Below are 427,500 nucleotides of genomic sequence, written 5' to 3' on the forward strand. Positions count from 1 at the left end.
ACCGGCAAGTGTCAGCACGGGAGACACACGGCGGGTGCTAACGTCCGTCGTGAAAAGGGAAACAACCCAGACCGTCAGCTAAGGTCCCAAAGTCCTGGTTAAGTGGGAAACGATGTGGGAAGGCTTAGACAGCTAGGAGGTTGGCTTAGAAGCAGCCACCCTTTAAAGAAAGCGTAATAGCTCACTAGTCGAGTCGGCCTGCGCGGAAGATGTAACGGGGCTCAAACCAGGCACCGAAGCTACGGGTTCATCTTCGGATGAGCGGTAGAGGAGCGTTCTGTAAGCCTGTGAAGGTGAGTCGAGAGGCTTGCTGGAGGTATCAGAAGTGCGAATGCTGACATGAGTAACGACAATGGGTGTGAAAAACACCCACGCCGAAAGACCAAGGGTTCCTGCGCAACGTTAATCGACGCAGGGTGAGTCGGTCCCTAAGGCGAGGCTGAAGAGCGTAGTCGATGGGAAACGGGTTAATATTCCCGTACTTCTGGTTACTGCGATGGGGGGACGGAGAAGGCTAGGCCAGCTTGGCGTTGGTTGTCCAAGTTTAAGGTGGTAGGCCGAACACTTAGGCAAATCCGGGTGTTCAAGGCCGAGAGCTGATGACGAGCCTTCTTTTACGAAGGCGAAGTGGTTGATGCCCTGCTTCCAGGAAAAGCCTCTAAGCTTCAGGTAATCAGGAACCGTACCCCAAACCGACACAGGTGGTTGGGTAGAGAATACCAAGGCGCTTGAGAGAACTCGGGTGAAGGAACTAGGCAAAATGGCACCGTAACTTCGGGAGAAGGTGCGCCGGTGAGGGTGAAGGATTTACTCCATAAGCCCATGCCGGTCGAAGATACCAGGCCGCTGCGACTGTTTATTAAAAACACAGCACTCTGCAAACACGAAAGTGGACGTATAGGGTGTGACGCCTGCCCGGTGCCGGAAGGTTAATTGATGGGGTTAGCGCAAGCGAAGCTCTTGATCGAAGCCCCGGTAAACGGCGGCCGTAACTATAACGGTCCTAAGGTAGCGAAATTCCTTGTCGGGTAAGTTCCGACCTGCACGAATGGCGTAACGATGGCGGCGCTGTCTCCACCCGAGACTCAGTGAAATTGAAATCGCTGTGAAGATGCAGTGTATCCGCGGCTAGACGGAAAGACCCCGTGAACCTTTACTGTAGCTTTGCACTGGACTTTGAGCCTGCTTGTGTAGGATAGGTGGGAGGCTTTGAAGTGGGGACGCCAGTTCCCATGGAGCCATCCTTGAAATACCACCCTGGCATGCTTGAGGTTCTAACTCTGGTCCGTCATCCGGATCGAGGACAGTGTATGGTGGGCAGTTTGACTGGGGCGGTCTCCTCCCAAAGAGTAACGGAGGAGTACGAAGGTGCGCTCAGACCGGTCGGAAATCGGTCGCAGAGTATAAAGGCAAAAGCGCGCTTGACTGCGAGACAGACACGTCGAGCAGGTACGAAAGTAGGTCTTAGTGATCCGGTGGTTCTGTATGGAAGGGCCATCGCTCAACGGATAAAAGGTACTCCGGGGATAACAGGCTGATACCGCCCAAGAGTTCATATCGACGGCGGTGTTTGGCACCTCGATGTCGGCTCATCACATCCTGGGGCTGAAGCCGGTCCCAAGGGTATGGCTGTTCGCCATTTAAAGTGGTACGCGAGCTGGGTTTAGAACGTCGTGAGACAGTTCGGTCCCTATCTGCCGTGGACGTTTGAGATTTGAGAGGGGCTGACCTTAGTACGAGAGGACCGGGTTGGACGAACCTCTGGTGTTCCGGTTGTCACGCCAGTGGCACTGCCGGGTAGCTATGTTCGGAAAAGATAACCGCTGAAAGCATCTAAGCGGGAAACTTGCCTCAAGATGAGATCTCACTGGAGCCTCGAGCTCCCTGAAGGGCCGTCGAAGACTACGACGTTGATAGGTGGGGTGTGTAAGCGTTGTGAGGCGTTGAGCTAACCCATACTAATTGCCCGTGAGGCTTGACCATATAACACCCAAACAATCTGGCCGACCGGAAGGATCGGCACAGCGGGTGAGGTCGAAGCCGACTAAACCGAAAATCCGGCTGAACCGCAAAGCCACCGAGACACAGACATCACATGCCCGATTCGGGATGGCGCCGCAACGCGACATCCCAACCGAATTGCTTGACGACCATAGAGCGTTGGAACCACCTGATCCCATCCCGAACTCAGCAGTGAAACGACGCATCGCCGATGGTAGTGTGGGGTTTCCCCATGCGAGAGTAGGTCATCGTCAAGCGCCTATTGCAAACCCCCGAGCCAGCCATGGCTCGGGGGTTTTCTATTTGGCCCGCCTTCGGGCATCGCCTGACGTTTTTCATAGTGGCGCCGTCGGAGTGCAGTTCCACGGCAGCAGCCCTTCGTCGTCTTCGACGCTTTTCGCTGCCGGCAGGCGCTTGAGGAAACGGTGTCGTATGTGGGGGCTCATCCACTTATGCATGCGACATCTACGCTTGTAATACAGCTGGACCAGCCAGAATCCCCATAAACGAGGTTCTGCAGATGCCAAAGACGCGAGCCCTTGTTACTGCAGTAGCCATCATCGCTCTGGCTACGATTGTGCTGAATGGCTGTAAGCAGGAGTTGCCACCACCACCGCGTCAGACACCTCAAGTTGGCGTCGTCACTCTCGAGTCGCAGCCCTATGTACTGACCCATGAGCTGCCGGGGCGTACTGCTGCCTATCGGATTGCGGAGGTACGCCCCCAAGTCGATGGCATCATTCAGAAACGTCTGTTCAGTGAAGGAAGCGAGGTCAAGGCTGGACAGCAGCTGTATCAGATAGATGCGGCAATATATGAGGCGACACTCAAGGAGGCGGAGGCCGGCTTGGCCTCTAGCAGGTCGTTGGCGGAGCGTTATGCCGTACTGGTCAAGAGCCGGGCTGTGAGCCAGCAGGCCTATGACGAGGCGCAGGCAGCCAGCCTGCAGGCGGAGGCCAGCCTGGAAAAGGCTCGAATCGACCTGCGCTACACCAAGGTATTGGCACCTATTTCCGGACGAATCGGTCGCTCTGCCGTGACCGAAGGAGCGCTGGTCAGCAATGGCCAGGCTCAGGTCATGGCGACCATTCACCAATTCGACCCCATCTATGTCGATGTCATTCAGCCGGCGCGTGAGCTGATCGCGCTACGCCGCGATCTAGCCAGTGGTCGTCTGGAGAGGGTGGGAGATAACACGGCTAAAGTGACTCTGATACTGGAGGACGGCAGCGAATATGGCCAGGAGGGACGGCTGGAGTTCTCCGAGGTCGCTGTCGACGAGAGCACCGGCTCGGTAACCCTGCGCGCCGTGTTTCCCAATCCCGACCGGGAGCTGCTGCCGGGCATGTTCGTCCATGCCCGTCTATTCGGCGGACTAAAGAGCGGGGCGATTCTCGCACCCCAGCAAGGCGTGAGCCGCAATACCAGGGGCGAGGCCACGGCCATGCTGGTAAATGCGCAGAACAAGGTCGAGCTGCGGACGCTCAGGGTCGAGCGCGCCGTTGGCAACCGCTGGCTGGTGGACGAGGGACTCATCCCGGGCGACCGCCTGATCACCGAGGGTCTACAGTTCATTCGGCCGGGTATCGAGGTCAAGGCGGTGCCGGCGAGCAATGTCGGGCAAGACACCCAGGCGACCCCGCTGCCTTCGGGTTAGAAGGCTCGCGCAACGGATAGCACGATGTCCAGATTCTTTATCGATCGGCCCATCTTCGCCTGGGTGATTGCCCTGGTGATCATGCTGGCTGGCGGCCTGTCCATCCTTGCTCTGCCGATCAATCAGTATCCCAACATCGCCCCACCCGCAGTGGGCATTTCCGTGATTTATCCGGGCGCTTCGGCGCAGACTGTCCAGGATACCGTGGTGCAGGTGATCGAGCAGCAGCTCAATGGCATCGACAACCTCCGCTATATCACCTCGGACAGCAACTCCGATGGCAGCATGACCATCACCGTCACCTTCGAGCCCGGTGCCGACCCGGACATTGCCCAGGTGCAGGTCCAGAACAAGCTACAACTGGCCACCCCGCTGCTGCCGCAGGAAGTGCAGCAGCAGGGCATCCGAGTGACCAAGTCGGTGCGAAACTTTCTCTTGATCGTCGGCTTCGTCTCCGAGGATGGCAGCATGGACCGCAACGATCTGGCCAACTACATCGTTTCCAACATCCAGGACCCGATTTCCCGGGCCAAGGGCGTGGGCGACTTCCAGGTTTTCGGCTCGCAATATGCCATGCGCATCTGGCTGGATCCGGCCCGGCTGAACAACTTCCAGTTGTCCCCGGTGGATGTGCGCAATGCAGTCGAGACCCAGAACGTCCAGATTTCCTCCGGCCAGTTCGGCGGTCTTCCGGCCGTGCCCGGCCAGCAGCTCAGTGCCACTATCATCGGCAAGACCCGCCTGCAGACCGCCGAGCAGTTTCGTGACATCCTGCTCAAGGTCAACGGCGACGGCTCGCAGGTGCGTCTGGGCGATGTCGCCGAAGTGGCCCTGGGTGGCGAGAACTACAGCATCACCTCGACCTACAACGGCCGGCCTGCCGCGGGCATGGCGATCAAGCTCGCCACCGGCGCCAATGCGCTGGAGACGGCCCAGGCGGTGCGGGATACCCTCGCCGAACTGGAGCCCTTCTTTCCTCTGGGGGTGAAGGTCGTCTACCCCTACGACACCACGCCGGTGATCTCCGCCTCCATCGAGGGAGTGGTGAAGACCCTCGGCGAGGCGATCGTGCTGGTCTTCCTGGTGATGTACCTGTTCCTGCAGAACTTCCGCGCCACGCTGATTCCGACCCTGGCGGTCCCGGTGGTGCTGCTTGGCACCTTCGGTGTGCTCGCTGCATTCGGCTTCACCATCAATACCCTGACCATGTTCGCCATGGTGCTGGCCATCGGTCTGCTGGTCGACGATGCCATCGTGGTGGTGGAGAACGTCGAGCGGGTCATGGTCGAGGATGGCCTGCCGCCACGGGAGGCCACACGCAAGTCGATGGGGCAGATCCAGGGAGCCCTGGTCGGTATCGCCCTGGTACTGTCCGCGGTGTTCGTGCCCATGGCCTTCTTCGGAGGTTCGACCGGGGTGATCTACCGGCAGTTCTCCATCACCATCGTCGCCGCCATGGCGCTGTCGGTGCTGGTCGCGCTGATCTTCACCCCGGCGCTCTGCGCGACCCTGCTCAAGCCTGTCGCCAGGGGCGAGCATCACCAGCAGCGTGGCTTCTTCGGCTGGTTCAACCGTACCTTCGAGCGCAGTGTGCAGGGCTACGAGCAGGGGGTCAGGCTGGTGCTCAGGCGCAAACTGCCCTATCTACTGCTCTACTTGGCTATAGTCGCCCTCATGGCCTGGCTGTTCACCCGCATACCGACCGCCTTCCTGCCCGACGAGGATCAGGGCGTGCTCTATGCCCAGGTGCAGACCCCTTCTGGTTCCAGCGCCGAGCGTACCCAGCTGGTGGTGGACGAAATGCGCGACTATCTGCTGATCGAGGAGGGCCATCTGGTCAACTCGGTCTTCACGGTCACCGGCTTCAACTTCGCCGGCCGAGGACAAAGCTCTGGCCTGGCCTTCATCGCACTGAAGCCGTGGGCCGAGCGAACCGGAGAGGAGGACAGCGTGTTCGCCCTCGCCCAACGCGCCCAGCAGCGCTTCGCCATGTTCCGCGACGCCCTGGCCTTCGCCTTCGCCCCGCCGGCGGTGATGGAGCTGGGCAATGCCAGCGGTTTCAACGTCTTCCTGCAGGACCGCGCCGGCGCCGGCCACGAGGTGCTGGGTGCGGCCCGCGACCAGTTGCTCGCCCGCGCCGCGGAGAGCCCGGTGCTCAGCCGGGTACGCGCCAACGGCCTGCGCGACGAGCCACAGTACCGCTTGCTGATCGACGACGAGCAGGCCCGGGCCTATGGCGTGCCCCTGGCGGACATCAACAGCAGCGTTTCCATTGCCTGGGGTGCCAGCTACGTCAACGACTTCATCGACCGGGGGCGGGTGAAGAAGGTCTATCTGCAGGGCAAGGCCGAGGCACGCATGAGTCCGGAAGACCTCGGCAAGTGGTTCGTGCGCAACGCGGCTGGCGCGATGGTGCCGTTCAGCGCCTTTGCCAGTGGCGAATGGACCTATGGCCCGCCGAAGCTGGCGCGCTACAACGGCGTTTCGGCGATGGAGATCCTCGGCGAGCCGGCGCCCGGCTACAGCTCCGGCGATGCCATGGCCGAAGTGGAGCGGATCGTCGGGGAGCTGCCGCCGGGTATCGGCTACGCCTGGACCGGGCTGTCCTATGAGGAGCGTCTCTCCGGCTCCCAGGCGCCGGCCCTCTACGCGCTGTCGCTGCTGGTAGTGTTCCTCTGCCTGGCGGCCCTCTACGAGAGCTGGTCGATCCCCTTCTCGGTGATGCTGGTGGTTCCGCTGGGGGTCATTGGCGCACTTTGGTTCACCAGCCTGCGCGGACTGTCCAATGACGTCTACTTCCAGGTGGGTCTGCTCACCACCATCGGCCTCTCTGCGAAGAATGCGATCCTCATCGTCGAGTTCGCCAAGGAACTGCACGCGCAGGGCATGGACCTGTCCGATGCGGCGGTCGAGGCCTGCCGCATGCGCCTGCGGCCGATCGTCATGACTTCCTTGGCATTCATCCTTGGCGTCGTGCCGCTGGCCATCTCCAGCGGCGCCGGTGCCGGCAGTCAGCACGCCATAGGTACCGGGGTGATCGGCGGCATGTTCACTGCCACCATGCTGGCGATCTTCTGGGTGCCGCTGTTCTATGTGCTGGTGTCCTCCTGGTTCAAGGAGGGCAGCCGCACGGTCGCCAGCGGCGAAGAGTCCTCCTGAGGTGCCTGCCATTCCGGCAGGACATGAGTGACATCCGTCGCAGGCAACCGGGATGCCGCGTCAAGGGTGATATGGTTGTCGTGCTTGCATTGTTCCAGGAGCAGACATGATCTCAATACACGCCCCCCCCAGCCTCCTTTTCGCAGTCCTGCTGCTGGCCGGCTGCAGTTCCGCCGACAAGTCCGAACCTGTACCGGCTGCAAGCCGGGGCTGCGACGCTAGCCTGGTGCAAGGCCTGGTGGGCCAGACCGCCAGCCCGGCCCTGCTCGAGGAGGCCCGTCAACGCGCCGGGGCGCAGACGGCACGCGTCATCAGCCCCCAGGACAGCGTAACGCTGGACTACAATTCCAGGCGCCTGAATCTGGATATCGACGAGCGCCTGGTGATCAGGCAGATCCACTGCGGCTGAGCGGAACTCCGTCCCGTCAGCGCCCGCCCCGTGTCCGGTTCCGGCCGGCGGGGCGGCGTCGCTCATCATTGCGAGGGACTGGCGCAAAGCAGACATTCCTTACATGAATTCAGGGAATTGTAAGGAAATCATCAATATATTGTTGCGGATGAAGTAACGATACTTTTTGGAATCCCTGGTTTTTTTACCCTCCGGACGACTTCTAGAATCCCCTGTGCTTTTCATACTCCCGGTCTTCGATGCGTCAGTGCAGAAGCCCCGGCTCCCTTCCTGTCCCCTTTGGATAAGGATGAAGCCGTGGCGTGTCGGCCGGGTGCGGAAATCCAACCACGTCCTTTGCAGGTTAAACCTATGACTCCGGTGGTCGTTCCGTTATGGATGGCGCTTGCCTTGCTTCCGTGCCTGTTGAGCGGCTGTGGATCGCCGCCCCAGATTGACCGTGAGCCCTATTCGGAGGCCGAGATCAAGGCGTTCGCCCAGGACATGCTGGGACGGAGCAGCCTGTCTCCGGATAAATACCAGAAATACAAAAAAGCTCTAGCCACTCCGTGAGGAGCTGACTGGAGAGAATAAGTATTCAAGCTTGGGACATTGTCATGCGAAACTCCCGCCGCTGCATTGGCTGTGGTCTTCGCGCACAATGCTCGCGTGCCTTTTCTGCAAGACTCGTTCTGCCCGCCCGCCAGCCTGGCAGGCTGTTGTCCGGCCAGGCTGGCCCGGACTGTCCAAGAGCTCTGCATAATCGTACTTGCTAACAAAATAGAGGATGTTTCGATGCGAAAGTATCTGTCATTGCCCGCAGTAGCCGTTCTGCTTCTGGGATCGGCGGGGGCGGCACAAGCTGTCGAGGTGGGCGCCGCGATCGGTGTCACCAGCCAGAGCGATATGACCTATCGCCTCAGCCTGGGCCTGCCCTGGGACAAGCAATGGTGGAAGAGTGACCTGGGCCATGTGACGGGTTACTGGGATGCCGGCTATACCTACTGGGAAGGCGGTTCCGGCAACGACAACTACTCGGGTGCACACTCGCTGTCGTTCAGCCCGGTGTTCACCTACGAGTTCAGCGGCTTCGGCGTCACCCCGTTCGTCGAGCTCGGCGTCGGTGTCGCCTTCTTCTCGAAGACCCGCGTGGGCGAGCAGCAGCTGGGTTCCTCCTTCAACTTCGAGGACCGCATCGGCGCCGGTATCAAGTTCGCGGGCGGCCAGAAGATCGGTGTCCGGGCGATCCACTACTCCAACGCCGGCATCAAGCAGCCCAACGACGGTATCGAGTCCTTCTCGGCCTATTACAGCCACGCCTTCTGATCCGGCGTGGCGCTCGAGCCCCGTGCCCCTGCGGAGTTCGAGACCGCCGCTCCCAGCCTCCGGCCCCCCTTGCCCGGCTTTCCCCTGCCGAGGGCCGGCAGGCTCGTGCGCCAGCTCGGGGGTACTTCGGGTGGCCTGCTCCTTGAAGCCCCAAGCTCTGGCAGGCTTCAGAGCACGTTCAGCGGAATTCTCAGGTAGCGGATGCCGTTGTCCTCGGCCGGCGGCAGCTCGCCGGCGCGCATGTTGACCTGCACCGCGGGAAGGATCAGGGCCGGCATGGCGAGGGTCGCGTCCTTGGCATTGCGCATGGCCACGAACACCTCCTCGTCGATGCCTTGGTGCGCATGGACATTGTGCCGGCGCTCCTCGCCCATGCAGGTTTCGTGGAGGAACTCCGTGCGTCCTGGCGCCTTGTAGTCGTGGCACATGAACACCCGGGTTTCGTCCGGCAGCCGATACAGTCGCTGGATCGAGCGGTACAGGGTGCGCGCGTCCCCGCCGGGGAAATCGCAGCGGGCGGTGCCGTAGTCGGGCATGAACAGGGTGTCGCCGACGAAGGCGGCGTCGCCGATCAGGTAGGTCATGCAGGCCGGGGTGTGTCCGGGGGTGTGGAGGGCGCGGGCCTGGATGCCGCCGATCTGGAAGTCTTCGCCATCGCGGAACAGATGGTCGAACTGGCTGCCGTCGCGGGCAAACTCCTCGCCGGCGTTGAACAGCGTGCCGAAGGTTTCCTGGACTTCGGTGATGCGCTCGCCGATGCCCAGCTTGCCGCCGAGCTGCCGCTTGAGATAGGCGGCGGCGCTCAGGTGATCGGCATGCACATGGGTTTCCAGAATCCAGCGCACCTCCAGCTCCTGGGTGCGCACATGGGCGATCAGGCGGTCGGCGGACGCATGGTCAGTGTGTCCCGAGGCCGGCTCGTAGTCCTGCACGGTATCGATCAGGGCGCACTGGCGGCTGAACGGATCGCTCACCACATAGCTGTAGGTGCTGGTGGCGGGGTCGAAGAAGGCTTCTACACGGGCGTTCATGGGGTGTCCTTCGGCAAGGGAATCCGTATCCTGGAAATCGTCATGCAGCCTGGTGGCAGAATGCCCGGGGCGGGCCTTACTTGCCGCTCTTGCAGGTAGTGATACCCATCACAGTGTAGGCCGGGCAGGTGCGGAGGAGAGCGGTGGCCAGCGGAAGCAGGCCGATCCAGCCCCAGGGGCCGATCACGCCGGCCAGGCTCAAGCCGATCAGGAGCAGGCCGACGGCGATGCGCAGGGCGCGGTCGAGGGTACCGACGTTGGGTTTCATCGTGATCTCCGATCAATCGATCAAGGGGTGCGCCGGCGTTCCAGCGCGGTGAACAGCCACATGCCGCCGAGCATGGCGAGAACGAAGAGCAGGCTCTGCCAGTAGCCGCCGAGCAGCAGGGTGAGGGCCGGACCCGGACAGATGCCGGCGATGCCCCAGCCGATGCCGAACAGCAGGCTGCCGCCGATCAGTCGGCGGTCCAGTTCGCGTTTCTGCGGCAGTTGCATGGGCGCATCCAGCAGCGAGCGCTGCTGGCGCCTGGCCCAGGTGAAGGGCAGCAGGGCGACGCCGATGGCGCTGGCCATCACCAGCGCCAGCGAGGGATCCCAGGCGCCGCCCAGGTCGAGAAAGCCGAGTACCTTGGCCGGATTGCTCATGCCGGCCAGCAACAGGCCGAGGCCGAAGATCAGTCCGGCGAGCAGTGCAGTCAGTCTGCGCATGTTCAGCCTCCCCACAGGTAACGCAGGACGAAGACCGTGGCGAAACCGCTGGCCATGAAGGCCAGGGTGGCGACCAGGGAGCGCGGCGACAGGCGGGAGATCCCGCAGACGCCATGCCCGCTGGTGCAGCCGGAGCCATAGCGGGTGCCGAGGCCGACCAGCAGCCCGGCGATCGCCAGACCGGGCCAGCCGGTCTGGAACTCGATCTCCGGCAGTGCGCCGAACAGGCTCCAGAGCAGCGGCGCCGCCAGCAGCCCGAGCAGAAACAGTGCCTTCTCGTCGCGGCCGTCGGTGCCGCACTGCAGCAGGCTGCCGAGCAGGCCGCTGATGCCGGCGATACGCCCGTTCAGCACCACGAACAGGCTGGCCGCGAGGCCAATCAGCGCGCCGCCGGCCAATGCTGTCCAAGGGGTGAAGTGCGCCCAGTCGATGACCATCCCGGCGTTCCTCCGCGAGTCGTTTGATTATGCTGACAGATAATATATTTATTAATAAACTGTTTTCAAGCATGGACGGAAGGGTCTTCGGGAGCCGGGCCAATCCGTCGTTTATCCTTCAAGGCTCCCTGCCAGCACAATGTGGAGGTGGCCATGCGTTTTCCAGTTACTCTGACCCTGCTGCTCGCCAGCGGACTGTCGCTCGCCGAGCCGCAAGGGCTCGAGGCCGAGGCGCGCGCCCTGATACCGCCCTTCGCCCAGGCGCTGCAGGACACCGTCAGGCAGGCACTGGCCGATGGTGGGCCGCAGAGCGCGGTGCAGGCCTGCCAGAGTCTGGCGCCGACCATCGCCGAACAGCATAGTCGGGAACCCTGGCGTGTCGGACGCACCGCGCTCAAGGTGCGCAATCCGGCCAACCGCCCGGATGCCTGGGAGCGCCAGGTGCTGGAGCGCTTCGCGGCGGCCGCCGCGGCGGGACAGCCGGTCGCCGGGCTGAGCCATGGCGAAGTGGTCGACGGCGAATATCGCTACATGCAGGCCATCCCCACGGGCGAACCCTGCCTGGCCTGTCATGGCAAGAACATCGACAAGGCCCTGCTCGCCACCCTGGACGCGCGTTACCCGCAGGACCAGGCGCGCGGCTTCGCCCTCGGCGAGCTGCGCGGCGCCTTCACCCTGCGCCGCCCCCTCGACGGGATGGCGCCCTGAGCGGCGAGACGCCGCATCAGCGCCTGCCGGGGGCGGGATGCCAGCCGCCTGGAGCGCGAGCCGGCTCTTCCGAACGTGGCCTCGGGGCGGGTGCGGCGCCTGCCGTGCCGCTCCCGCCCGGGGCCGGCTGCCGCCGACGGGGTGGAAAGGATTCTGCCGGGGCGCCGGGCAGGGCCTCGCCGATCAGTGCGCGAAAGGCGTGCGCGCTCAGCGGGCCGGCGAACAGCCAGCCCTGGCCGTAGTCGGCGCCCTCGTTGTCGAGCAGGCGCGCCTGATCCTCGCGCTCGATGCCCTCGGCGATCACCTTGAGGCGCAGTGCCCGGGCCATCCGCACGATGTGGGGCGCGACGCCGCTGCTGGCGGCATCGGCACCGAGGGCGTCGACGAATGCCTTGTCGATCTTCAGGCAGTCCACTGGCAGCGTCTGCAGGTAGGCCAGGCTGGAATAGCCGGTGCCGAAGTCGTCGATCAGCACCCGGTGGCCGCGGGCACGCAGCTCGGCCAGGTTCCGGCTGGCCGCCTGCAGGTCGATCAGTCCGCGTTCGGTCACCTCGAAGGCGATCTGTTCGGGCCTGACCCCGTGCCTGGCGAGCAGGCGCTCGGTCAGCGGGCCGATCCGCGGCGCGCTGACGTCGCAGGCGGACAGGTTGATCGAGATGTACAGCTCGGGATGGTTGCGCAGCAGGTCGCCGAGCTGTTCCAGCACTTCCCGGAGGAGAAAGTCGGTGATGGCGCGGATCTGCCCGGTCGACTCGGCCAGCGGGATGAACAGCTCGGGACTGGTCAGGCTGCCGTCCGGGCGCTGCCAGCGCATCAGGGCTTCGGCACCGATGCAGCGGCGGCTGGCGAGGTGGAAGATCGGCTGGTAATGGACCTGCAGCTCCTGACGCCGCAGCGCGCCCTGCAGCGCCCCGTGGAGCGACAGGCGCCGGCGTACCAACCAGAAGGTCGCGCCGCCACCCAGCAGGGCCAGCAGCAGGCTGGCCGGCAGCAGGCGTTCCCAGTATTCGCGGATGCGCTCGAGCAACTGGGCACGCGGGGCCAGCAGGGCCAGCCGATATTCCGGGTTGCCGCCCGGCAGCGCGTAGAACGGCTGCCCGTCGAGCAGCTGCAGCGCGGCGCTGTCCGCCGCGCCGGGCAGTAGCGTCAGGGGCGGCGTCGCGGCGAGGATCGGCAGGGCCTGGGTACTGCCGCGAGGGATCAGGTAGACGCCGAGGCCGTCCGACGGATCGAGTGCATCGAGCAGGTGGCCGCGGAAGCTGGACACCCGGAAGGAGGCCTGGGCGACCATCAGGGGCGCTGGATCTTCGTCGGCGGTGTGCGTGGCGGTCAGCCAGTAGTCCAGACCCCGGCTGTGGAAGTCCGCCGGTCGCGCCGGCTCCGCAGGGGCATGACGCGGCCGGCTGGAGCAGAGCTGCCCGTCGGCAGCGAAGCTGGCCTCGTGGATGAAGCGGTGCTCGAAGCTGACCTGCCGCAGGTTTTCCACCAGGGCCGGATCGCAGTGGCGCAGGGGCTGCAGCTCCAGGCCGGCGAGCCCCTGGCGCAACTGCCCGAGAATCTGCTCGAGGCGCAGCAGGAGGCGTTCGCCGCGGTTTTCCAGGTCTTCGCGCTGCGCCTCCTGCGCCTGGGAGAGCGCTAGCCCCAGGCCGAGGAACGCCAGCAGGAAGGCACCGGCCAGGGCCATAAGCAGGGCCATCGGCCAGGGCCGGTAAAGGGATCGGCACAGTTGCAGCAGGGCGTGTGGCATGTCAGCGTTCCCGAGATCCTTTCAGGTCTGACGCCGGCCGAGTGTCTTCCTTACCCCGTTTCGTTCAGGGCGGCCAGCAGGGCGGCGGTTTCGGCGTCCGGCTCGCCGTCGAAGCGGGCCGGCCGGTATTTCATCTGGAAGGCAGCGATGACCCGCCGTGTTTCGACGTCGAGCACGCCGTGTCGTTCCAGGGCATAGCCATGCCGGATCAGCTGGTCCTGGAACCAGGCGACATCCGGCAGGCGAGCGACATAGCGTTTCTGCAGCTCGGCCACCCGGCGCGCATCCGGCCAGACGAGCAGCCCGGCCTCGGCCAGGCGCCTCCAGGGAAACAGCGGGCCCGGATCGACCTTGCGCAGCGGGGCGATGTCGCTGTGGCCGATGATCGCCTCCGGTCCCAGCCCGTGGCGCTTGACGATGTCCTTGAGCAGGACGATCAGCGCGTCGATCTGTTCCGGCGGATAGGGGTACCAGAGGCGCCCGTTGGGGGTGTCCAGATAGCCGGGATTGACCAGTTCGATGCCGATGCTGCTGGCGTTCAGCCAGGTCCTGCCGCGCCACTGGCTGTCTCCGGCATGCCAGGCGCGACGGTCTTCTTCAACCAAACGGTAGATGGTCGCGGGCTTGGCGTCGATCAGATAGTGGCTGCTGACTTCACCCTGGATGAGCTGGCGCAGCGAGCCCGGCAAGTCCTCCGAGGTGTAGTGCAGGATGATGTACTGGACGCGGCTGTCCTGGCTGCGCGAGCTGTAGCGGGTGTCGATCCGCGGTCCGGCGGCGCAGCCGGCCAGCAGGGCGAGGATCAGGGCGAGGGCGAGAGGTCTCATGAGGTTCGGGTGTGTCCGACAAGGTTCGGGGGACGGCAGGTTCGGGCAGATCGACCGTGCGCACCAGTGAAGTATCGCAAAGACGTGGCGATCCACTGCGTTTGTCGGTGCGTTCGGCCGGCAGTCTGTTCCCGTTCAGGGGCGGGGCTGTGGCAGGGTGTTGCGCCCGAGGTGTTCGGGCAGGCGGACCTCCACCGCCACCGGCAGGTGGTCGGAGATCGACTGGCGCAGTACCTGCACGCGCTCCAGGGCCAGGCCGGGGCTGAGCAGGATGTGGTCGATGCAGCGCTGCGGACGCCAGCTGGGAAAGGTGGCCTCAATCTGCGGGGCGAGCAGGCCGAGGTCGCGCAGCGGCGAATGCTCCAGCAGTTCGCGGGCATGGGTGTTCATGTCGCCCATCAGTACCAGATGGCGGTAGTCGCCGACCAGTTCGCGGATGTAGGCGAGCTGGCGGGTGCGGGTCCGCGCGCCGAGGGCCAGATGCATCATCACCACCGCCAGGGCCTCGCGTCCCGCGCCGAAGCGCAGGAGTATCGCGCCGCGTCCCGGTGGACCGGGCAGCGGGTGATCCTCCAGCTCGGTGGGCTGCAGGCGGCTGAGCAGGCCGTTGCTGTGCTGGGCCAGCGGGCCGAGGTTGCGGTTGAGCTGCTGGTACCAGTAGGGGAAGTTGCCGAGCTGGGCGAGGTGCTCCACCTGGTTGACATAGTCGGAGCGCAGACTGCCGCCATCGACTTCCTGCAGGGCCACCAGGTCGAAATCGGCGAGCAGGTCGCCGATCCGCTGCAGGTTCACCGCGCGCCCGGCATGCGGCAGCAGGTGCTGCCAGCTGCGGGTCAGGTAGTGTCGGTAACTCTCGGTGCGGATGCCGACCTGGATGTTGAAGCTCAGCAGGCGCAGCCGGCCGTCGCAGGGCAGTCCGCTCGCGTCGCGGCAGTGCGGGTTGGTCCGCGGCTGGCGTGCCGCGGCCAGGCGTTCAACCGTGCGTCGACGCAGCATGGCTCCTCCTGCCCGTCGTCACTGGGCGGTGCGTTCCTGGTCGATCAGGTAGTCGGCTACCTGCAGGGTGTTCTGCGGGCCGCCGGCGCTGCCCAGGTCGAAGCGGTACTTGCCGTTGACGATCATCACCGGAACGCCGGAGATCTGATAGGCGATCGCCAGCTTCTTCGCCTTCTCCATCTGGGCCTTCACGTTGAAGGAGCCGTAGGCCTTGAGGAAGGCATCCTTGTCGACACCCTGGGCGGCGAGGAACTCGGCCATTTCCTCGGGCGTCGCCAGTTTCTTGCCGTCCTTGTGGATGGCCTCGAAGATCGCGGCGTGGACCTTCGGCTCGACGTTCATCGATTCCAGGGTGATGAACAGCTGGCCATGGACGTTCCACAAGCCGCCGAACAGGGCCGGAACGCGCCGGAAACTCACGTCTTCCGGCAGCTTGCTGGCCCAGGCGTTGATGCTCGGCTCGAACTGGTAGCAATGCGGGCAGCCATACCAGAACAGCTCCACGACCTCGATCTTGCCCGGCTGCGCCACCGGTACGTGGGTGGGCAGCTCGACATACTGCTTGCCGGCCTTGATGTCGGCGGGCGCGAGCGATTCCGCCTGGGCAGTCAGGGCGAACAGGCTGGCACTGGCGAGAACGGCGCCAAGAATCAGTTTACGCATGCGTTACGACTCCTTGCATTGCTGGTGGGGCTCCCGGTACGAGCCGGTGTTCGCTCCGGAGGGGCGAAGCGGATGGACCTATTGTAAGGGGAGGACCAATGAAAAAGGGCGGCCATCTGCCGCCCTTTTTTCAACGCCGCTGAGCCGTACTCAGTGCAGGCCCTGGATGTAGCTGGAGATCGCGGCGATGTCCTTGTTGCTCAGTTTGGCGGCAATGGTGCGCATGATCATGCTGTCGCCGTCGTTGGTGCGCGCGCCTTCGCGGAAGTCGGTGAGCTGCTTGGACACGTACTGCGCGTGCTGGCCGCCCAGTTTCGGGTAGGCGGCCGGATCGTTGCCCTCGCCGTTGGGCGAATGGCAGCCGGTGCAGGCCGGCATGCCGTCGGCCAGCTTGCCGCCGCGGTAGAGGGCCTCGCCGGCCTCGACCAGTTGCGGATCGGCGGCGCCGACGCTCATCTTCTGCGCGGCGAAGTAGGCAGCGATGTCGGCCAGGTCCTGGTCGCTGAGGTTGTCGAGCATGCCGGTCATTTCCAGCACCTTGCGGCCGCTGCCCTCGGCAGCGCCCGGCTTCGAGCCGGCCTTGATGTCCTGCATCTGCTTGAGCAGATAGCGCTCGCCCTGGCCGGCCAGTTTCGGGAAGTTCGGTGCCGGGCTGTTGCCGTCCGGGCCGTGGCAGGCGCCGCATATGGCTGCCTTGCCCTGGCCGGCTGCAGCGTCGCCCGCGGCATGGGCGAGGCCGGAGATTCCCAGGGTTAACAGCAGAGTCACGAGTGCTTTGTTCATCAGCTAATCCAAATCACGGCTCAAGAAAAGTGTTGTTGTCGGCCGATGAGTCCGGCTTCAGGGAAGTTCCCGGCGGCTTCGGCGTGGCTGTCCATGCATCCATGCGCGCCTGCAGGGCCAGAGTCGACTAGGCAGCTGGCAGTCAAGGGGCAGCATCACGACCGCGGCGGGCAACAGGCTTCTGAGCAGGCCTTCCGCAGGGAACAAGCACCGTGCGGTCAACGTACGGTCAGTCTTAAACCGTTCCCGTGAACACTTACCCAGGGACAGGGGCAAAGCGCACACAAAATCCGCGGCATTATATACTCATGACTCCGAAACGGAAACGACATGGCGCCGCAGCCTGTGTGCGCCAGCCCAGCGGAACTCCCCCGATGTCCTTCAAGAATCCCATTCTCGGCCTGTGCCAGCAGGCTGCCTTCATGCTCAGCGCCGCCCGGGTCGACCAGTGTCCCGCCGACGACGGCCGCGAGGTCGCCTTCGCCGGGCGCTCCAATGCCGGCAAGTCCAGTGCGCTGAACACCCTGACCCACGCCAGTCTCGCGCGCACCTCGAAGACGCCGGGGCGCACCCAGTTGCTGAACTTCTTCCGCCTCGACGACGAGCGCCGCCTGGTCGACCTGCCCGGCTATGGCTATGCCAAGGTGCCGATCCCCCTCAAGCAGCACTGGCAGCACCACCTGGAGGCCTACCTGGGCAGCCGCCGCAGCCTGGCCGGGGTGGTCCTGCTGATGGACATCCGCCACCCGCTGACCGACTTCGACCGGATGATGCTCGACTGGGCCGGCGCCAGTGGCATGCCCATGCACATCCTGCTGACCAAGGCCGACAAGCTGGCCTTCGGCGCGGCGAAGAACGCCCTGCTCAAGGTCCGGCAGGACATCCGGCAGGGCTGGGGCGAAGGCGTGAGTATCCAGCTGTTCTCGGCACCCAAGCGCCAGGGGATCGAGGAAGCCCACGGCGTGCTGGCGCACTGGCTGGGGCTGGTCGACGAGGATGAGGGCGAGGCGGATGCCGGGGCCTGAGCCCGACAGACTCCTTCATCCGTGCCAGGCGTGGCCCTGCTGTTCGAGCAGGCTGTGCGCCTGCTCCGGCCCCCAGGAGCCGGCGGGGTAGGGGCGCGGCCGCTGGTAGTAGGCGTGCCAGCCGCCGATGATCGGGTCGACCCAGCGCCAGGCGGCCTCCACCTCGTCGCGGCGCATGAACAGCGTGGAGTCACCCTCGACCACGTCCAGCAGCAGGCGCTCGTAGGCGTCCCAGCGGCGTTTCTGGCGGAAGGCATGGGCCAGGTTGAGATCCAGTTCGACCGGCGCCAGGTGCATGCCCTTGCCCGGGCTCTTGGCCATCAGCTGCAGGCTGATCGACTCCTCCGGCTGCAGGCGGATCAGCAGGCGGTTGGCCTGGCCGTCCTGGAACAGCCGGTGCGGTACCGGCTTGAACTGGATGACGATCTCCGAGCTCTTCTTCGCCAGGCGCTTGCCGGTGCGCAGGTAGAAGGGCACGCCGGCCCAGCGCCAGTTGTCGATCTCGGCATGCACCGCGACGAAGGTTTCGGTGTCGCTGTCGTTGTCGACATTCTTCTCGAAATAGTAGGCCGGCACCTCCTGCCCGCCGATCTTCCCGGCGGCGTACTGGCCGCGCACCGTGCGGTCCTTCACGTCGAAACCGACAATGGGTTTCAGCGCCTCGAGGATCTTCACCTTCTCGTTGCGCACCGCCTCGGCGTCGAAGCGCACCGGCGCCTCCATGGCGACCAGGCAGAGCAGCTGCAGCAGGTGGTTCTGCAGCATGTCGCGCATCGCCCCAGCCTGGTCGTAATAGTTGCCGCGGTTTTCCACGCCGAGGGTTTCGCAGACGCTGATCTGCACGTGCTCGATGTGGCCGGCACGCCAGACCGGCTCGAACAGGGCGTTGGCGAAGCGCAGCGCCATCAGGTTCTGCACGGTTTCCTTGCCCAGGTAGTGGTCGATGCGGAAGACCTGGGACTCCTGGAACACCCGGCCGATGGCCTGGTTGATCGCCAGCGCCGACTCCAGCGAATGGCCGATGGGCTTTTCCAGTACGATGCGCGTGTCGTTGCCGGCCAGGCCGGCGTTGGCCAGGTGCGCGGCGATGTCCTCGAACAGGCTGGGAGCGGTGGCGAGGTAGTAGATGCGCCCGCGCTGGCAGCTGTCGCCCAGGTGCCGGGCCAGGCGACCGTAGGCGGCGCTCTGGCTGGCGTCCATGGCGAAATAGTCGATCCGTTCGGCGAAGCCCTGCCAGGTGGCGGTGTCGAAATTCGCCCGCGGCACATGGGCCCGGCAATGGCGTTCGGCCAGGGCGCGATAGGCATCGCGGCCCAGCGGCTTGCGCGCCAGGGCGAGGATGCTCATGTCTGCCGGCAGGCGCCGGTCGCGGTGCAGGTGGTAGAGCGCCGGCAGCAGCTTGTGCAGCGCCAGGTCGCCGGTGCCGCCGAAAACCAGCATGTCGCAGGGAAGGGTCACAGCAGCCTCCAACGCGTTTGGCTATGGGCTGGGCGCCTGTCATGTAGTATAACTACAGGCGCACTACAGCCGATTCCCGATCATAACCGAGTTCAGCCCCTGTGAATCTCTTGCAGCATATTGCCCAATCGCGCGCCCTGTTGCGCAAGTCAGAACTCAAGGTGGCCGATCATGTACTCCTCGATCCGGCGGCGGCGATGCACAGTTCGATGGCCAGCCTGGCCCAGGAGGTCGGGGTCAGCGAGCCGACCATCGTGCGCTTCTGCCGGGCCATCGGTTGCACCGGCTTCCAGGACCTGAAGCTGAAGCTGGCGCAGAGCCTGGCGGCTGGCGCCAGTTTCGGCCAGTTCGCCATCCACGAGAACGATTCGGTCGTCGATTTCAGCCTGAAGATCTTCGACACCACCCTGCATACCCTGATGGAGGTGCGCGAGCGGCTCGATCCCGAAGCGCTGCAGCGCGCCATCGACGCCATCGCCCTGGCCCCGCGCATCGAGTTCTACGGCTTCGGCGCCTCCGGCGCGGTGGCCGTCGATGCCCAGCACAAGTTCTTTCGCCTGCTGCTCACCGCCGCCGCCTATTCCGATCCGCACATGCAGGCCATGTCGGCGGTGACCCTCAAGGCCGGCGACGTGGCGATCTGCATCTCCCAGTCGGGACGCTCCAAGGACCTGCTGATCACCGCCAACCTGGTCCGCGAAACCGGTGCCACCCTGATCACCCTGTGCCCCGGACAGACGCCGCTGGCCGAGCTGGCCAACATCAACGTGGCGATCGACGTGCACGAGGACACCGAGGTCTACACCCCGCTGACCTCGCGCATCGCCCACCTGGTGGTGATCGACGTGCTGGCCATGGGCGTGGCCATGGCCCGCGGGCCGGACCTGGTCAACCACCTGAAGAGCGTCAAGCGCAGCCTGCGCAGCCTGCGCCTGTCGCCCAAGGCGGTGCGGACGGTGGAGGACTGACGCCGCCGGCGGTCACGGGTCACGACAGTGTCATCCGCCCGCCGTGAAAGCGTCACCGGCCGCCGGCAATCCTGAGGGCTCCAACCCCCTGTCGGGAGACCCTCATGCCTCGCCACACGGAAGACGCCTACTACCCCTCTCCCCTCGACACCAAGGCCCGCCGCAAGCGGCTGGACGAGCGGCGCATGCACTTTCGCCGGGCCATCGAACGCTACGACGAGCAGCGCCAGCTGCAGCACGAGCTGGACGACTATCCGGAGCTGCTGGCGGTCAGCCGGCTGCCGGTGGCGCCGGCGGTTTCGCGGCGAAACGCTCGGCCAGCGCGCTGATCTGCGCGCGTTCGGCGCGGATGAACGTCTCGAACGCCCGCGCCACCGGGCTCAGCCGCTTGCCCTCGGTGTGCACCAGGCACCAGCTGTGGTACAGCGGCAGCTCCTCCACCGGCAGCTCGCAGAGCTGGCCGGTGGCCAGTTCCAGGCTCGCCGCATGGCGCGGCAGCAGGGCCAGGCCGAGGCCGGCGATCACCGCCTGCAGCTGCGCCTCGGTCGAGCCGATCTCCAGCGTCTCGGCGAAGTGCGCGCGCTTCTGGTGGCAGTACTCCTCGCCGGCGCGGCGGGTGCCGGAGCCGGGCTCGCGCAGCAGCAGCGGAAAGTCCGTCAGGTCCTGCAGGCGCAGGCCCGGCCGCGCGCACAGCGGATGCCCAGGCGGCGCCACGGCGACGATCGGGTTGTTGAGGAAGGGATAGAAGTTCAGCGCCAGCTCGGTCGGCACCTGCGACATGATCAGCAGGTCGTCGCGGCTCATCGACAGGCGGCGCACCGCCTGGGCGTGATTGACCACCACCAGCTGCAGGCTGACCTCCGGGTGCTGGGCACGGAAGGCGGCGAACAGGTGCGGCACCAGGTACTTGGCGCTGGACTCCACCGCCAGGTTGAGCTGGCCCTGCAGCGAGCCCTGCAGGTCCGACAGCTGCATGTCGAGGCTTTCCAGGTGGCCGAAGATGTCCTCGCTGGTTTTCAGCAGCGCCTCGGCGGCCGGCGTCAGGTAGAGCTTCTTGGCCACGTACTCGAACAGCGGCTGGCCGACCAGTTCCTCCAGCTGGCGGATCTGCAGGCTGACCGCCGGCTGGGTCAGCGCCATCTCCTCGGCGGCGCGGCTGTACGAGCGGCTTTCGCACACGGCGCGGAACACCCGCAACTGGCGCAGGGTAAGGCGCATCAGGGATTTGCGCATGGGGGCCTCGGCAACGGAAAGGGGCGCACGGCGCGGCTCCCGGCAGGAAAAGTCACCGGCTGAATGGGGGGCTATCCGTGCAGCTATAAGTTGTAGTTTATGCTTAACCTAACAAATATTCATTTTTCTTAATCGATCCCTCGGCCTAGGGTTAGCACACCTGCCGACTGACCGTCCGAGTTGGCCAGTTCAGCCGAGGGAGACCTCCGTGATAAGAAAAATCCTCATTGCCAACCGTGGCGAGATCGCCGTCCGCATCGTGCGCGCCTGCGCCGAGATGGGCATCCGCTCGGTGGCCATCTTCTCCGAAGCCGACCGCCACGCCCTGCACGTCAAGCGGGCCGACGAGGCGCATTTCATCGGCGAGGATCCGCTGGCCGGCTACCTGAACCCGCGCAAGCTGGTCAACCTGGCGGTGGAAACCGGCTGCGACGCCCTGCACCCGGGCTACGGCTTCCTCTCGGAGAATGCCGAACTGGCGGAGATCTGCGCCCAGCGCGGGATCAAGTTCATCGGCCCGTCGGCCGAAGTCATCCGCCGCATGGGTGACAAGACCGAGGCGCGGCGCAGCATGATCGCCGCCGGCGTGCCCTGCACCCCCGGCACCGAAGGCAACGTCGCCGACCTCGCCGAGGCGCTGCGCGAGGCCGAGCGGATCGGCTACCCGGTGATGCTCAAGGCCACCTCCGGCGGCGGCGGCCGCGGCATCCGCCGCTGCAACAGCGTCTCCGAGCTGGAGCACGCCTACCCGCGGGTGATCTCCGAGGCGACCAAGGCCTTCGGCAGTGCGGAAGTCTTTCTCGAGAAGTGCATCGTCAACCCGAAGCACATCGAGGCGCAGATCCTCGCCGACTCCTTCGGCAACACCGTGCACCTGTTCGAGCGCGACTGCTCGATCCAGCGCCGCAACCAGAAGCTGATCGAGATCGCCCCGAGTCCCCAGCTGACCCCCGAACAGCGCGCCTACATCGGCGACCTGGCGGTGCGCGCGGCCAAGGCGGTGGGCTACGAGAATGCCGGCACCGTGGAGTTCCTGCTCGCCGAGGGCGAGGTGTACTTCATGGAGATGAACACCCGGGTCCAGGTGGAGCACACCATCACCGAGGAAATCACCGGCATCGACATCGTCCGCGAACAGATCCGCGTCGCCTCGGGCCTGCCGCTCTCCATCGAGCAGAAGGACATCCAGCACCGCGGCTATGCCCTGCAGTTCCGCATCAACGCCGAGGACCCGAAGAACAACTTCCTGCCCAGTTTCGGCAAGATCACTCGCTACTACGCCCCCGGCGGTCCCGGCGTGCGTACCGACACCGCGATCTACACCGGCTACACCATTCCGCCGTACTACGACTCGATGTGCCTGAAGCTGATCGTCTGGGCACTGACCTGGGAAGAGGCGCTGGCCCGCGGCCTGCGCGCCCTGGACGACATGCGCGTGCAGGGGGTGAAGACCACCGCGCCCTACTACCAGCAGATTCTCGGCAATCCGGATTTCCGCAGCGGACAGTTCAACACCAGCTTCGTCGACGAACACCCGGAACTGCTCAACTACTCGATCAAGCGCAGGCCTGGCGAGCTGGCCATCGCCATCGCCGCCGCCATCGCCGCCCATGCCGGGCTCTGACGAACACCAGCCCGGCTGTCTGGCTGCAGGCTCAAGAGGAACTGACGAATGAAGAAGATCACGGTCACCGACACCATCCTGCGTGACGCCCACCAGTCGCTGATCGCCACCCGCATGCGCCTCGAGGACATGCTGCCGATCTGCGACAAGCTGGACAAGGTCGGCTACTGGTCGCTGGAAGTCTGGGGCGGCGCCACCTTCGATTCCTGCATCCGCTTCCTCAAGGAAGACCCCTGGGAGCGCCTGCGCCAGCTGCGCGCCGCGCTGCCGAACACCCGCCTGCAGATGCTCCTGCGCGGGCAGAACCTGCTCGGCTACCGCCACTACAGCGACGACGTGGTCAAGGCCTTCGTCGCCAAGGCGGCGGTCAACGGCATCGACGTGTTCCGCATCTTCGATGCGATGAACGACGTGCGCAACCTGCGCGTGGCCATCGAGGCGGTCAAGGCCGCCGGCAAGCACGCCCAGGGCACCATCTGCTACACCACCAGCCCGGTGCACACCGTCGAATCCTTCGTCGAGCTGGGCAGGCGCATGCAGGAGAAGGGCGTCGACTCCCTGGCCATCAAGGACATGGCCGGCCTGCTGACCCCCTACGCCACCGCCGAGCTGGTCAAGGCGCTGAAGGCCGAGATCGACCTGCCGGTGTTCATCCACTCCCACGATACCGCGGGCCTCGGCGCGATGTGCCAGCTCAAGGCCATCGAAGCCGGCGCAGACCACATCGACACCGCCATCTCCAGCTTCGCCTGGGGCACCAGCCACCCCGGCACCGAGTCGATGGTCGCCGCCCTGCGCGGCAGCGAGTACGACACCGGCCTGGACCTGGAGCTGCTGCAGGAGATCGGCCTGTACTTCTACGGCGTGCGCAAGCGCTACCACCAGTTCGAGAGCGAGTTCACCGCGGTCGATACCCGCGTGCAGGTCAACCAGGTGCCGGGCGGCATGATGTCCAACCTGGCCAACCAGCTGAAGGAGCAGGGCGCCCTGCACCGCATCAACGAAGTGTTCGCCGAAATTCCGCGCGTGCGCGAGGACCTCGGCTTCCCGCCGCTGGTCACCCCGACCTCGCAGATTGTCGGCACCCAGGCGGTGTTCAACGTGCTCGCCGGCGAGCGCTACAAGACCATCACCAACGAGGTGAAGCTCTACCTGCAGGGCCGCTACGGCAAGGCGCCGGGCGTGGTCAACGAGCGCCTGCGCTTCCAGGCGATCGGCACCGAGGAAGTCATCGACGTGCGCCCGGCCGACCTGCTCAAGCCGGAAATGACCAAGCTGCGCGCGGAAATCGGCGAGCTGGCGCGCAACGAGGAGGACGTGCTGACCTACGCCATGTTCCCCGACATCGGCCGCAAGTTCCTCGAGGAGCGCAAGGCCGGCACCCTGGTGCCCGAGCCGCTGCTGCCGATTCCGACCGCAGGCGCCGGCCCGGCCAGCGAAGGCGTGCCCACCGAATTCCTCATCGACGTGCACGGTGAAACCTACCGGGTGGACATCACCGGCGTCGGCCTCAAGGGCGAGGGCAAGCGCCACTTCTACCTGTCCATCGACGGCATGCCGGAAGAAGTGGTGTTCGAGCCGCTCAACGAGTTCGTCGCCGGCGGCTCCGGCAAGCGCAAGCAGGCCGGCGCACCGGGCGACGTCAGCACCAGCATGCCGGGCAACATCGTCGACGTCCTGGTCAAGGAGGGCGACAAGGTCAAGGCCGGCCAGCCGATCCTGATCACCGAGGCCATGAAGATGGAGACCGAAGTGCAGGCGCCGATCGGCGGCACGGTCAAGGCCATCCACATCGCCAAGGGCGATCGCGTCAACCCCGGCGAACTGCTGGTGGAGATCGAGGGCTGATTTGCAGGTTTTGAAAGTTTGAAAGGCGGTTTGGGGAGTCGAGAGACTCCCTTTTTTTTGCGTGCCGGTTCTCCCTCAGCGCAGGCCGGCGAGGATCTCGAACGAGCGCAGGCGGGCGGCCGGCTCGTAGATGTCGCCGGTGAAGATCAGCTCGTCGGCGCCGGTCTGTTCGAGCAGCACCTCCAGGCGCGCGCGGACCTTCTCCGGGCCGCCGATCACCGCCAGGCCGAGGAAGTCGCCGACCGACGCCTGCTCGTGCGGCAGCCAGCGGCCGATCATCGACTCCACCGGTGGACGCAGTACCCGGCTCTCGCCGCGCAGCAGCGCCAGCACGCGCTGGAAGGCGGTGGTGGCGAGGAATTCCGCCTCCTCGTCGCTGGGCGCGGCGATGAGCGGCACGCCGATCATCACGTAGGGCTTGTCGAGCACCGCCGAGGGCTGGAAGTTGTCGCGGTAGAGGCGGATCGCCTCGTGCAGGTAGGCCGGCGCGAAATGCGAGGCGAAGGCGTAGGGCAGGCCCTTGCGCGCCGCCAGCCGGGCGCTGAACAGGCTGGAGCCGAGCAGCCAGATCGGCACCTCGGTGCCGACCCCGGGCATGGCGATCACCTGCTGGCCGGGCTGCGCCGGGCCGAGCAGGGCCTGCAGTTCCTCGACGTCCGCCGGGAAGTCGTCGTCGCTGCCGAGGCGGTCACGGCGCAGGGCGCGGGCGGTGTGGTGGTCGGCTCCCGGCGCGCGGCCAAGGCCGAGGTCGATGCGTCCCGGATAGAGGGTGGCGAGGGTGCCGAACTGCTCGGCGACCACCAGCGGCGCATGGTTGGGCAGCATGATGCCGCCGGCACCGACGCGGATCTGCCGGGTGCCCGCCGCCAGGTAGCCGACCAGCACCGCGGTGGCGGAGCAGGCAATGCCGTCCATGTTGTGGTGCTCGGCCACCCAGAAGCGGGTGAAGCCCAGCGCCTCGGCGTGCCGGGCCAGCGCCAGGGCGTTCTGCAGGGCCTGGGCCGGCCCGCCGTCGTCGCGGATCGGCGCCAGGTCGAGAATGGAAAGCGCGGTATCAGCCAGTCGTGGCATGGAAGTCTCCTCGAGTCGCCCCCGGGACTCGCCCGCTGGGGGAAAGGGGGAGACTAAAGCAAAAGGCGCCGCCGGTGACTGCCGCCCTGCCCAGGCAGGCGGCCGGCCTCAGCTGTCGGCCAGGCGGAAGCCGACTTTCAGGGTGACCTGATAGTGGCCGACCGCGCCGTTCTCGATATGCCCGCGGATCTCGGCCACCTCGAACCATTCCAGGTAGTCGAGGGTTTTCGACGCCTCGGCCAGGGCGTTGCTGATGGCGTCCTCGATGCTGCTGCGCGAAGAGCCGACGATTTCGATCTTCTTGTAGATGTGGTGGTCGGACATGCTGGTCTCCCTGATGGGGGGCAGGCGCCTGCCCCGTTCGGATGAGGCAGGCCAAAGCTGCGAGAGTTCAGTCGTGAGCGTGCCGCTCAGCCGGGCGCCGGCGGCTCGGGATCGTGCAGGAAGCCCTCGGCCTGCATCCGCCACAGCGAGGCGTACAGGCCGTCGCGGGCGAGCAGCTCGGCCGGGCTGCCGTCCTCCACCACCTTGCCGTTCTGCAGCACCAGGATGCGGTCGAAGTTGGCCACGGTGGACAGCCGGTGGGCCACTGCCAGCACCGTGCGGCCGCGCACCAGGTCGGCCAGGGCGACCTGGATCTCCGCCTCGGAATGGGTGTCGAGGGCCGAGGTGGCTTCGTCGAGGATCAGGATCGGCGCGTCCTTGAGGAAGGCCCGGGCGATTCCCAGGCGCTGCCGCTGGCCGCCGGAGAGCCGCGCCCCGCGCTCGCCGACCTGGGTGTCGTAGCCGTGCCGCAGTTCGCGGATGAAGGCGTCGCAGTAGGCCAGGCGCGCCGCTTCCTCGACCTCCCGGTTGTTGGCCTCCGGGCGGCCGTAGCGGATGTTCTCGCGGATGCTGCGGGCGAACAGGGCGGTCTCCTGCGGCACCACGGCGATCATCTGGCGCAGGCTGTCGACGCTGACCTGGCGGATGTCGTGCCCGTCGATCAGGATCTGGCCCTCCTTGACGTCGTCCAGGCGCTGGATCAGTTGCACCAGGGTCGATTTGCCGGCGCCGCTGGGGCCGACCAGGCCGACCTTCTGCCCGGCCGGGATGTGCAGGTTGAAGCCTTGGAACACCTGCCGGCCATCCGGGTAGCTGTAGCTCACGTCGACCAGATCGATGGTGCCGTCGACGTCGGGCAGCGGCAGGTGGGCGTCCTTCAGGGCGTGCGGCCTGACGATCACGCGCAGGGTGTCGGCGATGGCGCTGAGCTGCTGCACGGCGTCGACCAGGGCCAGCGCCAGGTCGCGGGAGCCGTTGAGGATGCGGAAGGTCAGCGCACTGACCAGCACCACGTCGCCGGCGCTGACGCGGCCGGCGCGCCACAGCAGGATGGCCCAGATCAGCATGCCGGCGGCCAGCAGCGACAGGCAGATGTCGTGCAGCACGCGGGTCTTCTCCATGTACAGCCAGCTGCCCCGGTGGGCGCGCGCCTCGCGGCCGATCTTGCGCGCCAGGCGATCGCTCTCCCGGTCGCGGGCGGAGAAGGCCTTGATAGTCCAGACGTTGGACACCGCATCGACCAGCTCGCCGCCGACCTGGGCGGCCTGGGCGGCGTAGCGCTGGTGCTTGTCCCGCCCGCGGATGCCATAGGCGGTGATCAGCACGGCGACCAGCAGCACCACGACGATCAGCGACACGGCCATGCGCCAGTCGACGGTGAACAGCACCACCACCGCGCCGAAGAAGTCGACCAAGGGCGGCATGATCTTCCAGGCGAAGCCGCCATAGATGTTGCCCGCCGCCATGCCGGTGGCGGTGATGCGGTTGCCCAGGGCACCGGCGAAGTGCTCGTTGAAGTAGCGCATGGGGTGGCCGGTGAGGTAGCGGAACAGCTCGACGCGGATGTCCACGCAGCTGGCCACCACGGTGCGGCAGCCGAGCCAGCCGCTCAGGCGCCAGAGGCCGTTCTCGGCGGCGATCAGCCCGAGGAACAGGGCCAGCGGCGTCCACACGTCGGCGTGCTGGCGGTCGTTGCCGGCGGCCAGGGCGTCGACCAGCAGCTTCATGCCGTACTGCACGGCCACCGCGCAACTGGAGGCGGCGAAGATCAGCACGAACATGAGGCCGAAGTGCCAGGGACGCATGCGCAGATAGCGCCACAGGAAGGGCAGCGTCTGGCCGGGCAGAGTCAGCGGCTTGCGTCGGGGAGCGCTCTTCTTCTGCTTCATGGCCGGCAGCGGGATGCACTCGCTCGCTCTTCCGGTACGTTGCCGGCGCTCCGGTAGTCGAAGCGCCGAGCCTGTCGAAAAGGGCCTGCCCGACACATAGCTCTTCCCCCGCACCTGGGCGCCGCAGCGTGTCCCGCTTCCGGCTGTCGTTGTCCCGTTGTCCGGCCTGCCGTCGAGACTGGTGGCCGGACCCCATGAGAAGTATGGACTGGACGAAAAGCGGCCGGGTTCCGGCCCGCCCGCCGGACGGGCGGGGAGAGGGGGCATCCGTCCCCCCTCATCCCGGAGCCCGACACTCAGCGCACGGCCCGATCCGCCAGCTGCGTCTTCAACCAGCCGGCCAGCCGCTCCGCGCGGCCGTCGCCGCGGCGCAGCGGCACCCACAGCGCCAGCTTCGCCGGCGTCTCGACGAAACCCCAGGGCGCCACCAGCCGCCCGGCGGCCAGATCGTCGGCAACCAGCTGCTGCGGCGCGATGGCCACGCCGAGCCCGGCCACCGCCGCCTCCAGCAGATAATAAAGATGCTCGAAGCCGGCGCCGTAGCGCAGCCCGGCCGCCGGCAGCCCCTGGCTCGCCGCCCAGCTTGGCCAGGCCTGCGGGCGCGAGGCGGTGTGCAGCAGGGTTTCGTCGAGCAGCGCCTGCGGCGGTGCCTGGCGCAGCGCGGCGAAGCGTGCATGGCGCGGGCTGAGCACCGGACCGATGCTTTCCGCGGCCAGTTCGAAGACCCGCATGTCGGCCGGCCACGGCGGCTCGGCGAACAGCAGGGTGGCGTCCAGGCCCGGCCGGCGCGGGTCCGGCCCGCCCTCGCTGGCGGAGAGCTGCAGGCGCAGCTCCGGCAGCTCGCGATTGAGGCGATCCAGGCGCGGAATGAACCAGCGCGCCAGCAGGCTCCCCGGACAGCCGAGCACGAACGGCGCCTCCTCAGTGCGCCGCTTCAGCTCGGCACAGGCGCCATCCAGACGGGCGAAGGCGTCACCGGCGGCGTCCCGTAGCAGCAGGCCGGCATCGGTGAGTTTTACGCCGCGCCCCTCCTTGCCGAACAGCGCCACCCCCAGCTCCTCCTCCAGGACGCGAATCTGCCGGCTGACCGCCCCGTGGGTGACGTGCAGCTCCTTGGCTGCCTGCTTGATGCTCAGCAGGCGGGCGGCGGCCTCGAAGGCGCGCAGGGCGTTCAGGGAGGGCAGGTCCGGGTGCGTCATCGGTGAGTTTTCCTGACGTGTCCGGGCGATCTTATCGCTTTTCGGCGGAGGCGCCATTGGTTAACGTGTGACCATCGCAGGTGGGCCGTGAAAAGCGCACCGCCTGCCTCTTTGCATACTCCGGGAGCACCCATGACCGAGACTTCCTACCGCACCGGCCCCGACGAAAAAGGCCTGTTCGGCCAGTTCGGCGGCCAGTTCGTCGCCGAAACCCTGATGCCGCTGATCAACTCGCTGGCGGCGGAATACGAAAAGGCCAAGACCGATCCGGCCTTCCTCGAAGAGCTCGCCTACTTCCAGCGCGACTACATCGGCCGCGCCAGCCCGCTGTACTTCGCCGAACGCCTGACCGAACACTTCGGCGGCGCGAAGATCTTCCTCAAGCGCGAAGACCTGAACCACACCGGCGCGCACAAGATCAACAACTGCATCGGCCAGATCCTGCTGGCCCGGCGCATGGGCAAGCAGCGCATCATCGCCGAGACCGGCGCCGGCATGCACGGCGTGGCCACCGCCACCGTGGCTGCGCGTTTCGGCATGCAGTGCGTGGTGTACATGGGCACCACCGACATCGATCGCCAGCAGGCCAACGTGTTCCGCATGAAGCTGCTCGGCGCCGAGGTCATCCCCGTCACCGCCGGCACCGGCACCCTCAAGGACGCCATGAACGAGGCGCTGCGCGACTGGGTGACCAATGTCGAGACGACCTTCTACCTGATCGGCACCGCCGCCGGCCCGCACCCCTATCCGGCGATGGTCCGCGACTTCCAGTCGGTGATCGGCAACGAAGTACGCGCGCAGATCCTGGAAAAGGAAGGCCGCCTGCCCGACTCGCTGGTCGCCTGCATCGGCGGCGGTTCCAACGCCATCGGCCTGTTCCACCCCTTCCTCGATGACGCCAGCGTGCAGATCGTCGGCGTCGAAGCGGCCGGTCACGGCATCGACACCGGCAAGCACGCCGCCAGCATGGCCGGTGGCGCACCGGGCGTGCTGCACGGCAACCGCACCTTCCTGCTGCAGGACGAGGATGGCCAGATCACCGATGCCCACTCGATTTCCGCCGGCCTCGACTACCCCGGCGTCGGCCCGGAGCACGCCTGGCTGCACGAGATCAAGCGTGTCGAATACGTGCCGATCACCGACCACGAAGCGCTGCAGGCCTTCCACCACTGCTGCCGCCTGGAAGGCATCATCCCGGCGCTGGAGTCCTCCCACGCCCTGGCCGAAGCCTTCAAGCGCGCGCCCACGCTGCCGAAGGATCACCTGATGGTGATCAACCTGTCCGGCCGCGGCGACAAGGACATGCAGACCGTGATGCACCACATGCAGGACAAACTGGAGAAGCACGCATGAGCCGCCTGCAGACCCGCTTCGCCGAGCTGAAGCAAGCCAACCGCGCCGCCCTGGTCACCTTCGTCACCGCCGGCGACCCGGACTACGACGCCTCCCTGGCGATCCTCAAGGGCCTGCCGGAGGCCGGCGCCGACGTGATCGAACTGGGCATGCCCTTCACCGACCCGATGGCCGACGGCCCGGCGATCCAGCTGGCCAACATCCGAGCCCTCGGCAGCAAGCAGAACATGGTAAAAACCCTGCAGATGGTGCGCGAATTCCGCACCGGCAACCAGGACACCCCGCTGGTGCTGATGGGCTACTACAACCCGATCTATGCCTACGGCGTCGCACGCTTCATCGCCGACGCCAAGGAGGCCGGCGTCGACGGCCTGATCGTCGTCGACCTGCCACCGGAGCACAACGACGAGCTGTGCGACCCGGCCCAGGCCGCCGGCCTCGACTTCATCCGCCTGACCACCCCGACCACCGACGACGAGCGCCTGCCGGTGGTGCTCGCCGGCAGCTCCGGCTTCGTCTACTACGTCTCCGTGGCCGGCGTCACCGGCGCCGGCGCCGCCACCCTGGCGCACGTCGAGCAGGCCGTCGCCCGCCTGCGCCGCCACACCGACCTGCCGGTGTGCATCGGCTTCGGCATCCGCAGCCCGGAACACGCCGCCAGCGTCGCCCGCCTGGCCGACGGCGTGGTGGTGGGCTCGGCACTGGTCGACCGCATCGCCAAGGCTGCCGGCAAGGAGCAGGCGGTGGGGGATGTGCTGGGGCTCTGCCGCGAACTGGCCGAGGGGGTCAGGGGAGCGCGGAAGTAAGCGTCTGCGCTACCTGTGCTCGAGGTGAGAAACACCGCTGCTTCCGAGAGGAGGTAGCGGCTCTTTTTTATGGACGGTTTACAGCCAAGAAATAATATACAGGGCGGCCGCGCCATCCCCAGAAATAAAAGGTTTTAGCAGCGACTCTAAATCAGCCATTTACGCCATATTGGATGATGCGTCTAGCATGGACAATTTACCAAATACTTTCGACCCCACTTCATCAATACTATTCCTCGGCTCAGGATTTTCAGTAGAAGCAAAAAACTCCAAAGGAGACCCTCTTCCCGTCGGTCAAGGCTTGTCCGACCTATTTGGCAAAGAGCTCGGATTATCCGAAGACGAGATAAAGCAATATGACCTGCCGACTCTTGCTAAAGAGATGGCAGACCTGAATGAAGGCGGCGCATGGAGCATCCTATACGACACCTTCAGCGTAACCGAATTAAGCGAGACACAAACAAATATACTTAGCCAAGATTGGCGGAGAATATATACCACAAACTATGACAACTCCGTTGAGTTTCACTATGCCTCCAAGGGCATCCGGGGCATCTCCTACAGCTGGAGAGATGGACTTCCGAAGAAAATAAAACACGGATCAGTCATCCATCTTCACGGCAGCATCTCAAACGTATCAAATATGGGGGCAGATGTTTTCGATGAGTTTATCCTTGACTTCGACTCATATGCAAAGCAGCATTTTATTGAGTCCGCATGGTACGAGGAGTTCTGTCGAGATGTTCGATTCGCCAGTGCAGTATTCTTTCTTGGATACAGCCTGAGCGACTACCTTATAGCATCCCTCTTGTCGAAAGATGATGCATGGAAAGGGAAGATTTATTTTCTGAAGCGCAAAAAAGATCCAATCTTCGAGCGTAAAGCAGATGGCTACGGAAAGATTGTCTATGCTGACCTTGAGGCATTTTCCCTATATTGCAATACAGCCCCTAGGCCCGAAAAGGGTAGCAACCTTAGCAGGCTCAAAGCCTTTCGAGAGATCAATCCATTCAAAGATGGCAAAAAACTCCCCGCACCGACACTAATGGAGACTCACAACCTTATAGTTTTCGGTCAGTTCGATGACAGGCGCTGTTTTGCAGCTCGCGATAAAAGTTCCCGCAGGTATATAGTGCCACGCTCGGAGTCGATAGCAGAGGCTCTTGATACGCTAAACCGTGTCACAACGCTACTGATTCACTCCCATACTGGCAACGGGAAATCCATTTTCTTGCATATACTCTCCCACGAGCTAATAGCTCAAGGGAAAAAGTGCTTCTGGTGTGTAGACTTGTCTGCTGCCGCACTGGATGAAATAACGGTAATACGAGACTCAGGAATCACAGAACCAATATTCATCTTTGATAACTATAATACGGCGATCGATCTGATACCACTAATCACTGGGATGATTGGGGGTGCAAAATTTATTTCAGCCATTAGATCTGGCGTCTGGGAAGTACGCCTCCACGAAATCAACGACAAACTCCCAAGCCCAATTGACTACGTCTCTCTTAATGGCTTCCGCGGAGAGGAAAAGCAGCAACTCACACTCCTACTAGATGATGCCGGACTGCTTGGGGACACTGAGCGTAAAGAGCTGAGAAACTGCGAGAGCTTCCGCGACGTCGTGTCCATGATCTACAAGAACACTAAAGTCATGGATAGCATCAGGAGCCGAATCTCCCCAATCCTAGATACACCTCACAGAAAAAACATTCTCGGTGCATTTGGATTATTCAAGTGGCTTGGAAGCGACATCGGAAATGCATATTTAAAAAGCGTATTCAATAGGGATGTATCTATAGAATTCGCAGTATGCAAGAGTCGCGCGCTTGAGGTATTTAGGTTTTCCGAGGGGGACGCAGAAATCTACTCATCGACTTTCTCCGGATTCCTCCTCGCTAGCTTCTTTGAATCTGAAGAACTTCTAGAAATAGTCCGGAAATGCCTGCTGTTCTCGGTAAAGCTAAAGAAAGAAAACAGAAAGCATAACTCCATCGTAGCAGAGCTAATGCAGATCTCCAATCTGACCAGGCTCTGCAGGGTTGCTGGCGACGAACAGCATAATGCAATCCTTTCTCTATTTGATGAACTACACAGAGACAGCTTTATAAATAGAGAGCCACTATTCTGGCTGCAGTATTCCATTCTAATGCTGTCAATGAATGATTACTTGCAGGCAAGAACCTACATTGAAACCGCATACGACAGAGTTGAATATGGATTTAAGACATACCAGATCGACACTCACGCACTCAGGGTGTATCTATCGGTTGCATCCAGAAAGCCAACCGAAGCCAATCACGAAAAAATCCTCCAGCACCTTGACGTTGTTGTAGAAATGCTCTCAGACAACAGCCACAGGCGTCATGCACTGAGAGCGATCTTTGATCTTGGGGATTTCATCACGCGGTATACATGTTCCGATGGAGAGCTCTGGCGAGACATCTATCGCCATCTAATTAAAGCAAGAGATGCACTAGTTCAAGATGGACTAGGAAACACAGAGCAAGACATCGCAAAGTTGAGCAACTTGGTCGCAGCAGCTATGAAAAAAGCAGTCTGCTAACTGCACTTGGCAGTACCGCCCCCCACCGGTACTGCACTCCCCTAACAGCACGTAGGGTAGACAACGGCTCAGCCTTGTCTACCAATGACTGCGGTGGACAATCGCTGCGCGAGTTGCCCACCCTACGATGCCACCCCGCTTTGATCGTGCCCACGCTCCCGCGCTCGTCGTTATACATAAGTTCCGGCGAGCGCATCGCGTGCTTTCAGTGCAATGAAAGCGAGTAGGGTGGACAACGGCGCAGCCTTGTCCACCAATTCGCCTCGGCTGCGGTGGGCAATCGCTGCGCGAGTTGTCCACCCTACGGGACTGAACACCGCGCTTGTGGATAAGCGAGTAGCCTGGACATTCGCCGGTGGAAAACGCTTCGCGGTTTTCCACCCTACGCGGGGGGATCAGGCTGGGTAGGGTGGATAACGCTCTGCTTGTCCACCGCTCTTCTTCAGGCCCGCTGCCCGAACCGGGCTGGCCTCAGACGCACAGGCTCCGCTTGCCCCGGTACAGCGCCGGCAGCCTCTCGCGCTCGTCCCGGCCGGGCGGGTTCGTTTCGGCGAGCGGCATGTCGTTTTCGGGGACATCTGGATCGTGGCGCGTTCGGCAACGCCGAGTTCGTGATAGAGCATGGCAACACCCTACCGAAACGGTCAGGTGAGGCACTCAGATTTTGCCGCCGCCGTTCTCGACCGGTGGCTTGGGCAGCGAGGCCTCGACTAGGCATGCGGAAGCATGCTCCGCTGTCCCTCCGCTTATCGTGCAACTGCAACCATGCCACACGGTTTCGAGTCAACTCGGGGGAGGCTGATAACTGCCTCTATCAATCCTCAGGAGGCCCAAATGGAAACCCTGACCAGTCTACTCGACGCCAAAGGTTGTCCCCTGGAGCAACAGAAGTTCACCTGGAGGGAGATGGCCGGCAAACCCATCAGCAAACTGGATGACGATGCGTTCACACGTGTTCGCATCATTCTGATGAACGGCATCGAACTCGATGCCCTGCGTCTCAAGCACATCGGCGCGCGCTTCCATGGCGAACTGCGCTTGCCTCTAGCCGAGGTTCGCCGTGCTGAGCATCACCAGGCCACCATGGTCAACTGGCTGCTTTCCGCCGATCACTCGCCACTCGAAACCACGATCGCTTATGAACAAGTCGCCATCGAGGTGACGGCGGCGGTGGCACAATCCGAACCCGACGCCTACCAGGCCCAGACCTACCGGTTTGGCCTGCTGGAGGATTTCGATCACCTCTACCGCTATTCGGCGCTGCTCGACCGGCTGGAGGGCAAGGATGCGAACAACATTCTCCAAGGCTACACCGACATCATTCCCGGCAGGCCCACCACCTTTCACCACCGGGCACCCGAAGATGATCTACGCGACGCTTACCAGCGCGATTCGGCGGCGCTGATCACCAAGATCCACGCGGCCATGATCACGGCAGCGGAATACCAGACCCACGACTACTACATGAATATCGGCCCTACCTTCGCCGACCCGCTGGCGCGCCAGCTTTATGCCGAGATCGCCTCGGTCGAAGAGCAGCATGTTACCCAGTACGGTTCATTGCAGGACCCGAATGAAAGCTTCCTGGAAAAATGGCTGATCCATGAAGCCATGGAAGCCTACAACTACTACAGCTGCGTAGACCAGGAGACCAACCCGCGCATCAAGGCGATCTGGGAGCGCTTCCTCGACTACGAACTGGGACACCTCAATCTGGTTTCCGAGTTGTTCGAGCGGTACGAACGGCGCGACGCCGGAGAAATCCTCACCGGTCCGCTGCCCCAAATGGTCGAATTCAAGAGCCAGCGGAAGTTCGTGCGCCAGGTGCTCGCCGATGAGGTCGACCTGCGCGCCAAGGGCAATGAATATGTGGATCGTCGGAACGAGGGTGAAGCGAGCCTCGACTATCGCAACCAGCTTAATTCGGCAGGTGTCCCCGCCGAAACCGTCTCGGCCGGTTACCAATGGGCGCCGGGTACGGAACTTAACCTTAAAGCCTCCTGAGGAGAGCGGCCATGCAGAACGCTACCCAGATCGGACTCAACCACACTGGCGCACGGCTGTCGCCACTGGACAGCGAGCAACAGATCAAGGCCTCCCAGGAGGTACTACCGGATGTCCCAGGCAACGAGCAAAGGCTCGCGCTGGAACGTACCGAGCTGGCGTCCGAAGCCGAGTCCATCGGTTCGGTGCCGCTGCCCGGCTCGACTAAGGGCATGCTCAAGACCGCGCTGAACACGCTGGTTGGAGTCAACCCGGAAGTATTGATCGACAAGCTTGGCGAGCGCCTGGCTTTTGAGCGGAGCGGTACCCGCCTCTACGAAGCTCTGATGGCAAAGGTGCAGGCCATTGAGGATGTGGATACGGAAGATATGCTCGAGACTTTGCAAAACTTCCATGATCAAGAGGCGGAGCATTTCAAGCTGCTCGAAGGGGCTCTGGAAAGGCTGGGAGCAGATCCGACGGCGATGACGCCTTGTGCCGATGTGGTGGGTGTGTCGGCTGCTGGCATACTTCAGGTGGTCAGTGACCCACGGACCAACCTGGCGCAGTCGCTCAATGCCCTGCTGACCGCCGAGCTGACCGACAATGCCGGCTGGGAATTACTGATCCGGCTAGCCGAAACCAGCGGCCAGAACGAGATTGCCGACTCCTTCAACAAAGCGCTGGCACAGGAACAAATGCATCTGGAAACGGTGCGAAACTGGCTGGCTATGGAGGTCATGCGTCAGGTCTGATGCCCTGCTGCGTCCGTGGTATCGGCTAGGGTCTGTTGACGTTTTGGCGTGAGCCGCGTTGCCGCGTCAAATGCCGCCAGGCAAGGCGCGGGGCGCGGGCAATGGTCATTCCCTTGCCAAGCCCCGCAACGCCTTGCTTGTCCACCGCTCTCCTTCAGGCCGCTTGCCCGGAGCGGGCTGACCTTAGATGCACAGGCTCCGCTTGCCTTGGTACAGCGCCGGCAGCCTCTCGCCCTCGTCCCGGCCGGAGGGGTTCGTTTCGGCGAGTGGCCTATCGTTGTCGGGGACATCCGGGCCGGATGCGGGGCGACGCGGCCCGGTGGCCAGGTATACGGAAAAGGCGAGAAGAACCACGACCAGGGCGCTGGAAACAATCGGATCGGCGATCATCATTACCTCCGGAAGGCATGGGCTTTTCAATAGGTGCCTACATATGAGCTTGCGTCACTATGCCGCAGTAGGGGCGTTATAGGCAATCGACTTACGTCGGGTAGGGATATGGCGGCTCGCTTCATCCGCCTGCAACCGTCTTCTGCTCGATCCTCTCCCCCGGCGGCGGGCCTAGACTGAGAGCGAGCGAATCAGGGGAGCCTCCATGGAGTTCAAGGACTATTACGCGATGCTCGGCGTGGAGCCCACGGCCGACGAGAAGACCATCAAGACGGCCTACCGCCGGCTGGCGCGCAAGTACCATCCGGACATGAACAAGGAGGCCGGCGCGGAGAACCGCTTCAAGGAGGTGGCCGAGGCCTACGAGGTGCTGGGCAGCGCGGAGAAGCGTGCCGAGTACGACCAGCTTCGCCAGTACGGCCGCGCCGGCGAGCAGTTCGAGGTGCCGCCCGGCTGGCAGCGGGCGCACGGTTTCGGCGGAGCGCACGAGCATTTCGGCGGCGATTTCTCCGACTTCTTCGAGTCGATCTTCGGCGGCCGGCCGGGTAGCCATCAGCACGCCCGGGCGCCCCGGCGGGGTCGGGACATCGAGCTGGAACTGCCGGTGTTCCTCGAGGAAACCCTTGGCGAGCACAGCAAGCCGATCGACTACGTGCTGCCCAGCTTCGACGAGCACGGCCAGCGCATCAACCAGCCCAGGAGCCTCAACGTCAAGATTCCCGCCGGGGTCGCCAATGGCGAGCGCATCCGCCTCAAGGGCCAGGGCGCGCCGGGCGTCAATGGCGGACCGAGCGGCGACCTGTATCTGTTCATCCGCCTGGTTCCCCACCCGCTCTTCGACGTCGATGGCCACGACCTCACCATCACCGTCCCCCTGGCGCCCTGGGAGGCCGCGCTGGGCGCGCGGATCGAGGTGCCGACGCTGTCCGGCCGCATCCACCTGAGCATCCCGCCGGACAGCCAGAGCGGGCAGCGCCTGCGGATCAAGGGCAAGGGACTGAAGGACAAGCACGGCGTCGGCGATCTCTATGCCGTACTGAAGGTGGTGATGCCGCCGCGCAGCGACGAACACCTCCACAAGCTATGGACCCAGCTGCGCGACGCGGCGGGCTTCGACCCGCGCAGCCAATGGAGCAACCCGGAATGAGCACAACCCTGACCGTGCAACTGACCCTGGAAGAATGCTGCCAGCTGGTCGAACTGCCCGCCGAGAGCCTGATCGAGATCGTCGAACACGGCATCGTCGAAGCGGGCGGCGGCAGCCCCCGGGACTGGCGCTTCGATCCCGCCGCCCTGGACCGGCTGCGTCAGGCGCTGCGCCTGCAACGCCAACTGGAGCTCGACTGGCAGGCGGTGGCCGTGGCGCTGGAGCTGCTCGACGAAGTGGCGCGCCTGCGCGCCGAGAACGAAAGCCTGCGACGGCGGCTATTGCGCTTCATGGAGCCGTAGCGCTCGATTGCCAGTCGTAATGGTTGGACGCGGAGCATCCATCGGCCTGGCTCCCACGCGGGAGCGCAGGCGCCAGCGAAGGGTGACGCCCTATTTGCATCGGGCCAGGTCGCCGCGTACTCACGGTTTCCCGGCTCCCGGCCTTTTGCCGCAGGGGAAACCCCGTCTGCGTTTAAAATGCGGGCAACGCACAACCGACGATGTCCCATGAACTCAGAAGCCCTCGATACCCTGCACCAGCATCTGCTCGCCGCCTTGAACCCCGCCCCCGAGGAGGCCCGTCGTCTGTTCCACGGGCGGGGGCGCCGCTGGCCGGGGCTCGAGCATGTCACCGTCGACTGGCTGCAGGGCGTGCTGCTGGTGTCGCTGTTCCGGGAGCCGGCGGATGCCGAGGGGGAGGCGTTGCGGCGGATGCTCGTGGCGCTTGCCGGGTCGCCCGCCTGGCGGCACAGCGATGCGCATTCGCTGCTGCTGCACCACCGCTACCGGCCGGACAGCGCGACGGAGGTGCTGCTGGGCGAGGCCGTGGAGGAATGGCCGATCACCGAGAATGGCCTGCGCTACCAGCTGGAGCTGGGCCGGAAACAGAACAGTGGCCTGTTCCTGGACATGCGCTATGGGCGCCGCTGGGTCCAGGCCCAGGCCCGCGGCAAGCGCGTGCTGAATCTGTTCGCCTACACCTGCGGGTTTTCCGTTGCCGCGATTGCCGGCGGCGCCGAGCATGTGGTGAACCTGGACATGGCCAGGGCGGCCCTGAGCCGCGGACGGGACAATCACCGCCTGAACGGCCATGACCTGGCGCGGGTGACCTTTCTGGGTCATGAGTTGTTCAAGTCGTGGGGCAAGGTGAAGAAATGCGGCCCCTACGATCTGGTCATCGTCGATCCGCCTTCCTTCCAGAAGGGCAGCTTCGCCCTCGCCACGGACTACCGGAAGATCCTGCGCCGCCTGCCCGAGTTGCTCGGCGGACAAGGCAGCGTCCTGGCCTGCATCAACGACCCGGGCATCGGCCCGGACTTCCTCATCGAACAGGCGGCCCGCGAGGCGCCGGGCCTGCGCTTCGAGCAGCGCCTGGAAAATCCGCCGGAGTTCGCCGACATCCAGTCCGACGGCGGCCTGAAGGCCCTGGTGTTCAGCCAGGCCGGCGCCGCCCCGGCAGGCCGGACGGCATAGTCGACTTCGGCGGGGGAGTGGCAGCCGGCTGCCGGTTGATCGACCCGGACGCCACGCGGCATCATCATCCGGGCGCCGCGGCGCCCGTGCCCATGACCGGAGGTTTTTCAGTGCGTTTGAATCCAGCGGGAAAAGCGACAAGAAAGCGCAACAAGCTCGTCAAGAAGATCGAAAGGACCTGGCTCGCCTTCAGGTATTTCCTGAGAAACCGATTTTCTTCGGACCCCGTCTGTGCGCCAGGGGGCGTGACCGTCTCGCTCACCAGCCATTCGACGCGCACCGAACGGGTCTACCTGGCAATAGAGTCGATCGCGGCGGGACTCGAAAAGCCCGGGCGGCTGATTCTCTGGCTCGACGATGCCGGGATCTTCGCCAAGCTGCCGGCGTCGCTGCAAAGGCTGCAGAAAAGGGGGCTGGAGATTCGCCTGTGCCGCAACTATGGTCCGCACACCAAATACTATCCGTTCCTCGAGCATGAGGAGATAGAAGGTGTCCTGGTGACGGCCGACGACGACAGCTTCTATCCGCCGACCTGGCTGAAAAGGCTGCACGAGTCGCACCGGGCCACGCCGGAAACCGTCGTCGCCTACAAGGCCCTGTGCGTGCGGATCACCGACGGGCGGATCGAGCCCTACCTGAACTGGCGTTTCTGCCTGGAGGAGGAGGCCAGTTTCCGGAACTTCGCCCTCGGCGTCGGCGGGGTCATCTATCCCGCCGATTTCCTGCGGCGCCTGAAGGCGGCGGGGACGGCCTTCACCGCCTGCTGTCCCAGGCACGATGACGTCTGGCTGCACGCCACTGCCGTGCGGCAGGGCTACCGGGTCCGGCAGATCTCCAACGATGTGAACCACTTTCCGCTGGTGCCCGGCACGCAGAGGATCGGCCTGAAGAATGTCAACAAGATCGGCGGCAACGACCTGGCCATCTCCCAGACCTACCGCACGGCGGACATCCTGAAGATGCAGGGCGGCGACGCGCCCGCCCGGGCCTGAGTGTCCGGGCCAGCCCCTTCCCGTGCACGGCCTCAGTACGGCGCCTTGCCCAGGTAGTTGCCCGCCGGCTCGTAGTTGCACACCACGATGACCCGGTTGCTGCACTGGCTGCGGGCGCAGCCGAGGCGGCGGGTGTCGCGCCAGACCATCTGCGTGTAGTGGCCGATGCCTTGGGTCTTGCCCACCTTCAGCACGCCGCCCCTGTAGAGCCTTTTCTCCTGTTCCCAGGCGAGGGCGGCATCCTTCACGCCGTAATGGCCGGCCGTGCCGATGAACAGGTTTTCACCGTAGCCCGAGCCCCGGCTGTGCTGCATGCGGCAGCTGCTGGTGGCGAGGTGGTCGGCCCAGCGCTGGGCGGTTTTGGCCACCGGCGCCGACCATTGCAGGGGCGCGACGCCGACCGCCGCCCGCGCCCGGTTGTGCTCGCGCAGCAGGGTCTGCACCTCGGCCGTGGCGAGGCGCGAGCCGGGCGCCTTGGCTTGCGGGGTTTGCTGGGCGGATGCGCTGGCGCAGGCGGACAGCAGCAGGACGGCAAGGCAGTGCGGGAGGTAGCGGGTAGGCATGGGGGCGGTTTCGTGCTGGAGGATCGTGCCGGATTGGCGGGTGGCGATTCTGCCATTATCCGGCCGTCGCGCCTTCCCGCAGGTATCCCCCCGCATAGCCGCGCAGCGGACTGCCATAGACATCCGCCAGATCGAGCACGTCGCGGGCGAACGCCATCCAGGCTTCCAGCATCTCCGGGCTGCCGTTCAGCGCACCGACCTTGATCCGCCCGGAGCGCGGTTCGGCCAGGCTGTACATCACGGCCACGCCGAGAATCGCGGAGGCCTCCGCGATCTCCGGGATCTGCCGGTCCAGCGCATTGGCGAATTCGAAGCCGCCGATACGCAGCCGCCCGAGCGTCCGCAGCTGCGCGATGCCGGCCTCGATCCGCTCGGCCAGCAGTTCGGGGGCGATCTTCTGCCAGGCGGCGCGGGAGGCCAGGCGCCAGGCGCGCATCTGCTGCGCCGTGATGCCGGGGCAGCGGCCGAGATAGGCCGCGTTCAGGCAATGGTCGGCCGCCGCCGCCAGGCGCAGCTCCCGGGTGGGCTCGATGCCGAGCAGCGTGCAGACCTGGCCGAGCGAGGCGCCTTCCCAGAAGCGCTCGGCAGGCATGCTGAAACCGGGATCGCCCGCGTGATGATGATCCACGACGAGGTCCCGCGGGACGGCGCGGTCGGCCAGCGCGCATTCGACCCAGACGACCGGGCCGCGCTGCTGGCCCGGCCGCGCCGAGGTCCGCTCGGCGGCATAGGCGTTGCCGGCGTATACCCGCCGCTCTCCGGCCATGGCATAGGCCACCTTGTGTCCGGCGTTGCGGACCAGCCCCTCGATGATCACCATCTCGGGGTCGCGTGCCCCGAGGACGAACAGGTACTGCACGATCGACCTCCCGGACGTCGCCGAAAGGGGGCGACGGATGCGTTCATGGGCGCCTGGTGGCAGACGCGCCCCTGTGCCGATGTCCGGGCATGATGCCGCAGATGCCCGCCCGGCGTCTTGACGGACGGTCGTGCCGCCGCCCGAACGCTTCGATCCCGTGGCCGCTCCAATGGATCAGGGCCCCGCGTGTGGCGGGCCTGCCGGGAGGTAGTCATGAGTCATGGTCGAGGCAGAGAAACGTCGTATCCGGGACCGTGCGATCCGGTGAGCAGGGGACGCGACCTGAATCCGGACGACGATGAGGCGAGTGTCGACGAGGGCGAGATTCCGCCGGGCTTCTACGACGAGGCGGTGGTGGTGGAGCAGGACAGGAAGGACATGGAGCCGGAGCACGAGGAGGGGGACAATCTGAACCCCTGCTGATTGTCGGCGGCCGCTGCGCGCACGGCGCCGCGAATCGCTTCGCGGCGCCGTGTCAGGAGTGGATGCACCAGCTGGTCGTGTCGGCGGGCATGCCGAGGTCATCCACGGCGTGGATCAGCCCCGCGGAAATGGCTTCGTCGGGCGTGATGATCCGCGAGTCGGCGGTCAGGTACTGGGAGACGTCGAGGCGCTCCTTGGCTCCCTGGGTGCGCTCCTCGACGATCCGTGCGTACAGGACGCGGTCGAAATCCAGGCTCATGGCGTATTCGGACATCCTGGCGTGGTCGACCGAACCGTGGATGGTCCAGTGGAAGGGATGAAAGAGAAACTTGCTGTGCTGGCAGGCGGTGCGCCTTTGCCCGGCCAGGAAGATGATATTGCCCATGGACTCGACGGTGCCGAGGTTGTGGGTATTGACCGGGATGGGCAGCGACAGCAGGAAGTTGTAGAGGGAAAAGCCATAGCTGCATTCGCCGCCCATGGTGGCGATCTTGAGGGTGATTTCGGACGCATCCTGCTTCAGCGCCTGCGAGCATTTGTTTATGAGCTGCCCGCAGGTCGAAGAGTTGATCGGCCCCGTGAAGTGAATGACATGATTCGTCATGGATTACTGCCCTTGTGATGTTTGGCTTCACCATGGCTCTTCATGACCTCCGCCATGTTCCCGTCTTCCTGCTCCGGTATCCCTTGCGGCATGTTCAATACCTCGCTGTCGGCACCGTTCCGGGTTGTTCCGCTCGCCGGGAGCCGCCTTGCCTGGGCCGGGGCTTCCGCTCTGCCTGGAGCGGGCACGGCGGTCGGCGACACTCCCTGTTATGGAGTCGCAGGGGAGCAGGCAGTTCCAGCGTTTCCAGATCGCATCGCGCCCGGCGGGTCTCCCTTCGCTGCCAATCTCCGGCGCAGCGGCCGATGGCCAGGCGCCGAAGGGGCGGTTGCATTTCTCTCGCAGAATAGCTGCCCGCCATGGGCTCTTCCAATGTCCGCCCATGGGCGTGTCGCCGCTCGCCGCGATGACGGCCGCCCCGGGGCCGATCCGGCAGGCGCCGCGGACTCTCTTGCGTTCAACGCTGCTGCAGGGCCTTCAGGGCATCGCGCAGGCCGTCCTGCATCACACCCCCGGCGCCGTCGAGGAGGCTGGTCATGACCCCGGCGAAGCCGCAGCGCCACAGCCCGACCTCGCCGACGTAGGGGTTGCCCCAGCCCATCTGGCAGGCGACTTCCTGGTTGCGCCGGCGCTCCCGTTCGCTGACCGGATACTGGCGGTTCCAGGCCTCGTAGAGCTTGCGATCCTGCGGGGACATGCGCAGCCTGTAGCGGTCGTGCATGTACAGATAGATGCGCGCCACGGCGCCGCGCACTTCCTCGCGCGGCATCGCCTTGCGCGCCTGGAAGTCGACGACCATCCGGCAGCGGCCGTACTGGTCGGGCTTGCGGTTCAGCATGGCGAAGCCGAAGTTGCTGCGGTCGCCGTTGACCTCGCCGATCGCCGGCACCAGGTTGTGCAGGTCGGCTTCGGCCGCGGCGAAGGCCGGGTCGTTGGCCGTGCAGTGCTCGCGTCCGCCCTTCTTCCAGCACTGGCGCTGATGGCCGATGACCCAGGCGGGCACCACGTGCTCCCACTCCAGCCGGCTGGCGCGCTGCGGGCTCTTGCGCGGCTGGTAGCCGCAGCTGGCGAGGTCGACGCGATTGTCCCGGTAGCGGCACCCGCAGTAGAAGGTCAGCGGGTCGTCGGCATGGATCTCGCGGGCGATCTTCTTCGCGGCGCCGAAGGTTTCGGGCGGCTCGATATCGGTGAACAGGCTGCCGGCAACGGCCAGCGCGATGCCGGAAAGCAGTGACACTATCTTCTTTGCAACCATCGACACGGTTCCATCAGTCGAGCGAAAGGAGGGCGATTCTACTGACGCCCCGGCGGCCGCTTCCATCGGCCGGGTCGCAGGCCGGGAGAGGCCTCTGGAGCGTCCGCGGCAGGCGCCGAACGGGGGCGCACTTTCGGCGGGGCGGGCTGTCACAGCCACAATATCGTAACAACATGTTACGAATCGCCAGGCCAGGGAGGGCTGCCGATGATTCTCGCCATCGTTCTTTTCGTTGGGTTCGCCTGTCTGGGCCTGTTCGTGGCTGGCGTGTGCCTGGGACGCTGGATGCGTTCGCCTTCGCCTCCGCAGGCGGATCTGCAGGCGGCGGACGACGCCAGCCTGTTTCTCGGCTGGGACGGGCTGGCTCCCGAGGAGCGCAAGCGGCGCCTGGCGCTGTATCGGGAGCGGGTGCTGGTGCGCAGCGCCGAGCAGGACCGGGCCTGGCTGAAGCAGTGCCTGGAGGGCGGGAGTGAGGCGCCCCGCACTACCCGGGATTTTTAGAGCATTTTCATGAAATACCGGATCACTGCTGCAACTGTAGGTCGGGTTAGCCCGTAGGGCGTAACCCGGCGCGACAGGCAATGCCGGGCAGGCTGTCGGGCTAGTGCAGTTTCAACCAACATCCTGTTCAAGTGGCGGGAGCTGTTCACAACCGTAATAGGTGCAGACTCGCTCCATCACCTCAGCGCTGGTCAGCGGGCGTTCGGGTTCATGGATCGCCCGCTTGCCATGCACCCAGCGGGGCTCGATCCGGTTCAGCCAGGGGCTCTTGCTCGGCAGGCGGCAGGTTACGATCCGTACGCCACCCTCGGCCCTGGCCCGGCGGTTGTGCGCCCCGATCCAGGCCCGCACCCGGTGGCTGATATGCCAGCTGGCGTTGTCCCAGATCATCAGCAGCGCCTTCTTCCCCTCGCTCGCCAGGCGCTCGCAGACCCACTCCAGGAAGTCCTCGGTCACCTGGCTGACCGGGCGGCCCTTGACGAAGCGCAGCAGCATCTGCCCCGTGTCGGCGCGCAGCAGGCCATAGCAGCTCAGCGCCTTGGGTTCGGCATCCTGCGGATCCACCGACAACTGCTGCAGGCGCAAAGCCGGACCCGCGCTCCAGGCCTTCAGGAACGGGCGCGCGAAACGACTCCACCAGACCTCGTCCTGAAAACCCAGCACCCAGTCCGGGTGCGTTGTGGCCAGTTCGATCAGCCAGTCGCGTCGCTTTTTTTGCGCGCATAGTGCGGATCCGGACTGGTGATCCAGGTCTTGGCCCGCTTCCAGCCCACGCCCAGGCGCATCAGGGCCTGGCGGATCGACTCGTGGCTCAGCTGCCGTTCGGTCAGCCCCTGCTCGAAGGCCACTTCGGCGGCCAGGCTCAAGGTCCACAAGCGGGTGGGCTTGCCGAAATCGCGGGGGCTGCGATGCAGCAAGGCGCGCAAGCGCTCGGCCTGCGTGCCCGCAAGCAAGGGACGGACACGTTTGGGCCGATGCGACTTCTCCGTCAGGCAAGACACCCCCTCGGCGGCAAAGGCCCGCAGGGTGTTGCGTACGGTTTGCGTGGCGCAGCCGAACAGAGCGGCAATTTCCGTGGCGGTCTTGCCGTCAGCGCTGGCCAGCAGGATCTGGCAGCGCCGCAGCGTGAAGGCTTCCCGGGCACGCAAGCCAACCTGCAGGGCCTGCCGTTCCTCGGTAGTCAAAGGGCGAACGAATAGAGGTGCTTTCATGGGGCATAGCATCGCCTGATGCCATAATTTCCACAACTTCATCTATGAAACTGCACTAGGGTCTGTTGACGTTTTGGCGTGAGCCGCGTTGCCGCGTCAAATGCCGCCAGGCAAGGCGCGGGTCGCCGGCAATGGTCATTCCCTTGCCAAGACCCGCAACGCCGCATGGCGGCATTTGCCGCGCAACCCGCAGGGACGGGGTCCGTTTGGCGCAGCACGGCGTCGCTCGTCGTTCATTTGGAATGACCAAACTTCTCTCCTCGTTCCTTGTTCTGCGCCAAACGGGCCGCCGTCGCGGCCTACACCAAAACGTCAACAGACCCTAACCCGACCTACGGAGCGGCCATCGGCGCTGCCGCTCCTGTACCGTTCGTCCGGCCACACCAAACCATCGTCGCGTTCTGCCGGTCCATTCAGGTGTCACTTACTGAAATTAAGGAGACGACAGATGGGCAGTACTTCCGACAAGATCAAGGGCACCGCCAACGAGGCCGCCGGCAAGATCAAGAAGGGGATCGGCGGAGCCACCGACAACCGGACCCTGGAGGGTGAGGGGCGCGCTCAGGAGTCCCGCGGCAAGGCCCAGAAGGCCAAGGGCGAGGTGAAGGACGCGGTCAAGCGCGGTATCGATAAGGCCTGAGCCTCGGGCGGCGAAACCGACCGCAACCATCCCCTGCAACGGCGCCCCGACGCCGCCCAGCCTGCCAATGCCCGCTTTCGCGGGCATTGCCTTGTCTGGGGGCTCCGTATCCCTCAGCCCTCGATGACGAAGCGCAGCAGATCATGGTTGAAGCGTTCCACCTCGATCTGCGCCAGGCCGTGCGAGCCGCCCGGGTAGACGAGCAGGGTGGCGTTCGGCACCAGCTGCACGGCGCGCCGGGCCGAGGCGTCGATCGGCACGATCTGGTCGTCGTCGCCGTGCACGATCAGGGTCGGCACGTCGAACTTCTTCAGGTCCTCACTGAAGTCGGTTTCGGAGAACTGCGCGATGCAGTCGTAGGCCGGCTTGATGCCGGCGCTCATGCCCTGCAGCCAGAAGGCGTCGCGCAGGCCCTCGGAGACCTGCGCCCCGGGCCGGTTGAAGCCGTAGAAGGTGGTCGGTAGGTCCTTGAAGAACTGCGCGCGGTTCTCCAGCACGCCCTGGCGGATGCCGTCGAACACCTCCTTCGGCAGGCCGCCGGGATTGTTCGGGGTCTTCAGCATCAAGGGCGGCACCGCGCCCAGCAGCACCACCTTGGCCACCCGCGCCGTGCCGTGCCGGCCGATGTAGCGGGCCACCTCGCCGCCGCCGGTGGAGTGGCCGACCAGCACGGCATCCTGCACGTCGAGCACGTCCAGCAGCTGCGCTAGGTCGTCGGCGTACTGGTCCATGTGGTTGCCGTCCCAGGTCTGTTGCGAACGGCCATGGCCGCGGCGGTCGTGGGCGATCACCCGGTAGCCGCGCTGGCCGAGAAACAGCATCTGGGCGTCCCAGGCGTCGGCGCAGAGCGGCCAGCCGTGGGAGAAGACGATCGGCTGGCCCGATCCCCAGTCCTTGTAGAAGAGGGTGGTGCCGTCTTGGAGCGTCAGGATGGACATGCCGGGTTTCCTCGTGTGGGATGCGGCGTCCGCAGGCGTGGCGCCGCAGGGGTTCCCGATTACGACCCTGCCGCTGGGCGATAGTGCTGGCCGCCCGGCGGCCGAGGACCGCTCATCACTGCAGCAGGAGTCATCGCCGCCTTTCGCCAGTCGATACAGAAAAGCTGCTGCCCGCGCAGCGGGTCGGGACAGGCGGAGACAGGCATGGCGCGTAGCGGAAAGATCCTCGTCGGGGTGCTGGGCGGTCTGGCGGTGCTGATCGTCGCCCTGGTCGTGCTCGTCGCGACCTTCGACTGGAACCGGCTCAAGCCGCGGATCAACGCGCAGGTTTCCGAGGCCCTGGACCGTCCCTTCGCCATCGAGGGCGAGCTGGCGGTGCGCTGGCGGCGCCCGGCGGAGGAGTCCGGCTGGCGCGCCTGGGTGCCCTGGCCGCAGATCAGCGCCGAGGCGTTGCGCCTGGGCAATCCGGACTGGGCCAGGGGCGAGCGCTTCGTCAGCCTCGAGCGGGTCGAGCTGGAACTGGCACCGCTGGCCCTGCTCGGCAAGACCGTGCGCATCCCGCAGATCAGGCTGACCGGCGCGGACGCCAGTCTCGAGCGGCTGGCCGACGGCCGCGCCAACTGGACCTTCGACCAGGGCGACAAGGCCAGGGACGAGGCGCCGTCGCCCTGGACCTTCGACATCGGCACCGTCCAGTTCGACCGGGCACGCATACGGCTGGACGACCAGGTGCTCAAGGCCGATCTGCAGGCGGACGTCGCGCCCCTCGGCGCGCCGATCCCCTTCGAGCAGGTGGTCGGCAAGGCGCAGGCCGAGCGTGCCATCCGCGAGGGCGCCCGGCCCCAGGACTACGCCTTCGCCTGGACGGCGCAGGGGCGCTACCGCGGCCAGCCGCTGGCCGGCGAGGGCAAGGTCGGCGGGCTGCTGGCCCTGCAGGACACTCGGCTGCCGTTTCCCGTGCAGGTCGACCTGCGCGCCGGGAAAACCCGCCTGCGCGCCGAGGGCGTGCTGGTCGCGCCGCGCCAGCTCAGCGCGCTGGACCTGCGCCTGCGCCTGTCCGGCGACAGCCTGGCCAACCTGCATTCCTTGATCGGCGTGACCCTGCCGGACACCGCCGCCTATTCCACCCGCGGGCGGCTGACCGCCGACCTGCGCGACCCGGAGGGCGCCGAGTACCGCTATCGGGAGTTCAGCGGCAAGATCGGCGACAGCGACATCCACGGCGACCTGACCTACGTGGCGCGCCAGCCACGGCCCAAGCTGTCCGGCGCGCTGACCTCCAACCAGCTGCTGTTCCGCGACCTCGGCCCGCTGATCGGCGCCGACACCGAGGCCGAGCGCGAGAAATCCAGACAGCCGCCGAACAAGGCCCTGCCGGTGGAGGAGTTCCGCACCGAGCGCTGGCGCGACATGGACGCCGACGTGCGCTTCGAGGGCAAGCGCATCGTCCGGCGCAAGCAGCTGCCGATCACCGACCTGTCCACTCATGTGCAGCTGGAGAACGGCAGGCTGCGTCTCGACCCGCTGCGCCTGGGCGTCGCCGGCGGACGCCTGGACACCACGGTGTCCCTTGACGGCCGGCAGACGCCGCTGGACGGCCGGGTGCGGATGAGCATCCGCGGCCTCGAACTCAAGCGCCTGTTCCCCACCGTCGAGACCATGCGCGACAGCCTCGGCGAGCTGAACGGCGACGCCCGTCTGCGCGGCACCGGCAACTCGGTGGCCGCCCTGCTCGGCTCGGCCGACGGCGAACTGAAGCTGCTGATCAACGACGGCACCATCAGCCGCGCGCTGATGGAGCTCGCCGGGCTGAACGTCGGCAGCTACGTCGTCGAGCGCCTGTTCGGAGACGAGGAGGTCCCGATCAACTGCGCGGCGGCGGACATCGGCTTCAAGAACGGCCTGGCGACTCCGCGGCTGTTCGTCTTCGACACGGAAAACGCGGTGGTCACCATCGACGGCTCGGTCAACTTCAAGAGCGAGGCGCTGGACATCGACATCGTGCCCAAGTCCAAGGGCGTGCGGATCATCTCGCTGCGCTCGCCGCTCTACGTGCGCGGCACCTTCAAGAACCCCGATCCGGGGGTGCATGCCGAAGGCCTGATCGCGCGCGGCGCCGGCATGGTGGCGCTCGGCAGCGTCGTCGCCCCGGTGGCCGGCCTGCTCGCGCTCATCGCGCCCAGCGCCGAACAGCCGAACCGCTGCAGACCCATGCTGGAGCAGATAAGGACCAGCCGGGCCGACTGATGCCCACCCCTTTCAAGGTCTTCGGCCGGCTGCTGCAACGTGCCCACGCAGGAGCGTGGGCAACGATCATCCTCGTCGCTTGATGGCTCCCACGCTCCTGCGTGGGAGCCTAGGGCCGGGCGCTCCGGCGCCTCAGGCGCCCCTGCGGCGCGCCCACGCGGAAGCGCGGGCACGATCAAATGCCCGAGCAGATGAGGATCAGCCAGGCCGACTGATGTCCGCTCCTCAACAGGCCGCCGCTTGCGGCAGGCGGTCGGCCAGCCCGCCGGGGTGGAACAGCCGGCCGCTGGCGCGCAGGGCGTGGGCCGGCGTGCTGCGGCTCGACAGCAGCCGGGCCAGCGGCGCCAGGCCTTCGACGGCGGCGGAATTGCCGGCGCGGTCGAGGGCTTCGGCGGCGGCGTAGAGGGCGGCGCGCGCGCCGTTGCGGATCTCCGCATCGTCGAAGGCGTGCAGCGCGGCGCGGCGGTACAGCGCCACGTCCGGGGTTTCGCTGCGCCCGCGCAGGTTGTTCGCCAGGCAGATGCCGGTCAGCAGGTGGCAGCAGGCGGCGAGCAGTTCCACCGAGGGCATGGCGTCGAAGGCCTTGAACTCGATGCGCCCGGCTTCCCGCGCCAGCCGCGCCGGGCGCAGCAGCGGCGAGCGCCCGGCCTGCTCGGCGTATTCCTCGAGGCCGAGGAACAGCTTGACCGCCGGGCGCTGGTCGCAGCGCAGCCAGGTGCGCCGCGACCAGCCGTGCCAGGGCCGCCCGGCGCAGTACGGCGAGCTGAAGCTGAAGGGCACGATGTAGGGTGCGTAGTGGTTGAGCTTGCGCGCGGCATCGAGGTTGCGCTTGGTGCTCCAGTCGGGCAGCGAGAGGTTGAGATCCGGGCCGTAGGTCAGCATCGACAGCTCCATGCCCTGGTACTCGCGGTCGCCGGCGCGCAGGCGCTGCTCGAAGGCATTGAGCGGCGGGGTGTAGCCGTACTGGGTGCGCAGCGGATCGAAGCCGGCGATGGCCAGGCCCAGGCCGTCGCGGCCGAGGCGCGCGGCGAGCTGGCGCTCGATGTCGAGCAGGCAGTCGATGGCGGCCGCGACGCCGGGCCGCGGCGGGGTGCGGATCTCCACGCCCTTGGCGACGAAGCCGCAGAAGCGCCCGTCCGGGTCGAAGCGCTCGTCGCCCTCCAGATACCAGTAGCCGCGGCGGATGCCCAGGTCGCCCTCGGCCAGCGTCGGGTCGCCGAGGCCGGGCCGGTCGGCGAGCAGGTCGGCGAGCCGGGGCACATCCAGGGCGTGGATGTCGCGCAGGCGGCCGGCCTGCGGGCCGCGGGTGTCGGCCAGCAGGTACTCGAATTCGATGCCGTAGTGCACGGCCGGCATCGGGCTAGATCCAGCGGAGGACGTCGTGGGGGTCTGGCACAGCCTCATGGGTTGTCTCCTCGGCGCGTTGCGGTGTTCCCAGATAGAGGAAGCCGACGATCTGTTCGTCCTCGCCCAGCCCCAGTTCGCGGTGGAAGCCGCGGTCGTACATCAGCCAGCCGGAGCGCCACAGACCGCCGTAGCCGAGGGCGCGGGCGGCCAGCTGCAGGGTCAGCACGCTGCAGGCGGCGCACAGCTGCTGGTCGAACAGCGGCACCAGCGTGCTCGGCCGCGGGCTGGCCACCACGGTGATCACCAGCGGGGCGCGGTGCGGCATGCGCGGGGTGCGGGCGATCTCCGCCTCGCTCCGCCCGGCGGCCACGGCGGCGCGCTGCATGGCCTGGCCCAGGCGGTCCAGGCCGTCGTCGCGGGCGGCGAGGAAGCGGTACGGGCGCAGGTGTTGAAAGTCTGGCACGCGCAGCGCGGCGCGCAGGATCAGCGCCAGCTCCGCGTCGTCCGGCCCGGGCGCGCGCACGCTGTGGCAGGAGCGGCGGTTGAGCAGCAGGCCCAGGGCGGAGTCCGCCGCGGGGATCGGGGTCATTCCGCCCATGGCAGTTCCTCCTCGATGCGCAGGCCGGCGCGCAGCCGCTCGCGGATGCCCATCAGGGCGGCGTCGAGCCGCTCGATGCGCTGCAGGTTGCGCCGTTCGGCCGGGCTGGTGTCGAGCACTTCGGCGATGCCGCCGTTGCGGATCACCAGCCGCCGCGCGCCGCGCAGGGCGAGCAGCGGGTCGTGGGTGGAAATCAGCACGATCTTCGCCCCGCCGACCAAGAGGTCGAGGGCGCGCTTGCGGTCGACCCCGGCGTTCTCGATCTCGTCGATCAGCACCACCGGCGAGGCCGACAAGAGCGCCGCGTCGGCGATCATCAGCGCCCGCGTCTGGCCGCCGGAGAGCTGGGTGACCGAGGTGTCGGCGGCGAACTTCTCGCCGGTCAGGGCGTTGGCGCAGGCGATCACCGTGCGCGCCATGCCCTCCGGGTCGGCGACCATCCGGCAGCGGGCGTGCATCTCGACGAGTTCGCGCGCGCTGAGGTCGACGACGAAATTCATGTTCTGCGACAGCTGCGCGACCAGCTTGCGGTCCGGCGCGTAGCGGCGCTCCACCGGCGGCTCGGCGCCGTTGACCAGCACCCGGCGGCCGGTCGGCGTGTCGCCCTGGGCCAGGCACTCGATGTCGGCGAGCAGGCGGCTCTTGCCCGAGCCGGTCGGGCCGACGATGCAGACGATCTCGCCGGCGTGAAAGACCAGCTCCAGGTCTTCGGCGCGGCCGCTCTTGTCGCGCCCGCCGAGCAGGGTGAGGCTGTCGACCCGCTCGCCCGGCGCCTCGGCCAGGGCGCGCACCTCGGCGACCAGCCGTTCGAGGTGATCGAGCAACTGCCCGCGCTGCATGCCGGCGTCGAACAGCGCCTCGTCGGGCAGTCCGGCCAGCCACTGGGCGACGCTGGCGCCGGGCGCGGCGGGCGGCAGGGCGAGGGCGGCGACGAACTCGGCGACCGCCGGGTGACGCTCCGGCAGCAGGGCGAAGGGCAGCTCGGCGAGGCTCATCGGGACTCCTCCCGGTCGGCGAAGCGCATCTTCTTCACGTTGCCACGCTGGTGGGTCTCGCCGATGGCGGTTTCGCCGACGCAGTAGGGACAGACCGCCGCCGGCATCGAGAAGCGCAGGCGGCTGCCGTCCAGGCTCGGTGTCGGCGCGGCGGCGCGGATGTGCCGGGCGAGGTCGGCGGCGCCCTGGCCGGTGAGGCCGTTGCAGAACAGCGCCGGCGCGCCGGGGTTGGCCAGGCGCACGTGGAAGGCGAACACCTCGCGCTCGACCTGGGAGACGATGTCGCCCTTGGTGATCGCCACCAGGTCGGCCAGGCGCAGCATCGGGCCGATCTTCTTCGGCGTGTGCACCCCGGCCAGGGCGTCGACCACGCAGATCGCCAGCACGCCGTCGATGTGCGGCGAGCAGCGGTTGCACAGCCCGGCGCTCTCGCTGAGCAGCACGTCGAGCCCCTGGCGCTGGCCCCAGGCCAGGCAGTCCTCGATGTTGGAGACGAAGTAGTGGTCGGGGCAGAGGGCGCCGGCCAGGCCGACCGCCACCGGGATCTCGTGCTGGGCATAAAGGCGCCCGTCGTCGCTGGACAGGGCGTCGAACTTGGCCACGCCGACGGCGAGGCCGTCCTGTTTCAGCAGTCTGGCGACCTGGAGGATGACCGAGGTCTTGCCGACCGACGGCGAGCCGGCCACGGTGATCAGTTGCATAGGCGCAGGCCCCCCTGGGCGGCGAAGAACAGCTCGGCGGCGCGGCGCTGTTCGGCGGCAAAATCATGGGTGTGGAAGAACGCCCAGCCCGGCCACTTGAGCCGCGCCCCCGGCGGAAAGGCCCGGGCGTGCGCGGCGCCGGTCGGCGGATAGCAGTTGCGGGCGAGCACGGCGCCGAGCTGCGCGCCGTGCAGGTAGTCGACCAGCGGGGCGAGGCGTGCCTCGCAGCCGGGCCTCAACAGGTAGCCGATCGGCATGGCCAGCGCGCCGTCCTCCGGCCAGACCACGGAGGTACGCTCGCGGCGCGGGCAGAGTTCGGCCTGCAGCCAGGGCAGCACGGCGATGGCGCCGACGTCCGGGCTGTTCGAGCCGGCCTGGGTCGCGGTGCGCACGTTGTGCTGCAGGTGGCGGACGTTGCCGGCGAAGGCGGCGAGCCCGCTCTGGCCGAACTCCAGGTACAGCGCCAGCAAGAGGTAGGCGTTGTAGTCCTGGTAGGCCATCTGCGGATTCGGCCGCCAGCCGCCGAAGACGATCTCCCCGGCCCATTGCGGATCGAGCAGGTCGCTCCACACCCGCGGCGGCCGGCGGCCCTTGAGCCGGCGCCGGTCGATCAGCCAGACGAAGGGGATCACCGAGAACACCCGGAAGGCGCCCAGCGGATCGGCCAGACCGGCCGCCGCGCAGGCCGGATGCAGTTCGGGCAGCGGGCGGGCAGCGCGGCCGGGGGCGTAGTGGGCGAGCAGATCGGGCGCCAGGATGTCCTGGTAGACGGTCGATACCAGCAGGCCCGGCAGGCGCGCCGGGTCGCGCTCGCTGGCCAGGCTGTCGAACGGGCTGTACCACTCGCCGCCGCCCAGGCAGCAGCAGTTCAGGGCCGGGCCTCCGGCCGCGCGCTGCGCCGCCAGGGTCTGGTCGAGGCCGGCCTTGAAGGCCCGGCGCAGCGGAATCGGCATGCGCCCGAGCAGGTCCAGAGCGCCGAGGGCGCCGGGCGCCGGTAGCGCGGGGTGGCCGGCGTCGGCGCTGGTGTGCTGTGGTGTCGTCACGCTGACCTCCTCGCTCCGGCGGGTCGTCTGGTCCGTAGGTGCTCCGGCCGGTGGAAAATCGCGATGCGAGTTTTCCATCCTATGGACTGGCTTTAGCGAGATTCGGGCCAGCCGGCGCGGTTGCGGCCGAGGCCGCGCCGGGCCGGGGTTGCGGGCGTTCCGGCAGGGGAACGGCGAGGGATGAGGTGTTCGCCGCCGAACATTCCGCCGCGGCAGACGTACCGGGGCGAACCCTCGATGCGTTGCTGTCGGCGTTCGCGGCCCGGCCGGCGGCGGCTGCGGGCTTCTGGCACGCCGCTGGCATCGTCCCCGGCGTATCCATTCGCCACGAGGAACACGCCATGAAGTCACGCGGCATCGTCAATGCCACCCGCCGCCTGATCGGCGCGCGCAAGCTGGGCAGCGTCACCCTGCTCGGCAAGGCCGAGGAGGAGGCCCGCCACGCGCTGACCCAGGCGCGCGCCTGGATCGGTCGGGCCAATCCCATCGACGAGGAGGCGCAGCAGAACTTCCAGACCATCGTCGAGGCGACCGAGGATCTGGAGCGCGTGCTGCTGGAGGGGGCTGCCCCGGCCTGAGGGCAGCTTCGTAGGGCAATGAAATTTTGATGGCTCCCACGCTCCTGCGTGGGAGCCCAGGGCCGGGCGCACCTGCAACGTGCCCACGCAGGAGCGTGGGCACGATCAATCGCCATCTGGCGGGTTTCACCCGCCCTACGCCCCGGAAGGACTTACTGCTGCTTGGTCAGATCGACCAGCGGCTCTTCGCGCACCTCGGTCGGCCGGCCGGCCTGGACCTCGTTGACCCGCTGCACGGCCTGGTCCACCGCCGCCTTGTCGGCGAGCAGGGCGAAGCCGACCCGAAACTGGCGCTGCTCCTTCGGGCCGATGGTCGGCACCAGGCCGAGCGGGCGCTGGAAGCGGCGGTTGTAGGAGAAGCTGGTGCCGGGCTCGAGGCCGGTGACGTAGCCCTGTTTCTCGGTGTCGGTGTTCTTCCACAGCGAGAACACCGGCAGCTGCTGCACGTTGTAGTCGACCCGCACGCCGCGGTCGCCGGCCTGGTTGTGCAGCACGGCCAGGGTGTCGCCCCTGGCGTCGCCGTAGGGCACCAGGTTGTAGACGGTCTCGTCGTAGTCCTGGGTCGGGCCGCGGTAGGTCTGCCAGTTGGCGAGGTCGCCGCGGGCCTTGGCGTTGAACGGCGAGACCTGCTTGACCGGGGCGACGAAGCGCGCGCCCTGGCCCAGCAGCGGGGTGCCGAAGTTATTGTGGTAGAGCGCCTGGTATTCCTTGGGATAGTCGCCGTTGTTGGTCAGGGTGTCGTCGATGACGAAGCCCGTGGCGCCCGGCGTGGTGCTCAGTTCGGTGGCGACGCTGAAGTCGACCTTCTTGAACGCCTGCTCCTTCAGCTCGCCCCTGAGGCGGATGGCGTACGGCGGCTGCTCGTCGATGCTCAGCACCACCCGGGTGGCCGGAATGTTCGCCGCCCGGCCGTGCAGGGTGAGCAGCTCGCCGTTGTCCATGCCAGGGTGGCCGACCCACTCGTAGCCGCAGCGGGTGACCAGCTCGTTGAAGCCCTCGAGCCAGCCGAGGCCGCCGCGGCCGTTCTGCTCGATGAACGCCGGGTTGACCACATCCTTGACCGGCGAGTCCCAGCCCATGCGGACGTCGCCGGCCACTGCGCGCAGCACGTTCATGCCGCGGGTCGGCACCACGGTGATGGTCATGGCGCCGGTATCGATGTCGATCAGGCTGACGCCCTCCTGGAGGCCGCCGTGCAGGGTGCGCAGGCTGACCGAGAACGGCTTGTCGGTCTTGATGCCCAGCTGCTGGCTGTCGATCTTCCAGTTCTGCGCCGGCTTGTCGGTATCGAGCAGGACATAGTCCCGGGCCAGGGCAGAGGTGGTGCCGACGATAGCGGCGAGGCCGATGAGGCAGGAAAGCTTGTTCATGATGACCCTTCTTTTCTTGTTGTGGGGCAGCCGCGAAGCTGCCCCGGATTGCGATTACGTCCGTTTCAGCCAGACCGCAGTATTACCCGGCAGCTTGCCCGCCTCCGACAGCGCTTCGCTGGACAGCAGCACCTGGCTGCCTTCCGGCAGCGCTGCGGCCTGTGTTCCCATGTTGATCAGCACGCGCAGGTCGCCATTGTCGAAGGCCAGCACGTCCTTGCCAGCGTCGACCCACTGCAGCTTGCCGTCGCCCAGCTTGTGGTCATGGCGCAGCTCCAGGATCCTGCGGTACAGGTTCAGTGTGGAATCGGCGGCGCCTTCCTGGCGGTCCACGGCATAGCGTGCATAGGAGGCCGGCTGCGGCAGCCAGGTCTTGTCGCCCGGGCCGAAGCCGAAGGACGGGGCGTCCGCCTTCCAGGGCAGCGGCACGCGGCAGCCGTCGCGGCCGACTTCCTCGCCCTTGGTGCGCAGGAACATCGGGTCCTGGCGGTACTGGCCTTCCATGGTGGTGTGCTCGGGCAGGCCCAGCTCCTCGCCCTGGTAGATGTAGGTCGAGCCGGGCAGGGCCAGGGTCAGCATGGCCAGGGCGCGGGCCCGGCGCAGGCCGAGCGCCTCGTCCGGCTGCGCGGTGGCGGGACCGATGCCGTTGCCGGGCAGGGCATGCTTGCCCAGCTCCTTCAGGCCGTAGCGCGAAGGGGCGCGCACGGTGTCGTGGTTGGAGGTCACCCAGGTGGTCGGCGCGCCCACCGTGGCGGTCAGGGCCATCGAGCTGTCGATGACTTCCTTGAAGGCGCCCGCATCCCACTTGGTCATCAGGTAGTCGAAATTGAACGCCTGCTGCATCTCGTCGGGGCGGATGTAGTGGGTCAGCCGCTCGCGCGGGGTGACCCAGGCCTCGGCCACCATGATGCGCTTGCCGGGGTATTCCGCGAGGACCTTGTTCCAGGAGCGGTAGATGTCGTGCACGCCGTCCTGATCCCACATTGGGCCGACCAGCGCGCCGGCGTTCTCCCGGCCTTCCTCGATCGGCAGATCGGCCAAGCCCTTCTCCTTGATCAGGCCGTGCGCCACGTCGACGCGGAAGCCGTCCACGCCGCGGTCCAGCCAGAAGCGCAGCACCTTCTCGAACTCGGCGCGCACCTGCGGGTTGTCCCAGTTCAGGTCGGGCTGCTTGCTGTCGAACAGGTGCAGGTACCACTGCTTTTCGCCCGGCACCCGGTCCCAGGCGGCCTTGCCGAACACGCTCGGCCAGTTGTTCGGCGGCAGCTCGCCGTTCTCGCCCCGGCCGTCGCGGAAGATGTAGCGGGCGCGCTCGGGGCTGCCGGGCGGCGACTTCAGCGCGGCCTGGAACCAGGCGTGCTCGTCGGAGGTGTGGTTGGGCACCAGGTCGACGATCACCTTCATGCCGCGGGCGTGGGCCTCCTTCAGCAGGCGCTCGAACTCCTCGGTGCTGCCGAACATCGGATCGACCACCCGGTAGTCGGCCACATCGTAGCCGGCGTCGGCCTGGGGCGACTTGTAGAAGGGCGACAGCCACAGCGCGTCCACGCCCAGCCTGTCCAGGTAGGGCAGCCGCGAGATGACGCCCGACATGTCGCCAATGCCGTTGCCATCGCCATCGGCGAAGGAGCGCGGATAGATCTGGTAGATCACCGAGTTGCGGGCCCAGTTCTCGTCGCTCTGGACGGTCGTGGCATCGGCGGCGTAGGCGCTGCCATAGAGGGAGGACAGGGACAAGGCGACAGCAGTCGCAAGAGTGGTGGCTAGGAACTTTCGACGAAACATACAAGCTTCCTGTTCTTGGGATTGTTGGTAGGCAGGGCGAGTTTCTTGGCGTAGTGCGTGCTGTCTTCAGGGCCGCCGGCATCGGGGCCGGATGTCGCCCGAACGAGGCGGCCGGACATGGCGAATGAAAGCGCCGGAAGGCGCGTCGCCGCCTTCGCCGGCATGAGGGCGAAGAGGATTCGGGGAGCGAGGGGCAGGGGGATCGCCTGCGCGGGCGGGCGGCTGGATTACTGCAACCATGGGACACCTTGTTCCGGGGCAACGCTGTCTTGGTGGGCCGCAGGCCCGGGCGCGTCGCCCCCCGTCTTGTTGTTCTTGTCGTCTGCCGGGGCGGGCCCGAAACGGGCGGGCCGCTCTGTCCCGGCAAGGGTCCCCTGTCGGGGTATCGCTACCTTAGTAGGGGGTTTTTCGTTTGACAAGACATTCATCGTTTTAAGGTTTTTCGCCGTATTTGCGCTTAGGTAAAACGATTCATCAAGATAAAAGCAGATATTGGCACGTTCAGGCCGGCAGCCGTGCGGATCGCGCCGCTCGGCCTCCGGGACCGCCTGCCAAAAAAGCCTGGCGAAGGCCGTCCCGTGCTGCCGGGGCACGCGACAGTACGCCTCGCGCCGGGCGACTGCCGTGCTGGCTACGCTGTAGACGAAAGCCGGCCCCTGCCGGTACGGGGGAAACATGGGCAGCTCCAACGACATGGATTCGTCCGCCGGTGGTCTCGGCAGCGTTTTTTCGCGCTGGCTGAACCTCCGCCGCGCATTGCGCCCGCCGCAGGGCGAGCGCCCGGCGGAACCCGGCGAGCCCTGGTGGAGCTGGACGCCGGCGCAGGCCTTCGCCGCCCTGGACAGCCGCCCCGAGGGTCTCTCCGGCGCCGCCGCAGCCACCCGTCAAGGCGCCGGCAGGACGCCGGAGCAGGGCCGCTCCCGCGGCCTGCCGCGGATCTTCCTCGAACAGCTGCGCAGCCCGCTGGTGCTGATCCTGATCTTCGCCAGCGTGGTCTCGCTGGTGGTCCACGACTGGCTGGACGCGGGTATCGTGCTGGCCATCGTGCTGGTCGGCGCGCTGCTCGGCACCGTCCAGGAATACCGCGCCTCCAGCGCCCTGGAGCAGCTGCGCCGGCGCGTGGCGATCACCGCCCGGGTGCGCCGCGACGGCGTGCCGGTCGAGATCCCGGCCGCCGAGGTGGTGCCGGGCGACGTGATCGAGCTGTCCGCGGGCAGCCTGATCCCCGCCGACGGCCTACTGCTGGAAGCCCGCGACTGCTTTGCCAGCCAGAGTCTTTTGACCGGCGAGACCTTCCCGGTGGAGAAGCAGCCGGGGCTGGCCGAGCCCCAGGCCAGCCTCGCCGAGCGGGGCAACTGCCTGTTCATGGGCAGCTCGCTGCGCAGCGGCACGGCGACCCTGCTGGCGGTGCGCACCGGCGCCGACAGCGAATACGGGCAGATCGCCCGCAGCCTGTCGCTGCGCCCGCCGGAAACCGAGTTCGAGCGCGGCCTGCGCCACTTCGGCGCGCTGCTGCTCAAGGTCATGCTGCTGATGGTGGTCGGCGTGCTGGCGGCGAACATCCTGCTCGGGCGGCCCACCGTGGACACCCTGCTGTTCGCCATCGCCCTGGCGGTCGGCCTGTCCCCCGAGCTGCTGCCGGCGATCCTCGGCATCACCCTGGCCCAGGGCGCGCAGCGCATGGCCCGGCGCGGGGTGATCGTGCGCCAGCTGAACGCCATCGAGAACCTCGGCGCCATGGACGTGCTGTGCACCGACAAGACCGGCACCCTGACCCGCGGGGTGGTGCAGCTCGACGGCGCGCTGGCCCCCGATGGCCAGCCCTCGGCGCGCTGCCTGCTGCTCGCCTGCCTCAACGCCAGCCTGCAGACCGGGCTGGCCAACGCCCTGGATGCCGCGCTGGTCGCCAAAGCGCAGGAGCAGGGCCTGGATCTCGGCACCTTTCGCAAGCTCGACGAGATTCCCTACGACTTCGTGCGCAAGCGCCTTGCGCTGGTCGTCGAGGACGCGGACGGGGAGGCGCTGATGATCGTCAAGGGCGCGCTGGACAAGGTGCTGGAGCGCTGCACGCGGATCGGCGAGGGCGAGGCAGCGGCGCCGCTGGACGAGGCGGCGCTGGCCGACATCCGCGAGCGCTACGCCCAGTGGAGCGCCCGGGGCTACCGGGTGCTCGGCCTGGCCAGCCGGCCGGTGGCGCGCCAGGCGCGCTACGCCGAGGCGGACGAGCGCGAACTGGCCTTCGCCGGCTTCCTGCTGTTCTTCGACCCGCCCGAGCCCGGCGTGCGCGACACCCTGCAGGCCCTCGGCCGGCTCGGCGTGGCGGTGAAGATCATCAGCGGCGACAACTGCCTGGTGACCCGGCATGTCGCCGAGGCGGTCGGCATTCCGGCCGAGCGGGTAATCACCGGTGGCGAGCTGCTGCAGATGAAGGACGAGGCGCTGCTCAACCTGGCGCCGCAGGTGGCGCTGTTCGCCGAGGTCGACCCCAACCAGAAGGAGCGGATCATCCTCGCCCTGCAGAAGACCGGCCACGTGGTCGGCTTTCTCGGCGACGGCATCAACGACGCGCCGGCGCTGCACGCGGCGGACGTCGGCGTCTCGGTCGACCAGGCGGTGGACGTGGCCAGGGAGGCGGCCGACTTCGTCCTCCTGCGCCACGACCTGGACCTGCTGCGCCAGGGCATCGACGAGGGCCGCCACACCTTCGCCAACACCCTCAAGTACATCTTCATCACCACCAGCGCCAACTTCGGCAACATGATCAGCATGGCCCTGGCCTCGCTGTTTTTGCCCTTCCTGCCGCTGCTCGCCAAGCAGATCCTGCTCAACAACTTCCTCTCCGACATCCCGGCCATGGGCATCGCCGGCGACAACGTCGACCGCGAATGGGAACGCACCCCGCACCACTGGGACCTCCGCGAGGTGCGCAACTTCATGGTGGTGTTCGGCCTGGTCAGCTCGGCCTTCGACCTGCTGACCTTCGGCGTGCTGTTCCACTTCGTCGGCGAGCGGCCCGAACTGTTTCGCAGTGGCTGGTTCGTCGAGTCGCTGCTCACCGAACTGGCGATCATCTTCGTGGTGCGCACCTACAAACCCTTCTACCGCAGCCGCCCCGGCCGCCTGCTGCTCTCGAGCACCCTGGCGGTGATGCTGCTCACCGTGCTCCTGCCCTACACCCCGGCCGGCACCTGGTTCGACCTCGTCCCCCTGCCGCCCGCGCTGCTGGCGACCATCGTGCTGATCACCCTGCTCTACGCGGCGGCGTCGGAGGCGGTGAAGCGGCGGTTCTATGCGGCGGCACGGAGGCCGAGGAGTGCGGCAAGGAGGTATCGGGGGGAGCCAGGATAGGGGAGCTTGTGGGCAGTATCTGCCGGCTACAGGCGAAAATGACGGTTTGTCCCTGAGTGTCTTCCGAAACGGCGCGGGTTGCACCCGCCCTACAGGGCTAATCGGTCTTGTGGGAGGAAATGATTTTCCTGTCTACATGACAGCTAAGGCGGAATCGGAAGCGAAAGAGTTAGCAGAAAAGAACATTCAGGAACGGACACACAAGGAAATAGAAACTGGTTGGACTTATGACATGAGCATGCAGGAGCGTAAGTTGATAAAAGTTTCTCTGTATCGCGACAGAAATTGCACCTTGATAGGAAGGAAATCAAAATGAAATCCCAGCTGCACCAAAGAGGATCTACATATGATTAGGGTATATTGCGATACAGGGGCCTACAGGCCCGAGCTTAAACAAATGCACCAGGCTGGTCAGATTGAGCTTGTCCAATTCCACTATGAAAACCGCAATAAACATATAAAGACATCTGCTCCACCATCGAATCCGACATGGGATGAAGCGAACTATTCTTGGGACGAGCTTCACGATACTAGGGAAACCCTGAAGAAGACTTTCTGAATCTGGTGAAATACGCCGATCCCGTTGCCCGAGTTTCCCGATGAAGCAGATGACCTTTGCCGATGCCGAGTACGCCGGCAAGCGCAAGCAGACCCGTAAGGAGTTGTTCCTGATCGAGATGGATCAGGTGGTGCCGTGGTCTGGGCTGATCGCCCTGATCGAGCCGCATTACCCGAAGGGTGAAGGCGGTCGTCCGGCGTATCCGCTGATGGCGATGCTGCGCGTGCATCTGATGCAGAACTGGTTCGGTTACAGCGATCCTGCGATGGAGGAGGCGCTGTACGAGACCACTCTCCTGCGCCAGTTTGCCGGATTGAGCCTGGAGCGTATCCCTGACGAAACCACCATCCTCAACTTCCGTCGTCTGCTGGAGAAGCATGAGCTGGCGGCTGGGATTCTGGCGGTGATCAATGGCTACCTGGGTGACCGGGGCCTGTCGCTGCGCCAGGGCACCATCGTCGATGCCACGCTGATCCATGCGCCGAGCTCGACCAAGAACCAGGACGGCAAGCGCGACCCCGAGATGCACCAGACGAAGAAGGGCAACCAGTACTACTTCGGCGCGAAAGCGCACATCGGTGCCGACGATGAATCGGGCCTGGTGCACAGCGTGGTGGTCACGGCGGCCAATGTGGCAGATGTCACCCAAGTCGACCAACTGCTGCATGGCGAGGAAAACGTGGTCTGTGCCGATGCCGGTTATACCGGGGTCGAAAAGCGCCCCGAGCATGAAGGTCGTCAGGTCATCTGGCAGGTCGCGGCTCGGCGCAGTACCTACAAGAAACATGGCAAGCGCAGCGTGCTCTACCAGCAGATCCGCAAGATCGAGAGAGCCAAGGCGCAGGTACGAGCGAAGGTCGAGCATCCGTTCCGGGTGATCAAGCGCCAGTTCGGTTACGTGAAGGTACGCTTCCGGGGCCTGGCCAAGAACACCGCGCAGTTGGTGACGCTTTTCGCGCTGTCGAACCTGTGGATGGCGCGCCGACATTTACTGGCGAATGCAGGAGAGGTGCGCCTGTAATGCGGGAAACGGTCGCTGCGACGTGCTCGCGGTGGCTAAAAAACGCAGAAACGAGCGGGTGATCCGATCGTTTTTGATCGATTCTCCGCTTTCAAAGTCGGCGGGGGCTGAAGTCAGCCAGAAATACATGACTACTTCAGACCATCCCTAGCTGGAATGACATTGGCAGGCAGTCTGAAAAGATAGAGGAAATCCGATCTCTCATCGGAGCACAGAATAAGCGAGATATTAAACATCTGGACTCTGCATATTTGGCAGGGTGCAAAGCGTTTATCACAAGCGACAAAGGCGATATCAGCTCGAAATCTGAACAAATATTTACCCTACTAGGTATACAAATTTTTCATTTCAAAGAAAATTGGATGGAATTTCAAGGTTTTTGCACTAATGACAGCTAAGGATGTATATGGACGCCTCCCGGAATTCAAGAGGTACAGAAGAAAAGGGGACGGATTTATTGTCAACCTCAACCCACCTCTGAGAGAGGCTTGTACCTCCCCACCAATTCGGCGGGGAGTAACTTTAATCTCGCGTATAGAAAACCTTCCCAATCCGCCCGATATGCTCAACCAACGCCAGATTATCAATCTGCGAATACAGCGATAGATCGATCTTCCAAGGCAGCAGCAGGTCGTCCAGTGCCAGTTCGATGTTCAGCAGATCCGATGGCTCAGGTCGCCCTTGAGGGTCAGGTCGATATCCGAGCCGGGGCGGAAGTTGCCCTTGGCGCGGGAGCCGTAGAGCACCGCCTGTTCGACGCTCGGAAAGCGGCCGAACACCTGGCGGATGGATTCGACGACCTGCGGGGGGAAGGCCGATTTCCTCGGGCGTCATGCGTTCGGTTCCGCCCGGTTGGAAAGCACGCGCTCCAGCGCCTTGAGCAACGGGTGATGCTGCTGCCGGATGTTGAGCAGGATCGCTTCGGCGGTTTCTTCGTTGTAGGTGTGCGAGGTGCGGTTGCGGTCGGTCAGCATCTGCATCCAGCCCTGTCCGTCGGCGATCAGGCCGGCGCTGAATGCCATTGCGGATGGTGTCGCGCGGATCGACGATTCCTTCGATGCCCTGCCAGATGAGGAAATCTTTCAGCGTGTTCCAGCTCAGCTCGTAGCTGCATTCGAATACATGAAATGCTCCCTGCCTTTCCAGTTTCGACAGGGGCCGCCGGCTCATCAGCTCCATGGCTTCGTCGAGTTGCAGCAGGGCCTTGCCGAAGCTGTGCAGCCGCCGTTGCCAGTGAGTATCGGGAGCGTTCATTTCCAGCCCTTGCAAGGTCTTGCCGTTTTCCATTCGGGATGCCCACAGAATAAGGGCTTCGGTAGGAGCGAATTCATTCGCGATGCTTCTGCCATTGCCGCCAGTCGCAGATAAATCTGCTCCTACAGCCCTGCTGGCAAGCAGCCAACCGCCTCGATCACCCGCCTCACCGCCTCTTCCTCATCCGCCCCCGTCACATCCACCTGCAGATCGCAGCGCGCCCGGAGTTCCGCGATGACCACGCCGCGGAACGCGGGGTCCAGGCTCTGGAGGTCGGCGACGCTCATTTCCCCGCGGGCGCCCAGGCGGCGGACGCGTTCGTCTTCGTCCAGGGTGAGCAGTACCGACACGTCCGGGCGCGGCAGGGCGGGGAGCAGGGCGTCGAAGTCGGCGTCGACGCCGCGGGCCCGGGCGTAGGCGATGGTGGAGGCCAGGAAGCGGTCCATCACCACGGTCCGGCCGGCGTTCGCCGCGGCCCGCGCCTTGGCGCCCTCGGCGGCGGCGATGGCGAGGTAGAACAGGGCGTGGGCGATCCTGGCATCGCCCAGCACGCTGTGGATCTGCTCGCGCAGCGGCTTTATCGCCGGGCCAGGCATGCTCATGGCGATCCCGCCGAGCGCGGCGGCCAGGTTGCGGACCAGGGTCGTCTTGCCGACGCCGTCCAGGGATTCGATGACGATGAAGCGGGCCATGGGGACTCCTGTCGGTGGTTCCTTCTTCCATCAGCATAAGCGCTCGGGCGCGGGCGGGACTGGCCCATCGAGAACATGGATGTGCTCACGAGAGACGAAAAAAACGCCGACCGGCAGGGAGTCCGGTCGGCGCAAAGCTGCAGTCGCAGGGGAGGGTGTTGCTCAGAGGGGGGTGATGCCGTGCTCGGCGTAGATCTCGTCCTGGGCCTGGCGGAATTCGTTCATGGTGAACTCGAAGCCGTGCTCCTTGAGCAGCGCCCAGCTCGCCTGTTCGTCTTCCGCGCCGTCGTTGACCAGGTTCTTGAACGCTTCGTCGCTGCGCATGCGGTTGATGTAGGCCTTGGCGGATTCGACACTCATCGGAAATGCCTCCTTAAGCGGTGGTGTGGTCGAGGAAACGGCGGCGGATCTGCGCGCCGAGCAGGTTGACGAGGCTGACCAGCGCCAGCAGGACGGCGATCAGGGCCAGGGCCTCGCGGTATTCGAAGAGGTGGAAGGCGGTGACGATCTCCAGCCCCAGGCCGCCGGCGCCGATCGCGCCCAGGGTGGTGGCGGCGCGGATGTTGTGTTCCCAGCGGTAGAGGGCGACGTCGACCAGCCGCGGCAGCACCTGCGGCAGCACGCCGAAGCGCAGCACGCCGAGCACCGGGACGCCCTGGCTGCGCAGCGCGTCCACCGGGGCGCGGTCGACGTGCTCGAAGATCTCGGCGAAGAACTTGCCGAGCATGCCGGTGGAGTGGGTGGCCAGCGCCAGCACCCCGGGCAGCGGGCCGAAGCCCACCGCGGCGACGAACAGGATGCCCCACACCAGGCTGGGGATCGAGCGGATGGCGTTGAGCAGCAGCAGGACCGACTGGCGCAGCGGCGCGGGCGCCTGGCCGCTGGCCGCCAGGGCGCCGAGCGGCAGGGCGACGAGGATGCCGCCGACGGTGCCGGCGACGCTCATGGTCAGGGTGTCGAGCAGCGGCTTGCTCCAGTGTTCCCAGCGCTCGAACGCCGGCGGCCAGGCGTCGCCGGCCAGCGTCCAGAGGGTCGGCAGCAGCTCGCGGTAGCGCTCGGCATCGAGTGCGCCGGTGTACTGGGTGGCCAGCAGCACCACGCCGGCTCCGAGCAGCAGCGCGAGGCGCGACATCCAGGCGCGCTGCGCCGTCGCCTTCAGCAAGGCCTGACGCCGGGCGAGGGCGGTGCTCACGGCTTCACCGTCACGGCTTCGGGATGCTCGCGCTCGACCACCGAGATCCACTCGCGGACCCGGTCGACGTCGGCATCGACGCTGGGAATGAAGGCCTCGGCGCGGAACACGCCGAGCGCCGCCGGGTCGCTGGTGCTGACGAAGGCCTTGCGGATCTTCTCCTTCAGCTCCGGCGCCAGGCCCTCGCGGAAGGTCCACTGGTATTCGGGGATCGCCGGCGAGTCGGCGAGCACGCGCACCTTCGCGGCATCGAGCTTGCCTTCCCTGATCAGGCGTTCGTAGATCGGTTTGGACAGGCCGCCGGCGGCGACCTTCTTGCTGGCGACGGCCAGCGCGACCGCATCGTGGGCGCCGAGCACGCGCAGGCTGTAGTCGCGTCCGGAGACCAGCCCGGCGTCGGCCAGCATCCAGCGCGGCACCCAGGTGCCCGAGGTGGAGGCCGGATCGCCGAAGGCGACGTCCTGGCCGCGCAGGTCCTGGACGCTGCGCGCCGGGCTGTCGGCCGGGACGATCAGCACCGCCTGGAAGGTCGGGCCGACCTGGGCGTGGGTCGGGCGGGCGAAGGGTTCGAGGTGCGCGCGCTTGCTCTGCAGGATGTAGGTCACCGGACCCAGGTAGGCGATGTCGATGCGCCCGAAGCGCAGCGCCTCGCCGGTCGCCGCGTAGTTGGCGCCGACGGTCAGTTCGACGGGCATGCCGAGGGTCTTTTCCAGGTGCGCGCGCAGCGGCTCGTTGAGGCGCATCACGGTGGGCGCGGACTCGCCGGGCAGCAGGCCGATGGTCAGCTTCTTCGGCAGGGCCGCATCGTCGGCGTGGGCGGCGAGGGCGGCCGGCAGGAGCAGCGCGGCGAACAGCGGGCGCAGGCGCTTGAGCAGTCGGGTCATGGAGGCGTTTCCTTTCACGGGTGGCAGGTGGGTTCCGGGGCGGGATGCAGGGGGAACAGGCGCGCCTGGGCCGCGGCGTCGAAGCGTGACGGCGGGCCGTCGAAGGCGATCCGCCCGTCGGCCAGGCCGACGATGCGCTCGGCCAGCCGGCGGGCCAGGTCGAGCTGGTGCAGGACGATCACCAGGGTCAGCGCGTGGTCGCGCACCAGCCGGCGGAATTCGCCGGCCAGGCGCTCGGCGAGGGCCGGGTCGACCGAGGCGAACGGCTCGTCGGCGAGCAGCAGGCGCGGCTCGCGCACCAGCGCGCGGGCGATGCCGACGCGCTGGCGCTCGCCGCCGCTGAGCCGGGCGACCGGGTCGAGGGCCTTGCCGAGCAGGCCGACCTCGGCGAGGGCGGCGAGGGCCTGCTCGCGCATCGCCCGCGGCCAGGGCAGCGGGGAGAGCGGATGGCGGCGGTCGGCGAGGCCGAGCAGCACGTTGTCCAGCGCCGACAGGCGGGCGATCAGCGCATGTTCCTGGAACACCGTGGCGCTGCTGCGGCGGTGGGCGAGCAGGCTGGCCGGGGTCTGCAGGCGGCCGATGCCGTCCACGCTGAGGGTGCCGGAAGCGGGCGGCAGCAGGCCGTTGAGGGTGGCCAGCAGGGTGCTCTTGCCGATCCCCGAGGGGCCGACGATGGCGGTGATGCTGCCGCGGCGGATGTCGAGGTCGAGGCCTTCGAGGATGCGCTTGCCGCTGCGCTCGATCGACACCCGGTCGAGCCGCAGCAGCACCGGCGAGCCGCCAGCGGCCGCCGTCGGCGTGCTGCGCCCGGCGTCGGAGGCCGGGGCCAGGGCGCGCTCGAGGGGCAGCTGGTAGATGCCGTTCATGCCTCGCGCTCGATCAGGTAGTCGGGATTGCGCACGCCGTAGCCCAGCGCCTTGCGCAGCCACAGCGGCGGGTTGTTCTGCATCATCCGCTGCAGGTGCTCGACCACCTCGTCGATCTCGCGGGGGTGCTGCATCTTCACCGGGAACACCCCGGCGTTCTTCACCTTGACCGCGGCGAAGTCGCTGAGGGCGAGGGTGAAGAGCACGGCGCAGCCTTGCATGGCGTCGACGCGCAGCTGGATCTGGTCGACCGAGGCGCCGCCGGTCGGGTCGCCCATCGAGCAACCGCCGCCGCCGCCGGGGCCGCGCTTGCCGTCGCCGCCCTTGCCGCCGCCCTTGAACTGCACGACGTCGAGGAAGCTGGCCTCGTCGTAGGTGACGTCGTAGATGACGATCTGCCTGGCGGTGGCGAAGTTAGCATCGACCTGCAGCAGGTCGTTGCTGGTGATGGCGATCTTCAGGTGGCCGATCTCGTTCATGTCCGTGTCCTCGGGGTGGCTCGGGCTGGCGCCGGGCGCGGCCCGGCGCGCGGGGTTCAGGTCATCGGCAGGCCGACGACGTTCTTCTCGTGGGCGAAACGCAGGCGAAAGGCGTCCGGCAGCCGCGCCTCGGCGTCCGTGCGGGCCTGCCAGCGGGCCAGCTCGGCGACGGCGATGCGCCCGGCCTTCAGGGCCTCGACCGGCACGATGTACAGGCGGTCGTCGAGGCTGATGTAGAAGTCGATCGGATGGCGGGCGGCGTTTTCGCCGTACTTGCCCAGGTCGATGCGGTAGTGGCCGTCCTCTTCGAGCTGCAGGCGGGGGTTGTCGCAGTCCAGGCGGACATGGCGGTTGAACCAGCACTTGTGGCGGAACTGGAACAGCACCCGGTCGTCGTCGGCGAAGGCGCGGATCTCGGCGACGATGTCGGCGTAGTACTGGCCGAGCAGCAGTTCCTGGTAGGCGTCGCTGTAGGGCTGGTCGAAGGATTCGAGGTGGACGGCGACGCAGGCGGCGAGCAGTTCGAGGCCGGTCTGGCTGATCAGCAGGTTCAGCGCGCAGCGGTTGTAGGTGCAGCTGGCGCGGATCAGCCCGTCGTCGCGGATCTCGATGGTGCCGTTGTGCTGGATCGCCGCGGCGCGGAACACCCGCAGGATGCGGAAGACTTCGGCCATCAGCTTTTCCGCCGGGGTGCGCCGCGGCAGGGCGAGGTAGCGTTGCCAGCTGCCGAGTTCGGCCAGCGACGGATCGCGGCACTCCTGCCAGTCGGCCAAGAGCGCGTAGGCGCTGGTCAGCGCCAGCACCAGGCGGCCGGGCAGGCGGCGGGTGGCGTCGGTTTCCGGCTCCGCGAAGCTCAGGCGCCGCGGGCGGGTGTAGGGTTCGATGGGGCGGTGTTCCGGTCGGGCGCACAGCTCGCCGAAGCACGCGCGATAGTGGGCGACCATTTCCTGTCGCTGTTTCATGGCTCTCTCCCGAAGGCGGCATGGCGGCCGGAGTGGAATACGGGGCGGAGGCCCCTGCCGGAGCAGGGGACCGCCTAGCAACTCACCACGTATTGAGGATCCATTCCTTGTTACGGGTGTATTCCATGTGGGCGAACATGGCGTTGGCGATCATCTCGCCGAGCTCCATGGCGCCCTGGTAGCCGATGGTGGGCTTGCGGTAGAGGCCGGCGCGGTCGAAGGTCGGGAAGCCGACGCGGACCATCGGGATGTTGGCCTCGATGGCGACGTAGCGGCCCTTCGAGTGACCCATGATCAGGTCGAGCTGCAGGCCGTCGTTGATGCGCTTCTCCAGCTCCCAGAGGTCGGCGTTGTGGACGATCTCCATGTCGAAGTGCGCGGCGTCCTTGAGCTCCTGGAGGCGCGGGTCCTTCTTGTACTTGGTGCCCTGGTCGTCGCCGATCAGCAGCAGCACCGGTTCCAGTTCCACTTCCAGGCAGAACTGCGCCAGGCCGAGCACCAGGTCCGGATGACCGAAGATCGCCACCTTCTTGTTGGCGAAGAACATGTGCGCCAGGTCGGCCAGCGCATCCAGCGCGATGCCGCGCTCGCGGACCAGCGACTCGGGGATCTCCTTGCCGGTGATCTCGGCGATCTTGCGCAGCATGTCGTCGGTGTTCTTGATGCCGTAGGGGGTGTTGACCAGGCTGTTCGGCACCGCGAAGGTCTTCTCCAGGTACTCGCCGGTGGTCGCGCCCTCGTAGCGGGCCAGGGCCAGGGTGGCCAGGGCGTTGGCGCTGTCGGCGATGTCCTCGACCGTGGTGCGGCCGTGGGTCTCGATGCTCTTGTTCGGCAGCATCGGCGAGTCGAAGTCCTCGGTGTCCATGAACACCGTGGCGTCGACGCCCATTTCCTTGAAGTAGCGCTTGAGCAGCACCACGTCGCCGGGGTTGACCCAGCCCGGGAAGACGTTGAGCTTGCCGCTCGGCTGGCCCTTGCCGTGCACCTCGGTGATGGTCTTGAACATCGACTTCACGCACTCGGCGTAGCCGGTGACGTGGCTGCCCTTGAAGCTCGGGGTGTGCACCGGCGCCAGGTAGATCTTGCGCTCCGGGAACTCGGCGGCGAGCGCCCGGTTGCAGACGTTGATGGTGCCCTCGATGTCGTCGCCGATGACCTCGGTGGAGCAGGTGGTGATGATCGGGATCAGCCGCAGCTCCGGGTAGCGGCGGGCCAGCACCAGCACGCCTTCCTCGACGCGCTTGGCGCCGCCGAACACCGCCGACTCCTCGTGCAGCGAGGTCGAGGCGACGTCGAAGTTTTCCTTGAAGTGCTGGGCGAACAGCAGGCGGACGAACATCGTACAGCCCTGGCCGCCGTGGACCAGCGGGATGCAGTCCTTGACGCCGATGCCGGCGTACTGGGCGCCCGCGGGCTGGCAGTCGTACATCGGGTTGATGATGCCTTCGCGCTCCCGCTTGACCAGCTTGACTTCAGCCGGCTTCAGCACGGTTAGCTCGCAATTGCTCATGAAATGGCTCCTTCGCACAGGGGAGCGGCCCTCGGGCCGCTCCCGCAGCGGTGACTCAGTAGAGGTGGTGGTTGAGTTCGCGGTTGGTCGAGCGGGTGATCACGGTGTCGACCAGGCGGGACTTGAGGCCGTCGATCAGGAAATGGATTTCCTCGTGATTGATCTGCGATGCCCAGGGGAAGCGCTCGCGAACGTCGTTGGCCATGGCCAGGGCGTCGGCGTAGAACAGGCGCTCCTGCGGGGTGCCGCGCAGCGGCTCCTGGCCGGTCAGCAGGCGGGCGACCTGGCCGAGCACGCCCTCGATGTTTTCCTCGCGGTCCCAGGTGCGCGAGAAGAACTGCCACAGGCAGCGCTCCTCGGTGTAGTCGAACAGATCGTCGAGTCTGGACTGGCTCATCAGGCGGCCCCCCGCACGATGACCGGCGTGGTCTGCGAGCTGTCGCGGATGTCCACGGCGGCCAGGTGGCGCAGCGGGTTGTGCACGGCGTTGTAGGTGTCGCGGGCGAGGTTGACGAAGCCCTCGAAGCCCATGTACGGGCCGTTGTGGTAGCCGTGGCCGTTGACGTAGGGGATGTGCAGCTTCTTGACCAGCTCGCCGACGCGCGGGCCGGTGAAGATCACGTCCGGCTTGACCAGGTCGATGATCTCGAAGAACTCCAGCTCGTTGCCGTCGTCGATGTAGTAGGTGCCTTCCTTGCCGCGGGCGATGACCTTCTCGAAGTCTTCCTCATGGCCGAACTTGGAGGACATGGCCACCACCTGGATGCCCAGGTCGTCCTCGACCGACTTGGTCCAGTGCCACAGGCGCGGGCCGCCGGTCCAGATCGCCATCTTCTTGCCCTGCAGGCGCTCCTTGTACCAGTCGAGCTTCGGCTTCCACTTGGCGTATTCCTCGGCGATCAGCGCTTCGCCCTTCTCCTCGATGCCGAAGAAGGCGCAGATCTTGCGGATGCCCTCGGCCATGTAGCTGAAGCCCCAGGAGTCGATGTCCAGACGCGGGATGCCGTAGCGCTTCTTCAGTTCGTTGGCGATGTAGCCGGAGGAGCGCGCGCAGTTCACCACGTTGAGCTGGGCCTGGTGCATGCAGCGCAGGTCGTCGTAGGTGCCGTTGCCGGTGAAGTGGGCGACGACCTGGATGCCCAGGCGGTCCCAGTAGGTCTGCAGCAGCTGGGTATCGCCCTGGATGTTGAAGTCACCGATGAAGTTCATCGTGTATTCGCTGGTGATCTCCTTCTCCATCGTCTCGACTTTCTCGTTGATCCAGCCGATGTTCAGGACGTGGTGGCCCTTGGACTGGGACACGCCGGAGAAGCCGGGGCATTCGACGGTGAAGACGTCGACGTCGGGACGCTCCTTCATCACCTTCTTGGCCACGGCCTTGATGTCGTCGCCGATCAGCGCGGTCGGGCAGGTCGTGTAGACGATCATCCGCTTGATGTCCGGCATCTCGTCGAAGGCTTCGTGCATGCTCTGCTCGAGGCGCTTCTCGCCGCCGAACACCACATGGCTTTCCTTCATGTCGGTCGACCAGACGTACTTCATGTTGAAGTGGCCGTTGTCGGTCGGGTAGCGCTTGGTGTGCCAGGTGTCGTAGGCACAGCCGAGCGGGCCGTGAATCATCTGGATGGTGTCTTTGAGCACGCCGCCGATCACCAGCTTGGCGCCGCAGAAGGCGCAGCCGCGTTCGGACAGGGTGCCGGGGATGGTCGCCGCGTTGGCGATCGGCAGGAACTCGCGGGTGTCCTCGTTGGGCGCCTTCAGATAGATGTGTTTCTGGCGCTCGGGTATGTCCTTGTCACATTCCAGCAATACCATTGGCATGGTTGAAGTCTCCTCGGCTCTATGCGTTGATCGAACCCCGTGACCGGCACTCGATCGGGGACCGGAAAAACCGGTTGGCGAAGAGGAAATGGCAGGATGCGTGCCAGATGCCCCCGGAACGCTTGCGGGAATTTTTCATCCGCCCGCCGAGATTCCGGATTAATCCTTTTTAATCAGTGGCTTGCGCTTCATTTTCGAGGCTGGCGAAAGGCTTCGCGCAGGCTCTTTTCAGGCGTTTTTTCCCTGCTCGAAGCGGCTGCGCGGATGGTGGTCGGAATGGGCGCCGGGTTTTTCGTTCGGCCAAGTACGGAGCGCCCGGGGTCTGTACGTCGAGGTGCTTGGCTGTCGGTTGGAGGGGAAATTGATGGCTCCCACGCTCCTGCGTGGGAGCTCGGAGGCGGGCGGGAAGCTGTTGTCTCCCGGAGAGGGCCGGGGAGAGGGAAAAAGGGCACGGGCACAGTGAAGTCCGGCCTGGCAGCCGCCTTCAGTCGCTATGCGGAAGGAGAAAGCGAAAACGGCGATCGCCCCTGAGGAAAGCGATCGCCGTTTGGAGTCCGGTGGCAGAGCGGCGCGGGATGCTCTGTCGCCGGCAAGCGGGTGCGGGCTCGTTCAGTCTTCAGTCATCGAGCGGCTGGATGCAGAAATCCACGGGGCAGACGCCGAGACAGCGCGGCTCGCCCAGGTCGGCGCACTCGTTGCAGCTGTCGGCGTCGATCACGTAGATCCCGCCCTGGAGGGCGATCGAGCCGGTCGGGCAGACCGGCTTGCAGTCGCCGCAGACGGTGCATTCGTAGCCGTCGATGGCCATGGCCATAGGGTCAGCTCCTGAGGTGGGGGAACTCGGTGTGGTTCAAAAGGGAGGGCGGCGTGCGCCGCCGGCCGCGAGAAGCCATTCCGGACAGCCCGCGGCACACGCTCCTCCGCAAACACTGCGCCGGCGGGATCAGCCTTCGGCGGCGGCCTTGCCGACGATGGACTCGTCTTCGGCTTCCATGATGCCGAACTCCATCAGCAGCTCTTCGAGGTCCTCCATGCTCGCCGGGTTCGGGATGACCAGCAGCTTGTTGTTGAGGATCTTCTGGGCCAGGGCGCGGTACTCGTCGGCCTGCTTGGCTTTCGGATCGTATTCGATCACGGTCATGCGGCGGATTTCGGCGTGCTGCACGACGTTGTCGCGCGGCACGAAGTGGATCATCTGGGTGCCGATCTTCGCGGCCAGGGCCATGATCAGCTCGTCTTCGCGGTCGGTCTTGCGGCTGTTGCAGATCAGCCCGCCCAGACGCACGCTGCCGGAGTGGGCGTACTTCACGATGCCCTTGGCGATGTTGTTGGCGGCATACATGGCCATCATCTCGCCGGAGCAGACGATGTAGATTTCCTGGGCCTTGTTCTCGCGGATCGGCATGGCGAAGCCGCCGCACACCACGTCGCCCAGCACGTCGTAGAACACGAAGTCCAGGTCGTCGCTGTAGGCGCCTTCCTCTTCCAGGAAGTTGATCGCGGTGATCACGCCGCGGCCGGCGCAGCCGACGCCCGGCTCGGGACCGCCGGACTCGACGCACTTGACGCCGCCGTAGCCGATCTGCAGCACGTCTTCCAGCTCGAGGTCTTCCACCGAGCCGGCGGATGCGGCCATCTCCATGACGGTGTTCTGGGCCTTGGAATGCAGGATCAGGCGGGTGGAGTCGGCTTTCGGGTCGCAACCGACGATCATCACCTTCTTGCCGGCCTCGGCGAGGGCGGCGACCAGGTTCTGGGTGGTGGTGGACTTGCCGATGCCACCCTTGCCGTAAATTGCACACTGACGCAATGCCATCTTGGAACCTCCGTTGATTCGTGGCGTTTGACTGGTGTCGCAGGGGATGGAGCAAGGGTGGTGCCATCAAGATGGGAAATTCACAGATGGCTTGTTTTTTGGATTAAAAAACCAGAAAGAATGTTTTTGGCGAGATTTTATGCTGCCTAACAGGCGTGTGTCGGGAATCGGTCGGCAGCGATTTTGCGTCGCCAGGGCTGGCGGCGTACCGGCAGGTACAGCCGGGCGGCGATCCGTTCCATGTGGTACCGGGGTTCATGCCGGCTGGTGCAGGAAGTGGCGTGCGGCGAGCGAGCCAGCACGCTCCATGGCGGGCATGTCACCGGGCCCGGCTGCTTCCGCTGTCCTCGTCCGCATTGTTGGGGAGAAGCGGGGGGATGGCTTCGGAGTTCGCCGGCGCCGGGCGGGAGAGCCCGAAGCGGTGTTTGAGTCGGCGGGAGAGGCCCATCTCGATGTAGGTGAAGCTGAGCCAGGAGCCGAGCGTGATCACCGGCACGCAGAGCGTCAGGATCAGGTAGGGGGCGAGGTGCTGGTCGAGCAGGTAGGCGCCGCACCACAGCACGATGATGTGCACCAGGTAGACCGAATAGGACCAGTCGCCGAGCTTCCTCAGCACCTGACTGCCGTTGAACAGTCGTTCCATGCTGATCATGGCGGCGACCAGCGCCGCGCCGGGGACACCCCAGGTGAGCCAGCGGTAGGGATGCTGGTCGTCGAACCAGAGAATCGTTGCGGTCGCGCTCGCTGCGATCAGCGCGGGTGCCAGCAGCATCCGGCCCGACAGCGCCGGCAGCCAGCCGCGGCGGTAAATCACCGCCAGGCCGATGCCGAGGAGGAACTCGTAGATCACCGGATTGGTGTAGAAGCTCGACACGAACGATTGATGGGCCAGCCAGCCGCTCAGTGTGAGCACCAGCAGGGCGGTGACCCAGGCCCGATGACGTCGACCGGCGCACAGCGCCAGCGCGAACAGGATGTAGAACATCATCTCGAAGTTCAGGGTCCAGCCCACCGGCAGGACCGGGTAGAAGCCGAAGCCGCCGGGATTCTGGGCCGGAATGAACAATAGCGACTTGAGCAGCGTGATCGGATCGACCGCGTAGACCGGCATGACTCGCGCGTCGAAATAGATGATCGAGGCGGTGAGCAGAGTGAATATCCAGTAGGCGGGCACGATGCGGATCAGGCGATCGAGTATGAAGCGTTTCGAGGCGATCGGCTTGCCGGCGCTGGCGAGGTAGATGACGAAGCCGCTGATGACGAAGAAGATGTCGACGCCGACCTGGCCGCGGGTGGAAAGCAGGTGTCCGGCAAGGGTGTCGGCCTTGAAGTCGAAAAACACCTGCATGAAGTGGTGGAAGACCACGAGCCACGCGGCAAAGGCGCGCAGTGCCTGGATCGATACCAGCATAGGCAAAAGGGTCCTTGTCGTGCTGACCCCGAACGGCCATCCAAATAGGCCGCCTTGGGGGGATCTGTTCGGAAATCAGGGTTTTGTACTGGTTTCCACGTTTTGTGGAGGCATCTGGTTGTCTGCTCGCCATCCACGGGTTCGACAGAGGCGAACGGCGTGAGCTGCCGAGCCGTGTTTTCGCCTGCCCACGGAAAGTGCCTTCATGCAGCCCAACACCCGGAGCGGAAGCTCCACCCAGGCGCGTACCTGTGCCTTGGCTTTCTCGATTTCGCGTCTGGCCTTGTGCGGGGCGCTGCGCCTGTCGTGTTTCCTGGAGGCACTGCAGCGGACGGCGATCTGCTAAGCGGCAATGACCCTGTGTTTCCGATGTTGTTCCCGCCGCATCTCCACAGCAGCCCGATAACCGGCCAGAGGGAATGAATACTGGCCAGGATCAAAATGCCTTGGCTGGGCAGCGTACGCGGTGCCTAACGGCGGAATGCCTGGAGTGTCCGGCCTCGGGGTGTCGTGATGCATCCTTTGGCGTGCGATGAACAGGGCGAGCGCTGCCCCTTCGGCGCTCGCCGGCCTGGCGGACTTCGGCGGGCGCATCGTGATCGGAGATCGGCCGTCGCACTCGCCGCATGCGGCTGATCCGACGGGCGCATGATTCGGCGGGCCTTTTGCGTCAGCCGTCCGCCCGCGGCGGCGCCTCGTACAGCTCCAGCGGCAGCCCGTCCGGATCGGCGAAGAAGGTGAAGCGCCGGCCGGTGTATTCGTCGGTGCGGATCGCCTCGACGGCGATGCCCCGGGCCTCGAGTTCCGCCTTGCAGGCCGCCACGTCGTCGACCTCGAAGGCCAGATGGCGCAGCCCCTGGGCCTCCGGCCGGGAAGGGCGCGGCGGCGGCGCGGGAAACGAGAACAGCTCGACCTGCGAGCCGTCGGGCAGCGCCAGGTCGAGCTTGTAGGAGCGGCGCTCGGCCCGGTAGTGCTCGGCCACGACGCGAAGGCCGAGGGCTTCGGTGTAGAAGCGCTTCGAGACTTGGTAGTCCGAACAGATGATGGCGGCGTGGTGGATGCGGCGCAGGTGCATGGCTGGGTAGTCCCTTTCATTCAATGGCGGACGGATGGCCGGCGACGGGGTTTGCCGACGCCTTACGGGAGATTGTCAGAGCCCTGCACGGGAAGTCACCCGCTGCGGAGCCTTGCCCGCAGGGCCGGGGGACCGTTTCAGCCGAAGCTGCCGGCGGCGCTCGCCGGCCTGCCGGACTTCGGCGGACGCATCGTGATCGACGCCAACAACCCGATCGAGGCGCCGCTGTTCAAGCCGGTCGAGCTGCACGGCCGCGCCTCCAGCGAGGTCTTCGCCGAACTCGTGCCGGGCGCCCGCGTGGTGAAGGCCTTCAACCACCTTCAACCGCAGCTGGTCTCCGGCGCGCCGGGAGCGGAGGGCGGCCGGCGGGTGCTGTTCCTCTCCGGCGACGACCCCCGCGCCAGGGCGGCGGTGGGCGCGCTGATCGAGCAACTGGGCTTCTTCGCCATCGATCTCGGCCCGCTCGCCGTCGGCGCCCGCCTGGTGCAGTTCCCCGGCGGCCCGCTGCCGGCGCTCAATCTGGTCAGGTTCGACTGACGGCCCGGCGGCGCCCGCGCAGTGACAGCCCGATGCAGGCCAGCGCACCCAGCGAAACCGCCGCATGGAACTCCGGCGAGCCAAACCCCAGCAGCGCCGCGAACGCACCGCCGACCGCGAGGGCGCACCAGGCAACGGCCCGCTTTCGGGCCGGCGCCATGGCCACCGCGGCGCCGATGACCGCGACGGCGGACAGCCCGGCGAAGACCGTTATCAGCAGGTCAAGGCGGCCCTGAACCGCCTTGTTCATGCAATAGCCGGAAACGAAGTCCTCCGCCGGACACCAGGCGCGCTCGGCATGGGCATGCAGCGCCATGCCCGTGAACGCCGTGGCGACCCAGGCAAGGCAGGCGGAGGGGACGGTGAGCAGCCATCGGAGCCAGGTGGGCATGGTGATCTCCAGCGCTGGGAGCCGCGAAAAGAAAGCTGGCGCCTGGTCGAGTACTTCGACTGGCAGACCACGGAGCGTTTCGGCGGCCAGTTCCAGGTGATCTACCAGAAGGACGTCCGTCCCGACGGCGACAACTCGCGCTGGCTGGCTGTCGGTCGGCGTGCGTCCGGTCTACGCCTTCACCGAGACGTTCAAGCTGAGCGCCGAGATTGGCCACGACCAGATCAAGGCCCCGACGGCACCCGCAAGCTGACCAAGTGTACCGTCGCACCGACCTGGTCGCCGTCCGGCCCGGGCTTCTGGGCGCGGCCTGAGCTGCGCGTCTTCTACACCTACGCGACTTGGAACGAGGCGGCGCAGCGTGCAGCCAGCGAAATGAACCCCGAGTCCGCACTGTCCGAGACCGGCGCCTTCGGTACCGACCGCCACGGCGGCAACTTCGGCGTGCAGGTGGTGGGATTAGGGCGGCGGCGCTGGAGCGGATGGCACCGTTGTACGCAGGGGCCGTGTCCGCTTCAATCCAGTAACCGTGTTGAACGGGTTGGGATTCAGGCCCGAGAGGTCGGCTTGATCAGACTTTCCGCTGGAATGCCGAACATGCTGTGCAGCCGCCAGACCATCGGCAGAGTGAGTGCGCGCTTGCCATTCAGGACTTCATACACGCGATTGGTCCGCCCGATGGCCGGCTCCAGATCCTTCGCCGTCAGGCCGGATTGCTCCATGCGGAACTTGATGGCGTCAATCGGGTTCGGCAGGTCCACGGGGAAGTGCTTCGACTCGTAGGCCTCGATCAGCGTGACCATGACGTCGAAACGATCGCCTTCCGGCGTGCCGGGCTCCGGCTCATGATCGAACAGGGCCGACACTTCCTTGAGCGCTGCGCGATAGTCTTGATCGGTGCGAATCGGGCGAATATCCATGGCGGTCACTCCATCTCTATGATGTCGGCATCAATGGCGTCATATTGCGCATGGGTGCCGACAAACTTGATGTAAATCGCGCCGAAGCGGTAGGCAACAGCAACAACCAGCCGGTAGCTATTGCCTTTGATGTTGAAGACAACCCGTCGGCTTTTGAGAATGCTCGCATTGCGAAACTGAGCCTTGATTTCGGCCGGGCTCGACCAGTCGGCTTTCCTGGCTTCATCGATCCAGGCAAGAAGCGGCTGTTCGGCATCCGGGTATTTATCCCAGAAAGCTTTCAGGTGGCTGATGGCGATAATTCTCATGGGGTCATGTTAGTCCCAATTTGGGACTTGGGCAATGCCGACGGGTGGCCGTCCTTGCCCGGCGGGTCAGACGGATACACCTTTCGAGGCAAGCGACGCCCTCGGCAGCCGCATCGTCTCCTCGGCAACGCTCAGCTCGAAATGGGCATCACTTTCTCAGCCCTGCTCGCGGATGACATCCCTGCACTTCCTCGAGAAAACCGAGGACTTGTGTATAACGGCGAGCGCTCCTGCGTGGGCACGTTGCAGGGGACACTTCGGCTCGGCGCCTCTGGGGCGCAGGAGCGCCCGGCCCTGGGCTTCCCACGCCGGAGCGTGGGAGCCATCAAAACAGCGACACTGTCGGAACAGGCGAGTCCTGCAGCGGAGCAAGGCCGATAACAATGCTGATCCTGGTGATCGATTGAGCGCTTGGCCCCCGCTGCGCGAACTACAGAATGGCCCGGGCGGCAACGCCCATGGAAGGCCGGATATACGAATGCAACCGCACTGACGACAGGGTTGAAACAGCATTACTCACCACTTTTGGGGAGAGTACATATACGTATGTTATGCGTGCTGCACAGTTGCAGGTTATTTTATATTTGCGTATGGGTTTTTGGATAGCTCTGCTGCGCGTTGTTTCTTAATTAAGGAATAGATTGCATTGGCAATAGTGACATCGAATGGAGTTGAATGGCCGGTTATTTCCAAGCCATTACTACCCCATGTACCGCCATCAGATGAATCTGAATAAATCCACCAAATAGATTCTTGGTCTCTGATGACAAACCAATTTGAGTAGCCAGAAGGGGAGCGCTCTAGTAGAAGTCCTTTTTTCTCGATCTCGGCCGCGTCTTGCCATGTGCGACATTTGCTTGTTCTTTTGCCAACCCTCTCTATATGCATACTGATGCTTTTTCTGGTGTGTACAAACATGGAATCCGTCAGCGACGTCCGATGGAACGGCTGGTTATGTGTCTTTGCCATTTCTCTCTTCCAAGTGCCTTCTTAACTGCTCTACTGATATGGCTGGCCTAGTGCGATGAATGATCGCGTGGCAGTTCGGGCAGACAGGCACGAGGTCCTTGATAGGATTCAGAACGTACTCCTGTCCGATCTCCGACAGCGGAATTACATGGTGAGCGTGGATATACTTGTCACCAATTGAGCCGTAGAACGCAGTAAAATCGAATTTGCATACAGCACACATATAGCCGTGATGTTTTATGCACTTAGCCCTTGCTTCCGCATTACGCTCGTAGGTGTTGACGGTTACTGTCTTTGACGCACCTTCAATGAACTGCTCCGGCGCCTCCACTTCCTCTGGGAGCAGGTTGCTCAAGGCATCATCGGATGCATACCAGTTTCCACCAACTCTCTTAAGGGATTTCTCTGTTAGTCTTGGCTCGAATCCTTTGATCTTTGCTGGGCGGATACCGTCTTCGTCCTTGTTTGCATCCGAGTACTTCATTGGAAATGACATCAACTTGTACCCTTCCTCTTCAACTAGGCGAATGTGCTCCCTTGATTGTTTATAGGCAGGCTGCTTTCTTCCTTTCCGGTTTACTTGCCAATCCTCGCTAAGAATGAGGGACGTATTTCCTTCCGTATGCCGATCCCAGGCGCCAAAAATGATAACTTTCATTTTCTCATTAATAAATGACCAGCTCCAAGTCCAATTCCGACAAGTCGCTCCTTGGAGTTCAATAAATTGCTTTCGGTTCATTGGTTAGATGCTTCCTTACACATAACGACAGCCTTCAGTGGACGGCAAAAGCGTAGCTTTTGACGATCCGCTGCAAGCACTGGTTGGGCGGCATGCTACTCAAAGTTTTCCCCATTTATACCGCCAGCCGAGATAGCGCGAGAGTCCATCAATGTCGGGAAATAGCGAACTCTCGTTGATGGCGCAGGCATCGAGTATGCGCTTGATTTTCCCGCATGCAGACGCTGTAACAACCCAGCGCTTTAATTCCTGTGGAGAAAAGGCCGTGGTTGGATCTGCGTGAACAGTGAAAACGCTGCGTTGCGCTGGAATGCGAGGCGTTATATGGGGAGGCCTGTAGATGCCAGGGGTGCTTAGATTGAACGGTTTTTTCTCCTCAGCCGCAGTAACCGAACGAAGACCGCGCACGCCATAAATTACTGCATCGCCACCTGAACCAGCTCTGGCAGTGGCAAAGTAACCCGCCACTAACAAACTTTCTGTCCAATCTAGGAGGCGGGTCGACATACCATGATGTTGTGCGATTGCGAGCCACTCGAGGTCTGTCGTTGGAGTATGTGCAAGATGGGGTCGTGCTTGGCGCTTAAGTAGTTCCAGTGCCTTCCGTTCGTTCTCCGGTTTGTATGCCTTCTTCAGTGCGGAGCCAAGGGAGAGACTTACCCGACCTGCTTTAGGTTGCAGAGTGTACGAAGAGCTACCTTCTCCGCGAAAAATCCAATTGCCATCAGAGCAATCTTCGATTAGTGATGCAAACTCGCTCCAACACGTAATGCCGTTCAGCATCCGGCAACTCCTTTTCTTGACGCCCAACGTTCAGGTTAAGGGGCGACCGCGGCACGCGGACGTCCCAGTGAGCGAAGCGAACGACTTGAACCGCATGTTAGAAATTTCAATCAACCACAAAAAGCTTGGCACCCACCTTTGTGGATGAGCGGTGCGGTTCTGCTCCGTCAGCCACTTGGTAACTCATTCCGGGAGTCAAGATAAACCTGCGCCCATCAGGAAGTTCTGTATGGAGTTCGCCTTCCAAGCATAGAAGGATATGACCTTTGGAACACCAATGGTCTGCCAGATAACCTGGTGTGTACTCAACCATGCGAACACGGATAACTCCAAACTGGCAAGTGCGCCAATAAGCGGTACCCGTCTCGCCATGATGCTCCGTCGCTTCAATTTTCGACCAGTCGGTGGTCCCGAATGGTATTCCTCTAATTTCCATGGCGAGGCCTCTAGAATTTCTAACTACTATTAGACACCAACTGGTGCATAACTACCCGAACAGGCGTGGTGGATAACATTCCTGGCCATGCTCGCTCTCCCTGTCTAGATCGCGGTTTTCGCGGTCGTGATGACCGTTTCGGGAAGTTATACACCAATGTTTCCCGCGCCAGTATCCCCATACTTCGGCCGTAATGGCATCGGCAGGCACTGCGTGTAGCTGGCCAGCACAGCAGGGTAACCAGCGTAGCCGTTCGGCGATGGAGGGGGGAGTGTCCTTGGCCTGCCAGGGAGCAGGGCGCAGCGGGCGGTGCTATTTGCCGTGTCGAGCTTGTGGACAGCCGGAAAATGATCTTGCCCAGCACTCGTGGACACGGTTTTAAGCACTCATCCGGAGCTTCGTAGGGCGGGCGAAGCCCGCCGTTTTAGCGTGGGGTCCGGCCGTGTTCGGCTACGTCGCGGCGGTAGGGTGGATAACGGCGCAGCCTTATCCACCGTTGCCACAGGTGGAACATGCTGCGCAGTTTTCCACGGATTGGCGCTTTCCCGTTACGCGGCGCAGCCTTCGGGTATCGCGACGCTCGCCTGCAGGTGGCGCATGCTCTCCTGCAGCGCCGGGCGGATCTCGGGCAGGGCGTGCACGCTCTCGGCGAAGGGCTCGAAGGAGAACGGGCCGCGGTAGCCCAGCTCCAGCAGGCGTCGGATCTGTTCGGCGTTGCCGAGGAGGTCGGCCTCGCCGACCAGCACGCGGTGGCCGTCGCGGATCTCGGCCAGCGCGACCTGGCGGTCCTCGACCCCGGAGATGTGCACGATGCCGGTCAGCTCGGGGAAGAACTCCTGCTCGCCGGCCAGGTGGTGGTGGAAGGTGTCGTGGACCAGGCGGAACACGTCCAGCCCGCCGATGCTCTTGATCGCCTCCACGGCATCGTGCTTGCGGCGCAGCGCGCTGCTCTCGAAGCCCTGCGGCTCGACGAAGCCAAGCAGGCCGTGCTCGCGCAGGATCGGCGCCAGCGCGGTCAGCGCGGTGCGCAGTCCCCGGACCCGTTCGGCGCGGCTGCGCGGGTCGGCCGGGTCGTTCAGCGGGCAGAGCACCAGCCCCTCGGCGCCGCAGGCGCGGGCATAGGCGGCGAGCTTGAGCGCCTGCGCGCGGCGCTCGTTGTTCCACACGTCGAAGGGGTAGAGCGCGTTGATGCTCAGCACGCGGACGCCCTTGGCCCGGCACAGTTCGCGGACCCGTTCGGGCGGCGTGCCGTCCTCGATCTCGTTGCCGGTGAGGTCGTTGCGCAGCTCGATGCTGCCGGCCTTCAGGGCGCGCGCCAGATCGAGGAACTCGGCCAGCGGCAGGGACGGGGCGACGATGCGGTTGAGGGCGAAGGGGAGGGACGGGGTCATCTTGTTATTCTCCGTAAGGCTGCACGCAATGGGTTGGGTTACTTCGCGGTCGGCATGCTGAACTCCGGACCCTTGGCGATTGTCCGGCCAGCGCTGCATGACGCTTTTGTAACGGGTGTGGAAGCAGATGCCTTCCTCCCCATAGGCGTGGTGGTCGCCGAACCGCGAACGCTTCCAGCCGCCGAAGGGATGCCAGGCCATGGGCACCGGGATCGGCACGTTGATGCCGGCCATGCCCATGCCGGCCTCCGGGTCCACGCCGTTGCGGATGCGCAGGCGGTCGCTGCGCGGCAGCAGCTTCCCGATCAGCGCGTCGGCGGCCTGCTCGAGGCTGGCGTCGGGCATCACGATCATGTGGCTCCTGGCGCCGCCCCTTTCAAGGGCTTGCACTTTCCCCTTGGGGATAGCCCGGGAAGTGAGGTCGATAGCGCTTCGGAGCGAATGTATGCGCGATGCTTCAGGTTTTGCCAATGATCGCAGATACATCTGCCCCATGGCCTTGCTGGCAAGCAGCCGATTGGCGTTCAGCCGAAGGCCTTGAAAGGGCAGCACCTTCGCCTTCCGCTCGCTGAGCGCCACCCTGAGCCTGTGCCAGGCGCTGTTCATCGCCGTGGCCTACCGTCTGGAGCTCAAGGTCGGGGAAATCAGCGTGCCGGGTGGCCCGGAGGACGAAGGCTTCGATGACGAACTCGACTAGCTTTCCGGCCCGGTCCGCCCTAGGCGCAGTCCTGCCCGCGCACCGGCAGGAGCCGCCATTCGCGGTTGTTGCGGGATTTGTTTTTCACTAGAGTCGCGGCCCAAGACGTCGGCCCGACGGGAACGACACAGCTGCCGGCTGCCGCCAGGCGGGGCGTTTTTCCCATCCGCCCGCGCGCCTGCCGCCATCGCCGATGGAGGAGGGCGCGTCGATGCCGGCGAACGGATGACAGCCTTGTGGCGTCGAAGGGAACGCGCGCGACCGGCCCCGCGATGGCGATCGTCGCGCGGCATGCGCCGAACCCAGGAATCGCTCGCGCCCGCCGGCCCGCCGGCCGCGGCGCCGAGCCCAGCACAGGACACCCAGGAACATGAAGAGCAAGAGCAGGACCGGCGCGCCGTACCGCGCCCGGCGGATCGGCAACCATCAGCGGCCGCGGGACTGAGGAGACGAGCGATGCGTGGAAAACTGGTCATCGGCAACTGGAAGATGAACGGCAGCCTGGAGGCCAACCGGTGCCTGCTGCAGGAGCTGCTGCCGCCGCTGGCGGCGTTGAAGGGCGTCGGCGTGGCGGTCTGTCCGCCGTTCCCGTACCTGGCGCAGGTCGCTGGTCTGCTGGAAGGCTCCGGCGTGGCGCTGGGCGCGCAGAACCTCAATGCCGCCGAGAAGGGCGCCTTCACCGGCGAGGTCGCTGGCGGCATGCTCGGGGAGCTGGGCTGCCGCTACGTGCTGGTCGGTCATTCCGAGCGGCGCAGCCTGTACGGCGAGAGCGACGAACTGGTCGCGGAGAAGTTCGAGGCGGCGCTCGCGGCCGGACTTGTGCCGGTGCTGTGCGTCGGCGAGACCCTGGCGCAGCGCCGCGACGGCAGCACCGAGGCGGTGATCGCCGCGCAGGTGCGGGCGGTGCTGCAGCGGGTCGGCAGCGCCGGGATCGCTACTGGCGTCGTCGCCTACGAGCCGGTGTGGGCCATCGGCACCGGCGAGACCGCCACGCCCGAGCAGGCCCAGGCGGTGCACCGGCACATCCGCGCGCTGCTCGGCGAGGCCGACGGTGCCCTAGCCGCGGCCACGCCGATCCTCTACGGCGGCAGCGTCAAGGCCGACAACGCCGCCGCGCTGTTCGCCCAGCCGGACATCGACGGCGGCCTGATCGGCGGCGCCTCGCTGGAGGCCGCCTCCTTCCTGGCGATCTGCCAGGCGGCCCGCTAGAGCGGTTTCACGCTACCCGGGCTCAAGGAGTGCCCGGACTTCCTCCCTCTCCCCAGCCCTCTCCCCAAGGGGAGAGGGCGCTGAAGGGCCTCGTTCCCAAGGTCGCTGCAATCCTGAGCCAGCGTTTCTCGAACATGCTCTGGCGGCCTCCTGAAACGGCCCCGGGCATTGACTGCCTCTCGCGCCCCCGACTTTCCCTTTCTCCCGGCCGTGCAAGAATTGGCATCCAGGCGGACGCGCTGCAGGCGTCCAATCGCTGGATTCATGGTATGACGACGATGCTGAATGAACTCCGACAGCGTATCGAAAGGGAGGTCTTGAGCCATACGGGACTGGCCATCGGTGGCGTGGATTATGCACAGCCTCCCGGCGATCCCGGCCTGTTCGGGCCGGACTCCGTGTGCTGGCGCATCCATGGGGATTTCACCTCGATGCTGGTCGGCGGCCTGTCCGCGCTGATGTTGCAGATGCTGCATCCGCTTGCCCTGGCCGGGGTATGGGATCACTCGAGTTTCCGCCAGGACATGCTCGGCCGGCTGAGGCGCACCGGGCAATTCATCGCCGGCACGACGTTCGCCGGCCAGGACGAGGCGGCCCGCCTGATCCGCCGCGTCCGCGAGATCCATGGCCGGGTCAGCGGCGTTGCCGCGGATGGGCGGGCCTATGCCGCCAGCGATCCCCAGCTGCTGACCTGGGTGCATGTCGCGGAGGTCAGAAGCTTTCTGGCCGCGCACCTGATGTACCTGAACAAGGATTTGTCCCTTGAGCTTCAGGATCGCTACTACCGGGAGACCGCGCGGGTGGCGACCAGCCTGGGCGCGCAGGAGGTGCCGGCATCGTCCCGGGAGGTCGACGTCTATCTCGAGGCCATGCGCGCGGAACTGCGCTGCGACGCCAGAACGCTGGAGGTCTTCCGTATTCTGCAGCATGCGCCGACGACGAATGCAGCCGTGCGGGTGTTCTCCGTACAGGCCATGCAGGCGGCGATCGACTTGTTGCCGGATTTCGCCCGGGACCTTTATCCAGAGGCCGGGATGGCCAGGCGTCTGATGGGACGGGCGTTCATAAAAGGCAGTGCGCCGCTGATCCGCTGGGCGGTCCGCGACAACGCCTATTTCCGGGCGCACAAGAGGCTCGGGCTGGTGCCGCCCCGATGACGGCTGGCGGGCAGCGACCGGCCCGCCGAACGGCTACACGGCCGCGGCGCCCGCGCGCGGCGGAGCGGTTTCGGCTTCGGGGAGGGCGGCAGGCGAGGCGTCCTCGAAGCGGTCGACCCGGCGCAGCGACCTGAAGCCCCACATCCAGCCGCCCGTCACCGTCAGCGTGCACAGCGCGCCCAGCACCGCCGCCGGCACCGTGCCGAACCAGGCGGCGCTGCTGCCGGCGCGGAACTCGCCCAGCTCGTTGGAAGAGCCGATGAACAGCATGTTCACCGCGTTGACCCGCCCGCGCATGGCGTCCGGGGTGGAGAACTGGATCAGCGAGGAGCGGATGTACATGCTGACCATGTCCGCGCCGCCGGCCACCAGCAGGGCCAGGAAGGACAGCCAGAACAGGCTGGACAGGGCGAACACCAGGTTGGCCAGGCCGAACAGCGCGACCGCGGCGAACATGCTCAGGCCGACGTGGCGGTCGAAGGGCCGCACGCTCAGCCAGAGGCCGACCAGCACTTCGCCGATGGCCATGGCGCTGCGCAGCGCGCCGAGTCCTTCCGGGCCGACCTGCAGGACCTCCTGGGCGTAGATCGGCAGCAGCGCCACCACGCCGCCGAGCAGCACGGCGAACAGGTCCAGGGAGATGGTGCCGAGGACGATCGGCCGCGAGCGGATGAAGACGATGCCGGCGGTGAAGCGCTCCCAGGCGCTGGCCTCGAGGCTCTTCGGCGGCTCGGCGAAGCGCACCGGCACCCAGCGCAGCAGCCCCAGCCCGAGCAGGAAGCCGGCCATGCACAGCGCATAGCTCAGCGGGCCGCCGCCGAGGGCGTAGAGCCCGCCGCCGAACAGCGGACCGGCGATGGTGGCGCCGCGCATGATCATGCTGTTGGCGGCGATCGCCGCAGCCAGCCGCTCGCGCGGCACGATCTGCGGCAGCAGGCTCTGCAGGGTCGGCCCGGTGAAGGCCCGCGCGCAGCCGAACAGCGCCAGCACGGCGTAGATCGCCGCGGTGTTCAGCGTGTCGCCCAGCGACAGCCAGAGCAGCAGGGCGCTGCACAGCGCCTCGACCGCCCAGCTGGCGGCGAGGATGCGCTTGCGGTCGAAGCGGTCGATCAGGTCGCCGGCCGGCAGCAACAGCAGCAGCATGGGGATGAACTGGGCCAGGCCGACACAGGCCAGCGACAGCGGATCGCGGGTCGCGTCGTAGACCTGCCAGGCCACCACCACGGCCTGGATCTGCAGGGCGCAGACGGCCGCCAGGCGGCCGATCAGGAAGGGCAGGAAGCCGGGATAGCGGTAGATGCTGGAACCGGCCCCGGAGGAAATCGCGTCGGACACGTCGTTACTCGCAGGCAAGGGTTGAGGGGAAGGGCGCCGCCCTGTGCCCCGCCACCCGCAGGCATTCGGTGGGAGCGCCGGTGTTTGTTGCCGCAGGGTGACACCGTCCGGAGCGCTTTCCAACCGGCCGGGGCCAGTCAGTGGGCGATCAGCGACGAGATCCGAGTCGAAATGCCGCATCTCATGAGCCAGGTCAATATTGACAAGCGCAATCGCTGGCTAGATTCGTGTCGTCACTACGCCAAGGAGGGCAACCTCATGCTGATGTCTATCGTTCTTTCCATCGTGTTCGCATGCTTCATCCTGTTCGTGACCGGCCTGTGTTTGGGACGCTGGCTGCGTTCACCGTCCGGCCCGACGCCGAAGACGAATAGGGCGAATGCAGCGGGCCAATGCCCGTTGAGCGGAAACTGCACCTGGCGCGGCCTCCACGATACTGCCGGGGCCGGGCGCTAGGCAGACAGGCGTTCGCCATGGGGCGGGTGTCGGGACAGACCCGGCATCCGCCCTTTTCATTCCGGGGCGGCAGACAGACGTGTGGAGAGAGCGCCAAGCGCATTGGCCGGCATGCCTGATTCGTCGATTCGCAAGGGAGATGGCGCGCTCGGCGGGATTCGAACCCACGACCCCTGCCTTCGGAGGGCAGTACTCTATCCAGCTGAGCTACGAGCGCGTTACGGGGATGTTCCGGGAGCGGGATTCGGTCGGGCGACCGGTGCCCCTGGAGCAAAGAGGCCATATTTAAGCATTAGCGGCGCGCTTGCACAACCCGGAACGCACGACGCCAATGTTGCGAGCCGGGCGGCGTGGCTGGCGCCGCCCGGCCGCTTTCAGTGGTGAGCCATCGGCATCGGCGTGGGCATGCCGGAGTTCGCCGTGCCCGGCAGGGCGATGCGCACGTTCTGCATCATGCCTTCGTCCTCGTGGTCGAGGATGTGGCAGTGCAGCACGAAGTCGCCGATGTAGCGGCGATAGCGTGAGCGCACGGTGGCGGTGTAGCCCTGCTGGAGGAACAGGGTGTCGCGCCAGGTGCCCTGCAGGTTGGCGTACTGGCTGGGAATGCCGTTGGCATCCGGGACCGGCGTGCCGCTCACCTCGTTGCCCTCGGGGTCCTTCACCGAGACGATCTGGAAGGGGTTCACGTGGATGTGGAAGGGATGGCCGAAGGCGAAGGCGGTCAGCTTCCACTCGTCGACGGCACCCAGCTCCAGCAGGCGGTCGAGGCGGCCCGGCTCGTAGGGCGAGCTGTTGACCGGCACGGGCTTGCCGCCTTCGCCGGTGCCGATCTCGCCGACCTCGAACAGCGGGGCCTGGCCCGGCGGCAGGACGATCTGGAAGCCGAGGCTGCGATGGTTGGTCACTTCGCTGGCGGCGATGTCGGCGTGCGGGGCGAAGGCGCTCAGCTTGAGGCCGTCGGCCAGGTCGGCGAGCACCTTGTCGCGCACCTTGCCCTGCGGCATGCGCGCCTTGGCGGCGGTTTCCAGCGCCTGGGTCAGCACCGCCTCGGGCGCCTTGCCGGCGGCCGGGCCGTCCACCGTCACGTAGCCGAGCAGCTCGCGCGGGTAGCTCTCGTTGTTGACGCTCTGCTCCGGCCGCAGGGTCTCGTCGATGATGCAGTAGGTGCCGGGCTCGGGGAAGACCATCAGCAGGTCCTCGCGATAGCCAGGCTGGAACACCGTGGAGTCGCGCCGAGAGACCGCGCCGCGGGTCAGGCCGTCGCCGGCGACGGCGAACTGCGCCAGCGGCGCGCCGGTACAGGCCTGCTGGATGAACTGCTCGCGGGCCTTCCGGCCCTTGCCGGGCTTGCTGGAGGCCTGGGCCGCGTCGAGCTTGCGGAAGCTCAGGCGGATGGAGTCGCGCACCCCGGCGTGGATGAAGCGCCAGCGCTCGACGCTGCCGGCCCTGGCGCCGACCACGTAGGGCTCGACCAGGCCGTTGATCGCGGTGCGCCGGCCGGAGGCGTTCCACTGGGTGCCGCCGGTCGGGGTGATGCCGAACTGGCCTTCGTAGCTCTCGATGCCGCCGACGTCGCCCTTGTCGCAGAGCCATTTGCCGTCGGCGTCCTTCTTGATGTTGCCGTCCTGGTCGCGGCAGGTATAGGCGATCTGCTGGAAGACCAGGACGCGTTCGCGGAAGGCCTCGCCGTTGGGCGCGGTCAGCAGGGTGTCGAGATCGCCGGGGATCAGGCTGCCGTCGTCGCGCGCCTGCGGCAGGCGGTCGCCGCGGATGATCAGCGGGCCGGCCATGCCCGAGGCGACCTGCAGCGCGGTCGCGCCGTGCAGGTGCGGGTGGTACCAGAAGGTGCCGGCCGGGTGGTCGGCCGGCACGTTGTACTCGTACTGGAAATCGACGCCCGGGTCGATCTTCAGCAGCACGTTGTCGGAGTTGCCGGACGGGCTCACCCACAGGCCGTGGGTGTGCATGTTGGTGCTGTTGAAGCAGTGCGGGCCGTTGTGCTCGTCGCGCGGCTTGCAGCTCGGGTCGTCCTTGGGCAGCTGGTTGCGCAGGGTCAGGCGGAAGGTCTCGCCCGGCCAGAGTTCCACCTTGGGCCCGACGTAGGGGATCAGCGGGTCGCTGGCCTCGCCCTGGAAGGCGCGCAGGCGCACCGCGTCGTCGCTGTCGGTGTCGGGGTTGTAGATCTTGCCGTCGACGTAGCGGATGGCCAGGTCGTAGAAGACTTCATTGCCGACGCTGGAGGCCTGCGGACGGGCCTTGAGCGGCGTGGCGGTCATCAGGCTCGGGCCGCTCTTGCCGGGTGCGGCGGGCGCGCCGCGCAGCAGGGCGGCCGGCGGTTCGCGGACGATGCGCGCGGCGGGTACTTCCGCCGCGGCCTGCTGGACGGGGGCGAGCTGGACGGCGACCCCGAGGGCAAAGGTGGAGGAGAGGGCGAACAGGCGGCCCCGGTGGAGGCTGGTCATGGGCTTCGTGGGTCCTTGAATTTCTTCTTCGTCGTCGTGCCGCCGCGGCGCGTGCCGTGGGCGGCTTCCTGCATCGACGATGCCGGTGCTGGGGGCTTACATCCGGAACGCCCGTCCCAGAGCGGTTTCGCGAGGCGGCCGGATTGTAGGGGAAGCCCTGTGTGATGCCCATTGTGAATGTGTGGGATTGTCAGGGGCCGCGTTCAGCGGCACGGTGATTGTGGGCGAATGGCGAACAGCGGGGCGGAAACGGGGCCTTCCGGCCCCGTCGCGGTTCAGTGCTGGTGTCCCGAGTCCTCGTCTTCTCCGCTGCCCGTCTGGGAGATGCGCACGTTCTGCATCATGCCCTGGTCCTCGTGGTCGAGGATGTGGCAGTGCAGCACGAAGTCGCCGGTGTAGCGCCGGTAGCGCGAGCGGATGGTGATCAGGTGGTCGTCCTGGACGAACAGGGTGTCGCGCCAGGTGCCCCGCATGTTGGCGTACTGGCTGGGGATGCCGTCGTCGCCGGGCGTCGGCGCGCCGCTCACCTCGTTGCCCTCGGGGTCCTTCACCGAGAGGATCTGGAAGGGATTCACATGGATGTGGAAGGGGTGGCCGAAGGAGAAGGAGGTCAGCTTCCACTCCTCGACGGCGCCCAGGGTGAGCTGGCGCTGCACCGCTTCCTGGTTGTAGGGCGCGCTCTCGAAGGGTTCGGGCTCGCCGCTGCTGAAGTCGATCTTGCCGACCTCGAAGCTGGGCGCCTGGCCGGGCGCCAGGACGATCTGGAAGCCGAGGGTGCGGTTGCCGGTTATCTCGGTGTCGGCGACCGGCTCGTGGGGGGTGAAGGCGCCCAGCTTGAGGCCGTCGGCCAGGTCGGCGAGCACCTGGTTGCGCACCTTGCCCTGCGGCATGCGCGCCCTGGCCGCGGTTTCCAGCGCCTGGCGCAGGAGTGTCGCGGGGTTCTGGCCGGCGGCCGAGCCTTTCACCTCGACGTAGCCGAGCAGTTCGCGCGGGTAGCTTTCGTGGTTGACGCTCTGCTCGGGGCGCAGGGTTTCGTCGACGATGCAGTAGGTGCCGGCTTCGGGGAAGACCATCAGCAGGTCCTCGCGATAGCCGGGCTGGAGCACCGTCGAATCGCGCTGGGAGACCGCGCTGCGGGTCAGGCCGTCGCCGGCGACGGCGAACTGCGCCAGGGGCGCGCCGGTGCAGGCCTTCTCGATGAAGCGCTGGCGCGCCAGCCGGCTCTTGCCGGGCGCGGCGGAGGCCTGGGCCGGGTCGAGCTTGCGGAAGCTCAGGCGGATGGAGTCGCGCACCCCGGCGTGGATCAGCCGCCAGCGCTCGACACTGCCGGCCTTGGCGTCGACCACGTAGGGCTCGACCAGGCCGTTGATCGCGGTGCGCCGGCCGGAGGTGCTCCACAGGGTGGCGAGGGTGCCGTCGCCGCGCGGGACGATGCCGAACTGGTCGTAACGCTCGATCCCCCCGACGTCGCCCGCGGCGCAGAGCCACTTGCCGTCGGCTTCCCGCTTGATGGCGCCGTCCTGGTCGCGGCAGGCGTAGGCGATCTGCTGGAAGAGCAGGGTGCGCTCGCGGAAGGGCCGGCCATTCGGCGCGACCAGCAGGGTGTCGAGGTCGCCGGGGACCAGGCTGCCGTCGTCCTTGGCCTGCGGCAGGCGGTCGCCGCGGATGATCAGCGGGCCGGCCATGCCCGAGGAGACCTGCAGCGCGGTGGTGCCGTGCAGGTGCGAGTGGTACCAGAAGGTGCCGGCCGGGTGGTCGGCCGGCACGTTGAATTCGTACTGGAAGGTGGTCTGCGGGGGGATCTTCAGGTGCACGTTGTCGGAGTTGCCGGACGGGCTCACCCACAGGCCGTGGGTGTGGATGTTGGTGTTGTTGAAGCAGTGCGGCACGTTGTGGTCATGCTCCCCATGGGGACAACTCGAGTCGTCGGTCGGCAGCTCGTTGTGCAGGGTCAGGCGGAAGGTCTCGCCCGGCCAGAGTTCCACCTTGGGGGCGACATAGGGGGTGGGGGCCTGCGGATCGGCCGCTTCGCCCGCGTAGGCGCGCAGGCGCACGGCGTCGTTCTGCCCGGTTTCGGGATTGTAGATCTTGCCGTCGACGTAGCGGACCTTCAGGTCGTAGAAGACCTCCGGCTGGGAGCCGGAGGTCCGCTGGCGCTCGGCGGAAAGGCGCTGCCCCGGCGTTCCCGGCTCCGGGGGGGCGCCGCGCAGCACGGCGGCCGGCGGTTCGCGGACGATGCGCGACTCCGCTATCGGGGCGGCGGAGGCGGTCTGGCTGGCAAGGCCGAGGGCGAGGGTCGAGGACAGGGCGAGCAGGCGCCCCGGACTGGTGCAGGTCATGTGCGAGAGTCCCTGATGTTGTTCTGTCGTCTGCCGCGGTCGCACATCCGGTCCGCGGGCAGGCCCGCCGGCCGGCCGGCGCCCTGCGGCGGCTTCCTGCCTCGGTTGAGTCGCTGATTGCAAGGGTGCTGCACGGAATGCCCGCTACTGCCCGGAGTGCTCGTCCCGGCGCGGCTTGGCGAGGCTGTTCGAAGTCTAGTGGAGCGCTCGAAAAGTTCCCTGAAGCCCGACGAAAAGCAGGGGCTCGGCTGCGTGGGTGGCGCCGGGCCTGAACGAAAATGCCCGCATCCTGCGATGCGGGCATGTTCCCTGTCGCCGCTGTGGTCCTGCCGCGCAGGAGCGCGGAGTCAGACGGGCGTGGCGAACTGGATGTCGCTGTCGGGGTTGAAGCCGGTGACCCCGACCAGGGTCAGCGACCAGCTGTCGTCGCCGGTGATGGTCAGCACGGTGTCGTCGCTGGCACCGTCGTCGTCGGCATCGGTCTGGGCGATGCCGAACAGCTCGTCGAACTGCGCGGCGGTGAGGCCGGAGAAGTCGAGGATGTCCTCGCCCTGCACGAAGTCGGTGATGGTGTCGTGGCCGTCCGTGCTGGTGGCGGTCAGACCGCTGCCGAAGCTGAACAGGTCGGAGTAGTAGCGGGTCTGGAGCGTTCTACCGGTGGTGAAGGTGAAGTCCTCGCCCTCGGAGAGCTGGCCGGCCAGGACGTCCACGCCGTCGACCCAGACCGAGGGCACGCCGGTAGTGGTCTGGTTGAGTTCGATGGTGTAGTCCTGCCCGCCGGCCAGGTCGTACTTGGTCACCAGGTAGTCCAGCCACTGGTTGTAATTCTTGGCGAAGTCGCCCTGGCCGGTGCCGTCGAGCAGCTGGCCGTCCTCGCCGACGTAACCCCCCATGCCGTTGGCGATCAGCCAGTCGGTGAAGCGCTCGCTGACGGCCTCGTCCTCGACGACCTCGAAGCTGTAGTGGAAGCCGTCCGCGCCCGCGCCGCCGGTCAGGGTGTCGTCGCCCTCGTGGCCGGTGAGACGGTCGTCGCCGTCGCCGCCAGCGAGACTGTCGTCGCCCTCCTGGCCGTGCAGGATGTCGTCGCCGGCGTCGCCGTAGAGGCTGTCGTCGCCCTGCTGGCCGTTGAGCACGTCGTTGCCGTCGCCGCCATAGAGGGTGTCGTCGCCTGCCTGGCCGTTGAGGTTGTCGTTGCCGCCTTCGCCGTAGAGGGTGTCGTCGCCGGCACCGCCGTTCAGCGTGTCCTTGCTGTCGGTGCCTTCGAGCGTTTCGCTGTTATCGCTTCCGTTGATTGCTGCCATTTTTCCTCCCCCACCCAGGCCCGCGGAGGAAGCAAGTGCGCCTCGAATGCACGGGCCAGGGTTTTCCGTTTCTGGATGAAGTTGAACGTCTGGCGGCCCGGCCATCTCGGTGAGATCCGTGGCTTTCCGTGCTCGCATCGCTACGAGGTTGGCTTTGGCAGGCAAAACGATAGCACTTAGGTGTCAATTTGCCATCTTGGAGCGTGACCTTGCCCAACGAAAAACGGGGCCGCGCGGGCCCCGTTTTTCGTACTGCGGCTGCGGCTTACTGGCCGGGGATGTCCCGGCTCAGGTGCACCGGTTCTGCGCGCGGACGGCGCATGCGGATGTTCAGCGCTTCCACCGCCAGCGAGAAGGCCATGGCGAAGTAGACGTAGCCCTTGGGCACGTGCACCTCGAAGCTCTCGGCGATCAGCACGGTGCCGACCACGATGAGGAACGACAGGGCCAGCAGCTTGAGGCTCGGGTGCTTGTCGATGAACTCGCTGATGGTGCCGGAGGCGGCCATCATCACCAGCACGGCGACGATGATCGCGGCGACCATCACCGGCACGTGGGAAACCATGCCGACTGCGGTGATCACCGAGTCCAGGGAGAACACGATGTCGATGATGGCGATCTGGACGATGGTGCCGATGAACTGGCCGCCGCCCTTGGGCGTCTCGTTGGTCTCGTCCTCGCCTTCCAGGCCGTGGTAGATCTCGGTGCTGCTCTTCCACAGCAGAAACAGGCCGCCGAAGAACAGGATCAGGTCGCGTCCGGAAATGCCCTGGCCGAAGACGTGGAAGAGGTCGACGGTCAGGCCCATGACCCAGGAGATCGACAGCAGCAGGAGAATCCGGGTGACCATCGCCAGCGCCAGGCCGAACAGCCGGGTGCGGGCCTGCATCTCCTTCGGCATGCGGCCGACGAGGATGGAGATCATGATGATGTTGTCGATGCCGAGCACGATCTCCAGCGCGGTCAGGGTGAAGAAGGCAACCCAGATCTCCGGGTTGGTCAGCCAGTCCATAAAGGGTCCTCAAATTGTCGGTTGAACGGCCGGCAGCGGGTGGCCGCCGGCCGTGGGAGTCTGTACGCGACAGTGTGAAATTTTCGTCAGTGCGTCGTTCAGTTGCCGGCCAGCGGGAAGACGCCGATGGCCAGCGCGGCGAGCATTATCGCCACACAGATCAGCGTGGCCAGCTTCAGGGCGAAGCGCTGCAGGTCGCCGAACTCGATCTTCGCCAGGCCCACCAGCAGGTAGGTGGAGGGCACCAGCGGGCTGAGCAGGTGCACCGGCTGGCCGACGATCGAGGCGCGGGCCATCTCCACCGGGCTGATGCCGTAGTGGCTGGCGGCCTCGGTGAGCACCGGCAGCACGCCGTAGTAGAAGGCGTCGTTGGACATGAAGAAGGTGAACGGCATGCTGACCAGCGCGGTCACCACGGCCAGATAGGGGCCCATCGCGTCGGGGATCAGCGCCAGCAGGCTCTTCGACATGGCGTCGACCATCCCGGTGCCGGAGAGGATGCCGGTGAAGATGCCGGCGGCGAAGATCAGCCCGACCACCGCCAGCACGTTGCCGGCATGCGCGGCGACGCGTTCCTTCTGCGCCTTGAGGCAGGGGTAGTTGATGATCATGGCGAGGCTGAAGGCGATCATGAACAGCACCGGCAGCGGCAGCACGCCGGCGATCAGGGTGCCCATCAGGCCCAGGGTCAGCATGGCGTTGATCAGCAACAGCTTCGGCCGGCGCGCTTCGGGGTACTGGGAGACGCTGACGTCGGAATGGTCTTCAGTGCCGTCGGCCAGGTGCAGCACGCCGAGGCGCGCGCGCTCGCGCTTGCCGTAGAGGTAGGCCATGCCCAGCAGGGCGGCCACGCCGATCGCCATGGCCGGGATCATCGGCACGAAGACGTCCGACGGGTCGACGTGCAGGGCGCTGGCGGCGCGGGCGGTGGGGCCGCCCCAGGGGGTCATGTTCATGATCCCGCCGGCGAGGATGATCAGGCCGGCCATGATCCGCGGGTTCATGCCGATGCGGCTGTACAGCGGCAGCATGGCGGCGACGCAGATCATGTAGGTGGTGGCGCCGTCGCCGTCCATGGAGACGATCAGCGCCAGCGCGGCGGTGCCGACGGACACCCGCAACGGGTCGCCCTTGACCATGCGCAGGATGAAGCGCACCGGCGGGTCGAACAGCCCCGAGTCGATCATCAGGGCGAAGTAGAGGATGGCGAACATCAGCATCACCCCGGTCGGGGCGAGCTTGGTGATGCCCTGCAGCATCATCGGGCCGATGTCGCCGGCGAAGCCGCCGAACAGGGCGAACAGTACGGGGATGACGATGAGGGCGATCAGCGCCGAGAGGCGCTGGGTCATGATCAGGACCATGAAGGTCAGGACCATGGCGAAGCCGAGGAAGGTCAGCATGGCGAGTACTCCGGACGTGGGGACGTGCTGCGTGGCCTGGCGGTCAGCGCAGGGAGGTCGACGGGCTGTGGGAGGGCAGGGCGGGGGCGGACGAACGGGAAACGGGGTGCATGGCAATCTCCACTCATTGTTTTTGTCGGGCGACCGGTCGGGCGCCGGCTCTGGAGATGGATGCTACGCAGCCAAACTTTCAGCGAGCTTTCGCTGGAGAAATGCGCTGATCGTGGAGTGAAAAAGCGTATCTTGCGGGGTGATCTGTCGGGAGTGTGAGTTCGGCGCCGAGTTCGCCTTCGCGCATTCCGCTACTTTCCGCTGCCGCCCATGAACATGAAGAAGCCCCGCACGGGGCGGGGCTTCTTCATTCAGCGGGAGTGTCGCTTAGACCTGCAGGACCGGGAGTTCGGCCTTGGCCGCCGCTTCCTTGTACTCGGCGATCTGGTCGAAGGACAGGTAGCGATAGATATCGGCAGCCATGGTGTCGATGTTCTTCGCGTATTCCATGTACTCCTCAACGGTCGGCAGCTTGCCAAGGATCGAGGCGACCGACGCCAGTTCGGCGGAAGCCAGGAACACGTTGGTCGCATCGCCCAGACGGTTCGGGAAGTTACGGGTCGAGGTGGAAACCACGGTCGAACCGGTCTGTACGCGGGCCTGGTTACCCATGCACAGCGAGCAGCCCGGCATTTCCATGCGCGCACCGGCCTTGCCGTAGATGCCGTAGTAGCCTTCCTCGGTCAACTGGTGGGCGTCCATCTTGGTCGGCGGAGCCAGCCACAGACGGGTCGGGATGCCGCCCTTGACCTTGTCGAGCAGCTTGCCGGCAGCGCGGAAGTGACCGATGTTGGTCATGCACGAGCCGATGAACACTTCGTCGATCTTCTGACCGGCAACGGTGGACAGCAGGCGGGCGTCGTCCGGGTCGTTCGGCGCGCAGAGAACCGGCTCCTTCACTTCGGACAGGTCGATCTCGATCACCGCGGCGTATTCGGCGTCCTTGTCGGCTTCCAGCAGCTTCGGATTGGCCAGCCAGGCTTCCATCGCCTGGGCGCGACGCTCCAGGGTGCGGGCATCGCCGTAGCCTTCGCCGATCATCCAGCGCAGCATGGTGATGTTCGAGCGCAGGTATTCGGCGATGGCCGCTTCCGGCAGCTTGATGGCGCAACCGGCAGCGGAACGCTCGGCGGAGGCGTCGGACAGCTCGAAGGCTTGCTCGACGGTCAGGCTGTCCAGACCTTCGATCTCGAGAATGCGGCCGGAGAAGATGTTCTTCTTGCCCTTCTTCTCGACGGTCAGCAGGCCGGCCTGGATCGCGTAGTAGGGGATGGCATGCACCAGGTCACGCAGGGTGATGCCGGGCTGCAGCTTGCCCTTGAAGCGCACCAGAACGGATTCCGGCATGTCCAGCGGCATGACGCCGGTGGCGGCGGCGAAGGCCACCAGGCCGGAGCCGGCCGGGAAGGAGATGCCGATCGGGAAGCGGGTGTGCGAGTCACCACCGGTACCGACGGTATCCGGCAGCAGCATGCGGTTCAGCCAGCTGTGGATGATGCCGTCGCCCGGACGCAGGGACACGCCGCTGCGGTTCATGATGAAGTCCGGCAGGGTGTGGTGGGTCTTGACGTCGATGGGCTTCGGATAGGCGGCGGTGTGGCAGAAGGACTGCATCACCAGGTCGGCGGAGAAGCCCAGGCAAGCCAGGTCCTTCAGCTCGTCGCGGGTCATCGGGCCGGTGGTGTCCTGGGAACCGACGGTGGTCATCTTCGGTTCGCAGTAGGTGCCCGGACGGACGCCCTTGCCTTCCGGCAGACCGCAGGCGCGGCCAACCATCTTCTGGGCGAGGGTGAAGCCCTTGCCGCTGTCGGCCGGCGCTTCCGGCTTCTTGAACAGGGTGGACGGAGCCAGGCCCAGCTCGGCGCGGGCCTTCTCGGTCAGGCCGCGGCCGATGATCAGCGGGATACGGCCGCCGGCGCGGACTTCGTCGAGCAGCACGTCGGTCTTCAGCGAGAAGCTGGTGACCAGCTCGTCGCTGCCGTTGCGGCGCACTTCACCCTTGATCGGGTAGACGTCGATGACGTCGCCCATGGCCAGGTTGGTGCAGTCGAATTCGATCGGCAGGGCGCCGGCGTCTTCCATGGTGTTGTAGAAGATCGGGGCGATCTTGGTGCCGAAGCAGAAGCCGCCGGCGCGCTTGTTCGGCACGTAGGGGATGTCGTCGCCGAAGAACCACAGCACCGAGTTGGTGGCGGACTTGCGCGAGGAACCGGTACCGACCACGTCACCGACGTAGGCGACCGGGAAGCCCTTGGCCTTGACCGCTTCGATCTGCTTCAGCGGGCCGACGGAGCCCGGCTGGACCGGTTCGATGCCGTCGCGGGCCATCTTCAGCATGGCCAGCGCGTGCAGCGGGATGTCAGGGCGCGACCAGGCGTCCGGAGCGGGCGACAGGTCGTCGGTGTTGGTTTCGCCCGGGACCTTGAACACGGTCAGGGTGACTTTTTCCGGAACGGCCGGCTTGGCGGTGAACCACTCGCCGTCAGCCCAGGACTGCAGCACGGCCTTGGCGGCGGCGTTGCCCTTCTTGGCGCGCTCGGCGACGTCGTGGAAGGCGTCGAACATCAGCAGGGTGTGCTTGAGTTGCTCGGCAGCCACGGTGGCCAGCTCGGCGTTGTCCAGCAGTTCGACCAGGGTGGCGATGTTGTAGCCGCCCTGCATGGTGCCCAGCAGCTCGACGGCGCGGGACTTGCTGATCAGCGGGGAAGTGGCTTCGCCCTTGGCGATGGCGGAGAGGAAACCGGCCTTGACGTAGGCTGCTTCGTCCACGCCCGGCGGAACACGGTTGGTGATCAGGTCAACCAGGAAGGCTTCTTCGCCGGCCGGCGGGTTCTTCAGCAGTTCGACCAGGCCTGCGGTCTGCTCGGCGTTCAGCGGCTGGGGCACGACGCCCTGGGCGGCACGCTCTTCTACGTGTTTGCGATAGGCTTCAAGCACAGTTTTACCCTCATCAGTGGTCCCAGGGGGTTCCGGGACACTCATCCTGGGAATCTCCGCACGCAAGCGCCTTCGCCGCTTTATGGGCGGCACGGCCAAGGTTGCGACGATCCCCCTCCAGAAGCTGTTTTCAAAGTTTTACGCCGAGGGAGGGGAGGTGTCGGCACCCTGTGGTGGGTGCCTGCGCCGTTCCATTCGGGTCAACTGTGCTCGTGACGCTTTGAAAACAGCTTCGACTGGACAGGGGTGCCAAAAAGGCATCTGGTCTGGGTGCTGCCGCCGCGGGTGCCATCGATTTCCGGCTCATGGCCGGAGCCCATGATGGTCAGTAGCGGCTCGTGCGCTCCCGGGGCGAACCGGACAGGTCGCTGGCAAGAAACGGGGCCTTTGGAAGTGCCTCCGCGCATCAGCACGCAGGGGATGGGCTGCATCATTAGGAATTTCTATTTATTAACCATAAGTTATTGATGCTTCTGGCAGGAGATTCACACGGAACCAAAAATGTTTCCAATGCAAATATTGTTAGTATTATTTCTTTAATGTTATCAATTGGGTGGCCGCTACGGTCGGTTGCCCGCTCTGCTGCCGCCGATCCCTCTCGAACGAGTTATCCCGCAGGACAGCCGATGGAACTCAGGCAGTTGCGCTATTTCGTCAAGGTCGTCGAACTGGGCAGCCTGGGGCGGGCCGCACTGGAGCTGGGCGTCGGCACTTCGGCGCTGAGTCAGCAGATCGCCAAGCTGGAAAGCGAGCTGTGCGCCCGGCTGCTGAATCGCAGCTCCACCGGCGTGACGCCGACCAGCGCGGGCCTCGCCTTCCTGCACCATGCCCAGCTGACCCTGCGCCAGGCCGAGAATGCCGTGCAGGCCGCCCGCCGCGACCGCATGAGCGGCTATGTCAGCCTGGGGTTGGCACCGACCACCGCCAGCGTGCTGGCCCTGCCGCTGATCGAGGCCATGCGCACGCGCTACCCGGATATCCAGCTGCACCTGGTGGAAATGCTCTCGGGCTACCTGGCCGGCCAGCTCAATGCCCGCCAGCTGGATCTCGCGGTGCTGTTCCAGACCGACATGGCCAAGCGCTGGAGCGTGATGCCGCTGCTCGACGAGCGACTGTTCGTCATCCATTCCTCCGCGTGTCCCGCCCCTCCGGGCGAGAGCCTGAGGCTGGCCGATCTCGGCGACCTGCCGCTGCTTCTGCCCAGCGCACAGCACGGCCTGCGTACCCGCCTGATGGCCGCCTTCGAAAGCGCCGGGGTCGTCCCCAACGTGATCATGGAGATCGACGGCCTGGCCACCCTCATGGACGCCGTGCGCGCCGGGCATGCCGCGACCATCCAGCCGGGCGCCGCGGCGGCGCATTCCGGCGAGGCCGGGCTCTGCGTCGTGCCGATCATTGATGCCCATGTGAGCCGGCGCAACCTGCTCGCCAGCCTGTCGGACGACGAGCTGTCGCCTGCGGCCCTGGCCACCCGGGTGACGGTCGCCGGCGTCGCCCGCGAACTGGTCCGCACCGGGCATTGGCCCGGCGCCAGCCTGCTGGGCGAGTGATCCTGGGGTCTTCAGTTTTACTGAACACCTCCCGCGCAAAGCAGCCTGTCGGGGTCAGCTCCGTCTAACTATCGTGCCTTCCACGGGTGGGGAGCCCCTTCGTTTCGCCTCCCCACCGAGGAGGAGACGAGATGATCGATGTACTGGTGGTCGGCGGCGGGAACGCCGCGCTGTGCGCCGCCCTCATGGCACGCGAGGCCGGTGCCCGGGTGCTCTTGCTGGAGGCCGCGCCGCGCCGCTGGCGCGGCGGCAATTCCCAGCACACCCGGAATCTGCGCTGCATGCACGAGGCCCCGCAGGACGTGCTGGTCGATGCCTATACCGAAGAGGAGTTCTGGCAGGACCTGCTGAAGGTCACCGGCGGCATGACCGACGAGCGTCTCGCCCGGCGCGTCATCCGCGACTCGTCCCGTTGCCGGGACTGGATGCGCCGCCATGGCGTGCGTTTCCAGCCGTCCCTGTCGGGCACGCTGCAGCTGGCGCGCACCAATGCCTTCTTCACCGGCGGCGGCAAGGCCTTGATCAACGCCTACTACCGCAGCGCCGAGGCACTGGGCGTGCAGATTCGCTACGACAGCCCGGTGACGGGGATCGAACTGCAGGGCGATCGCTTCGTCGCCGTGCACCTGGCCGCCCGGGAGGTCGATGGCGTGCGCCGGCCGGCCGAACGCATCGAGGCGCGCAGCTGCGTCCTGGCCGCCGGCGGTTTCGAATCCAACCGCGACTGGTTGCGCGAGGCCTGGGGACAGAACGAGAACGGCGACTGGGCGGCGGACAACTTCCTGATCCGCGGAACCCGCTTCAACACGGGCACGCTGCTGCGCGCCCTGATCGACGCCGGTGCCGATCCTGTCGGCGACCCGACCCAGGCCCACATGGTTGCCATCGACGCCCGTGCACCGCTCTACGACGGTGGGATCTGCACCCGCATCGACTGTGTGTCGCTGGGTGTGGTGGTCAACTGTGACGGCCGCCGCTTCTACGACGAGGGCGAAGATTTCTGGCCCAAGCGCTACGCAATCTGGGGGCGCCTGGTGGCGCAGCAGCCCGGCCAGGTCGGCTACTCCATCATCGACCGCAAAGCCGTCGGCCGCTTCATGCCACCGGTGTTTCCCGGCACTGCCGCGAGCACCCTTGGCGAACTGGCCCGTCAGTTGAGCCTGCCCGAAGCTGCGTTCGTGGAGACCATCGAGGCCTACAACCAGGCCTGCCGGGTCGGCACCTTCGACCATACCGCACTCGACGACTGCCGCACCGAAGGCCTCTCGCCGGCCAAGACCCACTGGGCCCGGCCGATCGACACGCCGCCCTTCTATGGCTATCCGCTGCGTCCGGGCGTCACCTTCACCTACCTGGGGCTCAGGACGGACGAGACGGCCGCCGTGCACTTCTCCGGCAAGCCCAGCCCGAACCTCTTCGTCGCCGGGGAAATGATGGCCGGCAACGTGCTCGGCAAGGGCTACACCGCCGGGGTCGGCATGAGCATCGGCACGGCGTTCGGCCGGATCGCCGGCAGCCAGGCCGCCGCCGCGGCCGGCCATCACCCAGCTTCCATGACTGCAGGACAAGACCATGCAATCGCTTGATCCCGGGGCACGACCGCCCATCTCCGGCGCCGGCGGCGCACTCCAGCCGATCCCGGTGTTCAACGTCGCCGCGGCGGAAGTCGACCGGCAGCTGCACATCTGCAATGCCTGCCGCTACTGCGAGGGATTCTGCGCCGTGTTCCCGGCCATGACCCGGCGCCTCGACTTCACCCAGGCGGATATCCATTACCTGGCCAACCTCTGCCACAACTGCGGTGCCTGCCTGCATGCCTGCCAATACGCCGAACCCCATGAGTTCGCCGTGAACGTCCCGCGGGCGATGGCCAGGGTGCGCCTGGACACCTATGCCGAATATGCCTGGCCGCCGGCATTGGGTCGGCTCTACCGGCGCAACGGGCTGACGCTGTCGCTGGCCACCGCCGCCGGCCTGGGACTCTTCCTGGCGCTGACGTTGGCCGTCAAGGGCACCCTGTTTCCCGGACCGCTGGCAGGCGACTTCTACGCGATCTTTCCCCACGACGCGCTGGCGCTGATGTTCGGCCTGGTCTTCGCCTTCGCCACCCTGGCCCTCGGCATGGCCGTGCGGCGCTTCTGGCGGGAGGTTTCGCCGCCTTCGGAAGAGCCGGTGCAGAAGGGAGCAGCGGCGTTCGAGGCCTCGGGTGCCGTGTTACGGCTGAAGTATCTCGACGGTGGACATGGCGAGGGCTGCAACGAGGAGAGCGACCGCTTCACCCTCTGGCGGCGGCGCTTCCATCACTGCACCTTCTACGGCTTCCTGCTGTGCTTCGCCGCCACCTCCGTCGCCACGCTGTACCACTTCGTGCTGGGCCTGGAGGCGCCCTATCCGCTGACGAGCCTGCCGGTTCTGCTGGGGACGGCCGGCGGCCTCGGGCTGCTGGTCGGTCCCGCCGGCCTCTTGTGGCTGAACCGGCGTCGCCATCCGGAGCACGGCGACAGCGCGCAGCGTCCCATGGACCGCGGTTTCATCGCGCTGCTGCTGCTGGTCAGCCTCAGTGGCCTGGCGCTGCTGGCCGGGCGGGACAGTGGGGCCATGGCGCTGCTGCTGGCGCTGCACCTGGGCGCGGTCATGGCGTTTTTCCTGACCATGCCGTACGGCAAGTTCGCCCATGGAATCTTCCGCAGCGCCGCCTTGCTGAAGTTCGCCATCGAGAAGCGCCAGCCCGACCGGTTGCGGATGGGCGGCGAGTGAGGGCGGCAGGTCGGGGGATGGCGTCATTGCGGCCACTGCTGCAGCAGGATGGAGACGAACTTGTCCGCCGCCGGCGACAGCGAGGCGCCGCGGCGGCGAACCAGGCCCAGGCTGCGGTTCACCACCGGCTCGATCAGCGGGACGCTGACCAGCGTCGGGTGATCCGCGGCGGGCATGGCCAGGCTGGGGACGGCGGAAACACCCAATCCGGCCTCGACCATGCCGAGCGAGGTCGACAGGTGCTGGACCTCGTAAAACCACTTGGGCCGCCAGCTCAGGCCCGCCAGGGCATGGTCGAGCAGCATGCGGTTGCCGCTCAGGCGGCCTACGCCGATCAGGCGGTAGTCGGCCAGTTCGGCCCAGCGCACCGCCTCGCGGCTCGCCAACGGGTGGTCGCGGCGGCAGGCCAGGACGAAGGGCTCGTTGACCAGGGAGAGGAATTCGATGTCGGGATGCTGCCCGCTCATCATGTTGATGCCGAAGTCGGCCTCGCCGCGCAGGACGGCTTCGAGCCCCTCGTTGGCGCTGAGATCGAGCAGCCGGATGCGGATCTTCGGGTACTGCTCGTTGTACAGGCGAATGACCGAGGGCAGGAAGTAGAACGCCGCGGTGGGAATGCAGGCCAGGGTGACCTGGCCGGTCTGGCGCTCGGCGAGTTCGCGGATGCTCATGATCGAGTCCTCGAGATCGTCCAGCACGCGCCTCGCCTTGGGTAGGAAGTCGCGTCCCACGCTGGTCAGGCTGACTCGCCGGGTGGTGCGATCGAGCAGCGGAGTGCCCAGCCCCTGCTCGAGTTTCTTGATCCGTCGCGTCAGTGCTGGCTGGGATAGATGAAGGGTTTCGGCGGCTTCGTGAAAACTCCCTAATTCGGCGATTTTCACGAAAGATTTAATGTCTTGGAGATCGTATTCCATGGTTTTCCGGTACTCCTGCGGCGCTGGTGCCGCTGTGGCCTGTTGCCAGTTTAGATAACTAAATCGGAATAATAACTCTGATATTTGCATTGGAAACATTTTTGTTTCCGTGTGAATCTCCTGCCAAAAGCATCAATGACTGAGATTGATAAACAGGAGTTAGTAATTATGCAGCGTATCCCTTGCGTGCTGATGCGGGGCGGCACTTCCAAAGGTCCGGTGTTTCTGGCCAGCGATCTGCCCGGCTCGACCCTGGAGCGCGACGAGCTGCTGCTGGCGATCATGGGCTCCGGCCATGAGCTGGAAATCGACGGTATCGGCGGCGGCAGTCCGCAGACCAGCAAGGTCGCCATCGTCAGTCCCTCCGCGCATCCCGACGCCGACGTGGATTACCTGTTCGTCCAGGTGATGGTGTCCCAGCGCCGCGTGGATACCGCACCCAACTGCGGCAACATGCTCTGCGCCGTCGGCCCCTTCGCCATCGAGCAGGGGCTCGTCCCGGTCAGTGGCGCGGTGACCCGGGTGCGCATTCGCAACCTGAACACCAATACCTTCGTCGATTCGGAAGTGCAGACGCCCGACGGCAAGGTCCGCTACGAAGGTGACACCGCCATCGACGGCGTGCCCGGCACCGCGGCGCCGATCAAGCTGACCTTCCTCGACGCCGCGGGCAGCAAGACCGGCAAGCTGTTCCCTACCGGGCAGGTGCTCGACTGGTTCGACGACATCCCGGTGACTTGCATCGACATGGCTATGCCCATGCTGATCGTCGAGGCCAGCCGGCTGGGCAAGCGCGGCGACGAAAGCCCCGCCGAACTGGATGCCGACCAGGATTTCCTGCGCCGTCTGGAGGCCCTGCGCTTGCGTGCCGGCATGGCCATGGGGCTGGGCGATGTGAGCGACAAGGTGATTCCCAAGCCGGTGCTGGTTTCGACGCCCAGGGCCGGTGGCACCCTGCAGGTCCGCTATTTCATGCCGAGCAACTGCCACCGCTCGCTGGCCATCACCGGCTCGATCGGGTTGGCGACTGCCTGTGTCAGCGAGGGCAGCGTGATCTCCCGGATGTTCGGCGAGCGTTTGCCGCGTGATCTGGAGCAGGTGCGCCTGGAACACCCGAGTGGTGCCATCGAGGTCGCGCTGGCGCGTACCGGCGCCGATGGCAAGACCATCCGCGCCGCGGTGATCCGTACCGCGCGCCGGCTGTTCTCCGGCGAAGTCTACGTGCCCGCCGTGCAGCGGCTCGCCGGTTGAGAGGAGGCCTTGAACCACGCAGGCGAACCGCCTGCGTATAGGAGCCATTCGAACAGCCGGCCTGGCAGCGGGATAGCTGCACCACCCGGCAGGAAAGGGAGTTTCCGCATGCGTATTGCGCAAATATCGACCAGGAACGATTCAACCAACAACTACAAGAGAATCCGCTTATGCTCGCCCTGCTCGGTCTCGCGATGGTGGTCGTATTCACCGTCCTGATCATGACCAAACGTTTGTCCCCCATCGTTGCCCTGACCGTGGTGCCCATCGTCTTCGCCCTGTTCGGCGGTTTCGGCGACGGCCTCGGCAAGATGATGCTGGACGGCCTCAAGATGGTGGCGCCCTCGGCCGCGCTGCTGCTGTTCGCCATCCTGTTCTTCGGCATCCTCATCGATGCCGGGCTGTTCGACCCGCTGATCCGCCGCATCCTCAAGGTGGTCAACGGCGATCCGGTGAAGATCGCCATGGGCACCGCGCTGCTCTCGCTGCTGGTCGCCCTGGATGGCGACGGCACCACCACCTACATGATCACCTGCGCCGCCATGCTGCCGCTGTACAAGCGTATCGGCATGAACCCGATGATTCTGGCGATCCTCGCCATGCTGTCCTTGAGCATCATGAGCGGCATGTCGCCCTGGGGCGGTCCGGCCACCCGGGCCATCGCCGTGCTCGGCCTGGATGCCGGCGAGTTCTTCGTACCGCTGCTGCCAACCGTCATCGGCGGGGCCGCCTGGGTGGTGTTCACCGCCTGGATGCTTGGCCGCGGCGAACGCAAGCGGGTCGGCAGCGTCGTCCTGCAGTCCGGCGGCAGCAACTGCTACATCGAAGAGATTCTCGGCGACAGCACCCACAAGCGGCCCCGCCTGGCCTGGTTGAACCTGCTGCTGGTGGCTGCGGTGATGGTGGCTCTGGTGATGGGCGTGATGCACTCGGCCGTGCTGTTCCTGATCGGTTTCGTGGTCGCGCTGATGATCAACTATCCCCATCTGGAACAGCAGAAGGAACGGGTCCTCGCCCATGCCGGCAACGCCATGACCGTGGTGCTGCTGGTGTTCTCCGCCGGGGTGTTCGCCGGCATCTTCTCCGGCACCAAGATGGTCGATGCCCTGGCCCAGGGGCTGGTGGACATGATTCCGCCGGAGTGGGGGGCGCTGTTCCCGCTGGTGGTGGCGATCACCAGCATGCCGCTGACCTTCGTGCTCTCCAACGACGCTTACTACTTCGGCGTGGTGCCGATCCTCGCCAATGCCGCGGCGGCCTATGGCATCGACTCGCTGGAGATCGCCCGCGCCTCGGTGCTCGGCCAGCCGGTGCACCTGATGAGCCCGCTGGTGGCCTCGACCCTGCTGCTGGTGGGCATGGTCGACCGCGACATCGGCGAGTTCCAGAAGGCCACCTTCAAGTGGGCAGTTCTCACCTCGCTGGTGATCACCGCCCTGGCCCTGGTCACCGGAGCCCTGACCTTCATCGCCTGACCCTAAGCGGCCGGATGCCCCCGGCCGCTCAACCTGCAACGCAAGGATTCCCTTATGGACTGGCTGATCAACCCGGAGATCTGGGTTGCCTTCTTCACCCTGACCGCGCTGGAGATCGTGCTCGGCATCGACAACATCATCATGATCTCCATCCTCGTCGGCCGCATGCCGAAGGAGATGCAGGCCCGCACCCGGCTGTTCGGCCTGGCGCTGGCGATGGTCACCCGGATTCTCCTGCTGCTGTCGATCTCCTGGGTCATGGGCCTGACCGTCGACCTCTTCCACGTCTTCGGCCAGGGCATTTCCGGACGCGACCTGATCCTGTTCTTCGGCGGCCTGTTTCTGCTGTGGAAGAGCAGCACCGAGATCTACCACGGCCTGGAAGGCGAGGACGAGACCAACGAGACGCCCAAGGGCGGCGGCCAGTTCATCGGCACCATCGTCCAGATCGCCATCATCGACATCGTGTTCTCCCTGGACTCGGTGATCACCGCAGTCGGCATGGTTTCCCACGTGCCGGTGATGGTCGCCGCGATCATCGTCGCCGTGCTGGTGATGATGGCCGCCTCCGGCACCATCAGCGAGTTCATCGACAAGCACCCGAGCCTCAAGCTGCTGGCCCTGTCGTTCCTCATCGTGGTCGGCACCGTGCTGATCGCCGAGAGCTTCGAGGTGCACGTGCCCAAGGGCTACGTCTACTTCGCCATGGCCTTCTCGCTGGCGGTGGAAGCGCTGAACATCCGCATGCGCCGTCCGCGCGCAGAACCGGTGCACCTGAGCCGGGACATCCCCGGCCAGTAGGCCGCCCTCCCGGACCCATCGTTGCCCGATCCATCCGTGCGCCCGACAGTCGGGGCGCACGGCAACCCGTACCTACCGCACAAGAATAATAGGTAGTCCCATGCACAAGCGTTTCACCTGCGGCCTGACCCTGTCCTGTCTGAGTCTGTTGCCCGCCGGCTATGCCAGCTCGCAAGGTTTCTTCGAGGATAGCAAGGCTTCGCTCAATCTGCGCAACTTCTATATCAACCAGGACGTCCGCAACGAGGACCGTGGCGGGGTGGAGGAGTGGGGCCAGGCCTTCGTCCTCGACTACAAGTCCGGCTTCACCGAGGGGCCGGTCGGCTTCGGCCTCGATCTGCTGGGCCAGTACGCGCTCCGCCTGGACGCCGGCGGCGATGCGGACAAGCCGATCAGCGAGATCGACCGCCGCCCGGGCTCGGTCTTCCCGCTGGAAAGCAACGGCAAGGCGAGGCGCGACTTCAGCCGGCTCGGGGTGACTGCCAAGCTGCGCTTCTCCAAGACCGTGGCGCACGTCGGCACTCTGCTGCCCAAGCTGCCGGTGGTGAGTTACAGCGACGGGCGCCTGTTGCCGCAGACCTTCGAGGGCGCGCAGGTCACCTCCAACGAGATCAAGGACCTGACCCTGATCGCCGGCAAGCTGGAGCACTCCACGGACCGCAACTCCAGCAACAGCGACAGCCTGTCCATCGCCGGCGCCAACAGCGGCAGCAAGGCCCAGTTCAACAACGAGTTCTACTACGGCGGCGCCGACTACAAGGTCAACAAGGACCTGCTGCTGCAGTACTACTACGGCAACCTGCGTGATTTCTACAAACAGCACTTCCTCGGCCTGGTGCACAACTGGGCACTGCCGGTCGGTTCGCTGAAGACCGACCTGCGCTACTTCGACAGCGATTCCGACGGCGAAAACTCCAGTGCTTCCGGTCGGGCCGAGGGCTACGTCAGCAGCGGCTACTGGGGCGCCGGCTCGTCCAGCCAAGGCGAGGTCGACAACCGTCTGTGGAGCGCCCTGTTCACCTACAGCCTGGATGGCCATGCGCTGAGCCTTGGCTACCAGAAAATCACCGGCAACAGCGATTTTCCCCATATCAACCAGGGCAATGGGCGCGTGCCCTACCTGATCACCAATGCGCAGATGGGCAAGTTCACCAGCGCCGGGGAGAACACCTGGGTGGCCGGCTACGCCTACGACTTCGCCAAGGCCGGCATTCCGGGACTGAAGGCCAGCCTGATGTACTACAGCGGCGACGACATCGACGCCGCCGGCAGCGACCGCCGCGAGTGGGAGCGCGACATGCGGGTCGACTACACGGTGCAGTCGGGCCTGTTCAAGGGCGTCGGCCTCACCTGGCGCAACGCCATGTGGCGCGGCAACGACGTGGGGCAGCGGGACCAGGACGAGAACCGTCTGATCGTCAACTACAGCATTCCCCTGCTTTGAAAGGAGGAGGCAGAGGCCTTTTCCGACAATGGTAAGGTTGCTGCTGCCGTTGGGGCGGACACACCGACGTTGCCCCGGCAATACAGACCTGCCTGGTCTTTCGACCTGCGGATCGCATCCACCGTGACGGATGCGATCCGCTTCTTGCTCAAGGCCGTCATGTGACCATCAAATTTCCCCCCGTCCCGGCAGGCCTGCTTGCCCGCTGCAAACCCTGGATTCTCAGCCCGCTGGCCGGTGCTCTCGGCGGCGGCCTCGCCCAACTGCTCGGCTGGCCGCTGCCCTGGATGATCGGCGCGCTGCTCGGCGTCGCGGCGCTGCGCTGCCTGGGCTGCCTGACCCTCCCCATGCCCCATGGCATCAAGGTCGGCCAGTGGATCATAGCCACCGGGATCGGCCTGCACTTCAACCCGGCAGTGCTCGAGCAGATCCTCGCCCACCTCGGCCTGGTGCTGGTCGGCACCTTGCTGACCGTGCTCACCTGCGTCATTGGCATCGTCCTGCACCGGCGTCACGGGGAAAGCTTCGCCACCGCCTACTTCGCCAGCATGCCCGGCGGCGCCAGCGAGATGGTCAACCTGGGCCGGCCGCATGGCGCCGAACTGCAGCACGTGGCCGCCAGCCACAGCCTGCGCATGATGCTGGTGCTGGTGGGCATCCCTGCCATCTACACCTGGCTGTTCGCCGGCGGGCAGGCGGCTACCATCACCCAGCCCGGCCCCGATGCCGGCTGGCTGGCTCTGCTGTTCGCCCTCGGCGGTCTGGTCGCGCTGGTCTTCCAGCGCTGGCGTTTCCCCAACGCCTGGCAACTCGGCGCCCTGCTGGTCAGCGGCCTGTTCAGCGTCGCCTTCGACCTGCACATCGGCCTGCCGGACGGCGCCGGCGAAGTCGGCCAGTGGCTGCTGGGCAGCAGCCTGGGCTGCCATTTCGAGCGCTCGTTCTTCCGTCGTGCCCCGGCGTTCATGCTGCGCACCCTGCTGGCGACGGTCGCGGCAGTCCTGCTCGCGGTGCCCATCGCGCTGCTGATGAGCTGGGGTTCGGGCCTGGACGCGCGGACGCTGGTGCTCGGCATGGTGCCCGGCGGCATTGCCGAGATGAGCCTCACCGCCGAGGCGCTGGGCCTGGTGGTGCCGCTGGTCACCGCGATGCAGGTGCTGCGCCTGCTGCTGGTGCTGTTCCTGGCGAGGCCGGTGTTCCGCTTCTGGAGCGGACGCGTCATGCAAGAGGGGGACGCGGGTTAGCGTCTGACCGGCTGGCAGCGGGGGAGAGCAAGCCTCAAGCGCTGTGGCGGAGACCGAGCCGGACGATCCGGGCTGCGCGGACGCCGCCTCGGCCATTTCCGAACACGACAGGCGGAAATCCGCCATGCTGCGCTGCGCTTTTGGCGGAGCTTCGCCGATCCCCGCCCGCCTGCCAGTGCCGCGTTCCTTTGAATGTCCCGCCGCCGGTGCGCCGCGAAAGCCAGGCAGAGCCGCTCTGCGGCGTGGCTTTCCGGGGTCCATCCGGGGCGCACCGGCGGCCGGCGCAAGCGGTACGGCATGCCGGTTGCTGTGGACTCGTCCAGCGAGCACACCCTGACCGACTGCCGTCTCGCCGAAGCCGCGACCGACGGCTCGGCCTTGGCGGCCTGGTCATCACGACGAACGAAAAACAATAAGGAAACGTTCATGTCCGGCCAGACCGCCCAAGCATCCCGCCTGCACTCCGGCCATTGGTGTCGCCATTCCCCGTCGCGGCCGCCCCAAGGCTGCGTCCTTTTCTGCCTCCCCAACGCTCCGTCCGCAACGGGCTGCTGATCCGGGCTGCCTGCCGGCCGGATGCCGGGCCGATGTGCCGAAGGGCACCGGCGCACGGCATCCGCCGGCGCAGGCCATTGCCCGATGCGGCCGGAGCGTCGGGGAAAACCCGCGTGCGGTAGCGGTTTCCCCATGACAACAAGAAGCACCGCGCATCATCCATCCAGGAGACGAAAACAACATGCACAAGACGCTACTCGCCCAGGGCGTGGCCCTGTCCGCGCTGGGTGCGGCACTGGCCGTTCCCTCCGTTGCCCAGGCGGAGTTCATCAAGGACAGCAAGGCGACGCTGAGCTTCAAGAACTTCTACATCAACCAAGACGTCCGCAACCAGGATGCGCCGCGCTCGGAGGAGTGGGGCCAGGGCCTCTTCCTCGACTTCAAGTCCGGCTTCACCGAAGGCCCGGTCGGCTTCGGCCTCGACGTGATGGCGATGCACGCCATCCGCCTGGACGGCGGTGGCCGCGCCGGCAAGGCGGACATCGAACGGACTCCGGGAGGCATGTTCCCGCTGGAAAGCAACGGCAAGGCCAAGACCGACTTCGGCCGGGTCGGCGTGACCGGCAAGATGCGCTTCTCCAAGACCGAAGCCCGCCTCGGCACCCTGATGCCGAAGATGCCGGTGCTGACCTACAACGACGGCCGCCTGCTGCCGCAGATGTTCCACGGCGCGCAGGTCACTTCCAACGAGATCAAGGACCTGAGCCTGACCGCGGGCAAGATCGAGCACTCCACCGAGCGCAACTCCAGCGACAACCACGGCCTGTCCATCGGCGGCGCCAACAGCGGCCCCAATGCCCAGTTCAGCAACGAGTTCTACTTCGGCGGCGCCGACTACAAGCCCACCAAGGACCTGCTGCTGCAGTACTACTACGGCAACCTGCGCGACTTCTACAAACAGCACTTCTTCGGCCTGGTGCACGACTGGAAACTGCCGGTCGGCGCGCTGAAGTCCGACCTGCGCTACTTCTACAGCGACTCCGACGGCAAGAACGAGAGTTCCTCCGGACGTGCCGAGGGCTACCGGAGCAGCGGCGCCAACGGCAGCAGCGGCGAGGTCGACAACAACCTGTGGAGCGCGATGTTCACCTACAGCCTGGCCGGCCACGCGCTGAGCGCCGGCTACCAGAAGGTCACCGGCAACAGCGACTTCCCGCACATCAACCTGGGGACCGGGCGCACCCTGCACCTGATCACCAACGGCCAGATCGGCAAGTTCGCCAGCGCCGGCGAGAATACCTGGGTGGTCGGGCATACCTACGACTTCGCGGCGATCGGCGTGCCGGGCCTGAAGACCAAGCTGATCTACTTCAGCGGCGACGACATCGATGCTGCCGGCAGCGACAACAAGGAGTGGGAGCGCAACTTCCGCGTCGACTACACGGTGCAGAACGGTCTGCTCAAGGGCGTCGGCCTGTCCTGGCTCAACGCCGCGACCCGTGGCAACGACGGCCGCGACCTGGACGAGAACCGCCTGGTCGTCAGCTACAGCCTGCCGCTGTTCTGACGCTCGCCGGACTGGCGCCGCAGGGACGCGGCACCAGCCAGCCTGCCGGGCGGATTTCCCAGCGCAGCGGCTGGCCGCTGCCAGACTGGAAGAACCCGTCGCCGGGTGCAAGCGCCCGCTAGAGATGCCTGCCGGCGGGCCCCACGACTGTGGGAACCCCGTGCATCCTTCCGCCAGGAGGTAGAACGACGATGTACCAGACGCCCGTCACCCGCAGCGCCGCCCTGTCCACCCTGGGGGTGGCGCTGGCCATGCCTTCCGTCGCCCAGGCCGAGTTCGTCGAGGACGGCAAGCTCACGCTGAACTTCAAGAACTTCTACATCAACCAGGACACCCGCAACGAGGACCGACCGCGTTCGGAGGAATGGGGCCAGGGCTTCTTCCTCGACTACAAGTCGGGCTTCAGCGAAGGGACGCTCGGCTTCGGCCTGGACGTGCTGGCCATGCACGCCATCCGCCTGGACGGCGGCGGCCGCGAGGGCAAGCCGGGCATCGAGCGCACCCCGGGCACCGTGTTTCCGCTGGAGAGCAACGGCAAGGCGAAGACCGACTTCGGCCGGCTCGCCGTCACCGGCAAGCTGCGTATCTCCGGGACCGAGGCGCGGCTCGGCACCCTGATGCCCAAGCTGCCGGTGGTCACCTACAACGACGGCCGCCTGCTGCCGCAACTGTTCCACGGCGGGCAGATCACCTCCAGCGAGATCGACGACCTGACCCTGATCGCCGGCAAGATCGAGCACTCCACCGACCGCAACTCCAGCGACAGCTTCCCGCTCTCCATCTCCGGCGCCAACAGCGGCCCCAACGCCCAGTTCAGCAACGAGTTCTACTACGGCGGCGCCGACTACAAGGTCGGCAAGGACCTCTTGCTGCAGTACTACTACGGCAGCCTGGACGACTTCTACGAGCAGCACTTCCTCGGCCTGATCCACACCTGGGCGCTGCCGGTGGGGTCGCTGAAGACCGACCTGCGCTTCTTCGCCAGCGACGCCGACGGCAAGAACGAAAGCACCTCCGGGCGCGCCGAGGGCTACGTCAGCAGCGGCTACTGGAGCGCCGGCGCGTCCAGCCGCGGCGAGGTCGACAACCACCTGTGGAGCGCCCAGTTCACCTATACCCTGGGCGGCCACGAAGTGAAGGCCGGCTACCAGAAGATCAGCGGCAACAGCGACTTCCCGCACCTGTTCAAGGGCAGCGGGCGCACCCTGTACCTGATCACCGACGCGCAGATCCACAAGTTCACCAGCGCCGGCGAGAACACCTGGGTGACCGGCTACGCCTACGACTTCGGCAAGCTCGGCATCGCCGGCCTGAAGGCCAGCCTGGTCTACTGGAGCGGCGACGACATCGACGCTGCCGGCAGCGACAACCGGGAGTGGGAACGCAACTTCCGCATCGATTACGTGGTGCCGGAAGGCACCTTCAAGGGCCTCGGCCTGACCTGGCGCAACGCCGCGCTGCGCGGCAACGACACCCGCGACCTGGACGAGAATCGCCTGATCGTCAGCTACAGCCTGCCGCTGTTCTGACAGCGCCGGGTCGGAACCGCGGGGGCGCTGTTCCGACCGGGAGGCGGGACAGGCCGATGAGCCGGTGCCCGCCTCGCATCGGCCGGCTCACCGGCCCGTCCTGGCATATTCTCAAGACAGGGAACGACAACAAGGCCTGGAGTATCCGACCATGAACACCCTGCCTGGACTGAATTTCTTCCTCGGCGAGGAGATCGACATGCTGCGCGACTCGGTGGCCGGCTTCGCCGCCCGGGAGATCGCCCCGCGCGCCGCCGAAGCCGACCGCACCGACCAGTTCCCCATGGACCTGTGGGGCAAGTTCGGCGAGCTGGGCCTGCTCGGCCTGACCGTCGCCGAAGAGTACGGCGGCGCCGGCATGGGCTATCTGGCGCACATGATCGCCATGGAGGAGCTGTCCCGCGCCTCGGGGTCGATCGCCCTGTCCTACGGCGCGCACTCCAACCTCTGCGTCAACCAGATCCACCGCAACGGCACGCCGGCGCAGAAGGAACGCTTCCTGCCCCGGCTGATCTCCGGCGAGCACATCGGCGCCCTGGCGATGAGCGAGCCCAACGCCGGCTCCGACGTGGTGTCCATGCAGTTGCGCGCCGACCGCAAGGGCGACCGCTATGTGCTCAACGGCACCAAGATGTGGATCACCAACGGCCCGGACTGCGACGTGCTGGTGGTCTACGCCAAGACCGACCCGGCCGCCGGCGCGCGCGGCATCACCGCCTTCATCCTGGAGACGGACAGCCCCGGCTTCTCGGTGGCGCAGAAGCTCGACAAGCTCGGCATGCGCGGCTCGCACACCGGCGAGCTGGTGTTCCGCGACGTGGAGATCCCCGCGGAGAATGTGCTTGGCCAGGTCAATGAAGGCGTCAAGGTGCTGATGAGCGGCCTGGACTACGAGCGCGCCGTGCTCGCCGGCGGGCCGCTGGGCCTGATGCAGGCGGCGATGGACGTGGTGGTGCCCTACATCCACGACCGCCGGCAGTTCGGTCAGAGCATCGGCGAGTTCCAGCTGATCCAGGCCAAGGTCGCCGACATGTACACCACCCTGCAGGCCTGTCGCGCCTACCTCTACGCGGTCGGCCGGCAGCTCGACGCGCTGGGCTCCGGGCACGTGCGCCAGGTGCGCAAGGACTGCGCCGGGGTGATCCTCTACTGCGCCGAGAAGGCCACCTGGCTGGCCGGCGAGGCGATCCAGATCCTCGGCGGCAACGGCTACGTCAACGACTACCCGACCGGGCGGCTGTGGCGCGACGCCAAGCTCTACGAGATCGGCGCCGGCACCAGCGAGATCCGCCGCATGCTGATCGGCCGCGAGCTGTTCGACGAGACGCGCTGAGAACCCTTGATGGTGCCCACGCTCCCGCGTGGGCACCCCCGGACGGACGCTCGGCGTCCCCAGGCGGCGCTCCCACGCAGGAGCGTGGGAGCGATCAGAACGGCATCAGGGAGTTAGCCCATGGCCATCCTGCACACCCAGCTCAACCCCCGTTCGCCGGAGTTCGCCGCCAACGGCGCGGCCATGCGCGAACAGGTCGACCAGTTGCACGCCCTGCTCGGGCGCATCCGTGAGGGCGGCGGCGCCAGGGCCCAGGAGCGCCACGCCGCGCGCGGCAAGCTGCTGCCGCGCCAGCGCATCGACCGCCTGCTCGATCCCGGCTCGCCGTTTCTCGAGATCGGCCAGCTCGCCGCCTTCGAGGTCTACGACGAGGAGGTGCCGGCCGCCGGGGTGATCGCCGGCATCGGCCGCATCGAGGGCGTCGAGTGCATGGTCATCGCCAACGACGCCACGGTGAAGGGCGGCACCTACTACCCGCTGACGGTGAAGAAGCACCTGCGCGCCCAGGCCATCGCCCGCGAGAACCGCCTGCCCTGTATTTATCTGGTGGATTCCGGCGGCGCCAACCTGCCGCGCCAGGACGAGGTGTTCCCCGACCGCGAGCACTTCGGGCGGATCTTCTTCAACCAGGCGAGCATGAGCGCCGCCGGCATCCCGCAGATCGCCGTGGTGATGGGCTCGTGCACCGCCGGCGGCGCCTACGTGCCGGCGATGTCCGACGAGACCATCATGGTGCGCGAGCAGGCGACCATCTTCCTCGCCGGCCCGCCGCTGGTGAAGGCCGCCACCGGCGAAGTGGTCAGCGCCGAGGAACTGGGCGGCGCCGACGTGCACTGCAGGACCTCGGGGGTGGCCGACCACTACGCCGAGAGCGACGAGCACGCCCTGGCGATCGCCCGGCGCTGCGTGGCCAACCTCAACTGGCGCAAGCTCGGCCGGCTGCAGAGCCGCGCGCCGCGGGCGCCGCGCTACCCGGCCGAGGAGCTGTACGGGGTGATCCCGAGCGACGCCCGGCAGCCGTTCGATGTGCGCGAGCTGATCGCCCGCCTGGTCGACGACAGCGAGTTCGACGAGTTCAAGGCGCTGTTCGGCCCTACCCTGGTCTGCGGTTTCGCCCACCTGCACGGCTATCCGATCGCCATCCTCGGCAACAACGGCATCCTGTTCTCGGAGGCCGCGCAAAAAGGTGCGCACTTCATCGAGCTGGCCTGCCAGCGCGGCATTCCGCTGCTGTTCCTGCAGAACATCACCGGCTTCATGGTCGGCCAGAAGTACGAGGCCGGCGGCATCGCCAAGCACGGCGCCAAGCTGGTCACCGCGGTGGCCTGCGCCAGCGTGCCGAAGTTCACCGTGATCGTCGGCGGCAGCTTCGGCGCCGGCAACTACGGCATGTGCGGGCGTGCCTACGACCCGCGTTTTCTGTGGATGTGGCCGAACGCCAGGATCGGCGTGATGGGCGCCCAGCAGGCCGCCGGGGTGCTGGCGCAGGTCAAGCGCGAACAGGCCGGGCGCGCCGGACAGTCCTTCTCCGCCGAGGAGGAAGAAGCGATCCGCCAGCCCATCGTCGAGCGCTACGAGCGCCAGGCGCATGCCTTCTATTCCAGCGCCCGGCTGTGGGACGACGGCGTGATCGACCCGGCGCAGACCCGCGAGGTGCTCGCCCTGGCGCTTTCTGCCAGCTTGAACGCAGCGATTGAGCCGACTCAATTCGGCGTGTTCCGCATGTAGGAGCGAATTCATTCGCGACCCGTGCCTGCGGCGCGGCAATCCGGCGACCAGCAGGGCTGGTCGGTCGCAGATGAATCTGCTCCTACAACGAAGATGCCAGTCTCAGGCGAGAGCAACGACATGACCGACTTCACCACCGTACAACTCGACTTCGACCCGCGCGGCTTCGCCACCCTCTGGCTCGACCGCCCGGAGAAGCACAACGCCTTCGACGCCGCCATGATCAAGGAGCTGATCCTCGCCCTCGACACGCTGAAGGAGCGCCGCGAGCTGCGCTTTCTGCTCCTGCGCGGGCGCGGCAGGCACTTCTGCGCCGGCGCCGATCTGGCCTGGATGCGCGAGGCCGCCGACCTCGACTACGCCGCCAACCTGGCCGACGCCCAGGCCCTGGCCGAGCTGATGTACAACCTTTACCACCTCAAGCTGCCGACCCTGGCCGTGGTGCAGGGCGCGGCCTTCGGCGGGGCGCTGGGGCTGATCGCCTGCTGCGACCTGGCCATCGGCGCCGTTGATGCGCAGTTCGCCCTGTCCGAAGTGCGCATCGGCTTGGCCCCGGCGGTGATCAGTCCCTTCGTGGTGCAGGCTATCGGCGAGCGCGCCGCGCGCCGCTACGCCCTGACCGGCGAGCGCTTCGACGGCGAGCGCGCCCGCGAGCTGGGCCTGCTCGCCGAGTGCTACCCGGCCGCCGAGCTGGATAGCGCACTCGAGCAGTGGATCGCCACCCTGCTGCAGAACGGCCCGCAGGCCATGAAGGCGACCAAGGACCTGTTGCGCGAAGTCGGCAGCGGCGCGCTCAACCCGGCCCTGCGCCGCTACACCGAAAGCGCCATCGCCCGCCTGCGGGTCAGCCCGGAAGGCCAGGAGGGCCTGCGCGCCTTCCTGGAGAAACGTGCCCCCGCCTGGCGACTACAGGAATGAGAGGCTCGCAGCTACTTTTTCCGCCCCAGGCGCCTCTGCAAGTCGGCAGGGGCGATATACAGCACCTTGCGTCCGTCCTTGGTCGCCAGCAGCAGCTTCAGATCGACCAATTGGTTCAGATGGGTACGAGCCGTGTTGTCGGTGATGTCGTAGCTTTTGGCGACTTCGCGCGCGGTGAAGATCCGCCCCGGCTCGCGGGCGGCCTTCTTGATCAGATCCTTCTGAACGAAGCTCAGCAGGTTGCCGAATGGGGTGTTTTCCAGGAGGTGCACGATCTGCTGGAAGTCGTTGCTCTTGGTTTCCAGATAACGACGCAGGTCGTCGAAGGCACGCAGGATGATGTCCAGCTGAAAGTCGATGAAATAGGTCAGATCGTTGTCGTCGGTCTCGCTGTAAAGGTAGGAAAGACCGTAGCCGCCGGGGTCGTCCTTGAGCAGCCTGCTGATGGAGACATAACGGAAAAGCCGATAGTCGCACTTGAGCATGTACCAATAGAACAACGCCCGGGCGGTCCGGCCGTTGCCGTCGCGGAATGGATGCTCATAGCCGATCATGAAGTGCAGGATGATGGCTTTCACCACCGGGGCGATGAAGGTCGAGCCGGCCATCCCCGTGTGGTCGCCGTTGGCGAAGTCGCACAGGGCTTGCAGGCGCTCGGGAAGTACGTGGAACGGAGGGGGCTGATGGGCGATGCCGCCGTCGCCATCATCCACATAGATGTCATCGTCCAAGCGCAGTTCGCCGGGTACTACGGCATTGCCGGTCGTGCTGCGGGTGGCGATGCGGTGGAAGTCGAGCACCTGATCGACGGTCAGCGGCTCATTCCTGACCCGCTCGGCCTCCTTCAGCAGCAGGTAGTTGTTGAGGATCATCCGCTCGTCCTCGTCGGCCGGCTCCCGTTCTTCTTCCAGCATTTTCTTGGCCACCTCCCGGGTTGTGGCCGCTCCTTCCAGCTGGGCGCTGGTGATGGCTTCCTCCATGAGCAGGGCGGAAACCAGGAAATGCTCCTGGATGCCATCCGATGCGGCCTCGCCGGCCACGGCGCCGACATTGCCCCCGGCCGTCCTGACCACCTGGTGCAGCTTGGCCTCCATCGCAGGAGTGATGCAGTAGTGGAAGTCCCGGCCGGCAGCATCCTTGAGTGGGATGGTCTTTTGCTGGAAAGACCGCTGCAGCTTGATCGCCTGCCAGATGTCCGCCGCCTGATCCCGCGGAACCCGCCACTTCAGCTTGTCCCAGTGCAGATAGCGGCCCTTGGCGTCGGTAATGCCGAACTGGCTCAGATAGGGGCCGATCCGGTTGAAATCCAGGGCATCCATGTCGAATGCAGGAGCACGCTCAACTCTTGGTTTGGCCATGTCGTACTCAATTTTCAAAAATTGATTTTTCCGATGGAGGCTTGGCGCATAAGGACAATCGAGAAAGTCTTTTGCTTCTTGGATATGAGGCTTTCAAGGTGCAAAAGCTCAATATAGGAAAATTACGTTAACCATTGCCAGGGCAAATCCAGCAAGGTGTGAGAAAGCTATGCTTGCTGGCAGGCAACGAGGAGATTTCACCATGAGCAAGGATCCCGGCTGCAAGGATCTTTCAAGGGCAGATGTGGACGCTCGACAGCTGGTTTCCGTCGCCATCGACACCCTGCTGATCGCCAACCGCGGCGAGATCGCCTGCCGGGTGATGCGCACCGCCAGGGCCCTGGGCATCCGCACGGTGGCCGTGCACAGCGCCATCGACCGTCATGCCCGGCACGTGCGCGAGGCCGATCTGGCAGTGGACCTGGGCGGCGCCAAGCCGGCGGAGAGCTACCTGCGGATCGATGGAATCATCGGCGCCGCCCGCGAGAGCGGCGCCCAGGCCATCCATCCGGGCTATGGCTTTCTCTCCGAGAACGCCGACTTCGCCCGCGCCTGCGAGGCTGCCGGGCTGCTGTTCCTCGGCCCGCCGGCCGCGGCCATCGAGGCGATGGGCAGCAAGTCGGCGGCCAAGGTGCTGATGGAGGCGGCCGGCGTGCCGCTGGTGCCCGGCTACCACGGCGAGGCGCAGGATTTCGAGACCTTCCGCGCTGCCGCTGAAACCATCGGCTATCCGATGCTGCTCAAGGCCACCGCCGGCGGCGGCGGCAAGGGCATGAAGGTGGTCGAAGCGGAGGCCCAGCTTGCCGAGGCCTTGGAGTCCGCCCGGCGTGAAGCCAAGTCGGCCTTCGGCGATGCGCGCATGCTGGTGGAAAAATACGTGCTCAAGCCGCGCCACGTGGAGATCCAGGTGTTCGCCGACCAGCACGGCAACTGCCTGTACCTCAACGAGCGCGACTGCTCGATCCAGCGCCGCCACCAGAAGGTGGTCGAGGAAGCCCCGGCGCCCGGCCTGTCGCCCGCGCTGCGCCGCGCCATGGGCGAGGCGGCGGTGAAGGCGGCCCAGGCGATCGGCTATGTCGGCGCCGGCACCGTGGAGTTCCTCCTCGATGCGCGCGGCGAGTTCTTCTTCATGGAGATGAATACAAGGCTCCAGGTGGAACACCCGGTCACCGAGGCGATCACCGGCCTCGACCTGGTCGCCTGGCAGATCCGCGTGGCCCGCGGCGAGCCGTTGCCGATCACCCAGGACCAGGTGCCGCTGCACGGCCACGCCATCGAGGTGCGCCTCTACGCCGAGGACCCGGAGCACGACTTCCTGCCCGCCAGCGGCACCCTGGCGCTGTACCGCGAGCCGGCCGCAGGTCCGGGACGCCGGGTCGACAGCGGGGTGGCCGAGGGCGATGCGGTGTCGCCGTTCTACGACCCGATGCTGGCCAAGCTGATCGCCTGGGGCGAGAACCGCGAGGAGGCCCGCCAGCGCCTGCTGGCCATGCTCGCGGAAACCGCCGTCGGCGGCTTGCGGACCAACCTGGCCTTCCTGCGCCGCGTGCTCGCCCACCCGGCCTTCGCCGGCGCCGAGCTGGACACCGGCTTCATTCCGCGCCACCAGGAAATGCTGCTGCCGGAGCCGCAGGAGCTGCCCGAGGCCTTCTGGCGGCTGGCTGCCAGCGCTTGGGTACAGAGCGAGGCGCCGCGCCGGCGCGCGGACGATCCGCACTCGCCGTGGGGCGCGACCGACGGCTGGCGGGCCGGGCTGCCGGCGCAGATCGACCTGGCGCTGCGCTGTGGCGAGGCGCAGCGGGTGGTGCGCCTGGGCGGCGCGCCGTCAGCTTGCCTGCACGGCGAACGGCTGTGGCTGGAGCAGGGCGGCGTGCGCCGCCAGCATCTGGCGCTGCGCCGGGACGGAACCCTGTACCTGGAATGGAACGGCGAGCTGCACGCCGTCAGCCGCGTCGACCCGCTCGCCGAGGTCGAGGCCGGACACGCCCACCACGGCGGCCTGACCGCGCCGATGAACGGCAGCATCGTCCGCGTGCTGGTGGAAGCCGGGCAGAAGGTCGAGGCGGGGACCCCGCTGGTGGTGCTGGAGGCGATGAAGATGGAGCACAGCATCCGCGCGCCGCAGGCCGGGGTGGTCAAGGGCCTGTATTGCCGCGAGGGCGAGCTGGTCAGCGAGGGCACGGCGCTGGTGGAGCTGGAGGAGGCCTGAGGCTGGTCGCCACGTAGGGTGGACAACGGCGCAGCCTTGTCCACCGGCGCACGGGCCCGACGGTGGGCAATCGCTGCGCGAGTTGCCCACCCTACCGGACTTGGTAGGCTGGAAAACCCGCGCAGCGGTTTTCCACCATTCCTTTTTCCACCCTACCCAGAGGTTATGCAATGACACTGCCCCAGCACGTCCGCCTGGTCGAAGTCGGCCCGCGCGACGGCCTGCAGAACGAGAAACAGCCGATCGGCGTGGCCGACAAGGTGCGCCTGGTCGACGACCTCACCGCCGCCGGCCTGGAATACGTCGAGGTCGGCAGCTTCGTCTCGCCCAAGTGGGTGCCGCAGATGGCCGGCAGCGCCGAGGTGTTCGCGCAGATCCGGCAGAAGAACGGCGTCACCTACGCCGCGCTGACCCCCAACATTCAGGGTTTCGAGGCGGCGATGGCCGCCGGGGTCAAGGAAGTGGCGGTGTTCGCCGCCGCCTCCGAGCGCTTCTCGCAGAAGAACATCAACTGCTCGATCGCCGAGAGCCTGGCGCGCTTCGTGCCGGTGCTGGACGCCGCCCGCGCACAGGGCGTGCGCGTGCGCGGCTACGTGTCCTGCGTGCTCGGCTGTCCCTACGAGGGCGAGGTAGCGCCGCAGCAGGTCGCCAGCGTGGCCCGCGAACTGTTCGCGATGGGCTGCTACGAGGTGTCCTTGGGCGACACCATCGGCACCGGCACCGCCGGCAAGACCCGCACCTTGTTTGACGTCGTCGGCCGCGACATCCCGCGCGACCGGCTGGCCGGGCACTTCCACGACACCTACGGCCAGGCGCTGGCGAATATTTACGCGAGCCTGCTGGAAGGCATCGCCGTGTTCGACAGCTCGGTCGCAGGGCTCGGCGGCTGCCCTTATGCGAAGGGGGCCAGCGGCAATGTGGCCAGCGAGGATGTTCTGTACCTGCTCGATGGGCTGGGCATCCACACCGGCATAGATCTGCAGGCGCTGATCGCCGCCGGCGAGCGCATCTGCGCCGTGCTCGGCCGCGACAACGGCTCGCGGGTGGCCCGGGCGCGGCGCCTAGGTGGCGGCTAGGCGGACCAGGCAACGCTGCCGGCGTTCGCTCCGGTGTTCGAGGCCGTCTGCAGAGCCTCCGGTCCATCTGGCCGCCGCCGCAAACGGCCCATGCCTATCTAAACTGATTCTGGCGTCGCGAGTCGGGCCACCGGGAGGCAGCCACCGCTATGGCAAGCTCGGATCATGAAGAGCCGGTTTGCAGGGCGGGCAGCCCGCCCAAGGTTGCCGGTACGTCGATGGATCATCCGGGAGAACGCTCGCCATGCCGGCCATGACGCATCGCCCGTTCCTGGCCAGAATGCTCGAGCAGCGTTGCTTCTTCATGTTCCTGGCCCTGCTCGCGCTGCTGGTGACGATGCCGTTCGTCGTGGACAGCCTCCTCGGCCGTGCTCTGGTAGGTCTGCTCAACCTGCTGATCCTGCTGACCGCCGTCGCTGCGGTGGGGCGTTCCCGGCTTTCCTTCCTGGTTGCCGTCGCCCTCGGTCTGCCGACGCTGGCCTTTCAACTGCTCGCCCTGGCGTCGGGCTTGCGGGGCCATCTGACCCTCTCCTGGAGCTTCGGGGCGGCCTTCTACGCCTACGCCATCGCCCATCTGCTGCATTACGTGCTGCGCCGCGACGAGATGACCGCCGACAAGCTCTATGGCGCCGTTGCGGCCTATATCATGATCGCCATCTTCTGGGCCTACCTCTTCGGCGTGCTGCAGTATTTCCACCCGGGCGCCTTCGCTCTCTACGGAGCGCCCACCACCATGAACCTGGCGGACCTGATCTTCTACAGCTTCACCGTCCTTACCACCGCCGGGTTCGGCGACATCACCCCCGTACTGATCCAGTCCCGCTTCCCGACCATTCTGGAGGCCGTGACGGGCGTGATGTACGTGGCCATCCTGATCGCGCGGCTGACGGGCGTCTATCCGGTGGTGGGGCCGAAGTCTTGAGGCGCCGGAGCCGCGCGCCTCACTCCCGCATCGCCAGCTCCCCGGCCTTGCCGATCCCCAGTTTTCCGCTGCACAGGCGGAACACCGGCCCCGCCAGGAACAGCACCAGCAGCAGGCGCAGCACCTGCATCGCGGTGACCAGCGGCACCAGCAGGTTCAGCGCCTCGGCGGTGAGGCTCATCTCGGCGATGCCGCCGGGGACCATGCCGAGCAGCAGGGCGCGGGCGTCCAGGCCCGAGGCCCAGCTCATGGTCAGGGCGATGGGCAGGGCGATCAGGACCGCCGCCGCCGTCGCCAGCAGGGTGCGCAGCAGGAACGCCGGGGCGCGGCGGAAGAACGAGCGGTCGAAATAACAGCCCAGGGTGCTGCCCACCAGCCACTGGCCGAGCTCGCCGGCGCCGGCCGGCAGGCCGAGATGCAGGTCGAAGGCGACGCTGCACAGGATGCTGACCAGCAGGGCGCCCAGTTGCCAGGCGTTGGGGAAGCGCCAGCGCTGGAAGACCAGCGCGGCCAGCCCGCCGAGGGCGAACAGCAGGGCCAGCCAGGCGGCGTCGGGGCCGGGGTGGGCATTGGTGATCGTCTGCCCGCCGGCGAACAGCCAGGCATAGGTGGCGGGAATGCCGAGCAGCACCAGGGTCATCCGCAGGCTCTGGGCGGCGGCCACCTGCTGCAGGACGGCGCCGTGCCGGCTGCCCAGGTTGACCATCTCGTTGGCGCCGCCGGGCATGCTGGCGAAGTAGGCGGTGGCGAAGCTTTCCCCGTAGCGCCGGTGCAGGGTGATGCCGAAGGTGCAGGTGAGCAGGGTCAGCAGGCTGCCGAGCAGCACCAGGCCGAGGTGGGCGAGGATCTGCTCCAGCACCGCCTGGTTGAAGTGCAGGCCGATGCCGATGCCGAGGATCCACTGGCCGGCCTTGACGCCATGGGGCACGACGACGGTCAGGCAGCCCAGGCAGCGCAGTGTCGCGACGCCGAGCAGCGCGCCGATCATCCACGGCAGCGGCCAGCCGAGCAGCTGGGCGAGCCCGCCGCCGAGGGCGCCGGCCAGCGGGGTGAGCATCCAGGGGCGGCAGCGGGCCGCGAGGTCCGCGAGGAACGGCGGGAGTCGAAAGGTCACGGCAAGGCCTCGTGCGGGGGCGACGGCGCGCGGCGCCCGGGCCGGCGGCGCGTCGCGGGGTGGGGGAGCGGGAGGGGCCCGGACGGGGCCGGGAAGGCGGACGCCGGCGGCCGGCTCAGCGGATCAGGTCGAAGTCCCGGGCCATTTCCCGGTAGCGGGCGACCTTCTGCCGGACATGGGCGTCCAGTTCGGCGCCGGTCAGGGCGTAGGGGAACAGCTCGTAGCGGTCGCGCAGGGCGGCGAAGTCCTCGGAGGCGAGCAGGTGGTCGAAGGCGTTCTTCCACCAGGCGTAGTCGGCATCGCTCACCTGCGGGCCCATGTAGAAGCCGCGCAGCACCGGCCAGACCACGTCGTAGCCCTGCTCGCGGGCGGTCGGGATGGCGGCCATCGCCGGCTCGTCCAGGCGCTGTTCGGCGAACACCGCGAGCAGGCGGATGGCGCCGCTGTTGAGGTGCGGCATGGAGTCGGAGATGTCGGTGCTGCCCACCTGCACGTGGCCGCCGACCAGCGCCGTGGAGATTTCCCCGCCGCCCTCCAGGGCGACGTAGTGCAGCTCGCGCGGGTCGATGCCGGCCAGCCGGGCGAGCAGGGCGAGCTGCATCCAGTCCTGGCTGCCGATGGTGCCCGACGTGCCGATCACCACCGAGCCCGGGTCTTTGCGCAGCGCCGCGAGCAGGTCGTCGAGCGTCCGGTAGGGCGAGTCGGCGCGCACCGCCAGGGCGCCGTAGCTGGTGCCGATCACCGCCAGCCAGCGCACCGCGGTTTCGTCGAAGCGGCCGAACTTGCCCAGGGCGATGTTCAGCAGCGAGCCGCTGGAGAAGGCCACCAGGGTGCCGGGCTCGGCCGGTCGCTGCGCGACTATGGTGTTGTAGGCCACCGCGCCGACGCCGCCCGGCATGTAGGAGAGCTGCAGCGGCCGGTCGGTCAGCCCGGCTTCCTGCAGCGCCTGGCGCGCCAGCCTGCAGACCAGGTCGAAGCCGCCGCCGCTCGCGGCGGGGACGATGCACTCCGGAGAGACGGGTTCGGCGGCCCGGGCGCTGCACAGCAGCAGCGCGGCGGCCGCCAGCAGGACTCGACGGATCGATGGGCCCATGGGTGTCTCCTCCGCTGCGGTTCATGCGCAGGCGCTCGCCCGGGACGGGGCATGGCCGGGCGCCGGCAGGGCCGGCAGGTACAGGATACAGGCAGGAGGCGTGGGGCGGGCGGTGGTGCGGGGGAAGCAAGGCATGCGGGGGGATTCCCTCGTTGTTGTCGTCGCTGGCCGCGGGAGTGCGGCTGGCGATCTTGGCCTCCGAGCCTAGTGCGGCTGGCTTTCGCCAGGCTTTCAGACGGTGGGCGGGGCGCCCCGGACGCCCTGTCCGGGGCGCCCCGCGGGCGCTTATTCCGCCAGGGCGGCCGGCGCGGCCTGACGGCGGGCGGCGCGGCGGCGCCAGATGCGCAGCAGCGGCAGGGCCAGCATCAGCGCGACCAGCGCCCAGGTGCCCTGGGCGATGCCGCTCGACCAGAGGATGTCCAGCTCGCCGTTGGAGATCGACAGGGCGCGGCGCAGGTCCTGCTCCATGTGGCCGCCGAGGATGAAGCCGAGCAGCAGCGGCGACAGCGGGAAGTCGAGCTTGCGCATGGCGTAGCCGAGGATGCCCACCGCGACCATCAGCAGCAGGTCGAAGGTGGTGGCGTGCACGGCATAGACGCCGATGGCGGTGATGATGGCGATCGCCGGCGCCAGCGCCCAGTTCGGCACGGCGAGGATGCGGGTGAAGAGCTTGATCATCGGCACGTTGAGCACCAGCAACATGAAGTTGGCGATGAACAGCGAGGCGATCAGGCCCCAGACCAGCTCCGGCTCGTTCTGGAACAGCAGCGGGCCGGGGGTGATGTTGTACAGCGTCAGCGCGCCGATCATCACCGCCGTGGTGCCCGAGCCGGGTACGCCGAGGGTCAGCATCGGCACCATGGCGCCGCAGCAGGAGGCGCCGATGGCGGTTTCCGGGGCGGCCAAGCCGCGGATGTCGCCCTTGCCGAACTGCCCGTCGGCGCCGGCCATGCGTTTTTCCGTCGAGTAGGCCAGGGCGCTGGCCAGGGTGGCGCCGGCGCCGGGCAGCACGCCGACGATGAAGCCGCCGATGCCGCAGCGCAGGTTGATCATCAACACCCGGCGCGCCTCGTTGAAATTGAACAGCATGCGCCCGGTGGCCTGGACCGCCTGCTGGCCGTGGTGGGTCTTCTCCAGCAGCAGGAGGATCTCGCTGACCGAGAACAGGCCGAGCACCAGGACCACGAACTGGATGCCGTCGGCGACGTGGATGCTGTCGAAGGTGAAGCGGTACACGCCGCTGTTGGCGTCGATCCCCACGCAGGAGAGGAACAGGCCGAGCAGCGCGGCGACCAGGGTCTTCATCGGCTTGTCGCCGGCCATCCCGGCCAGCGCCACGATGGCCAGCACCATCAGCGCGAAGTACTCGGCCGGGCCGAAGGCGATCGCCCACTTGGCCAGCATCGGCGCGAACAGCACCATGCCGCAGGTGGCGATGAAGGCGCCGAGGAAGGAGCTCCACGCCGACAGCGACAGGGCGACTCCGGCCCGGCCCTGGCGGGCCATCGGGTAGCCGTCCAGGCAGGTCATCAGGGTCGCCGCCTCGCCGGGGATGTTGAGCAGGATCGAGGAGATCCGCCCGCCGTATTCGCAGCCGAGGTAGACCGCGGCCAGCAGGATCAGCGCCGACTCCGGCGGCAGGCCGAAGGCGAAGGCCACCGGAATCAGGATCGCCACGCCGTTGATCGGACCGAGGCCGGGCAGCAGACCGACCACGGTGCCGATCAGGGTGCCGATCAGGGCGATCAGCAGGTTGCTCGGGGTCAGGGCGACGCCGAAGCCCTGCATCAGGAAGTTGAGGGTTTCCATGTCAGATCTCCAGGCCGGCGAGCAGGCCGAGCGGCAGGGGCACGTCGAGCAGGCGGTCGAACAGCAGGTACAGGCCGAGCGCCAGGGCCACGGCGAGGCCGAGGCTCGGCAGCCAGCGGCCGCCGTACAGGCGGGCGAAGCACAGCCCGGCGAGGATGCTGGCGGGGATGAAGCCGAGCGGCTCGAAGGCCAGGGCGAAGCCCAGCAGCAGGGCGATGCCCAGCCCCACCTTGCGGTAGCCCTCCACGCCGGGCGGCAGTTCGTCGGGATCGTCGGCCAGCGGCGTCGGATGGATCAGCAGGTAGACCAGGCCGGCGGCCAGCAGTCCCAGCATCAGCAGGGGAAAGGCCCGCGGGCCGACCGGCTCGTAGGCGAACGGCGCCTGGTAGGCGGAGCCGATGTAGATCATGGCCAGCGCAGGCACGAGCCAGGCGGCCAGGAACAGGCGTTGCAGCAGCATGATGGCGTCCTCGGGCGAAGCCCCGGCAGGGGGGCTTCGCCAGTGTGATCACTGGGTGAGGCCGAATTCCCTGGCCAGCTCGCGGTAGCGGGCGACTTCCTTCGACACGTGGGCCTGCAGCTCGGGGCCGGTCATGGCGAAGGGGAACAGCTCGCGCTGGTCGCGCAGGCGGGCGAAGTCCTCGGAGGCGAGCAGGCGGTCGAAGGAGTCCTTCCACCAGGCGTAGTCGGCGTCGCTCACCTTGGGTCCCAGGTAGTAGCCGCGGATCACCGGCCAGACCACGTCGTAGCCCTGCTCGCGGGCGGTGGGGATGGCGGCCATCGCCGGTTCGTCCAGGCGCTTGTCGGAGAGCACCGCGAGGATGCGGATGCCGCCGCTCTCGACATGCGGCATGGAGTCGGAGATGTCGGTGCTGGCCACCTGGATGTGCCCGCCGAGCAGCGCGGTGGCGATCTCGCCGCCACCTTCCATGGCCACGTAGCGCAGCTGGCGCGGATCGACGCCGACGGCCTTGGCGATCAGCGCGGTCTGCATCCAGTCCTGGCTGCCGACGGTGCCGCCCGAGCCGATCACCACCTTTTCGGGGTTGGCCTTGATCGCGGCGGCCAGGTCGGCGAGGGTCTGGTAGGGCGAGTCGGCGCGCACGGCGATGGCGCCGTAGCTGGTGCCGACCGCCGCCAGCCACTTCACCGCGTTCTCGTCGAAGCGGCCGAACTTGCCCTGGGCGAGGTTGAGCAGCGAGCCGCTGGAGAAGGCGGTCAGGGTGCCGGGATCGGCCGGGCGCTGGGCGACGATGGTGTTGTAGGCCACCGCGCCGACGCCGCCGGGCATGTAGGTGACGCGCATCGGCTTCTCCAGGAGCTTGGCCTCGACCAGCGCGCTCTGCGCCAGCTTGCAGGTGAGGTCGAAACCGCCGCCGGGGGCGGCCGGGGCGATGCATTCGGGGCGCTTGGGCTCGGCGCTCAGCGGGGCGGACAGCAGCACGGCCGAGCCGGCCGCCAGCAGGGTATTGCGCAGCGATGGACGCATGGAGGTTTTCCTCTGGATTGTTGTTGTTGTCGCAGGAAACGCGGTTTCAGACGGACGGGCAGGCGGTCGCGGGCGGACGCCGGCGGCGGGGGCAAGACAGGCGAAAGGCGGTCTGGGGCGGGCGGACGCGCAGGGGCGCCAGCGGGGCGAGCGGGATGCGAGGCATACAGTGGTTTCCATTGTTGTTGTTGTCGGGAAGCCGCGTCACTGCACGGCGGCTGCCGGGGTGAGGCGCGTGCGGGGCGGACCCGGGAAGCGACTCTGGAGCCATCCTAGTGGTCCAACCTTTCACCAGGCTTTCACTGCGCTTTCGCCGCCGATCCCGGCTGATCAACCTGGCTTCGGGCCTGTACACTGGCTTGCATGAGCCCATCTGCGGAGACCGCCATGCGCATTCTTTTGGTCGAGGATCACGCCCCGCTGGCCGACAGCGTGGCCCAGGCGCTGCGCGCGGCGGGGCTGACCGTGGACGTGCTGCACGACGGGGTGGCCGCCGACCTGGCGCTGTCCAGCGAGGACTTCACCCTGGTGGTGCTCGACGTCGGCCTGCCGCGGCTCGACGGCTTCGAGGTGCTGGCCCGCCTGCGCGAGCGCGGCAACCGGGTGCCGGTGCTGATGCTCACCGCCCGCGCCGAGGTCAAGGACCGCGTGCAGGGGCTCAACCTCGGCGCCGACGACTACCTGGCCAAGCCCTTCGAGCTGGCCGAGCTGGAGGCGCGGGTCAAGGCCCTGCTGCGCCGCAGCGTGCTCGGCGGCGAGCGCCAGCAGCACTGCGGCGAGCTGGTCTACGACCTGGCCACCAGCCGCTTCAGCCTGGCCGGCGAGCCGCTCAACCTGACCGCCCGCGAGCAGGCGGTGCTGAGCGCGCTGATCGCCCGGCCGGGACGGGTGATGAGCAAGGAGCAGCTGGCTTCCCAGGTGTTCGGCCTGGACGACGAGGTCAGCCCCGACGCCATCGAGATCTACGTCCACCGCCTGCGCCGCAAGCTGGAGGCGAGCGGCGTGCGCATCGTCACCTTCCGCGGCCTCGGCTACCTGCTGGAGGCGCGCGGTGAATGAGCCGGCCGGCGGCATCCGCGTCGACGGCAGCCTGCGCGGCCGCCTGCTGCGGCGCATGGCCGGGCTGCTGGCGGTGCTGCTGGCGGTCAGCGGGCTGAGCGCCTACTACAACGGCCGCCAGGCCGCCGACCGGGCCTACGACCGCACCCTGCTGGCCTCGGCGCGGAGCATCGCCGACGGGCTGTCCGAAACCGATGGCAGCCTGCGCGCCGACATCCCCTACCTGGCCCTGGACAGCTTCGCCTTCGACAGCGCCGGGCGCATCTACTACCAGGTGCTGGACATCCACGGCCAGCTGGTGTCCGGCTACGAGAACCTGCCCGGGGCGCCGGTGGACACCCTGCTGACCCGCGACTACCCGGCCCTGGCGCGCTTCTACGACGCCCATTACCGGGGCCAGAGCGTGCGGGTGGTCAGCCTGCAGCAGCCGGTCAGCGAAACCACCCTGAGCGGCATGGCGGAGATCCGCGTCGCCGAGACCGAGGAGGCCCGCGAGCGCATGGCGCGCGGCCTGCTCGTCGATACCCTGCTGCGCATGGGCCTGCTGGCGGTCTGCGCCATGGCCCTGGCCTGGTTCGTGGTGACCGCCGCGCTGCGCCCACTGGAGCGCCTGCGCCAGGCGGTGGAGGAGCGCAGCCCGGAAGACCTGCGGCCGCTGCCGCGGGTCACGGTGCAGCGCGAGCTGCTGCCGCTGGTCTCCGCCCTGAACCTGTTCACCGGGCGCCTGCGCCGCCTCCTGGAGCGCCAGTCGCAGTTCATCGCCGACGCCGCCCACGAGCTGCGCACGCCGCTGGCGGCGCTCAAGGCGCGTCTCGAACTGGGCCTGCGCGAGCGCGACCCGGACGCCTGGTACCGCACCCTGGAGGAGGCCCGGCAGAGCGGCGACCGGCTCTCCCACCTGGCCAACCAGCTGCTCTCCTGGGCACGCATCGAAAGCAGCGCCCAGGCGATCGCCGAGGGCGGCGCCGAGCCGGTCGAGCTGGGCTCGCTGTGCCGCGAGCTGGGCCTGGCCCTGGCGCCCCTGGCCCACGCCCGCGGCGTGGCGCTGGCCTTCGAGGGGCCGGACGAGGTCTGGGTGACGGGCGAGCCGACGCTGCTCAACGAGCTGCTCAGCAACCTGGTGGACAACGCCCTGGCGCACACCCCGCCGGGCGGCAACGTGATCCTGCGGGTCGCCGCGCCGGCCGTGCTGGAGGTCGAGGACGACGGCCCGGGCATCCCGGAAAGCGCCCGGCAGAAGGTCTTCGAGCGCTTCCAGCGGCTCGACCCGCAGCGCGGCGGCGCCGGGCTCGGGCTGGCGATCGTCGGCGAGATCTGCCGGGCGCACCAGGCGGCGATCCGCCTGCTGGACGGGGCCAGCGGCGGGCTCAGGGTGCGGATCGAGTTTCCGCCGGTACGCCGGGCGGAGGAGGCGTAGGGGCAACGGTCGGCGGCACGCCGGGCAGGTAGACGTGGCTGGCGACGAAGACCTTCTCGGGAACGGGCTCGCCCTGCGCCAGGCGCTTGAGCATCCGGTAGCTCTGCCGGCCGATCTCCCGGCTCTCCATGTTCAGATAGGCCTGGGCCAGCCCGTCGTCGAGCAGCGCCCGCTGCGCCGCGTCCATTTCGTGGGTGGTGACGATGATCGCCGGGCGCCGGCCCTGTCTGTCGAGTGCGGCGAGCAGCGGGCCGATCTGCCTGCGGTACTCGTCCGCCTCGTAAATCGGCCAGATGCCGAGGACGACGATGACATCCAGCTGGCTGCCGGTGGCCAGCAGGGTGGCGAGCCTGAGCCGCGCGCTGGCCGGATCGCTGTTGTCGTAGAGGGGGCAGCGGCTCGCTTCGCTCCAGCCGTTCTCGCCCTTCAGCCGGCCGGTCGCACCATCCTCGGCCGGGTTGCCGCGCAGCTGCCGGCGGATGCCCTGGATACGCTCCAGGTGGTTGGTGTTCTGGATGCCGCCGCTCAGGATGCACAGCTTGCCGCCCTGCGGCCTGAAGCGCTGGGCGAGCATGGCCAGCTGCCGGCCGAAGCGCAGGTTGTCGAGCCCGACGTAGCTCCGGCGCAGGTGCTGTTCCGCGGGGGCCAGATCCGAGTTGAAGGCGATCAGCGGGATTCTGCCCGCGCCTTTCAGGGCGTGCTCGGCCAGCCAGCCGGAGTGGCTGACCGCCAGGCCGATGCCGTCCAGATCGTCCCGGGCGAGGGCCTGGCTCAGGACTTCGTTCTGCCGGCGGAAATGCTGCCTTCCCAGGGGGCCGAGCAGCAGGCAGGTGTCGCCCTCGGCCTGCGCGGCCTCGGCGCAGCCCTCGCCGGCCAGCGCGTAGAAGGACTGGTCCATCCGCTTGGCGACCAGGGCGAAGCGCAACGCCTCGGCTCCGGCCGGAGGGGCGAGCAGCGACCCGCAAAGCAGGCCGGCTGCGGAAAGCCGGCGTAACGGTGACGATCCTTTCAAGGCAGCTCCCTGCTCGCCATCCCTCGACGCGCAGATGATACTCCCCGGACTTCACCGGTAGCGGCACGATTTGCAGGTGATTCCGGGGGGGTGTTGCCGTCGAGAGCGGGCCGCCCGGCGAACCAGGGCCGGGCGCTCCCGCTTTTCGGTTTCCCGGGGCGCCTCTTCGTATCCGAAGAAGCGCCCATCTCTCCGCATTCGTCACGCCGCGCCCCCCGGAGGCGCGGCGGCTCAGGCCGAACGCGCGCCGGTACGGATGATGGTTCCGACGTGCTCGCCGCGCAGCGCGGCGGTGAGGCGACCCGGCACGAGGCCGTTCACCACCTGCACGCGTTCGATCTGGCGGGCGTTGGCCATGACTTCGAGGAGTGCGCAGTCGAACGGCAGCGTGCCTTCGAGCTTCGCGAGGTCGGCGGCACTGGTCTCGGCGAGGAACTGCGCCTTGCCGGCGTCGGGGCCTTTCGGGTCGGCGGTGTACACCCCGTCGACGTCCTCGACGATGGTCAGGCCGGCCGCGCCGAGCGCGTCGGCGACCAGGAAGGCGCCGGTGTCGGCACGGTGCGGCGGGATGCGCGAGCCCGGGAACTCGTGGTGGTGGTAGGGCGGGTAGGCGCTGCCGACCACGGCGCGGGTGGCGGAGAGGTGGATGGCCAGCTGGCTCTCGATGGTCGGGTGGTCGACGTAGGAGACGCCCTCGGCGGCGAGCATCGCGGCGAGGATGTGGCCGTTCTGCCCGGCTTCGCTGGCCGCCAGCGGGGCGAGCGAGCCGACCGGCAGGCCGAGGTCGAGGCCGACGCTGAAGACGTGGCGGGCACGGACGCCGGCACCGGTCAGGATCAGCAGGCGGTGCTCGGGCAGCAGCTTGCGCAGTTCCTCGACGAGCGGCAGGATCGCGTCGGCGCCGCGGTCCATGAGGCGACCGCCGATCTTGACGACCTGCAGCCAGGGCAGCAGGCGGATCGGGCGCTTGCCGGCGACCGGGCGGGTCAGGTCGCGGTCCTGGAGGGTCTGGCTCGCGAGCGGCGAGAGAACATGCTTGATGGTGTTGGTCATGGCCGTGCTCCTCAGCTCGCGGTGATGATGGTGCCGACGTGCTCGCCTGCGAGCGCGCGGGTCAGGTTGCCGGGGATGAGGCCGTTGACGACCTGCACTTCACGGATGTGCTGGGCATTCTGCAGCAGGTCGAGCACCGGGAATTCGAGGATCGAGTCGTGCAGCCCCTTCTCCTTCATTTCGTCGACGGAGATCTTCGGGATGAAGGTGGCGTCCTTCGAGGTCTTCGGGTTGGCGGTGTAGAGACCGTTCTCGTCCTTCACGTAGATCATCTGCCTGCAGCCGAACTGCTCGGCCAGCAGGAAGCAGCCGGCGTCGGTGCGGTAGGGCGGAATCACGCCTTCGGCGGAGGGACGCATCCACAGCTTGTAGGGCGGCATACCGCTGAAGACGACGGCGTTGACTTCGGCGAGCGACAGCGGCACGGCGGAAAGGCCGGCGCCACCGACCACCGGGATACCGTACTGGGCCAGCAGCTGGCCGAGCATGGCGGCGTTCTGGTCGGCCACCGAGGAGCCGAGCTGGGCGAGCACGCCGGCCGGCAGGCCGAGGCCGGCGGCGATCGAGTAGAGATGGCGGGCGCGGGTGCCGGCGCCGGTGCCGATCAGCAGCTTGTGGTTCTTGCGGGCGGCGACGATTTCCTCCACCAGCGGGTAGACCGCCGCGCGGCCGCGGTCGATGACGCTCTGGCCGCCGATCTTGAGGACGGTTGCGTTCGGCAGAATCCGGAAGTCCGCGGCCTGTGCCGCTGCCGCCAGAAGCTGCGGGTCGGTCAGCGAGCGCTGCATGAGGAGCTCTTCGAGCTCCGCTGTCGAGTGGGTCATGGGAGATCCTTTGGTCGTTTCGTTGCCATTCACCGCAGCACTTCCCGGCGGGCCCGCAGATCCGCGGGCCCCGACAACGCCGTGGTGAAATATCCGGGATTGATTGCGATGAATTGTTCAGAGAGGGGCTGATGTGTCCGTTCGCAATAGGCACATCGCTATTAAATTTTAGGAAATAGCGTTCTATAGATGCAACTACAGAGTACCTTGGCTTCTGTATATGTTCGTCTATTGAAAACGGTCCGTTGGTTTGGGGAGTGTCTTATATGGGGCAGTTCGGAGTTCAATAAGCCGGACTGCCATTTTCGAATGCTTCCGGTGGCATGGCGATACGGTTTTTATATGTGCTTTCGTTTGTGGCGGCCCGTTCCAGGCGGGTTTCAGGCTGTCGGGAAGGGTGGCGATATTTCCCCGATTCTCAACGGAGAATGACCAAGGCCGAATGATCTTATTTGTTGTCGGTAAAGTCCTGCCGTCGCATGTCCGGGAGTGTGGCGTTTATCGGCAAGTCTCCATCAAGTCATGTTTCAGCGTGGGCCGATATAGCAGTGCATGTCTTGCAGAGTTGTTTTCTGCGCTTCCTGGAGACTTGTGGTGAATGTGCTTCGCTTTGTATGTCTGTGGCCGGCCGTGGGTTTGTTGTCGTGCGCAGTTGGATCACCTGCGCATGCGTCGTCCGGCGAAGCCGGCGACTATCCGCATATTCCGGAGCCGATGGTCTTCGACATGATGCGTCCGCTCGGCGCACGACAGGGCGAACGGGAGGCCAATGTGCTCGCTAGCGGCCCGCTGTCGGAATCCGATCGGAAGACCGAGTGGGCGCCGGAGGCGGAATTAACAACGCTCTTGCTTGCGTGGACGTCCGCCCAGGCGCCCGTTCTCTCGCGCCGCCGCAGCTTTGGCCGCCGTTTTGGCCTTCCCGCCTTGCTGGCCGAGCTTCGCAGCCATCCAGTGTTTGCTGCCCAGGAAGCCCTCCAGCAGCGCTGGCAGGTAGAGATCGGCATCCAGCTTGGGGAAGTGCAGTCCGAGTCCCGATGGGCTGATTTCTATGATGTCCAGATCGGCGGGTTTGGCACCTTCCAGCCCCTCGGCGGCATGCGGCAGGAAGGCAATCTCGATGCCGCTGCTCAGACCGATCACCAGGCGATGCACGCGCTTGTCATAACGGGCGGATACCGCCTGTGGCCCGTGCTTCTTAAGTGCCGCTGCACGGGTATTGGCTTGTTCGAATGCTTCATGGCTGACCATGGATCACCTCCCATTCAGCGCACGCAGTCGGGAGTTCCGCTGCGAGCATGGATTCGATGCTATTCAGCTCCTTGAGTGAGAACCCGAAGTTCTCTCGCAGCTCAGGAGGCCCTGCCGGGCAGTGCAGGTTGAATACCGCCTCGCAGCCATGCCCCATGACATGCACATGCGCCGGACGATGATCGTTGGGATAGATCACGGCGCGCAGGCCGTTGAAGCGCAGGACGGTTGGCATGCGGGCAGGATAGCAAAAACCTAAACGCTTGGATTTATTGGGCGCTCCTTTTGCCCGTGTAGTGACGCAAGGTCGACAGGCCGGCGAAGCGGAGCCGGTCCATCATGGAGGCCTCCTTTTCCTCTGGACACCCGCGGCTGGAATACCGGGCGGCAGGGCGAGTGACGCGCCGGAAGGGCTGCTACCTGGTGATAGCGTGCGCTTCGCCCGCTGAAGCTCGCCGTGGCGCTTGCTATGCTGGGCTCGTCCAGTCACGACTGGCCACCCCTGGCCGGATTCAAGGAGAGCCGGTGCCTTCCCCCCTGCGTTCGCGTTTCCTGTGGCTCGTCCTGCTGGCGTTGGCCGTCGCCGGCGGCTGGTTCTGGCGCAGCTGGCGCGGTCCCGAGCTGCCCGGCTATCGGCTGGAGCTGCGGCCCTTGGTGCAGCGGGTGGTGGCCAGCGGCGAAGTGGGCAGCCAGTCCCTCGCCCAGGTCGGCAGCGAGATCACCGGGGTGGTGGCGGCCCGTCATGTGCGCGAGGGCGATGCGGTGCGCGCCGGCGACCTGCTGCTCGAGCTGCGCGATGACGAGCAGCGTGCCCGGGTCCGCGAGGCCGAGGCGGCGCTGGAGCAGCTGCTGCGCTCCACCCGCCCGCAGGCCGAGGCGCTGCTGAACGAGACCCGGACCAATCTGGAGCAGGCGCGCCGCGAGCGGGAGCGCCGCGATGTGCTCGCCGAGCGCCGGGTGGTCGGCGCCGAGGAGCGCGAGCAGGCGCGCCGCGCCGAGACGGCCGCGCGGGTCGCCCACGAGCGGGCGCGTCTGGCCGCCGCGGCGCTGGGCGCGGGCGGCAGCGAGGAGCGGGTGCTGCGCCAGCGCCTGGAGGCGGCGCGCGTGGCGCTGTCGCGCACGCGCATTCATGCCCAGGTCGACGGCATCGTGCAGACCCGCGCGGTGGAGCCCGGCGATCTGGTGCAGCCGGGCCGCACTTTGCTGGAGATCGCCCGTGAAGGCACCCGCGAGATCCTCCTGCCGCTGGACGAGAAGGACCTGGCGCCGGTCGCCCCCGGGCAGCTCGCCCAGGTGGTCGCCGACGCCTATCCCGAGCGGGTCCTCGCCGCCCGGGTCGGCTATCTGGCGCCGGCGGTGGACACCAGCCGCGGCACCCTCGACGTGCACTTGGACCTGCTCGAGCCGGCCGACTTCCTGCGCCAGGGCATGACCGTCTCGGTGAACATCGAGACCGGCCGCCGCGAGCAGGCGCTGGTGCTGCCCAACGACGCGCTGTTCGAGCGCGACGGTTCGCGCGGCGCGGTGCTGCGCCTGAACGGCGAGCACGTCGAGCGGGTGGCGGTGCGCCTGGGCCTGCGCGGCACCGCGCTCAGCGAGGTGCTCGAGGGCCTGGCGCCCGGCGACCGGGTGCTGGCCGTGGCGGCCGGGGAAGGCGAGCGCGTGCGCCTGCGCGAACGGCCGCTGCCGCTGGGCCGGACGGAGTGACGGCGATGGGCGGGTCGCTGTGGCTCGAATGGAAGATCGCCCTGCGCTTTCTGCTCGACAACTACCTGCAGACCCTGCTGATCCTGGTGGGGATCACCGTCGGCTGCGCGGTGATCGTGTTCATCACTGCGCTGGTCACCGGGCTGCAGAGCAACGTCATCGCCCGCACCCTGGGCACCCAGGCGCACATCCGCATGCTGCCGCCGGACGAGGTCAACCGCGTCCTGCCCGCGCCGCCCGGGCTGCTCGCCCTCGACCTGGAGAACCCGCGGCCGCAGCGCCTGCGCTCGATCAGCAACTGGCAGGACGTGCGCGACGTGCTCGACCGGCAGCCCGACATCCTCGCCGTGTCGCCGGTGGTCAGCGGGCCGGCCATGGGCCGGCGCGGCGTGGCGCGGGCCTCGGTCGCCCTGCTGGGCATTGATCCGGCCCGCTACCTGCGCGTGGTGCCGGTGGCCGACGACCTGATCGCCGGGCGCTTCGAGATCGGCGCCGGACATGCGGTGGTCGGCAAGGAGCTGGCCGACGACCTCGGCCTGGACCTGGGCGACAAGCTGCGCCTGGATGCCGGCGAGGGACGCGAGGCGATCGTCGATATCACCGGCATCTTCGAGCTCGGCGTGCGCGAGCTGGATGCCCGCCACGTCTACCTGGACCTCAAGCAGGCGCAGACCCTGCTCGACCTGCCCGGCGCGGTGACGGTGATCGACACCAAGGTCGCCGACATCTTCGCTGCCGAGGACATCGCCGTGCGCCTGGCCCGGCTCACCGGGCTGAAGGCCGAGAGCTGGATGGCCACCAACGGCGAACTGCTCAATGCGCTGCGCTCGCAGACCATGACCACCCAGATGATCCGCATCTTCGTCGGCCTCTCGGTGGCCTTCGGCATCGCCAGCGTGCTGGCGGTCAGTGTGGTCCAGCGCACCCGCGAGATCGGCATCCTGCGCGCCATGGGCAGTCCGCGCGGGCAGATCCTGCGGGTCTTCCTGCTCCAGGGCGGGCTGCTCGGGCTGCTCGGCTCGGGCGTCGGCGGGGCGCTGGCCTGGCTGCTGGTGCAGGCCTTCAACCGCTTCGGCGCCCGGCTGTTCGAGATCCTCGTCGAGCCGACCCTGATTCCCGGCGCCATGGCGGTGGCGACCCTCACCGGCGTGCTCGCCGCCGCCGTGCCGGCGCGCCGCGCCGCGCGCTACGACCCGGCGGTGGCGATCCGCTATGTCTGAGCCTGAAGAGGTCCTGCGCCTGGCGGGCGTGTGCAAGGTCTACAACCCCGGCACGCCGCAGGAGACCGAGGTGCTGCACGGCATCGACCTGCGCCTGGTGCGCGGCGAGCTGACCGCGCTGATCGGCCCGTCCGGCTCGGGCAAGAGCACCCTGCTCAACCTCATCGGCCTGCTCGACAGCCCGAGCGCCGGCGAGCTCTACCTGCAGGGCCGGGCGACCCGCGAACTGGACGACCGGGCGCGCACCCGCCTGCGCAACGAGGCGATCGGCTTCGTCTTCCAGTTCCACCACCTGATTCCGGCCTTCAGCGTGCTGGACAACGTGCTGATGCCGCTGATGATCCGCCACGGCAAGCCGGGTGCCGGGGACATCGAGCGCGCCCGCGGCCTCTTGGCCGAGGTCGGCCTCGAAGGCTTCGCCGGCAAGAAGGCCACCGAGCTGTCCGGCGGCCAGCAGCAGCGCGTCGCCATCGCCCGCGCGCTGGTCACCCACCCGGCCCTGCTGCTGGCCGACGAGCCGACCGGCAACCTGGATACCCACACCGCGGAAAACGTCTTCGAGCTGTTCCGCCGCTTCAACGCGCAGTTCGGCTGCGCGGTGCTGGTGGTCACCCACGACCCGCGCCTGGCGGCCGGCTGCCCGCGCACCATCGAGCTGGTGGACGGGCGGATCGTCGGCGCGCCGGGCGCGCCCTGAGCGATTCTTTCCGGAAAGTACGAAGCCTTTGGTCAGGCAGTGAATTTATCGTGGACCGTTAGGGAAATAATCTATAGCTGGCTTACGAAAAAGCCACGACACCTGCAGATACCGGCTCACGCAAACGGCCCGGCAGGTTGCGCAGTGCCTTCAGCGTCATTCGTTCCGACTGAAGACTTTCGAAAGTTTGCACAGTTAGGACATTCACGATGAAACGCTTCCTGTCCGTTTTCATGGCCGCCGCCTCCCTTGCCGTGCTGGGCGGAGTGGCCCAGGCCGCCGAGCAGACCAAGGTCGAGCAGTACACCTACGAAACGAAGCTGGACATTGCCAAGGTCATCAGCGTCGAGGACCCGGGCAACGTCTGCGAGGTCGTCCCCGTGCACATGGTCTACGAAGACCATCAGGGCCAGCGGCACGTCGTCGAATACAGCGTCATGGGCAAAGGTTGCCAGAGCAGCTGATACGCGTCCTTGCCGCTGCCGGCCTCGCGCTTCGCCCCTGGCCGGTCGTGAGGTTCCTTCAGCCGACCTGTTCGGGCGGCGTGCTGCCGATCACCTCGAGCGGGGTGGTCGTGACCGCCGGCGCGGCGAAGAGGAAGGCCTCGGCGGACAACTGCCCGCCGTAGTCGCCCTCCAGGGCGACCTCGAAACGCCGTCCCTCGGCATCCGCCTCTAAGCTCTTGAGGTAGGTGTGCGTGCCGGCGTCGTTCACCTGCACGGCCAGGGTGCCGTCGTGGCCGTCGCCCAGGCCGCTGAAGCCGAGTGCCGACACATCGATGCGGTCCTCGCCGGCCTCGAAATCGAGGATCAGGTCGCTGAAGCTCTCGCCGTCGGTGCGGTAGCTGTCCTCGCGGCTTGCAAAGCGGAACAGGTCGGCGCCGCTGCCGCCGGCCAGGGTGTCGCGCCCAAGGCCGCCGTCGAGGCTGTCGTCGCCGGCGCCGCCATGCAGGTAGTCGTCGCCGGCCTCGCTGGCGAGGCTTTCTGCCGCCGCACTGCCGATCAGGCTGTCGCTCGCCTCGGTTCCTTCGAGGGCCACAGGGGCGAAAAGCACGTTGCCGCCGTCGAGCCGACCGACGAGGTCGCCATCCAGGGCGATCTCGAAACGCCGTCCTTCGGCATCCGTCTCGAAGCTCTTGAGGTAGGTGCGCGTGCCGGCCTCGTTCACCCGTACCGCCAGGGTGCCGTCGTGGCCGTCGCCCAGGCCGCTGAAGCCCAGCGCCGAGAGGTCGAGGCGGTCCTCGCCGGGATCGAAGTCGCGGATCCGGTCGGCGAAGCTCGCGCTCTCGGTGCGGTAGCTGTCCTCGTGGGCCGAGATGCGGAATACGTCGGCGCCGCTGCCGCCGATCAGCCGGTCGCGCCCGGCGCCGCCGTCGAGCAGGTCGTCGCCGCCGGCGCCATGCAGGCGGTCGTCGCCGGCACCGCCGGTGAGAATTTCCGCCAGCGACGAGCCGGTCAGTCTGTCGCTGCTTCCGCTGCCTTCGAGTGAGACCGGCGCGAAGATCAGCTTGCCGCTGCCGAGCAGGCCGCTGTGGTCGCCCTCCAGGACGAGTTCGAAGCGCCGCCCCTCGGCATCCGCCGCGAAGCTCTTGAGGTAGGTGCGGGTGCCGGTGTCGTTCGCCTGCACCGCCAGGGTGCCGTCGTGGCCGTCGCCCAGGCCGGTGAAGCCGAGCGCCGAGAGGTCGAGGCGGTCCTCGGCGGGGTCGAAGTCGAGGATCCGGTCGCTCGAGCCCTCGCTGGCGGTGCGGTAGCTGTCCGCGCGGGCCGAGACGCGGAACAGGTCGGCGCCGCTGCCGCCGGTCAGGCTGTCGCGTCCGGCGCCGCCGTCGAGGATGTCGTCGCCGGCCCCGCCGTCCAGGCGGTCCTCGCCGTCCTTGCCGAGCAGCAGCTCGTGGGCGTTGCCGCCGGCCAGTTCGTCGTTGCCGTCGCTGCCCTCGACGAGGGCGATGCCGTCGTCCAGGGCGCCGAAGTTGGTGTCGAGCGTGCCGTCGGCGTTCAGGCGGATCACGGCGAAGTCGTAGCGGCCGCTGGCGGGGTTGTAGGCGAGGCCCGAGATCAGGATCCTGCCGTCGGGCTGCACGGCGAGGCTGTGGCCCTCGTCGTAGCCCCGGGCGATATCGATGCTGACCTTGCCGTCGCCGCCGAAGCCGGTGTCGAGGCTGCCGTCGGCGTTCAGGCGGATCACGGCGAAGTCGTAACTACCGCTGCCGGGGTTGTAGCTGGAGCCCGCCAGCAGGATCTTGCCATCCTCCTGCAGGGCCAGGCTGTAGCCCTGGTCGTTGCTGCCGGCGATATCGACGATGGCCTTGCCGCCGTCGCCGAAGGCGGTATCCAGGCTGCCATCGGCGTTCAGGCGGATCAGGCTGAAGTTGTAGTGGTAATAGTCGCCGCTGGTGTCGTAGCTGTAGCCCGCCATCAGGATCTTGCCGTCCGGCTGCACGCTCAGGCTGCGGCCGATATCGGTCTCCCCGCCGACATCGACGCGGACCTTGCCTCCCGTGCCGAAGCCGCTATCCAGGCTGCCGTCGGCATTCAGCCGGATCACGCCGAAGTCGGACGAAGCGAGCCCGCTCAGCAGGATCTTGCCGTCCGGCTGCAAAGCCAGGCCGTAGCTGTAATCGAAACCGGCTTCGTAGAAGATGGCCTTGCCGCCGTTGCCGAAGCCGGTATCCAGGCTGCCGTCGGCGTTCAGGCGGATCACGCTGAGGTCGTAGTCCGTGCCGTTGCCGGCATAGCCCGCGATCAGGAGCCTGCCGTCGGGCTGCACGGCCAGGACGTTGACCTGATCGTAACGCCCGGCGATATCGACGGTGACCTTGCCGTTGTCGCCGAAGCCGGTGTCGAGGCTGCCGTCGGCGTTCAGGCGGATCACACTGAAGTCGTAAGTGCCGCTGTCGGAGGTGTAGCTGTGGCCGGCCAGCAGAATCCTGCCGTCGGGCTGCACGCTCAGGCTGCGGCCCTCATCGTAGTCCTGCGCGATATCGAAGCGGGCCTTGCCGAGGCTGCCGAAGCCGGTGTCGAGGGTGCCGTCGGCGTTCAGCCGGACGAGGCTGAAGTCGTGGTTCCGGCTGCCGGTGTCGTAGCTGTGGCCTGCCAGCAGCACCCTGCTGTCGGCCTGCAGGGCCAGGGCGAGGCTTAAATCGTTGTGGCCTGCCACATCCACCAGCATCTTGCCGGTGGCGGCGCGGGGCGTGGGGTTCGGCACGCTACTGCTCAGTGTCGAGGTTTCCATTCGCGGGTCCTTGCATCGTTTGTCGTTCTTGACGGGCGTTCCGGTCGGGAAGCGCTCGCCCTTGCCGGTTCGGCCAGGGGGCGAACGGCAAGGGCTTCCTATGGACAACGGATGGAAGCCGCCGGCTGCAGGGATGCATGCGAGGGAGGAAACGGGGCTGTCCGCGCCTGGTTGCGGGCCGGACCTGCGCGGCAGCGGGCGCTCCGGACCCGGGCTGGTCCGGAGCGCCTTGCGGCCCGGGCTAGAACAGCGACAGCGGGTACTGGACGATCAGCCGGTTCTCGTCGTAGCTGTTGTTGCTGCCCCAGTCGGCGCGCCGGCTGGCGTTGCGCCATCTAACGGAGAGACTTTTCAACGTGCCGCTCTGCACCACGTAGGCCAACTCGCTCTCCCGCGCCCATTCCTCGCCGTCGCTGACCGTCGCGGTGTGCACGTTCTTGCCGCTGATGTAGCGGTTCATGAGGGTCAGTCCCGGCAGGCCGAGGGCGGCGAAGTTGTAGTCGTGGCGCAGCTGCCAGGATTCCTCGCGGGCGTTGTCGAAGGTGGTGGTGAAGCCGTCGTTGGGCAGCATGCCGCCGCTGGTGCCGTTGACCCGCATCCAGCGGTCGTCGCCGGTGAGGCGCTGGAAGGCGAAGGTGAAGGTGTTGGCGCCGGTCTTGAGGGCGAACAGGCCGGTCAGGGTCCGGTTGTCCAGATCGCCGGCCTCGGCTCGGCCGTCCTCCTCGCCGTCGAACAGGCCCACCCGCGAGGAGAGCGACCAGTCCTTGCCCAGCGGCTGGAGATGGCGGATCTCGAAGTAGCGCTGCTTGTAGATGTCCTCGAGCTGGCCGAACCAGGCGCCGACGGTGGTCCGGTTGTCGTTGAAGCTGTACTCGACGCCGCCGAAGTTGTAGCGGTCGGAGGTGGCGCCGGGCGTGCCGTTCATAGACATGTTCTCCATGCTGGAGTCGTTGCGCGGGCTGTTCTCGCGCATCTGGCCGGCATGGAGGGTCAGGTTTTTGATTTCCCTCACCGTCAGCATGCCGCCGCGAAAGGTCTGCGGCAGCAGGCGGCCGTCGTTGGAGTTGAGGATCGGCAGCACCGGGCTCCATTCGCCGACCTTCAGCTCGCTTTCGGAAAAGCGCAGCTTGCCGGCCACTGCCAGGCGGCCGAAGTCGTCGGCCGGTTTGCCGTCCTTGCCGACGGGGAGCAACTCGGTGCCACCGGTGCCCTTGCCGCCGTCGAGTTTTATTGCCCACAAGCCGAGCACATCGATGCCAAAGCCGACGGGCCCTTCGGTATAGCCCGACTTGAGATCGAGGATGAAACCCTGGGCCCATTCCTCGCGCTTGGCCTGGGTGGCGCGGTCGACCATGTTGCGCTGCATGTAGTAGTTGCGCAGGGTCAGGGTGCCCTTGGCGTCGTCGACGAAGGCCGCCTGGGCGCCCGTGCCGGCGAGCAGCAGAGCGCAGGCGAGGGCAGGGGACGGACGGAGCGGGAAGCGTTGGGTGCTGTTCTTCATTGTTGTTGTTACCGGTGAAGATTCGGTGGAAAAGGCGCAAAAAGGCCCCCCTCCGCGGTCGCGGATGCGTTGGGCGAAAGGGAGAAAGCCCGGCGACGGTGGCCGGGGCTGGCAGATCAGGCGATCAAGGTTCCCGGCGATGTGCCGGGGAGACGGATGTGCGGCGGAATGCGGCGGCGAGCGCGGAGCGAAGTGGTCATGCGGGTTTCCCGTTCGTTGTTGTTTTAGGGAATCCGGGGGCTTGTGCCCCCAGTCGAGCCGGAAGGATCAGAGCGCCTCGCGGCTCGGCTGGCCGTCGACCAGGCGCAGGATGCCCAGCGGGTTGGCGTTCTGCAGCGCCTCCGGCAGCAGTGCGTCCGGGTAGTTCTGGTAGCACACCGGGCGCAGGAAGCGGTCGATCGCCAGGCTGCCCACCGAGGTGCCGCGGGCGTCCGAGGTGGCCGGGTAGGGGCCGCCGTGGACCATGGCGTCACAGACCTCCACCCCGGTCGGGTAGCCGTTGAGCAGCAGGCGCCCGGCCTTCTGCTCCAGCACCGGCACCAGCGCGGCGAAGGCGGTGAGATCCGCCGGCTCGGCGATCAGGGTGGCGGTGAGCTGGCCGTGCAGGCCGTGCAGGGCGCGGACCAGCTCGGCCGGTTCGGCCACCTCGACGACCACGGTGGTCGGGCCGAAGACCTCTTCCTGGAGCAGCTCGTCGCCTTCCAGCAGCAGGGCGACGTCGGCCTGGAACAGCTGCGGCCGGGCCTGGTTGCCTTCCTGCGGCTGGCCGGCCAGGTGCCTGACCTGGGGATGGGCGTGCAGGGCGGCGAGGCCCTTCTCGTAGCTCTTCAGGGTGCCGGGGTTGAGCATGGTCTGCGGGCCCTGGTCGGCCATGGCGGCGGCGAAGGCGGCCAGGAAGGCGGAGAACTCCGCCGAGCGCAGGCCGACGATCAGCCCCGGGTTGGTGCAGAACTGCCCGCAGCCCATGGTCACCGAGGCGGTCAGCTCCCTGGCGATCTGCTCGCCGCGCTGCTTGAGCGCCGCGGGCAGGAGCAGCACCGGGTTGATGCTGGACATCTCGGCGAACACCGGGATCGGCTGCGGCCGGGCCGCGGCCATGTCGCAGAGGGCGCGGCCGCCCTTGAGCGAGCCGGTGAAGCCGACCGCCTGGATCGCCGGGTGCTTGACCAGCGCCTCGCCGACGCCGTTGCCGTAGATCATGTTGAACACCCCGGCGGGCATGCCGGTCTTTTCGGCGGCGCGGACGATGGCGTCGGCCACGCCCTCGGCGGTGGCCATGTGGCCGCTGTGCGCCTTGAACACCACCGGGCAGCCGGCGGCCAGGGCGGCGGCGGTGTCGCCGCCGGCGGTGGAGAAGGCCAGCGGGAAGTTGCTGGCGCCGAACACCGCGACCGGGCCGACGCCGATGCGGCACTGGCGCAGGTCGACGCGCGGCAGCGGCTGGCGCTCGGGCAGGGCGCGGTCGATGCGCGCGCCGTGAAAGTCGCCGCGGCGCAGGACCTGGGCGAACAGGCGCATCTGGTTGCAGGTACGGCCGCGCTCGCCCTGGATGCGCGCGGCGGGCAGGGCGGTCTCGCGGCAGACGATGGCGACGAAGTCGTCGCCCAGGGCGTCGATCTCGGCGGCGATGGCCTCGAGGAACTCGGCACGGCGGGCGGCGGGCAGGGCACGGAAGGCCGGGTAGGCGGCGGCGGCGGCCTCGGCGGCGGCGTTCACTTCTTCAGGCGTGGCCTGGTAAAAGTCATAGGATAACTTTTCGCCCGTGGCCGCATCGATGCTGTGGACGACGACGTCGCCCTGGCTGCTGCGGGTGCCTGCGATGTAGTTCTTGCCTTCGATCCGCATTGATTCAACTCCTCTAACCGTAAGGGTTTGGCGGTTATTGACGGGCTGCCTGGGCAGTTTCCCGGCTGGGGCGTCAGGGGGTGTGCAGGGCAACTGTACAACGTCGGAAGTTGAATGTCATCGTATGACTTGCCGATTGTTGCGCCTGCACGGCAGGGAAGAATCACAGCCGTCCGATGTCACCGGGCGGCGGCAGGGCGTCTGCGACCGGGGCGATGCCGTTGGTCAGCGGCTCGCCGAACTCGGCGATGCCGATCTCGAAGCGGTCGCCCGGTCGCGTTCGCACGCCGTCGGCGAAGGACAGGGTGGCGGTGCCGAAGAAGTGCACGTGCACGTCGCCCGGACGGAGGAACTGGGCGTACTTGAAGTGGTGGTACTCCAGGTTCTCCAGGCTGTGACACATGTTGTCCTCGCCGGAGAGGAACTCCTGCTCCCAGAGCACCTCGCCGCCGCGGCGGATGCGGCTGAAGCCGGCCAGGTGGCGCGGCAGCCCGCCCAGGCGCAGCTCCGGGCCGAAGCTGCAGCAGCGCAGCTTGGAATGCGCCAGATACAGGTAATTCCGGCGCTCCATGACGTGGTCGGAGAACTCGTTGCCGAGGGCGAAACCCAGGCGGTACGGCCTGCCGTCCGCGCCGATCACGTAGAGGCCGGCCAGCTCCGGTTCCTCGCCGGCATCTTCGGCGAACGGCGGCAGCGGCAGGTCCGCGCCGGGTCGTACGACGATGCCACCGTCGCCCTTGTAGAACCACTCCGGCTGCGCGCCCGCCTGGCCGGCGGCGGGTTTGCCGCCCTCCAGGCCCCAGCGGAACATGCGCATGGTGTCGGTCATGCCGGCTTCGACCTCGCCGTCATGCTGGTGCATCTTGTCGCGTGCCGAGGCGCTGCCCAGGTGGGTCAGGCCGGTGCCGCTGACCAGGCAGTGGGCCGGGTCCGGATGGTCCAGCGGGGGCAGCACGCGCCGCTCGGCGAGCAGTTGGGCATAGTCGTGAGCCTCGCCCAGACCCAGGCTCTCGATGTATCCGGCCAGGCTCTGGCCGGCGGCGATGGCCGCCAGGGCCAGTTCGCGGCTGCTCGCCGCATCCTGCACTTCGCGGACCAAGCCGCCGTCCACCAGGCCGACGCGACGCGCGCCGCCGGCCACTTCGAATTGAATCAAGCGCATTTTCGAATCCTCGTCTTGTGAGTGGCGGGCGCGTCAGACGCCGCCCAGGTGGGCCGGCTGCTGCGCCTGCCGGCGCTCGAGGCGCTGGTAGACGATGCCGGTCAGCAGCAGGCCGAAGCAGAGCACGGCGGACAGGAAGTACAGGCCCGAGGCCAGGTTGCCGGTGTATTCCTTGAGCGCGCCGATGGCGAACGGGCCCAAGTAGCCGCCCAGGTTGCCGAAGGAGTTGATCAGGGCGATGCCGGCCGCCGCGCTGGCGCCGCTGAAGAAGCGTCCGGGCAGGGTCCAGAACACTGCGGTGATGGAGTAGAGGCTGAAGGCGACCAGCGACAGCGCGGCCAGCTGCAGCACCGGCGCGCCCAGCCAGGCGCTGAAGAACATGGCGCAGGCGCCAAGGGCATGCAGCGCCGCCAGGTGCCCGTAGCGGTCGTTCAGGCGGTCCGAGCTGCGCGGCACGATCAGCAGGCCGAGGATGCCGAAGGCATAGGGCACCGCCGAGATGAAGCCGGTGGCCAGGGTGCTGCCGCCGAACTGGTGGACGATGGTCGGCAGCCACAGGCCGAGGCCGTAGATGCTCAGGGTCACCGGCAGGAAGAACAGCGCCAGCAGCAGCACGCGCCTGTCCTTGAGGGCATGCAGCGGGTTCTCGTGGCGGGTCTGGCCGTACTCCTGGTGGTCCTTCTCCAGTTCGCCGAGCAGCCAGGCTTTCTGTTCGCTACTGAGCCAGTCCACCTGGTTCGGGCGGTCCGGGAGGATGCGCAGGGTCGGCCAGGCCAGCAGCACCGCCGGGGCGCCGATGGCGAGGAACAGCCACTGCCAGCCGTGCAGGCCGCTCAGCCCGTCGAGGCCCAGCAGCAGGCCGGACAGCGGGCCGGTGACCAGCATGGCGATCGGCTGGGAGAGGATGAACAGGCCGAGGACCTTGCCGCGATGGCGGACCGGGTACCACTGGGTGATGTAGTAGAGCACGCCGGGGAAGAAGCCGGCCTCGGCGGCGCCGAGCAGAAAGCGCATCACGTAGAAGCCGCTCGGGCTGTCGACCCAGGCCATGCCCATGGTCATCAGGCCCCAGGTGAACAGGATGCGGGCGAACCAGCGGCGCGCGCCGAAGCGGTCGAGCATCAGGTTGCTGGGGATCTCGAAGAGGAAATAGCCGATGAAGAACAGGCCGGCGCCCATGCCGTAAGCGGCGTCGCCGAGGCCGATGTCGGCGCCCATGTGCAGCTTGGCGAAGCCGACCGCGGAGCGGTCGATGTAGGCGATCAGGTAGAGCAGGATCAGGAAGGGGATCAGTTTGGTGGTGATCTGGCGGACAAGCCGCGTTTCGGGGCTCATGTGCTGCGGTCTCCAGTTGTTGTTGTAAGGACCGGGTGCAGGGCGGCGGGCCGCCCTCGCGATGCCAGCGGACTATATAGTAATACTATTTAGCGAAACAACCCTTCCATTTTGGCTTTTCAAGGGGTAATTTCGGTTCGCGTTGTTTTTATTAGTACTACTAAATCAAACAAGAGAGCCCTCCCATGTCCGACAAGCGTCCCCTCCGTTCCGCCGCCTGGTTCGGCAGTACCGACAAGAACGGCTTCATGTACCGCAGCTGGATGAAGAACCAGGGCATCCCGGACCACGAGTTCCAGGGCAAGCCGATCATCGGCATCTGCAACACCTGGTCGGAGCTGACCCCGTGCAACGCCCACTTCCGCAAGCTCGCCGAGCACGTGAAGAAGGGCGTGCTGGAGGCCGGCGGCTTCCCGGTCGAATTCCCGGTGTTCTCCAACGGCGAATCCAACCTGCGCCCCACGGCGATGCTGACCCGCAACCTGGCGAGCATGGACGTGGAGGAGGCGATCCGCGGCAACCCGGTGGACGCGGTGGTGCTGCTCACCGGCTGCGACAAGACCACCCCGGCCCTGCTGATGGGCGCGGCCAGCTGCGACGTGCCGGCCATCGTGGTGACCGGCGGGCCGATGCTCAACGGCAAGCACAAGGGCCGCGACATCGGCGCCGGCACCGTGGTCTGGCAGATGCACGAGGCCTACAAGGCCGGGCAGATCAGCCTTGACGAGTTCCTCTCCGCCGAGGCCGGCATGTCGCGCTCGGCCGGCACCTGCAACACCATGGGCACCGCCTCGACCATGGCCTGCATGGCCGAGGCGCTGGGCACCTCGCTGCCGCACAACGCGGCGATCCCGGCGGTGGACGCGCGCCGCTACGTGCTGGCGCACCTCTCCGGCATGCGCATCGTCGAGATGGTCGGGGAGGATCTGCGCCTGTCGAAGATCCTCACCCGCGAGGCCTTCGAGAACGCCATCCGGGTCAACGCGGCGATCGGCGGCTCGACCAACGCGGTGATCCACCTCAAGGCCATCGCCGGGCGCATCGGCGTGAGCCTCGAGCTGGACGACTGGACGCGCGTCGGCCGCGGCATGCCGACCCTGGTCGACCTGCAGCCGTCCGGGCGCTTTCTGATGGAGGAGTTCTACTACGCCGGCGGCCTGCCGGCAGTGATCCGGCGGATGGACGAGGGCGGCCTGTTGCCCAACCCCGGAGCGCTGACGGTGAACGGCAAGTCGCTGGGGGCGAACTGCGCACAGGCGCCGATCTACGGCGAGGACGAGGTGATCCGCCGGCTGGACAACCCGCTGCGCGAAGACGGCGGCATCTGCGTGCTGCGCGGCAACCTGGCGCCCAAGGGTGCGGTGCTCAAGCCGTCCGCCGCCACCCCGGCGCTGATGCAGCACCGCGGCCGCGCGGTGGTGTTCGAGAACTTCGACGACTACAAGGCGCGCATCGCTGACCCGGCGCTGGACGTCGACGAGAGCTGCATCCTGGTGCTGAAGAACGCCGGACCCAAGGGCTATCCGGGCATGGCCGAGGTGGGCAACATGGGCCTGCCGCCGAAGGTCCTGGCCAAGGGCATCACCGACATGGTGCGCATCTCCGACGCGCGGATGAGCGGCACCGCCTACGGCACCGTGGTCCTCCACGTGGCGCCGGAAGCGGCCGCCGGCGGCCCGCTGGCGGCGGTGCGCAACGGCGACATGATCGAGCTGGACTGCGCCGGCGGCCGTCTGCACCTGGACATTTCCGCCGAGGAGCTGGCCGCGCGCCTGGCCGACCTGGCGCCGCCGGCGCCGCTGCTCTGGGACGGCGGCTACCGGCGGCTGTACATCGACCACGTGCTGCAGGCCGACGAGGGCTGCGACTTCGACTTCCTGGTCGGCTGCCGCGGCGCGGAGGTGCCGCGCCACTCGCATTGAGGTGCCGGCGCGGACCCGGCTGTCGCCGGTCCGCGTCGCCCTGCTGGACTTCCCGCGGTCGGTGCTACTATGCGGGCCCCTCCGGAGCCGCCGCAGACCGATGGACTACCGCCAGCCCAAACCCCGCAAGAGCCAGCACGCGCGCATCGTGCACGAACTCGGCCGCCTGATCGTCTCCGGCCGCCTCAAGCCCGAGGACAAGCTGCCCGCCGAGGCGCAGCTCTGCGAGGACTACGACGTCAGCCGCACGGTGCTGCGCGAGGCGACCCGGGTGCTGGTGGCCAAGGGCCTGGTCTACTCCAGGCCGCGGGTCGGCAGCGTGGTGCGGGCGCGCCGCGACTGGCACCTGCTCGACCCGGACGTGCTGCACTGGCTGATGCAGAGCAGCCCGCAGAGCGAGTTCTTCGACAAGCTGTCCAGCGTGCGCTGCATCATCGAGCCGGCTGCGGCCGCGCTGGCCGCGGTCAACGCCACCGCCGAGGACCTCGAAGCCATCGCCGAGGCCTACGTCCGCATGGAGGCGGCCAAGGACCCGGAAAGCTTCCTGGAGCCCGACCTGGATTTTCACAGCCGCATCGCCGAAGCCACCCACAACGAGCTGCTGGCGCACCTGTGCAACATGTTCTCGCTGGCCCTGCGCGAATCGATGCGCCACTCCAACCAGCGCCCCAACCTCCATGAGCTGGCCCTGCCGCGGCACAAGGCGATCCTCACCGCCATCCAGAACCATGACACCCTGGGCGCGCGGCATGCCTCGCTGGTCCAGCTGGAAGACGCGCGCGCCGCGCTGAGCGCGGTGCTGGGCGAGGATTTTCCGCTGTAACGTCCGTCACGCCCGGGGCCGCTCCTCCCCGGGCCTTGCCGGCGCCTCGGCCGCGACCCGCTCGATGGCCGCGGCCACCTGTCCCGGGGCGGCGTAGTGGAGCATGTGCCCGGCCTCCGGAATCAGCTGCAGATGGCTGCCCGGGAGCTGCTCGTGGAGCCACCGGGCATGCCGCTCGTGCTGCACCACCAGGTCGCCGGTGCCGGCCATGATCATGACCGGCAGGCGCAGCTCCCGGTAGCGCTCGCGCATCTTCATCACGGCCGGAATCAGGGTCACGGCATCCTGGGATTCGGCGCGGATCTGCAGCGGACGGAGGGGGAACTGCTGGGGAAACTGGCGCTTGAAGCGCTCCGGAACGGGCAGCGGGGCGAACATGACCCTGACGTTCAGCGCCAGCAGGGGGCCGTTGAGGAGCGGCGCCAGGGTATGGCGCAGGGCGCCGCCGATGAGGGGAATCGCCGGCGGGGCCGCGGCCAGCACGTCGAGGCGGGCGGTCGCCGCGTAGTAGCCGCCGAGCAGCACCAGGCCGGCCACGCTGTCCGGGTGGTTCAGCGCCATCTTCAGCGCGACCAGCGTGCCCCAGGAGTGCCCGACGACCACCGGGCGCTCGACGCCGAGCTGCAGGAGCGCCCGCTGCAGCAGCTCGGCCTGCCGGGTCGCGGTCCACAGGGTGCCGAGCGGGCGGTCGCTGTAGCCGTAGCCGGGGCGGTCGAAGGCGAGCACCCGGTGGGTCCTGGCCGCCCGCTCGAGCACCCCGCTCAGGACGTAGTCCTCGGCGCCCACGACGTTGCCGTGCAGCAGCACGACCGGCGAGCCCTGGCCCTGGTCGAGGTAGTGCAGGCGCACCCCGTCCACCGTGATGAACTGCCCGCTCGGCGGGTGCTCGCGTTCGGCCCGGCGGGTCTGGTAGCGGTTGTAGAGGGCCATGGCCGCCAGGGCCGTGACGAGGAGCAGGGCCTGGAGCGTGGTGGGGTCGAGCGGGTCTGCGTTCATGGAGGTCTCCCGGGGGCCGGTTGTGGCACCTGACGCACTGCGCCGAGGGGGTCGCGCTTCTCTCAGCTTATGGCGTGTGCGGGGAATCCGCCCGGAACAGCGGAATGATGGCGGCGCGGCCGTCGAGGATCGGGCGGAGCAGGATCCTGTAGCTGTCGGCGTCGAAGGGGCGCGGCTGCCAGGCGGGTGCCCGGCGGGCTTCCGCCAGGCTGGCGCAGGTGCCGAGGAAGTGCCAGCGATCGACCACATGGTAGTCCTCGAGCTCCCCGCTCCGCTCATGCAGGGCGACCGGCCCCGGATAGGGCCAGGCGGCGATCGCCTGTCCGGCCAGGGCGCCGAGCAGGCGGGCGGCGTGTTCCTCGCGGCTTTCGCGCCCAATGCAGGCGCCGCGGCACTTGCCGATCTGCGCGCGGAAGCAGGCGCGCCCGGGGTGGGGTCTTTCGAGGCCCAGCAGGGCATGGCAGAGCTGCTGCTGGTCGGCGATGGCCAGGAGCCGTTTGCCGGCCGCGCGCCGGCTGGCGAAGAGTCCGTAGAGGGTCTGTCCCGGGCCTGGCGAGAGCGCTTCGACGATCTCCGGCCGGCCGTCCGCAAGGCGGATCGAGCAGAGCGTGCGCTGGCGGCGCAGGCGCTTGTTGTAGAGCGGCTGCCGCTCCTTGATCAGGCGCGACTCGAGGAGCAGGGCGCCGATTTCGCCGGCCGTGCGGATGTGCTCGATGCGCCGGGTCTGGCGCAGCAGGCGGGCTTCCTCGGCGCTGCGCAGATGGGCGAGCAGGCGCGCGCGAATGTCCACGCTCTTGCCGATGTAGAGCGGCAGGCTGTCGTCGTCGCCGTGGAACAGGTAGACGCCGGGCGCCTTCGGCGCCGTGGCGATCTGCTCGCGCAGATGCTCGGGATAGCGGTAGGTGGCGGCGGGGCGCAGGGCGCGTCGGGTCGGGAGCATGCTGCGTCCGCGGGCCGTCAGGGCCGGGAGGAGCGCGGGCCTGCAGGCATGCCGTCGCTGTCTATACGCACTCGAAGTAGTCGAAGCCGAAGCGCTTCTGGAACATGTCCCGCGCCAGCTGGCGCACCCCCGGGGTGGTCGCCGGATTTTCCAGGAGGTCGATGCATAGCCGGTCCATGTAGGCGACGCAGTCGCGGATGCGTCGTTTCCGGCGGACGCGTTCCAGGTCGACGATGTTGCTCATCGTTCGGCCACCTCCGGCGGGAAGTGGAGCAGCTTCTCCAACTGCCCGCGGCAGTGCCCGTGGGCCGGCAGCACCCGGTACACATGGAGCAGTTCGCCGCTGATGGTGCGCAGCACGACATAGCTGTTGCCGTCAAACTCCCGGACGGTGCTCCGGGTCATGCTCGGCATGTGCATGAGTTCTACCCTCGCGTAGTGGACGCGGCGCGCGCGTCGGATCAAGGCGGTGGCTTCCCTGGCTGATTGTCCCGCCCCCTCGATGGGGGATCGATCTTCGTCGGCTAACGTTAGGGCCCTAACCTGTAGCTTGTAAACGGGGATTGGACGAATGGACGAGACGGCGCCAGCGAGGCGGTTTTTTACGAAAAAATACTTTTTTAATCATTGCCTTACGATATGGATGTGTGGCGCGGACTGGGCGCATCGCCGCTATGGCCGCGCTGGGTGGTAGTGAGGTCGGCACACAGATCCGACGCCGGTCGCGTTTCCCGCTGTTGTGCAGGCGTTGCTCGTCGGCTCGGCATCTCAGCGCCAGGTGGCGGATGTTGGGAAGGGGAGGCGTACCGCGGAACGGGACGAGGGGGAGGGTGGCGCCTGCTGCAGGCTGCCAGCCAGAAGCTCTTCTTCGCTGAAGAAGATGCCGCATTAGCCAGCCTCAGGTGCCGGATCCCGTAGCGTTATCGCTGGCCGATATCGACGGCCTTGCCGCCAGGCAGGGGGCTCTTGCCTGGTGAATCAGCCCTCGGCAGCAGCGTTACCACCTGCAGTGGTTTTTTGTCTTGAGCGCTACAGCAAAAATCTCGTCTGGGTAGTCTCGCTCCTTGAGACATCTCATCAGGGTGGTTCGGAATAGCTCGTTACTTCTGGCGGGATTCCAGGCCAGTGAGGACATGCCGATTCTCGAACTGACGAGCTTCGAGCATTCCCGAACCTTCGACAGGTGCGGCTCCACGGTTATATTGGGTCCTTCGATTATCGCGTGGACAACAATTTTCTGGGGCCCGTAGCGGAACGTTGGCGAGCTGGTCCCTAATGGCCCGCTGCTTTTCCATTCGACCTTTCTGCAGGAAGCGAGATCGAAATGGCCCAACTCGAGTTCGACGGCGGTCGCTGAAAAAACCGTACTTGCCCAAAAGGCGGCTAATCCCAGTAAGAATGGCTGCTTGTTCATTTTTTTACCGCCCTCTCGCATGCGCCTGGTTTCAGGTTGTCGGCGGCGCGACGTTGTGTTTCGTATTCATTGCCCAGCTCGTCTTTGAGGCGATTGATTTCAAGCGAAAGAGAGGGGGAGTCCGATGTTGCTTGTCCTGTCCTGTTCCTTGCTCTTTCTTTCTGATCTTCGATTTCTTTCTGCAGGCTGATGATTTTCTTCGTCGTAAGTTCTACGTTGATTCTGCTTTCCACGAGAGCGATGCCGTTTTCCGCTTGGCACTTCAAGACCTCGACTTCCTGTTTCGTAGCAAAATAGTCACGGACAAAGAAAATGCCCGCGATTAAGCTGGCGATCAACAAGATCATTTCCTTGTATTGTTTTGCGATTTCAAAGAACTGGTTCATGTTCGACAAGTCCGGATAAGTTGTAGGGAAGTGCAAAAAGTGGTGATGCCATCCTTTTCGGATGCCCCTTTTTCGCGATGATGCAGCCGGTGGCCGATGATGGCTGGCGGATGCTGATGTCGGGTTTGGCAGTACGGCCGGCATGCCCGTATCTCGGGTCATTTGGGTGCGATCGCGTTCACCCGCTTCCATCGGTCGATCGTGCGCAGAGTGCCGAGGCCGAGCATTCCGAAGATCAGTTCGAACAGCACGTCGTCGAGCGAGGGCAGTGGCGGGACATTCCCGACGCCGGCCACGGTCAGCAGCCATGGCAGCAGCGGCCGGGCCAGGAACTCATAGGACAGGCCTGCCACGCAGACGTAGCCGGCGAGTGGCCGCCACCCGGCCTGGAAGCCGGCCTGGCTGGCCGCTTCGACTTCATTGATCTTCGCTTGGGCAAGGTTGACCTGCAGGGCCGCATCCACTTCCTTGAAGGCGCCGTCCTGGTGGAGCCTGAGCAGTTCGAACTGGGCCCTGGCTCTGGCTTCGGGATCGGAGATCACCATGTCGAGCAGGTCTCTGATGGTCGGCAACAGTGCCGTGGCGACGGAAAGCAGGCTCATGTCTCCACCTCGCGTACGGCTTCCAGCGCCAGGGCGTACAACTGGTCCCAGGTGCCGCGACGAGGTTTTCCCGGGCGCCAGGTTCGCAGGTACAACTCCCACGCGGCGCCGACCTCGCCAACAGCCGGCAGTGGGGCCGGATCGGTCCAGAGCAGCAGACGGGCAAAGGCGGCAGCGAGCACGTCGTCATGTTCAAGGGCGGCATGGACGGCGGCGCCTATTGGTTTGACGCCACGCGCCTCGCAGATCTGCAGGGCATGGTCGCGGCTCGCCGGACAGCGCAGGACGCCGCGCACGCCGTCCTGCTCGAACATCCAGTAGCCACGGGCGGGGCCGCCGATCTGCTGGCGGTGGCGGAGCGCCGACTCCTGCAGGCCGATGGAGAGGAGCAGGATTTCGGCAGCGGGGCTGGTCATCTTTGCAGGCAGCAGGGCCAGCGCCGGGGCAATGGCCCGTTGGCGGGCTTCAGACAAGCGCATGGGAGGTCTCCTGAGGAAAGGATCGTGGCATGCGGAGAGGGAAAACTTGTCGCGAGCAAACACCCTGCTCATGGATAGGCAAGGGGCGATTGCCGTTCTCCAGCATGTTCTTGTACGGCGGATACAAGTGGTGGACGAAAAGACTGTAGAAGGGGCGAGGCATTATCGAATGAAAAGCCCGCATAAGGCGGGCTTTTCATTTACTGCCGAACGCCGGAACGATCAGTAGTGCAGAAGTTCCAGGCTATGCCAGAGCGCCCGACTACCCGAGGTAGACAGCGTTGTCGCGGTCGGATCCTCCTGGTTATATACCCCGGCCTTGAAATAAAGCTTCTTGCTATCCCAAGTGCTGTCGAAACTAAGGTCGATCGAGCCGGTGTTCTGTCCAGATTGCACGCTGACTTTCACCGCGCGGGTCGAGGCAGCGTAAATGCTGTACGAGAACATGGCGTCCAGCGGGACGTTCTGCAGGATCACGTAGTTCACGGGGTCGACTTGATTGTATGTCTTGCGAAAGCCGACCCGAATCTTGCCGTTGTCGAAGAACAGTTTCAGCGGTGGCCGGTCATTGTCGACCACATGAATCTGGCCGATGACGGTCTTGCCGTTGCTCGGCAGGGACTTCATGGTCAGGGCCGAACGCAAATAGTGGTTCGGTTTGGAGGACAGCGTGAAGTTTCGCAACGTACGGGTATTGGGGGAGATCTCCCGGAATTCGGTGCGGGTCCTTTCGGTGCTCTGAGTGCTGGCTCCTAAAACCGGTGCCCACAATTCCAGATCTCCATTCTCCAGTGTCTTGAAGTATTCGTTCTCGGGAAACTCACCAGGCCAGTACGTCTTGGCTTCACCGTCTGCATCTGCCTCAGGAGTGGTCAGATTCACACGAGTCAGGTCAATAGTAGCCATTGCTTATTTCTCCTCTGTGTTATCAACCCAGCAGCAGTTCGATGGACTCGAACTTGTCTGCTTCGCAGCCCCAGCCAGTACGGTTTCGTACTGGAACTGGCGGTGCTCTTGGGCAGCACGCCCGTATCGTCGGATGCGCTGCCGCCGCGTTCCGCCAGGGCGGAGTGCGGCTGGCCAGAGTGCTGGCCCTAGATTCCGGCTTCAGGAAGCCGAACGTGGTGAAAGAGGCCGTGGTATTGCCGTGAGCCGTCTTGCTCGCTGGGCTCTCGTCTCGTTCGGCGAGGGGGGAATAAAAAAGCCCGCACAAGGCGGGCCTGAATCAGGGAGTCGGATTTTCTTGGTTCAACGCTGCGTACTATTTGGGCGGCATATGTTTCCGCATGATCGGGATATGCCTGCACCGCTATCTCGATGGGCAGAGTAATTATCGCTGTCGGTATTATCCCAAAAGAATTTTCGTCGAGCGAAGAGGCTGGCGATCATGTCGCGGGCATATGTGGCGCAAGGCTGGCAGCCACATCTATCGGGCACTGTCCACGCTCATTGGGCAGTGGTCTTGCTCCATCGCGGAATTGCCCATCAAGCAATTGGCGCGAATTTTCATGCATAGCAGTACCGAAAACGAAAAGCCCGGCGCTTCGGGCCGGGCTTGGATGTTGCTTCGTGTTGGCGTTATTGCCGCAAGATAAAAACATACTTGCTCAGGTGCTCACGATGGTCAAGTCGCTTCGTCGATCGGCAAGTCTTCAGTCGGAAGGAGCGCCTCCATCTCGACAGCGCTCCGCTCACCATGACGTTCTACTCTGTCGAATCGGCACGCCAGCACCACGCTCATTGGGTGGTGTTCTCGTGCCATGGCGGGACTCCCCATCAGGCAATTGACGCGAGCACTGCGGCGCCAAAACGAAAGCCCGGCCGAATCGCTTCGGGTCGGGCTGGGATGTTGTTTCGTGTCGGCGCTATTGCCGCAAGATAAAAACATACTTGCTCAGGTGCTCGCGATGGTCAAGTCGCCTCGTCGATCAGCAGGCCTTCATCCCGCAGGATCGCCGTCACCTCGACCAGCGCTTTGCCCTCCATGGCTTCCAATTCCTTGCGGATACCGGCACGCCAGCGTCGCCGGGTTTGCTCCGACCTTCCCTCGGGATCCCAGGCATTCATGTCGTAGAACTCCGGAGGTAGCACGAGCATGTCGGTCGAGCGTTTTCCATCCCTACCCTTCTGCGGGGGAATCGCCCATGCCGTCACGGCCTTGTAGCGGAACAGTTTCGGCGCCGGCGAATTGAGCAGCGGCACGAGACAGCCAATGGCGCCCACCTTGCATGCCTTGTGCGTACTGTACCTGGCCACCAGCACCTGCCAGAGGCGTGGCAGCAGTTCTCTGTGCAGGCGGGCATGCACCAGACAGTCCAGGGCGAGCATCGCCTGCGGCGATGAGCGGTGTGAACTTGAAATGCCGTCCTGACCCAGCCTCTGCCACGTCTGCTTGCTGGCTGTATCGATACACTCGTCTGTCAGGCAGCGGATGACCGCGCTCAGTGCGTTTCGGTAGATCACCTGTATTCCCCCTCGGATGAGATGATTCCTAAGGATTCGGGTGCGAAATGGGGGGGATTGCCCGAATGCGGCCGACACCTGACAGGTTCGGCACAGGGTGGGGCAGTGGACGCGTCGGCCTATACAACTCGCGGCTACAGGCCACCTGGCTTCCGTTTGTGGTGATGCCGGCAGGCGGTGCCTATAGGCCGCATGGGATGCTGTGTGCCTTTGCTGGCGCAATGATCCATTGCTTGCTGGCGTTTATCAGGAATCTCCCTCTCCATTGTTCGATAAACTCAAGCATGCTTGTTGATAATGAGCAAGTATGCTTTGCAAGCGTCCTTGTATATTGGGCGCCATGAACATCACTGATCGAATGACCCAGTTGATTTTGGTGAGAAAGCCGAAGGTCGGCGCACGTGGAATAAGACGGGCTATCGCCGATGCATGCGGAATCAGTTACGAAGCCGTGAGGCAATGGTTTTCGGGAAATACTGGAAGCATCAAGAACGAGAATCTGATAGCCATAGCCGAGACGTTCGATACCACGGTCGACTGGCTGCTTTCAGGCGAAGGAGAGCCGCCTCACCGAAAACCGGTCGCAGACAGCAGCGCCATTCCTGTGGCCAGGGGGCAGGCCCTCTCCCTAGCGGCCATTGCCTCCCCTCGCTCACGAGGGTTTCTGGAGCGGATTGCCAGTGCCGCGGCCGAAGGTCGGCTGACCGAAGATGATCTGGCCCTGCTGGATCAGATAGCCGCTCGCCTCGAGCGCACGTCCGTGCGGGTAGATTCCTCGAGCAACGCAGTGAGTCATCAGCGCTTAAGGAGCAAGCTCAAGAGAAATGATCCGACTGCTCGGTAGCGATGCTTTCGCCGGCCAGCTCAGTCCGCCCAGGAATCACGGGGCCAGCCCCATTTTTCGCGCCAAGATCAGGGTCGATGGCGCTTCCCTGCACTGCTACGTCAAGCCCTTGCCTGACCGCATCAGGTGCCCGGTAACCGGCAAGGAAGTTGCGAATCAGGAAATAGTCAGCGAAGCACTGGGGTATGTGCTTGCCAAGTCGGTTGGTCTGAATGTTCCTGATACGGCGGGAATCATCCTTTTGGAGCCTTGGCAGATTCCGGAAGCGCTTCATCCGGCCCTGCGGGAAACCTGCAGCGGCAGGGCGCAGAACGACTATTTCTGCTGGTTCACCAAGGACATGAAATATCCCAGTCTGCGTCAGCTTCACTGGAGCGACGTGCGGCATCCCTATCTGCAGGAACTCCGCGGCCGCCGCCTGGCCCGGCAGTTGGCCGATAATCCGGAAGCCTCCAGCATAATAGTGCTGGACCAGTGGCTGCTGAACAGCGACAGGAACATCGGTAATCTGCTCGAATCCCCTTGCAAATCACTCTTTCTCATCGACCACGGCAGACTGTTTCATTATCCCAACTGGGAGCCTGGCCGGATTGGAATGGCGCCCTGGCCTTGTGAAAACAGACTGCAAAAGTTGATAGACGATTTCATTCCCGACTGGAGTGAAGCGCTGCCCAATAAAAGCGCCCGTGCTCTGGCCTATAATATCTTCGCCGTAAGCTTCAGAGAGGCTGGAGCGGAAGCTGCCCGGATAGTATTGTCGGAGTTCTTCGAGCACACGGAAATCGAGGTTATCCTCCGGCTCCTGTCGGAGCGCCTCGACCAAAAACAATACACCGAGGCGGCAGACCTTCTTCTATGAGTTCCAGCGCACGTCTTCGCAGTCGCTTAATTGAACAACAACCGAAGCCGCAGTTGATCACTGGTCGGTGGCGCAGTATCAGCTTGTGCCTGGACGAAGATGCCGGCGAGTTTTTCAACGTCGGCGTGTTGTTCACCCATGACGAGCAGGTCGAAGTACGCATGCTCGACAACTTCGACCGTTTGCAATGCCTCTTCGACGGGCGCATCGACTTCGATGAGCTGTTTCGGACGCTCCACGAGATCGAGGTCGCCATTCTCCACAATGGTCCGGAACTGCTGGACGAACTGGGCAGCACCATTCGCCTCGGCGCACCCCTGTATGCCTCGGGATTCAGCGCCAAGGAGGTGCTGGACGAGTTCTTCGCCGATGTTGTGACCCTGGGCAGACCGAAGCGTCGCGCCCGGGAAGTTGCGTTCCATTATCAATCCACTCTGAAGCTGCGCAACAGTATCTTCAATTTCATGAAGCAGCGGATGCACGCTCAGGCTACGCGAATCATTCAGCGGTCGCGTTATGAGCTGACGGTCGGCAGCGGTCATCGGCTTGAAATAGATATACCGCTGATGAGCGCCGTCGCTTCGGGCAGTATCGTCTCGGGTTGGTATAAAAATCCCTTGGTAGTAAAGAACAACCTGCTACAGGCCTCGGCGGACCTAAATCTTATTCGCAGCAATACAGAGCGCGACCAGGCTGTAATATCGATTCTGGTACCCGACAGAGAAAGCGGGTTGACGTCGAAAGAGTATGAAAAACTGGTAGAGATCACCCGCAAGCAACTGGAGCGTATTCGCGCAATGGGTATCGAGATCATCGAAGCCAGTTCCGCTCTGGAGCTTGCCGAGCTAACCATCGACTGGTGGAGCAATTGCTGCATCTGATCGTTGGCCGCTTGGGCAATGAATCTTTTTATCTTTCCTTCCCGAGTTCCTCATGTGGCCGCCCATCCTTAATCCGCCCGGCTGACGCTCGGGGGCTCGGAAATGAGCGGAGCGGGCTCAAGCTCAATCGAGGCTGCATGGTCGAACTCGTTTCTTGGGCACCAAGCGGCGCATTATTGTTGCCCGACGCTTTCTTCTTTCCCTTCTTCATGTCCGCGTCGACCTTCCGTCCCTGACCGGCACCTGCTACGAAAAACTGCAAGGAGACGCCCGAGTCTCTCATCGGCCAGACGTTGGCGCCTGGCTGGAGCTGCGAGCGAAAGGGGCGTATCGCCAGCTCGGTGATTTTCTCCCGTCAGGTGCGCTCCGGGCGCTCGCCGATGAATTCGACGAAGCGCCGCACCCGCGGCGCCAGCTGGCGGGTATGCGGGTAGACGGCGTGCAGCGGGGCGGGGCGAGAGGCTGGTCGGGCAGCACCGGCTGCAGGCGGCCGGCCTTGGGGGCGGACGGCGACGTCCCAGAGCATTTTCAGCACGATGCCGGTGCCATGCAGCGCCAGCGCGTGGGCGGTTTCCTCGTCGCTGCACAGCAGCGCGCCCCGGATGTTCACCCGCAGGCCGCTGCGCGGGAACTGCCAGTCCGCCTGTTCGCGCTCGCCGAACAGGATGCAGGCATGCTGGCGCAGGTCGTCGGGTGTTGCGGGCGGTCGTGCCAGTCGAGGTAGTCGGGGGCGGCGCAGAGCAGCCGGTGGTTGGGCGCCAGTTCGCGGCCGATCCGGCTGGAATCCTGCGGCTGGCCGTCGCGGATGGCCGGGTCCGTGCCGGTCTGCAGCAGGTCCACCACGTTGTCGTCGAGTTCCAGGTGCACCCGCAGGTCCGGGTATTGGTTACGGAATGTTGCGATCGGCGGCCGCAGAGGGCGGTGGCCGAAGCCGAGCGGCGCGCCGATCCGCAGCAGGCAGGGCTTCCCGCGCCGCCGCCGAGAGGCTGCCGGTGGCGAGGGTGCGCTCGCACAGGCGCAGGTCGGAAAGGTCGCCCGGCATGGGATTGTCATTCTCGCGACAAGCGTTCATCTCCATCATGGAAATAATGAATCCGGCCGGGTTGTCCATAATGCATGCTCGACCCGGGGGCCGGCTGCAGCCGGTATGGATGCCTTGGCAGGCCGGCCCCGCTGCTCATCATCAAGGAGGAAGATTCATGCACACCCGTCGGCAGTTCCTGCATCGCTCGGCCCTGCTCGCCGCCGTGGCGGCCATGGCGCCGCTGCTGTCCACGCCGTCCCGGGCCGCCGAGCCGCTGCTCGCGCGGCGCATTCCCGTCAGCGGCGAGGAGTTGCCGGCGATCGGTCTGGGCACCTCGCGGACCTTCGACGTCGCGCTCGACGACGAGTCCCTGGCACCCCTGCTGGAGGTGTTGCGCACCCTGGTCGCGGGCGGCGCCAGCCTGGTCGACACCGCGCCGAGCTACGGCCGCGCGGAGCGGGTGACCGGCGAGCTGGCCCGGCGCCTCGGCGTGCGCGACCGGCTGTTTCTCGCCAGCAAGGTGTCTTCCAGCGGGCGCGAGGCCGGCCGCCGGCAGATCGAGGCCAGCTTCAGGGCGTTGCAGACCGAGCGCATCGACCTGATGCAGGTACACAACCTGCAGGACACCGCCACCCAGCTGGCCCTGCTGCGCGAGCTGAAGGCGCAGGGGCGGTTGCGCTACATCGGCGTGACCCATTATCGGGATTCGGCCCACGACGACCTGCTGGCGGTGCTGCGCAAGGAGAAGGTCGACTTCGTGCAGTTCAACTACTCGGTCGGCGAGCGCAACGCCGAGAAGCGCCTGCTGCCGTTCTGCGCCGACCACGGCATCGCCACCCTGATCAACCGGCCGTACATGCGCGGCGCGCTGTTCGCCCGGGTCAAGGGCCAGCCGCTGCCGCCGCTGGCGCAGGAGCTGGGCGCGAGCTCCTGGGCGCAGCTGCTGCTCAAGTACATCCTCGCCGAGCCGGCGGTCACCGCGGTGATTCCGGCCACCGACAAGCCGCGCTACATGGCCGACAACCTGCTCGCCGGCCAGGGCCGCCTGCCGGATGCGCAGCAGCGCGCGCAGCTCGTCGAGCTGTTCGCCTGAGCCGGGGCCGGCGGATGTCCTCGACCCTGCCGGCGCCGCTGCGGCGCCTCGCCGGCCTGATCAACGCCGGGCCTGGCGAGCTGGCCGCGGCGCTGTCGGGATTCGCGCTGTTCTTCTGCCTGTTCGCCGGCTACTTCATGCTGCGGCCGATCCGCGAGTCGATGGGCGTGATGGGCGGGGTGGAGAACCTGCAGTGGCTGTTCAGCGCCACCTTCGTGGTCATGCTGGCCGCCGTGCCGCTGTTCGCCTGGCTGAATTCGCGGGTGCCGCGGGCGCACTTCATCGACTGGGTGTACGGCTTCTTCAGCCTCAACCTGCTGCTGTTCGCCGCGCTGTTCGTCGGTGCGGAGGAGAACGTCTGGCTGGCGCGGACCTTCTATGTCTGGCTGTCGGTGTACAACCTGTTCGTCGTCTCGGTGGCCTGGAGCCTGATGGCCGACGTGTTCGACGGCCCCCAGGCCAGGCGGCTGTTCGCCTTCATCGCCGCCGGGGCCAGCGTCGGCGGCCTGACCGGACCGGCACTGAGCACCCTGCTGGTGGCGGCGCTCGGCCAGGCCGGCCTGCTGGCGTTGTCCGCCGGCCTGCTGCTGGCGGCGCTGGCGCTCAAGCAGTACCTGATGCACTGGCGCGCCATCGGCGGCGCCGGGCGGGCCGGCGCGCCGCCCTCGGAGAATCCGCGGCGGCCGGTGCCGGGCAATCCGTTCAGCGGCCTGACCCGGGTGCTGCGCTCGCCCTACCTGCTCGGCGTCGGCGCCTTCGTCATCCTCCTGGCGACGGTCAGCACCTTTCTCTATTTCGAGCAGGCGCGCCTGGTGGCCGAGCTGTTTCCCGAGCGCAGCGAGCAGATCCGCGTGTTCGGCCTGATCGATTTCGTGGTGCAGGCCGGCGCGCTGCTGTCGCAGCTGTTCATCACCGGGCGCATCGCCGAGCGCCTGGGCGTGCGGGTGCTGCTGGCCTGCGTGCCGGCGCTGATGTGCCTGGGCTTTCTCGCCCTGGCGCTGCTGCCGATCTTCGCCGTGCTGGCCCCGCTGATGATCGTCCGGCGGATCGGCGAGTACGCCTTCGTGCGGCCGGGACGGGAGATGCTGTTCGCCCCGCTGGATGCCGAGAGCAAGTACAAGGCGAAGAACTTCATCGATACCGTGGTCTACCGTGGCGGCGACGCCCTCAGCGGCTGGGTGAAGAGCGGGCTCGACCTGCTCGGCCAGGGCGCCTGGCTGGCGGCGCTGGTCGGGGCGGCCTGCGCCGTGCTCTGGGGGCTGCTCGGCTGGCGGCTGGGCGGGCGCGCCGACCGCGAGGCGCCGGCCGCGCGGGCCGGGGCGGCCTGACGCCGGGCCGGCTCAGTCCTCCGGCTGCTTGAGCAGCACGCCCCCGGCGTCGCGGACCCACAGGCGGACCGGAATGCCCTGGGCCACGCTGCGGCCGACCGTGCAGAACTCCTCGAACTGGCCGAGGATGCGCGGCAGGTGCTCCAGCTCGGCGGCAGTGCGGCCCAGTTGCAGCTCGATGCCGATGCCCAGCACGCGCAGGCGGTTCTGCTCGTTGCGGCCGACCTCCGCGCTGGCCTGGCAGTGCAGGGGCTCGGCGTCCTGCTTGAACTTGCGCAGGGCGAACAGCAGGCTGGCGGTCAGGCAGTTGGCCACCGCGGAGAGCAGCAGCTGCACCGGGCTGGGCCCCTGGCCGCTGCCCAGCGGCGGCGGTTCGTCGACGATCAGGGGCGGCTGGCCGTCGCCGAAGTCGAGGCTGCAGCGGTAATCTTCCAGCTGCTGCAGGGTCAGGGTGACGCGTTCGGTGTCGCTCATGGGGCGCTCCTTGCGGGGGTGGTCGGGGGTTGCCGGCCGCCGGGCGGCTGCTACCCTGCGACGGGGCGTCCGGGCATCGGCCGGGCGCCGGTTCGGAAAGGGAGAGAATCCAGGACATGTCGGACAGTATCAAGGTCTGGGACGCGCCGCTGCGTCTGTTTCACTGGTCGCTGGCGCTGGCCGTCGGCGCCGCCATGCTCAGCGGCTGGCTGGGCGGCAATCTGATGGTCTGGCACGGCCGGCTGGGGCTGCTGATCCTCGGTCTGCTGGCGTTCCGCCTGCTCTGGGGCCTGCTGGGCTCGACCTATGCGCGCTGGTCGCGGATTCTCGCCGCGCCCCTGCGCCTGGGCGACTACCTGCGCGGGCGCTGGCGGCAGGCCGGGCACAATCCGCTGGGCGCCCTGTCGGTGCTGGCGCTGCTCGGCCTGGCGGCCTTCCAGGTCCTGACCGGCCTGGCGGCGAGCGACGACATCGCCTTCCAGGGGCCGTTGTACCGGCTGGTGGAGGCCGACACCAGCGCCTGGCTGACCGGTCTGCACCGGCAGGCCTGGTGGCTGCTGCTGGGGCTGATCGGCCTGCACCTGCTGGCGATCCTCTACTACGCCCGGGTGCGCCGGCGGCCGCTGCTGCGGGCGATGATCGGCGGGCGCAGCCCGCGGGAGTATCCCGAGCAGCGCGAGGCCGTCGGCGGCGCGCCCTGGGCGCTGGCGGTGGCGCTGGCCGGTGCGCTGCTGCTGGTCTGGGCGGTACGCTCGGCGGAAGGCTGGCTGGCGCCGCCGCCTGCTCCGGCGGCACCGGCCTCGCTCGACTGGTAAGGGCGGGGGCCGACCGGCACGGGCCGGCCGGCACCGGCCTCAGTCCGTGCGGAACTGGTCGTGGCAGGCCTTGCAGGTCTTGGCGGCCTCGCCGAAGGCGGTCTTGATGCGCGCCTGGTCGCCGCTGGCCGCCTCGCTGGCCAGCTTGTTGACGGCGCCGGTGAAGTTGCGGGCCAGCTTGTTGGCTTCGTCGAGGTTCTTGAAGAACTCCGGCTTGAGCCGGGTCTGGTCGCCCATCTTGTCGGTGGCGGTTCCGGCGGGGAACAGGGCGCCCATGCCGGAATTGGCGATGGCGGCGATGGCGTTGGCGGCGGCGACCACCTGCTCCTTCTTGTAGGGCTCGCTGCCGTCCACGACCTGGGCCTTGATCTTGCCCATGTTCCAGGCCATGAAGTTGTAGCCGGCCTTGCGGTATTTGATCTGCTCCTCCGGCTTGAGTTGGGCCTGGGTGGTCAGGGTGGCCAGCAGCAGGGCGGCGCCGAGGCCGCCGATCATCAGTCTTTTCACGATTTCTCCTTGTGGGGTCCGGGATCTTCCGGTGGCGGCGGTCGGCCGGGGGCCGTCCGCGCGGGGCTATACTCCCCGCCAGACTGCGACGAACGCAAGCCGAGCGCTGGCAGTAGCGCGCAGAAAACGCAGCGCGGCGGTCCGCCATCCAGGCGCTTCGCCGCCCTCATCGGTTACGAAGGAGTGGATCGCAATGCAATTGAACGATGCCCGCCTGTTCCGCCAACAGGCCTACATCGAGGGACGCTGGCTGGATGCCGACAGCGGGCAGACCCTCGCGGTGAACAATCCGGCCAGCCAGGAGATCCTCGGCAGCGTGCCGAAGATGGGCGCGGCCGAGACCCGCCGCGCCATCGAGGCCGCCGAGCGGGCGCTGCCGGCCTGGCGCGCGCTGACCGCCAAGGAGCGCGCCGGCAAGCTGCGCCGCTGGTTCGAGCTGCTGCTCGAGCATCAGGACGACCTGGCCCGGCTGATGACCCTGGAGCAGGGCAAGCCGCTGGCCGAGGCGCGCGGCGAGATCGCCTACGCCGCCTCCTTCCTCGAGTGGTTCGCCGAGGAGGCCAAGCGCGTCTACGGCGACACCATCCCCGGCCACCAGGCGGACAAGCGCATCCTGGTGATCAAGCAGCCGATCGGCGTCTGCGCGGCGATCACCCCGTGGAACTTCCCGGCGGCGATGATCACCCGCAAGGCCGGCCCGGCGCTGGCCGCCGGCTGCACCCTGGTGCTCAAGCCGGCCTCGCAGACACCGTTCTCGGCGCTGGCGCTGGCCGAGCTGGCCGAGCGCGCGGGCATCCCGGCGGGGGTGCTGAACGTGGTCACCGGCAGTGCTTCGGAAATCGGCGGCGAACTGACCGGCAATCCGACGGTACGCAAGCTGTCCTTCACCGGCTCCACCGAGATCGGCCGCCAGCTGATGGCGCAGTGCGCCGCGGACATCAAGAAAGTCTCCCTGGAGCTGGGCGGCAACGCGCCCTTCATCGTCTTCGACGACGCCGACCTGGATGCCGCGGTGGAGGGGGCGCTGGCCTCGAAGTACCGCAACGCCGGGCAGACCTGCGTCTGCGCCAACCGCCTGTACGTGCAGGATGGCGTCTACGAAGCCTTCGCCGCGAAGCTCAAGGAGGCGGTGGCGCGCCTGAAGGTCGGCAACGGCCTGGAGGAAGGGGTGACCATCGGCCCGCTGATCGACGACAAGGCAGTGGCCAAGGTCGAGGAGCACATCGCCGACGCGGTTTCCCGCGGCGCCCGGGTGATCGCCGGCGGCCGGCCGCATGCGCTCGGCGGCAGCTTCTTCGAGCCGACCATCCTCGCCGAGGTGCCGGCGGATGCACGGGTCGCCCGCGAGGAGACCTTCGGGCCGCTGGCCCCGCTGTTCCGCTTCAAGGACGACGCCGAGGCGATCGCTCTGGCCAACGCCACCGAGTTCGGCCTGGCCGCCTACTTCTATGCCCGCGACCTTTCCCGGGTGTTCCGCGTGGCCGAGGCGCTGGAGTACGGCATCGTCGGCGTCAACACCGGACTGATCTCCACCGAGGTGGCGCCGTTCGGCGGGGTCAAGGCCTCGGGCCTGGGCCGCGAGGGCTCCAAGTACGGCATCGAGGACTATCTGGAGATCAAGTATCTCTGCCTCGGCGGCATCTGAGGGCAGGGCGTCGCGGTGGGTTCATGCCGCGCCGCAAGCCATGGGCGACAGGGTTGATGGGAGGTAGTTATCGATCTGCTGCTGATTGGCGCCGGGCACAGCCATCTGGGCGTGCTGCGGCGCTGGGCCCGGGGGCGCCGGCCGAAGGGGCGTCTCGGACTGGTCAATGCCGTGCCGCAGGCCTGGTATGCGGGGATGCTGCCGGGGCTGCTCGCCGGACGCTATGAACCGCAGGACTGCCGCATCGAGCTGGAGCCGCTGTGCCGTGCGGCGGGTGTCGAGCTGATCGTTGGCGAGGTCGAGGCGCTGCAGGCCGGGACACGCGGGCTGCAGCTGGCCGACGGGCGGCAGGTGCAGGCCGACTGGCTGTCGCTGAACGTCGGCGCCGGGCGGCTCGCGCCGCCGCAGCAGGGCGAGGGCATGCAGGTGCTGTCGGCCAAGCCGTTCGCCGCCTTCCTCGACGGCTGGCAGCGCTGGCGGCAGGCGCCGGAGCCGCTGGCGATCCTCGGCGGTGGTCCGGCCGGAGTCGAGCTGGCCCTGGCGCTGGCCGGGCAGGTGCCGGCGCTGTCGCTGTTCTGCGCCGGGCCGCTGCTCGAGGGTCGCTCGGCGGGCCTGCGCCTGCGCGCCCTCGGTGCCCTGCGCCGGAGTGGCGTGTGGGTGCGCGAGTACTGTCCGGTCAGTGGCATCGACGGGCAGTTCCTGCTCAGCGCCGGGGAGCCGGTCTGGCAGGGCTCGCGCCTGCTGCTGGCGAGCGAGGCCGCGGCGCCGTCTTGGCTGGCGCAAAGCGGCCTGGTCTGCGATGCGGCCGGTTTCGTGCAGGTCGGCGCGACCCTGCAGAGCCTGTCCCATCCGCAGATCTTCGCCAGCGGCGACTGCGCCGCGCTGCCCGGGGTGCCGCGCAGCGCCGTCCAGGCGTTGCGCCAGGCGCCGGTGCTCAGCCACAACCTGCGCGCGGTGCTGGCCGGCCGCGCGCTGCACCACTATCGGCCGCAGCGGCAGAACCTGCTCCTGCTCGCCAGCGGCGATGGCGGCGCGCTGCTCGGCTGGCGTGGCTGGAGTGCCGACGGGCGTTTCTATGGCTACTGGCGGGAGCGGCTGGACCGGCGTTTCATGCGCCGCCACGCCCTGGGCGGCTGAGGTATGGCGGGGGCGGCAATAGTGCGCTGTCCGGTCAGTCGACCTGGGCCTTCGCCGGCAGCACGGCCGCCGCCCGGAAGAGTTCCTCCGCCGGCTGCGGGCGGCCGAAGAGGTAGCCCTGGCCCAGGTGGCAGTGGTTGCGCCTGAGGAAGTCCGCCTGCTCCGACTGCTCGATGCCCTCGGCCAGCACGGTCAGGCCCAGGCTGTGGGCGAGCACGATCACCGAGCGGGCGATGGCGACATCCTTGCCGTCGGCAGGCAGGCCGGCAACGAAGCCGCGGTCGATCTTCAGCTTGTCCACCGGCATGCTCTTCAGGCGCTGCAGCGAGGAGTGGCCGGTGCCGAAGTCGTCGATCGCCAGGCGCACGCTCAGGTCGCGCAGCCGCTGGAGTTGCCGGCGGGCGCTGTCCGGGTCGTCCATCACCGCGCTCTCGGTGATTTCCAGCTCCAGGTGGCGGGCGTCCAGGCCGGTGCGGGCGAGGATGTCGGCGACCTGCAGGTCCAGCCCGCCGCGGCCGAACAGCCGGGTGGAGATGTTCACCGCGACGAATCCGAGCGTCTGCCCGGCGGCCAGCCAGCTGCGCATCTGCCGGCAGGCCTGCTCCATCACCCAGAGGTCGATGGCGCCGATCAGGCCGTTTTCCTCGGCGACCGGGATGAATTCGCCCGGCAGCACCAGGCCGCGTTCGGGGTGCTGCCAGCGCACCAGCGCCTCGGCGCTGACCATCTGTCCGCTCTTGAGGTCGTGGATCGGCTGGTAGTGGACGCGCAGTTCGCCGTGCTCCAGGGCCTGGCGCAGGGCGGCGATCAGCTCGACGCGCTGCCGGGCGTAGGTGGTCAGCTCCTGGCTGTAGAAGGCGTAGGTGGCGCGTCCGTCGTTCTTGGCCTTGTGCAGGGCGGAGTCGGCGTTGCGCAGCGCCTGCTCGAGGCTCTGCGCGTCGCCGGGAAACAGGCTGATGCCGAGGCTGGCGCCGATCTGCAGCTTGTGGTTCTCCAGATGGAAGGGCTGGCTCAGCGTGTCGAGCAGGGTGCCGGCCAGGCTGGCGGCCTGCTGCGCCGAGCAGCTCCCGCAGACCAGGCCGAACTCGTCGCCGCCCAGATGGGCGAGGGTCATGCCCGGGCGCACCACCTGGTAGGTCAGGCGCTGGCCGATGCTCTTGAGCAACTGGTCGCCCAGCTTGTGGCCGAGGCTTTCGTTGATCTGCGCGAAATGATCGAGGTCGAGCAGCAGGACCGCGCCCTGGTCCTTTTCCTGCCGGGCGTGCTCCAGGGCATGCTGGATGCGTTCCTTGAACAGCAGGCGGTTCGGCAGGCCGGTCAGCGGATCGTAGTGGGCCAGGTAGTCGAGTTCGGCCTGGGAGCGCTTGAGCATCGACAGGTCGGAGAACACCGCCACGTAGTGGCTGAGCACGCCCTCCTCGTCGTGGATGGCGCGGATGCTCTGCCATTGCGGATACATCTCGCCGCTCTTGCGGCGGTTCCAGATCTCGCCGCTCCACTCGGCGCGCTGGTTCAGCGCCTGCCACATCGTGCGGTAGAACTTCCTGTCGTGCCGGCCGGACCGAAGCCGGGCCGGCCTTTGGCCCAGCACCTCGGCTTCGCTGTAGCCGGTGATCTGGGTGAAGGCCCGGTTGACATAGACGATCCGCTGCTCGGCATCGGTGATCAGCACGCCTTCGAGGGTGCTGTCGAACACTGCGGAGGCCTGGCGCAGGCTGGCGGCATGGGCGCTGCGGTCGGCGAGCTGGCGGCGGCCGAGGCAGTAGAACAGCAGGGCGGTGAAGAGGATGAAGACGATGCCCTTGAGGGTCTGCCAGTCGCTCAGGCTGGCGGGGTCCTCGAACAGGGTCAGCAGCAGCCGGTCGCTCAGGGCGATCCACAGGAGGGCGAGAAGAGCGTAGGCCACGCAGGCGAGCAGCAGGGGGAAATGCGTCTTCATCGAGAGGCCCCTATCCATGGGTTGCGTGGTCGAGGAGTTCGTGGCCCAGTTTAGTGGCATGATGCCGGGGACTCCATGGCTATCGGCGGGCCGCTGCCGGGGCCGTCACGCATTTTATCGTTTCACGAGGGCGATGGCCCGGCCGGTTTCCTTCCCGGCCTCGGAGGCGCACTGCGAAGTGGCCCCGCTCAGGCGGGGCTGGAGCGTCCGTCAGCTGGCCAGGGCTTTCGCATAGAACGGCGCCTGTCCCACGAAGAGCTTCTCCGCCGGCTGCGGCCGGCCGAAGAGGTAGCCCTGGCCCAGCTGGCAATGGTTGCGCCTGAGGAAGTCCACCTGCTCCGGCTGCTCGATGCCCTCGGCCAGCACGCTCAGGCCCAGGCTGTGGGCGAGCACGATCACCGAGCGGGCGATGGCGACATCCTTGCTGTCGGCGGGCAGGCCGGCGACGAAGCCGCGGTCGATCTTCAGCTTGTCCACCGGCATGCTCTTCAGACGCTGCAGCGAGGAGTGGCCGGTGCCGAAGTCGTCGATCGCCAGGCGCACGCTCAGGTCGCGCAGCCGCTGGAGTTGCCGGCGGGCGCTGTCCGGGTCGTCCATCACCGCGCTCTCGGTGATTTCCAGCTCCAGGTGGCGCGCGTCCAGGCCGGTGCGGGCGAGGATGTCGGCGACCTGCAGGTCCAGTCTGCCGCGGCTGAACAGGCGGGTGGAGATATTCACCGCGACGAACTCGAGCGCGTGCCCGGCCTCCAGCCAGCTGCGCATCTGCCGGCAGGCCTGCTCCAGCACCCAGAGGTCGATGGCGCCGATCAGACCGTTCTCCTCGGCGACCGGGATGAACTCGCCCGGCGGCACCAGGCCGCGCTCGGGGTGCTGCCAGCGCACCAGCGCCTCGACGCTGACCATCTGTCCGCTCTTGAGGTTGTGGATCGGCTGGTAGTGGACGCGCAGTTCGCCGTGCTCCACGGCATGGCGCAGGGCGGCGGTCAGTTCGACGCGCTGCCGGGCGTAGGTGGTCAGCTCCTGGCTGTAGAAGGCATAGGTGGCGCGCCCGTCGCTCTTGGCCTTGTGCAGGGCGGAGTCGGCGTTGCGCAGCACCTGCTCGATGCTCTGCGCGTCGTCGGGAAACAGGCTGATGCCGAGGCTGGCACCGATCAGCAGCTTGTGGTTTTCCAGATGGATGGGCTGGTTCAGCGCCTCGAGGATGGTGCTGGCCAGCGTGGCGGCCTGTTGCGCCGAGCAGTTCTCGCAGAGCAGGCCGAACTCGTCGCCGCCCAGGTGGGCGAGAGTCATGCCCTGGCGTACCACGTGGTAGACCAGATGCTGGCCGATGGTCTTGAGCAGTTGATCGCCCAGCTTGTGGCCGAGACTTTCGTTGATGTGCTTGAAGTGATCGAGGTCGAGCAGCAGGACCGCGCCCTGGCCCTTCTCCTGCCGGGTCCGCTCCAGGGCGTGCTGGAGGCGCTCCTTGAACAGCAGGCGGTTCGGCAGGCCGGTCAGCGGGTCGTAGTGGGCCAGGTAGTCGAGTTCGGCCTGGGAGCGCTTGAGCATCGACAGGTCGGAGAACACCGCCACGTAGTGGCTGATGGTGCCGGCCTCGTTGCGGATGGCACGGATGCTCTGCCATTGCGGATATACCTCGCCGTCCTTGCGGCGGTTCCAGATCTCGCCGCTCCACTCGGCGCGCTGGCTCAGCGCCTGCCACATCTTGCGGTAGAAATCCCCGTCGTGCCGGCCGGACTTGAAGAGGGTGGGCACTCGACCCAGTACCTCGGCCTCGCTGTAGCCGGTGATCCGGGTGAAGGCCCGATTGATGTAGACGATCCGCTGCTCGGCATCGGTGACCAGCACGCCCTCGAGGGTGCTGTCGAACACCGCGGAGGCCTGGCGCAGGCTGGCGGCATGGGCGCTGCGGTCGGCGAGCTGGCGGCGGCCGAGGAAGTAGAACAGCAGGGCGGTGAAGAGGATGGAGACGATCCCCCTGAGCGTCTGCCAGGCGCTCAGGCTGGCGGGGTCCTCGAACAGGGAGCGCAGCAGCCAGTCGCTGACGGTGATCCATAGAAGAGAAAGAAGAACGTAAGCCAGGCAGGCGAGCAGCAGGGGGAGGCGCCTTTTCATCGGCAAGGCTCTGATCCATGACTGCCGGACGGGATGATCGTGCTGTGGAAACATTTCTTATCCAAAGAAGCGCGGGTTTTTCCAGCCAAATGCGCTTGATGATGAGCGCTCACAGTAGGCTGTTTGTTTGAATTCCGAGGTATACACGCACGCGGTATGACGGTTTTCTCGAGCTGCCGCCTTGGTTGCCATCATAGTGGCATCATCGCCCGCGCCTTTGACCGTGGTCAGCGTCGCCGTGTATTTGCTCCGCTATTGGGCGCGTTATGCGCTGGATCTGCATCCGGATGTGAAGCAGGTCTTCCGTTTCTGCCCGTCGCTGACCGCGGGCATGAGCGGCCGCGAGCCCGGCGCCATGCCCGCTGGAGTCCGCGAAGGCCCTCCGTACGGCTCGGGGGGAGAACTTTGCCGCCGGCCATTGATCTGATGGCCCGCACCATCCGCGATGGGGGTGTTCAGGTCACGGGAGCGGGATTACATGAGCCGCGAGGAAGTCGGCAGCGGACAACTGGCCATCAGGCCGGGCGAGGAAGGGGCGGCCCTGCGGCAGGCGCAGGCCGAGCTGCGTCGCCTGCAGGCCCGCGAGCAACTGTTCGGCAGGCTGCTGGCCAGCGTCAATGCGCTGCTCTGGGCCTACGACTGGCAGACACGGCAAATGCTCTACCTCAGCCCGGGCTACGAGCGGATCTTCGGCCGTCCGGCCGGAGCCTTGCCGGATGCCCTGGCCGACTGGCTGGCGTGCGTCCACCCGGACGATCGCGACTACGTCCTGGGCAGCCTGGGCGAGGTGCTCGGCAAGGGGGCCATCGAGCGGCGCGAGTACCGCATCGTCCGCGGCGACGGCCAGCTGCGCTGGCTGAGCGACAAATGCTACTGCGGCGATCCGGACGAAGACGGCCGGGCGCGGATCATCGTCGGCCTCGCCGAGGACATCACCGAGCGCAGGCAACTGGAAAGCGAGCTGCAGCGCCTGGCCAGCACCGACGGGCTGACCCACAGCAGCAATCGCCGGCATTTCTTCGAGTGCGCCCAGCGCGAGCTGCAACTCGCCCGCCAGTACGGCACGCCGCTGGCCTTCCTGCTGCTGGATATCGACAACTTCAAGCGGATCAACGATACCCATGGTCACCAGGTCGGCGACCAGGTGCTGCAGCGGCTGGCCGACTGCTGCGTCACGACGCTGCGCGGTGGCGATCTGTTCGGGCGAATCGGCGGCGAGGAATTTGCCGCACTGTTTCCCCGCTGCCGTCCGGAGCAGGCCCTGCCGATTGCCGAGCGCCTGCAGCGGAGCATCGGCGCGCTGGGGTTCGCGGCCGGCGGCGAAACCTTGCGCATCACCGTCAGCCAGGGACTGGTCGGCCTGGAGCCCGACGATGCCGATCTCGGTGCGCTCTATGTCCGTGCCGATGCGGCCATGTATCAGGCCAAGCGGCAGGGCAGGAACCGCATCGTCCGGCTCTAGCGCAAGCCCTGCAGGGCTGCGCAGGCGCTCCTGGAGGAGCGCTCCAATACATCCTGCAGATGCCTTGGTCAATCGCCAATAAGTATCCGGCCATTGCGTGAATCCCATCTATTCTCCTTTTTCATGCCCGGCTATCGTTGGCTCCTCCTGCGTGACGGTCGCAGGACGCTCAATATGGATTCTGCCCATGGCCCGTCCCGGAGAGCACGGGCCGTGCTGTTGCAGTGCCTCGAAAAATAAAAATGGAGAACAACAAGATGACGAAAGCCACCCTGGCGCTGGCTGTGTCGGCCGGTATTCTGGGTCTGTCGGCGAGCCAGCAGGCTGCTGCCGAATTCTTCAAGGACAGCAAGGCCAGCCTGGAGTTGCGCAATTTCTACATGAACAAGGACTTCCGCGACGAAGTCAGCGCCGCCCCCAACCAGCAGGCCAAGCAGGACGAATGGGCGCAGGGCTTCATCCTGCGGTATGAGTCCGGCTATACCGAGGGACCGGTCGGCTTCGGCCTCGACATGCTCGGCCTGCTGGGCGTGAAGCTGGATTCGAGTCCGGCCGACGCCGGAACCGGCCTGCTGCCGGGGGGGTACAACAACCGGGCGCCGGACGACTACAGCGAGCTGGGCGTGACCGGAAAGGTCAGGATCTCCAAGAGCGAGCTCAAGGTCGGCACCCTGCTGCCGAAGAACCCGGTGCTGGTCTACAACGATACCCGCCTGCTGCCGCAGACCTTCCAGGGCAGCAACCTGCAGATCAAGGAAATCCAGGGGCTGACCCTGGACTTCGGCTATCTGGACCAGGTCAACTACCGGAACTCCACCAACAACGAGGAAATGAGCCTGGTCAGCGCCAACCGGCGCAACATCACCATCAAGCGTGGCGGTGAGAACGAGGCGAACTTCTTCATGTACGGCGGCGCCACCTACCAGATCACCAAGGAACTGGCCGCCACCTACTACTACGGCGAGCTGGACGACCTCTACAAGCAGCACGCCTTCAACGTGGTGCATGTGCTGCCGCTCGGCAAGAACTCGCTGAAGACCGACCTGCGCTACGCCCGCTCCACGGACGACGGTGAGGCCCACGTCGACAACCACGCCTTCGGCCTGTTGAGCACCTATGCGATGGGTGCCCACAAGTTCGGTCTGGGCCTGCAGAAGATGCAGGGCGACACCGGCTTCGCGCAGATCAATGGCACCGACCCCTTCCTGGTCAACTACATCCAGGTCAACGACTTCGCCAACGCCGACGAGCGCTCCTGGCAGCTGCGCTACGACTACGACTTCGCGGCGCTCGGCATTCCCGGCCTGACCTTCATGACCCGCTACGTATCGGGCGACCATGTCGACCGTGGCCCGGGCTCCGACGGCAAGGAATGGGAACGCGACACGGACATCGCCTATGTGTTCCAGAGCGGCATGCTGAAGAACCTGAGCCTGAAGTGGCGTAACGCGACCATGCGCAGCAACTTCGTCCGCGACGTCGACGAGAACCGTCTGATCGTCAGCTACACCCTGCCGCTGATGTAACTCCGGGGCGGCCTTCTGCCGCCTCTTCCCGACGCCCCCTCCCGCCCCGGGTGGGGGTGGCTCGGCGCCCCGCTTTCCCGCATTGTGCCCGTCTGCGCCGCCAGGCGTTGAAAAAGCTGTTGTCTCTGAATAGCTTATGCCCAGCGCAACCGAGCCCCTTGCCCATGACCGAAACCACTTCCGCCATCGACATCCAGCGCTTGCGCGAATCTGCCGCTCAGGCGGAGCAGCTGCTCAAGGTGCTGGCCAATCCGGACCGCCTGATGCTGCTCTGCCAGCTGTCCCACGGCGAACGCAACGTCGGCGAGCTCGAGGCCCTGCTGGGCATCCGCCAGCCGACCCTGTCCCAGCAGCTCGGCGTGCTGCGCCGCGAGGGGCTGGTGGAAACCCGCCGCGACGGCAAGCAGATCCACTACCGGATCTGCAGCCCGCAGGCCCTGGCGGTGATCGACACGCTCTACCAGCTGTTCTGCGCCGACGGCCGCTGAGCCGTGCTGCTCAGCGCCGCCGCGCGGCCGGCTGCTGCTGGGTGATGCAGTGGATGTTGCCGCCGCCGAGGAGGATTTCCCGGCCGGGCAGCATCAGCACCTCGCGTTCGGGGAACAGCCGGCGGAGGAGGGCCGCGGCTTCGGCATCGCGGGGATCGTCGAAGGCCGGCGCGATGATGCCGCCGTTGACGATCAGGAAGTTCACGTAGGAGCCGGCCAGGCGGATCGACGGGTCGCGCGGCTGGCTGCCGGCGACCAGATCGACGCCGGCGCATTCCTCTTCGCTGGCGTACAGCGGGCCGGGAATCGGCATCCGCTGCACGCGCAGGGTGCGGCCGCGAGCGTCGCGAACACTTTCGAGCACTTCCAGCGCTGCCCGGCAACGTCCGTGGTTGGGGTCCTGCGGGTCGTCGGTCCAGGCCAGCAGCACCTCGCCGGGGCGCACGAAGCAGCAGAAGTTGTCGACGTGACCGTCGGTCTCGTCGTTGTACAGGCCCTGCGGCAGCCAGATCACCCGCTCGATGGCCAGATGCTCGGCGAGCATGGCCTCGATCTGCGTGCGCGACAGGTGCGGATTGCGATTCGGGTTGAGCAGGCATTCCTCGGTGGTCAGCAGGCTGCCCTCGCCGTCGACATGGATGGCGCCGCCCTCCAGCACGAAGTCCTCGGTACGGTAGCGGGCGCAGCGCTCGATGCCGAGGATCTTGCGCGCCACCTGGTCGTCGCAGTTCCAGGGCGCGTACAGGCCGCCGGCGAAGCCGCCCCAGGCGTTGAAGGTCCAGTCCACGCCGCGTACTTCGCCGGCGTCGTCGACCACGAAGGTCGGCCCGGTGTCGCGCACCCAGGCGTCGTCGCTGCTCAGCTCGAGCACCCGGATGTCGGCCCCGGCGAGGCGGGCGCAGGCGTTCTCGTACTGCCCGGCGCTGACGCCGACGGTCACCGGCTCGAAGCGGGCGATGGCGCGGGCCACCGCGGCGAAGGCGGCCTGCGCCGGCTTGCCGCCGAGCCGCCAGTTGTCCGGGCGTTCCGGCCAGAGCATCCAGGTCTGGCTGTGCGGCTCCCACTCGGCGGGCATGCGAAAGCCGTCGGCGCGCGGGGTGCCGGGCAGGGTCTGCATCGGTTCGGCCACGGCTCAGGACTCCAGGCTGCCGTCGAGGGTCTTGATCGCGCCGTACAGGTTGGGCCGGCGGTCGCGGAACACTCCCCAGGCGCTGCGGATGTGTTCCAGGCGATCGAGGTCGAAGCTGTGCACCAGCACGCCTTCTTCCGTCTCGTTCAGCTCCTCGACCTTGGCGCCGAACGGGTCGGCGATGAACGACGAGCCGTAGAAGTCAATGTGGTAGTCCTCCTGCACCTCGCGGCCGATGCGGTTGCTGGCCACCAGCGGCATCAGGTTGGCGCCGGCATGGCCCTGCTGCACGCGCTGCCAGTGATCGCGGGAGAGAATGCCCGGGTCGTGGGGCTCGCTGCCGATGGCGGTGGGGTAGAGCAGCAGCTCGGCGCCCTGCAGCGCCATGGCCCGTGCGCTCTCCGGGAACCACTGGTCCCAGCAGATGGCCACGCCGATCCGGGCGTGGCGGGTATTCCACACCTTGAAGCCGGTGTCGCCGGGGTTGAAATAGTACTTCTCGTGGTAGCCGGGGCCGTCCGGAATGTGGCTCTTGCGGTAGAGGCCGAGCATTCGCCCGTCCGCGTCGAGGATGGCGATGCTGTTGAAGCGCGCCCGCCCGGCCCGCTCGTAGAAGCTGATCGGCAGGACCACCCCGAGTTCGGCGGCGAGCTTCTGGAAGTGGCGGATGGCCGGGTTTTCCTCGATCGGGGTGGCCAGCTGCAGGTAGTCCGGATTGGGCTTCTGGCAGAAGTAGGGGGTCTCGAACAGCTCCTGCAGCAGGATGACCTGCGCGCCCCGGGCCGCGGCCTCGCGCACCAGCCGTTCGGCGTTGGCGATGTTGGCGGCGCGATCCCAGGAGCAGGCCATCTGGGTGGCGGCGACGGTGACGATGCGGGACATGGCGACCTCATGGCAGCGGATGGGCGTGAACCCTCAAGCTGGCAGAGGATGGTGCCGGGGTCAAATGACGTTAAAAAGTTGCTATCAGCGGCCAGAAAGCGCAGCAGCTTTCCGGCCGACCGATCAGACCGTGTGCAGGTACCAGTTGTATTCCAGGTCGGAGATCGAGTGCTCGAACTCCTCCAGCTCGCTCTCCTTGCAGGCGACGAAGACGTCGATGTAGTCCGGGCTGATGTAGCGGGCGAGGATCTCGCTCTCATCCAGCCGGCGCAGGGCGTCGCGCAGGTTGTTGGGCAGGCTGGGCTCGACCTGCTCGTAGGAGTTGCCCTCGATCGGCTCGCCCGGCTCGACCTGGCTGGTCAGCCCGTGGTGCACGCCGGCGAGCAGCGCGGCCATCGCCAGGTAGGGGTTGGCGTCGGCGCCGGGCACGCGGTGCTCGATGCGCACCGCGTCCGCGCTGCCGGTCGGCACGCGCAGGGCCACGGTGCGGTTGTCCAGGCCCCAGCAGGGGGCGTTGGGCACGTAGAACTGGGCGCCGAAGCGGCGATAGGAGTTGACGTTGGGACAGAGGAAGGCCATCGAGGCCGGCATGGTCTCCAGCACACCGCCGATCGCATGACGCAGGGCGGCGTTCTGCTGGGGATCATCACCGGCGAAGATGTTGCGGCCGTCCTTGTCGAGGATCGAGATGTGCACGTGCAGCCCGTTGCCGGCCTGACCCGGATAGGGCTTGGCCATGAAGGTGGTGTCCATCTCGTGGTCGTAGGCGATGTTCTTGATCAGCCGCTTGAGCAGCACGGCGTAGTCGCAGGCCCTGATCGGGTCGGCGACATGGTGCAGGTTGACCTCGAACTGCGCCGGGGCGCTTTCCTTGACGATGGCGTCGGCCGGGATGCCCTGTTCCTTGGCGCCTTCGAGGATGTCCTGCAGACAGTCGACGTATTCGTCGAGGTCGTCGATCAGGTAGACCTGGCTCGACTGCGGGCGCTTGCCGGAAATCGGCGAGCGCGGCGGCTGCGGCCGGCCGTTCACGTTCTCCTGGTCGATCAGGTAGAACTCCAGCTCGAAGGCGGCGCAGACAGTCAGCTCCAGCGCCTCGAAGCGGGCCACCACCTGGCGCAGCACTTCCCGCGGGTCGGCGAAGAAGGGCGTGCCGTCGCGCTCGTGCATGGTCATCAGCAGCTGCGCGGTGGGGCGCTTCTGCCAGGGCTCCTTGCTCAGGGTGTCGGGGATCGGGTAGCAGATACGGTCGGCGTCGCCGATGTCGAGGCCCAGGCCGGTGCGCTCGACGGTGGCGCCGTTGATGTCCAGGGCGAACAGCGAGGCGGGCAGGTTGATGCCCTGTTCATAGACCTTGTGCAGACTGGTGCGCTCGATGCGCTTGCCGCGCACCACGCCGTTCATGTCGGCGATGAGCAGGTCGACGAACAACACCTCGGGATGGCCCTTGAGGAATGCGTTCGCTTCGTTGAGCTGAACGGCACGCGGGGGTACCGACATGATGCAACACCTTGATTGTTTAAAATTTCAATCATTCACTGAGCCAATGTTGAGTCAATCCCAAAGCCGTGGCGCTGTCAAGGCATGCTGCCGCCCTCTCGGAATGGGGCTTGCATGCCGGTTTTCAGGCCCTTCCGGGCGTCTCCGGCGGGGCGTTCCACGGCCCGCCCCAGCCGCTCCAGGCCGCTTCGCGCCGTTTCGCCCTGGGGCTGTTGTCTAAAAAAATGAACAAGACTAAGCTCGGTTCCACCCCCGACAGCCAGGATGATGCCATGCCCCGTCTGCCCCTGATCGGCGTGACCGCCTGCACCCGCCAGATCGGTCTGCACCCCTTCCATGTCGCCGGCGACAAGTACCTGCGGGCGGCGGCGGAAGGCGCCGGCGGCCTGCCGCTGATCATTCCCGCGCTGGGCGGGCTGATCGACCAGCAGGCGCTGCTGGAGCGGCTTGACGGCCTGCTCTTCACCGGCTCGCCGTCGAACGTCGAACCCCACCATTACCAGGGCGCGGCCAGCGAGCCGGGCACCCACCACGATCCGGCCCGCGACCTCACCACCCTGCCGCTGATCCGCGCCGCGGTCGCCGCCGGCGTGCCGCTGCTCGGCATCTGCCGGGGCTTCCAGGAGATGAACGTGGCCTTCGGCGGCAGCCTGCACCAGAAGGTCCACGAGGCCGGCCCCTACGCGGACCACCGCGAGGTGCAGGACGAGGCGCTGGAGGTCCAGTACGGGCCGCGCCACACGCTGCATATACAGCCGGGCGGATTGCTCGCCGGCATCGGTTTGCCCCGGCAGATCGAAGTCAACTCGCTGCACGGCCAGGGCGTCGAGCGCCTGGCCCCCGGCCTGCGCATGGAGGGGCTGGCCCCGGACGGGCTGATCGAGGCGTTCTCCGTCGAGGGCGCGAAGACCTTCGCCCTCGGCGTGCAGTGGCATCCGGAATGGCAGTTCCACGCCAATCCCCATTCCAAGGCCCTGTTCCAGGCCTTCGGCGACGCCTGCCGGCGTCGTGCGGAGCGCCTTTAGCGGGCCTGCGGCCCGAGTTCAAGGAGTCTCATCATGAACGCCAGTGGCAAGTTGGACCGTCTCACGCTCTGGCTCAAGGAGCGCAAGATCACCGAGGTCGAGTGCCTGATCAGCGACCTGACCGGCATCGCCCGCGGCAAGATCGCCCCGACCAGCAAGTTCATCGCCGAGAAGGGCATGCGCCTGCCGGAGAGCGTGCTGCTGCAGACCGTGACCGGCGACTACGTGAACGAGGAGATCTATTACCGGCTGCTCGATCCGGCCGAGATCGACATGTTCTGCCATCCCGACGAGAGCGCGGCGTTCCTCGTGCCCTGGGCCATCGAGCCCACCGCCCTGGTGATCCACGACACCTGCGACAAGTGGGGCAATCCCATCGAGCTGTCGCCGCGCAACCTGCTCAAGAAGGTGCTGGCGATGTATGCCGAGCGCGGCTGGCAGCCGATCGTCGCGCCGGAGATGGAGTTCTACCTGACCCAGCGCAGCGACGACCCCGACTATCCGCTGCAGGCGCCGGTGGGCCGTTCCGGCCGCCAGGAGACCGGCCGCCAGTCGTTCTCCATCGACGCCGCCAACGAGTTCGACCCGTTGTTCGAGGACATGTACGACTGGTGCGAGGCCCAGGGCCTGGATCTGGACACCCTGATCCACGAGGAAGGCACCGCGCAGATGGAGATCAACTTCCGCCACGGCGAGGCGCTGCACCTGGCCGACCAGATCTTCGTGTTCAAGCGCACCCTGCGCGAGGCGGCGCTCAAGCACAACGTCACCGCCACCTTCATGGCCAAGCCGATGACCGGCGAGCCGGGCAGCGCCATGCACCTGCACCAGAGCGTGGTCGACGGCGACGGGCGGAACATCTTCTCCAACCCGGACGGCTCGATGAGCGAGCTGTTCCTCAACCATATCGGCGGGCTGCAGAAGTACATTCCCGAGCTGCTGCCGCTGTTCGCGCCCAACGTCAACTCGTTCCGCCGCTTCCTGCCCGGCACCTCGGCGCCGGTCAACGTCGAGTGGGGCGAGGAGAACCGCACCGTCGGCCTGCGCGTGCCGGACTCCGCGCCGCACAACCGGCGGGTCGAGAACCGCCTGCCGGGCGCCGACGCCAACCCCTACCTGGCCATCGCCGCGAGTCTCCTGTGCGGCTACATCGGCATGGTCGAGCAGCTGCAGCCGAGCGCACCGGTGCAGGGCCGCGGCTACGAGCGGCGCAGCCTGCGCCTGCCGCTGACCCTGGAGGCGGCGCTGGAGCGCATGGAGAACTGCCGTGCCCTGGAGCGCTACCTGAGCCCGCGCTTCATCACCGCCTACGTCGCGGTGAAGCGTGCCGAGAACGAGAACTTCAAGCGGGTGATCAGTTCCTGGGAGCGCGCCTTCCTGCTGCTCTCGGTGTGACCCGCCAGGCGTTTCCCCGGCCTGCCCGCCGCCCCGGTGGGCCGCGCCCTGTCGCAGAGGAGGGGCTTCCATGAAAGGCACTACCGGCAACCCGCAAACCCGGCAGTGGCAGGACCTCAGCCACGCCCACCACCTGCCGCCGTTCAGCGACTACAGGCAGCTCAAGGAGCACGGCCCGCGGATCATCACCCGCGCCTCCGGCGTCTATCTCTGGGACAGCGAAGGCAACCGCATCCTCGATGGCATGGCCGGGCTGTGGTGCGTCAACATCGGCTACGGCCGCGAGGAGCTGGTCGAGGCGGCCAGCCGGCAGATGCGCGAGCTGCCCTACTACAACCTGTTCTTCCAGACCGCCCACCCGCCGGCCGTGGAACTGGCCCGGGCGATCGCCGAGCTGGCGCCGCCGGGCATGGACCATGTGTTCTTCACCGGCTCCGGCTCGGAGGCCAACGACACCGTGCTGCGCCTGGTGCGCCACTACTGGGCGACCCGTGGGCAGCCGCGGAAGAACGTCGTCATCGGCCGCTGGAACGGCTACCACGGCTCCACCGTCGCCGGCGTCAGCCTGGGCGGCATGAGGGCCATGCACGCCCAGGGCGACCTGCCGATCCCCGGCATCGAGCACATCGACCAGCCCTACTGGTACGGCGAGGGCGGCGACCTCGACCCGGACGAGTTCGGCCGCCGCGTCGCCGACCAGCTGGAGCGCAAGATTCAGGAGATCGGCGAGGAGCGGGTCGCCGCCTTCGTCGCCGAGCCGATCCAGGGCGCCGGCGGGGTGATCATCCCGCCGGACAGCTACTGGCCACGCATCCGCGAGATTCTCGACAAGTACGACATCCTGTTCGCCGCCGACGAGGTGATCTGCGGCTTCGGCCGCACCGGCGAGTGGTTCGGCAGCCAGTACTACGGGGTGGCGCCGGACCTGATGATGATCGCCAAGGGCCTGACCTCCGGCTACCTGCCGATGGGCGGGGTGGTGGTGCGCGACCGGATCGTCGAGGTGCTCGAGGAGGGCGGCGAGTTCTACCACGGCTTCACCTACTCCGGGCACCCGGTCGCGGCGGCGGTGGCCCTGGAGAACCTGCGCCTGCTGCGCGAGGAGGGCATCGTCGAGCGGGTCAGGACGCGCACCGCGCCCTACCTGCAAAAACGCTGGCGGGAGCTGGCCGAGCATCCCCTGGTCGGCGAGGTCCGCGGCGTCGGCATGCTCGCCGCGCTGGAGCTGGTCAAGAACAAGCGCACCCGCGAGCGCTTCCCCGCCGACAAGACGGCCGGCCTGCGCTGCCGCGAGCACTGCTTCGCCAACGGGCTGGTGATGCGCGCGGTCGGCGACACCATGATCGTCGCACCGCCCCTGGTGATTTCCGAGGCGGAGATCGACGAACTGATCGCCAAGGCACGGCTCTGCCTGGACCTCACCGCGAGCGAGATGCCGGGTTGAGGTAGAGGTAGGGCGGGTGGAACCCGCCGATTTCGGCGTGGTTTCGCGCCAGGTCCGGCGGGTTGCGCCCCCCTACCTGCTATTGGGTAGCGAACAGTGGTTGGGCAGCGCATCGAGAGGGAAGATTATTGGAGTTGTGAAAATGGATTACGACCAAGCTCGTATTGAAGATGCCGTTCTGGCTCTCCTGGCCGCTTTCAGTTTTGACGAGGGCCGTGCATGGAAGGGCTTCGACTTCGATGTAATGGATAGCTTGCATTCACAAGGATTCATCAGCGATCCAAAGGGCAAGTCCAAGTCGGTATGGCTCACTCCAGAGGGCATCGAACGGGGCCGAGAGATCGCTGAGCGTCTGTTCGGCGGTTCTTCTGCAGGTACTGTCTAGTTTTTCATGTAAGCCGAATCCGCTTCACGGCTCGGCGTGATTCGGCCTTGTAGGGCGGGAGAAACCCGCCAGCTTCGGCGTGGTTTAGCGCCATGTCCGGCGGGTTTCACCCGCCCTACCTGCTGGTGATGCGCGCGGTCGGCGACACCATGATCGTCGCCCCGCCCCTGGTGATTTCCGAGGCGGAGATCGACGAGCTGATCGCCAAGGCGCGGCTCTGCCTGGACCTGACCGCGAGCGAAATGCCGGGTTGAGGTAGGGCGGGTGAAACCCGCCGATTTCGGCGTATGTCTTCGCTATGTCCGGCGGGTTGCACCCGCCCTACCTGCTCAAAAATTGCCGCAGAGCGCGGCGTTAGAACTCAGGAGGAAGATTTTGCGATACGGAATCATCGAGCTCACGCAGGGCAATCTCAACAATAATCACCTATACCTCACCAGTATCATGGAGCTATTCCCAGCCAGCTCCGTCGGAGGAAGTTCGGAGGCGGAGCGCGCCCATCAACTCCTTGAGGTTCATTCCGGCATTGGAGAGCCCGTAGTTACTGACATTGCAGGTGACAAAAAGATCTTCCGCAAGCGTGCTTGGGTAGGTGAGTTTTTCACTACGCACCAACTCAAGGCCGGAGACTCTGTAGTCATCGAGCGCACCGGTCCTCACCGCTACCACGTCTACCCAAAGCGCGCGGCTGAGTTCTAACAATTCATTCAAGCCGACGCCGCTTCGCAGTGTGGCTTAACTCGGACGTTAGCCGTCCAATACTCGGAGCCCGCTCATGAGTCGTGATGCAATTCCAGTTGAAGTGAAGCGAGCCGTCTTGGTTGAGGCTGGCCACCGTTGTGCAATTCCAGCTTGTCGAGCAACCACGACGGAGATTGCACACATCGTCCCATGGGCGGAAACACACGACAATTCATTTGAGAATCTGATTGCTCTTTGCCCAAACTGTCATACGCGCTTCGACCAGAAGAAGGAAATCGACAGGGCTTCAATCAAGATGTACAAGCACAATCTTGGCATCTTGAATAATAGGTACGGTGAATTTGAGCGAAGGCTCTTCGAAGTGCTTGCCAAATCGGGTGAGCGGGTCTTTGTTCTTGGGGCAGCCGGCGACCTAATGGTCGCAAATGCCGTTAAGGACGGCTTCTTTGAGGACAAAAAGGTGGAAGGAATGGGGTTTTTTGTCAGAGGGAGCAATGGTTTTGAGAGGAATTTTCCAATGACATTCACCTACTGGGTGACAGATGCTGGTGTTGAATTCATTAAGCGCTTCGCCAGCGGGCAAGACATCGCATGAACTCGACGGCTAACCCGCCGCTCAACCGGACTGCCTGCAAGCTGCGCTTGCAGGTTCCCTCCACGGCTTCGCCGCTCCGGCGGCCGGTTAGCTAACACGCTAGACAATGCGGGGAAATTGATGAGCCTCTCCAGTTCTCTTGATGAAATTTTAAACGAATGGCGTGTAAAGCACCCTAATTTGTCATTTCCTAATTTTGATCCTCAATCAACTGATAAGCCACATACTTTAATTCTGCTTGAATCGCCCGGGCCTGAAGTTGAAAATTCAAAAATTATTTCAATGGCTAATAATGATGCAACCGCAAGAGAGCTATACAGATTGGCCAAGCTTGCTTTTGGAGAGGGTGCGCGATCACAAGTCCTTTTGTGGAACGCAATTCCATGGTTTCTTAAAAAGGACGAGAAAATTAAAAGTGGGCATCTTGGGAAAGCAAAGCTGCTTCACTTCCAGCTCATCAAAGTAGTTGAGCCGTACATAAGAAATGTTGTGTTTCTAGGAAGGCCATCAAGGGATTTGCTCCCGTTTTACTCTGGAGTTTTGAAGTCATGTAGATTTTTCGGAGGGCATCACACGGGAATGAAAGCCCAAAAGTCTCTGCTAATAAAAGAAAATGAAGCAGTTTTTCTAAACATCAAAACCTCGGCGGCCGCAAAATCTGAGTGCAACATCTGACCGTTTCGGTAAGGTGTTGCCATGTCCTGTCACGAGTCCAGCATTGCTAAACGCACCATGACCCAGCCCCGGCCCGCCGCCCGGCAGAGCTGTCTGCCCTGCCAATCGCCGCCGAAGCCTTCAACCCGACGCCGCTACGCGGCGATACATATAAGTTCCACATATCCCCCTGTGTGGTGCTTGTAAAGCAGCCCCGAGCCTTGCCAGACTGCGCGCCGTTGCACCACCCCGAGCCGGCCGGGCAGGGCGGCAGCGTGCGTCCCGGCACACGCCCCGTCCGGATACCTCAACGACAAAAGGAGCGGTACGCATGAAACACTTTGGCAAGACTCTTCTCGCGCTATCCCTCGGCATGCTCGCCGCATGCGACAAGCCTGCCGAGAACGCAGGCAAGAAGGAGGAAACCCCCAGTGCGGCCGCTCCTGCGGCGGCTCCGGCCGGGCAGACCCTGCACGTCTACAACTGGTCGGACTACATCGGCGAGAACACCCTGGCGAACTTCTCCGCGGAAAGCGCCGTCAAGGTCGTCTACGACGTGTTCGACAGCAACGAGGTCCTGGAAGCCAAGCTGCTCGCCGGCAGTTCCGGCTACGACGTGGTGGTGCCGTCCAACCCCTTCCTGGCCAAGCAGATCAAGGCCGGCGTGTTCCAGAAGCTGGACAAGAGCAAGCTGCCGAACTGGGCGAACCTCGACAAGGACCTGCTCAAGGCGCTGGAGCCGAGCGATCCGGGCAACCAGTACGCGGTGCCCTACATGTGGGGCACCGTCGGCATCGGCTACAACGTCGAGAAGGTCAAGGCCGCCCTCGGCGACCAGGCGCCGGTGGACTCCTGGGATCTGGTGTTCAAGCCGGAGAACATCGAGAAGCTGAAGGCCTGCGGCGTGTCCTTCCTCGACTCGCCGACCGAGATGCTGCCCGCCGCCCTGCATTACCTGGGCTACGCGCCCGACAGCGGCAATCCCGAGGAGCTGAAGAAGGCCGAGGAGCTGTTCCTCAAGATCCGCCCGCACGTGGCCTACTTCCACTCCTCCAAGTACATCTCCGACCTGGCCAACGGCGACACCTGCGTGGCGATCGGCTATTCCGGCGACATCTACCAGGCCAAGGCGCGCGCCGAGGAAGCCGGCAACAACGTGAAGATCGCCTACAGCATTCCCAGGGAAGGCGCCGGCAGCTTCTTCGACATGCTGGCGATTCCCGCCGACGCGAAGAACGTCGAGCAGGCCCATGCCTTCATCAATTACCTGATGAAGCCGCCGGTGATCGCCCAGATCACCAACGAGGTGCAGTTCCCCAACGGCAACGCCGCGGCCACGCCGCTGGTCGACGAGGCGATCCGCACCGATCCGGGCATCTACCCGAGCCAGGAGGTGCTGAAGAAGCTCTACACCTTCCCGGACCTGGCGGCCGACACCCAGCGCGCCATGACCCGCAGCTGGACCCGGATCAAGTCGGGGACCTGAGGGCCCTGACGGGGCCGACCGGCGGTCGCCGCGCGGTCCCGGCGCTCACAGCGGACGTGTCGCGCCAGCGGCCGGCCGCGTCTCCTGCAGCGGGCCGCCGCGCCTGGCAGGAAGGCGCGGCCGGCCCATACCACGGGAAGCGCCCCGCCGGCCGGCGGGCGTCCCACGACAACCCGATTGCCGCCTCCCGAGGCTGCCTGGACGGTTGGCCGAAGGCCGACGGGGCGAGCGGAGGCCCCCTGTTCATATAGTGGAGTTGTGACCATGGCGACTGTCGCCGGTGCTAACACGAATGCTCTCGCCGACGACCAGCCGGCGAAGGAGGTGCTGGTCAGGATCGACCGGGTGACCAAGAAGTTCGACGACATGGTGGCGGTGGACGACATCTCCCTGTCCATCCACAAGGGCGAGATCTTCGCCCTGCTCGGCGGCTCCGGCTGCGGCAAGTCGACCCTCTTGCGCATGCTCGCCGGCTTCGAGCGGCCCACCGAAGGGCGCATCTACCTGGAAGGCCAGGACATCACCGAGCTGCCGCCCTACGAGCGGCCGATCAACATGATGTTCCAGTCCTACGCGCTGTTCCCGCACATGACCGTGGAGCAGAACATCGCCTTCGGCCTCAAGCAGGACCGCCTGCCCAAGGCCGAGATCGACGAGCGCGTGGCGGAAATGCTCCGGCTGGTGCAGATGACCCAGTACGCCCGGCGCAAGCCGCACCAGCTCTCCGGCGGCCAGCGCCAGCGCGTGGCCCTGGCCCGCTCGCTGGCCAAGCGGCCGAAGCTCCTGCTGCTCGACGAGCCGATGGGCGCGCTGGACAAGAAGCTGCGCTCGCAGATGCAGCTGGAGCTGGTGCAGATCATCGAGCGGGTCGGCGTGACCTGCGTGATGGTCACCCACGACCAGGAGGAGGCGATGACCATGGCCGCGCGCATCGCCATCATGCACCAGGGCTGGATCGCCCAGGTCGGCAGCCCGATGGACATCTACGAGAGCCCGGCCAGCCGGCTGGTCTGCGAGTTCATCGGCAGCGTCAACCTGTTCGACGGCGAACTGGTGGACGACAGCCCCGACCACGCGGTCATCGCCTCGCCGCAGCTGGAGCGGCCGATCTACATCGGCCACGGCATCTCCACCCGCGCCGAGGAGACGCGCGTGACCTACGCCCTGCGCCCGGAAAAGGTCCTGCTCAGCCTGGACGAGCCCGAGCTGCAGCACGAAGGGCACAACTGGTCGAGCGGCCGGGTGAAGGACATCGCCTACCTGGGCGGCCACTCGATGTACTACGTCGAGCTGCCCTCGGGACTGGTGGTGCAGGCCTTCATGGCCAACGCCGAGCGCCACGGCAAGCGCCCGACCTGGAGCGATCAGGTGTACGTCAGCTGGTTCGACGACGGCGGGGTGGTGCTGCACGCATGAAAAGACTCCGCCAACTGTTTCCCGGCCGCCAGCTGGTCGTCGGCATCCCCTTCGTCTGGCTGCTGCTGTTCTTCCTGCTGCCCTTCGCCATCGTGCTGAAGATCAGCTTCTCCGAGGCCGCGGTGGCGATTCCGCCGTACACGGAGATCTTCACCTACGTCGACCAGCAGCTGAAGATCCTCGCCAACCTGAACAACTACCTGTTCCTCGGCCAGGACGAGCTTTACCTGTCCGCCTACCTGGGCTCGCTGAAGATCGCCACCGTCGGCACCCTGCTCTGCCTGCTGATCGGCTACCCGATGGCCTACGCCATCGCCCGCGCCAGCAAGGAGATGCAGACCGTCTGCCTGCTGCTGATCATGATGCCGACCTGGACCGCGATCCTGATCCGCGTCTACGCCTGGATGGGCATCCTCGGCAACAACGGGCTGCTCAACGGCCTGCTGCAGGGGCTCGGGCTGATCGACGAGCCGCTGCGCATCCTCAACACCGATCTGGCCGTGTACATCGGCGTGGTCTATTCCTACCTGCCGTTCATGGTCCTGCCGCTCTACGCCAATCTGGTCAAGCACGACCCGAGCCTCTTGGAGGCCGCCGCCGACCTGGGCGCGCACCCGCTGGCCAGCTTCTGGAGGATCACCGTGCCGCTGTCCAGGAACGGCATCGTCGCCGGCTGCATGCTGGTGTTCATCCCGGTGGTCGGCGAGTTCGTCATCCCCGAACTGCTCGGCGGTCCCGAGACGCTGATGATCGGCAAGGTGCTCTGGCAGGAGTTCTTCAACAACCGCGACTGGCCGGTGGCCGCGGCCCTGGCGGTGGTGATGCTGGCGATCCTCTTGGTGCCGATCATCCTGCTCAACCGCAACCAGGCCAGGGAACTGGAGGGACGGCTATGAGGCGCCCGAGTTTTTCCAGCCTCATGCTGTGGGCTGGCCTGCTGTTCATCTACCTGCCGATGGTCATCCTGGTCGTCTACTCGTTCAACGACTCGCGGCTGGTGACCGTCTGGGGCGGCTGGTCGGTGCGCTGGTACGCCGGGCTGCTCGACAACCGCCAACTGCTGGGCGCGCTCGGGCGCTCCCTGCAGATCGCCCTGTGCACCGCGGTCGCCGCGGTGGCCCTCGGCACCCTGGCGGCCTTCGTGCTGACCCGCATCCCGCGCTTTCGCGGCCGCAGCCTGTTCGGCGGGCTGGTCACCGCGCCGCTGGTGATGCCCGAGGTGATCACCGGCCTGTCGCTGCTGCTGCTGTTCGTGGCCATGGCCCAGGTGGTCGGCTGGCCGGCCGAGCGCGGGCTGACCACCATCTGGATCGCCCACACCACCTTCTGCACCTCCTACGTGGCGGTGATCGTCTCGGCGCGCCTGCGCGAGCTGGACCTGTCGATCGAGGAGGCGGCGATGGACCTGGGCGCACGGCCCTGGAAGGTGTTCCTGCTGATCACCATGCCGATGATCGCCCCCTCGCTGGGCGCCGGCGGCATGCTGTCGTTCGCCCTGTCGCTGGACGACCTGGTGCTGGCCAGCTTCGTCTCCGGCCCCGGCGCGACCACCCTGCCGATGGAGATCTTCTCCGCCGTGCGCCTGGGCGTGAAGCCGGACATCAACGCCGTGGCCAGCCTGATCCTGCTGGCGGTCTCGCTGTTCACCTTCCTCGCCTGGTTCTTCATGCGCCGCAGCGAGGCCCGCCGGCGGCGGGCCCTGCAGCAGGTTCACGAGGCGGAGCAGCTCCAGCCGGCCGGCCGGTAGTTGTAGGGTGGATGGCCGGAGCCATCCACCATGGTGGACAAGCCTGCGGCGTTGTCCGCCCTACGCGGTTTCGACTTCAACCGTCTCTGTCGCGGGTAGGGCTCAGCGCAGCGCCGCGGCGTAGCCCTCTTCCTGCAGCACCTGGCGCACCGCGGGGCGCTTGAGCATCCGCCGGTAGTGGGCCTGGCAATTGGCGGGCAGGGCGATGCCGGTGCGGTCGGCCCAGAACTCCACGTAGAACAGCGCGCAGTCGGCGATGCCGAAGCTGCCGGCGAGGTAGTCGCGTCCCTCCAGCAGCCGGTCGGCGACCGCGAAGCCGCGTTCGAGGATCTCCCGTCCCTGGGCCTTGACCGCCTCGTGCTGGGCCGGATCGGCGGCGAACTTCTCGGTGGTGAAGATCCGCGCGAAGCCCTGGCCGTGCAGGGTGCCGACCGCGAAGTTCATCGCCTCCAGCACCCGCGCCTCGCCGTCGGCGTCCTCCGGCAGCAGCCGGCGCTTCGGCTGGCTGCGCGCCAGCCACCAGGCGATCGACTGGAAGTCGGTGAGCGCCGTGCCGTCGTCGCGCACCAGGGTCGGGATGGTCGCCTTGGGGTTGATGGCCAGGTACTCGGGCTTGAACTGGTCGCCGGCCAGCAGGTTGACCAGGTGGACCTCGAACACCAGCTCCAGCTCCTCCAGGAGGATGTGGATGCCGGTGCTGCAGGAGCCGGGGGTCATGTAGAACTTCATCATGCCTCGGCCTCCTCCCAGTCGCGCTCCGGCTCGAGCAGGCCCTGCTCGCGGAGCATCGCCTTGAAGCCCTTCATCACCGGGCGGGAGATCATGGTCTCGGCCAGCACGCGCTTCTCGTAGATGAGGAACTGCATGTCCTCGTCCAGGCGCTTGCGGGCGTCGGCGATCAGCTGGTGGATGTCCGCGCCGAGCTTCTCGCCGGGACGCTGCTTCACCTGCTCGTAGAGCAGCGCCATGACCAGCTTCTCGGTCGGCGGCATCTTGCACTTGCCGTCGAGGATCTTCAGCATCACCGCGGTGGCGCAATCCACGTGGGACGGCGACAGGGGATGCTCCTCGGCCCAGCGGGCCACGCGCGCGGCGGTCATGCCACCACCTCGCCGGCGGCGCTGCGCCGTGCGTAGTCGAGCAGGGAGGCCTCGATGGTCTCCCAGGCGTAGGCAGAGACGGCGCGCACGCCGATCGCCGCGAGCTTCTCTGTCGGCCCGTCGCCGATCTTGGCGACGAACACCGCCTGGCAGTCCCTGACGGCTTCGAGGATGCCGGCCATGGCGCTCTGGTTGGAGCTGTTGCCCAGGCAGTAGTGTTCCACCTCGCGCGACTCCAGCAGGCGGCAGCTTTCCAGGGTGACCTCGTAGATCGCGAAGCGCTTGGCGTGGCCGAAGTGCTCGCTGATCGCCTGGCCTTCCTTGCTGGCCACCGCCAGCTTCACCGGGAATTCGATCATCGTTGCTCCTCAGTCGGCGGTATGTCGCAACAGTTTCAGGCAGGCCCGCGAGGCGGCCAGCTCCACCGCACGCAGGTCGTCGAAGTTGCGCACCTGCGGGTCGGCGCCGGCCTCCAGGAGGATCTTCAGGAGTTCCGGGCGGTCGCTGGAGGCGGTGTACATCAGCGCCGTGGAGCCGGCGTCGTTGCGGTTGTCCAGCTCGATGCCGGCGTCGATCAGGTCCTGCACCAAGGCGCTGTCGCGGGACACGCAGCCGAGCCAGAGGGTGGTGTTGCCGTCGTCGTTGCGCGCGCGGACATCGGCGCCGAGGGCCAGCAGTTCGCGGACGATCTCCCGGCGGCCCTGCAGGGCGGCACGCATCAAGGGGGTCAGGCCGTGCTGGCCGCGGGCCTCGAGGTCGTTGGCCGGGTACTGCCACTCGGCGAGGAAGGCGGCCAGTTCGGCGCTGGGCGCGCCGCCCGGCGCTGCGGCTTCGGTCAGGGCAGTGGCCAGCGGCCGGTAGCCGCCGTCGACGCTGTAGACGCGGGCGAAGCGGAAGTCGCTGAACATCTGCGCGAAGGTCTTGCTGGCGTTGCCGTGGTAGCAGTAGATCAGCACCGGCCTCTCCTTGGGCAGGCGGCCGAGCCACATCGGCACGCGGTCCTCGGTCAGGTGCATGGCGCCGTCCAGGTGCTCCTGCTTGTAGCTGTGCATGTCGCGCACGTCGAACAGGCTGAGTTCCGGCTCGGCGCGGATCAGGGCCGCGGCCTCGACCGCGGAGAGGCATTGGTAGGGAATCCGTTCGGCTGTGGCCATGAAGGGTCTCCGCAGGCGTCAGTGGGGGAGGGTGTCGTGGTCGTCGGCATAGGCCGGCGCGGATTCGATGCGCGGGTCTTCCACCGGCAGGCCGACGGTGAAGTGGTAGAGCGTCTGCCAGGCGCTGCCGTCGAGGCCGAGCAGCGCGTGCACCGGATCGTCGAAGAAGCAGCCGATGCCGGTGCCGCGCAGGCCCTGGGCCTCGGCCTCCAGGTAGAGCGCCTGGCCGATCAGGCCGGCCTCGCGGTACAGGCTGCGGTAGGCGGCCGGGCCGGCGGCCAGCGCGGCGTCGAACTCGGCGAGCATGCCGAGGGCGAAGCAGGCGGTGGAGGCGATGTCCTGGTGGCAGTGCAGGCTGCGGGTGGCGCGCTGCAGTTCGAGCGGCTCCAGGCTGGCCAGCTGCAGCAGGGGCTCGAGGCCGGGCAGCGGGGCGAGGGCGAAGCGCCCGGCCAGCAGCGGGCGCAGGGCGTCGCGCTGCGCTTCGCTGCGCGGCAGCAGGTAGAGCCCCGGTGTCAGCCCTTCGACGCGGGCGACGAACAGCACCAGCGCCATCCGCGGGGCCTCGGCGAACACATCCCAGGGCAGCCCGGCGGGCTGCAGGCGGGCGAGGATCGCGGCGAACTGCGCCTGGCTCATCACATGGTGGCGGTCGAAGCGCTGGGCGCTGCGCCGTTCGCCGAGCAGCGCCTGCACCGGCTTGGCGGCCTCGCCGGGCGCGCGCGGAGCGGCTGCCGGCAAGGCGGCGGCGGGCTGCGCCGGGCCATCGGCGCGACGGGTGGCGGCGGCCACCTGGGCGATCGCCGGCCAGCTGTACATGGGATGGCGGTCGATGGTCGAGGCCACACCGTGCCAGGTGGAGTGCTCGGCCAGCGCCTGCAGCGCGGTGCTTTCCAGCGGCGCCGGCGCGGCGGCACAGAAGCTCGTGGCGAGGAGGATCTCCGCCTCTTCCAGTTCGGTTTCGGCGCGCTTGCGGGCGGGGAATTCGGCGAGCCGGTCGATGCCGGCCAGCCGCGCGAGAGTGTCGCTGCCGACGTGGGCCTGTTCCGCGAGCCGCCAGCCGAGCACCGCGGCGGCATAGCGCAGGGCGCCGGCGGCGTGGCCGGTGTCCAACTGGCAGTAGCGGAAGGCCCGCTCGCCGTACTTCCAGGCCTCGCGCCACATCACCGAGCTGAGCAGGATCGCCAGGCTCGGCGCCCTGCTGGCGGTCGGATGCGCGGCGCGCAGTTCCAGGGCGTGGGTTTCGGGACGGTAGTGGTACAGGCCGTCCTGCAGCGCGTCGATGCCGGCGATCAGCAGGTAGGCCTCGGTCGGGTGCAGGTTGCCGCTGGAGGGGTTGGCGCGCACCGCCCAGCGGTCCGGGCCGTAGCGCTTCCAGGCGGTGAGGCCGAGCGACAGCTGCAGCAGGGCGCCGAGGCTGGCCAGATCCGGCGGCAGCGGCGCCTGGCGCGGATCGTCCAGCGCCGCGAAGGGCCGCGTGAGCGCGGCGTGCAGGGCGCTGCCGGGCGGCACGGCCGAGAGCCTGGGCAGGGCGATCTGCGCGGCGCCGTCGAAGTGGCGGAAGGGGGCCGGCTGGGCGTCCCAGTCGAGGGTTCCGGGACCGGGGGCATAGCCCTCGAAGCGGTGCTTGGTGCGCTGGTGGTAGTCCAGCACGGTTGCCAGGGCGACGGGCGGAGTCTGGGGCGGCATGGTTCTGATGGAATTCTTGTAGGCCGGGGGGAGCTTACTTGCAAGAGCAGTACCAGGCTGCGGATTGCCCGTCTGGCAAGGGTTGCTGCGCTCCGGCGCTGCGGCGGGGGTGCGACATTGTCGGCTTTGTGACAGGGCGCAGGGGCGAAATCGGTGCATGGCGCCGGCGCCGTGTAAGGTTCGGCTGACAAATCCCCGGCCTGTGTAAAAGTCCGGGTAAAGCCTGGCTGACAACGGTTTTTCGGCCCGCGGTGCACTTAGGATGCCGTCACGTCCGGTGCCGCTGACGGCTGCCGGATGCCGTCATCCACTGTTTCGAGGTCATCCCATGCAATCGACCCGTCTCCTCGCCGGCCTGGGCCTGGCGCTCTGCCTGGGCTGCGCCCTGGTGCCGGCAGCTTCTGCCCATGGGCACGAGCCGGACGACCGGCGCCACCGCGACAGTCATGCGCAGCAGCGCCCGCCGGCGGATTTCGGCCCGCTGCGCCAGTCGATCCACGCCCATCGCCACGACATCGGTCGCGGCCCGGCCGTGCCGGCGCACGTGAGGATCGTCAAGGGCAAGCCGCTGCCGGCCGGCTGGGGCAGTCGCCTGAGCGCCCGGCAACTGCAGCACCTGCCGCAGTACCGCGGCTACGAGTGGCGCCGCGCCGGCAGCAGTCTGCTGCTGATCGACAGCCGCAGCGGCGTCGTCCACGAAGCCCTGCTCGGGGTGCTGGACTGAGAGGCAGCCCGCCCTCCCGGGGGCCGGCGCTGGCGGATGCGGGGTCAGGGCGCCTCGACCCGGCCGACGCGCAGCGCCAGCGGCCAGCGGACCGTGCGGCGCGCCCCGGGATCGCCCCAGGCCGCGGCCAGCTCGGCGGCGAACCGCTCCACCGGGGCGCGGCCCCGGGCCTTTTCCAGTGCGCGCACGGCGGACCAGGTGTCGAGGTAGCCGAGCAACTCGGCCAGCGTCCACTGCACCTCGATCGCCAGCGCCGGCGCCTGGTACTCCGCGAAGGGGAAGGGCAGGCTCTGGTAGCCCTCCTCGACATGGCGGCGTTCGGCCGGCCACCAGGGGCCGAGCACCCGGTAATAGAAGTGCTCGACGAGCGGGGCCGGCGGGCCTTCCACGTGCAGCACGCCGTAGCTGATCAGCGCCAGCACGGCGTTCGGCCGGGCGACCCGCCGCACTTCGGCGTAGAAGCGTTCGAGGTCGAGCCAGTGGGCGGCCTGGGCGACCGTGAGCAGATCGACGCTGGCCGGCGGCAGGCCGCTGTGCTCGGCGAGGGCGACGCGGTAGTCCACGCCCGGATGCGGCTCGGCCTTGGCGATCTGCGCCGCGCTGGCGTCGGTCGCCACCACGTGGGCGAAGCGCCCGGCCAGCGGCACCGAGAGCTGCCCGCTGCCGCAGCCACAGTCCAGGGCGCAGGCGCTGGCCGGCGCGAGGCCGGCCAGGTAGTCGATCAGTGCGGCGGGGTAGCGGGGACGGTGCGCGGCATAGTCGGCGGCGGCCGCGGAGAAGTGATCCTTGAACGGGCGGGGTTCGGTCATGGCGAAGCGCTCGGCAGCGGGAACGCCATGACCTTAACAGAGAGCGGGCCCCGTCCCTTCGGGTTGCGCGGCAAATGCCGCCATGCGGCGTTGCGGGGCTTGGCAAGGGAATGACCATTGCCGGCGCCCCGCGCCTTGCCTGGCGGCATTTGCCGCGGCAACGCGGCTCACGCCAAAACGTCAACAGGCCCTAGAGCGGCTCGCTCCACAGGCACAGGCCGAGGCTGGCGCTCTGGTCGGGGGCGAGCTCCACGGCATCCTCCAGCACGTTGGCCGTCTCGATGCAGAGCATGCGCTGCCAGGCGTCGTCGGCGAACTGCGAGAGGCGTGCGGCCTTGTCGATCCAGGGGTTCCAGACGATGGCCGAATGCGAGCCGCTGGCTTCGAGGCAGATCCGCCGCTTCCAGCCGGGATCGACCAGGTCGAGGCGCGGCGGAGTGTCCAGGTAGATGCGGTCGGTTTCGCCGGCGAACTGCAGGATGCCTTGCTGCTGGCGCTCGTCCCAGTCCTCCAGGGTTTCGATGTAGCGCAGGCCGTCGAGGCCCTCGACGCTCGCCTCGCGGATGTCGCTGACCGCCAGGTAGGTGTGCAGCGCCTGGCTCAGGGCGACCCGGTAGCTGCCGCGGTTGTGGGTGGTCAGGCGGAGGTCGAGGCGTTCGTCGAGGCGGATGGCGAGGGTCAGGTCGAGCGCGTGCGACCAGTCGGGCAGCTCGCCGGCCGCCGATTGCGGCAGGCTGAAGGTCAGGCTCACCGCGCCGTTGTCCCTGGCGATGTCCTGCAGCTGCCAGTCGCGGCCGCGCACCTCGCCGTGGGCCGGCGCCGGGGCGTGCCCCCCGCGCATGGCGCGCACGCCGGCCGGGTTGCGCGCCAGGTCGCCGAACCAGGGCCAGCAGATCGGCACGCCGCCGCGCACCGACTGACCCCGGCGAAACTCTGCCTGTTCGCTGAGCCAGATCAGCGGCTGTTCGCCATTGCGCTGGTAGCTGAGCACCTGGGCGCCCTGTTCGGCGACCAGCAGTTCGGCGTCGGCGGTCGTGATCCGCCAGCAGGGCAGATCGCCCATCTCGACCCGTTCGACCTGGGGGGCGGTGGTGTGTTGGTTCATGACGAGATCCTCGCAAGGCAAATAATTTGCTATTAGAGCCTGCGCAACGGATAAAGCTCCATCGCGCGGAAGGGGGGGCGCTCCGGCGAGGAGGACGGGGGCCCTAGCGGCGCGGCACCGCGCGGGTGCGGCCGCCGCCGTCGATGGCGACGAAGACGAACACCGCCTCGGTCACCTTGCGCCAGTCGCTGGACAGGGGGTCGTCGCTCCACACCTCGACCAGCATCTGGATCGAGCTGCGGCCCTGCTGCAGGAGCTTGGTATAGAAGGAAAGCTGGGCGCCGACCGCCACCGGCACCATGAAGGCCATGCGGTCGATCGCCACCGTGGCCACCCGGCCGCCGGCCAGCCGGCTGGCCGTGGCGGTGCCGGCCAGGTCCATCTGGGCGACCAGCCAGCCGCCGTAGATGTCGCCGAAGCCGTTGGCGTCGCGGGGCAGCGCGGTGATTTGCAGGGCCAGATCGCCCTGGGGCACCGGGTCGTCCTGTTCGAGTTCGTTCATGGGAGGTTCGTCGGGCGCTGAGCCGGCGGCAGGAAGGAGGCCCCGATTATAGCGGCAAGGCTCTGCGCCAGGCGAGAGCGGCCGGTGCGGAAATGTCAAGCAGCAGCGCCGCGGCGCGTGCGGCGCTCTGTACCGGGGCCGGTGGGAAAAGTTCCCTGGGGTTGGCTAAGGTCATAAAGCTGTCATGTTTCGTTCATAGAGTGGTCACGCGGCCTTCCGATACTGGCCCGCGATCCGACCCATACCGTCCTGCTAGGGAGCAAGGCATGAAATTGAAGCGTTTGATGGCGGCCATGACGTTCGTCGCCGCTGGTGTAACGACCGCGAGCGCGGTTGCCGCCGTCGACCCGGGCCTGCCGGCCTACGAGAAGACCTCCGGCGTTTCCGGCAACCTGTCCAGCGTCGGCTCCGACTCGCTGGCCAACCTCATGACCCTGTGGGGCGAAGAGTTCAAGCGCCAGTATCCGAACGTCAACATCCAGATCCAGGCCGCCGGTTCCTCCACCGCGCCGCCGGCCCTGACCGAGGGCACCGCCAACTTCGGTCCGATGAGCCGCGCCATGAAGGACAACGAGCTGCAGGCCTTCGAAGAGAAGCACGGCTACAAGCCGACCGCCGTGCCGGTGGCCATCGACGCCCTGGCGGTGTTCGTGCACAAGGACAACCCGATCAAGTCCCTGGATATCGCCCAGGTCGACGCCATCTTCTCCGGCACCCGCCTGTGTGGCGGCGCCAAGGACATCAAGACCTGGGGCGACCTGGGCCTGACCGGCGAGTGGGCGGCCAAGCCGATCCAGCTGTTCGGTCGCAACTCGGTGTCCGGCACCTACGGCTACTTCAAGGAAGAAGCCCTCTGCAAGGGTGACTTCAAGCCCAACGTCAACGAGCAGCCGGGCTCCGCCTCGGTGGTGCAGTCGGTGTCCAGCACCCTGAACGCCATCGGCTACTCCGGCATCGGCTACAAGACCTCCAGCGTGCGCGCCGTGCCGCTGTCGAAGAAGGGCGGCGAGCCCTTCGAGGCCAGCGAAGCCAACGCCCTGGCCGGCAAGTTCCCGCTGGCGCGCTTCTTCTACGTCTACGTGAACAAGGCGCCGAACAAGCCGCTGAGCCCGCTGGAGGCGCAGTTCGTCAAGATGGTCCTGTCCAGGCAGGGGCAGGAGGTGGTGGTCAAGGACGGCTACATTCCGCTGCCCAAGCGGGTCGTGGACAAGACCCTGAAGGATCTCGGCCTCTAATCCGGGGTTTCCCGCCCGGTACGGACGCCGGGGCTTGAGAGCGGGAGCGCTGTGCCCGTCACTCGTTGCGAGTGACGGGCCTTGGCACGTCATCGCTCTGTAATCTTTCTGTCATAGATGGCGATTAGAGTGCCGCCGGCCGACGGTCGTTGAAGTGACGGCGAACGAAGGCCAGGCCGCCAAGCCGGTGCAGCCGCTCCCGACGGCCAGCTGAACGCCCATGCAACCGAGCCCTAACGATGACCGACATGGCCAAAGACCTCTCCACCGCCGCTCCCCAGACGGCGCGCCTGGATTTCAATACGCCCGCCCTGCAACGCAAGCGCCGGCGCCGCGCCCTGCAGGACCGCCTGGCGCGCTGGTACGTCTCCGTGGGCGGACTGGCGGTGCTGGGCGCCATCACCCTGATCTTCTTCTATCTGGCCCAGGTGGTCCTGCCGATGTTCCAGGGCGCCGAGCTGAGCGCGCGCGGCGAGCCGCAGCGGCCGGCCTGGCTGGCCGAGCAGGGCAGGGCGCTACTGATGGCGGTCGAGGAGCAGAACCAGGTCGCCATGCGCCTGGATGCCCGTGGCCAGGTGTCCTTCTTCGAGGCGGACGGCGGGAAACTGCTCAGCCAGGTCGCGCTGCCGGTTCCCGAGGGCAGCGAGATCGTCTCCCTGGGGCAGGACCAGCCCGGCAGCAACCGCCTGGTGCTGGGCCTTTCCAACGGCCAGGCGCTGGTGTTCGGCCATGCCTACCGGGTGACCTACCCGGATAACCGCAAGACCGTCAGTCCGCGCGTCGAATACCCGTTCGGCGAGGCGCCGATCCAGCTCGATCCGCAGGGCCGCCCGCTGCACCAGGTAGCGATGAACGTCGGCAGCGACGGGCTGCTGCTGGCCGGCTCGACCGGCAACCAGGTGCTGGCCCTGGAACTGAGCCGCGAGGAAAACCTGCTGACCGGCGAAGTCACCCTGGGCGAGCGGCGCCTCGAGCTGCCGCAGCTCGCCGAGCCGGTCAAGGCGCTGTTGATCGACCCGCGCCAGCTCTGGCTGTACGTGATCAACGGACGTTCCAGCGCCGACGTGTTCGACCTGCGCCAGCAGAAACTGAACGGCCGCTACAAGCTGCTCGCCGATCCCCAGGCCGAGGTGACCGAGGTGACCGCCCTGCTCGGCGGCATCTCGCTGATGGTCGGCGACTCCACGGGCGGCATCCAGCAGTGGTTCATGGCGCGCGGCGAAAACGGCTCCGAGCTGAAGAACATCCGCGGCTTCCAGCTGGCCGACAGCCCCATCGTGCAGATCCTCCCCGAAGAGCGCCGCAAGGGCTTCCTCGCCCTGGATGCCGCCGGCAACCTGGGCGTGTTCCACAGCACCGCGCACCGCACCCTGCTGGTCGAGCCGGTCGCCAGGGCCGCTGCGCAGGCTGCCCTGTCGCCGCGTGCCGACCAACTGCTGGTCGAGTCCGCCGGCCGGCTGCAGGGCTTCGAGCTGGACAACCCGCACCCGGAAATCTCCTGGAGCGCCCTGTGGGGCAAGGTCTGGTACGAGAGCTATGACGAGCCCAAGTACGTCTGGCAGTCGACCTCCGCCAACTCCGACTTCGAGCCCAAGCTGAGTCTCTCGCCGCTCGCCTTCGGCACCCTCAAGGCGGCCTTCTACGCCATGCTGCTGGCCGCGCCGCTGGCCATCTGCGCGGCCATCTACACCGCCTACTTCATGGCCCCGGCGATGCGCACCAAGGTCAAGCCGGTGATCGAGCTGATGGAGGCGCTGCCCACGGTGATCCTCGGCTTCTTCGCCGGCCTGTTCCTCGCCCCCTACGTGGAGGCCCACCTGCCGGGCATCTTCAGCCTGCTGCTGCTGACCCCGCTGGGCATTCTCGCCGCCGCCTACGGCTGGAGCCGCCTGCCGGAAAGCATCCGCCTGCGCGTGCCGGACGGCTGGGAAGCGGCCCTGCTGATCCCGGTGATCCTCGCCGTCGGTGCCCTGGCCCTGGGCATGAGCGGGCACCTGGAGAACTGGTTCTTCGGTGGCGACATGCGCCTCTGGCTGTCCAACGACCTGGGCATTCCGTTCGACCAGCGCAACGCCCTGGTGGTCGGCCTGGCGATGGGCTTCGCGGTGATCCCGAACATCTACTCGATCGCCGAGGACGCCGTGTTCAGCGTGCCGAAGAGCCTGACCCTGGGCTCCCTGGCGCTCGGCGCGACGCCCTGGCAGACCCTGACCCGGGTGGTCATCCTCACCGCCAGCCCGGGCATCTTCTCGGCGCTGATGATCGGCATGGGCCGCGCCGTCGGCGAGACCATGATCGTGCTGATGGCCACCGGCAACACGCCGATCATGGACATCAACATCTTCGAGGGCCTGCGCACCCTGGCGGCCAACGTGGCGGTGGAGATGCCCGAGTCGGAAGTCGGCAGCACCCACTACCGCGTGCTGTTCCTCGCCGCGCTGGTGCTCTTGAGCTTCACCTTCGTGATGAACACCGCGGCCGAGCTGATCCGCACCCGTCTGCGCAAGAAATATGCGTCGCTCTGAGTCCCGAGAAAGGTAGACGACTGTGAAACGGCAAAATCTGAAGACCTGGTTCAAGAGCGGCTCGCCCTGGATCTGGTTCACCGGCGGCGGCGTGTCCATCGCCGTGATCATGACCATCGGCCTGCTGGCGCTGATCGCGGTGCGCGGTCTCGGCCACTTCTGGCCGGCCGACGTGCTGGAAGCCGACTACCGGGTTCCCGGCCAGGAGGTCCGGGTGCTCGCCGGCGAGCTGGTGGAGGCCGAGGAGGTGCCGCGCGCACGGCTGGCCGCCAGCGGCCTGCCGGTGGATGTCGAGGGCGGCGAGTTCATGACCCGCGAGCTGCTCAAGGTCGGCAACCGCGAGCTGTTCGGCGCCGACTTCAGCTGGGTGGTCGGCGAATGGCTGGCCAATCCGCGCACACCGGAAGGCCTGGTGGCGCTCGAGCGCCGCGAGTGGGGCAACTTCTACGGCTACCTGCTCGGCGTCAAGGAAAGTGGCCGGCTGGTGGCCGAAGGCGAAGCCGCCTGGGCCGAGCTGCAGCAGCGCATCGAGCGGGTCGCCGAGCTGCACGCGCAGCTGGCTGCCCTGGAGAAGAAGGATATCGGCCGCATCAACCACGGCATCGAGCGGCTGCGCCTGAAGACCCGCGCGCTGGAGCTCGACGGCGCGCTGGACGCCGCCGCCCAGGCCGACCTGGCCGCCGAGCGCGCCCAGTGGGACGCCCAATACCGGGAGCTGGAAGGCCGGCTGGTCACCCTGCAGCAGGAGTTCAACCGCGACAGCATCCTGGTGCGCACGGCCGACGGCCGCGAGCAGGAGATCGACCTAGGCAAGGTGGTGCGCGCCTACCGGCCGAACGCCATGGGCCTCGGCGAGAAGCTCGGCTTCTATTCCGCCAAGCTGTGGGAATTCGTCAGCGACGAGCCGCGCGAGGCCAACACCGAAGGCGGCATCTTCCCGGCGATCTTCGGCACCGTGATGATGACCCTGATCATGGCGGTGCTGGTCACCCCGTTCGGCGTGCTGGCGGCGATCTACCTGCGTGAGTACGCCAGGCAGGGTCTGCTGACCCGGGTGATCCGCATCGCGGTGAACAACCTGGCCGGCGTGCCGGCGATCGTCTACGGCGTGTTCGGCCTGGGCTTCTTCGTCTACGTGCTGGGCGGCTCGATCGACCGGCTGTTCTTCGCCGAGGCGCTGCCGGCGCCGACCTTCGGCACCCCGGGTCTGCTGTGGGCCTCGCTGACCCTTGCGATCCTCGCCGTGCCGGTGGTGATCGTCGCCACCGAGGAAGGCCTGGCGCGCATTCCGCGCGCCTTGCGCGAAGGCTCCCTGGCCCTCGGCGCGACCAAGGCGGAAACCCTCTGGAAAGTCGTGCTGCCGATGGCCAGCCCGGCGATGATGACCGGCATGATCCTCGCCGTGGCCCGCGCCGCCGGCGAAGTGGCGCCGCTGATGCTGGTCGGCGTGGTCAAGCTGGCGCCGAGCCTGCCGCTGGACGGCAACTACCCGTACCTGCACCTCGACCAGAAGATCATGCACCTGGGCTTCCACATCTACGACGTCGGCTTCCAGAGCCCCAACGTCGAGGCGGCCCGTCCGCTGGTCTACGCCACCGCACTGCTGCTGGTGCTGGTGATCGCCCTGCTCAACATGAGTGCGGTGTACATCCGCAACCGCCTGCGCGAGAAGTACAAGGCGCTGGAACACTAAACACCGGCTGGAGGCCGGCGGGCCAACCCCGCGAGGGGTGGCGGCCGCCGGCTTCGGGCTCCACGCTTGAACGGAGTGAGTCATGCGACACGAATCCCCCAGCCACGGCATCGACCTCGACGCCCTCGGCCGCAAGAAGCAGACCTTTGACCTCGCCAGCGAGCTGGTGGCCCTCGAGGTGCCCGGCCTCAGCCTGTTCTACGGCGAGAAGCAGGCGCTCCACGACGTCCGGATGAACATCCCGAAGCACCGCGTGACCGCCTTCATCGGCCCGAGCGGCTGCGGCAAGTCGACCCTGCTGCGCTGCTTCAACCGGATGAACGATCTGGTCGACGGCTGCCGGATCGACGGCGCGATCAACCTCGACGGGCAGAACATCTACCGCAAGGGCGTGGACGTCGCCGAGCTGCGCCGGCGGGTCGGCATGGTGTTCCAGAAGCCCAACCCCTTCCCCAAGAGCATCTACGAGAACGTGGTCTACGGCCTGCGCATCCAGGGCATCAACAAGAAGCGCGTGCTCGACGAGGCGGTGGAGTGGGCGCTGAAGGGCGCCGCGCTGTGGGACGAGGTCAAGGACCGCCTGCACGAGTCGGCCCTCGGCCTCTCCGGCGGCCAGCAGCAACGCCTGGTCATTGCCCGCACCATCGCCGTGGAGCCCGAGGTGCTGCTGCTCGACGAACCCTGCTCGGCGCTCGACCCGATCTCCACCCTCAAGGTCGAGGAACTGATCTTCGAGCTGAAGTCCAAGTACACCATCGTCATCGTCACCCACAACATGCAGCAGGCCGCGCGGGTGTCCGACTACACCGCGTTCATGTACATGGGCAAGCTGATCGAGTACGGCGACACCGATACTCTGTTCACCAATCCGGCGCAAAAGCAGACCGAGGACTACATCACCGGCCGTTATGGCTAGTGGCCGGCTGACAGAAAACCGGGATTAAGCAGCTTGAAGCCTTCAGCTTTTGTGCGGAGCGAACCATGATCGACAAAGACAACCTTTCCCTGCATATCTCCCAGCAGTTCAACGCCGAGCTGGAGGACGTGCGCAGCCACCTGCTGGCCATGGGCGGCCTGGTCGAGAAGCAGGTCAACGATGCGGTCACCGCCCTGATCGAGGCCGACTCGGGACTCGCCATGCAGGTGCGCGAGATCGACGCCCAGACCAACCAGATGGAGCGCAGCATCGACGAGGAATGCATCCGCATCCTCGCCCGCCGCCAGCCGGCGGCTTCCGACCTGCGCCTGATCATCAGCATCTCCAAGTCGGTGATCGACCTCGAGCGGATCGGCGACGAGGCCACCAAGATCGCCAAGCGCGCCATCCTGCTCTGCGAGGAGGGCGAGTCGCCGCGCGGCTACGTGGAGATCCGCCACATCGGCGAGCAGGTGCGCAAGATGGTCCAGGAGGCGCTCGACGCCTTCGCCCGCTTCGACGCCGACCTGGCGCTGTCGGTGGCGCAGTACGACAAGACCGTCGACCGCGAGTACAAGACCGCCCTGCGCGAACTGGTCACCTACATGATGGAGGATCCGCGCTCGATCTCCCGCGTGATCAACGTCATCTGGGTGCTGCGCTCGCTGGAGCGGATCGGCGATCATGCGCGCAACATCGCCGAACTGGTGATCTACCTGGTGCGTGGCACCGATGTGCGCCATACTGGGCTGACACGCCAGAAGCCGGCAGGAGAGGCGGCAGCGGACGAAACGCCTGTCCAGGACTGAGGCCGGGAGAGGCCCTGCCGCTCGTCGGCCGGGGCGTCATCTTCGTCACAGGCTTGACCGGCCCGTCTCGCGATAAACGGGCGGCGCTGATAGTCTTCGCGCTCCGTCCATTCTTGTTGAGTCATGCATCGATGCTGGGACGTCCGTTACTGTTCGCCGCTCTTCTTGCTCTGGCCGCACCGGCGACGGCCGTGACCATCTACAAGCACGTCGACACCAACGGCATGGTCAGCTACGGCGACCAGGCCCGTCCCGGGGCGCGGGTCGTCCACGTCATCCAGCCCGGGCGCGGCTTGCGCGACCTGCGCAGTTTCAGCAGCCCGTCCACTCCGGCGCGGCTGCCGGGACGGATGCCGCGCAGCGACGCGCCGGATGAGCGGGTGCGCCTGGATACCCTCAAGCATGCCGGCGGCCACACCCTGCAGGTGCAGAACGACATGTTCGCCCCGGTGGAGGTCGAGCTGAACCTGGACGGAATCGGCAACGTCAGCGGCGCGCCGGACCGGCCGATCCGCTGGATCGTCCCGCCGCGCAGCCAGATCCGCCTGGCCACCCTGGCACCGCGCGATCCGGGCAAGCCGATGCGCTATACCCCCAAGCTGCGCCACGCCCTCGGCGATCCGCGCCTGCGGCCGCTGCCGCACCGCTATCCGCTGCCCTGGCGCGGCGGCCCGTTCCGCCTGACCCAGGGCGCCAACGGCCAGTACAGCCATTTCACCCCCAAGGGCCGGCATGCCGTGGATATCGCCATGCCGGTGGGCACGCCGATCGTCGCCGCCCGCGGCGGGGTGGTGCTGCATACCGAGAACGACCAGCGCGGGCGCAGCCCCAACCCGGGCGGCAACCAGGTGCGCATCCTCCACGAGGACGGCACCATGGGCGTCTACCTGCACCTGCAGGAGGGTTCGGTGCGGGTGAGCGAGGGGCAGCGTGTCCAGGCCGGCATGCCGATCGCCCGCTCCGGCAACACCGGGCGCAGCACCGGTCCGCACCTGCACTTCGTGGTGCAGCGCAACGTCGGTCTGGCGGTGGAGTCGATTCCCTTCCAGTTCAACCAGCCGGTCAACGCCCTGCCGAACTTCGCCGTCGGCGGCGACTGATCCCCTCGGGCGCATGGCCGGAGCCGCTCCGGCCGCGCCACGCCTCTCAGCCCAGCCTCAGCACCTTGGCCAGGACGACCTTCGGGCCCTTCATCTTCTTGACGATGATCCGCAGGCCATGGGCTTCCAGCGCCTCGTCCTCTTCCGGCAGCCGCTTGAGGGTCTCGTGGATCAGCCCGGACAGGGTGTCGGCCTCGACGCCCGCCGGCAGGCTGATCTGCAGCAGGCGCTCGACCTTGAACAGCGGGGTGTCGCCGCGCACCAGCAGCTTGCCCGGCTGGTAGGCGACGATGCCGCGCTCGGCCTTGCGGTGCTCGTCCTGGATGTCGCCGACCAGCGCCTCCAGCACGTCCTCCATGGTCAGGTAGCCGACCACCTTGCCGTCGGCCTCCTCGACCAGGGCGAAGTGCGAGCCGCCGCAGCGGAAGCGCTCGAGCAGTTCGGTCAGCGGCATGTGCCGGTCGACCCGCTCGATCGGACGGATCAGCTCGTCGAGCTTCAGCGCCGAGGGCAGCATCTCCAGCAGGGACAGGTGCATCAGCAGGTCCTTGATGTGCAGCACGCCGACGAAGCGCCCGGCGCCCTCGTCGTACACCGGGTAGCGGCTGTACTTGTGGCGGCGGAAGGTGCTCATGACCTCGTCCAGCGGCGCACTGCGCTCCAGGTAGACCAGGTCCTCGCGGGAGTTGGCCCAGTCGACCACTTCCAGCTCGCCCATCTCCGCCGCCGAGGCGAGCACGCGCATGTCCTGGTCGCCGGGGTCGTGGGCCCGGCTGGAGTAGAGGATCAGCTTCAGCTCGTCGAAGCTGTACTGGTGCTCGTGGTGGCCGTTCGCGCCGCCCTGACCGGCGATGCGCAGCATGGTGTTGGCGCTGGCGTTGAGCAGCCAGATCGCCGGGTACATCAGCCAGTAGAACAGGTACAGCGGCACCGCGGTCCACAGCGACAGCCGTTCCGGCTGGCGGATCGCCCAGGACTTGGGGGCCAGCTCGCCGACCACGATGTGCAGGTAGGAGATGATGAAGAAGGCGGTGAAGAAGGACACCCCGTGGACCAGCGCCGGCGTGTCGATGCCGAGCTTGGCCATGAGCGGCTCGAGCAGGTGGGCGAAGGCCGGCTCGCCGACCCAGCCGAGGCCCAGCGAGGCGAGGGTGATGCCCAGCTGGCAGGCCGAGAGGTAGGCGTCCAGCTGGTTGTGCACGCGGCGCAGGATCTGTCCGCTCCAGCCGTGCTGGCCGGCGATCAGCTCCACGCGGGTGGCGCGCAGCTTGACCATGGCGAATTCGGCGGCGACGAAGAAACCGTTCAGCAGGACGAGGAACAGGGCGAAGAGGATGAGGCCGAGGTCGGCGAAATAGGCGAAGTCGGTACTAGGGGAGGGGTCCATGAAGTGTTCGCGAAATGACTGACAAGAGGGGCCATATTAGGGCGTCGGGACGTACTTTCAAGAGGCGTTGCCGAGCGCCTGGCGCGCCGCCAGCTGGCTCGGCGGGAAGTGGCAGGTGAACAGGCTGCCCTTGCCGGGCTCGCTGGCGATCTCCAGGCGGCCGTTGTGGTGGATCAGCGCATGCTTGACGATGGCCAGGCCCAGGCCGGTGCCGCCGGTGCTGGCCGAGCGGCTGGCGTCGACCCGGTAGAAGCGTTCGGTCAGCCGCGACAGGTGCCGGGACTCGATGCCGATGCCGGTGTCCTGCACGCTCAGGTGCGCGCCGTCCCGGTCGCCCCACCAGCGGATGCGGATCTCGCCGCCGGCCGGGGTGTATTTCACCGCGTTGAACACCAGGTTGGAAAAGGCGCTGCCCAGCTCCGCCTCGTTGCCCTTGAGCACCAGGTGCGGCTCGGCGTCGAGCAGGATGCGGTGGTCGTTCGTGCCGGAGAGGGCCTGGGCGTCCTTCACGATCGCCTGCAGCAGCGGCGCCACCGCCACCGGCTGGCTGGCCTGCAGGCTGTCGCTGGCCTCCAGGCGAGCGAGCAGCAGCAGGTCGTCGAGCAGGTGCTTCATGCGCTCGGCCTGCTGCTGCATCTGCTGCAGGGGGCGGCGCCAGCGCGGGTTGACCTCGTCGGCGTTGTCCAGCAGGGGCTCCAGGTAGCCGGCGATCACCGTCAGCGGGGTGCGCAGCTCGTGGGAGACGTTGGCGACGAAGTCCTTGCGCATCTGCTCCAGCTGGCGCACGTGGGTCACGTCGCGGACCAGCATCAGCTGCTCGCCGTTGCCGTAGCGGGTGATCTGCAGCTGCAGGTGGAGGCGGTCGTTGAGCGGCGAGGGCAGCTCGAGGGCATTCGTGAAGTCGCTCTGCGCCATGTAGGCCTTGAACTGCGGGTGGCGGACCAGGTTGGTGATCGGCTGGCCGCTGTCCTGCGGGGTCTTCAGGCCGAGCAGGGTCTCCGCGGCGCGGTTCCACCACTCCAGGTTGCCTTCGGCGTCGAGCATGATCACCGCGTCCTGGAGGGCGGCGGTGGACTCCTGCACGCGGTCGATCACCGCCTGCAGGCGGCCGCGCACGCGCTGGTCGCGGCGCTGGATGTTGTAGAGGCCGTCGAACACCTCGCCCCACAAACCATGGCCGTCCGGCGGCGGCTCGTCCGGCTGGTAGGCCTTCAGCCAGTGATGCAGGCGGATGAGCTGGTAGAGGTGCCAGGCGAGGTAGGCGGCCAGGCCACCGGCCAGCGACCAGCCGTAGTCGTCGAGAAACAGGCCGAGCAGCAGGCCGGCGGCGATGGGCGGCACGAGGCTGCGCAGCAGCGGGCCGAGCCAGTTGTATTTCACGGAGGGACGTCCTTGACCTGGGGGGCGGTTCGACGCCGGGTTCAGCTCTTGGTGGAGAAACGATAGCCGGTGCCGCGCACCGTCTGCACCAGGTTCTCGTAGGCCTCGCCGAGGGCCTTGCGCAGGCGGCGGATGTGCACGTCGACGGTGCGCTCCTCGACATAGACGTTGCCGCCCCAGACCTGATCGAGCAGTTGGCCGCGGGTGTAGGCACGCTCCTGGTGGGTCATGAAGAACTGCAGCAGGCGGTATTCGGTGGGCCCCATGTCGGCCGGCTTGCCGTCGATGGTCACCCGGTGGCTGACCGGATCGAGGCGCAGGCCGCCGACCTCGATCGGCGTTTCGCTGTCGCTGGGGGCGGTGCGGCGCAGCACGGCCTTCAGGCGGGCGACCAGCTCGCGCGGCGAGAAGGGCTTGGTGATGTAGTCGTCGGCGCCGACCTCCAGGCCCTGGATCTTGTTGTCCTCCTCGCCCTTGGCGGTGAGCATGATCAGCGGGATGCCGGCGGTCAGCTCGTCGCGCTTCAGGCGGCGGGCCAGCTCGATGCCGGAGGTGCCGGGCAGCATCCAGTCGAGCAGGATCAGGTCGGGCTTGCGGTCGACGATGATGGCGTGGGCCTGCTGGGTGTTTTCCGCGTCGAAGCACTCGTAGCCGGCCATTTCCAGGGCAACGGCGATCATCTCGCGGATCGGGGCCTCGTCGTCGACGATAAGGATTGTCTTGCCAGCCATGGGCAGCTGTCCCGTTGTGGTTCCTGTCAGTGCAGCGCATTAGATAACGGAATTATTGCAGCCGTGTGACAGGTAGTGGCGTCCGCGGGAGGGCCGGCGCTGCGCGAAGTGCCGGCTAGAGCCTGTAGTCGAGCACCAGGCCGGCCAGAATCGCCAGGCCGGCCCAGTGGTTGTGCAGGAAGGCCCGGAAGCAGGCCTGCGGCTCGCGCCGGCGGGTGGCGGCGAACTCCCAGGCGAAGCACAGGGCGGCGGCCAGCAGGCCGAGGTGGAAGCTCAGGCCGAATTCCAGGCGCGCTCCGACCAGCAGCAGAAGGCTGAGAGACAGGCCCTGCAGGGTGAGGATGATCGCCCGGTCGGCGGCGCCGAAGAGGATGGCGGTGGACTTCACGCCGATCCTCAGGTCGTCCTCGCGGTCGGTCATCGCGTAGTAGGTGTCGTAGCCCACGGTCCACGCCAGGTTGGCGAGGTAGAGCAGCCAGGCCTCGAGCGGCAGGCGGCCGGTCGCGGCGCTGAAGGCCATGAGGATGCCCCAGGAGTAGGCCGCGCCGAGCACCAGCTGCGGCAGGTGGGTGTAGCGCTTCATGAAGGGGTAGAGCGAGGCCACCGCCAGGGCGCCGAAGGACAGGGCGACGGTCGTCGGGTCGGTCAGCAGCACCAGGCCGAAGCTCAGCGCCACCAGCACGGCGAACAGCGTCCAGGCCTCGCGCGTCCTGATCCGGCCGGTCGCCAGCGGGCGCTGGCGGGTGCGGCTGACGTGGCCGTCGAAGTTGCGGTCGGCGAAGTCGTTGATCACGCAGCCGGCCGAGCGCATGAGGATCACGCCGCCGGTGAAGATCAGCAGGTGCTTCAGGCTGGGCTGACCGTCGGCGGCGATCCATACCGCCCCGAGGGTCGGCCAGAGCAGCAGGTAGATGCCGATCGGCCGGTCCAGGCGCATCAGCTGGATGAAGTCCCAGGCGCGGGGGTGCAGGCGGTTCATCGATTGCAGCAGGGCGGTGTACATGGTCGGCTCTCCCGGACGGCTCCGGTGGATTATAAGGCGTCCGGGTCGATGCCCTGGTATTGCCAGAGCTCCGGCAGGAAGACCTCCGCCACCAGCACTGCCAGGTTCTCGCGGTGGAAACAGGAACGGCGCCCCCAGAGTCCCGGGCGGCGTATACCGGTCGGCAGCCAGGCCGCCGGATAGCGCGTGGCCTGGAGCGGGCCGCGCTCGAAGGCCGGATCGCTGAACAGCAGCTCGCCGAGCGGGCGGTGGCCCAGCTCGGCGAGCACCGGCGCGAAGCCCTCCAGGGCCGCGCGCGCCGCCACGCTGCGGGCGAACACCCAGGGCCGCTCCTCGCCGAGCAGGTAGACCTCGCGCACCCAGCCTTCGCTGCCCGGCGCCACGCCGAGGGCGGCGCACTCGTCGTCGCGCAGGCTCTGCCAGCCTTCCGCCAGCGGGGTCACGGCGAAGCGGCCGGCGGAGAGGGCGGTCAGTCGGCGGGTCAGCGAGCCGGTATCGAACAGCCAGTCGGCCAGGCCGGCCGGGAGGGCAGGGGTCAGCTGGTCGGCGCCGAGCCAGTGGAAAGCGGGGCAGCGGTCACAGGGGGCATTCCGGCAGAGTGGGCGGGGAAGCGAGTCTAGGGCCTGTTGCCGTTTTGGCATAGGCCGCGACGGAGGCCCGTCTGGCGCAGAACAAGGAACGAGGAAAGAAGTTTGGTCATTCCAAATGAACGACGAGCGACGCCGTGCTGCGCCAGACGGACCCTGTCCCTTCGGGTTGCGCGGCAAATGCCGCCATGCGGCGTTGCGGGGCTTGGCAAGGAAATGACCCGCGCCTTGCCTGGCGGCATTTGGCGCGGCAACGCGGCTCACGCCAAAACGTCAACAGGCCCTGGGACCTGGCATCGATTGTTGCCACGCTTGCGTATGCGCCGGCCTGCGCCGGTCTTGGCGCTGCCGGCGACTTGCAGTAGCGTGGGGCGGTTCGCGACAGTGGGAGGTGAGCCATGCGCAAGTGGCAATGCATCGTCTGCGGCTTCATCTACGACGAGGCCTGCGGTCTTCCGGAGGAGGGCATCGCGCCGGGCACGGCCTGGGAAGAGGTACCGCCCGACTGGCTGTGCCCCGAATGCGGTGCCGGCAAGCAGGACTTCGAGATGATCGAGATCGTTTGACACTGTTCATCTGCTTTTTCCCGAAATTTTCCTGGATTCGAGCCGTTGGGCGCGGGCGGCGTCCCCTCCGGGCGCCGCGGCCGCCCGTGGCGCTCCGTCGCCCTGCGCCGCTCAAGGGCGCGGGTTGACTGGCGAAGACCCGTGGGGCATGCCATCCTCCCTGTGTCGGCTGCAGCAGGGAGCCGTTGCAGCATCGGGAAGAACGTAAGGACACAACAACAAGAATCGTCATAGAGGTAATCATGCGTAAACCGGAACTCGCTGCCGCCATCGCCGAAAAGACCGATCTCACCCGGGATCAGGCCAATCGGATACTCAATGCAATGCTCGAGGAAATCACCAGCGCGCTGAATCGCAAGGACAGCGTCACCCTGGTCGGTTTCGGCACCTTCATGCAGCGCCATCGCGGCGCCCGGACCGGCAAGAATCCGCAGACCGGCCAGCCGGTCAAGATCAGGGCCAGCAACACGGTCGCCTTCAAGCCGGGCAAATCGCTCCGCGACGCGGTCAACTGACCGGGTGAAGGCCGTGTCGCCCGAACGGGAGGGGTTCGGGCGATTGCCTCTTTCCACAGGCGGCAGGGCGTCCCCGTCCAGCGTGTCGCCTGGCAACCCGGAGCCGCAGCCAGCGGCGCCCCTTTTTCCCGCTCTATTGGCCTGCCGGCACTGAAGGCGGCGCAATCAAGCGCTTGCAAGCCGTCTGCAGGGATGGCCGCCGCCGTGCAGGACTGCCTGTCCGACTTTGCCCGGCCCGCGCGGCCTCATTCCGGTTGTGCCAGCAGCGCACGCAAGGCCGTTTCCGCAGCCAGCACCCGGTCCAGCGCCTCCTCGGCCCTGGCCCGGGTCAGCCCCAGCTCGTCGAGCAGCCGCTGGGGAATCTCCTCCTGCGGCGTGCCGCCGATGCCGCGGTTGCGCAGCAGGTTGACCGCCAGGTAGACCAGGTTGGCATACACCGCATGGCGGCCGTGGTAGTCGGGATCGTGCTGGCAGCTCAGCGCGACCGACAGCTCCTCGGGCATCCGCCAGTGCTCCATCAGCCAGGCGCCGATCTGCTCGCGGGTGATGCCGAGCAGATGGTGCTCGATCAGGATGTGTGGCACGTGCGGGTTGATTCGCAGGTGCTGGCTGAGCAGCCTGTAGTAGGAAGGGAAGATGTGCGCGAGGGTCAGGTAGCCGAAGTTGTGCAGCAGTCCGACCAGGTAGGCCAGTCCCGGCTCGGGCCGCTTGCCGCGTGGTATCGCCCGGCACAGGCCGTCCATCAGGGTGGCGGTGTAGAGGGCCTCCTCCCAGTAGGGCGTCATGTCCTCCTGGGCCTCGGAGCGCTCGGCGGGCTTGATCTCGGACAGGCCGAGCGACAGGTTGAGCACCACGTCGGAGCCGAGCACCCGGACGATGGCGTCCTCCACCGAGAGCACCCGCTCCGGCGACGGATGGTGGGCGGTGCCGGCCAGTCCGGCCCAGCTGACCACCTGGGCGGCCAGGGCCGGATCGGTCTCGATCAGGTCGGTGACGTCGTCGTCGCTGCAGGCCCGCGGGTTGCCGTGCAGCTGGCGGATCTTGCGCACCGTGTTCTGCCGCGGCGGGATCTCCACCCGGCGCTCCAGGCGCTGGCGAATGCGCCGCGCGGTGAAGCCCTGCACGGCCTCCATCGGCTCCTCGGCATGCGCCTGCAGGTTGTGGCGCAGGCGGATCAGCGGCACGCCGAAACGGGCGCAGGCGGCATCGCCGAGCAGGCTGCGGTAGTGCTCGCTGTCGATCTCCAGGAGCACGTGGGGCTGACCGGAGTCGAGCAGCAGGCTCGGCCCCTGCAGCAGGCGCTCGTCGTACAGGCAGGGACTGTCGATCAGCGCCGGCAGGCCGGGCAGCGCGCTCAGCCGTTCGCGGTCGAACAGCCGTTGCAGGCGGGCCTCGGCTGGGACGAGCATGCGGCCGATGACCGTCTTCAGGCGGTGGAGGTCGAGCAACTGGTCACGGGGGAACAGCACCAGCAGGCTGCCGGTGTCGTCCTCGAGCAGCGCGGCCTGTACCCGGGGCAGGCCGGAGCCGGGGCGCTCGTGCACGATGCGTACGGGAAGCCCGAGCCTGTCCAGCAGATCGCGGATGATCGGCGGCAGCTGGGGCTGTAGCAGTTCGGCAGCGGTCGGCATGGTCTTGGGCATAAGGCGTCTGCCGGATGGGGCGAAATCAGAGCAGTATAACCAGTCGGTCGGGCGCCGCACTGACCTGGGCCAATACAGCTCAGACTTGTCCGTATTGCTGGCCGTGCCGCAGCCAGCGTTCCAGCAGCGGACTGACATGCTGTGGCCAGCACGCCACCAGGGTCTGGGCCGCCTCGCGCACCGTCGGGAGCAGATCGGCGTCGCGCATCAGGTCGGCGACCTTGAACTGCAGCAGGCCGGTCTGGCGGGTGCCGAGCATCTCGCCGGGACCGCGCAGCTCCAGGTCCTTCTCGGCGATGACGAAGCCGTCCGCGGTCTCGCGCATGATCGCCAGGCGCTCGCGGCCGAGCTGCGACAGCGGCGCGTGATAGAGCAGCACGCAGTGGCTGGCCGCGCTGCCGCGGCCGACCCGCCCGCGCAGCTGGTGCAGCTGGGCGAGACCGAGGCGTTCGGGATTCTCGATGATCATCAGGCTGGCATTGGGCACGTCGACGCCCACCTCGATCACCGTGGTGGCGACCAGCAGCTGCAGCCGGCCGGCCTTGAAGTCCTCCATCACCGCGGCCTTCTCCGCCGGCTTCATGCGCCCGTGGATCAGCCCGACGGCCAGCTCGCCGAGGGCCGCGGAGAGCTCCTCGTAGGTGGTTTCCGCCGCCTGGCAGGTCAGTTCCTCGGACTCCTCGATCAGCGTGCACACCCAATAGGCCTGGCGGCCCTCCAGGCAGGCGGCGCGGACCCGCTCGATCACTTCCAGGCGCCGGCTGTCGGCGATCACCAGGGTGTTCACCGGGGTGCGTCCGGGCGGCAGTTCATCGAGGATCGAGGTGTCGAGGTCGGCGTAGGCGCTCATCGCCAGGGTGCGCGGGATGGGCGTGGCGGTCATGATCAGCTGGTGCGGGCAGAGGCGGCCGTCGACGCCCTTCTGGCGCAGCGCCAGGCGCTGCTGGACGCCGAAGCGGTGCTGCTCGTCGATGATCGCCAGGGCCAGGTTGCGAAAGCGCACCTCGTCCTGGAACAGCGCGTGGGTGCCGACCACCATCGGGCAGCCGCCGGCGATCTTCTCCAGCGCCGTGGCGCGCGCCTTGCCCTTGAGCTTGCCGGCCAGCCAGGCGCGATCGATGCCCAGCGGCTCCAGCCAGCGGCTGAAGTTCAGGTAGTGCTGCTCGGCGAGGATCTCGGTGGGCGCCATCAGGGCCACCTGATAGCCGGCCTCGATGGCCTGCAGCGCGGCCAGCGCGGCGACCACCGTCTTGCCGGCGCCGACGTCGCCCTGCACCAGGCGCAGCATGGGCTCGCGCTGGCTGAGGTCGTGGGCGATCTCGGCGCCGACCCGGCGCTGGGCGCCGGTGGGGGCGAAGCCGAGGTTGTCGAGGAACAGCCGCGGCAGCTTGCTGGCCGGCGGCAGGGCCGGTGCCTGCTGGCTGCGCAGGCTCTCGCGCAGGCGCTGCAGGGACAGCTGGTGGGTCAGCAGCTCCTCGAAGGCCAGGCGGTGCTGGGCCCAGTGCCGGCCTTCGGCCAGCTCCTCGAGGTCGGCGTCCGGCGGCGGCCGGTGCAGGTAGCGGATCGCCTCGTCCAGTGCACCGAGGCGGTGGATGCGGGCCAGCTCCGCCGGCAGCCAGTCCGGCAGGCTGTGCGGGCCGAGGCGGGCCAGCGCCTGCCCGGTCAGGCCGCGCAGGCGCTGCTGGGTGAGACCCTCGGTGCTCGGGTAGATGGGCGTCAGGGTCTGCTCGACCGGTGCCGGTTCGTCGCCATTCTGCGCGCGGTATTCCGGATGATAGATCTCCAGGCCCGAGGCGCCGGGGCGCACCTCGCCGTAGCAGCGCAGCAGGGTGCCGCGCTTGAGCGCGTCCTTCTGCGCCGGGCTGAAGTGGTAGAAGCGCAGGGACAGGGTGCCGCTGCCGTCCTGCAGGCGCACCAGCAGGCTTCTGCGCCGGCCCGTGACGACATCGGCGGCGGCTACCGTGCCCTCGACCACCGCATCCTGGCCCGGACGCAGGGCGCCGATCGGGGTGATGCGGGTACGGTCCTGGTAGCGCAGCGGCAGGTGGAACAGCAGATCCTGCAGGGTCTCCAGGCCGACCCGGGCGAGCTTCTCGGCCAGCGCCGCGCCGACGCCCTTCAGCGCGGTGACCGGAACCGCCGCCAGTTCGGTCATGCCGTCTGCTGGGCGGGGCCGGCCGGCGAATGGGTCACCGAGCACAGGCGGATGGAGTCGGCCAGCAGCTCGATCGCCTTGGGCCGCGGGAAGCTGGCGCGCCAGGCGATGGCCACGGTGCGGAACGGCACCGGCGAGGCCAGCGGACGGACCTCGAGCACGCCGGGGGCGTAGTGGTGGCTGTTCACCGCGGTGAACGGCAGCACCGAGATGCCGAGCCCGGAGGCGACCATGTGGCGGATGGTTTCCAGCGAGCTGGATTCCACGGTGGTGTGGCGGTGCGCCTCGTCGCTCTTGCGCAGCGACGGGCAGGCCTCCAGCACCTGGTCGCGGAAGCAGTGGCCTTCGCCGAGCAGCAGCAGGCTCTTGTCGTTGAGCATCTCGCTGTCGATGGTGCGCAGCTTGGTCCACGGATGGTCGGCCGGCAGCAGGGCGTAGAAGGGCTCGTCGTAGAGCGGCTTGGTCAGCACGTCGGCCTCGTTGAACGGCAGGGCGACGATGATCGCGTCGAGTTCCCCGGTGCGCAGCTTGTCGCGCAGCACGTGGGTGAAGTTCTCCTCGATGTACAGCGGCATCTGCGGCGCCGCCTTGTGCAGCTGCGGGATCAGGTGCGGGAACAGGTAGGGGCCGATGGTATAGATGGCGCCGACCTTGAGCGGCGCGGCCAGCTGGTTCTTGCCGGCCTGGGCCAGTTCGCGGATGCTCTGTGCCTGTTCCAGCACCTTCTGCGCCTGGGTGACGATGCCCTCGCCGACCGGGGTCAGGCGCACGGCGGTCTTGCTGCGTTCGAAGATCAGCACGCCAAGCTCGTCCTCGAGCTTCTTCACGCCCACCGACAGGGTCGGCTGGCTGACGTGGCAGCGTTCGGCGGCGCGTCCGAAATGCTGTTCCTGGGCGAGGGTGACGATGTAGCGCAGTTCGGTGAGGGTCATAGCGAATATCCATTAGCTCAACAGCAAGAATAGCCTTTGCTTGGCCGAGAACCAACCATGCCCGCGGGGCGCTACCGGGGAGGTCCGCATGGAAACCACAGAGCCCGTGCTGCTGATCGCCGGTTGCGGCGACGTCGGCAGCCGCCTCGGCGAACGGCTGGCCGCCGCCGGCTGGCGCGTGCACGGCCTGCGCCGCCAGGTGGCGGCCCTGCCGCCGTCGATCCTGCCGCTGCGTGGCGATCTCGAGACCGCGCAGTGCCCGGCGGACTGGCCGCCGGGGCGGATCGACTACCTGGTCTACAGCGCGGCGGCCAGCCGCCACGACGAGGCGGGCTACCGGGCCGCCTATGTCGAGGGCCTGCGCCATGTGCTGGACTGGCTGGCGCAGCACGGCCAGCGGCCGCGGCGGCTGCTGTTCGTCTCCAGTACCGGAGTCTACGGCCAGCAGGCGGGCGAATGGGTCGACGAGACCTCGCCGACCGAGCCTTCCGGCTTCTCCGGGCGGGTCCTGCTGGAGGCCGAGCGCCTGGCGCTGGGCAGCGGCCAGCCGGCCAGCGTGGTGCGTCTGGCCGGCATCTACGGCCCCGGCCGCGAGTGGCTGCTCGGCCAGGTGCGTCGCGGCGCGGGCATCGATCCGCAGCCGCCGCTCTACGGCAACCGCATCCACCGCGACGACGCCGCCGGGCTTCTCGCCTTCCTGCTCGAGGCCGATGCCCGCGGCGAAGCGCTGGCCGACTGCCATTTGGGCGTGGACGATGCGCCGGCGCCACTGCACGAGGTGGTCGCCTGGCTGCGCGGGCGGCTGGGGGTGACCGAGGAGGGCGCGGAGCGCATCGGCCGGCGCGCCGGCAGCAAGCGCTGCAGCAACGCCCGCGCCCGCGCCCTCGGCTGGGCGCCGTGCTACCCCAGCTATCGCGAGGGCTATGCGGCGCTGCTGGACGAGGCCTGAGTCAGCGCCAGGCGCAGAAGCAGCCCTCGGCCAGGGTGCCGCCAGCACGCACCGGACGGCCCTTGAGCAGGGCGTCGAGGACCGGCTCGACGAAGCTGTTGGCCGAGGTGCAGGTCGCCCCCGCGCTGTAGGGGCCGAAGTAGGCCAGGCGGCCCTGGCGGTCCCAGATCGCCAGCGCCGGGCTGGCTGGCAGTCCCTCGCTGCCGGGGAGCGCCGCCAGCGGCTGCAGCACGGCCAGCGCCGGCGGCAGGCCGCCGCGGCTGCCCGGCCGCTGCAGGGCATGGAAGGTCACTCCCAGCGGGGCGTAGCGCTCGACCAGCTCGGCCAGATGCTGCTGGTTGCCGACGTTGCAGGGACAGGCCGGATCGTGGAAGTGCACCAGGCGGATCGGCCCGGGGCCTTCCAGTCCGGGCGGCAGGCGCAGCTCGGTGGCGTCGAACAGCACGGTGCGCTGGTAGCGGCCGCGGTACCAGTCGTAGCCGGCGGCGAGGACGGCGAGGCCGAGAATGCCGAGCAGGAGGACGAGCAGGGTCTTGCGCTTCGGGGAGGGCATGGCGTAAAGACGGGAAAAGGGTGCCCAAGCTTGCCATGCCGTGCCCGCCGGATGAAGGGCGCCGGCGCGGCGGGCCGCCGGGCGTAGCTTTCTTTGCGGACGAACCGTGCCATGTCAGAGTCCTTCCACCCCGACCTCCTGCGCCCCCTGCTGCAGCCCCTGGCCGCAGCCGGCGACGAGCTGCCGCAGATCCAGGCCTACCGCCGCTACTACGGGCTCGACCTGGGCGAGCAGCGCCCGGGCGTGCAAGGCCGCCTCGGCTGCTTCGACGTCGGCCCCTACCGGATCGTCGCCCAGGTCTGGTGGCCGGAGCGGCCGCGCGCCACGCTGCTGCTGCTGCACGGCTACTACGATCACATGGGCCTCTACCGGCACGTGCTCGACTGGGCGCTGGGCATGGGCTTCGCCGTGCTCTCCTGCGACCTGCCGGGGCACGGGCTGTCCAGCGGCGCGCCGGCCAGCATCGACGATTTCGCCGAGTACCAGGCGGTGTTCCGGGGACTGCTGGCCGAGGCCGCCGCGCTCGATCTGCCCAGGCCCTGGCACCTGTTCGGGCAGAGCACCGGCGGCGCCATCCTGCTCGACTATCTGCTGACCGGCGCGCCGCGCCCGGAAGTCGGCGAGACCATTCTCTTCGCGCCCCTGGTGCGGCCGCGCAGCTGGACCCTGTCGAAGCTCAGCTACCAGGCGCTCAGGCCGTTCGTCGCCTCGATCCCGCGGCGCTTCACCGACAACTCCGGCGATCCGGCCTTCCTCGACTTCATCCTGCGCGATCCGTTGCAGGCGCGCATCCTGCCGACCGCCTGGGTCGGTGCACTGGCGCGCTGGATTCCGCGCATCGAGCGCGCGGCGCGCAGCGAGCGCAGTCCGCTGATCATCCAGGGCGACGCCGATCTGACCGTCGACTGGCGGCACAACCTGGAGGTCCTGCAGGGCAAGTTCCGCGACCCGCAACTGCTGATGCTGCCGGACGCGCGCCATCACCTGGCCAACGAGCGCGAGGCGCTGCGCGAGCGCTACTTCGCCTTTCTCCGCGAGCGGCTTGAATGACTTATTGCTGTCCGACCGCCAGACCGGCGCGCAGGGCGGCGAGGGCGGCCTGGTAGTAGGCCTGGCCGGCGGGGGACTGGGCGAAAGTGACGAATTCTTCCAGCTCGGGGTCGGTCAGGTCCCGATAGACGTACATCAGGGTGTTGTCGAGATCCTGCTCGATTTCCTCGCGAATGCGCTGGCGCTGGTTGTCGAGCATGCCCAGGGTCTGGTCGCCGCCGCCGAACAGGCCGAAGCCCGGCACCATCTGGCTGAGGCTGTCGGCGGCCACGCCGGCCAGCGCCAGGCTGAGTTCGGCGCCGGCCTCGCCGGCCGGGATGGCCTGCGCCAGGTGGCGGATCAGCAGCCGGCGGGTGGCGTCGGCCTGCATGCGCGGCAGGCCGTTGGCGTGTCTGGCCAACTGGTCGCTGCGGGTGGCGGCCAGTTCGGCGGCGACGATCTTGCGGCCCAGCGGGCTCTCGAAGAAGTCCAGCGCCGGGCCGGGCTGCGGCAGCTGGGCGCGCAGCGCCGCCAGGGCGCGGCGATCCATGGCCTGGGCGGCGAAGCGCTGGTTGCTGTTGTTGACCAGGGCCTGGTAGATCGCCGGCGGCAGGTTGGCCCGGTAGCGTTGCTGGGCGGCGGCGAGGGCGGCGTGGAAGTGCTCGCGCTGTTCTGGCCAGCCTCCGCTCCGGTAGAGCTGCAGGTAGTCGTCGGCAAAGCCGGGCAGGCTGAGCAGGGCGAGGACGGGGAAGGCGAGGGCGCGCATGGGGACTCCGGTCGTTCGTGGCGTTATTGTCGACGGCCCTGCGCGCAAAAGTCGAGGGGCCGCACCGGCATGGAGACGGGTGCCGGGAGCCTCCAGAAACTTCGTCATGGCGAACCAATGCCGTTCGGCGCTGCCTGAGCTCGGCAGGTGCACAGGCTGCCGCTCTGCCGGCGCATCCGCTACGAGCGGTGGACTCCACTCGCCTGCCCCTGGCCGGTCCAGGCGCCTGTCGCCCGGGGGCTTGTGCGAAGGCTTCGCCAGAGGCTGCAAACCGCCCGATGACAACAACACGGGAAAACCCGAAAGGATCGTTGAATGGGAACATCGACAGCAAGCACCGGTAAGCTGCTCATGGATATGGCCGGAGGGCACGATTACGGCTATGGCCTGGCTCTGCAATCCGATGGCCGGATTCTGATAGGCGGTCAGGGTTCATCGAACTTCGGCGTGGTCCGGTTGAACGCCGACGGCACCTTCGACCCCAGCTTCAGCGGCGATGGCAAGGCCACCTTCGATATCGCCGGCGACTACGATTACGGTCGAAGCCTGGCTGTGCAGCCCGACGGCAGGATCCTGCTGGCGGGGTACAGTTTCAACCCCGGCACTGGCAATCACGATTTCAGCGCGATCCGGCTGAACGCCAACGGCACTCTCGATACCGGCTTCAGCGGCGACGGCAGGTTCATCTTCGACAGCAGCGACGATTACGGCTATGACCTGGCCGTGCAGGCCGATGGCAAGTTCCTGCTGGGCGGCAGCATCAATAGCGACTTCGGCGCGATCCGGCTGAATGCCGACGGCAGCCTCGATACCGGCTTCGGCAGCGCCGGCATGGTTACCTTCGATATCGCGGGCGACTCCGATTATGTTCATGGCCTGGTCGTGCAGCCGGACGGCAAGATCCTGCTGGCGGGATTCAGCTTCAACCCCGGCAACGGGACTTACGATTTCAGCGTGAGCCGGCTGAACGCCGACGGTACCCTCGATGCCGGCTTCGGCAGCGGCGGCACGGTCACCTTCGACGGTGGCGGCAATGGCGACGATCACGCGTATGGCCTGAGCGTGCAGGCTGACGGCAAGATCCTGCTGGGCGGCAGCACCAATGACGACTTCGGCGTGATCCGCCTGAACGCCGACGGCACTCTCGATACCGGCTTCGGCAGCGGCGGCAAGGCCGTCTTCGATATCGCGGGTGACTCCGATGACGGCCGCAGCCTGGCCGTGCAGCCCGACGGCAGGATCCTGCTGGCGGGATTCAGCTTCAATCCTGGCAACGGGACTTACGATTTCAGCGCGCTCCGGCTGAATGCCGACGGCACCCTCGACACCGGCTTCGGCAGCGGCGGCAAGGTCGTCTTCGATATCGCGGGTAGCTACGACGAGGGCCAAAGCCTGGCTGTGCAGTCCGACGGCAGGATCCTGATCTCGGGTTCCAGCTACAACCTCGATAGCCGCAGGTACGACATCGCTGCGATCCGGCTGAACGCCGACGGCTCGCTCGACAACACCTTCGGGGCGCCGGACGAGGAGGCCGTGACTCTCGAGGGCAGCGACGGCGACGACCTGCTGATCGGCAGCGACGGGCGCGACTCGATCCTCGGCAAGGCCGGCAACGACCTCCTCGACGGCGGGGCCGGGCGCGACAGCCTGAGCGGCGGCAGCGGCGCCGACCTGTTCCGCGTCTCGGCCCGCGAGGACAGCTACCGTACCGCCAGCGAGAGCCTCGCCGACCGGATCCTCGACTTCGATCCCGGCGAGGACCGCATCGACCTCTCGGCGCTGGGCTTCACCGGGCTGGGCGACGGCCACGACGGCACCCTGGCGGTGCAGGTGAACAGCGCCGGCACGCACACCTACCTCAAGAGCTTCGAGGCGGATGCCGAGGGGCAGCGCTTCGAGGTCGTCCTGAAGGGCGACTACGCCGGCCAGCTCGACAGCGGTCAGCTGATCTTCGCGCCTGTCTCACGTGAAGGCACCGAAGGCAGCGACAACCTGCTGGGCACGCCGGTGGCGGAGATTCTCACCGGCGGTGCCGGTGACGACCGCCTGCATGGCGCCGGCGGCGACGACCTGCTCGACGGCGGCGCCGGGCGCGACCGGCTGATCGGCGGCAGCGGCGCCGACGTATTCCGCATCGCGGCCCGCGAGGACAGCTACCGCACCGAGAGTGCGAGCTTCGCCGACCGGATCGTCGATTTCGATCCCGGCGAGGACCGCCTCGACCTCTCGGCCCTCGGTTTCAGCGGCCTGGGCGACGGCCGCGACGGCACCCTGGCCGTGCGGGTGAACGAGGCCGGCACGCGGACCTATCTGAAAAGCTTCGAAGTGGATGCCGAGGGACGGCGCTTCGAGATCGCCCTGGACGGCGACCTCGCCGACCGGCTCGACAGCGGCAATGTGCTATTCGAGCCTGTGGCTCTCGAGGGGAGCGAGGCGAGCGACAGCCTGATCGGCAGCGCGGCGGCGGAAAGCCTCGCCGGCGGGGCCGGCAACGACTACCTGCATGGCGGCGCCGGCGACGACAGCCTCGACGGCGGCCTCGGGCGCGACACCCTGGCCGGCGGCAGCGGTGCCGACCTGTTCCGCTTTTCGAGCCGCGAGGACAGCCACCGCACCGACGGCGAGGGCCCCAGCGACCGGATCCTCGACTTCGAGGCCGGCGAGGACCGCATCGACCTCTCCACCCTCGGTTTCAGCGGCCTGGGCGACGGCCACGGCGGCACCCTGGCGGTGCAGGTGAACGACGCCGGCACGCACACCTACCTCAAGAGCTTCGAGGCGGATGCCGAGGGACGGCGTTTCGAGCTCGTCCTGAAGGGCGACTACGGCGACCGGCTTTCCGCCGATGACTTTCTCTTCGCCACGGCAGCCGACCCGACCGGCCAGCTCCTGATCGTCGGCATCCCGCAGAGCGAGCCGGCGGGTTGAGAAAACCCGGGGCGCGGTTCGCTGGAAGCGGATGGCATCCTCATGAGAGCCTCGGCCTGCTTCATGGCATGTCGACGGCCTACTCCAAAACGTCGCCAGAACCTAGAATACCCGCCATGCATATCTCTCCCGATCATCCCCTGCTGCTGCGCATCGTCGACGACCTGGCCGGTCCCGGCTGGTCGGAGCAGAGCATCTTCCTGCCTGCGGAGCTGACCGAAGCGCTGGCGGAGGCGTGTCGTGCGCGGGCGGTCGCCGGCGAGCTGACCCCGGCCGCCATCGGCCGCGGCGACAGGCAGCTGGTGCAGGAGGGCGTGCGCGGCGACTATACCGCCTGGCTGGAGCCCGGCCAGTGCGCGCCGGGCGATGCCTGGCTGGCGCTGATGGAGTCCCTGCGCCAGACCCTCAACCGCGAGCTGTTCCTCGGTCTGGAGGAGCTCGAATGCCACTTCGCCCTCTATCCGCCGGGCGCCTGTTACCAGCGCCATCTCGACCGCTTCCGCGACGACGACAGCCGCACGGTGACCGTGGTGCTCTACCTCAACGAGGCCTGGCAGCCCGACGAGGGCGGCGAGCTGCGCCTGTACCTGCCGAACGGGCGGGTCCACGACGTGATGCCGCAGGGCGGCAGCCTGGCCTGCTTCATGTCGGCGGACTTCCCCCACGAGGTGCTGCCGGCGACCCGCGAGCGGCTGTCGCTGACCGGCTGGTTCCGGCGGCGCGCCGACAGCCCCCTGTAGGCGCGGTTCGCGCCGGAGTCCGGCCATGCAGAAGATCCTGGTCAGCCGTTGCCTGCTCGGCGAGCGGGTCCGCTACGACGGCGGCGCCCACGGCCCCTTCGCCCTGCTCGAAGCCTGGCGGCGCCAGGGGCGCCTGATGGCGGTCTGCCCGGAGGTCGCCGGCGGCCTGCCGACGCCCCGCCCGCCGGCGGAGATTCCCGGCGGGCAGGGCGCCCGGGTGCTGGAGGGCGAATGCGCCGTGCTGACCATCGACGGCGCGGAGGTCGGCGCGGCCTTCCTCGCCGGCGCCCATGCGGCCCTGCAGCTGGTCGAGGCCCACGGCATCCGCCTCGCCGTGCTCAAGGCGCGCAGCCCTTCCTGCGGCAACCGCGAGAATTACGACGGCAGCTTCAGCGGCCGGCGGGTACCCGGCGAGGGCGTCACCGCCGCACTGCTGCGCCGCCACGGGGTGCGGGTGTTCAGCGAGGAAGAGCTGGTGGAGGCGGCCGCCGCCCTGGCGGCGCTGGAGGCGGACGGCGACGCGGAATGACCATTGGTTGCCACCAATGGCTACCCGGCGGCGGATAGACCTGATCAATTGTGCGGTCGATAATCCTCCCGGGCGTACGTTTTCGTACAGATGACACTCACCCTCGCCGTGGAGCATCCGAGGTGTCGCAGTCGCCGCGCTTTTCGCTTCGTACCTGGCCCGCCGCGCTGCAGTGGCTGGCCCTGCTGACCGCCGCCGGAACCGGCGGCTGGCTGCTCGGCCACCTGGGCATGCCGGCCGCCTGGTTTCTCGGCCCCATGCTGGTGGCCGTGGCCTTCGGCGTCGGCGGTGCGACCATCCACATGCCCAGGCCGGCCTTCAAGCTGGGCCAGGGCTGCGTCGGCATCCTGGTCGCCCAGTCGATGACCCTGTCGGTGCTGCTGGCCCTGGCGCAGTCCTGGCACGTGATGCTGCTGGCGACGGCACTGACCCTGGCCCTCAGCCTGCTGGTGAGCTTGGGGCTGGTCTGGTTCGGCGGCATTCCCGGCAGCACCGCGGCCTGGGGGATGGCGCCGGGAGCGGCGTCGGCCATGGTCGCGATGGCCGAGGAAGACGGCGCCGACGGCCGCGTGGTGGCGACCATGCAGTACGTGCGGGTGGTCTGCGTGGTGCTGGTCGGGGCGCTGGTCGGGCATCTGACGGCCACGCCGGGCGTCGCACCCGCCGGCCTGCCGGCGCTGCCGATCGAGGCTGGGCTGGCGGATCTGGGCCCGAGCCTGGCGCTGATCCCCTGCGGCGTGCTGGCCGGCGCGCGCCTGCCGGCCGGCGCCCTGCTGCTGCCGCTGCTGGCCGGCGCCGCCCTGCAGGTGGGCGGCGTGCTGCGCCTGGGGCTGCCCGAGTGGCTGCCGCCCTTGGCCTACGGGGCGATCGGATGCTATATCGGGTTGCGTTTCGATCTCGCGACGCTGAGCCATGTCTGGCGCCGCCTGCCGGCGATGATCGTCGGCGCGGTGGTGCTGATCCTGCTCTGCGCGCTGTCGGCCTGGCTGATCGCGCTGCTGCTCGGCAAGGACTTCCTCTCGGTCTACCTGGCGACCACCCCCGGCGGGCTGGATGCCATGGCGATCATCGCTGTGGACACCCGCTCGGATGCCGGTCTGGTGCTGGCCATGCAGACCCTACGCCTGTTCGGGGTGATTCTCACGGGAGCCTTCTTCGCGCGGCAGATCATGCGCCTGGCGCAGCGCTAGCGGCCCGTCCGGCCGCCGGTCCCCCTTCACGCTGCCGGAGTTCTTCAGTCGTGGCCGTCCTGCAAGCAATCCTGCCCATTTTCGCCCTGATCGTGCTGGGCTACACCCTCGGTCGCCGTCAATGGCTGAGCAACCAGGCCGCCAGGGAGCTGGGCAACCTGACCTTCAAGCTGTTCATGCCGATGCTGCTGTTCAGCGGCATCGCCAAGGCCGCGCTGGACGAGGGCTTTTCCCCCTCCCTGCTGCTGGCCTACTTCGTGCCGGCCCTGGGCATCTTCGCCGCGGTGAACCTGATCGGCCACCGCCTGCGCGGGCGGCCCACGCCGTTCGGCCTGACCGCCGGTTTCTCCAACAACGTGCTGGTGGGCATCCCGCTGGTCGCCAGCCTGTTCGGCAGCCCCGGGCTGGTCTACGTGTTCACCGTGCTGGCCTTCCACAGCCTGCTGCTGTTCTCATTCCAGAGCCTGTACGGCGCGCTGGCCGCCCAGGAGGCCGTGAATGTCCGTTCCCTGCTGCTGAACCTGGCCAACCCGATGATCGTCGGGCTGCTGCTGGGCGTGCTGCTGAATCTCTCCGGCCTGCAGCTGCCGGCGCCCCTCGAGCACCTGACCCAGTGGCTGGGCCAGGCGGCGCTGCCCTGCGCGCTGATCGTGCTCGGGGTCAATCTCTCCGGCTACCGTCTGCTCCCCAGCCGCGAGGCGCTCGGCATCGTCTTCGCCAAGCTGCTGGTATTTCCGCTGGCGGTGCTGGTCTTGTGCGCCGCGCTCGGGCTGGGGCCGCTGGCCAGCTCGGTGCTGACCGCCATGGCCGCCTGCCCCAGCGGGGTCAACGTGTTCGGCTTCGTCCGCCATCCGGAGGACAGCGGGGTGGTCAGCTCGGCGATCACCCTGTCGACCCTGCTGGCGGCGCTGACCCTGCCGCTGTGGGTGTTCCTCAGCGGACATCTGTAGTCCCCGAAAACGACGAGGCCCGTACCTGGGCAGGTACGGGCCTCGTCGTCAGGCGGCCTGCCGGCGCAGGCGCCGGCCGGTCAGAACAGCACGCGGCTGCGGATGGTGCCGCTTACTTGCTGGAGCTTCTCGAGGGCCATTTCCGAGTACTCGGCGTCGACGTCGATCACCACGTAGCCGACCTTCTCGTTGGTCTGCAGGAACTGGCCGGAGATGTTGATGCCGTTCTCGGCGAAGACCTTGTTGATCTCGCTCATCACCCCGGGGATGTTCTGGTGGATGTGCAGCAGACGGTGCTTGCCCGGGTGGGAGGGCAGGGCCACCTCGGGGAAGTTGACCGAGGACACCGAGGTGCCGTTGTCGCTGTACTTGACCAGCTTCTCGGCCACTTCCGAACCGATGTTGGCCTGGGCCTCCATGGTCGAGCCGCCGACGTGCGGGGTGAGGATGACGTTGTCGAGGCCGCGCAGCGGGCTGACGAATTCGTCGTTGTTGGAGCGCGGCTCCACCGGGAACACGTCGATGGCCGCGCCGTTGAGGTGCTTGTCCTTGATGGCGGCAGCCAGGGCGTCGATCTCGACCACGGTGCCGCGGGCGGCGTTGAGCAGGATGGCGCCCTTCTTCATGGCGCGGATTTCCTTCTCGCCGATCATCCACTTGGTCGCGGCGGTTTCCGGCACGTGCAGGGTGACGATGTCGGCCTGGCCGAGCAGGTCGTAGAGGTTGCCCACCTGGCTGGCGTTGCCCAGCGGCAGCTTGGTCACCACGTCGTAGAACAGCACCTGCATGCCCAGGCTCTCGGCCAGTACCGAGAGCTGGGTGCCGATCGAGCCGTAGCCGACGATGCCGAGCTTCTTGCCGCGGATCTCGTAGGAGTGGCTGGCGCTCTTCAGCCAGCCGCCGCGGTGGCAGACCGCGTTCTTCTCGGGAATGCCGCGCAGCAGCAGGATCGCCTCGGCGAGCACCAGCTCGGCCACCGAGCGGGTGTTGGAGTAGGGCGCGTTGAACACCGCGATGCCGCGCTCGCGGGCCGCCTCCAGGTCGACCTGGTTGGTGCCGATGCAGAAGCAGCCGACCGCGACCAGCTTCTTCGCACAGTCGAAGACCTCGTCGGTCAGCTGGGTGCGCGAGCGGATGCCGATGAAGTGGGCATCGGCGATCTTCTCCTTCAGCTGGTCCTCGGGCACCGAGCCGGTCAGGTACTCGATGTTGGTGTAGCCGGCAGCCTTGAGCGTATCCAGTGCAGTCTGGTGAACGCCTTCCAGCAGAAGGAAGCGGATCTTGCTCTTGTCGAGAGAGGTCTTGCTCATCTACGTAAACCTGTTTTCCTGGAGGTGTGTGGCGATGCAGGCAGGCAGCCGGTAGTGCTGCCCGGAAAGGGCTACAGCCGCCCCGGAAATCGGCGGGAAGCACGACTCACGGGGCGGCTATGCTAGCATATCGGGCCTGCCAAACCGCCATTCCTGGTACTTGAAGGGTACTCAGGACGGCCATGAATCCTGTGAGAGTTGCCCCATGACCAATCCTGCCCTGATAGACGAGCTGAAGACCCTGGTGGAGCCCGGCAAGGTGCTCACCGACGCCGATTCCCTCAACGCCTATGGCAGGGACTGGACCAAGCATTTCGCCCCCGCCCCCTTGGCCATCGCGTTCCCGAAGAGCATAGAGCAGGTCCAGGCCATCGTCCGCTGGGCCAACGAGCGCAAGGTCGCGCTGGTGCCTTCGGGCGGGCGCACCGGGCTGTCCGCCGCCGCCGTCGCCGCCCACGGCGAGGTGGTAGTGGCCTTCGACTACATGAACCGCATCCTGCAGTTCAACGAGATCGACCGCACCGTGGTCTGCGAGCCGGGAGTGGTGACCAGGCAGCTGCAGGACTTCGCCGCGGACAAGGGGCTCTACTACCCGGTCGACTTCGCCTCGGCCGGCTCCAGCCAGATCGGCGGCAACATCGGCACCAACGCCGGCGGGATCAAGGTGATCCGCTACGGCATGACCCGCAACTGGGTGGCCGGCCTCAAGGTGGTCACCGGCAAGGGCGACCTGCTCGAGCTGAACAGGGATCTGGTCAAGAACGCCACCGGCTACGACCTGCGCCAGCTGTTCATCGGCGCCGAGGGCACCCTGGGCTTCGTCGTCGAGGCCACCATGCGCCTGGACCGCGCGCCGACCAACCTCACCGCCATGGTCCTCGGCACCTCCGACCTCGATTCCATCATGCCGGTGCTGCACGCCTTCCAGGACAGGATGGACCTGACCGCCTTCGAGTTCTTCTCCGACAAGGCGCTGGCCAAGGTGCTGGCCCGCGGCGACGTGCCGGCGCCGTTCGAGACCGAGTGTCCCTTCTATGCGCTGCTGGAGTTCGAGGCCAGCACCGAGGAGCGCGCCGAGCAGGCGCTGGCGACCTTCGAGCACTGCGTCGAGCAGGGCTGGGTGCTGGACGGGGTGATGAGCCAGAGCGAGCAGCAGCTGCAGAACCTCTGGAAGCTGCGCGAGTACATCTCCGAGACCATCTCCCACTGGACCCCGTACAAGAACGACGTGTCGGTCACCATCGGCAAGGTGCCGGCCTTCCTCAGGGAAATCGACGCGATCGTCGGTGAGCACTACCCGGACTTCGAGATCGTCTGGTTCGGCCACATCGGCGACGGCAACCTGCACCTGAACATCCTCAAGCCCGACACCATGGCCAAGGACGAGTTCTTCGCCAAGTGCGCCACGGTGAACAAGTGGGTGTTCGAGATCGTGCAGAAGTACAACGGCTCGATCTCCGCCGAGCACGGCGTGGGCATGACCAAGCGCGACTACCTGGGCTACAGCCGCTCGGAGGCCGAGATCGCCTATATGAAGGCGGTCAAGGCGGTGTTCGACCCGAACGGCATCATGAACCCCGGCAAGATCTTCGCCTGACCCTCGCGCCCCGTACGCAGGCCCGCGTGGCCTGCGTTTCCGTCCTTTCCCGCTCCTGGTGCCTGCGCCCGAAAAAGCCTTCGATGCCGTGCGGATTTGCCGTAGAGTCGCGCCATGGATTCCAGGCCATAAAGACACAAGGAGCCTTGCATGAGTTACCAGCATCAATACCTCGACGGTACGCGCATCCACTACCCGCTGGGCAAGGTGGTCTGCGTCGGCCGCAACTACGCCGAACATGCCCGGGAGCTGAACAACCCGGTGCCTACCGAGCCCCTGCTGTTCATCAAGCCGGGCAGCTGCACGGTGCCGCTGGAAGGCGGCTTCGCCATTCCGCGCGACCGCGGCGAGGTGCACTACGAGGCGGAGATCGCCGTGCTGATCGGCAAGCCGCTGTCGCACCGGCCGAGCGCCGAGGAGGTGCGTGACGCCATCTCCGGCTTCGCCCCGGCCCTCGACCTGACCCTGCGCGACGTGCAGGCCAGGCTCAAGGAAAAGGGCCTGCCCTGGGAGCTGGCGAAAGCCTTCGACGGCGCCTACGTGCTGGCGCCTTTCGTGTCCGGCGATGCCGTCGAGGATCTCGCCGACATCGGCATCCGCCTGACCATCAACGGCGAAGTGCGCCAGGACGGCAACAGCCGCGACATGCTCAACCCCATCGTCGCCCTGATCCAGCACATCGCCGGGCATTTCAGCCTGCAGCCGGGCGACGTGGTCTCCACCGGTACGCCGGCTGGCGTCGGTCCGCTCGCCTCCGGCGATCGCCTGGTGCTGGAGCTGAGCGGGCTGTCCCGCTTCGAAAGCCGCGTGCTCTGAAGCCGCCGGCCGGGCGCGTCGCGCGCCCGGCCGCTCGAATTCATCTTCGTTTAAGGCGGCCCCGGCACGCTTCCGGGCTGCCTTGTCCTGCGGAAGCCAATCCATGCCCATTTCCTTCGCCCGTGCGCCCCGTCGGCGCCTGCTGCTCAAACTCGCCCTGTTGCTGCTTGTCCTGGCCGTGCTGGTGGTCGGCCGCGAGTGGCGCTGGCTCGATCTGCTCCGGCTGTCCTGGCAGGAATGCCGGACGGAGCCGGCGGCGCGCGCCGCCGGCGTCTGGCTGCCCGACTACCGGCTGGCGCTGGAGGTCGAGCTGGCCGGCCTGGAGGAGGACGAAACCTCCGGCCTGACCTGGAACCCGCAGACCGGCACCCTGTTCACCGTCACCGGCAAGCATCCGCAGCTGGTGGAGATCAGCCCCGAGGGCGCGGTCCTGCGACGCATCCGCCTGACCGGCTTCAGCGATCCGGAAGGGGTGGAGGCGCTCGGCGACGGGCGTCTGGCCATCGTCGACGAGCGCCGCCGCCTGCTGGCGCTGTTCCGGCTGCCGCCGGGCGCGGACAGCTTCGATCTGGCCGACGCGCAGCGTGTCGATCTCGGTTTCGCCGCCGCCGGCAACAAGGGCTTCGAGGGACTGGGCTGGGATGCGCGGACGAATCGCCTGCTGCTGGCCCTGGAGCGTCCGCCGGCGCTGTTCGGCCTGGCCGTTTCCGCCGAGGGCGCCGCCGGCGAGCTGCAGCCGTTGCCCGGCGAGGGGCTGCCGGTGCGCGATCTGTCCTCGCTGAGCGTCGATCCGCGCAGCGGCCACTTCCTGCTGCTGTCCGACGAGTCGCGCCTGCTAGTGGAGTTCGACCGCGAGGGCCGGCCGCTCAGTTTCATCAGCCTGCTCGGCGGCTTCAACGGCCTGGCGCGCAGCATCAAGCAGGCGGAGGGGGTGGCGATGGACGCGGCGGGCAATCTCTACGTGGTCGGCGAGCCGAACCGCTTCCACGTGTTCCGCAAGACCCATCCCTGAGTCCGGGCGGGCGTCCGTGCCCGCCGCCCCGGCCTCAGGGCTTCGGGCGCTCGATGCGCTCCACGCCGTTGCGGGTGCCGAGCAGCAGCAGATCGGCCGGGCGCGCGGCGAACAGGCCGTTGGTGACCACCCCGACGATGTTGTTGATGTCGGACTCCAGCTGCCGGGGGTTGGTGATCTGCATGTTGTACACGTCGAGGATCACGTTGCCGTTGTCGGTCACCACGCCCTCGCGGTAGACCGGATCGCCGCCCAGCCAGACCAGCTGGCGCGCCACATGGCTGCGGGCCATGGGGATCACCTCCACCGGCAGCGGGAAGTCGCCGAGAAAGTCGACCCGCTTGCTCTCGTCGGCGATGCAGATGAAGGTCTGGGCCACCGCGGCGACGATCTTCTCGCGGGTCAGCGCGGCGCCGCCGCCCTTGATCAGCTCCAGGTACTTGTTGCACTCGTCGGCGCCGTCCACGTAGAACTCCAGGTCGGCGACGTTGTTCAGGTCGTACACTTCGATGCCGTGGCTCTTCAGGCGCGCGGCGGTGGCCTCGGAGCTGGCCACGGCGCCGTCGAAGTCCAGCCGGTGGCGGGCCAGCAGGTCGATGAAGAAGTTGGCGGTCGAGCCGGTGCCGACGCCGACGACGCTCTTCGAGGTGAGCTGCGGAAGGATGTGGTCGAGGGCGGCCTGGGCCACGGCCTGCTTGAGCTGGTCCTGGGTCATGCGGGAGTCTTCGTCGAATGGGTGGGATGGACGCGATTATAGCCGCGCCCGGGCCGGCCTGGCGTCCTCCGGCGCGCGATGGGTGGCCGGCCGCGACGGTGACGGAGTAGACTGGCCCATTCCTTTCCTGCGCCCCGATGTCCGCCGATGCTCGAACAGTACGTCAAGAAGATCCTCACCTCGCGCGTCTACGACGTCGCCGTCGAAACCCCTTTGCAGCCCGCCCGCCAGCTCTCCGAGCGTCTCGGCAACCAGATCCTGCTCAAGCGCGAGGACCTGCAGCCGGTGTTCTCCTTCAAGATCCGCGGCGCCTACAACAAGGTGGCCCAGCTGGGCGAGGCGGAACTGGCGCGCGGCGTGGTCACCGCCTCGGCCGGCAACCATGCCCAGGGCGTGGCCCTGGCGGCCAGGCACCTGGGCATCAAGGCGATCATCGTGATGCCGAGGACCACCCCGGAGATCAAGGTCCAGGCGGTGCGCGCCCGCGGCGCCAAGGTGGTGCTGCACGGCGACGCCTTTCCCGAGGCGCTGGCCCATTCGCTGAAGCTGGTCGAGGAGAAGGGCTACACCTTCATTCACCCCTACGACGATCCCGACGTGATCGCCGGGCAAGGCACCGTGGCCATGGAGATCCTCCGCCAGCAGCCGGGCCGGCTGGACGCCGTCTTCGTGCCGGTCGGCGGCGGCGGACTGATCGCGGGCATCGCCGCCTACGTGAAATACCTGCGTCCCGAGGTGAAGGTGATCGGCGTCGAGCCGGCGGACTCCAACTGCCTGCAGGCGGCGCTGGCCGCCGGCGAGCGGGTGGTGCTGCCGCAGGTCGGGCTGTTCGCCGACGGCGTGGCGGTGGCGCAGATCGGCGCCCACACCTTCGACATCTGCCGTCACCACGTGGACGAGGTGGTCACCGTCAGCACCGACGAGATCTGCGCGGCGATCAAGGACATCTACGACGACACCCGCTCGATCACCGAGCCGGCCGGCGCCCTGGCGGTGGCCGGAATCAAGCGCTACGTCGAGCGCGAGGGGGCGGCCGGGCAGACCCTGGTGGCCATCGACTCCGGCGCCAACATCAACTTCGACCGCCTGCGCCACGTCGCCGAGCGTGCCGAGCTGGGCGAGAAGCGCGAGGCGATCATCGCCGTGACCATCCCCGAGCAGCCGGGCAGCTTCAAGGCGTTCTGCCAGGCGATCGGCAAGCGGCAGATCACCGAGTTCAACTACCGCTACAACCGCCCGGACCACGCGCACATCTTCGTCGGCGTGCAGACCCACCCGGAGAACGATCCGCGCGAGCAGCTGGTGGCCAGCCTGCGCGAGCAGGGCTTCCCGGTGCTCGACCTGACCGACGACGAGCTGGCCAAGCTGCACATCCGCCACATGGTCGGCGGCCATGCGGCGGGTGTCAGCGACGAGGTGGTGCTGCGCTTCGAGTTCCCCGAGCGCCCCGGCGCGCTGTTCAACTTCCTCAGCAAGCTCGGCGGGCGCTGGAACATCTCGATGTTCCACTACCGCAACCACGGCGCCGCCGACGGCCGCGTGGTGGCCGGCCTGCAGGTGCCGGCGGGCGATCGCCACCTGCTGCCGGCGGCCCTCGAAGCCATCGGCTACCCCTGGTGGGACGAGACCGACAATCCTGCTTACCGGCTGTTCCTCGGCTGAGCCGCCGGCGGTATCCGCCCGATCTCACAAGGATGTGCACGCGATGGAACACTTCGCCCTGCTCAGGATGCTCCACGGCGTGGCCGGCGCGCTGCTGTTGGTGACCTTCTTCGCGCTCGCCGGGTACTGCTGGCGCTCGCGCCCCCGTCCGCTGGGGGCGGCGGAGCCGAGCGCCGAAACACAGGCCGAGACGGGCGCGGACGAGCCGGCGGAGGCGGACGTGGAGATAGCCGCACCGGCAGAGCCGGAGATTCCTTCGCGTACCTCGCCCTGGCCCGCGCTGTGCGCCGTCCTGCTGCTGCTCTGCCTGGTCGGCCTGCCGGTCAGCGGCTGGTGGCTGGCGCACCTGGCCGGCTGGCCGCTGGGGCAGCCCTGGCTGCTCGGCAGCTCGCTGCTGTTTTTGCCGGGCTCGCTGTGCGGGCTGTGGCTGGCATCCAGGGTCGTCGGACGCAAGCCGGGCGTCCGGCTCGGCCTGGGGCTGGCGGTGGTCGGGCTGCTGTGCTTCGGAGCCAGCCTCGGGCTGATGGTGGTCAAGCCGGTCTGAGGCTCAGCGCAGCGAGATCACCGGCCAGCCGCGCCGTTTGGCTTCCGCCCGCAGGCTGGGGTCGGGATCGACCGCCACCGGGTGGCTGACCCGCTCGAGCAGCGGCAGGTCGTTGTGCGAGTCGCTGTAGAAGTGGCTGCCTTCCAGCGAGTGACCGGTTTCCGCCAGCCAGCGGTTCAGGCGCTCGACCTTGCCTTCCTTGAAGCAGGGCACGTCGGTGGTGCGCCCGGTGTAGCGGCCGCCGGCCATTTCGCATTCGGTGGCAAGCAGGGTGTCGACGCCGAGGCGGGCGGCGATGGGGCCGGTGACGAAGCGGTTGGTGGCGGTGATGATCGCCAGCTTGTCGCCCTGGCTGCGGTGCCGCTCGATGAGTTCCCGGCCCTTGGCGAGGATGATCGGCTCGATGCGCTCGTGCATGAACGTCCGGTGCCACTCGTCGAGCATGGCCATCTCGGTGCGGCCGAGGATCTCCAGGCTGAAGTTCAGGTAGTCGACGATGTTCAGCCGCCCGGCCAGGTAGTCTTGGTAGAAGGCGTCGTTGCGCGCCTTGTAAGTGTCGCCGTCGAGGATGCCGCGCTCGCAGAGCCAGTCGCCCCAGGCATGGTCGCTGTCGCCGGCCAGCAGGGTGTTGTCGAGATCGAATAGAGCCAGACGCACGCTAGAACCTCGGTCAGGGAAGGGGAGTCGGAGTGCGGCGAAGCATAACGGTTCCACGGCAAAAAAAGCAGGAGAGCCGCCGACGCTCCCCCCTTGTCCTGCCCGCTTCTGGCGCGAACCTTTTTGTGGAACAATGCCTGCACATGCGTTCGCAAGGTTCATTGCCGTGATCGACCCCGATGGATTTCGTCCCAATGTCGGCATCATCCTGACCAATGAGATCGGTCAGGTGCTCTGGGCGCGGCGGATCAACCAGGATGCCTGGCAGTTCCCCCAGGGCGGCATCGACGCACGGGAATCGCCGGAGGAGGCGCTGTTCCGCGAGCTCAACGAGGAGGTCGGACTGGAGCAGCAGGATGTGCAGATCCTCGCCTGCACCCGTGGCTGGTTGCGCTATCGTCTGCCACAGCGCCTGGTGCGCTCGCACAGCCAGCCGCTGTGCATCGGCCAGAAGCAGAAGTGGTTTCTCCTGCGCCTGCTTTCCGATGAGCAGCGGGTGCGCATGGATCTTACCGGCAAGCCGGAATTCGACGGTTGGCGCTGGGTCAGCTACTGGTATCCGCTGGGCCAGGTGGTCGCCTTCAAGCGCGAGGTCTACCGGCGCGCGCTGAAAGAACTCGCCCCGCGCCTGCTGGCACGGGACTGATCAGACGGAGCTCAAGGCGGGCCATGCTCAACACGCTGCGCAAGATCGTCCAGGAAGTGAATGCCGCCAAGGATCTCAAGACGGCACTGGGCATCATCGTGCGTCGCGTCAAGGAGACCATGGGCAGCCAGGTCTGCTCGGTCTACCTCCTCGATCCGGAAACCAACCGCTTCGTGCTGATGGCCACCGAGGGGCTCAACAAGCGCTCCATCGGCAAGGTCAGCATGGCCTCCAACGAGGGCCTGGTCGGCCTGGTCGGCACCCGCGAGGAGCCGCTCAACCTGGAGAACGCGGCCGACCACCCCCGCTACCGCTACTTCGCCGAGACCGGCGAGGAGCGCTACGCCTCCTTCCTCGGCGCACCGATCATCCACCACCGGCGGGTGATGGGCGTGCTGGTCATCCAGCAGAAGGAGCGCCGCGAGTTCGACGAGGGCGAGGAAGCCTTCCTGGTGACCATGAGCGCGCAGCTCGCCGGGGTCATCGCCCATGCCGAGGCGACCGGCTCGATCCGCGGCCTCGGCCGGCAGGGCAAGGGCATCCAGGAGGCGCGCTTCATCGGCGTGCCGGCCGCGCCGGGCGTCGCCGTCGGCAAGGCCGTGGTGGTGCTGCCGCCGGCCGACCTGGAGGTGGTGCCGGACAGGGCGACGGAGGACGTCAAGGCCGAGCTGGAACTGTTCCACTGCGCCCTGGAGTCGGTGCGCGCCGACATCCGCGCGCTGTCCGCCAAACTGGCCACCCAGTTGCGCCCGGAAGAGCGCGCGCTGTTCGACGTCTACCTGATGATGCTCGACGACGCCTCGCTGGGCTGCGAGGTGCAGCGGGTGATCAAGACCGGCCAGTGGGCCCAGGGCGCCCTGCGCCAGGTGGTCAACGAGCACATCAAGCGCTTCGAGCTGATGGACGACGCCTACCTGCGCGAGCGCGCCTCCGACGTCAAGGACCTCGGCCGGCGCCTGCTCGCCTACCTGCAGCAGGCCCGCCAGCAGACCATGGTCTATGCGGAGAACACCATCCTGGTCAGCGAGGAGCTGAGTCCGGCGATGCTCGGTGAGCTGCCCGAGGGCAAGCTGGTCGGCCTGGTCTCGGTGCAGGGCTCGGGCAACTCCCACGTGGCGATCCTCGCCCGCGCCATGGGCATTCCCACGGTGATGGGGGCGGTCGACCTGCCCTATTCGAAGATGGACGGCATCGACCTGATCGTCGACGGCTACCATGGCGAGGTCTACACCAATCCCAGCGAGCTGCTGCGCCAGCAGTTCGCCGAGCTGGTCGAGGAGGAACGCCAGCTGACCCAGGGCCTGGACGCCCTGCGCGAGCTGCCCTGCGAAACCCTCGACGGCCACCGCCTGCCGCTGTGGGTCAACACCGGGCTGCTCGCCGATGTCGCCCGCGCCCAGGAGCGCGGCGCCGAGGGGGTGGGCCTGTACCGCACCGAAGTGCCGTTCATGAACAACGAGCGCTTCCCCAGCGAGAAGGAGCAGCTGGCGATCTACCGCGACCAGCTGTCCGCCTTCCATCCGCTGCCGGTGACCATGCGCACCCTGGACATCGGCGGCGACAAGGCGCTGTCCTACTTCCCGATCAAGGAAAGCAACCCCTTCCTCGGCTGGCGCGGCATCCGCGTCACCCTCGACCACCCGGAAATCTTCCTGGTGCAGGTCCGCGCCATGCTCAAGGCCAGCGAGGGGCTGAACAACCTGCGCATCCTGCTGCCGATGATCTCCTCGATCCACGAGCTGGACGAGGCGCTGCACCTGATCCACCGCGCCTGGGGCGAGGTCCGCGACGAGGGCACCGATGTGCCGATGCCGCCGATCGGGGTGATGGTGGAGGTTCCCGCAGCGGTCTACCAGACGCGCGAGATCGCCCGGCTGGTGGATTTCCTCTCGGTCGGCTCCAACGACCTGACCCAGTACCTGCTGGCGGTGGACCGCAACAACCCGCGGGTCGCCGACCTCTACGACTATCTGCATCCGGCCGTTCTGCAGGCGCTCTACAAGGTGGTGCAGGATGCCCATGGCGAAGGCAAGCCGGTGAGCATCTGCGGCGAGATGGCCGGCGATCCCTCGGCGGCGGTGCTGCTGATGGCCATGGGCTTCGACAGCCTGTCGATGAACGCCACCAACCTGCCCAAGGTCAAGTGGCTGCTGCGCCAGGTCACCCTGGGCAAGGCCAAGGAACTGCTCGGCCAACTGATGGCCATCGACAATCCGCAGGTCATCCACAGCACGCTGCAGCTGGCCCTGCGCAACCTTGGCCTCGGCCGGGTGATCAATCCGGTGGCTTCGCTGCAAGGGTGAGCGGCAGGCCTGTAGCCAGCCGGGAGCTCTTCCGAGGCTGGCGTCGGCGACACGTCTGGAACGAAGCTTATGGATGAGCTCGAGGTTATTGCTAGTCCCTATGGTTCGGCCCCCGAGGCCATCGCGCGCACCTTGCGCTTCGCGCTGGAAATCGTCAGCGACGGCATCTGGGACTGGGACATCCGCACCAATCACGTCAAGCGCAGCCCGGGCTGGTACGCCATGCTCGGTCATGCCGTGGACAGCCTGCCGGAGAACGTCGTGACCTGGCACGAGGTGATCCACCCCGAGGACTTCGAGCGGGTCATGCGCGGCTTCCAGGCCTACCTGGACGGGACGCAGCCCGTCTACGCCGAGGAGTACCGCTGCCGCTGCCGCGATGGCGACTACCTGTGGATCAGCGATCACGGCCGCTTCGTCGAGTTCGACGGGGAGGGCCGGCCGACCCGGATGATCGGTGCGCACCGCAACATTCACGAGCGCAAGCTGGCCGAGCTGGCCCTGCAGCAGAAGAACCAGGAGCTGGCGGAGCTCAACCTGACCCTCGAAGCACTGGTGGCGGCGCGCACCGAGGCCTTGCACCAGGCGAATCGGGCGCTGGCCGAGCAGGTTGCGCTGGCCATGCGCCTCTGCGAGATCGATCCGCTCACCCAGGTCGCCAACCGGCGCGGCTTCGAACGGCAACTGCAGGCCGAGTGGCACCGCCTGCAACGGCATGGCCATCCCTGCGCCTTGCTGATGTTCGACCTCGACCATTTCAAGCGGATCAACGACAGCCTCGGCCACCCCACCGGGGATCGGGTGCTGGTCGCGGTGGCGGAGGCGGTGCGCCGGGACCTGCGGGATGTGGACTGCTTTGCCCGCTGGGGCGGAGAGGAGTTCATCGTACTGCTGCCGGACACCGAGGCCGCTGCGGCCTGTGCGCTGGCGGAGCGTCTGCGCCTGGACCTGCGGCGGATCGATGCCGCGTTGCCGATGCAGCTCACCGCCAGCTTCGCCGTGGGAGAGATGCGCCCGGACGAAGACCCGGTCGCGCTGGTCCGCCGCCTGGACAATGCGCTTTACCTGGCCAAGCGGCAGCGGGACTGCATCGTGGTCTGCTAGCCGCCTGGGCCGCACGGCTCACGGGAGATCGAGCTTCACCTCGCCGAGGCGGGCGCCGCAGGGGCCGAAGCGGCGCTCGAGCAGCTCCACGCTGCCGTCGGCCCGCATGATCAGCGCGGTGCTGGAGCAGGTGCCGTAGTCCGCACTGACGATGAACACGCTCGACAGCAGGCGCTCTCTGACCAGGCCGACGCCGGTGTCCGGCAGCTCTGCATCCGCCGCCGGCTGCGTATCGTGCACCGCTGCCAGCAGACACTCCGCCTGCGGCGTTCCCAGGCATTCGGCCAGGGCCGCCTTGGCGCGGCGCAGCTTCGGCCAGGGCGTGTCCAGACATGCGTTGGAGAGGCCGTAGAGTCCTGCCGGCAGGCGCCGCGGCGCCGCCTCGCGGGCGTGGTAGTACCAGAGCTCCCCGGCCGTGCCGGCCAGCAGGTTGAAGCCGGTATAGTCCTGCGCCCGCTCTGCCACCTGCTCCAGATAGGCTTCGGGCGACAGCGCGCCGAGCAGAAAGCCCGCCGGCAGCTCGCCGCGGCTGCGCCGGCCCGGCGGCTGGCGCGGGTCGCGGATGTTGGTCACGGCGGCGACGCGCCCGCCGGGGCCGACGCCCAGCCAAGTGCCGCCGGCCTCCAGGTCGCGTCCGGCATGGATGTCCGGCACTTCCGGCCAGGCTGCCAGGGGCAGGCTGGGGCGGGCGTAGAACTCGTCGCGGTTGGCGGCCATCACCAGCGGCGTGGCATGCCCGGGGCGCCAGGCGAAAACGATCAGGCACATGGAGCCTCCCGCCAGTGGGTACGTGGTCGTCGGCGGCCGGAGTGGTCAGTCCACCATAGCGCCGAAGCTGTCGGCCCGGGCCATTTTCCACATGCGTGCATGGAGATGGAGCTTGCCCTTGCCCCTGGCTTCGCTGTCGAGCAGTTCGCCCGGCTTGAGGAATACGTGCTGCTGGGAGAACAGCTTGATCTCGGTGGCGGAAATACGCCGCACCAGATGCTTGGCATCCACCTGCGAAGGGTGCTCGAGGCCGGCGGCGGCGAGCATTTCGGCCAAGGTCCTGAGGGTGTTGCGATGGAAGTTGTAGACCTGCTGGGCCTTGTCCTCGACCACGACCGCGCGCTGGCGCAGCGGGTCCTGGGTAGCGATGCCGGTGGGGCACTTGTTGGTGTGGCACGATTGCGACTGGATGCAGCCGAGGGCGAACATGAAGCCGCGCGCCGAGTTGGCCCAGTCGGCACCGATGGCCAGCACGCTGAGGATGTCGAAGGCGCTGACGATCTTGCCGCTGGTGCCGAGCTTGATCTTGTCGCGCAGGTTCGCCCCGACCAGGGTGTTGTGCACGAACAGCAGGGCTTCGCGCATCGGCACGCCGATGTGGTCGGCGAATTCCAGAGGTGCGGCTCCGGTGCCGCCCTCCTTGCCGTCGACGACGATGAAGTCGGGCAGGATGCCGGTTTCCAGCATGGCCTTGACGATCCCCATGAACTCCCAGAGATGGCCCAGGCAGAACTTGAAGCCGACCGGCTTGCCGCCGGACAGCTCGCGCAGCTGGGCGATGAACTGCATCAGCTCGATCGGGGTGGAGAAGGCGCTATGGCATGCTGGCGACACGCAGTCCTCGTTCATCGGCACGCCGCGGGTCGCGGAGATTTCCGGGGTGATCTTGTGCTTGGGCAGGATGCCGCCGTGGCCCGGCTTGGCGCCCTGGCTGAGCTTGATCTCGATCATCCGCACCTGGGGATTCCTGGCCTGGACGGCGAAGCGCTCCGGGTCGAAGCGGCCGTCGCTGGTGCGGCAGCCGAAATAGCCGCTGCCCAGTTCCCACACCAGATCGCCGCCGTGTTCGCCGTGATGGGGGCTGATGCCGCCCTCGCCGCTGTCGTGGTAGAAGTTGCCGAGCTTGGCGCCCTTGTTCAGGGCGCGGACGGCATTGGCACTGAGCGAGCCGAAGCTCATCGCCGAAATGTTGAACAGCGAGGCCGAATAGGGCTGGGTGCATTGCGGCCCGCCGATGAGGACCCGGAAGCTGTCGGGGTCGGCCAGCGGCGCCGGGCGCATGGAGTGGCCGATGAACTCGAAGCCGTTCTCGTAGACGTCGACCAGCGTGCCGAAGGGCTTGTCCCCGCTCTTGTTCCTCGCCCGCGCGTAGATCAGCAGGCGCTGGGTCCGGGAGAAGGGCAGGCGCTCGTTGTCGCCCTCGATCAGGTACTGGCGGATCTCCGGGCGAATGCTTTCGATCAGGTAGCGCAGGTTGCCGAGGATCGGGTAGTTGCGCCGCACCGCATGGCGCGTCTGCAGCAGGTCGGCGATGCCGAGCAGGCTCAGCGCGGCGGTGGCCAGGGTGAAGGGGCGGAGCCATTCGTGCTCCCAGAGGGAAAGGCTGCACAGAGTGAATGCCACGCAGAAGGCGAAGAAGGCGTATCGGCTCAGCAGCGAGATGTTCATGGGCGGGACGTGCATGCAAGGACCTCGGTTTTTTGAGCTGTTGTCGGCATCCTGCATGGCATGCATACGACCTGCCAAGTGCGCGGTGACCATCGGGTGGACTGCGGCAGCGGCGACGGGCGGTCCGGCGGGGCCGATCGGAGCCCATGGGGCGCCCCCTCAAGCGCCCGTGCTTGGCGGGCGGGCGCCAAATTCCGGTACCATGCCGCCTTTGCTCAAGAGGGGGTAGCGATGGAATTTCTGCTGTATCTGCCGCTGGGCGCGGCGGCCGGCGTGCTGGCCGGGCTGTTCGGCATCGGCGGCGGACTGATCATAGTGCCGGTGCTGGTGCTCAGCTTCACCGCCCAGGGCGTCGATCCGGCCGTGCTGACCCACCTGGCAGTGGGCACCTCGCTCGCCACCATCGTCTTCACCTCGATCAACTCGGTGCTCGCGCATCACAGCAAGGGCGCGGTGCTCTGGCCGATCTTCGTCTGGCTGACGGTCGGCATCCTCGCCGGCGCGGTGCTCGGCAGCCTGACCGCAGCGGCGCTGAAGGGCCCGATGCTGCAGAAGGTCATCGGCCTGTTCGCCATCGCCATGGCCGTCCAGATGGGCCTCGACCTCAAGCCCAGGGCCAGCCGCGAGGTGCCCGGCAAGCCCGGCCTGAGCCTGGCCGGCGTGGTGATCGGCTGGGCCTCGGCGATCTTCGGCATCGGCGGCGGCTCGCTGACCGTGCCCTTCCTGACCTGGCGCAGCGTGCCGATGCCGCAGGCGGTGGCGACCTCGGCGGCCTGCGGCCTGCCGATTGCCCTGTGCAGCGCGCTGAGCTTCATGCTCGTCGGCTGGAATGAAGCCCATCTGCCGGACTGGAGCCTGGGCTTCGTCTACCTGCCGGCGGTGCTCGGCATTGCCACGACCAGCATGTTCTTCGCCCGGCTCGGTGCCCACCTGGCGCACCGTCTGCCGCCGCGCGTGCTCAAGCGCCTGTTCGCCCTGCAACTGCTGGGCGTCGGACTGTTCTTCCTGTTCTGAGGAGCCTCGGATGCTGCCCTATCCGCAAATCGATCCCGTGGCCATCGCCCTCGGCCCGCTCAAGGTGCACTGGTACGGCCTGATGTACCTGGTCGGCATCGGCGGCGCCTGGTGGCTGGCCTCGCGCCGGCTGGCCGGCTTCGCTCCGGAGTGGAGCCGCGAGAAGCTCTCCGACCTGGTGTTCTGGGTCGCCCTGGGGGTGATCGCCGGCGGCCGGCTGGGCTACGTGCTGTTCTACGACCTGGCGGCCTACCTGAACGACCCGAGCCTGATCCTGCAGCTCTGGAAGGGCGGCATGTCCTTCCACGGCGGGCTGCTCGGCGTGCTCCTGTGCAGCTGGATCTTCGCCCGGCGCAACGGCAAGGGCTTCTTCGAGCTGATGGACTTCATCGCCCCGCTGGTGCCGATCGGCCTGGGCGCCGGGCGGATCGGCAACTTCATCAACGCCGAGCTGTGGGGCAAGGCCACCGACCTGCCCTGGGCGATGGTCTTCCCCACCGATCCTGCGCAGCTGCCGCGCCATCCCTCGCAGCTCTACCAGTTCGCCCTGGAGGGCGTGGCGCTGTTCGCCATCCTCTGGTTCTACTCGCGCAGGCCGCGGCCGACCATGGCGGTGTCCGGACTGTTCGCCGTCTGCTATGGCCTCTTCCGCTTCATCGTCGAGTTCGTCCGGGTGCCGGACGCCCAGCTCGGCTACCTCGCCTTCGGCTGGCTGACCATGGGCCAGCTGCTCTGCCTGCCGATGGTCCTCGGCGGCGCCGGGATGATGGCCTGGGCCTATCGTCGCGAGGCCAGGCTCGCCGGTTGAGTCCTGTAGGGTGGAAAACCGCGCCAGCGTTTTCCACCCTCCCTGGCAACGGTGGAAAAGACCTGCGGTCGTTTTCCACCCTGCGTACCGGTTAGAATTCACGGCCTTTTCCAGCGCGCAGCCACTTGTCCCTTCATGAAACAGTACCTCGACCTGATGCGCCTGGTGCGCGAGCACGGCACCTTCAAGAGCGACCGCACCGGCACCGGCACCTGGAGCGTCTTCGGCCACCAGATGCGCTTCGACCTCGCCGAGGGCTTTCCGCTGGTGACCACCAAGAAGTGCCACCTGAAATCCATCGTCCACGAGCTGCTGTGGTTCCTGCAGGGCGACACCAACATCCGCTACCTGAAGGAAAACGGCGTGCGCATCTGGGACGAGTGGGCCGATGCGAACGGCGACCTCGGTCCGGTCTACGGCTACCAGTGGCGCAGCTGGCCGGCGCCGGACGGCCGGCACATCGACCAGATCGCCAACGTGGTGGAGATGATCAAGAAGAACCCGGACTCGCGCCGGCTGATCGTCTCGGCCTGGAACCCGGCGCTGATCGAGGAGATGAAGCTGCCGCCGTGCCACGCGCTGTTCCAGTTCTACGTGGCCGAGGGCAGGCTCAGCTGCCAGCTGTACCAGCGTTCGGCGGACATCTTCCTCGGCGTGCCCTTCAACATCGCCAGCTACGCGCTGCTGACCCTGATGGTGGCGCAGGTCTGCGATCTCGAGCCCGGCGAGTTCATCTGGACCGGCGGCGACTGCCACCTCTACGCCAACCACCTGGAGCAGACCGACCTGCAGCTCTCCCGCGCGCCGCTGCCGCTGCCGGGCATGCGGCTCAACCCGGACGTGAAGGACCTGTTCGCCTTCCGCTACGAGGACTTCGAGCTGGTCGGCTACCAGTCCCACCCGCACATCAAGGCGCCGGTGGCGGTGTGACGGGCAAACCGGGGCTACGTGCGTAGCCCCCGTAGGGGTGATCAGGTATTTCATGAATTGCTCTAGCCCAGTTCCGCGGCCAGCGCCCTGATCTGTTCCTGGCGCTCCGGCTGCTCGCGGCGCCGGCCCGGGTTGAGCGACGACCATTCCGGATGGGCGCGCGCCTTGTGCAGCGGCTCGGGCAGCCGGTCCTCGCGCCAGCTCCGCTCCTGCGGGGTGTCCAGCCGGATCGCCTGCTGCGCGGCGTGGCCGCGGGCGGCGAGGGCGGCGAGCAGCTGGCGCTGGCGCAGGGCGAGCAGGCGCAGCACGGCGTCGTCCACGCTCAGTTCGCGCTCGCCGCGCAGTTTGCCCAGGATGCGGTTGCCGTAGTGGCGGGCGGTCTGCGCGCCGCCGCCGGCCAGCGCGCCGAGCAGCGCCGCGGCGCCCAGGGTCAGGCCGCCGACCAGCAGGTCGACCCCGGCGCCGGCCGCCGCGCCTGCGGCCAGGCCGCCGCCGATCTTCACGCCGAGCTGCTTCAGGGTTTCCGGGTTGAACAGGTCGTCGCCCCAGCGCCCGCCGGCCAGCGGCAGGTCGGCAGCGGCGGCGTCCTCCGGGCGGAAGGCGTAGAGGCGCAGCAGGGCCTCGACGCAGCGCTGCTCGCGCTGGCGCACGGCCTCGTGCAGTTCGCGGATGGCTTCCTGCTCCGGCTCGGCCCGGGCCTCGACACTGCGCCGGCAGGCGGCGACATCAAGCAGCAGTTCGGCGATCAGCCGGCGGCCGCCTTCCAGGCGGGTGGCCGCCTGGGCCTCGTGGGACTGGATCAGCCGCTCCAGCTGCGGGCGGGCCGGCTCCAGCAGCAGGGCCAGGCTTTCGTAGAGGCGCCGCTCGCCGTCCTGCGGCGGCGCCACGGTGTCGAAGCGCACCATGGCGTGCAGGCCGAGACGGCCCAGGGCGGCGCGCCAGGCGTTCTCGCGGGTGCCGGCGCGGGCGACGAAGTTCAGCACCGGCAGCAGCGGCCGGCCGCAGGCGGCGAGCACCTCGAGTTCGTCGCGGTACTTGGCCAGCACCGGCTCGCGGGCATCGATCACGTAGAGCCCGGCGGCCGAGCCGAGCAGCTGGCGCAGCACCTTGGCTTCCTGCTCGAAGCGCTGGCGCGCCTCGGCGCCGTCGAGGAAGCGGGCGATCCGCGCCGGGCCGTCGAGGCGCTCGCCGGGGCGGTCGAGGCGCTCGAGGTGCTCGAGCAGGGCGATGGCGTCCTCCAGGCCGGGGGTGTCGTACAGCTCGAGCAGCGCCTCGCCGTCCACCGACAGGCGCGCGCCCTCGACGTGGCGGGTGGTGCTCGGCCGGTGCGAGACCTCGCCGAAGCCGATGTCGCGGGTCAGGGTGCGCAGCAGCGAGGTCTTGCCGACGTTGGTGTGGCCGACCACGGCGAGTTTCAACGGCTCAGTCATGTCCGCTCTCCAGCCAGGCCAGCGGGCTGGCGCTGCCGTGGGGCAGGCCCAGCTGGTTGAGGGCGATGCGCCAGTCGTCCAGGCGCTCCTCGTTCAGCGTCTCGCCGGGCGGCGGCGGGAGCAGCCAGACGCGGGTCTGCCCGGCGCTGCGCGACAGTTCGCCGAGCAGCGCCAGGGTGCCGCGGTCCGGCGAGCGCAGCGGATCGACGGCCACCGCCAGACGCGCCGGCGGCTGTTCGGCGAAGCGCTCGAGCAGCCGCCGGCGCTGTTCGCGGCTGTCGAGGATGCCGGCGTCGCCGACCGCGCCGGGCAGCGCCGGCGGCCAGGCGCGACTCTCGTCCAGTTCGACCGCCACCAGCTGGGCGGGGGCGCCCACGGCCGGGCTGCTGGCCAGGGCGCTGGCCGGAATCCCGGGCATGACCGCGGGCGCGGCATCGCAGACGCCGATGCGCTCGCTGGACGGCTGCAGGCGCTCGGCGAGCAGGCGATAGCCGGGCAGCGACAGGTCCAGGGCCAGGTGGGCGCGGCCGGAGAGCCAGCGGCCCAGGCAGAGCAGGGCGAGCAGCAGGCGCGGCAGCAGACCGTAGACCAGCAGCACGCCGAGCAGCCAGCCGGCCCAGGCCTGGCGCGCGGCCTCGGCGCTCAGCGCCTGGTCGGCGCTGGCGCGGATGGTGGCCGGATCCGGCAGGCTGAAGCCGAGCAGCGCCGGCAGGGCGCCGAGACCCTGGGTCAGGGCGACGAAGGTGTCGCCGTCGAGCAGGGTGGTTTCCCAGTAGAAGCCGTAGTTGCGGGTCGACAGCTGCGCCAGCAGGGTGACCAGCGCCGCGGTCAGGGCAAGCAGCCAGAAGCCGTGGACCAGCAGGCCCAGCCCCCAGCGGCCGAGGTGCCGGCGCTGCAGCAGGAGCAGCAGCGCCGGGGCCAGCTGCGCGGCCTGGGCGTCGCGGGCGAACTTCTCGCTGAGCCACAGCCACAGGCGGCCGAGGACGCCGCCGCTGTCGCCGGCGAAGAGCAGGCCGAGCAGCCAGCCGCAGAGGGTCAAAAGGTGCAGGCCGAGCAGGCTGCCCAGGGCCCAGAACACGTTGATCGGGCCCTTCTGGTCGCTGCCGAGGGCGGCCAGGGCCAGGCCGGCGCCGCCGACCAGGGCGAAGGCCAGCAGGGCGACCAGCGCCAGGCCGCCGCCCTGGCGCCAGTGGCGCAGGGCGGTGAGCAGGCCGTCGCGTTCGGCCAGCCAGATGGCGCGGGTCTGGATGCGTTTGCTGAGATCGCCGCCGGCGGCACGGGCGCGGCGGTTGGCCTCGCCGTCCTCCAGCGGGCCGGCGAACTCTTCACGCAGGCGGATGGTTTCGGTCAGCCAGAGGCGGTGGAAATCGGTCTGTGGGGTGCTCACGCGGTCTCTCGATGGCGGTTCTGTTCCTGCCATGAGGATAACCGCTCAGGCCCGGCCGCGGGCAAGTCGATACGGGTGTACCGGGCGCGCCTGGCGCACCCGGCAGGCGGACTACGGCTGCTCGCGCAGGCGCAGGGCGATGTCCGGCTGGTCGCTGAACAGGCCGTCGATGCCGGCGTCGAGGAAGGCGCGGATTTCCGCTTCCAGGTCGCCGCGCTCGGCGGGCTCGCCGCTGCTGCGCAGCGCGGTCGGCAGGAAGTTGTTCTCCGCGCGGAAGGTGTAGGGATGCACCTTGAGGCCGGCAGCATGGGCGTTGGGCACGAAGTCTGTGGGGCTGCCCAGGTTGCCGTTGGCGTCGCGCGGAATGATGTAGCTCTTCTCCGGGCCGACGCCGTCGGCGTAGGCGGCGATGGCCTGCAGCCCGGCCGGGGTGGCCATCTGCGCGTAGGTCAGGGCGCTGCCGATCACCTCCTGGTCGTAGGGCTGGCCGGAGCCGAACAGCTGGACCAGGTGCAGCGGGGTCAGCCGGCGCAGGGCCTTGAGGTTCTCCACCTCGAAGGACTGGATGTACACCGGCGCGTGGCGGCTGTGGTAGCCGTTGCGGCGGAGGATCTCCACCAGCGGCTCCTCCATGGCCAGGCCGAGGTGCTGGAAGTGGGTCGGGTGCTTGGTCTCCGGGTACAGGCCGATGCGCCGTCCCTCGCTCTTCTCCAGGCTCTTCACCAGGTCGATGATCTCCTGCAGGGTGGGCACCTCGAAGGCCTTGTCCAGGCGGGCGTTGCCGGGGCGGATCTTCGGAATGCGCTCGATGGCGCGCAGGGTCTTGATCTCCGCGAGGCTGAAGTCCTCGCTGAACCAGCCGGTCAGCTCGACGCCGTCGACGGTCCTGGTGCGCCGGCGCTCGGCGAACTCGGGACGCGCGGCGACATCGGTGGTCAGGTCCAGCTGGTTGTCGTGGCGGGCGACCAGCTGGCCGTCCCGGGTCATCACCAGATCCGGCTCGACGTAATCGGCGCCCTGCAGCACCGCCAGCGCGTAGGCGGCCAGGGTGTGCTCCGGCACGTAGCCGCTGGCGCCGCGGTGGGCGATGACCAGCGGCCGGGGTTCTTCGGCCCGCGGCTGTGCGGCCGCCGGCGGCTCCGCGGCGGCGCAGGCCACGAGGGGCAGCAGCAGGGCGCCGGCGGCGAGCCAGCGGCGGGAAAGTACGGACGGCGTGCGGGACATCGGTTCCTCTCCTTGGGACATGGAGCGCCCAGCCTGCCCGAGCGCGGTGACGCTTCGGCGATGGCCGGGTAACGATCCCGTGGCGGTTGCGTGACGGCACGGGAGGCCGGTTCTGCTATCCTCGCCGCCATGAACAAGTCCCGACTCCCCCTCGCCTTGATCGCCGCCGTCGCCGCCAACGGCGTGATCGGCCGCGACAACCGCATGCCCTGGCATCTGCCGGCGGATCTCCGGCATTTCAAGGCCACCACCCTCGGCAAGCCGATCGTCATGGGCCGCAAGACCTGGGACTCGCTCGGCCGCCCGCTGCCCGGCCGGCTCAACCTGGTGGTCAGCCGCCAGCCCGGCCTCGCCCTGGACGGCGCCGAAACCTTCACCTCGCTGGAGGCCGCTCTGACCCGCGCCGACGCCTGGGCCCGCGAGCAGGGCGCCGGCGAGGTCATGCTGATCGGCGGCGCGCAGCTCTACGGCGAAACCCTGCCGCTGGCCGAGCGCCTCTACCTGACCCGCATCGACCTGGCTCCCGAGGGCGACGCCTTCTTTCCCGCCTGGAACCCCGCCGACTGGCGCCTCGCCTCCCGCGAGGAGCACCCGGCCACGGCAGAGGCGCCGGGGCATGCCTTCGAGGTGTGGGAAAGGGGGTAGGGGAGGCGGTGCGCCTGGGCGTCGTTTGGATGTCTGGTGCAGTGCCTTCTGCTGTTATCGCAATTTTTCAAATTGCTCATGAAACTCCCGCTTCTTACCGCTGGCCAGGGTCAGGATTACCGGCCGGCTTCTTGTTGGGTGCTTGCCAGCCACCCGGCTCCACAGCCAGCTTCAATACCTTCTTGAACTCGGCGACGTGCTGCAGCATCTCGCCAAGTTGCCCGCCACCACCTGCCAACCCCGCCTTCCAGACCTTCTGGTCTATCGTCCCCAGCACCAGATACGCGCGGCCTATGACTTCAGGAGCAATCTGACCGAAGCTGTGCGCCAGCTGGGCCTCGAGTTCATCCTGGTGCGCCATGATCAACTCGCAGTGCGAGCAGTAGCGACAGGTCTTGCCGAGCACCATCGGCCCCCACCCGTCGATGTGGATGAAGAGGGCGAATTTCCGCAGATAAGTCGATTTCTGGCACCGGGGACACTTGCTGAGACGCACATCTGCATAAGGATTCAGAATGAATGCATAGCGTGGTGGTAGCTTCCCAATCCTCTTCTTCGCCATATGCGCGTATTCCAATCTAATCGGGACAGGAGGAAGCCTCACGGCTCCCCCCTCCCACTCCACCAGACATATGGATCACGTATCCGGCGGTTTGATGAATTGAATCCCTACCGTGGCACAAGGGACGGTAGTCTTGGTTGTCAAGCCTGCGCAATGGTAACGCAATAGGGTGCCGGGCTTTTCGACAGTCGCCACGGAGCGTGGGTCGACTTGCTGGTGCTCCAGGCTTCGTACACCTGGCCACGGTGGAAGCGCCGGGGCATGCCTTCGAGGTGTGGGAGCGGGGGTAGGGCCGGCTCAGCGCAGCGCCACCGCCTCGAAGCGCGCGACGACCGCGCCCGCCGCATTCAGCATCTCGAGGTGGCTGCCGCGGATGCGATAGCGCTCCACCCGCGTCAGCGCCTTCAGGAAGTCCTGTTCCTGCGCCATGCCGTCCGGGCAGGCCATCCGGGTGCCGGCCATCTGGCCGAAGCGCAGTCGGTCGCCGTCGAGTTCGAAGCTGCCCATCACCCGGTTGCAGCCGCCGCTGCCGGCGACGCGCGGCTCGCCGCTGGCCAGGATCAGGTGCGGCTCGCGCTGTTGCTCGGCCGTCGTCGCCGGCGTGTCGCCCAGGCGCACCAGCTTCCAGTAGGTCCCGCGCAGGGGGCTGTCGGCCAGCGGGGTGCCGCAGGATTCGCGCGGCCAGACGGCGATGAAGCGCTCCACCACCAGGCTGGGCTGCGGCGGCTGGCCGGCCTTCGGGGACGGGCGCGTCGCGACCGAGCCTTCCAGGCTCACCAGCAGCGCCTCGCCCGGCTGGCGCGCCGTGAGGTAGGCGGCCTCGAGCGCCCGGTAGTCGGCCTCCATGGCCACCGGCAGCCGCCCGTCGTCGGCGCACAGGGTGATGGTCGGCGCATCGGCCAGGTAGCGGAACATGCCGGTCAGCTCCAGGCGCGGCTCGATGGGCGCGGCCTGCGCCAGGCGCTGCAGCCGCTCGTCATGGCTGGCGCCGGTCGGCCGGCCCGCGGCATCCAGCGGGCGTAGCCCGGCGCCGTCCTCCAGCGGCAGGAAGAAGAACGGCGTCCCGCGGCTGCCCCGCAGCGCCAGCCGGCCGGTGTCCGGTTCGGACCACCAGCGGCCGATGTCGTCGAGGCGCGTGTCCCCGTCGCCGCTGCGCAGTCGGTAGCGGCCCGACGGCAGCAGATCCAGGTGCCAGCGGACGGGAGCGCCGTCCGCGCCGGACAGCTCGCCTTCGTAGGAGGCGGGCAGCTCGGGCAGCGCGGCTCTCCCCTCCGGCGTACCGGCCCCGAGCGCGGGCGGGGCGGCCCAGGTCAGTGCGGCCAGCACGGCCGCGGCCAGCCGGTGTCCGGGATGGCGGCATGCTGTGATTGCAGGGGCAGGGCGGCGTCGTTCGTTCATGGGGCTTCCTTTGGCGCGCGTCCGGGAGCGAGGTTGCGCTGGCAAGCGTAGTCTAGGTACCCGTGGCGTCATCCCCGTCGTCAGCCCCGGGCGTCGAACGCCTTCTGGTAGGACACGTTGCCGGTCGGCATCGGCTCTCGAAAGGCAATGGCCTGGAAGTACTGCGGCGGAACCCCGGGCAGCCACAGTGCCGGTTCCGCCCGGAAGCCGAAGCGGCCATAGTATTCCGGCTCGCCCAGCACCACGCAGCCGGCGGCGCCCCGCCTGCGCAACGCCGCCAGCGCCTGCTCCACCAGCCGGCTGCCGATTCCGCGGCCCTGGCGTTCCGGCGCCACGGAGAGGGGACCCAGGCCATACCAGCCGTCGCCGCCGTCCGAGATCGAGACCGGCGAGATGGCGATGTGCCCGACGATGGCGCCCTCGCTCTCGGCCACGAGCGAGAGGGACAGTTGCCCGGCCCTGCGCAGTGCGTCGACGATGAAATGCTCGGTGTGGCTGCCGTGGGGCGCATCGAGAAAGGCTGCGGCGGTGAGGGCTGCGATGGGCGCGATGTCCGCCGGTATTTCGCGGCGTATCCTGAGGGGCATGGCGAGGGCTCCTTGATCCAGTAGCGCGACAAACCCCGTACTTCCAGTGCGGGGAAGGATAGCGCGGGCTGCGAAGCGGCCCTATCCTTTGAGCTGTACACATAGCCAGTATTTTTTCATGCTCAGACGCCAAGCCTTCAAGTTCCGCATCGAGCCAACCGGCGAGCAGCAGCGCAAGCTGCGGCAATTCGCGGGGGCCTGGCGGTTCGTGTTCAACAAGGCGCTGGCGTTGCAGCAGGCCAACCGCGAAGCGGGCGGGAAATTCATCCGTTATGTGGCCATGGCCAGGCAGCTCACCGCCTGGCGCAATGGTGAAGAAACGCCGTGGCTGAAAGAGGCTCCGGTTCATCCGTTGCAGCACGCCCTCAAGGACCTCGACCGGGCCTACCAAAACTTCTTCGCCAAACGCGCCGACTTTCCCCGCTTCAAGAAACGTGGTCAGCACGACAGCTTCCGCTATCCCGACCCGAAACAGATCAAGCTGGATCAGGGCAACCGCCGGATTTTCCTCCCGAAGCTGGGCTGGCTGCACTACCGCAACAGCCGGCCCGTGCTCGGGACGCTAAAGAACGTCACCGTCAGCTTGAGTGCCGGCCACTGGTACGTCTCGATCCAGACGGAGCGCGAGGTAGCGAGTCCGCTCCACGCCTCTCCGCTGGCGGTCGGCATCGACCTGGGGGTGGTGCGCTTCGCCACGCTCTGGGATGGCCACAAGGAAACCGTGCTGGAACCGTTGGGCAGCTTCGCCCGGCACCAGCAGCGGCTGGCCAGGGCACAGCGGCAGATGGCCCGCAAGACCAAGTTCGGGCACAACTGGCTCAAGGCCAAGGCTCAGGTCCAGCGTATCCACCGCCAGATCGTCAACGCCCGCCACGACTACCTGCACAAGGCGTCACACGCCATCAGCAAAAGCCACGCGCTGGTGTGTGTCGAAGACCTGCAGGTCAGCAACATGAGCCGGTCGGCCAAGGGCAGCGCCGAGCAACCCGGCAGGAACGTTCGGCAAAAGGCCGGGCTGAATCGCTCGACTGGACCAAGGCTGGGGCGAGTTTCGCCGTCAGTGGGAATCCCCGCCCTTCCAGCTTGGCTGCGAGCGAAGCGAGAGGGCGGGGAGGATGTCAATCGATGTCGGTGCATGCGCTTTCGGAAGATCGCCTTTCACTGACCGCCGTGCCGCTCGTCCCGGGGGCCGGGGCTGCGTGCTTCGCTGGCGGAAAAGCGCCGGGCCGGCCAGATGAAGAACGCGAACAGGACGGCTTCGACGAGCAGAACCGCTGGCGTCACTACCCGCGTCACGTATCCATCGAAGCCGATGGCGAGAAAGCCCGCGATCGAGACGGCCAGAAGCATGCCGGCAACGATACGCGCTTTCGGGTTCCGGGCGCCGGTCGCCAGCCCGGGAAGGCCGACGAGCAAGGGCCCCGAACCCAAGGCCAGGCCGATCATCAGGGTTGGCGGAAGGAACGTGGAGAATGCATGGGTCGTATGGGGCTCTCCCAGGCCGTGTACAAACAGCAGGAGCGCATACGGCGGGATGGCGATCAAGGCGCCGCCGAGAAGAAGCGATGTCAGTCGAAGCAGTGTGATCATGGCCGTTGATGCTTCCGGCAAGTGGCAAGCGGAGCGCCGTGGGGTCGGAGCGAGACCGAAGCGTAGCGGCGGGCGGGTCTGCCTGGCGAGCGGCTGCGGTCCTCCTCGTCATGCAGGTATCCTGCCGGCCGGAGGCCCTTCGATGATCCGTCGGGCAGGCGGCCTGCCAGCGGCGCAGGGGGGACTGCGCCATTGTGACGCAGCGCAGGGCATGACGGCGTTCCCTGTTATCGTATTCGGCTCTATCTCCTCCAGGCTCCGGGTGCTGCGCGCATGCCTTCCCCCCTCCATATCGGACTCCGCCAATGGATCTGGCGAGCATTTGCACGGAGCGCATTGATACCGCTGCTGCTGGTCGAAACGGTGCTGATCGCCGTTTATCTGCTCAGTAATGGCGCCATTCGCGACGCGCAGATCGATCATCTGCGGGAAGTCGCCCTGTTCGACCTGCAGGCGTCCGCCCGCCAGGAGTCGCGCAGCATCGACCAGCAACTGGCGCAGATCGGTTCGCTGACCGAGCTGTTCCGCAACCTGACCGCTCGCGCCCTGCTGGAGAAGCCGGCGACGCCGCTCTCCCCGCCAGCGTTGGCGACCACCCCGGACGGGGTGCGCTACAGCCCGGAGGACCGGGGCGGCAGTGCGGTCTTCTACGCCAACTCCACCCCGCTGGAGCGCCAGGACCTGGACAAGGTCGCGCGGATGGGCAGCCTCGATCCGCTGATGAAGGAGCTGCAGCAGCGCAACCCGCTGGTGGCCAGCCTCTACTTCAACAGCTGGGACAACTACAACCACATCTATCCGTGGTTTCTCACCCCCGAGCAGTATCCCCATGACATGCTCATCCCCCACTACAACTTCTACTACCTGGCCGACGCCCGGCACAACCCGGGGCGCGGCATGGTCTGGACCGATGTCTACCTCGACCCGGCCGGCCACGGCTGGCTGATGTCGGCGATCGCGCCGGTCTACCGGGGCGACTTCCTCGAGGGCGTGGTCGGGCTGGACATCACCGTCAGCACCCTGCTGGAGCAGATCGGCCGCCTGGCGGTGCCGTGGAACGGCTATGCCGTGCTGGTCAGCGACGACCTGGACATCATGGCCCTGCCGGCGCCGGGCGAGGCCGACTTCGGTCTCGGCGAGCTGACCTCGCACGCCTACGACGGAGCCGTGCACCGCGAGCGCTTCAAGCCCGAGGACTTCAACCTGAGCCAGCGCCCCGACACCGCCCGGCTGGCCGCCGCCGTCGCCGGGCAGCCCGAAGGCATCCTGACGGTGGAGTTGCGGGGCCGGCCGAAGCTGGTGGCCTGGACCCGCATCCCGCAGACCGGCTGGCACCTGCTGACCGTGGTCGACGAGGCCACGGTGTTCGCCGAGACCAACACCCTCGCCGGGCACTACGAGCGCGTCGGCTATCTGATGATCGCCGGCCTGGTGGTGTTCTACCTGGCCTTTTTCGCCGGCATGTGGCTGCGTGCCCGCCACCTCAGCGAGCGCCTGCTGCGACCCATCGACGGCATCTCGCGGATGATGGAGGAGGTCGGCCGGGGCAACTGGCGCCCGGCCCGCGTCACCTCGCGGATTGCCGAGCTGGATGCCATGGCCGGCCACGCCGAGCAGATGGGCGAGCAGCTCGAGCAGAGCGAGCGGCAGCGCCAGCGGACCCAGGAGCACCTCGAGCTGGTACTCGACAGCGCCACGGAAAGCCTCTGGGAGCTTGACCGGCGCACCCGGCAGATCAGCCTGCGCGGGCGCTTCTGCGAGCGTTTCGGCCTGCCGGCCGGCCCGCTCGGCCATGAGGCCTTCATGGCGCACGTCCATCCCGACGATGCGCCGCGGGTCGAGACGGGCTTCCGGCCCATCGACGGCGACCAGGGGCTGTGCGAGGTGGAGTTCCGCTTCCGCGACAGCCGCGGCGGCTACCACTGGCTGCTCTGCCGCGGCCGGGTGGTCGGGCGTGACCTGGCCACGGGACAGGCCGTGCTGCTCGCCGGCACCCATGTGGACATCGATGCGCTCAAGCGCACCGAAGCCGACCTGCGCCTGGCCATCGGCGAGGCCCAGGCCGCCAGTCAGGTCAAGTCGCGCTTCATCTCCAGCATCAGCCACGAGCTGCGCACGCCGCTCAACGCCATCTACGGCTTCGCCCAGCTGCTGCGCCTGGAGCACGACGCCCGGGGCGAGGCGCAGGAAGTGGAATACCTCGAGCAGATCCTGGTGGCCAGCAGGCACCTCAATCAGCTGGTCGACGACGTGCTCGACTGGGCCAACATCCAGGCGGAAAAACCCAGCCTGGAGCTGCAGAGCGTCGAGGTGGCGAGGCTGATGGGCGAGTGCGCCAAGCTGGTCCGCCTGGAGGTGGAAACCCAGGGACTGAGGCTCGCCCTGGACCTGCCCGGCGCGGATCTCCGGGTCCGCGCCGATCCGCGCCGCCTGCGCCAGGTGCTGCTCAACCTGCTGTCCAATGCGATCAAGTACAACAGGCCCGCCGGATGGATCGCCATGACCTGTCAGGTGACGGCGGATCATGCGCGTCTGATCGTCGAGGATGGCGGACCCGGCATCGACAAGCCGAGCCAGGCGCAGCTGTTCGAGCCTTTCCAGCGCCTGGGGCGGGAGAACTCGGCGATTCAGGGCTGCGGCCTCGGCCTGTCGCTGTGCCGGCAGTTCGCCGGCATGATGGGCGGCAGCATGGGCATGAGCAGCGAGCCGGGCATCGGCAGCCGCTTCTGGATCGAGCTGCCGCTCGTGCAGGACGAGGCGGACGCATGATCGCCCGCCGGCTCCTTCGCCCGTCCCGGGCAATCCCGGGGCGGGGCCGGCGTGCCGGGCGCCTGCTCGTGCGGTCGAGTGTCGCAGTTCGCTGCGGGCGTCGAACTTCCGAAGTAACCCGTTGATCCATATCAAGTTCGACGGGGGCTCCGTGCTCGCTCCCCACCCCCCTGCGGCGGTAGCATTATGCCAAGCAGATCAATCAATCTCGGCGGAAGTAGCAGCATATGAAACAACAGATCACCCGGCTGTCCCCCCATCAAAATGGCAAGGTTTGCGGCATTCTGACGGCGGCCACGTCTTTCTTCGTCTTCGTGCCCTTCCTGCTGTTCATGTCGCTGTTCGTGCCCGCGGCAGGTCGCCCGCCGTTCATCACCATCCTGCTCGTACCGCTGTTCTACCTGGTCATGGGCTATCTCGCCGTGCTGATCGGCTGCAGCCTGTACAACTTCGCGGTCAAGTACATCGGCGGTCTGGAGTTCGACGCCAAGGACGAAGGCAAGTAATCCGTTCTTTCTTTCCCGGTCCGGAAGGCGCCCGCGAGCGCGGGGCTTTCCTGGCCTGACGAGCGCCGCCGGGCAGACACGCCGTCTGCCCGGCGGTGTCGTTTCCGCGGGCCGGAAATAGGACCGCCAGGTTTCCGCCTCTTCTTTCCCAGCGACGGCCGCCCTACGACAAGTCGACCAACTCGGCGCACACCTCGTCACCCTCGATATGCAGCAGCCCGACCGCCAGCGGCAGCTCCGTAGGTCGGGTTAGCGTAGCGTAACCCCACAGCCTGCCCGGCGTTGCCTGTCGCGTCGGGTTACGCTCTACGGGCTAACCCGACCTACACAGTTGCAGCAGTGATCCGGTATTTCATGAAAATGCTCTAGCTGCCGAGCAACCAGCCATGCAGCAACCTTCCCGGCATGAACGCGAAGCTGCCGGCGATGAGCAGTCCGCCGACATACAGACCGATCATGGTGTTGCGATGCAGGGCCACCTGGCCGCTGCGCGCAGCGAAATAGGCGATCGGCACGCTGAGCAGCGTGAGCAGGCTGAAGGCATGGATATAGCCGAAATGCCCGAAAAAACGCGGCCCGATCTCGGCTCCCATCACCAGGGTGATGAGCGCCGTGGCCAGCATCAGCACGAGGTAGGCATGGCCCAGCCTCCTGTGGTGCATGGTGCCTTTGCGGCGAACCATCAGCCAGGTACCGATGCCGAAGGCGGGGACCACCGTGGCGAGGTGGGCATAGACAAGCTGTAGATAGGTCATCGGCTCTTCCTTGTCCGGGATGCGTTCGATAAGTGCCATCTGCCGGCACCTGAGTGCTCCTCATCGACATCGGCGGTCGGTCGCCTTGCCGTGGATCACCTCGTTGCAGTGTATCGCTTGACGGGGGGCCACTGGGGTTGGGCAAGATCAGCTTGCCACGGTGCTGGTCGTTCTGCCCGTCGGTGGGCAGAGCCGGGACGGCAAGGGGGCATGCCTCCTGCGGCATTTCCCGGAGTCTGTCCAGTTTTTGCAACTGCCTGCGGCGACGTAAGGACGTTCGGCAGGCGCTGTCCCAGTCTCGCAGAGCTCATGAAAGGGATTTTGAATGACGGAACCTCCGCTGCCCAGGATTACCCTGCTTCTGCCCTCTCTCGCTGCCGGTGGCGTCGGGCGCTCGATGCTTCACTTGGCCGAAGCCTTTCGTGCCGCTGGCCATCCGGTGGACCTGGTGCTGTGCTGCGCCGAGGGCCCCTATCTGTCCGAAGTGCCGGCGGGCGTGCAGATCGTGGCCCTGCGCCGGCAGAGCGGTTTGTCCGCACGGCTGCAACTCGCCCGCCTGGATCCTGGCGGAATAACCGCGATGGCCCGCCCGGCTCTGCTGGCATGGCGGCCGGCGCCTGTCCAGCCCTATCTGGCCGATCTGGCGCATTATCTGGACAGGGTACGTCCAGCGGCACTGGTCGCCGCCAAAACCCCCACCAATCTGCTGGCACTTTGGGCGCGTCGGTTGAGCGGCGCGGAAACCCGTGTCGTGGTCAGCGAGCGTGCCCAACTATCCCAATCCATCTCGATGAACCGCAAATGGCGCTGGCGCCATATCGCGCCACTGGTCGCACGTACCTATTCGTGGGCCGATGAGATCGCTGCGGTTTCCGACGGGGTTGCCGATGATCTGGCCGCCGTCACGGGATTGCCGCGGGATAGCATCACCACCGTCTACAACCCGGTCGTCACGCCCAAGCTTGCCGCGCTCGCTGCCGAAGCGGCGCCACATCCCTGGCTGGAAGAGGGTGGCGCGCCCGTGATCGTCGCGGCAGGGCGGCTGGTTCCACAGAAGAACTTTCCGCTCTTGTTGCGCGCTTTTGCCCGGTTGCGGCAACAGAGGCCAGCGCGGTTGTTGATTTTCGGTGAGGGTCCCAAGCGGTCGGAGCTCGAGGCCTTGGCCGGCTCGTTGGGAATCGGCAACGACCTGGCGATGCCTGGCTTCGTGGCCAACCCCTATGCGGCCTTTGCACGCGCCTCCTTGTTCGTCTTGTCATCGGACTGCGAAGGATTGCCCAATGTTCTGATCGAAGCCATGGCGTGCGGCTGTCCGGTCGTGAGCACGGACTGTCCCAGCGGTCCGCTGGAGATCCTGCAGGGCGGTCGCTGGGGCGAGCTGGTGCCCCCGAACGACAGCGAGGCGCTGTCCGCGGCCATGCTGCGCACCCTCGATGCGCCGCTGCCCAGGGATACTTTGCGCGCCCGGGGTGGCGAATTCAGTCTGGAAAACAGCGCCAGGCATTATCTGGAGTTGCTGTTTCCGAATTAGGGGCGCAGCAGGCCGTGGGGCGCTGTGATGGAAAACACTAAACGATTTTCCACCCGGCAATTTCCGGCAGGTTGGGCTTCGCGGGGCTCAGCCCAACCTACGGTCGCCGAGACCTCGCATCGCTGGGCAAGGCTGCGCCATTGCCCAGCCTGCGGCCTTGTTCCCGTTCACTCCTCGAGCAGCGCCTTGTTGCGCACCGCGCCCTTGTCGGCGCTGGTGGCGAGCAGGGCGTAGGCCTTCAGCGCGGTGCTGACCTTGCGCGCGCGCGGGGCGGCCGGTTTCCAGCCCTTGTGGTCCTGGTGCAGGCGGCGGGCCTTCAGCTCCTCGTCGGACACCAGCAGGTTGATGCTGCGGTTGGGGATGTCGATGAGGATCTTGTCGCCGTCCTCGACCAGGCCGATGGCGCCGCCCGCGGCCGCTTCCGGCGAGGCGTGGCCGATCGACAGGCCCGAGGTGCCGCCGGAGAAGCGGCCGTCGGTGAGCAGGGCGCACTGCTTGCCGAGCCCCTTGGACTTCAGATACGAGGTCGGGTAGAGCATTTCCTGCATGCCCGGGCCGCCTTTCGGGCCTTCGTAGCGGATCACCACCACGTCGCCGGGTTTGACCTCGTCGGCGAGGATGCCCTTCACCGCGGCGTCCTGGCTCTCGAAGATCTTCGCCGTGCCTTCGAACACCAGGATGGATTCATCCACGCCGGCGGTCTTCACCACGCAGCCGTCCAGGGCGATGTTGCCGTAGAGCACGGCCAGGCCGCCCTCCTGGGAGTAGGCGTTCTCCACACTGCGGATGCAGCCTTCGAAGCGGTCGGTGTCGAGGCTCGGCCAGCGGGTCGACTGGCTGAACGCGACCTGGGACGGGATGCCCGCCGGGCCGGCCTTGAAGAAGGTGTGCACGGCCTCGTCCCGGGTCTGGGTGATGTCCCACTGGGCGATGGCATCACTCATGCTCGGGCTGTGCACGGTCGGCACGTCGGTGTGCAGCAGGCCGCCGCGGGCCAGCTCGCCGAGGATGGCGAAGATGCCGCCGGCGCGGTGCACGTCTTCCATGTGGTACTTCTGGATGTTCGGCGCGACCTTGCAGAGCTGCGGCACGCGGCGCGATAGGTGGTCGATGTCGCGCAGGTCGAAGTCGACCTCGGCCTCCTGGGCGGCGGCCAGCAGGTGCAGGATGGTGTTGGTCGAGCCGCCCATGGCGATGTCCAGGGTCATGGCGTTCTCGAACGCCTTGTAGCTGGCGATCGAGCGCGGCAGCACCGACTCGTCGCCCTCGCCGTAGTAGCGCTGGCAGAGTTCGACGATCAGCCGGCCGGCGCGCAGGAACAGCTGCTCGCGGTCGCTGTGGGTGGCCAGGGTGGTGCCGTTGCCCGGCAGCGACAGGCCGAGGGCCTCGGTCAGGCAGTTCATCGAGTTGGCGGTGAACATGCCCGAGCAGCTGCCGCAGGTCGGGCAGGCGCTGCGCTCGTATTCCTCGACCTTCTCGTCCGAGCAGCTGGCGTCGGCGGCGGCGACCATGGCGTCGACCAGGTCGAGGCCGTGGCTGGCCAGCTTGGTCTTGCCGGCTTCCATCGGCCCGCCGGAGACGAACACCACCGGGATGTTCAGGCGCAGGGCGGCCATCAGCATGCCGGGGGTGATCTTGTCGCAGTTGGAGATGCACACCAGCGCGTCGGCGCAGTGGGCGTTGACCATGTACTCCACGGAGTCGGCGATGATCTCGCGCGACGGCAGCGAATAGAGCATGCCGTCGTGGCCCATGGCGATGCCGTCGTCGACGGCGATGGTGTCGAATTCCTTGGCCACGCCGCCGGCCTTCTCGATCTCGCGGCAGACCAGCTGGCCGAGGTCCTTCAGGTGCACATGGCCGGGCACGAACTGGGTGAAGGAGTTGGCGACGGCGATGATCGGCTTCTTGAAGTCCTCGTCCTTCATCCCGGTGGCGCGCCACAGCGCGCGGGCGCCGGCCATGTTGCGGCCGAAGGTGGAGGTTTTCGAGCGATAGTCAGGCATGACGGTTCTCGGAAATCAGGCGGATACGGGACTGCGCAGGATAGCGCGATTGGCGGGAGGGTGCATCGGGCGGGCGACGTGGTGGGGCATAGGGTGAAGGGTTGAGCCTTCCGTTGCTTGTGGCTGGAATCGACCCAAACCGGCCGATCACGTCAGGCAACAAGCGGCCAAAAGCTGACTTCGGATATGGTCTGTCCACCAATTCGGGATCAGCCACGTCGAAAGGCTATCCAACGCCTTGACCTCAAGCCTGTGACAAACGCCGGGCGGCACGTTGTGCACCTGCTCGAACGTCAAGAACGCGGAAAACGACTCACTGACTTTCAGCGATATCTTGTGGCGGTGGAGCGGTGGTGTATTGGGTTCAAATTCTTATAGTGGATTTGAGCCCGCCGCGCGAGCCCACACGAACCAAATCGCCATTGGTATTACTTATCGTGATACCTCCGAACCGTAGGGCAGCGGTGGCAGCGCAAGCTCCTTAAGGAACTCATTGTGTTTATCGGTGGCTGTTTTGATCTTCTGATCCAAAGCCACAAGCTGAGTATGCACGGTCGTCAGTTCTATCTCTTTATCGGCCACTGCTGTGCTGACGTAGCGAGATATATTCAGGTTGAAATCGTTCTTCTCGATCTCCTGCATACTTACCCGTCGCGCATACCGCGGCACTTCCGCGGGGCGTTGCGTGTAGGTCTCGATAATCTTCTCGATATGCGGGTCTGCCAGCTGGTTCTGCCGTCTACCCTTCTCGAAGTGCTCAGCCGCGTTAATAAACAGTACATCGTCTGGTCTCTTGCACTTTTTCAGCACCAAAATGCAGACCGGGATGCCTGTTGAATAAAATAGGTTAGCCGGCAGCCCTATCACGGTATCAATGTGCCCATCTTGCAGTAGCTTGCGGCGAATACGCTCTTCCGCACCGCCACGGAACAGCACACCGTGCGGCAGGATGATAGCCATCACACCATCGTCCTTGAGGTAGTGCAGCCCGTGCAGCAGAAAGGCGAAGTCCGCCGCGCTTTTGGGTGCCACGCCGTGGTTCTTGAAGCGCATGTCCTCGCTGATGGCGTCGCTCGGGTCCCAGCGATAGCTGAACGGCGGATTGGCCACTACTGCGTCAAACTGCGGCTTCTTCGCCGGATTGGTCTCGCGCAGGAAGTCCCAGGCGTTGGTCAGCGTGTCGCCATGGTAGATCTCGAACTCGGTGTCCTTCACCCCATGCAACAGCATGTTCATGCGCGCCAGGTTGTAGGTGGTGACGTTGTATTCCTGCCCGTAGATCTTGCCAATGCTACCGCCCGCGTCCTTCATGCGGTGCCGGATGTTTAGCAGCAACGAGCCCGAGCCACAGGCAAAGTCGAATACGCTTTCCATCTTCTTGCGCGGGCCGGTCTCGGGCGCCTGACCATCGAGCGTCACGATGGCGGAGAGAATGCTCGATATCTGCTGCGGCGTGTAGAACTCCCCCGCCTTCTTTCCAGAACCCGCCGCGAACTGGCCAATCAGGTACTCATAGGCATCGCCCAGCGTGTCGGTGTCGGTGGAGAACAGCGACATGCCGCGCGCCAACTCCGAGAGGATTGAGCACAGCTTATCGTTGCGTTCCGAGTACTGACGACCCAGCTTGTCAGATGCAAGGTTGATCTCTGAAAACAAGCCTTGGAAGTTGCTCTGGAAAGATTGGTTCTCGATGTACTTGAAACCACTTTGCAGGGTGTCAAGCAGCTTTCCGCTCTGTATCTTGGCTAGGTGAGCGATGTTGCCCCACAGAAAGTCAGGCTCGATCACATAGTGCACCTTGCGGCGCATCTGCTTCTCGAATGCCGCCACGTCGCTGGCGTTCTCTTCGTACCAGATTTGAAGCGGTGTCGTGGCTTCGGTCTGCTCCATGAGGTCTGGCGTGACGTCCGGATAATCCGGCCCCAGCTCCCGCTTGGCGGCCTGTTCATAGTTGTCCGAGAGGTAGCGCAGAAAGAGGAAAGACAGCATGTAATCGCGGAAATCGTCGGCGTTCATCGATCCGCGCAATTGGTCGGCAATCGCCCAGAGGGTTTTGCCTAGCTGTTTCTGGTCTTGTTTTGTCATGGTTTTGGTCGTTGCTTAAGTGTGTTTTTCAGCACCTTTAGTTCGGCGTCGTCCTGTGCGTCGGCCTGACGTGCCTCATCCTGTTTACGGCGCTGGTCATAGTTGAGATAAAGCGCGGTGGTTGCGTGCTCCACTTGTTGCGCGCGGTTGCACTTGGCGGCCACCTCGGTAGTTGCTTCGCGGCACAGCTCGCCATCTTCAAAGATGTTCTTCAGGTGCAGGCTAACGTTATCGGCGAGTACGCCGAACAGTTCAGCCATTTCGCGCCGCGAGAGCCAAGCCGGATGATCCTTGGTCCGCAGTTTGATTTGATTTGGCCCGTTTCCGGTGGTGTAGAGGATCAGCTCACTCATGTCTCAGGTCGCGTCCGCATGCAAAACAAAGTTGTACTTTTCAATGAGCCTACTCATGACCTCATCAAAAATATTTAAGTTATCTTCAACTACGATGTCGGACTCGTAATAGTAGACCTTCTTGTGCGATAGGGCATTGACGATATCTGCCACCCGATTGGAATCGGTGATGCCAATCTGATTCAGCACATAACTAAACTGCCCAACACCGAGAAACGAAGCGACACTCTCCAAAACCTGTCGGAGCATTGCGAAGTGGTATGCCCGAATCTCTTTTGCTTTGTGGGCGATGGAGAGCACCTGGAGCACTCGCAGGTGGTACAGAAACACGTCCTTCTCACATTTCCCTAGTTCAAGTTCTCCCGACTTCACACTAAGAATGTAATGCTTGGTATGCTTTTTGAATTTACTGCTCTTCTCGCCCTTGCTAAGCCAATCGCTCAGTATCGAAAACAATCCAATGTGGTGCGTGGTGACGATGATCTTGCGCTTCTCGAACTGACTCTCGATAAGATCGAACAGTGTCGCAGCCGTTACAAAAATATTATGATCGTCGAGGCTGGATACCGGGTCGTCTATGAAGAAGTGGCTCGACTGCTTGTCAGCCCAACCTTCGACCTCGAACAGCGCGAGAAAGAAACACCAAACGAAGATCCGCTCTTCTCCACGCGACAATTTGATGGGCTTCTGAGGTTCGTCCGGATTCGGATTCGGGATAAAGAATGAAATCGACTCGATACCCATCTCCGGATCGTCTTTGTGCAGGTTGAGTGAAAACCCAAACTTTGGCTTGTAAGCCTTGAGCTTGTCACGGATGTTGTCTTCAGTAAGCAGGGTATGGAACTTGCTAAGACTGCTGGGCAATACGATCAGCCGGATATTTGCTCCATCGCTCTCTTCATCGTTGTCCCACACAAATAGGTCTTCACTATAGGCATTATAGTAGACCCCAGTATGAGTGCCATTCGCGAGCTTAGTCGCGTTCTTGTAGGCCACACTGAGCTGTGTCTTACCGGTTGCGTTGAAGGCATACGCGAGCGTGATCGGCGCAACATCATCCCGAAGTGTCTTTGCGATTTCGTCGAGCGTCATTTGACTTCCTGTGAGGGCGGAAAGAGCTTCTGCATAAGGGCAGTCTTGTGGACTTTCAGTGCAGCAAGCTTGTTATCTTCGGCTGCGGTTTGTGCGTCAATGGACGAAAGAAAGAGAGCGATTTTATTCTGCTCCACTGGGCGCGGGAGTAAAACCATATAGCTTAGTAAGGTTTCACGATTAACTTTGGGGATTTTGCTTCGATCAGAGTGTTTAGTGGTATATTCCATAAATCCCTCCGACAACAATAGATGAAAGAGATAGCTCTTAAGTAAGTCGGAACTGGATGGGCGAACTGGGTAAATATCTGCACTACAAATCCCTTTGAAATTCGGTGCGGCAACTTTGTTTAATGCAGGTCGAATTTTAGAGTAGAGGATACAGGTCTCATCGAAGAAATACTTCCCGCTGATAAGCCCAAGCTCTCTTGCAGTCTCGACTTCAAGTATTTTTCCTGTATCGCTCTCAATACTTTCGCCACCAATGTGTGGGAGATCGATGTATGGGGCCTTGGTCGGATCAACCTGCCCAGATACAATTTCGATAATCGATCCAAAGTTCTTTTCTTCCCATTCTTGAGCATCCTGGAACTCTGGAAAGCGCAAGCGCGGAACAGTTTCCCCTTCGCGGGGAAAGAGCCGCCGCATTAGGCCGCGCTTGTACGTCTTCAAGGCCTCAACTTTCTGGCCTTGAGCGGCAATCAGCTCGTTCAGCGAGGTCAAACAATCGGCGATTTTTTGCTGCTCGGCATTTTTTGGAGTCGGCACAGGCATTTTCATGAAAGCACCTGTTGTGATGCTCATTCGGTCATGCCTGGCGCCGGTGCTGGCCGCTTTTCTAACGTACGAGTGCCACCCCGCTGACTTGAAGAAGTGCTCGTAGAAGTCCGTCTTCTCCTCTGCAAACCGGAATACGGTGTAAAGAGGTGACATAACGCCTTTGCCAACATTATTCCGCGAGATCGGACCAACTGGCGCAGTCGCAGAGGTCCGTGGGTTGTAGACGTAGTCGCCGGCATCGACGATGTAGTAGCCGTCTATCTTGCCGGCGCTTGCGATATCACGGTCGAAATAATCTCGCTGGTCCAGTACTCCGTACTCGGCGGAGTTAGTGAGTACTCGCGTTACTGCACCGTCGGTGTTCTTTGTGGAGACTCGCTCGGCAATTTTCTCAAGCGGCACCGTTTTCCAACCCGGAGCGTTGTGAAACTCTGGAAACCGTAACGTCGGCACCACTGCGGTTTTATCTTCTTCAACCATCACTCAATCCTCATAGGGCTGAAGACCCGAGATATCCCGGCCTCCGGCGCGCCTCTTTAGCATCGGTACCAGCTCGCTCATCAAAGCCAGCTCCTTCTGCGTGCGGGCTTTCCAGCCCAGCTCCAGCGGGGCGAGCAACTCGGTGAGTTGTTCGCCGTCGAAGATGCGGCGCTCTAGCACTCCGTCCACAAAGCTCTGCAGCGCCGCACTGGGCAATCCGTATTTGGCGGCGAGTTCGGTTAGCTCGCGGGCGGCTTTCACCGCCTTGAATTGCTGATAGCCGACGCGGATGGCGCGCTCGTCTAGGCCCTCGCCGGCCTTGAGGCTCATCACGTATTCGGTAATGTCCTCGCACTCGTCGATAAATTTGGCGTCGCTCGCGATCAGGCTGACCAGTTGTTCGCGGCTCATGGTGGCTTTGCCAGGCTTCTTGGTGGAGAAGTCGGCGATCAGCTTCATGATGTAGTCGTAATCGATGGTGGCAGAAGCGAAGAGCACGAACTCAAAATCGAGCTGCTCCAGCTGCTCGCGCTTGTCATCACCGGGCTTGGCCTGCTCGTCCCGCAGGCGTCTGGCCGTCTCCAGATACTGGCCACGGAAGGCGTTGAGTTCGTCCGGGGGTAGAATGGCCTGGATTGCGGCTTCCTGCTCGGGCGTGAGGTCAGTGTACTGCTCGAGCTGGGCTTGTAGCTTCTGCACTTTCTTGAAGGCGTCGACAAAGCCGATGCGGGCTTCGTCGCCCTTGAGCGTGGCGATCTCTTCGGGTTTGCCTGAAAGCCCGTATGCCTGCATAAAGCTTTGCAGACTAAGTGCGGCCTCTTGCAGCTTTTCGATGACAGCAGGGGCTTTGTCCACCAGCCAGATCTTGCGCGCGTCATCGGCCTTCGCGCCGGAGAAAAGCGCGATGGCGGCGTCCACCGCCTCTTGCTGTCCACGGAAGTCGAGGATGTGGCCAAAAGGCTTGGTGTCATTCAATACGCGGTTGGTGCGGCTAAAGGCCTGAATAAGGCCGTGGTGCTTGAGATTTTTATCGACGTAGAGCGTGTTGAGGTACTTGCTGTCGAAGCCTGTGAGCAGCATGTCGACGACTATGGTGATGTCGATCTTGTGTTGCGGGGCCTTGGGGTTGGCCTTACGCAGGTCGGCATCCGGCCATTGCTGATCCTTGATGCGCTGCTGCACGTCTTGATAGTAGAGGTCGAATTCCTCGATGCGGTGGTTCGTATCGAAGCGGGCGTTGTAGCGGGCGATAATCGCTTGCAGCGCTGCCTTCTTGGAGTCCGGCTCCTGCTTGTTGTCTTCCAGCTCGGTGGGCAGGTCTTCCTGCAACTGCCGTACATCGGCACTCACATCGCCCGGCGGTGAGAACACGGCGGCGATATTGAGCGGCACGAACCCGGGGTCGACCTGCAATTTCTTGGCTTGTGCCTCTTCAAATAGCGCGTTATAGGCAATGGCGTCATTGATGGAGGCTGTGGCTAGAATCGCGTTGAACTTACGCCCCCCCGTAGCGGCATCGTGCTTGGCGAGGATGGCATCGACGATGGCACGCTTGGCCAGGGTTTCACCAGGCTTGGGCGGATTCTTTCCGTCGGGCTTGTAGTAGTCGACGTGAAAGCGCAGGACGTTACGGTCTTCAATCGCGTGGGTGATGGTGTATTCGTGCAGAGACTGCTGGAAGAGGTCCTGCGTCGTCTTAAACGTCTGGGTTTCACCGCTGATCTGCTTGACACTGGCGTTGTCCTCGAAAATAGGCGTGCCGGTGAAGCCGAAAAGCTGGGCCTTGGGGAAAAACTCCTTGATAGCCTGATGGTTATCGCCGAATTGCGAACGATGGCATTCGTCGAAGATGAAGACAATGCGTTTTTCGCGCAGCGCTTCGAGCTGCTCGGCATAGGTGGAAAGCCCATGCTTTTCGCGGCTTTTGTTGCGTTTGCTGCCCTCGTCCAGTGCCAGGCCGAGCTTCTGGATGGTGCAGACGATGACCTTGTCGGCTGCGTCGTCCGACAGCATGCGGCGGACGAGCTCTCCAGTGTTGGTGTTGCTCTCGACGCAGCCTTCTTGGAAACGGTTGAATTCCTCGCGGGTTTGCCGGTCGAGGTCTTTGCGATCAACCACGAACAGGCACTTTTCAATGTTCGGATTGGCCTTGAGTAAGGTGGAAGCCTTGAAGCTGGTGAGCGTCTTGCCGCTGCCGGTGGTGTGCCATATGTAACCGTTGCCGCTGTTTTCCTCGATGCACTTAACGATGTTTTTGACGGCATAGATCTGGTAGGGGCGCATCATGAGCAGCTTCTGCTCGCTGGCGACCAGCACCATGTAACGGCTGATCACCTGGCCGAGTGTGCACTTGGGCAGGAAGGCGTCGGCAAACTCATCCAGCCCGGTGATCTTGGTGTTATCCAGCGCAGCAAATTGGTAAATAGGCAGGAAGCGCTCATCGGCGTTGAAGCTGAAATGCCGGGCGTTGTTGTTGGCGAAGTAGTAAGTGGAAACTCGGTTGCTGACGATAAATACCTGCATGAAGCACAACAGCGTGCGGGTGAAGCCGTTACCAAGGGCGTTCTTGTACTCGACGATCTGCTCGATAGCGCGGCGCGGGTTGATGCCCAGCGTCTTTAGCTCAATCTGCACGACCGGCACACCGTTGATGAGCAGGACGACGTCAAAGCGATGGTGGCTGTTGTCGGTGTTGATCCGCAGCTGATTTACAACCTCGAAACTGTTCTTGCACCAGTCTTCGATGTTGACGAGGGTGTAGTTCAGCGGTGTGCCATCTTCGCGAATAAAGCTATTGCGCGTACGCAACGTTTGCGCGGCAGTAAACACGTCTGGGGTAACAATCTCTTCCAGCAGGCGCGAAAACTCCTCATCAGTGAGATTGACGCGGTTGAGCTGCTGGAACTTTTCTCGAAAGTTGGCTTCGAGCGCAGCTCGGTCGCGGATCTCGGGGCGATAGCTGTACTTGAGGTCGCCGAGCTTGGCGAGCAGGCCCTGCTCGATCTGGTGTTCGGTGATGGTCATGAATCTGTCCTGCCGTCATGGAAGCGTGGGTGTAGCGGATAGGCGGCTACCTGTGGCGTATCCACAGCCACGTCAAGCATTCGCCTTAGGGGGCTCCCCGCCCGGGCGGTCCAGACTCAAGTCATGATTGCGCGCGTACTCCAGCACCAAAATCTCGACCATCGACGCGACCGAGCGGCGTTCACGATCAGCCGCCAAGCGCAAAAGCTGCTTGATTTCGGCGGAGGTCCGGATAGAAAGGGTTTCGTCCTTCAGGCGTGACATGGCAGAGCCTCGTCAATGATGTCACGCAAATGTACTGCCTTTGTATTTAACTTAACAACACAAATACATGACTTTGATGAAGCTGCGCTGACTGAAGCCTGCATAAGCCCGGCTTCACTAGAAACATCACACCCTCATACTGCGATCCATTCGGTCTGGTGTGCTGTCCGCTTCTGGCCGGTTTCTGCCGGCCATTACAGGCTGTTTTTGCGTCCTATCGGCTATCCAGCGTTGTAATCCGATTGACACCGATAATTCGGCTGCTCCAGATCATCTCGTAATGAGCGGTCTGGATGATCGAGGTAACGGGTCGCGGTGTCATCAGCGCCCAACAGACGCTGCCTGAACAACGGACCGAGTGGTAACGCAGGCCCGGACATGCCTCTCGCTTCGCTTCGCCTCCCAATTGATGAGAGTGGGTGTAATCGTCGGGGGCATATATAGGGTCCGACAGCGGAACTCCTGTAGCGTCCCTCATCCCGGCATCCGTGAAGCTGCAGGTCAGCCCTCTGAAGACAAAACGGTCGTAATTGAGACCCTGCACGTTCGACCAGTAGCGCTCCTGGTGATGGCGCACCTCGGCAATCGCCGTGTCCATCCTATCGGCCAGATACAGCACGCCGAAGCTGCCATTGCTAAAGCGCGAGCCGGCCGGGTTCACATGGGTAAAGGGCGCCGTTGCGTACGAGCATCCGGGAATACCGAACGGGATCTCGCCACGAGGGATCAGCTCCAGCCGGCCAATTTCGTTCTGCAACCGTGGATTCGTCATTGCCTGAAGCCGATATAGCGCTTCGAAGTCTGCTTCGTCAGCCACGTCATCGAACAAGGCAATGGGCGGAAACTTGGAGTTGACCAGGCGGTAGGCCTGCAGACTCTCGCCGCCCAGGACGGCAAGGCTGCTCAGCATTACCACTGGGCACCCCGCAGCGTATCGATTCGTCGGAACGTCTCGTACAGCGAGATCATGTCGCCCTGTGCCATGACGTCGAGCGGTGCGCGCCCGTTGAAGAACTCGTTGCGGTTCTCCATGGAGGGGAAGCCATAGACATTTTCGGGGTTGTCGAACACGAGGCGCAGCGCCGCGTGGATATTCAGCACGATGCTGATGCGCTGCATCTGATCGGAGTCCAGGCCTACCGCCCACGCCGAATCGCGTTGCCTGGCCCGGGTGTAGGTGCTGCGCGAAATGCGCAGGATCCGGCAGGCCTGTTCGCAGGAGGCCTTCCATTTGTCCAGGATGTTCAGCGCCGCACGCAGGCCGGCCACGCATTGGCTTTTCGAAAAGTCCTGAGCCTGGATAGTTACTGTCATCGCCAGCACCTCAATATGCTCCTTGGACACAAATCTAGCATATCTGAATCTACAGACGCAATTTGGCTCCAGGCAACCCCAGGGATCTTGAACGCCAACGCGCAATCATGCACATGGCTTTGGTTCCACAACGGTTGTATCTGGCCGCTCTCTGCCTGCCATGACCGGCCGGTTTTTGGCATTGCCCCCAGCCGTTCGCCAATGCCCCCGCATCCCCGCTCGACCCAGGATAAAACCCCATTTCCATCCCCCAACCGCCGCGCCGGCGGTGGAAAATCGCTGCGCGAGTTTTCCACCCTACGGTCGGGAATGCCTCAGCTCGGCAGAATCCGGCAGGTCAGGCTCTTGATGTAGCGGGTTTCGGCGATGGCCGGGTGGACCGGGTGGTCGGGGCCCTGGCCGCCGCGCTCGAGCAGCTGGATGTGGCGGTCGAGGTGGCGGGCGCTGCCGAGCAGGATGTTCTGCAGGTCGTCCTCCGGCAGGTGCATGGAGCAGGAGGCGCTGACCAGGATGCCGTCCTTGGTGAGCAGGCGCATGGCCGCCTCGTTGAGACGGCGGTAGGCGGCCTCGCCGTTCTTCAGGTCCTTCTTGCGCTTGATGAACGCGGGCGGGTCGGCGATCACCACGTCGAAGCGTTCCTCGGCGGCCTTCAGCTCCTTCAGCGCCTCGAACACGTCACCCTCGACGCAGGTCATCTTCTCGGCCACGCCGTTCAGCGCGGCATTGCGCTCGACGCCGTCCAGCGCCAGCGCCGAGCCGTCCACGCACATCACTTCGGTGGCGCCGAACGCCGCGGCCTGCACGCCCCAGCCGCCGACGTAGCTGAACAGGTCGAGCACCCGCTTGCCCTTGACGTAGGGCGCCAGGCGCGCGCGGTTCAGGCGGTGGTCGTAGAACCAGCCGGTCTTCTGCCCGCCCTGCACCGGGGCCTCGAACTTCACGCCGTTCTCTTCCAGCGCCACCCATTCCGGCATCTCGCCGAAGGCGGTCTCGACGTAGCGCTCAAGGCCTTCGGCATCGCGGGCGCTGGAGTCGTTCTTGAACAGGATGCCGCGCGGCTTGAGCACCTGCACCAGCGCCTCGACCACAGCGTCCTTGTGGCGCTCCATGGCGGCGGAGGCGAGCTGCACCACCAGATGGTCGCCGAAGCGGTCCACCACCAGCCCGGGCAGCAGGTCGGAGTCGCCGTAGACCAGGCGGTAGCAGGGCGCGTCGAACAGCCGCTCGCGCAGCGACAGGGCGACGTTGATGCGGTGCACCAGCAGCGACTTGTCCAGCGGATGCTTGAGGTCGCGGGAGATCAGCCGCGCGCAGATCAGGTTGTTCGGTGAGAGCGCGACGATGCCGAGGGTCTTGCCGCCGGCCGCCTCGAGGATCGCCTGGTCGCCGGCCTGGAAGGCGGTCAGCGGGGTGGCGAGCACGTCCACCTCGTTGCTGTAGACCCACAGGTGGCCGGCGCGCAGGCGGCGCTCGGCGTTGGCTTTCAGTCGCAGGCTGGGCAGGGACATGGGGCACTCTCGCAAAAAGCGCGGAGTATAGCGAAAGCCGGGGACGGTTCAGGTCTTCAGCCGATAGCCCGTCTTGAAAATCCAGCGCACGCCGGCCAGGCAGAGGACCAGGAAGAGCGCGGTCATGCCCAGGCTGACCGGCAGGCTGACGTCGGCCACGCCATAGAAGCTCCAGCGGAAGCCGCTGATCAGGTAGACCACCGGGTTGAACAGCGACACTGTCTGCCAGAACGGCGGCAGCATGTCGATGGAGTAGAAGCTGCCGCCGAGGAAGGTCAGCGGCGTGACGATCATCAGCGGGACGATCTGCAGCTTCTCGAAGCCGTCGGCCCAGATGCCGATGATGAAGCCGAGCAGGCTGAAGGTGACCGCGGTCAGCACCAGGAAGGCGACCATCCACAGCGGGTGCTCGATCTGGAAGGGCACGCAGAGCCGCGCCGTGGCCAGCATGATGGCGCCGAGCAGGATGGACTTGGTGGCGGCCGCGCCGACGTAGCCCAGCAGGATCTCGATATAGGAGACGGGCGCGGAGTGGATCTCGTAGATGGTGCCGGTGAAGCGCGGCATGTAGATGCCGAACGAGGCATTGGAGATGCTCTGGGTGAGCAGGGCCAGCATGATCATGCCGGGCACGATGTAGGCCCCGTAGCTGACGCCGTCGATGTCCACCATGTGCGAGCCGATGGCCGAGCCGAACACCACGAAGTACAGGGCGGTGGACAGGACCGGCGAGGCCACGCTCTGCATCAGCGTGCGCCGCATGCGGGCCATTTCGAACAGGTAGATCGCGCGTATGCCGTACAGGTTCATGAGGGGTGCACCAGGCTGACGAAGATTTCCTCCAGGGAGCTTTCCGAGGAGCTGAGGTCCTTGAATTCGATGCCGGCCTCGCCCAGCCGCTGCAGCAGGCGGGCGATGTCTCCGCCATGTTCCTGGTTGTCGTAGGTGTAGACCAGCTGGCTGCCGTCGGCCGACAGTTCCAGGCGGTAATCCTGCAGCGCTTGCGGAATCCGCGCCAGCGGCTCGCCCAGGGTCAGGGTCAGCTGGCGCTTGCCGAGCTTGGCCATCAGCGCATCCTTCTCTTCCACCAGGATGATCTCGCCCTGGCGGATCACGCCGATGCGGTCGGCCATCTCCTGGGCCTCTTCTATGTAGTGGGTGGTCAGGATGATGGTGACGCCGCTCTCGCGCAGGCGCCGCACCATGTCCCACATGCCGCGGCGCAGTTCCACGTCCACGCCGGCGGTGGGTTCGTCGAGAAAGAGGATCTGCGGCTCGTGCGCCAGCGCCTTGGCGATCATCACGCGGCGCTTCATGCCGCCCGACAGGGCCATGATGCGGCTGTCCTTCTTGTCCCACAGGGACAGATCGCGCAGCACCTTCTCGATGTAGGCGGGGTTGGCCGGCTTGCCGAACAGGCCGCGGCTGAAGGTGACGGTGCTCCACACGCTCTCGAAGGCGTCGGTGGACAGCTCCTGCGGCACCAGGCCGATCCGGGCGCGCGCCGCGCGGTAGTCGGCGACGATGTCGTGGCCGTCAGCCAGGACCCGGCCCGCGCTGGGGTTGACGATGCCGCAGACGATGCTGATCAGCGTGGTCTTGCCCGCGCCGTTGGGCCCCAGCAGGGCGAAGATCTCGCCCCGACGGATTTCCAGGTTCACATTCCGCAGCGCGGTGAGACCCGAGGCATAGGTTTTGGACAGGGCGTGGATGGCAATGGCTGGCTGCACGCGAGTCTCCCGAGGGTGGCGTGCAGCGATTCTACCCAGCCCGGCCCTCGCACGTCTGCGCGGGCAGGATGCGCTCAGGCCATCGCCGGCAGGTCGCGGGCCGCGGTTTCGCGCGTCCTGAAGACGGCCACCCGCTGCTGCATCAGGGCCGCCTGCTCCTCCAGGGCGGCGGCAGCCGCGCGGGACTGTTCCACCAGGGCGGCGTTCTGCTGGGTGGTGCCGTCCAACTGGCCGATGGCGCCGTTGATCTGGCCGAAGCCGCTGCGCTGCTCGCGGGTGGCGGCGGAGATCTCCTCCATCAGGCTGGCCAGTTGGTGGATGGCGTCCACCGCGTCGCGGATGCTCCGCCCGCTGTACTCGGCCTGGCGGGCGCCTTCGCCGATCTTCTCGCCGATACCCTCGATCAGGCCGCGGATCTCCTGGGCCGAGGTAGCGCTGCGGCTGGCCAGGTTGCGCACCTCGGCGGCCACCACGGCGAAGCCGCGGCCCTGCTCGCCGGCGCGGGCCGCCTCCACCGAGGCGTTGAGGGCGAGGAGGTTGGTCTGGAAGGCGATCGAGTCGATGACCCCGATGATGTCGTTGATCTTCTGCGAGCTGTCGGCCAGCTCGCGCATCAGCAGGATGCTCCGCTCCACGTCCTGGCCGCCGCTCTGCGCGGTGCGTGCGGCGGTCGCGGCGAGCCGGTTGGCCTGTTCGGTGGCCTCGCTGGTCTGCCGGGCGGTGGCGCTGATCTGCTCCATGCTGGCGGCCGTCTGCTGCAGGGCGCTGGCCTGCTCCTCGGTGCGCGCGGCCAGCTCCTGGCTGCCGTGGAAGACTTCCCGGGCGCGGCGGTAGACGCTTTCGCTGCCGCCGTGCAGGGAGCCGACCAGCTCGGACAGCTTGCGGTTGGCTTCGTCCATGGCGTTGAGCAGCTGGCCGGTCTCGTCGTGGGCGTGGCCGGCGAGGTCCTGGGTCAGGTCGCCCTCGGCCACCCGGCGGGTCGCCGCCAGCGCCCGATGCAGGGGGCCGGTGATGCTGCGAGTGATGTACAGGGCCATCAGCACGGCGATCAGCAGGGCCAGGGCGGCGAAGCCGAGCAGGCCGACCAGGGCGTTGCGCAGTTGCGCGGCGACCTGCTCCCTGGCCCGGGCCATGTGCTCGGCGGCCTTGCGGTCGATGGCCGCGCCGCTTTCGTCCAGACGGTAGACCTCGTCCTTGTACCGGCCCATGGCGCTGTTGGCGGCGGCCGTGTCGGCGAACTCGCCCGCCCGCAGGCGCCGGTGGATCGCGTCGAAGCCGCCGGCATAGCCGGCCAGCGCCGCGACGGACGCCTCGTACAGCCCGGCCAGTTCCGCATCGGGCGCCTGGGCCTTGCCGGCCTGCAGGGTGTCCTGCAGTTTCTGCAGGGTCGCGTCCCAGCGCGTCTTGTAGGATTGCACCTTTTCCGCATCGCGAAGGTTGATGAAGATGTCCTTCTCGAAGCGGCGCTCCTCCAGGGCCAGCAGGCGCACCTGGGCGGCGTTCTGCGCCAGTTTGGCGTTGCGGTCGAGGGTGTCGGCCGACTCCCGCAGCTCGCTCATGCCGTACAGGGCGACCACGGTGGCCGAGACGAGGAGCAGGACGAGGGTACCGAAGGCGATGCCCAGGCGGGCACCGATGGGACGGCGGGATAGCATCGGGAGGGGCCTCCTGGCATGGGCTGAGAGTCCCCCTTAGATCGGCCGCTATGCCGCGTCCTTGAGAGGTTTTTCGGAAGAATTGCCGGACCCTTTGCCGGCCGATGGCGGCGGGCTGCCGATGGCGCCCATGAAAAGGGCCCCCGGGCGTCTGCCCGGGAGCCCTGAGGGGGTCAGGCGGCCGAGACGTGCTCGGCCTTGCCGCCCAGCATGTCGATCAGCGCCTGGCTGAAGGCCGGGATGTCGGCGGGCTTGCGGCTGGTGATCAGCTGGCCGTCGACCACCACCGGCCGGTCGACCCAGGTGGCGCCGGCATTCTGCAGGTCGTCGCGCAGCGACGGCCAGCTGGTCAGGGTCTTGCCCTTGACCAGGTCGGCGGAGATCAGCAGCCAGCTGCCGTGGCAGATCGCGGCGATGGGCTTGTTGGCGCGGGCCGCGTCGCGCACCAGCTCCTGGGCCATCTCGTCCAGGCGGATGTTGTCCGCATTGACCACGCCGCCGGGCAGCACCAGCGCGTCGCAGTCCTCGATCTGCAGGGTGTCGAAGGTGCGGTCCACATGGAGGCGGTCGGCGGGCGTGGTGTGATTCCAGGCGATCACCTTGCCCGCTCTGGCCGCGGCGATCAGGGTCCGGGCGCCGGCCTGTTCGAGGGCCTCCCGGGGGGCGGTGAGTTCGACGCGCTCGAACCCGTCGGTCACCAGGAACGCCACGCGCTTGCCTTTCAGGGATTGTGTCATCGGGTGCCTCCCGAGCGGTGAATGAGGCGCCTGCGGGCGCGGGATCTACAAGAAATCCGACCATCCTCGCGGGCAAAGTTCTGCCGCCGGTCGGCGGGCGGGATTTGCGCGCCGCGGCCTTCCTGCTATGGTCGGTGCCCGTTTTTTCGCCCTGTCGTGCCGCCATGCCCGAACTGCCCGAAGTCGAAACCACCCGCCGCGGAATCGCGCCGCATCTGGTCGGCCAGCGTGTCGAGCGGGTCGTCGTCCGCGAGCGCCGGCTGCGCTGGCCGATCCCCGAGGACCTCGACGTGCGCCTGTCCGGCCAGCGCATCGAGGCGGTGGAGCGCCGCGCCAAGTACCTCCTGATCCGCGCCGGGGCGGGCACCCTGATCGGCCATCTGGGCATGTCCGGCAGCCTGCGGCTGGTCGAGGCCGGGTTGCCGGTGGCCAGGCACGAGCACGTCGACATCCTGCTGGAGTCGGGGATGGCGCTGCGCTACACCGACCCGCGGCGCTTCGGCGCGCTGCTCTGGAGCCTCGATCCGCTGGCGCACGAGCTGCTGCGCCGGCTCGGCCCGGAGCCCCTGGGCGAGGAGTTCGACGGCGAGCGCCTGTACCGGCTGTCGCGCGGCAAGAGCCTGGCGGTCAAGCCGTTCATCATGGACAACGCGGTGGTGGTCGGGGTGGGCAACATCTACGCCAGCGAGGCGCTGTTCGCCGCCGGCATCGATCCGCGGCGCGCCGCCGGTTCGGTCTCGCGGGCGCGCTACGACCGGTTGGCCGGGGAGATCCGGCGCATCCTCGCCGAGGCCATCGAGTGCGGCGGCACCACCCTGCGCGACTTCGTCGGCGGCGACGGCAAGCCCGGCTACTTCCAGCAGACCCTGCTGGTCTACGGGCGCGGCGGCGAATTCTGCAAGGTTTGCGGCGCCACCCTGCACGAGGTGCGTCTCGGCCAGCGTGCCAGCGTCTACTGCGGCCGCTGCCAGCGCTGAGAGGCACTAGTCTTACTGTGTCACTAAATTGAGCTATCGTCAGTAGATCTTCGGCAGTTCGAAGGAGACCGACGATGGACTCGATGATCCGGTTCGACGAATACCTGGCGCATCTGGCGGCCGGCCTGGGACATGCCGACCGGGAAGCCGGGCTGCGCGGCTATTGCTCAGGCCTGATGCTGCCCTTGGCGCGCAAGAGCGTGGAGCCCATGGCGGCACACCTCGACCCCCTGCATGCCAGTGCCCGGCACCAGGCGTTGCATCATTTCGTGGCCAAGGCCGACTGGTCGGATACCGAAATGCTGCGCCGTGTGGCCCGGTGGGTCCTGCCGACAATGGATCTGTCCGCTGGCAGCTATTGGCTCGTGGACGACACCGGTTTCCCGAAGAAGGGACGGCACTCGGTGGGCGTGGCACGCCAGTACTGCGGGGTGCTGGGCAAGCAGGACAACTGCCAAGTGGCGGTCAGCGTCTCGTTGGCGTGCGAACAGGCCAGCCTGCCGGTAGCCTGGCGCTTGTACCTGCCCCGGGAGTGGGCCGAAGATGCCGGGCGGCGCCGCCAGGCCGGCGTACCCGAGGACGTCCGCTTTGCCACCAAGCCCCAGATAGCGCTTTCGCAGTTGCAGGCGTTGCTCGAAGCCGGGGAACCCCATCATTGGGTGGTGGCCGATGCCGGTTACGGCGTGGACAGCGCTTTTCGCCAGGGGTTGACGGCCATGGGGCTGCCCTATGTGGTTGGGATAACCTCGGTCGTGCGGGTATGGCCGCCCGGCCAGCAGCCGCTGCCGCCCAAGCCCTGGACGGGCAAGGGGCGCCCACCGGTAGCCACGCGGCGCTCGCCGGAGCATCGACCACTGTCGGTGAAGAAGCTGGCCCTGTCGCTGCCGCCCGAGCTCTTTACGGAACTCACCTGGCGCCAGGGAACCAACGAACCACTGAGCGGGCGTTTCGCTGCAGTACGGGTACGCCCTGCCGGCAGCGTGTCGGCAAAACAGCGGCTGCACCCGCAGCAATGGCTGCTGATCGAATGGCCCCTCACGCAGGCCGAGCCGACCCGTTACTGGTTGTCCACGCTCGAGGAGGACACGCCGCTATCGGAACTGGTGCGCATCGCCCACCTGCGTTGGCGTATCGAGCGCGACTATCAGGATCTCAAGCAGGACCTGGGGCTGGGACATTACGAGGGACGCGGTTGGCGGGGATTCCACCACCATGCCAGCCTGAGCATCGCCGCCTACGGTTTTCTGCTCGGGCAGCGCCTGCGCCGTGAGGCCCTGTCCGGACCGGATGGCCAAGGAAAAAAAAACCTCATGGGGTGCACGGTACCTGCGCTTCCCGCGGATTACCGCCCCCGCGGTCGGCCAGCGCGCACAGCGGCATGTGGCGGACTCGATCACGACGCTGCGTCATCAACTGGGTGTCTACCTGATGCTTGAGTATTGCCGGGACCTGTACGGCGGTTTGGGCTATCCACGTTTATGACACAGTAAGACTAGGGCCTGTTAACACTACTCTCCGCGAGCCGCGTTGCTGCGCCAAATGGCGCCAGGCGAGGCGCGGGACGCAGGGAATGGCATTCCCTTGCCAAGTCCCGCAACGACGCATGGCGCCATTTGCCGCGCAACCCGCAGGGACGGGCCTGTTTTTGCGCGGTGCGTCGTTGCTCGTCGTTCATTTGGAATGACCAAACTTCTCTCCTCGCGCCTAACCCCGCGCAAAAACAGGCTCCGTCGCGGCCGCGCGGAGTAGTGTTAATAGGCCCTAGTGCAGTTTCAACCAACATCCTGTTCAAGTGGCGGGAGCTGTTCACAACCGTAATAGGTGCAGACTCGCTCCATCACCTCAGCGCTGGTCAGCGGGCGTTCGGGTTCATGGATCGCCCGCTTGCCATGCACCCAGCGGGGCTCGATCCGGTTCAGCCAGGGGCTCTTGCTCGGCAGGCGGCAGGTTACGATCCGTACGCCACCCTCGGCCCTGGCCCGGCGGTTGTGCGCCCCGATCCAGGCCCGCACCCGGTGGCTGATATGCCAGCTGGCGTTGTCCCAGATCATCAGCAGCGCCTTCTTCCCCTCGCTCGCCAGGCGCTCGCAGACCCACTCCAGGAAGTCCTCGGTCACCTGGCTGACCGGGCGGCCCTTGACGAAGCGCAGCAGCATCTGCCCCGTGTCGGCGCGCAGCAGGCCATAGCAGCTCAGCGCCTTGGGTTCGGCATCCTGCGGATCCACCGACAACTGCTGCAGGCGCAAAGCCGGACCCGCGCTCCAGGCCTTCAGGAACGGGCGCGCGAAACGACTCCACCAGACCTCGTCCTGAAAACCCAGCACCCAGTCCGGGTGCGTTGTGGCCAGTTCGATCAGCCAGTCGCGTCGCTTTTTTTGCGCGCATAGTGCGGATCCGGACTGGTGATCCAGGTCTTGGCCCGCTTCCAGCCCACGCCCAGGCGCATCAGGGCCTGGCGGATCGACTCGTGGCTCAGCTGCCGTTCGGTCAGCCCCTGCTCGAAGGCCACTTCGGCGGCCAGGCTCAAGGTCCACAAGCGGGTGGGCTTGCCGAAATCGCGGGGGCTGCGATGCAGCAAGGCGCGCAAGCGCTCGGCCTGCGTGCCCGCAAGCAAGGGACGGACACGTTTGGGCCGATGCGACTTCTCCGTCAGGCAAGACACCCCCTCGGCGGCAAAGGCCCGCAGGGTGTTGCGTACGGTTTGCGTGGCGCAGCCGAACAGAGCGGCAATTTCCGTGGCGGTCTTGCCGTCAGCGCTGGCCAGCAGGATCTGGCAGCGCCGCAGCGTGAAGGCTTCCCGGGCACGCAAGCCAACCTGCAGGGCCTGCCGTTCCTCGGTAGTCAAAGGGCGAACGAATAGAGGTGCTTTCATGGGGCATAGCATCGCCTGATGCCATAATTTCCACAACTTCATCTATGAAACTGCACTAGGCCGCGATCTTCGCCGATTGATGGCCGTCACGCCGGCAATATCGGGGGCACTGCTATAGTCACGGCTCTGCCAAAAACACCGATGAAGGACCGCCGCATGTCTCCGCTTCGCTCGCTCGCCCTTGTCCTGGCGCTGACCACTGGCCTTTCGACCCTGCCGGCGCACGGGTCGCACGCCGAGGCCGAGCAATCCAATGTCAGTGGCGATCCCCTCTATTCCGTCGAGGCGCCGCCGGCCTACGCGATGATGGGTGACCTGCTGATCGCCCGGCCGCTGCTGATCGCCGGCACCATCATCGGTGCGGCGGCCTTCGTGATCAGCCTGCCGTTCACCGCGCTGGGCGGCAACGTCAAGGAGGCCGGTCAGGCGCTGGTCGTCGATCCGGGCCGGGAGGCGTTCGTGCGCTGCCTCGGCTGCAGCACCAGCGGCTATCGCCAGGACTGAGCCGCCGCCCGGTATTCCCTGCGGCGCGCCAGCGCCCCGAGGCTTCCCGGCATCCCGCCGGCAGCGTAGGCTTTGTTCCCCTTGTCCGCGGGGCGAGGCGCTGTCCGGCATGGGAAATCCTGGTCCTTGAATCACTATTCCAAATTCCTTTTCGCCTTTCTGGTCGCCCTCGGGCTGGCCTACTCCTTCTGGCTCAGTTCCGGCTGGCTGCAGCTGTGTGCGGGGCTCGCGCTCTTTCTGTTCGGCATGCAGTGCCTGGAGGAGGGGCTCAAGGAACTCGCCGGCGGCCGGCTGGAGGCGCTGCTCAAGCGCAGCACGGCCACGCCGTTCAAGGGCTTCATGTTCGGCCTGGCCGGCACCGTCCTGGTGCAGTCCAGCAGCCTGGTCTCCCTGCTGACCGTCGCCTTCATCGGCAGCGGGCTGATTTCCCTGGCCGGCGGGCTGGCCATCGTCTTCGGCACCAACCTGGGCACCACCAGCGGCATCTGGCTGCTGGCGCTGGCCGGGCAGGACATCTCGCTCGCGCCGCTGGCCCTGCCACTGCTGGTGTTCGGCGTGCTGATCGGCTTCAACGGGCCGAAGAGCCGGGCGGCCGGGCGCATCCTGCTGGGCATCGGCTTCCTGTTCCTCGGCATCGACCAGATCAAGACGGGCTTCTCCGGCTTCGGCGAGGCGCTGGAGCTGGGCAGCTGGCAGGTCGACGGGCTGTCCGGGGCGCTGCTGTTCGTGCTGCTCGGCCTGGCGGTCACCGTGGTCCTGCAATCCAGCCACGCGACCCTGATGCTGACCCTCACGGCGCTGGCCGGCGGTCAGCTCGAGCTGGAGCAGGGACTGGCCGTCGCCATCGGCTCCAACGTCGGCACCACGGTCAGCACCGCGCTGGCCGGCATCCTCGGTGGCGAGCGCGGCGGGCAGCGCCTGGCGCTGGCCCATGTGCTGTTCAACGGCGTCACCGCGCTGGTGACGCTGGCCCTGCTGACGCCCCTGGCCGCTCTGGTGCAGTGGCTGGCGACGCCGCTGGGGCTGGCGGACAACCGGCTGATCCAGCTGGCGCTGTTCCATACCCTGTTCAATGCCCTCGGCGTGCTGCTGTTCTGGCCCTGGCAGGCGCAGCTGGTGCGCCTGCTGGAGCGCTGGCTGCCGGAGCGCCGCGAGCCGCAGGTGCTGATCACCGAGCTGGCGCCGGAGACGGACGAACTGCCGCGGACCCGCGCGCGCTATCTTGGCGACAGCCTGCTGGAGTCGGCCGACGCCGCCGCCAGCGCGGTGCTGCGCGAGTTGCAGCACCTCGGCCGGCTGAGCCTGGAGGTGATCTGCCACGCGCTCTACCTGCCGGTCGAGCAACTGGCCAGCGACCGGGCGGACGAGGCGCTGCTGCGCGCGCGGCCGGACGGCCACCATCTGGATGCCGAGGCGCTCTACCAGCGGCACATCAAGGGCGTCTACGGCGACCTGCTGAGCTTCATGGGCCGCGTGGACGCGCCGCGGGACGAGGCCCGCCAGCAGTTCTGGATCGCCTGCCAGCTGGCTGCGCTGCAGCTGGTGGACGCGGTGAAGGACGCCAAGCACCTGCAGAAGAACCTCGGCCACTACCTGCGCGGCGAGGATTCGCCGGTCCGCGAGGCCTACGTCGACCTGCGCCGGCACCTGCTGGCGATGCTGCGCGAGGTGCGCGAACTGGGCCGCCTGGAGGTGCCGGACGAGGCCTGGCACGAGCGCCTGCAGCTGCTCGACGAGCGGGCCGCGGACTTCGACGCGCAGTTCCGCGCCCGGCTGTTCGCCGCCGCCCGCCGTCGCGAACTGGACGGTCTGCAGACCGGCTCGCTGATGAACGACCTGGGCTACGTCAGCCGCATCGTGCAGAGCCTGCGCAACGTGCTGCAGCTCGGCGACGGCCAGTCCCGTGCGCTGCGCCGGCTGACGGTCGAGGACGAGCCGTTGATCCAGTTGAAGTGAAGGGAGCCGCCGCGCCTCCGGCAGACGCTCGCCGGACGCGGCGCCGCTACTTCCGGCTTTTGCCCGCAGCGCGCGCCATGCAGCGCCGGTGACGTTCGTCGACCCGCTTGGCGAACCAGGCTGTGGTGAGATTGCGGGTGATCTTCGGGCTCTGCAGCTTGATGCCCGGCAGCACCGCGCGCGGCAGCGGCTTGCGCTCGAGCCGCTCGGCCAGCGCGAACACGCGCTTGTAGAGTCTGCTGTCCTCGAAGTCGAGGCGATCGCCCTGTTCCAGGGCGCGGCGGATGGCCGTGTCGCCAATGTCCAGCTTCCTGCCCAGCGAGCGCACCGCCAGCTCCGTCGCCCCGGGGTGAAGGAGTCGTGGCGGATGAGGTCGCCGTCGAGCTCCAGCGGAATGCCCGAGGCGCGGCTGACGGCGTTCTGGAAGGCGGCATTGCGGCTGGCGTACCAGCCGGCATTGAAATCGGCGAAGCGATACAGCGGCCGGCTGTAGCTGGCCGGATAGCCCAGCAGGTGGGCGATGCCGAAGTACAGGCCGCCGCGGCGGCTGAACACTTCGTGGCGGATCGAGTCCTCGACCGGATAGGGGTAGTCACGCGCCCGGCTTTCGGCGAAGGCGATGCTGACCTGCATCGGCCCGCCGGTCTGCACGGGGTTGAGGCGGCCGAACAGCTGCCGGCCCAGCGGCACCATGCCGATGAAGTCCTCGAAGATGGCGTTCAGCCCCTGCTCGGTGCGCACGGCGCCCAGGCGCTCGCTGTAGGTCTTGCCGCCGGGCGAGTCGAGATTCAGGGCGGCCCGCACCAGAAACTCCGGTATGTGCAATTGGTCGGCACGGCGGTCGATCTCCTTGCGCGCGATCCTGGCCAGCCCCGGCACCGGCGGATTGACCTGGAAGGTCGATTCCTGCTCGGTCACGGCCAGTACCGCGCACAGGTTTTCGGCGGTCGGGGCGATGTCCTGCGCCGCGAACGCCGCATAGATGTCGGTCGCCCAGCCTTCGCGGTCGGGAATCCTGGCCGGTATCAGCCGCACGATCTGCGCGCGCACCTCGGCCGGGCGCGGCTCCTGCGTGCGCTGCGCCGTGCAGCCGGCCAGCGCCAGCAGCAGGGCGAGGCTCAGCGCGCCGCGGCCGGGGCGCAGCAATCCCGTCATGGCAGGCAGGCTGGTGCTGCGAGTGGGAGGTTTCAAATGCATGGTTTTCCGAGTCGTCGTGGCGGTTCTGGTTTGGCAATGCGACGGCTGCGGCGGTTGCAGCGCACGAGCGAAAAATCGCCATCGTCCAAGGCCGAGTCGCGTACAGGCGAAGGCCTGTCATGGGCGATGAGCGTCGAGACAGTGATGGCCTGCTGATATCATGCGCCACCGCTCAAGTGCGTGCTTCGCAAGCCCGCCATCCTCCACGATCTGACCCGTGCCCACGGGCACGCCACGGAAAAGGCATCGCAAATGGCTCAATTCTTCCCCGCCCGCTCCGCCTGCCGCTTCGACACCCCGGGCGAGCGGCGGCTCGCGGAGCGTCTGGAGAAAAAACTCGAAGACGACTACCTGTGCTGGTTCAACATCCCGGTCGGGCCCAAGGCGCTGCAGCCGGATTTCGTCGTCCTGCACCCGCAGCGCGGGGTGCTGGTGCTGGAGGTCAAGGACTGGAAGCTGGAGACGATCCAGAGCATGGATCGCGGCAAGGCGCAGATCCTCGACGGCGGCCAGCTCAAGTCGGTGGCCAACCCGATGGTGCAGGCGCGGGTCTACGCGCTGGAGGTGGCGGTGACGCTGCAGAAGGACCCGGCGCTGAAGCAGCCGGCGGGTTCGCCCCATGCCGGCAAGCTGATCATGCCCTACGGCTGGGGCGTGGTGCTGGCGGGGATCACCCGCCGGCAGTTCGAGGCGACCGATCTGGCCGACGTGCTGGACCCGCAGCGGGTGATCTTCCAGGACGAGATGACCGAGTCGGTGGACGCCGAGGCCTTGCAGCAGCGCCTGTGGGACATGTTCCACCATGTCTTCCCCTGTCACCTGACGCTGCCGCAGATCGACCGCGTGCGCTACCACCTCTACCCGGAGGTGCGGGTCAACGCGCAGCCCGGCCAGTTCGGGCTGTTCGCCGAGGAGGCCGCGCCGCTGCCGTCGCTGATCAGGGTGATGGACCTGCAGCAGGAGCAGCTGGCGCGCTCGCTGGGCGAGGGCCACCGGGTGATCCATGGCGCGGCCGGCAGCGGCAAGACGATGATCCTCGGCTACCGCTGCGCGCATCTGGCCCAGGTGTCGAGCAAGCCGATCCTGGTGCTCTGCTACAACAAGTCGCTGGCTGGGCGCCTGCAGCAGGTGATGGACGAGCGCGGCCTGGGCGAGAAGGTGGCGGTGCGCAACTTCCACGCCTGGTGCCGCGACATGCTGGTGGCCTACAACCTGGACCTGCCGGTCCAGAACCTGGCTGTCGACGAAAAAATGGCGCTGATGGTGCAATACACCATCGACGGCGTGGAGCGCGGCCGGATTCCGCGCGGCCAGTACGCGGCGGTGCTGATCGACGAGGGCCACGACTTCCACCCCGAGTGGTTCCGGCTGGTGGTGCAGATGGTCGACCCGGACACCAACGCGCTGCTGGTGCTCTACGACGACGCGCAATCCATCTATCGCGGCAAGGGCGGCCGGCGCGGCCTGGACTTCAGTTTCGCCAGCGTGGGCATCCAGGCCCAGGGCCGCACCACCATCCTGCGCCTGAACTATCGCAATACCCTGGAAGTGCTGTCGGTGGCACGCGCCTTCGCCAGCGAGCTGCTGAGCGGACGCGAGGCCGCCGAGGACGGCGTGCCCGTCGTCGCTCCGGAGAGCGCCGGGCGGCGTGGCGCCTTCCCCGAGCTGATCCGCTGCGAATCGGACTGGCACGAATGGAACTGCATCGTCGAGCGCATCCGCGACGAACAGGGCAAGGGCCGGGCGTTGAGCGACATGGCGGTGATCTACCGCAGCAAGGCGCAGGCCCGGCAGGCCGAGCAGACGCTGGCCAGAGCCGGGTTGCGCTACGCATCGGGCATCTCGTCCCAGGGCCGGGGCGCGCTGTACGGCGACGAGGACGCGGTCAAGATCGTCAGCATGCACTCGAGCAAGGGCCTGGAGTTCGGCCTGGTGCTGATCCCCGGCCTGGGCGAGATGCCCCACAAGGGCGAAGCGGAAGCCGACGAGGCGCGCCTGCTCTACGTGGCCATGACCCGCGCCATCGACCGCCTGGTGATGACCTACCGCGAGCATTCCGACTTCACCCGAAGGATTCAGGATTCGATCGGCGGTGTGCGGCAGCGTCTGGCAGAGGTCGAGGCGCGGGAGGCCGGCTGAGCAGGGGCAGGCCGGCTGGCGTGGATCGGACGTTGCCGAGGGTCCGCCTCCGGCGTTAGCCCGGCGCGTGCTGTCTCCCCAGCGGATGCACGGTACTGGCCTGCGGCCCCTGCTCTCCGGCCTCCTCGGCAAAGCGCACCTCATCGCCCGTGTGCAGGTGATCGAAGGCAGCGTTCAGCACGCTGTGGCGATGGAAATAGATCTGCCGTCCGTCCGGGGTTTCGAGCATGCCGTAATCCATATCGCCATGCAGTTCGACCACCGTCCCCTGCTGCGCGGGTTCGTGGCTTTTGACGTGGACCTGGCGCTTGCGCGCGTAATCCTCCAGCTGGCGACGCACAGCCTTGAAACTGTCGCGAATCGCCACGTACGGATCCTCGTGGGCATGCTCATCGTGGTGAGCATGCGTGGAGTGGATTTCGCCGTCCGGCAGCGTCAGGTGCACCTTGACCTGGTAGAGCCTGCCCTGGTGGTGGCGCTGATGCGGGGCGCCGAAGCTAACCGAACAACCGATGATCCGGTCGTAAAACTCTTCCAGCTCATCGCACTGCTCGCGGATACGCGCCTCGATGGCCGGAGAAGGATCGATCTGGTGGAAATGGATCTGCAGTGGCTTTTGCATGGCGGGCCTCGCAAGAACAGGGGCGCGCATCGGGATCAAACCACCCTGGCGCGCGGGACGGGCCGGAACTTGAGTAAAACGCTGGGGATGTCGTTGTCGATCGACCCCGATGAAGGGGTGGCCATTGCGGAGGCATCGACGTCGGGTGAAGTTCTCAAGCCGGGCCATCCCTGAAGTCTGGACCACCCGGAAAGAGCGCGCAGATTCCTGGCCTCGATCCCGAGACCGTTTGCCGACAGACTGCGCCGATTTTTCCATACGCTGGATGCGGGGCAGGTCGGGCTTTTCCTGGCGCATCGAGTACGACGAATGCCGATCTGCCACTCGCAGCTTTTGCCGAAGGCAACTTGGGGCGTTGTATGAGTGCGTTCATGTTCCCCAGCGGCTCAACTCGCCAATTGCCTGAAGGATTTAATCTCGTATCCGAGCGGCCTGCCCGGCAGGTCTGATTGCGAAAGAACAATTCGAAAAAAACTGCAGCAGTTGTGCGGGGTTGGGAATAAGTTCTCTCAATAAGCGGAGGGGCGCTCTTTCCTCGGGCGGTATGCAGAAAGCGGATTCATGGACTTTCTCTGCTGGCGGCCTTGGCCCCGAAGATCGGAAGTTCGCCCGGTTATTGAAGGATTCGTCTGGAGCCTGTACCGGTTCCGTTGCGTGTCGACCATGGCCGTACCGGCTACTGGCTAGCAAGATCGTGAAGGTTCTCAACCGGCGTCCCCAGGCCTGCTTCGCCTGGCGCGGACGCGGAGTTGGCCTGCCGTGTTTCAGCCGTCGATGAAGCAGGCAGTGGCGAGTCACAGGCTTACGGTCTGAAGGTATATACGTGTATGTATGTCTGTTTTTCGAAACTCCCGGCTAGAGTTAACAAGGATTGGTGCTCGGGCATTCGGGGGCCAATCGGCAGTGACTGATAAACAAAACGTCAGGTTGATAAAGTTCGCAATCTTCTCAGCCGTTGAAGTTGTGCCTTCTACATTCTTCCGAAGCACGATGAGGCCATCATGGAAAGCTTGCAACCGCGTGACTATATCGCGCGCATACGGCGTAAATTGCAGCAGGTGGGTCCCATGCATACCCTCCACCTGCTGCTGGTGAGAACCATCAACCGGCTGGCCCTGTTCAAGATCCTGCGCGGCATCCTGCTGCTCAAGGTCGATCCGGCGTTTCTCGACTGTCCGGCCGGTTACACGCCGGGCTTTCTCGACGAGAAGCAGCTGCGCCACTTCGCCCGCGATCCACAGAATGAGCTCGACGACAGCTTTCTCGATGAAGCCCTGGCCAAGGGCGATCGCTGCTATGCGATTCTCGATGGCGAAAATCTGGCCGCCTACGGCTGGTACTCGCGCCAGCCGACCCGCATCAACCCGCCGGACATGCTGCTCGATTTCGATCCGGACTATGTCTACATGTACAAGGGGCTGACCAACCCCCTGTATCGCGGCCAGCGCTTGCACGCCATCGGCATGAACCGGGCGTTGCAGAGCTATATGGAGGAGGGCGTACGGGGGATCATCTCGTATGTCGAGTCGACCAACTTCGACTCGCTCAAGTCCTGCTTCCGCCTGGGCTACCAGGCGTTCGGCTCGATCTACCTGTTGCGCCTCTTCGGCCGCAGCCTGCGCCTGTACAGCCCGGCCTGCCGTCACTACCGGTTCGCCCTGCGCGAGGAGGCGCCGATGGGCGGCGAGGTCGGCGCCAGCAAGGCCTGAACGGGGTGTCCGGGCACCGGTGGGCAAGGCTTCGCCGCTGCCCACCCTGCGCAAAGCCGTCCGGATGGCTTCAGTCGGTCTTTTCCGCCAGCGCATCGCGCAGCAGCTCGGCCAGATGCCGCGGCCGCTGGTCGCCATGGGCGCGCATCTGGTGGCGGCAGGAGAAGCCGTTGGCCACCACCCGCGCCTCGGGTTTTTCCCGCAGGGCCGGCATCAGCGCCTGTTCGGCCATCTTTGCCGACATCTCGGCGTGTTCCGCCTCGATGCCGAAGGTGCCGGCCATGCCGCAGCAGCCGGATTCGATCAGGCTGAACTCGTGGTCGGGGATCAGCTTGAGCACCCGGCGCATGGACTTCATGGCGCCGACCGCCTTCTGGTGGCAGTGGCCGTGGACCAGGGTTTCGCTGCCGGCCAGGGCCTTGAGCGGCAGGTCGAGGCGCTTGGCGGTGGCTTCGCGGGCGAGGAATTCCTCGAACAGCAGGCAGTGCTTGGCCACCTGTTCCACGGCTTCGCCGAGGCCCAGCGCCTGGGCGTCGTCGCGCAGGCCGAGCACGCAGGAGGCTTCCAGGCCGACGACGGTGCGTCCGGCCTGCACGTGGGGCAGCAGCGCCTGGACCAGGCGGCGGGCCTCGGTGCGTGCCTCGTCGATCATGCCCTGGGCCAGGTAGGTGCGGCCGCAGCACAGGGCGCGCGCCGGCTCGCTGTCGCTGCCCTCCGGCTCGGCGATCAGCACCCGGTAGCCGCCGGCCTGCAGCACGGCGAGCGCCGCCTCGGCGATGCCCGGCTCGAAGTGGCGGGTGAAGGTGTCGACCAGCAGCACCACCTCGGGCAGGCCCGCGGCCGGCGTGGCGTTGGCCGGCGCGGCGGCCAACGGCTGGGCGGCCGGCTCCGGCAGGGCGCGGCCGGCGGCCAGGCCGAACAGGCGCTCGGACAGCCGTGCCAGCAGCGGGCTGGCGTTGCGCCAGTGCACCAGGGGTTTCAGCCAGGGCGCGCGGTGCAGCCAGCGCGGGGTGTGGCCGAACAGCCGGCTGCGCCAGCCGAGGCCTTGGCGGGCGGCGCGCTGGGCGAGGTATTCGGCCTTGATCAGCGGCATGTCGACGTTGGCCTCGCACTCGCGCTTGCAGCCCTTGCAGGCCACGCAGAGGTCCATGGCCTCGGCCAGGGCGGGATCGGCCAGCGCCTGTTCGGCCAGCTCGCTGTTCAGCGCCGCCTTGAGCAGGCGCACCCGGCCGCCGGTGGAGAGGTGCTCGTTGCCGCTGACGCGGAAACTCGGGCACATCACCTGCTTGCCTTCGGCCTCGCACTGGCGGCTGTTGATGCACACCGCCACCGCCTTGGCGAAGTCGCCGCCGTACCTGGGAATGTCGGCATAGGCGTCGCCCATGCCCGCGTCCTTGTAGGCGGACCAGTCGAGGAAGGTCTTCATCGGGCGCGCTCCCTCCGGCAAGTGGCTGGGAACGGGAGGCGAAGGGGCGAGCAAGAGCGGCGAATGATCATGGTTCGGGCGGCTACGGGCTGGATACGGATGGATGCCATGCTAAGCAAGTGCCGGTGCGGATGCCAGCACGGGCGTGCCGCAGCGGCCGGACGGGCGTGATTCAGCGCCGGGCGGGCAGGTAGTCCGGGCGGCCCAGGCCGCGCGGGTCGCTGGCCGCCTCGACCGCGCCGCTGCGCTTGTCCCAGTGCAGCACCTGCTGGTTGCCGTAGGGTTCGCGCACCTTCAACGGGTGGCCACGGCGCTGCAGCTCGGCGATTTCCGCGGCATCGAAGGCGCCCGGCTCGTGCTCGATGACATCCGGCAGGTACTGGTGGTGGTAGCGCGGCACTGACGGCCAGCGCCGGACCGGCTGGCCGTCGAGGTAGTCCAGCACGGCCAGCAGGACCATGCCGGGGATGCGGCTGCCGCCGGGGGTGCCGAAGGCGGCGAGGTCGTCGGCGCTTTCGATGAAGCTGGGGCTCATGCTCGACAGCGGACGCTTGCCGGCGGCGACGGCGTTGGCCGGGCTGGCGGTGAGCCGGTAGGCATTGCTGCCCTGCAGGTCGGCGGCGAAGTCGTCCATCTCGTCGTTGAGCAGAACCCCGGTGCCCGGCACGGTGAAGGCGGCGCCGAACGGCAGGTTGATCGACAGGGTGGCGGCCACCGCGTGGCCCTCGGCATCCAGCACGGCGAAGTGGCTGGTGTGCTCGCCCTCGCGCCAGGCCGGCGCCGGCGCCAGGCTGGAACTGGGGGTGGCCCGCTGCGGGTCGATGCCGGCGGCCAGTTCGCGCAGGTAGGCGGGGGCGAGCAGGCGCTCGACGGGGTTGGCGACGAAGTCCGGATCGCCGAGCAGGCCGCGGTCGCGGAAGGCGCGGCGCGAGGCTTCCACCACATAGTGGGCGCGCTGCACGCGGTCGGCCGCCCGCCAGGGCAGCCGTTCGAGCATGCCGAGGCTCTGCGCCAGGGCGATGCCGCCGGCCGAGGGCGGCGGCGCGCCGATCAGCTCGCGGCCTTCGGCGAGGGCGAAGCGCAGCGGCTCGCGCTCGACCACCCGGTAGCGGGCCAGGTCCTCGGCGCTCCAGATGCCGCCGGCAGCGCGCACCCCGGTGACCAGACGCTCGGCGACGGGGCCGGCATAGAAGCCGTCATGGCCGCGTTCGGCGAGCCGTTCGAGGGTCGCGGCCAGCTCCGGCTGGCGCACGCGGTGACCTTCGGCGGGGATTTCGCCGTCGGCGAGGAACAGCCGGGCGCTCTCCGGGTCGTCGCGCAGGGCGCTCAGGCGGAACTCGGCGCGCTGGCGGTAGAGGCGGTCGACGGCAAAGCCGTCGCGGGCCTGGCGGATTGCCGGCGCCAGGCTGTCTCTCAGGGGCAGGCGGCCGTGGCGGGCGGCCAGCTCGACCAGCGCCGCCGGCAGGCCGGGGATCGCCGCGGCCAGGGCGCCGTCGCGGGACAGCTCGGGCCGGGCGCGGCCGTCGCGCACGTAGAGTTCGGCGTGGGCGGCGAGGGGCGCGCGCTCGCGGGCGTCGAGGAAGCGGTAGCGGGCCGGGGCGTCGCCCTGGTCCTCGCGCAGCAGGAAGAAGCCGCCGCCGCCGAGGCCGGAGCCATAGGGCTCGATCACCGCCAGGCTGGCGGCGACCGCCACGGCGGCGTCGAAGGCATTGCCGCCCTGTTCGAGAACCGACCGGCCGGCGGCACTGGCTTCGGGATGGGGCGTGGCGAGGGCGGCGCGGACTGGAGCCTGCGCCTCGGCGGTGGCCGCGAGGGCCAGCAGTGCCAGGCCGGCGAGGAGCCGGCCGAGGCGGAGGGGAAGGGCAGGCGTTCCGTCGCCGGGCACCGGTCAGGCCTTGCCGGTGATGATCAGGTACTTCTGCATCAGCTCGTCGCGGCTCTCGACGTGGTTCTCGTCCTTCGGGATGCAGTCCACCGGGCAGACCTGCTGGCACTGGGGTTCGTCATAGTGGCCGACGCATTCGGTGCACAGGTTGGGGTCGATCACGTAGATCTCTTCCCCCTGGGAGATGGCGCCGTTCGGGCACTCGGGTTCGCAGACGTCGCAGTTGATGCAATCGTCGGTGATCTTCAGGGACATTCTGGACTCCTGCCGCGGACGGGCCGCGACACTGGGGACAACGACAGGGGGCGAATTGTGCCGTATCGGCGTGCGCAGTGCACGTCCCGCCGGGCGGCCAGCCGGGGCAATCGCGCTGCAACCCTGCCGCCCTGCAGGGCGGCGCCATGCTCAGCCTGCGCGGCGATCTCGCCTGGCCGGCGCCGGGAGCCTGCTGGGCGGCGCCGAATCTGATACGGCAGGGCGGTGCTGGACGGGCTTTGCCGTTGCGTTTATTCACATTGGCGGGACCTGGCAAGCCTCTTGACGAGGATCGCCATGCGACTTTTGGTCGCCTCCGCAATCGCTTGTTTTTATTGATTTTTTATTTTTGCTCGAAAAACGAGCAAGCTCCTGCGCGACGCCACCCGTGGGCTTCGGGGGCGTCTTTCCGGAAATCATCAACAAAGTTATCCACAGCGGGTGTGGGTAACCCGTTCGGCCAGCAGCAGGTGGTTGCGCGGGGTCAGCTGGGGGGCGCAGAAGCGGCCCAGGCGGACCTGGTAGCCCTGTTCCTCCAGGTACAACGCGCGGTCGAGCAGCAGCCAGAGTTCCAGCGGGCGGCGGAACAGGGCGCGCGGCAGTTCGAGGTTGCGCACCTCGGCCAGGCGCTGCCAGCCGCGGGCTTCCAGGGCCTGCCAGTCGCGCGGGGCGGGGGAGGGAAGGTCCTTGAGGGCGGCGAGGTCGCGGCAGTAGTCGGCGAAGTCCTTCTGCAGCCAGGCGAGGGGCAGCGAGGGGGTCGGCAGGTAGACGTCGACGCCGCGCAGTTCCCGCTGCAGCAGGTCGAAGGCCAGGCGGCGGGCCATCGACTGGTCGCGCTGGCGACGGACCCGGGCGCTGGCGGTGACGGTTTCGCTGAGCGGCAGGCGCAGGTCGTCGCGGGACAGCTGCAGCGGCGAGGCGCGGGCGGCGACGGACAGCGGCCGGTAGTCCTCGCTGTCGATGCGGTTGTAGCAGCAGGGCGCCACCGCCAGTTGCCGGCAGCCGGCGGCGCTGGCCAGCTGCAGCAGGCGCACGTGCAGTTCGCCGCAGGCATGCAGCGCCAGCGGGGTGTGGCGGGCGTCGAGCTGGTCGGCGACGTCGGCGGCGAGCACGTCCTGCAGGCGGTGTTCGGCCGCCAGTTGCAGGCGGTCGCTGAGCGCCTGGCCGGCCGCGACCAGTTCGGCGTCGTATTCCAGGCAGGTCAGGGGCGTGCCGTCGTGGGCCAGGGCGCGGCCGAGGTGGCCCTTGCCGGCGCACCAGTCGAGCCAGTGGGCAGGCGGGGTAGCGAACTGCAGGCGGCTGGCGAAGTGGCGGATCTGCTGCCATTTGCGGCCCGGCACGTCGACCGCGAAGCGCTCCGGGGCTGCGTCCCGGGCCACGGCGGGTAGCGCGCCGGTCTCGCTCAGGACGAGCGAGGCGGCGGCCAGCGCGTCGAAGGGCGCGGGGGCGGCAAGCTGTTCGGGGTGGTTGTGGGCGGCCTCGGCGTCGTCCAGGGAGCGTCGGCGCAGCCAGGCGGCCAGTTCGGGGTGCCGTGCTTCCCAGGGCAGCTGCAGGAAGTTGAATGGCCGCGGCCGCCAGAGGTCCTGGTGGGCGAGCAGGAAGTCGTTGAGGGCGCGGAAGCGTTCGAGCAGGCGCGGGCCGCTGAGAGGTAGGGCGTCTGGCATGGTTCGTGAGTGATTCGGCCGGAGCGGGCGATTATAGCGGGGGGCTTTCAGGGGGCGGCACGGGCGGGTACAAATACCCAAGTACCTTCGTCGGGATGCCGGTGCGGGGTTCGGAGCGCCTGCTAGAATCCGGCCGGTTTCCTCGGCAAAAGAGTAGGACGCGGAGTCATGCACTTTTTTGGCTCACGTGAGGTACCTTTTTGTCATTCGCAGACCCAAAACGGGGCGCAAAGTCCCCATGCGCTGACACAAAGATGTAGGTATGAGAGTTGCTAACATCTTTTCCATCTGTCATCGCTCTGGCCACGCAGGAGGCCCGCCTTGTCGATTCATGTCGCTTTGCACCACGTCACCCACTATCGCTACGACCGGCTGGTCACCGTGGGGCCGCAGATCGTCCGTCTGCGGCCGGCGCCCCATAGCCGCACCCGCGTCCTCTCGTATGCGCTGAAGGTGGCGCCGGGCGAGCATTTCATCAACTGGCAGCAGGACCCGCAGGGCAACTACCTGGCGCGTCTGGTGTTTCCGGAAAAGACCCGCGAGCTGAAGGTCGAGGTCGATCTGGTCGCCGAGATGGCGGTGTTCAACCCCTTCGACTTCTTCCTCGAGCCCTACGCCGAGACCATTCCCTTCGACTACACCGAGGGCGAGCAGCGCGAGCTGGCGCCCTATCGGGTGAAGCTGCCGGCAACGCCGCTGTTCGCCCGCTACCTGGCCGGCATCGACCTGACGCCGACCCGCAGCGTGGACTTCCTGGTCGCCCTGAACCAGCGCGTGGCGCGCGACGTGCGCTACCTGATCCGCATGGAGCCGGGGGTGCAGACGCCCGAGGAGACCCTCGAGAAGGCCTCCGGCTCCTGCCGCGACTCGGCCTGGCTGCTGGTGCAGCTGCTGCGCCACACGGGCCTGGCGGCGCGCTTCGTCTCCGGCTACCTGATCCAGCTCAAGCCCGACGTGAAGTCGCTCGACGGCCCCAGCGGCACCGAGGTGGACTTCACCGACCTGCACGCCTGGTGCGAGGTGTACCTGCCGGGCGCCGGCTGGATCGGCCTCGACCCGACCTCCGGGCTGTTCGCTGGCGAGGGCCACATCCCGCTGGCGTGCAGCCCCGAGCCGTCCTCGGCGGCGCCGATCAGCGGCCTGGTCGACGAGTGCGAGTGCGAGTTCTCCCACGAGATGCGCGTCGAGCGCATCTGGGAAGCGCCGCGGGTCACCAAGCCCTACAGCGAGGAGCAGTGGCGGGCGATCCTCGCGCTCGGCCGCCAGGTCGATGCCGACCTGTCGCGCGGCGACGTGCGCCTGACCATGGGCGGCGAGCCGACCTTCGTGGCTCTCGACTACCCGGACGATCCCGAGTGGAACACCGAGGCCATGGGGCCGAACAAGCGCCGTCTGGCCGCCGAGCTGTTCCACCGCCTGCGCCACCACTACGCGCCGCAGGGCCTGGCGCATTTCGGCCAGGGCAAGTGGTATCCGGGCGAGCAGCTGCCGCGCTGGTCGCTCAACTGCTTCTGGCGCAAGGACGGCGAGCCGGTCTGGCAGGACCCGGCGCTGTATGCCGACGAGAGCCGCCACTACGGGGCCGACGCGCAGCTGAGCGCGCGCTTCCTCGACACCCTCTGCGGCTTCCTCGGGGTGACCGGCGAGCACTTCTTCCCGGCCTACGAGGACTGGATGTACTACCTGTGGCGCGAGCGCCAGCTGCCGGAGAACGTCACCCCGGAAGACGCGCGGCTGGCCGATCCGCTGGAGCGCGAGCGCCTGCGCCGGGTCTTCGAGCAGGGGCTGAACCATGCGGTCGGGCACGTCCTGCCGCTGATGCGCAGCCTCGACGGCAGCCAGTGGCTGACCGGCTCCTGGTTCCTGCGCGACGAATACTGCCGGCTGATCCCCGGCGACTCGCCGCTGGGCTGGCGCCTGCCGCTGGACTCGCTGCCCTGGGCCCGCGACATGGACCAGCCCTACGTGCACGCGCCGGACCCCAACCAGCCGTTCCCGCCGCTGCCGAGCCGCCAGCGCATCCTCCAGCAGCTGCGCAGCGTGCCGGCCGGCCAGCCGGGCGTGGCGCGTGCCGGCGCGGCTCTCGGCGCTGCCGGACGCGGCGAGGTCGGCCCGGCCGAGGGCGCGCGCCAGGTGGCGCCGGCACCCTTCGAGTCGGCCCGCGGCATCGTGCGCACCGCGCTCTGCGTCGAGCCGCGCGACGGCCGCCTGTACCTCTTCATGCCGCCGCTGGAGCGGCTGGAGGACTACCTGGAGCTGGTCGCGGCGATCGAGACGACCGCCCGCGAACTGGGCTGCCCGGTGCTGCTGGAAGGCTACGAGCCGCCGGCCGATCCGCGCATGCGGCATTTCCGCGTCACCCCGGACCCGGGCGTGATCGAGGTGAACATCCATCCGGCGGAGAACTGGGACGAGCTGGTCGAACGCACCGAGTTCCTCTACGAGGCGGCCCGCCAGACGCGGCTGTCCAGCGAGAAGTTCATGATCGACGGCCGCCACGTCGGCACCGGCGGCGGCAACCACTTCGTCCTCGGCGGCGCGACCCCGGCCGACTCGCCGTTCCTGCGCCGCCCCGACCTCCTGCGCAGCCTGATCAGCTACTGGCACAACCACCCGTCGCTGTCCTACCTGTTCTCCGGGCTGTTCATCGGCCCGACCTCGCAGGCGCCGAGGGTGGACGAGGCGCGCAACGACGCGCTCTACGAGCTGGAGATCGCCTTCCAGCAGATGCCCGAGCCGGGCGCCGCCTGCCCGCCGTGGCTGGTCGACCGCCTGCTGCGCAACCTCTTGGTGGACGTCAGCGGCAACACCCACCGCGCCGAGTTCTGCATCGACAAGCTGTACTCGCCGGACAGCGCCAGCGGGCGCCTCGGCCTGCTCGAGTTCCGCGGCTTCGAGATGCCGCCGCACGCCCAGATGAGCCTGGCCCAGCAAGTGCTGCTGCGCTCGCTGATCGCGCGCTTCTGGGACGAGCCGTACCAGCCGCAGCGCCTGGTGCGCTGGGGCACCGAGCTGCACGACCGCTTCCTGCTGCCGCACTTCGTCGCCCAGGACTTCCACGACGTGCTCTACGAGATGGACCGGTACGGCTATCCGCTGCGTCCGGAGTGGTTCGCCCCGCACTTCGAGTTCCGCTTCCCGAAACTCGGCGACTTCGCCGTGCAGGGCATGGCGCTGGAAGTGCGCCAGGCGCTGGAGCCCTGGCACGTGATGGGCGAGGAGGGCGCCACCGGCGGCACCGCGCGCTACGTCGACTCCTCCCTGGAGCGTCTGCAGGTGAGCGTCAGCGGCATGCCCCAGGACCGCTACGTGCTGACCTGCAACGGCCAGCCGGTGCCGCTGCGCCCGACCGGCACGGTCGGCGAGTTCGTCGGCGGCGTGCGCTATCGCGCCTGGCAGCCGGCCTCCAGCCTGCACCCGACCATCGGCGTGCATGCGCCGCTGGTGTTCGACCTGGTGGACACCTGGATGCAGCGTTCCCTGGGCGGTTGCCAGTACCATGTCAGCCATCCGGGCGGGCTCAGCTACGAGACCCTGCCGGTCAACGCCTACGAGGCGGAAAGCCGCCGTCTGTCGCGCTTCTTCCGTATCGGCCACACACCGGGCAAACTGGTGCCTGTCGCGCCGGTCGAAAACAGGGAGATGCCGATGACCCTGGACCTGCGCCGCCGCTGAGTGTCCTTTCGCCCCGGCGGAGCGGCCCGGAGGGACTGATCCGCACGGATCTCCTCCCCGGGCTGCCCCCGGGGAGGGGAGCGCAAGGCGCAATCTCCCTGATTTCGAGTCACCCATGTCCGATCTGTTTGCCGACCATCCGCGCGACGCCGCGACCTACCATGAACTCTTCGACGCCAGCGGCAAGGTCCGCCCGCACTGGCGGCCGATGTTCGATTTCCTGCGGCGTTTCACGCCGGCACAGCTGCGCCAGCGCCAGGCCCTGCTGACCCGGCAGATCCAGGAAAACGGGGTGACCTACAACGTCTATGCCGATCCCGACGGCGCCGACCGCCCCTGGGAGCTGGACCTGCTGCCCAACATCATTCCCGCAGAGGAGTGGCAGCAGCTCGCCGAGGGCGTGGCGCAGCGCGCGACCCTGCTGAACGCGGTGCTGGCCGATATCTATGGCCCGCAGCGGCTGCTCGCCGAGGGGCTGCTGCCCACCGACCTGGTGTTCGGCCACAGCAACTTCCTCTGGCCCTGCCGGGGCATCGAGCCGCCGGGCGGCACCTGGCTGCACGTCTACGCGGTGGACCTAGCGCGGGCGCCGGACGGCCGCTGGTGGGTCACCGCCGACCGCACCCAGGCGCCCTCCGGCGCCGGCTACGCGCTGGAGAACCGCCAGTTCGTCTCGCGCGCCTTCCCCGACCTGTACCGCGACCTGCGCGTGCAGTACGTGGCCGGCTACTTCCACACCCTGCGCGAGACCCTGGCGCGCGAGGCGCCGAGCGACGGCGAGACGCCGCTGGTGGTGCTGCTGACCCCCGGGCGCTTCAACGAAACCTACTTCGAGCATCTCTACCTGGCCCGCCAGCTGGGTTATCCGCTGGTCGAGGGCAGCGACCTGACGGTGCGCGACGCCACCGTCTACCTGAAGACCCTGGGCGGCCTGAAGCGGGTCCATGCCCTGCTGCGCCGCCTCGACGACGACTACTGCGATCCGCTGGAGCTGCGTACCGACTCCGCCCTCGGCGTGCCCGGCCTGCTCGATGCGGTCCGCGAGGGCCGCGTGCTGGTGGCCAACGCCCTCGGCAGCGGCGTGCTGGAGTCGCCGGGGCTGCCGGGCTTTTTGCCGGCGATCAGCCGCAAGCTGTTCGGCGAGGAGCTGCTGCTGCCGTCGATCGCCAGCTGGTGGTGCGGCGAACCGCCGGTGCTGCAGGAGGTGCTGAAGAAGCTGCCGCAGCTGATGATCCGCTCGGCCTATCCGGCGCGCCACTTCGACCCGCTGTTCGGCCCCGACCTGGATGCCAGGCAGCGCGCGGCCCTGGCCGAGCGCCTGCGCCAGCGCCCCTACGCCTATGTCGGCCTGGAGCGTCCGCAGCTGTCGCGGGCGCCGATGTGGGAGGGCGAGCGCGGCAAGCTGGAGGCGCGGCCGATCGGCATGCGGGTGTTCGCCGTGGCCAGCGCCGACGGCTACCGGGTGATGCCCGGTGGCCTGACCCGGGTCGCCGGCCATGCCAACGCCGAGATGCTGTCGATGCAGCGTGGCGGGGCGAGCAAGGACACCTGGGTGCTTGGCGGGCGCCACGCGGCCAGCGAGCCCTGGCAGTGGGTGCGGCCGCTGGGCGTGGCCGACATCGTGCGCAGCGACCCCTACCTGCCGTCGCGGGTGGTCGAGAACCTCTACTGGTTCGGCCGCTACAGCGAGCGCTGCGAGGAGGGCGCGCGCCTGCTGCGCATCATGCTGGCCGGCTACGTCGACAACGGCAACGACCCGCAGGCCCAGCAGGCCGCGCTGGCGGTGGCCGAGGGCCTCGGCCTGCTGCCGGCGCCGTCCTGCGACTGCGACCTGGAAGGCCGGCTGCGCCGCGCCGTGCTGGGCAAGGACTGGCCGTCCAGCCTGCGCAACAACCTGCAGTACCTGCACATGGCCGCGGCCAGCGTGCGCGGCAAGCTGTCCCAGCAGAACTGGCAGGCCCTGCTGGAGCTGCAGCGCGCGGCGCACTGCCTGGAGAACGAGGAGGCCGACCTCGGCGAGCTGCTGGACTTCCTCGACAGCCAGCTGGTGTCCATGGCGGCCCTCTCCGGCTTCGTGCTCGACGACATGACCCGCGACCACGGCTGGCTGTTCCTGCTGATCGGCTGCCGCATCGAGCGCCTGCAGTTCCTCGCCGAGAGCATCGCCGGCTTCCTGCGCGGCCGCGCCGTGCACGACCAGTCGGCACTGGCCTGGCTGCTCGAGCTGGGCAACAGCAGCATCACCTACCGCACCCGCTACCTGGCCACGGCGCAGCTGATCCCGGTGCTCGACCTGCTCCTGCTCGACGAGCAGAATCCCCATGCGGTGCTCTACCAGCTGCACGTGCTGCGCAGCTCGCTGCGCCGCCTCGGCGAGAGCTTCGAGATGGCGCCGGGGCCGGACCTGCAGGCCATGCACGACCGCCTGGCCGCCTTCGACCTCGGGCGCCTGGAATACAATCCCTTCGCCTATCCCGACAACCCTGCCGCGCCGAACGAACTGGCCGACCTGCTCTGCGAGGTCGCCGCGGAGACGGGACGGCTTTCCGACCACCTCGGCCTGCGCTTCTTCGTTCACGTCGACGCCAGCCAACGGACCCAGTCGCGATGACCTCTGCCCATTACCGCATCGTCCACGCCACCTGCTACCGCTATTCGGCGCCGGTGTCCCTGGCCAAGCAGCTGGCCCACCTGTGGCCGCGCGACTGCCCCTGGCAGCGCTGCCGCAGCCGCGAGCTGCACGTCGGCCCGCCGCCGACCTGGCGAATCGACGACCTCGATGCCTTCGGCAACCCGCTGACCCGGCTGGCCTTCGAGTGCCCCCACCATGAGCTGGAGGTGCGCGCCCGGCTGCAGGTGGAGGTGCTGCCGCGCCCGGCCTTCGATCTGGCCGACTCGCCGGCCTGGGAAGAGGTCTGCCTGGGCCTGGCCTACAGCGGCCGGCCGCTGGACGCCGAGCAGCTGGAGGCGGCGCGCTTTCGCTTCGACTCGCCCTACGTGCTCCTCGAGCAGAGCTTCGCCGCCTACGCCGACGACTGCTTCGTCGCCGGACGGCCGCTGCTGCTGGCGGTGCAGGCGCTGATGGAGAAGATCTTCCGCGAGTTCACCTTCGATGCCGCCGCCACCCAGGTGGCCACGCCGCTGGAGCAGGTGCTCGAGGAGCGCCGCGGGGTCTGCCAGGACTTCGCCCACCTGATGCTCGCCTGCCTGCGCTCCAGGGGCCTGGCGGCGCGCTACGTCAGCGGCTACCTGCTGACCCAGCCGCCGCCCGGCCAGCCCCGGCTGATCGGCGCCGACGCCTCCCACGCCTGGATCTCGGTCTACTGCCCGCGCCAGGGCTGGGTCGACTTCGATCCGACCAACAACATGCGCCCGGCCCTCGAGCACATCACCCTGGCCTGGGGGCGCGACTTCGCCGACGTCTCGCCGCTGCGCGGGGTGATCCTCGGCGGCGGCAGCCACGACCCGGAGGTGAGCGTCACCGTCATGCCCCTGGCCGAGGCCGAGCGGCACGCACTTTAGCTGGCGGGCCGTCCGCCCCCCCTCGAACAGGAGTTCCCCATGAAATCCCCGCTATCCTTGTGTATCACCGCCTGCCTGGCGGCCTTCGTGCTGCCGGCGCAGGCCCTGGACATCCTCCCCGGGCTCTGGGAATTCGAGTCCAAGGGCGTGGTGGCGGGCGGCATGCCGCTGCCCGACATGCAGGAAGTCCGCGCGCAGATGCAGAAGCTGCCGCCCGAGCGGCGCCAGGCGATGGAGGACATGCTCACCCGGCAGGGCGTCGAGATGGGCGACAAGGGCGTGCGCGCCTGCCTGAGCGAGGAGCAGGTCAAGTCCCAGGCGCTGCCGTTCCAGGACGACCGCCCCGGCTGCAACCAGGAAGTGACCGAGCGCAGCGACCAGCTCTGGAAGTTCCGCTTCCACTGCCCGGACTCCCAGGGCGAGGGCGAGACCCGCTTCGCCAGCGACCGCGAATTCACCACCGTGGTGAACATCGTCACCGCCGGCAAGAGCGGCGTCACCCACATGGAATCCCATGCCCGCTGGGTGGGCAGCGACTGCGGCGGGCTCAAGCCCGGCCAGGGGGCCCGCTGAGCCCGCCGGCAGGTTCGATCCCCGACATGGCGAGGAGGCGAGGGAGATGGACGCTCTGCCGACCACAACGACCGCCGCGGTCCTCGACCGCGACGGCCTGCAGGCCCTGATCGAGGCCCTCGCCGCCCGCGGCTTCCAGGTGCTCGGGCCGCTCGTGCGCGACGAGGCGATCGTCTACGACGAGATCGCCGGGGTGGCCGACCTGCCGGCCGGCTGGACCGACCGCCAGGGGCCCGGGCACTACCGTCTGGAGCGGCGCGACGACCAGACGCTGTTCGGCTTCGCCGCCGCGCCGCAATCCTGGAAGCGCTTCCTGCATCCGCCGGTCGAGACCCTCTGGCGGGTGCGGCAGGGAGAGGGCGGGCTGCTCTTCAGCACCGCTGCCGAGGCGACGCCGCGCTACGCCTTTCTCGGCGTGCGTGCCTGCGATCTCAAGGCCATCGCCATCCAGGACCGGGTGCTCTGTGCGGGCGACTACCGGGATACAGGCTACGAGCGCCGCCGGCGTGACGTCTTCATCGTCGCGCTGAACTGCTCCGAGGCCGGCGACACCTGCTTCTGCGTGTCCATGGGCAGCGGGCCGAAGGCCGCGGGCGCCTTCGACCTGGCGCTGACCGAGCTGCTCGACGAGCGCCGCCACGAGTTCCTGGTCGAGGTCGGCAGCGCGGCGGGCGACGAGGTACTGGCCAGCCTGCCGCAGCGAGCGGCGCTGGATGCCGACCGGGCGGCCGCCGCGGCGGTCGTCGCGCGCACCGCCGGGCGCATGGGCCGCCAGCTGGACACCGCCGGCCTGCAGGCGCTGCTGCAGGACAATCCGGAGCATCCGCGCTGGGACGAGGTCGCCGAGCGCTGCCTGAGCTGCGCCAACTGCACCATGGTCTGCCCGACCTGTTTCTGCACCACGGTGGAGGATCACAGCGACCTGGCGGGCGGCTCCGCCGAGCGGGTGCGCCTGTGGGATTCCTGCTTCACCCTGGATTTTTCCTATATCCACGGCGGCAGCGTGCGGCAGACCGACAAGGGCCGCTACCGCCAGTGGATGACCCACAAGCTGTCCACCTGGTTCGACCAGTTCGGCAGCTCCGGCTGCGTCGGCTGCGGGCGCTGCATCACCTGGTGCCCGGTGGGCATCGACATCACCGAAGAGGCGGCGGCCATCCGCGCCACGCCGCACGTCCAGGGAGGCTCCCATGGAGAGTCTTGAGGAGATTCTCGGCCGGCATCCCTTCTTCGCCGGCTTCGAGGCCGAGCACGGCCGGCTGGTCGCCGGCTGCGCGCGCAACGTGCGCTTCGCCGCCGGGCAGTACCTGTTCCGCGAGGGCGATCCGGCCGACGAGTTCTTCCTGATCCGCCACGGCCGGGTGGCCCTGGAGCTGGTCGAGCCGGGGCGGCCGCCGGTGGTCTTCGCCACCCTCGGCGAGGGCGAGATCGTCGGCGCTTCCTGGCTGCTGCCGCCGTACCGCTGGCGCCTTGCCGCCCGCGCCACGGAGCTGACCCGGGCGATCGGCATCGACGCCGCCTGCCTGCGCGGCAAGTGCGAGACGGACCACCACCTGGGCTACGCGATGATGAAGCGTTTCCTGCCGATCCTGGTGGACCGGCTGCAGGCTACCCGCCTGCAGCTGCTCGATGTCTATGGAAAGCGCTGAGATGACCGCCCCCGATCCTTTCCTGCCGCAGCCCTGGCGGGTCGAGCGGCGCCGCCGCGAGCTGATCGGCGCCGTGACCCTGGAGCTCGCCCCGCTGGCCGGTGCGCGGCCGGACTTCGCGCCCGGCCAGTTCAACATGCTCTACGTGTTCGGCGTCGGCGAGGTGGCCATCAGCCTGAGCGGCGATGCCGAGCGCGGCACGACCTTCGTGCACACGCTGCGCAACGTCGGCGCGGTCAGTGGCGCGCTGACCGCTCTGCAGGTCGGCGCGAGCGTCGGCGTGCGCGGTCCCTTCGGCTGCGGCTGGCCGCTGGCCGAGGCCGAGGGCGCGGATGTGCTGCTGGTCGCCGGCGGGCTGGGCCTCGCGCCGCTGCGCCCGGCGCTCTACGCGATCCTCGCCCGGCGCGAGCGTTACGGCCGGGTGGTGATCATGGTCGGCAGCCGCAGCCCCGAGGATATCCTCTACCGCCGCGAGCTGGAGCACTGGCGCCGGCGTCCCGACCTCGAGGTGCTGCTCACCGTCGACCATGCCGACGCCGACTGGCGCGGCCATGTCGGCGTGGTGCCGGCGCTGATCCCGCATGCCGGGCTGGACCCCGCGGAGACGCTGGCGCTGGTCTGCGGGCCAGAGGTGATGATGCGCTTCACCGCCAACGCCCTGCTCGCCGCCGGCATTCGGCCCGAGCGCATCCACCTGTCCATGGAGCGCAACATGAAATGCGCCGTCGGCCAGTGCGGGCACTGCCAGTTCGGGCCGTTCTTCGTCTGCAAGGACGGGCCGGTGCTGCGCTACGACCGCATCGGCACCATCCTCGCCGTGCCGGAGATCTGAGATGGATGCCTCTCAACGCCCGCGCCTGGCGGTCTGGAAATTCGCCTCCTGCGACGGCTGCCAGCTGTCGTTGCTCGACTGCGAGGACGAGCTGCTGTCGCTCGCCGAGGCGGTGCAGATCGCCTATTTCGCCGAGGCCTCCAGCGCCATGGAGGGCGGCCCCTACGACCTCTCCCTGGTGGAGGGCTCGATCACCACGGCCCACGACGCCGAGCGCATCCGCGAGGTGCGCCGCCAGTCGAAGTTCCTCGTCACCATCGGCGCCTGTGCCACCGCCGGGGGCATCCAGGCGCTGCGCAACTTCGCCGACGTCAACGAGTACCTTTCCGTCGTCTACGCCTCGCCGCAGTACATCGAGACCCTGGCCACCTCGACGCCGATCGCCGCCCACGTGCCGGTGGACTTCGAGCTGCGCGGCTGCCCGATCAACAAGGTGCAACTGCTCGAGGTGATCTCGGCCTTCCTCGCCGGGCGCAAGCCGGCGATCCCCACCTACAGCGTGTGCATCGAGTGCAAGCGGCGCGGCAACCTCTGCGTGATGGTGCAGGGCACGCCCTGCCTGGGGCCGGTGACCCAGGCCGGCTGCGGCGCGCTCTGTCCGGGCTGCCGGCGCGGCTGCTACGGCTGCTACGGGCCGATGGAGACCCCGGACACCGCCATGCTGGCGCGCCAGTGGAGTGCCATGGGCGTCGCGCCGCGGGACATCCGCCGCGCCTTCCACACCTTCAACGCCTGGGCGCCGGCGTTCCGCGAGGAGGGCGAGGCCCATGACGACTGACAGGGCGACCAGACGGATCACCGTCGACTACATGGCCCGCGTCGAGGGCGAGGGTTCGCTCGACCTGCACATCGAGGGCGACCGGGTCAGCGCGGCGCGGCTCGGCATCTTCGAGCCGCCGCGCTTCTTCGAGGCCTTCCTGCGCGGCCGCGGTTTCGCCGAAACCCCGGACATCGTCGCGCGGATCTGCGGCATCTGCCCGGTGGCCTACCAGATGAGCGCGGTGCACGCCCTGGAGAACGCCTTCGGCGTGCGCGTCGAGGGGCAACTGCGGGCGCTGCGCCGGCTGCTCTACTGCGGCGAATGGATCGGGAGCCATGCGCTGCATGTGGTCATGCTGCACGCCCCGGACTTTGTCGGCTATCCCGACGCGATCCGCATGGCGGCCGAGCACGGCGAGCGGGTGCGCAGCGCCCTGGGGCTGAAGAAGGCCGGCAATTCGATAATCCGTCTGCTCGGCGGGCGCGAGATCCACCCGGTCAACGTCCGCGTCGGCGGTTTCTACCGGGTGCCGGCCCGGGCCGAGCTGATGCCGCTGGCCGAGGAGCTGGGCCGCGCCCGCGAGAGCGCCGTCGAGCTGGTGCGCTGGGTGGCGGGCTTCGCCTTCCCGCAGATCGAGCGGGACTACGAGTTCGTCGCCCTGCGCCATCCGCACGAATATCCGCTCAACGAGGGCCGGCTGGTCTCCAGCCGCGGCCTGGACATCGACATCGCCGACTACGAGGGCGAGTTCGAGGAGCGCCAGGTGCCGCATTCGACGGCGCTGCATTCGCTGCTCAAGCGGCGCGGCGCCTACCTGGTCGGGCCGCTGGCACGCTACGCGCTGAACTTCGACCGGCTGCCCGAGGCGATACAGGCTCTGGCCCGCGAGGTCGGCCTCGGCCCGGTGTGCCGCAATCCCTTCCAGAGCATCGTGGTGCGCGCCCTGGAAGTCCTCTACGCCTGCGAGGAGGCGCTCGCCATCATCGCCGCCTACCAGCCGCCGGCCGTCGCCGCCGTGCCGGTGGAGCCAAGGGCCGCGACCGGCTTCGGCTGCACCGAGGCGCCGCGCGGCACCCTCTGGCACCGCTACGAGGTGGCTGCCGACGGCTCGATCGCGGACGCGCGCATCGTCCCGCCCACCTCGCAGAACCAGCCGAGCATCGAGGCGGACCTGGAGGCGGTCGCCACGCCGATCCTCGACCAGCCCGAGGCGTTCATCCGCCAGCGCTGCGAGCTCGCCATCCGCAACTACGACCCCTGCATCTCCTGCTCGACCCACTTCCTCCGGCTGGCGCTGCACCGTACATGAATGGGCAGGTGATGGTGCTCGCCCTCGGCAACCCGGATCGCGGCGACGACGGCCTCGGCCCGGCGGTCGCCGCCCGGCTGCAGGGCCGGCTGCCCGCCGGTGTCGCGCTGCGGCTGTGCGCCGGCGATGTGCTGGGACTGCTCGAGGAGTGGGCCGGCGTCGATGTCCTGCTCTGCGTGGATGCCTCGGCGCCGCAGGGTGAGCCGGGGCGCATCCGCCGCTTCGATCTGGCCGCGGACGGGCTGGTGCCGGAGCCGGTGCTGGCGTCCAGTCACGGCTTCGGCCTGGCCGAGGCGCTGGGGCTGGCTCGCGCCCTCGGGCTGGCAGCGCCGCGGATCGTCGTGTATGCCGTGGAGGGCTGCCATTTCGCTGCCGGGGCGCCGCTGAGCGCCGAGGTCGCCGCCGCCGTGGACGAGGTCGCCGAGCGCATGCTCGCCGAAGTCGCCGGCTTCCGACGGCCGGCAGGGGACGCTGCCGCGCCCTGAACCAGCCGTCTTTGTCCGCCTGGCGACAGGCCTTCTCCCACTTTTGTCGGGGCGGTCACGGCATTTGCCAGGCCCATTCTTGACGAAGTTTTCACTGCGCGTGCGGCATAGTCCGTGCCAAGCCGGAGCAAGTCCGGCATCCGCGTGCAGCAATCGAGGAACTCATGGCAACGACGAAATCCACATTCGCCGAGCGTAGTGCTGTCGACTGGGCCGGGCTGGGCTGGATGTTCCTGTTCTTCTGGTATTTCTCCGGCGTGACCCAGGCCCTGCTCTGGGCCTCGGGCACCACCGGCTCCACCGGCTCCCGCCAGGCCCTGCTGGCCAGCGCCCTGTGGCTGGCACCGCTGCTGCTGTTCCCCGGCCGCACCCGGCTGCTTGCGGGGGTGATCGGCGCCGTGCTCTGGCTGTGTTCCCTGAGCGGCTTCGCCTATTTTCTGGTGTACGGCCAGGAGTTCTCGCAGAGCGTCATCTTCATCATGTTCGAGTCGAACATGAACGAGGCGAGCGAGTACCTGGGCCACTACTTCGCCTGGTGGATCGTGCTCGCCCTGGTCGCCTACGGCCTGGGCGGCTGGCTGCTGTGGCGCAAGGTGCGTCCAGTGTACCTGCCGCGCCGCGCGGCGCTGGCCGCCAGCCTGCTGCTGTTCACCGCCTCGGTCGGCTATCAGGGCGTGCGCCAGTTCTTCAAGCACGAGGAGCCCCTGGCCGCCCTCGAGGACTTCGAGAAGCGCATCGAGGCGGCCTCGCCCTGGCAGCTGGTGATCGGCTACCGCCAGTACCTCCGGCAGCTGGCGAACATGGAGAGCCTGCTGGCCAGCCGCGAGCAGATCCCGCCGCTGAACAACCTGGTCGACGCCCATGCCGGGCAGCCCTCGACCCTGGTGCTGGTGATCGGCGAGTCGACCAACCGCCAGCGCCTGAGCCTCTACGGCTATCCGCGGCAGACCACGCCCAACCTCGACAGGCTGCGCGGCGAGCTGCAGGTGTTCGACGGCGTGGTCACCCCGCGCCCCTACACCATCGAGGCGCTGCAGCAGGTGCTGACCTTCGCCGACCAGGAGAACCCGGACCTGTACCTGACCACGCCGTCGCTGGTCAGCGTGATGAAGCAGGCCGGCTACAAGACCTACTGGATCACCAACCAGCAGACCATCACCAAGCGCAACACCATGCTCACCACCTTCTCCAAGCAGGCGGACGAGCAGTTCTACCTGAACAACAACCGCGACCAGAATGCCCGCCAGTACGACGGCAGCGTGCTCGAGCCGTTCGCCGAGGTGCTCGCCGACGACGCGCCGCGCAAGTTCGTGGTGGTGCACCTGCTGGGCACCCACATGCGCTACCAGTACCGCTACCCGGAGGAGTTCGAGCGCTTCACCGACCGCAGCGGCGTGCCGGACAGCGTCACCGACGAGCAGCTGCCGACCTACAACAGCTACGACAACGCCGTGCTGTACAACGACCACGTGGTGTCCTCGATGATCGAGCGCTTCCGCGCCACCGACCCCAACGGCTTCCTGCTCTACCTGGCCGACCACGGCGAGGCGGTGTTCGACGCGCCCGATCCGCAGGTGCTGGGCCGCAACGAGGGCGCGCCGACCAGCCCGATGTACACCGTGCCCTTCATCCTCTGGAACTCGCCGAAGTGGCAGGCGCAGCAGGCGCGGGACTTCAGCGCCAGCCTGCACCGTCCCTACAGCAGCTCGCACTTCATCCACACCTGGGCGGACCTGGCCGGCCTGCGCTTCGACGAGTTCGACCCGAGCAAGAGCCTGGTGAACGCCGCGTTCAGGAAGCGCCCGCTGCTGATCGGCGATCCGGAGCAGCCGAAGAACCTGATCGACTTCAGCCTGATCAAGCCGAAGAAGCCCGTCGATCCGAGCAGCGAGTTCGTCCAGCAGGAGCGCGAGGCCAAGGAGCGGCCGCTGTAGGTCTCGCGTCCGCCCGTCTCCGGCCGGAGGCGGGCGTCATCCCAGGGGCTGTGGCCCCGGTGTCTTGCGCTTTCCTTCCGTTCCAGCCGGGCTTGCCCGGCTTTTTCGTCTCTTGGCGGCGTGCTTTTTTCAGGGGCAGGCCATCCGGTTTCGCACCGACTGGCCTGTGCGTCGTCTGCAGGATGGCGGGGCCTTTTCGCGAGGAAAGGCGAGGCGGCCGCTGCCGCCTCGGAAGGCGGGGTTCAGACCAGCATCAGCGCGCCGCTGGCGGCGATGAGCGCGCCGGCGCCGCGGGTCAGCAGGGGCAGGCGGCGCTGCACGGCCGCAGCGAGCAGGCCGCCGCCCAGGTGCAGGGCCAGGCTGGCGGCGAGGAAGCCGACGGCGAAGGCGGTCAGGCTGCCGCTGGCCTCGGCGCCGTGGGCGTGGCCGTGGAACAGGGCGAAGACGCCGGCCAGGGCCAGCGAGACGGCGGCCGGCAGGCGCGCGGCGCAGGCGATCAGCAGGCCGAGCAGCAGCACCGAGAGGGCGATGCCGGTTTCCACCTGCGGCAGGCCGATGCCGTTGGCGCCGAGCAGGAAGCCGCCGAGCAGGACGGCGAGGAAGGTCCCCGGCATGGCGAATTTCAGGGCGCGCGGCTGCAGCGCGGCCCAGATGCCGATGGCCAGCATCGCCAGCAGGTGGTCGGCGCCGCCGAAGGGGTGCAGCAGGCCGGCGATCAGGCCGTTGCCGCCATGCCCGGGATGGGCGAAGGCGGCACCGGGCAGCAGGGGCAGGGCGAGCAGGGGCAGGTAGTGGCGTATTTTCATGTCGGGGATTCCTGAGGCGGGTTTCCCGGCGCGCAGCTCAATGCTGCCCGTCGGCGGGGCGTTTCGACCCCGGCAGGTTGGAGTGGGAGTGGTGGTGGACGGCTCCCGGTGCATGGGGCGCCAGGTGGAAGTGGACATGGCTGTGCACCGTGCCGTCGGCATGAATGTGCTCATGCTCGTGCTCGAAGGCCTGTCCCGGCGCAGCATGGACATGGCCGCTGGACGCGGTGCCGCAATTGCAGTTCTCGCACATGCTCGTTCGCTCCTAGGCAGGTTCGCCGGACCGGGCCAGGCGCTCGATGGCTTCGGCAATCGAGGCGGCCTCCCGGGCCAGCTCGGGCGACAGTTCGTAGAGCGGCGCGCCGGAGCGGTCGGCGGCCATCGCCGCCGGGGTCATCTCCAGACAGCCGGCCAGCGGCATGTTCACGGCGGCGCCCTCGAAGAACGCCCGGTCCTCGGCGCCGGTCGCCTTGTTGCCGACTAAGAGCAGCTTGTCGATGCCGATGTCGCGGGCCAGTACCTGCACCTGGCGGACGGTGCGCATACTGCGGTTGGTCGGCTCGGCCACCGCCAGCATCACGTCGACGGCCTCGGCGGTGCCGCGGCCGAGGTGCTCGACGCCGGCGTACAGGTCGAGCAGGACCACCTCGTCGCGCTCCAGCAGCACGTGCCGCACCAGCTGCTTGAGCAGGGTGCTGGCCGGGCAGATGCAGCCCGAGCCGCCCTGCTGCACGGCGCCGAGCAGCAGCAGGCGGATGTTGCCGAGGCTCGCCGAGAAGCGCTCGGGAATGTCGGAGACCCGCGGGTTGAGCTTGAACATCCCGCCGCTGCCGGCGCGCGGATCGCTGCCGGTGCGCTCGGCGATCAGCTCGGCCATTTCGGAGATCGGCAGCAGGTCGAGCAGCGCCGATTCGGAGAAGCCCAGCGCCGGTCCCAGGCAGGGCGAGGGGTCGGCGTCGATGGCCAGGACCCGGCGGCCCTGTTTGGCGTAGTGGTGAGCGAGCAGGCCGGTCAGGGTCGTCTTGCCGACCCCGCCCTTGCCGCTGATGGCGATTTTCAGGCCCATTTGATAGCCCTCAGAGGTTCCAGGGTGTGGATGTAACCGAAGCCGGGATGCGCCAGGTTCGTCCCGAAGCGCTCGACGGCGACGCCCTTCTTCATCATCTCGTGCAGCACGCCGGTGCCGTTGATCTCGCCGATCAGCTGGCCGCCGGCCACCCGGCCGTCCTTGAGCAGGACCTTGCGCAGCGCGCCCGCACCGTCCTGCCAGCGCAGGCAGCTATCGCCCGCCTGCACGCCGAACGAGGCGACGGGCAGGTCGAAGACGCGTACCACGTTGACCGCTTCCAGTCCCGGATGGCGCCGGTCGATTCCCAGCATGTTCCAGGCCGCGATCCGTCCGGTGGAGACCGCATTCGGCCAGTTGGGCACCACCTGATGCTTTTCCGGCGCGTCCGGGCGCTCGATGACGTCGCCGGCGGCGAACACGCCTTCGACGCTGGTGCGCATCCGCGCGTCGACCAGGATGCCCCGGTTGCCGGCGATGCCGCTGCCGTCGAGGATCGACAGGTCGGCGCGCACCCCGGCGGCGCAGATCACCAGCTCGCAGGGGGTTTCGACGCCGCCGGCCAGCACGCCGCGCACGCCGTCGTCGCCTTCGAGGATGCGCTCGGCGCCGGAGCCGGTGCGCACCTGCACGCCGTGCTCGACCAGCCGCCGCTCGACGAGGGCGGCCATTTCGCTGTCCAGCATGGCCGGCAGCACATGGCGCTGGGCTTCCAGCAGGGTCACCGCCAGCCCGTGGCGGACCAGCGCCTGCACCGCCTCCAGGCCGATGAAGCCGGAGCCGATGACCACCGCGCGCCGGGCGACCTCGAGGCGCTCGAGGATGCCCTCGGCATCGTCCAGGGTCTTCAGCTCGAACACCCCGCGGGTGCCGGCGAGGCCGGGCACCGGCGGGACGAAGGCCCGGGAGCCGGAGGCGATCAGCAGCCGGTCGTAGGCGACGGCCTCGCCCCGGCCCAGACCTGGCGGGCCTGCGGGTCGATCCGCGTCACCGGGCGGCCGTAGCGGATGTCGATGGCGTTGCGGGCGTAGAAGTCCGGGTCGCGCAGGAAGAGCCGTTCCTTCGGCACGCTGCCCTCCACGTATTCGGCCAGCGGGCAGGGCGAGTAGAAGGGCACGTTCTCCCGGGAGAGCATGACGATCCCGCAGGCCCGGTCCTGCTGGCGGAGGGTTTCGGCGGCGGCGATCGCCGCCGGTCCGTTGCCGATGATGACGATCTGCATGCCGCCTCCTGTCAGATTCCCAGCGCCGCGCGTTTTTCGGCGATGTGCGCGACCATCCAGTCGGCGGCGCCCTTGGGCTCCAGCTCCACCCGCACCACGGCGCCGGTCAGCTCCTGCAGGTCCTCGGTGAGCAGCTTGGTGACCATCGGGCCGCCGAGGATGCGCGGCGCCGGGGCGATGTGGCAGGAAACCCCGAGCGCCAGGAAGGAGCCGCCGATGGACACGGCCTTCTCCTGCACCAGCTCCGGCGCCGAACCCACCGCAGGCAGCTGGCCGACCTTGACGCCGAGGCGTTCGGCCAGCGCCACCATCAGGTCGACGATGCGCGAGTTGTCGACGCAGGCGCCCATGTGCCAGACCGGCGGCAGCGGGCCGTCGAGGCCGGCGGCCTTGCCCAGCACCTCGAGCACCGCCTTGAGGCCGTCGCCGCAGTAGCGGTAGGTCGCCTCGCTGGTCATCAGGCCGTCCTGGGCGCAGATGTGCGCGGTGCAGCCGGTGGTCAGCACCAGCACGTTCTGGCGCAGCAGGTGCTTGACCATCTCCTCGGTCATGGCGTTGTCGCGGAACTTGATGCTCGAACAGCCGACCACCCCGACGAAGCCGAAGATGTTGCCGTTGGCGACGTTGTCGAGCACCGGCTTGAGCGGGTCCTCGGCATCCAGTTTGGAGAGCAGGTCAATGATCGCTTCCACCGACAGGCCGGCCACCGCCGTGCTCTTGTGCTGGGGAATGTCCACCGGCTTGCCGCGCCGGCGGCGGAAGGCGTCGATGGCCGCCTGGACGATCTGCCGGGCGCTCTCGTCGGCGTGGTGCGGCTCGAACGGGATGTGCCGGGCGTCGGGGATGCGCACCATGGCGTCGGTGGTGATGAAGGCGGTGTCGAAGCACTTGGCCACCTGCGCCAGCTGCGGCCAGATGCACTGGATGTCCACCACCATGGCGTCGACCGCGCCGGTGGCGAGGATCAGCTCGGTCTGCGAGTTGTGCGCGGCCAGCTTGACGCCGTGGCGCATGCTCAGCTCGTTGCCGGTGCAGCACACGCCGACCACGTTGATCCGCTCGGCGCCGGCGGCGAGAGCCTCGCCCTCCAGCTTCTCGGCCCATTCGAGGATCTTTTCCGAGAGCACCGGGTTGTGGCCGTGGGCGGCGAGGTTGACGCTGTTCTCCTCCAGCACGCCGACGGCGGCCTCGGTCACCGCGATCTCCGGCACGCCGAAGAGGATGTCCTGCAGGTCGACGCACAGGGTCAGGCCGGTCCAGCCGTCGATCAGGCTCATCTTCAGCACCCGCAGCATCAGCGAGACCGGATCGGCGTCGTTGCCCATCGAGGTGGCGTGCATCGCCGTCTCGATCTCGTTGTGCGGGTTGGAGTACATCAGCCCCAGATTGCTCCACAGCGCCTGCTCCGCGGCCGGCGCGCGCTTGCTGAGCCAGTTGTTGGGCAGCTCGTCCTGGCGGCCGAAGTCTTCCAGGGCGATGTTCACCAGATCGCGGCAGATGTCGTTGACGTCGCGGCCTTCGGTCGGCACGCCGAAGGTCCTGGCCAGGGCCAGCGCCTTGGACACACCCTTGACCTGGTAGGGCGCCTTGCCGTTCAGGGCGTCGCGCAGGGTCAGCAGCACATGGCGGGCGTGGCCGACATGGGAGGCGGTGCCGCCCACGGTGTCGCGCAGCAGGTTGCGGGCGACCATGGCGTCAGGGCTCAGGCCGCACACGCCGGTCTTCGGGCCGTTGCCGAACGGGTCGATGCGGCACGGGCCCATGTAGCAGATGCGGCAGCAGGTGCCCAGCTCGCCGAAGCCGCACTGCGGGCTCATCACCTCCAGGCGGTCGCGGGCGGTGGCAAAGCCTTTGTCGTGGGCGACCTTGAGCAGGGCAGTCTCGATGACGGGAAGAATGGTGTTGTCCATGTCAATGGGTTCTCTTCAAGGATCGCAGGATGTCCATGCCGTTGGGGGTTGCGCTCTCGCCGCCGCAGACGGCCGCGCGCGCCGTGGCCTGGCGGCGCTGGGCGGCGAACTCCTCGGGGGTCAGGTAGAGCAGGGTGTCGGTCGGGCAGGCCGCCACGCAGGCCGGCGCCTCGCCCCTGGCGGTGCGCTCGGGGCAGCCGTCGCACTTCACGGCCTTCTTGCCGACCGGATCGGCGGTCACCCCGCCGAACGGGCAGACGACCACGCACATCCAGCAGCCGATGCACTTGTCGTGGTCGGAAAACACCTTGTCGGTGCCGCCGTCGCGCTGCATCGCGCCGGTCGGGCAGGCGGTGATGCAGGCGGCGTCGCTGCAGTGCTGGCAGCGCGACGGATAGCTGTAGGCGCCGACGCCTTCCACGCTGATCCGCCGCTGCGGGGGCGGCGTCTCCAGGATGGCGCCGGCCAGGGCTTTCGACTGGGAATGTTCGACCGCGCAGGCGATTTCGCACGACTTGCAGGCGACGCAACGCTCGGTCACGGTGAAGATGGTTCTGGACATACGCCTCTCTCCAGTTCCGGGAGGCGCGCAGGTCAGGCCTTCGCGGCAGCGAAGACGTTCGAAAGCGGCCTCCCGTCGTGTCGGCGGGCTTCCCGCAGACAAGGTAGTTTCGGGAACGGTAGCGAGGCGGTCCGGGGTTGTCTGTCGGCTGGCCGACACCGGGCGGGGATCGTCGGCGCACTGGCCGGGCGGGGCTGCGGGTAGACGAGGGGGCGGAGAGGTCGCGGCGCGCCGCTCCAGGGCGTGGGCCGGTCGTGTGTCCGGCAGGCGCGGACAGGTCTTCGGCTGAACGCCGATCGGCTGCTTGCCAGCAGGGCTGTAGGAGCAGATTTATCTGCGATCCTTGGCAAAACCAGAAGCATCGCGAATAAATTCGCTCCTACCGAAGCGCTATCGAGCTCACTTCCCGGGCTATCCCCCAATGGGAAAGTGCAAGACCTTGAAAGGGGTGGGCTTCGGGCGCTCGTCCGGCCGCTCAGTCGTCCTGATGGTCCTTGAGCACCTGGCCGTTGGCGGCATCCAGGTGCACGTCCCACTTCACGCCCTGGGCGTCGCGCAGTTCGACCTGGTAGATGTAGCGGCCGTATTCCTCTTCCAGTTCGGTTTCGTGGATGGTCGAGCCCGGGTGCTTGGCCTGCGCCGCGGCATTGAGCGTCTCGAACGGCTGGATGGTGCCGGCCTTGAGCAACTGCATGGCCTTGTCCGGACCGAGGTCGTCGGCCTGGGCCAGGGTGGCGGTGGCGGCGAGCAGGGCGGTGGCGAACAGGGCGGTGAGGGTTTTCATCTCGGCTCTCCTGGGAGTCGTCGGCTTTCGATGGCTTCACTCTAGGCAGGCTCGCTTAAACCAAGCTGAATCGGCCGCTGCGCCGGTTCGACGGGGAGCTATTGCCGGCGGGAGGACGATGACCGACCATAGGGCCGCCCATCGATCCCTATCCCATCCCGGAGGTCGTGTCCGAGTGGGTCGTCACAGAACTGCCGTCGCCAGGCCTGCCGGCCGTCGTGCGTACGGCTGACCGGGCCGCCCTGCATGCCCGGCCCGCGAATCGCCCCCTTCCCGCCCCCTGTCCGGTCCGTGCGCCGGGCGGGCGGCGCCTGCACCCCGAGTCGAGAGGTTTCCCCGATGAAAGCGTCCCCCTCCATTGCCCTGGTCGCCCTGCTGGGGCTGGCGAGCGTCCCGGCCTTCGCCTTCGACCTGAACGCCGCCGCCCAGGCGGTCTCCGCCCTCAAGGGCGGACAGGCCGACGAGCCCGCCGGTAACGACAGGACCTCGCAGGTGCTCGGCCTGGTCCAGGCCCTGAGCGCGCTGCCGATCACCCCGCTGCAGATGCTGGGCGGCACCGGCGCCCTGCTGGGACTGGCGCAGAGCCAGCTCAAGGGCAGCGACTACGCGCAGCTGGCCGAGTCGGTCCCCGGCATCGAACGCCTCACCGGCAACAATGCGCTGGACCAGCTCGGCGCCCTCGGCGGCCTGGGCGCGCTGGGCGGTGGCCTCGGCGGTCTCGGCGGCGGCCTGGGCGGCCTGCTCGGCAAGTCCGCCGAGCCGAGCGCCGAACAGTCCGAGCAACTGGAGGAAACCGGCGAGCTGCTGGGCAACGTGCAGAGCATGCAGGACGTCGACCAGGCCTTCTCGGCCCTGGGCATGGACGCCAGCCTGGCCGGCCAGTTCGCGCCCATCCTGCTGCAGTTCCTCGGCAACCAGGGCGTCGCCGGTCCGCTGATGCAGAACCTGGCCGGCGTCTGGGGCGTGAACGGCTCCGGTTTCGCGCCCGGCACCGGGGCCGACGGTTCCTGATCCGCCGGGGCAGGCGCCCTTGGCCGAGCGGCAAGGGTGCCTGCGTGTCCGTTTCTGAAGCCCCGCCTGCCCGGCGCCAACCACCGGCAGAGGCGGGCTGGCAGCTGCCCGAAGCCGGTTTCGGGCAGCCAGGCGATGGGCCGTGCCGGGCCCTTTCGAATCCATCGAGATGCCGGCTGTCAGGTCGCGCAGAAAGCGCTTGGCAAGCCCGTTGTAGTGCAGGCAGGCACCCCCTAGAATCGGCTCCGTCTGGCTGTCTCCTCCCATACCCATAACAATTCCTCTCGCTGCGCGATGTTGCTGCGCCCTGGCTTCGAGTCGTGGGCGGCGGGCTCCGGCGCGTCCGCGTCCCGGTGTGGGTGCGTGTCCCTATTTTGCGAACAGGCGCTTGGCATGTGCTTCCCATGCCCGGCGGACGGCCTCTGTCGCCTCCCTTTTGAAGGTACGCATCTCAAATGAACACCCCCCCGAATGCCCCAGCCGGCAGTTGGCTGAGCGTGCTTGCGCTGGCCCTGGCAGGCTTCATTTTCAACACGACCGAGTTCGTTCCCGTCGCCCTGCTGAGCGCCATCGGTGGCAGTTTCGAGCTGTCTACCGACAAGGTCGGCCTGATGCTGACGATCTACGCCTGGGTGGTCACCCTCGCGTCGCTGCCGATGATGCTGCTGACGCGCAACATCGATCGGCGCAAGCTGCTGATGTTCGTGTTCGTCCTGTTCGTCGTCAGCCATGTCCTGTCGGCGCTGGCTTCCAGCTTCGCCGTCCTGTTGCTGAGCCGGATCGGCGTCGCCCTGGCGCACGCCGTGTTCTGGGCGATCACCGCCTCCCTGGTCATACGTGTGGCGCCGCCGGGCAAGCAGACGCAGGCCCTCGGCCTGCTGGCGACCGGTACCTCCCTGGCCATGGTGCTGGGCATTCCGCTGGGCCGCGTGGTGGGCGAGATGCTCGGCTGGCGCACGACCTTCGCGGCGATCGGCGTGATCGCCACGCTGGTCCTGGTCTGTCTGGCCCGGACGCTGCCATCGCTGCCCAGCCAGAACTCGGGTTCGCTGCGCAGCCTTCCGGTGCTGTTCAAGCGCCCGGCGCTGGTGGCCTGCTACGCGCTGACCGCCCTGGCGATCACCGCGCATTTCACCGCCTACAGCTATATCGAGCCGTTTGCCGAGGCCGTCGGGCAGCTGACCGGCGAGGCGACGACCATCCTCCTGCTGCTCTTCGGCGGCGCCGGCATCATCGGCTCCCTGGTGTTCGGCTGTTGCTACAACCGGACCCCGAACGGCCTGCTGGTCGCGGCGCTTGCAGGCATGGCGCTGTGCATGCTGCTGCTGGCGCCGCTGGCCGGGGACGCCTGGATGCTCGGCACGCTGAGCCTGGCCTGGGGCGTCGCCATCATGTGCTTCGGGATGGCCCAGCAGTCCAGGGTCATGGCCCTGGCCCCGGACGCCACCGACGTGGCGATGGCCCTGCATTCGGGCATCTACAACATCGGCATCGGCGGCGGCGCCCTGCTGGGCGGCGCGGTGAGCAGCCAGATGGGGCTGGCGAACGTCGGCACCGCGGGCGGCGTGCTGGCAGTGGGCGGGCTGCTGTTGTGCGGCGCGGCGATCTATCGCTTCGGCAAACCGCTGCCCGCCATGCCCGTGCCGCTGGACGGCAGGGCGTGCGAGGTTTGAGAGCGAGGAGGGAGGCGATCCTCCCTGCGGAGGATTTCCTCTTGCTCTGAACGCGCCGGCGACGGGCTGGCAAGGCTGCCGGCGGGCAGGTCAGGTGTCGCCCTGCTGCCGCACGAAGCGCCAGTTCTCGAACGCCTTGGGAAACAGCATGCCGGCGTCGCCGCGCGGGCCGCTGAACACCTGGCGCAGGCGCGGCGCGCCCAGCTTGCCGCTGGGGTCCAGCTCCTCCACCTTGTCCAGCGCCTCCAGGGATTCGGCCTCGCGGCCCAGGCGGGCGAGGTTGTAGGCGTAGGCGGTGAGGGACTGCAGCCAGAGACGGGTGAAGGCGTGCCAGTGGACGAAGTCGGCCATGTCCGGACGGACCTCGCGCCAGTCCGCCGGCAGGCCGAGGCGCCGGGACAGCCACTCGATGCAGGCCAGCGCCCAGTGCGCGGCCTCCAGCGAGCGCCGCCGGTAGAAATAGAAGCGGTAGGCGACGATGCGCACGCCCAGGGTGTCCGGGGCCTGGTCGATGATGTCGCGGACCAGCGCCTCGGCTTTTTCCGCCTCGTTCCAGTGGGCGAAGATTTCCTTCAGCCTGGCGCGGGTGTCCGGCGGCAGGTGGTGGCTGAAGTGATAGGGCTCGAAACGGTAGATGCGGGCGCTGGCGGGCTGTGACGGGATGGATTCGGACATGGCGGGGCTCCTTGGGGAGGGGGACGGATCGCCCCTCGCAAGATCGACGCCAGTGCCGGCCCGGCCTTCCCGCTGCCTGGCGCTGTGCGGCGCCCGGCGGGCGTTCGCCGCGCTGGCCGGGCCTGCCCGGTGGCAGCGTCGCCTGCGCGTTGCCGGGGCCGGGATGTACCGGCGCGTGCGCAGTCGACCGGCCTTTCGTTCGCATGCGTACGTTTGTGCCGGAGGCGGGCAGGATTCGCGGGGCTTGGCGCCTGGAACGAAGCTTGCTGTATCTCTCCCGGATGCCGCCCCGGCGGCGCAACCCATGCCCGGAGACACTCTTCTGCCAGCCATGAAAGCCCTCGGATACGGACTGCTGCCCGGCGAATCCCGGACGGTGGTGAAACGACTCAAGCAACCTCTGCGGCTCCGCCATGGGCGGCCGTTGTCCTGGCGGAGCCTGTGCGCGTCGGCCGGGAGGCGCCCATGAGCCGGCGTTCCCTGGCGCCGGCGGACGCGCTTTCCGGTCAGGAGCTGCCGGTGCAGGACAGGCCCTGCGAATGGGACATGGGTGAGTGCCGCACCGATCTGCTGCCGCTGCTCGGCGAGCTGGGGCGCATCGCCAGCGAGGGCGGCGATCTGGCCGGCATCCTGCGCGTTTTGCTGGAGTTGATGCAGCGCCATCTGAAGGTGACGCGCGGCATGGTCAACCTGCGCGAGCCGGAGTCGGGGCGGATCTTCATCCAGCAGGGCTGCGGCCTGAGCGAGGAGGAGGAGGCCTCGGGCAGCCTCGCCCGCGGCGAGGGCATCGTCGCCCAGGTGGTGGACAGCGGCCGGGCGGTGGTGCTGCCCGGCGAGGCGGGCAGCCAGTCCTTCCTCTGCGTGCCGATCCGCCGCGACCGCAAGGTGCTCGGCGCCATTGTCGCCGAACGCCACTATGCCAACCGGCAGATGCTCGAACTGGACGCGGAGATCCTCGCCATCCTCGCCGCCACCACCGCCCAGGCGGTGGAGCTGCACCTGCAGGAGCACGTGCGCAAGGTCGCGCTGGAGGACGAGAACCGCCGCCTGCGCTCGGCCCTGCAGAGCCGCTTCAGGCCCAGCAACATCATCGGCAGCTCGCGGCCGCTGCAGGAGGTCTACGCGCTGATCGAGAAGGTCACCCGCTCGCGGACCACGGTGCTGATCCTCGGCGAGAACGGCGTGGGCAAGGAGCTGGTGGCCAGCGCCATCCACTACAACAGCAGCAATGCCGAGGGCCCCTTCGTCAAGTTCAACTGCGCCGCGCTGCCGGAGAGCGTGATCGAGAGCGAACTGTTCGGCCACGAGCGCGGCGCCTTCACCGGGGCGGCGAACCAGCGGCGCGGGCGTTTCGAGGCGGCGGACGGCGGCACCATCTTCCTCGACGAGGTGGGCGAGCTGTCCCTGGCCATGCAGGCCAAGCTGCTGCGGGTGCTCCAGGAGAAGAGCTTCGAGCGGGTCGGCGGCAACCTCACCCACCAGGTCGAGCTGCGCATCCTCGCCGCCACCAACCGCGACCTGCGGGCGATGGTCGAGCAGGGCCGCTTCCGCGAGGACCTCTACTACCGGCTCAACGTCTTCCCCATCACCGTGCCGCCGCTGCGCGAGCGCGGCAGTGACATCGCCACCCTGGCGGAGCATTTCGTCGCGCGCTTCTCCCGCGAAGTGGGCATCGCGGTGGAGCGCATCGCCGCGCCGGCCCTGAGCATGCTGATGTGCTACCACTGGCCGGGCAACGTGCGCGAACTGGAGAACGTCATCGAGCGGGCGGTGATCCTCTGCGAGGGCGGCGTCATCGAGGCCCACCACCTGCCGCCTTCCCTGCAGATCCCGGCGGTTTCCGAGAGTCCTGCCGCCGGCGGCATTCTCGACGTACGCCTGGGCCAGGCGGAATACGAGCTGATCGTCGAGGCCCTCAGGCTGCACAAGGGCAACATGACCGAGGCCGCCGCCCACCTGGGCCTGACCCGGCGCATCCTCGGCCTGCGCATGGCCCGGCACAACCTGAACTACAAGGAGTTTCGCTGAGGCTGCGAGGCGGCGCCGAGGGGCGCCGGCCGTCCTCCTTGCGGAGCAGGCCTCTACCGCTGGGCATTTTCCCTGAACTATTCGCGCCGGACGTCCCTCTACCGCACTGATCCAGGGGGCAGGTCGATCCCTCAACGTGCGGAGTGCGAACATGCAGGATGTCGGGAGGCTGGTGGCGTTTCTCCAGGAGCGCAAGCTGAAGCTGAGCACGGCCGAGTCCTGCACCTGCGGCCTCATGGCTTCGCTGCTGGCGAACGAGCCCGGTTGCGGCCAGGTACTGGACTGCGGCTTCATCGTCTATTCGCCGCAGTCCAAGCACCGCCTGCTGGGCGTCGACTTCGCGACCATCGAGCGGTTCGGGCTGACCAGCGAGGAAGTCGCCACGGAAATGGCGATCGGCGCGCTCAAGGCCAGTCGTGCCGATCTGGCGGTGGCCAATACCGGCGTGGCCGACGACTCCGAGGAGGACCCGGGCGGCACCCAGTGCTATGCCTATGCCCTGATGCAGGGCGATCAGCTGGCTGTGATCAGCGAGACGGTACAATTCGACGGCGACCGGGTCGCGATCCGCAAGCAGGCCGCCTGTCACGGCCTGGGCCAGATCCCGCAGAAGCTCGAGGAACTGCTGAAAAGGCTCCGCTAGAGCAGTTTCACCCTATTCAGATTCGCCTTTTGGGGGCGATCAGGATAACGACATGCGTGGATGGCCGCTCCGTAGGTCGGGTTAGCGTAGCGTAACCCGACAGCCTGCCCGGCATTGCCTGTCGCGTCGGGTTACGCCCTGCGGGCTAACCCGACCTACAGTTGCAGCAGTGATCCGGTATCTAGCCCACTTCCGGCTCAGGGCGCCGGCGCGATCCGCCACACCACATTCCCCACATCGTCGGCCACCAGCAGCGCCCCCGCCTTGTCGACCGTCACGCCGACCGGCCGCCCATGGGCCTCGCCCTTCTCCTCGTCGATGAACCCGGTGAGGATGTCTTCCGGCGGCCCGGCGGGGCGGCCCTGGTCGTCGAAGGGCACGAAGATCACCTTGTAGCCGCTGCGCGGCTTGCGGTTCCAGGAGCCGTGCTGGCCGACGAAGGCGCCGTTGCGGTAGCGCGGCGGCAGCAGCTCGCCCTGGTAGAAGGTCAGGCCCAGGGAGGCGGTATGCGCGCCGAGGGCGTAATCCGGCACCAGGGCCTTTTCCACCAGATCCGGACGCGGCGGTTTGACGCGCTCGTCGACGTGCTGGCCGTAGTAGCTGTAGGGCCAGCCGTAGAAGCCGCCATCCTTCACCGAGGTCATGTAGTCCGGCACCAGGTCGCTGCCGATCTCGTCGCGCTCGTTGACCACCACCCAGAGCGCGCCGCTTTGCGGCTGCCAGGCCAGGCCGTTGGGGTTGCGCAGGCCGGAGGCGAACAGGCGGGTGGCGCCGCTGGCCGGATCGACCTCGAGCACGGCGGCGCGGTTCTCCTCGACCTCCATGCCGTGCTCGGCGACGTTGCTGTTGGAGCCCACGGTGACGTAGAGCCTGCTGCCGTCGCGGCTGGCGATCAGGTCCTTGGTCCAGTGATGGTTCAGCGTTCCGGCCGGCAGGTCGGCCACCTTCACGCCGGGGACGTCGATCCGGGTTTCGCCTTCCCGGTAGGGGAAGCGGACGACGGCGTCGGTGTTGGCGACGTAGAGCTGGTCGCCGACCAGCGCCATGCCGAACGGCGAGTTGAGGTTCTCCAGCAGCGTCGTGCGGATTTCCGCGACTCCGTCGCCGTCCCCGTCGCGCAGCAGGCTGATGCGGTTGGCGCTGGGCACGCCGGCACCGGCGCGGGCCATCGCCCTTTTCATCACCCAGCCGCGGACGCCCTTGTCGTCGTCGGGCTTGGCCGGCGCGTTGGTCTCGGCGACCAGCACGTCGCCGTTGGGCAGCGTCAGCAGCGTACGCGGATGATCCAGACCGCTGGCGAAGGCCTTCACCTGCAGGCCCGCGGCGGCGGTGGGCTGCCTTCCTGGCGGCCAGCCGACCGCTTTGGCGATGTTCACCGTGGGGATCAGGCCCGGGTCCGGCGCGGGCAGTTGCGGTTGCGGGCCATAGCCCGTGTCGACCGGCAGCCTGGCGGTGTCGCCGCAGCCGCCGAGGAGAAGCAGGAGAGGGGTACCGATGAGCAGGGGAGCGAGGCGCAGCATGGTCGGTCTCCGCATGGGGCATTGCTGGTTTGACTCGCGGAGCGCGGAAAGTGCGCCTACTCCGTTCACTTCGACCTTCCTGTCTGGTGGGCAGCCAGGCGGGCAGGCCGGTGCCCGGTGCTCTCCTACGGCAGGATCACCAGGCGGTTGGGCAGCTCGTTGCGTTCATGGGTGGCGGGCAGCTGTTCCTTGAGCAGCGCACCGCAGGCCTCGATGCAGGCGAGAAAGCCCTGCAGCGTCTCGCCGCGCTTCACCTGGGCGGTGAAGGCTTCGACGATCGCCTGCCAGCTGGCGTCGTCCAGGCGGCTGGCAATCCCCCGATCGACCAGGATCTCCACGTAGCGCTCGGCTTCGGCGACGAAGATCAGCATGCCGCTTTCCGCCGCGGTGTGGTGCAGGCCGAGTTCGATGAACTGCCGCCGCGCCAGGTTGCTGGCGCGCCAGTGGCGCACCGGGCGCGGGACCAGCCGGGTGGTGAGGGCGGGCAGGCGGAACAGCAGGCTGCACAGGATGAAGGTCGCCCACTGCGCCAGCAGCAGCTGTCCGGCTCCGAGCCAGTTGCCGACGAGGTTCAGCGCGCCGGGCAGCAGCAGGGCGAGCAGTCCGGCCCAGAGCAGGGAGATGTAGGTGTAGTCGTCGGCCCGGGCCGCCAGCACCGTCACCAGCTCGGCGTCCGTCTCCCGCTCGATCCGTTCGATCGCCGCGGCGACCTGCCGCTGTTCGCTTTCGGTCAACAATGTCATGGATTCGCGTCCCTACCAGCCACCGGAGGCGCCGCCGCCGCCAAAGCCGCCGCCGCGCCCGCCAAAACCGCCACCCCGCCGCCTCCGCCGTGGCGCAGGCCGCCGAGCAGGGCGCCGGCCAACAGGGCGCTGCGGCCGCGCCCGCCGCGAACCAGCAGCAGGATGATCGCCAACAGCACGATCAGCAGGAGCGACGACGGCTCGTCCGACTCCTGCGTGTCGGGGATCAGGCCCTGTTCGCCCTGCAGAGGCTTGCCGCCCAGTACCCAGAGCATCGCCGTGACGCCCTCGCTGATGCCGCGGGCAAAGTCGCCCTGCCGGAAGGCCGGGACGATGATGTTGTGGATGATCAGCGCGGACTGGGCGTCGGTCAGGCGTCCCTCCAGGCCATAGCCGACCTCGATGCGGACCCGCCGCTCGTCGCGCGCGACGATCAGCAGCGCGCCGTTGTCCCTGCCCTTCTGGCCGATGCCCCAGCGGCGGCCCAGTTCGACGCCGAACTCTTCGATGTTGCTCCCCGCCAGATCCGGCACGGTGACCACCACCAGCTGGTCGCCGCTGGCCTGCTCATGGGCCGCCAGGATCTGCGTCAGGCGCGCCTCGGTCGGTGCATCGAGCAGTTCGGCACGATCCACCACCCGTCCGGTCAAGGCAGGGAAGCTGGCCTCCTGGGCCTGGACGACCAGGGTACAGACGCAGAGCAGCAGGCCCTGAAGGAGCCTGGGTGCCAGTGTCATTGGAACTTCACTTGCGGTGCCTGTTCTGCGCCCTGGCTGGTGGCCTCGAAGCTTTCGCGGACCGGCAGGTCGCGGTAGAGCACGCTGTGCCAGATGCGCCCGGGGAAGGTGCGGATCTCGGTGTTGTAGCGCTCAACCGCGGCGATGAAGTCGCGGCGCGCCACCGCGATGCGGTTTTCCGTGCCTTCGAGCTGGGACTGCAGGGTGAGGAAATTCTGGTTGGCCTTCAGCTCGGGATAGCGCTCCGACACCACCATCAGCCGGCTCAGCGCACCGCTCAACTGGTCCTGCGCCTGCTGGTACTGCTGCAGCTTCTGCGGATCGTCCAGCGTGCCGGCATCCACCTGGATGGACGTGGCCTTGGCCCGCGCCTCGATCACCGCGGTCAGGGTCTCCCGCTCGTGCTGGGCGTAGGCCCTGACCGTTTCCACCAGATTGGGGATTAGGTCGGCGCGCCGCTGGTACTGGTTCTCCACCTGCCCCCAGGTCGCCTTCACCTGTTCGTCATAGGTGGGAATGTCGTTGATGCCGCAGCCCGCCAGGAGCCACGACACGATCAGGAGCGTGGCCAGCCGCCATTGAAGCCAGGAGCCTTGTCTGGAGTGAGTCATCCGCGTGTTCCGCCTTGCCGATTGACTGGGTGCCTGCCGGTTGCGCCGGCCGGTCATTGGTAGTCTAGAGGCTCGTGGGCGGGGTGTTTGGAAAGGCGGGTAGCGGAGGGCCGCAGTCATCCATGTATCCGGCTTTGGCAAGGGGCGGGAACAGACTTGATGAGCGATCGGGACCGGCGCTGGGGAAAGCTGGTCTGGGAAGGCAGGGGTTTGATCTTGCCCAGCCTCAGTGGACACCCCGTTAAGCGATACACTGCAACGAGGTGATCCATGGCAAGGCAAGCAAGCCCGATGAAACCAACCCGTATCCGCCACTCCCAAGCCTACAAGGACGAAGCGCTGGCCTTGGCCGAACGGATTGGCGTCAGCAAAGCGGCCGAACAGCTTGGGCTGCACCCCTCCCAGCTCTATGGCTGGCGGAGCAGGAAACAGCAGGCTCAGACCAGCAGCGAGCGCGAGCAGTTGTTGGCCGACGAAAACGCCCGCCTCAAACGGCTGTTGGCCGAACAGTCCGAGGAGTTGGCCATTGTAAAAAAAGCCGCCGCGTACTTTGCCAGGAGCCTCAAGTGAAGTACGCCTTCATGCAAGCCCATACTCAGCAGTTTCCACTGAAGGTCATGTGCCGTGTGCTGGGCATTGCCCGCAGCGGCTACTACGCCTGGTGTTCGCGCAAGCTCTCGAAGCGCCGCCAGCAACAGACCCAACTGGACCGCCTGGTAGCTCAGGCCTACCACAAGCGGAAGGGGCGCAGCGGGGCTCCGCGGTTATGCCTCGACCTGAAGGCGTCGGGCCTGCCCTGCAATCGCAAGACCGTGACTGCTTCGATGCGGCGCCAGGGACTGCGGGCCAGGGCTGCCAGGAAGTTCAAGGCCACCACGAATTCCAGGCACTCACTACCGGTGGCGGACAACCTGCTCCGGCAGGGCTTCACGGCAGCGGCGCCAAACCGGAAGTGGGTGGGCGACATGACTTACCTGCACACGGAAGAAGGCTGGTTGTATCTGGCGGTGATCATCGACCTGTACTCGCGCAGGGTGATCGGCTGGGCCATGGGCGAGCGCATGACGGCCGAGCTGGTCTGCGATGCCCTGCGCATGGCCCTGTGGCGGCGCAAGCAGCCTCAAGGCGTGATCGTGCATACGGATCGAGGCAGCCAGTACTGTTCGGCGGCCTATCGGGAGCTACTCCATGCCCATCGGCTGCGCGGCAGCATGAGCGCGAAGGGCAATTGCTACGACAACGCCTGTGCCGAAAGCTTCTTTCACAGTCTGAAGGTCGAGTGCATCCATGGGGAACGCTTCGGTACGCATGCCCAGATGCGTCAAACCGTGTTCGAGTACATCGAAACCGACTACAACCGCCAGCGTCGTCATAGCACACTGGGATACATCAGTCCGGAAGCCTTCGAGGCCTGGATGAGTGCTTAAACCTGTGTCCACTAGGGCTGGGCAAGATCATCCCAAAGGTTATGTGGCGCGTTGTCGGCTGCTCACCGTGCTAGTTGATGGCGACCCGCTGTGCTCCCAACCGCGCTGTAGGTTGTGGGGCTCATGGCGTGGCTGGCAGAGCTGGCGTTTGCCTAATCGGCGTCTGGATCAGGTGTGCGGGCCTCTAGTTGCGGGCAGGCCCAGTCGACAAAGGTTCTGACGCGTGGTGCGAGTTGCAGACTGTGTGGATAAACCAACTGGATGGGTAGATTCTCCGGTTCGTAGGGGCGCAGGACTCTCAGCAGACGCCCGTCAGCCAGCTCTGCAGCAACCTGATAATGCATCACTCGCGCAATGCCTACACCTTCAACACAGGCCAGGATGGCTGCGCGGATTTGACTGCACATCAGGCGCGGAGTGATTTCTTCTGCCCATTCTTTTTCCCCGGCGCGGAAGTACCAGTGCCGGCCCTGTGACGGAGTGCTGATACAAAAGTGATCACGTAAGGCGCTGGGATGCGCGAGAGCGGGATGGCGTTCAAGGTAGAGCGGGCTGGCACAGGTGACAAGGCGAGTGCTGCTGACTTTGCGAGCGACCAGCCCGGAGTTCGGCAAATGGCCGATGCGTACGGCAAGGTCGATGCGTTCATCTAGTAGCGGGATGATCTGGTCATTGAGGTTCAGCTCAATGCGCAGCGCCTCATGGGCATGAAGAAAGTCATTGACCAGCGGCGCCACGTAGCGATAGCCAAATTCCACCGGTGCTGTGATCCGCAGTTGACCGCGCACGTTCCCGTCCCGCGCTTCTAGGCGCTGCTCCATATCGTCAAATTCAGCCAGGATGCGCCGACTCCAGGTCAGATAGGCTTCGCCCTCATCAGTCAGGGCCATGCGACGGGTACTACGGTTGAGCAGGCGCACACCCAGGTGTTTTTCCAGGGCGGCGAGGGAGCGCACCAGTGACGCCACCGACTGGCCGGAAACGTCGGCAGCAGCACTCAGGCTGCCGCTGTCGACGATGCGCACGAAATTGGCCATGGCCTTCAGCCTGTCCATATCCCTCTCTCATTAGTGCGTTTGTTGCACAGGTGTTATCAGCTCCGCGGCATAGGTCGAACGCGGCTCGCGGGAGACACTCTCCGGGCGTTACCGCAACAGAGAGCTATGCCATGGATACCCCGCAAAATCCCGCCAGAATTTATGCCTATGACCACATTGGCATTCGTGTCAGTGACAAGCGTCGGGCGCTGTCTTTTTACCAGAGCCTGGGCTTTGTGCAGAGCGCGGAATTTCCGCTGTATGAGGCCAACGAAATGCTCACCCCGGACGGGGTACGCATCAACCTGATCTTTAACGGCGCACGCCTGCCCGACGCGCACAACGCGCTGCTGGATGAGCCGATCAAGCTGCCCGGCATCACCCACCCGGCATTCATCGTGGACGACTTGCAAGCCTTGCAACGCTGGTTGGAGGCACGCGGGATCGTCATCACCGAAGGGCCGCATCCGATCGGGCCCAGAAGAATTGCCCTGTTCATCCGCGATCCGGACGGCAACGTCTTGGAGTTCAACCAACTCACCAACGGTGGTCACCTATGAAACTGTACGACCTGCACCCATCAGGGAACTGCTACAAAGTTCGCCTGTTTGCGGCCCTGGCCAATATCAACCTGGAAATAGTGGCGGTGGACTTTCTCAATGGCGAACACAAACGCCCGCCCTTGCTGGAACTGAACCCGCTCGGAGAACTGCCGGTTCTGGTGGATGGCAAACAGGTCATACGCGACTCCCAGGCCATTCTGGTTTACCTCGCCGGTGCCTATGGCGGACTGGCCTGGTGGCCGGCGCATCCGCAGGGACAGGCAGAAATCGTTCAGTGGCTGTCATTTGCGGCCAACGAAATCCAACACAGCGTCTGTGCCGCACGGCTGGTCGAGAAGTTTGGTTATGCGCTGGATCACGCAGCGGCGGTAGAAAAGTCAGCCAGAGTGTTGGCGCTGCTCGACCAGCACTTGCAGCAGCATGAATGGCTTGCCATTGGCCGCCCCTCAATCGCCGATTGCGCGGTATATCCCTATGTCGCACTGGCCCATGAAGGCGGTGTGGATATTTCGCCATACCGCCACATCGCCCAGTGGATCGAACGCATCGAAGCGCTGCCGGGTTATTTGCCGAAACCATGATCCGCAAGACTCTGAGCGCAATACCAACGAATGCCGCTGCATTCGTTTAATCAATGTGTCAACGCCGACTGAAAACTGACCCACCTTGGCCCTCATTTGCCGAAGTAATAATGATCCACCTGGATCACTCGGGTTTACGGTTCTGGCGGATCACGCCCGCCTTGCGTTTATCCTTGAGTCGGTAGCTTTCTCCGGTCAGGGTGAGGATGTGGGCGTGGTGCAGGAGCCGATCCAGCATGGCCGCCGTCAGCGTGGCGTCGCCGCTGAAGGCATCGGCCCACTGGCTGAACGGCAGGTTCGAGGTCAGGATCATCGAGCCCTTTTCATAGCGTTTGGCGACGACCTGGAAGAACAGGTTGGCCTCCTCGCGCCCGAACGGCAGGTAGCCGATCTCATCGATCACCAGTAGGCGCGGCGCCAGGATGGTGCGGTTGAGATAGGCCTTCAGTCGCCCCTGCCGCTGGGCGGCTCCCAGTTGCAGCATCAGGTCGGCCGCCGTGATGAAACGGGTCTTGAGGCCGCTCTGTGCCGCCCGATAACCCAGCGCGATGGCCAGGTGCGTCTTGCCGACGCCCGAGGGGCCGATCAGCACGATGTTTTCGGTGCGCTCGATGAACGCCAGGCCTGCCAGCTCGTGCAGCAGGGCCTTGGGCACGCCAGGGCTGAAGCTGAAGTCGTACTCCTCCAGCGCCTTGATCGCCGGGAAGCAGGCCATTCGCGTCAGCAACTCGCGGCTGCGCTGCTGGCGAAAGCCGTGCTCGTGCCGCAGCAGCTGCTTCAGGAAGTCGCCGAAGCTCAGGTCGCCCCTGACCGCCTGCTGGGCCAACAGCGGGTAGTGATCGACGATGCGCTCGAGCTTGAGAGCCTGGCACAGTTCGGCGATGCGCGCGTGTTGCAGGTTCATGCGCAGGCCTCCCGAATCGACTCGTAGACCGACAGCGGATGCTGCAACGACTCATGCGGTACGGGTCTTGGCCGGTTACCCAACAATGGCTCCCAGTCCCGCCGCAGAGCCTGCGGCAAGGGTGTCAGCAGGCCTTGCTCCCGACGCCAGCGATCGATCGGGCGTTCGCCGAGCGTGGCATGCACGCGCACATTGGCGACCTCGGCCAGCCAGTCGCCGACCAGCCGATTGGCTGTGCCGCAATCCACCAGCAGGCCAGCGGCTTTCACCCGGCTGTGCAGTGGGTTGTAGAAGCTCTCGCGCAGGTAGCGGTTGAAGCACTCGACCTTGCCCTTGGTGCGCGCCCGATAGGGGCGGCACAGGCGGATGCGGAAACCCAGATCGTCGGCCATCTGGAGCAGGCCGGGATGGAAGCGGTGGCTGCCGTCGCCATAGGCGTCGCGTTCCAGGACGACGGTCTTCATGTTGTCGAACAGCACTTGCTGCGGGACGCCGCCGAAGTAATCGAAGGCCAGCAGCAACGCGTCATGCACCGAGTCGAACGACTCGTCCGGCACGAAGTGAACGTAGGTCATCCGGCTGTAGCCCAGGGTGGCGACGAAGGCCGACAACGGTGATTTGGCGCGTCGGAAGACCACGAAGTCGGCCTGCATCTGCTGGCCAGGCTCGGTCTCGAAGCGCACCACCGGGCCATCGTCCGGTCTGGCCGGCTTGAGCCTGGCCAGCCAGGCGCGCAGCTGGGAAGCGCCGCCCTGATAGCCTTGCTCGCAGATCTCGCGCATCAGCACGGTGGACGGCAACCAGAGCGGATGCGCCTGCTTCACCCGCTCGCGCAGGTAGTCATGGAAGGGGTCGAGCTTGGTGGGCCTGGGGTCTCGCGGCGAGTAGCGCGGGACGGCGGGCTCCTTGAGGTAGCGCCGAACGGTGTTACGGGACACGCCCAGCATCTTGGCGATCTGCCGAATGCTGTGCCCTTGACGGGCCAATACTCTGATCTCCACTGCTTGCTCCTGGGTCAACATAGGCGGCCTCGAAAAGGCCGCGACGTTAGCCCAGGTGGGTCAATTTTACTTCGCTGGGGTGGGTCAGTTTTACATCGGCGCTAACAATGGCCGAAAACAGCGCGATCGTTCTAGTTGCAGACTGCTGTACGGGGCTCCTGCCAATCATGGTGGCGAGAACCAAGTGTCAGTTCGACTGCTTTGCGCTCCGCTGTTTTCCGGCCCTGCGCATCGAGATGGTATCCAGCTCCTTCACCAGATCCTCGGCGCGCAGGTGCGTGTAGCGACGCAACATTTGCATCGACTTATGGCCGCTGATTGCTGCCACATGCTGGTCGCTCAGGCCGCTTTCTACCAGTCGAATGACTGCCTCATGGCGCAGATCGTGGAAGCGCAGATCGGGCATGCCGAGTTTCTTCTTCAGCAGTCCCCAGGTCTTGGTGAAGGCATAGGGGCGGCGTTTTCCGTCCTTTCCTGGTTCGCCAAAGAACACCAGATTGCAATCCTCAGGGCGCAGAGGATTCTCCAGGGCGGCCTTGAAGGCCTCGGTGGCCGACTTGGTGAGGGGAACGGTGCGGGCGCTGTCGTTCTTGGTGTCTGCGAGGCGTACCACGCGCTTTTTCAGGTCGACCTGATGGCAGCGCAGGCCGGTGATTTCCGATGAGCGCATGCCCGTTTCCAATGCGATGCGGACGATCCAGCCCAGCATGGGGTTGCTGTGATTGTTCACGGCGGCCAGCAGGCGCCTTTCTTCGTCAGGGGAAAGGCGGCGGTCACGACCGTCCCCCGGGCTGGGCTTGCGGATGTTCAACACCGGGTTGAAGATCAGGCCCAGTCCCCACTCCTGAATGGCGACGGTGAAGAGGTGGCTGAGCAGGGCCAGTTCGAGTCGCACGGTGTTGTTGCTGGTGGGCCTGCCGTGTTTGTTCAGGGTGTTGAGGCGGGTATCGCGGTAATTGGCGATGACTTCGGCGGAAAGGGCCGCCAGGGAGTATTTCCCTAGGTGCTGGATCAGCTGCTTGGCCTTGGTGGCTTCCGCCTTGCGGGTGGTGGGCTTCTTGCTGGGCGACACCTCGGCCAGGTAGCGCTCAAGGGCTTTTTCCAGCGTCAGGCGTTCGGAGCCGCTGCGCTGGATGTACACGCCGCGCACCATCTCGTCTTCGGTGCGGCGTGCCCAATCTTCGGCGTCGCGTTTGGTACGGAAGGTTTTGGCGCTGGTCGGCCAGCCCGTCTTGCGGACTACGGCCTTCCATGTGCCGGCTGGTGTTTTGACGATTGTGGCCATCTGACAAGGACTCCAAAGGCAGGCTGGCGTACCAGCACTGTACCGATTTTGTACCTTTGGACCATGGGATTGATCCAGATGCCGCAACCTTGAAAGGAGCAAAGCCGCGCAGTGCGCGGCTTTGAAGGTGGTGGGCCCACACGGACTCGAACCGTGGACCAAAGGATTATGAGTCCTCTGCTCTAACCGACTGAGCTACAGGCCCCCAGAAGGCCGGCGGATTATAGCGGCGGCTTTCCGCCCGCGCCAAGCGACGGGAGCGGAAAAGCCGGCATTCGTTGCGAACCGGTTTCACGGCGCGATCAGCAGCAGTCGTCCTCGACCCGTTCCAGCAGGGCCAGGGCTTCCCGGTCGTCGTGGCGGGCGAAGAGTTCGTAGACGACGTTCACCTGGGCGTGCAGCAGCAGGCGGGCGTCGCTCTCGCTGCCGTCGCGCGAGCCGATCTTTTCGCGGAAATAGGTGCAGATCGGGCAGTCGCCCGGGTCCTGCTGCAGATAGTGCTGGATTCGCGCATAGAGAGTGCGGATGCAACGGTCGCAGTCGATGTAGGGCAGGGATTCTTCGCCGCAGATGCTGCGATAGGTCGTCGTGATCATGAACGTTCCTCCGGCGAGCGGGTATCTGGAGCGTTCATGCTAGAAAGCGGGGAGAGGGCTGTCTGTCAGCCAGCAGACAGCTGGCCCGGCTACTGGCTGCGGGCGCGCAGGCGTTCGGCGTCGTGGATGTCGAAGACGCCGTTGCCGGCACGGCTGAGGATGCCTTCGCGGGCCATCCGGTTGAGCAGGGAGGAGACGGTCTGGCGGGTGGTGCCGAGCAGTTGGGCGATGTCCTCGGTATTGAGGTCAAGCTCGAGGCGCAGGCTGCCCTGGTGGGGACGGCCCTTGCGTGCCAGCATGCCGTCGAGGAAGCGCGCCAGGCGGCCCTCGACGTCGCGGAAGGCCAGGTCCTCGATGATGCGCATGCAGTTGTCGAGGGTGGCGCCGAGCACGCGGATGATCGCCGGCACGGCGCTCGGCAGCGAACGGAGGGTGGCCATCGTTTGCGCGGTGTCGCCCATCAGCACCTCGCTCGGGCGCACGGCCTGGACATAGGCCTGGCTGTGGGTGCTGTAGATGCCGCCGGCTTCGAGGAAGGTGAGGGTGTATTCCTTGTCCTCGAAGGCGAGGAATACCCGGATGCGCCCGCTGCGCACGATGAACACGCTGTCGCGCTCGCCGTTCGGGCTGCCGAGCAGTTCGCCCTCGACCAGCTGGCGCTGGTGGAAACCCTGCAGCAGGGCGGCCTGGGTGAGCGCATCCAGGCGTTCGAGCAGGTTGCTGGCGTCGGGTCCGTGCATGGCGTCGTGTCGTTGGGGGCTGCGCAGGCCCTCAGTATAAGGGTGTCCGCTGTCCGGCCGACAGCTGGAAAGCAAGACCCCCGGCGGGCCGGGGGTCTTGCTGTCACTCGTCGAGGAAGGAGCGCAGGTGTTCGCTTCGCGAGGGATGGCGCAGCTTGCGCAGGGCCTTGGCCTCGATCTGGCGGATGCGCTCGCGGGTCACATCGAACTGCTTGCCGACCTCCTCGAGGGTGTGGTCGGTGTTCATGTCGATGCCGAAGCGCATGCGCAGCACCTTGGCTTCCCGGGCGGTGAGACCGGACAGCACTTCGCGGGTGGCTTCCTTGAGGCTTTCCACGGTCGCCACGTCGATCGGCGACTGCATGGTGGAGTCCTCGATGAAGTCGCCCAGATGCGAGTCTTCGTCGTCGCCGATCGGGGTTTCCATGGAGATCGGTTCCTTGGCGATCTTGAGAACCTTGCGGATCTTGTCCTCAGGCATCTCCATGCGCTCGCCCAGTTCTTCCGGCGTGGGTTCGCGGCCCATCTCCTGGAGCATCTGCCGGGAGATGCGGTTGAGCTTGTTGATGGTCTCGATCATGTGCACCGGAATGCGGATGGTGCGCGCCTGGTCGGCGATCGAGCGGGTGATCGCCTGGCGGATCCACCAGGTGGCGTAGGTCGAGAACTTGTAGCCGCGGCGGTATTCGAACTTGTCCACCGCCTTCATCAGGCCGATGTTGCCTTCCTGGATCAGGTCGAGGAACTGCAGGCCGCGGTTGGTGTACTTCTTGGCGATGGAGATCACCAGGCGCAGGTTGGCCTCGACCATTTCCTTCTTGGCGCGGCGGGCCTTGGCTTCGCCGATGGACATCTGGCGGTTGATGTCCTTGATCTCGGCGATGGTCAGGCCGACTTCCTGCTCGAGGTCGATCAGCTTCTGCTGGCACTGCTTGATGTCGTCGGCCAGCTTGCCGAGGGCTTCGGCGTACTTGGTCTTGCCCTTGGCCAGGAAGTCGACCCAGTCCTGGTCGACCTCGTTGCCGGGGAACTGGCGGAGGAAGTCGGCACGCGGCATGCGCGCATCGCGCACGCACAGCTGCATGATCGCACGTTCCTGGGTGCGCACGCGGCTCAGAGAGTCGCGCACCTGGTCGACCAGAGCGTCGTACTGCTTGGGCACCAGCTTGATCGGCATGAACAGGCTGGCCAGCGCCTGCAGCTCTTCCATGGCCTGGGCGCTGCCGCGGCCATGTTGACGGAGGATCTCGCGGGCCCTGTCCAGCTGCTCGGCGACGGCGCCGAAGCGCAGGCGGGCGACTTCCGGATCGGGGCCGCCGTCGCCTTCCTCTTCCTCGCTGCTGTCGCCCTCGCCCTCTTCCTCTTCCTCGTCGTCGGATGCCGGCGCCGCGGCGCTCTTGCTCTTGAGATCGACGGGGACCTCGGCCTCGGCGGGTACCGCCGAGTCATCGTCGGGGTCGATGTAGCCGCTGAGGATGTCGGACAGGCGGCCGCCTTCGCTGGCGACGCGCTGGTATTCCGCGATAATGCTGTCCACGGTGCCGGGGAAGTGGGCGATGGCGCCCATCACCTCGCGAATGCCTTCCTCGATGCGCTTGGCGATCTCGATCTCGCCTTCGCGGGTAAGCAGTTCCACGGTACCCATTTCACGCATGTACATGCGCACCGGGTCGGTGGTCCGGCCGATGTCGGTCTCCACCGCCGCCAGGGCGGCGGCGGCTTCCTCGGCGGCGGCTTCATCGGTGTCGGCTTCGGCCAACAACAGGGCATCCGTATCCGGGGCGCTTTCGAATACGTTGATCCCCATGTCGTTGATCATGCGGATGATGTCTTCCACCTGTTCCGGATCGGAAATATCCTCCGGCAGGTGGTCGTTGACCTCGGCGTAGGTCAGGTAACCCTGTTCGCGGCCGCGAGCGATCAACTCTTTGATGCGGGACTGCTGTTGAGCTTTTACGGACATGACACCCTATCCACTGAATGTTCTGGCGGGCTGAAAAGCTGAATATTATAGCCGATGCTTGACCTTACGCGCCAGTTGAGGTCGGGGGGGCGGGGGATGCGTGGCGGCTAAGCAGGTCGCGCAGGCGAGCCTTCTCTTCTGCGCTCAGTTCGCTCTGGCGGGCTTTGCGAAGCAGTTGTTCGATACCACGCTCGCGCTGCCGTGCCGCTAATGTATTTATAGTGTCGAAAAACTGTTGTTCAAGGTTGTCCGTCGAAATCAGCCATTCCTTTTCCGCCAGGGCGCGCAGCAGTCGGCCCTGTTCGGTGCCGTGCCAGCGGGCGATCAGTTGCAGGCTGCTGCTGTGCGGGTTTTTCTGCAGGGCCTCGAGCAGGGCGACCAGCAACTGGGCGTAGGTGTCGTCCTCGCTGGCGAAATGGCTGGCATCGGCGACCTTCTGCGCCAGTTGCGGATGCTGCAGCAGGGTGCGCAGGGCGCTCAGGTTGGGCGGCTCGACGCTGACCGCGGTGCGCGGTCGTGCCGGGAAGTCGCCGCGGCCTTTCCGGTAGCCGTTGCGCCCTTGCTCCTTCCACTGGCCCTTGCCGCGGGCAGGACGCCCGGGGTCGGCGAGGTCCGGGTAGTCGGCGTGGCTGGGCTCGGCCTGGTAGTAGGCATCTTCCGCGTGCGGCGGATGCTCGCCCGGAGTCTGGCCGGCCGTGGGCGTCGGGACGATGCCGCTCAGTCCGGTGATCTCGGCGAGGCGCTGGCGCATCAGGGTGCGCAGGTTGGCGCCGGGAATCCTCTCGATCAGCGGGGCGGCGAGGGTCGCCAGGTGGGCCTTGCCCTCCAGGCTGCGCGGATCGGCTTCCTCGGCCAGTTGCTGGAAGAAGTAGTCGGCCAGCGGCCGGGCCTGCTGCTCCAGACGGGCGAGGAAGGCCTCGCGGCCTTCGGCGCGCACCAGGCTGTCCGGGTCTTCGCCCTCGGGCAGGAACAGGAAGCGCGCCCGGCGGCCGTCCTGCAGGCTCGGCAGGGTGGCCTCGAGGGCGCGCCAGGCGGCCTTGCGCCCGGCCTGGTCGCCGTCGAAGCAGAACAGCACGCTGGGCACCAGGCGGAACAGGCGCTTGAGGTGCTCCTCGCTGGTGGCGGTGCCGAGGGTCGCCACCGCGTTGCGCAGGCCCTGCTGGGCCAGGGCGATGACGTCCATGTAGCCCTCGACCACGATGATCTCGTCGAGGTCGCGGTTGTGCCGGCGCGCCTCGAACAGGCCGTAGAGTTCCTGGCCCTTGTGGAACACCGGGGTTTCCGGGGAGTTCAGGTACTTCGGCTTGTCGTCGCCGAGCACCCGGCCGCCGAAGGCGATGACCCGGCCGCGGCTGTCGCGGATCGGGAAGATCACCCGGTCGCGGAAGCGGTCGTAGCGCTTGCCGGTCTCGGCGTTCTCGATCAAAAGGCCCGCGTCGATCATCGCCTTCTGCTGCAGGGCATCGCCGCCCAGGTGCCTGAGCAGGTTGTCCCAGCCGGGCGGGGCGAAGCCGAGGGCGAAGTCGCGGGCGATGACGCCGGACAGGCCGCGCCCTTTCAGGTAGTCGACGGCGGCCTGGCGCGCCGGATGGCTCTTCAGGGCCTGGCGGTAGAAGTCGGCGGCGGCGGCCAGCAGCGGATAGAGCGGCGAGTCGACGCTCTGGCGCGACTGGCGGTCGCCGCCGCGTTCCTCGCGGGGCACCTCGAGGCCGGCGCGCTTGGCCAGTTCCTCGACCGCCTGGGGGAACTCCAGGTGGTCGTGGTCCATGAGAAAGCCCAGCGCGTTGCCGCCGGCGCCGCAGCCAAAGCAGTAGTAGAACTGCTTGTCCGGGCTGACGGTGAAGGAGGGGGTCTTTTCCTGGTGGAAGGGGCAGCAGGCGCTGTAGTTCTTGCCGGTCTTCTTCAGCTGGACGCGCGAGCCGACCACCTCGACGATGTCGGTGCGGTTCAGCAGGTCGTCGATGAAGCCTTGAGGGATCAGTCCGGCCATGGGGTTTCCGGTTCGGGCGGGTGCCGGGTGGCTCCGGAAATGCAAAAAGCCCGGTTTTCGACCGGGCTTTCCAGGAGCGGCGAAGCGTTGCTGCAGCTTAGTACAGGCGCTCGCGGCGGCGCTGCTCGCGCTGCACTTTCTTGGCGTGGCGCTTGACGGCGGCGGCGGCCTTGCGCTTGCGCTCGGAAGTGGGCTTCTCGTAGAACTCGCGGCTGCGAACTTCGGCCAGAACGCCGGCTTTTTCGCAGGAGCGCTTGAAGCGACGCAGGGCTACGTCGAAGGGTTCGTTCTCTTTAACTTTGACGGCGGGCATCCAGGGCTACCTTAACTATTGACCGGTGGTGAACGCCCTCTCCGGACTCGGCTCGGGAGAACGTCGATTCTCAAGGGCTGCGGATGTTACCTCATTTGCCGTGGCCAATGCAAAGCCCGCGGCGCGAAAAGCGCTGGTCTGCGGGGTGGTCGGCGATTATCATGCGCCCCTCGATTTTCCTGGCTAATAAAGGTCGAACCCATGCTCGTTCTGGGGCTGGAAACCTCCTGCGACGAAACCGGCGTCGCGCTTTACGACAGCGAGCGCGGCCTCCTGGCCGATGCGCTGTTCAGCCAGATCGATCTGCACCGCATCTATGGTGGGGTGGTGCCCGAGCTGGCCTCGCGGGATCACGTCAAGCGCATGCTGCCGCTGTTGCGTCAGGTGCTTGATGAGTCCGGCTGCCGCGCCGGGGACATCGACGGCATCGCCTATACCGCCGGTCCCGGCCTGGTCGGCGCGCTCTTGGTCGGCGCCTCCTGCGCCCAGGCTCTGGCGCTGGCCTGGGGGATTCCGGCGCTCGGTGTGCACCACATGGAAGGCCATCTGCTGGCGCCGATGCTGGAAGAGCGGCCGCCGCAGTTTCCCTTCGTCGCCCTGCTGGTTTCCGGCGGGCATACCCAGCTGGTGCAGGTCGACGGCATCGGCCGCTACCAGCTGCTCGGCGAGTCGCTGGACGACGCCGCCGGCGAGGCTTTCGACAAGACCGCCAAGCTGCTCGGCCTCGGCTATCCCGGCGGGCCGGAGATCGCCCGCCTGGCGCAGGACGGCCGGCCGGGGCGCTTCGTCTTTCCGCGGCCGATGACCGACCGGCCCGGCTTGGCGTTCAGCTTCAGCGGCCTCAAGACCTTCGCCCTGAATACCTGGCAGCACTGCCAGGCAGGCGGCGACGACGGCGAGCAGTCGCGCCGCGACATCGCCCTGGCCTTCCAGCAGGCGGTGGTGGAGACGCTGACCATCAAGTGCCGGCGGGCGCTGAAGCAGACCGGCCTCACGCGTCTGGTGATCGCCGGCGGGGTGAGCGCCAACCAGGCGCTGCGTTCGGCGCTGGAGCAGATGCTCGGCGAGCTGGATGGCCAGGTGTTCTACGCGCGGCCGCGCTTCTGCACCGACAACGGCGCGATGATCGCCTATGCCGGCTGCCAGCGTCTGCTCGCCGGCCAGCAGGACGGGCCGGCGATCCAGGTCCATGCACGCTGGCCGATGGAGAGCCTGCCGGCGCTCTGAACCAGCGGCGTCGCGTCAGAAATGCCGCTCCCGGCCGGCGAACAGGTCATGCAGGTTGCGGCGATGGCGCCAGACGATCACGCCGTAGAGCAGCAGCATCGGCAACAGGGCCTCGGGCTGCCGCCAGGCCAGCAGCGGCAGGCAGAACGGAATGGCGGTCAGGGCGGCGAGGGAGCTGGTACGGGTGAGGGCGAAGACCAGCAGCCAGGCGGCGACCGCCGGCAGCACCGCCGGTGGATAGAGGCCCAGCAGCATTCCGGCGGCGGTGGCCACGCCCTTGCCGCCGCGGAAGTTGAAATACAGGGGATACAGATGGCCGAGCACCGCGGCCAGGCCGACCCAGGCCTGCTGCTGGATGCCGAGGCCGGCATGCTGGGCGATCAGCACCGGCAGCAGGCCCTTGCACAGATCGCCGAGCAGGGTGAGCGCTGCCATCCGCTTGCCGGCGAGGCGCAGCATGTTGGTGGTGCCGGGATTGCCCGAGCCGCAGGCGCGCGGGTCCGGGCCACCGCTCAGGCGGCTGAGCAGGATGGCGAAGGACAGCGAGCCGAGCAGGTAGGCGAGGATCGCCAGCAGCCAGAACATGGGATCCATCCGGGGTGAGGGCGCCTCGATTCTAGCGGGGCCCGTCGCCCTGCGTGGAGATGAATTTGGACAAAGTGTTTATCGAGGGTCTGGAAGTCGACACCGTCATCGGCGTGTACGACTGGGAGCGCGGCATCCGCCAGTGCCTGCGGCTGGACCTGGAGTGCGGCTGGGATGTCCGGGCGCCTGCCGCCGGAGACGAGCTGGCCTGCGCGCTCGACTATGCGGCAGTGGCGGCGCGCATCCAGGCCTTCGCCGGCGAGGCGCGCTTTCAGCTGGTGGAAACCTTCGCCGAACGCCTGGCCGGCGTGCTGATGGCCGAGTTCGGGATTGCCTGGCTGCGCCTGCGGCTGACCAAGCCAGGCGCCGTTCCTGCGGCCGCCGGCGTCGGCGTGGAGATCGAGCGCGGATGTCGCTGACGCCTGTGCTGCTCGGGCTCGGCAGCAATATCGAGCGTGTCGCCCACCTCACCGCCGGCCTCGAGGCGCTGTCCGGCCTGCTGCAGGACATGCGCTGCTCGCCGGTGTTCGAGAGCCTGCCGGTGGGGATCAGGAGCGGTCCCTTCTACAATCTGGTGGTGGCCGGGCAGACCGACCTGCCGCTGATCGAGCTGGACCGCCGGCTCAAGTTCATCGAGGCCGACAATGGCCGCTATGCGCCGGAACGCAAGGGACTGCCGCTGGATATCGACGTGCTGATGTACGGCGACAAGGTCGGCAACTTCGACGGTCTGCTGCTGCCGCGCCCGGAAATCCTGAAGAACGCCTTCGTGCTCTGGCCGCTGGCGCTGCTGGTGCCGGAGCGGCGCCATCCGGGCGCACGGCGTACCTTCGCCGAACTGTGGCAGGAAGCGCGGATCGAGCAGGTGTTGTGGCCGGTTTCCTTCCACTGGCGCGGCGCGCAGCTGACCCCGCCGGCGCTGAGCCGGGCCTTTCCCGCATTGCCGACCGGGTCGTAGGGGCGCGGCCCCTACTCGAAGGTCGGCAGGCTCGGCGTGGCCACTGTCTTGCCGGCCGTGCTCCAGGCATCGAAGCCGCCGGCGATCGACTGCACCTGCAGGTAGCCCATGTCCTGCAGGGCGCAGGCGGCCAGGGCGGCGCGGCCACTGGTCTTGCAGTAGAGGACGATCTTCAGGTCGCGGGACGACAGCTCCGGCGTGGCGCTGAGCCTGAACTCCAGCAGGCCGCGCGGAATGTTCACCGCGCCGGGGATGTGGCCGGCGTGGAATTCCTCGGCCTCGCGCACGTCGAGCAGCACGTCGGCGTCGCGGATCGCCGCCTCGGCGGCGTCGAGTTCGACTTCGTGGATGCGGGCCCTGGCGTCGGCCACCAGGTCATGGGCGCTTTTCATGGTCGTTTTCCTGCCGTGTGGATTGATGGGGGAGGGAGCTGCTAGCGCGTTCCTGGCCGCGTATGCCGAGGGCGCGCCGGGTGGTCTGCGGGTCGAGTGCGGCCAGCGCCTCGAACTGGCTGAGGAACACCCGGCCGCCGAAGTGCGCGAGGAAGTCGGAGCGCTTGAGGCGGTCCATCACCGGCCCTTTCACTTCCGAGAGATGCAGCTGGATGCCGGCGGCGTGCAGGCGCACGCCGATCGCCTCGAGGCTTTCCAGGGCGCTGGCGTCGATCAGGTTGACGCCCGGGCACATCAGCACCAGGTGCTCGGCCTGCGGATGCTCGCTGACCAGATCGGCGATGCGGTCTTCCAGGTAGCGCGCGTTGGGGAAGTACAGGCTCTCGTCGACGCGGATCGACAGCACCTTCGGGCTTTCCACCACGGCGAAGCGTTTGACGTTGCGAAAGTGCTCGCTGCCCGGCAGCTGGCCGACCACGGCGATGTGCGGCTGGCTGGTACGCCAGAGGAACAGCAGCAGCGACAGGCCGACGCCGACGAGGATGCCGGCCTCGACGCCGATCAGCAGCACGCCGAGCATGGTCGCCGCCATGGCGGCGGCATCCTGCCTGGAGTAGCGCCAGGTGCGTTCGAGCGCGCCAAGATCCACCAGTGTGAGTATCGCGACGATGATGGTGGCCGCCAGCACCGCATGGGGCAGGTTGTGGAACAGCGGGGTGAAGAACAGCACGGTGATGGCGATGCCTACGGCGGTCAGGGCGCCGGCCATGGGCGTCTGCGCGCCGGCGTCGAAGTTCACCACCGAGCGCGACAGGCCGCCGGTGACCGGGAGGCCGCCGCTCAGCGCCGCAGCCAGGTTGGCGCCGCCCAGGCCGACCAGTTCCTGGTTCGGCTCGATGCGCTGGCGGCGCTTGGCGGCCAGGGTTTGCGCCACCGATACCGACTCGACGAAGCCGATCAGGCTGATCAGGATCGCCGCCGGCAGCAACTGCATCGTCAGCGCCGCATCCAGCGGCGGCAGGCTGAGCGACGGCAGGCCCTCGGGAATCCTCCCGACCACGCGCACCCCGGCGGCGCCCAGCTCGAACAGCCAGACCACCAGCACCGAGAGCAGCAGCGCCACCACCGGCCCGGTGCGGGTCAGGGTGCCGGCGACCCTGGCGGTGCAGCCAAGGGTGCGCAGCCAGCCGTTCAGCCGCGTGCGCGCCAGATAGAGGAAGAGCAGGCTGGCGACGCCGATGGCCAGGGTCGGCAGGTTGGTCTGCGGCAGGCCGCGGGCCAGGGCGCCGAGCAGCTGGAGGGCGTTCTCGCCGTCGGCCTTGATGCCGAGGATGTGCTTGAGCTGGCCGAGGGTGATGAGGATGCCCGAGGCGCTCATGAAGCCGGAGATCACCGGATGGCTGAGAAAGTTGGCGAGAAAGCCCAGGCGCAGTACCGCCATCGCCAGCAGGACCAGGCCGGAGAGCAGCGCCAGCAGCAGGGCGGCGGCGTTGTACTCGGCGCTGCCGGCGGCGAACAGCGGGCCGAGCACGCTGGCGGTGAGCAGCGAGAGCACCGCCGCCGGGCCGACCGCCAGGGTGCGGCTGGTGCCGAACAGGGTATAGGCCACCAGCGGCAGGATGCTGGCATACAGCCCGGTGACCGGTGGCAGGCCGGCGAGCATGGCGTAGGCCAGGCTCTGCGGGATCAGCATCAGGGTCACGATCGCCGCGGCCAGGCCGTCCTTGCCCGCTGCCTCGCGATCGTACTGGCGTGCCCACTCCAGGCACGGCAGGTAGCGGGCCAGCCGCTCTTTCATCACTTTTTCTCCCGGGTGAAGTCGCAGGCGGCCGGCGATTCCACCGGGCGCGGCTCGAAGTCCAGATGTTTGGGTTCGGCCAGCCACTCGTGGCCCTTGAGCATCAGGTCGAAGTAGATGCCCGGCATCCACTTGGTCTTCAGCTCCCAGGCCAGGCGGCGCGGCACACGCGGGTCGAAGGGGAAGGTCGGCAGCAGTTTGCCGCCGTAGCCGAACTCGGCGAGGATCACCTTGCCGCGCTCGACGGTCAGCGGGCAGGAGCCGTAGCCGTCGTAGACCGCCCGCGGACCGCGGCCGGCGAGCACGCTGAGGACATTCTCGGCCACCACCGGCGCCTGCTTGCGCACCGCTGCGGCGGTCTTGGCATTGGGCGCGGCGCACACGTCGCCGAGGCTGAAGATGTTGCCGTAGCGCGGGTGGCGCAGGGTTTCGTGGTCGACCTCGATCCAGCCGTCGGCGTTGGCCAGCGGGCTCTGGCGGACGAACTCGGGGGCGCGCTGCGGCGGCACCAGGTGCAGGAGGTCGAACTCGCGCTCCACCAGGCTGGTGGAACCGTCAGCGGCGGTGACCTTGAACCAGGCCTTGTGCGCCTCGCCGTCGACCTTCACCAAGATGTTGTTGAAGTGGAGGTGGGCACCGTAGCGCTCGACGTACTTCATCAGCGGCGGCACGAAGTCGGCGACGCCGAACAGCACCGCGCCGGCCGAGCAGAAGTCCACCTGGATGCTCGACAGCACACCCTGCCTGAGCCAGTGGTCGCAGGACAGGTACATGGCTTTCTGCGGCGCCCCGGCGCACTTGATCGGCATCGGCGGCTGGGTGAACAGCGCGCGGCCGTGGCGCAGGGCCTGCACCTGCTGCCAGGTGTAGGGCGCCAGCTCGAACTCGTAGTTGCTGGTCACGCCGTGCTTGCCGAGGGTTTCCCGCGCACCCTCGATGGCGTCCCAGTCGAGGGCCAGGCCCGGGCAGACGATCAGTGCGCGGTAGCCGAGGCGGCTGCCGTCTTCCAGCACCACCTGCTGCTGGTCGGGCTCGAAGTCGCTGGCGGCGGCGCGGATCCACTGGGCCTTGGCCGGGATGCAGCGGGCCATGTCGCGCTCGGTGCGCGCGCGGTCGAACACCCCGGCGCCGACCAGGGTCCAGCCCGGCTGGTAGTAGTGCTGATCGCGCGGCTCGACGATGGCGATGCGCAGGCCGGGATCGCGCTTGAGCAGGCTGGCGGTCACCGCGCAGCCGGCGGCGCCGCCGCCGATCACCAGCACGTCGTAGCGCGGGGTATGGGCGAACTGCGCCGGCGCCAGCGGCTGGTTGGGCAGGCTCTGCCAGCGCTGCTCGAGGCGCGGCTGCAGGGCCGTGAGGTCGTAGCCGGCGGCCTTCGCCGTCGCCAGCAGGATTTCGGGATCGAGGTGGTGGGCCTCGGCCAGCGCCCACAGGGTGGTGGAGCGGGTGCCGGTGCGGCAGAAGGCCAGGACCGGACCCTTGACCCGGTCCAGCAGTCCGCGGAAGGCGGCGACGTCTTCGTCGCTGATCCTGCCGGAAACCACGGGCAAATGGTGGTACTCGAGCCCCGAGTCTTCGGCAGCGATGCGCAGGGCCTCGCTGCTCGGCTGGCCCTCGCCTTCGTTGTCCGGACGGTTGTTGATCACGCTGCGGTAGCCGCTGGCGGCGAGCAGGCCCATGTCCGCCGGTTCGAGCTGGGCGGCCACGCCGATGAACGGGGTGAGGCGCTTGATCGGTTGCATCCTGGGGGCCTCCTGGCGGAGTCAGAGCACGTCGAGCGGGATCTTCAGGTAGCGGGTGCCGTTGCTCTCGGCCGGCGGCAGTTCCCCGGCACGCATGTTGATCTGCACCGAGGGCAGGATCAGGGCCGGCATGTCGAGGGTGGCGTCGCGGGCCTGGCGCATGGCGACGAACGCTTCCTCGCCGATGCCCTCGTGGATGTGCACGTTGTGCGTGCGTTCGGCGCCGATGGTCGTTTCGTAGCGGTGCTCCTCGCGCCCCGGCGCCTTGTAGTCGTGGCACATGAACACGCGGGTCGCGTCCGGCAGGCGGAACAGCTTGTCGTGGATCGAGCGGTACAGGGTGCGTGCGTCGCCGCCGGGGAAGTCGCAGCGGGCGGTGCCGTAGTCGGGCATGAACAGGGTGTCGCCGACGAAGGCGGCATCGCCGATCAGGTAGGTCATGCAGGCGGGGGTGTGGCCCGGCGTGTGGAGGGCGCGGGCCTCGATGCCACCGACGGTGAAATGTTCGCCGTCGTGGAACAGGTGATCGAACTGGCGGCCGTCGGTGGCGAATTCCGCTTCGGCGTTGAACAGCTTGCCGAAGGTGTTCTGCACCACGGTGATCCGGTCGCCGATGGCCAGCTGGCCGCCGAGCTGTTCCCTGAGGTAGTGGCCAGCGCTCAGGTGATCGGCGTGCACGTGGGTTTCCAGGATCCACTGCACGCTCAGCCCCTGCTCGCGGACGTGGGCGATCAGGCGGTCGGCGCTCTGGTGCGAGGTGCGACCGGCGGCGGGATTGTAGTCCAGCACGGGGTCGACCAGTGCGCACTGGCGGGTTTGCGGATCGCTCAGCACATAGCTGTAGGTGGAGGTGGCGGGGTCGAAGAAGGCTTCAACATGGGCGTTCATAAGGTGATTCTCCCTGCGTGCCCGGGATACCCGGTGGCATTTCGTGGGAATCAGCTTAATAGCTCTTTTTGATATATGTTTATATTTTTATTTCATATACAAAGTTTTTTAAGTATCCACCCAGGGGTGCACTTCCTCATCGGCCTGTCGAGTGGTCGCTGGCGGGACAGGCGGCACCCCTGCGGCACGGATGGGGCGTCCGCGGCAGGAGCGGTATCGATACCGCGTTTCGTCAGGATCGGGGAGTTTCCGGAGGATCGCTCGGCTCGCCCAGTGCCTCGGCCTTGTAGGTTTCCAGCGCCCGGAGCCGTTCGCGCTTGAGCGCCTCACCCAGGGCGGCGCCCTCGAGCCCCCTTTCCAGCAGCGGCTGGACCGTTACCGCCCGGACGGCAGCGGCGGCGCCGCGCAGGTAGCCGGCCTGGGGGTAGTCACGCTGTTCCAGGCCGAGGCGGCCGCGGGCGTCCATCTCGCAGGCGGCGATGAACTCCTCGAAACGCTGCGGGCGGCGATAGACGTCGAAGCGCTGCAGCAACTCGAGCAGGGTGGATGGGCGCAGCTCCAGGGCGCGATGGCCGTGGCTGTGGTATTCGCCGACCAGCAGCGCCAGTTCCTGGCAGTCGCGCGGGGCTTTGCAGCGCGTGTTCACCGCGCGTATCGGCTTCAGGCCCTTGCGTTCGTGGGCGATGTGCCGCGGCCACTCCTCGGCAGGCATCATGCCCTTGCCCAGGTCGTGGAGGAGGCAGGCCCAGCGCACGGCCAGCGGTTGTGCGTGCTCGGCGCACTGGCGCAGCACGGCGAGCACGTGTTCGCCGGTGTCGATTTCCGGGTGGTGGGCGGCCGGTTGCGGCACACCGAACAGGGCATCGACTTCCGGCAGCAGCTCGCGCAGGGCGCCGCAGTCGTGCAGCGTCCGAATGAAGACGTCCGGCCGTGGCTCCATCAGGGCACGGGAGATTTCTTTCCAGCTGCGCTCGGCGGTGAGCGCCTGCAGCTCCCCGGATTCGGCGAGCTGACGCATCAGCGCCAGGGTTTCCGGGGCGATGCGAAAGCCCAGGGGCGCATAGCGGGCGGCGAAGCGCGCCACGCGCAGGACCCGCAGTGGGTCTTCGGCGAAGGCCGGGGAGACATGGCGCAGCCACTTTTCCTGAAGATCGCGCTGGCCCTGGCAGGGGTCGATCAGCCGGCCCCCGGCGTCCTCGGCCATGGCATTGATGGTCAGGTCGCGGCGCAGCAGGTCCTCCTCGAGGGTCACCTCGGGACTGGCATGGAAGGTGAAGCCGCCGTAGCCGCGCCCGCTCTTGCGCTCGGTGCGGGCGAGGGCGTATTCCTCACCGGTTTTCGGGTGCAGGAATACCGGAAAGTCCGCGCCGACCGGGCGAAACCCCTGGGCCAGCAGCTCTTCGGCGCTGGCGCCGACCACCACCCAGTCGACCTCGCTGATTGGCCGCTCGAGCAGACGATCGCGTACCGCACCACCCACTTTATAGATTTGCATGTCCACCTCCTGGGCAGAGCATAGCGGCTGGGTGGGGCTGGGGGAATGGCGCGGGGACGGGCAGGCCGCGCCCGGCAGCGACTGCCGCCGATCGGCGGCACTCGCTGCGAGGGAGAAGGGGGAGGGAGCCGCCCGCGGAGCGGTGGCGGCCGGGGCGATCAGATCGGCGGGATGGCCAGGTCCAGGCGCGGGTAGCTCTCGTCGTCGCCGTCACCCCTGGGCGGCATGTGGTAGCTGTTGACGATCCGCTCGCCCTGCACCGACTCGAGGTGGATGTCGAAGCCCCACAGCCGGTGCAGGTGCTTGAGCACGTCCTCGGTGGAGTCGCTGAGCGGCTTGCGGTCGTGCTGCTGGTGGCGCAGGGTCAGCGAGCGGTCGCCGCGCCGGTCGACGCTCCAGATCTGCACGTTCGGTTCGCGGTTGCCCAGGTTGTACTGGGCGGCAAGCAGTTCACGCACGGTGCGGTAGCCGTTGTCGTCATGGATGGCGGACACCAGCAGCTCGTCCTTCTGGTCGTCGTCGACGATGCTGAACAGCTTGAGATCGCGGATCACCTTGGGCGAGAGGAACTGCAGGATGAAACTCTCGTCCTTGAAGCTCTGCATGGCGAACTTCAGGGTGCTCAGCCAGTCGCTGCCGGCGATGTCGGGGAACCAGCGCTTGTCCTCCTCGGTCGGGCTCTCGCAGATCCGGCGGATGTCGCGGTACATGGCGAAGCCCAGCGCGTAGGGGTTGATGCCGCTGTAGTAGGGGCTGTCGAACGGCGGCTGGTAGACCACGCTGGTGTGCGACTGGAGGAACTCCATCATGAAGCCGTCGGTGACCAGCCCCTCGTCGTAGAGGTCGTTGAGCAGGGTGTAGTGCCAGAAGGTCGCCCAGCCCTCGTTCATCACCTGGGTCTGGCGCTGCGGATAGAAGTACTGGGCGATCTTGCGCACGATGCGCACGACCTCGCGCTGCCAGGGCTCGAGCAGCGGCGCATGCTTCTCGATGAAGTAGAGGATGTTCTCCTGGGGTTCGGCGGGCCAGCGCGAGCGATCCTTTTCGCTGCCTTTTCCGGAGGCGCGGGGAATGGTTCGCCAGAGGTCGTTGATCTGCCGCTGCAGGTGCTCCTCGCGGTCCTTCTGGCGGCGCCGTTCCTCCTCCGCGGAGATCGGGTAGGGACGCTTGTAGCGGTCGACACCGTAGTTCATCAGGGCGTGGCAGGAGTCCAGCAGCTCCTCCACCGCATCGATGCCGTGGCGCTCCTCGCACTGCATGATGTACTGCTTGGCGAACACCAGGTAGTCGACGATCGAGCTGGCATCGGTCCAGGTGCGGAACAGGTAGTTGCCCTTGAAGAAGCTGTTGTGACCGTAGCAGGCGTGGGCGATCACCAGTGCCTGCATGCACATGGTGTTCTCTTCCATCAGATAGGCGATGCACGGATCGGAATTGATCACGATCTCGTAGGCCAGCCCCATCTGCCCACGCTTGTAGCCCTTCTCGGTGGCGAGGAAATGCTTGCCGTACGACCAGTGGTGGTAGCCGATCGGCATGCCCACCGAGGCGTAGGCATCCATCATCTGCTCGGCGGTGATCACCTCGATCTGGTTGGGATAGGTGTCGAGTGCATAGCGTTCGGCGATGCGGCCGATTTCCTTGTCGTAGGCCTGGACCAGCTCGAAGCTCCACTCCGAGCCGGTGGAAATCGGCTGGCCCTTTCTCTCTCTCGGGGTCATGTCACAAGCCTCCGCTGGAAGAGTTCGCGGAACACCGGATAGATGTCGGCGGCCGACACGATCTGCTGCTGGGCGAAGGACTCGGAGAACGCCTCGCGGACGCCCTCGTATTCGTACCACAGCGCCTGGTGTTCCCGGGGGGTGATCTCGACGTAGCTGTAGTACTGCACGAAGGGCATGATCTGTTTGATCAGGATGTCCCGGCAGACCGGCGAGTCGTCGTTCCAGTTGTCGCCGTCCGAGGCCTGGGCGGCGTAGATGTTCCACTCGTTGACCGGGTAGCGTTCGGCCATTACCTCCTGCATCAGCTTGAGGGCGCTGGAGACGATGGTGCCGCCGGTTTCCCGGGAATAGAAGAACTCCTCCTCGTCCACTTCCTTGGCGCTGGTGTGGTGACGGATGAACACCACGTCGATCTTGTCGTAGCTGCGCTTGAGGAACAGGTAGAGCAGGATGAAGAAGCGCTTGGCGATGTCCTTGGTCGCCTGGGTCATGGAGCCGGAGACGTCCATCAGGCAGAACATCACCGCCTTGGAGCTGGGGTTGGGCTGCTTGACCAGCAGGTTGTACTTGAGGTCGAAGGTGTCGAGGAAGGGCACCCGCTCGATGCGCGTGCGCAGGCGGGCGATTTCCGCCTCCAGTTTCTGGATGTCGCCGAAGTTGTCCGGCTCCTCGATCTTCAGCCGTTCCAGTTCGGCCCTGGCCTCGCGCAGCTTGGCGCGGCTGCTACCGGACAGGGCGATGCGCCGGGCATGGGCCGAGCGTAGGGTGCGGACGATGTTGATCCGCGAGGGGTTGCCCTCGCTGCTGATCCCGGCGCGGACCGTCTTGAAGGTGTCGGCGCCGGTGATGTGGCGCTTGATCAGATTGGGCAGCTCGAGGTCCTCGAACATGAAGTCGAGGAACTCCTCCTGGGTGATCTGGAAGACGAAGTCGTCCATGCCCTCGCCGCTGTTGCTGGCCTTGCCGGAGCCGCTGCCGCCGCCCCCGCCGCCGGACGGGCGCGGGATGCGTTCGCCGGCGGTGAATTCCTTGTTGCCCGGGTGGACGATGGTCTGCTTGCCGCCACGGCCGTGGTGCAGCACGGGCTCGTCGATGTCGCGGCCGGGAATGCTGATCTGTTCGCCGTGCTCCATGTCGGTGATGGAGCGGCGGCTGACCGCCTCCTCCACCGCCTTCTTGATGTGATCACGGTACCGCCGCAGGAAGCGCTGGCGGTTCACCGTGCTCTTATTCTTGCCGTTCAGGCGTCGGTCGATCACATAACTCATAGGCCCCTCCGGGGAGCTGCCAGCCCCGAGCCGCAAGCTGCAAGCGGAGCCGAGCTCTGGGGCTTGCTTCCGCCTGCAGCTTGAAGCGTGTGGCTTGCGGCTGGATTACTGCGACTTCCGGACCCGCAGGTACCACTCGGAGAGCAGCCTGACCTGCTTCTCGGTGTAGCCGCGTTCGACCATGCGCGTGACGAAGTCGTTGTGCTTCTGCTGGTCTTCCTTGCTCGCCTTGGCATTGAAGCTGATGACCGGCAGCAGGTCCTCGGTGTTGGAGAACATCTTCTTCTCGATCACCACGCGCAGCTTCTCGTAGCTGAGCCAGCTGGGGTTCTTGCCGTTGTTGTTGGCGCGGGCGCGCAGCACGAAGTTGACGATCTCGTTGCGGAAGTCCTTCGGATTGCTGATGCCGGCCGGCTTCTCGATCTTCTCCAGCTCCTCGTTGAGGGCCACGCGGTTGAGGATCTCGCCGGTTTCCGGGTCGCGGTATTCCTGGTCCTGGATCCAGAAGTCGGCGTACAGCACGTAGCGGTCGAAGATGTTCTGCCCGTACTCGCTGTAGGACTCGAGGTAGGCGGTCTGGATCTCCTTGCCGATGAAGTCGATGTAGCGCGGCGCCAGGTATTCCTTGAGGTAGCGCAGGTAGCGCTCGCGCACCTCCGGCGGAAACTGTTCCTGCTCGATCTGCTGCTCCAGCACGTAGAGCAGGTGCACCGGGTTGGCGGCGACTTCGTGGGGGTCGAAGTTGAACACCTTGGAGAGGATCTTGAAGGCAAAGCGGGTCGACAGGCCGTTCATGCCCTCGTCCACCCCGGCGTTGTCACGGTACTCCTGGATCGACTTGGCCTTGGGATCGGTGTCCTTGAGGTTTTCGCCGTCATAGACGCGCATCTTCGAGTAGATGTTGGAGTTTTCCGGCTCCTTCAGGCGCGAGAGCACGGAGAACTGGGCCAGCATCTTCAGGGTGTCCGGCGCGCAGTGGGCCTTGGCCAGCGAGCTGTGGGTCAGCAGCTTGTCGTAGATCTTGATCTCGTCGGCAACGCGCAGGCAGTAGGGCACCTTGACGATGTAGATACGGTCGATGAAGGCCTCGTTGTTCTTGTTGTTGCGGAAGCTGTGCCACTCGGACTCGTTGGAGTGGGCGAGGATGATGCCGGTGTAGGGAATCGCGCCGAGGCCTTCGGTGCTGTTGTAGTTGCCTTCCTGGGTGGCGGTCAGCAGCGGATGGAGCACCTTGATCGGTGCCTTGAACATCTCGACGAACTCCATCAGGCCCTGGTTGGCACGGCACAGCGCGCCGGAATAGCTGTAGGCGTCGGCGTCGTTCTGCGAAAATTCCTCCAGCTTGCGGATGTCGACCTTGCCGACCAGCGCGGAGATGTCCTGGTTGTTCTCGTCGCCCGGCTCGGTCTTGGCCACCCCGACCAGGTTGAGGATCGAGGGATACAGCTTGACCACGCGGAACTGGCTGATGTCGCCGCCGAACTCGTTGAGCCGCTTGGTCGCCCAGGGCGACATGATGGTGGAGAGGTAGCGGCGCGGAATGCCGAAATCCTCTTCGAGGATCTCGCCGTCCTCGGCGGCATTGAACAGCCCCAGGGGCGACTCGAACACCGGCGAGCCCTTGATCGCGTAGAAGGGCACCTTCTCTATCAGCTGCTTGAGCTTCTCGGCCAGGGAGGACTTGCCGCCACCCACCGGACCCAGGAGGTAGAGGATCTGCTTCTTCTCTTCCAGGCCCTGGGCTGCATGGCGGAAGTAGGAGACGATCTGCTCGATGCAGTCTTCCATGCCGTGGAAGTCGGCGAAGGCCGGATAGCGGCGAATGACCTTGTTGGAGAAGATCCGCGACAGCCGCGGGTCGACAGAGGTGTCCAGCAACTCCGGCTCGCCGATCGCCATCAGCATCCGTTCGGCTGCCGAGGCATAGGCGCTGCGGTCCTGCTTGCACAATTCGAGGTACTCCTGGAGGGAGTACTCTTCCTGGCGCGTCGTTTCATAGCGTTGTTGAAAGTGGCTGAAGATACTCATGTCGTCACCTCGTTCGATGCCCAGAGCCGGCTTTGGTTGAAGCGTTTGGGTGTTGGCGGTTCGCTGGCGCAGGCCAGCCGATGAAATCCCCCATGCCCGAAGGTCATTGCCTTGAAGTGTAGTAGCAAGCCGTGTGCCGGCTTTGCCAGATGTGGACGGCGTAAGAACAAGAATAGTTCGGTATCGACAGTAGCACGGTTGCGCGAGGAAAAGACAAGGGGGCGCGCGAGTGCCCGAAGGTGTCGAACGGCGGCGGTCGGGAGCGGGAAAAACGGCGGATTTTCAGCGCTCAAGGCGGCGCCCGACCCGTTTGGCGGGTCGGGAAAACAGGGCTCGGACTAGCTCAGGCGGGGCTCAGGCAGGCTGATCCGCCGCCCCCTGCGCGACCTCGTCGGGGAAGGTGGCGCGCCACAGCTCGAAGCCGCCGTCCAGGCTGTAGACCTCGGCGAAGCCCTGCTGGGCCAGGTAGGCCGCGGCACCCTGGCTGGAGTTGCCGTGGTAGCAGGCGACGATCAGCGGCCGCTCGAAATCCGCCCGGGCCATGAAGTCGGCGAGGGACTGGTTGTCCAGGTGGTGTGCGCCGGCAATGTGGCTCTGGGCGTAGCTCTGCAAGTCGCGGATGTCCACCACCACGGCGCCCTGGGTACGCAGGAGCTGGGCCTGCTGGGGCGGGATACGACGGAATTCGCTCATGGATGCACCTCGATGGCTGGAGCTGGTCGCTCTTCACTGGGGAGAAGCTAACCGATCCGGGGCCGTCCCACTAGCCGCCCTTGGCATTCTTGCAGTCGCAGCGGTGATACTCGCCGGTGTCCACGTTGAGCAGGGTCAGGGCGCCGCCCCAGACGCAGCCGGTATCCAGGGCGATCACCCCGGGCTCGTCGCAGCGCCCCCCCAGCGCGGCCCAGTGGCCGAAGAGGATCTTCTGCCCGCGGGTCTTGCGCCGGGAGTGGCTGAACCAGGGGGCGAAGCCGTCCGGCGCGGTGCCCAGGCCTTCCTTGCTCTTCAGGTCGAGGGTGCCGTCGGGGCTGCAGAAGCGCATCCGCGTGAGGTAGTTGGTGATCACTCGCAGGCGCGCCGTGCCGCGCAGGCGGCCGTTCCAGCGCAGCGGCTCGTTGCCATACATGCCGTCGAGATATTGCGGCAGCCGGGCATCGTCGCGGAGGACTTCCTCGACCTCGCCGGCCAGGCGCAGCGCCTTCTTCAGCGACCATTGGGGTGGAATGCCGGCATGCACCAGGACGATGCCCCGCTCGCCATCATGGTGCAGCAGCTTCTGCTGGCGCAGCCAGTCGAGCAGCACATCGCGATCGGGCGCCTCGAGGATTTCCCGCAGCGTGTCGCTCTTCTTCAGGCGCTCGATGTCGTGCGCCACGGCCAGCAGGTGCAGGTCGTGGTTGCCCAGCACGCTGGTCACCGAGTCGCGCATGGCATGGAGGAAGCGCAGGCTTTCCAGCGACTGCGGGCCGCGGTTGACCAGATCGCCGGTCAGCCACAGGCGATCCCGGGCCGGATCGAAGGCGACCCTGTCCAGCAGGCACTTGAGGGGTTCCAGGCAGCCTTGCAGATCACCGGTTGCATACAGCGCCATCAGTGCAGGGCCCCCGGCACGGCCAGGCGGAACGGGCGGATCGGTGCGTCGAAGGCGTGGCCGTCCTCGGCGACCATCTGGTAGCTGCCCTGCATGGTGCCGACCTGGGTGGCGAGCAGCGTGCTGCTGTCGTAGTTGTGGCTCTGCCCCGGGCCGAGCAGCGGCTGCATGCCGACCACGCCGGGGCCGCGGACCTCCTGGACATGGCCGTCGCCATCAGTGATCAGCCAGTGGCGCGAGAGCAGCTGGGCCGGCAGCGTGCCGTTGTTGCGGATGGTCACGCTGTAGGCGAAGGCATAGCGGTTCTGCTCCGGCTGCGACTGCTCCGGCAGGTAACGGGTCTCGACGCTGACGTCGATCTGGTAGCGGGGATCTGACATGCGTTGGCTCTGTTGGCGGATGGCTGGATGGGATTCGAGCTCAGGGGAGCGGGCTGTGTTCCTGGGTCCGTGCATGCAGGCGATCGGCCAGGCGGACGAAGGCGGCCAGGTCCAGCTGTTCGGGGCGCAGGCTGCCGTCGACGCCGGCGGCCTCGATGTCCGTGGCGTCGAGCAGGCCCTTGAGGGTGTTGCGCAGGGTCTTGCGGCGCTGGTTGAAGGCCTCGCGGACGACGCGCTCGAGCAGGGCGGGATCCTCGGCCGGATGTGGCAGGGTTTCGTGGGGGACCAGGCGGACGATCGCCGAGTCGACCTTCGGCGGCGGATTGAAGGCGCCCGGGCCGACATTGAACAGGTGCTCCACCCGGCAGTGGTACTGGACCATGATCGACAGCCGTCCCCAGTCGCCGCCGCCCGGCTCGGCGGCCAGGCGCTCGACCACCTCCTTCTGCAGCATGAAGTGCATGTCGCGGATCAGACCGGCGTGCTCCAGCAGATGGAAGATCAGCGGAGTGGAGATGTTGTAGGGCAGGTTGCCGACGATGCGCAGACTGTGCGGCGTGCTGCACAACTGGGCGAAATCGAACTTCATGGCATCGCCCTGGTGCAGGTGGAAGTTCGCGGCGAGGCCGAACTGCAGCTTGAGCAGAGGGATCAGGTCGAGGTCCAGTTCGATGACGTCGAGCCGTGCGCCACTGCCGAGCAGTCCCTCGGTCAGCGCGCCCTGGCCCGGGCCGATTTCGACCAGGTGTTCGCCGGCGCGGGGATGGATGGCGCGCAGGATGCGGTGGATGACCCCGGCGTCGTGCAGGAAGTTCTGGCCGAAGCGCTTGCGCGCGCGGTGCTGGTACAGCTCGGACATGGGAGGGCTCCAAGCTTCAAGCCACAAGCTCAAAGCGAATGCAAAAAGATGCAGTTTAGCAGTGAGGTGGCGGCAAGCTTCAAGCCGTACGCGGCAGAAAAGCCCGCAAGGGCTGCAGCGCCTCCCGCGTCAGCCGCCCTGCGGCCGGCCGGCGGTCATCTGGTAGGCGGTTTCCAGCGCCACCTGCAGGCTGCCGGTGTCGACCCGGCCGCTGCCGGCCAGGTCCAGCGCGGTGCCGTGATCGACCGAGGTGCGCACGATCGGCAGGCCGAGGGTGACATTGACCGCGGCGCCGAAGCCCTTGTACTTGAGCACCGGCAGGCCCTGGTCGTGGTACATCGCCAGCACCGCGTCGCAGTCTTCGAGGTGCCGGGGAGTGAACAGGGTGTCGGCCGGCAGCGGGCCGACCAGTTGCAGGCCTTCGTCGCGCAGGCGCTCGAGCGTCGGCTCGATCACCTCGATTTCCTCGCGGCCCAGGTGGCCGCCCTCGCCGGCGTGCGGATTCAGGCCGCAGACCAGGATGCGCGGGCGGGCGATGCCGAACTTGCCGACCAGATCGGCATGCAGGATGCGCGTCACCCGCTCCAAGCGCTCGGCGGTGATGGCGTCGGCCACCGCGCGCAGCGGCAGGTGGGTGGTGACCAGCGCCACGCGCAGGCCGACGGTGGCGAGCATCATCACCACCTGCTGGGTGCCGGTCAGCTCGGCGAGGAACTCGGTATGTCCGGAGAAGGGGATGCCGGCCTCGTTGATCACGCCCTTGTGCACCGGCGCGGTGATCATGCCGGCGAAGTCGCCGGCCAGGCAGCCCTGCCCGGCGCGCTTCAGGGTTTCCAGGACGTAGGCGGCGTTCGCCGGGTCGAGGCGCCCGGCCTGCGCCGCGGCGCGCAGCGGGGTATCCCAGACGTACAGGCGGCCGGCCGCGGCGGGGGTGCTCGGCCAGGCGTCCGGCGTCACGGGAAGCAGCTCGATGGCAAGGCCCAGCTGGGCGACGCGTTCGGCGAGCAGGGCGCGGCTGGCGATGGCGATCAGCACCTGGGGCTGGGCCTGGCGGGCCAGCAGCAGGCACAGGTCGGGACCGATGCCGGCCGGCTCGCCGGGGGTGAGGGCGAAGCGTCGCGGGCTCACAGCTTGCTTTCCACGTAGGCCTCGTCGCGGATCTGGCGCAGCCAGGACTGCAGCTCCTCGTCGTACCGGCGGTTGCGCAGCACGTTGAGTGCCTGCTGCTCGCGGACCTGCGTGCTGCTGTCGGTGGCGCGACGGCCGAGCACTTCCAGCACGTGCCAGCCGAACGGGCTCTTGAACGGCGGCGACAGCTCGCCGGCGGGAGTATTGGCCATCATCTCGCGGAATTCCGGCACCAGGATATTCGGATCGATCCAGTTGAGGTCCCCGCCGTTCAGCGCCGAGCCCGGGTCTTCCGAGAAGCTCTTCGCCAGCTCGGCGAAGTCCTCGCCGTTGCGGATGCGCTCGTGGATGCGCTCGATCAGGCGCCTGGCCTCGGTCTCGCTGCGGATCTCGCTGGGCTTGATCAGGATGTGGCGGACGTGCACCTCGTCGCGGACCTGGACGCTGCCGCCGCGCTTTTCGAGCAGCTTGAGGATGATGTAGCCACCCGGGGTGCGCACCGGTTCGGTGACGCCGCCGACCGGCAGCTGGCTGACCAGACCGTCGAACGGCGGCGGCAGCTGGGCCGCCTTGCGCCAGCCGATCTCGCCGCCTTCGAGGGCGGTCTCGCCGGCCGAGCGGGCGATCGCCAGCTGGGCGAAGTCGGTGCCCGAGCGCAATTGCCGGTAGATCTCCAGCACCTGCTGCTCGGCGGCCTGGATCTGCTCCGGGGAGGCGCCGTCGGACAGCGGAATGGTGATGTTGGCCAGGCGGAACTCCTCCGACAGCTGCAGCTTGCCGAGCTCCGAGGCGAGGAAGTTCTGCACCTCGTGATCGCTGATCTGGATGCGGTCGGCCACCACGCGCTGGCGGACGCGGCTGATGACCATCTCGCGGCGCACCTGCTCGCGGGCGTCGTCGAAGGACAGGCCGTCGCGGGCCAGGGCGGCCTGGAACTGTTCGAGGCTCAGGCCGTTGCGCTGGGCGATGGTGGCCATCGCCTGGGCCAGCTCCTCGTCGCCGATGCGGATGCCGGCGCGTGCGCCGATCTGCAGCTGGATGTTCTCCAGGATCAGCCGCTCCAGCACCTGTGCGCCGAGCTGGTCCCGCGGAGGCAGCTGGGCGCCGCGCTTGGCGATGGTCTGCTCGACCTCGCGCAGGCGCTGCTCGAGCTGGCTCTGCATGATCACGTCGTTGTCGACGATGGCGACGATGCGGTCCAGCGGGCGCACCTCGGCGTGCACCGCGCTGCCGAGCAGCAGGGTGGCCAGCAGCAGCGGGCGCAGGCGCTCAGTTAGCTTTTTGTTGCTCTTCACGTTCGAGGTACCCTTCGATGCCTTGGTCGAGGAAGGCCTCCACCTTGTTGCCCATCACGCCGCCGAGGCCCTTGAACACCACCTGCAGGAAGATGCCCTTGTCGGCTTCGTCGTTCTGGTCCGGGTCGAGGTCATTCTCGTCGTAGCCGATCCAGTAGCGGTTGATCAGGCGCAGCTTCCAGCAGCAGCTGTCGTACTCGAAGCCGCCGAAGGCTTCCAGGGTGCGGCTGCGGCTGTAGTCGTACTGCCAGCGGGCGATGGCGCTCCAGTGCGGGGCGAGCGGCCAGATGGTCGAGAAGTCGTGCTGGTCGATCTTGTAGTAGTCCTTGATGTAGTTCTCGTCGCCCGGCTTGCCGAAGTCGGTGCTGTAGTCCCAGGTGCCGTTGGACTGGTTGTAGCGCATCACGTCGTTGCGGTAGCGATAGCCCAGGTTGACGATCTTGTTCGGATTGTCGGCCGGCTGGTAGTGGAACATGACGTTGCTGGAGCGCGGGTGGTGGTCGTCCGGGTCCCAGTTGAATTCGGAACTCAGGCGCCAGTCGCGATTGAAGCGGTACATGTACTCCAGGGCGTAGGGCGAGACCTTGGATTCGGAGTCGTCGCGGTTCTCGTAGTCGACGCGCGGCATCTGCACCCGGCGATCCTTGAAGTAGAAGGTCTGGCCGAAGCTGATGCGCTGGCGCTCGAAGCCGTTGGCCTCGATCCAGCGGCTGGTCACGCCGAGCGACAGCTGGTTGGCGTCGCCGATGCGGTCCTTGCCGCTGAAGCGGTTGTCGCGCCACAGCGAGGCGTAGCTGAATACGTGCTCGCCGGTGTCGAACACCGGGATGTCCTCCTGGTCGCGGTACGGCACGTAGAGGTAGTACATGCGCGGCTCCAGGGTCTGCCGGAAGCCCTTGCCGAACCAGTTGACCTTGCGGTCGAAGTAGAGGCCGCCGTCCAGACTGTAGAGCGGCACGGTGCGGTCCGGGCTGTCGTCGAAGCTCTGGCTGCCGAGCGTGGCCTTGCCCTTGGCGTCCAGATCCAGATCATAGCGGGTGTGGGCGATCTTGACCGAGGGCTTGAGGTAGCCCCAGGTCCATTCCAGCGGCAGGCTGACGCCCGGCTCCAGGTGGGTGCGGTCGCCTTCGGCGCGGTCCAGGCCCGTGATTAACTCGTCATACCAAATCTGTGGTTCACCGTTCTCCTTGATGAAGTTGCCAGTGCGCAGGTCGCGCTCGAACTTGGCGTACTCGGTGCCGTAGGTGAAGTTCAGGCCGTACGGCTGGAACGGCAGGAAGCCGTCGATGCTGACCTGCGGCAGGATATCGTAGGGCGTGCGGTCGGCGATGGTGGTGCGCTCGAAGGCATGCACGTTGAGGCGCGCGGTGTAGGTGTCGCCGCGCCAGGTCAGGCTGCCGCGCTGGTTGAGGAAGTCCGGCTGGTCGATGCCGAGGTTGGTCTGCAGGTCCTGGAAGTAGTAGGGGTCGCTGATGTCGGTGTAGTCGACCTCGGCCAAGAGGCGTGAGCTCAGCCCGCCGGTGTGCTGCCAGCTGTACATCCAGCGCTGGTCCTCGTAGTCCGACTGCAGTTCGCGCTCGTCTTCCTTGTCGTTGCCCATGTAGGCCGCGCCGACCTGGCCCTCGCTGGTCTTGGTCAGGTAGCGGAACTCGCCTTCCAGCAGCGTGCCACGATCGGCCATGTAGGTCGGGTAGAGCGTCGCGTCGTAGTTCGGCGCCAGGTTGAAGTAGTAGGGCGCCTGCAGGGTGAGACCGCTGTCGCCCGAGACGCCGAAGCTCGGCGTCAGGAAGCCGGACTGGCGACGGTCGTCGATCGGGAACCGGATGTACGGGGTGTAGAATACCGGCAGATCCTTCACCCGCAGCGTCACGTTGGTCGCGCTACCCTGGCCGGTGGCCGGGTTCAGCTTGATGTTCTTGCCCTTCAGGGTCCAGGCGTTGCTGCCCGGTTCGCAGGTGGTGTAGGTACCGTCCCTGAGGCGGATGATCGCGGTTTCCTCGCGCTTGGCGATGAGCGCGCTGCCGCGGGCGTGGGCGCCGTGGATGACGTACTCGGCGTTATCCACCCGCACCTCGCCGTTGTCCATCTGGAGCTCGGCGCGGTCGCCGACGACCAGGATGCCCTTGTCGCGCATCTTGACGTTGCCGGCCACCTCGCCCTTGTTCTCCAGCTGGTGCAGGCGCGCCTCGTCGGCCTCCACCTGCATGCTGCCCTGGCGCAGGACCACGTCGCCGGCGATCGAGGCGATCTGCTTCTCCTGGTCGTAGCGCGAGGCCCGGGCGGAAACGTAGGTCGGCGCATCGCGCATCGGCGTGTCGTCGTCCATGCCCACCCGCGGTGGCTCGATGTAGGCGCCGGCGCAGTAGGGGCCTGCTTCCGCCAGTTGCGCCGGGGTCAGCTTCTCCCGCGGCACCCAGTCCAGGTGGCTGTAGTCGGCGCTGCGCGAGGCCAGGGCAAAGCCCTCGCTCTCGGTGACCAGGGTCGCCGGCGCCTCCTCCCGGCCAGGGCCGGCCGGTTCGCCGGCGGCTGCCGCGGTGCCGGCCTCGTGCGGGCGTGGCGGCCGGGGCTTGGCGCTGGCCTTCGGCGCGCAGTCCCAGCCGCCGGTGGCGGAGGCCTGGCAGTCGAACTGCTCGGCGGCGAGCAGGTGGGCCGAACCCAGGACCAACAGGCTACCGGTGACCAGAAGAGGGAACTTTCTGCGGAACAAAGAGCGGGGAGGAGTGAGGGCCATCTGAGTTTATGTCCGGGCTTCCTGTGCGCCAACAGCCGGTGCGGCACAGCCTGCGATAGGCTGGAGTAAGATCAACCATAATAAATCAATGCGTCTGGCAACGGCTAGGTCCGTGGAAGTAGGGGGTAGTAGATGTCTGTGGATGGTCGATTGGAAAACCTCGAGCGCTGGCTGGAGCGCTGTCTGCCGGCGCTGTTCGCCGAATACGGCTGGGCGACGCCGGGGCCGGCGAGCCTGACCCCGGCGAGCAGCGATGCCAGCTTTCGCCGCTATTTCCGCTGGGAGGACGGCGAACGCAGCCTGATCGTCATGGATGCGCCGCCGCCCCAGGAGGATTGCCGGCCGTTCGTCAAGGTCGCCGGGCTGCTCGCCGCGGCCGGCGTGCACGTGCCGGAGGTGCTCGCCGCCGACCTCGAGCAGGGCTTCCTGCTGCTGACCGATCTCGGCCGGCAGACCTACCTGGAGGTCATCGACGAGAGCAATGCCGATGCGCTGTTCGAGGACGCCCTCGGAGCTCTGCTGGCCTTCCAGGGTCTGCCGCTGGACGCCGGCCTGCCGAGCTACGACGATGCCCTGCTGCGTCGCGAGCTGCAGCTGTTCCCCGACTGGTATCTGCAGCGCCATCTCGGCCTCACCCTGGAGGGCGAGCAACTGGCCGCCTGGCAGCGCATCTGCGACCTGCTGGTGGACAGCGCCCTGGCCCAGCCGAAGGTGCTGGTGCACCGCGACTACATGCCGCGCAACCTGATGCTCAGCGAGCCCAACCCCGGCGTGCTGGATTTCCAGGATGCGGTCTACGGCCCGGTCACCTACGACGTCACCTGCCTGTTCAAGGACGCCTTCCTCAGCTGGCCGCAGGCGCGTGTCGACGTCTGGCTGGAGCGCTACTGGCAGAAGGCGAGCGCGGCCGGCATCCCGGTGCAGGCGCGGCTTGAGGACTTCCTGCGCGCCAGCGACCTGATGGGCGTGCAGCGCCACCTCAAGGTGATCGGCATCTTCGCGCGGATCTGCCATCGCGACGGCAAGCCCAAGTACCTGACCGACGTGCCGCGCTTCTTCCGCTACATCGAGGCGGTGCTGGCGCGCCGGCCGGAGCTGGCCGAGTTCGGCACGCTGCTCGCCGGCCTGCCGCGCCCCGCGGAGCAGCCGGCATGAAGGCGATGATCCTGGCCGCCGGCAAGGGCGAGCGCCTGCGCCCCCTGACCCTGCACACCCCCAAGCCGCTGGTGCGCGCCGGCGGCGTGCCGCTGATCGAGTACCACGTGCGCGCCCTGGCCGCTGCAGGCTTTCGCGAACTGGTGATCAACCACGCCTGGCTCGGCGCGCAGATCGAGGCCTACCTGGGCGATGGCGCGTGCTTCGGCGTGCGCATCGCCTACTCGGCTGAGGGCGAGCCGCTGGAGACCGGCGGCGGCATCCACCGCGCCCTGCCGCTGCTCGGCGAGGCGCCCTTCCTGCTGGTCAACGGCGACATCTGGACCGACTACGCCTTCGCCGGCCTGCGCCGGCCGCTTGCGGGCCTCGCCCACCTGGTGCTGGTGGACAACCCGGCGCACCACCCCGAGGGCGACTTCCGCCTCGAGGACGGCCGCGCCTGTGCCCGTGGCGAGCAGGCCGGGCTGACCTACAGCGGCATCGCCGTGCTCGACCCGGCGCTGTTCGCCGGCTGCCGGCCGGGGGCCTTCAAGCTGGCGCCGCTGCTGCTTGCCGCGATGGCCGAGGGACAGGTCGGCGGCGAGCACTTCCGCGGGCGCTGGGTGGACGTCGGCACCCACGAACGTCTCGCCGAGGTCGAGCGGCTGCTGGCGGAGCCGTGCTGAGGTGGTCTGGCCGTTCGCCCTGCTGGGCGCCCTGGCCGGTCTGCTGCTGGGCGGACTGCCCGGGGCGGCACTCGGCGCTCTGCTCGGCCTGCTGCTCGACCGCCGCCTGAAGCTGCGTTCCTGGCGGCAGCTGGCCGAGCGCCTGGGCCTGCGCCCGGCGGAGGACGACCACGAGCTGCTGTTCCATCTGCTCGGTCGCCTGGCGCGGCGCGAGGGGCCGGTGCAGGAAGCCCATCTGCGTCAGGCCTGCCGCGAGATGGGCGAGCTCGGCCTGGATGAGCGGGCGCGACAGGTCGCCAGCCGGATCTTCGCCCACGGCATGCTCGGCGTCGACGGACTGCGCCGCTCGCTGCAGCGCCTGAGCGGCCAGGCCGAGCGCGTCGAGCGCCTGCTGCGCGCCTGCTGGCGGATGGCCTGGGCCGACGGCCGGGTGTCGCCCGCCGAGCGCGAGCTGGTGCTGCTCTGGGGGCGCTGGCTGGGGCGCAGCAGCGCCCAGGTCGAGGCGCTCGGCCGCGACTGCGCGCCGCTGCCGGCACCGCCCGAGGCCGACGGCTACGCGCAGGCCCTGCGCCTGCTCGGCATCCACGCCGACAGCGATCCGGATACCGTCAAGCGTGCCTATCGCCGGCTGCTCAGCCGGCACCATCCGGACAAGCTGGCCGGCGCCGGGGCGAGCCCGGCGCGGCTGCACAGCGCCACGGCGCGCACCCGCGAACTGCACGAGGCCTACCGGCTGGTCCGCGACCGCCACGGCTTTCGCTGAGGCCTCCGAACGGAGCGCTCCCGGCCGGCCGCCCCCTGCGCTAGAGTGGCAAAAGGAAGGCCGACCGGGCGCCCGCGCCTGCCGCCGGCGCCCGATTCTCCTTGAGCGAAGCGCCGCCGCGCGGCCAGAGAGGACCCCATGAGCAGGACCAACGAATCCCTGATGCAACGCCGGATCGCCGCGGTGCCGCGCGGCGTCGGGCAGATCCACCCGATCTTCGCCGAGCATGCGCACAACTGCAGCGTGGTCGACGTGGAGGGGCGCGAGTACATCGACTTCGCCGGCGGCATCGCCGTGCTCAACACCGGTCACCTGCACCCGAAGATCGTCCAGGCGGTGGAGGCGCAGCTGCACAAGCTGTCCCACACCTGCTTCCAGGTGCTAGCCTACGAGCCCTACGTCGAGCTGTGCGAAAAACTCAACGAGCGCGTGCCGGGCGACTTCGCCAAGAAGACCCTGCTGGTCAGCACCGGCTCGGAGGCGGTGGAGAACGCCGTGAAGATCGCCCGCGCGGCCACCGGGCGCACCGGGGTGATCGCCTTCACCAGCGCCTACCACGGGCGGACCCTGATGACCCTGGCGCTGACCGGCAAGAAGGTCCCCTACGCCGCCGGCATGGGCCTGCTGCCGGGCGGCGTGTTCCGCGCCCGCTATCCCAGCGCGCTGCACGGCGTCGAGGTGGCCGAGGCGCTGGCCAGCGTCGAGCGGATCTTCAAGAACGACGCCGAACCGTGCGACATCGCCGCGATCGTCGTCGAGCCGGTGCAGGGCGAGGGCGGCTTCAACGTCGCCCCGCCGGAGTTCATGCGCGGCCTGCGGGCGATCTGCGACCGGCACGGCATCCTGCTGATCGCCGACGAGGTGCAGACCGGCGCCGGGCGTACCGGCACCTTCTTCGCCATGGAACAGATGGGCGTGGCCGCCGACCTCACCGCCTTCGCCAAGTCCATCGCCGGCGGCTTCCCGCTGGCCGGAGTGTGCGGCAAGGCCGAGTACATGGACGCCATTGCCCCCGGCGGGCTCGGCGGCACCTACGCCGGCAGTCCGCTGGCCTGCGCCGCGGCGCTGGCGGTGCTCGAGGTGTTCGAGGAGGAGCGCCTGCTGGAGCGCGCCCGCAGCATCGGCGCGCGGCTGACCGAGGGGCTCTGGGCGATCCAGGCGCGCCACCCGTCGATCGCCGAGGTGCGCGGCCTCGGCGCCATGGTCGCCATAGAGCTGTGCGAGGGCGGCGACCTCGGGAAGCCGGCCACTACGCTGACCGGGCAGATCGTCGCCCGGGCCCGCGACAAGGGCCTGATCCTGCTGTCCTGCGGCACCTGCGGCAACGTGCTGCGCTTCCTGATGCCGCTGACCGTGCCGGACGAGTTGCTCGACCGCGGCCTGGCGATTCTTGCCGAGTGCTTCGACGAACTGGGCTGACGCGCTCTCCCGGCAAGGGCAGGGCGGACCGCCGCCCTTGCCGCACCGGCGGTGACGGGGGAAACTGCACGCCTTTGCCGCAAGCCGTTCCGAGGTACCCATGCAGCCCTTCGCCATCGCCCCGTCGATTCTCTCCGCCGACTTCGCCCGCCTGGGCGAAGAGGTGGACAAGGTCCTCGCCGCCGGCGCCGACATCGTCCACTTCGACGTGATGGACAACCACTACGTGCCCAACCTGACCATCGGCCCGATGGTCTGCACGGCGCTGCGCAAGTACGGCATCACCGCCCCCATCGACGTGCACCTGATGGTCAAGCCGGTCGACCGCATCATCGGCGACTTCCTCGACGCCGGTGCCAGCTACATCACCTTCCACCCCGAGGCCAGCGAGCACATCGACCGCTCCCTGCAACTGATCAAGGACGGCGGCGCCAGGGCCGGCCTGGTGTTCAACCCGGGCACCCCGCTGGACTGCCTGAAGTACGTGATGGACAAGCTCGACATGGTGCTCCTGATGAGCGTCAACCCCGGCTTCGGCGGCCAGAAGTTCATCCCCCGCACCCTCGACAAGCTGCGCGAGGCGCGCGCGCTGATCGACGCCAGCGGCCACGCCATCCGCCTGGAGATCGACGGCGGGGTCAACGTGAAGAACATCGCCGAGATCGCCGCCGCCGGCGCCGACACCTTCGTCGCCGGCTCGGCGATCTTCGGCCAGCCCGACTACAAGGCGGTGATCGACGCCATGCGCGCCGAGCTGGCCCGGGTGCGCCCATGACGACGCCGCTGCACGGCCTGTTCGGCGGGCGCCTGCCGAGGCTGGCGATGTTCGACCTCGACGGTACCCTGGTCGATTCGGTGCCGGACCTGGCGGCGGCGGTGGACCGCATGCTCGTCCAGCTCGGCCGCGCGCCGGCCGGCATCGAGCGGGTGCGCCTGTGGATCGGCAACGGCGCGCCGGTGCTGGTGCGCCGCGCCCTGGCCGGCGACCTGCGCCACGACGGTGTGGACGCAGCCGAGGCCGAGACGGCGCTGGCGCTGTTCATGCAGGCCTACGCCGACAGCCACGGGCTGACCCGCATCTATCCCGGCGTGCTGGAAACCCTCGACTGGCTGCGCGAACGGAACGTGCAGCTGGCGCTGATCACCAACAAGCCGGCGCGCTTCCTGCCCGAACTGCTGGCCGACAAGGGCCTGGACGGCTATTTCCGCTGGGTCGTCGGCGGCGACACCCTGCCGCAGCAGAAGCCCGATCCGGCGGCGCTGCTCTGGGTGATGGAGCAGGCCGGCGTGATGGCGGAGGAGGCGCTGTTCGTCGGCGACTCGCGCAACGACGTGCTCGCCGCCCGGGCGGCGGGGGTCGCCTGCGTGGCGCTGTCCTACGGCTACAACCACGGCCGGCCGATCGCCGAGGAGGGGCCGGCGCTGGTGCTCGACGTGCTGTCCGGGTTGGTTGATTCGACACCCGCGGCTGCGCTGATGTGACCACTCGCGGGGCGACACGCATGCTCGTGTCGTTGCTTGGCTGGACGGTTTCCCTGATCATCGATCGAGCCTGAGAGTGCAGCGCTCTGCACGGATCACACTGAATCTGCGATGTACTCGCGCAGCCATTGATGGGCGGGGTCGCGATGAGAGCGTTCATGCCAGAACATGGCCATCTCGAAGCCCGGTACATCAACCGGTGGCTCGACAACCTGCAACGCACTGGTATTGCGAACCAGGCGCGAAGGTAACATCGCCACGAGATCAGTGCTTGCCAGGACCGACATCACGAACAGGAAGTGCGGAACGGAAAGCACCACCCGGCGCGTCAGGCCCACCTCCGCGAGCGCCTCGTCCGTGATGCCGCGAAATCCCCCGCCATCCGGCGACACCATCAGGTGCTCAAGTTCGCAGAACTGCGCCAGCGTTGGTCGTCTTTTCAGGCGAGGATGACCCGTGCGGCTCACCAAAACATAGTGTTCCGTAAAGAGCGCGCGGCGATGCAGGCCGGACGGCGCCTCCTCACTGGTATGCAAGGCAAGATCGATCTCCCCCCGTTCCGCCTGCCTGGCGATGCGTGACGGCACAACTTGAAGGACTGCCAGTCGCGTACCGGGCGCCACCGAACGCAGGCCGCTCAGGGCTGGCAGCAGGATCGCCGACTCGCTGTAGTCGGACGCGGCGACGCGCCACGCATGACGGGCCTCGGCAGGGTCGAAGGGGCTGGCGGGCGATACCGCGCGCTCGAGCGCCTCCAGTGCTTGCCGCAAGGGTTCGCGCAGCTCGTCGGCCCGCGCGGTGGGCCGCATGCCTCGCGGCCCCGGCAGCAACAGGGGGTCCCCGAAGATGTCCCGCAGCTTGGCGAGGTGGACGCTGACCGAGGGTTGGGCGAGGTTCAGGCGCTCCGCCGCACGGGTCACATTGTGTTCCGAGAGCAACACATCAAGCGTCACCAGCAGGTTGAGATCCAGCCGCCTGAGATTGTTCATGACAATACCTGGAATATTGGATATTCATTTCCAATATATCCGGCAAGGCCCCACTCTGCTCCTGTCCAGCAACGGAGGCCCAGCCATGAATATTCTGCTCGTCCATGCCCACCCTGAACCCCGGTCATTGAACGGCTCGCTCAGGGACTTTTCGGTCAAGCGCCTCGAGAAGGCTGGGCACGTCGTCCAGGTATCGGACCTGTATGCCATGCACTGGAAGGCGACGCTCGACGCCGACGACAGTACGGACCGGCGGGCCGATACGCGCTTCGATCCCTCCCTCGACTCCAGGCGGGCGTTCGAGAGCGGCACGCAGAGCCAAGACATTGCGCGCGAACAGGACAAGCTGCGCTGGGCGGATGCCCTCATCCTGCAGTTTCCCCTGTGGTGGTTCTCGATGCCGGCGATCCTCAAGGGCTGGGTGGAGCGCGTCTATGCGTATGGCTTCGCCTACGGCGTGGGGGAACACTCCGACAGCCACTGGGGCGATCGCTACGGGGAAGGCACGCTGGCGGGAAAACGAGCGATGCTGATCGTCACGGCGGGCGGCTGGGAGTCCCATTACGGCCTGCGGGGCATCAATGGCCCGATCGACGATATCCTGTTCCCCATCCAGCATGGAATTCTGTATTACCCCGGCTTCGACGTCTTGCCGCCGTTCGTGGTCTATCGGACAAGCCGAATGGACGAAGCAAGGTTTTCAGGGATTTGTGACGCGCTCGGACAACGTCTCGACGATCTTTGGAAGACTACGCCGATTCCGTTCCGCCCACAGAACGCTGGTGCGTACGATATCCCGAAACTCACGTTGCGGCCGGATATTGCTCCGGATCGGTCTGGCTTCGCTGCGCACATCGCGTAGACATTACGCCGTCACGCATTCCTGCGTTGTAGGCGATCAGTGAACGGCGCCACTCGGGTCTCGGCGTTCTACCGGAAGGTGCGGGAGATCACCAACGGCGATCGTCAGGCGGGTGGACGGCGGACCGGACATCCTGAGTAATCGCGTGCTGCTTCACCCGAATGGCCATGCACTGGCCCACAGCCCGGAAAGACAGGTTGAGCTGCTCCACAGCGGCTTATTATAAGTGGTATAGTCGCGCGCAACATTCGTGCATTGCCGGCCGAGTCTCTTGGCTTGAGCCGTATGCGGTGAAAGTCGCACGCACGGTTCTTGGGGGGATGGACCAGGAATGGCCCGTCCTACCCGGCTTGTCCATCCCGCCCCCGAGAGAAACGCAATCGTGGTGGTCTCCCGCAAACTCTGGATGAAGGTCATCAAGGCCCTGGCCCGCTGGCGCTGGCGCGCCTGACGACATCCCCTGCCGGTTCGCCGGCGCGTTTGCCCCTTTCCCGTAATTCCCGCCCGCCACGAGGCTGATTCATGACCCGCGAAGAATTCCTGCGCCTGGCCGCCGAAGGCTACAACCGCATTCCGCTCGCCTGCGAAACCCTCGCCGACTTCGACACCCCGCTGTCGATCTACCTGAAGCTCGCCGACGCGCCGCACAGCTACCTGCTGGAGTCGGTGCAGGGCGGCGAGAAGTGGGGCCGCTACTCGATCATCGGCCTGCCGGCGCGCACCGTGCTGCGCGTCCATGGGTACTGCGCCTCGGTCAGCGTCGACGATGTCGAGGTGGAGCGCCACGACTGCGAAGACCCGCTGGCCTTCGTCGAAGCCTTCAAGGCGCGCTACCGGGTGCCGACCCTGCCGGGGCTGCCGCGCTTCAACGGCGGCCTGGTCGGCTACTTCGGCTACGACTGCGTGCGCTACGTCGAGAAGAAGCTCGCCCACTGCCCGAACCCCGACCCGCTGGGCACCCCGGACATCCTCCTGATGGTCTCCGACGCGGTGGTGGTGTTCGACAATCTGGCCGGCAAGATGCATCTGATCGTCCTCGCCGATCCGGGCGAGGCGGAGGCCTTCGAGCAGGGCCAGGCGCGCCTGCAGGCGCTGCTGGAAAAGCTGCGCCAGCCGCTGGCGCCGCGCCAGGGCATCGATCTTTCCGCCCCGCCCGGCGCCGAGCCGGCATTCCGCGCCAGCTTCGGCCGCGAAGACTACGAGCGCGCGGTGGACACCATCAAGGAGTACATCCTCGCCGGCGACTGCATGCAGGTGGTGCCCTCGCAGCGCATGTCGATCGACTTCAAGGCCGCGCCCATCGACCTGTACCGGGCGCTGCGCTGCTTCAACCCGACCCCCTACATGTATTTCTTCAATTTCGGCGACTTCCACGTGGTCGGCAGTTCCCCGGAAGTGCTGGTGCGCGTCGAGGACGGCCTGGTCACGGTGCGCCCGATCGCCGGCACCCGCCCGCGCGGCGCGACCGAGGAAGCCGACCTGGCACTGGAAAAGGACCTGCTCTCCGACGCCAAGGAGCTGGCCGAGCACCTGATGCTGATCGACCTGGGCCGCAACGACGTCGGCCGGGTCGCCGACACCGGCTCGGTGAAGGTCACCGACCAGATGGTCATCGAGCGCTACTCCAACGTCATGCACATCGTCTCCAACGTCACCGGCCAGCTCAGGGACGGGCTGACGGCGATGGACGCGCTGCGCGCCATCCTGCCCGCCGGCACCCTCTCCGGCGCGCCGAAGATCCGCGCCATGGAGATCATCGACGAGCTGGAGCCGGTCAAGCGCGGGGTCTACGGCGGCGCCGTCGGCTATCTGGCGTGGAACGGCAACATGGACACGGCGATCGCCATCCGCACCGCGGTGATCAAGGACGGCGAGCTGCACGTGCAGGCCGGCGGCGGCATCGTCGCCGACTCGGTGCCGGCGCTAGAGTGGGAGGAAACCATCAACAAGCGCCGCGCCATGTTCCGCGCCGTGGCCCTGGCCGAGCAGGGCAAGGCCTGACCCGAAGCCGCTGGGGCTGTAGGGCGGACAACGCCGCCGGCTTGTCCACCCTGCCCGGCTCGGGGTACAGGTCGTAGGGGGATGAAACCCGCCGAACATGGCGCGGGGCCGCACCGAAATCGGCGGGTTGCACCCGCCCTACGGCTGTGGATCGAGCGCCCGGCGCAGGGGGATCATCGGCGAGCGGGCGAAGCCCTGGCGGGCGTAGAAGCGCTGGGCGTCGAGGTTGTCGGCGTCGGTCAACAGGGTGATGCGCCGGCAGCCGCGGCTTTGCGCGGTGGCGATGGCCGCCTCCAAAAGCTGTGTGCCGAGGCCGTGGCCGCGGGCCGCGGCATCCACCACCATGTCCTCGAGCAGTGCCACCGGCGTGCCCAGCGCGGTGGAAACCGTATAGAGCAGGTTGACCATGCCGAGGATCTGTCCGTCCTCGTGGGCGAGCAGGATCTCGCCGACCGCCGGATCGTCGATGATCGCCGCCAGGCCGCGCTGCTGCGCCGTGCGGTCGGGCGTGAATTCGGCTTCCTGGGCGAACAGCTGGTCGAGCAGGCGGCACAGCGCCGGGATGTCGGCGGGCGTGGCGGGGCGGATCTCCATGGGCGTTTCTCCGAAGGGGACATGGACCGGCAGGTGGGCTTAACCTGCGGGTATCAGGCTGTTACCGGCAGGCCGGGCATGATACTGCCTGCCTCCGTCCCAGGCCTTCCTTCCTGCCCCCTTTCAAGGAGCGAACCATGCAGATGCCCGTCAACACCTTCAAGCAGCGCCTGAGCCGGGAGGCGCAGATTGGCGTCTGGGTCGGCCTGGCCGATCCCTACTGCGCCGAACTGGCGGCCAATGCCGGCTTCGACTGGCTGCTGCTCGACGGCGAACACGCGCCCAACGACCTGCGCTCGCTGCTCGGCCAGCTGCAGGCGGTGGCGCCCTACGCCTGCCAGGCGGTGGTCCGTCCGCCGGTCGGCGATCCGGTGCTGATCAAGCAACTGCTCGACATCGGCGCGCAGACCCTGCTGGTGCCCATGGTGGAGACCGCCGAGCAGGCGCAGGGCCTGGTCGCCGCCATGCACTACCCGCCGCATGGCATCCGCGGGGTGGGCGCTTCCCTGGCCCGCGCCTCGCGCTGGAACGGCATCCCCGACTACCTGGACGAAGCCGACGCGCAGATGTGCCTGCTGGTCCAGGTGGAGAGCGTCAGGGGACTGGAGAATCTCGACGCCATCGCCGCGGTCGAGGGGGTGGACGGGATCTTCATCGGCCCGGCGGATCTCTCCGCGTCCATGGGCCACCGCGGCGCGCCGGGCCATCCGGCGGTGGTGGCGGCCATCGAGGACGGCATCGCGCGCATCCGCCGCGCCGGCAAGGCCGCCGGCATCCTCGCCACGGACGAGGCGCGGGCGCGCCGCTACCTGGAGCTGGTCGTCGCGGTGGGCGTCGACACCAGCCTGCTGATGCGCGCCATGAAGGCCCTGGCGGGCCGCTTCAAGGGCGGCGCCGCGGAGCCCGCGGGGAGCGGCGGCTACTGAGTGCGAACGGTCAGAAGGTCTTGGACACCGAGGCGACGAAGTTGGCGTCGCAGTGGGTGTCGTTGCCGGTGAAGTTCTCGCACTCCTCGTCCTTCAGGTCGGTCTGGGTATAGGCCAGGCCGAACTGCAGGCCGACGAACTCCTTGCTCACCCCGACGTACCAGTCGTAGTAGGCGTCCTCGCCCTTGCTCGCGCCGTCCTTGAAGAAGGTGTCGTCCTTGAAGTCGTACTTGCCGAAGCGCATGGACAGGCCCACGCCGTAGGGCAGGTCGCGCTTGTAGCCGATGTAGGAGTAGACGACGTTGTTGTCGCTGTTGACGTCGTCCGAGTAGTTGATGCCGACCTTGAAGCCGTAGGCGGAGAGGCTGCCGTAGAACTCGCTGTAGTTCAGGTCCGAGTTGCCGAGGTCGTCGCCCGGGTAGTCGTACTTGAGCCAGCCCACGTCGAAGGCCAGGGCCTCGGTGATGTTGCTGCCGTAGCCGACGTAGTAGTCGTATTCCACCGGGGCGTCCGAGGTCTCGAAGTCGACGTTGGAGGCCCACATGCCGACGTACAGGCCGCTCTCGTGGACGATGTCCAGTCCGCCCTGGATGGCCGGGTCTCCCTTGGTCTGCGAGATGCCGCGGAAGATGTACTCGGTGGCCAGGGTGGCGTTGGCGCTGACGCTGAACTCGCCGAGCGGCGTATCCACCGTCGTCCCCGCCACGGCGATGCAACTGCCGGCCATGGCGCCGGCGGTGGTGAGGGCGAGGGTCGTTTTCTTGAACATGACTCGTCTGTCCTTGAGGGTTGCAGTGCGCGTGTTCCGCGCAGGTCTTGAGGATGATCCGGTAAGGCTGTTTTTGAGATAAGCACAGGGCTTGCCAACCATCAAAAAACTTCTGAAAAAGAGATTTCCTTGCGCTTTTCAGGGGTTTTCTGCACCACTTCTGGCGTATTGTGCCCGGGCTGTGCATTGTTCCGGTGCGTCTGCTCCCGGAGGACATGGCGAGGCTGCACTGCCGGCAGGCAGCCTTGGCCCTGCGAAGGGGCATGTGTTCGAGGAGTGATCCGGCAGGGGGCTGCAGGGCGGGTTCGAGCGATAACGGAGCGGTGGGCGGAGCTGGTGCGGGCAGCACGCAGGCTGCTTCAGGAGAGGGCGGGGGGCTGTATTCGTTGCCCGCTTTCAGCCGCGGTGCAGGGGCAGGCCGATCCGCGCCCGCAGGCCCTGGCCGGGCCGCTCGGACAGTTCCAGGCGGCCGCCGTGCTCGCGGGCGATGCGCTCGGCGATGGCCAGGCCGAGGCCGGCGCCCGGCGCCCCGCCGCGGGCGTTCTCGCCGCGGCGGAAGGCCTGCTTCAGCGCCTCGGCGTCCCGTCCGCCGAGGCCCGCGCCGCTGTCGATCACCTCGAGCCAGGCGCTGTCGCCGTCCATGCCGGTGCGCAGGCGGACCGGCGGACGGCCGTGGCGCCAGGCGTTCTCCAGCAGGTTGGTCAGCGCCCGGCGCAGCGCCGCCGGGTGCATCCGCACCGGCGGCGGCGCACCCGGCTCCAGCAGCAGCGGCTGGCCGTGGTCGGCGTAGGCGGCCGCCAACTCCCGGGCCAGGACGTCGAGCTCGCCGACCACCGCCGGTTCCTCGCGGCTGTCGCGGGCGAAGTCGAGGAACTGTCCGACGAGTGCGTCCATCTCGGCGATGCTGCGCCGCAGGCTGGCGGCCACCTCGGGCTCGTCGCGGCCGGCGAGGATCTCCACGCCCAGGCTCAGTTTGGCCAGCGGCGTGCGCAGGTCGTGGGAGAGGCCGGCCAGCATCAGGGCGCGCTCGCGTTCGTTGCGCGCGAGGCTGTCGCGCAGGCGGTTGAAACTGCGGCTGAGGCTGGCGGTTTCCTCCGGGCCGTCCTCCGCCAGAGGTTCCGGTTCGCCGCCGCGGCCGAGGCACTCGGCGGCCAGCACCACGCGGGTCAGGGGCCGGTTCAGGCGGCGCTGGATCGCCAGGGCGCCGGCCAGCGCCAGCAGTCCGGCGCCCAGCGAGGCGAACAGCCAGGTGCCGGTGAACAGGCGCTCCGGCAGGATGCCCGGCACCGCCAGCCAGAGGTCCTCGCCCTCCAGGCGCAGGCGCAGCACCGGGCCGCCGCCGGCCTCGCGCAGCCAGTGCACCTCCAGGTCGTCGCCGGCCAGACGCTCGGTCAGGCGCCGGGCGAAGTTCCGCTCCAGCGGTGGCAGCGGGGTGGGCGGCCCGTCGCCGCCGGCGATGCTGTGGCCGGCCAGGGCCTGCGCGTTGAAGCGGGCGACGAAGGCCGTGCGCTGCGCCGGCGGCAACGCCAGCAGGCTGGCGCGCAGGGCCGTCGCATTGTGTGCCACGCCGGCGGCGATCTGCTCCAGGCGCGGTTCGAGGATCAGCCGGCGGGCCAGCAGCGCCCCGCCCAGCTGGCCGAGCAGGATCAGCAGGGCGATCAGCAGCAGGCTGCGGCCGAACAGGCTGCGCGGCAGCAGCCTCATGGCTGGTCCTCCGCGCGGCCGTCGGGCATGAACACGTAGCCCAGCCCCCAGACCGTCCGGATGTAGCGCGGCTGCGCCGGATCGTCCTCGATCGCCCGGCGCAGGCGCATGACCTGCACGTCGATGCTGCGGTCGCTGGCCTCGTGGTCGCGGCCGCGGCTCAGCTCGATCAGCCGGTCGCGGCCGAGGGGCCGCCGTGGGTGCCGGGCCAGCGCCTGGAGCAGGGCGAACTCGCCGCTGGTCAGGGGGATGTCGCGGCCGTCGCGGCTCAGGCGCCGTTCGCCGAGGTGCAGGCTGAAGGGGCCGAAGCCGATCCGCCCGTCGCCCGGCAGCGGGCCGCTGTGGGCGCCGAGCATGCGCTGGCGGCGGATCAGCGCCTCGATGCGCGCCTGCAGCTCGCGCGGGTTGAAGGGTTTGGGCAGGTAGTCGTCGGCGCCCATCTCCAGGCCGATGATGCGGTCCAGCGGATCGCCGCGGGCGGTGAGCATGACGATGGGAATGGTCTCGCCCTGCGCGCGCAGGCGCCGGCACAGCGACAGGCCGTCCTCGCCGGGCATCATCACGTCGAGCACCAGCACGTCGAAACGCTCGCGGCCGAGCAGGTGCTCCAGCCGCTGGCCGCCGTCCAGGGTGCGCACCGCATAGCCCTGGTCGCTCAGATAGCGCTGCAGCAGCGCGCGCAGGTCGTGCTCGTCATCGACCACCAGAATTCTTCCCAGGGCCTCGCCCATTTCCTCTCTCCCGTCGGTTGCGCCGTGAGGGTGACGCAGGAGCCACCCCTGCGCCCGGGCAATCCATGACAAATGGTTACAGAAGCGCCCGCCGCTCACCGATTGTCACGCATTGCCCGGCGCCGGCAACGGTTCGCTCATGGCTCCCGCCGATAGTGGCTTCCGCCGCCAGACGACGGCATCCACTCAAGAGGAGTCCATCCCATGAAATCCCTGTCACCCATCTTCGCCGCCCTGCTCGCCCTGTCCGCCGGCCTGGCGTTCGCCGACGCCCAGGCCGGGGAGCGCCGCGTGGTCCGCACGAACGGCCAGGGCGGCGGCAGCGCCACGCAGCTCGAGCGCCACGCGGGGCAGCGCGGCAGCCTGCAGCGCGGCCGCGTCATGGTCGCCGACGGCCAGGGCAATGCCAGCGCCGCCCGCGGCGCCAGCCTGCAGGGCAGCGACGGCGGCAGCCTCGAGCGCCGCGCCAGCCGTTCGCGCAGCGACGACGGCAGCCGGCAGAGCGAACGCAGCCTGTCCGCCACCGGCAGCCAGGGCAGCAGCCTGCAGAGCAACGGCGGGCTGACCTATACCGCCGAGTCGGGGCTGAGCCAGAGCCGTTCCACCAGCCTCACCAACGCGGCCACCGGCAACAGCCTGCAGGGCAGCACCAGCTATAGCCGGGACGGCGGCCTGACCCGCAGCGTCGCCTGTCAGGACGCCAGCGGTGCCAGCATCGCCTGCCCCTCGCGCTAACCCCTTCCGAACTTTTTCTCCGGAGAAACGCCATGCGTACCCCTTTCATCCCCGTTATCCTCGCCTGCGCCCTGTTCGCCACGGCCGGCGTCGCCCTCGCCGAGCCGGCCCGCGGCGAACGCCTGCAGGCCGAACTGCAGCAGCGCTTCGCCAGCGCCGACCACGACGGCGACGGCCGCCTGAGTGCCGAGGAGGCCAAGGCCGGCATGCCCTTCGTGTCCCGCCACTTCGCGGCGATCGACGCCGAGGGGCAGGGTTCGGTCAGCCTGGAGCAGATCAAGAGCTTCGCCCAGGCGCAGATGGCCCGGCGCAAGGGCGCCCAATAGAGGAGGAACCGCCATGCCCATCGAAGCGATACGCGACACCCTGGGGCCGCAGGCGCTGCCCTGGTTCGCCGCGGCCTTTCTCGTGCTGCTCGGCATCGCCTGCGTCGAGGGGCTGGCGCGCAGCCTGCTCCGGCCGGGCTCCTACGACTGGCGGGCCAGCGCCGCCTCGTTCGCCGACGCGCTGATCCGCCGCGGCGTGGACGCCCTGGGCCTTTCCCTGGTGGCGCCGCTGTTCGTGCTGGCCTGGGAGCACCGCCTGCAGACCCTGGAGATGTCCAGCCCGGCGGCCTTCGTCGCCCTGTTTCTCGGCCAGGACTTCCTCTATTACTGGTATCACCGGATGGCGCACCGGGTGCGCTGGTTCTGGGCCAGCCACACGGTGCACCACTCGCCCAACCAGCTGAGCCTGGCCACCGCCCTGCGCCTGGGCTGGACCGGCAGGCTGACCGGCAACGGGCTGTTCTACGTGCTGCTGGTCTGGCTGGGCTTCCCGCCGCTGGCGGTGACCGCCGCGGTGACGCTCAACCTGCTCTACCAGTTCTGGGTGCACGCGCCCTGGATGCCCCGGCTCGGCCCGCTGGAGTGGGTGCTGAACACGCCCACCCACCACAAGGTGCACCATGCCAGCAACCCGGAATACCTGGACTGCAACTACGGCGGCGTGCTGATCGTCTTCGACCGGCTGTTCGGCACCTTCGTCGAATACCGCCCGGAGATCCCCATCCGCTACGGCCTCACCAGGCCGCTGCACAGCTACAACCCGCTGCGCATCGCCCTGCACGGCTGGCTGGAACTGGGCCGCGACCTGCTCCGGGCGCGGGGCCTGCGCGCCCGCCTGGGGGTGCTGGTCGGGCCGCCCTGAGGCGTGGCCGGCCGTCCCGCGGGGCCACCGGTCTGCCGGCGGGCGGCCTATACTCGCTGCGGCCCGCGCCCTTTGGGGCGGCCGTCTCGCGGACCCGACGGAGGTCGACATGCTCGAATCGCTGGAAAAGATGCTCGCCCAGGGCGTGGACAGCCCGCTGCTGCGCTTCGGCCTCGGCAAGGGCTACCTGGATGCCGGCGACGCGCCGCGTGCCGCCGGGCATCTGCGCCGCTGCGTGGAACTCGACCCGAACTATTCCGCTGCCTGGAAGCTGCTCGGCAAGGCGCTGCAGGCCGCCGGCGACGCAGACGGCGCCCGGCAGGCCTGGGAGCGGGGCCTGGAGGCCGCCCGCCGGCATGGCGACCGGCAGGCGGAGAAGGAAATGACGGTCTTCCTCAAGCGGCTGGACCGGTAGCGCTAGAGCATTTTCATGAAATACCGGATCACTGCTGCAACTGTAGGCCGGGTTAGCCCGTAGGGCGTAACCCGGCGCGACAGGCAATGCCGGGCAGGCTGTCGGGTTACGCTACGCTAACCCGACCTACGGAGCGGCCATCCACGCATGTCGTTATCCTGATCGCCCCCAAAAGGCGAATCTGAATAGGGTGAAACTGCTCTAGCCGCTGCGGGGCTGCCGAACGGCGGCGGTCGTCACCGGCGTTCCCTTGAGGCCATTTCCGATCGCGTTTCCCCGGCAGCCGGTTCATCGAAGCGCCCGACATGGCCGCTCCATGCGAGCAGCCTGCCGTCGATCTCGGCCCGATGCGCCTTCGCCGCATCGGCGTCGTCGGCGATGGCCAGGGTCAGCGTGCGGCCGTCGAGCAGTTCGAGGCTGACGAGGTCGGCATCCGCGGCGCGGACATGGCGCAGCGCGGCGATCCGGCTGCGGCTGTCGCTGACCGTCTCGGCGTCCGGGTCGTACAGACCGTGCGGTTCGAGCACGGCGACGAAGGTGGCGTCGGTGGCGTTCTCCAGGCGCTCGATCAGCACCGGCTCGCGGCGCAGGTTGAAGTGCGGGTCGTTGGCGCCGCTCTCGGCGAGGATGAGCTTCGTCCCGGCGGGCGGCAGCAGGCGGTAGGTATAGAAGCGCTGGCCGTTCAGCCAGGTCAGGGTGGCGTTGCCGTCCTGCGGCGTGCCGGTCGCATCCACCCACAGATGCTGGTAGCCGTTGGCGCTGCCGAGCACCGGCCGCTGTGCCGGGTTCGACTGCAGCGGAAAGCCCACCGCGGTGAGATGCCCCGCATAGTGCAGGGGCCGGTCGTACTGGGCCGGCTTGCTGCCCTGGACGCGCAGCAGGTCGACGACCACGGGGCTGGCCAGGCCCTCTATCGTCAGTTGCGCCAGGGTGCGGCGGAAGCGCACGCCGGGGTAGGCGCCTTCCATTTCCGCAGTACTCACCCGCGTCGGCCCGTCCGCCGAGAAGAACAGCTGGCGGGGCGCCATCTTCTCGCCGGCCTTCCACTGGCCGTCGAAGTGGCTGGTCTCGTTGACCACCAGGGTGTTGTGGGCGACGGTCTGCCGGGCCCAGCTCTGGTTTTCCTTCAGGTAGCGGCCGCCGTCCTTGGACTCGACGTTGAGAAAGCGCGCCGAGCCGTAGTCGGTGACCACCGCGGCACCCTCGTCGTAGAGCATCCAGCCGAGCTTGTCGAAATGCCCGTGGCCCATGCCCTGGGCGCTGTTCTTGACGACCAGCACCTGATCCCGCTCGCCCGGCCCGGCGCGCAGGACGGCGACGGCGCCGCGGTCGCCTTGCGGGCCGTCGCGGAACAGCCGGGAGGCGAAGGGGAACGGCTGTTCCTTGCCTTCCGCCAGGTCGCGGGCGACCAGCAGTCCTTCGGGGGTGAGGGTGGTGCGTCCCTGCCAGCGGGCGACGGACAGGAAGGCCGGGTCGCGGGTCGCGGCATAGCCGATGGCGATCGCCTGATAGAGCTCGTCGGTCCGCAGGCTCTTGTCGCGCAGGGCGTCATTGAGCGGAAAGAGATAGCCGCCCTGGCTGAGCTGGACGGTGCTGCGGATCGCCTTGAGCAGCACGCCGTCGCGGTAGTCGAATATCTTGCGCGCGGGCTCGTTGGCGTCGATCGCCTGGGCGAAGACCACGAAGGGCATGAGGGCATAGCGCTGGTAGTAGGGGCCTTCGGTGTAGTAGCCGTCGGGCGAGAACAGCTGGTCGACCTGGCGCAGGAAGCCGGTCCTGCCGCTCTGGTCGAGGCCGTTCAGCGCCTTGGCCACCAGTTCGTCGTCGCGCAGCACGTAGCCGGTCATGCCGACGGCGGCGCAGGCCCAGGTCGCGTGGTTGTGGATCAGCTCGAAGACCTGCGGCTGGCCTTCGGAGAGAAACGCCGCCATCGGGCGGAACACCTGCTCGTCGATGGTCTGCCGGTCCTCGGCCGAGAGCGTGTCGCGGATCGCGTCGTAGCCCTGTATCGCATAGACCAGCCAGACGCTGTCGTTGAGGCTCTGCCAGAACAGCCGCCCCGGCGAGTCGCCGCTGGCGGCCGGGTGCGGCCCGAGGGTCGGATAGAGTTTCGCGTACTCCAGCAGCAGGCGGCGCGTGTAGTCGGCGTAGGCGCCATCGCCGGTGATCCGGTACAGCAGGCCGGCGCCGTAGAGCGCCATGTAGTTGCGCTTGTGCTGCTCGTGGCTGAAGCCGCCGCCGGGGTCCTTGGGCACCGGCACGTCGATCCCGGCGCGCCTGGCCGCCCCGACCAGTGCCTCCAGGCGCTGGCGCTCGCCGGCGAACAGCGGGTAGTCGGCGCGGATCGACCCCGGCCCGGCATCCTTGAACAGCACGGGGCCGGCGCCTGCCGGCGCGGCGGCCAGGGCCTCGGTCTGTGCCGAGAGCAGCAGGGCGGCGAGCAGGCTCAGGGTGGTTGGCAGTCTTTGCATCGGCGGTATTCCTTTTCTGCTGGTGGTCCGGTTGGTCGGCAATCGAGCTTTAGAGGGCGTCGAGCCGTCGGGTTCCCTGCCTGCGGGCCGAGTGGACAAAGATGGCCAGTGTGCCGGCGGGGTGGCGGCGCCTTCTTTGGGGGACTCTCGTGCAAGAAAGGCCGGGCGCGGTGGGCCCGTTTTCCCGCCCGATGTGCCATTATGCCGCGCCGTAAAATACCCACCCGCTGGCCGTGCCCCCGGCCGGCCGGATGCTTCCTGCCGGCCATCGGCAGGGGACGGCGGGATGAGATTCCGCGCGGTGTTCGGCGTATGTTCGGATTCACAGCCTTCGGGAGCGTGCAGCAGTCATGACCAATCCTCTCCATTTCGATCTGCAGTCGCTGCGGGTGTTTCTGCTGGCTGCCGAACTGGGCAGCCTGACCCGGGCGGCCGAGCGCGCCCACCTTACCCTGTCGGCGGTGAGCAAGCGCATCTGCGATCTGGAAAAGACCATCGACTGCTCGCTGTTCATCCGTCAGCCGCGCGGGCTCGAGCTGACCCCGGCCGGCCAGGAGCTGCTGGAGCACACCCGCACCATCCTCGACAACGTCAACCGCATGGCCGCCGACATCGGCGAGTTCGCCACGGGCGTGCGCGGCCACCTGCGCCTGTGGGCCAACACCTCGGCGGTGCTGCAGTTCCTGCCGCACGACCTGGCGGCCTTCCTCGCCGAGCGGCCGCAGCTGCGCATCAGCCTGGAGGAGCGGCTGAGCGAGGAGATCGTCGCGGCGCTGGACAGCGGGCGGATCGACGTCGGGGTGTTCGCCGACAACGTGCCGGCGCCGACCTTGGATGTGCGTCCCTACCGGCAGAGCCGGCTGGTCCTGCTGGTGCCGGTCGGGCACCCGCTGGCCAAGTTCGGCAGGGTCGCCTTCGTCGACACCCTGGCCTACGACTACATCAGCCTCGCCCACGGCACCTCCTTGCTGCGCCTGCTGATCGACTCCGCGGTGACCGCGCAGCGCATCCTCCGTCTGCGCATGCAGGTGGGCAGCTTCGACGCCATCAGCCGGATGGTCGAGGCCGGGCTCGGGATCGGCGTGGTGCCCGAGGCGGTGGTGGGCGGCGAGCGCCTGGCGGACGGCCTGCGCGCCATCCCGCTGACCGACGACTGGGCCAGCCGCACCCTGTGGGTCGGGGTGAAGTCGGAGGCGGCGCTGCCGCCCGAGGCGCGCGAGCTGTGGCAGTTCCTGCTGCGCGAGGGGGCTGAGGGTTAGGGCGCGCTGCTTGGGGGCGAAAGATTTCGTCGTGATGATCGAGAGTGCCCGAGAGCGGAACGGGCTTCGGGGTCAACTCGGCGAAGGATTGTTACGGGGGGAATTAGCGTCTCGAAAATAGCGTTTCATCCGGGGATGGCCGGAGGATGGATGCGCCGACGAGGCTACGCATCCTCAGCCGGCTCGTTGTGAGAGGCAAAAAGCGGCCAGGAGCTGCCATCCGATATGTTAATCCGTCCAATCATTTTCGGCCAAAGCCGACATTCGAAATTGGGGTATCGGCGCGCAGGATTTCTTAGCACTCTAATGCATTTTTATTCTCTTAAACATCGCGCTCTACAATGGCAATTTCGTCAGCGGTGAGGCCATAGAGGGTATAAACCATCTGATCGATTTCATGACTCAGCCTGTCAATCTCAGATTTCAGGGCAAGGGCTTTGGCCCTTTCCACCTCAAAATGCTGCATCCATTCTGATTTTTGCTGGAGCGTCAATTTTTGTGGCTTTATTTGTTTTTCAATCGCGCTAAAAAAATCAGCAACGGAAAGGGAGTGCCAATTTCTTTGCAATGTATTCGTGGCATACCCTAAATCCGCAGAAAGCAGTCTGATGAAATTGGCAGATATGCGGTCTAGGTTAACAAACGACTTTTTTATATTTAAGCCCAACTGCCCCAAACGCAAAAGCTGTTCGTTTTCTATTGATAAATCCGGAACAGGAATATTGGCAAGAACGGTAGGCTTTACTTGAGCTAATACCCTTCCAACCTCGCCGGATAGAAGTCTGTATAAATAGGTCAATAAACGGCTATTTAAAATTGCCACAAGACAATCGGACATAGCATGATTGGCTGGACAAAAAAGATATAGCCCATCTGTGGGGTATAGAGTGTCCTCATCAACAGCAGTGATTATTTTATCGCCCGTGATGACGCCTATGATTTTTTTCTGCTTTTTAAATATTTTTTCATCGCGGGGGCGATGCAAAGTATATACGGGATGCTTCCCCTGCTTGACTTCTTTGCAAGAAATTAAATGCTCATAATTGGAAATATGAGCAATAATATTAGGAAACCCGGCAGGGTCATCAGCCTTAGATGCGTAGATAATTTTTTTATTGCTTTTAGGAATATAAAATCTCTTTACATCTTCTCCCCCTGTAACGGTTGGTTTTAAGAATGCTGCTTCAAGGCGGTTTTTTTCTGCGTCTTCATTATCGACAATAAATGCTTGTTTTAGGTCAGGACTAACGCCGCGCTGAATTCCATCGCCATCCACAAAATCAGATAACTTAAATAAAGTCTTTTGTAACAGGGAGTAGTTTTTAGTATTTTTTGTAGGCCATATCTTGCTAGGCAGACTGTTTATTATACTGCTTTCAATTCCTTCGGTTTTTTCTTTGTTGAGTGCCATATCCTTGTTAGGCTCTGTGCTTACATCAAGTATTTGCACATACGAAGCTTTTGAGGATTTTGTTTTGCTAACAATAAAAATCGCACAGGGCTGCGTAACTTCATCAAAAGCATCGCCCAGATTAACCACTTCCTTTAGAGTGTTTTCTGATACAAGGCGATTTCTTAGCTTTTCGTTGTCCGATTGATATAGGATGCCGTCTGGAACAACCCATCCATTGTATCCACTGCTTTTCGAAATATTTAGGGCGTGATTTATAAAAAACATATAGGAGTTAATCATTCTAACAATGATCACTTTATGTTTTTCTTTAATGGCCTCTAACTGGTCATCTTCTAATTTTGCTCCCCAAGGCGGGTTGCCCACCACAACGTCAAAGCCGCCAGCGTCCATGATTTTGGTGAATTCCCTACGCCAGTCAAAAGCCAGATCACCCGCGATGGCTGGGTCATCAATCAGGGAGTTGCCAACTTTGATATTGTTTTCAAGATAGGTGAGTTTTTCGTTCCTGTTCGCGGTTTTCAGCCACAGCGATAATTTCGTTATTTCCACAGATTCACGGTTTAAATCCACGCCGTAAATATTGTTCGCTAGAATATGCGTGTCCCACCGAAACAAGTCTGCCTGATCCCCCGTCAGTCTTATAAGTTCGTTGTTGATTGCCTGACCTTCTCTTTTGAGATAATCAAAAACCTCGTTCAAAAACGCACCGGAACCGCAGGCGGGATCAAGAACTTTAATATTCGATAATTCTTTTTTATACTTTTCCCATGCGGCAATATGCGAAGCGACATTTTTATTGCGCTCGTGCTTGATTTTTCGCTTTCCAGTGATTTTGATGCTGGCGAAGTCAGCATCAGTCAATAATGGCAATTTATCAAAACCGATTTCATTGCGCTTGTCGGCCAGCCATCCACCCACAGACTGTTCCACTATGTAGCGGGTGATATAGGCGGGGGTATAAAAAATACCGTCCTTTTTACGCTTGCTTTTTCTTTCTATCGAACTCGGCTTCCGCGCCTTCGGCCTCGGCTTTCAGTTCCTCAAGGTCTGTGATGGATTGTTCGAATATATGGCCAAGGATATTAACGCTGACCTCGCTGTCAAAATCGTATTCGCCGATTTTTTTGAACCCTTCGCAGAGCTCGTTACTGATCGTTAAGCTGTTCAGTTCGGAATCGTCTGCAAATAGCCCACCGTTATAGCCCGGAATATTTAGAGCGGCATTCCCCTTATTAATCGCCTGAAATAGCCCCTTGAAATTTTCCCATACGGGCTGCGGGTTAAAGGGATTTTGGGTTTCATAGACTTTAGCTAGAGTTTTATCGGGCAACAACCCTTTATCCTCTGCAAAAGCTACGAACAAAATGCGGTCAAGAATAGTCTGCGTACAGCGAATAATGTCCAGCTGGTCCTTAGTGGGGTTGTCTTTTGCAATCGTGTCAATCATGCTGCGGCGCAGGATTTTATAATCGGCGTAAAGCTGATCTGTAATGTCTTTTTCGGCTTGTTCGCTTTCTTTGAGCAGAGATAGGGTTTTGCCGTTCAGCAGGTTTTGCGCAGAAAGTAACAGGATAAAACGAGCGTAATGCTCAGGCTTTTTTAGGTCGGATAATTGAAAGGATTCATATTCCTTGCGGCCATAACCCACGGCATAGAGACGTATTTCCCGATAATTCGATACCAGCACCCATTGCGCACCTTTGGCATCCATCGCGTATTCCCATGCCTGCTGCACGGGCGATTTGTTGCGTGCGGGCATGATAGCGTCTAGGTCGCGGGTTTTTGCGCCCTTTAGCTCCATCGGAGCAAGGATGCTGGAGGAGTCGGCAGTAAAATGGCCCAGCGCGACATCTACATTGCCTTTGCCTACAGGCTGGTTTTTTGCCACTGTCCATTTTTGACCGTCGCTGCTACCGACATAACCCAGAATGTCAATCAATATGCGCTGAATAAATTCCCCATCATTCTGGGTTTCGCTATCGTAAATCCCACGCTCAAGGTTTTCCGCCCACTTGCCCAGCGCCCTGGCATCTTGAGGAGGGATATCCTGAATGTGTTTGACGTGTTTTTCGATAACACGTTGGTGAAAGAGGGGCATAATTCCTCGCAGAATTCTACTGTTTGTATTCGACCGCTATTGTAATTCCTTAGGGTTTATAAATGCAGTTCATTGCCCGCACCTTTTGCTAGGAATTGCTTCTGAGGTTCGCGCATAAACTAGGGATAGAAAGTCCACTTCACCAAAAAATATCCACTGCCACCGAGCGGCTGCTTTGGCCGATGCGGGTCGGTCGTGCTGTTGCTGCGAACGACCGCAGTGGGTCGACAGTCGCCAGTGACGAGGGATAGAAGTCAACCCAAAACGGCCAGTTGTTGTAGTAGGCAAAAACCGGCCAGGAGTGGACGTTCCGTGTATCAGGGCCTATTGAGGGCAACCAGCAGGTTCAGATCGGGCAGGGACATGGCAGACTCCGGGCGGGACGGCCCCCATGCTTGCCAATTCCGCTGCCTCCGGCAAGGCCGACGGCCGGGCGCCACGCCCCGGGAGACTCCGATGATCGACCATCTCGACCACCTGGTACTGACCGCCACCGACCCGGAGGCGACCACGCACTTCTATACCCGGGTACTCGGCATGCACCTGGAAACCTTCGGCAACGGCCGCGTGGCCTTCCACTTCGGCAACCAGAAGATCAACCTGCACGTGCGCGGCCGCGAGTTCGAGCCCAAGGCGCACCTGCCGGTGCCCGGTGCGCTGGATTTGTGCTTCATCGCCAGCCAGCCGCTGGAGGCGGTGATCGCCCACCTGCAGCGGATGAACTGGCCGGTCGTCGAGGGGCCGGTGATGCGCACCGGCGCGACCGGGCCGATCCGCTCGATCTATGTGCGCGACCCGGACCTCAACCTGATCGAGATTTCCGAACCGGCCGCCTGAGCCGCGTGCGGCGGGGAGGGCAGGGGAGGCGCGCCTCCTCGAAGGGGTGGGCATGGCTGTGGGCGACAGCCGCTAGACTCCGGGCAATCCTTCGGACTCTACACAGAGACGACCCCATGACCGCCCGCACCCTGCTGCTGACCGCCCTCGCCATGCTGGCCTTCGCCGGCAACTCGCTGCTCTGCCGCCTGGCCCTCAGGGACACGGGCATCGACGCCGCCAGCTTCACCGGCGTGCGCATCCTCGCCGGCGCGCTGACCCTCTGGCTGCTGCTGCGCCTCGGCTCCGGACCGGGCCGGGCGGGTGGCAGCTGGGCCGGCGCCGTCGCGCTGTTCGTCTACGCCGCCGGCTTCTCCTTCGCCTACCTGCAGCTGGATGCCGGCGTCGGCGCCCTGCTGCTGTTCGGCGCGGTGCAGCTCGGCATGCTGCTCTACGGCCTCTCGCGCGGCGAGCGTCTCGGCCCCTGGGCGAGCCTCGGCCTGCTGCTCGCCCTCGCCGGACTGGTCGCCCTGCTGCTGCCGGGCGCCAATGCGCCGGCGCCGGGCAGCGCGGCGCTGATGCTGCTCGCCGGCCTGGCCTGGGCGGTCTACTCGCTGCTCGGCCGCGGCGCCGCCGATCCGCTGGCCGCCACCGCCGGCAACTTCCTGCGCGCCGTCCCCCTGGCCCTGCTGCTCGGCCTGCTCCTGCTGGCGCAGAGCGAGCCGGACCCGCAGGGACTCGCCTATGCGCTGCTTTCCGGCGCGCTGACCTCGGGGCTCGGCTACGCCGTCTGGTACAGCGCCCTGCGCGGCCTCGGTGCCCTGCAGGCGGCGACCGTCCAGCTCAGCGTGCCGATCCTCGCCGCCCTGGCCGGCGCCCTGCTGCTCGGCGAGGCCCTGACCCTGCGCCTGAGCCTCGCCGCCCTGGCCGTGCTCGGCGGCATCGCCCTGGTGCTGACCGCGGAGCGCGTCGCGCCGGCGGTGCGGCGGGAGGCGAGAGGGGCGGGCGTCGAGCGGTAGGGTGGTAAAACCCGCGAAGCGGTTTGCCAGCGCCGGATTTCCAGACAGGCTCCAGCGGACCCTCGTTTACCTCGACGGCTCGGCAGGGTGGGCGAGGAAGAAGCGCAGCATTTCCTTGCTCGCATCCGGGCCCCGAGGATCGGTATAGGAGCCGTGGGAACTGCCCCCGGACCAGGCATGACCCGCACCGTGAATCGTCCATTGCTCGACGTGCGGCGAGCCGCTCGGGTGATGGTAGAGGGTGCGGGTGTAGGCATGCCCGTTCGGCACCTGGCCCCGTTCCACTTTCACATCCGGATGCGCGCCGCCTTGTGGTCCGGCGGCGTGGCGGGAAGCGGGCGGCGAGAACTGGACGATCACCTGGTCGCCATTGCCGGGATGCACCGTCGTATCCTGGTCGCCGTGAAAGACGATGATCGGCACCGGACGTGCGGGCATCTGGCCCTTTCCTGCGGGGCCGGCGCCGCTGGCGCCCTGCTGCATCGCGGCGAACGCGGAAGGCAGGTCGTGCGCGGCCGCGTGGGGCAGCCCGGAATGGACGCCGGCCGCGGCATACAGATCGGGGTGGGTCATCGCCATCGTCGTGGCCATGGCGCCGCCGGCCGACAGACCGGCGACGTAGATGCGCCGCGGGTCGGCCTGGTAGCGTGCCGCGACGTCGCGGGTCATGCCGGCGATCAGCGATGGCTCGCCCTGGTCGGCGCGCTGGTCTGCCGGATTGAACCAGTTCCAGCACTTCGAACAATTCGCCGTGCTCGACTGGGCCGGATAGAGCACCAGGCAGGGCTCCTGCTCGGCGAGTTCGTTCATGCGGGTTCCGGCGGCAAAGTCGTCCGGACTTTGCGTGCAGCCATGCAGCATGACGACCAGCGGCAACGGCTGCCCTGCATGGCCACTCGGGACATACAGCTTGTAGCTGCGGGTACCCGCGGGGTTGCTGTACGAGCCGGCAATGAACCGGGCGCCCTCGGGTGTCGCCTCGGGCGCTGGCTGGGAGTGGATCGGTTCGAAGACCGGCGCCGGTCCGCGGAGCCTGGCCAGTTTCTCGCGCAGGACCGCAGCGAGGCGCGACGACGGGAAGAGCGGTTCGCTGACGGTCTCGGGCGCCTCTCGGCTGCCTGCCGTCTCCCGGTCGGTGTCCTGCACCGCGCTGTCCGGGACAAACGGGCTGCCATCGATGACCCGGAAGTTGCCTTCGAGCACCGTTTCCCCGGCACCGCTCGTGGGGGAGGCCTGCGCCGCGGGCTGTGGCGCCGGGCGGGCCCCCAGCGTACGTTGAATGAGGTCGGTGGCTTCGCCGAGCCGGCCGGAGCGCGTCAGCCGCGTAGCTTCGAACAGATCGGAATTGCGTCGGGTATTCATGCTTCGAATCTCCTTCGGCCGCTCTTGCGGTCACCGGATCCGGTTCGCCAGCGCGGCCTTCACCGCGGCACTGGCATGGAGCGCGCCGAGCACGACGATCGAGTCGATCGTCGCCAGCGCGAGTTCGGGAGGCACATCCGTGGCAATGCTGGCCAGTCCCAGCACCTGGATCTGGAGCCGTTGTCCGGCTGCCTGCACGGCCTCCAGGTCGCGACGGCTGTAGTGCTGCAGGCCGAGGACGAAGGTCTTGCGGGCGACCGTTTCGCGGATCACTTCGGCATGGGTCGCCAGCTGATTGCGGATCGCCGTACGAATGAAATCGGTTCGATTCGAATAGAAGCCTTCCTGAACCAGCAGGTCGATCTGTCCCAGGTCGACGACCCCCAGGTTGATCGTGATCTTTTCCGTCGTGTCTCCGGCCTTCGGCCACTGTTCGTGAATGCTCATGACCATCCCCTCGCCATCCATATGGATGGTAGATTGGACTGAACAGCAGCCAAGTCAAGGTCGGATTCGAGGAACTCTCCCCAACGGTCGGGGCAACGGATGAGCGGTACCCGCAGCCTCGGCCCGGCTTGCGCGTCGAGGACTGGATCGGTCCGGCGAACGGCGCCAGGCGATAAAATCCGTCCACTTTCCCCCATCAAGGAGTCCTTTCATGCGCGATCGTTTCCTCGTCCGTCTGTTCGGCGTCACGCTGGCCGCCAGCCTGTTGACCGTGCTCTGGCGCGGCCTGCCGGACTTCCCGGGCGGGTTCGGCGGCGAGGACGCCGCGCCGCGGCTGGTCGAGGCCCGCGGCGACCTGGCGGCGGACGAGAAGTCCACCATCGCGCTGTTCGAGAAGGCCCGCGACTCGGTGGTGTTCATCACCACCAGGGCGCAGGTGATGGACGTCTGGACCCGCAACGTCTTCTCGGTGCCGCGCGGCACGGGCTCGGGCTTCATCTGGGACGCCGCCGGGCACGTCGTCACCAACTTCCACGTGGTGAAAGGCGCCAGCGAGGCCACGGTCAAGCTGGCCGACGGGCGCACCTTCGGGGCCGCGCTGGTGGGCGCCTCCCCCGAGCACGACATCGCCGTGCTGCGGATCGGCGTGGGCTTCAAGCGGCCGCCGCCGGTGCCCCTGGGCTCCAGCGACGATCTCAAGGTAGGGCAGAAGGTCTTCGCCATCGGCAACCCCTTCGGCCTCGACTGGACGCTGACCACCGGCATCGTTTCCGCCCTGGACCGCACCCTCGCCGGCGAGGGCGGCCCGGCGATCGACCACCTGATCCAGACCGACGCGGCGATCAACCCGGGCAACTCCGGCGGGCCGCTGCTGGACTCGGCGGGCCGGCTGATCGGCATCAACACCGCGATCTACAGCCCGAGCGGCGCCTCCGCCGGGATTGGCTTCGCGGTGCCGGTGGACACCGTCAACCGCGTCGTGCCCCAGCTCATCGGCACCGGCAAGTACGTGCAGCCGACCCTGGGCATCCAGGTCGACCCGGGGCTGAACCAGCGCCTCGCCGAGCTGACCGGCACCGAAGGCGTCTTCGTCCTCGGCGTGCCGCCGGGCTCCGCCGCCGAGGCGGCCGGACTCGACGGGGCGAGCTTCACCCGCGACGGCGGCATAGTGCCCGGCGACGTCATCACCGCCGTCGATGGCAGGGCCGTCGAGTCGGTCGAGCAACTGCTGGCCCGCCTGGACGACTACCGGGTCGGCGACGTGGTGCGCCTGTCGGTGACGCGCAGCGGCGAGACGCGCGAGGTCGAGGTGCCGTTGCAGGCGGGGGAGTGAGGGGCTGTCGCAGTCTTCCGGGCGGGGCAGAATGGCAATCGGGAATAGCGGGGCCCGAATTCGACCGCAAGCCCCGGAGTGTCCCGCCTTCTCCCGGGCGCTAGAGTTGCCTCTGCGAACACGGGATTGGCGGCCGCAGGCGAGGCGAGATGAAGAGCACGAGAAAGGCGCGGGCGGCCGAGCTGTCCGGCGCGCCGCGCCAGGCCGGAGAAAGCCGCCCGCACCGCCTCATTCGAGGCCCGGTCCGTCCTGGTGCCGCTGGCGGCTTTGCATGGCCGCGGCGATTTCGGCCTGAAGATCCGCCATCGGCTGTTGAGGCGCGGTGAAATAGCCGCTCATCGGCCGGTCGAGCGAAGCGATCAGGGCGATCACCACGGCGAACGAGAGCGCCAGGCACGGCGTTGCCCAGGAGCGCCGGGAGCCGGCATTGGCCATCTGGTAGCCGAACCCGGCCATGGCCAGGACCAGCAGGGTGTACTGGACCAGCCAGATGTTGCGGGGCAGCCGGGTTTCCAGCGCGATGTCCACGCGCAGAGCATAAACCCGGATCATCTCGTTCAAGGCGGGGATGTAGAGGTTGGGGATGGGCGGGTTGGTGCCCGTGCGGGCATGCGCGATCGCCATCTCCCAGAGCTGCCGGTGGATCCGCTCCGAGCGGATCAGGCCCTGGCGGATGCTCTCGGGGCTGGGCCCTTGAGCCATCCTCACGCGCAGGTCGACGTATTCGGCGAACAGCTCCGCCACTTTCCCGCGGTCGGGCTCGGGCAGGAAATCGGCGCGCAGGAATGCCGTGCGAATCGCGTTGGCGTCCTCGCGTACCAGCGTCTTGCGGGCCTCGTACAGGTTGGACACGATCGCGAAGGTGAAGGCCAGGACGAACGCCAGCAGCGCCATGTTGGCGCTCACTATCGTCGAGACCGCGGATTCCTTTTCATTCTCCCGGTGCCTGTGGACGGCATGTCCCGCCCAGTAGCCGGCCTCGATGGCGATCACCACGAGAACGGCGGTGATCGCGAAAAGGCTGCCGATGGAGATCGTTTCGAAGCCCATACCCACCTCCGCCGCTATAAGCGTTGCGCCCAGTATCCGGTCCGCCTGTCCCGGACCCCGGGATGCTCTGAAAGCGCTGCCGGCCCGGGCACTGCAGTTCATCCCCCCGCCTGAACCTTTCGCCGCTTTCCCGCTGTCCCACCCTTAACGTCGCCGAGGATGCGGCGATGCCCGAGGTCCGGCCAGGTGGCAGGCGCGAGGGGATGCTTCGCGCACTGTCGGGACAACCGTCACGAGGGGAGTCATCCATGAAGGCGCTCTGTTGGCATGGCAAGAACGACATCCGCTACGACACGGTCCCCGATCCGAGCATCGAAGATGCCCGCGACGCCATCGTCAAGGTGTCGAGCTGCGCCATCTGCGGCTCGGACCTGCACCTCTACGACCACTTCATCCCCGGCATGGAACACGGCGACGTCATGGGCCACGAGTTCATGGGCGAGGTGGTGGAGGTCGGCGCCGACACGAAAAAGCTCAAGGTGGGCGACCGCGTGGTGGTGCCCTTCACCATCGTCTGCGGCGAGTGCGAGCAGTGCCGGCGCGGCAACTTCTCGGTCTGCGAGCGCAGCAACCGCAACAAGGCGCTGGGCGACAAGGCCTTCGGCCACGCCACCGCCGGGCTGTTCGGCTACACCCACCTCACCGGCGGCTATGCAGGGGGCCAGGCCGAATACGTGCGGGTGCCCTTCGCCGATACCACCCACGTCAAGGTCCCGGACAGCCTGAGCGACGAGCAGGTGCTGTTTCTCGGCGACATCTTCCCGACCGGCTGGCAGGCCGTGGTGCAGTGCGACATCCAGCCCACCGACACCGTGGCGATCTGGGGCGCGGGGCCGGTCGGCCAGTTCTGCGTGCGCAGCGCGGTGCTGCTCGGCGCCCGCCAGGTGGTGTGCATCGACCGGGTGCCGGAGCGGCTGTCGATGGCCGCGGCCGGCGGGGCGATCACCATCGACTTCGACGAGGAAAGCGTGCTCGAGCGGCTGCACGAGCTCACCCAGGGCAAGGGCCCGGAGAAGTGCATCGACGCCGTGGGCCTGGAGGCGCACGCCACCCGCTCGCTGGATTCCATGTACGACCGCGCCAAGCAGGCGGTGATGCTGGAGACCGACCGCCCGCACGTGCTGCGCGAGATGATCTACGTCTGCCGGCCGGCCGGGGTGCTGTCGGTCCCGGGGGTCTATGGCGGGCTGGTGGACAAGCTGCCGTTCGGCGCGCTGATGAACAAGAGCCTCACCCTGCGCACCGGGCAGACCCACGTCAGGCGCTGGACCGACGACCTGCTGCGGCGCATCGAGGAGGGGCAGATCGATCCGTCCTTCGTCATCACCCATACCGTGGGCCTGGAGCAGGGGCCGGACATGTACCGGGTCTTCCGCGACAAGCTCGACAACTGCATCAAGGTCGTGCTCAAGCCTTGAGGGGAACGCCATGAACCATCCGCACACGTCCGCCACCTCGTCGCTGGCCACCTCCGACCGGGTCGCCCGCGGCCTGGGCTATTTGAGCCTCGGTCTCGGGCTGCTGGAGCTGGCCTCGCCGCGCCTGGTGACCCGCTCCCTGGGCATGGAGGGCGCCGAAGCGCTGGTGCGCGCCGCCGGCGCCCGCGAACTCCTCACCGGGCTCGGCGCGCTGGGGGTGAATCCCACGCCGGCGCTCTGGGGCCGGGTGGCCGGGGATGCGCTGGACCTGGCGACGCTGGCCTCGGGCCTGTCGCCGGACAATCCCAAGCGGGACAACGTCAAGGCGGCGATGGCTGTGGTGCTGGGCACTGCCCTGGTCGATGCCATGGCGGCCCGTGCGCTGAGCGAGCGGCATGTCCGCCCCCGGCACGGCTATATCGCCGACTACAGCCAGTGCAGTGGCTTTCCCCGGCCGGCGGCGGCCATGCGCGGCGAAGCCAGCGACTTCGAGACGCCGGCCGACATGCGCGCCGATATCGGCAGCGGGCCGCGCCCGGCGCCGGTGCCGATCAGGCTGAGCGATCCCGATCAGTGACGGAGCCGGCCTAGGTGTCCGGTCGCCGCACGAACAGGCCCTGGCGCGGGCCCGGCGCTCAGGCGGCTTCGGCGCGGGTGTCCAGCCAGCGCAGGACGTGCGGCCACACCTCCCGGTGCGCGCGCTTGCCGACCAGCACCCCGACATGCTGCAGGGCCACCCCCACGTCGCCCTCGTACCAGAGCAGCTGCGCATCGCCGCTGCCGACGGCGGCATGGAACGGCAGCACCGCTTCGGGCGGCACCACGTGCGAGCGCGGGTCGACCACGCTGAGGACGGGCGCCTTCACCCGGGCCGGGGTGGCCAGCCGTCCGCGGACCTGCAGGGTTCCGGCCATGAAGCGGTTTTCCCGGTACAAAAGCTCCACGACCTCCTCGAACAGCCGCCGGGGCATCGGCAGCTCGTCCAGGCTCCAGCGCGTGACCCGCAGGTGGCTCTGCAGGGCCTCGCGGTCGCTCAGGCTGTTCAGCCAGTCGCTCCAGCGGGCCCGGACGAAGCTGTCCGGGGCGGCCCGGGCGGCCGCCATGCTCAGGAAGGAGCCGGGTACCTCGTGCAGCAGGGCGGTGACCCGGCGGGCGTGGGGGGCACGGGCGACGAACGGGGTGAAGGCGTCTGCCGGCGCACCGAAGCGGAGCGGCGCCTCGAGCAGGATCAGCCCGCCGACCCGTTCGGGATGCAGCGCGGCGAAGATGGCCGCCAGGGTGCCGCCCAGCGAATGCCCGGCCAGGAAGATCCGGCGCCGGCCGCGCTCGGCGGCGATCGCCTCCAGGCAGTCGAGGATGCAGCGCTCGGCATAGTCGGCCAGCCCGCGCTCCTGCCCGTCGACGCCGGGGTTCTCCCATTGCAGCAGATAGACGCTGGCGCCATGGTGCAGCAGCCGCCGCACGACGCTGGTCGTGGGAGTGAGGTCCCAGATATAGGCGCGCTTGATCGGTGCCGGCAGCAACAGCAGGACCGGACCGCTGCGGTCCGCCGGGCCGTATGCCCTGAGCGTGAGCGGCGGCGCCGAGAACACCACCCGCGACGGCGTTTCCTGCGGGCCCAGGCCCAGGGTATCCAGCCAGCGGCCCTGCAGGCGGCGAACCTGATCGATCTGGCCATACGCATTCATGACGGGTCCGTCCGCTCTCGTTTTTCCGGGGATAGGACGATTCGGCGGCGGCCCCGGCACCGGGGGGCGCCTGCCATCTACACTCGGCAAGACAAGAAGAGAAGAGTAGTTCATGCGGCCCCGGCGAAGCGGGGCGGGAGGCGAGATGAAAACCATGAATGCAGGCGGTATGGTGGAAAGTCCGGAGAGTGCCGGGCAGCACGGCGATGCGATCCGCTTCGCGGTGGGGGTGTGCTCGCTCGGCGCCGTGCTGGTCGCGCAGAGCGGGCGCGGGGTCTGCGCGATCCTCCTGGGCGACGAGCCGGAGGCGCTGCGCCGCGAGTTGCAGGAGCGCTTTCCGGCGGCCGGACTGATCGGCGGCGATGCCGCTGTCGAGCGACTGGCCGCCCGGGTGGCGGCCTTCGTCGAGGCGCCGCACGCCGGCCTCGACCTGCCGCTGGACATCCGCGGCACGGCCTTCCAGATGCGCGTGTGGGCGGTGCTGCGGCAGATTCCGCCGGGCCGCCGCCTCAGCTACAGCGAGGTGGCAGAGCGGGTCGGCGCGCCGCAGGCGGTGCGCGCGGTGGCCCGGGCCTGCGCCGCCAACGCCCTGGCGCTGGCGATTCCCTGCCACCGGGTGGTGCGCCGCGACGGCGGGCTGTCCGGCTACCGCTGGGGTGTGGAGCGCAAGCGGGCGCTGCTCGAGCGGGAGCGGGCATGAGCGGAATGCTCCAGGCTGAGCAGATTCCCCGACAGGAGCGCGCGGCCCATGCCCTGGCAGACCTTTCCCCATGAAGCCGACATCGGCGTGCGCGGCAGCGGCGCGAGCCTGGCCGAGGCTTTCGCCGGGGCGGCGACGGCGCTGACCGCGGCGATCTGCGATCCGGCCACGGTGGCGCCGCGCGAGGCCGTGGCGGTCGACTGCGAGGCGCCGGACCTCGAGCTGCTGCTGGTGGACTGGCTGAATGCGCTGATCTTCGAGATGGCCACCCGGCACCTGCTGTTCTCGCGCTTCGAGCTGGACATCGAGGGTTCCCGGCTGCACGCCACCGCCTGGGGCGAGGCGCTGGAGCCGGCGCGCCACCAGCCGGCGGCGGAGGCCAAGGGGGTGTCGTTCTGCGAACTCAAGGTGGCGCAGCAGGCCGACGGCCAGTGGCTGGCGCAGGCGGTGGTGGATGTCTGAGCGGCGCCGCCCGGTCTTCAGGCCGCGCCGAACACCTCGGAGAGGTGCGCCTGGTAGGCGCGGATGTCGCGCTCCACGTCGGGGGCCTTGATCACGTCGGTGGCGAGAAAGGTCGGCAGGCCCTGCATGCCGAGGAATTCCTGCGACTTGTGGAAGGGGAAGTAGACGCCGTCCACGCCGCGACCCTCGAAGAAGTTGCCCGGCGCGTCGAAGGCGGCCTGCGGCGCGTTCCAGGTCAGCGAGAGCATGTAGCGGCGGCCCTGCAGCAGGCCGCCGCTGCCGTAGTGGCGGGCGGGGTCCTGGCGGCTGCGCCCGTCGTTGGCGTAGAGGCTGCCATGGCCGGCGGTGAACACCTCGTCGAGGTACTTCTTCACCGTCCAGGGCGCGCCCATCCACCAGCCGGGCATCTGGTAGATCAGGGCGTCGGCCCGGAGGATCTTCTGCACTTCCGCCTCGATGTCGTAGCCGGCGGCGATGCGTGTCTCTTCCAGCGCATGGCCCAGCTCGGCGAGCTGGGAGCGGGCCGCCTCGTGCAGGGTGTCGTTGAGGCGCCCGCCCGAGTGGGCGAAGTGCTGGCCGCCGTTGATCAAGAGGATCTTCATGGAGTTTCTCCGCACAGGGGGTCGGGGCCGCCACAGAGCGGGCGGCCGGGATGGCGGGCAGTATCGGAGAAGTGGCCGGCGGCATTAAGCCGGGGCACGGGCATAGCACCTGTGATCTGGAATCATGAATCGGGGCTTTGGTCGCGATGTCGTCGGTGGAAAATCGCTGCGCGAGTTTTCCACCCTACACGCGGTATCGAGGCGTAGGGCGGGTGAAACCCGCCGATTTTGGTGTTGGCCAGCGCCATGTCCGGCGGGTTTCACCCGCCCTACGGGCGCTCCGCCCGTGTGCCTTGCCGGCTCAGGCCGCGGCCGGCCAGTCGAGGCGCAAGGCGCGTCCCTGGCCGTCGCGCAGGTGGCAGCCGAAGCGCGCCGATTCGCGGTTCAGGGTGTCCTGCAGCCACTGGCGGTCCTTGCCTTCGGCGTAGTGGAGGCTGAAGCGCCACTGGCGGGTCGGCACCAGCTCCAGCGCCTGCAGGCGGCCGTCGGCGTCCAGTTCGGCGAAGTACAACAGACCCAGGTCGCCGCGCCAGAGGTCGTGGTCGTCGATGCCCTCGTAGTCGTCGAGCAGGTCGCCGCAGCCGTAGAGGATCAGCCGCTGGCGGTACACCTCGATGCCCTTGACGTGGTGCGAGGAGTGGCCGTGCAGCAGGTCGACGCCGGCCTCGTCGATCAGCGCGTGGGCGAAGCGCTGCTGCTCGGCGGGGACGGTGAAGCCCCAGTTGCCGCCCCAGTGCAGGGCGACCACGACCCGGTCGCCGGGCCGCTTCGCCGCCTGGATGCAGCGCGCCACCCGCTGCAGGGTGGCCGGCGAGAGATCCTCGAGCAAGGCGACGCCCGGCAGCTGCTCGCCGGCCGCCCAGTGGGCCGGCACGCCGCAGTCCGGGCCGGCGAAGGCGAACACCAGGAGGCGCCCGCCGTCGGCCAGCGGCAGGATCGCCGGCGCCTCGGCGCGCTTGAGATCCGTCCCGGCGCCGGTGTGACGCAGGCCGCCGGCGTCGAGGCTGTGCAGGGTTTCGAGCAGGCCTTCCTCGCCCCAGTCCAGCACATGGTTGTTGGCCAGCACGCAGCAGTCGATGCCGGCCGCCGCCAGCACCGGCAGGTTGGCCGGGTTCATCCGGTAGTTGATGCCCTTGGGCACCGGCCAGCCGCGCGCCGTCACCGCGGTTTCCAGGTTGACCAGGCGCACCTCCGGGCGGCGCCGCTCGAGTTCGCCCAGGGCCACGCCCCAGACGTAGGCGAAGTCCGCCGGACGGGGAATCGGGCCGTTGCGCCGTTCGGCCAGCTCCACGTAGTCGTCGGCGTATCTGGCATAAGCTTCGTGGAGGAGGGGATCGCCGGGATGCGGCAGGATGCGGTCGATGCCGCGGGCGGTCATCAGGTCGCCGGCGAGAAAGAGCCTGGTGCTGGACATGTGGGTCTCCCGGCTGTGGCGAATCCTCTTCCAAGTCTGGCCCGGCCGCTGCCGGGCCGCGGCGACCGGCCGTCGGGCCGCCCTCATCTGCGCAGGAGAACGCCCCCATGCCGCTCGATCCGCCCCGCCTCGCCGTCCCCGGCGCGCTGCTCACCGATCTCTACCAACTGACCATGCTGCAGGGCTATGTCGAGCGCGACATGCTCGACACCGCGGTGTTCGAGTTCTTCGCCCGCCAGCTGCCGGCCTGCCGCAACTTCTACCTGGCCGCCGGGCTGGAGCAGGCGCTCGACTACCTGGAGCAGCTGCACTTCGCTCCCGCCGAGCTGGACTGGCTGAGCGGGCTGGGCCTGTTCAGCCCGGTCTTTCTCGACTACCTGGCCGGGCTGCGCTTTTCCGGCGAGGTGCAGGCGATGGCCGAAGGCACGCCGTTCTTCGCCGACGAGCCGATCCTGCGCATCACCGCGCCGCTGCCCGAGGCGCAGCTGGTGGAGTCGCGGCTGATCAACCTGCTGCACTTCCAGACGCTGATCGCCAGCAAGGCGGCGCGGGTGGTGCTGGCGGCGCCGGACAAGCGGCTGGTGGACTTCGGCCTGCGCCGCGCCCACGGCGCCGAGGCCGGGCTGCTGGCCGCCCGCGCCGGCTACCTGGCCGGCTTCCACGCCAGCGCCACGGTGCTCGCCGGCGCGCAGTTCGGCATTCCGCTGGCCGGGACCATGGCGCACTCCTTCGTCCAGGCCCACCTCGACGAGGCGGAGGCCTTCGAGCACTTCGCCCACAGCCTGCCGCAGTCGGTGGTGCTGCTGATCGACACCTACGACACCGAGGCGGCGGCGCAGAAGGTGGTCGAACTGGCCCCGCGCCTGGCTGCGGCCGGCATCCGCATCCAGGGGGTGCGCCTGGACAGCGGCGACCTCGGCGCGCATGCCCGGCGGGTGCGCGGGATCCTCGACCGCGGCGGCCTGAACGGGGTGACCGTGTTCGCCAGCGGCAACCTGGACGAGTACCTGATCCACCGGCTGATGGTGGAGGGTGCGCCGATCGACGGCTTTGGCGTCGGCACCCATCTGGATACCTCCAGCGACGTGCCGGCGCTGGACTGCGCCTACAAGCTGCAGGAATACGCCGGCCAGCCGCGCCGCAAGCGCTCGGAAGGCAAGGCCACCTGGCCGGGACGCAAGCAGGTCTGGCGGCGCTACGACGATGCCGGGCACTGCTGCGGCGACAGCCTGATGCTCGAAGGCGAGGCGGGCGAGGGGCTGGCGCTGATCCAGCCGGTGATGCGCCAGGGCCGGCGCCTGGCGCCCTCGCCGTCGCTGCAGGCGGTGCGCGAGTACACCCGCCGCCAGCTCGACAGCCTGCCGCCGGCGCTGCGCGGCCTGGAGCCGGCGCCGGGCTATCCGGTGACGGTGAGCGAGACGCTGCGCGAGCTGGCGGAGCGGGCCGACCGGCTGGTCGGGCACGGTTGAAGGCGGCGCTGGCGGGTATGGGGACTGAACGCGATGCCGCTCGTGTAGGGCGGGTGAAACCCGCCATTGTGCGTCGGGCGTTGGCCATGTCCGGCGGGTTGCACCCGCCCTACCCGAGGATCTCCACCCCGGCCGCGCGCATCGCGTCGAGCGCCGCGGCCAGCGAGCCGTCGCGGTCGATGGCGCGGCAGGCGTCGAGCAGCAGCAGCGTCTCGAAGCCCGCCAGGCGCGCGTCCAGCGCCGTGTAGTGCACGCAGTAGTCGGTGGCCAGGCCGGCGAGGAACAGCCGGCGCAGGCCGCGTTCGCGCAGGTAGCCGGCGAGGCCGGTGGGCGTGCAGCGGTCGTTCTCGTGGAACGCCGAGTAGGAGTCGACCTCGGCGCGGTAGCCCTTGCGCAGGATCAGCTCGGCATGCGGGATGGCCAGTTGCGGGTGGAACTCGGCGCCGGGGGTGTTCCGCACGCAGTGGTCGGGCCACAGGGTCTGCTCGCCGTAGGCCAGCCGGACGCTCTCGAACGGGCGGCGGCCGGGATGGCTGCTGGCGAAGCTCAGATGGCCCGGCGGGTGCCAGTCCTGGGTCAGCGCCACATGGGCGAAGCCTTCGGCGAGGCGGTTGATCACCGGCACCAGCTCGTCGGCATTCGGCACGGCCAGCGCGCCGCCGGCGCAGAAGTCGTTCTGCAGGTCGATCACCAGCAGCAGGTCGCCCTCGCCGGTGGCGGGCAGGCGCGTCATGCCGGCAGCTCCGCCATCGGCGACAGGCGGTATTCGCCGGCCAGCCGCGCGGCCACCGCCGCGGTGGAGTCGAGGATGTCCAGGCGCCGGGCGGCCAGCTCGGCCGGCAGGCGGAACGGCGGCAGGCTGTCGCAGATCACGATGCGCTCGAACACCGGGCTGTCGAGCAGTTCCGTGCCGCCGGTGAACAGGCCGTGGGCCGCGGCGGCGAACAGCCGGGTGGCGCCGGCCGCCTGGCAGGCCTGGCCGGCGCGCAGCAGGGTGCCGCCGGTGCTGATCAGGTCGTCGACGAGGATCGCCGCCTTGCCGCGCACCTCGCCGACCAGCAGCGAGCCGCTGATCAGGTCGTTGCTGCGGTATTTCTCCATGAAGGCGCTGCCCACCGGGCGGCCGATGCGCTGCTCCAGCTCCTGGCGGAACAGCTCGGCGCGCTTGGCGCCGCCGGCGTCGGGCGACACCGCGACCACTTCCGTTTCGCCCAGCAGCGGGGCGAAGTGCTCGGCGAACAGCGCGGCGGCCTCCACATTGTGGGTGGGCACGCGGAAGGCGTTGTCGAAGGCGGCGATGTTGTGCACCTCCAGGGTGGTCAGCCGGTCCACCCCGCAGCTCTCGATGAGGCGGGCGACGTAGCGGGTGATGATCGGGTCCTGGAACTTGGTGCGGCGGTCCTTGCGCGCGTAGCACAGGTAGGGGGCGACCACCTGCACGCGGCGGGCGCCGGCGTCCTTCAGTGCGGCGCAGAAGAACAGCAGGCGGCACAGCTTGTCGTTGGCACTGTGCCGGTCGTCGCCGTGCAGCCCGTGGAAGACCAGCGCCTCGCGGCCCTCGACCGGCTCCAGCGCCCGGCTCTTGTGTTCGCCGTCCTCGAACTCGCGCTCCTCGTGGGCGGCCAGCTCCAGGCCGAGATGCTGCGCGACGCGGGCGGCGTAGTCCTCGCTGCCGTGCAGGGCGAAGAGCAGGGGAAGCTCGGTGGACATGGGGGGACTCCTTGTTCGTTATCGGTAGGGGGACATTGTGCCTGCCTCGTCGCTCGCGCGGTCAAGGCAGACCGTCGCCGCGCAGGCAGGCTGCGGCCCGCTCGAGCAGGGCGCGGGCCTGGCGGGCCTTGTCGGCGGACAGCGCGGGGTCGCGCTGGCGGCCTGCGCTGCAGGCCAGGGTGAAGCTGCGGGTGGCGGCGCGCAGGGAGAGGAACAGCGGCAGCGGCCGGCAGTCCTCGGGCTCGCCGGCATGCGCCAGATAGCTCTGCAACAGACGCGTCGCCAGCGCGTCGAGGCCGTGGTGCTGCAGGTCGAGCAGCAGGAAGGCGAGGTCGTGGAGCACGTCGATGCAGCTCAGCCGGTCGCTGAACTCGATGCCGTCGAAGGGCGTCGGCTGGCCGTCGAGCAGGCAGACGTTGGCCAGCCGCAGGTCGCCGTGGCAGCGTCGCACCCGGCCTTCGCGGCGCCGCCGGTCGAGTTCCGCGGCCTGCGCCTCGAGGGCGGCCAGCGCGGCGCGGTGCAGGGCGTTCACGGCGGCGGGATCGAGCAGCTCCGGGTAGCGGCAGAGTTCACGGTGGTTCTCCTCGATGACCAGCCGCACCGCCTCCGGCCCGCCGAACTGCGGGGTGAGCTCGGCGCCGGCGTGGAAGCGGGCGATCTCCGCGCCGAGGCGGTCCACCAGCGCGTCCGTCAGGTGTCCGGCGACGGCCAGGTTGTCGAACAGCGCCGCCTGCGGAAAGCGCCGCATCACCACCACCCAGTCGAGCACCGGCCCGGCACCGTCGAAGCGCAGGGCACCGTCCGGCCCGCGGTTGATCGAGCGCACCTCCAGGTAGAGGTCGGGCGCGGTGCGCCGGTTCAGGCGCAGTTCGGCGCGGCAGGCAAGCTCGCGGCTGTCCAGGCGGCGGTAGTCGAGCGCCGCGTAGGCCACCGCGCGCTTGAGCTTGTAGGCGCGCGCGCCGTGCAGGAAGACCAGCGAGCCATGGGTATCGATGCGCTCGACGCGGCCGTCGGGCGCGCCATAGCTGGCGGCCCGGGAGAGAAAGGCGATGACCTCTTCCTGTTCCTGGTCGCTCATGGGCGCTCCTGGGTGCGTGGGGCTGGCAGCTGCTATCAAAAAGGTGAACAAAGGTGTTCACACCTTTCTTCCTGCCCTGACGCGCCTTGTTGGCCGCATTCATGACTGACAGGCGTCACTTTCCCGACTACGGCGGGGACCATCCCCGCCGCAGCGCCGCCGTTGCCGGCCGGACTAGCCACGGGTAGGGCAGTTGCGGTTGCCAGCCGTTCCAGGTTGCGCGCCGCATTGTGGTCGCGGTCGTGGTGCGTGCCGCAGTCGGCACAGGCCCACGTCCTCTCACCCGGCGTCAGCGCCTCGTACTTCCAGCCGCAGACAGAGCACAGCCGGCTGCTGGGATACCAGCGGTCGGCTACCACCAGGCGCGTACCGTAGCGCTGCGCCTTGTAGTTCATCTGCTGGCGGAACATCCCAAAGCCCACGCCGCTGATCGCCCTGGCCAGCCGGTCGTTGGCCAGCATGCCCCGCACGTTCAGATCCTCGATCACCACCGCCTGGTTTTCGCGGCAGAGCCTTGTCGTGAGCCTGTGGGTGAAATCCGCTCTGAGGTTGGCGATGCGGGCATGCAGCCTCGCCAAGCTCGCAGCGGACTTGCGGCGGTTGTTCGACACCGGCAGTCGGGTGCCCCTGGGCGGTCGGGCACCTGGAGCCAGGCCCACCGCCAGCTTGGCCGCTTCGAGCTGGCGGCTCAGCCTCCGACTGCGAATCCTCAGCCGGCGCAGGGCGGCCTTGAGCGGCTTGGGCGCCTGGATGGATTCACCGTTGGAGAGGGTGGCAGCAGACTTGATGCCGAGATCGACGCCCACGGTGCCGTGGCCGCTGCGGCGGCGCAGCGCCTGATGCTCGGGCACCTCGACCTGCACGGCGACGAACCAGTGGTCGGCCGTGCGCGAGACGGTGGCACCGAGAATCCTGCCCTCGAAGCGCAGCGTCTCGGTCATGGCCACGATCTCGATCTTCGGGAGCCGGATGGACTTTCCGTCCAGTGAGAACTTGTCATTGGCAACGTAGAAGCTGTCCAGGCAGCGTCCTTTCTTCTTGAGTAGAAGCTGTCCAGGCAGCGTCCTTTCTTCTTGAGGCGCGGTTCGTGCGCCTGCTTGCCGGCCTTGAGGTCTGAAAAGAAGGTGCTCCAGGCCTTGCCCAGATGGGTGAACGGCTGGGCATGCGCGTCCCGGTGAATGTCCTTGAGCCATGGGTACAGTTCGTACTTGATGGCGTTGAACTGCTTCTTCAGCGCCATTGCGTTCGGCTTGCCACCGCCAGCGTACTGCTTGCTCCACTCGTCCAGTGCCCAGTTCCACACTTTTCGAGCCGTACCACAGGCTCGGGCGAAGTAGTCCGCCTGCTCGGGAGTCGGGCGCAGGGCGATCTTGTGGGTCAGGTGCATCGAAATGCATCCTTGCTGCTCTGCTGGATGGTGTTCATCACAATCACCCATATTCACCTTTGCACAGGTTGCTGGATACCAGAGTCAAGCTCCCGATGGTGGGGCCGGCGCAGCGCAAGGGCGGCGGCCATCTGAGCAGTCTGGACCAGCCGTCCGGCAAAGTCCTCCCCGCTCATGCCAGCCCGTACAGCAGGAAGGCGGCCCCGGCCAGCACGGCGACCGCGCAGGCCACCAGGACGGCGCCGGCGGCGATGTCCTTGGCCGTGCCGATTTCCGGGTGCTGGCCGGGATGCAGGTGGTCGAGCAGGGTTTCCAGGGCGCTGTTGAACAGCTCGGCGACCAGCACCAGGCCCACCGCCAGGGCGAGGAGCACCCACCACAGCGGCGCCGGGCGCGTCGCCAGCAGCACCGCGAGCAGCGCGGTGGCGGCCAGCAGATGAGTGCGCAGGCTCCGCTCCCGCGCCACCGCCAGGCGCAGGCCGTGCAGGGCGAAGCCCAGGCGCTTGCCGAATGGTTGGCCCTTCATCCCCGGTCTCCTCCAGCGCTTCCGATGTCCCGTCCAGTATCGGCCAGCCGGCGGGTGCGGTCCGTCCCGCCCTGCTGCAGGCACTGGCCCGTGCCATGGACGATCCGCCACCCCCGGAGAGGATCCTGCTGGCGATGCTGGCCTCCATCGATCATCGATGGAGCAGAGCAGGCCGGCTGAGCGGACGGCGGGAGCACGAATGGCCCGGCGAACTCGCCGGGCGCTCACTACGCTGAAGATGGCATCGCCCGAGGGAGAGTTCCCATGCGCCCGGCCATCATCGAGAAAACCCCCGCCGACCTGCGCCAGACCCCCAACTGGCCGGACACCGCCGCGGCCCGCGCGGCCTTCTCCTGGCAGGTCGAGGCGACCGGTCTCTCCGGCCTGCCCGGCGGCGGGCTGAACCTGGCCTTCGAGGCGGTCGACCGGCATGCCGCCGGACCGCGCCGCACCCATGTCGCCCTGCGCCTGCTCGAACGGGGCGAGCGCCGCCGCGAGGTCAGCTACGGCGAGCTGGGCCGGCTGACCAGCCGCTTCGCCAACCTGTTGACCTCGCTGGGCGTGAAGCCCGGCGCGCGGCTGTTCGTGCTGTGCAACCGTGGCCTGGAGCTGTACCTCGGCGTGCTCGGCGGGCTCAAGTGCGGCTGCGTGGTCGCGCCGCTGTTCGCCGCCTTCGGCCCGGAGCCCCTGGAAACCCGCCTGCGCCTCGGCGAGGGCGAGGTGCTGCTGACCAGCACGGCGCTGTACCGGCGCAAGGTGGCGGCGTTGCGCGCGCGGCTGCCGCGGCTCAGGCACGTGCTGCTCTACGACGAGGACAACGGCGCGGTGCAGGTGGCGGGCACCCACGACCTGCACCGCCTGCTGGGCGAGGCCGCCGACGAGTTCGAGGTCGCCCCGACCCGCGCCGACAGCCCCTCGCTGCTGCACTTCACCAGCGGCACCACCGGCACCCCGAAGGGCGCGCTGCACGTGCACGGCGCGGCGCTGACCCACTACGTCACCGGCAAGTACGCCCTCGACCTGCATCCGGGCGACGTGTTCTGGTGCACCGCCGACCCCGGCTGGGTCACCGGCACCTCCTATGGCATCCTCGCCCCGCTGCTGCTCGGCGTCACCAGCGTGGTCGACTGCGCCGAGTTCGACGCCGAGCGCTGGTACGCCATCCTCGAGCGCGAGCGGATCAGCGTCTGGTACACCGCGCCGACCGCCATCCGCCTGTTGATGAAGGCCGGCGCCGAACTGGCGCGCAGGCACCGCCATCCGAACCTGCGCTTCGTCGCCAGCGTCGGCGAGCCGCTCAACCCCGAGGCGGTGTGGTGGGGCCAGGAGGTGCTCGGCCTGCCGATCCACGACAACTGGTGGCAGACCGAGACCGGCGGGATCATGCTGGCCAACACCGCGGCCATGCCGATCAAGCCCGGCTCGATGGGCAGGCCGCTGCCGGGCATCGAGGCGGCCATCGTCCAGCGCCGCGAGGACGGCGCGCTGGACTTCCTCGGCGATGAGGTCATCGGCGAGCTGGCGCTGAAGCAGCCCTGGCCCGGCATGTTCCGCGCCTACCTCGGCCAGGACGAACGCTACCGGCGCTGCTTCGCCGGCGACTGGTACCTGAGCGGCGATCTGGCCCGCCGCGACGCCGACGGCTACTACTGGTTCGTCGGCCGCAGCGACGACGTGATCAAGTCCGCCGGCCATCTGATCGGCCCCTTCGAGGTGGAGAGCGCGCTGCTGGAGCACCCGGCGGTGGCCGAGGCGGCGGTGATCGGCAAGCCCGACCCGATCCTCGGCGAGACGGTGAAGGCCTTCGTCTCGCTCAAGGGCGGCTTCGCGGCCGGCGCGGCGCTGCACGACGAGCTGCTCGGCCACGCGCGCAAGCGCCTCGGCGCGGCGGTGGCGCCCAAGGAGCTGGACATCCTGCCGAGTCTGCCGCGCACCCGCAGCGGCAAGCTGATGCGCCGCCTGCTCAAGGCCCGCGAGCTGGGCCTGCCGGAGGGCGACACCTCGACCCTGGAGAACCCGACATGATCGCGCCCGTCCCCTACCCGCAGGACTTCGCCCTCGGCCTTCTGCACGACATGCTGCGCATTCGCCGCCTGGAGGAGCGCGCCGCCGAGCTGTACGGCGAGGGCAAGATCCGCGGCTTCCTGCACCTGTACATCGGCGAGGAGGCGGTGGCGGTCGGCGCGCTGCATGCCCTGGCGGCGGACGACGCGGTGGTCGCCACCTACCGCGAGCACGGCCACGCGCTGCTGCAGGGCGTGCCGATGAACGCGATCATGGCCGAGATGTACGGCCGGCAGGCGGGCTGCTCGCACGGGCGCGGCGGCTCCATGCACCTGTTCGACGCCAGGACGCGCTTCTTCGGCGGCAACGCCATCGTCGGCGGCGGCATCCCGCTGGCGGTCGGCCTGGCGCTGGCCGAGCGCATGCTGGGCGGCAAGCGGCTGACCGCCTGCTTCTTCGGCGAGGGCGCGCTGGCCGAGGGCGCCGCCGCCGAGTCGCTCAACCTCGCCGCGCTCTGGCAGCTGCCGGTGCTGTTCTGCTGCGAGAACAACCTCTACGCCATGGGCACCGCCCTGGCGCGTTCGCAGGCGCAGACCGACCTGTGCGCCAAGGTCCAGGCGTTCGGGGTGCCGGCCCGCTCGGTGGACGGCATGGACGTGGTCGCCGTGCACGAGGCGACCCGCGCCGCGGTGGAGCAGGTGCATGCCGGCCACTGCCCGTGCTTTCTCGAGTTCCGCACCTACCGCTTCCGCGCCCACTCGATGTTCGACCCCGAGCTGTACCGCGACAAGGCCGAGGTGGAGGAGTGGAAGAAGCGCGGGCCGATCCACAGCTACAGCGCGCAGCTGAAGGCCCAGGGGCTGCTCGACGAGCCGGGCTTTCTCGCCCTGGAGGCCGAGGCGGCGGCCGAGGTGGAGGCGGCGGTGGCCTTCGCCGAGGCCGCCAGCCTGGAGCCGGTCGAGACGCTGATGAACGACGTCTACACCCCGGAGCGGTCGCCATGAGCCGCACCACCTACCGCGAGGCCCTGCGCCAGGGCCTGCGCGAGGCGCTCGCCCGCGATCCGCGGGTGTTCCTGATGGGCGAGGACGTCGGCCGCTACGGTGGCACCTATGCGGTGTCCAAGGGCCTGCTGGAGGAGTTCGGCGAGCAGCGCATCCGCGACACGCCGCTCTCCGAGCTGGCCTTCGTCGCCGCCGGCATCGGCGCGGCGCTGGGCGGCCTGCGGCCGATCGTCGAGGTGATGACGGTGAACTTCAGCCTGCTGGCGCTGGACCCCTTGATGAACACCGCCGCGACCCTGCGGCACATGTCCGGCGGGCAGTTCTCGGTGCCGCTGGTGGTGCGCATGGCCACCGGCGCCGGGCGCCAGCTGGCGGCCCAGCACTCGCACAGCCTGGAGGGCTGGTACGCGCACATCCCGGGCCTGAAGATCCTCGCCCCGGCGACCCTGGAGGATGCCCGCGGCATGCTCTGGCCGGCGCTGCAGGACCCCGACCCGGTGCTGCTCTTCGAGCACGGTGCGCTGTACAACCTCGAGGGCGAGCTGGACGAGCGCGAAGTGGTGGACATCCACTCGGCACGGGTGCGCCGGGCGGGCAAGGACCTGACCCTGATCGCCTATGGCGGCACCCTCGGCAAGGCGCTGTCCGCCGCCGAACAGCTGGCCGGCGAGGGCATTTCCGCCGAGGTGCTCGACCTGCGCGTGCTGCGCCCGCTGGACGACGCCACCATCCTCGCCTCGGTGCGCAGGACCCGCCGTGCGCTGGTGGTCGACGAGGGCTGGCGCAGCGGCAGCCTGTCCGCCGAGATCATCGCGCGGATCGTCGAGCAGGCGTTCTATGACCTCGACGCCCCGCCGGCGCGGGTGTGCAGCCTGGAGGTGCCGATCCCCTACGCGAAGCACCTGGAGGAGGCGGCGCTGCCGCAGGTGCCGGGCATCGTGGCGGCGGCCAGGGAGCTGCTCGGCCGGGCCTGAAACGTAGGGTGGAAAACTCGCGCAGCGATTTTCCACCGCAGCCGTGTTCGACGGTGGGAAATGCCTTCGGCAGTTTCCCACCCTACGCACTACCGCGCACGGAGGACCGATGATCGAATTCAAGCTGCCCTCCCTCGGTGCCGACATGGACGAGGGCACCTTGCTGGAATGGCGGATCGCGCCGGGCGAGGCGGTCCGGCGCGGCCAGGTGGTCGCAGTGGTCGACACCGCCAAGGCGGCGGTGGACGTGGAGTGCTGGCAGGACGGCACCGTCCTCGACCTGCTGATCCAGCCGGGCGACAAGGTGCCGGTGGGCACGCCCATCGCCACGTTGCTGGAGGCCGGGGAAACCCCGGAAACCGTGCAGCGCCCCGCACGCGTCGCGAAGCCGCCCCAGCCGGCACCTGCGCCAGGTACGGCCACGCCCGTCGCACCACCCGCCAGCCGCGCGCGGATCTCCCCCGCCGCGCGCAAGCGCGCCGCCGAGCTGGGCATCGATGCCGGCGCCCTGACCGGCACGGGCCCGCAGGGCGCGGTGAGCCTGGCCGACGTCGAGGCCGCGGCGAAACCGGCCGCGCCCGTCGACCGCCAGGCCGCCATGCGCCAGGCCATCGCCGCGGCGATGAGCCGTTCCAAGCGCGAGATTCCCCATTACTACCTGAGCGAGACGGTGCCGCTGGGCGCCGCCATGGCCTGGCTTTCGGCGCACAATGCCGGGCTGCCGCCCGAGCAGCGCCTCTTGCCCGGGGTGCTGCTGCTCAAGGCCGTCGCCCTGGCCCTGCGCGACTATCCGCAGCTCAACGGCTACTGGCAGGATGGCGCCTTCCGGGCGGCGTCCGGCATCCACCTCGGCGTGGCCGTCGCCCTGCGCCAGGGCGGGCTGATCGCCCCGGCGCTGCACGATGTGGCCGACAAGCCGCTGGAGCAGCTGATGACCGAACTGGGCGATCTGGTGCAGCGCGCGCGCAGCTACTCGCTGCGCAGCTCGGAGCTGTCCGACGCCAGCCTGACCGTCACCCAGCTCGGCGACCAGGGCGTGGACAGCGTGTTCGGCGTGATCTACCCGCCGCAGGTGGCGCTGGTCGGCGTCGGCCGCATCGCCGAGCGGCCCTGGGTGGAGGAGGGCCGGCTGTGCGTGATGCCCAGTGCCCAGTTCAGCCTGGCCGCCGACCACCGCGCCAGCGACGGCCACTACGGCGCGCGCTTTCTCGGCGAGGTGCGCCGCCTGCTGCAGACCCCGGACAGCCTGTGAGGAATCCGACGATGGACGATGCGCAGATCCGCCGCGAAGTGCTCGAAGCCCTGCAGGGCATCGCCCCGGAAGTCGAAGCCGAGAGCCTGCGCGGCGACCGCCCGCTGCGCGACGAGGTCGACCTCGACTCGATGGACTGGCTGCGCTTTCTCGCCGCCCTGCACCAGCGCCTCGGGGTGAACATCCCGGAGGCCGACTACCAGCAGCTCACCAGCCTGGATGCGCTGCTGGCCTATGTGGGGCAGCGGTTGGCGGCCGGATGACCGGTCCCTGCCGTGCCGCAGTCGCTGACCTATAGTCAGGCGACTGCTTCCCGCAGGAGACTGAATCATGAACCTCTCGCAGTTTCGCCAGCGCGGCCCCTTCGAATGGGAGCTGCCGGCCAGTGGGCGGATGCGCGTGCCGGGGGTGATCTTCGCCTCGCAGGCACTCGTCGAGGCGATGGACGACAAGGTCGGCGAGCAGGTCGCCAATGTCGCCAGCCTGCCGGGCATCGTCGAGGCCTCCTACGCCATGCCCGATGCGCACTGGGGCTACGGCTTCCCGATCGGCGGGGTGGCGGCCTTCGATGCTGAGGAGGGCGGAGTGGTGTCGGCCGGCGGGGTCGGCTTCGACATCTCCTGCGGGGTGCGCAGCCTGCACACCGGACTCGGGCTGGCCGACCTGGCGGCGCTGAAGACGCGCCTGGCCGACGTGCTCTATCGGCGCATCCCGGCCGGACTCGGCAGCACCGGCGCGCTGCGCCTGAGGCCTCAGGAGATGAACGCCATGCTGCGCGGCGGCGCGAAGTGGGCGGTCGAGGAAGGCTTCGGCAGCGAGGCCGATCTGGCGCGCATCGAGGAGTCCGGCTGCATGGCCGGCGCCGATCCTTCCGCCGTCTCGGAGCAGGCGAAGAAGCGCCAGCGCGACGAGATGGGCACCCTCGGCTCGGGCAACCACTATCTGGAGGTGCAGGTGGTCGACGCGCTGTTCGATGCGATGGCGGCCCAGGCCTACGGTCTGGCCGAGGGCGACGTGCTGGTGACCATTCATTGCGGCTCGCGGGGCATGGGCCACCAGATCGGCACCGACTACCTGCGCGCCATGGTGATCGCCGCCGCGCAGGCGGGCATCGCCCTGCCGGATCGCGAGCTGGCCTGCGCGCCGCTGAAGTCCGAGCTGGGCCAGCGTTATCTCGGCGCCATGCGCGCGGCGATCAACTGCGCGCTGGCCAACCGGCAGATCCTCACCCAGCTGGCGCGCGAGGCCTTTGCCGAGCTGTTCCCCGGCATTGCCATGCCGCTGCTCTACGACGTGTCGCACAACACCTGCAAGGAGGAGCGCCACCTCGTCGGCGGCCGGCACCGGCGCCTGTTCGTCCATCGCAAGGGGGCGACGCGCGCTTTCGCCGCCGGGCATGCCGAGCTGCCGGCGGAGTACCGCCAGGTCGGCCAGCCGGTGCTGATCGGCGGCAGCATGGGCACTTCGTCCTGGGTGCTGGCCGGCGCGGGCGGCGACGAGGAGCGCGCCTTCGCCTCGGCCTGCCACGGCGCCGGGCGGGCGATGAGCCGCCACGAGGCGCTGCGCCGCTGGCAGGGGCGCGCGGTGGTGGACGAACTGGCGGGGCGCGGCGTCCTGATCCGCAGCCCGAGCCTGCGCGGCGTGGCCGAGGAGGCGCCGCTGGCCTACAAGGACGTCGGCGCGGTGGTCGAGGCCGCTGAGCAGGCGGGGCTGGCGCGGCGGGTGGCGCGGCTCAGGCCGCTGGTGTGCATCAAGGGCTGAGCCGTGCCCGGCATGCCGGGCACCGGAAACAAAAAGCCCGGGGCGCGTGCCCCGGGCTGGACGACGAGCCTGTCGCCGGGCCGGTTCAGGCTTCGGCGTCGGTGCCCTTGTGGGTCAGCAGGCGGTACAGGTACAGGCCGACCACCGCCAGCACCACCACCTTGGACAGCGGGTCGATGTAGTCGGCGACCACATGGTATTGCCCGTGCAGCAGATAACCTGCGCTGGTCAGCGCCGCGATCCACACCAGCGAGCCGAGCGTCGAGTAGAACAGGAAGGCGCGCATCGGCATGGCGACCATGCCGGCGGGCGTCGAGATCAGGGTGCGGATCGCCGGGATCAGCCGGCCGAACAGCGTGGCCTTCCAGCCGTGGCGCTCGAACCAGGCCGAGGCGCTATCCACTTCCTGCGGGGAAATGGTCATCCAGCGGCCGAAGCGCCCGGCCAGCCGCTTCAGCCGTTCGCTGCCGAAGAAATAGCCGGCGTAGTACCAGGGCAATGCGCCGAACACCGAGCCTGCCGTTCCCGCCAGCAGCACGCCGGACGCGCTCAGGTCGCCCTTGGCAGCGGCGAAGCCGGCCAGCGGCATGATCAGTTCGGAGGGGATGGGTGGAAAGAGGTTTTCCAGGACCATCAGGAGGAATACGCCGAGGTAGCCCGTCTGGGCGATGAAGTCGACTATGCCGTCAAACATGGGAGGTCTCTTGCGCCTGCGCGCCTGGGGTTGCTGAGCGGTGTTCTGAATTACCCCTTCATGATACAGGGGCGCGGACTGCCAGGCTAAACGCTCGCACGCGCTCTTGAGGGGTTGTCAGGGGGCGTCGGTCGGATGACGCCCAGGACTGACGCCGTGGTCGATGGCCAGGCGCAGCCATTGAGGCGGGCGAGAGGGTTTGTCCTGCACGCGCATGGTCCGCTGGCCGCAACGGTATTCGATGCCTGTTCAGGAGCCGACCAGCCAGGCGCCGGCGGGAAGCTGGCGCTTGAGCGTCCGGCAGTCGCCCGGCGGCGGCTGCTGCCCCGGCGGACGGTCCGGGAACCAGATGCGGCACTTGCCCGCTGGGGGCCAGTGGCTGGTCGGAACCGACGGCGCGCTCCGGTCATGGGCCAGGCCGGGCGCGGCGTCCTGCATATCGGCAGGGGAGCGCTCCGGGCGGGACTGTCCGGGTGTGCCGGAGGGTATCGGCGCCTGGCTGGTGGTCGTGCATTGCGCCTGCTCCAGCCGTTCGCGCAGGGCGGCGACCTCGGCCTCGGCTTGCCGGCGCCGTTCGGTTTCCTCGTCGAGGCGCTGCTGCAGGGCCGCTTGCCCGCCGTCGCTGGCGCTCGGCGTGCGGTTCTGGCCGGCGGCCTGCCGGGCGGCAGCGATCAGCCAGACATTGCGCGCGCGCAGGGCGTCGTTGTCGCCGATCAGGGTGTTGGACTTGGCGGCCAGGGACCCGGCCTCCTGATAATGCCCCTGATGCAGGCGGGTCTGTCCCAGGTAGTGCCAGAGGATGGCATTGTTAGGCTCGATGCGCAGCCCCCGTTCCAGGGCGGACGCGGCCTGCTCGGGGCGCCCGGCGCTGAATTCCTCGATGGCGCTTTTCAGCAGGGCGATCACGGCCTGATTTTCCTGCGCGGCGCCGGCGGGCAGGGCCGCGCCGAGGGTCCAGAGCAGCAGGGCCGGCCACAGGCCGGAAATCCTGAAGGGTGTCTTGAGCATGGCGGGGAGGGTCGTCTCGTTTGCGGCAGGTGTGGAAAGCGGGCGCGATCATAGCGCGCCCGCTTCGTGCCGGTGCTCGCACTGCTGCCTTCGTCCGCCTGCTGCGGTGGACCGATCCGGCGCCGCTGTCGTCGCTCGACGACGTGCTCTTCGAGCATCTGTTCGGAATGCTCGGCCTCGGGACGCTGCGAACGCTGAGCAGCAGCGGGTGAGTGCGATCGCGCCGAAGTGAAAAAGTTGAGTCAAGGCCTCAGAAATTGGACGCAAGTCCCGGTCTGCTCGGCTTTTTCTTGCAAATCAGTTGGTTGGCTATCTTCTGCGAAGCGCGCGGCTGGAGGCGCTGCCTTGCCGGCCCTTGGGAGCCCCCCTCCTTAAGCATGAGGGGGCGATTGTTTTATTGATTCATGTCAATGAAAGCGGTAGTTTACAAACCAAGGGAGACGAAACAACGGCGATAACAGCGCCACACCTCGTCTCGATGGAATCGACTGGTAACGACCGCTCGTCTCGCTCTGGGGAAACCGCCATGAAAAAATTCGGAATTCTGGCCCTGACCATCGGCATGCTCTCCGTCGGTACTGTCAATGCTGCCGAAATCGTCCGGGAAGTGACGAGCGAGACCTCCGGCCAGGCTGCGGGCGGCATGAACGGCATGATGGCCGGCGCTGTCGGCGGTCCGATCGGTGCGGTGCTCGGTGCAGGCTTTGGTGCGCTGTTCGGCGGTTCCGGTCAGGAGGCCCTGGGTGCCAGCGAGCGCATCTACCTGGTGCGTACCGACAGCGGCGAACTGAAGGAATACCGCTCGCCGAACTACGTCTTCGCCGATGGCGAAAAGGTCGTGATCCACGGCAACCGCCCGCGTCCGTACGGCTGGACCCCCGAAACCGCCGACTCCTTCGCCTACAACGGCCTCTGATCCGCCGACAGGTCGAAACACCCGAGCCCCCGCCACTCCGGCGGGGGCTTTTTTATGCGTGCGATTCGGCGGCGGGGTTGGAGAGGCACTCGGAGGCGATGACACGAGACTGTTCAGAACGGCGAGGCGAGAAGCGTTCAGCGTAGTAAGATGGGCACCGTGTTCCCCGCGTGTGCGGGGATGAACCGTGAGAGTATCCGTGACGTCCTGCACCCTTCTGATGCGAGTCATCAAAGCCCATGCCCACTGGCGTTGGCGCGCCTGACCTCCTTGTTCTCCGGCTCGCCGGAGCGTATTCGCTGCTTCTCCGTTTTCTACCGACCCGCCTTATCGTCAGATGGCCCAGCGAAAAACAGCGGCTACACAAGCGGGTACGAAAGCAGAGGGTGCCAAGTAAAAAGCAGTAATATCAAGGGGTTACGCCTATCATGCTGCTGATGATCGATAACTACGATTCCTTCACCTACAACGTCGTCCACTACCTCGGCGAACTGGGAGCGGAGGTCAAGGTGATCCGCAACGACGAGCTGAGCATCGCCGCGATCGAGGCCCTGCGCCCGGAACGCCTGGTGATCTCGCCCGGACCCTGCACGCCCAGCGAGGCGGGGGTGTCGCTCGAGGCGATCCGCCATTTCGCCGGCAAGCTGCCGATCCTCGGCGTCTGCCTCGGCCACCAGAGCATCGGCCAGGCCTTCGGCGGCGACGTGGTGCGCGCGCGGGTGGCCATGCACGGCAAGACCAGCCCGGTATTCCACCGGGACCAGGGAGTGTTTGCCGGCCTCAACAATCCGCTCACCGTGACCCGCTACCATTCGCTGGTGGTCAAGCGCGAAACCCTGCCGGAATGCCTGGAGATCACCGCCTGGACGCAGTTCGAGGACGGCGCCGTGGATGAGATCATGGGCCTGCGCCACAAGACCCTGAACATCGAGGGCGTGCAGTTCCATCCCGAGTCTATTCTCACCGAGCAGGGGCACGAGCTGTTCGCCAACTTCCTGAAGCAGAATGGAGGCGTGCGCTGATGGACATCAAGCAAGCCCTGGCACGGGTGGCCGAGCGTCTTGACCTGAGCACGGCGGAGATGCAGGACGTGATGCGCCAGATCATGACCGGCCAGTGCACCGACGCGCAGATCGGCGCCTTCCTGATGGGCATGCGCATGAAGAGCGAGAGCATCGACGAGATCGTCGGCGCCGCGCGGGTCATGCGCGAGCTGGCCGCGCCGGTGCGGATCGACGCCGCGCATCTGGTCGACACCTGTGGCACCGGCGGCGACGGCATGAACATCTTCAACGTCTCCAGCGCCGCGGCCTTCGTCGTCGCCGCGGCCGGCGGCCGGGTGGCCAAGCACGGCAACCGCGCGGTCTCCGGCAAGAGCGGCAGCGCCGACCTGCTGGAGGCCGCCGGAGTCTACCTGGACCTGACCCCCGAGCAGGTGGCGCGCTGCGTCGAGTCGGTCGGTGTCGGCTTCATGTTCGCTCCCGCCCACCACGGCGCGATGAAGCATGCCATCGGTCCGCGCCGTGAACTCGGCCTGCGCACGCTGTTCAACATGTTGGGGCCGATGACCAATCCGGCCGGGGTGAAGCATCAGGTGCTCGGCGTTTTCAGCCAGGCGCTGTGCCGGCCACTGGCGGAGGTGATGGCCCGTCTGGGCAGCGTGCATGTGCTGGTGGTGCATGCCCAGGACGGTCTGGACGAGATCAGCCTGGCCGCGCCGACCTACATTGCCGAGCTGCGCAACGGCCAGATCGACGAGTACCTCGTCCAGCCGGAGGATTTCGGCATCAGGAGCCAGAGCCTGATCGGCCTCGATGTGGAGGGGCCGCAGGAGTCGCTGGCGCTGATTCGCGATGCCCTCGGTCGGCGCAAGACCGAGAACGGCCAGAAGGCCGCCGAGATGATCGTGCTCAACGCCGGTGCCGCGCTCTATGCCGCCGACCAGGCCGGCAGCCTGAAGGAAGGCGTGGCATTGGCCCACGACGCTCTGCACACCGGGCTGGCGCGCGACAAGCTGGAGGAACTGGTATCCATCACCGCCGTCTTTCGTCAGGAGAATCAAGCGTGAGCCTGCCCACCGTTCTGGAAAAGATCATCGCGCGCAAGGTCGAGGAAGTCGCCGAGCGCAGCGCCCGTGTCCCGTTGGCCGAGGTCGAGGCGCTGGCCCGTTCCGCCAGTGCTCCGCGCGGCTTCGCCGCGGCCCTGCAGGCGCAGGTTGGACGCAAGCAGCCGGCGGTGATCGCCGAAGTCAAGAAGGCCTCGCCGAGCAAGGGCGTGCTGCGCGAGCATTTCATCCCCGCGGAGATCGCCAGGAGCTATGAGGAGGGCGGAGCGACCTGCCTGTCGGTGCTGACCGACGTGGACTTCTTCCAGGGCAGCGACGCCTATCTGCAGGAGGCCCGTGCGGCCTGCGGCCTGCCGGTGATCCGCAAGGATTTTCTCATCGATCCCTATCAGGTGGTCGAGGCCCGTGCGCTGGGTGCCGATTGCGTGCTGCTGATCGTCGCCGCGCTGGGTGATGAGCAGATGCTGGAGCTGGCCGCCACCGCGAAGGAGGTCGGTCTCGACGTGCTGGTGGAGGTGCATGACGGCGCCGAGCTGGAGCGGGCGCTGCAACTGGAAACGCCGCTGATCGGCATCAACAACCGCAACCTGCACACCTTCGAGGTGAGCCTGGAAACCACCCTCGACCTGCTGCCGAAGGTGCCGCGGGACCGTCTGGTGGTCACCGAGAGCGGCATTCTCAACCGCGCCGATGTCGAGCTGATGGAGGTCAGTGGGGTGTACGCCTTCCTCGTCGGCGAGGCGTTCATGCGTGCCGAGAAGCCGGGGGCCGAGCTGCGCCGGCTGTTCTTCCCGAGCTAAGAGCCTTGCGGCCCGGCGTGTTGCGCGCCGGGCTGGCGGAGGGGCCTCAGCGGGTGCCGAAGACCACCATGGTCTTTCCCTTGACGTGAACCAGGCCTTGTTCCTCCAGGCTCTTCAGCACGCGGCCGACCATTTCCCGCGAGCAGCCGACGATGCGGCCGATTTCCTGACGGGTGATCTTGATCTGCATGCCGTCGGGATGGGTCATGGCGTCGGGCTGCTTGCACAGGTCGAGCAGGGTGCGCGCCACGCGGCCGGTGACGTCGAGGAAGGCCAGGTCGCCGACCTTGCGGGTGGTGTTGCGCAGGCGGTCGGCCATCTGCCGGCCGAGGGCATAAAGGATTTCCGGGTCCTGCTGGGCCAGTTCGCGGAACTTGGCATAGCTGATCTCCGCCACTTCGCACTCGGTCTTGGCGCGGACCCAGGCGCTGCGTTCCTTCTCGCTGCCCTCCTTGTCAAACAGGCCCATTTCGCCGAAGAAGTCCCCGGCGTTCAGGTAGGCGATGATCATCTCGCGTCCGTCATCGTCCTCGATGAGGATGGTGACCGAGCCCTTGATGATGAAGAACAGGCTTTCGCACCGGTCGCCCGCATAGATGATCGTGCTCTTGGCGGTATAGCGGCGCCGATGGCAATGGGCGAGCAGTTTGTCGTGATTGTTGAGCTTGGGTGGAAGAAGGGTGAGAGCGACCACGCGGGAGTCCCCTTGGAATGAAGATTGGTCCTTGTCGTCTGGCGTTTTTCTACTTGTGGCTTAAGTGTGCCAGTAAACTGATGGCAGCTTAACAGACGCACGTGCCATGCCGGCTCCGATTTGTGATGGAGCGAACATCTCCCCTGATCTTTCCCGTCTTTCGGGCTGCGGCGGTGGGCAAGGGGCGCTGTGCTAGAATCCGCGGCATTTTCAGCAAGGGAGTCTGGGATGAAAGCGCGCATTCAATGGGCCGGCGAGGCCATGTTCATCGGCGAGTCCGGCAGCGGCCATGCGGTCGTCATGGACGGTCCGCCGGAGAATGGCGGGCGCAACCTCGGCATCCGGCCGATGGAGATGCTGCTGCTTGGCCTGGGCGGCTGTTCCAGCTTCGATGTGGTGAGCATCCTGAAGAAGTCGCGGCAGGCGGTGGAGAACTGCGAGGCCTTCCTGGAGGCCGAGCGGGCCGGCGAGGATCCCAAGGTGTTCACCAGGATCCATCTGCATTTCGTGGTCAAGGGGCGGGGGCTGAAGGAGGCGCAGGTCAAGCGGGCTGTGGAGCTGTCGGCGGAGAAATACTGTTCCGCCTCCATCATGCTGGGCCGCGCCGGGGTGGAGATCAGCCACGACTACGAAATCGTCGAACTCGGCTGAATCCTCCCGGACATCGCGAGGGCTGCGCGGACGCTGGCGTCGTGCCGCGTGGCTCTGCATAATTCGCCCCCATTTTCAGGGGCATCGAACCCTGGCAGCACAACCATAATCGCCAACGCGAAGAGGTGTTAACCGTCCTACGCAGATGCCGCCCGCGCATCTGACGGGCATGCCCAATCACGCGGCGGGGCCGCATCGACTGAGAGTTCCCAAACGGTGAAAAGCAAACTCAAGCTCCACGGGTTCAACAACCTGACCAAGACCTTGAGCTTCAACATCTACGACATCTGCTACGCGGAAACGCCGGAAGACCAGCAGGCCTACATCCGGTATATCGACGAAGAGTACGATGCCCAGCGGCTGACGCAGATTCTCACCGATGTTGTCGACATCATCGGCGCCAATGTGCTGAACATCGCCCGCCAGGACTATGATCCCCAGGGGGCCAGCGTGACCATCCTGATCTCCGAGCAGCCGGTCGAGCCGACCGAAAGCCAGATCGAGGAGTCGCCGGGGCCGCTGCCGGAAACCATTTTGGCGCATCTGGACAAGAGTCACATCACCGTGCACACCTATCCGGAAATCCATCCGGTCGATGGCCTGGCCACCTTCCGGGTGGATATCGATGTGTCCACCTGCGGGGTGATCTCGCCGCTGAAGGCGCTCAATTACCTGATCCACCAGTTCGACTCGGACATCGTCACCGTGGACTATCGGGTGCGCGGCTTCACCCGCGACGTGGAGGGCCGCAAGCACTTCATCGATCACGAGATCAACTCGATCCAGAAGTATCTCTCCGCGGATACCCGTGCGGCCTACCAGATGACCGACGTGAACGTGTATCAGGAGAACATGTTCCACACCAAGATGCTGCTCAAGGACTTCGACCTGGACAACTATCTGTTCGGCGATGCTACCCGCAACCTGTCCGGCGAGCAGCGCAAGCAGGTGGAGGAGCGTCTGCGCCACGAAATGCTGGAAATCTTCTATGCGCGCAACATGCCGCATTGAGACGCCGGCGGGCCTCAGGCCGCGGATCTAGAGAGCACGAAGGGCGCCATAGGCGCCCTTTGTCTTGCTCGATACCCTGTGCCATCAGATCCGGTAGGTGGTCTTGGTCATCACCTTGGACAGCAGGGACATGCCGAACTTGACCGGCGCCGGGAAGCGCAGGCCGCCGGCCTCGAGGGCGGTCGCGGCATGCTGCCGCTCGTCGATGCGCATCTGCTCGAGGATGGCGCGGGATTTCCGGTCTTCCGCCGGCAACTGGCCCAGGTGGTCGTCCAGGTGCTTGCAGACCTGGTCCTCGGTTGCCGCGACGAAGCCCAGGCTGATCCGGTCGCTGATCAGACCAGCCGCTGCGCCGATGCCGAAGGACAGGCCGTAGAACAAGGGGTTGAGCAGGCTGGGTCGGCTGTCCAACTCGCGGATGCGCTGTTCGCACCAGGCCAGGTGATCGACTTCCTCGTTGGCGGCCTGCTCCATGGCGCTGCGTACCTGTGGCAGCCGGGCGGTCAGCGACTGACCCTGGTAGAGCGCCTGGGCGCAGACCTCGCCGGTGTGATTGACGCGCATGAGGCCGGCGACATGCCGGGCCTGGCCGGCATCGAGCTGGGTTTCCGGTTCGCTCTGGGCCGGAGACGGGCGATAGGGCTTGCCGCTGAAGGGCAGCAGGGTGCGCAGGGCTGCATCGGCCTGCAGCAGCAGGCGGTCGGCGGCCGAATAGTGGCGTTCGTTGGCCATGGAACCTCCGGAGAATTCATGCCGGGCAGTTTGACCCGGGCAGGGTGGCGCTTGGGGAGGGCGCCGCGGCTGCGGCGCTGGGCCGTTCAGCCCGGTGGCCAGTGCATCTGGCGCTGGCCGAGCACATGCATGTGGATGTGGTAGACGGTTTGTCCGCCCTGCTCGTTGCAGTTCATCACCACGCGGAAACCTTCCTCGCAGCCCTGCTCCCTGGCCAGGCGCTGGGCGGTGAAGAGCATGTGTCCGGCCAGCAGCCGGTCTTCTTCGCTTAGGTCGTTGAGGGTGGCAATGTGCCGCTTCGGAATGACCAGGAAATGCACCGGCGCCTGCGGGCCGATGTCGTGGAAGGCGACGACCTGATCGTCTTCGTAGAGCTTGCGCGCAGGGATCTCCCCGGCGGCGATCTTGCAAAATAGACAGTCCACGGACAGTCTCCCTGCCTGTTGTGAGGTACTCCGAGTTTAACGGGGGCGCTCCACAGCAGCCAGAGGGCTGATGTGGAACCAGGGTGGAGCAAGCGTATCGGACGGGGATTGAACCGTGTGCATTCAGAAGGGGCGCACCACGACCAGGATCACGATGGCCAGCAGGAAGAGCACGGGAATCTCGTTGAACCAGCGGAAGAACACATGGCCGTGCGGGGTTTCGCCGCTGGCGAAGCGCTTGAGCTGGAGGCCGCAGGAATGGTGGTAGCCGATCAGCAGAAGGACCGCCGTGAGCTTCGCGTGCATCCAGCCTTGACTGAAGTAGTAGCCTGGGTTCAGTGCGATGAGCCCTGCGCCGAGCAGCAGGGTGGCGATCAGCGAGGGATTCATGATGCCCCGGTAGAGCTTGCGCTCCATGACGCAGAAGCGCTCGCGGCTGGTCTGGTCCTCGCTCATGGCGTGGTAGACGAACAGGCGCGGCAGGTAGAAGAGTCCGGCGAACCAGCAGACGACGGCGATGATATGCAGGGCTTTCAGCCAGAGGTAGAGCATGGGGCACTCCCGGTAGCGGTAAAGTCGGAATACTAGTGGCAGGCGGTGGCGCACGTCATCCGGGCGGTTGGCCGGCTGCCGGCCGGGGCTTTATCATCGGCACCCTTTCAGTGGCTTGAGGCGAGGGCGGGTTTATGGTCAAGGTTGGTATCGTTGGCGGCACGGGCTACACCGGGGTCGAACTGCTGCGTCTGCTGGCGCAGCATCCCCAGGCGGAGGTGGCGGTGATCACCTCGCGTTCGGAGTCGGGGGTGAAGGTCGCCGATATGTACCCGAATCTGCGCGGCCATTATGACGAGCTGGCCTTCAGTGTGCCGGACAGCACCATTCTGGGCAGCTGTGATGTGGTGTTCTTCGCCACGCCGCATGGCGTCGCCCATGCCTTGGCCGGCGAGTTGCTGGCTGCCGGCACCCGGGTGATCGACCTGTCCGCCGACTTCCGGCTGCAGGATGCCGAGGAGTGGGCCCGCTGGTATGGTCAGCCGCATGGTGCCCCGGAGCTGCTGCCGGAAGCGGTTTACGGCCTGCCCGAGGTGAATCGCGAGCAGATCCGCACGGCACGCCTGATCGCCGTCCCCGGCTGTTATCCGACGGCGACCCAGCTGGGCTTCCTGCCGTTGCTGGAGGCCGGTCTGGCCGACAACGCACGGCTGATTGCCGACTGCAAATCCGGGGTCAGCGGCGCAGGCCGCGGGGCCAAGGTCGGTTCGCTGTTCTGCGAGGCCGGCGAAAGCATGATGGCCTACGCGGTGAAGGGCCACCGTCACCTGCCGGAAATCAGCCAGGGCCTGCGTCGTGCGGCCGGGGGCGAGGTCGGGCTAACCTTCGTGCCGCACCTGATGCCGATGATCCGCGGCATCCATGCCACCCTGTATGCGACCGTCGCCGACCGTTCCATGGATCTCCAGGCGCTCTACGAGAAGCGCTACGCCAACGAGCCCTTTGTCGATGTGATGCCGGCCGGCAGCCATCCGGAAACCCGCAGCGTGCGGGGGGCCAACGTCTGCCGCATCGCCGTGCACCGGCCGCAGGGCGGCGATCTGGTGGTAGTGCTGTCGGTGATCGACAATCTGGTCAAGGGAGCTTCCGGGCAGGCGGTGCAGAACATGAACATCCTCTTCGGTCTGGATGAGCGGCTTGGCCTGGCCCATGCCGCCTTGCTGCCCTAATCACGAAGAGGATGGCCCTGCCCGGCCGCCGGTAAGGCCCGCTAATGGGGCGGATTGGCAGGCAGTCTGTTGACCGGGTTTTTCGCGCAGGTGGATAATCCGGTTCAATGTTAGTTAGGGCGCATGGCGCCGGGGAGTCACCAGCATGACCGTTGAAACCTTCACCCCGACTCCGTTGCTCTTTACGCCGGGGCCGCAAACAAGGTGAAGACCCTGATCAGCGAGGAAGGCAATCCGCGGCTGAAGCTCCGTGTATTCGTCACGGGCGGGGGATGCTCGGGATTCCAGTACGGATTCACCTTCGATGAGGAGGTCGCCGAGGACGACACCATCGTCGAGCGAGAGGGCGTCAGCCTGGTCGTCGATCCGATGAGCTTTCAGTATCTGGCCGGGGCCGAGGTCGATTATCAGGAGGGGCTGGAGGGTTCGCGCTTCGTGATCAAGAACCCCAATGCCGCGACCACCTGTGGCTGTGGCCAGTCCTTTTCGGTCTGAGGCTGCATCTGGTTAGTTGAAACGCCACCTTCGAGGTGGCGTTTTTATTGGTTCATCGCATTTTCCCGGGGAAGGCGGCCTTGATTTTCAGGAAAAAGTAATCGGAGTCCCTGAAGCCATAGGCCATGCGCTTGATCACCTTGATCCGGTTGTTCACCCCCTCCAGCAGGCTGGTGTGCATGTGGAATCGTGCGCTGGCGAGGATGCCCCGGGCATAACGCTGGAGGTTGCGGGCAAAGCGCTGTAGCGGCGCCAAGCCGCTCTCCCGTGCATGCCTTAGCCAGGCTCGCCAGCGCCGCCAGCCCTCCCGTACGCTGGGCGCGTACCAGACCTCCTTCAACGCATCCTTGAGCACATAGACCGTGGCCAGTGGCTGGTTGGCTGCCAGCAACTCCTGCAGTCGAACAGCATGATCCTCCTTCAGGTTCTCCCGGTTGCGCAGCAGCAGCCAACGACTCTGCTTGACCACTTGGCGAGCGGGCTTGTCATGGCGCAGGGCATTGGCCTGGTCTACCCGGATGCGGTCGATCACGTCGCGTCCGTAGCGGGCGACCACGTGGAACAAGTCGTACACCACCTCGGCACTGAGGGCAGTGCTGTTTCACTTCCAGATCGAAGGCCGTGTTCATGTCCATCGCCACGGCTTCGATCTGCTGGCAGCGCTCGCCGAGTTGCTCGAAGAACGGGCGTATGGCCTTGCGGCTGTTGCCCAGGCCGACCCACAGGACGCGGGTACGTTCGGCATCCATGATCACCGTCGCGTAGCGATGGCCTTTGTGCAGAGCAAACTCGTCCATCACCAGACGGCGCACATCGCCCGGTTCGAAGGTGCCGAACGCCGCTTGCAGCCGCCGCTTGTCCAGCGTCTTGAGGGTGTGCCAGTGCAGCCCGGTGAGCCGGCTGACATGGCTGATGGGCAGCAGCTGCAGCAGGCTTTCGATCCAGGTGCACAGCCGGCGGGTCAGCCGCGAAGCCGGGGCCAGCCAGGAGATGGGTTCGGTAACTCGCCCACACGTCAGGCAGTCCACTCGACGCACGGGGAGTCGCAGCTGGACGCGCTGATCGAGCAGATCCCGGTCGCGAACGAGGCGAATGCGTCGGTCATGGACCAGGGGGCTGGGCTGCTGACAGCGACCACAGCGTGGCAGGTCGGCCGCTCGAGGTTCGAGGGTCAGCGTAAGGGTGTTTTCGGCGGAGTGGCTGCAGGCTACGACGTCGTAGCCTGGCCAGAAAGCAGCAAGATCAATAGGATGCACGATGACAGCAGGGGGCAGGCGTTGGTGTGTTTGGCGACTGCCAATTTACCTGCTTCCCTGTCTGTCAATCCGCTCTTCCCCACGATCCCGCGAAGAACCTTTTATTTGTCTGCGCGCCGCCTCGGGGCTCAGGCAGGATAGATGGCGCCCAGGATTCGCGGCCCTTGCGCACCGGTCACGCTAGGCCGGTTGGCGGGTATGCCTTCCAGGCAGCAATGGGCCAGCCAGGCGAAGGCCATGGCCTCGATCCAGTCCGGGGAGATCCCGTAAGCCTCGGTGCTGGCTACCCTGGTAGCAGGCAGCAGCTCGGCCAGTCGCTTCATGAGCGTTCGATTGTGGGCTCCGCCACCGCAGACAAGTAGCTCATCCGTTCTGTCCTGAGCTGCTTGCAGGGCGTCGAAGATGCTGGTGGCGGTAAGCTCGAGCAGGGTGGCCTGTACATCCTCCGGCATCATGGCTGGCAGTTTGGCCAGTTGCTGGCTCAGCCATCTCATGTTGAACAGCTCTCGACCTGTGCTTTTCGGGCCTTGAGTCAGAAAGAAGGGGTCGCCAAGCAGTGTCTTCAGCAGGATCGGCTGTACCTGGCCGCTGGCTGCCCAGTTGCCGCCACGATCGAACTCGAGGCCTTGCTGGTGCTGAATCCAGGCGTCCAGAAGAACATTGCCGGGACCGCAATCGAAGCCGTAGACCTGTTTTCCTGGCTCGATCAGGGTCAGATTGCTGAAGCCGCCAATGTTGAGGATGGCACGCTGGCTGTTGTCGTCTGCAAATAGCGCCTGATGGAAAGCCGGTACCAGTGGGGCGCCCTGGCCTCCGGCGGCCAGGTCGCGTCGTCGGAAGTCGCTGACGACGCTGATGCCGGTGCATTCAGCCAGCAAGGCCGGATTGCCGATCTGGATGGTGACGCCCTGTGCTGGGTGATGGCGAACGGTTTGTCCGTGGCTACCGATGGCGCGAATCTGAGCGGGTTGGATACGCTGCTGTTTGAGCAGGCTGTCGATTCCCTGCGCGGCCAGGCGCACCCAGTGTTGCTCGGCAAGTGCTGCCCGCACCAACTCATCGGGGCCAGGAGAGCAGAGGGCCAACAGATCGGTACGGAGATCCGCGGGCATGGATAAATAGTGCGTACCGAGGAGGCGGGTATGGGTATCCTCCTGGTCGATGAGGGCGATGTCTATCCCATCCAGGCTGGTGCCTGACATCACCCCCAAGTAAAGCGCCATGTCAGCGTTTGTCCATGGCCAGCATCGTGGCCTTTTCCTGATTCATTCGCGCCATCAGCGGTTGAGTCTGCTGCAGGAATCGCTGCTTTTCGCCTCGGACGATCGGGTCGGCCATGCGCAGTTTCTGCGACAGAGGGTCGACATGGACGCCATTGATCTGGAACTCATAGTGGAGGTGAGGTCCAGTCGATAGGCCTGTGGTCCCAATATAGCCAATGATCTGGCCTTGTTTGACGGTGCTGCCCGTACGGACCCCTTTGGCAAAGCCTTGCATGTGTGCATACAGGGTTTGCTGGCGGTTACCGTGCTGGATGATCACGGTATTGCCGTAGCCGCCCTTGCGGCCTGCGAGCTTCACCTTTCCATCGCCGGTCGCGCGAATCGGCGTACCGCGAGGAGCTGCATAATCAACGCCTTTGTGGGCGCGGATCTTGTTGAGAATGGGATGGCGACGGCCATTGGAAAAGCGTGAGCTTATACGGGCAAAGTCCACAGGCGTACGGATAAAGGCCTTACGCATGCTGTTGCCGTCGGCGGTATAGTAATTGGTGGCGCCTTGCTTGTTGGTATAGCGAACGGCAGTGTAGGTTTTGCCTCGATTGACGAAGCGGGCGGCAAGAATATTGCCTTGCTGCAGACGTTTGCTGCCAAGGCGCTTTTCCTCGTAAATCACCTCGAACTCGTCGCCGCGTCGGATGTCCTGAGCGAAATCGATGTCGTAGGCAAAAATGTTCGATAGGGTCAGGGCCATGCTGTGGCTGAGACCGGCCTTCTTGGCTGCGGGAAAGAGGGAGCTGTCGATGACCCCTCGCGCATAGACGGTGCGCATCTCGGGTTTGACAGTCTCATGCTTGACGGAAAACCCTTGGGCAGATTTGCGGATCTCTATGGTTTTCAGCTTGTCTAGCTTGGCGTGCAGGGCTTGCAGTTCGCCATGGGCGGCAAACGTGAATTCAAACTTTTGCCCGGCTTTGATGTGCCCCAGCTGCCTGGCTGCTTCCTTGCTGCTGCCAAGGATTTCCTGCAGGGTGGAGGCAGGAACTCCGGCCTTGGCAAACACGGTCGAAAGGGTATCGCCCTTGCCTGCGGTAACCACTTTGGGGGATGCCGGCGCGGAGGGAGCTGTCGCTACGGTGGCGGAAGGAGCATCTCTTCCTGTCTGCTGAGAAGGCTGCTCTGTGGACTGCTCCGTGGTGACGGGTTGCCTATCCATGGAGCTTTCGAGCATGGCAAAAGGCAGCGCCGCTGCGTCGATGGACGGCGATTCTGGCTCTTGATCGTCTGTTTTTTCGATTTGGCTCGAAGCACTCTCCATTTCTGGATGAATGAAAGGCTTCTTTGCCTCGACCTCCCGCGACGGGAACACCAGCAAGGCCAGGCTTAGCAGCGCTGCTACACCACTGGCAGCCAGGATATGGCTTTTGGGGTAGAGCGGGGCTTTGGTGTCTTTTTGAGTCATGGCAGAGGGTGTTTAGGTTACAGTAACTGCCTAAAATATAATCAAACTGCCTATGAGGCAACCCTGAAAGGCGTGTGGCAGAGTAGTGGCGCTATTAAAGGTCCCGGCCCAAACAGCAATTGGGTTCGGTGCTGGGCATTGGTGCAGGCCCGCATGCGCCGCGTGCCGACGCTTAGTTGGCTGCTGTCGTTCTGCTGTATCAGGTTCAGCGCCGCGCGGCCAGATTGCTGGTCGAGTGATCCTTGCGGCTGTGATTGGCATCCTCCCCCAGAGCTGCACAGCCAGCACCCAGTGCTGGTTGTTCTCGATGGCCCACTGCTCGTGCGCCATGCCGGCAAACCACTCCAGAACGCCAATCGAGCTCAGGAAATAGTGGCGCTCGCGTGTTTCCTGGCCGCCCACTTGGTGAATTGACTCCAGTCGCCCCAGTGCCGTCAGCTCCTTCCGCTGGGTCCGCGGCGCCAGTCAGAGACTGTGGAAAAACCACCTGACGCGATGTTTCGGCGGAGTAAGCACGAACGTTTGGGGAGGCGAGCGATGACAGGCGACAGCGGGAAGTTGCTCGAGGATCTACCGATTCCGGACGCAGCACCATTGCGCCGGAGATTCTGTTGTCGCTGTGGCTTTATGCGACGCTGGAAGAGGGCGGCAGCGCGTGGGCGCTGGCGCAGCTGTGCGAGACGCACGATGCCTATCGCTGGCTGTGTGGTGCGTGCCGGTCAACCACCATACGCTGTCGGACTTCCAGGTGGGCCAGGGCGCGTATTCTGGGCGAGTTGCTGACGGCCAGCGTGGCGAGTCTGCTGGCCTGTGGCGCGGTAACACTCAAACGTGTGGCGCAGGATGGGATGCGCGCGCCGGGGCGACATCGTTCCGACGCAAGGCGCGGCTGCAGCATTCCAGGCGCAGGCGCGCCAGCAGGTCGAGGCGTTCGGCGCGAAGTGCATGACGATCCGAAAGCCACCAGCCGGCGTCGACAAGCGGCGCGAGCAGCGCATTGCTCAGGCGCTGGCCCAACTGCCGAAGCTGGAAGGGATCAAGCAGGCGCAAGGGAAGCCAGCCGACACGGCGCGGGCCTCCACCACCGATGCCCAGGCCCGGGTGATGAAGATGGCCGGCGGCGGCTTTCGTCCAGCGTACAACGCGCAGCTGGCCAGCGACACGGCCAGCCAGGTGATCGTGGGCGTGGACGTCGCCGACAGCGGCAGCGACCAAGGGCAGATGGTGCCGATGGTCCGCCAGATCGAACAGCGCTATGCGCACCGCCCGCCGGAGCTGCTGGTGGACGGCGGTTTCGCCAGGCTCGACGACATCGGGACTCTGGCCCTGGGCGCCACGGTGTATGCGCCGGTGCCGGAAACCCAGGGCCCCGCGGGTGATCGGCATGCCCCCTGTTCCGGCGACATCGGTCCCATCGCCGCCTGGCGACAACGCATGGGTACGGACGCCGGCAAGGCGGTCTACAAGGAGCGCGCAGCTACTGCCGAGTGTGTCAACGCCCTGGCGCGCAACCGCGGTTTGCAGCGCTTCAATATGTGTGGGCTCGACAGGGGCGGGAGTATGCTGCGTATGCGCTGGCGCGCAATCTGATGCGGATGCTCGAACTGGTGTCCGGGTTGGCGGCAGGCATGGGCGAAGTGGTCTGAAGCGGCGGAGGCCCCCGGCCAACCGCCCGCGCGACGCGTCCGGAAGGCTTCGGCAGGTCCGCCGCATTTGCCACGCCGAGCTTGGGTGAAAGAGCCGCGGTGACCCACTCTGCTTCCAGGGTGTTCGGCGCTCATCGCCGCCTCCCAAAAAGTCGAAAACTTGCGAAGTAGGGCTGGGGTTGGGCGGAATGAGAGGCGCTCGGAAAAGTTTCATCGGCTACCGGTAGTCGTCGCCCAATGCAAGAGGGAGGTAGCGCGATTGCCCTGTCTGCTGAGCCTTGTAATTTGCGGGTAATCTTGTAATGTTGCTACCTTTTCCTTTTGTGGCTGATGGGTTCTCATGAGGTCGATTGAAGAGCAGTTGGCGCTGATCAAGCGCGGTGCAGATGAAGTCTTGGTCGAGGCTGAGTTGGTCGAAAAGCTGAAAGGTGGCCAGCCGCTGCGAGTCAAGGCAGGTTTTGATCCCACTGCTCCGGATCTGCATCTTGGGCATACCGTACTCATCAACAAGCTGCGCCAGTTTCAGGACTTGGGGCACCAAGTGATTTTCCTTATTGGCGACTTCACCGGAGTGATCGGTGATCCCAGCGGTAAAAGCGCCACCCGGCCACCTTTGACTCGTGATCAAGTGTTGGAGAATGCTGAAACCTACAAGGCTCAGGTTTTTAAGATCCTTGATCCGAGCAAGACTGAGGTGGTTTTCAATTCTAGCTGGATTGAGCAGCTGACCCCTGCTGACTTTGTTCGGCTTACCTCCCATTGCACGGTGGCGCGCATGCTTGAGCGCGACGATTTCAGTAAGCGTTACGCTGCAAATCAGTCGATCGCAATTCATGAGTTTCTTTATCCTCTGGTACAAGGATATGACTCGGTTGCCTTGCATGCCGATGTCGAGCTGGGGGGGACGGACCAGAAGTTCAATCTGTTGATGGGGCGCGAACTGCAGCGTGCCTATGGTCAGAAGTCTCAGTGCATAGTCACCATGCCCCTGCTTGAGGGGGTAGATGGCGTGAAGAAAATGTCCAAGTCACTGGGCAATTATATCGGCATTCAAGAGTCGCCTGGCATCATGTATGGCAAGCTGGTGTCCATCCCTGATTTGTTGATGTGGAGGTATTTCGAGCTCCTGAGCTTTCGCTCGATGGAGGAAATCGAAGCCTTTCGGCTCGATGTCGACCGGGGAGCCAACCCGCGGGATATCAAGATCAAGCTGGCTGAGGAAATTGTTGCTCGTTTCCATGGCGAAGAGGCGGCGGTCAATGCTCATCGTTCGGCTGGGAATCGCATGAAGGATGGTGAACTGCCTGAAGACTTGCCTGTAATCGAATTGCTCTCGACAGAGGATATGCCGATTGCTGCTGTTCTGAATAAGGCAGGCTTGGTCAGGAACGCTGCTATGGCGCGTGATCTGCTCGGCTCCGGCGGGGTGAAGGTGGATGGTGCTGTGGTTGATCGCAGCTTCTTGTTCCAGCGAGGTGCGGCGCATATCTGTCAAGCGGGTAAGAAATCTTTCGCTAGGGTTGTCTTGAAGGCTGAGTAATATAGCAAGGGGCTGGTCATGTGGACTTGCCTCTATCAAACTAGACACCGGCACCCCGTTAAGTTAATGCCTTTGCCAGGCGCCTGAACTCCCGCGGCGAGCAGTGTTTCAGGGCGCTATGCGGATGCTGTTCGTTGTAATGCTCGAAGGCAATGGCCAAGTTGCGCAGCGCCGTCGCTCGATCTGGCTTGGGTATATGGGTGATATAGCCGCGCTTCATCGTCGCCGTATAGGTTGAGCTGTTGTCGCTCAGCCATTGCAACGGCGTGGCAGGCAGCTGCTGGCCAAAGCGCTTTTTCACGGACTCCAGCATGATGTCGCGGATGTCGTCGCCACTCACTGTAGTCATGGAGGCTGGCCACCCAGCCGATGGCTTCGCGGTCGCAGCACTCCCGGACGAAGGTCACCAGTAGCCTGGCGCCATCCTCACGGCAAAACTCGAAGCCATCGGAGCGCCAGCGAGTATTGCTCGCCGACACGGCCACCCGCCCCTCATGTGACGCCGCGCTACGCCCGGTTGCTTGCGTCGCCGCTCCAGCAGCGGGTTGTGGTCGCGCATGACGCGGAAAACCCGTTTCACATTGACCGGCAGCTGACCCTGTCGCTCGTGCTGCCGGTGCAGCAGGCCCCAGGCGCGACGGTAACCATGGCTGGTCAGCGCGCTGACGACTGTCTGTATCTGGGCTACCAAGGCTGCATGTTCGACGACGCCGCTTTTTCGGCACGACAGAGGGTAGTCAGTGCTGGCGAGGCCGTGGTTCCGGCTTCCGAACTGGCTGATGCGTTGAAGCAGGCTCGCGAGCTGCAGCGGCTGCTGGGCAAGAGGACGATGGAAGCGGAAATCCTCAAGGAAGCTGTCGAGGTGACCCGCTCGCGAAAATGGATTGCGCACTCACCCTTTTTGCCGGGGGACGCCCAGTGAAAGTCTCGGTATGGC

384 protein-coding genes, 2 tRNA genes, 2 rRNA genes, 16 pseudogenes and 1 riboswitch (1 of these 405 running past the window's edge) are annotated in these 427,500 nt (G+C 67.0%); of the genes and pseudogenes, 184 read left to right on the forward strand and 220 right to left on the reverse strand.

The window, feature by feature from the left end; all coding sequences use genetic code 11:
- From ACG10_RS00910 to ACG10_RS00940, 7 genes are all read left to right on the forward strand, one after another.
- Positions 1-1,983, forward strand: a 23S ribosomal RNA gene (locus tag ACG10_RS00910) (it extends 909 nt beyond the left edge of the window).
- 159 nt (positions 1,984-2,142) lie between these two features.
- A 5S ribosomal RNA gene (gene rrf, locus ACG10_RS00915) occupies positions 2,143-2,258 on the forward strand.
- Between the two features lie 263 nt (positions 2,259-2,521).
- Entirely contained in the window at positions 2,522-3,658 is a 1,137-nt protein-coding gene (locus ACG10_RS00920) for an efflux RND transporter periplasmic adaptor subunit (protein ID WP_089166769.1), read from the forward strand.
- 24 nt (positions 3,659-3,682) lie between these two features.
- Positions 3,683-6,817, forward strand: a complete 3,135-nt coding sequence (locus ACG10_RS00925; RefSeq protein ID WP_089166770.1) for an efflux RND transporter permease subunit — start codon at positions 3,683-3,685, stop codon at positions 6,815-6,817.
- Between the two features lie 106 nt (positions 6,818-6,923).
- Positions 6,924-7,226, forward strand: a complete 303-nt coding sequence (locus tag ACG10_RS00930) for an I78 family peptidase inhibitor (protein WP_198318991.1) — start codon at positions 6,924-6,926, stop codon at positions 7,224-7,226.
- 351 nt (positions 7,227-7,577) lie between these two features.
- Complete coding sequence (locus ACG10_RS00935; protein ID WP_039800933.1) at positions 7,578-7,778, forward strand: hypothetical protein; 201 nt, start codon at positions 7,578-7,580, stop codon at positions 7,776-7,778.
- Between the two features lie 222 nt (positions 7,779-8,000).
- Positions 8,001-8,531: an acyloxyacyl hydrolase gene (locus tag ACG10_RS00940; RefSeq protein WP_039800935.1), complete on the forward strand. Its 531-nt coding sequence runs from the start codon at positions 8,001-8,003 to the stop codon at positions 8,529-8,531.
- A 167-nt stretch (positions 8,532-8,698) separates the two neighbouring features.
- On the opposite strand, the gene ACG10_RS00945 is transcribed toward ACG10_RS00940, so the two are convergent.
- The 4 genes from ACG10_RS00945 to ACG10_RS00960 form a co-directional block, all read right to left on the reverse strand.
- Positions 8,699-9,562, reverse strand: coding sequence for an MBL fold metallo-hydrolase (locus tag ACG10_RS00945; protein ID WP_089166771.1), 864 nt, complete (start codon positions 9,560-9,562; stop codon positions 8,699-8,701).
- Between the two features lie 76 nt (positions 9,563-9,638).
- Complete coding sequence (locus ACG10_RS00950) at positions 9,639-9,830, reverse strand: YgaP family membrane protein (RefSeq protein WP_039800940.1); 192 nt, start codon at positions 9,828-9,830, stop codon at positions 9,639-9,641.
- Between the two features lie 20 nt (positions 9,831-9,850).
- Complete coding sequence (locus tag ACG10_RS00955; protein ID WP_089166772.1) at positions 9,851-10,270, reverse strand: YeeE/YedE family protein; 420 nt, start codon at positions 10,268-10,270, stop codon at positions 9,851-9,853.
- A gap of 2 nt (positions 10,271-10,272) precedes the next feature.
- Positions 10,273-10,707, reverse strand: coding sequence for a YeeE/YedE family protein (locus ACG10_RS00960; RefSeq protein WP_089166773.1), 435 nt, complete (start codon positions 10,705-10,707; stop codon positions 10,273-10,275).
- A gap of 153 nt (positions 10,708-10,860) precedes the next feature.
- Here ACG10_RS00960 and ACG10_RS00965 point away from each other — a divergent pair, with 153 nt between their 5' ends.
- Positions 10,861-11,415, forward strand: a complete 555-nt coding sequence (locus ACG10_RS00965; RefSeq protein ID WP_198318992.1) for a Tll0287-like domain-containing protein — start codon at positions 10,861-10,863, stop codon at positions 11,413-11,415.
- Positions 11,416-11,431: 16 nt separating this feature from the next.
- On the opposite strand, the gene ACG10_RS00970 is transcribed toward ACG10_RS00965, so the two are convergent.
- From ACG10_RS00970 to ACG10_RS00990, 5 genes are all read right to left on the reverse strand, one after another.
- Positions 11,432-13,162 carry an EAL domain-containing protein gene (locus ACG10_RS00970; RefSeq protein WP_089166775.1) on the reverse strand — a complete coding sequence of 577 codons (1,731 nt, stop codon included), beginning with the start codon at positions 13,160-13,162 and terminating at the stop codon, positions 11,432-11,434.
- Between the two features lie 50 nt (positions 13,163-13,212).
- The gene (locus ACG10_RS00975; protein WP_089166776.1) at positions 13,213-13,989 is read right to left on the reverse strand and encodes an N-acetylmuramoyl-L-alanine amidase; all 777 of its coding nucleotides are present in this window, start codon (positions 13,987-13,989) and stop codon (positions 13,213-13,215) included.
- A gap of 135 nt (positions 13,990-14,124) precedes the next feature.
- The gene (locus ACG10_RS00980) at positions 14,125-14,985 is read right to left on the reverse strand and encodes an endonuclease/exonuclease/phosphatase family protein (RefSeq protein ID WP_089166777.1); all 861 of its coding nucleotides are present in this window, start codon (positions 14,983-14,985) and stop codon (positions 14,125-14,127) included.
- Between the two features lie 18 nt (positions 14,986-15,003).
- The gene (locus ACG10_RS00985) at positions 15,004-15,648 is read right to left on the reverse strand and encodes a thiol:disulfide interchange protein DsbA/DsbL (RefSeq protein WP_089166778.1); all 645 of its coding nucleotides are present in this window, start codon (positions 15,646-15,648) and stop codon (positions 15,004-15,006) included.
- 150 nt (positions 15,649-15,798) lie between these two features.
- Positions 15,799-16,431 (reverse strand): c-type cytochrome, encoded by a 633-nt coding sequence (locus ACG10_RS00990; RefSeq protein ID WP_089166779.1) that lies wholly within the window; start codon positions 16,429-16,431, stop codon positions 15,799-15,801.
- A gap of 374 nt (positions 16,432-16,805) precedes the next feature.
- Here ACG10_RS00990 and yihA point away from each other — a divergent pair, with 374 nt between their 5' ends.
- On the forward strand, positions 16,806-17,456 hold the full coding sequence (gene yihA / locus ACG10_RS00995) for a ribosome biogenesis GTP-binding protein YihA/YsxC (protein ID WP_089166780.1): 651 nt from the start codon (positions 16,806-16,808) through the stop codon (positions 17,454-17,456).
- A gap of 15 nt (positions 17,457-17,471) precedes the next feature.
- Here yihA and zwf read toward each other — a convergent pair whose 3' ends face one another.
- Positions 17,472-18,914, reverse strand: coding sequence for a glucose-6-phosphate dehydrogenase (gene zwf, locus ACG10_RS01000; RefSeq protein WP_089166781.1), 1,443 nt, complete (start codon positions 18,912-18,914; stop codon positions 17,472-17,474).
- Between the two features lie 101 nt (positions 18,915-19,015).
- Between zwf and hexR the strand changes: the two genes are divergently transcribed.
- Both hexR and ACG10_RS01010 read left to right on the forward strand, forming a co-directional pair.
- On the forward strand, positions 19,016-19,882 hold the full coding sequence (hexR, locus tag ACG10_RS01005; RefSeq protein ID WP_039800963.1) for a transcriptional regulator HexR: 867 nt from the start codon (positions 19,016-19,018) through the stop codon (positions 19,880-19,882).
- A gap of 104 nt (positions 19,883-19,986) precedes the next feature.
- A complete protein-coding gene (locus ACG10_RS01010) occupies positions 19,987-20,211 on the forward strand; it encodes a PA3496 family putative envelope integrity protein (protein ID WP_039800965.1) in 225 nt (74 codons plus the stop codon).
- On the opposite strand, the gene ACG10_RS01015 is transcribed toward ACG10_RS01010, so the two are convergent.
- Positions 20,153-21,115, reverse strand: coding sequence for a LysR family transcriptional regulator (locus ACG10_RS01015; RefSeq protein ID WP_039800968.1), 963 nt, complete (start codon positions 21,113-21,115; stop codon positions 20,153-20,155). The genes ACG10_RS01010 and ACG10_RS01015 overlap by 59 nt on opposite strands.
- A gap of 208 nt (positions 21,116-21,323) precedes the next feature.
- Between ACG10_RS01015 and ACG10_RS01020 the strand changes: the two genes are divergently transcribed.
- On the forward strand, positions 21,324-22,739 hold the full coding sequence (locus ACG10_RS01020) for an acetyl-CoA carboxylase biotin carboxylase subunit (protein ID WP_089166782.1): 1,416 nt from the start codon (positions 21,324-21,326) through the stop codon (positions 22,737-22,739).
- Between the two features lie 48 nt (positions 22,740-22,787).
- Entirely contained in the window at positions 22,788-24,587 is a 1,800-nt protein-coding gene (gene oadA, locus ACG10_RS01025; protein ID WP_089166783.1) for a sodium-extruding oxaloacetate decarboxylase subunit alpha, read from the forward strand.
- A 75-nt stretch (positions 24,588-24,662) separates the two neighbouring features.
- Here the strand turns inward: oadA and ACG10_RS01030 are convergent, their stop codons facing one another.
- The 4 genes from ACG10_RS01030 to ACG10_RS01045 all read right to left on the reverse strand — a co-directional run bounded on the left by ACG10_RS01030 (position 24,663) and on the right by ACG10_RS01045 (position 29,070).
- The gene (locus ACG10_RS01030) at positions 24,663-25,658 is read right to left on the reverse strand and encodes an LLM class flavin-dependent oxidoreductase (protein ID WP_039800973.1); all 996 of its coding nucleotides are present in this window, start codon (positions 25,656-25,658) and stop codon (positions 24,663-24,665) included.
- A 108-nt stretch (positions 25,659-25,766) separates the two neighbouring features.
- Positions 25,767-25,982, reverse strand: coding sequence for a dodecin (locus tag ACG10_RS01035; RefSeq protein WP_039800975.1), 216 nt, complete (start codon positions 25,980-25,982; stop codon positions 25,767-25,769).
- An 86-nt stretch (positions 25,983-26,068) separates the two neighbouring features.
- A complete protein-coding gene (locus ACG10_RS01040; protein WP_039800977.1) occupies positions 26,069-27,871 on the reverse strand; it encodes an ABC transporter ATP-binding protein in 1,803 nt (600 codons plus the stop codon).
- A 296-nt stretch (positions 27,872-28,167) separates the two neighbouring features.
- Positions 28,168-29,070 (reverse strand): LysR family transcriptional regulator, encoded by a 903-nt coding sequence (locus tag ACG10_RS01045; protein ID WP_232487160.1) that lies wholly within the window; start codon positions 29,068-29,070, stop codon positions 28,168-28,170.
- A gap of 132 nt (positions 29,071-29,202) precedes the next feature.
- On the opposite strand from ACG10_RS01045, the gene trpB reads away from it, so the two are divergent.
- From trpB to ACG10_RS01070, 5 genes are all read left to right on the forward strand, one after another.
- Positions 29,203-30,423, forward strand: a complete 1,221-nt coding sequence (gene trpB, locus ACG10_RS01050) for a tryptophan synthase subunit beta (protein WP_089166785.1) — start codon at positions 29,203-29,205, stop codon at positions 30,421-30,423.
- Positions 30,420-31,229, forward strand: coding sequence for a tryptophan synthase subunit alpha (gene trpA, locus ACG10_RS01055; protein ID WP_089166786.1), 810 nt, complete (start codon positions 30,420-30,422; stop codon positions 31,227-31,229). Before trpB ends, trpA begins: the two co-directional genes overlap by 4 nt.
- Positions 31,230-31,416: 187 nt before the next feature.
- Positions 31,417-33,801 (forward strand): SIR2 family protein, encoded by a 2,385-nt coding sequence (locus tag ACG10_RS01060; protein ID WP_089166787.1) that lies wholly within the window; start codon positions 31,417-31,419, stop codon positions 33,799-33,801.
- 834 nt (positions 33,802-34,635) lie between these two features.
- On the forward strand, positions 34,636-35,805 hold the full coding sequence (locus ACG10_RS01065; RefSeq protein WP_089166788.1) for a hypothetical protein: 1,170 nt from the start codon (positions 34,636-34,638) through the stop codon (positions 35,803-35,805).
- Positions 35,806-35,816: 11 nt separating this feature from the next.
- A complete protein-coding gene (locus ACG10_RS01070) occupies positions 35,817-36,539 on the forward strand; it encodes a DUF892 family protein (RefSeq protein ID WP_039800990.1) in 723 nt (240 codons plus the stop codon).
- 183 nt (positions 36,540-36,722) lie between these two features.
- Here ACG10_RS01070 and ACG10_RS01075 read toward each other — a convergent pair whose 3' ends face one another.
- Positions 36,723-36,929, reverse strand: a complete 207-nt coding sequence (locus ACG10_RS01075) for a hypothetical protein (protein WP_039800991.1) — start codon at positions 36,927-36,929, stop codon at positions 36,723-36,725.
- Positions 36,930-37,134: 205 nt separating this feature from the next.
- On the opposite strand from ACG10_RS01075, the gene cbpA reads away from it, so the two are divergent.
- The 4 genes from cbpA (at position 37,135) to ACG10_RS01095 (ending at position 40,543) form a co-directional block, all read left to right on the forward strand.
- On the forward strand, positions 37,135-38,076 hold the full coding sequence (gene cbpA, locus ACG10_RS01080) for a curved DNA-binding protein (RefSeq protein ID WP_089166789.1): 942 nt from the start codon (positions 37,135-37,137) through the stop codon (positions 38,074-38,076).
- A complete protein-coding gene (locus ACG10_RS01085; protein WP_169531214.1) occupies positions 38,073-38,378 on the forward strand; it encodes a chaperone modulator CbpM in 306 nt (101 codons plus the stop codon). Before cbpA ends, ACG10_RS01085 begins: the two co-directional genes overlap by 4 nt.
- Positions 38,379-38,585: 207 nt before the next feature.
- Complete coding sequence (locus ACG10_RS01090; protein WP_089166791.1) at positions 38,586-39,551, forward strand: class I SAM-dependent methyltransferase; 966 nt, start codon at positions 38,586-38,588, stop codon at positions 39,549-39,551.
- A 35-nt stretch (positions 39,552-39,586) separates the two neighbouring features.
- Entirely contained in the window at positions 39,587-40,543 is a 957-nt protein-coding gene (locus tag ACG10_RS01095; RefSeq protein WP_232487161.1) for a hypothetical protein, read from the forward strand.
- 32 nt (positions 40,544-40,575) lie between these two features.
- Here ACG10_RS01095 and ACG10_RS01100 read toward each other — a convergent pair whose 3' ends face one another.
- Positions 40,576-41,106: a CAP domain-containing protein gene (locus ACG10_RS01100; RefSeq protein ID WP_089166793.1), complete on the reverse strand. Its 531-nt coding sequence runs from the start codon at positions 41,104-41,106 to the stop codon at positions 40,576-40,578.
- 55 nt (positions 41,107-41,161) lie between these two features.
- Positions 41,162-41,965, reverse strand: coding sequence for a hypothetical protein (locus ACG10_RS01105; RefSeq protein WP_232487162.1), 804 nt, complete (start codon positions 41,963-41,965; stop codon positions 41,162-41,164).
- 264 nt (positions 41,966-42,229) lie between these two features.
- On the opposite strand from ACG10_RS01105, the gene ACG10_RS01110 reads away from it, so the two are divergent.
- The gene (locus ACG10_RS01110) at positions 42,230-42,388 is read left to right on the forward strand and encodes a hypothetical protein (RefSeq protein ID WP_227028780.1); all 159 of its coding nucleotides are present in this window, start codon (positions 42,230-42,232) and stop codon (positions 42,386-42,388) included.
- Positions 42,389-42,440: 52 nt separating this feature from the next.
- Here ACG10_RS01110 and ACG10_RS01115 read toward each other — a convergent pair whose 3' ends face one another.
- Together ACG10_RS01115 and ACG10_RS01120 are read right to left on the reverse strand one after the other, a co-directional pair.
- Positions 42,441-42,992, reverse strand: coding sequence for an ATP-dependent Clp protease proteolytic subunit (locus ACG10_RS01115; protein ID WP_089166794.1), 552 nt, complete (start codon positions 42,990-42,992; stop codon positions 42,441-42,443).
- 457 nt (positions 42,993-43,449) lie between these two features.
- On the reverse strand, positions 43,450-44,247 hold the full coding sequence (locus ACG10_RS01120) for an endonuclease (protein ID WP_089166795.1): 798 nt from the start codon (positions 44,245-44,247) through the stop codon (positions 43,450-43,452).
- A 207-nt stretch (positions 44,248-44,454) separates the two neighbouring features.
- Between ACG10_RS01120 and ACG10_RS01125 the strand changes: the two genes are divergently transcribed.
- Positions 44,455-44,748, forward strand: a complete 294-nt coding sequence (locus ACG10_RS01125) for a hypothetical protein (RefSeq protein WP_169531212.1) — start codon at positions 44,455-44,457, stop codon at positions 44,746-44,748.
- A gap of 111 nt (positions 44,749-44,859) precedes the next feature.
- Here ACG10_RS01125 and ACG10_RS01130 read toward each other — a convergent pair whose 3' ends face one another.
- Together ACG10_RS01130 and ACG10_RS01135 are read right to left on the reverse strand one after the other, a co-directional pair.
- Positions 44,860-45,411, reverse strand: a complete 552-nt coding sequence (locus tag ACG10_RS01130; RefSeq protein WP_089166796.1) for a transposase — start codon at positions 45,409-45,411, stop codon at positions 44,860-44,862.
- A gap of 29 nt (positions 45,412-45,440) precedes the next feature.
- Positions 45,441-45,959 (reverse strand): helix-turn-helix domain-containing protein, encoded by a 519-nt coding sequence (locus tag ACG10_RS01135; protein WP_089166797.1) that lies wholly within the window; start codon positions 45,957-45,959, stop codon positions 45,441-45,443.
- 448 nt (positions 45,960-46,407) lie between these two features.
- Between ACG10_RS01135 and ACG10_RS01140 the strand changes: the two genes are divergently transcribed.
- Positions 46,408-46,599, forward strand: a complete 192-nt coding sequence (locus ACG10_RS01140; protein ID WP_089166798.1) for a CsbD family protein — start codon at positions 46,408-46,410, stop codon at positions 46,597-46,599.
- 113 nt (positions 46,600-46,712) lie between these two features.
- On the opposite strand, the gene ACG10_RS01145 is transcribed toward ACG10_RS01140, so the two are convergent.
- Positions 46,713-47,537, reverse strand: coding sequence for an alpha/beta fold hydrolase (locus tag ACG10_RS01145; RefSeq protein WP_039801016.1), 825 nt, complete (start codon positions 47,535-47,537; stop codon positions 46,713-46,715).
- A gap of 204 nt (positions 47,538-47,741) precedes the next feature.
- Here ACG10_RS01145 and ACG10_RS01150 point away from each other — a divergent pair, with 204 nt between their 5' ends.
- On the forward strand, positions 47,742-49,784 hold the full coding sequence (locus ACG10_RS01150; RefSeq protein WP_089166799.1) for an AsmA family protein: 2,043 nt from the start codon (positions 47,742-47,744) through the stop codon (positions 49,782-49,784).
- 225 nt (positions 49,785-50,009) lie between these two features.
- On the opposite strand, the gene ACG10_RS01155 is transcribed toward ACG10_RS01150, so the two are convergent.
- The 5 genes from ACG10_RS01155 to ACG10_RS01175 are packed head-to-tail and all read right to left on the reverse strand — an operon-like array spanning position 50,010 to position 54,468.
- A complete protein-coding gene (locus ACG10_RS01155; RefSeq protein ID WP_232487163.1) occupies positions 50,010-51,140 on the reverse strand; it encodes a glutamate-cysteine ligase family protein in 1,131 nt (376 codons plus the stop codon).
- 4 nt (positions 51,141-51,144) lie between these two features.
- Positions 51,145-51,729, reverse strand: a complete 585-nt coding sequence (locus ACG10_RS01160; protein ID WP_232487164.1) for a nitroreductase family protein — start codon at positions 51,727-51,729, stop codon at positions 51,145-51,147.
- A complete protein-coding gene (locus ACG10_RS01165) occupies positions 51,717-52,724 on the reverse strand; it encodes an ATP-binding cassette domain-containing protein (RefSeq protein WP_089166801.1) in 1,008 nt (335 codons plus the stop codon). Before ACG10_RS01165 ends, ACG10_RS01160 begins: the two co-directional genes overlap by 13 nt.
- On the reverse strand, positions 52,721-53,425 hold the full coding sequence (locus ACG10_RS01170; protein WP_089166802.1) for a GTP-binding protein: 705 nt from the start codon (positions 53,423-53,425) through the stop codon (positions 52,721-52,723). The genes ACG10_RS01165 and ACG10_RS01170 overlap by 4 nt, the downstream gene beginning before the upstream one ends.
- Positions 53,416-54,468: an ABC transporter substrate-binding protein gene (locus tag ACG10_RS01175; RefSeq protein ID WP_089166803.1), complete on the reverse strand. Its 1,053-nt coding sequence runs from the start codon at positions 54,466-54,468 to the stop codon at positions 53,416-53,418. The genes ACG10_RS01170 and ACG10_RS01175 overlap by 10 nt, the downstream gene beginning before the upstream one ends.
- Positions 54,469-54,809: 341 nt before the next feature.
- Between ACG10_RS01175 and ACG10_RS01185 the strand changes: the two genes are divergently transcribed.
- Complete coding sequence (locus tag ACG10_RS01185; protein ID WP_089166804.1) at positions 54,810-55,046, forward strand: hypothetical protein; 237 nt, start codon at positions 54,810-54,812, stop codon at positions 55,044-55,046.
- 152 nt (positions 55,047-55,198) lie between these two features.
- On the opposite strand, the gene ACG10_RS01190 is transcribed toward ACG10_RS01185, so the two are convergent.
- Together ACG10_RS01190 and ACG10_RS01195 are read right to left on the reverse strand one after the other, a co-directional pair.
- The gene (locus tag ACG10_RS01190) at positions 55,199-56,416 is read right to left on the reverse strand and encodes an aldose 1-epimerase family protein (RefSeq protein WP_089166805.1); all 1,218 of its coding nucleotides are present in this window, start codon (positions 56,414-56,416) and stop codon (positions 55,199-55,201) included.
- Between the two features lie 54 nt (positions 56,417-56,470).
- Entirely contained in the window at positions 56,471-58,153 is a 1,683-nt protein-coding gene (locus tag ACG10_RS01195) for a glycoside hydrolase family 13 protein (RefSeq protein ID WP_232487165.1), read from the reverse strand.
- A 783-nt stretch (positions 58,154-58,936) separates the two neighbouring features.
- On the opposite strand from ACG10_RS01195, the pseudogene mgtA reads away from it, so the two are divergent.
- The 3 genes and pseudogenes from mgtA to ACG10_RS01210 all read left to right on the forward strand — a co-directional run.
- Positions 58,937-61,549, forward strand: a pseudogene (gene mgtA / locus ACG10_RS01205) (magnesium-translocating P-type ATPase); the annotation flags it as partial.
- A gap of 46 nt (positions 61,550-61,595) precedes the next feature.
- The gene (locus ACG10_RS23475; protein WP_157731339.1) at positions 61,596-61,865 is read left to right on the forward strand and encodes a hypothetical protein; all 270 of its coding nucleotides are present in this window, start codon (positions 61,596-61,598) and stop codon (positions 61,863-61,865) included.
- 283 nt (positions 61,866-62,148) lie between these two features.
- Entirely contained in the window at positions 62,149-63,129 is a 981-nt protein-coding gene (locus ACG10_RS01210; RefSeq protein WP_089166808.1) for an IS5 family transposase, read from the forward strand.
- 522 nt (positions 63,130-63,651) lie between these two features.
- Here the strand turns inward: ACG10_RS01210 and ACG10_RS24975 are convergent.
- The 15 genes from ACG10_RS24975 to gloA2 all read right to left on the reverse strand — a co-directional run bounded on the left by ACG10_RS24975 (position 63,652) and on the right by gloA2 (position 77,091).
- Positions 63,652-64,416, reverse strand: coding sequence for a nucleotidyltransferase substrate binding protein (locus ACG10_RS24975; RefSeq protein ID WP_456297922.1), 765 nt, complete (start codon positions 64,414-64,416; stop codon positions 63,652-63,654).
- An 89-nt stretch (positions 64,417-64,505) separates the two neighbouring features.
- A complete protein-coding gene (locus ACG10_RS01225) occupies positions 64,506-65,075 on the reverse strand; it encodes an AAA family ATPase (protein WP_089166809.1) in 570 nt (189 codons plus the stop codon).
- Positions 65,076-65,237: 162 nt separating this feature from the next.
- The gene (locus ACG10_RS01230) at positions 65,238-65,435 is read right to left on the reverse strand and encodes a Nif11-like leader peptide family natural product precursor (RefSeq protein WP_089166810.1); all 198 of its coding nucleotides are present in this window, start codon (positions 65,433-65,435) and stop codon (positions 65,238-65,240) included.
- Positions 65,436-65,448: 13 nt separating this feature from the next.
- The gene (gene phnE, locus ACG10_RS01235) at positions 65,449-66,267 is read right to left on the reverse strand and encodes a phosphonate ABC transporter, permease protein PhnE (protein WP_232487167.1); all 819 of its coding nucleotides are present in this window, start codon (positions 66,265-66,267) and stop codon (positions 65,449-65,451) included.
- Positions 66,264-67,151 (reverse strand): phosphate/phosphite/phosphonate ABC transporter substrate-binding protein, encoded by an 888-nt coding sequence (phnD, locus tag ACG10_RS01240; protein WP_089166811.1) that lies wholly within the window; start codon positions 67,149-67,151, stop codon positions 66,264-66,266. The genes phnE and phnD overlap by 4 nt, the downstream gene beginning before the upstream one ends.
- 14 nt (positions 67,152-67,165) lie before the next feature.
- Entirely contained in the window at positions 67,166-68,017 is an 852-nt protein-coding gene (locus ACG10_RS01245) for a phosphonate ABC transporter ATP-binding protein (RefSeq protein ID WP_227028785.1), read from the reverse strand.
- Complete coding sequence (locus ACG10_RS01250; protein WP_089166812.1) at positions 68,014-68,496, reverse strand: NifB/NifX family molybdenum-iron cluster-binding protein; 483 nt, start codon at positions 68,494-68,496, stop codon at positions 68,014-68,016. The genes ACG10_RS01245 and ACG10_RS01250 overlap by 4 nt, the downstream gene beginning before the upstream one ends.
- 56 nt (positions 68,497-68,552) lie before the next feature.
- Positions 68,553-69,458: a hypothetical protein gene (locus ACG10_RS01255; RefSeq protein WP_089166813.1), complete on the reverse strand. Its 906-nt coding sequence runs from the start codon at positions 69,456-69,458 to the stop codon at positions 68,553-68,555.
- An 82-nt stretch (positions 69,459-69,540) separates the two neighbouring features.
- On the reverse strand, positions 69,541-70,968 hold the full coding sequence (gene vnfK, locus ACG10_RS01260) for a V-containing nitrogenase subunit beta (protein ID WP_089166814.1): 1,428 nt from the start codon (positions 70,966-70,968) through the stop codon (positions 69,541-69,543).
- 55 nt (positions 70,969-71,023) lie between these two features.
- The gene (gene vnfG / locus ACG10_RS01265; RefSeq protein ID WP_089166815.1) at positions 71,024-71,365 is read right to left on the reverse strand and encodes a V-containing nitrogenase subunit delta; all 342 of its coding nucleotides are present in this window, start codon (positions 71,363-71,365) and stop codon (positions 71,024-71,026) included.
- Entirely contained in the window at positions 71,365-72,789 is a 1,425-nt protein-coding gene (gene vnfD / locus ACG10_RS01270; protein ID WP_039801072.1) for a nitrogenase vanadium-iron protein, alpha chain, read from the reverse strand. Before vnfD ends, vnfG begins: the two co-directional genes overlap by 1 nt.
- Positions 72,790-73,405: 616 nt before the next feature.
- Positions 73,406-73,603 carry a ferredoxin gene (locus tag ACG10_RS01275; protein ID WP_089166816.1) on the reverse strand — a complete coding sequence of 66 codons (198 nt, stop codon included), beginning with the start codon at positions 73,601-73,603 and terminating at the stop codon, positions 73,406-73,408.
- A 129-nt stretch (positions 73,604-73,732) separates the two neighbouring features.
- Entirely contained in the window at positions 73,733-74,605 is an 873-nt protein-coding gene (nifH, locus tag ACG10_RS01280) for a nitrogenase iron protein (protein WP_039801084.1), read from the reverse strand.
- A 319-nt stretch (positions 74,606-74,924) separates the two neighbouring features.
- On the reverse strand, positions 74,925-76,016 hold the full coding sequence (locus ACG10_RS01285) for an acyltransferase family protein (RefSeq protein ID WP_089166817.1): 1,092 nt from the start codon (positions 76,014-76,016) through the stop codon (positions 74,925-74,927).
- Between the two features lie 670 nt (positions 76,017-76,686).
- Complete coding sequence (gene gloA2 / locus ACG10_RS01290) at positions 76,687-77,091, reverse strand: SMU1112c/YaeR family gloxylase I-like metalloprotein (RefSeq protein WP_089166818.1); 405 nt, start codon at positions 77,089-77,091, stop codon at positions 76,687-76,689.
- 144 nt (positions 77,092-77,235) lie between these two features.
- Here gloA2 and ACG10_RS01295 point away from each other — a divergent pair.
- Positions 77,236-77,628 (forward strand): annotated as a pseudogene (locus ACG10_RS01295) (NADPH-dependent F420 reductase); the annotation flags it as partial.
- On the opposite strand, the gene ACG10_RS23480 reads toward ACG10_RS01295, so the two are convergent.
- On the reverse strand, positions 77,615-78,019 hold the full coding sequence (locus tag ACG10_RS23480) for a hypothetical protein (RefSeq protein WP_198319097.1): 405 nt from the start codon (positions 78,017-78,019) through the stop codon (positions 77,615-77,617). The pseudogene ACG10_RS01295 and the gene ACG10_RS23480 overlap by 14 nt on opposite strands.
- A 30-nt stretch (positions 78,020-78,049) precedes the next feature.
- Between ACG10_RS23480 and ACG10_RS23485 the strand changes: the two are divergent.
- Positions 78,050-78,472 (forward strand): annotated as a pseudogene (locus tag ACG10_RS23485) (carbohydrate porin); the annotation flags it as partial.
- A gap of 95 nt (positions 78,473-78,567) precedes the next feature.
- On the opposite strand, the gene ACG10_RS01305 reads toward ACG10_RS23485, so the two are convergent.
- The 8 genes and pseudogenes from ACG10_RS01305 to ACG10_RS24050 all read right to left on the reverse strand — a co-directional run.
- Positions 78,568-78,939: a helix-turn-helix domain-containing protein gene (locus tag ACG10_RS01305; protein ID WP_089166819.1), complete on the reverse strand. Its 372-nt coding sequence runs from the start codon at positions 78,937-78,939 to the stop codon at positions 78,568-78,570.
- A gap of 5 nt (positions 78,940-78,944) precedes the next feature.
- A complete protein-coding gene (locus tag ACG10_RS01310) occupies positions 78,945-79,247 on the reverse strand; it encodes a type II toxin-antitoxin system HigB family toxin (RefSeq protein ID WP_089166820.1) in 303 nt (100 codons plus the stop codon).
- 573 nt (positions 79,248-79,820) lie between these two features.
- On the reverse strand, positions 79,821-80,216 hold the full coding sequence (locus ACG10_RS23490) for a hypothetical protein (protein WP_157731343.1): 396 nt from the start codon (positions 80,214-80,216) through the stop codon (positions 79,821-79,823).
- Positions 80,200-80,874: an HNH endonuclease gene (locus ACG10_RS01315; RefSeq protein ID WP_232487168.1), complete on the reverse strand. Its 675-nt coding sequence runs from the start codon at positions 80,872-80,874 to the stop codon at positions 80,200-80,202. Before ACG10_RS01315 ends, ACG10_RS23490 begins: the two co-directional genes overlap by 17 nt.
- A gap of 180 nt (positions 80,875-81,054) precedes the next feature.
- Positions 81,055-81,738 carry an FRG domain-containing protein gene (locus tag ACG10_RS01320; RefSeq protein WP_089166822.1) on the reverse strand — a complete coding sequence of 228 codons (684 nt, stop codon included), beginning with the start codon at positions 81,736-81,738 and terminating at the stop codon, positions 81,055-81,057.
- A 106-nt stretch (positions 81,739-81,844) separates the two neighbouring features.
- Positions 81,845-82,174, reverse strand: a complete 330-nt coding sequence (locus ACG10_RS01325; protein ID WP_089166823.1) for a DHCW motif cupin fold protein — start codon at positions 82,172-82,174, stop codon at positions 81,845-81,847.
- A 548-nt stretch (positions 82,175-82,722) separates the two neighbouring features.
- Positions 82,723-83,565, reverse strand: a complete 843-nt coding sequence (locus tag ACG10_RS01330) for a TIM barrel protein (RefSeq protein ID WP_089169763.1) — start codon at positions 83,563-83,565, stop codon at positions 82,723-82,725.
- A gap of 38 nt (positions 83,566-83,603) precedes the next feature.
- Positions 83,604-83,976: pseudogene (locus ACG10_RS24050) on the reverse strand (hypothetical protein); the annotation flags it as partial.
- 130 nt (positions 83,977-84,106) lie between these two features.
- Here ACG10_RS24050 and ACG10_RS23495 point away from each other — a divergent pair.
- From ACG10_RS23495 to ACG10_RS01340, 3 genes and pseudogenes are all read left to right on the forward strand, one after another.
- A pseudogene (locus tag ACG10_RS23495) lies at positions 84,107-84,262 on the forward strand (MurR/RpiR family transcriptional regulator); the annotation flags it as partial.
- A 456-nt stretch (positions 84,263-84,718) separates the two neighbouring features.
- On the forward strand, positions 84,719-85,471 hold the full coding sequence (gene tpiA / locus ACG10_RS01335; RefSeq protein ID WP_089166824.1) for a triose-phosphate isomerase: 753 nt from the start codon (positions 84,719-84,721) through the stop codon (positions 85,469-85,471).
- 281 nt (positions 85,472-85,752) lie between these two features.
- On the forward strand, positions 85,753-86,628 hold the full coding sequence (locus ACG10_RS01340) for an oxygenase MpaB family protein (protein ID WP_089169764.1): 876 nt from the start codon (positions 85,753-85,755) through the stop codon (positions 86,626-86,628).
- A 33-nt stretch (positions 86,629-86,661) separates the two neighbouring features.
- Here the strand turns inward: ACG10_RS01340 and ACG10_RS01345 are convergent, their stop codons facing one another.
- On the reverse strand, positions 86,662-87,963 hold the full coding sequence (locus tag ACG10_RS01345; RefSeq protein WP_408608423.1) for an MFS transporter: 1,302 nt from the start codon (positions 87,961-87,963) through the stop codon (positions 86,662-86,664).
- Positions 87,964-88,134: 171 nt separating this feature from the next.
- Here ACG10_RS01345 and ACG10_RS01350 point away from each other — a divergent pair, with 171 nt between their 5' ends.
- Entirely contained in the window at positions 88,135-88,419 is a 285-nt protein-coding gene (locus tag ACG10_RS01350) for a hypothetical protein (protein ID WP_131256003.1), read from the forward strand.
- A gap of 140 nt (positions 88,420-88,559) precedes the next feature.
- Here the strand turns inward: ACG10_RS01350 and ACG10_RS01355 are convergent.
- From ACG10_RS01355 to ACG10_RS01390, 8 genes and pseudogenes are all read right to left on the reverse strand, one after another.
- Positions 88,560-88,636 (reverse strand) — tRNA-Arg (locus ACG10_RS01355).
- Between the two features lie 157 nt (positions 88,637-88,793).
- Positions 88,794-90,881 carry a multicopper oxidase family protein gene (locus ACG10_RS01360; protein ID WP_089166827.1) on the reverse strand — a complete coding sequence of 696 codons (2,088 nt, stop codon included), beginning with the start codon at positions 90,879-90,881 and terminating at the stop codon, positions 88,794-88,796.
- 275 nt (positions 90,882-91,156) lie between these two features.
- A complete protein-coding gene (locus ACG10_RS01365) occupies positions 91,157-93,220 on the reverse strand; it encodes a multicopper oxidase family protein (protein ID WP_089166828.1) in 2,064 nt (687 codons plus the stop codon).
- Between the two features lie 347 nt (positions 93,221-93,567).
- The gene (locus ACG10_RS01370) at positions 93,568-94,521 is read right to left on the reverse strand and encodes a calcium-binding protein (protein WP_089166829.1); all 954 of its coding nucleotides are present in this window, start codon (positions 94,519-94,521) and stop codon (positions 93,568-93,570) included.
- Positions 94,522-94,609: 88 nt separating this feature from the next.
- Positions 94,610-94,684: riboswitch (cyclic di-GMP riboswitch) on the reverse strand.
- Between the two features lie 102 nt (positions 94,685-94,786).
- On the reverse strand, positions 94,787-95,533 hold the full coding sequence (locus tag ACG10_RS01375) for a TerC family protein (protein ID WP_089166830.1): 747 nt from the start codon (positions 95,531-95,533) through the stop codon (positions 94,787-94,789).
- A 98-nt stretch (positions 95,534-95,631) separates the two neighbouring features.
- The gene (locus tag ACG10_RS01380) at positions 95,632-96,936 is read right to left on the reverse strand and encodes a CitMHS family transporter (RefSeq protein WP_089166831.1); all 1,305 of its coding nucleotides are present in this window, start codon (positions 96,934-96,936) and stop codon (positions 95,632-95,634) included.
- 378 nt (positions 96,937-97,314) lie between these two features.
- Positions 97,315-99,924, reverse strand: a complete 2,610-nt coding sequence (gene acnB / locus ACG10_RS01385; RefSeq protein ID WP_089166832.1) for a bifunctional aconitate hydratase 2/2-methylisocitrate dehydratase — start codon at positions 99,922-99,924, stop codon at positions 97,315-97,317.
- A gap of 263 nt (positions 99,925-100,187) precedes the next feature.
- A pseudogene (locus ACG10_RS01390) lies at positions 100,188-100,355 on the reverse strand (PrpF domain-containing protein); the annotation flags it as partial.
- A 195-nt stretch (positions 100,356-100,550) separates the two neighbouring features.
- Here ACG10_RS01390 and ACG10_RS01395 point away from each other — a divergent pair.
- The 3 genes from ACG10_RS01395 to tcuB all read left to right on the forward strand — a co-directional run bounded on the left by ACG10_RS01395 (position 100,551) and on the right by tcuB (position 104,231).
- Entirely contained in the window at positions 100,551-101,474 is a 924-nt protein-coding gene (locus ACG10_RS01395) for a LysR family transcriptional regulator (RefSeq protein WP_089166834.1), read from the forward strand.
- A 131-nt stretch (positions 101,475-101,605) separates the two neighbouring features.
- Positions 101,606-103,060 (forward strand): FAD-dependent tricarballylate dehydrogenase TcuA, encoded by a 1,455-nt coding sequence (gene tcuA / locus ACG10_RS01400; RefSeq protein WP_089166835.1) that lies wholly within the window; start codon positions 101,606-101,608, stop codon positions 103,058-103,060.
- Positions 103,047-104,231 (forward strand): tricarballylate utilization 4Fe-4S protein TcuB, encoded by a 1,185-nt coding sequence (gene tcuB / locus ACG10_RS01405; RefSeq protein ID WP_089166836.1) that lies wholly within the window; start codon positions 103,047-103,049, stop codon positions 104,229-104,231. The genes tcuA and tcuB overlap by 14 nt, the downstream gene beginning before the upstream one ends.
- A gap of 23 nt (positions 104,232-104,254) precedes the next feature.
- On the opposite strand, the gene ACG10_RS01410 is transcribed toward tcuB, so the two are convergent.
- A complete protein-coding gene (locus ACG10_RS01410; protein ID WP_089166837.1) occupies positions 104,255-105,145 on the reverse strand; it encodes a LysR family transcriptional regulator in 891 nt (296 codons plus the stop codon).
- 168 nt (positions 105,146-105,313) lie between these two features.
- Between ACG10_RS01410 and ACG10_RS01415 the strand changes: the two genes are divergently transcribed.
- The 10 genes from ACG10_RS01415 (at position 105,314) to ACG10_RS01460 (ending at position 118,927) form a co-directional block, all read left to right on the forward strand.
- The gene (locus tag ACG10_RS01415) at positions 105,314-106,396 is read left to right on the forward strand and encodes a 4-oxalomesaconate tautomerase (RefSeq protein WP_039801124.1); all 1,083 of its coding nucleotides are present in this window, start codon (positions 105,314-105,316) and stop codon (positions 106,394-106,396) included.
- A gap of 170 nt (positions 106,397-106,566) precedes the next feature.
- Complete coding sequence (locus ACG10_RS01420) at positions 106,567-107,871, forward strand: CitMHS family transporter (RefSeq protein ID WP_089166838.1); 1,305 nt, start codon at positions 106,567-106,569, stop codon at positions 107,869-107,871.
- A gap of 54 nt (positions 107,872-107,925) precedes the next feature.
- The gene (locus ACG10_RS01425) at positions 107,926-108,672 is read left to right on the forward strand and encodes a TerC family protein (RefSeq protein ID WP_039801128.1); all 747 of its coding nucleotides are present in this window, start codon (positions 107,926-107,928) and stop codon (positions 108,670-108,672) included.
- 100 nt (positions 108,673-108,772) lie between these two features.
- On the forward strand, positions 108,773-110,116 hold the full coding sequence (locus ACG10_RS01430) for an OprD family porin (protein WP_089166839.1): 1,344 nt from the start codon (positions 108,773-108,775) through the stop codon (positions 110,114-110,116).
- 167 nt (positions 110,117-110,283) lie between these two features.
- On the forward strand, positions 110,284-111,357 hold the full coding sequence (locus tag ACG10_RS01435) for an AbrB family transcriptional regulator (RefSeq protein ID WP_232487240.1): 1,074 nt from the start codon (positions 110,284-110,286) through the stop codon (positions 111,355-111,357).
- Positions 111,358-112,093: 736 nt separating this feature from the next.
- Positions 112,094-113,419 carry an OprD family porin gene (locus ACG10_RS01440; protein WP_089166841.1) on the forward strand — a complete coding sequence of 442 codons (1,326 nt, stop codon included), beginning with the start codon at positions 112,094-112,096 and terminating at the stop codon, positions 113,417-113,419.
- 191 nt (positions 113,420-113,610) lie between these two features.
- Positions 113,611-114,948, forward strand: a complete 1,338-nt coding sequence (locus tag ACG10_RS01445) for an OprD family porin (protein ID WP_089166842.1) — start codon at positions 113,611-113,613, stop codon at positions 114,946-114,948.
- A gap of 151 nt (positions 114,949-115,099) precedes the next feature.
- Complete coding sequence (locus ACG10_RS01450) at positions 115,100-116,281, forward strand: isovaleryl-CoA dehydrogenase (protein WP_089166843.1); 1,182 nt, start codon at positions 115,100-115,102, stop codon at positions 116,279-116,281.
- Positions 116,282-116,401: 120 nt separating this feature from the next.
- Positions 116,402-118,009, forward strand: a complete 1,608-nt coding sequence (locus tag ACG10_RS01455; protein WP_089166844.1) for a carboxyl transferase domain-containing protein — start codon at positions 116,402-116,404, stop codon at positions 118,007-118,009.
- A 120-nt stretch (positions 118,010-118,129) separates the two neighbouring features.
- On the forward strand, positions 118,130-118,927 hold the full coding sequence (locus ACG10_RS01460; protein ID WP_089166845.1) for a gamma-carboxygeranoyl-CoA hydratase: 798 nt from the start codon (positions 118,130-118,132) through the stop codon (positions 118,925-118,927).
- 11 nt (positions 118,928-118,938) lie between these two features.
- Here the strand turns inward: ACG10_RS01460 and ACG10_RS01465 are convergent, their stop codons facing one another.
- Complete coding sequence (locus tag ACG10_RS01465) at positions 118,939-120,303, reverse strand: Fic family protein (protein WP_198318993.1); 1,365 nt, start codon at positions 120,301-120,303, stop codon at positions 118,939-118,941.
- Between the two features lie 304 nt (positions 120,304-120,607).
- On the opposite strand from ACG10_RS01465, the gene ACG10_RS01470 reads away from it, so the two are divergent.
- The 3 genes from ACG10_RS01470 (at position 120,608) to ACG10_RS01480 (ending at position 124,492) form a co-directional block, all read left to right on the forward strand.
- Entirely contained in the window at positions 120,608-122,494 is a 1,887-nt protein-coding gene (locus tag ACG10_RS01470) for an acetyl-CoA carboxylase biotin carboxylase subunit (protein ID WP_232487241.1), read from the forward strand.
- A gap of 170 nt (positions 122,495-122,664) precedes the next feature.
- Positions 122,665-123,570 carry a hydroxymethylglutaryl-CoA lyase gene (locus ACG10_RS01475; protein ID WP_089166848.1) on the forward strand — a complete coding sequence of 302 codons (906 nt, stop codon included), beginning with the start codon at positions 122,665-122,667 and terminating at the stop codon, positions 123,568-123,570.
- A 244-nt stretch (positions 123,571-123,814) separates the two neighbouring features.
- Complete coding sequence (locus ACG10_RS01480; protein ID WP_089166849.1) at positions 123,815-124,492, forward strand: potassium channel family protein; 678 nt, start codon at positions 123,815-123,817, stop codon at positions 124,490-124,492.
- A 19-nt stretch (positions 124,493-124,511) separates the two neighbouring features.
- On the opposite strand, the gene ACG10_RS01485 is transcribed toward ACG10_RS01480, so the two are convergent.
- The 5 genes from ACG10_RS01485 to ACG10_RS01505 all read right to left on the reverse strand — a co-directional run bounded on the left by ACG10_RS01485 (position 124,512) and on the right by ACG10_RS01505 (position 129,997).
- Entirely contained in the window at positions 124,512-125,549 is a 1,038-nt protein-coding gene (locus ACG10_RS01485; protein WP_198319059.1) for an AbrB family transcriptional regulator, read from the reverse strand.
- Positions 125,550-125,721: 172 nt separating this feature from the next.
- A complete protein-coding gene (locus tag ACG10_RS01490; RefSeq protein WP_089166851.1) occupies positions 125,722-126,699 on the reverse strand; it encodes a tripartite tricarboxylate transporter substrate binding protein in 978 nt (325 codons plus the stop codon).
- Between the two features lie 285 nt (positions 126,700-126,984).
- On the reverse strand, positions 126,985-128,508 hold the full coding sequence (locus tag ACG10_RS01495; RefSeq protein ID WP_089166852.1) for a tripartite tricarboxylate transporter permease: 1,524 nt from the start codon (positions 128,506-128,508) through the stop codon (positions 126,985-126,987).
- 1 nt (position 128,509) lies between these two features.
- Entirely contained in the window at positions 128,510-128,968 is a 459-nt protein-coding gene (locus tag ACG10_RS01500; protein ID WP_089166853.1) for a tripartite tricarboxylate transporter TctB family protein, read from the reverse strand.
- 48 nt (positions 128,969-129,016) lie between these two features.
- Positions 129,017-129,997 carry a Bug family tripartite tricarboxylate transporter substrate binding protein gene (locus ACG10_RS01505; RefSeq protein ID WP_039801162.1) on the reverse strand — a complete coding sequence of 327 codons (981 nt, stop codon included), beginning with the start codon at positions 129,995-129,997 and terminating at the stop codon, positions 129,017-129,019.
- Between the two features lie 387 nt (positions 129,998-130,384).
- On the opposite strand from ACG10_RS01505, the gene ACG10_RS01510 reads away from it, so the two are divergent.
- Together ACG10_RS01510 and ACG10_RS01515 are read left to right on the forward strand one after the other, a co-directional pair.
- On the forward strand, positions 130,385-131,056 hold the full coding sequence (locus tag ACG10_RS01510) for a response regulator (RefSeq protein WP_039801164.1): 672 nt from the start codon (positions 130,385-130,387) through the stop codon (positions 131,054-131,056).
- A gap of 13 nt (positions 131,057-131,069) precedes the next feature.
- Positions 131,070-132,473, forward strand: a complete 1,404-nt coding sequence (locus ACG10_RS01515; RefSeq protein WP_089169765.1) for a sensor histidine kinase — start codon at positions 131,070-131,072, stop codon at positions 132,471-132,473.
- On the opposite strand, the gene ACG10_RS01520 is transcribed toward ACG10_RS01515, so the two are convergent.
- The 5 genes from ACG10_RS01520 to ACG10_RS01545 form a co-directional block, all read right to left on the reverse strand.
- Complete coding sequence (locus ACG10_RS01520) at positions 132,424-133,398, reverse strand: substrate-binding domain-containing protein (RefSeq protein ID WP_232487169.1); 975 nt, start codon at positions 133,396-133,398, stop codon at positions 132,424-132,426. The two genes, ACG10_RS01515 and ACG10_RS01520, sit on opposite strands and share 50 nt — an antisense overlap.
- Positions 133,399-133,716: 318 nt before the next feature.
- Entirely contained in the window at positions 133,717-134,538 is an 822-nt protein-coding gene (locus ACG10_RS01525) for an amino acid kinase family protein (protein ID WP_089166854.1), read from the reverse strand.
- Between the two features lie 11 nt (positions 134,539-134,549).
- Entirely contained in the window at positions 134,550-135,362 is an 813-nt protein-coding gene (locus tag ACG10_RS01530) for an amino acid kinase family protein (protein ID WP_089166855.1), read from the reverse strand.
- A gap of 834 nt (positions 135,363-136,196) precedes the next feature.
- Complete coding sequence (locus ACG10_RS01540) at positions 136,197-136,610, reverse strand: DUF2442 domain-containing protein (RefSeq protein ID WP_089166856.1); 414 nt, start codon at positions 136,608-136,610, stop codon at positions 136,197-136,199.
- The gene (locus ACG10_RS01545; protein ID WP_082045346.1) at positions 136,597-136,845 is read right to left on the reverse strand and encodes a DUF4160 domain-containing protein; all 249 of its coding nucleotides are present in this window, start codon (positions 136,843-136,845) and stop codon (positions 136,597-136,599) included. The genes ACG10_RS01540 and ACG10_RS01545 overlap by 14 nt, the downstream gene beginning before the upstream one ends.
- A 290-nt stretch (positions 136,846-137,135) precedes the next feature.
- Here ACG10_RS01545 and ACG10_RS01550 point away from each other — a divergent pair, with 290 nt between their 5' ends.
- From ACG10_RS01550 to ACG10_RS01565, 4 genes are all read left to right on the forward strand, one after another.
- The gene (locus ACG10_RS01550) at positions 137,136-138,317 is read left to right on the forward strand and encodes an efflux RND transporter periplasmic adaptor subunit (protein WP_232487170.1); all 1,182 of its coding nucleotides are present in this window, start codon (positions 137,136-137,138) and stop codon (positions 138,315-138,317) included.
- A gap of 5 nt (positions 138,318-138,322) precedes the next feature.
- Positions 138,323-139,537: an ABC transporter permease gene (locus ACG10_RS01555; RefSeq protein WP_089166858.1), complete on the forward strand. Its 1,215-nt coding sequence runs from the start codon at positions 138,323-138,325 to the stop codon at positions 139,535-139,537.
- Positions 139,530-140,234, forward strand: a complete 705-nt coding sequence (locus ACG10_RS01560; protein ID WP_089166859.1) for an ABC transporter ATP-binding protein — start codon at positions 139,530-139,532, stop codon at positions 140,232-140,234. Before ACG10_RS01555 ends, ACG10_RS01560 begins: the two co-directional genes overlap by 8 nt.
- 209 nt (positions 140,235-140,443) lie before the next feature.
- On the forward strand, positions 140,444-140,698 hold the full coding sequence (locus ACG10_RS01565) for a DUF2790 domain-containing protein (protein WP_089166860.1): 255 nt from the start codon (positions 140,444-140,446) through the stop codon (positions 140,696-140,698).
- A 58-nt stretch (positions 140,699-140,756) separates the two neighbouring features.
- Here ACG10_RS01565 and ACG10_RS01570 read toward each other — a convergent pair whose 3' ends face one another.
- The 5 genes from ACG10_RS01570 to ACG10_RS01590 all read right to left on the reverse strand — a co-directional run bounded on the left by ACG10_RS01570 (position 140,757) and on the right by ACG10_RS01590 (position 149,308).
- Entirely contained in the window at positions 140,757-143,465 is a 2,709-nt protein-coding gene (locus ACG10_RS01570; protein ID WP_089166861.1) for a M10 family metallopeptidase C-terminal domain-containing protein, read from the reverse strand.
- Positions 143,466-143,706: 241 nt separating this feature from the next.
- Positions 143,707-144,966 (reverse strand): OprD family porin, encoded by a 1,260-nt coding sequence (locus ACG10_RS01575; RefSeq protein ID WP_089166862.1) that lies wholly within the window; start codon positions 144,964-144,966, stop codon positions 143,707-143,709.
- 267 nt (positions 144,967-145,233) lie between these two features.
- On the reverse strand, positions 145,234-146,811 hold the full coding sequence (locus ACG10_RS01580) for an aldehyde dehydrogenase (NADP(+)) (RefSeq protein WP_089166863.1): 1,578 nt from the start codon (positions 146,809-146,811) through the stop codon (positions 145,234-145,236).
- Between the two features lie 163 nt (positions 146,812-146,974).
- Entirely contained in the window at positions 146,975-147,973 is a 999-nt protein-coding gene (araD1, locus tag ACG10_RS01585) for an AraD1 family protein (protein WP_089166864.1), read from the reverse strand.
- A 33-nt stretch (positions 147,974-148,006) separates the two neighbouring features.
- A complete protein-coding gene (locus ACG10_RS01590; RefSeq protein ID WP_089166865.1) occupies positions 148,007-149,308 on the reverse strand; it encodes an MFS transporter in 1,302 nt (433 codons plus the stop codon).
- 185 nt (positions 149,309-149,493) lie between these two features.
- Between ACG10_RS01590 and ACG10_RS01595 the strand changes: the two genes are divergently transcribed.
- Positions 149,494-151,230 carry an IlvD/Edd family dehydratase gene (locus ACG10_RS01595; RefSeq protein WP_089166866.1) on the forward strand — a complete coding sequence of 579 codons (1,737 nt, stop codon included), beginning with the start codon at positions 149,494-149,496 and terminating at the stop codon, positions 151,228-151,230.
- 100 nt (positions 151,231-151,330) lie between these two features.
- The gene (locus ACG10_RS01600; RefSeq protein ID WP_089166867.1) at positions 151,331-152,053 is read left to right on the forward strand and encodes a FadR/GntR family transcriptional regulator; all 723 of its coding nucleotides are present in this window, start codon (positions 151,331-151,333) and stop codon (positions 152,051-152,053) included.
- Between the two features lie 6 nt (positions 152,054-152,059).
- Here ACG10_RS01600 and ACG10_RS01605 read toward each other — a convergent pair whose 3' ends face one another.
- The 9 genes from ACG10_RS01605 to ACG10_RS01645 form a co-directional block, all read right to left on the reverse strand.
- Positions 152,060-153,049, reverse strand: a complete 990-nt coding sequence (locus ACG10_RS01605; protein ID WP_089166868.1) for an alpha/beta fold hydrolase — start codon at positions 153,047-153,049, stop codon at positions 152,060-152,062.
- A 67-nt stretch (positions 153,050-153,116) separates the two neighbouring features.
- A complete protein-coding gene (cho, locus tag ACG10_RS01610) occupies positions 153,117-153,989 on the reverse strand; it encodes an excinuclease Cho (RefSeq protein WP_089166869.1) in 873 nt (290 codons plus the stop codon).
- A gap of 61 nt (positions 153,990-154,050) precedes the next feature.
- Positions 154,051-154,233 (reverse strand): hypothetical protein, encoded by a 183-nt coding sequence (locus ACG10_RS01615; protein ID WP_052263841.1) that lies wholly within the window; start codon positions 154,231-154,233, stop codon positions 154,051-154,053.
- On the reverse strand, positions 154,230-154,409 hold the full coding sequence (locus ACG10_RS01620) for a hypothetical protein (RefSeq protein WP_089166870.1): 180 nt from the start codon (positions 154,407-154,409) through the stop codon (positions 154,230-154,232). The genes ACG10_RS01615 and ACG10_RS01620 overlap by 4 nt, the downstream gene beginning before the upstream one ends.
- Before the next feature lie 990 nt (positions 154,410-155,399).
- Complete coding sequence (locus ACG10_RS01625) at positions 155,400-155,981, reverse strand: hypothetical protein (RefSeq protein ID WP_157731347.1); 582 nt, start codon at positions 155,979-155,981, stop codon at positions 155,400-155,402.
- The gene (locus ACG10_RS01630) at positions 155,948-156,391 is read right to left on the reverse strand and encodes a holin family protein (RefSeq protein WP_089166872.1); all 444 of its coding nucleotides are present in this window, start codon (positions 156,389-156,391) and stop codon (positions 155,948-155,950) included. Before ACG10_RS01630 ends, ACG10_RS01625 begins: the two co-directional genes overlap by 34 nt.
- Positions 156,388-156,870, reverse strand: coding sequence for a hypothetical protein (locus ACG10_RS01635; protein WP_089166873.1), 483 nt, complete (start codon positions 156,868-156,870; stop codon positions 156,388-156,390). Before ACG10_RS01635 ends, ACG10_RS01630 begins: the two co-directional genes overlap by 4 nt.
- A gap of 222 nt (positions 156,871-157,092) precedes the next feature.
- Positions 157,093-157,776: a polysaccharide lyase family 7 protein gene (locus ACG10_RS01640; RefSeq protein ID WP_089166874.1), complete on the reverse strand. Its 684-nt coding sequence runs from the start codon at positions 157,774-157,776 to the stop codon at positions 157,093-157,095.
- Between the two features lie 1,005 nt (positions 157,777-158,781).
- Positions 158,782-159,333 (reverse strand): hypothetical protein, encoded by a 552-nt coding sequence (locus ACG10_RS01645; protein WP_089166875.1) that lies wholly within the window; start codon positions 159,331-159,333, stop codon positions 158,782-158,784.
- Positions 159,334-159,673: 340 nt separating this feature from the next.
- Here ACG10_RS01645 and ACG10_RS24055 point away from each other — a divergent pair, with 340 nt between their 5' ends.
- Genes ACG10_RS24055 through ACG10_RS01660 form a run of 3 tightly spaced genes read left to right on the forward strand, consistent with a single transcriptional unit; the run spans position 159,674 to position 161,917 of the window.
- Positions 159,674-160,177, forward strand: coding sequence for a helix-turn-helix domain-containing protein (locus ACG10_RS24055; protein WP_089169767.1), 504 nt, complete (start codon positions 159,674-159,676; stop codon positions 160,175-160,177).
- Positions 160,158-161,036, forward strand: coding sequence for a protein kinase family protein (locus ACG10_RS01655; protein ID WP_089166876.1), 879 nt, complete (start codon positions 160,158-160,160; stop codon positions 161,034-161,036). Before ACG10_RS24055 ends, ACG10_RS01655 begins: the two co-directional genes overlap by 20 nt.
- Positions 161,033-161,917, forward strand: coding sequence for a DUF3037 domain-containing protein (locus tag ACG10_RS01660; protein WP_157731349.1), 885 nt, complete (start codon positions 161,033-161,035; stop codon positions 161,915-161,917). The genes ACG10_RS01655 and ACG10_RS01660 overlap by 4 nt, the downstream gene beginning before the upstream one ends.
- A 355-nt stretch (positions 161,918-162,272) precedes the next feature.
- On the opposite strand, the pseudogene ACG10_RS24860 reads toward ACG10_RS01660, so the two are convergent.
- Both ACG10_RS24860 and ACG10_RS01670 read right to left on the reverse strand, forming a co-directional pair.
- Positions 162,273-162,874 (reverse strand): annotated as a pseudogene (locus ACG10_RS24860) (substrate binding domain-containing protein).
- The gene (locus ACG10_RS01670; protein ID WP_089166879.1) at positions 162,804-163,028 is read right to left on the reverse strand and encodes a hypothetical protein; all 225 of its coding nucleotides are present in this window, start codon (positions 163,026-163,028) and stop codon (positions 162,804-162,806) included. Before ACG10_RS01670 ends, ACG10_RS24860 begins: the two are co-directional and overlap by 71 nt.
- Before the next feature lie 88 nt (positions 163,029-163,116).
- Between ACG10_RS01670 and ACG10_RS01675 the strand changes: the two genes are divergently transcribed.
- Together ACG10_RS01675 and ACG10_RS01680 are read left to right on the forward strand one after the other, a co-directional pair.
- A complete protein-coding gene (locus tag ACG10_RS01675; protein ID WP_089166880.1) occupies positions 163,117-164,034 on the forward strand; it encodes an aldo/keto reductase in 918 nt (305 codons plus the stop codon).
- Between the two features lie 14 nt (positions 164,035-164,048).
- On the forward strand, positions 164,049-165,362 hold the full coding sequence (locus ACG10_RS01680) for an NTP/NDP exchange transporter (RefSeq protein WP_089166881.1): 1,314 nt from the start codon (positions 164,049-164,051) through the stop codon (positions 165,360-165,362).
- Positions 165,363-165,374: 12 nt separating this feature from the next.
- Here ACG10_RS01680 and ACG10_RS01685 read toward each other — a convergent pair whose 3' ends face one another.
- Positions 165,375-165,836 carry an OsmC family protein gene (locus ACG10_RS01685; protein WP_089166882.1) on the reverse strand — a complete coding sequence of 154 codons (462 nt, stop codon included), beginning with the start codon at positions 165,834-165,836 and terminating at the stop codon, positions 165,375-165,377.
- A gap of 116 nt (positions 165,837-165,952) precedes the next feature.
- On the opposite strand from ACG10_RS01685, the gene ACG10_RS01690 reads away from it, so the two are divergent.
- A complete protein-coding gene (locus ACG10_RS01690; RefSeq protein ID WP_089166883.1) occupies positions 165,953-166,651 on the forward strand; it encodes a cytochrome b/b6 domain-containing protein in 699 nt (232 codons plus the stop codon).
- A 39-nt stretch (positions 166,652-166,690) separates the two neighbouring features.
- Here the strand turns inward: ACG10_RS01690 and ACG10_RS01695 are convergent, their stop codons facing one another.
- Positions 166,691-167,146 (reverse strand): c-type cytochrome, encoded by a 456-nt coding sequence (locus ACG10_RS01695; RefSeq protein ID WP_039801211.1) that lies wholly within the window; start codon positions 167,144-167,146, stop codon positions 166,691-166,693.
- Positions 167,147-167,351: 205 nt separating this feature from the next.
- Here ACG10_RS01695 and gabD point away from each other — a divergent pair, with 205 nt between their 5' ends.
- Both gabD and ACG10_RS01705 read left to right on the forward strand, forming a co-directional pair.
- On the forward strand, positions 167,352-168,803 hold the full coding sequence (gene gabD, locus ACG10_RS01700) for an NADP-dependent succinate-semialdehyde dehydrogenase (protein ID WP_089166884.1): 1,452 nt from the start codon (positions 167,352-167,354) through the stop codon (positions 168,801-168,803).
- Between the two features lie 111 nt (positions 168,804-168,914).
- The gene (locus tag ACG10_RS01705; RefSeq protein WP_232487171.1) at positions 168,915-169,940 is read left to right on the forward strand and encodes an FAD-dependent oxidoreductase; all 1,026 of its coding nucleotides are present in this window, start codon (positions 168,915-168,917) and stop codon (positions 169,938-169,940) included.
- A 34-nt stretch (positions 169,941-169,974) separates the two neighbouring features.
- Here the strand turns inward: ACG10_RS01705 and dibA (ACG10_RS01710) are convergent, their stop codons facing one another.
- Positions 169,975-171,879 (reverse strand): phosphodiesterase DibA, encoded by a 1,905-nt coding sequence (gene dibA / locus ACG10_RS01710; protein WP_198318994.1) that lies wholly within the window; start codon positions 171,877-171,879, stop codon positions 169,975-169,977.
- Positions 171,880-172,089: 210 nt separating this feature from the next.
- Entirely contained in the window at positions 172,090-173,994 is a 1,905-nt protein-coding gene (dibA, locus tag ACG10_RS01715; protein ID WP_198318995.1) for a phosphodiesterase DibA, read from the reverse strand.
- A 181-nt stretch (positions 173,995-174,175) separates the two neighbouring features.
- Here dibA (ACG10_RS01715) and ACG10_RS23505 point away from each other — a divergent pair, with 181 nt between their 5' ends.
- The 4 genes from ACG10_RS23505 to ACG10_RS01730 all read left to right on the forward strand — a co-directional run bounded on the left by ACG10_RS23505 (position 174,176) and on the right by ACG10_RS01730 (position 177,470).
- Positions 174,176-174,421: a hypothetical protein gene (locus ACG10_RS23505; RefSeq protein ID WP_157731351.1), complete on the forward strand. Its 246-nt coding sequence runs from the start codon at positions 174,176-174,178 to the stop codon at positions 174,419-174,421.
- A 51-nt stretch (positions 174,422-174,472) separates the two neighbouring features.
- Positions 174,473-175,456: a GGDEF domain-containing protein gene (locus ACG10_RS01720; RefSeq protein WP_157731353.1), complete on the forward strand. Its 984-nt coding sequence runs from the start codon at positions 174,473-174,475 to the stop codon at positions 175,454-175,456.
- 257 nt (positions 175,457-175,713) lie between these two features.
- Positions 175,714-176,982: an OprD family porin gene (locus tag ACG10_RS01725; protein ID WP_089169770.1), complete on the forward strand. Its 1,269-nt coding sequence runs from the start codon at positions 175,714-175,716 to the stop codon at positions 176,980-176,982.
- 164 nt (positions 176,983-177,146) lie between these two features.
- Positions 177,147-177,470, forward strand: coding sequence for an ArsR/SmtB family transcription factor (locus ACG10_RS01730; RefSeq protein WP_089166886.1), 324 nt, complete (start codon positions 177,147-177,149; stop codon positions 177,468-177,470).
- A 10-nt stretch (positions 177,471-177,480) separates the two neighbouring features.
- Here the strand turns inward: ACG10_RS01730 and aguA are convergent, their stop codons facing one another.
- From aguA to ACG10_RS01745, 3 genes are all read right to left on the reverse strand, one after another.
- A complete protein-coding gene (gene aguA / locus ACG10_RS01735) occupies positions 177,481-178,587 on the reverse strand; it encodes an agmatine deiminase (protein ID WP_089169771.1) in 1,107 nt (368 codons plus the stop codon).
- 15 nt (positions 178,588-178,602) lie between these two features.
- Positions 178,603-179,481, reverse strand: a complete 879-nt coding sequence (aguB, locus tag ACG10_RS01740; RefSeq protein WP_089166887.1) for an N-carbamoylputrescine amidase — start codon at positions 179,479-179,481, stop codon at positions 178,603-178,605.
- Positions 179,482-179,604: 123 nt separating this feature from the next.
- Positions 179,605-180,981: a glutamine synthetase family protein gene (locus ACG10_RS01745; RefSeq protein ID WP_089166888.1), complete on the reverse strand. Its 1,377-nt coding sequence runs from the start codon at positions 180,979-180,981 to the stop codon at positions 179,605-179,607.
- Between the two features lie 272 nt (positions 180,982-181,253).
- Here ACG10_RS01745 and ACG10_RS01750 point away from each other — a divergent pair, with 272 nt between their 5' ends.
- The 12 genes and pseudogenes from ACG10_RS01750 to ACG10_RS01795 all read left to right on the forward strand — a co-directional run bounded on the left by ACG10_RS01750 (position 181,254) and on the right by ACG10_RS01795 (position 191,830).
- Positions 181,254-182,006 (forward strand): gamma-glutamyl-gamma-aminobutyrate hydrolase family protein, encoded by a 753-nt coding sequence (locus tag ACG10_RS01750; RefSeq protein ID WP_089166889.1) that lies wholly within the window; start codon positions 181,254-181,256, stop codon positions 182,004-182,006.
- A 33-nt stretch (positions 182,007-182,039) separates the two neighbouring features.
- Positions 182,040-183,401, forward strand: coding sequence for a glutamine synthetase family protein (locus ACG10_RS01755; RefSeq protein ID WP_089166890.1), 1,362 nt, complete (start codon positions 182,040-182,042; stop codon positions 183,399-183,401).
- A gap of 70 nt (positions 183,402-183,471) precedes the next feature.
- The gene (locus ACG10_RS01760; RefSeq protein ID WP_089166891.1) at positions 183,472-184,845 is read left to right on the forward strand and encodes an aspartate aminotransferase family protein; all 1,374 of its coding nucleotides are present in this window, start codon (positions 183,472-183,474) and stop codon (positions 184,843-184,845) included.
- Positions 184,846-184,987: 142 nt separating this feature from the next.
- Positions 184,988-185,230, forward strand: a complete 243-nt coding sequence (locus ACG10_RS01765) for a DUF6429 family protein (protein WP_089169772.1) — start codon at positions 184,988-184,990, stop codon at positions 185,228-185,230.
- A gap of 122 nt (positions 185,231-185,352) precedes the next feature.
- A pseudogene (locus ACG10_RS23510) lies at positions 185,353-185,484 on the forward strand (aspartate aminotransferase family protein); the annotation flags it as partial.
- A 10-nt stretch (positions 185,485-185,494) separates the two neighbouring features.
- Positions 185,495-185,929 carry a hypothetical protein gene (locus tag ACG10_RS01770; RefSeq protein WP_232487172.1) on the forward strand — a complete coding sequence of 145 codons (435 nt, stop codon included), beginning with the start codon at positions 185,495-185,497 and terminating at the stop codon, positions 185,927-185,929.
- A gap of 76 nt (positions 185,930-186,005) precedes the next feature.
- A complete protein-coding gene (locus ACG10_RS01775; RefSeq protein WP_089166893.1) occupies positions 186,006-186,527 on the forward strand; it encodes an HNH endonuclease in 522 nt (173 codons plus the stop codon).
- A gap of 120 nt (positions 186,528-186,647) precedes the next feature.
- Positions 186,648-187,202: a uracil-DNA glycosylase family protein gene (locus ACG10_RS23515; RefSeq protein WP_157731355.1), complete on the forward strand. Its 555-nt coding sequence runs from the start codon at positions 186,648-186,650 to the stop codon at positions 187,200-187,202.
- A 310-nt stretch (positions 187,203-187,512) separates the two neighbouring features.
- Positions 187,513-188,667 carry a polyamine ABC transporter substrate-binding protein gene (locus tag ACG10_RS01780; protein ID WP_198318996.1) on the forward strand — a complete coding sequence of 385 codons (1,155 nt, stop codon included), beginning with the start codon at positions 187,513-187,515 and terminating at the stop codon, positions 188,665-188,667.
- Positions 188,668-188,931: 264 nt separating this feature from the next.
- Complete coding sequence (gene potA / locus ACG10_RS01785; protein WP_089166894.1) at positions 188,932-190,083, forward strand: polyamine ABC transporter ATP-binding protein; 1,152 nt, start codon at positions 188,932-188,934, stop codon at positions 190,081-190,083.
- Positions 190,080-190,979: an ABC transporter permease subunit gene (locus ACG10_RS01790; protein ID WP_089166895.1), complete on the forward strand. Its 900-nt coding sequence runs from the start codon at positions 190,080-190,082 to the stop codon at positions 190,977-190,979. Before potA ends, ACG10_RS01790 begins: the two co-directional genes overlap by 4 nt.
- Positions 190,976-191,830: an ABC transporter permease subunit gene (locus ACG10_RS01795; protein ID WP_089166896.1), complete on the forward strand. Its 855-nt coding sequence runs from the start codon at positions 190,976-190,978 to the stop codon at positions 191,828-191,830. The genes ACG10_RS01790 and ACG10_RS01795 overlap by 4 nt, the downstream gene beginning before the upstream one ends.
- 102 nt (positions 191,831-191,932) lie before the next feature.
- Here the strand turns inward: ACG10_RS01795 and ACG10_RS01800 are convergent, their stop codons facing one another.
- From ACG10_RS01800 to ACG10_RS01820, 5 genes are read right to left on the reverse strand one after another with little or no spacing between them, the layout of a single operon-like run.
- Entirely contained in the window at positions 191,933-192,562 is a 630-nt protein-coding gene (locus tag ACG10_RS01800) for a glutathione S-transferase family protein (RefSeq protein WP_089166897.1), read from the reverse strand.
- Positions 192,559-192,930, reverse strand: coding sequence for a hypothetical protein (locus ACG10_RS01805; RefSeq protein ID WP_039801246.1), 372 nt, complete (start codon positions 192,928-192,930; stop codon positions 192,559-192,561). Before ACG10_RS01805 ends, ACG10_RS01800 begins: the two co-directional genes overlap by 4 nt.
- Positions 192,927-193,289 (reverse strand): NifB/NifX family molybdenum-iron cluster-binding protein, encoded by a 363-nt coding sequence (locus ACG10_RS01810; protein ID WP_089166898.1) that lies wholly within the window; start codon positions 193,287-193,289, stop codon positions 192,927-192,929. The genes ACG10_RS01805 and ACG10_RS01810 overlap by 4 nt, the downstream gene beginning before the upstream one ends.
- Before the next feature lie 9 nt (positions 193,290-193,298).
- A complete protein-coding gene (locus ACG10_RS01815; protein ID WP_089166899.1) occupies positions 193,299-194,084 on the reverse strand; it encodes an ankyrin repeat domain-containing protein in 786 nt (261 codons plus the stop codon).
- A gap of 18 nt (positions 194,085-194,102) precedes the next feature.
- On the reverse strand, positions 194,103-195,770 hold the full coding sequence (locus ACG10_RS01820) for a SagB family peptide dehydrogenase (protein WP_039801253.1): 1,668 nt from the start codon (positions 195,768-195,770) through the stop codon (positions 194,103-194,105).
- Positions 195,771-196,098: 328 nt separating this feature from the next.
- On the opposite strand from ACG10_RS01820, the gene ACG10_RS01825 reads away from it, so the two are divergent.
- On the forward strand, positions 196,099-196,494 hold the full coding sequence (locus ACG10_RS01825) for an RcnB family protein (protein WP_227028790.1): 396 nt from the start codon (positions 196,099-196,101) through the stop codon (positions 196,492-196,494).
- A 44-nt stretch (positions 196,495-196,538) separates the two neighbouring features.
- Here ACG10_RS01825 and ACG10_RS01830 read toward each other — a convergent pair whose 3' ends face one another.
- The 3 genes from ACG10_RS01830 to ACG10_RS01840 all read right to left on the reverse strand — a co-directional run bounded on the left by ACG10_RS01830 (position 196,539) and on the right by ACG10_RS01840 (position 198,910).
- A complete protein-coding gene (locus ACG10_RS01830) occupies positions 196,539-197,303 on the reverse strand; it encodes a class I SAM-dependent methyltransferase (protein WP_089166900.1) in 765 nt (254 codons plus the stop codon).
- Positions 197,304-197,493: 190 nt separating this feature from the next.
- Positions 197,494-198,408, reverse strand: a complete 915-nt coding sequence (locus tag ACG10_RS01835) for a D-hexose-6-phosphate mutarotase (protein WP_089166901.1) — start codon at positions 198,406-198,408, stop codon at positions 197,494-197,496.
- A 103-nt stretch (positions 198,409-198,511) separates the two neighbouring features.
- Positions 198,512-198,910, reverse strand: coding sequence for an acyl-CoA thioesterase (locus ACG10_RS01840; RefSeq protein ID WP_089166902.1), 399 nt, complete (start codon positions 198,908-198,910; stop codon positions 198,512-198,514).
- A gap of 266 nt (positions 198,911-199,176) precedes the next feature.
- Between ACG10_RS01840 and ACG10_RS01845 the strand changes: the two genes are divergently transcribed.
- The 6 genes from ACG10_RS01845 (at position 199,177) to ACG10_RS01870 (ending at position 207,188) form a co-directional block, all read left to right on the forward strand.
- Positions 199,177-200,145 (forward strand): phosphate ABC transporter substrate-binding protein PstS family protein, encoded by a 969-nt coding sequence (locus ACG10_RS01845; RefSeq protein ID WP_089166903.1) that lies wholly within the window; start codon positions 199,177-199,179, stop codon positions 200,143-200,145.
- A 239-nt stretch (positions 200,146-200,384) separates the two neighbouring features.
- Positions 200,385-202,670 carry an ABC transporter permease subunit gene (locus ACG10_RS01850; RefSeq protein WP_089166904.1) on the forward strand — a complete coding sequence of 762 codons (2,286 nt, stop codon included), beginning with the start codon at positions 200,385-200,387 and terminating at the stop codon, positions 202,668-202,670.
- Between the two features lie 22 nt (positions 202,671-202,692).
- A complete protein-coding gene (gene pstA / locus ACG10_RS01855; RefSeq protein WP_089166905.1) occupies positions 202,693-204,363 on the forward strand; it encodes a phosphate ABC transporter permease PstA in 1,671 nt (556 codons plus the stop codon).
- Positions 204,364-204,445: 82 nt separating this feature from the next.
- Positions 204,446-205,279 (forward strand): phosphate ABC transporter ATP-binding protein PstB, encoded by an 834-nt coding sequence (gene pstB / locus ACG10_RS01860; RefSeq protein ID WP_089166906.1) that lies wholly within the window; start codon positions 204,446-204,448, stop codon positions 205,277-205,279.
- A 65-nt stretch (positions 205,280-205,344) separates the two neighbouring features.
- Positions 205,345-206,088 (forward strand): phosphate signaling complex protein PhoU, encoded by a 744-nt coding sequence (phoU, locus tag ACG10_RS01865; RefSeq protein ID WP_089166907.1) that lies wholly within the window; start codon positions 205,345-205,347, stop codon positions 206,086-206,088.
- Between the two features lie 131 nt (positions 206,089-206,219).
- Positions 206,220-207,188 (forward strand): peptidoglycan DD-metalloendopeptidase family protein, encoded by a 969-nt coding sequence (locus ACG10_RS01870; RefSeq protein ID WP_089166908.1) that lies wholly within the window; start codon positions 206,220-206,222, stop codon positions 207,186-207,188.
- 46 nt (positions 207,189-207,234) lie between these two features.
- On the opposite strand, the gene ACG10_RS01875 is transcribed toward ACG10_RS01870, so the two are convergent.
- From ACG10_RS01875 to ACG10_RS01895, 5 genes are all read right to left on the reverse strand, one after another.
- Positions 207,235-208,575, reverse strand: coding sequence for a hemolysin family protein (locus ACG10_RS01875; protein WP_089166909.1), 1,341 nt, complete (start codon positions 208,573-208,575; stop codon positions 207,235-207,237).
- Positions 208,576-208,632: 57 nt separating this feature from the next.
- Entirely contained in the window at positions 208,633-209,955 is a 1,323-nt protein-coding gene (gene phoR, locus ACG10_RS01880; protein ID WP_089166910.1) for a phosphate regulon sensor histidine kinase PhoR, read from the reverse strand.
- Positions 209,956-209,996: 41 nt separating this feature from the next.
- Entirely contained in the window at positions 209,997-210,686 is a 690-nt protein-coding gene (gene phoB / locus ACG10_RS01885; protein ID WP_089166911.1) for a phosphate regulon transcriptional regulator PhoB, read from the reverse strand.
- Positions 210,687-210,801: 115 nt separating this feature from the next.
- Positions 210,802-211,689, reverse strand: a complete 888-nt coding sequence (ubiA, locus tag ACG10_RS01890; protein ID WP_089166912.1) for a 4-hydroxybenzoate octaprenyltransferase — start codon at positions 211,687-211,689, stop codon at positions 210,802-210,804.
- A 29-nt stretch (positions 211,690-211,718) separates the two neighbouring features.
- The gene (locus ACG10_RS01895) at positions 211,719-212,330 is read right to left on the reverse strand and encodes a chorismate--pyruvate lyase family protein (RefSeq protein WP_089166913.1); all 612 of its coding nucleotides are present in this window, start codon (positions 212,328-212,330) and stop codon (positions 211,719-211,721) included.
- A gap of 344 nt (positions 212,331-212,674) precedes the next feature.
- On the opposite strand from ACG10_RS01895, the gene ACG10_RS01900 reads away from it, so the two are divergent.
- Together ACG10_RS01900 and ACG10_RS01905 are read left to right on the forward strand one after the other, a co-directional pair.
- Positions 212,675-212,842 (forward strand): rubredoxin, encoded by a 168-nt coding sequence (locus ACG10_RS01900; RefSeq protein WP_089166914.1) that lies wholly within the window; start codon positions 212,675-212,677, stop codon positions 212,840-212,842.
- A gap of 242 nt (positions 212,843-213,084) precedes the next feature.
- Positions 213,085-213,357 (forward strand): HU family DNA-binding protein, encoded by a 273-nt coding sequence (locus tag ACG10_RS01905; protein WP_089166915.1) that lies wholly within the window; start codon positions 213,085-213,087, stop codon positions 213,355-213,357.
- Between the two features lie 245 nt (positions 213,358-213,602).
- Here ACG10_RS01905 and ACG10_RS01910 read toward each other — a convergent pair whose 3' ends face one another.
- From ACG10_RS01910 to ACG10_RS01920, 3 genes are all read right to left on the reverse strand, one after another.
- Positions 213,603-215,000: an aminoacyl-tRNA deacylase and HDOD domain-containing protein gene (locus ACG10_RS01910; RefSeq protein ID WP_089166916.1), complete on the reverse strand. Its 1,398-nt coding sequence runs from the start codon at positions 214,998-215,000 to the stop codon at positions 213,603-213,605.
- Positions 215,001-215,079: 79 nt separating this feature from the next.
- The gene (gene recG / locus ACG10_RS01915; protein ID WP_089166917.1) at positions 215,080-217,155 is read right to left on the reverse strand and encodes an ATP-dependent DNA helicase RecG; all 2,076 of its coding nucleotides are present in this window, start codon (positions 217,153-217,155) and stop codon (positions 215,080-215,082) included.
- Positions 217,152-218,087 carry a hydrogen peroxide-inducible genes activator gene (locus ACG10_RS01920; protein ID WP_039801303.1) on the reverse strand — a complete coding sequence of 312 codons (936 nt, stop codon included), beginning with the start codon at positions 218,085-218,087 and terminating at the stop codon, positions 217,152-217,154. The genes recG and ACG10_RS01920 overlap by 4 nt, the downstream gene beginning before the upstream one ends.
- An 88-nt stretch (positions 218,088-218,175) precedes the next feature.
- Between ACG10_RS01920 and ACG10_RS01925 the strand changes: the two genes are divergently transcribed.
- A complete protein-coding gene (locus ACG10_RS01925) occupies positions 218,176-219,036 on the forward strand; it encodes an SDR family oxidoreductase (protein WP_089166918.1) in 861 nt (286 codons plus the stop codon).
- Between the two features lies 1 nt (position 219,037).
- On the opposite strand, the gene ACG10_RS01930 is transcribed toward ACG10_RS01925, so the two are convergent.
- On the reverse strand, positions 219,038-219,589 hold the full coding sequence (locus ACG10_RS01930) for a DUF6436 domain-containing protein (RefSeq protein ID WP_089166919.1): 552 nt from the start codon (positions 219,587-219,589) through the stop codon (positions 219,038-219,040).
- A gap of 111 nt (positions 219,590-219,700) precedes the next feature.
- On the opposite strand from ACG10_RS01930, the gene ACG10_RS01935 reads away from it, so the two are divergent.
- Positions 219,701-220,639 (forward strand): phospholipase BipL, encoded by a 939-nt coding sequence (locus ACG10_RS01935; protein WP_089166920.1) that lies wholly within the window; start codon positions 219,701-219,703, stop codon positions 220,637-220,639.
- Position 220,640: 1 nt separating this feature from the next.
- Here ACG10_RS01935 and ACG10_RS01940 read toward each other — a convergent pair whose 3' ends face one another.
- Positions 220,641-221,384, reverse strand: a complete 744-nt coding sequence (locus ACG10_RS01940; RefSeq protein ID WP_089166921.1) for a DUF2059 domain-containing protein — start codon at positions 221,382-221,384, stop codon at positions 220,641-220,643.
- Between the two features lie 357 nt (positions 221,385-221,741).
- On the opposite strand from ACG10_RS01940, the gene ACG10_RS01945 reads away from it, so the two are divergent.
- From ACG10_RS01945 to ACG10_RS01965, 5 genes are all read left to right on the forward strand, one after another.
- On the forward strand, positions 221,742-224,312 hold the full coding sequence (locus tag ACG10_RS01945; protein ID WP_089166922.1) for a M10 family metallopeptidase C-terminal domain-containing protein: 2,571 nt from the start codon (positions 221,742-221,744) through the stop codon (positions 224,310-224,312).
- Positions 224,313-224,419: 107 nt separating this feature from the next.
- The gene (locus ACG10_RS01950) at positions 224,420-225,052 is read left to right on the forward strand and encodes a 2OG-Fe(II) oxygenase (RefSeq protein ID WP_232487244.1); all 633 of its coding nucleotides are present in this window, start codon (positions 224,420-224,422) and stop codon (positions 225,050-225,052) included.
- A 25-nt stretch (positions 225,053-225,077) separates the two neighbouring features.
- The gene (locus tag ACG10_RS01955; RefSeq protein ID WP_089166924.1) at positions 225,078-225,581 is read left to right on the forward strand and encodes a DUF523 domain-containing protein; all 504 of its coding nucleotides are present in this window, start codon (positions 225,078-225,080) and stop codon (positions 225,579-225,581) included.
- A 122-nt stretch (positions 225,582-225,703) separates the two neighbouring features.
- Positions 225,704-226,771, forward strand: a complete 1,068-nt coding sequence (locus ACG10_RS01960; RefSeq protein WP_089166925.1) for an AbrB family transcriptional regulator — start codon at positions 225,704-225,706, stop codon at positions 226,769-226,771.
- Positions 226,772-226,821: 50 nt separating this feature from the next.
- The gene (locus tag ACG10_RS01965; RefSeq protein WP_089166926.1) at positions 226,822-227,721 is read left to right on the forward strand and encodes an AEC family transporter; all 900 of its coding nucleotides are present in this window, start codon (positions 226,822-226,824) and stop codon (positions 227,719-227,721) included.
- Between the two features lie 80 nt (positions 227,722-227,801).
- On the opposite strand, the gene serA is transcribed toward ACG10_RS01965, so the two are convergent.
- Complete coding sequence (serA, locus tag ACG10_RS01970) at positions 227,802-229,031, reverse strand: phosphoglycerate dehydrogenase (protein ID WP_089166927.1); 1,230 nt, start codon at positions 229,029-229,031, stop codon at positions 227,802-227,804.
- Positions 229,032-229,236: 205 nt separating this feature from the next.
- Between serA and ACG10_RS01975 the strand changes: the two genes are divergently transcribed.
- The 3 genes from ACG10_RS01975 (at position 229,237) to ACG10_RS01985 (ending at position 232,456) form a co-directional block, all read left to right on the forward strand.
- Positions 229,237-230,628, forward strand: a complete 1,392-nt coding sequence (locus ACG10_RS01975; RefSeq protein WP_089166928.1) for an FAD-binding oxidoreductase — start codon at positions 229,237-229,239, stop codon at positions 230,626-230,628.
- Between the two features lie 150 nt (positions 230,629-230,778).
- Positions 230,779-231,444: a fumarylacetoacetate hydrolase family protein gene (locus ACG10_RS01980; RefSeq protein WP_089166929.1), complete on the forward strand. Its 666-nt coding sequence runs from the start codon at positions 230,779-230,781 to the stop codon at positions 231,442-231,444.
- A 103-nt stretch (positions 231,445-231,547) separates the two neighbouring features.
- Positions 231,548-232,456, forward strand: coding sequence for an SdiA-regulated domain-containing protein (locus ACG10_RS01985; protein WP_089166930.1), 909 nt, complete (start codon positions 231,548-231,550; stop codon positions 232,454-232,456).
- Positions 232,457-232,490: 34 nt separating this feature from the next.
- On the opposite strand, the gene rpiA is transcribed toward ACG10_RS01985, so the two are convergent.
- On the reverse strand, positions 232,491-233,171 hold the full coding sequence (rpiA, locus tag ACG10_RS01990) for a ribose-5-phosphate isomerase RpiA (RefSeq protein ID WP_089166931.1): 681 nt from the start codon (positions 233,169-233,171) through the stop codon (positions 232,491-232,493).
- 147 nt (positions 233,172-233,318) lie between these two features.
- Here rpiA and ilvA point away from each other — a divergent pair, with 147 nt between their 5' ends.
- Complete coding sequence (gene ilvA, locus ACG10_RS01995) at positions 233,319-234,833, forward strand: threonine ammonia-lyase, biosynthetic (RefSeq protein ID WP_039801337.1); 1,515 nt, start codon at positions 233,319-233,321, stop codon at positions 234,831-234,833.
- A 43-nt stretch (positions 234,834-234,876) separates the two neighbouring features.
- Positions 234,877-235,377 carry a DUF2269 family protein gene (locus tag ACG10_RS02000; RefSeq protein WP_039801339.1) on the forward strand — a complete coding sequence of 167 codons (501 nt, stop codon included), beginning with the start codon at positions 234,877-234,879 and terminating at the stop codon, positions 235,375-235,377.
- Between the two features lie 3 nt (positions 235,378-235,380).
- Here the strand turns inward: ACG10_RS02000 and ACG10_RS02005 are convergent, their stop codons facing one another.
- Entirely contained in the window at positions 235,381-236,034 is a 654-nt protein-coding gene (locus ACG10_RS02005) for a histidinol-phosphatase (protein WP_089166932.1), read from the reverse strand.
- 166 nt (positions 236,035-236,200) lie between these two features.
- On the opposite strand from ACG10_RS02005, the gene ACG10_RS02010 reads away from it, so the two are divergent.
- From ACG10_RS02010 to ACG10_RS02020, 3 genes are all read left to right on the forward strand, one after another.
- The gene (locus ACG10_RS02010; protein WP_039801345.1) at positions 236,201-236,680 is read left to right on the forward strand and encodes an RNA pyrophosphohydrolase; all 480 of its coding nucleotides are present in this window, start codon (positions 236,201-236,203) and stop codon (positions 236,678-236,680) included.
- Positions 236,681-236,703: 23 nt separating this feature from the next.
- A complete protein-coding gene (gene ptsP / locus ACG10_RS02015) occupies positions 236,704-238,983 on the forward strand; it encodes a phosphoenolpyruvate--protein phosphotransferase (RefSeq protein ID WP_089166933.1) in 2,280 nt (759 codons plus the stop codon).
- Positions 238,984-239,052: 69 nt separating this feature from the next.
- Complete coding sequence (locus tag ACG10_RS02020; RefSeq protein WP_089166934.1) at positions 239,053-240,087, forward strand: sensor domain-containing diguanylate cyclase; 1,035 nt, start codon at positions 239,053-239,055, stop codon at positions 240,085-240,087.
- 18 nt (positions 240,088-240,105) lie between these two features.
- Here the strand turns inward: ACG10_RS02020 and ACG10_RS02025 are convergent, their stop codons facing one another.
- Both ACG10_RS02025 and ACG10_RS02030 read right to left on the reverse strand, forming a co-directional pair.
- Positions 240,106-240,855: an NRDE family protein gene (locus ACG10_RS02025; protein ID WP_089166935.1), complete on the reverse strand. Its 750-nt coding sequence runs from the start codon at positions 240,853-240,855 to the stop codon at positions 240,106-240,108.
- 45 nt (positions 240,856-240,900) lie between these two features.
- The gene (locus tag ACG10_RS02030; RefSeq protein ID WP_089169774.1) at positions 240,901-242,523 is read right to left on the reverse strand and encodes an FMN-binding glutamate synthase family protein; all 1,623 of its coding nucleotides are present in this window, start codon (positions 242,521-242,523) and stop codon (positions 240,901-240,903) included.
- A gap of 231 nt (positions 242,524-242,754) precedes the next feature.
- On the opposite strand from ACG10_RS02030, the gene ACG10_RS02035 reads away from it, so the two are divergent.
- From ACG10_RS02035 to ACG10_RS02045, 3 genes are all read left to right on the forward strand, one after another.
- Positions 242,755-243,537, forward strand: coding sequence for a sulfite exporter TauE/SafE family protein (locus tag ACG10_RS02035; protein ID WP_089166936.1), 783 nt, complete (start codon positions 242,755-242,757; stop codon positions 243,535-243,537).
- A 10-nt stretch (positions 243,538-243,547) separates the two neighbouring features.
- Positions 243,548-244,345 (forward strand): prolipoprotein diacylglyceryl transferase, encoded by a 798-nt coding sequence (gene lgt, locus ACG10_RS02040; protein WP_089166937.1) that lies wholly within the window; start codon positions 243,548-243,550, stop codon positions 244,343-244,345.
- A gap of 135 nt (positions 244,346-244,480) precedes the next feature.
- Positions 244,481-245,275, forward strand: a complete 795-nt coding sequence (locus tag ACG10_RS02045) for a thymidylate synthase (protein ID WP_089166938.1) — start codon at positions 244,481-244,483, stop codon at positions 245,273-245,275.
- Between the two features lie 62 nt (positions 245,276-245,337).
- Here the strand turns inward: ACG10_RS02045 and ACG10_RS02050 are convergent, their stop codons facing one another.
- The 3 genes from ACG10_RS02050 to ACG10_RS02060 all read right to left on the reverse strand — a co-directional run bounded on the left by ACG10_RS02050 (position 245,338) and on the right by ACG10_RS02060 (position 249,316).
- Positions 245,338-246,705 (reverse strand): DUF3482 domain-containing protein, encoded by a 1,368-nt coding sequence (locus tag ACG10_RS02050; protein ID WP_039801356.1) that lies wholly within the window; start codon positions 246,703-246,705, stop codon positions 245,338-245,340.
- Positions 246,698-248,125 carry a DUF2868 domain-containing protein gene (locus tag ACG10_RS02055; RefSeq protein WP_198318997.1) on the reverse strand — a complete coding sequence of 476 codons (1,428 nt, stop codon included), beginning with the start codon at positions 248,123-248,125 and terminating at the stop codon, positions 246,698-246,700. Before ACG10_RS02055 ends, ACG10_RS02050 begins: the two co-directional genes overlap by 8 nt.
- Before the next feature lie 78 nt (positions 248,126-248,203).
- Positions 248,204-249,316, reverse strand: a complete 1,113-nt coding sequence (locus tag ACG10_RS02060) for a glycerophosphodiester phosphodiesterase (protein WP_089166940.1) — start codon at positions 249,314-249,316, stop codon at positions 248,204-248,206.
- A gap of 129 nt (positions 249,317-249,445) precedes the next feature.
- Between ACG10_RS02060 and ACG10_RS02065 the strand changes: the two genes are divergently transcribed.
- Positions 249,446-249,961, forward strand: coding sequence for a dihydrofolate reductase (locus ACG10_RS02065; protein ID WP_089166941.1), 516 nt, complete (start codon positions 249,446-249,448; stop codon positions 249,959-249,961).
- Positions 249,962-250,055: 94 nt separating this feature from the next.
- Here the strand turns inward: ACG10_RS02065 and ACG10_RS02070 are convergent, their stop codons facing one another.
- From ACG10_RS02070 to ACG10_RS02080, 3 genes are all read right to left on the reverse strand, one after another.
- Positions 250,056-250,523, reverse strand: a complete 468-nt coding sequence (locus ACG10_RS02070; protein ID WP_089166942.1) for a hypothetical protein — start codon at positions 250,521-250,523, stop codon at positions 250,056-250,058.
- Between the two features lie 297 nt (positions 250,524-250,820).
- On the reverse strand, positions 250,821-251,921 hold the full coding sequence (locus ACG10_RS02075; protein WP_198318998.1) for an META domain-containing protein: 1,101 nt from the start codon (positions 251,919-251,921) through the stop codon (positions 250,821-250,823).
- Between the two features lie 80 nt (positions 251,922-252,001).
- Positions 252,002-252,508, reverse strand: a complete 507-nt coding sequence (locus tag ACG10_RS02080) for a GNAT family N-acetyltransferase (RefSeq protein ID WP_089166944.1) — start codon at positions 252,506-252,508, stop codon at positions 252,002-252,004.
- 118 nt (positions 252,509-252,626) lie between these two features.
- On the opposite strand from ACG10_RS02080, the gene ACG10_RS02085 reads away from it, so the two are divergent.
- On the forward strand, positions 252,627-253,673 hold the full coding sequence (locus ACG10_RS02085) for an RNA-guided endonuclease InsQ/TnpB family protein (RefSeq protein ID WP_232487174.1): 1,047 nt from the start codon (positions 252,627-252,629) through the stop codon (positions 253,671-253,673).
- Here the strand turns inward: ACG10_RS02085 and ACG10_RS02090 are convergent.
- Complete coding sequence (locus tag ACG10_RS02090; protein WP_089166945.1) at positions 253,667-254,098, reverse strand: hypothetical protein; 432 nt, start codon at positions 254,096-254,098, stop codon at positions 253,667-253,669. The two genes, ACG10_RS02085 and ACG10_RS02090, sit on opposite strands and share 7 nt — an antisense overlap.
- Before the next feature lie 273 nt (positions 254,099-254,371).
- On the opposite strand from ACG10_RS02090, the gene ACG10_RS02095 reads away from it, so the two are divergent.
- Together ACG10_RS02095 and ACG10_RS02100 are read left to right on the forward strand one after the other, a co-directional pair.
- Positions 254,372-256,867: an ATP-binding protein gene (locus tag ACG10_RS02095; protein WP_089166946.1), complete on the forward strand. Its 2,496-nt coding sequence runs from the start codon at positions 254,372-254,374 to the stop codon at positions 256,865-256,867.
- A gap of 227 nt (positions 256,868-257,094) precedes the next feature.
- Complete coding sequence (locus ACG10_RS02100) at positions 257,095-257,373, forward strand: hypothetical protein (protein ID WP_039801371.1); 279 nt, start codon at positions 257,095-257,097, stop codon at positions 257,371-257,373.
- Between the two features lie 365 nt (positions 257,374-257,738).
- On the opposite strand, the gene ACG10_RS02105 is transcribed toward ACG10_RS02100, so the two are convergent.
- Positions 257,739-258,167 (reverse strand): DUF2306 domain-containing protein, encoded by a 429-nt coding sequence (locus tag ACG10_RS02105; RefSeq protein WP_198318999.1) that lies wholly within the window; start codon positions 258,165-258,167, stop codon positions 257,739-257,741.
- Positions 258,168-258,525: 358 nt separating this feature from the next.
- Between ACG10_RS02105 and ACG10_RS02110 the strand changes: the two genes are divergently transcribed.
- Positions 258,526-259,659, forward strand: a complete 1,134-nt coding sequence (locus ACG10_RS02110; RefSeq protein WP_198319000.1) for a glycosyltransferase — start codon at positions 258,526-258,528, stop codon at positions 259,657-259,659.
- A 167-nt stretch (positions 259,660-259,826) separates the two neighbouring features.
- Here the strand turns inward: ACG10_RS02110 and ilvD are convergent, their stop codons facing one another.
- From ilvD to ACG10_RS02180, 14 genes are all read right to left on the reverse strand, one after another.
- Entirely contained in the window at positions 259,827-261,665 is a 1,839-nt protein-coding gene (gene ilvD / locus ACG10_RS02115) for a dihydroxy-acid dehydratase (protein WP_089166948.1), read from the reverse strand.
- Positions 261,666-262,097: 432 nt separating this feature from the next.
- On the reverse strand, positions 262,098-263,750 hold the full coding sequence (locus tag ACG10_RS02120; RefSeq protein ID WP_089166949.1) for a type I restriction-modification system subunit M: 1,653 nt from the start codon (positions 263,748-263,750) through the stop codon (positions 262,098-262,100).
- Positions 263,747-264,103 (reverse strand): hypothetical protein, encoded by a 357-nt coding sequence (locus ACG10_RS02125; RefSeq protein ID WP_157731357.1) that lies wholly within the window; start codon positions 264,101-264,103, stop codon positions 263,747-263,749. The genes ACG10_RS02120 and ACG10_RS02125 overlap by 4 nt, the downstream gene beginning before the upstream one ends.
- Positions 264,104-264,106: 3 nt before the next feature.
- Positions 264,107-265,195: an AAA family ATPase gene (locus tag ACG10_RS02130; RefSeq protein ID WP_089166951.1), complete on the reverse strand. Its 1,089-nt coding sequence runs from the start codon at positions 265,193-265,195 to the stop codon at positions 264,107-264,109.
- The gene (locus tag ACG10_RS02135) at positions 265,192-266,454 is read right to left on the reverse strand and encodes a restriction endonuclease subunit S (RefSeq protein ID WP_089166952.1); all 1,263 of its coding nucleotides are present in this window, start codon (positions 266,452-266,454) and stop codon (positions 265,192-265,194) included. The genes ACG10_RS02130 and ACG10_RS02135 overlap by 4 nt, the downstream gene beginning before the upstream one ends.
- A gap of 3 nt (positions 266,455-266,457) precedes the next feature.
- Positions 266,458-269,478, reverse strand: a complete 3,021-nt coding sequence (locus tag ACG10_RS02140) for a type I restriction endonuclease subunit R (protein WP_089166953.1) — start codon at positions 269,476-269,478, stop codon at positions 266,458-266,460.
- Between the two features lie 72 nt (positions 269,479-269,550).
- Positions 269,551-269,742, reverse strand: coding sequence for a hypothetical protein (locus ACG10_RS02145; RefSeq protein ID WP_061291112.1), 192 nt, complete (start codon positions 269,740-269,742; stop codon positions 269,551-269,553).
- A 214-nt stretch (positions 269,743-269,956) separates the two neighbouring features.
- On the reverse strand, positions 269,957-270,652 hold the full coding sequence (locus ACG10_RS02150) for an RES family NAD+ phosphorylase (protein ID WP_089166954.1): 696 nt from the start codon (positions 270,650-270,652) through the stop codon (positions 269,957-269,959).
- Positions 270,652-271,056 (reverse strand): antitoxin Xre-like helix-turn-helix domain-containing protein, encoded by a 405-nt coding sequence (locus ACG10_RS02155; RefSeq protein WP_039807403.1) that lies wholly within the window; start codon positions 271,054-271,056, stop codon positions 270,652-270,654. The genes ACG10_RS02150 and ACG10_RS02155 overlap by 1 nt, the downstream gene beginning before the upstream one ends.
- Positions 271,057-271,370: 314 nt before the next feature.
- The gene (locus ACG10_RS02160; protein ID WP_089166955.1) at positions 271,371-272,564 is read right to left on the reverse strand and encodes a class I SAM-dependent rRNA methyltransferase; all 1,194 of its coding nucleotides are present in this window, start codon (positions 272,562-272,564) and stop codon (positions 271,371-271,373) included.
- Between the two features lie 48 nt (positions 272,565-272,612).
- Positions 272,613-273,374, reverse strand: coding sequence for an ABC transporter permease (locus tag ACG10_RS02165; protein WP_089166956.1), 762 nt, complete (start codon positions 273,372-273,374; stop codon positions 272,613-272,615).
- Complete coding sequence (locus ACG10_RS02170; RefSeq protein ID WP_089166957.1) at positions 273,371-274,294, reverse strand: ABC transporter ATP-binding protein; 924 nt, start codon at positions 274,292-274,294, stop codon at positions 273,371-273,373. Before ACG10_RS02170 ends, ACG10_RS02165 begins: the two co-directional genes overlap by 4 nt.
- 74 nt (positions 274,295-274,368) lie before the next feature.
- Complete coding sequence (locus tag ACG10_RS02175) at positions 274,369-275,949, reverse strand: methyl-accepting chemotaxis protein (protein ID WP_089166958.1); 1,581 nt, start codon at positions 275,947-275,949, stop codon at positions 274,369-274,371.
- Positions 275,950-276,122: 173 nt separating this feature from the next.
- Positions 276,123-276,686 carry a type 1 glutamine amidotransferase domain-containing protein gene (locus ACG10_RS02180; RefSeq protein ID WP_089166959.1) on the reverse strand — a complete coding sequence of 188 codons (564 nt, stop codon included), beginning with the start codon at positions 276,684-276,686 and terminating at the stop codon, positions 276,123-276,125.
- A gap of 164 nt (positions 276,687-276,850) precedes the next feature.
- Here ACG10_RS02180 and mutM point away from each other — a divergent pair, with 164 nt between their 5' ends.
- A complete protein-coding gene (gene mutM / locus ACG10_RS02185; protein WP_089169776.1) occupies positions 276,851-277,663 on the forward strand; it encodes a bifunctional DNA-formamidopyrimidine glycosylase/DNA-(apurinic or apyrimidinic site) lyase in 813 nt (270 codons plus the stop codon).
- Between the two features lie 74 nt (positions 277,664-277,737).
- Positions 277,738-279,099, forward strand: a complete 1,362-nt coding sequence (locus ACG10_RS02190) for an IS701 family transposase (protein WP_089166638.1) — start codon at positions 277,738-277,740, stop codon at positions 279,097-279,099.
- A 336-nt stretch (positions 279,100-279,435) separates the two neighbouring features.
- Here ACG10_RS02190 and ACG10_RS02195 read toward each other — a convergent pair whose 3' ends face one another.
- Together ACG10_RS02195 and ACG10_RS02200 are read right to left on the reverse strand one after the other, a co-directional pair.
- Positions 279,436-279,987 (reverse strand): transposase, encoded by a 552-nt coding sequence (locus tag ACG10_RS02195; RefSeq protein ID WP_089166796.1) that lies wholly within the window; start codon positions 279,985-279,987, stop codon positions 279,436-279,438.
- Positions 279,988-280,016: 29 nt separating this feature from the next.
- Positions 280,017-280,535 (reverse strand): helix-turn-helix domain-containing protein, encoded by a 519-nt coding sequence (locus ACG10_RS02200; RefSeq protein WP_089166797.1) that lies wholly within the window; start codon positions 280,533-280,535, stop codon positions 280,017-280,019.
- Between the two features lie 156 nt (positions 280,536-280,691).
- Here ACG10_RS02200 and ACG10_RS02205 point away from each other — a divergent pair, with 156 nt between their 5' ends.
- Both ACG10_RS02205 and ACG10_RS02210 read left to right on the forward strand, forming a co-directional pair.
- Positions 280,692-281,039 carry a multidrug transporter gene (locus tag ACG10_RS02205; protein ID WP_089169778.1) on the forward strand — a complete coding sequence of 116 codons (348 nt, stop codon included), beginning with the start codon at positions 280,692-280,694 and terminating at the stop codon, positions 281,037-281,039.
- Between the two features lie 126 nt (positions 281,040-281,165).
- Positions 281,166-282,995: a Na/Pi cotransporter family protein gene (locus ACG10_RS02210; RefSeq protein ID WP_198319001.1), complete on the forward strand. Its 1,830-nt coding sequence runs from the start codon at positions 281,166-281,168 to the stop codon at positions 282,993-282,995.
- Positions 282,996-283,041: 46 nt separating this feature from the next.
- Here ACG10_RS02210 and ACG10_RS02215 read toward each other — a convergent pair.
- A pseudogene (locus ACG10_RS02215) lies at positions 283,042-284,150 on the reverse strand (DUF1615 domain-containing protein).
- 294 nt (positions 284,151-284,444) lie between these two features.
- On the opposite strand from ACG10_RS02215, the gene ACG10_RS02220 reads away from it, so the two are divergent.
- Positions 284,445-286,331 (forward strand): 3'-5' exonuclease, encoded by a 1,887-nt coding sequence (locus ACG10_RS02220; RefSeq protein ID WP_089166960.1) that lies wholly within the window; start codon positions 284,445-284,447, stop codon positions 286,329-286,331.
- 55 nt (positions 286,332-286,386) lie between these two features.
- Here the strand turns inward: ACG10_RS02220 and ACG10_RS02225 are convergent, their stop codons facing one another.
- Complete coding sequence (locus ACG10_RS02225) at positions 286,387-286,953, reverse strand: HPF/RaiA family ribosome-associated protein (protein ID WP_089166961.1); 567 nt, start codon at positions 286,951-286,953, stop codon at positions 286,387-286,389.
- Positions 286,954-288,020: 1,067 nt separating this feature from the next.
- Between ACG10_RS02225 and ACG10_RS02230 the strand changes: the two genes are divergently transcribed.
- Positions 288,021-288,662: a GNAT family N-acetyltransferase gene (locus tag ACG10_RS02230; RefSeq protein ID WP_227028794.1), complete on the forward strand. Its 642-nt coding sequence runs from the start codon at positions 288,021-288,023 to the stop codon at positions 288,660-288,662.
- Positions 288,663-288,732: 70 nt separating this feature from the next.
- Here ACG10_RS02230 and ACG10_RS02235 read toward each other — a convergent pair whose 3' ends face one another.
- The 4 genes from ACG10_RS02235 to ACG10_RS02250 form a co-directional block, all read right to left on the reverse strand.
- A complete protein-coding gene (locus ACG10_RS02235; RefSeq protein WP_089166962.1) occupies positions 288,733-290,088 on the reverse strand; it encodes a (Fe-S)-binding protein in 1,356 nt (451 codons plus the stop codon).
- 172 nt (positions 290,089-290,260) lie between these two features.
- Positions 290,261-291,973 (reverse strand): gamma-glutamyltransferase, encoded by a 1,713-nt coding sequence (ggt, locus tag ACG10_RS02240; protein ID WP_089166963.1) that lies wholly within the window; start codon positions 291,971-291,973, stop codon positions 290,261-290,263.
- Between the two features lie 3 nt (positions 291,974-291,976).
- Positions 291,977-292,228, reverse strand: coding sequence for a YfhL family 4Fe-4S dicluster ferredoxin (locus ACG10_RS02245; RefSeq protein WP_039801425.1), 252 nt, complete (start codon positions 292,226-292,228; stop codon positions 291,977-291,979).
- 428 nt (positions 292,229-292,656) lie between these two features.
- On the reverse strand, positions 292,657-293,892 hold the full coding sequence (locus ACG10_RS02250; RefSeq protein WP_089166964.1) for a methyltransferase: 1,236 nt from the start codon (positions 293,890-293,892) through the stop codon (positions 292,657-292,659).
- 321 nt (positions 293,893-294,213) lie between these two features.
- Between ACG10_RS02250 and ACG10_RS02255 the strand changes: the two genes are divergently transcribed.
- The 11 genes from ACG10_RS02255 to cptA all read left to right on the forward strand — a co-directional run bounded on the left by ACG10_RS02255 (position 294,214) and on the right by cptA (position 308,631).
- Positions 294,214-297,567, forward strand: coding sequence for a transglutaminase family protein (locus ACG10_RS02255; RefSeq protein ID WP_089166965.1), 3,354 nt, complete (start codon positions 294,214-294,216; stop codon positions 297,565-297,567).
- A 115-nt stretch (positions 297,568-297,682) separates the two neighbouring features.
- A complete protein-coding gene (locus tag ACG10_RS02260; RefSeq protein ID WP_089166966.1) occupies positions 297,683-300,178 on the forward strand; it encodes a circularly permuted type 2 ATP-grasp protein in 2,496 nt (831 codons plus the stop codon).
- A complete protein-coding gene (locus tag ACG10_RS02265) occupies positions 300,175-301,089 on the forward strand; it encodes a transglutaminase family protein (RefSeq protein WP_089166967.1) in 915 nt (304 codons plus the stop codon). Before ACG10_RS02260 ends, ACG10_RS02265 begins: the two co-directional genes overlap by 4 nt.
- Positions 301,090-301,128: 39 nt before the next feature.
- Entirely contained in the window at positions 301,129-301,662 is a 534-nt protein-coding gene (locus ACG10_RS02270; protein WP_089166968.1) for a DUF3617 domain-containing protein, read from the forward strand.
- A 46-nt stretch (positions 301,663-301,708) separates the two neighbouring features.
- On the forward strand, positions 301,709-302,866 hold the full coding sequence (locus ACG10_RS02275; protein WP_089166969.1) for a 4Fe-4S dicluster domain-containing protein: 1,158 nt from the start codon (positions 301,709-301,711) through the stop codon (positions 302,864-302,866).
- Positions 302,853-303,311 carry a cyclic nucleotide-binding domain-containing protein gene (locus ACG10_RS02280; RefSeq protein WP_089166970.1) on the forward strand — a complete coding sequence of 153 codons (459 nt, stop codon included), beginning with the start codon at positions 302,853-302,855 and terminating at the stop codon, positions 303,309-303,311. The genes ACG10_RS02275 and ACG10_RS02280 overlap by 14 nt, the downstream gene beginning before the upstream one ends.
- A gap of 1 nt (position 303,312) precedes the next feature.
- Complete coding sequence (locus ACG10_RS02285; RefSeq protein ID WP_089166971.1) at positions 303,313-304,143, forward strand: FAD/NAD(P)-binding protein; 831 nt, start codon at positions 303,313-303,315, stop codon at positions 304,141-304,143.
- Between the two features lies 1 nt (position 304,144).
- Positions 304,145-304,921 carry an NADH-quinone oxidoreductase subunit B family protein gene (locus tag ACG10_RS02290; RefSeq protein ID WP_089166972.1) on the forward strand — a complete coding sequence of 259 codons (777 nt, stop codon included), beginning with the start codon at positions 304,145-304,147 and terminating at the stop codon, positions 304,919-304,921.
- Positions 304,911-306,212, forward strand: a complete 1,302-nt coding sequence (locus ACG10_RS02295; protein WP_157731359.1) for a Ni/Fe hydrogenase subunit alpha — start codon at positions 304,911-304,913, stop codon at positions 306,210-306,212. The genes ACG10_RS02290 and ACG10_RS02295 overlap by 11 nt, the downstream gene beginning before the upstream one ends.
- A gap of 11 nt (positions 306,213-306,223) precedes the next feature.
- Positions 306,224-306,697: a hydrogenase maturation protease gene (locus ACG10_RS02300; RefSeq protein ID WP_232487246.1), complete on the forward strand. Its 474-nt coding sequence runs from the start codon at positions 306,224-306,226 to the stop codon at positions 306,695-306,697.
- A 164-nt stretch (positions 306,698-306,861) separates the two neighbouring features.
- Entirely contained in the window at positions 306,862-308,631 is a 1,770-nt protein-coding gene (gene cptA / locus ACG10_RS02305) for a phosphoethanolamine transferase CptA (protein WP_089166974.1), read from the forward strand.
- A 242-nt stretch (positions 308,632-308,873) separates the two neighbouring features.
- On the opposite strand, the gene ACG10_RS02310 is transcribed toward cptA, so the two are convergent.
- The 8 genes from ACG10_RS02310 to ACG10_RS02340 form a co-directional block, all read right to left on the reverse strand.
- A complete protein-coding gene (locus tag ACG10_RS02310; RefSeq protein ID WP_089166975.1) occupies positions 308,874-309,437 on the reverse strand; it encodes a HupE/UreJ family protein in 564 nt (187 codons plus the stop codon).
- A 37-nt stretch (positions 309,438-309,474) separates the two neighbouring features.
- Complete coding sequence (locus tag ACG10_RS02315; RefSeq protein ID WP_089166976.1) at positions 309,475-309,690, reverse strand: carbon monoxide dehydrogenase; 216 nt, start codon at positions 309,688-309,690, stop codon at positions 309,475-309,477.
- 12 nt (positions 309,691-309,702) lie between these two features.
- Positions 309,703-310,503 (reverse strand): ATP-binding protein, encoded by an 801-nt coding sequence (locus tag ACG10_RS02320; protein WP_089166977.1) that lies wholly within the window; start codon positions 310,501-310,503, stop codon positions 309,703-309,705.
- Positions 310,494-311,462, reverse strand: coding sequence for an NAD(P)/FAD-dependent oxidoreductase (locus ACG10_RS02325; protein WP_332460698.1), 969 nt, complete (start codon positions 311,460-311,462; stop codon positions 310,494-310,496). The genes ACG10_RS02320 and ACG10_RS02325 overlap by 10 nt, the downstream gene beginning before the upstream one ends.
- Positions 311,423-311,725 (reverse strand): FAD-dependent oxidoreductase, encoded by a 303-nt coding sequence (locus tag ACG10_RS24710; protein ID WP_269768804.1) that lies wholly within the window; start codon positions 311,723-311,725, stop codon positions 311,423-311,425. Before ACG10_RS24710 ends, ACG10_RS02325 begins: the two co-directional genes overlap by 40 nt.
- 11 nt (positions 311,726-311,736) lie before the next feature.
- Complete coding sequence (gene cooS / locus ACG10_RS02330; RefSeq protein ID WP_089166978.1) at positions 311,737-313,635, reverse strand: anaerobic carbon-monoxide dehydrogenase catalytic subunit; 1,899 nt, start codon at positions 313,633-313,635, stop codon at positions 311,737-311,739.
- 1 nt (position 313,636) lies between these two features.
- A complete protein-coding gene (locus ACG10_RS02335; RefSeq protein ID WP_089166979.1) occupies positions 313,637-314,197 on the reverse strand; it encodes a 4Fe-4S dicluster domain-containing protein in 561 nt (186 codons plus the stop codon).
- Positions 314,198-314,672: 475 nt separating this feature from the next.
- Positions 314,673-314,981: a PepSY domain-containing protein gene (locus ACG10_RS02340; protein WP_089166980.1), complete on the reverse strand. Its 309-nt coding sequence runs from the start codon at positions 314,979-314,981 to the stop codon at positions 314,673-314,675.
- Positions 314,982-315,320: 339 nt separating this feature from the next.
- Here ACG10_RS02340 and ACG10_RS02345 point away from each other — a divergent pair, with 339 nt between their 5' ends.
- Entirely contained in the window at positions 315,321-315,992 is a 672-nt protein-coding gene (locus tag ACG10_RS02345; protein ID WP_089166981.1) for a DUF2780 domain-containing protein, read from the forward strand.
- 455 nt (positions 315,993-316,447) lie between these two features.
- A complete protein-coding gene (locus ACG10_RS02350; RefSeq protein WP_089166982.1) occupies positions 316,448-317,665 on the forward strand; it encodes a sugar transporter in 1,218 nt (405 codons plus the stop codon).
- Between the two features lie 90 nt (positions 317,666-317,755).
- On the opposite strand, the gene ACG10_RS02355 is transcribed toward ACG10_RS02350, so the two are convergent.
- Positions 317,756-318,340 (reverse strand): hypothetical protein, encoded by a 585-nt coding sequence (locus tag ACG10_RS02355; RefSeq protein ID WP_089166983.1) that lies wholly within the window; start codon positions 318,338-318,340, stop codon positions 317,756-317,758.
- A gap of 465 nt (positions 318,341-318,805) precedes the next feature.
- Between ACG10_RS02355 and ACG10_RS02360 the strand changes: the two genes are divergently transcribed.
- Complete coding sequence (locus ACG10_RS02360) at positions 318,806-320,368, forward strand: sigma-54-dependent Fis family transcriptional regulator (RefSeq protein ID WP_227028795.1); 1,563 nt, start codon at positions 318,806-318,808, stop codon at positions 320,366-320,368.
- Positions 320,369-320,519: 151 nt separating this feature from the next.
- The gene (locus ACG10_RS02365; RefSeq protein ID WP_089166984.1) at positions 320,520-321,011 is read left to right on the forward strand and encodes a CinA family protein; all 492 of its coding nucleotides are present in this window, start codon (positions 320,520-320,522) and stop codon (positions 321,009-321,011) included.
- 197 nt (positions 321,012-321,208) lie between these two features.
- On the opposite strand, the gene ACG10_RS02370 is transcribed toward ACG10_RS02365, so the two are convergent.
- The 4 genes and pseudogenes from ACG10_RS02370 to ACG10_RS02385 form a co-directional block, all read right to left on the reverse strand.
- The gene (locus ACG10_RS02370) at positions 321,209-322,531 is read right to left on the reverse strand and encodes a PQQ-dependent sugar dehydrogenase (RefSeq protein ID WP_089166985.1); all 1,323 of its coding nucleotides are present in this window, start codon (positions 322,529-322,531) and stop codon (positions 321,209-321,211) included.
- A gap of 125 nt (positions 322,532-322,656) precedes the next feature.
- Positions 322,657-323,274, reverse strand: coding sequence for a TPM domain-containing protein (locus ACG10_RS02375; protein WP_089166986.1), 618 nt, complete (start codon positions 323,272-323,274; stop codon positions 322,657-322,659).
- 12 nt (positions 323,275-323,286) lie between these two features.
- A pseudogene (locus ACG10_RS02380) lies at positions 323,287-324,011 on the reverse strand (TPM domain-containing protein).
- Positions 324,008-324,622 (reverse strand): LemA family protein, encoded by a 615-nt coding sequence (locus ACG10_RS02385; protein ID WP_039801484.1) that lies wholly within the window; start codon positions 324,620-324,622, stop codon positions 324,008-324,010. Before ACG10_RS02385 ends, ACG10_RS02380 begins: the two are co-directional and overlap by 4 nt.
- Before the next feature lie 270 nt (positions 324,623-324,892).
- On the opposite strand from ACG10_RS02385, the gene ACG10_RS02390 reads away from it, so the two are divergent.
- Positions 324,893-326,049 (forward strand): IS3 family transposase gene (locus ACG10_RS02390; protein WP_089166987.1). Its coding sequence is split into 2 segments (ribosomal slippage): positions 324,893-325,151 and positions 325,151-326,049, totalling 1,158 coding nucleotides; the frame shifts between segments, so codons are not numbered across the junction.
- A 152-nt stretch (positions 326,050-326,201) separates the two neighbouring features.
- Here ACG10_RS02390 and ACG10_RS02395 read toward each other — a convergent pair.
- A complete protein-coding gene (locus tag ACG10_RS02395) occupies positions 326,202-327,104 on the reverse strand; it encodes a LysR family transcriptional regulator (RefSeq protein WP_089166988.1) in 903 nt (300 codons plus the stop codon).
- Between the two features lie 113 nt (positions 327,105-327,217).
- On the opposite strand from ACG10_RS02395, the gene ACG10_RS02400 reads away from it, so the two are divergent.
- Together ACG10_RS02400 and ACG10_RS02405 are read left to right on the forward strand one after the other, a co-directional pair.
- Positions 327,218-327,646 (forward strand): VOC family protein, encoded by a 429-nt coding sequence (locus ACG10_RS02400; RefSeq protein WP_089166989.1) that lies wholly within the window; start codon positions 327,218-327,220, stop codon positions 327,644-327,646.
- A complete protein-coding gene (locus ACG10_RS02405) occupies positions 327,643-328,230 on the forward strand; it encodes a glutathione S-transferase family protein (protein ID WP_089166990.1) in 588 nt (195 codons plus the stop codon). Before ACG10_RS02400 ends, ACG10_RS02405 begins: the two co-directional genes overlap by 4 nt.
- Before the next feature lie 124 nt (positions 328,231-328,354).
- On the opposite strand, the gene istB is transcribed toward ACG10_RS02405, so the two are convergent.
- The 9 genes from istB to rpsU form a co-directional block, all read right to left on the reverse strand.
- Entirely contained in the window at positions 328,355-329,134 is a 780-nt protein-coding gene (istB, locus tag ACG10_RS02410; protein WP_089166991.1) for an IS21-like element helper ATPase IstB, read from the reverse strand.
- Entirely contained in the window at positions 329,131-330,156 is a 1,026-nt protein-coding gene (gene istA / locus ACG10_RS02415) for an IS21 family transposase (RefSeq protein WP_089166992.1), read from the reverse strand. Before istA ends, istB begins: the two co-directional genes overlap by 4 nt.
- Positions 330,157-330,322: 166 nt before the next feature.
- Positions 330,323-331,420 (reverse strand): site-specific integrase, encoded by a 1,098-nt coding sequence (locus tag ACG10_RS02420; RefSeq protein WP_089166993.1) that lies wholly within the window; start codon positions 331,418-331,420, stop codon positions 330,323-330,325.
- A gap of 128 nt (positions 331,421-331,548) precedes the next feature.
- Positions 331,549-331,625 (reverse strand) — tRNA-Ile (locus ACG10_RS02425).
- A gap of 97 nt (positions 331,626-331,722) precedes the next feature.
- Positions 331,723-332,016 (reverse strand): N(2)-fixation sustaining protein CowN, encoded by a 294-nt coding sequence (cowN, locus tag ACG10_RS02430; RefSeq protein WP_089166994.1) that lies wholly within the window; start codon positions 332,014-332,016, stop codon positions 331,723-331,725.
- An 89-nt stretch (positions 332,017-332,105) separates the two neighbouring features.
- On the reverse strand, positions 332,106-332,756 hold the full coding sequence (locus ACG10_RS02435) for a Crp/Fnr family transcriptional regulator (RefSeq protein ID WP_089166995.1): 651 nt from the start codon (positions 332,754-332,756) through the stop codon (positions 332,106-332,108).
- Positions 332,757-332,859: 103 nt separating this feature from the next.
- Complete coding sequence (gene rpoD, locus ACG10_RS02440) at positions 332,860-334,719, reverse strand: RNA polymerase sigma factor RpoD (protein WP_089166996.1); 1,860 nt, start codon at positions 334,717-334,719, stop codon at positions 332,860-332,862.
- Between the two features lie 64 nt (positions 334,720-334,783).
- A complete protein-coding gene (dnaG, locus tag ACG10_RS02445; protein WP_089166997.1) occupies positions 334,784-336,709 on the reverse strand; it encodes a DNA primase in 1,926 nt (641 codons plus the stop codon).
- A 97-nt stretch (positions 336,710-336,806) separates the two neighbouring features.
- Complete coding sequence (rpsU, locus tag ACG10_RS02450) at positions 336,807-337,022, reverse strand: 30S ribosomal protein S21 (protein ID WP_010795989.1); 216 nt, start codon at positions 337,020-337,022, stop codon at positions 336,807-336,809.
- 201 nt (positions 337,023-337,223) lie between these two features.
- Between rpsU and tsaD the strand changes: the two genes are divergently transcribed.
- Positions 337,224-338,249 carry a tRNA (adenosine(37)-N6)-threonylcarbamoyltransferase complex transferase subunit TsaD gene (gene tsaD / locus ACG10_RS02455; RefSeq protein ID WP_089166998.1) on the forward strand — a complete coding sequence of 342 codons (1,026 nt, stop codon included), beginning with the start codon at positions 337,224-337,226 and terminating at the stop codon, positions 338,247-338,249.
- Positions 338,250-338,264: 15 nt separating this feature from the next.
- On the opposite strand, the gene plsY is transcribed toward tsaD, so the two are convergent.
- Entirely contained in the window at positions 338,265-338,834 is a 570-nt protein-coding gene (gene plsY, locus ACG10_RS02460; RefSeq protein ID WP_039807424.1) for a glycerol-3-phosphate 1-O-acyltransferase PlsY, read from the reverse strand.
- Between the two features lie 65 nt (positions 338,835-338,899).
- On the opposite strand from plsY, the gene folB reads away from it, so the two are divergent.
- Both folB and folK read left to right on the forward strand, forming a co-directional pair.
- Positions 338,900-339,253: a dihydroneopterin aldolase gene (gene folB, locus ACG10_RS02465; protein WP_039801501.1), complete on the forward strand. Its 354-nt coding sequence runs from the start codon at positions 338,900-338,902 to the stop codon at positions 339,251-339,253.
- Positions 339,244-339,792 carry a 2-amino-4-hydroxy-6-hydroxymethyldihydropteridine diphosphokinase gene (gene folK, locus ACG10_RS02470; RefSeq protein ID WP_089166999.1) on the forward strand — a complete coding sequence of 183 codons (549 nt, stop codon included), beginning with the start codon at positions 339,244-339,246 and terminating at the stop codon, positions 339,790-339,792. The genes folB and folK overlap by 10 nt, the downstream gene beginning before the upstream one ends.
- 11 nt (positions 339,793-339,803) lie before the next feature.
- Here the strand turns inward: folK and ACG10_RS02475 are convergent, their stop codons facing one another.
- From ACG10_RS02475 to ACG10_RS02545, 15 genes are all read right to left on the reverse strand, one after another.
- Positions 339,804-340,184, reverse strand: coding sequence for a rhodanese-like domain-containing protein (locus tag ACG10_RS02475; protein WP_089167000.1), 381 nt, complete (start codon positions 340,182-340,184; stop codon positions 339,804-339,806).
- Entirely contained in the window at positions 340,168-341,982 is a 1,815-nt protein-coding gene (locus tag ACG10_RS02480) for a SulP family inorganic anion transporter (RefSeq protein WP_089167001.1), read from the reverse strand. Before ACG10_RS02480 ends, ACG10_RS02475 begins: the two co-directional genes overlap by 17 nt.
- Positions 341,982-343,724 carry a bifunctional protein tyrosine phosphatase family protein/NAD(P)/FAD-dependent oxidoreductase gene (locus ACG10_RS02485; protein ID WP_089167002.1) on the reverse strand — a complete coding sequence of 581 codons (1,743 nt, stop codon included), beginning with the start codon at positions 343,722-343,724 and terminating at the stop codon, positions 341,982-341,984. The genes ACG10_RS02480 and ACG10_RS02485 overlap by 1 nt, the downstream gene beginning before the upstream one ends.
- A 21-nt stretch (positions 343,725-343,745) precedes the next feature.
- Positions 343,746-344,612 (reverse strand): MBL fold metallo-hydrolase, encoded by an 867-nt coding sequence (locus ACG10_RS02490; RefSeq protein ID WP_089167003.1) that lies wholly within the window; start codon positions 344,610-344,612, stop codon positions 343,746-343,748.
- A 232-nt stretch (positions 344,613-344,844) separates the two neighbouring features.
- Positions 344,845-346,107, reverse strand: a complete 1,263-nt coding sequence (locus ACG10_RS02495) for a multifunctional CCA addition/repair protein (RefSeq protein ID WP_089167004.1) — start codon at positions 346,105-346,107, stop codon at positions 344,845-344,847.
- A gap of 158 nt (positions 346,108-346,265) precedes the next feature.
- Positions 346,266-347,828 carry a SpoVR family protein gene (locus ACG10_RS02500; RefSeq protein WP_089167005.1) on the reverse strand — a complete coding sequence of 521 codons (1,563 nt, stop codon included), beginning with the start codon at positions 347,826-347,828 and terminating at the stop codon, positions 346,266-346,268.
- The gene (locus ACG10_RS02505) at positions 347,825-349,099 is read right to left on the reverse strand and encodes a YeaH/YhbH family protein (RefSeq protein ID WP_089167006.1); all 1,275 of its coding nucleotides are present in this window, start codon (positions 349,097-349,099) and stop codon (positions 347,825-347,827) included. The genes ACG10_RS02500 and ACG10_RS02505 overlap by 4 nt, the downstream gene beginning before the upstream one ends.
- A 105-nt stretch (positions 349,100-349,204) precedes the next feature.
- Entirely contained in the window at positions 349,205-351,127 is a 1,923-nt protein-coding gene (locus ACG10_RS02510; RefSeq protein ID WP_039801520.1) for a PrkA family serine protein kinase, read from the reverse strand.
- A gap of 354 nt (positions 351,128-351,481) precedes the next feature.
- Positions 351,482-351,820: a thiosulfate sulfurtransferase GlpE gene (glpE, locus tag ACG10_RS02515; protein WP_089167007.1), complete on the reverse strand. Its 339-nt coding sequence runs from the start codon at positions 351,818-351,820 to the stop codon at positions 351,482-351,484.
- Between the two features lie 70 nt (positions 351,821-351,890).
- Positions 351,891-352,718 (reverse strand): symmetrical bis(5'-nucleosyl)-tetraphosphatase, encoded by an 828-nt coding sequence (locus tag ACG10_RS02520; protein WP_089167008.1) that lies wholly within the window; start codon positions 352,716-352,718, stop codon positions 351,891-351,893.
- Positions 352,718-353,098, reverse strand: coding sequence for a Co2+/Mg2+ efflux protein ApaG (apaG, locus tag ACG10_RS02525; RefSeq protein ID WP_039801526.1), 381 nt, complete (start codon positions 353,096-353,098; stop codon positions 352,718-352,720). The genes ACG10_RS02520 and apaG overlap by 1 nt, the downstream gene beginning before the upstream one ends.
- Before the next feature lie 40 nt (positions 353,099-353,138).
- On the reverse strand, positions 353,139-353,957 hold the full coding sequence (rsmA, locus tag ACG10_RS02530; RefSeq protein ID WP_039801528.1) for a 16S rRNA (adenine(1518)-N(6)/adenine(1519)-N(6))-dimethyltransferase RsmA: 819 nt from the start codon (positions 353,955-353,957) through the stop codon (positions 353,139-353,141).
- A gap of 129 nt (positions 353,958-354,086) precedes the next feature.
- Positions 354,087-355,085, reverse strand: a complete 999-nt coding sequence (gene pdxA, locus ACG10_RS02535; RefSeq protein ID WP_089167009.1) for a 4-hydroxythreonine-4-phosphate dehydrogenase PdxA — start codon at positions 355,083-355,085, stop codon at positions 354,087-354,089.
- Positions 355,082-356,380 (reverse strand): peptidylprolyl isomerase, encoded by a 1,299-nt coding sequence (locus ACG10_RS02540; RefSeq protein ID WP_089167010.1) that lies wholly within the window; start codon positions 356,378-356,380, stop codon positions 355,082-355,084. Before ACG10_RS02540 ends, pdxA begins: the two co-directional genes overlap by 4 nt.
- On the reverse strand, positions 356,355-359,111 hold the full coding sequence (locus tag ACG10_RS02545; RefSeq protein WP_089167011.1) for an LPS-assembly protein LptD: 2,757 nt from the start codon (positions 359,109-359,111) through the stop codon (positions 356,355-356,357). The genes ACG10_RS02540 and ACG10_RS02545 overlap by 26 nt, the downstream gene beginning before the upstream one ends.
- A 132-nt stretch (positions 359,112-359,243) precedes the next feature.
- Between ACG10_RS02545 and ACG10_RS02550 the strand changes: the two genes are divergently transcribed.
- The 6 genes from ACG10_RS02550 to ACG10_RS02575 all read left to right on the forward strand — a co-directional run bounded on the left by ACG10_RS02550 (position 359,244) and on the right by ACG10_RS02575 (position 364,595).
- Positions 359,244-360,266, forward strand: a complete 1,023-nt coding sequence (locus ACG10_RS02550) for an aminoglycoside phosphotransferase family protein (protein WP_089167012.1) — start codon at positions 359,244-359,246, stop codon at positions 360,264-360,266.
- Positions 360,263-360,931: an N-acetylmuramate alpha-1-phosphate uridylyltransferase MurU gene (gene murU, locus ACG10_RS02555; protein WP_089167013.1), complete on the forward strand. Its 669-nt coding sequence runs from the start codon at positions 360,263-360,265 to the stop codon at positions 360,929-360,931. The genes ACG10_RS02550 and murU overlap by 4 nt, the downstream gene beginning before the upstream one ends.
- 1 nt (position 360,932) lies before the next feature.
- A complete protein-coding gene (locus ACG10_RS02560) occupies positions 360,933-361,694 on the forward strand; it encodes a DnaJ domain-containing protein (protein ID WP_039801541.1) in 762 nt (253 codons plus the stop codon).
- 138 nt (positions 361,695-361,832) lie between these two features.
- The gene (gene gabT, locus ACG10_RS02565; protein ID WP_089167014.1) at positions 361,833-363,113 is read left to right on the forward strand and encodes a 4-aminobutyrate--2-oxoglutarate transaminase; all 1,281 of its coding nucleotides are present in this window, start codon (positions 361,833-361,835) and stop codon (positions 363,111-363,113) included.
- 100 nt (positions 363,114-363,213) lie between these two features.
- Positions 363,214-363,888: a ribulose-phosphate 3-epimerase gene (gene rpe, locus ACG10_RS02570; protein WP_089167015.1), complete on the forward strand. Its 675-nt coding sequence runs from the start codon at positions 363,214-363,216 to the stop codon at positions 363,886-363,888.
- The gene (locus ACG10_RS02575; RefSeq protein WP_089167016.1) at positions 363,885-364,595 is read left to right on the forward strand and encodes a phosphoglycolate phosphatase; all 711 of its coding nucleotides are present in this window, start codon (positions 363,885-363,887) and stop codon (positions 364,593-364,595) included. The genes rpe and ACG10_RS02575 overlap by 4 nt, the downstream gene beginning before the upstream one ends.
- 95 nt (positions 364,596-364,690) lie before the next feature.
- Here ACG10_RS02575 and ACG10_RS02580 read toward each other — a convergent pair whose 3' ends face one another.
- Entirely contained in the window at positions 364,691-365,584 is an 894-nt protein-coding gene (locus tag ACG10_RS02580) for a LysR family transcriptional regulator (RefSeq protein WP_089167017.1), read from the reverse strand.
- Between the two features lie 85 nt (positions 365,585-365,669).
- On the opposite strand from ACG10_RS02580, the gene ACG10_RS02585 reads away from it, so the two are divergent.
- The 3 genes and pseudogenes from ACG10_RS02585 (at position 365,670) to trpE (ending at position 368,447) form a co-directional block, all read left to right on the forward strand.
- A complete protein-coding gene (locus ACG10_RS02585) occupies positions 365,670-366,446 on the forward strand; it encodes an NAD(P)H-dependent oxidoreductase (protein ID WP_089167018.1) in 777 nt (258 codons plus the stop codon).
- A 364-nt stretch (positions 366,447-366,810) separates the two neighbouring features.
- Positions 366,811-366,897: pseudogene (locus tag ACG10_RS24060) on the forward strand (phosphoglycolate phosphatase); the annotation flags it as partial.
- Between the two features lie 71 nt (positions 366,898-366,968).
- Entirely contained in the window at positions 366,969-368,447 is a 1,479-nt protein-coding gene (gene trpE / locus ACG10_RS02590) for an anthranilate synthase component I (RefSeq protein WP_089167019.1), read from the forward strand.
- Positions 368,448-368,585: 138 nt separating this feature from the next.
- Here the strand turns inward: trpE and ACG10_RS02595 are convergent, their stop codons facing one another.
- On the reverse strand, positions 368,586-369,041 hold the full coding sequence (locus ACG10_RS02595) for a GNAT family N-acetyltransferase (protein WP_089167020.1): 456 nt from the start codon (positions 369,039-369,041) through the stop codon (positions 368,586-368,588).
- A 137-nt stretch (positions 369,042-369,178) separates the two neighbouring features.
- Here ACG10_RS02595 and hpaI point away from each other — a divergent pair, with 137 nt between their 5' ends.
- Complete coding sequence (gene hpaI, locus ACG10_RS02600) at positions 369,179-369,967, forward strand: 4-hydroxy-2-oxoheptanedioate aldolase (protein WP_089167021.1); 789 nt, start codon at positions 369,179-369,181, stop codon at positions 369,965-369,967.
- Between the two features lie 10 nt (positions 369,968-369,977).
- Here hpaI and ACG10_RS02605 read toward each other — a convergent pair whose 3' ends face one another.
- The 3 genes from ACG10_RS02605 to ompR all read right to left on the reverse strand — a co-directional run bounded on the left by ACG10_RS02605 (position 369,978) and on the right by ompR (position 373,171).
- Complete coding sequence (locus tag ACG10_RS02605; protein WP_039801563.1) at positions 369,978-370,736, reverse strand: TorF family putative porin; 759 nt, start codon at positions 370,734-370,736, stop codon at positions 369,978-369,980.
- A 396-nt stretch (positions 370,737-371,132) separates the two neighbouring features.
- Positions 371,133-372,440 (reverse strand): ATP-binding protein, encoded by a 1,308-nt coding sequence (locus ACG10_RS02610; RefSeq protein ID WP_089167022.1) that lies wholly within the window; start codon positions 372,438-372,440, stop codon positions 371,133-371,135.
- Complete coding sequence (ompR, locus tag ACG10_RS02615; protein WP_089167023.1) at positions 372,437-373,171, reverse strand: osmolarity response regulator transcription factor OmpR; 735 nt, start codon at positions 373,169-373,171, stop codon at positions 372,437-372,439. The genes ACG10_RS02610 and ompR overlap by 4 nt, the downstream gene beginning before the upstream one ends.
- 204 nt (positions 373,172-373,375) lie before the next feature.
- Between ompR and ACG10_RS02620 the strand changes: the two genes are divergently transcribed.
- The 4 genes from ACG10_RS02620 to ACG10_RS02635 all read left to right on the forward strand — a co-directional run bounded on the left by ACG10_RS02620 (position 373,376) and on the right by ACG10_RS02635 (position 375,509).
- On the forward strand, positions 373,376-373,906 hold the full coding sequence (locus ACG10_RS02620) for a hypothetical protein (RefSeq protein ID WP_089167024.1): 531 nt from the start codon (positions 373,376-373,378) through the stop codon (positions 373,904-373,906).
- Positions 373,907-373,938: 32 nt separating this feature from the next.
- Positions 373,939-374,232 carry an EF-hand domain-containing protein gene (locus ACG10_RS02625; RefSeq protein ID WP_089167025.1) on the forward strand — a complete coding sequence of 98 codons (294 nt, stop codon included), beginning with the start codon at positions 373,939-373,941 and terminating at the stop codon, positions 374,230-374,232.
- 13 nt (positions 374,233-374,245) lie between these two features.
- On the forward strand, positions 374,246-375,094 hold the full coding sequence (locus ACG10_RS02630) for a sterol desaturase family protein (protein WP_039801574.1): 849 nt from the start codon (positions 374,246-374,248) through the stop codon (positions 375,092-375,094).
- 109 nt (positions 375,095-375,203) lie between these two features.
- Positions 375,204-375,509 carry a tetratricopeptide repeat protein gene (locus ACG10_RS02635; RefSeq protein ID WP_039801577.1) on the forward strand — a complete coding sequence of 102 codons (306 nt, stop codon included), beginning with the start codon at positions 375,204-375,206 and terminating at the stop codon, positions 375,507-375,509.
- A gap of 236 nt (positions 375,510-375,745) precedes the next feature.
- On the opposite strand, the gene ACG10_RS02640 is transcribed toward ACG10_RS02635, so the two are convergent.
- Positions 375,746-377,980: an alginate lyase family protein gene (locus ACG10_RS02640; protein ID WP_089167026.1), complete on the reverse strand. Its 2,235-nt coding sequence runs from the start codon at positions 377,978-377,980 to the stop codon at positions 375,746-375,748.
- Positions 377,981-378,330: 350 nt separating this feature from the next.
- Here ACG10_RS02640 and ACG10_RS02645 point away from each other — a divergent pair, with 350 nt between their 5' ends.
- The gene (locus ACG10_RS02645; protein ID WP_089167027.1) at positions 378,331-379,239 is read left to right on the forward strand and encodes a LysR family transcriptional regulator; all 909 of its coding nucleotides are present in this window, start codon (positions 378,331-378,333) and stop codon (positions 379,237-379,239) included.
- A gap of 322 nt (positions 379,240-379,561) precedes the next feature.
- Here ACG10_RS02645 and ACG10_RS02650 read toward each other — a convergent pair whose 3' ends face one another.
- Positions 379,562-381,571, reverse strand: a complete 2,010-nt coding sequence (locus ACG10_RS02650; protein ID WP_157731361.1) for an HsdM family class I SAM-dependent methyltransferase — start codon at positions 381,569-381,571, stop codon at positions 379,562-379,564.
- 58 nt (positions 381,572-381,629) lie between these two features.
- Positions 381,630-382,751, reverse strand: a complete 1,122-nt coding sequence (locus ACG10_RS02655) for a type IIL restriction-modification enzyme MmeI (protein WP_089167029.1) — start codon at positions 382,749-382,751, stop codon at positions 381,630-381,632.
- A 456-nt stretch (positions 382,752-383,207) separates the two neighbouring features.
- Here ACG10_RS02655 and ACG10_RS02660 point away from each other — a divergent pair, with 456 nt between their 5' ends.
- Together ACG10_RS02660 and ACG10_RS02665 are read left to right on the forward strand one after the other, a co-directional pair.
- Entirely contained in the window at positions 383,208-383,588 is a 381-nt protein-coding gene (locus ACG10_RS02660; protein WP_089167030.1) for a VOC family protein, read from the forward strand.
- A 116-nt stretch (positions 383,589-383,704) separates the two neighbouring features.
- Positions 383,705-384,586 carry an EamA family transporter gene (locus ACG10_RS02665; protein WP_089167031.1) on the forward strand — a complete coding sequence of 294 codons (882 nt, stop codon included), beginning with the start codon at positions 383,705-383,707 and terminating at the stop codon, positions 384,584-384,586.
- 66 nt (positions 384,587-384,652) lie between these two features.
- Here the strand turns inward: ACG10_RS02665 and ACG10_RS02670 are convergent, their stop codons facing one another.
- Positions 384,653-385,948 carry an extracellular catalytic domain type 1 short-chain-length polyhydroxyalkanoate depolymerase gene (locus ACG10_RS02670; protein ID WP_089167032.1) on the reverse strand — a complete coding sequence of 432 codons (1,296 nt, stop codon included), beginning with the start codon at positions 385,946-385,948 and terminating at the stop codon, positions 384,653-384,655.
- Between the two features lie 30 nt (positions 385,949-385,978).
- On the reverse strand, positions 385,979-386,395 hold the full coding sequence (locus ACG10_RS02675; protein ID WP_039807427.1) for a CopG family transcriptional regulator: 417 nt from the start codon (positions 386,393-386,395) through the stop codon (positions 385,979-385,981).
- Between the two features lie 211 nt (positions 386,396-386,606).
- On the opposite strand from ACG10_RS02675, the gene ACG10_RS02680 reads away from it, so the two are divergent.
- Positions 386,607-387,728 (forward strand): S1C family serine protease, encoded by a 1,122-nt coding sequence (locus ACG10_RS02680; RefSeq protein WP_089167033.1) that lies wholly within the window; start codon positions 386,607-386,609, stop codon positions 387,726-387,728.
- 228 nt (positions 387,729-387,956) lie between these two features.
- On the opposite strand, the gene ACG10_RS02685 is transcribed toward ACG10_RS02680, so the two are convergent.
- Positions 387,957-388,778 (reverse strand): bestrophin-like domain, encoded by an 822-nt coding sequence (locus ACG10_RS02685; protein WP_089167034.1) that lies wholly within the window; start codon positions 388,776-388,778, stop codon positions 387,957-387,959.
- A gap of 248 nt (positions 388,779-389,026) precedes the next feature.
- On the opposite strand from ACG10_RS02685, the gene ACG10_RS02690 reads away from it, so the two are divergent.
- Both ACG10_RS02690 and ACG10_RS02695 read left to right on the forward strand, forming a co-directional pair.
- Positions 389,027-390,196 carry a zinc-dependent alcohol dehydrogenase gene (locus tag ACG10_RS02690; RefSeq protein WP_089167035.1) on the forward strand — a complete coding sequence of 390 codons (1,170 nt, stop codon included), beginning with the start codon at positions 389,027-389,029 and terminating at the stop codon, positions 390,194-390,196.
- 10 nt (positions 390,197-390,206) lie between these two features.
- A complete protein-coding gene (locus tag ACG10_RS02695) occupies positions 390,207-390,773 on the forward strand; it encodes a hypothetical protein (RefSeq protein WP_089167036.1) in 567 nt (188 codons plus the stop codon).
- A gap of 58 nt (positions 390,774-390,831) precedes the next feature.
- Here ACG10_RS02695 and ACG10_RS02700 read toward each other — a convergent pair whose 3' ends face one another.
- Positions 390,832-391,884: an alpha/beta fold hydrolase gene (locus ACG10_RS02700; RefSeq protein WP_089167037.1), complete on the reverse strand. Its 1,053-nt coding sequence runs from the start codon at positions 391,882-391,884 to the stop codon at positions 390,832-390,834.
- A gap of 193 nt (positions 391,885-392,077) precedes the next feature.
- On the opposite strand from ACG10_RS02700, the pseudogene ACG10_RS02705 reads away from it, so the two are divergent.
- Positions 392,078-392,584 (forward strand): annotated as a pseudogene (locus tag ACG10_RS02705) (methylated-DNA--[protein]-cysteine S-methyltransferase); the annotation flags it as partial.
- A gap of 48 nt (positions 392,585-392,632) precedes the next feature.
- A complete protein-coding gene (locus ACG10_RS02710) occupies positions 392,633-393,046 on the forward strand; it encodes an archease (RefSeq protein ID WP_089167038.1) in 414 nt (137 codons plus the stop codon).
- A 17-nt stretch (positions 393,047-393,063) separates the two neighbouring features.
- Here the strand turns inward: ACG10_RS02710 and ACG10_RS02715 are convergent, their stop codons facing one another.
- Both ACG10_RS02715 and ACG10_RS02720 read right to left on the reverse strand, forming a co-directional pair.
- On the reverse strand, positions 393,064-393,648 hold the full coding sequence (locus ACG10_RS02715; protein ID WP_089167039.1) for an NAD(P)H-dependent oxidoreductase: 585 nt from the start codon (positions 393,646-393,648) through the stop codon (positions 393,064-393,066).
- A gap of 301 nt (positions 393,649-393,949) precedes the next feature.
- Complete coding sequence (locus ACG10_RS02720) at positions 393,950-395,062, reverse strand: CapA family protein (protein WP_039801602.1); 1,113 nt, start codon at positions 395,060-395,062, stop codon at positions 393,950-393,952.
- Between the two features lie 107 nt (positions 395,063-395,169).
- Here ACG10_RS02720 and ACG10_RS02725 point away from each other — a divergent pair, with 107 nt between their 5' ends.
- The gene (locus ACG10_RS02725; protein ID WP_089167040.1) at positions 395,170-396,531 is read left to right on the forward strand and encodes a nicotinate phosphoribosyltransferase; all 1,362 of its coding nucleotides are present in this window, start codon (positions 395,170-395,172) and stop codon (positions 396,529-396,531) included.
- Between the two features lie 109 nt (positions 396,532-396,640).
- On the opposite strand, the gene pncA is transcribed toward ACG10_RS02725, so the two are convergent.
- The 6 genes from pncA to ACG10_RS02750 form a co-directional block, all read right to left on the reverse strand.
- On the reverse strand, positions 396,641-397,264 hold the full coding sequence (pncA, locus tag ACG10_RS02730; protein ID WP_089167041.1) for a bifunctional nicotinamidase/pyrazinamidase: 624 nt from the start codon (positions 397,262-397,264) through the stop codon (positions 396,641-396,643).
- A complete protein-coding gene (locus tag ACG10_RS02735) occupies positions 397,261-398,241 on the reverse strand; it encodes a ribose-phosphate diphosphokinase (protein ID WP_039801608.1) in 981 nt (326 codons plus the stop codon). The genes pncA and ACG10_RS02735 overlap by 4 nt, the downstream gene beginning before the upstream one ends.
- 61 nt (positions 398,242-398,302) lie before the next feature.
- Positions 398,303-399,319, reverse strand: a complete 1,017-nt coding sequence (locus tag ACG10_RS02740; protein WP_089167042.1) for a phosphotransferase — start codon at positions 399,317-399,319, stop codon at positions 398,303-398,305.
- A gap of 35 nt (positions 399,320-399,354) precedes the next feature.
- On the reverse strand, positions 399,355-400,341 hold the full coding sequence (locus ACG10_RS02745; RefSeq protein ID WP_232487247.1) for an RNA-guided endonuclease InsQ/TnpB family protein: 987 nt from the start codon (positions 400,339-400,341) through the stop codon (positions 399,355-399,357).
- Complete coding sequence (locus ACG10_RS24065; RefSeq protein ID WP_198319004.1) at positions 400,257-400,706, reverse strand: helix-turn-helix domain-containing protein; 450 nt, start codon at positions 400,704-400,706, stop codon at positions 400,257-400,259. Before ACG10_RS24065 ends, ACG10_RS02745 begins: the two co-directional genes overlap by 85 nt.
- Positions 400,707-400,878: 172 nt before the next feature.
- Complete coding sequence (locus ACG10_RS02750; protein ID WP_089167043.1) at positions 400,879-401,232, reverse strand: diacylglycerol kinase; 354 nt, start codon at positions 401,230-401,232, stop codon at positions 400,879-400,881.
- A gap of 264 nt (positions 401,233-401,496) precedes the next feature.
- On the opposite strand from ACG10_RS02750, the gene acsA reads away from it, so the two are divergent.
- The 6 genes from acsA (at position 401,497) to ACG10_RS02780 (ending at position 408,227) form a co-directional block, all read left to right on the forward strand.
- Positions 401,497-403,257, forward strand: a complete 1,761-nt coding sequence (gene acsA, locus ACG10_RS02755) for an acetate--CoA ligase (protein ID WP_089167044.1) — start codon at positions 401,497-401,499, stop codon at positions 403,255-403,257.
- Positions 403,254-404,240, forward strand: coding sequence for a pyruvate dehydrogenase (acetyl-transferring) E1 component subunit alpha (gene pdhA, locus ACG10_RS02760; protein WP_039801622.1), 987 nt, complete (start codon positions 403,254-403,256; stop codon positions 404,238-404,240). Before acsA ends, pdhA begins: the two co-directional genes overlap by 4 nt.
- Positions 404,237-405,214, forward strand: coding sequence for an alpha-ketoacid dehydrogenase subunit beta (locus ACG10_RS02765; protein WP_039801624.1), 978 nt, complete (start codon positions 404,237-404,239; stop codon positions 405,212-405,214). Before pdhA ends, ACG10_RS02765 begins: the two co-directional genes overlap by 4 nt.
- 109 nt (positions 405,215-405,323) lie before the next feature.
- Complete coding sequence (locus ACG10_RS02770; protein WP_089167045.1) at positions 405,324-406,466, forward strand: dihydrolipoamide acetyltransferase family protein; 1,143 nt, start codon at positions 405,324-405,326, stop codon at positions 406,464-406,466.
- 11 nt (positions 406,467-406,477) lie between these two features.
- A complete protein-coding gene (locus ACG10_RS02775; RefSeq protein ID WP_089167046.1) occupies positions 406,478-406,729 on the forward strand; it encodes an acyl carrier protein in 252 nt (83 codons plus the stop codon).
- Between the two features lie 67 nt (positions 406,730-406,796).
- The gene (locus ACG10_RS02780) at positions 406,797-408,227 is read left to right on the forward strand and encodes an RtcB family protein (protein WP_089167047.1); all 1,431 of its coding nucleotides are present in this window, start codon (positions 406,797-406,799) and stop codon (positions 408,225-408,227) included.
- An 85-nt stretch (positions 408,228-408,312) separates the two neighbouring features.
- Here ACG10_RS02780 and ACG10_RS02785 read toward each other — a convergent pair whose 3' ends face one another.
- The gene (locus ACG10_RS02785) at positions 408,313-408,921 is read right to left on the reverse strand and encodes a DedA family protein (RefSeq protein ID WP_089167048.1); all 609 of its coding nucleotides are present in this window, start codon (positions 408,919-408,921) and stop codon (positions 408,313-408,315) included.
- Positions 408,922-409,170: 249 nt separating this feature from the next.
- Positions 409,171-409,929 carry a tetratricopeptide repeat protein gene (locus ACG10_RS02790; RefSeq protein ID WP_089167049.1) on the reverse strand — a complete coding sequence of 253 codons (759 nt, stop codon included), beginning with the start codon at positions 409,927-409,929 and terminating at the stop codon, positions 409,171-409,173.
- A 20-nt stretch (positions 409,930-409,949) separates the two neighbouring features.
- Between ACG10_RS02790 and ACG10_RS02795 the strand changes: the two genes are divergently transcribed.
- From ACG10_RS02795 to trpC, 5 genes are all read left to right on the forward strand, one after another.
- Complete coding sequence (locus ACG10_RS02795) at positions 409,950-410,141, forward strand: hypothetical protein (RefSeq protein WP_089167050.1); 192 nt, start codon at positions 409,950-409,952, stop codon at positions 410,139-410,141.
- A gap of 314 nt (positions 410,142-410,455) precedes the next feature.
- Positions 410,456-410,845: a hypothetical protein gene (locus ACG10_RS02800; protein ID WP_157731363.1), complete on the forward strand. Its 390-nt coding sequence runs from the start codon at positions 410,456-410,458 to the stop codon at positions 410,843-410,845.
- A gap of 428 nt (positions 410,846-411,273) precedes the next feature.
- Complete coding sequence (locus tag ACG10_RS02805; RefSeq protein ID WP_089167051.1) at positions 411,274-411,867, forward strand: aminodeoxychorismate/anthranilate synthase component II; 594 nt, start codon at positions 411,274-411,276, stop codon at positions 411,865-411,867.
- A complete protein-coding gene (gene trpD / locus ACG10_RS02810; RefSeq protein ID WP_089167052.1) occupies positions 411,867-412,913 on the forward strand; it encodes an anthranilate phosphoribosyltransferase in 1,047 nt (348 codons plus the stop codon). Before ACG10_RS02805 ends, trpD begins: the two co-directional genes overlap by 1 nt.
- Positions 412,910-413,710, forward strand: coding sequence for an indole-3-glycerol phosphate synthase TrpC (gene trpC / locus ACG10_RS02815; protein WP_039801636.1), 801 nt, complete (start codon positions 412,910-412,912; stop codon positions 413,708-413,710). The genes trpD and trpC overlap by 4 nt, the downstream gene beginning before the upstream one ends.
- A gap of 46 nt (positions 413,711-413,756) precedes the next feature.
- On the opposite strand, the gene crp is transcribed toward trpC, so the two are convergent.
- Positions 413,757-414,404: a cAMP-activated global transcriptional regulator CRP gene (gene crp / locus ACG10_RS02820; protein ID WP_039801637.1), complete on the reverse strand. Its 648-nt coding sequence runs from the start codon at positions 414,402-414,404 to the stop codon at positions 413,757-413,759.
- Positions 414,405-414,632: 228 nt separating this feature from the next.
- Between crp and ACG10_RS02825 the strand changes: the two genes are divergently transcribed.
- Both ACG10_RS02825 and speD read left to right on the forward strand, forming a co-directional pair.
- Positions 414,633-415,055: an OsmC family protein gene (locus ACG10_RS02825; RefSeq protein ID WP_039801639.1), complete on the forward strand. Its 423-nt coding sequence runs from the start codon at positions 414,633-414,635 to the stop codon at positions 415,053-415,055.
- A gap of 216 nt (positions 415,056-415,271) precedes the next feature.
- Complete coding sequence (gene speD / locus ACG10_RS02830; RefSeq protein WP_039801640.1) at positions 415,272-416,066, forward strand: adenosylmethionine decarboxylase; 795 nt, start codon at positions 415,272-415,274, stop codon at positions 416,064-416,066.
- A gap of 84 nt (positions 416,067-416,150) precedes the next feature.
- On the opposite strand, the gene coq7 is transcribed toward speD, so the two are convergent.
- The 3 genes from coq7 to hemJ form a co-directional block, all read right to left on the reverse strand.
- Positions 416,151-416,798 carry a 2-polyprenyl-3-methyl-6-methoxy-1,4-benzoquinone monooxygenase gene (gene coq7 / locus ACG10_RS02835; protein ID WP_089167053.1) on the reverse strand — a complete coding sequence of 216 codons (648 nt, stop codon included), beginning with the start codon at positions 416,796-416,798 and terminating at the stop codon, positions 416,151-416,153.
- Between the two features lie 86 nt (positions 416,799-416,884).
- A complete protein-coding gene (locus ACG10_RS02840) occupies positions 416,885-417,223 on the reverse strand; it encodes a histidine triad nucleotide-binding protein (protein WP_089167054.1) in 339 nt (112 codons plus the stop codon).
- 123 nt (positions 417,224-417,346) lie between these two features.
- Positions 417,347-417,775 carry a protoporphyrinogen oxidase HemJ gene (hemJ, locus tag ACG10_RS02845; protein WP_089167055.1) on the reverse strand — a complete coding sequence of 143 codons (429 nt, stop codon included), beginning with the start codon at positions 417,773-417,775 and terminating at the stop codon, positions 417,347-417,349.
- 134 nt (positions 417,776-417,909) lie between these two features.
- Between hemJ and argC the strand changes: the two genes are divergently transcribed.
- Positions 417,910-418,944 carry an N-acetyl-gamma-glutamyl-phosphate reductase gene (argC, locus tag ACG10_RS02850; protein WP_089167056.1) on the forward strand — a complete coding sequence of 345 codons (1,035 nt, stop codon included), beginning with the start codon at positions 417,910-417,912 and terminating at the stop codon, positions 418,942-418,944.
- A 145-nt stretch (positions 418,945-419,089) separates the two neighbouring features.
- Positions 419,090-419,439: pseudogene (erpA, locus tag ACG10_RS02855) on the forward strand (iron-sulfur cluster insertion protein ErpA).
- Between the two features lie 52 nt (positions 419,440-419,491).
- Here the strand turns inward: erpA and ACG10_RS02860 are convergent.
- From ACG10_RS02860 to ACG10_RS02870, 3 genes and pseudogenes are all read right to left on the reverse strand, one after another.
- Positions 419,492-420,695 (reverse strand): annotated as a pseudogene (locus ACG10_RS02860) (ISL3 family transposase).
- Positions 420,696-420,823: 128 nt separating this feature from the next.
- Complete coding sequence (locus tag ACG10_RS02865; RefSeq protein WP_089167057.1) at positions 420,824-421,918, reverse strand: anhydro-N-acetylmuramic acid kinase; 1,095 nt, start codon at positions 421,916-421,918, stop codon at positions 420,824-420,826.
- A 1-nt stretch (position 421,919) separates the two neighbouring features.
- A complete protein-coding gene (locus ACG10_RS02870) occupies positions 421,920-423,377 on the reverse strand; it encodes a peptidoglycan DD-metalloendopeptidase family protein (RefSeq protein WP_089167058.1) in 1,458 nt (485 codons plus the stop codon).
- 581 nt (positions 423,378-423,958) lie between these two features.
- Between ACG10_RS02870 and ACG10_RS02875 the strand changes: the two are divergent.
- Both ACG10_RS02875 and tyrS read left to right on the forward strand, forming a co-directional pair.
- Positions 423,959-425,023 (forward strand): annotated as a pseudogene (locus tag ACG10_RS02875) (transposase); the annotation flags it as partial.
- A gap of 340 nt (positions 425,024-425,363) precedes the next feature.
- Positions 425,364-426,563: a tyrosine--tRNA ligase gene (tyrS, locus tag ACG10_RS02880; protein ID WP_089167059.1), complete on the forward strand. Its 1,200-nt coding sequence runs from the start codon at positions 425,364-425,366 to the stop codon at positions 426,561-426,563.
- Positions 426,564-426,621: 58 nt separating this feature from the next.
- Here the strand turns inward: tyrS and ACG10_RS02885 are convergent, their stop codons facing one another.
- Positions 426,622-426,912, reverse strand: coding sequence for an integrase core domain-containing protein (locus tag ACG10_RS02885; RefSeq protein WP_089167060.1), 291 nt, complete (start codon positions 426,910-426,912; stop codon positions 426,622-426,624).
- A 387-nt stretch (positions 426,913-427,299) separates the two neighbouring features.
- Here ACG10_RS02885 and ACG10_RS02895 point away from each other — a divergent pair.
- Positions 427,300-427,490, forward strand: a pseudogene (locus ACG10_RS02895) (IS3 family transposase); the annotation flags it as partial.
- Positions 427,491-427,500 lie beyond the last annotated feature (10 nt).

It is taken from the genome of Azotobacter chroococcum, from assembly GCF_002220155.1.
Taxonomy (GTDB): domain Bacteria; phylum Pseudomonadota; class Gammaproteobacteria; order Pseudomonadales; family Pseudomonadaceae; genus Azotobacter; species Azotobacter chroococcum.

Bases quoted from the DNA above. Each gene is read 5' to 3' on its own strand.
- ACG10_RS00920 (WP_089166769.1), top strand. From the start codon at position 2,522: ATGCCAAAGACGCGAGCCCTTGTTACTGCAGTAGCCATCATCGCTCTG.
- ACG10_RS00925 (WP_089166770.1), top strand. From the start codon at position 3,683: ATGTCCAGATTCTTTATCGATCGGCCCATCTTCGCCTGGGTGATTGCC.
- ACG10_RS00930 (WP_198318991.1), top strand. From the start codon at position 6,924: ATGATCTCAATACACGCCCCCCCCAGCCTCCTTTTCGCAGTCCTGCTG.
- ACG10_RS00935 (WP_039800933.1), top strand. From the start codon at position 7,578: ATGACTCCGGTGGTCGTTCCGTTATGGATGGCGCTTGCCTTGCTTCCG.
- ACG10_RS00940 (WP_039800935.1), top strand. From the start codon at position 8,001: ATGCGAAAGTATCTGTCATTGCCCGCAGTAGCCGTTCTGCTTCTGGGA.
- ACG10_RS00945 (WP_089166771.1), bottom strand. From the start codon at position 9,562: ATGAACGCCCGTGTAGAAGCCTTCTTCGACCCCGCCACCAGCACCTAC.
- ACG10_RS00950 (WP_039800940.1), bottom strand. From the start codon at position 9,830: ATGAAACCCAACGTCGGTACCCTCGACCGCGCCCTGCGCATCGCCGTC.
- ACG10_RS00955 (WP_089166772.1), bottom strand. From the start codon at position 10,270: ATGCGCAGACTGACTGCACTGCTCGCCGGACTGATCTTCGGCCTCGGC.
- ACG10_RS00960 (WP_089166773.1), bottom strand. From the start codon at position 10,707: ATGGTCATCGACTGGGCGCACTTCACCCCTTGGACAGCATTGGCCGGC.
- ACG10_RS00965 (WP_198318992.1), top strand. From the start codon at position 10,861: ATGCGTTTTCCAGTTACTCTGACCCTGCTGCTCGCCAGCGGACTGTCG.
- ACG10_RS00970 (WP_089166775.1), bottom strand. From the start codon at position 13,162: ATGCCACACGCCCTGCTGCAACTGTGCCGATCCCTTTACCGGCCCTGG.
- ACG10_RS00975 (WP_089166776.1), bottom strand. From the start codon at position 13,989: ATGAGACCTCTCGCCCTCGCCCTGATCCTCGCCCTGCTGGCCGGCTGC.
- ACG10_RS00980 (WP_089166777.1), bottom strand. From the start codon at position 14,985: ATGCTGCGTCGACGCACGGTTGAACGCCTGGCCGCGGCACGCCAGCCG.
- ACG10_RS00985 (WP_089166778.1), bottom strand. From the start codon at position 15,648: ATGCGTAAACTGATTCTTGGCGCCGTTCTCGCCAGTGCCAGCCTGTTC.
- ACG10_RS00990 (WP_089166779.1), bottom strand. From the start codon at position 16,431: ATGAACAAAGCACTCGTGACTCTGCTGTTAACCCTGGGAATCTCCGGC.
- yihA (WP_089166780.1), top strand. From the start codon at position 16,806: ATGTCCTTCAAGAATCCCATTCTCGGCCTGTGCCAGCAGGCTGCCTTC.
- ACG10_RS01010 (WP_039800965.1), top strand. From the start codon at position 19,987: ATGCCTCGCCACACGGAAGACGCCTACTACCCCTCTCCCCTCGACACC.
- ACG10_RS01015 (WP_039800968.1), bottom strand. From the start codon at position 21,115: ATGCGCAAATCCCTGATGCGCCTTACCCTGCGCCAGTTGCGGGTGTTC.
- oadA (WP_089166783.1), top strand. From the start codon at position 22,788: ATGAAGAAGATCACGGTCACCGACACCATCCTGCGTGACGCCCACCAG.
- ACG10_RS01030 (WP_039800973.1), bottom strand. From the start codon at position 25,658: ATGCCACGACTGGCTGATACCGCGCTTTCCATTCTCGACCTGGCGCCG.
- ACG10_RS01035 (WP_039800975.1), bottom strand. From the start codon at position 25,982: ATGTCCGACCACCACATCTACAAGAAGATCGAAATCGTCGGCTCTTCG.
- ACG10_RS01040 (WP_039800977.1), bottom strand. From the start codon at position 27,871: ATGAAGCAGAAGAAGAGCGCTCCCCGACGCAAGCCGCTGACTCTGCCC.
- ACG10_RS01045 (WP_232487160.1), bottom strand. From the start codon at position 29,070: ATGACGCACCCGGACCTGCCCTCCCTGAACGCCCTGCGCGCCTTCGAG.
- trpB (WP_089166785.1), top strand. From the start codon at position 29,203: ATGACCGAGACTTCCTACCGCACCGGCCCCGACGAAAAAGGCCTGTTC.
- trpA (WP_089166786.1), top strand. From the start codon at position 30,420: ATGAGCCGCCTGCAGACCCGCTTCGCCGAGCTGAAGCAAGCCAACCGC.
- ACG10_RS01060 (WP_089166787.1), top strand. From the start codon at position 31,417: ATGGACAATTTACCAAATACTTTCGACCCCACTTCATCAATACTATTC.
- ACG10_RS01065 (WP_089166788.1), top strand. From the start codon at position 34,636: ATGGAAACCCTGACCAGTCTACTCGACGCCAAAGGTTGTCCCCTGGAG.
- ACG10_RS01070 (WP_039800990.1), top strand. From the start codon at position 35,817: ATGCAGAACGCTACCCAGATCGGACTCAACCACACTGGCGCACGGCTG.
- ACG10_RS01075 (WP_039800991.1), bottom strand. From the start codon at position 36,929: ATGATCGCCGATCCGATTGTTTCCAGCGCCCTGGTCGTGGTTCTTCTC.
- cbpA (WP_089166789.1), top strand. From the start codon at position 37,135: ATGGAGTTCAAGGACTATTACGCGATGCTCGGCGTGGAGCCCACGGCC.
- ACG10_RS01085 (WP_169531214.1), top strand. From the start codon at position 38,073: ATGAGCACAACCCTGACCGTGCAACTGACCCTGGAAGAATGCTGCCAG.
- ACG10_RS01090 (WP_089166791.1), top strand. From the start codon at position 38,586: ATGAACTCAGAAGCCCTCGATACCCTGCACCAGCATCTGCTCGCCGCC.
- ACG10_RS01100 (WP_089166793.1), bottom strand. From the start codon at position 41,106: ATGCCTACCCGCTACCTCCCGCACTGCCTTGCCGTCCTGCTGCTGTCC.
- ACG10_RS01115 (WP_089166794.1), bottom strand. From the start codon at position 42,992: ATGACGAATCATGTCATTCACTTCACGGGGCCGATCAACTCTTCGACC.
- ACG10_RS01120 (WP_089166795.1), bottom strand. From the start codon at position 44,247: ATGGTTGCAAAGAAGATAGTGTCACTGCTTTCCGGCATCGCGCTGGCC.
- ACG10_RS01125 (WP_169531212.1), top strand. From the start codon at position 44,455: ATGATTCTCGCCATCGTTCTTTTCGTTGGGTTCGCCTGTCTGGGCCTG.
- ACG10_RS01135 (WP_089166797.1), bottom strand. From the start codon at position 45,959: ATGAAAGCACCTCTATTCGTTCGCCCTTTGACTACCGAGGAACGGCAG.
- ACG10_RS01140 (WP_089166798.1), top strand. From the start codon at position 46,408: ATGGGCAGTACTTCCGACAAGATCAAGGGCACCGCCAACGAGGCCGCC.
- ACG10_RS01145 (WP_039801016.1), bottom strand. From the start codon at position 47,537: ATGTCCATCCTGACGCTCCAAGACGGCACCACCCTCTTCTACAAGGAC.
- ACG10_RS01150 (WP_089166799.1), top strand. From the start codon at position 47,742: ATGGCGCGTAGCGGAAAGATCCTCGTCGGGGTGCTGGGCGGTCTGGCG.
- ACG10_RS01155 (WP_232487163.1), bottom strand. From the start codon at position 51,140: ATGCCGGCCGTGCACTACGGCATCGAATTCGAGTACCTGCTGGCCGAC.
- ACG10_RS01160 (WP_232487164.1), bottom strand. From the start codon at position 51,729: ATGGGCGGAATGACCCCGATCCCCGCGGCGGACTCCGCCCTGGGCCTG.
- ACG10_RS01165 (WP_089166801.1), bottom strand. From the start codon at position 52,724: ATGAGCCTCGCCGAGCTGCCCTTCGCCCTGCTGCCGGAGCGTCACCCG.
- ACG10_RS01170 (WP_089166802.1), bottom strand. From the start codon at position 53,425: ATGCAACTGATCACCGTGGCCGGCTCGCCGTCGGTCGGCAAGACCTCG.
- ACG10_RS01185 (WP_089166804.1), top strand. From the start codon at position 54,810: ATGAAGTCACGCGGCATCGTCAATGCCACCCGCCGCCTGATCGGCGCG.
- ACG10_RS01190 (WP_089166805.1), bottom strand. From the start codon at position 56,416: ATGAACAAGCTTTCCTGCCTCATCGGCCTCGCCGCTATCGTCGGCACC.
- ACG10_RS01210 (WP_089166808.1), top strand. From the start codon at position 62,149: ATGAAGCAGATGACCTTTGCCGATGCCGAGTACGCCGGCAAGCGCAAG.
- ACG10_RS24975 (WP_456297922.1), bottom strand. From the start codon at position 64,416: ATGGAAAACGGCAAGACCTTGCAAGGGCTGGAAATGAACGCTCCCGAT.
- ACG10_RS01225 (WP_089166809.1), bottom strand. From the start codon at position 65,075: ATGGCCCGCTTCATCGTCATCGAATCCCTGGACGGCGTCGGCAAGACG.
- ACG10_RS01230 (WP_089166810.1), bottom strand. From the start codon at position 65,435: ATGAGTGTCGAATCCGCCAAGGCCTACATCAACCGCATGCGCAGCGAC.
- phnD (WP_089166811.1), bottom strand. From the start codon at position 67,151: ATGACCCGACTGCTCAAGCGCCTGCGCCCGCTGTTCGCCGCGCTGCTC.
- ACG10_RS01245 (WP_227028785.1), bottom strand. From the start codon at position 68,017: ATGAACGGCATCTACCAGCTGCCCCTCGAGCGCGCCCTGGCCCCGGCC.
- ACG10_RS01250 (WP_089166812.1), bottom strand. From the start codon at position 68,496: ATGAACGAGATCGGCCACCTGAAGATCGCCATCACCAGCAACGACCTG.
- ACG10_RS01255 (WP_089166813.1), bottom strand. From the start codon at position 69,458: ATGAAACAGCGACAGGAAATGGTCGCCCACTATCGCGCGTGCTTCGGC.
- vnfK (WP_089166814.1), bottom strand. From the start codon at position 70,968: ATGAGCAATTGCGAGCTAACCGTGCTGAAGCCGGCTGAAGTCAAGCTG.
- vnfG (WP_089166815.1), bottom strand. From the start codon at position 71,365: ATGAGCCAGTCCAGACTCGACGATCTGTTCGACTACACCGAGGAGCGC.
- vnfD (WP_039801072.1), bottom strand. From the start codon at position 72,789: ATGCCAATGGTATTGCTGGAATGTGACAAGGACATACCCGAGCGCCAG.
- ACG10_RS01275 (WP_089166816.1), bottom strand. From the start codon at position 73,603: ATGGCCATGGCCATCGACGGCTACGAATGCACCGTCTGCGGCGACTGC.
- nifH (WP_039801084.1), bottom strand. From the start codon at position 74,605: ATGGCATTGCGTCAGTGTGCAATTTACGGCAAGGGTGGCATCGGCAAG.
- ACG10_RS01285 (WP_089166817.1), bottom strand. From the start codon at position 76,016: ATGCTGGTATCGATCCAGGCACTGCGCGCCTTTGCCGCGTGGCTCGTG.
- gloA2 (WP_089166818.1), bottom strand. From the start codon at position 77,091: ATGCACCTGCGCCGCATCCACCACGCCGCCATCATCTGTTCGGACTAC.
- ACG10_RS23480 (WP_198319097.1), bottom strand. From the start codon at position 78,019: ATGCCCACCTGGCTCCGATGGCTGCTCACCGTCCCCTCCGCCTGCCTT.
- ACG10_RS01305 (WP_089166819.1), bottom strand. From the start codon at position 78,939: ATGGATATTCGCCCGATTCGCACCGATCAAGACTATCGCGCAGCGCTC.
- ACG10_RS01310 (WP_089166820.1), bottom strand. From the start codon at position 79,247: ATGAGAATTATCGCCATCAGCCACCTGAAAGCTTTCTGGGATAAATAC.
- ACG10_RS23490 (WP_157731343.1), bottom strand. From the start codon at position 80,216: ATGGCAAAGACACATAACCAGCCGTTCCATCGGACGTCGCTGACGGAT.
- ACG10_RS01315 (WP_232487168.1), bottom strand. From the start codon at position 80,874: ATGAAAGTTATCATTTTTGGCGCCTGGGATCGGCATACGGAAGGAAAT.
- ACG10_RS01320 (WP_089166822.1), bottom strand. From the start codon at position 81,738: ATGCTGAACGGCATTACGTGTTGGAGCGAGTTTGCATCACTAATCGAA.
- ACG10_RS01325 (WP_089166823.1), bottom strand. From the start codon at position 82,174: ATGGAAATTAGAGGAATACCATTCGGGACCACCGACTGGTCGAAAATT.
- ACG10_RS01330 (WP_089169763.1), bottom strand. From the start codon at position 83,565: ATGACCCCGTCCCTCCCCTTCGCCCTCAACCGCATCGTCGCCCCGTCC.
- tpiA (WP_089166824.1), top strand. From the start codon at position 84,719: ATGCGTGGAAAACTGGTCATCGGCAACTGGAAGATGAACGGCAGCCTG.
- ACG10_RS01350 (WP_131256003.1), top strand. From the start codon at position 88,135: ATGCCGCATCTCATGAGCCAGGTCAATATTGACAAGCGCAATCGCTGG.
- ACG10_RS01360 (WP_089166827.1), bottom strand. From the start codon at position 90,881: ATGACCAGCCTCCACCGGGGCCGCCTGTTCGCCCTCTCCTCCACCTTT.
- ACG10_RS01365 (WP_089166828.1), bottom strand. From the start codon at position 93,220: ATGACCTGCACCAGTCCGGGGCGCCTGCTCGCCCTGTCCTCGACCCTC.
- ACG10_RS01370 (WP_089166829.1), bottom strand. From the start codon at position 94,521: ATGGCAGCAATCAACGGAAGCGATAACAGCGAAACGCTCGAAGGCACC.
- ACG10_RS01375 (WP_089166830.1), bottom strand. From the start codon at position 95,533: ATGGACTGGCTGACCAACCCGGAGATCTGGGTTGCCTTCTTCACCCTG.
- ACG10_RS01380 (WP_089166831.1), bottom strand. From the start codon at position 96,936: ATGCTGACCTTCCTCGGCTTCGCCATGGTCCTGACCTTCATGGTCCTG.
- ACG10_RS01395 (WP_089166834.1), top strand. From the start codon at position 100,551: ATGGAACTCAGGCAGTTGCGCTATTTCGTCAAGGTCGTCGAACTGGGC.
- tcuA (WP_089166835.1), top strand. From the start codon at position 101,606: ATGATCGATGTACTGGTGGTCGGCGGCGGGAACGCCGCGCTGTGCGCC.
- tcuB (WP_089166836.1), top strand. From the start codon at position 103,047: ATGCAATCGCTTGATCCCGGGGCACGACCGCCCATCTCCGGCGCCGGC.
- ACG10_RS01410 (WP_089166837.1), bottom strand. From the start codon at position 105,145: ATGGAATACGATCTCCAAGACATTAAATCTTTCGTGAAAATCGCCGAA.
- ACG10_RS01415 (WP_039801124.1), top strand. From the start codon at position 105,314: ATGCAGCGTATCCCTTGCGTGCTGATGCGGGGCGGCACTTCCAAAGGT.
- ACG10_RS01420 (WP_089166838.1), top strand. From the start codon at position 106,567: ATGCTCGCCCTGCTCGGTCTCGCGATGGTGGTCGTATTCACCGTCCTG.
- ACG10_RS01425 (WP_039801128.1), top strand. From the start codon at position 107,926: ATGGACTGGCTGATCAACCCGGAGATCTGGGTTGCCTTCTTCACCCTG.
- ACG10_RS01430 (WP_089166839.1), top strand. From the start codon at position 108,773: ATGCACAAGCGTTTCACCTGCGGCCTGACCCTGTCCTGTCTGAGTCTG.
- ACG10_RS01440 (WP_089166841.1), top strand. From the start codon at position 112,094: ATGCACAAGACGCTACTCGCCCAGGGCGTGGCCCTGTCCGCGCTGGGT.
- ACG10_RS01445 (WP_089166842.1), top strand. From the start codon at position 113,611: ATGTACCAGACGCCCGTCACCCGCAGCGCCGCCCTGTCCACCCTGGGG.
- ACG10_RS01450 (WP_089166843.1), top strand. From the start codon at position 115,100: ATGAACACCCTGCCTGGACTGAATTTCTTCCTCGGCGAGGAGATCGAC.
- ACG10_RS01455 (WP_089166844.1), top strand. From the start codon at position 116,402: ATGGCCATCCTGCACACCCAGCTCAACCCCCGTTCGCCGGAGTTCGCC.
- ACG10_RS01460 (WP_089166845.1), top strand. From the start codon at position 118,130: ATGACCGACTTCACCACCGTACAACTCGACTTCGACCCGCGCGGCTTC.
- ACG10_RS01470 (WP_232487241.1), top strand. From the start codon at position 120,608: ATGCGCACCGCCAGGGCCCTGGGCATCCGCACGGTGGCCGTGCACAGC.
- ACG10_RS01475 (WP_089166848.1), top strand. From the start codon at position 122,665: ATGACACTGCCCCAGCACGTCCGCCTGGTCGAAGTCGGCCCGCGCGAC.
- ACG10_RS01480 (WP_089166849.1), top strand. From the start codon at position 123,815: ATGCCGGCCATGACGCATCGCCCGTTCCTGGCCAGAATGCTCGAGCAG.
- ACG10_RS01485 (WP_198319059.1), bottom strand. From the start codon at position 125,549: ATGCTCACCCCGCTGGCCGGCGCCCTCGGCGGCGGGCTCGCCCAGCTG.
- ACG10_RS01490 (WP_089166851.1), bottom strand. From the start codon at position 126,699: ATGGGCCCATCGATCCGTCGAGTCCTGCTGGCGGCCGCCGCGCTGCTG.
- ACG10_RS01495 (WP_089166852.1), bottom strand. From the start codon at position 128,508: ATGGAAACCCTCAACTTCCTGATGCAGGGCTTCGGCGTCGCCCTGACC.
- ACG10_RS01500 (WP_089166853.1), bottom strand. From the start codon at position 128,968: ATGCTGCTGCAACGCCTGTTCCTGGCCGCCTGGCTCGTGCCTGCGCTG.
- ACG10_RS01505 (WP_039801162.1), bottom strand. From the start codon at position 129,997: ATGCGTCCATCGCTGCGCAATACCCTGCTGGCGGCCGGCTCGGCCGTG.
- ACG10_RS01510 (WP_039801164.1), top strand. From the start codon at position 130,385: ATGCGCATTCTTTTGGTCGAGGATCACGCCCCGCTGGCCGACAGCGTG.
- ACG10_RS01525 (WP_089166854.1), bottom strand. From the start codon at position 134,538: ATGACCAACACCATCAAGCATGTTCTCTCGCCGCTCGCGAGCCAGACC.
- ACG10_RS01530 (WP_089166855.1), bottom strand. From the start codon at position 135,362: ATGACCCACTCGACAGCGGAGCTCGAAGAGCTCCTCATGCAGCGCTCG.
- ACG10_RS01540 (WP_089166856.1), bottom strand. From the start codon at position 136,610: ATGGTCAGCCATGAAGCATTCGAACAAGCCAATACCCGTGCAGCGGCA.
- ACG10_RS01545 (WP_082045346.1), bottom strand. From the start codon at position 136,845: ATGCCAACCGTCCTGCGCTTCAACGGCCTGCGCGCCGTGATCTATCCC.
- ACG10_RS01555 (WP_089166858.1), top strand. From the start codon at position 138,323: ATGGGCGGGTCGCTGTGGCTCGAATGGAAGATCGCCCTGCGCTTTCTG.
- ACG10_RS01560 (WP_089166859.1), top strand. From the start codon at position 139,530: ATGTCTGAGCCTGAAGAGGTCCTGCGCCTGGCGGGCGTGTGCAAGGTC.
- ACG10_RS01565 (WP_089166860.1), top strand. From the start codon at position 140,444: ATGAAACGCTTCCTGTCCGTTTTCATGGCCGCCGCCTCCCTTGCCGTG.
- ACG10_RS01570 (WP_089166861.1), bottom strand. From the start codon at position 143,465: ATGGAAACCTCGACACTGAGCAGTAGCGTGCCGAACCCCACGCCCCGC.
- ACG10_RS01575 (WP_089166862.1), bottom strand. From the start codon at position 144,966: ATGAAGAACAGCACCCAACGCTTCCCGCTCCGTCCGTCCCCTGCCCTC.
- ACG10_RS01580 (WP_089166863.1), bottom strand. From the start codon at position 146,811: ATGCGGATCGAAGGCAAGAACTACATCGCAGGCACCCGCAGCAGCCAG.
- araD1 (WP_089166864.1), bottom strand. From the start codon at position 147,973: ATGCGCTTGATTCAATTCGAAGTGGCCGGCGGCGCGCGTCGCGTCGGC.
- ACG10_RS01590 (WP_089166865.1), bottom strand. From the start codon at position 149,308: ATGAGCCCCGAAACGCGGCTTGTCCGCCAGATCACCACCAAACTGATC.
- ACG10_RS01595 (WP_089166866.1), top strand. From the start codon at position 149,494: ATGTCCGACAAGCGTCCCCTCCGTTCCGCCGCCTGGTTCGGCAGTACC.
- ACG10_RS01600 (WP_089166867.1), top strand. From the start codon at position 151,331: ATGGACTACCGCCAGCCCAAACCCCGCAAGAGCCAGCACGCGCGCATC.
- ACG10_RS01605 (WP_089166868.1), bottom strand. From the start codon at position 153,049: ATGAACGCAGACCCGCTCGACCCCACCACGCTCCAGGCCCTGCTCCTC.
- cho (WP_089166869.1), bottom strand. From the start codon at position 153,989: ATGCTCCCGACCCGACGCGCCCTGCGCCCCGCCGCCACCTACCGCTAT.
- ACG10_RS01615 (WP_052263841.1), bottom strand. From the start codon at position 154,233: ATGAGCAACATCGTCGACCTGGAACGCGTCCGCCGGAAACGACGCATC.
- ACG10_RS01620 (WP_089166870.1), bottom strand. From the start codon at position 154,409: ATGCACATGCCGAGCATGACCCGGAGCACCGTCCGGGAGTTTGACGGC.
- ACG10_RS01625 (WP_157731347.1), bottom strand. From the start codon at position 155,981: ATGGAAGCGGGTGAACGCGATCGCACCCAAATGACCCGAGATACGGGC.
- ACG10_RS01630 (WP_089166872.1), bottom strand. From the start codon at position 156,391: ATGAGCCTGCTTTCCGTCGCCACGGCACTGTTGCCGACCATCAGAGAC.
- ACG10_RS01635 (WP_089166873.1), bottom strand. From the start codon at position 156,870: ATGCGCTTGTCTGAAGCCCGCCAACGGGCCATTGCCCCGGCGCTGGCC.
- ACG10_RS01640 (WP_089166874.1), bottom strand. From the start codon at position 157,776: ATGGCTACTATTGACCTGACTCGTGTGAATCTGACCACTCCTGAGGCA.
- ACG10_RS24055 (WP_089169767.1), top strand. From the start codon at position 159,674: ATGAACATCACTGATCGAATGACCCAGTTGATTTTGGTGAGAAAGCCG.
- ACG10_RS01655 (WP_089166876.1), top strand. From the start codon at position 160,158: ATGATCCGACTGCTCGGTAGCGATGCTTTCGCCGGCCAGCTCAGTCCG.
- ACG10_RS01660 (WP_157731349.1), top strand. From the start codon at position 161,033: ATGAGTTCCAGCGCACGTCTTCGCAGTCGCTTAATTGAACAACAACCG.
- ACG10_RS01670 (WP_089166879.1), bottom strand. From the start codon at position 163,028: ATGGACAACCCGGCCGGATTCATTATTTCCATGATGGAGATGAACGCT.
- ACG10_RS01675 (WP_089166880.1), top strand. From the start codon at position 163,117: ATGCACACCCGTCGGCAGTTCCTGCATCGCTCGGCCCTGCTCGCCGCC.
- ACG10_RS01680 (WP_089166881.1), top strand. From the start codon at position 164,049: ATGTCCTCGACCCTGCCGGCGCCGCTGCGGCGCCTCGCCGGCCTGATC.
- ACG10_RS01685 (WP_089166882.1), bottom strand. From the start codon at position 165,836: ATGAGCGACACCGAACGCGTCACCCTGACCCTGCAGCAGCTGGAAGAT.
- ACG10_RS01690 (WP_089166883.1), top strand. From the start codon at position 165,953: ATGTCGGACAGTATCAAGGTCTGGGACGCGCCGCTGCGTCTGTTTCAC.
- ACG10_RS01695 (WP_039801211.1), bottom strand. From the start codon at position 167,146: ATGATCGGCGGCCTCGGCGCCGCCCTGCTGCTGGCCACCCTGACCACC.
- gabD (WP_089166884.1), top strand. From the start codon at position 167,352: ATGCAATTGAACGATGCCCGCCTGTTCCGCCAACAGGCCTACATCGAG.
- dibA (WP_198318994.1), bottom strand. From the start codon at position 171,879: ATGAAGACGCATTTCCCCCTGCTGCTCGCCTGCGTGGCCTACGCTCTT.
- dibA (WP_198318995.1), bottom strand. From the start codon at position 173,994: ATGAAAAGGCGCCTCCCCCTGCTGCTCGCCTGCCTGGCTTACGTTCTT.
- ACG10_RS01720 (WP_157731353.1), top strand. From the start codon at position 174,473: ATGAGCCGCGAGGAAGTCGGCAGCGGACAACTGGCCATCAGGCCGGGC.
- ACG10_RS01725 (WP_089169770.1), top strand. From the start codon at position 175,714: ATGACGAAAGCCACCCTGGCGCTGGCTGTGTCGGCCGGTATTCTGGGT.
- ACG10_RS01730 (WP_089166886.1), top strand. From the start codon at position 177,147: ATGACCGAAACCACTTCCGCCATCGACATCCAGCGCTTGCGCGAATCT.
- aguA (WP_089169771.1), bottom strand. From the start codon at position 178,587: ATGCAGACCCTGCCCGGCACCCCGCGCGCCGACGGCTTTCGCATGCCC.
- aguB (WP_089166887.1), bottom strand. From the start codon at position 179,481: ATGTCCCGCATCGTCACCGTCGCCGCCACCCAGATGGCCTGCTCCTGG.
- ACG10_RS01745 (WP_089166888.1), bottom strand. From the start codon at position 180,981: ATGTCGGTACCCCCGCGTGCCGTTCAGCTCAACGAAGCGAACGCATTC.
- ACG10_RS01750 (WP_089166889.1), top strand. From the start codon at position 181,254: ATGCCCCGTCTGCCCCTGATCGGCGTGACCGCCTGCACCCGCCAGATC.
- ACG10_RS01755 (WP_089166890.1), top strand. From the start codon at position 182,040: ATGAACGCCAGTGGCAAGTTGGACCGTCTCACGCTCTGGCTCAAGGAG.
- ACG10_RS01760 (WP_089166891.1), top strand. From the start codon at position 183,472: ATGAAAGGCACTACCGGCAACCCGCAAACCCGGCAGTGGCAGGACCTC.
- ACG10_RS01765 (WP_089169772.1), top strand. From the start codon at position 184,988: ATGGATTACGACCAAGCTCGTATTGAAGATGCCGTTCTGGCTCTCCTG.
- ACG10_RS01775 (WP_089166893.1), top strand. From the start codon at position 186,006: ATGAGTCGTGATGCAATTCCAGTTGAAGTGAAGCGAGCCGTCTTGGTT.
- ACG10_RS23515 (WP_157731355.1), top strand. From the start codon at position 186,648: ATGAGCCTCTCCAGTTCTCTTGATGAAATTTTAAACGAATGGCGTGTA.
- ACG10_RS01780 (WP_198318996.1), top strand. From the start codon at position 187,513: ATGAAACACTTTGGCAAGACTCTTCTCGCGCTATCCCTCGGCATGCTC.
- potA (WP_089166894.1), top strand. From the start codon at position 188,932: ATGGCGACTGTCGCCGGTGCTAACACGAATGCTCTCGCCGACGACCAG.
- ACG10_RS01790 (WP_089166895.1), top strand. From the start codon at position 190,080: ATGAAAAGACTCCGCCAACTGTTTCCCGGCCGCCAGCTGGTCGTCGGC.
- ACG10_RS01795 (WP_089166896.1), top strand. From the start codon at position 190,976: ATGAGGCGCCCGAGTTTTTCCAGCCTCATGCTGTGGGCTGGCCTGCTG.
- ACG10_RS01800 (WP_089166897.1), bottom strand. From the start codon at position 192,562: ATGATGAAGTTCTACATGACCCCCGGCTCCTGCAGCACCGGCATCCAC.
- ACG10_RS01805 (WP_039801246.1), bottom strand. From the start codon at position 192,930: ATGACCGCCGCGCGCGTGGCCCGCTGGGCCGAGGAGCATCCCCTGTCG.
- ACG10_RS01810 (WP_089166898.1), bottom strand. From the start codon at position 193,289: ATGATCGAATTCCCGGTGAAGCTGGCGGTGGCCAGCAAGGAAGGCCAG.
- ACG10_RS01815 (WP_089166899.1), bottom strand. From the start codon at position 194,084: ATGGCCACAGCCGAACGGATTCCCTACCAATGCCTCTCCGCGGTCGAG.
- ACG10_RS01820 (WP_039801253.1), bottom strand. From the start codon at position 195,770: ATGCCGCCCCAGACTCCGCCCGTCGCCCTGGCAACCGTGCTGGACTAC.
- ACG10_RS01825 (WP_227028790.1), top strand. From the start codon at position 196,099: ATGCAATCGACCCGTCTCCTCGCCGGCCTGGGCCTGGCGCTCTGCCTG.
- ACG10_RS01830 (WP_089166900.1), bottom strand. From the start codon at position 197,303: ATGACCGAACCCCGCCCGTTCAAGGATCACTTCTCCGCGGCCGCCGCC.
- ACG10_RS01835 (WP_089166901.1), bottom strand. From the start codon at position 198,408: ATGAACCAACACACCACCGCCCCCCAGGTCGAACGGGTCGAGATGGGC.
- ACG10_RS01840 (WP_089166902.1), bottom strand. From the start codon at position 198,910: ATGAACGAACTCGAACAGGACGACCCGGTGCCCCAGGGCGATCTGGCC.
- ACG10_RS01845 (WP_089166903.1), top strand. From the start codon at position 199,177: ATGAAATTGAAGCGTTTGATGGCGGCCATGACGTTCGTCGCCGCTGGT.
- ACG10_RS01850 (WP_089166904.1), top strand. From the start codon at position 200,385: ATGACCGACATGGCCAAAGACCTCTCCACCGCCGCTCCCCAGACGGCG.
- pstB (WP_089166906.1), top strand. From the start codon at position 204,446: ATGCGACACGAATCCCCCAGCCACGGCATCGACCTCGACGCCCTCGGC.
- phoU (WP_089166907.1), top strand. From the start codon at position 205,345: ATGATCGACAAAGACAACCTTTCCCTGCATATCTCCCAGCAGTTCAAC.
- ACG10_RS01870 (WP_089166908.1), top strand. From the start codon at position 206,220: ATGCTGGGACGTCCGTTACTGTTCGCCGCTCTTCTTGCTCTGGCCGCA.
- ACG10_RS01875 (WP_089166909.1), bottom strand. From the start codon at position 208,575: ATGGACCCCTCCCCTAGTACCGACTTCGCCTATTTCGCCGACCTCGGC.
- phoB (WP_089166911.1), bottom strand. From the start codon at position 210,686: ATGGCTGGCAAGACAATCCTTATCGTCGACGACGAGGCCCCGATCCGC.
- ubiA (WP_089166912.1), bottom strand. From the start codon at position 211,689: ATGTACACCGCCCTGCTGCAATCGATGAACCGCCTGCACCCCCGCGCC.
- ACG10_RS01895 (WP_089166913.1), bottom strand. From the start codon at position 212,330: ATGCCAAAACGGCAACAGGCCCTAGACTCGCTTCCCCGCCCACTCTGC.
- ACG10_RS01900 (WP_089166914.1), top strand. From the start codon at position 212,675: ATGCGCAAGTGGCAATGCATCGTCTGCGGCTTCATCTACGACGAGGCC.
- ACG10_RS01905 (WP_089166915.1), top strand. From the start codon at position 213,085: ATGCGTAAACCGGAACTCGCTGCCGCCATCGCCGAAAAGACCGATCTC.
- ACG10_RS01910 (WP_089166916.1), bottom strand. From the start codon at position 215,000: ATGCCCAAGACCATGCCGACCGCTGCCGAACTGCTACAGCCCCAGCTG.
- recG (WP_089166917.1), bottom strand. From the start codon at position 217,155: ATGACCGAACTGGCGGCGGTTCCGGTCACCGCGCTGAAGGGCGTCGGC.
- ACG10_RS01920 (WP_039801303.1), bottom strand. From the start codon at position 218,087: ATGACCCTCACCGAACTGCGCTACATCGTCACCCTCGCCCAGGAACAG.
- ACG10_RS01925 (WP_089166918.1), top strand. From the start codon at position 218,176: ATGGAAACCACAGAGCCCGTGCTGCTGATCGCCGGTTGCGGCGACGTC.
- ACG10_RS01930 (WP_089166919.1), bottom strand. From the start codon at position 219,589: ATGCCCTCCCCGAAGCGCAAGACCCTGCTCGTCCTCCTGCTCGGCATT.
- ACG10_RS01935 (WP_089166920.1), top strand. From the start codon at position 219,701: ATGTCAGAGTCCTTCCACCCCGACCTCCTGCGCCCCCTGCTGCAGCCC.
- ACG10_RS01940 (WP_089166921.1), bottom strand. From the start codon at position 221,384: ATGCGCGCCCTCGCCTTCCCCGTCCTCGCCCTGCTCAGCCTGCCCGGC.
- ACG10_RS01945 (WP_089166922.1), top strand. From the start codon at position 221,742: ATGGCCGGAGGGCACGATTACGGCTATGGCCTGGCTCTGCAATCCGAT.
- ACG10_RS01955 (WP_089166924.1), top strand. From the start codon at position 225,078: ATGCAGAAGATCCTGGTCAGCCGTTGCCTGCTCGGCGAGCGGGTCCGC.
- serA (WP_089166927.1), bottom strand. From the start codon at position 229,031: ATGAGCAAGACCTCTCTCGACAAGAGCAAGATCCGCTTCCTTCTGCTG.
- ACG10_RS01975 (WP_089166928.1), top strand. From the start codon at position 229,237: ATGACCAATCCTGCCCTGATAGACGAGCTGAAGACCCTGGTGGAGCCC.
- ACG10_RS01980 (WP_089166929.1), top strand. From the start codon at position 230,779: ATGAGTTACCAGCATCAATACCTCGACGGTACGCGCATCCACTACCCG.
- ACG10_RS01985 (WP_089166930.1), top strand. From the start codon at position 231,548: ATGCCCATTTCCTTCGCCCGTGCGCCCCGTCGGCGCCTGCTGCTCAAA.
- rpiA (WP_089166931.1), bottom strand. From the start codon at position 233,171: ATGACCCAGGACCAGCTCAAGCAGGCCGTGGCCCAGGCCGCCCTCGAC.
- ilvA (WP_039801337.1), top strand. From the start codon at position 233,319: ATGCTCGAACAGTACGTCAAGAAGATCCTCACCTCGCGCGTCTACGAC.
- ACG10_RS02000 (WP_039801339.1), top strand. From the start codon at position 234,877: ATGGAACACTTCGCCCTGCTCAGGATGCTCCACGGCGTGGCCGGCGCG.
- ptsP (WP_089166933.1), top strand. From the start codon at position 236,704: ATGCTCAACACGCTGCGCAAGATCGTCCAGGAAGTGAATGCCGCCAAG.
- ACG10_RS02020 (WP_089166934.1), top strand. From the start codon at position 239,053: ATGGATGAGCTCGAGGTTATTGCTAGTCCCTATGGTTCGGCCCCCGAG.
- ACG10_RS02025 (WP_089166935.1), bottom strand. From the start codon at position 240,855: ATGTGCCTGATCGTTTTCGCCTGGCGCCCCGGGCATGCCACGCCGCTG.
- ACG10_RS02030 (WP_089169774.1), bottom strand. From the start codon at position 242,523: ATGAACATCTCGCTGCTGAGCCGATACGCCTTCTTCGCCTTCTGCGTG.
- ACG10_RS02035 (WP_089166936.1), top strand. From the start codon at position 242,755: ATGGAATTTCTGCTGTATCTGCCGCTGGGCGCGGCGGCCGGCGTGCTG.
- lgt (WP_089166937.1), top strand. From the start codon at position 243,548: ATGCTGCCCTATCCGCAAATCGATCCCGTGGCCATCGCCCTCGGCCCG.
- ACG10_RS02045 (WP_089166938.1), top strand. From the start codon at position 244,481: ATGAAACAGTACCTCGACCTGATGCGCCTGGTGCGCGAGCACGGCACC.
- ACG10_RS02050 (WP_039801356.1), bottom strand. From the start codon at position 246,705: ATGACTGAGCCGTTGAAACTCGCCGTGGTCGGCCACACCAACGTCGGC.
- ACG10_RS02055 (WP_198318997.1), bottom strand. From the start codon at position 248,125: ATGGCAGGAACAGAACCGCCATCGAGAGACCGCGTGAGCACCCCACAG.
- ACG10_RS02060 (WP_089166940.1), bottom strand. From the start codon at position 249,316: ATGTCCCGCACGCCGTCCGTACTTTCCCGCCGCTGGCTCGCCGCCGGC.
- ACG10_RS02065 (WP_089166941.1), top strand. From the start codon at position 249,446: ATGAACAAGTCCCGACTCCCCCTCGCCTTGATCGCCGCCGTCGCCGCC.
- ACG10_RS02070 (WP_089166942.1), bottom strand. From the start codon at position 250,523: ATGGCGAAGAAGAGGATTGGGAAGCTACCACCACGCTATGCATTCATT.
- ACG10_RS02075 (WP_198318998.1), bottom strand. From the start codon at position 251,921: ATGAACGAACGACGCCGCCCTGCCCCTGCAATCACAGCATGCCGCCAT.
- ACG10_RS02080 (WP_089166944.1), bottom strand. From the start codon at position 252,508: ATGCCCCTCAGGATACGCCGCGAAATACCGGCGGACATCGCGCCCATC.
- ACG10_RS02085 (WP_232487174.1), top strand. From the start codon at position 252,627: ATGCTCAGACGCCAAGCCTTCAAGTTCCGCATCGAGCCAACCGGCGAG.
- ACG10_RS02090 (WP_089166945.1), bottom strand. From the start codon at position 254,098: ATGATCACACTGCTTCGACTGACATCGCTTCTTCTCGGCGGCGCCTTG.
- ACG10_RS02095 (WP_089166946.1), top strand. From the start codon at position 254,372: ATGCCTTCCCCCCTCCATATCGGACTCCGCCAATGGATCTGGCGAGCA.
- ACG10_RS02100 (WP_039801371.1), top strand. From the start codon at position 257,095: ATGAAACAACAGATCACCCGGCTGTCCCCCCATCAAAATGGCAAGGTT.
- ACG10_RS02105 (WP_198318999.1), bottom strand. From the start codon at position 258,167: ATGGCACTTATCGAACGCATCCCGGACAAGGAAGAGCCGATGACCTAT.
- ACG10_RS02110 (WP_198319000.1), top strand. From the start codon at position 258,526: ATGCTTCACTTGGCCGAAGCCTTTCGTGCCGCTGGCCATCCGGTGGAC.
- ilvD (WP_089166948.1), bottom strand. From the start codon at position 261,665: ATGCCTGACTATCGCTCGAAAACCTCCACCTTCGGCCGCAACATGGCC.
- ACG10_RS02120 (WP_089166949.1), bottom strand. From the start codon at position 263,750: ATGACAAAACAAGACCAGAAACAGCTAGGCAAAACCCTCTGGGCGATT.
- ACG10_RS02125 (WP_157731357.1), bottom strand. From the start codon at position 264,103: ATGAGTGAGCTGATCCTCTACACCACCGGAAACGGGCCAAATCAAATC.
- ACG10_RS02130 (WP_089166951.1), bottom strand. From the start codon at position 265,195: ATGACGCTCGACGAAATCGCAAAGACACTTCGGGATGATGTTGCGCCG.
- ACG10_RS02135 (WP_089166952.1), bottom strand. From the start codon at position 266,454: ATGGTTGAAGAAGATAAAACCGCAGTGGTGCCGACGTTACGGTTTCCA.
- ACG10_RS02140 (WP_089166953.1), bottom strand. From the start codon at position 269,478: ATGACCATCACCGAACACCAGATCGAGCAGGGCCTGCTCGCCAAGCTC.
- ACG10_RS02145 (WP_061291112.1), bottom strand. From the start codon at position 269,742: ATGTCACGCCTGAAGGACGAAACCCTTTCTATCCGGACCTCCGCCGAA.
- ACG10_RS02150 (WP_089166954.1), bottom strand. From the start codon at position 270,652: ATGCTGAGCAGCCTTGCCGTCCTGGGCGGCGAGAGTCTGCAGGCCTAC.
- ACG10_RS02155 (WP_039807403.1), bottom strand. From the start codon at position 271,056: ATGACAGTAACTATCCAGGCTCAGGACTTTTCGAAAAGCCAATGCGTG.
- ACG10_RS02160 (WP_089166955.1), bottom strand. From the start codon at position 272,564: ATGTCCCTGCCCAGCCTGCGACTGAAAGCCAACGCCGAGCGCCGCCTG.
- ACG10_RS02165 (WP_089166956.1), bottom strand. From the start codon at position 273,374: ATGAACCTGTACGGCATACGCGCGATCTACCTGTTCGAAATGGCCCGC.
- ACG10_RS02175 (WP_089166958.1), bottom strand. From the start codon at position 275,949: ATGCTATCCCGCCGTCCCATCGGTGCCCGCCTGGGCATCGCCTTCGGT.
- ACG10_RS02180 (WP_089166959.1), bottom strand. From the start codon at position 276,686: ATGACACAATCCCTGAAAGGCAAGCGCGTGGCGTTCCTGGTGACCGAC.
- mutM (WP_089169776.1), top strand. From the start codon at position 276,851: ATGCCCGAACTGCCCGAAGTCGAAACCACCCGCCGCGGAATCGCGCCG.
- ACG10_RS02190 (WP_089166638.1), top strand. From the start codon at position 277,738: ATGGACTCGATGATCCGGTTCGACGAATACCTGGCGCATCTGGCGGCC.
- ACG10_RS02200 (WP_089166797.1), bottom strand. From the start codon at position 280,535: ATGAAAGCACCTCTATTCGTTCGCCCTTTGACTACCGAGGAACGGCAG.
- ACG10_RS02205 (WP_089169778.1), top strand. From the start codon at position 280,692: ATGTCTCCGCTTCGCTCGCTCGCCCTTGTCCTGGCGCTGACCACTGGC.
- ACG10_RS02220 (WP_089166960.1), top strand. From the start codon at position 284,445: ATGGCTCAATTCTTCCCCGCCCGCTCCGCCTGCCGCTTCGACACCCCG.
- ACG10_RS02225 (WP_089166961.1), bottom strand. From the start codon at position 286,953: ATGCAAAAGCCACTGCAGATCCATTTCCACCAGATCGATCCTTCTCCG.
- ACG10_RS02230 (WP_227028794.1), top strand. From the start codon at position 288,021: ATGCATACCCTCCACCTGCTGCTGGTGAGAACCATCAACCGGCTGGCC.
- ACG10_RS02235 (WP_089166962.1), bottom strand. From the start codon at position 290,088: ATGAAGACCTTCCTCGACTGGTCCGCCTACAAGGACGCGGGCATGGGC.
- ACG10_RS02245 (WP_039801425.1), bottom strand. From the start codon at position 292,228: ATGTCCCTGAAGATCACCGACGATTGCATCAACTGCGACGTCTGCGAA.
- ACG10_RS02250 (WP_089166964.1), bottom strand. From the start codon at position 293,892: ATGCCAGACGCCCTACCTCTCAGCGGCCCGCGCCTGCTCGAACGCTTC.
- ACG10_RS02260 (WP_089166966.1), top strand. From the start codon at position 297,683: ATGTCCGATCTGTTTGCCGACCATCCGCGCGACGCCGCGACCTACCAT.
- ACG10_RS02265 (WP_089166967.1), top strand. From the start codon at position 300,175: ATGACCTCTGCCCATTACCGCATCGTCCACGCCACCTGCTACCGCTAT.
- ACG10_RS02270 (WP_089166968.1), top strand. From the start codon at position 301,129: ATGAAATCCCCGCTATCCTTGTGTATCACCGCCTGCCTGGCGGCCTTC.
- ACG10_RS02275 (WP_089166969.1), top strand. From the start codon at position 301,709: ATGGACGCTCTGCCGACCACAACGACCGCCGCGGTCCTCGACCGCGAC.
- ACG10_RS02280 (WP_089166970.1), top strand. From the start codon at position 302,853: ATGGAGAGTCTTGAGGAGATTCTCGGCCGGCATCCCTTCTTCGCCGGC.
- ACG10_RS02285 (WP_089166971.1), top strand. From the start codon at position 303,313: ATGACCGCCCCCGATCCTTTCCTGCCGCAGCCCTGGCGGGTCGAGCGG.
- ACG10_RS02290 (WP_089166972.1), top strand. From the start codon at position 304,145: ATGGATGCCTCTCAACGCCCGCGCCTGGCGGTCTGGAAATTCGCCTCC.
- ACG10_RS02295 (WP_157731359.1), top strand. From the start codon at position 304,911: ATGACGACTGACAGGGCGACCAGACGGATCACCGTCGACTACATGGCC.
- ACG10_RS02300 (WP_232487246.1), top strand. From the start codon at position 306,224: ATGGTGCTCGCCCTCGGCAACCCGGATCGCGGCGACGACGGCCTCGGC.
- cptA (WP_089166974.1), top strand. From the start codon at position 306,862: ATGGCAACGACGAAATCCACATTCGCCGAGCGTAGTGCTGTCGACTGG.
- ACG10_RS02310 (WP_089166975.1), bottom strand. From the start codon at position 309,437: ATGAAAATACGCCACTACCTGCCCCTGCTCGCCCTGCCCCTGCTGCCC.
- ACG10_RS02315 (WP_089166976.1), bottom strand. From the start codon at position 309,690: ATGTGCGAGAACTGCAATTGCGGCACCGCGTCCAGCGGCCATGTCCAT.
- ACG10_RS02320 (WP_089166977.1), bottom strand. From the start codon at position 310,503: ATGGGCCTGAAAATCGCCATCAGCGGCAAGGGCGGGGTCGGCAAGACG.
- ACG10_RS24710 (WP_269768804.1), bottom strand. From the start codon at position 311,725: ATGCAGATCGTCATCATCGGCAACGGACCGGCGGCGATCGCCGCCGCC.
- cooS (WP_089166978.1), bottom strand. From the start codon at position 313,635: ATGGACAACACCATTCTTCCCGTCATCGAGACTGCCCTGCTCAAGGTC.
- ACG10_RS02335 (WP_089166979.1), bottom strand. From the start codon at position 314,197: ATGTCCAGAACCATCTTCACCGTGACCGAGCGTTGCGTCGCCTGCAAG.
- ACG10_RS02340 (WP_089166980.1), bottom strand. From the start codon at position 314,981: ATGAAAACCCTCACCGCCCTGTTCGCCACCGCCCTGCTCGCCGCCACC.
- ACG10_RS02345 (WP_089166981.1), top strand. From the start codon at position 315,321: ATGAAAGCGTCCCCCTCCATTGCCCTGGTCGCCCTGCTGGGGCTGGCG.
- ACG10_RS02350 (WP_089166982.1), top strand. From the start codon at position 316,448: ATGAACACCCCCCCGAATGCCCCAGCCGGCAGTTGGCTGAGCGTGCTT.
- ACG10_RS02355 (WP_089166983.1), bottom strand. From the start codon at position 318,340: ATGTCCGAATCCATCCCGTCACAGCCCGCCAGCGCCCGCATCTACCGT.
- ACG10_RS02360 (WP_227028795.1), top strand. From the start codon at position 318,806: ATGAGCCGGCGTTCCCTGGCGCCGGCGGACGCGCTTTCCGGTCAGGAG.
- ACG10_RS02365 (WP_089166984.1), top strand. From the start codon at position 320,520: ATGCAGGATGTCGGGAGGCTGGTGGCGTTTCTCCAGGAGCGCAAGCTG.
- ACG10_RS02370 (WP_089166985.1), bottom strand. From the start codon at position 322,531: ATGCTGCGCCTCGCTCCCCTGCTCATCGGTACCCCTCTCCTGCTTCTC.
- ACG10_RS02375 (WP_089166986.1), bottom strand. From the start codon at position 323,274: ATGACATTGTTGACCGAAAGCGAACAGCGGCAGGTCGCCGCGGCGATC.
- ACG10_RS02385 (WP_039801484.1), bottom strand. From the start codon at position 324,622: ATGACTCACTCCAGACAAGGCTCCTGGCTTCAATGGCGGCTGGCCACG.
- ACG10_RS02395 (WP_089166988.1), bottom strand. From the start codon at position 327,104: ATGGACAGGCTGAAGGCCATGGCCAATTTCGTGCGCATCGTCGACAGC.
- ACG10_RS02400 (WP_089166989.1), top strand. From the start codon at position 327,218: ATGGATACCCCGCAAAATCCCGCCAGAATTTATGCCTATGACCACATT.
- ACG10_RS02405 (WP_089166990.1), top strand. From the start codon at position 327,643: ATGAAACTGTACGACCTGCACCCATCAGGGAACTGCTACAAAGTTCGC.
- istB (WP_089166991.1), bottom strand. From the start codon at position 329,134: ATGAACCTGCAACACGCGCGCATCGCCGAACTGTGCCAGGCTCTCAAG.
- istA (WP_089166992.1), bottom strand. From the start codon at position 330,156: ATGTTGACCCAGGAGCAAGCAGTGGAGATCAGAGTATTGGCCCGTCAA.
- ACG10_RS02420 (WP_089166993.1), bottom strand. From the start codon at position 331,420: ATGGCCACAATCGTCAAAACACCAGCCGGCACATGGAAGGCCGTAGTC.
- cowN (WP_089166994.1), bottom strand. From the start codon at position 332,016: ATGATCACGACGACCTATCGCAGCATCTGCGGCGAAGAATCCCTGCCC.
- ACG10_RS02435 (WP_089166995.1), bottom strand. From the start codon at position 332,756: ATGCACGGACCCGACGCCAGCAACCTGCTCGAACGCCTGGATGCGCTC.
- rpoD (WP_089166996.1), bottom strand. From the start codon at position 334,719: ATGTCCGTAAAAGCTCAACAGCAGTCCCGCATCAAAGAGTTGATCGCT.
- dnaG (WP_089166997.1), bottom strand. From the start codon at position 336,709: ATGGCCGGACTGATCCCTCAAGGCTTCATCGACGACCTGCTGAACCGC.
- rpsU (WP_010795989.1), bottom strand. From the start codon at position 337,022: ATGCCCGCCGTCAAAGTTAAAGAGAACGAACCCTTCGACGTAGCCCTG.
- tsaD (WP_089166998.1), top strand. From the start codon at position 337,224: ATGCTCGTTCTGGGGCTGGAAACCTCCTGCGACGAAACCGGCGTCGCG.
- plsY (WP_039807424.1), bottom strand. From the start codon at position 338,834: ATGTTCTGGCTGCTGGCGATCCTCGCCTACCTGCTCGGCTCGCTGTCC.
- folK (WP_089166999.1), top strand. From the start codon at position 339,244: ATGTCGCTGACGCCTGTGCTGCTCGGGCTCGGCAGCAATATCGAGCGT.
- ACG10_RS02475 (WP_089167000.1), bottom strand. From the start codon at position 340,184: ATGAAAAGCGCCCATGACCTGGTGGCCGACGCCAGGGCCCGCATCCAC.
- ACG10_RS02480 (WP_089167001.1), bottom strand. From the start codon at position 341,982: ATGAAAGAGCGGCTGGCCCGCTACCTGCCGTGCCTGGAGTGGGCACGC.
- ACG10_RS02485 (WP_089167002.1), bottom strand. From the start codon at position 343,724: ATGCAACCGATCAAGCGCCTCACCCCGTTCATCGGCGTGGCCGCCCAG.
- ACG10_RS02490 (WP_089167003.1), bottom strand. From the start codon at position 344,612: ATGAACGCCCATGTTGAAGCCTTCTTCGACCCCGCCACCTCCACCTAC.
- ACG10_RS02495 (WP_089167004.1), bottom strand. From the start codon at position 346,107: ATGCAAATCTATAAAGTGGGTGGTGCGGTACGCGATCGTCTGCTCGAG.
- ACG10_RS02500 (WP_089167005.1), bottom strand. From the start codon at position 347,828: ATGACCCCGAGAGAGAGAAAGGGCCAGCCGATTTCCACCGGCTCGGAG.
- ACG10_RS02505 (WP_089167006.1), bottom strand. From the start codon at position 349,099: ATGAGTTATGTGATCGACCGACGCCTGAACGGCAAGAATAAGAGCACG.
- ACG10_RS02510 (WP_039801520.1), bottom strand. From the start codon at position 351,127: ATGAGTATCTTCAGCCACTTTCAACAACGCTATGAAACGACGCGCCAG.
- glpE (WP_089167007.1), bottom strand. From the start codon at position 351,820: ATGAGCGAATTCCGTCGTATCCCGCCCCAGCAGGCCCAGCTCCTGCGT.
- ACG10_RS02520 (WP_089167008.1), bottom strand. From the start codon at position 352,718: ATGGCGCTGTATGCAACCGGTGATCTGCAAGGCTGCCTGGAACCCCTC.
- apaG (WP_039801526.1), bottom strand. From the start codon at position 353,098: ATGTCAGATCCCCGCTACCAGATCGACGTCAGCGTCGAGACCCGTTAC.
- rsmA (WP_039801528.1), bottom strand. From the start codon at position 353,957: ATGTCCGAGCTGTACCAGCACCGCGCGCGCAAGCGCTTCGGCCAGAAC.
- ACG10_RS02545 (WP_089167011.1), bottom strand. From the start codon at position 359,111: ATGGCCCTCACTCCTCCCCGCTCTTTGTTCCGCAGAAAGTTCCCTCTT.
- ACG10_RS02550 (WP_089167012.1), top strand. From the start codon at position 359,244: ATGTCTGTGGATGGTCGATTGGAAAACCTCGAGCGCTGGCTGGAGCGC.
- murU (WP_089167013.1), top strand. From the start codon at position 360,263: ATGAAGGCGATGATCCTGGCCGCCGGCAAGGGCGAGCGCCTGCGCCCC.
- gabT (WP_089167014.1), top strand. From the start codon at position 361,833: ATGAGCAGGACCAACGAATCCCTGATGCAACGCCGGATCGCCGCGGTG.
- rpe (WP_089167015.1), top strand. From the start codon at position 363,214: ATGCAGCCCTTCGCCATCGCCCCGTCGATTCTCTCCGCCGACTTCGCC.
- ACG10_RS02575 (WP_089167016.1), top strand. From the start codon at position 363,885: ATGACGACGCCGCTGCACGGCCTGTTCGGCGGGCGCCTGCCGAGGCTG.
- ACG10_RS02580 (WP_089167017.1), bottom strand. From the start codon at position 365,584: ATGAACAATCTCAGGCGGCTGGATCTCAACCTGCTGGTGACGCTTGAT.
- ACG10_RS02585 (WP_089167018.1), top strand. From the start codon at position 365,670: ATGAATATTCTGCTCGTCCATGCCCACCCTGAACCCCGGTCATTGAAC.
- trpE (WP_089167019.1), top strand. From the start codon at position 366,969: ATGACCCGCGAAGAATTCCTGCGCCTGGCCGCCGAAGGCTACAACCGC.
- ACG10_RS02595 (WP_089167020.1), bottom strand. From the start codon at position 369,041: ATGGAGATCCGCCCCGCCACGCCCGCCGACATCCCGGCGCTGTGCCGC.
- hpaI (WP_089167021.1), top strand. From the start codon at position 369,179: ATGCAGATGCCCGTCAACACCTTCAAGCAGCGCCTGAGCCGGGAGGCG.
- ACG10_RS02605 (WP_039801563.1), bottom strand. From the start codon at position 370,736: ATGTTCAAGAAAACGACCCTCGCCCTCACCACCGCCGGCGCCATGGCC.
- ACG10_RS02610 (WP_089167022.1), bottom strand. From the start codon at position 372,440: ATGAGGCTGCTGCCGCGCAGCCTGTTCGGCCGCAGCCTGCTGCTGATC.
- ompR (WP_089167023.1), bottom strand. From the start codon at position 373,171: ATGGGCGAGGCCCTGGGAAGAATTCTGGTGGTCGATGACGAGCACGAC.
- ACG10_RS02620 (WP_089167024.1), top strand. From the start codon at position 373,376: ATGAAATCCCTGTCACCCATCTTCGCCGCCCTGCTCGCCCTGTCCGCC.
- ACG10_RS02625 (WP_089167025.1), top strand. From the start codon at position 373,939: ATGCGTACCCCTTTCATCCCCGTTATCCTCGCCTGCGCCCTGTTCGCC.
- ACG10_RS02630 (WP_039801574.1), top strand. From the start codon at position 374,246: ATGCCCATCGAAGCGATACGCGACACCCTGGGGCCGCAGGCGCTGCCC.
- ACG10_RS02635 (WP_039801577.1), top strand. From the start codon at position 375,204: ATGCTCGAATCGCTGGAAAAGATGCTCGCCCAGGGCGTGGACAGCCCG.
- ACG10_RS02640 (WP_089167026.1), bottom strand. From the start codon at position 377,980: ATGCAAAGACTGCCAACCACCCTGAGCCTGCTCGCCGCCCTGCTGCTC.
- ACG10_RS02645 (WP_089167027.1), top strand. From the start codon at position 378,331: ATGACCAATCCTCTCCATTTCGATCTGCAGTCGCTGCGGGTGTTTCTG.
- ACG10_RS02655 (WP_089167029.1), bottom strand. From the start codon at position 382,751: ATGCCCCTCTTTCACCAACGTGTTATCGAAAAACACGTCAAACACATT.
- ACG10_RS02660 (WP_089167030.1), top strand. From the start codon at position 383,208: ATGATCGACCATCTCGACCACCTGGTACTGACCGCCACCGACCCGGAG.
- ACG10_RS02665 (WP_089167031.1), top strand. From the start codon at position 383,705: ATGACCGCCCGCACCCTGCTGCTGACCGCCCTCGCCATGCTGGCCTTC.
- ACG10_RS02670 (WP_089167032.1), bottom strand. From the start codon at position 385,948: ATGAATACCCGACGCAATTCCGATCTGTTCGAAGCTACGCGGCTGACG.
- ACG10_RS02675 (WP_039807427.1), bottom strand. From the start codon at position 386,395: ATGAGCATTCACGAACAGTGGCCGAAGGCCGGAGACACGACGGAAAAG.
- ACG10_RS02680 (WP_089167033.1), top strand. From the start codon at position 386,607: ATGCGCGATCGTTTCCTCGTCCGTCTGTTCGGCGTCACGCTGGCCGCC.
- ACG10_RS02685 (WP_089167034.1), bottom strand. From the start codon at position 388,778: ATGGGCTTCGAAACGATCTCCATCGGCAGCCTTTTCGCGATCACCGCC.
- ACG10_RS02690 (WP_089167035.1), top strand. From the start codon at position 389,027: ATGAAGGCGCTCTGTTGGCATGGCAAGAACGACATCCGCTACGACACG.
- ACG10_RS02695 (WP_089167036.1), top strand. From the start codon at position 390,207: ATGAACCATCCGCACACGTCCGCCACCTCGTCGCTGGCCACCTCCGAC.
- ACG10_RS02700 (WP_089167037.1), bottom strand. From the start codon at position 391,884: ATGAATGCGTATGGCCAGATCGATCAGGTTCGCCGCCTGCAGGGCCGC.
- ACG10_RS02710 (WP_089167038.1), top strand. From the start codon at position 392,633: ATGCCCTGGCAGACCTTTCCCCATGAAGCCGACATCGGCGTGCGCGGC.
- ACG10_RS02715 (WP_089167039.1), bottom strand. From the start codon at position 393,648: ATGAAGATCCTCTTGATCAACGGCGGCCAGCACTTCGCCCACTCGGGC.
- ACG10_RS02720 (WP_039801602.1), bottom strand. From the start codon at position 395,062: ATGTCCAGCACCAGGCTCTTTCTCGCCGGCGACCTGATGACCGCCCGC.
- ACG10_RS02725 (WP_089167040.1), top strand. From the start codon at position 395,170: ATGCCGCTCGATCCGCCCCGCCTCGCCGTCCCCGGCGCGCTGCTCACC.
- pncA (WP_089167041.1), bottom strand. From the start codon at position 397,264: ATGACGCGCCTGCCCGCCACCGGCGAGGGCGACCTGCTGCTGGTGATC.
- ACG10_RS02735 (WP_039801608.1), bottom strand. From the start codon at position 398,241: ATGTCCACCGAGCTTCCCCTGCTCTTCGCCCTGCACGGCAGCGAGGAC.
- ACG10_RS02740 (WP_089167042.1), bottom strand. From the start codon at position 399,319: ATGAGCGACCAGGAACAGGAAGAGGTCATCGCCTTTCTCTCCCGGGCC.
- ACG10_RS24065 (WP_198319004.1), bottom strand. From the start codon at position 400,706: ATGCACCTGACCCACAAGATCGCCCTGCGCCCGACTCCCGAGCAGGCG.
- ACG10_RS02750 (WP_089167043.1), bottom strand. From the start codon at position 401,232: ATGAAGGGCCAACCATTCGGCAAGCGCCTGGGCTTCGCCCTGCACGGC.
- acsA (WP_089167044.1), top strand. From the start codon at position 401,497: ATGCGCCCGGCCATCATCGAGAAAACCCCCGCCGACCTGCGCCAGACC.
- pdhA (WP_039801622.1), top strand. From the start codon at position 403,254: ATGATCGCGCCCGTCCCCTACCCGCAGGACTTCGCCCTCGGCCTTCTG.
- ACG10_RS02765 (WP_039801624.1), top strand. From the start codon at position 404,237: ATGAGCCGCACCACCTACCGCGAGGCCCTGCGCCAGGGCCTGCGCGAG.
- ACG10_RS02770 (WP_089167045.1), top strand. From the start codon at position 405,324: ATGATCGAATTCAAGCTGCCCTCCCTCGGTGCCGACATGGACGAGGGC.
- ACG10_RS02775 (WP_089167046.1), top strand. From the start codon at position 406,478: ATGGACGATGCGCAGATCCGCCGCGAAGTGCTCGAAGCCCTGCAGGGC.
- ACG10_RS02780 (WP_089167047.1), top strand. From the start codon at position 406,797: ATGAACCTCTCGCAGTTTCGCCAGCGCGGCCCCTTCGAATGGGAGCTG.
- ACG10_RS02785 (WP_089167048.1), bottom strand. From the start codon at position 408,921: ATGTTTGACGGCATAGTCGACTTCATCGCCCAGACGGGCTACCTCGGC.
- ACG10_RS02790 (WP_089167049.1), bottom strand. From the start codon at position 409,929: ATGCTCAAGACACCCTTCAGGATTTCCGGCCTGTGGCCGGCCCTGCTG.
- ACG10_RS02800 (WP_157731363.1), top strand. From the start codon at position 410,456: ATGAAAAAATTCGGAATTCTGGCCCTGACCATCGGCATGCTCTCCGTC.
- ACG10_RS02805 (WP_089167051.1), top strand. From the start codon at position 411,274: ATGCTGCTGATGATCGATAACTACGATTCCTTCACCTACAACGTCGTC.
- trpD (WP_089167052.1), top strand. From the start codon at position 411,867: ATGGACATCAAGCAAGCCCTGGCACGGGTGGCCGAGCGTCTTGACCTG.
- ACG10_RS02825 (WP_039801639.1), top strand. From the start codon at position 414,633: ATGAAAGCGCGCATTCAATGGGCCGGCGAGGCCATGTTCATCGGCGAG.
- coq7 (WP_089167053.1), bottom strand. From the start codon at position 416,798: ATGGCCAACGAACGCCACTATTCGGCCGCCGACCGCCTGCTGCTGCAG.
- hemJ (WP_089167055.1), bottom strand. From the start codon at position 417,775: ATGCTCTACCTCTGGCTGAAAGCCCTGCATATCATCGCCGTCGTCTGC.
- argC (WP_089167056.1), top strand. From the start codon at position 417,910: ATGGTCAAGGTTGGTATCGTTGGCGGCACGGGCTACACCGGGGTCGAA.
- ACG10_RS02865 (WP_089167057.1), bottom strand. From the start codon at position 421,918: ATGGCGCTTTACTTGGGGGTGATGTCAGGCACCAGCCTGGATGGGATA.
- ACG10_RS02870 (WP_089167058.1), bottom strand. From the start codon at position 423,377: ATGACTCAAAAAGACACCAAAGCCCCGCTCTACCCCAAAAGCCATATC.
- tyrS (WP_089167059.1), top strand. From the start codon at position 425,364: ATGAGGTCGATTGAAGAGCAGTTGGCGCTGATCAAGCGCGGTGCAGAT.
- ACG10_RS02885 (WP_089167060.1), bottom strand. From the start codon at position 426,912: ATGACTACAGTGAGTGGCGACGACATCCGCGACATCATGCTGGAGTCC.